Origin of the sequence: Jannaschia sp. 2305UL9-9 (assembly GCF_041403465.1) — a bacterium.
Classification (GTDB): Bacteria; Pseudomonadota; Alphaproteobacteria; order Rhodobacterales; family Rhodobacteraceae; genus Jannaschia.
This window is the reverse complement of the sequence record NZ_JBGEHM010000001.1, coordinates 734,685-1,189,587: the sequence shown is the minus strand read 5'-3', so window position 1 is coordinate 1,189,587 and position 454,903 is coordinate 734,685. Positions and strand designations below refer to the sequence as shown.

Genomic DNA, 454,903 nt, shown 5'->3' with positions numbered 1-454,903 from the left:
TGCTCTTGATCTGCCCCCGGCCGGGCGACGGGAGAGATGCGGATTTGGGGCTGAGCGAGAAGGTAATCAAGGGTTTCCTCGCCCAGGGATCGCGACAATTCCTCGAATGCGCCCGGACGGTCCAGCCCGTCGGGCAGCCGAAGCAGGGCACCGGCGATGCGTTCGTGGTCGTCGCGCGACCATGTCATGCCTTCCAAGGCCTCGGCGAAATCGTCGATCAGGCCCGGATGCAGGACAAGACCGGCAAGCCCCACCTGTTCCAGAAGGGTATCCGGCGACAAAGTGCCCTGCGCCAGCGGCGAGGCGCGCGTTGCCGTCGCAGCGGGCTGCGGCAGGGACGCACGGCCCCGGAACTGGCCCTTGGGAACCCACGGCCGGCGCGCCGGCGCCTTTTGCACATAGGCGCGCGGGGCATCTTCGGGCGGCGGGCCCGGATCGGGCGGCATGTCCGGCACGGGGTCCGGCAGGGGGGCCATGGGGGCATCGCGCGGCAGGCCGAACAGATCCGCCCGCAGGCGCGCGACTTCCTGTCCGTAGTGGCGGCGCAGGCTGCTGTCGGCGATCTTGCCCAGCAGGGCGCGCAGGGACTGGTCCAGCATCGCGCGGCGTTCGGGGCTGTCGAAGACCTTGTCCTCGGTCTCGCGCGACCAGAGCAGCGACAGCATGGGCCGCGCGCCGTCGAGGACGGATTGCATCGCGCCGCGTCCCTTGGCCCTGATCAGGTCATCGGGATCCATGCCTTCGGGCAGAATGGCAAAGCGCAGCGATTGACCGGCCGCGATGAGGGGCAGGGCAAGGTCCGCAACCCGCAGGCCCGCCTTCTGGCCCGCCGCATCTCCGTCGAGGGCGATCAGGGGTTCGGGCGTCACCTTCCACATCATCTGAAGCTGGCGTTCCGTCACGGCGGTGCCGAGCGGGGCGACGCAGGATTCGAACCCGGCCTGATGCAGGGTGATCACGTCCATGTAGCCTTCGGCCACGACAAGCGGTGCCCCCTTGCCGGCCGCCGCACGGGCGGACCGCAGGTTGTAGAGATTGGCGCCCTTGTCGAACAGCTCCGTCTCGGGCGAGTTCAGGTACTTGGCGGGCGAATTGGGGTTCATCGCCCGCCCGCCGAAGCCGATCACCCGTCCGCGCGGATCGCGGATGGGAAAGATGATGCGGTTGATGAAACGATCCCGGCGCCGTCCGTCGTCATCCGTCAGGGCCAGACCGGCCCCTTCGATCAGGTCCCAACTGATTCCCTTGCCCTCCAACGCCGTCAGCAGGGCGTCGGACGTCTTGGGCGCAAAACCGATCTCGAAAGTGTCCAGCGTCGCCGCGTTCAGCCCCCGGCGGTCGAGGTAGGCGCGCGCGTCGGAGGCCGCGCCCGTCGACAACTGCAGCCGGAACCACCTCGTCGCCTCCTCCGTGACCTTGGCAAGCTCAGTCCGCCGGTCGGAGCGTTCGGCCGCCTTCGGGTCGCGGGCGGGCATCGGCATGCCGGCTTCGCGGGCAAGGATCTCGACCGCTTCAATGAAGCTGACGTTCTCGGTTTCCTGTACGAACTTGAATACGTTGCCTTTGGCCTGACAGCCGAAGCAGTAGTAGTATCCCTTGTCGTCCAGCACATGAAAACTGGCTGATTTTTCCTGATGGAACGGGCAGGGGGCCCACCAGTCGCCGCGCGCCTGGTTGGTCTTGCGCATGTCCCAGACGACCTTCTTGCCGACCACGTGGGACAGGCTGAGGCGCGAGCGCAGATCGTCGAGAAAACTGTCAGGAAGACGCATCAGATGAATATCGGGCCGCGATGCGGCGGAGTCCAGATGTGCCTTTTTTCCGCCTTAAAAAGATCGAACTGTCGACTTGATGCTTGCAATTCTTTGACACACCTTCTATGCAAAGACGGGTTTGTAAATTTGTTGAAGAGTGCACGGGCAGTTGCCCACCATAGCGCCGGGATCCATGTGATCCCGGCGCTATTATATTTTCGGGATGGCACGGCAAGTCCCGCAGCATCCCGGAATGCGTCGTCGTCACGTCAGGACAATGGCGGTCGGTTGCGTCAGAGGTCCGCGCGCGCGGTGACGGCACGCATGGCGCGCGTGATATCGTGCACCGCCGTCCCCGTCATCGACCGGAACACGAGGATGTCAAATCCGTCGAGGGCGGTGCGGTGAAACACCGCGTTCATGTGGCTCAGCAGGCTGCGTGCAACATGTCCCGGACGGAAGATTGCCGGGTTCAGGTCCAGTGGCGTCAGCCGGGCCAGACCCTCGGCGGACTGGGGGCCAGCAAGGTGCAGGACGGCCCAGGCGTCGGATTGATCGGTCATCGCGACGGCCGACTGCGGGTCCGGTCGCGGGCCCAGCAGCAGGGCCTGATTGCGTCCCGACCACAGCAGCACCCCGCCCATGGTGCGCAGCGCCCGGTTCGGTTTGGGCAAGGTCCCCTCGGCCCCCCGCAGCAGCATCAGCGAGGTGATCGCATCGGGCCGGATTTCGGTCAGGGTCAGGGTGCCGTGACTGATGGGCAGAAGCCCTTCGGCAGGGGATCGGGCGGTCAGGTTAGCCACGGGCGCGTCCTCCGGTCGGGTCGAAGTGCACGGGGTCGCAAACCTCCACCTCGCATCGGTGATCGCGCACATGATCGACGAGGTGCAGACGCTCCCCGTGCCGCGCCCGTCCATTCAGCACGAAACCGAGGGCGATGTGGCTTTCCAGTGCGGGCGACCAGCAGGGAGAGGTGACATAGCCCTGATCGTTGGCACGGGTCACGGCATCCCCGGTGTTGAACAGATGTGCGCCCGCCGTGATCCGGGTCTTCGGGTCGACAGCGCGCAGGCCGACCAGTTCCTCGCGATCCGCCAACAGGGCGGGGCGGCGGCTGGCATCCTTGCCGATGCAATCCTTCTTGGCGGAAATCATCCGGTCCATCCCGATATCGAAGGCCGAGACGCGGCCCGTGATCTCGCTGTGCGTGATGAAGCCCTTCTCGATCCGCAGGACGTTCAGCGCCTCCATCCCGTAGGGGCCGCCGTCCAGCGCCTCGGCCCGCGCGACGAGATCCCGCCACAGGGCGGCGCCAAAGCGGCTGGGCACCGCGATCTCGTAGGCGTGTTCGCCGCTGAAGCTGATGCGGAACAGGCGTCCCGGAACGCCGTGGACCGTGATCTCGCCGCAGGCCATGAAGGGGAAGGTGTCGTCTGTCACGTCTTCGGCCACGATGGCGCGGATCAGGTCGCGCGCCTTCGGGCCGGCAACGGAAAACTGGCCCCAGGCTTCGGTGGTCGAGATGATCGCCACGTCCCATTCCGGGTGCAGGCATTGGGTCACGAATTCCAGATGGCGCATCACCTGTCCGGCGGCGGCGGTCGTGGTGGTCATCACGTAATGATCGGGTCCAAGCCGCGCGGTGGTGCCATCATCCATCACCAGCCCGTCTTCGCGCAGCATCAGGCCATAGCGCGCGCGCCCCTGTTTCAGGGTCGAGAACATGTTCGTGTAGACGAAATCGAGCAGGGCCGCGGCATCCGGCCCCTGTATGTCGATCTTGCCCAGCGTGCTGACGTCTGCCACGCCCACGGTATTGCGCACCATCGCCGCCTCGCGCGTGCAGGCGGCCAGCCAGTCTTCGCCCGCTTTCGGGAACCAGCCGGGGCGATACCACAGACCGGTTTCGATCATCGGCGCGCCCCGGTCACGCATCGCGGGGTCGGAGGTCGTGCGGCGTTCGGGGGCGAACCCCTCACCGGTCGCACCCGCGCCCATCGCGCTGATCGGCACGGGGACGAACGGCGGGCGGAATGTCGTGGTGCCCGTTTCGGGAATGCCGCGCCCGGTTGCATCGGCCAGAACGGCCAGCGCCGCGACATTCGATGTCTTGCCCTGATCCGTCGCCATCCCCTGCGTGGTGTAGCGTTTCATGTGTTCGACGGATGCGAAGTTTTCGCGCGCCGATTGACGGATGTCCTTGACCGTCACGTCGTTCTGCAGGTCGATCCATGCGCGATGCCGCGCGGTGTCCGGCGCGGCCACGGCCAAGGGGGCAATCTGTGCAGCGGGGGCGGCATCCGCATCCGGTAAGTCCACGCTGACCGATTTGGCGCCCATGGTGGCAAGGGCGTCCTTGGTGGCGGATATCCCTGTTTCCAGCGCCTCGGCCGTCGAGAACGCGCCGGCGGCGGCCCCCGCGACGACCATGCCGGGCACCGCGTCGGGGGTCGGCAGGAATGTCGCCAGATCCGCATCCCAGACCGGCCGCCCCCCGAGGTGGCAGGTCAGGTGCAGCGTCGGGTTCCAGCCCCCCGACACGGCCAGAACGTCGCAGTCCACGCGCCGGGTGCCGTCCTTGGTGCGGATGGTCACGCCCGTCAGGCCAAGATGCCCGGTCGTGCGGATCACCTCGCCCCTGATGGTGTCATGACCGGGTGCTGCGTCCCTCGGGTCGATGACGGCGGCAACCTCGACCCCGGCGGCGCGCAGGTCCGCGGCGGTGCGGTGGCCATCGTCGCAGGTCGTGAACACCGCGACGCGCCTGCCCGGCACGACGCCCCAGCGGTGCAGATAGGACCGCACGGCCGACGCCAGCATGATGCCCGGTCGGTCGTTCATCGGAAAGGCGATCGATCGTTCCAGCGCACCGGCGGCAAGGATGCAGCGCCGCGCCGCGATCCGCCAGAAGCAGTCGCGCGGCAGGTCGGGGTGCGGGGTCGCGACATGATGGCTGACCCGCTCGAGCGCGCCATAGGTGCCGCCATCGTAGGCGCCGGTCACGGTCGTCCGCGTCAGGATGCGCACACCGGCGGCGGACAGCTTCGCGGCCATCGCCTCGGCCCAGACAGGACCGGGCTGACCATCGACGATTTCCGCCTCGGACAGAAGACGCCCGCCGAGACGGTCACCCTCCTCGACGAGGATGACCTCGGCACCCGCGCGCGCGCCGGACAGCGCCGCCATGATCCCGGCGGGGCCACCGCCCACGACCAGCAGGTCGCAATGCGCGAAGGCCTTTTCCTGTGTCCACGGATCGGCCTGCCCGGACAGGGCCCCGAGGCCCGCCGCGCGCCGGATGACCGGTTCATACAGTTTTTCCCAAGCGGCCTTGGGCCACATGAAGGTCTTGTAGTAGAAACCCGCCCCGAGGACCGGCGCCACGAGGTCGTTGACCTGCATCGCGTCGTATTTCAGCGAGGGCCAGGCATTCTGACTGCGTGTCTCCAGCCCGTCGAAGACCTCCTGCACGGTTGCGCGGGTGTTCGGCACGGCCTGAGCGCCCGCATGCGTGGTGATCAGGGCGTTGGGTTCCGCTGAATCGGCGGTCAGGGGGCCGCGCGGACGGTGATACTTGAAGCTGCGCCCCATCAGACGGATGTCATTGGCCAGAAGGGCCGAGGCGACGGTATCGCCGTGAAAGGCCTCGATGGGCTGGCCGTCGAAGGTAAACCGCAATGGGCGGCTGCGGTCGATCAGGCCCTTGTCGGCAAGCCTCATGTCGCCTCCCCTCGCGCAAGGCGCACCGACAGGATGTCGTGGGTCACGGTGTCCCGCTCCACCAGCAACCATGCGCCGCATCCGGCCTCATGCTGCCACAGGTCGCGGGTCAGGCCCGCCGGATTGTCGCGGTTGTGCAGGTAGTCGTCCCAGTCGGCGACCGGCGCCCCGGCGTCGGGGCGGGCAAGATAGGTTTCGTGGCCCATGTAGTAGAATTCCCGCCGGTCGCGGTCGCCGCAGAGGGGGCATTTCAGGCGCATGTCGGGTCCCTCAATGCAGGTTGTGCTGGCTGCCGGTCGATTCCTCGTCGATCAGGTCGCCGCGGGCGAACCTGTCGAGACGGAACCGCGCGGCGGGCGCGTGGTGGGTGTCGGTCGCGATCAGATGGGCAAAGCTGAAGCCCGAGCCGGGGACGGCCTTGAACCCGCCATAGCACCAGCCCGCATCGAGATAGAGGCCGCCGATGGGCGTCTTGTCGATGATGGGCGATCCGTCCGGCGTCATGTCCATGATGCCGCCCCAGCTGCGCAGCATCCGTGCCTGACCGATCATCGGCATCAGGGCCATCCCCGCCTCCATCACGTGTTCGGCCATGGGCAGGTTCCCCCGCGCGGCATAGCTGGCGTAGAAGTCGAGATCGCCACCGAAGACGAGGCCGCCCTTGTCCGACTGGCTGATGTAGAAATGCCCCATCCCGAAGGTCACGACGCTGTCGATCAGCGGCTTCAGCCCCTCGGTCACGAAGGCCTGCAGGATATGGCTTTCGATCGGCAGGCGCAGGCCGGCCATGGCGGCCACCTGAGAGGATCGGCCGGCGACGACGATGCCGACCTTCTTGGCGCGGATGGCCCCGCGCGTCGTCTGCACGCCCGTCACCCGGCCGCCGTCGATGTCGATGCCCGTCACCTCGCAGTTCTGGATCAGGTCGACGCCGCGCATGTCGGCCCCGCGGGCATAGCCCCAGGCGACCGCATCATGCCGCGCGGTGCCGCCGCGACCGTGGTAGAGTGCGCCGAGCACCGGGAACCGCGCGTTATCGTGATCGAGGTAGGGCAGGGCATCGCGCACAGCATTCCGGTCCAGCAATTCGGCATCGTCGCCCTGATTGATCATGGTGTTGCCGCGCCGCGCGTAGGCGTCCCGCTGGCCGTCCGAATGGAACAGGTTGTAGACGCCGCGCTGGGACATCATCGCGTTGTAGTTCAGCTCCTGCTCCAACCCTTCCCAAAGTTTGAGGGAATGGGAGTAGAATTCGGAGTTGCCGGGCATGCCGTAATTGGCGCGCACGATGGTGGTGTTGCGCCCGACGTTGCCACCGCCGAGATAGCCCTTTTCAAGGACGGCAATGTTGGTCAGCCCGTGTTCCTTGGCAAGGTAGAACGCCGTGGCCAGACCATGTCCGCCACCGCCGATGATGATGATGTCGTATTCCGTCTTGGGCTGGGGCGAGCGCCAGTGCGGCGTCCACCCCTTGTTGCCGGTCAGGCCCTGTCTGATGATTTCCAAGGCGCTGAAACGCATGCGTGTCTCCGTCCATTCAGACGTAGACTAGACACCTGCACGGTGGGGGCAATCCCCGTTGGCGACATCGCCCGGTCGGTCCGCGACGAGCGCGGTGCACCGGACTGGCCCCGTCGCCTGGCTGCCCTGTTAGGGACAGCGAGGGGTTTTGCCTGGCGCGCCGGACCCCGCAGCCGCCCGGGCGCGGATCATCTAGCTCGGGGCGGGCACGCTGGCGTCGTAGTCGAGGCGCGCGGCATAGCGCTGTCGGGTCGGCACGAAGCGCATTTGCGTGCGGGCAAACAGGCCGACATTGAACGCGGGTTCATAGTCGTTGAAGCTTTCGACGACGACGATCCGTTCATTGTCCAGAAGGGTGGGCACCTGCGCGGCGACGCTGCCCAGAGTGGCTGTGGTCAATTGCGTGCTGCCGTCGGTGCCATAGGACCAGACGACCTCCAGCGACCCTGAAACGCGGCGTATCTCGCTGAACCGCAGGCGGGTTGCCCCTTCGGAGAAGGTTATCGTCTCGTAAAGGTCGTGCAGCCCCTCGAAATCGACCGCGGTCACCGTGCCTTCCTCGCGGGAAAGCAGATCGCCGATGGCGTAGGTCGCCTTGGTGATGACCGCTTCGCGGCGGTAGGCGTCGAAATAGCTGAACGCGCCGATGTACATGATCATCATGATCGGCAGCATGATTGCCGCTTCGATGGACATGGCCGCGGTCTCGGCCCGCAGGAAACGAACCAGCGGGGCAGGTACATTGAACATGCGGCAGTAGCGTGCGGGTATCGTCATCGCGCCCTCCTCAGACCGGTTCCACGACGAAGGCGGTGGCCGCGACGATGCGCATGCTGCTTCCGTCGACGTCCGTGACCAGCTGAGTTCCGAGGCCCGCGCCCGGCATGAACGGATCGACGGCAAAACAGGCGCGCATCAGGATCAGCTTGCTGGCACGGTCCGCCTCGAACTCGGCGGCCGGGGTCACCGACGTTTCGCGGTTCACGCAAGGCTGCGCGGTCGAGGGCAAATCGTAGGTCACGGTATCGATTTCCTGCAACTCGACCAGCAGGTTCGTTTCGCAATCGGGCAGGATCTTGGCAATCGCGCAGACCTCGTTGCGCAAGGCGTTCTGGCTGACGGTCGACCGGCTGTCGAGGCGAACCTGGCGCACGGCGACATCGACCCCGCGTTCGAGCATCACCTGCCGCGACAACAGCAGCGATGCCTCGAACGACGACAGGAACACCGCAAGAAATACAGGCAGCAGGATCACGAATTCGACCGTGGCGGCGCCGTCTTCGCGGTTGTCCGGACCGCGCGAGAACACCTGATCCAGCGTGGTCAGTGCCGTGGCGCACCGGGTGGCGAGGCTGCGCAGGATTGGGGCCATGATGCTCACTCCGTCAGCTTGAGGCGGTTGATGGACGCCAGGATGTCGTCGAAGGCCGAGTCGATATCGAGGGTGGCGACATCGAAGAAATTTGCCGCGTTGCCCGGCCCCGCGCAGTCCCGCATGGCCGTCACGCCGCTGGAGGGAGCCTGAAACGCGATCGTGTAGATCGTGATCCCGGCGGTGCGTGCCGCACTGCAGATATCGTCGAGGTTGTCGTCGGCGATGCGTTGGTTGGCGATCACCGTCCACGCGTCGTCGAACTTGTTGCGTGTGGCGCGGTCGGCACCGCTTAGCAGCGTGCTGTCGATGTAGTTTGTCGGCAGGGCGGCGAATACCTCTGCGTAGGACAGCTCGATCGCGTCCGAGCCACCGAACGGCTCCGAGTAGTAGGCATCGAGATGCGAGACCCAGTAGGCGTCGAAGGTGTCCGACCAGATGGAGTAGAACGTCTCCGTCTCTGACGCGTTGCCGTCGCCGTTGAGGTCGGCATCGTAGCCGATCCAGTTGTGGCGGGCTTCCTGCTTCCACCAAGCGTTTCCGTTGTCGGTATTCCCGTTGTTCCAATCCACGCCGTCGTCATCGTCATCGTCATCGTCATCATCGTCATTGCCACCGATGCTGCCGCCCACGCTGCTGGGCGCGGTCAGGCCGGCACGATACACGAAGACGCCGGATGGCCCGTCTTTCAGCGCGTCGAGCAGGTCCCATTGCGTCGTGTTGACGCCGTCCGTCATGACCACAAGCACCTTGCGGACACCTTCCGTGCCATAATCAAAGGGGCGGCCGCCCAGATCCGCAGACACGAGGCCATCGGAAATCATGTCGGCCATGGGCGCGCGCAGGCTGGGGTCCAGCATCAGGGCGCCGACCTTCACGCCAAGGTCCATCGCCGTCCAGTCCCCGGCGCCGAGGCCCTGAATGGCCGTCTGCAGGTTGGTAATGTTGTTGGACCACGGCGTCACCGCACCATAGTTCGTCAATTCGCAGTTCGGGTCCTCGACCTCGCCCGGGCGGTTCCTGTTGCCGGTGTTCTTGTCGAAGTGGCCCATGCGTTGCAGAACGGTCCCTGCCTCAATGCCGGTGGTGCGGAATTCGGCGTCCGAGAAGACGACACAATGCGACATCGAATGTTCGTTCGACATCGGCAGGTATCCGGCCAGCGTCGCGCCTAGGTTCACGCGGTCGTTGTAGGGCACGAGCGAGATGGAGGTCAGTTCCTCGCGCCCGGCAAGAAGCTCGGCGACGAAATCGGAGGCCGCGGTCCGCAGGTTCCGGTTCTTGGTGCCCCCCATGGAGCCGGAGATATCCATCACGAGCGAGACTTCGAGTTCGACCTCTTCCTCCCTCGCCTGGCTGGAGACGGGAAATTCGAGCGTTTCCTGGCCGACCATGCCGAGGAACAGGCTGTCGACCTGGCTGATGCCCGTGACGCTGACGGTCTTGGCTGTGCCGGTATCGGTGGACGTGATCCGGACGCTGTCGGGGTCGATCCCGGCGGCGCTGAGGTAGTCGCGCACGACGGTTGTGCCATCCTGCTCCTGATCGAGGGCGGCGGCGGCCAGAACGGCACGGTCGATCGTGTACTGTACCTGCGCGCGATGCGCTTCGGAACGCATCATGTCGAGGGCAAAGCCACCTGCGACCATCATCATGATAAGGAGCAGAAGCCCGAAGATCGTGAGCGCGCCGTCTTCATTGCGGGCAAACGCCCTGAAGGCGCTATGAAGCGGGCCCGAGATTTTCGGGGGCTTGGAAAACGGCAACATGGTCTTACCCCGGCAAATGATTAACACACACGTCGACATACCGAGTCGATCCGCCGGTTATCCGCGGCCTTTGCGGAAACGGGTCGGCGCGATTGAGGTCAAATCAGGGCAGCGTTCACAAACCCTGAACGATTGACCGCTAGGCCTAGCAACGTTTCGTGAATTGCGGGTTAAGTGGTGGTGGCCCACGGGCGACCGGGCAGCCAATCGGAGGGAGATCGAACATGCAAGGTAAACAGGGCGGCTTTACCGCGTCCGTCAACGCGATGTACGACAAGGCCGTGGGCCTGATGGATCTCAGCCCCGGTCTGGTCGAGAAGATCCGCGTGTGCAACGCCACCTATACGGTCCGCTTCGGTGTGCGCCTGCGGGGCGAGATCCACACCTTCACCGGGTATCGCAGCGTCCATTCCGAGCATATGGAGCCGGTCAAGGGCGGTATCCGCTTTTCCCTCGCCGTCAATCAGGACGAGGTCGAGGCATTGGCGGCGCTGATGACATTCAAATGCGCGTTGGCCGAGACGCCGTTCGGTGGATCGAAAGGGGGGCTCTGCATCGATCCGAACGCGTGGGATGCCCATGAGCTGGAACAGATCACGCGCCGTTTCGCCTATGAGCTGATCAAGCGCGACCTGATCAGCCCCGCGCAGAACGTGCCCGCCCCCGACATGGGCACCGGCGAGCGCGAGATGGCGTGGATCGCGGATCAGTACAAGCGGATGAAAACCACGGATATCAATGGAAACGCCTGCGTGACCGGCAAGCCGCTGAACTCCGGCGGAATTGCCGGGCGGGTCGAGGCGACGGGGCGCGGTGTGCAATACGCCCTGCAGGAGTTTTTCCGTCACCCCGAGGACAAGGGCAAGGCGGGCCTGTCCGGGACGTTGGATGGCAAGCGCGTGATCGTTCAGGGGCTCGGCAACGTGGGCTATCACGCCGCCAAGTTCCTGTCCGAAGAGGACGGCGCCCTGATCACCGGCGTGATCGAACGGGATGGCGCGATCTATTCCGAGGCGGGGCTGCACGTGGATGCGGTGCAGGCGCATATCCGGCAAACGGGCGGGGTTCAGGGATTTCCCGGCGCGACCTATACGGCGGACGGCGCCGCCCTGCTGGAGGCGGAGTGCGACATCCTGATCCCCGCCGCGCTGGAAGGCGTCATCCACGAGAAGAACGCGGTCAACGTACAGGCGCCGTTGATCATCGAGGCCGCCAATGGCCCGGTCACGGCCGAGGCGAACGACATCCTGCTGGCCAAGGGGTGCGTCATCATTCCGGACCTCTATGCCAACGCGGGCGGCGTCACGGTCAGCTATTTCGAATGGGTGAAGAACCTGTCTCACATCCGGTTCGGCCGGATGGAACGCCGGGCCGAGGAAGCGCGCCATCAGCGGCTGGTCGACGAGTTGGAGCGTCTGTCCGCGAACACCGCCGTCCCCTGGAAACTGTCCGACACGTTCAAGCGCGATTACCTGCGCGGGGCCGGAGAGTTGGAGCTTGTGCGGTCCGGCCTCGATGACACGATGCGGGGGGCCTACCGCGCCATGCGCGAAGTCTGGCACGATCGTGGCGATGTCCACGATCTGCGCACGGCGGGATTTGTCGTCGCGATCAGCCGCATTGCGTCCAGCTATCAGGCCAAGGGGTTGTAGCGGCGGTCCGATCCAATGCGCCCCGCGCCGCCCACCCGTCTGATTGCGGGGCGGGGCTGATCAGGGATCCTTCGTCTCGTTCGCGGTCGCCTTCGCCGCGTCGGGATCCTCTCCGAACCGGGTCAGCAGCGCGTTTTCGAGGCCTTGGGAAAGCTCCCGCGCGCGGGCGGTGTATTCGGGATTGTCCGTCACCTTGACGCCCGGTTTCCACAGCTGTGCCAGTTCCAGAAGGGTCTGGCGGTCGTGCTGATAGAAGGCTTCGCGCGCGACATGCGCATCGCTGTCGGACCAGCCGAGCCGTTCGAGGGCATAACGCCCTGCGCGAAGGGAGCTGTCGAACATTTCACGCACGATGTCGCGGGCGCCCGCGCGATACAATTCGTAGACATGGACCCGGTCATAGGCGCGGGCGACGATATGGATGTCGGGGTTCGCGGCCTTGGCCATTTTGGTCAGGCGCACGGCCGCGGCGCGATCGTCCAGCGCGACAACCAGAACCTTGGCCTTGTCCAGGCCGGCCGCCTTGAGCATTTCGGGGCGGGTCGGGTCACCCATGTAGGTCTTGATGCCGAAGGTGCGCAGCAGTTGGATGGTTTCGATATCGCGGTCCAGAACGACGGCGCGCACGCCCGATCCCTGCAGCATGCGATGCACCACCTGACCGAAGCGACCAACCCCGGCGATGATGACTTCGGCGGTCTCTTCGATCGCGTCGTCCGGGATGTCGGGCCCTTTCGACGCGCGGGCCGCGAGGCGTTCGTAAAGGATGAAGAGCAGCGGCGTGAACAGCATCGACAGGGCAATCGCCAGCAGCAGGATGGAGGAAAGCTCGCTGTCGATGACGCCATCGCCCACGGCGACCGAGGTCAGGACGAAACCGAACTCGCCCGCTTGGGCGAGGGACAGGGTGAACAGGATCCGGTCCCGGCCCTGCATGCGGAATGCCAGCGACAGCGCGAAAAGGATCAGCCCCTTGGCGGCAATCAGGCCCGCGACGATGCCCAGGATCATGACGGGCGCGCCGACGAACGTGCCGAAATCGATCCCGGCCCCGACGGTGATGAAGAAGAGGCCCAGCAACAGGCCTTTGAACGGTTCGATGTCCGCCTCGAGCTCGTGCCGGAATTCGGAGTTCGCAAGGACGACCCCCGCAAGGAACGTGCCCAGAGCCGGCGACAGGCCCACCATCGTCATCAGGACGGCAACGCCGATCACGAAGAGAAGCGACACGATGGTGTGCATCTCGCGCAGGCGGGCCTTGCCCGCAAAGCGGAACACCGGGCGGGTCAGGTAGATGCCCCCGAGGATGACACCGGCAACCGCCCCGATGGTCAGGGCCGTCAGGCCCCAGGCCGGCAGGGTATCGACCCAGTGTGTGACATCCGCAAGCATAGTGGCGCTTTCGCCGTCACCCATCGGTGTCTCGGCGGCATGATCATCGCCGCCTGAACGGCCCGACCCCAAAAGGGGCATCAAGGCCAGCATGGGGATGACGACGATATCCTGTGCCAGCAGGACGGAGAACGCCGAGCGTCCGCCCCGCGTCGCGGTCAGCTTCTTTTCCTCCAACGTCTGCATGACGATGGCGGTCGACGACAGGGCAAAGATCATGCCGATGGCCACCGCGACCTGCCACGTCAGGCCCAGAAGATACGCCGCCCCCGCCACCGCCGCCATGGTCAGGGCCACCTGCCCGAGGCCCAGCCCCAACAGGCGGGCGCGCATGTCCCAGAGGGTTCGGGGTTCCAGTTCCAGTCCGATGACGAACAGCATCATCACCACGCCGAATTCCGCGAAATGCTGCAGGCTTTCGGTTTCTGATCCGACAAGCCCGGTCACCGGCCCGATCAGGATCCCCGCGACAAGATACCCAAGCACGGAGCCCAGTCCGAAGCGCACCGCGAGGGGCACGCAGAGCGTTGCTGCGCCAAGATAGATGGCGGCCTGAAAAAGGAAGCTTTCCATGCGGCCAACGCTATTGCAGCCCGGCAATGGGGGCAACGCCGCAACCACGGCGCGCGGCCGATATCAGACGGGCAGGGGGCTGTCGCGCTTGGGCTGATCCATCACGATCTGGCTCTGGACCCGTGCGACGGTATCATGGGGCAGCAGGACGTGATGCACGAGGTCGTTCAAACTGCTCAGGTCCGCGCACCAGACCCGCAAAAGGTAGTCGGCCTCACCCGTCATAGTCCAGACGGAGGTGACGCGCGGCTCCGCCTCGAGCAGGCGCAGGAAGGCGCGGGCACGGTCCGGCGCGTGGCTGGCCATCTGGACCTGAACGAAGGCCTGCACGTCCAGACCCAGACGCACGGGATCGACCCGCGCCACCGTCGCACGGATCACGCCCGACGACTCCAGCCGGGCACGGCGCCGCGCGGCCTGACTGGCCGAAAGGTTCAGCAGGCGGCCAAGCGCCTCTGCCGTCATGGTCGCATCGCGCTGCACGGCCCGCAGCAATGCGCGATCGGTATCGTCCATCGGTCCCTCATTATGCGTGGATCTGGCGTAATAATCTCTCAATGCATCAATTTCACGCGCCAAGCTACGTTGAACCGGCCCCCTTGGCGCACCGCGCGCGCCGTGCCTGCGCTATGCTGTGGCCAAACAAGGAGACACGCCATGGGCCCATTCCCTCACGACGCCCCCTATGCAGAGATCAGCGTCGACAACCCCGCCGGCACCGACGGGTTTGCCTTTGTCGAATTCGCCAGCGACACGCCGCAGGACCTGCGCGATGTGTTCACACGGCAGGGATATGCCCATGTCGCAACCCACCGCAGCCGCGCGATCGAGGTCTGGCAGCAGGGTGACATCAGCTATCTGATCAACGCCGAACCGGGCAGTCACGCGATGGACTTCGTGGCCGAGCACGGACCCTGTGCCCCGGCAATGGGCTGGCGCGTCGCGGATGCGCAGCACGCCTTCGATCATGCGGTCGCGCGCGGGGCGAAACCCTTCGAGGGCGCGAAGTCGATGGATGTCCCCGCCATCTTCGGCATCGGCGGCAGCCTGATCTACTTCATCGATCAATATCGCGACGCATCCCCCTTCAATGCCGAATTCGACTGGATCGCGCAGGCGCATCCCCAAGGGGTCGGGTTCCATTACCTCGATCACCTGACGCACAACGTGCACAAGGGGAACATGGACACGTGGTTCCGCTTTTACGGCGATCTGTTCAATTTCCGCGAGATCCGGTTCTTCGACATTCAGGGCAAGCATTCCGGCCTTCTCAGCCGCGCCTTGACGTCACCTTGCGGCCGCATCCGCATTCCGATCAACGAGGACCGTGGCGAGACGGGACAGATCGTCGAATACCTCAAACGCTACAACGGAGAGGGGATCCAGCACATCGCCGTCGGGGCAAGGGACATCTATGCCGCCGTCGATGCGATTGCCGGGAATGGCGTCCGCTTCATGCCGAAACCGCCAGCCACCTACTACGAGATGAGCCGGGACCGCGTGGCGGGCCACGAGGAGCCGTTGGACAGGATGGAACGGCACGGCATCCTGATCGACGGCGAAGGTGTCGTCGGCGGGGGCGAGACGCGGATCCTTCTGCAGATATTCTCCCGGACTTGCATCGGGCCGATCTTCTTCGAGTTCATTCAGCGCAAGGGGGACGACGGCTTCGGAGAGGGCAACTTCAAGGCGCTGTTCGAATCAATCGAGGCGGATCAGATCGCGCGGGGTGTTCTGGCCGTCGATTGACGGGACGATTCCCGAACGTCAACGCCGCGTCGAACGGGGTCATCGCGGCAACCGGACGCCGTCGCAGCCAAGCAGGACAAGGCGTGCAGGCGCGTTCACCCGGTGACCAATTATATGGCAGGCCAAGAAAAAGTGCTTGCCGAAACCGGTTTCGGAAACAACCTTGGGCTCACAGGGAGGACCCCCAAGGGTGCAGACTGCTACTGGCATAAAACGCGTTCGCGCGGACGGGAAAAGTGCGCGTGTCACCATCGCGCATCTGGCCGCCGAGACGGGGCTGACCAAGGGAACGGTCAGCCGTGCGCTGAACGGCTATCCCGACATCGCGGAGGGCACGCGCGCACGGGTCGAACGTGTTGCTGCCCGCCTCGGGTATCGCCCCATGGCGCAGGCGCAGGCCATCCGGACAGGGCGCGCCAAGGCGCTGGGCCTTGTCATGCAGGTAAGCGAGCATGACGGCCATTCCCCTTTTCTGACCGATTTCCTTGCCGGCGTCACGACAGCCGCCGGTTCCCAGGGGTGGACCCTGACCGTCGCGACCGCGCCGACCGGCGAGGGGATGCGCGACGTTCTGCATTCCCTCGTCGAGGACCGGAAGGCCGACGGTTTCATCCTGCAACGCACACTGCGGCAGGACCCCCGGATCGAGTACCTGCGCGACATGCAGGTGCCCTTCGTCCTTTATGGTCGTTGCGAGGATCTGACCGGCATCAGCTACTATGACATTCGCGGTGGCGCGGCGATGCGTGCCGGGGTGCGGCGGCTGATCGACATGGGGCACCGCGACATCGCCTTCGTCACCAGCGGGTGTGAATACAACTACACCCATCTGCGGACCGAGGGCTTTCTGGCCGCGATGGCCGAGGCCGGCCTCGCGCCGACGGATGTCGTCTGGGACGTGCGGGACCATGCCGGCGGCGTGCGTGCGACGCGTGACCTTCTGGCCCGTGAGGTGCCACCCACCGCGATCGTCTACGTTATCGATCAGGCCGCGCTGGGCGGGTATCGCGCAATCGAAGAGGCGGGGCTGACCGTCGGGGCGGATGTTTCCGTCATGGCCTATGACGGCATTCCCGAAGGGGCCTATGCCAGCCCGCCGCTGACCACCTGGAAGGTCGATACGCGGGCGGCGGGCGCGGCCCTTGCGCGGATGCTGATCGAGCGGATCAAGGGAGAAGCGGAGCCGGAGGCCCTGCGCTGGCTGGCGGACGCGACCCTGCATATCGGCGGCTCGGACGGGCCGCCGGCACGGACTTCGGCGCACTTGCGCCAGAAGATGAATAACCAAAAGGGAGGAACGACATGACGTTTCGCAACACACTGATGACGGCAACCGCCGGTCTGGCGCTGACCGCCGGAATGGCGGGCGCCCAGACACTGCGCATGTGGACGCCGGAGGAGCAGCCGGAGCGCGTCGCGGTACAGGAAGAGGTCGCAGCGGCCTTTACCGCCGAAACCGGCATCGAGGTGGAGATCATTCCGGTCACGGAGAACGATCTGGGCACCCGCGCCACCGCCGCCTTTGCCGCCGGTGACCTGCCGGACGTCATCTATCACACCCTGCAATATGCCGCCCCCTGGGCCGAAGCGGGCATTCTGGACACCGACGCCGCCGGTGACGTGATCGAGAACCTCGGCGCCGACACCTTTGCGCCCGGCGCGCTTGCCATGGCCGGCTATGAGGGCGGGTACACCTCCGTTCCCGTGGACGGCTGGACGCAGATGGTCGTCTATCGCAAGGATCTGTTCGACGAGGCCGGCCTTGAGGCGCCGACGACCTATGCGGCCGTCGAGACCGCGCTGGAAGCCCTGCACAATCCGCCCGAGATGTATGGTTTCGTCGCCGCGACCAAGGTCGACGAAGGCTTCATGAGCCAGGTGCTGGAGCATGTCTTCCTTGCCAACGGCGTCTCGCCCGTCGGGCCCGAGGGTCTGGCCGAGCTGGACGAGACGGCGACCGTCGAGGTGCTGGAGTTCTACAAGGCGATCGCCGAAGCCTCGCCCCCCGGTGACCTCTACTGGAAACAGTCGCGCGAGCTGTATTTTGCCGGACAGGCCGCGATGATCATCTGGTCGCCCTTCATCCTCGACGAACTGGCCGGTCTGCGCGACAGCGCCCCGCCCACCATCACGGATGATCCGACGTCGTCGGAGCTGGCCTCGAAGACGGGCATCGTGACGACCTTCGCCGGTCCGTCGAACCCCGACGGCGCCGCGTGGGGCGACCTGCGCTACATGGGCATCACCTCGGACGCGGACACCGACAATGCGATGGCCTTCGTCGAGTTCCTGATGTCCGACGGCTATGCGCCGATGCTGTCGATGGCGCCCGAAGGCAAGTTCCCCGTGCGTCGCGGTGACGGCACGGATGCCGAGGCCAACGTCAAGGCGTGGCAGGCCCTGCCGGTCGGTGTCGACCGCAAGGCCCCGCTGGCCGACCTGTATGAGGCCAGCATGATCGACGAGATCGTCAGTGGCCTTGATGTCGCACAGCGGTGGGGCGTGGCCGATGGTCAGCTGAGCCTCGCCTCCAAGATCATCAACAGCCAGGTCATCAACCGCCTCGTGCGCGAATATATCGATGGCGAGCGCACGGCGACCGAGACGGTCGCCGCGATGAACGAGGAACTGGCCTCGGTCGAGTAACCCTCCCCGGGCGGGCGGCCCCGGTGGGCCGCCCCCCTTTCTTTTCGGGAAATCCACATGTCTGACATCGCCACCCCCCCAAAGGGGCAGGGGCCACTGGCACGTCGCGAAGCGCGGCTGGCCTGGGGTTTGCTGCTGCCGACACTGACCATCATTTCGCTGGTCGTCCTGCTGCCACTGCTGGCCATCTTCTGGATCAGCGTCAAGCCGGTCGAACTGTCCGATCTGCGCCCGCCCGAGGTGGTGATGCGCGAAGGATATCGCGGGGATCCGGGCGACGACCTGCGCCTCGATTACCGGGTGCGCGTCTCGTCCGCCGATGCGGCGATGACCGGGGTGGGTTTTTCCGACGTGATCCCCGAAGGCGTCACGATCACCGAATTGCCCGAGATGTGCACGTTGACCGGTCGAGACCTCGACTGCGATTTCGGGGATGTCGACGGCGGCTGGCGCGAACGCCTGCAGATCCCGGCCGAGGCGAGCGGGCCCCTGCCGGACAATGACGAGGTGCCGGCAATCGTGCGGGGCGAGGGCGATTTCGTCCTGACGAACTTCGAATTCACCGGCGAGAACTTCGCCCGCATCTTTTCCGCCCGCGATTTCCTGTCGGTCCTCTGGGCCACGGTGTTCTACACGGTCGTCGGCACGGTCGGTGCGCTCGGCGTCGGGTTGATGGCGGCGCTGCTGCTGAACCAATCGTTCAAGGGGCAGGGGTTGCTGCGCGGTCTGTACCTGTTCCCCTATGTGGCGCCCGTGATCGCGGTGGCCTTCACCTGGGTGACGCTGTTCGATCCCTTCTCGGGCTCCGCCAATGCCCTGTTGCAGCAGATGGGCGTGACCGACGGGCCGATCAACTTCTTCGGGGACCGGCCTTTGGCCCTTATCATGGTCACCGTGTTCGAGATCTGGCGCTACTTCCCTTTGTCGTTCCTGTTCATCCTCGCGCGGATGCAGTCGATCGATACGGACATGTACGAGGCCGCCGACATGGATGGCGCGTCGCCGTTCCAGAAGTTCCGCTACCTGTCCCTGCCGATGCTGCTGGGCATCCTGTCGGTCCTGTTCCTGCTGCGCTTCATCTGGACGTTCAACAAGTTCGACGACATCTTCCTGCTGACGGGCGGCAACGCGGGCACCCGGACCCTGACGGTCAACGTCTATGAGCAGGCGTTCGCGGTTTCCAACATCGGCGCGGGAGCGGCTGTCGCGGTCGTGATCTTCGGCACATTGCTTGTCTTTGCTGCGCTGTTCTTTCGGTTCATCTCTCGGGAGGAAGGGCTATGAGTGTGGCAGAGCGCAAGGCCGGGGGGCCAGCCCCCCGGACCCCCCGGAGTATTTCCGCCAGGAAGAAGAGCATCTGGCGCAACGGGGCCCTGACCGGGGCGATCCTGGGCGCGTTGTGGACTGTGACGATTGCCGTGACCGTCGCGGTGGTCATGGCCTTCGCAACCGGCGCACTATTCCGCCCGTTGATGTTGCCGTCCGTTCTGTGGGGTGCGGTGCTGGGTTTTGGCATTGTGTTTCTGGGGCGGCGGGCATTGCCCGCAGTGCTGGCCCTTGCCGTGCTGGGGTGGATCGGTTTCGGGCCGCTTTATTCCGAGGCGGGCGTCGGGGCGTCTGTCTTCGGGCAGCTGGCCCTGGTCATCGGTGTCGGGCTTGGCCTGGCCAAGATCCTTGCACCGCTGCCCAAGGGCCATGCCAGCAAGCATGAGTGGGAGGAGTCGGTGATCCGGTTCCTGACCGGTTTCGGCTACCTGTTCTTTACCGCCATGGTCGCGATCCCCTTCTACGTCATGGTGATGACATCGCTGAAGTCGCAGCAGGCGCTGTTGCAGAACCCGCTGGATTTCTCTCTCGACTGGGAGCGGGGGTGGGGCCTTTTGCGGTCTTATCAGGAACTGTTCGCCGACTACGGCTTCGGGTCCTACCTTTGGACATCGTTCTATGTGTCCGTCCTGACGGTCGCGCTGACCCTGCTGTTCAGCGTGCCGGGCGCCTATGCGGTGGCGCGGCTGAAGTTCCGGGGGCGGGCGGCGTTTTCGCGCTCCATCCTGCTGATCTACATGGTGCCGATGATCGTGCTGGCCCTGCCGATCTATATCGCCTTCTCGGTGACGGGGTTGCGCAACTCGATCCCCGGTCTGTTGCTGATCTATCCGGTCACGACCATTCCGGTGGCGCTCTACATGCTCCAGGGCTACTTCCGCGGATTGCCCGCGGAGGTCGAGGAAGCCGGCCTGATGGACGGGCTGACCCGCTTGCAGGTGATCCTGAAGATCACCCTGCCGCTGTCCCTTCCGGCGCTGGCGTCGGTGTCGCTCTATGTCTTCATGATCGCGTGGAACGAGTTCCTGCTGGCCTTCATGTTGCTGGATGATCCGGGGATCTTCACGCTGACACGCGGTGTGTCGGCGCTCAACTCTTCCGAAGTGCCCAGACAGCACTTGATGGCGGGCGCGGTGATCGCCACGCTGCCGATCATGGTGATCTTCCTGGGCCTCGAAAAATTCATGACCAAGGGGCTGACGGCCGGGAGTGTCAAAGGATGACCGATATGACGAATGATCTGAACGCACAGGGCCGTGCGATCATGACCGGCAACGACCGTGGAGGGTACACGGTGCCGACGGCTGGCCTGTATCCCTATCAGTGGAACTGGGACTCGGCCTTTGCCGCCTGGGGCTTTTCGACCTTCGACGTGGATCGCGGCTGGATCGAGCTGGAGACGCTGATGTCCGGGCAGTGGGAGGACGGGATGCTGCCCCATATCCTGTTCCACCGGGCGGACCCCGGATATTACCCCGGACCCGACGTCTGGCAGGGGCGGGGGCCGATCCCGTCATCGGGCATCAGCCAGCCCCCCGTCGCCGCGAGTTTCGCGCGGCGGATGTACGAAGCGGATCCGGACGCGGGCGCCGACCGGCTGCGCGCGATCTGGCCTGACCTGAAGCGCTGGCACCAGTGGTTCATGGATTACCGGCTGGACGACCACGGCGCCTGCTGCATCACGCATCCATGGGAGGCGGGGCGCGACAATGCCCCCGACTGGGACGGGGCCCTGGCCGACGTCGATCCGTCCGGGGTGGGGGAATACACCCGGCGCGATACGGGGCACGTCGACCCGGCCATGCGGCCGACCAAGTTCGACTACGACCGCTATATCGCGCTGGTGCAGTTCGGGGTCGCCTGCAACTGGGACCATGCGGTGATCAAGGCGGACAACCCGTTCCGCGTCGCCGATCCGACGATGACCTTCATCCTGCTGCGCGCGCACCGCGACCTTCTGGCGACGGGGCAGGCGCTCGGCCTCGATGTCGGCGGGATCGAGGCGTGGATCTCGACGCTGGAGGCCGGAGCCAGGAGCCTATGGAACGACACGCTGGGCTGCTACGACAGCCGCAACGTCCTGACCGGCGACTGGTCCGGGTCGGTGTCGAACGCGTCCTTCCTGTGCTGGTATGCGGGCATCGACGACGACCGGATGCGCGCGCCCCTTGCCCGCGTCTGGGAAAAGGTCCGGTGGGGCCTGCCCAGCTATGATCCCGACGGCGCGGTCTATGAGCCGCTGCGCTATTGGCGTGGGCCGGTCTGGCCGATCATGAATTGCCTCATCGGGTTCGGGATGGAGGAACGCGGCCTGACCGCCGAAGCCGACCGCCTGCGCCGCGAGACCGCCGACCTGATCCGGCGACAGGGGTTCGCCGAATACTACGACCCCGGCGAGGGCACGCCCGCCGGTGGCTCTACATTCACATGGACTGCCGCCGTCTGGCTCGGCTGGGCAGGGAGGGACGTCTGATGGGATCGATTACGCTGAAGGCGGTCGAAAAATGGTTCGGCAATGCGCAGGTCATCAAGGGTGTCGACCTGGAGGTGCAGGATGGAGAGTTCGTCATCTTCGTCGGCCCCTCGGGCTGCGGCAAGTCCACGCTGCTGCGCATGATCGCGGGGCTGGAGGAGACGTCGCGCGGCCAAATCATCATCGACGGTGCCGACATGACGGCGGAACCGCCCGCCAAGCGGGGACTGGCCATGGTGTTCCAGTCCTATGCCCTCTACCCCCACATGTCGGTGGGCGAAAACATGGGCTTCTCGCTCAAGACGGCGGGTGCCTCCAAGGCCGAGATTGCCGAAAAGGTGGGGCATGCCGCCGACGTTCTGCGGCTGGACGAATACCTCGATCGGCGGCCCAAGGACCTGTCGGGCGGACAGCGGCAGCGCGTCGCCATCGGGCGCAGCATCGTGCGCGATCCCACGGCGTTTTTGTTCGATGAGCCGCTGTCGAACCTCGACGCCGCGCTGCGGGTGGAAATGCGATACGAGATCGCCAAGCTGCACCAGACGCTTGCGGCTTCGATGATCTATGTCACGCACGATCAGGTCGAGGCGATGACCCTTGCCGACAGGATCGTGGTCCTGCAGGCCGGGCGGATCGAACAGGTCGGATCGCCGCGTGAACTGTATGACCGCCCCGCGAACCTGTTCGTGGCGCAATTCATCGGCAGCCCGAAGATGAACGTGATCCCCGCGGGCGCCTATGCCGCATCACCGCAGGGGGCCGTGCATCTGGGCGTGCGGCCCGAGGCGATCGGCCTGACCGCCGAGGGTGGGGATCTGCGCGGGGTCGTGGATGTGACCGAATACCTTGGCGCCGACACCTACCTGATCGTCGATTGCGGCGAGGCGGGAAAACTGACGGTGCGGACGGACGGAACCACCGACCTGAAGCCGGGACAGCAGATCGGCCTGACCATTTCGCAGGCGCCGCTGCACTATTTCGATGCGGACGGACAACGCGTCTGATCGCATGACACCCAGGGGCGCGCCGGATCCGGCGCGCCCCTGATTCCATCCAGATGGAACCAAACGGGGTTCGCCTGTGTTGTCCCGGCAAGAGCAGCCGGAGAAAACAAGATGTTACATAGGCCCCACATCGAGATTGTTACCGAACCGACCGTCGGCCGATTGTCCGGCCTGTGCCGCGTCTATGCCGAGGGTGTCGCTGTCGCCGGCGGCAAGGCCCGCATCTGGGAGGTTTCGGAGACGGGCGCGCTGTCTGCTGCCGCATGGTCGGCCCTGTCCGAAGCGGATGCCGTCGTCTTTGCCCCCTGCCATGGCGGGCTGACCCTGTCGCCTGCAATGCAGGCCTTCGTCGTCGATGGCTTGCTTGACCCGTTCGGCCCCGACATGTCCGGAAAGGTCGCCAGCGGCCTTGGCAATGCGCCCTCGCTTGCCAGCATTTCAGCCGCTGCAATCCGCCTCGGGATGACGTGGGCCGAAGGGCCGGGACGTCCCGTCCTGACGGATCGCAATATCCGGCATACGGCCCAGACGCTTGTCGGGCTCATTACCGAATCAGAATTCCAGGCGCCGCCAGATCGAATGGCCGCCTGACCCGACCTCCGGGTGCCTTCTATTGGTTGTGCGGTGACGAAGGTGCCTGTTTGAGCGGCGCCCCGGTCGAAAGGCCGGGGCGTTTGTCATTTCTAACCCACGGTTTTCCCGGCGTCATTCCAACCGGGCGCGCGCATCGCGGCGCGAAAAACGCGCAAGACAACCATCTGGTTCCTTTGAAAAAAAACGAAATATCGGGAAACCAAATCCGCCCATCTGCGGTTGTGTACCCAGAGACGCCGCACAACAGACGACGTCATCGCAACGAAAGGAACTACTATGAACCGCATCGCACTTATCACCGCCGCCACCCTGTCCCTCACCGCGCCCGCAATGGCCTATACCGGTGTTTCGCCGACCATGGTCAGCGACGTCGAGTCGATCCTGGCAGAAGCCGGCAAGTCCAACGTCGCCGTGTCCTCGCTGAGCGATGAGCAGGTCGTCGAGATCTACTTTGCCGGCCAGGGTGAAGACGGCAACGAGCGTAACCTGAAGATCGAGTCGGCCCTTGAAGGCGAAGGCTATCGCACGATCACCGAGCGCCGCGCCACGCTGACCGACATGGACGCCGAAACGGGCCTGATGCCCGCCGGTGAATCCTCGGTCGTCATCTCGGTCCAGAACTGGCTCGACAAGCGCGGCTACGAAGCCGACGCCTCGACGCTGACCGACGCACAGGTCGCCGAAATCTACTTCCTCGCCTTCTCGGGCGACGACATGGACAACGATGGCGTCAACAAGATCGAATCCATCCTCGCCATGTAATCCGGCGAAGGTTTAACAAGTTAAGGCCGCCCCTCGGGGCGGCCTTTTTCATTGCGCGACAGTCGATGGATCAGTCGATCTTGGGCAGCAGCGTATCCAGAGATGCCTTTGCATCCCCATAGAACATCCGCGTATTCTCCTTGAAGAACAACGGATTCTCGATGCCCGAATATCCCGTGCCCTGTCCGCGCTTGGACACGAATACCTGCTTGGCCTTCCAGCATTCCAGAACCGGCATTCCTGCGATGGGGCTGTTGGGGTCGTCCTGTGCCGCCGGATTGACGATGTCGTTGGACCCGATGACGATGGCGACATCCGTATCGGGGAAATCATCGTTGATCTCGTCCATCTCCAGAACGATGTCGTAGGGCACCTTGGCCTCTGCCAACAGGACGTTCATGTGACCGGGCAACCGGCCGGCAACGGGGTGGATCGCAAAGCGTACGTTCTTGCCCTTGGCGCGCAACTTGCGCACCAGCTCGCTGACCGCACCCTGCGCCTGCGCCACGGCCATCCCGTAGCCGGGGATGATGATGACGCTGTCGGCCTCGTTCAGGGCGGTGGCGACACCGTCGGCATCGATGGCGACCTGCTCGCCCTCGACGGCCATCTGCTCGCCCGCCGGACCGCCGAAGCCGCCCAGGATGACCGACACGAAGGACCGGTTCATCGCCTTGCACATGATGTAGGACAGGATCGCACCCGACGATCCGACCAATGCGCCGACCACGATCAGCAGGTCGTTGCCAAGGCTGAAGCCGATCGCCGCCGCCGCCCAGCCGGAATAGCTGTTCAGCATCGACACGACGACGGGCATGTCCGCGCCGCCGATGCCCATGATCAGGTGATAGCCGATGAACAGGGCCGCGAGGGTCATCAGGAACAGGGGCAGGAAGCCGCCGGACTGGAAGTACCAGATCAGGCAGATGACCGAGAGTGCGGCCGCAGCCGCATTCAGCAGGTGCCCGCCGGGCAGTTTCGCCGCCGCCGTGTTCACCTTGCCGGCCAGCTTGCCATAGGCAATGACCGAGCCTGTGAAGGTCACGGCACCGATGAATATCCCGAGGAACAGCTCCACCCGCAGGATGTTGATCTCGACCGGTGTCTTCTTGGCGATCAGGGCCGCGAAGGTGCCCATCTCGTAGGGGTCCGTCCCCGCCACGAGGGCGTTTGCAACCGCCCCGATTTCGATATGGGCATTGATGCCCACGAAGACGGCGGCAAGACCGACCAGTGAGTGCATCGCCGCGACCAGTTCCGGCATCTGCGTCATCTGGACCTTGGTGGCCAGCTGATACCCGATGGCCCCGCCGAGGCCGATCAGGATGACCGTCAGCGGCCAAAGCCCCGTGCCCGGCCCGATCAGCGTGGCAAAGACCGCCAGCGCCATGCCGACGATACCGTACCAGACGGCGCGCTTGGCGCTTTCCTGCCCCGATAGGCCGCCCAGCGACAGAATGAACAGGATGGCTGCGACCACGTAGGCCGCGGTGGTGAATCCGTAATCCATGACCCGGTCCCCCTTAGGATTTCTGGAACATGGCGAGCATGCGCCGTGTCACGAGGAAGCCGCCGAAGATGTTGATCCCGGCCATGAAGACCGCAAGCGCGGCCAGCAGGACAACCGGCACGGACGACGATCCCATCTGGATCACCGCCCCGAGGATGATGATCGACGAGATGGCGTTCGTGACCGCCATCAAAGGGGTGTGCAGGCTGTGTGCCACGCCCCAGATGACCTGGAATCCGATGAACACGGACAGGACGAAAACGATGAAGTGCTGCATGAAGCTGGCCGGAGCGACCAGGCCCACGGCCAGCAGCAGGGCGCCGCCGATGGCCAACAGGCCGACCTGATTGCGGGTCTGCGTCTTGAAGGCGGCGACTTCGGCGGCGCGCGTCTCCTCGGGCGTCGGGATGACGACCTTTTCCTTCGGCTTTGCGGCGATGGCCGCAACCTTGGGCGGGGGTGGCGGAAAGGTGATCTGGTCCGCATGGGTGATGGTCGCCCCGCGGATCACGTCGTCGTCCATGTTGTGCACGACCTGTCCGTCCTTCTCGGGCGTCAGGTCGGCCATCATGTGACGGATATTGTTGCCATAAAGCGTCGAGGACTGCGTCGCCATCCGGCTGGGGAAGTCGGTGTAGCCGATGATGGTCACGCCATTGTCGGTCACGACCTTTTCGTCCGGCTTGGTCAGTTCGCAGTTGCCACCACGCTCGGCAGCGAGGTCGACGATGACCGAACCCGGCTTCATCATTTCGACCATGTCCTTGGTCCACAGGACCGGGGCAGGGCGGTTGGGGATCAGCGCGGTCGAGATGACGATGTCGATGTCGGGCGCCATCTCGCGGAACTTGGCCAGCTGCTTGGCCTGGAACTCGGGGCTGCTGGGCGGGGCATAGCCGCCGGTCGCCGCGCCGTCGGGCAATTCGCTGTCGTCGAATTCGAGGAAGACGAACTCCGCACCCATCGACTCGATCTGTTCGGCCACTTCGGGGCGCACATCGAAGGCGTAGGTGATTGCGCCCAGCGAAGTCGAGGTGCCGATGGCGGCAAGGCCCGCGACGCCTGCGCCGATCACCAGAACCTTGGCCGGGGGCACCTTGCCCGCCGCCGTCACCTGGCCAGTGAAGAAGCGGCCGAAGTTGTTGCCCGCCTCGATCACCGCGCGGTAGCCGGCGATGTTGGCCATCGACGACAGGGCGTCCATCTTCTGTGCGCGGGAAATGCGCGGCACCATGTCCATCGCGATGACCGACGCGCCCTTGTCGCGGGCCATCTCCATCAGGGCCTCGTTCGCGCCCGGATAGAAGAAGCTGATCAACAGCTGCCCATGCTGAAGCCGTTTGACCTCGGTCTCGGTCGGGGGGCGAACCTTGGCAACCACTTCGGCCACCTTGTAGAGCTGCGCGGGGGTGTCGATCACCTCGACCCCGGCGGCGCGGTATGCCTCGTCGGTAAAGCCCGCTTTCGCACCTGCCCCCGTCTCGATCGCCACGTCATAGCCGAGCTTTTGCAGATGCGCTGCACTGTCGGGGGTGATGGCCACGCGGGCTTCGCCCTCGTGTACCTCTTTTGGTGCGCCAATCTTCATGGGGGCCTCCGCGCCATGTTACCGATAACATCCTTGGTTTAATCACAAGGTTGCTCAAGGTAAGGGTAATGGATCAGGTCACATTATTGCGCAAGGGGGCTGTCTTGGGGCAGAGATTGTCAGGACGTCATGCCATCATCACCGGTGGCGGCACGGGTATCGGCCGCGCCATTGCCCTGGCCCTTCGCGATGCGGGGGCCGAGGTCACGATCACGGGCCGTAGGGGCGCCATCCTGCGCGAGGTTCCCGGCTGTACGCCGGTGGTCATGGACGTGGCGGACGAGCGCAGTGTCATCGACGGCGTGAAGGCGGCGCGCGACGCGAATGGCCCGGTCGACATATGTGTCGCCAATGCCGGCGTGGCCGAAGGCGCATCGCTTGCCCGCACCGATGCCGCGATGTGGCGGCGTATCATGGCGATCAATCTGGACGGTTGCTATCACATCACCCGCGCCTGCCTGCCGGACATGACGGAATGGGGCCGGGTGATTGCCGTCTCTTCCATCGCGGGATTGAAGGGGCTGAAGGGGGCTGCGGCCTATACGGCATCCAAGCACGGGATGATCGGGTTGATGCGGGGGTTGGCCGCCGATCACCTTGGGCGCGGGGTGACGTTCAACGCGCTGTGTCCCGGCTACGTCGATACGGATATCGTCACCGACAACACCGCCCGCATCATGGCACGGACCGGCATGTCCGAGGCCGACGCGCGCAACATCATGGTGGGGCAGAACCCGCACCATCGTCTTGTTGACGCAGAGGAGGTTGCGGGCGCCGCACTATATCTGTGTTCTGACGCTGCGCGCAGTGTAAACGGTCAGGCGATACAGATCGCCGGGGGAGAGTTTTGATGGATTGGACCGCACTGAGGGCACAGTTCCACCTGCCGGACGGGGTGATCTATCTCGACGGCAACTCCCTCGGGCCGCTGCCCAAGGCCGTGTCGGCGCGGGTGCGCGCGGTGATCGAGGACGAATGGGGCGACCTGCTGATCCGGGGCTGGAACAGCGGCGCGGGTGGACAGGGCTGGATGACATGGCCCACGCGTCTGGGCGACCGGATTGGGCGGCTGATCGGGGCGGGGCCGGGCACGGTGACGACCGGCGACACCCTGTCGATCAAGGTCTATCAGGCGCTCGCCTCGGCGCTGCATCTGGCGGGCGACAGGCGCGTCATCCTGTCGGACACGGGAAATTTCCCGACCGACCTCTACATGGCCGAGGGGCTGATTTCGACGATTGGTCAGGGGCATAGCCTGCGCACCGTCGCGCCCGAAGGCGTCGAGGCCGCGCTGAGCGAAGATGTCGCCGTGCTGATGCTGACACAGGTGGACTATCGCACGGGGCGGATGCACGACATGGCCGCCCTGACCCGCGCGGCGCAGGCCAAGGGGATCGTCACGATCTGGGATCTGGCCCATTCCGCCGGCGCGCATGAGGTCGACCTGACCGCCGCCGGGGCCGATTTTGCAGTGGGCTGCACTTACAAGTACCTGAACGCAGGGCCCGGTGCGCCTGCTTTCATCTACGTGCGCAAGGACCTGCAGGATGCCGTTCGACCTGCGCTATCAGGCTGGCTTGGTCATGCGGCGCCCTTCGCCTTCGATCCCGCCTATGCGCCGGGCGAAGGGATCGAAAGGATGCGCGTGGGGACACCGCCGGTCCTGCAACTGGCCGCGCTGGAAGCCGCGCTCGATGTCTGGGACGGCATCGACATGGCAGCGGTGCGGGCGCGGTCGTTGGCCTTGTCGGATCGATTTGCCGCGGGCGTGGCGGATGCCTGTCCCGATCTGACGCCCGCACTGGCACCTGACGTGCCGCGGGGCAGTCAGATCAGCCTGCGACACCCCGACGGCTATGCCATCGTGCAGGCCTTGATCGCGCGTGGCGTGATCGGGGATTTCCGCGCTCCCGACATCCTGCGCTTCGGCTTCACGCCTTTGTTCCTGTCCGAGGCGGAGGTGGACGCGGCGGTCGGGATTCTGGCGGATGTCATGGACAGCGGGGCCTACCGGCGACCTGAATACGCGACCCGGAACGCGGTCACCTGAGGATGACGTGGATGTCACGAATACCGAAGTATACCGCCCGGATCGTTTGAGAGCGGTCGTGCGGGCGCTACCTGCGGAGGCGAGACGCTTTCTGGAGCCCGCCATGCTGCGCGACCATCCCCGCCGATACGATCTTGCAAACGAGCTGCACGCGCGGCCGTTTCCGACGCTGACGGCCCCCTGTCGCGCGGCCTACCTGGCCATCAAGCGCGAGGCGGACGCCGCGAACCGGGATCGCAGTCTGGACCGCGCCCACCTCGAATCCCTGCTCGACAGGTTCGGGGCCGATCACCCGCCCCCGGGCGCGACCCATTTCTTCGGTCAGCTTGGCAGGCACATGCTGAAATGGGAAAACCATACGGAGTTCGTGACCTACACGCTGTTTTCCAACGGTGTCGCCGACCGTCCTTTCGATGGGTCCGTTTTCGACGTCTTTCCCGCCGATTGGCTGGCCGAGGTTCCGGGCGTGCGGCTGACCTCCGCGTTGGTGCGGGTGGAATGCGAAACGCCCGAAGAGCAGATCGAGGCCAAGCTGGCTGATTGGTTCGTTCCAGAAAGCCTTGCCGTCAGCCGCGTGCTTGACGACAGCGCCATTCTGGCCAGCGATTTCCGTATCGATTCCGCCGGGCACATCCGGTTCGCGGTCTTTGCCGCCGATGCCACGGGGGAACGCCGCGTAGGCCGGATCGTGCAACGCCTGACCGAGATCGAGACCTACAAGACGATGGCGATGCTGGCCCTGCCACGGGCGCGCGCCTTGTCGGCAGATCTGGGCAACATGGACCGGACATTGTCGGGACTGGTCGGGGCCCTACGCGCGGGCGAGGCGCAGACGGATGCGACCTTGGCGGGCCTTCTGACCATCGGGTCCGACCTGGAAACCATGCTGGCGCGGTCGTCATTTCGGTTCGGCGCGATGGAAGCCTATGAGGCGCTGGTCAAACAACGGATCTCCGTCCTGCGGGAGGAAAGGTTCGGCGGGCGGCAGACCCTTGCGGAGTTCATGATGCGGCGCTTCGATCCGGCCATGCGCACCTGTCGGGCGGTGCAGGCGCGGATGGAGTCCATGGCCGAGCGGGCGAAACGTGCGGGCGACCTGCTGTCGACGCGGGTCAACGTCGACCGTGCCGAACAGAACGCCCGTCTGCTGCATTCCATGGACGAACGCGCGGCGGCCCAGCTTCGCCTGCAGAAGACCGTCGAAGGGCTGTCGGTTGTCGCGATCAGCTACTACGCCCTCGGCTTGGTGTCGGCATTGCTCTATCCGCTCGCGGGCGGGGTCGGGATGTCCAAGGAAATGCTGACGGCGATTGCAGTCCTGCCCGTCGTTGGGGCCGTCTGGTGGGTGGTCCGGCGCATTCGGAAGGGCATGGAAAGCTGACGCGCCCGAGGGGGCGCTGCACCCGCGCCCTGTGGCGGCCCCCAAGGCATTTTCAGCCAGAGGGATGGGGGACGGCGTGTTTTACGCAGCGCGGTTGACCATTGCTGCCGGGGTGTTGCCGGATCAGGCGGGATCCATGCGGATCAGGCTGCCTGCGCCGTGGCTGGTGAACAGTTCCAGAAGCACGGCGTTCTGCACGCGGCCATCCAGGATCACGACGGCGCGCACCCCCGCCTCCAGGGCGTCCAGTGCCGTTTCCGTCTTGGGGATCATGCCACCTGCAATCACGCCTTCGGCGGTCAGGCTGCGCACCTGCTCTGCGCTCAATTGGGTGACGACCTCGCCCGAGGCGTCCTTGACCCCGGCGACGTCGGTCAGAAGCAGCAGGCGGTCCGCACGCAGGGCGCCGGCAATGGCGCCTGCTGCGGTGTCGCCGTTGATGTTATAGGTTTCATCCGCTGCACCGGTCCCGATCGGCGCGATCACGGGGATCATCTCGTCGCGGAACAGGCTGTGCAGCAGACGGGGGTCCACTTTCGTCGGGGTGCCGACGAACCCAAGCTCCGGATCGGTCTGTTCGCAGGTGATCATGTCGGCGTCCTTGCCGGACAGGCCGACGGCGCGCCCACCGGCCGAATTGATCGCCTGCACGATGCGTTTGTTGATCTCACCGGCCAGCACCATTTCGACCACCTGCAGGGTCGCCGCGTCGGTGACGCGTTTGCCGCGCACGAATTCGGACGTGACGCCCAGCCGGTCCAGCATCTGGTTGATCATCGGCCCGCCGCCGTGAATGATCACCGGATTGATGCCGACCGTGCGCATCAACACGACATCGCGCGCGAAACTGGCCATCCCCTCGTCCGAACCCATGGCGTGCCCGCCCAGCTTGATGACCACGACAGCGTCGTCATAGCGCGTCAGGTAAGGCAGCGCTTCGTTCAATGTGCGGGCAATGGCGGCGTTGTCGCGGGATATCATGGCGTCCTGGCGTTTCATGGTCTGGTCCTGTGGGGGCGGGGTCGGATCGGGTCCGTCTGGCCCGGTCAGGAGATTTCGGCGATGACGGAGCGGAGGGTCGGGATGCCCCAACCCTTCTCGCTGCTGGTGACGATCAGTTCCGGAAAGGCGGCGGGATGACGGGCAAGGGCCGTGCGTGTCGCGGTCAGCGCCTCCTCCCGCGCGGCATCCTTGACCTTGTCAGCCTTGGTCAGCACCGTCTGGAATGTCACGGCCGAGGCGTCGAGGAGGGACATGATCTCCTCGTCCACGGCCTTCACCCCATGACGTGCATCGATCAGGACGAAGGCACGGCGCAGCGTCTGCCGCCCGGCAAGGTAGGATTTCAGCAGCGCCTGCCATTTTGCCACGACGGCGACAGGCGCGTTGGCAAAGCCGTAGCCCGGCAGGTCAACGAGGTAGTGGCTTTCGGCAAGGGTAAAGAAGTTGATCTCCTGCGTCCGGCCGGGGGTGTTCGACGCACGGGCCAGCGCCTTGCGCCCCGTCAGGGCATTGATCAGGGTCGATTTGCCGACATTGGACCGGCCCGCAAAGCAGACTTCGATCCGGTCGGCGGGCGGCATTCCGTTCATGGCGACGACGCCTTTCAGAAATTCGCCGCCGGTGGCGAACAGCTTGCGGCCGCGCTCCTCGGACTGCGGGTCCGGGGCGTCGGAGACGGGAAAGGGCAGGGCGGTCATGTTGCGGCCTCCAGCGCGGGCAGGTCGGCGCCGCGTATCGCGTTCAGATTGCGTGTGATCTTGTCCGGCGTCCAGTCCCACCAGGCGACGTCCAACAGGCGGGCGATCGTCTGCGCGTCGAACCGTTCCCTGACCACCTTGGCCGGGTTCCCGGCAACGATGGCGTAGGGCGGCACATCCTTGGTGACGACGCTGCCTGCCGCGATGATCGCGCCTGCGCCGACCGTGACGCCGGGCATCAGGGTCGCGCCGTCTCCGATCCAGACGTCAGGTCCGATGATGGTGTCGCCTTTGCGACCGGCCTCCCAACTGGCTGGGTCGAAGCCCTCCTGCCAGCCGCTGCCGAAGATATTGAACGGATAGGTCGAGAACCCATCCATTGCATGGGTGCCGCCGTTCATGAAGATGCGCACGCCGTGGGCGATTGCGCAGAAAGGTCCGATGGTCAGGTGGTCGCCGACAAAATCGAAGTGGTGCAGGACGTTGTGATCAAAGAAATCCCGTCTTTCATCTCGATCGTCGTAATAGGAATAGGCCCCCACGGTGACATTGCTGCGCCCCTCGGCCAGCGGCCGCAGAAACACCGTCCCGTTGTAGGTGGGCGCCATGGGGGTCAGGGTATCGGGGTTCGGACCGATCAAAGGCATAGGACGTCTCCGATAGCGAGTTCGCCCCCTTCTACGACGCGCAGGCCGACAGTGAAGTCGCGGTGGCCGAATTCATCGAGAACGGAAAGGGTGTCCGCGTCGCGCCGCCCTGTTTGCGGGTTCGCCTCGGTCGCGCGACAGCGGTCGATGCGTTTGTAGACCTCCAATACCGTGTCGCCCAGACGAACATGACGGCCGACAAGGTCGAACTCCTCCCACGGGGCAAGGCCGGACATCCACAGGTTGCAGCGCCAGCGGTGGATGGACAGGTCGCGGCCAAGCCGTTCGGCCACGATGCGGTGGCTGGTCAGGTTGCCCAAGGTGATCGACGGGGCAGAGGTATCCGTCATGCCGTGTCCTGCCGGTGCACGGACGACACGCGCCGGTGCAGGGCGTCCCTCGGCGACGAGGGGGGCAAGCCATTCCAGCAGGCGGGCGGAATCCGCGTCAGGGTCGATGGCCAGTTCGGGGCGGTCCGGATGCGTCAGCACCAATGTCCCGCCATCCCGGCGAGCTTCGACGGCCATCAACCGGGGAGAGGACGCAGCCCGCAAGAAACCACCACAGCGCGACCACATGTCGTCGGGCGCGTCGCTGAGGTCGTGGGCGATGGCCCAGACACGATCACCGGGCAGGGTCTGCCCGGCGATCAGGGTGACGCGGTCCATCGCCTCGCGTCCGATTGCCTTGATCGGATGGCGCCAGATGGACGCCAGCCGGGCTGTCACTTCTTGCCCTTGCCCGACGGCGCCTTGGTGCTGTTGGCGGCGGCGGCCTCGGTCTTCTTCTTGCGGCTGAAACTGCTCTTGATGTTGCCGAACAGGTCGGGCTTGGACCCGTGAGAGCGCATGATCAGATACTGCTGCGTGAAGGTGATCGTGTTGTTCGCGATCCAGTAGACCACGAGGCCCGAGGCGAACCCGCCCAGCATGAACATGAATACCCACGGCAGATAGGCAAAGATCATCGCCTGCGTCGGGTCGGTGGGCGCGGGGTTCAGCTTCTGCTGCAACCACATGGAAATGCCCAGCAGGATCGGCAGGATGCCGATGAACACCAGCGCGAGGATGGATCCCGGTTCGGGCGGGGCAATCGGCAACAGGCCGAACAGGTTCATGATGGACGTGGGATCCGGCGCCGACAGGTCCTGAAACGGGCCGAAGAAGGGCGCGTGGCGCAATTCCAGCGTGACGAAGATCACCTTGTAGAGGCTGAAGAAGATCGGGATCTGCAACAGGATCGGCAGACACCCGGCGGCGGGGTTCACCTTGTTCTTCTTGTAGAGCTCCATCATGCCCTGCTGCATCTTCTGCCGGTCGTCGCCTGCCTTTTCCTTCAGGGCCTCCATCTCCGGCTGCAATTCCTTCATCCGTGCCATGGACACGTAGGACTTGTAGGCCAGTGGCAGCAGGATCGCCTTGATGCCGAGGGTCAGCACGATGATCGCGATCCCCATGTTCCCGATCAGCGCGTTCAGCCAGTGAAGGGCCGCGAAGATCGGCTTGGTCAGGAAGTAGAACCAACCCCAGTCGATGGAATCCACGAAGCCGGCGATGCCTTCGTCGTTCTGATACTCGCGCAGAACTTCCCATTCCTTGGCACCTGCGAACAGGCGCGAGGAGGAGACATGCGCTTCGCCGGCTTCGACGGTGCGATAGGGCAGGCGGGTTTCGGTCTGATACCGGTCGGCACGGTCGACGTATTTGACGACCTCCGAGAACGGCACGCCAGCGGACGGAATCAGCGTTGCCATCCAGTACTTGTCCGTGAAACCGATCCAGCCGTCCTCGCTCGCCTCGGTGATCTGGACGCGGCCCCCCTCGGCGGCGACCGGGTCGAGATCGGTCATGTCGTCGTAGTCCAGTTCCAGCAGCTTGCCATCGGAACGGGCGACGACGCCTTCGTGCAGGATGAAGAAGTTGACGGTCTCGGGCTCACCCTGACGGGCAATCAGGCCATAGGGCGCCAGACGGACGGGGGCGCCGGTGTTGTTGTCGACCGCCTGATCGACCGTGAACATGTAGTTCTCGTCGATGGAGATGGTCTTGCGGAACAGAAGGCCCGCGCCGTTGTCCCATGTCATTTCCAACGGGGTCTCGGGTGTCAGGACCGCGCCCTCCGGGGCCGACCAGACCGTCGTCGCGCCGGGAACCGCATCCGTGGCAAGCGTTCCGCCGGGAACCCAGCCGTGCAGCGCATAGTAGGCATTGGCAACGCCCGCCGGGCTGAACAGGGTCACGATGGGCGAATCGTCGTCGAGGGTTTCCTGGTAGTCCTTGAGCGACAGGTCGTCGATACGACCACCGGCCAGCGAGACGGAGCCGGTCAGGCGCGGTGTCTCGATCGTGACGCGGGCATTGGTCGTTAGCGCAGCTTCGCGGGCTTCGCCCGGCGCGGGTACCACGACCGCGTCACCGGGTGCGATCGGCGGCGTGATCGCGCCCGTGACCGGGTCGGCAATGCCGTCATTCGTTGCCGTCTGCTCGACGACGGGTGCTTGCTGCTCCGGTGGGAACAGGAAAAACCAGACGAGCAGCACGAGCGCGGAAAGCACTGTGGCGAGGATGAGGTTCTTGTTTTGATCGTCCATTGGACCGTCCAGGGGCATGTCGGGGGTTGCGCGCGGTTCAATAGACGCCGGTGCCGAAGGTCAAGGCGAAAGCTGGCCGAGGGTGTCGACAAGGCGCCGCATCCGTCGATTGGCGGTGGGCCTGCCGGGGGTCTTCGGTCGTATTTTCGACGCGCGGCACAGGGGGCGGGACTGCCCGAGAAGCCCGGTCAGGGTACAAAGGGAAGCTGGGTTGCGGCGATGATGATCGTCAGTTCCGCGCCTTTGCGTCGGATCGTGTCGCGCGACTGATGGTTTGGGAAACCTCTGCGCGGGTTCTGCGCATCACCCGTCGGCTCGGGGCGAAAGGTGCCGTGCTACAGCAAACTCCTCATCGCCGTTTCCGGGACCGGCGGCACGCACCGCGACAAATGGCGACAACCGGGGGCCACCTGATTGCTCCGGTTGCTCGTACCCCGGATCATCGATCCCGGACGTCACACGCTACCCCGTGCCTGTCTGTCGCGCGGGTCCTTGGTGGTTGCATGGCGCCGCGCCAAGGCCCACGGGATCGTGTCGTCGAAGGGCATTGGTCGGGCGACGATAAACCCCTGAAGTTGCTGGCACCCCAATGCGGCAAGGGTTTCCCGTTCGGCCTCCGTCTCGACCCCTTCCGCGAGGATGATGACGTCTAGCGCGTCCGCCAGACAGCGGATGGCCGCTACCATCCTGCGCTTTGCCTCGTCAGTATCGATCCCGCGCACGAAGCTACGGTCCAGCTTGATGCGGTGGACACCAAACCGCGCGATGTGAGAGATCGACGCCGCCCCGGTGCCGAAGTCATCGAGGTCGAGCCGGAAACCGGCCTTTCGCATCTGTTCGATGTTGCGCATCACGGTTTCGTCGCCGTCGCGAAGGGTGACCGTTTCGAGAATTTCGATCGCGATGCGGCTCGGCGCGATGTTGTGGTGATCCACCTGCCAGATCAGTTGTTCGGCGAGGCGCGGATCGCTCAACTCCTCCAGCGACAGGTTGATACCGACACTTGGCACCGAAAGCCCCGCCTGATCCCATGCGACGAGGGCCTTGAGGCTTTGGCGCAGGATGACATCCCCCATGTCGACGATACGCCCGGCCGATTGCACGCAAGGCAGGAACCTGTCCGGCAGCAGCAGGCCCAGCTCAGGGTGGTGCCAACGTGCGAGGGCTTCGAATCCCGTGATATGACCGGTCACGGTGTGAACCTGTGGTTGAAACCATGGCCTGATCTGGCCGGTATCGAGCGCGTCGTCGATCTGCGTGGCCAGCTTGTGGTCGAACTCGACCTGCGTCTGCATGTCCTGATTGAACACACGCACGGCGTCGTCGCCATGACGCATGGCCACGCGCAGCGCGCAATCGGCGGCGGCCAGCAAAGCTGCGCCGCTGCGGGATGGGGCCATCGCCTCCGAGCAGATGCCAATGCGCGATCGGACGCGAAGGGCTCGCCCATCGACCGATATGGGTTCCGCGATCGCGATCTGAACCCGGTCCACGATATTCATGACAACATCGAGGTCGGTACGGCGCGTCGGGTTCAGGACGACCGTCACGCAGGCATCCCCGGACCGGATGATCCTGTCCTGCCCCCGCATCACGGCGGCAATCCGTTGCGTCACGCGATCCATCAGGGTCTGGGCAACGTCCGATCCCCAATCGCCGTCAGTCACCGGCAGGTCCTCGATCTGGATCTGCATCACGGCCGTGGTCCGATCGCGGCGGGCGCAATCGACCAGGACGTCATCTATCGTCATGTGCAGCGATGATTTCTGCAACGGGCGTCCATCGACGATGTCCGCGACATGCCGCAGGTATGCGTCCCTCTGCCTTCCCTGCAGCGCGAGAAACGCCGGCAGGATGACGACCAGGACCATGGCGACGGCATCCTGACCCAACAGCCACGCACAGGCGGTCAGGACAGGAAACAGCATCATCCAGTCGATACGGGAGCCGAGGTCCGAAAGACGGTTCAGCAGCGGCCGATCGCCTGCGCGCGCCTTGTCCACCTTCGACATCCCATCCTCCGGCCACGCGTTTTCGTGCGACCTGCCTAGACGTCGTTCGTGACCCGTTCCTTAATGTTCCGCGTCTTTTTCCGGCGAATTGTCCTCATCCGCGGCAATGGGGTGGGGGATGAGGGCGGCGAAATCGAACAGCTCGGGGTCGGGCATGTGGGATGGCCGGACCTGGCAAAGAGCCGAGAACATCTTGCCGCGTCGTCCGGGTGCCTTCGCCTCCCACCCGTCGAGCATGGCCTTGATGGCCTGACGTTGTAGGCCATCCTGGCTGCCACACAGGTCGCAGGGGATGATGGGATAGTTCATGGCGCGCGCAAACCGCTCGCAATCCGCTTCGGCGACATGGGCCAACGGGCGCAGGACCATCACGTCGCCTTCGTCATTCAGAAGCTTCGGCGGCATCGTGGCCACCTTGCCGCCGTGAAACAGGTTCAGGAAGAACGTCTCGAGGATGTCGTCGCGGTGATGTCCCAGAACCACGGCAGAGCATCCCTCCTCCCGCGCGATGCGGTAGAGGTTGGCACGACGCAGGCGCGAGCACAGCGCGCAGTAGGTGCGCCCGGCCGGAACCTTGTCCTTCACGATGGAATAGGTGTCACGATACTCGATCCGGTGCGGCACGCCGCGTTCGGCCAGGAACGCGGGCAGGACGGTGGCCGGAAAGTTCGGCTGTCCCTGATCCAGATTGCACGCGAGGATATCGACCGGCAGAAGGCCGCGCCACTGAAGCTCCGTCAGGGCGGCCAGCAGGGTATAGCTGTCCTTGCCCCCGGACAGGCAAACCAGCCACTTCTGCCGGGGGCCGGTCCGATCGACCATGGAGTAGCGGTCGATCGCCTCCCGCGTTTCGCGGATGATCCGTTTGCGCAGCTTGCGGAACTCGGTCGTCTTGGGGGCGCCTTGAAACAGCGCGTGGATGTCGTCAGCGTCGTCGAGCATGGGCCACCTCCTGCGGTTGATGTGTGATAGCGGGTCCGGCAGGGGCCTTCCACCACCCGTGGTCCGGGGCGCCGACCTCGCGCAATCCGACCGCCGCCCATGTCGTGCCCTGCGGTCCCGATGACGTTTGTCCGACCGGTCCGCCCGCGTCAGTCCGGCACATTGTCGATCCCGCTTCCGCCCAAGGGATTGCAGCGCAGGATCCGCCGAAGGGCAAGCGACCCACCGCGCAGCCCGCCATGTTTCTGCAATGCTTCGAGGGCGTAGGCGGAACAGGTCGGCTCATATCGGCAGTTGTGTCCGACATGAGGGGAAAAGACCGCGCGATATGCATGCACGGGCCAGCTCAGCAGGCGCGCAAGCGGGGTCACGACCGACCTGTTCGGGATCCGCCATGCGCCCGTTCGACCGCGGCGCGCAGATCGGCCAGCAAGGCATCGAACGGTCGGGCGGCGGTCGCGCCGGCCCGTCCGATCAGCGCATAATCCCAACCCGGTCGGCCCATGGCGGGCAGGACGAGGCGCGCGACTTCGCGCAGGCGCCGCTTGGCCCGGTTCCGGGCAACCGCGTTGCCGACCTTCTTGGAGCAGGTAAAGCCGACACCGATCACCGGGTCGGAATCACCCCGATCCCGCGCCTGCAGCAGGAAAGAGCCGGCAGGCACGCGTACGGCCCGGTTCAGCGCAAGGAATTGCGATCTGCGCGCCAGAACGCGCAAAGACGCCGGAGACTGCGAAGCCTCCGGCGCGATGTCGTCAAACCCCATCGGGGCTTATGCGGACAGCGACTTCCGACCGCGGGCGCGGCGGGCGTTCAGGATCTTGCGGCCGGCCTTGGTGGCCATGCGTGCGCGGAAACCGTGACGCCGCTTGCGGACGAGGTTCGAGGGCTGGAAGGTGCGTTTCATGGCCTTCTCTCCGGATCATTGGCCGGACCCAATATGAATCGACGGCGTTGCGAATTTGAAGCCGCCGTCTAGGCGAGGGGCAGGGGGGTGTCAACGGTTGAACCGGAACCGATTTCACACAAGCGGCACATTGCGGGTGTCCGGCGTGTATCCGGTGCCGATGCCCCCTGTGATTGCGGGCGGGCGCCTGCTATCGGGGGGCATGATCGCTCTTATCGCCCACGACCGCAAGAAACCCCTGTTGGCCGACTGGATCGCCGCCAACGAAGACGCCCTGCGCCCGCATCGCTGTGTTGCGACCCGTACCACGGGGGGCGTCCTGGCGAAACGGTGCCCCGCGCTCGATCTGCATCTCGTGGAAAGCGGGCCGCTGGGCGGGGATCAGCAGATCGGCGCCCTGATCGTCGAGGGGCGCATCGACCTGCTGGTGTTCTTCACGGATCCGCTGTCGCCGCATCCGCATGACGTCGATGTCAAGGCGCTGACCCGGTTGGCAACGGTCCATGACGTGCCGATGGCCTGCAACCCGTCCACCGCGGACCTTATCGTGGCCTCGCCCGGCTTTGCGACCCTTGGGGTGACCTGACGGGCGGTCACGGTTGCGTGGGCCGGCTGGTCCCGTCCCTTGCGGCCCGGTATCACTGCAAGGTCTGATCCAGCCGAGAGCTTTCCCATGACCCCCGATCTGCCCCTGACCCGCGACCTGCTGCTGATCGGGGGGGGGCACGCCCATGCGTCGGTCCTGCGCCGCTGGGGGATGAACCCGCTGCCCGGTGCGCGGCTGACGGTGATCAACCCCGGTCCGACGGCCCCCTACACGGGCATGCTGCCGGGGCATGTTGCCGGTCACTACGGGCGCGATGATCTGGATATCGATCTGGTGCGGCTGACCCGTTTCGCGGGTGCGGCCCTGATCGACGGAGCGGCCACGGCCATCGACCCGGTGGCCCGCATGGTGACGGTGCCGGGGCGCGCGCCGATCGCCTATGACGTGGCCTCCATCGATGTGGGAATCCACGCGGAGATGCCCGGCATTCCGGGCTTTGCGGCACATGGCACGGGGGCCAAGCCGCTGGGCCTGTTCGCCGACCGGTGGCGCGCATTCCTGCAGGACGTGACGGATCGGCGATCCGCCCCGCAGGTTGCCGTCATCGGCGGCGGGGTCGCGGGCGTCGAACTGTCGCTGGCGATGGCGCATGCCCTGCGCGCCGTCGATCCGCAGGCATCGGTCGCGGTCATCGAATCGTCCGACGGGCTGACGGGAACGGGGGCAGAAGCGCGGCGCCGTCTGCGCAATGCGATGACCGACCTTGGGGTGCGGTTGTATGCGGACGCCGAAGTGTCGCGGATCGACGAGGACCGGGTCGTTCTGTCGGATGGCCGGACGATCGCGGCGCGTTTCGTCACCGGGGCGGCGGGCGCCCGGCCGCATGACTGGCTGGCCCACAGCGATCTGCCGCTCGAGGACGGTTTCGTGCGCGTCGACAGCCGATTGCGCGTCGAAGGGTTCGACACGCTGTTCGCCGTCGGTGACTGCGCGCACATGACCCACGCGCCAAGGCCGAAGGCCGGTGTGTTCGCCGTGCGGCAGGCGCCCGTTCTGCATGGAAACCTGCGCGCGGCACTGCGCGGCATGGGCGGGTTGAAACCCTACGAGCCGCAGTCCTCCTACCTGAAGCTTGTCTCGCTCGGCCGGAAATCGGCCTTGGCGGAAAAGGCGGGGCTGACGGTGTCGGGGCCATGGCTCTGGCGGTGGAAGGATCGGATCGATCGCAGGTTCATGGACAAGCTGAACGATCTGCCACGCATGCCCGTGCCCACCTACCCGGTCGAGACGGCGCGCGGGGTGCGGGACCTGTCCGCACCGCTGTGTTCGGGGTGCGGCTCCAAGGTGACGGCGGGGGCGCTGGGTGCCGCGCTGGACCGATTGCCGCCGAATGCGCGGGCCGACGTCCTGTCCCGCCCGGGCGATGATGCCGCCGTCTTGGACCTTGGCGCCCGCAGGCAGGTTCTGACGACGGACCACCTGCGCGCCTTCACGGCAGATCCCGACCTGTTCGCCCGGATAACGGCGGTTCATGCGCTGGGCGACATCTGGGCAATGGGCGCCCGCCCTCAGGCCGCCCTTGCGACGGTGATCCTGCCGCGCATGTCCGACGCGCTTCAGGCGCGCACCCTGACACAGATTCTGGGCGCGGCATCCGACGTCATGACGGCGGCGGGCGCAGACGTGGTCGGGGGGCATTCCACGATGGGGGCGGAGTTGACCCTGGGGTTCTCTCTGACCGGTCTGTGTGATGGGGCGCCCATAGGACATGCCGGGGCACAGGCGGGCGATGCGATCCTGCTGACCCGCCCGATCGGGACGGGCGCCGTTCTGGTGGCCGAGATGGCGGGACGGGCGCGCGGGGGGGATGTCATGGACATGCTGCACGCAATGGCCCGTCCGCAGGGCGACGCGGCGGCGATCCTGTCAGGGGCGCGCGCGATGACGGATGTGACCGGCTTTGGCCTTGCCGGCCATCTTGCGGCGTTGTGCCGGGCAAGTGGGCTGGGCGCGGATCTGACGCTGGACGCGATCCCGCTGTATTCCGGCGCGCTTGCGGCGGCCGAGGCGGGGCACAAGTCGGTGCTGCACCGTGCAAACGCGGCCTCCGCGCCGGTCGTGGGCCCCGGCGGGCCGCGGATGGACCTGCTGCATGATCCCCAGACCGCGGGCGGCCTGCTTGCCGCTGTCCCTGCCGATCAGGTCGATGGTCTTTTGCGGTCGTTGCGCAAGGCGGGGCATCCGGCGGCGCGCATCGGCACGTTCAATGAGACGGGGGTAATCGAGGCATGCTGAGCCACGTCTGATGCGCCGTTGCCCGTGCGGGGGGCAATCGGGCAAAGCCGTCCCCTATGACACGGCGGACGGGCCACCGAGGTCCAGAACCCGTTCCGCCGCGCGCGCCAGATGCGTATCCGTCAGATCCCGCAGGGACACGGTGCCCAGAACCGCGCGCTCGGGGTTGCGATAGCGGGGGTCATAGTGATCGGTGATCAGATCTTCGGCCAGTTCGGCATAATTCCCGAGGCGCGCCAAGGCATGCCATGCCTCGATCCGGTCCTTCGGGTGGTAGGGGCGCAGGGCGTCGATGCGGCGGGCCAGCAAGGCGCCATCCTGCGTCAGGTCGGGATAGGTCGTCGTCAGAAAGCGGGCCCGCGCGGCCACGGGAACATCCATGCGGACCACCGGTGCCGCCGTCATCGCGGACCACAGGCTGGGGGGCAGGCGCAGGGCGCCGATCGCGTTGCTTTCCGCCTCCAGGTAGACGGGCCGGGATGGGTCCAGCCGCGCAACCGCCTGCGCGAGACGGCTTTCGAACATCTTCTGCGACGGTTGCCCATCGGGCCAGCCGCCAAAGTTCGAGCCACGGTGATTGGCCAGCCCTTCGAGGTCGATCACCTGCGCACCCAGACGCGCCAGATGGTCCAGCAACTGCGTCTTTCCGGTGCCCGTCCCGCCGTCGATCAGGATCGGCTGGGCCGGCATGGGCGTGTCGTAGAGCGTCGCGCTGACCAGACGGCGATAGCTGCGGTATCCGCCTTCGATCACTTCGACCCGCCACCCGATCTGCGCCAGGATCGACGCGAAGGAGCCCGACCGCTGCCCCCCGCGCCAGCAATAGACGAGCGGTCGCCATCCGCCATCCCGGTCGGCCAGCGGCCCTTCGATATGCGTCGCGGAATTGCGGGCGACCAGCGCGGCCCCGATCTTGCGGGCCAGGAAACGATCCTGGCGGACATAGACCGTTCCCACGCGCGCGCGCTCCGCGTCCGACAGGACGGGCAGGTTGATCGCACCGGGGATATGATCGACGGCAAATTCGGCGGGGGCACGCACGTCGATGATGTCATCGAACGGCAGCGACGCGTCGGGAAGGGTCGTCAGGGTATAGGGCATCGGGCCTCCTGTCCCCCTGCATCCACCGGTTTTTCACCGCAAGGTCAACGCTCTTGCCATGACAGGACCCTCGACGCAAGGTGCGCGCGAAGTTGTGGAGGACGACGAAGATGAAGAACGTAGCCCTGATCGGACTGGGGATGGTTTCCGATACCATCGCCGATGCAATCCAGCGATCCGACAAGGTGAACCTTGCCGCGGGCTTTGCCCGTAGCGAGCAGAGCCGATCCGACTTCATGGATCGCTTTCCGGGGGTTCCGACCGTCGAAAGCCTTGACGCCGTGGCGGATGACCCCGAGATCGACTTCGTCGTCCTTGCGACACCGCCGAGCGCGCGCGCCGCACCGATCGAGCGGTTGATCGCGGCGGGCAAACCAATCCTGATGGAGAAACCGATCGAGCGCACACTGGCCGCCGCGACCGAGATCGTCGAGGCGTGCGAGGCGGCGAAGATCCCCCTCGGCGTCATCTTCCAGCACCGCACGCGGGAACCTGTCGCGAACCTGCGCGCGCGGTTGCCCGACCTTGGTCAGATCCACGCGGTCGAGGTGCATATTCCGTGGTGGCGCCCTCAATCCTATTACGATGAACCGGGACGCGGTACCTATGCAAAGGACGGCGGCGGCGTGATGCTGACGCAGGCCATCCATATCATGGACCTGATGCTGTCGCTGACCGGTCCGGTGGTAGAGGTCACGGCCATGGCCGCCACCACGGGCCAGCACCGGATGGAGGCGGAGGACTTCGTGTCCGCCGGTCTGCGCTATGCCAACGGTGCCGTCGGCAGCCTGATGGCCAGCACCGCAAGCTTTCCCGGACGGGGCGAAATGATCGTGCTGCATTGCACCAACGGGTCCGCCAAGTTGGAGCGGGGGCAGCTTTCCATCGACTGGCAGAACGGTGAGAGCGAGACCATCGGTCTGGCCACTGCATCCGGTGGGGGGGCCGACCCGATGGCGTTCACCTCCGACTGGCACCGCGCCATCATCGACGATTTCGCCGCCGCCCTCGACGCCGGGCGTCCGCCCATGATCACGGGACGCGAAGGGTTGGAGGTGCATCGCCTGATCGACGCGTTGGAAACCTCGGCGAAGACGGGGACGCGGATGGACGTGGGCGCATGACGCTGAAGCTGGGTATTCTCGGCATCGATCACGGTCACATCTTCGGAATGCTGGCCCATATGCTGGGCCATGGGTGCACCTGCGAGATGTGGTGGACCGATGGTCCGGCTGTGACGCGTGACAAGTTCGTCGCGACCTATCCCGCGCTGACCGAAGTCACCGACCGCCGCCGTATCCTCGACGATCCCAGTATCGACATGGTCCTGATATCGGCGGTTCCGGCCGACCGCGCCCGCCTTGCCATCGAGGCGATGGAGGCGGGCAAGGACGTGATGGTCGACAAGCCCGGTGTGACCGATGCCGACGATCTGGCGCGGCTGCGGGCGGTGCAGGCGCGCACCGGGCGCATCTGGTCCGTCAACTTCTCGGAGCGGTTTCAGGTGCCCGCCGTCGCGATGGCCGAAACCCTCGTGGCCGAGGGGGCCATCGGGCGCGTCGTGCAGGTTCTGGGCCTCGGCCCGCACAAGCAGAACCTTGCCACCCGGCCGGAGTGGTTCTTCGACCGCGCGCGGTATGGTGGAATCCTGTGCGACATCGGCAGTCACCAGATCGATCAGTTCCTGCACTTCACGGGCGCCACCGACGCGAAGATTGCTCACGCGCTGGTCGAGAACACGACCATTCCCGACAGGCCGGGTTTTCAGGACTTCGGAGAGATCGTCCTGCGCGCGCCGGAAGGTCACGGCTACATCCGCGTCGACTGGTTCACGCCGAGGGGCCTGCCGACGTGGGGCGATGGGCGGTTGTTCCTGCAGGGGACAGAGGGTCAGATCGAGCTGCGCAAATACGCGCAGGTCGGTGAGGCGCATATGACCGATCAGCTGTTTCTGGTGAACGGCACGGAGAACCGGCGCATCGACTGCCGCGAAACGCCGCTGCCGTATTTTCCGCGGCTCATCGCCGATGTGCGGGATCGGTCCGAGACGGCGATGCCGCAGGCCCACGCCTTTGCCGCCAGCGCCCTCGCGATCGAAGCGCAGGCCATGGCGGAAAGGGCCCACGGTTGACGCGGATCAGCGGTCGCGCCTGTCGCGGACCGGTCACATGCTGTCCCCGACCCTCTTGTCCGGGGGCAGCACTCAGCTCGACAACCGCGCGGCCAGCCAACGCAGGGCCGCGAAGTAGCCCTCGATCCCGAGGCCTGCGATCACCGCCTCCGCCCGCGCACTGACGTAGGAATGGTGGCGGAACGCCTCGCGCTTGTGGATGTTCGAGATGTGAACCTCCACCACCGGGCCATCGAAGGACGACAGCGCATCGAGGATCGCGACCGACGTATGGCTGTAGGCACCGGGGTTGATGACGATGGCGTCCATGGTGCCACGCGCCTCCTGGATCCAGTCGACCAGCTGTCCCTCGTGATTCGATTGCTTGAAGGTCAGGTCCGCAAGGTCCAGCGCGCGGGCCTTGGTCTCGACATCGGCCAACGTGTCGGCGCCGTAGATGTGCGGCTCCCTCTGGCCCAGCAGGTTCAGGTTCGGGCCGTTCAGGATCAGGACGTTCGTCATGGATGTTCCGCCTTGTGCATGGTTCTTTTGCATAGCGCCCGCACCCGGCCCAACCAAGGGGCGCCGGGCATGGGGGCTGCGAAAAACATGCGACTGGATGCCGTCAGGCTTGATCCCGGCGCGCAACCCGTGTCTTGATCCACCCCATGCCGCGTCTGCGCCTCATCCCCCATTGGTTTTCCGTCACGGGCGGTCGCCCGGGCATGACTGCCCTGTTGGAAGAGATGCGCGCGATGGAGGCCCCGCCGGAACAGACCTGCCTGCGCTGATTTCCGGGCCCGTCCGATGATCGGACCGGGCTGAACGTATGGTGCGCGTCCCGGTCGAACGGGATGCCGGCACGAAGGTGGCACATGAACGATTTCCCGAAAACGGCCCGCGTGGTCATCATCGGCGGGGGCGCTGTCGGCGTCTCCTCTCTCTATCATCTGGCCTTGGCAGGCTGGACCGATTGCGTCCTGCTCGAACGCAACGAACTGACCGCCGGGTCGACATGGCACGCGGCGGGCAACTGCCCGAACTTTGCCGGATCCTGGGCGATCATGAACATTCAGCGATATTCGGCCGCGCTTTATCGGGAGTTGGGCGCACGGGTGGATTATCCGATGAACTACCACGTTACCGGCACGATCCGGTATGCCCACAGCCCGGAGCGGATGCAGGAGTTTGAGCATGTCCGCGCCATGGGGGACATTCAGGGTCTGAAGATGACGCGGATGACCACCGCCGAGATGGAGGAGGTCTATCCCATCGGGGAGACGCACGACCTTGTCGGCGGGCTCTGGGATCCGGAGGATGGCGACATCGATCCCGCCCAGTTGACGCAGGCATTGGCCAAGGGCGCGCGTGACCTTGGGGCGCGGATCATCCGGCACTGTCCCGCAACCGGCGTGACGCGGGACGGCGATGGGTGGATCGTGCATTCCGAACAGGGCGATATCGCCTGCGACTACGTCGTGAACGCCGCCGGGTATTACGCCGCGCGGGTGGCCGAATGGTTCGAACCCCACGGGCGTCCGCCCCTGCCGATGGTGGTCATGTCGCATCAATACCTGCTGACCGAACCGATCCCGGAGATCGAGGCCTGGACGGCGGAAAACGGTGGCAAGCTGCCGATGGTGCGCGACCCGGACATCTCCTACTACCTGCGGCAGGAAAAGACCGGCCTGAACCTTGGGCCCTACGAAAACCCCTGCAAATCCGTCTGGACCAACGGCGACATGCCCGAGGATTTCTCGTTCCAACTCTGGCAGGAGGACCTTGACCGGATCGAGGACATCATGCTCGACGCGATGGAGCGTGTGCCCGCGCTGGGCCGCGCCGGTGTCAGCAGCGTCATCAACGGGCCTATCCCCTATACCCCCGACGGCCTGCCCCTGATCGGGCCGATGCCGGGCGTGAAGAACGCTTTCGATGCCAATGTCTTCACCTTCGGAATCGCGCAGGGCGGCGGCGCGGGCAAGGTGCTGGCCGACTGGATCACCAAGGGCGCGCCCGACTGGGATTGCTTCGACGTCGACCCCCGGCGGTTCGGCGCATGGACGTCCGACCCTGCCTATTGCAAGGCCAAGGCCGAGGAGGTCTACGGCCACGAATACGCCATGCACTTCCCCCATATGCGCTGGCCCGCGGGGGCCGATATGCTGACCTCCCCCAACCATGCCCGCCTCAAGGAGCAGGGGGCCCAGATGGCCCCCTATGGCGGGTGGGAGCGGGCAACGTGGTTCGCGCACCCCGGCGACGACACCTCCCACGCGGCGACCCAGACATGGAAGCGCAATGGCCCATGGCACAAACGCGTGGCCGAGGAAGTCGCCGCCGTCACCAATGCTTGCGGCGTGCTCGACCTGTCCGGCTTCTCCCGGTTCGAGCTGTCGGGGGAGGGCGCCGCCGACTGGCTGGCCGCACAGATCGCCGGGCGCCTGCCATCGGTCGGCCGCATGACGCTGGCCTATTTCACCGGCCCCACGGGCAAGTTCGCCACCGAGATGTCGGTCAGCCGCTGGGCCGAGGACCGCTTCACCCTGATCACCGCCGCCGTGGCGCGCGCGCATGATCACGACCTGCTGGCCCACGCCCTGACCCCTGGCCTGACCCTGACGGACACGACCGAGGCGATGTCCTGCCTGCTGGTCACCGGCCCCATGTCTCGCGACTTGCTGGCGCCGATCACTGACGGCGACCTGACCGCGCCGTGGCTGTCGGTCGCGGAAACCACGGCGCTGGGCCACAACATCCGCCTGCAACGGGTCAGCTTCGCGGGCGAACTCGGTTGGGAAATCCATGGCCCCCGCGACGCGATCCCGGCCATCTACGATGCGCTGACGAAGGCGGGCGCCACGCCCTTCGGCATGTTCGCCCTCGAGTCCATGCGCCTCGAAAAGGGTTACCGCGCATGGGGCAGCGACCTGTCGCCCGGCTACACCCTGCGCGAAGTGGGCGCCGACCGGTTCATCCGCCCCGACGCGCGCGGCCCCGACCCGGACCGGCACCTGCATATGCTGGTGCTCGACGACTGCGGCTATGATCCCCTGCCGATGTCGCCGGTCCATGCGGATGGCCGGATCACCGGCGAAATCACCTCCGCCGCCTACGGCCACCGCATCGGTAAACCCATCGCCCTCGCCATGCTGCCCGCAGGCAGCGCGGGCCGTGCGGTGCAGGTCGAGATCTTCGGCCAGATGGTCCCCGCGACAGTCCACCCGGACGCGCCGCTCTACGATCCGGCCAACGAAAGGCTGCGCGCATGACCCCGCCCGACAAGGCCCGCGTGGTCATCATCGGCGGCGGCGTCATCGGCTGTTCCGTCGCCTATCACCTGACGAAACTCGGCTGGTCCGACGTCGTCCTGCTGGAGCGCAAGAAGCTCACGTCCGGCACCACATGGCACGCCGCGGGCCTGATCGCCCAACTGCGCGCCAGCGCGCCCGCCACCCGCCTCGCCAAGTATTCCGCCGATCTCTATGCCGGCCTGGAGGCGGAGACGGGCGTTGCCACCGGCCTGCGGCAGGGCGGCTCCATCTCCGTCGCGCTGACCGACGCGCGTTTGGAGGAGTTGCGCAGGACCGCCTCCATGGCGCGGGCCTTCGGTGTGGATGTGGAGGATCTGGCCCCGGCGGAAGTGGGCGCAAAGTATCCTGCCCTCAACCTTGATGGAGTGCGGGGCGGGGTCTGGCTACCGCTGGACGGGCAGGGGGATCCGGCCAACATCGCCCATGCCCTTGCCAAGGGGGCCCGGCAAAGGGGCGCGCGGATCATCGAAGGCGTGCGCGTCACCGGCATCGACACCGATCACCGCACCGTGCGCGCCGTCTCGTGGGCCACCGAGGATGGAGCCACGGGGCGCATCGAGGCCGAACATGTCGTCAACTGCGCAGGAATGTGGGCGCATGAGGTCGGGCAGATGGCGGGCGTCAACGTGCCCCTGCATGCCTGCGAACACTTCTACATCGTGACCGAGGCGATCCCCGATCTCGCGCGCCTGCCGGTCCTTCGGGTGCCCGACGAATGCGCCTACTACAAGGAGGATGCGGGCAAGATCCTGCTGGGGGCGTTCGAACCGCGCGCAAAGCCGTGGGGCATGGACGGCATCCCCGAGACGTTCGAATTCGATCAGCTGCCCGAGGATTTCGACCACTTCGAACCGATCCTCGCACAGGCCATCGAGCGTCTGCCGATGCTGGCTGAGGCGGGCATCCACACGTTCTTCAATGGCCCGGAATCCTTCACCCCGGATGACGCCTACCACCTTGGACCCTCGCCCGAGGTTCCCAACCTCTGGGTGGCTGCCGGTTTCAACTCCATCGGGATCCAGTCGGCGGGCGGGGCCGGTATGGCCCTGGCGCAATGGATGGACGGGGGCGAAATGCCCTTCGACCTTGTCGACGTCGACATCGGTCGCAACCAGACGTTCCAGCGCAATCGCCGCTATCTGAAGGAACGGGCATCGGAATCCCTCGGCCTGCTTTACGCCGACCACTGGCCATTCCGGCAGAAGGAGACGGCGCGCGGCATCCGCCGGTCACCCTTCCACGCGCAACTGTCCGACCTTGGTGCCGTTTTCGGCGAATTCGCAGGGTGGGAGCGGGCCAACTGGTTCGCCTGGCCCGGTGAGCCGCGCGAATACCAATACGACTGGGGCCGGCAGAACTGGTTTGCCAACAGCGCGCACGAGCATGCCCTGATCCGCGAGAAATGCGGCTTTTACGACATGTCGTCCTTCGGCAAGATCAAGATCGACGGGCTGCATGCCGAGGCGTTCCTGAACCGCGTCTGCGGGGGCGACATGTCCGTTCCGCCCGGCAAGATCGTCTATACCCAGATGCTCAATTCGCGCGGCGGGGTCGAGGCGGATGTCACCGTGACGCGCCTTTCGGAATACAGCTACCTGATGGTCACGCCTGCCGCGACGCTGGTAAAGGACATGGCGTGGCTGCGGCGTCACGAAGACCCGGACGACGCGATCTTCATCACCGATGTCACGGCGGGCGAAGGCGTGCTTGCCATCATGGGGCCGAAATCGCGCGAGGTCCTTCAGGCGATCAGCCCTGCGGATTTCTCGAACGAAGCGTTTCCCTTCGGCACGGCCCGCGACATCGACATCGGTCTGGGCATCGCCCGTGCCCACCGCGTGTCCTATGTCGGGGAGCTGGGGTGGGAGATCTATATTCCCACCGACATGGCCGCGCATGTCATGGAAACGCTGATCGAGGCGGAAACGGTGGCCCGCCCGGTTGGCCTGCATACGATGGACACCTGCAGGATCGAACGGGCCTTCCGCCATATGGGGCACGACCTGACCCCGGCAGATCACGTGGTGGAGGCTGGTCTCGGCTTTGCCGTAAAGGTCGGGAAGCCGCAGGATTTCATCGGCCGTGATGCCGTTCTGCGACGGCGGGAGGAGGGGTTGCAGCGACGGATGCTGCAATTCCGCCTGACGGACCCCACCGCGATGCTGTATCACAACGAACCCATCGTGCGGGACGGTCAGATCGTCGGTCATATCTGTTCCGGTGCCTACGGCCATACCCTCGGCGGGGCCATCGGTCTCGGCTATGTCCCATGCATCGGCCAGTCGGTCGAGGACTGCCTTGCGTCATCTTATCAGATCGAAGTGGCGGGACGCCGGATTGCGGCGGATGTGTCCTTCAGGCCGATGTATGACCCAACCGGAGCCCGCATGAAGATCTAGGCCTTGGCGGGGCGGCACCGCGTCGCCCCACCGCATCCGCCCAAAGGGTGCTGCGGTCCGCTTGTGGTGATCGTGGTAACGCCGGAGATGGCAGGCCCGGTTCGGGCGATGTTGGGGGCCGTATGTCGTGGCCGGCAGCGCTAGGTGTCGCCCTCAAGCAGCCGGCGCGCGATCTTGGTCGCCGTGTTGGCCCTTGGCACGCCAGCATAGGCGCCCACGTGCTGAATGACCTCGGCAATGTCCGACGCCGTGGCCCCGGTGTTGCGGATCGCGCCGAGGTGCAGCTCGAACTCCTCCCACGCGCCGGTGGCGGCAAGAATGGCAAGCGTGATCATCGACCGCTCCCGCAGGGTGATCGCGTCAGTCGACCACGCCGTGCCCCATGCGGCGGCGGTGGCAAGGTCGGTGAAGCGGGCACCGAGCGGCGAGGTGTCACGGACGGCGCGATCCACGTGGGCGTCGCCCAGAACGGCGCGACGGCGGGCTTCGCCTGTTTTCATGCGATCTGTCATCGGGCGACGGTGCCCCGATCCCGCATGGGCCGCAAATGAAAAAGGGCGCCCATGACAGGCGCCCTTTTCCTTGTTCGCGCGCGGGTGTGACCCCGCACCCCCTTAGCAGGAGTAGTACATCTGGTACTCGACCGGGTGGGGCGTGTGCTCGTAGGTGTAGACCTCTTCCCACTTCAGACCCATGTAGCCCTCGATCTGGTCCTTGGTGAACACGTCACCGGCCAGCAGGAACTCGTGATCCTTCTCCAGCTCGTCCAGAGCTTCGCGCAGCGAACCACAGACGGTCGGGATGGAGGCCAGCTCTTCTGCCGGCAGATCGTAGAGATCCTTGTCGGACGGCTCTCCGGGATGGATCTTGTTCTTGATCCCGTCGAGGCCGGCCATCAGCAGGGCGGCAAAGCACAGGTAGGGGTTCGCTGCCGGATCGGGGAAGCGGGCCTCGACGCGCTTGGCCTTGGGCGATTCCGTCCACGGAATACGGACGCAGCCGGAGCGGTTGCGAGCCGAGTACGCACGCAGAACCGGGGCCTCGAAGCCGGGGATCAGACGCTTGTAGGAGTTGGTGGAGGGGTTCGTGAAGGCGTTCAGGGCCTTCGCGTGCTTCAGGATGCCGCCGATGAAATACAGGGCTTCCATCGACAGGTCGGCGTACTGATCGCCCGCGAACAGCGGCTTGCCGTCCTTCCAGATCGACATGTTGACGTGCATGCCGGTGCCGTTGTCGCCCGCGATGGGCTTGGGCATAAACGTGGCCGACTTGCCGTAGGCGTGGGCCACGTTGTGGATGATGTACTTGTACTTCTGAAGCTCATCGGCCTGCTTGGTCAGCGTGCCGAAGATCAGGCCCAGCTCGTGCTGGCAGGACGCCACCTCGTGGTGGTGCTTGTCGACCTTCATGCCAATGCGCTTCATCGTCGACAGCATCTCGGAGCGCAGGTCCTGCGCCGCGTCGGTCGGGTTGACCGGGAAGTAGCCGCCCTTGACGCCGGGCCGGTGGCCCATGTTGCCCATCTCGTACTCGGTGCCGGTGTTCCACGCAGCATCCGCCGCGTCGACCTCGAAGCCGACCTTGTTCATCGAGTTCGAGAACCGAACGTCGTCGAACAGGAAGAACTCGGCCTCGGGGCCGCAGTAGAACGCGTCGCCGATCCCGGAGGAGACGAGGTAGGCCTCGGCCTTCTCGGCGGTGCCGCGCGGGTCGCGGTCATAGGCTTCGCCGGTGTCCGGCTCGACCACCGAACAATGCACGCAGAGCGTCTTCTCGGCGTAGAACGGGTCGATGTAGGCGCTCTCGGTGTCCATCATCAGCTTCATGTCGGAAGCTTCGATCGACTTCCAGCCAGCGATGGACGAGCCGTCGAACATGAAGCCTTCTTCGATGAAGTCCGCGTCGACCTGGTCGGACATGACCGTGACGTGCTGCAGCTTGCCGCGCGGGTCTGTGAAACGGATATCGACGTACTCGATATCTTCGTCCTTGATTGTCTTGAGGACTGCGTCCGTGCTCATGGAATTCCCCTTCCTGTGATGTCGTAAAGCGTGTGGGCCTCAGATCGCGTCGTCGCCGGATTCACCGGTACGGATGCGAATGGCCTGTTCGACCGGGCTGACGAAGATCTTTCCGTCGCCGATCTTGTCCGTCTTGGCCGCGCTGACGATGCCTTCGATGGCCGCATCGACCATGTCGTCGTTCAGCACGACCTCGATCTTAACCTTCGGGAGGAAATCGACCACGTATTCGGCGCCGCGATACAGCTCCGTATGGCCCTTCTGCCGACCGAACCCTTTGACCTCGGTCACCGAAAGGCCCTGGATGCCGATCTCCTGCAAAGCCTCTTTGACTTCGTCCAGTTTGAACGGCTTGATGATCGCCTCGATCTTCTTCATGCAGGTTTCCTCCTTCGGCGCTGAACGCGTCACACCATGCGCCGCCGGGGGGGACAATCGGCTAGCCTCGCCTGCATGATGCCGGGCAAGACGAAACGAAGTGAAGTGGCTTTATTTTGTGCGCAATGATTAAAAAGAGTGCGTTCTGGTAATCTGCTGCAGCAGGGGGACGGGCCAGCATTCGTGGCCCTTGGGATGTCGCCCGTCGCGAGTCGTGTCGCAAGGTAAACCGGGCGCAGGATCCTCCTGTCGGAGAGGCCGGGATCCCCAAGCCAAAAACGCATTATTCAGAACAAGAAACCCCGCTCGCGTATGCGGCGGGGTGAGGTGCTTGGGGACGAGAATTTCTCAGTCGATGTCGGCCATGTCTATGACGCCGGCGTCCGTCTGTCCGGTGGGTGTCTCGAGGCCATCGGCAACGACGGTCAGCGGCGCGCCGAGGTCGAGGCGGATCAGCCGCATCGTGCCGACGTCCGCAATCTGAACGCCGTCCATCAGGCGACCGGCGGGCACCAGTGCCTCGGATGCGTCGAACAGGGCAGAAGCACGCCAGTCACGCAGGGCGACATGCTGGTCCAGCGCCACGGTGATATCGCGCAGGGGGCGGGCAAGGCCAAGGCTGTCGGTGCGGATCGTGCAGGCAGGCGTATCGACCTGCGAAATGCCCAGCAGATGCACGAGGCCGCGTTCGCGTGTCATGATCTGGTCGCCGGGATGCAGGTCTTCGGCCGCCACGGGCCCGGAGGCTGTCTGAACCTGCGCGTCGGGTGCAATTCCACCCAAGGTAGAGGGAACGGACGCCGGTGCAACGGGGCGAGCGGCGAAACGGATAAGGTCTTCGGCATTGGCGCGCAGTTGAACAGTCATCGTGATTCCCCTCGGGTGGCTCGCAATCCGGACCGATCGGCCCGCGTCGACACACTTGCTCGGGATTGGGGCGCAATCGCGGCGCAACCACGGAACATCCAAGGCCTTTCGGCTTCTGAAATCTGGTGCTAGAGGGGGCGCATGCGGGTGTGGCGGAACTGGTAGACGCACCAGATTTAGGTTCTGGCGCCTTTGGCGTGGGGGTTCGAGTCCCTTCACCCGCACCACTTTCCCTTCGAATTGCGCCTCTCGCGCGTTGCCCCCGTTTCAGGCGTCCGGGACGACCCGTCGCCGTGCATCCCCTCGCAGCGCAGCCCCATTTGATCCCCATCACGCATTGACCCGGCGTTGTTTCGGCGGGCATCCCGCTTGCAAGAACGATGGCACATGCGGGGACAGTGATGCGGGACGGAATGATCGAGATTTTCATGGCGGGGGTGGCGCGGGCCAATCCCGAGGCGGCGGTCATCGATGCGTTGGATGGGGTGCGGCGGCCCGATCTGATCCTTGCACTGGGCAAGGCCGCGGTCGCGATGGCGCGTCCGGCCCTGTCCCGGTTTCCCGGCACGCCCTGTCTCGTGGTCACGAACCCCGAGAACGCCGCAACTCTCGATGGTGCCGAGGTTATCCTGGGGGGGCATCCCGTTCCGGACGACGGGTCGCTTGCCGCGGGGCAGGCGTTGCTGTCCCGGGCGCGGGCCCTTTCGGCGGGTCAGCACTGCCTCGTGCTGGTGTCGGGGGGCGGCTCGGCCCTTGCGGTGGCGCCGGCCGGCGCGATGACACTGGCCGACAAGGCAGACGTCTCGCGGCTGTTGCTGGGCGCGGGGCTGGACATCACGGCGATGAACCTCGTGCGTCAGAATCTCAGTCTGTTGAAGGGTGGTGGTTTGGCACGCGCCCTTGCGCCCGCGACGGCCGAGGCGCTGATCCTGTCCGATGTCGTGGGCGACGACCTTGCGGCCATCGCCTCCGGGCCGATGGTGCCGCCACTGGGCACGGCGGCCGAGGCGATCGACCTGTTGCGCAGGCAGGACCTGTGGGACCGTATGCCGGCTGCCGCGCGCGACGCGCTCGGGACGGCTGAACCGATTGCGACGCCGGAGGTGACGTGCCGCCTGGTGGGGTCCAACCGTCTGTCGGCGGAGGCCATGCATGCAGCCGCCCCCGACGCTCGGCTGGATCCCGATCCGCTGGTCGGCGATGTCAGCGACGCCGCCGCGCGCATCGTGGCCGTGGCGCAGGCGGGGCCGGGGACGACGCTCTGGGGTGGGGAGACGACCGTCATCCTGCGCGGCGACGGGCGCGGGGGGCGCAACCAGGAACTCGCCCTGCGGGTCGCGGACGCCCTGCGCGGGTTCGACCGGCCTTGGGCCTTTCTGTCGGGGGGCACGGACGGCAGGGACGGACCCACTGACGCGGCTGGCGCGTTGGTCGACAATGGCACCCTGGCGCGCGCCGCGGCGCGGGGGTGCGACGTCACCGCCGCCCTTGCACGCAATGACAGCTATGCGGTGCTTGCGGCCAGCGGTGACCTGCTTATGACCGGCGGCACCGGCACGAACGTCGCCGATCTGCAGATCCTGCGTGTCGGCGGCTGAACCCCGAAAGGACAGAACATGATCCTGCGTTCCATAGCCCTTGTCGCCGTAGGCGTCGCGGTTGCAGGCGCCTCCTACGTGCGCCTTGCCCCGATGGAGGCCGAGGTCTGGCACGTCGATCCCGGCGCAGCCGAAAGAACGGGTCGCCCGAATGATTTCCTGATCGCCCCCGGCGGGGACATGGACCCGGTGCAAAGCCCGCTGTCGCCCGAGGCGTTGACGACCCTTCTGACCGAGGATCTGGAAGCCCAGCCGCGGACCACGCAACTGGCCGCGACGCCGGACGAGGGGATCTATACCTACGTTCAGCGCACCCGGATGATGGGCTATCCCGACGTGATCAACCTGCGCGTGCAGCCCACCCCCGAGGGCAGCAGCCTGACCCTCTGGAGCCGGTCGCGCTATGGCCAGTCTGACCTGGGCGTCAACCGTGCGCGGGTCGAGGCGCTGCTGCAACGCACGGGGCTGACCGCCGGGCCCATCGGCGATCAATAGGGCAGGGGGTGCGCCTTGTGGGCCGCGTCGATCTCCGCCAGCACCTCATCGGACAGGGTCGTGTCCTGCGCGGCAAGGCCGTGCTCCAGCTGGCTGAGGGTCGTCGCGCCCAGAATGGCGGAGCAGGCGAAGGGCCGCGATTGCAGCCACGCCAGCGACATGTGCACCGGGTCCAGACCGTGTCGCGCCGCAATGTCGAGATAGGCCGCAACGGCCGGCTCCACCCGGTCGGACCAGCGCCCGCCCAAGCCCTCGTTCAGGGACCGGCGCGATCCTTCCGGGATGGCGCCGTTCTGGTATTTCCCGGTCAGCATTCCCGTCGCCAGCGGTGAGAAGGCCAGCATCGTGACGTCCTCGTGCACGATGGTTTCGGTCAGATCCGTATCCGCGAGACGGCACATCAGCGAGTATTCATTCTGGATCGCGACGACGCGCGGCTTGTCGCTGCCTGCAAGGTCGAGCCATTTCGTCGTGCCCCACGCCGATTCGTTGGACAGGCCGAACGACCGGATCGTGCCGCGTGCCACCTCGGCCTGAAGCGCGTCGAGACAGGCGGCCATGTTGTCGAGGATCTCGGCGCGGTCCCCCTCGGGGCGATAGGTCCAGTTCTTGCGGAACTGAAAGCTGCCGCGATTGGGCCAGTGGAATTGATAGAGGTCGATCGTCTCGGATTGCAGGCGTTTCAGGCTGCCCTCGACGGCTTCGGGGATGGATGCGGCGGTGATCGGTGCACCCCCGCGCGCGTGGCTGCCTGCGCCCGAATGCTTGGTGGCGATGCGGATCCGGCCCGCGTTCCCCGCGCCGACCCAATTGCCGATGATCGTCTCGGTCAGGCCGACGGTTTCGGCCCGGACGGGATTGACCGGATACATCTCGGCCGTATCCAGCCACGTGACGCCCGCATCGATCGCCATGTCGATCTGGGCATGCGCCTCGGCCTCGGGCGTCTGCGTTCCGAAGGTCATCGTGCCCAGCATGATTTCGGAAATGGTGTCGGATCGTCCAAGCGGAACGGTGCGCATCTGGGAAACCTCGGGCTGATTCAGAGTTCGGCGGACCATGTCCCGCCACAGGCAGGAGGTCCAGTGCAGGTCGGGTTTGGCGACGACGACGCCCGTCGCAGGTATCGACCGCCCAAAGGGCCGATTGTGCTAGAGGTCCAGCGTCAGCCAGACAGGCACGTGGTCGGACGGTTTCTCACCGGCACGCATGTCCGTTTCGATGACGCAATCCGTCATGCGGTCCGCGATGGCAGGCGACAGCAGGAAGTGATCGATGCGGATGCCGTCGTTCCGGTCCCATGCGCCTGCCTGATAGTCCCAGAAGCTGTAGTGTCCGGCGGCGGGGGTGCGGGTCCGAAACGCCTCGGTCAGGCCAAGCGTCAGCAACCGGCGCCAAGCCCGGCGGGTGTCGGGCCGGGCAAGCGCATCCTCGACCCAGGCCTCGGGGCGCTTGGCATCCCGCTCATCGGGAATGACGTTGAAGTCGCCCGTCATCAGGAACGGCGTCTCCTCTGCCAGAAGCTGTCGGGCGCGTGCCTCCAGCCGGGCCATCCATGCCAGCTTGTAATCGTATTTCGGTCCCGGTGCCGGATTTCCGTTGGGCAGGTACAGGCCACAGACACGCACCGCCCCCGTGTCGCCGATCACGGTCCCCTCGATATAGCGGGCCTGCACGTCCTCTTCATCACCCGGCAGGCCCGTGGTCACGTCCTCGACCGGCAATCGCGACAGGAGCGCGACGCCGTTGAATCCCTTTTGACCATGGGTGTGCAGCGTCCAGCCGGTTCCCTCCACAAGGTCGCGGGGAAACGTCTCGTCGGTGGATTTGATTTCCTGCAGGAGCACGACATCGGGCGCATCATCCCGCCGCAGCCACGCGTGGACCGTGTCATAGCGGGCCTTGATGCCGTTGACGTTGAATGTCGCGATCTTCATGGCGCCCCTCCGCATTTGTGTCCGGGTCTAGGCGAGCGGTGGCGGGTTGTCACGGGGGGCGCGGTGGTCAGATGGCGGCGGCGAACATCTCGGCGGCGAAGGCGATCGCCACCGCAGCGATCAGCAGCAGGACATCACCTCCCCGCCATCCGCGCGCGGCGTCGCGGCCGGGCGCAAAGCTGAGATACAGGTTCGCAACGGGCACGAAGACAAGCCAACCCCAGCCGGGACGCCCGTCGATGTGATGCCCCCGCGCCGCCGACAACCGCCAGAGGAAGGCTCCGTATACGCCGACAAGCGCCAGCAACAGGGCGATCAGCCCCGTAGCCCAACCGCCGTCCTGTGCCATGGGCAAAAGCGCCCAGCCGGCCTGCGTCACGATCAGAAACGCATAGAGACAGGCCATGGAGAAAATGTAGGTGACTCGCCGCAGGGATCGTGTGACCGGTGCGACGGCGACCCCGATACCGGCCCCGATCAGGGCACAGGCAAGAAACAGCCCTGCAAAGCCCAGATCCGTCCGCGGCAAGGCATCGATCAGGGCCGCGTCCATTTCGCGTTACTTGCCCGTCAGGCGATCGGACCGCTTTCTGACAAGGACGTTGCGCAGGTCATGCATCGCCAGCAGCAGGTCGTCGGTCACCGCGTCCAGATCGTCGTCCGACGCGCGCGACTGGGCCCAATGGGCGGTCAGGTTCAGGTGATCGATCGTCCGCCGGATGTCGTCGATGTCACGGGTGGCAAGCGTGGCTTTGCGTGCCGCCATCCATGCGTCGATCGCGGCCTTGTCGGCGGGCGTCAGGTCGGTGTCGCCCTGTGGCTTCACCTGACCGTTGTTGATGTTCACGGTCGCGATCTGATCGAGGTCGAGCCGCCGCTGGCGGTTTGCTGTATCGACCCGAAAGACCAGCGCGCCATTGTCCTTCACGCGGAAGTAGTAGGAAGGCAGCGCGCCGGTCATGCCGAACCGCCCAATGGATCGGTCAGATGGGCAAGAGCGCCCACCTGTCCTGCACGGTCGAAGGGCCGTCGTGCGGGGATCAAGCCAGCCCCTCGCAGAACCTCTTGATCCGGGCGCAGGCTTCGGCCAGCGCCTCGTTCGAGGTGGCGTAGGACACGCGGAAATGCGGAGACAGGCCGAAGGCCGCGCCGAAGACGACCGCGACGCCCTCTTCCTCCAGCAGGGCGGTCGCGAAGGCCTCGTCGTCCGCAATCTTCGTACCGCCCGCGCTGGTCTTGCCGATGCAGCCGGCGACCGACGGATAGACGTAGAATGCGCCTTCGGGCACCGGACAGGTGATGCCGGGGCAGGCGTTCAACCCGTCGACGACAAGGTCGCGGCGGCCCTTGAACAGGACCTGGTTCGGGCGGATGAACTCCTGCGTGCCTTCCAGCGCCTCAACCGCGGCCCATTGGCTGATGGAGCAGGGGTTTGAGGTCGACTGCGACTGCACCTTGCGCATCGCCTTGATCAATTCTTCCGGGCCCGCCGCGTATCCGATGCGCCAGCCGGTCATGGAATAGGCCTTGGACACGCCGTTCATCGTCAGCGTGCGGTCATAAAGCTCGGGCTCCACCTGCGCGGGGGTCGCGAAGACGAAATTGTCGAACACGAGGTGCTCGTACATGTCGTCGGTCAGGATCCAGACATGCGGATGGCGCAGCAGCACGTCGGTCAGGGCCTTCAGCTCGTCCGCCGAATAGGCCGCGCCGGTGGGGTTGGAAGGCGAGTTGAAGATCAGCCACTTGGTCTTGGGCGTGATCGCGGCCTCCAGCGCCTCGGCGGTCATCTTGAAGTTGGTCTCGATCCCCGCCTCGACGATGACCGGCTCACCCCCGGCCAGCAGGACCATGTCGGGATAGCTGACCCAGTAGGGGGCAGGGATGATGACCTCGTCGCCCGCGTTCAGGGTTGCGACGAAGGCGTTGTAAAGCACCTGCTTGCCGCCCGATCCGACGGTCACCTGCGAGGGGGTGTAATCGAGGCCGTTGTCGCGCTTGAACTTGGCGCAGATGGCCTTCTTCAGCTCGGGGATGCCATCGACGGCGGTGTACTTGGTCTTGCCTTCGGCGATGGCGCGGGCACCCGCCTCCTTGATGTTCTCGGGGGTGTCGAAATCCGGCTCGCCCGCGCCCAGCCCGATCACGTCGCGGCCTGCGGCCTTCAGCTCCGCCGCCTTCGTGGTAACCGCGATGGTCGGCGAGGGTTTCACACGGGCAAGGGTGTCGGACAGGAAGGCCATTGGGTCGTCTCCGGTATTTGCAGCGGCGGTCGCCCCGTCCTAAGGTGCCGCAGACCTGCAAGCAAGGAGCGGTGCTCATGGCCATCGACACCCAGGCGGTTTCATCCCCGGATCCGGAAAGCGTTGCCTTCAGCCGACGTCTGTCCGACGCCCGACGGGCCGCGGGGCTGAGCCAGGCCGACCTGGCGCACCGGATCGGCGTCAAGGCGCGCACCGTCCGTGCCTGGGAAAAGGGAGAGGTCGCGCCGCGCGCCAATCGCCTGTCGATCCTGTGCGGGTTGTTGAATGTCTCGCTCGTGTGGCTCATGACGGGGCGCGACCCGGCGCAGACGCCCCCCGTCGCATTGTCCAGCGATGCGGAGCTTCTGGCCGATTTGTCCGAACTGCGACGCAATGCCGCCGACCTTGGCGACCGTCTGGCCTATCTGGAAGAAAGGCTGCGCAGCCGCATGGAGGACCCCGCATGATCGACCCGACCGACGCCCGCCGCAAGCGCATCGCCATTCGCGCATGGCGCCGTGGTATCAAGGAAATGGATCTGATCCTCGGGGGTTACGCGGATGCGGAGCTTGCGGCCATGGACGAGGAACAGCTGGCCCTGTTCGAGGCCGTTCTGGGCGAGAATGACCATGACCTTTTCCAGTGGGTCACGGGGCAGGCGGAGGCGCCCGAAAGGTTCCGACCCCTGATGCAGACCCTGTCCCGGCGGGCGGCAATCGCGCGATAGGCGAAAAGCCTGTCGAGACTGTGAATATCTCGTCGGTTTTAACGGAATATTCGGAATTTGAAGGGCAAAAGCGTCTGACATCAGATCAGACCGGGATGCCCTTCGATGAGCCGACTTGAAAAATTCCAGCCGCGCAACGCGCCGGACTTCATGTCCGGGTATCTGGACGCCCTGACCTTGCTGGAGCGGCTGCACCGTCTGCTGCTGGATGTCATCAAGGATGAGTTCGAGCGCCTGAACATTCTTGAAATCAACGCGGTGCAGGGGCTGCTTCTGTTCAACATCGGCGACAACGAGGTGACGGCCGGCGAGTTGAAGACCCGCGGATATTACCAGGGGTCGAACGTCAGCTACAACCTCAAGAAGCTGGTCGAGATGGGATACATGCACCACCAGCGATGCGAAATCGACCGCCGTGCGGTGCGCGTGCGCCTGACCGAAAAGGGTCGCATCGTCCGCGATTCGGTCGAGGAGCTGTTCGGTCGTCACGCGGATGGAATCCGCCATACCGGTGTCCTGTCCGATGCAGGCCTCGTCGAGATCGTCGGCACCCTGCGCCGGGTAGAACGGTACTGGAGCGATCAGATCCGCTACATCTACTGACCGGATACCAAGCCTCGGGAATACCACGCGTCCGAATGCCATGTCGGATGGCGATGGCATGGGCGCCGGTGCCCGTGGCGCCTTGGTATGCGGTCGCGGGATCGGCCGTGCGGCGCCCGGCGGGCAGGGAACCCCGGAAATCCGCTTGCACCGCAACCGGACCCTCCCTAGACAGGCGCTCGATTTGCACCCGCCGTTTCCGGCGGGATTTTCGCATGTGGGACCCGGATGATGGTCCCCGAACAGCACGAAGGACGAGACATATGCAGGTGACCGAGACCCTGAACGAAGGCCTCCAGCGCGGCTACACCATCACGGTCCCGGCAGGCGACCTCGATGCCAAGGTGAACCAGAAACTGGTCGAGGCCCAGCCCGAGATCGAGATGAAGGGTTTCCGCAAGGGCAAGGTCCCCATGGCCCTCCTCAAGAAGCAGTACGGTCAGCGTCTGCTGGGCGAAGTCATGCAGGAAGCCATCGACGGTGCCATGTCCGAGCACTTCGAGAAGTCCGGCGATCGCCCCGCCATGCAGCCGAAGGTCGAGATGACCAACGAATCCTGGAAAGAAGGCGATGACGTCGAAGTCGCGCTGTCCTACGAGGCGCTGCCCGAGGTGCCCGAGGTCGACTTCTCCGGCGTCAAGATCGAGCGTCTGGTGGTCGAGCCTGCCGAAGCCGACGTCAACGACGCGCTGGAAAGCCTTGCCAAGAACGCCCAGACGTTCGAAGCCAAGGACGGTGCCGCCGAGAACGGCGACCAGGTCGTGTTCGACTTCCTCGGCAAGGTCGACGGCGAAGCTTTTGAGGGCGGCGCGGCCGAGGATTATCCCCTCGTGCTCGGCTCCGGCAGCTTCATCCCCGGCTTCGAAGAGCAGCTGGTCGGTGTTTCCGCCGGCGAAGAGAAGAACGTCGAGGTGTCCTTCCCCGAGGAATACCAGGCCGAGCATCTTGCCGGCAAAGCCGCCGTGTTCGAGTGCAAGGTCAAGGAAGTCAAAGCCCCTGCCGAAGCCAAGATCGACGACGAGATGGCCAAGCAGTTCGGTGCCGAGGATCTTGCCGCCCTCAAGACCCAGATCACCGACCGCCTGTCGGGCGAATACCAGGGTGCCGCCCGTCAGGTCGTCAAGCGTCAGCTTCTCGATCAACTCGACGGTCTGGTGACATTCGATCTGCCGCCTTCCCTCGTTGAGGCCGAAGCCCAGCAGATCGCACACCAGCTGTGGCACGAAGAGAACCCCGACGTTAAGGGCCATGATCACCCCGAGATCACCCCGACCGAAGAGCACAAGACGCTGGCACAGCGCCGCGTCCGCCTTGGCCTGCTGCTGGCCGAGCTGGGTCAGAAGGAAAACGTCGAAGTGACCGACGCCGAGATGACGCAGGCGATCATGAACCAGGCCCGCCAGTATCCGGGTCAGGAGCGTGAGTTCTTCCAGTTCATCCAGCAGAACCAGCAGGCCCAGCAGCAGCTGCGCGCCCCGCTGTTCGAGGACAAGGTCATCGACCTCATCCTCGACCGCGCCGAGGTCACCGACAAGACGGTCACCAAGGAAGAGCTGCAGGCCGAGGTCGAGAAGCTCGAAGACATCTGATCCGTCCCGCGGGATCGCCGAAACGAAGAGAGACAGCCCCCCGGGGCTGTCTTTTTCGTTCTGGGCCGAACTTTTTTCGACGAAACCGCGACGGAAATGCCGGGCCTGAACGTGTAAGGGGCATCACGCCGCACGATACGCCGAAGGAACGCCGTCCAATGACCCATACCGCACTTGCCCGCTGCGTCCTGCTGCCGCTGTCGCTGGCCGGCACCCCGGCAGCTGCCCATGTCGAGGCGGCGCAGTTCGCGGGCGATGCCTTCGTCGCCCCCGCCGAGATCGTGGATTGCACCCTCGTGAATGGTGATGAAAGCCAATGCCTGCGGGTGACGTTGTCGGAACGCCCCGACAGCCTGCAGATCGGGCCCTTCTGTCCCGAGACGACGGATGAGGCGGGCGGCATCTGGTACTGGAGTGGGGACAACGCGGGTCTGTATCGTTTGGATCAGGGTTTCTGGGCGCTGTTGAAGACATTGGGCTACGATTTCACCGACGGAAGCGGCGGTATCAATCAAGGCTCCCCGACCGGCGCGCGGCCCGAGGCGGACCATGCCTGTATCTCGGCCACGGAGACCGACGACGTCCGCATCACGGCCCTGATCCCCGTCGAGCCGATCAAGGCCGAGGCCGCGACCACGCTGGGCACGGTGAACAAGGTGGGAATTGCCCTCGATGGTGTGCCGATCTTCTCGGATGCGCCGACGGTCGCGATGACCGGACACCTGCCCGCGCTCGACCTCTGCGGTGGTCATGTCGATCCCGGCGGATGGTTTCACTGGCACGCCACGGCGACCGATATCGACACCGTCTACGAGGCGCAGGGCGTCGATGCGGCCTGCACGGCCCGGGTGCAGTCGGCCGGGGCCCTGTTTGCCTATGCGTTCGACGGGTATCCCATCTACGGCTCCGCCGAACCGGACGGGGGGCAGGTCACGGGACTGGATGCCTGCAACGGCCACGACAGCGAGGATCTCGGCTATCACTATCACGCGTCGGACGAATTTCCGAACCTGCCCCCCTGCCTGACGGGTGTCGTGGCCGAAGACAATTTCAGCACGACTGCCGCGGCCGGTATCGGTGCCGTCAATCCGGATGGCTCCGACGGACAGGGGGCAGGGCCCGCACGCGGGCCTGACCTTGCTGCGGCGGCTTCTATTCTGGGTGTGTCCGAACAGGCCCTCGCCGGGGCGATCAAGGACGCGGGCGGACCGCCCCCGGACCTGGAGGCGGTTGCAACCTTGCTGGACCTGTCGATAGAGGATGTCCGCGACGCGCTGGCGCCGCCAACGAACCGATAGGCCTGCGCCGGGTTACGCGCCGGGCGTGATCCGCAGGACGCGCCCGTCTGCGTAATCCGTCAGCACGATGAAGGACCCATCCGCCTGAACCTCCACGTCGCGGACGCGACCGAGGTCCATCAGCAGGCGCTCCTCCTCGGTCACGCGGTTTCCGTCTAGCGACAGGCGCACGACGCCACCCGGGTTGAGCGAGCCGATCAGCAGATCGCCGTTCCAGTCACCGAACGCCGCGCCATCGTGGAAGTCCATTCCGGCGGGTGCGATGACCGGGTCCCAGAAATAGACGGGCTGTTCCATCCCCTCGCGGACGGCTTCGCCACTGCCGACGTCGGACCCGTTGTAGTTCACGCCGTAGGAGATGACCGGCCAGCCATAGTTCAGCCCGGCTTCGGGCATGTTCAGCTCGTCCCCGCCGCGCGGTCCGTGTTCGATTGTCCACAGCGTGCCATCCGGGGCCACGGTCGCGCCCTGAATGTTGCGGTGTCCATAGGACCAGATAGTGTCCACGGCATCCGGGTTGCCCACGAACGGGTTGTCGGCGGGCACCTCACCCGTCTGCGTGACGCGGATCACCTTGCCGTAGGTCGTATCGATCTGTTGCGACAGGACACGTTCGGCCGGACGCGAATGTTCGCCCGTGGTGATTGCCACGGTCCCATCATCGAGGAAGACGACGCGGCTGCCGAAATGCATCGGCGTGGGCGACGGCGGATCCTGCACGAAGATGTCGGTGACATCCGAAACGGACGCCATGTCCTCGGCCAGAACCATCCGGGCGGCTGCGGTGGCGCTCTCGTTGCTGCCGAAGGGTTTGGCATAGGTGATGTAGATCGCGCGGCTGTCGGCGAAGTCCGGGGCAAGGGCCACGTCCAGCAGCCCGCCCTGTCGCACGGCGACGACCTCCGGCAGGCCGGTGATCGGCCCGGACAGGGTGCCGTCGGCCGCGATGTGGCGCAGGCGCCCGGCCCGCTCGGTGATCAGCCACCCCCCCGCGTCCGGCAGCGTGGCGATGCCCCACGGATGTACCAGATCGGTGGCCAGTTCCTCGATCGACAGGGTGCCGGCCGTTTCGGCGAGGGGCGCGCGGAACTGCTCGGGGAAGGCGGGGGGGAAATCGGTGTTCCTTTGCCCCCATTCATAGGCGGTCGCGGGCAGGGTGGTCAGCGCAAGGCAGATGGTCAGGATACGCATTGGGCAGGCTCCAACAGCTTCGGGTCTTGTCCAAAGCTAGCCTGCCCGCGCTGTTTGTCATCCTAGCGGGCGCGGCGGCGCGACCCGATCAGGTGGCGAAACTTCTCGCCCTGCACGGCGACATGCCCGCGCATGACGTTCGACGCCGTGGTCGCATCGCCTGCCGACAGGGCCGCGACGATCTGCTCATGCTCGTCCATGGACTGCGCGAGGCGACCGCGCAGCCGCAACTGCATCCGGCGAAAGGGTTGCAGGCGGCGATGCAGGCGCGCGGTCTCTGAGGCAAGGAAGGCATTGCCCGATTGTTCGTAGATCAGGTGATGAAATGTCTCGTTGTGGGCATAGTAGCCATCGGAATCGGATGCCTCGACCGAGGCGTGGCAGGCATCATTCGCGGAGCGCAGCGCCGTCAGGGCCGCGTCGGTAATGCGGCCCGCCGCGAGCCGGGCGCAGGTCGCCTCCAGTTCGGCCATGACCTCGAACATCTCCATCAACTCGACCGGTCCGGGTTCGCGCACGAAGACGCCGCGGCGGGGCAGCTGTTCGACCAGGCCGGATTGCGACAGCCTCTGGAATGCCTCGCGCACGGGGGTGCGGGACACGCCGAATTGCTGTGCAAGCTGCACCTCGTCCAGACGATCCCCGTCCCCATAGGCGCCGTCAAAGATCATCTTCTCCAAGGCGCGGGTGACGCGGTCGGCGTGCGTGTCCTGTGGCTGCTGTCCATCCATGCCGCCAGTCTACCCGGCACAGCACTTTGCATGCAAGATGTGATCCTTGCATGCAAGAATGTTGACATCGTATGCGCGCGCCGCCTACGACTTGTGCATCGTGGCCTCCGGGGAGGGAGGTCACCTGTTTGGGAGAGAGACACACATGAAACTGACGCTTACCGCCTCTGTCGCCGCGCTGGCCCTTGCCACCGCCGCTGCATCCGCCGCCGAACTGCGCCTGTCGCACCAGTGGTCCACCGGTGATGTCCGCCACAAGGTCGCGCAGATGATCGCCGATGACGTGGCCGCCGCCGATGTCGACCTCGATATCCGCATTTTCCCGTCCGCGTCCCTGTTCAAGGCGCGCGAGCAGTATCAGCCGCTGTCGCGTGGACAGCTGGACATGACCGTCCTGCCGCTGTCCTACGCGGGCGGCGTGCAGCCGGCCTACAACCTGACGCTTATGCCGGGCCTCGTGAAAAACCACGATCATGCCGCGCGCCTGAACGAGTCGCCCTTCATGGAAGCGATCGAGGAAAAGATGGCCGAGGATGACGTCATGGTCCTCGTTCACGGATACCTCGCTGGCGGGTTCGCGGGCAAGGACGCCTGCATCACGTCGCCGGACGACATGCCCGGCAAGCAGACCCGCGCCGCGGGCAAGGCGTTCGAACAGATGCTGGCCGGGGCAGGGGCGTCGATCGCGTCGATGGCCTCGTCCGAGATCTACAACGCGATGCAGACCGGCGTTCTGGACGCGGCCAACACCTCGTCGTCATCCTTCGTCAGCTATCGCATCTATGAGCAGGTCGCCTGCTACACGCCCGCCGGCGATTATGCCCTGTGGTTCATGTATCAGCCCCTTTTGGTCAACAAGTCGACCTTCGAGGGCCTGAGCGAGGAGCAGCAGGCCGCCCTGACGGAAGCGGCGGCCAAGGCCGAAGCCTTCTATCTCGAAGAGGCCAAGAAGCAGGATGGGGAAAGCCGTCAGGTCTTTGCCGACGCGGGCGTCGAGATCGCCGACATGACCGAGGAGGAGTTCAACGCCTGGCGCGCCCTTGCACAGGAGACGTCCTACAAGGCCTTCGTCGACGAGACGCCCGGCGGTCAGGATTTGCTCGATCTGGCCCTCGCCGTCGAGTGACGCCAACCGGGCGGGGGCATCCCCGCCCGTGCCGAACGTCCCCTCTGCGAGGGGTGTGATATTTCGTCGACGCGCCGGGGTGGTGTGTCGACGCCCGATTGAACAGCAGGAGGCCCGAGAATGTCAGGCCAGATCGCAACCCGCGTCGCGCGCGACGGCGGGAACCCCATCTTGCGGACTGTCGGCTGGATCAGCACCGCCGCCGGATGGACATCCGCCGCGATGATCGTCGCCGCCGTCGCCATCACCTGTCAGATGATCTTTGTCCGCTTCGTCCTCAACGGCTCCACCGTCTGGCAGACGGAGGCCGTGATCTACCTGATGATTGCCGCCACCCTGCTGGGCCTGCCTTACGTGCAGCGTCTGCGCGGACATGTGAACGTGGACCTGATCCCGCTTGCCCTGCCGCTTGGCGCGCGCCGGATCCTGGCCATCGCGACCCTGGCGGTCAGTGCGGGCGTCATCGCCGTGATGCTGTTCTACGCCTACGAGTTCTGGCACCTCGTGTGGACGCGCGGCTGGCGGTCCGACACGGTCTGGGGGGTCGAGCTGTGGAAGCCTTACCTCTCCCTCGTCGTCGGCCTTGCGCTGCTGCTGCTGCAACTGCTGGCCGATCTGCTGGCCGTCGTTCTGCGTATCGATGCGCCCTTTGGTCTGGAGGACTGAGATGGATCCCCTTCTGCTTGGCCTTATCGTTGCCGTCGCCACCATTCTGGTCCTGTTCTCGGGCGTATCGGTCGCCATCGGCCTGCTGATCGTCTCGGGCGGTTTCCTGCTAATCTTCGACGGGCCCCGGTCTCTCGAACTGATGCCCGAGATCATGTTCGGCAAGCTCGACAACTTCGCGCTCCTGTCTATCCCGATGTTCATCATCATGGGCGCCAGCATCGCCTCCACCCGCGCGGGCGCCGACCTCTACGAGGCGTTGGAACGCTGGATGACCCGCGTGCCCGGCGGCCTCGTGATCTCCAACCTCGGGGCCTGCGCCCTGTTCTCAGCCATGAGCGGGTCCAGCCCCGCCACCTGCGCCGCCATCGGCAAGATGGGCATCCCCGAAATGCGCAAGCGCGGCTTTCCGGACGGTGTCGCGGCCGGGTCCATCGCGGCCGGTGGCACGCTGGGCATCCTGATCCCGCCGTCGGTGACCATGATCGTCTACGGCATTGCGACCGAGGTTTCGATCGGCCGCCTGTTCCTTGCCGGTGTCTTCCCCGGCCTGCTGCTGGTCGCGCTGTTCATGGTGTGGTCGCTCTATGCGACATGGGCCAGCGGCGACACGAACCTGCTGACCCCGCGGGTCTACAGCTGGAAACAGAAGCTGGAGATCCTGCCCCGCGTGATCCCGTTCCTGCTGATCATCATCGGTGTTCTCTATGCAATGTATGGCGGGGTCGCGACGCCATCCGAAACCGCCGCCGTGGGCGCCTTGCTGTGCCTCGTGATCGCCATGGTGATCTACAAGCTGTGGTCGCCGGCCAAGCTGTGGGACGTTCTGCGGGATTCCACCCGGGAGTCGGTGATGATCCTGTTCATCATCGCGGCCGCCGGGGTGTTCAGCTACATGCTCTCGTCGCTCTACATCACGCAGAGCATCGCGGAATGGATCGGCACGCTGGAGGTCAACCGCTGGGTTCTGATGGGGGCGGTCAACGTCTTCCTGCTGATCGCCGGGTTCTTCCTGCCGCCTGTTGCCGTGATCCTGATGGCGGCGCCCATCCTGCTGCCCATCATCCTGACCGCCGGGTTCGACCCGATCTGGTTTGCCGTCGTCCTGACCATCAACATGGAGATTGGTTTGATTTCCCCACCTGTTGGCCTGAACCTGTATGTCATCAATGGCATCGCCCCCGACATCTCTCTGAAAACGATCCTCAAGGGCTCGCTTCCGTATGTTGCCTGCATGGTCATCGCGATCATCCTGCTGTGCATCTTTCCGGGCATCGCGACCTGGCTGCCGACAGCGGTGATGGGATGATGGGCCTTGGCGGACTTCTGGGGCGGGTTCTTGACCGCCCCCTGTCGCTGGGCCGTGCGGCCCCCGACGACCGCGCAATCGCGGATCTGTGCAAGGCGCTGCTGACCGAGGCGGGCGAGGCGACGGGTCTGTCCCTCGCCAAGACGATCCTCGCACGCTACGCGTCGCTGGATGATGAGGAGAAGCGTGATTTCTTCATGACCCTGGCGCGCGACATGGATGTCAACGCGGGCGCGGTTCATCAGACCATCGATGCCTACGACAGCGACCCGACCCGCGACACCTATCGCGCCTATGCCGCGGCGTCGGAGCCACCGCGACAGGAGTTGATCCGCCGCCTCAACCGGGTTCCCGGCGCGACCGCCCGCCTCGTCGCGATGCGCGCCGACCTGCTGCGCCTGACGGACCTGTCCGGTCGGCTGGGTGCGCTGGATCAGGATTTCCGGCACCTGTTTTCATCGTGGTTCAACCGCGGGTTTCTCGTGCTGTCGCCCATCGACTGGCGCAGCCCGGCCCTGATCCTCGAAAAGATCATCGCCTACGAGGCGGTGCATGACATCGCGGGCTGGGACGATCTGCGCCGCCGCCTGCAACCCGCCGACCGGCGCTGCTACGGGTTCTTCCATCCCGCCATGCCCGATGAGCCGCTGATCTTCGTCGAGGTGGCGTTGACGCGCGGCATCCCGGGTTCGGTTCAGCGCCTGTTGTCGGACAAGCGCGACCCGATCACGGCGGACGAGGCGGATACGGCGGTGTTCTATTCGATCTCCAACTGCCAGTCGGGCCTTGCGGGGATCAGCTTCGGCAACTCCCTGATCAAACAGGTGGTCGAGGATCTGGGCCGCGACCTGAAGGGCCTGAAGACCTTCGTCACCCTGTCGCCGATCCCCGGCTTCATGAAATGGCTGGGGGATCAGGATGTGTCCGCCGACCTGAGCGAGCCTGATACCCTGCGCCGTCTGACGGCGACCTACCTGCTGGATGCCAAGCGGGGGCAGGGGCCGCTCGACCCGGTTGCGCGGTTCCACCTCGGGAACGGGGCGCTGGTCCATGCCGTCCATGCCGAGGCGGACATCTCCGAGAAGGGGCGCAAGCAATCGGCTGGCGCGATGGTCAACTACCTGTATGACCCCGATCGCCTTGCCCAGAACCACGAAGCCTTGGCCACCCATGGCACAATTGCCTCCAGCGCCTCCGTGCGCTCTCTTGCCGGGGCAGGCCGGCGTTTGCTCTGAAAGACAAGACCCATGGCAAATCCACTCTTTGATACGCTGTTCGGACGTCACGCAGACAGTGACGCCCCCTTCCTGCATCTGGGCGACGGGCGCACGATCACCTATCGCGCCTTCGTTTCCATGTCGGGGCGATACGCCAACGCCCTGACCGCGCGTGGTCTTGAGGCAGGCGACCGGGTCGCAGCACAGATCGACAAATCCGCCGAGGCACTGGCCCTCTATGCGGCCTGTGCGCGGGCGGGCCTCGTGTTCCTGCCGCTCAACACGGCCTACACGGCGGATGAAGTCGGCTACTTCGTTAGCGATTCCGGTGCGGGGTTGTTCGTCTGCGACCCGCGCCGCGCGGACGACATGGCCCGCGTGGCCGCAGCAGCGGGAAGCAAGCTGGACACCTTGGGCGGTGACGGTGCGGGCACCTTGGCGGACGCGGCAGCGGCGGCGACCGATGCCTTCGATCCGGTCCCGCGCAGCGAAAGCGATCTGGCCGCCTTCCTCTATACCTCCGGCACGACGGGGCGGTCCAAGGGCGCCATGCTGAGCCAGGGAAACCTGTTGTCCAACAGCAGGACCCTGGCCGAGGCCTGGGCCTTCACCGCCGACGATGTCCTGCTGCATGCCCTGCCGATCTTTCACACACACGGTTTGTTCGTGGCCACGAATGTCACGCTGACGGCGGGCGGGTCGATGATCTTCCTGCCCAAGTTCGACCTCGACCAGATGCTCGCCCATCTGTCCAAGGCCACGACCCTAATGGGGGTGCCGACGTTCTATACCCGGATGCTGTCGGACCCGCGCTTCACCCGTGATGCGGCGGCGCATATGCGCCTGTTCGTTTCGGGGTCTGCGCCGCTTCTGGCGGAGACGCACCGCGCCTTTACCGAGCGGACGGGGCACCGCATCCTCGAACGCTATGGCATGACCGAGACGAACATGAACACGTCGAACCCCTATGACGGTGACCGGCGCCCCGGCACGGTCGGCTTGCCCCTGCCGGGGGTCGAATTGCGCGTGATGGACAACGGGTCAGAGGTCGCGCGCGGCGAGACGGGCACGATCGAGGTGCGCGGGCCGAACGTCTTCCAGGGCTATTGGAACATGCCCGAAAAGACCGCCGAGGAGTTGAGCGCCGACGGCTGGTTCATCACGGGCGACCTCGGCACGCAGTCGGAGGATGGCTATGTCACCATCGTCGGGCGCGGCAAGGACCTGATCATTTCGGGCGGGTTCAACATCTACCCCAAGGAACTGGAACTTTTGCTGGACGATCAGCCGGGTGTCCTGGAATCCGCTGTCATCGGCGTGCCGCACCCCGATTTCGGCGAAAGCCCGGTGGCGTTGCTTGTGGCGGCCCCCGGGGAAATGCCGGACCTCGATGCGATCCGTGCGACGATCAAGCGGGATCTCGCGCGGTTCAAGCATCCTGCCGTGATCGAAGTGATCGACGAATTGCCCCGCAACACGATGGGCAAGGTGCAGAAAAACGTCCTGCGCGAGCAGTACAAGGCCGTGCTGCAGGCCAGCTGACAGGCAGCTTGCCAAAAGGTGGGTGGCGACGGCGATGCCGTCACCACCCGGATCATCACAGGGCCATGCGGAACCGCAGGAACCCGGCGTCGGATGTGCCCGCCTCTTCCAGCGATACGCCGGGGACGGCATCCGCGTAGGACGCGCCACCGGGACCGGTCTCGAAGATCGCGGTGGTTCCGGGCATCGGCACGAAGGACCAGTTCGCATCGGCGCTCGGGCTGATCGTGCCCTGATCGACGATATAGCGCACGATCACATCGCGGTTCGTGTCCGGCGCCTCGAGGATGATGGTCGACCCATCCGCACCGGGGAAGGCCCCGCCGCCCGAGGCACGGTAGTTGTTCGTCGCGATCACGAATTCGGCCGCCATGTCCAGCGGGGCACCGTTGTAGGTCAGATCCACGATCCGGTTCGCATCCGGGGCCACGACCGTGCCATCGCTGTCGAAGCGCGCGGGCTGCGACAGGTCGATCCGATAGCTGACGCCATCGATGACGTCGAAGTTGTAGCTCGGGAACTCGGGGTTCAGAAGGACGGCATCCTGTGCGCCTGCCGTGACCTGATTGAACATGCCCGCCGACCGTTCCAGCCAATCCTTGACCTGCTGACCCGTAACGCGGACGGCGCGCACCGTGTTCGGATACAGGTACAGGTCGGCCACGTTGCGGATGGCAACGTCCCCTGCAGGCACATCGGTGTAATACTCGGGGCCGCCCCGGCCACCGGCCTTGAAGGGGGCTGCCGCCGACAGGATCGGCAGGCCCGCATGTTCCGTGCCTGCCAGAAGCTGTTCGACATACCATTTCTGCGCGATGGACACGATCTGCACCGACGGGTCATCGGCCACCAGCGCGAAATAGGAATGCAGCGGCGCATCGGTCTTGCCGACGGCGCGGCGCACATAGGCCAGCGTGGCCTCGTGGTCATCGCGGGTGGCGTCCAGCACGGCCGCCTCGCTTTCGACCTGGGGTTGCCAGGAGCGATCCTCCTGCCGCAGGGCGATCGGACGCAGTTCCGACGTCGAGGCAGCGACGCGCCACGCACCCCCCTCCCGTTCCAGCATCAGGTCGATCAGGCCCATGTGGCTGCCCCAGAAGCCGGGCATGACGGCGGGTTTGCCGTGGATCGTGCCCGAGGCGGCATCGACGCCCGCGATCCCCTCATAGGCGCTGCCGGGGAACTCCCGGTGGTGGTGGCCGGTCAGAACCACATCGATGCCGGGGACGGCGGCCAGCGGGACGGATGCGTTCTCCATCATCTCCGATTCCTCGGCCGCGCCGATGCCCGAATGGGACAGGGCGATGACGATGTCCGCCCCCTGTTCGCGCATCTGCGGAACATAGGCGCGGGCGGCGTCGAGGATGTCGCGCACCTGGACGTTGCCCTCGAGGTGACGGCGGTCCCACTGCATGATCTGTGGCGGGGTGAAACCGATGATCCCGATCTTGATCGGGTGTTCCGCCCCGGCGCCATCGACGATCATGCGGTCCAGAATGACGTATGGCGGCAGCAGGGTCGTATCCTGCGCGGGGGCGGCGCCCATCTGTGTTGCCACGTTCGACAGGACAACGGGGAAATCCGCACCGGCCAGCGATTTCATCAGGAAGTCTAGGCCGTAGTTGAACTCATGGTTGCCGACCGTCGCGCCATCGAACCCGACGGCATTCATCGCGGCGATGACGGGGTGCAGGTCGCCCTCCTTCATGCCCCGCTCATAGGCCATGTAGTCGCCCATCGGGTTGCCCTGAAGGAAGTCGCCATTGTCCAGAACGAGGCTGTTGCCCGCCTCGGCGCGCACCTCTTCGATGAGGGCGGCGGTGCGGGCAAGGCCGACGGTGTCGACCGGACGGTCGCCGTAGTAGTCGTAGGGCCAGACATGCACGTGCAGATCCGTCGTTTCGGCGATACGCAGGTGGGCCTGGTTCGCCTGGGCCCGCGCGGCGAACGGATGCACCATCAGAAGGCCCGCGGCCCCCGCGGTCGTTGTGGAAAGGAAACGGCGGCGCGTGAGGGTCATGGGTCTCTCCTGTCAGAATCAGCCGGCCCACCCTTCGCCCGGTTTGGTAACAGAAGAACAACAGACATATCGAACGCGGATGGAACGCTGGGCGCAGGATGCAAGTTGTCAGGGTAAGCTGCAAGCAAAGGAGACACCGATGTCCATCAAGGAAATGATCGCCGAGCACCCGGACGTCGCCGGCCATGACAACGAATACCTGACGCAGGCGGTCCGCTATGCCATGCTGTGTGCCGCGATCTGCAACTCCTGCGCCGATGCCTGCGCCGCCGAACCCGATGCGAACGAACGCGGCGACTGCATCCGCAAATGCAACGATTGCGCCGACATCTGCACGGCCACGTACCGCGTCGCCAGCCGCCGCACCGGCGGGAACGAGGCCATTCTGAAATCGATGCTGACGCTGTGCGTCGAGGCCTGCGAAACCTGCGCCGAGATGTGCGAAGGCATGGACGACGACCATTGCAAACGCTGTGCGAAGATGTGCCGCGAATGCGCCGAGGATTGCCGTAAGGCAGCGGCGAACCTGTAGGCCATACGCCTGCCGGGCCTGACCGGGTGGTTCCCGGTCCGCGGCAGCATGATCCAAAAACGACGAAAGGCCGCCCTTCGACGGGGCGGCCTTTCGCGATTTCTATCGAGATACGATCAGCTGGGCTGCTCGTCGCCGTCCTGGCCCTCGGGCGTGGCGACGGGGCCATCGTCTTCGAACTCATCGGCGGCACCGCCGATATCGTCGAACAGCTCCGAGATCTCGAACTCGGCTGCGGCTTCTTCTTCCGCGGCCAGTTCCTGGATCGACTTGCCGGCGGCCTGAAGCTCGGCCTCTTCGGGCGAACGCGCGACGTTCAGCTCGATCTCGACCTCGACTTCGGGGTGCAGCTTGACGGTGACCGTGTGGATCCCGAGGTCCTTGATCGGCGCCTGCAGGGCGACCTGACCGCGCGAAACGGTGAACCCGCCGTCGGTTGCGGCTTCGGCGGCGTCACGCGTGGTGACGGAGCCATAGAGCGACCCGGCGTCCGAGGCCTGACGGATGATGACGAACTGCTGGCCAGCCAGCTTCTCGCCCATCGCATCGGCTTCTTTCTTGGACTCGAGGTTCTCGGCAACCAGCTGGGCCTTGCGACCCTCGAAGGCGGCGACATTGGCCTCGGAGGCCGACAGCGCCTTGCCCTGCGGCAACAGGTAGTTGCGCGCATAGCCCGGCTTCACGTCGACGACTTCGCCCATCTGGCCCAGCTTGGCCACACGTTCCAGAAGGATAACATGCATCTGCTCGTCTCCTTATTTCACGGCGTAGGGCAGCAGGGCCAGGAACCGGGCGCGCTTGATCGCCTTGGCGAGGCGGCGCTGGTTCTTGGCCGAGACGGCGGTGATACGGGCGGGCACGATCTTGCCGCGTTCGCTGATGTAGCGTTGCAGCAGGCGGGTGTCCTTGTAGTCGATCTTCGGGGCGTTGGGGCCCTCGAACGGATCGGTCTTACGGCGGCGGAAAAACGGCTTGGCTCCCATGATCCGGGCCCTCCTTTAACGGCGCTCGCGGCGTTCGCCGCGTTCGGGGCGCTCATCGCGCTTCTGCATCTGGACCGACGGGCCCTCTTCGTGGGCGTCGACCTTGATGGTCAGGACGCGCATCACGTCGTCATGCAGACGGGCAAGACGCTCCATCTCCTGAACGGCGGACGACGGTGCGTCGGTGCGCAGGAACGCGTAATGGCCCTTGCGGTTCTTGTTGATCTTGTAGGCCATGGTCTTCACGCCCCAGTACTCGCTCATCACGACGGAACCGCCGTTGTCCGCGAGGACGGTGCTGAAGTGTTCGACAAGGCCTTCGGCCTGCGCGCTGGACAGGTCCTGGCGCGAGATCATCACATGCTCATAGAGCGGCATGGTCACTCCTGTTTTTGTAACGCGTGTTTCATAGTCCGGACAAAACCCGTCAGCCGGACACGAGAGACCACGCGGGGCAATCGGTATGACGGGTCCGTGCGCGTATAGCGATCTGCAACGGATGCGCAAGCGGCCTCTCGCCATGTCACGCCGCAAGACGCACATATCAGCGTCCCGCAAGGGGGGCACGTTTGGCGCAGGATGCCGATCCTGCGCGTCCGGGCCGATCGCATGGTCGACGGCCCATCACGGGCGCCCCCGTGCGGCGCCATCCGACCCGCGACAACATTCCTGTCGCACGAAAAAAGGGGCCGCTGGTTGCGGCCCCTCGAGGTCTGATCGACCAATCGTGGTGGTGATCAGTTCCACCAACCTTCGTCCACGGACGGCAGCTCTTCCAGCTGCTCTTCGCTCATCCGCGTCACGAAGCTGTAGGAGCGGTCGTCGACGGGCACGAGGCGCACGTCGTCGGTGCGCAGCATGACGTGCTTGTCACCGATGTCGAGAAAACCGCCGACCTCTGCGACGATGCCGACCATCTGGCCGCTCTTGTCGAGGATGACGTCTTCGATCTCACCGATCTGGGCATAATCGTCGGCCCAGTTCATCGCGTCCCAGGAGGCGTTGTCCGTGTCCATCCAGTCCGTCTCGTTGTAGACGGAGGAGATGGAGTAGATCGGCCCGCCGGTGATGTCGCGGGTGCGGATCAGGTCGGTCATGTCCTCGGACATGCTGTGTGCGTCGGCGAGGGCGGGACCCGCGGCGGACAGCGTGGCGGCGACGGCGGCAATGGCGGCGGTGCTTGTGATATTCTTGAGCATTTGCAGGTGCCTTTCCAGTTGTTTGCATTGTCCTCACAACGCATGCCCCACCACACATTGTTCCGAGGTTTTCTGAACTTTCTGTCAGGCGGGTGCACAGACGCACATGATCTGTTGGCAGGGTCGGCTTTGCCTTCCTGCCCGGACGCGGCATGTTCCGCCGTGTAACGCCGACACCCAGCCACGGAGGACATCATGTTCCGCACCACCCTTGCCGCCGCCCTGTTGCTTGCCGCCCCCGCAGTCGCGGAGTCGGAGACCTATGAGGTCGACGCCAGCCACGCACAGACGCTCTTCAGCTACACCCACCTCGGTTTCTCGACGACCTTCGGGATGTTCTCGGGTTGGGAAGGGACGATCGAATTCGACGCCGACGCGCCCGAGAATTCCTCGGTCGAGGTGTCGATCCCCGCAACGGCGATGTTCACCGGATGGGAACAGCGTGACGCGCATTTCTCCTCGCCCGATTTCCTCGACGTGGCCGAAAACGACATGGTCCGCTTCGTGTCGACCGGGATCGAAGTGACCGGCGAGGATACGGCGCTGATCACCGGCGATCTGACCCTTGGGGGCGTGACGAACGAGATCGTGCTTGATGCCAAGCTGAACCAGACGGGCAACCACCCGCAGATGCAGAAGCCATGGATCGGCTTCGACGCGACGACCACTCTGCTGCGCTCGGACTTCGATGCCGGCGCCTTTGCGCCCTTCGTGTCGGACGAGGTCGAGGTGACCATCTCCATCGAGGCCGGCAAAGCCGACGCCTGAACCGGTTCAAAAGAACAGAAAGGGCGGCCCGCAGGTTGGGCCGCCCTTTTTCGTTCACGGACCACGTGTGTGCGGTCGTCGGAGGATCGTCAGAAGAACGCCTGCAGCCCCGTCTGGGCCCGCCCGAGAATCAGGGCATGCACGTCGTGCGTGCCTTCATAGGTGTTCACCGTCTCGAGGTTCATCATGTGGCGGATGACCTGATATTCCTCGGAAATGCCGTTGCCGCCGTGCATGTCCCGCGACAGGCGCGCGATATCGAGGGCCTTGCCGCAATTGTTGCGCTTGATCAGGCTGATCATCTCGGGCGCGGCGCGGCCCGTGTCCATCAATCGTCCGACGCGCAGACAGGCCTGCAGGCCCAGCGCGATTTCCGTCTGCATGTCCGCCAGCTTCTTTTGGAACAGCTGCGTCTGCGCGAGGGGCTTGCCGAACTGCTTGCGGTCCAACCCGTATTGCCGTGCCGCCTGCCAGCAGAACTCGGCCGCGCCCATGACGCCCCAGCCGATGCCGTAGCGCGCGCGGTTAAGACAGCCGAACGGCCCCTTCAGGCCCTGCACATTGGGCAGCAGGGCATCCTCGCCGACCTCGACGCCGTCCATGACGATCTCGCCCGTGGTCGAGGCGCGCAACGATTGCTTGCCACCGATCTTCGGTGCGCTCAGGCCCGGCATCCCCTTTTCGAGGATAAAGCCCCGGATCTTGCCGCCGTGATCGTCCGACTTGGCCCAGACGACGAAGACGTCCGCGAAGGGGGCGTTCGAGATCCACATCTTGGAACCCGTCAACCGATAGCCGGTCGCCGTCTTCTCGGCGCGCGTCTTCATGCCGGCAGGATCGGACCCCGCGTCCGGCTCCGTCAGGCCGAAACAGCCGATAAGCGTCCCGGCGGCAAGGCCGGGCAGGTATTTCCTGCGCTGGTCTTCGGATCCGTAGGCGTGGATCGGATACATTACGAGCGACGATTGCACCGACATCATGCTGCGATAGCCGGAATCCACGCGCTCGATTTCCCGCGCGACAAGGCCATAGGTGACATAGCTGCCGCCAAGGCCGCCGTATTCCTCGGGAATGGTCACGCCCAGCAGGCCGGCGGCCCCCATCTGTGGGAACAGGCCCGGGTTGACCGTCTCTTCGGCATAGGCCTGCCTGACGATCGGGGCGAGGGCGGTATCCGCAAACTCCTTGGCGGCGTCGCGCAGCATCCGTTCGTCTTCGTCCAGCTGATCTTCCAGCAAAAAGGGATCCGTCCAGTCGAATTGACCCAGATCGGGGCCGAAGCCCTGTGCCGATACATCCTTCATGACGTCCTCCACGCGCTGCTGTTGGGGATGACGTATCCGCTGCGGACCGGCCGCGCAACGTGGCGCAACGCCACCGCCCACGGGCACCCATGCAAGGCGCGGGCGACCGCGCACAGGCGGATGGCGCCCGATGATATCCGATAACCATGCGCTGTATTGGAACTGCGCAGGGCCAATGGTGTTTGTTTGGCAGACTATCATTTGGGAGACTCCACATGCGCACTGCCCTTCGCTCTGCGACGGCCCTGACGACCAGCGTCACGATCGCGCTCATTCCGGCCGTTGCGCCGGCACAATCCCTGACCGTGCCGGAGGCGCAGACGGAATGCCTGGCCGCCGGGGTCCAGGTTGGAGAAGGCCGCGTCGACGCCTGCATCCAGGCCCTTCTGGCCGGACAGGACCTGTCGGCCGCCGCCGCGGCCGGGGGCGTCACGCCAGCCGATGAACCTGCGCTGACGGTTCCTGCGGCACAGCAGCAGTGTCTCGACGCGGGCGTGCAGGTCGGCGCCGGTCGGGTGGACGCTTGCATCGGATCCCTGATGGCGGGCGCGGGCATTCAGGATGCCGTTGCAGCCGGCAATCAGGCGGGCGCCGAGGCCGAAGCCGCCGCCCAGGCGGATGCGGAACGGGCCGCTGCTGCGGCCGCCGCCGAGGCAGAAGCCGAGGCGAACCGTGAAGCCGCCGCCCGCGAAGCCGAGGCCGATGCCGCACGCCAAGCGCAAGCCGAGCGGGATGCGCAGGCCGAGCGCGAGGCCGCCGCCGCGCGCGAGGCGCAGGCCGCACGGGATGCCGAGGCGGCATTGACCGTGCCGCAAGCGCAGCAGCAGTGCCTCGATGCCGGAGTCGAAGTGGGTGAAGGCCGTGTCGATGCCTGCATCACCACCCTGATGTCGGGGGCTGATCTGCAGGCAGGGATCGAAGCCGCCGCTGCCCGCGACCGGGCGTTGGAAAGCCGTCTCGCGGATGAAGTCGCGGCCCGTGGCGCACCGACCCTGAGCGCCGAGCAGCAGGAAGCCGCGCAGCGGACCGCCGACGCGCTCTTCTCCGGTGGTGATCGCGGCGGAGAGGAAGCCCCCGCCGCCGCCGCGTCCGGTGGTTCGCAAGGAACGGTGACGGAGCAGACCGTGACCGATGCCGACGTGCGCAGCTCCTCCGAGGATTTCGAGACCGGTGCTGTTGAATCCTCCGATGGTGGCGGCTTGTCGAACGCTCAGAAATTCGCCCTTGGTGCCTTGGGTGCACTTGCGGTCGGCACCGTCCTGAACAGTCGGAACCGCGTCGTGTCCAACTCCGGCGACAGGGTCGTTGTTCAACAGGATGATGGCGCGCTGACCGTCCTCAAGGATGACGATGCCCTGCTTCGTCAGGCCGGGTCGAACGTGCGCACCGAAAGCTTCGACGACGGCTCTACCCGGACGATCGTCACCCGCGAGGATGGCAGCCAGGTCATCACCGTGCGTGATGCATCGCTTCGGGTTCTGCGCCGTGTGCTGGTCCAGACGGACGGATCGGAATATACCCTGATCGACGACACCGAGGAGGTCGCGCCGGTCGATGTGGCGTCCCTGCCGGTGGCCCCGGTCGTGTCCACCGGGCAGGGGGATGACCCCCTTCGTGCGGCCTTGCGGCGCGAAGCCGGGCTTGATCGTCGCTTCAGCCTTGCACAGGTGCGCAACATTTCCGAGGTGCGCGCACTTGCGCCTGCGTTCGAGGTCAGCGAAGTCACCTTCGCCAGCGGATCCGCCGCGATCACGCCGGAGCAGGCCGGTAACCTGACCGGCCTCGCCCGTGAGGTTCTGGCGGCCATCCGGGCCAACCCGCGCGAGGTTTTCCTGATCGAAGGGCATACCGATGCGGTCGGGGATGCGGCCTACAACCTTGCCCTGTCGGACCGCCGTGCCGAAACGCTGGCCCTGGCCCTGAACGAGTATTTCGACGTGCCGGTCGAGAACATGGTCGTCCAAGGCTACGGTGAGCGGTTCCTGAAGGTGTCGACACAGGCGGATGAGCGCGCGAACCGTCGCGCGACCGTGCGCCAGATCACGCAACTGTTGCAGACGGCTGCGGCCGAGTGATCTGGCGGCAGGGGGTCTTGTGACCCACGCGTCCCTCCGTCATCGTGATTGGCGGAGGGACGCCATGACACAGCTGGATGATGCGCCCGCGGCGGCGTTGACGTGGGCGCAGGCGGGCAGGGGGGCAGCCCTTGCCACGGTTATCGACACCTGGGGCAGCGCCCCGCGCCCGCGCGGTGCGCAGCTTGCGATCTCGGACGAGGCGGAACTGGTCGGATCGGTGTCCGGCGGCTGCGTCGAAGGGGCCGTGGTGGCCGAGGCGCTGGACGCCATGACCGACGGGCGGCACCGGATTCTCGAATACGGCGTGTCCGACGACGATGCCTTTGCCGTCGGGCTGGCTTGTGGCGGGACCATCCGCATCCTTCTCGAACCGGTCGGGCCCGCGCTGTCGGTCGACATCCTGTCCGACCTCGTCGCCCTCCGTGCCCGGTCCGAGGCGGTGGGGCAGGCGGTCGACCTGACAACCGGGGCCACCCACCTTGTCACGGGCGCGGACATCCGGCCGCGCCTGCAGACAGGTCGAAGCGGGTTCATGGACGACAACCCGGACGTCTTCGTCACCCTGCATGCCCCCCCGCTGCGCCTTGCCGTCGTCGGCGGTGTGCATATCGCACAGGCGCTGGTCCCCATGGCGCGGCTGACCGGTTACGCCCCCACCGTCATCGACCCGAGGGAGGCTTTTGCCACGCCGGCCCGGTTTCCCGACACGGTGCTCAGCCATGACTGGCCCGACGCCGCGATGCGCACCTTCGCGCCCGACGCGCGGTCGGCAGTCGTGTTGCTGACCCACGACCCCAAGCTCGATGACCCCGCCCTGATCGAGGCACTGGCCTCCGATGCCTTCTACATCGGGGCGCTGGGGTCCCGTCGCACCCACGCAAAGCGGCAGGAACGGTTGCAGGCGGCGGGCATTCCGGCCGATCAGATTGCCCGCATCGATGCGCCCGTGGGCCTCGATATCGGCGCGGCCTCGCCCGCGGAAATCGCCGTTGCCATCCTCGGCGCGATGACGCGGGCCTTGCGTCGGGGATGAGGTTCGGTCGGGTTCCGCTGTCCGAGGCGCTGGGGGCCATCCTTGCGCATTCCGTGTCCACGCCCGGTGGGCGTCTGCGCAAGGGCAAGGTTCTGGATGGTGACGATCTGGCCACCTTGGCGGCAGCCGGGCAGACGAACCCGATCGTTGCGCGCCTCGACGCCGGCGACATAGAGGAAAACGCCGCTGCGGCCCGGCTTGCCGCCGCCCTGTGCGGCGATGGGTTGGCGCGGCGCGATGCCTTCACCGGGCGCGCAAACCTGCACGCCGAGGGGCCGGGCCTTTTGCGTATCGACCGCGCGGCGATTGCCGCCGTGAATGCAATCGACCCGATGATCACCGTCGCGACCCTGCCGGAATGGCAGCGTATGGCCCCGGGCACCATGGCCGCGACCGTCAAGATCATCGCCTATGGTGTGTCAAAGCGTGCCTTGTCGGCCGCCTGCGAAGCGGGGGCAGGGGCCCTGTCGCGGGCTGTCCCCGCGTTGTCGAAGGCCGAGTTGATCGTGACCACGCTGGACGCGGCGGCGGAGGCGCCCGGGGTGGACGCCGTTGTCGACCGCCTGCGTCGGCTGGATGTGACGGTATCGACCCGTCAGGTGCCGCATGACGCCGATGCCCTGGCTGCGGCCTTGGCCGATGGGCACGCACCGCTGCGCCTGATCCTGACGGCTTCGGCCACGTCGGATCCGCGAGACGTGGGACCCACCGCCCTCGGACAGGCCGGTGGGGTGCTGACGCGCTTCGGAATGCCGGTCGATCCGGGCAACTTGCTGTTTCTCGGCACGCTTGGGGCGGATGCCGTGATCGGCCTGCCGGGGTGCGCACGGTCACCCGCCCTGAACGGTGCGGATTGGGTTCTGGAACGCATCGTCTGCGGCGTGCCCGTGGAGTCGGCGGATATTGCCGCCATGGGTGTTGGCGGCCTGCTCAAGGAGATACCGACACGGCCGCAGCCCCGCGAACGCCGCCGCTGACCCGCAGGCGACCGCGCGGGCAATCCCGGCGCGGCAACTGCACTTTCGGCATTTCCCGATGCGGCCGCCTGTGGTTACGTGATCTCAAATGTCAGGAGGACCGCAGATGACAGACGTCACCATGACCGTAAACGGCACGGCCCGTTCCGCCCCGGCAGAGGGCCGCACCCTGCTTGTCGACTGGTTGCGCGATGGTCTGCACCTGACCGGCACCCATGTCGGCTGTGACACGTCGCAATGCGGGGCCTGCGTCGTCCATCTGGATGGCGCCCCGGTCAAGGCCTGCACCGTCCTCGCTCAGGAAGTCGAGGGCGCGGAGATCACGACCATCGAGGGCATGGCCGCCCCGGATGGCACGCTGGGCAAGGTTCAGGCCGCGTTTCAGGAACACCACGGTCTGCAATGCGGTTTCTGCACCTCGGGGATGGTAATGGCGGCGGCCGCGCTGCTCGAGGAAAACCCCACGCCCACCGAGGAAGAGGTGCGCCACTACCTTGAGGGGAACATCTGCCGCTGCACCGGTTACCACAACATCGTCAAATCCGTCCTCGCGGCCAGCGGGCAGTCGGTCGAGCCCGTCGCAGGTTGACCGCAGCCCCTGCCACCGGCCCGCGATCCGGCCTGCGCCCCCACGTTTCAGGAGACCCCAGATGTATCCATTCGACCTGACCCGACCCAAGACCATCGCAGATGCGGTTGCCGCCCTTGCGGACGAGGACGCGCAGGCCCTTGGCGGCGGACAGACCCTTTTGCCCACGATGAAGGCGCGATTGGCCCAGATGGACCGGCTTGTCGCGCTGTCCGGCATCCCGGAGATCAGGGGCATCTGTCGCGACGATGCGGGCCGGGTCTGCATCGGCGGCGGCACACCCCATGCAGAGGTGGCGCGTGGCTGTGTGGACAGCTATCCGGCGCTTGCCGCGCTGGCGGGGCGCATCGGCGACCCGGCGGTCCGGACACGGGGCACCATCGGCGGCAGCCTTGCCAACAACGATCCCTCGGCCTGCTATCCGGCGGCGGTCCTTGCGTCGGACGCGACGGTCGTGACGAACGCGAGGGAAATCGCGGCGGACGACTTTTTCGACGGAATGTTCGCGACCGATCTGGAGGAAGGCGAGATCATCACCGAGGTGCGCTTCCCCGTGCCGCAGGCCGCTGCCTACGAGAAGTTCCTGCAACCCGCGTCACGCTTTGCATTGGTCGGGGTCTATGTCGCGCGTTTCACCGACGGGGTGCGCGTCGCCGTCACCGGTGCCTCGGGGGACGGGGTGTTCCGCTGGTCGGAGGCCGAGGACGCCTTGAGCAGCGATTTTTCCGCCGCCGCGCTGTCCGGTCTTGCCGACCTCGATGCGGAGGAGATGATTTCCGACGTGCACGGATCGGGCACCTACCGGGCGCATCTGGTGCGCGTGATGACCGCGCGGGCCGTCGCCGCCGCATCCTGAGCGTTCCGTATCGGCCCGTTGAAGGGCTGATACCTGTCCGGCGACGGCGGGGCCCGTGATGCCCGGGCCCCGCCGTCGCAATCTTCAACCCTGACCGACGCCCGTCCTGCGTTTAATGCGGGCGCGCGGGCCGCATGGAGCCGTGTATCCGTGGGCATGAACGAAGATGGAAAGATGAATCGACAAAACCGGATTTCCGGTTTATTGGATTCGTCATGAAGCTTGATACAGATACCGCCGCCGAGGCGCTTGCCGCTCTGGGCCATCCGGCCCGCCTGTCCATCTTCCGCCTGCTCGTGCGCGCCGGCCCTGACGGTCTGCGTGTGGGCGATCTGGCCGCGCATCTCGATCTTGCGCCGTCGACTTTGGCCCATCACCTGCGCGCGCTTGTTCAGGCGGGGCTCGTCAATCAGACGCGGCATGGCCGCGAGGTGCGCTGCGATGTGGATTTCGCGGCGACGCGGGGCCTTCTGGGTTTCCTTACCGAAGAATGCTGCACCGGGGTGCGTCTGTCGCGCGACGCCGCTGCCTGACCCTGTCCCCCTTCAAAGCGAGCCTTTGTCATGACTGACCTGTCCAGTTCCCCGCGTCTTCAAAGTTGGCTGCCGCTGTGGCGCGAGCATCGTGTCTGGGCAGCCGTCGCCCTGATCCTGGCGGGTCTGGCCGTGGTGTCGCCGTCGCAGGCGCTGACCTCGCTGACCTTCACCATCGACGCGTTGGTCGGGACGGCGCCGTTCCTGCTGCTGTCGGTCGCGATCGCGGCCTATGCGTCGGCCAGCGGGGCCGATAACCTGATCGCCAAGGCGTTTTCCGGCGCCCCCGTCCTGATGGTCGCGGTCGCTGCCCTTGTCGGCGCAGTCTCTCCTTTCTGTTCCTGCGGCGTGATCCCCCTTATCGCGGCCCTGCTGGCGATGGGCGTCCCGCTGAGCGCGGTCATGGCATTCTGGTTGGCGTCGCCCATCATGGACCCGTCGATGTTCGCCTTGACCGTCGGCGTCCTCGGGTGGGAGTTCGCGGTGGCCAAGACCGTGGCGGCCATCGGTCTCGGTCTTCTGGGGGGGTATGTGACGATGCTGTTGATGCGCGCCGGGCTGATGACGCGCCCCCTGCGCGCGGGTGTCGGCGATGGTGGATGCGGTGCCTCCTCCGTGCGCGCGCCGAAGCCTGTCGTCTGGCGGTTCTGGACAGATGACGACCGCCGGGCAAGGTTCGGGCGAGAGGCGCTTCGCACGACGCTGTTCCTTGCCAAATGGCTGACCCTCGCCTTTTTGCTGGAAAGCCTCATGCTGGCGTATATCCCGGCCGAGACGATCACGGGCCTCTTGGGCGGGGACGGTATCGGCACCGTCGTGATCGCATCCGCCGTCGGCGTGCCGGCCTACCTCAACGGGTACGCGGCCCTGCCGCTGGTCGGTGGTCTGATCGAGCAGGGCATGGCGCCGGGGGCCGGTCTGGCGTTCCTCGTCGCCGGTGGCGTCAGTTCCCTGCCGGCGGCCATCGCGGTCTGGGCCCTGGCGCGGCCACGGGTCTTTGTGCTCTACCTCGGGTTGGCGTTTGCCGGATCCATCACGGCGGGCCTGATCTATGGGGTCGTTGCCTGATTGCAGGGCCCGGACAGGCCCAACAAAAAAGGGCACCCAACCGGGTGCCCCTTCATATTCGTTCCGACTGATGTCAGCGGCTGTTCGGGCCGATCATCATGACCATCTGGCGGCCTTCCATCTTGGGGAAGTTCTCGACCTTGCCGATCTCGTCGGTGTCCTTGGCCACACGTTCCAGCAGTTCCCGTCCGAGGTTCTGGTGCGCCATCTCGCGGCCGCGGAACCGCAGGGTCACCTTGACCTTGTCCCCGGCTTCCAGGAACTTCATCACGTTGCGCATCTTGACGTCATAATCATGCGTGTCGGTGTTGGGGCGGAACTTCACCTCCTTCACCTCGATGATCTTCTGCTTCTTGCGCGCCTCGGCTTCCTTCTTCTGGGTCTCGTACTTGTACTTTCCGAAATCCATGATCTTGCACACGGGCGGCGTGGCGTTCGGGCTGATCTCGACCAGGTCAAGGCCTGCGTCTTCCGCCATCTGGCGGGCGCGGGCGGGGCTGACGACGCCGACGTTTTCGCCTTCGGCGCCGATCAGGCGGATTTCAACCGCACGGATACGGTCGTTGACGCGGGGGCCGGTGTCGCGCTGCGGAGGCGCATTGTGAGGTCTGCGGGCGATGATCGTGTTCCTTTTGATCATTGAATGAGGGCTGCAAGATAGCCCTTCCGGCCCTTTTCTTCAAGCGGCAAGGGCACTCGGAGGGAACAACACGGCCGCTTTGTCGTTGAAGGTATGAGGCTACTACGTCAAGAGACATCACGCCCGTGAATCGCACCCCTTGAGGAGACACCGCATGTCCCGCAACCTAATCGTCGGCATTGCCGTTTTGATTGTCGCCGCTCTGGCCTGGATCGTCATAGGCCGGATGAATCAGGATGAGATCGTCGCCGAGACACCCGAGCCCGCCGCCGTCGAGACACCAACGGTCGCAGAGACCGAGGCAGAGGTCGAGGACGCAGCCGAAGCCGTAGAGGCGGAGGTCGACGAAGCCGGCGACGAGGCCGCCGCTGCCGCTGATTCGGCCGTCGAAGCCGCGGAAGAGGCCGCCGACGATGCTGCCGCAGCCGCGGACGATGCCGCCACCGCCATCGGCGAAGCGGCTGACAACGCAGGCGAAGGCGCCGCCGCCCTGCTGGATGACACGGCCACTGCTGCCGATGCCGCCATGGAAGACGCCGAGGCCGCCTTGGCCGACGCTGTCGAGGAGACGTCCGAAGCGCTGGAGGAAACGACGTCCGTGCTTGAAACCGGCGCGGAAGAAGCCGCCGCCGAGGCAGACGCTGCTGTCGACGCGACGGCCGAAGCCGCAGAAGAAGCTGCGACGGATGCCGCAGAGGCGGCCGAAAACGCGGCGACGGACGCGGCCGAAGCCGCCGATGCCGCCACGGATGGTGTGGCCGAAGCCGTCGAGGAGACCTCGGAGGCCGTGACGGACGGCGCCGATGTGATCGAGACCGAGGTTCCCATCCAGCCGGCAACCGAGGCCCCCGTGACCGAAACCCCCGTGACCGAGGCCCCTGAAGTCGAGGCCCCCGAGGTCGAAGCCGTGGAAGAAGCCGCCGACACCGCCGTGTCCGGCACCGAAGAGGCCGCGACCGAAGCGCCCGTCGCCGAGGAAACCGTCGTCGAGGAAAGCACCGTCACCGAGGATGCGACCGTCGATGCGGACCCGTCCATCACGGATCCGGTCGAGGCGGCACCGTCGGATGCCCTGACCGAAGAGGTCGTGCCGTCCACCGCCGATACGGTCGATCAGGGCGTGGATGCCACGTCCGATACCCTGACGACGGATTCGGCTGATGCCGCTGTCGCCCCGGCCAGCGAGGCGGAGCTGTCGGAGTTGCTGACGCCCGAGACCTTCGACGCGGATGCGATCCTTGCCTATGTCGATGATGCGGACCTGAACCCGCTTGCCAAGACGGCCGTTCGGACCGCCATCGAGCAGGCCCGCGACAACCCGGAGTTCGTGGACGCCGCGATCACCGCAGTGCGCAGCCAGTTCGGCCTCGAGTAAAACGTTCCCAAAACGCAAAAGGGCCGCGCCATCCTGACGATGGCGCGGCCCTCTTTGTGTGTGGCGGTGCTCGTCGGGCCGATCAGCCGACGAAAGCTTTTTCCACGACGTAGTGCTTGGGCTCCGAGTTGGCGCCTTCCTCAAGGCCATATCCTTCGAGGATTGCCTTGATGTCGGTGTTCAGGCCAAGGGATCCGCAGACCATCGCACGATCGGTTTCCGGCGAAATGCCGTCGATCCCGAGGTCGGCGAACACCGTGCCATCGGTCAGCAGGTCCGTGATACGGCCCATCTTGGGGCTTTGTTCGCGCGTTGTTGTCGGATAGTAGGTCAGCTTCGCGAGGTTCTCCTCGCCCAGCAACTCACCCAGCATCTCGTCGCTGCGGATCTCCTCGATCAGCTTGCGACCGTATTCCAGCTCGGCGACGTCGCGAACGGTGTGGGTGATGATGACCTGCTCGTAATCCTCGAATGTCTGCGGATCGCGCAGCAGCGAGGCAAAGGGCGCAAAGCCGGTGCCGGTGGCAAAGAACCACAACCGCTTGCCCGGAAGCAGGGCATCATGGACCAGCGTGCCGACGGGCTTGGGCCGCAGGATGATCTGATCGCCAGGTTTTATATGCTGCAACTTCGACGTCAGGGGGCCGTCCTGCACCTTGATCGAGTAGAACTCCAACTCCTCGTCCCAGCTGGGCGAGGCGATGGAATAAGCCCGCAGAAGCGGCTTCTGCTTGCCGGTCTTCGGGTTCACGTCCCCCATCAGGCCGATCATCACGAATTCGCCCGACCGGAACCGCAGGGATGCGGGGCGGGTCACGCGAAAGCTGAACAGCCGGTCGGTCCAATGGGTCACGGATGTCACCGTCTGCGCATCGGGCAGAACCGGCGTCGCGGTGGCGTTGATGGGGGCTGCGGTGTCTTGGGTCACTGGGCTATGCTCGGTCATGGCAATTCGGGCGCAATCTGCACCCCTCCGGTTCATCTAGTCGTTGATCTGAGTCAGGGAAAGGCGTGGCCGGTCAGCCGGCACGCCGCCGTCCCAGACGCGATTGGTAGTCGTGGGCCTGCCAGTCGGCACGCGCGCGCCACTGATCCTCGGGCTGACGGGCGGCCAGCGTGTCGTCGATCTCTACCTCGTCGAAACCGGCGCGCCGGGCCATGGCGTATTGGTCCGCGATGACGTGGCCGAAGGCGCGCAGGCGCCCCTTGTATCCGGCCTGTCGCAACTGACGCGCGATGGTAAAGCCACGGCCATCGGCGAAGGATGGAAAGGCGACGCGGATGGCCGTCGCCTCGTCCAACCGCGACAGGACGGGTGCCAGGTCGGCATCCGACGGCAGGTCGATCGCGACCGGCCCATTCGCGGGCAGGTCTTCGACGGTCGTGAACCCGTGGTTCAGGTCATCGGGGGCAAACCCGGTATCGGTGACGATTGGCATGGCTCAGCTCCTCGGCCGGGGGGCGGGCCAGATGCGCGCGCCGTCGAAATGAATGCCGCATTCGACCTTGTCGCTGCTGCGCCAGCGGCCGGCGCGCGGCGCCTCGCCGGGCAGGGTCGAGGTGGTGCAGGGCGCGCAACCAATCGAGGAGAACCCCTTGGCGACCAGCGGATGGCGGGGCAGGTCATGGGCGTCCATGTGGGCAACCAGATCGGCACCGGACCACGCGGCCAGCGGGTTGATCTTGATCGCGGCGCCGTCAACCTCGAACAGCGCCAGATCGGCGCGGTCGCCCCCGTGGATGCGCTTGCGTCCCGTGATCCAGCCATCGAAGCCCTGCAGCGCGAGTTCGAGCGGCTTGACCTTACGGATGGCGCAGCAGGCGTCGGTGTCGGCCAGATGCAATTCCCCGGTCGAGTCATGCACGAACAGATCGGACGGATCGGGGCGAATGACCCGGACGTCGGTTAGGCCAAGGGTCTCGGCCACGGTCTGCTGATATGCCAAGGTCTCGGGGAACAGCATCGCCGTCTCCAGAAACAGGACCGGCAGATGCCGGTCGATCTGTGACAGCAAGTGCAGCAATACCACGGAATCCGCCCCGAAGGAGGATACCATCGCAATGTTCCCCAGCTTCGCATCGCCGAGGGCGTGTTCCAGAACGCGGATTGCCGGAGCATCGGCGAGATCGGCGTTCAGCTGACGCGCGCGGGCGGTCAGAAGGGCATTGATATCAAGCGGCATCTTGAGTCTCCCGTTCGGGGTAGAGGGCTGCTTTGAAGGGGGCCGCACCCAGCCGCCGATAGGCGGCGAGGAACGTCTCGGACGCATCGGCCCGCTGATCCAGATAGGCGAGGATCAGGCGTTCGATCGCCGGCACGATGGTGTCATAGGCAAAGCCCGGGCCGGCACGTTCGCCGACGGACATCGTCTCCGTCCCGTCGCCCCCGAGGGTGATCTGGTAGTTTTCGACACCCGCCCGGTCGAGGCCGAGAATGCCGATATGACCGACGTGATGGTGCCCGCAGGCGTTGATGCAGCCCGAGATCTTGATCTTGAGCGCACCGATGTCATGCTCGATCCCCATCTCGTCGATGCGGTTCGCGATCGCCTGGGCAACGGGAATGCTGCGCGCGGTCGCAAGGGCGCAGTAATCCATGCCCGGGCAGGCGATGATGTCGCTGGCCAGGCCGACATTCGCGGTGCCAAGGCCCGCATGACGCAGCATCGCATAGATCGCGGGCAGGTCGGCGCGACGCACGTGGGGCAGGATGACATTCTGCTCATGGCTGATGCGCAGTTCGTCATAGGCGAACCGTTCCGCCAGATCGGCCATCAGGCGCATCTGTTCGGCGGTCGCATCACCCGGCGTCGCACCATGCGCCTTGAGCGAGATGGTCACGATGGCATGGTCGTCGCGGCGGTGGGCCACGGTGTTGGTATCGACCCAGGCCTTCAGCGCGGGGTCGAGCACGGGGGGCAGGTCGGACGACGGCCGGAATGCGGGTGATGCGAACTGCGCCTCGATCCCTGCCAGCATCGCCTGATCGATGCCCGAGAACAGCGGCTTGATCTCGGCAAAGCGCGCTTCGATCTGTTCGCGCATCTCGTCCAGGCCGTTCTCGTGAACCGTGATCTTGATGCGGGCCTTGTACTTGTTGTCGCGCCGTCCCAGCCGGTTGTAGACGGACACGATCGCCTCGCAATAGGGCAGCAGGTCTTCGACGGCCACGAACTCGCGCACCGTCTTGCCGACCATAGGGGTGCGGCCAAGACCGCCGCCGATGATCACCTCGAAGCCGACCTTGCCGTCCTTTTCGGCCGCGACCAGACCGATGTCATGGGCACGGGTCACCGCACGGTCGTTGGGCGACCCGGTCACGGCAATCTTGAACTTGCGGGGCAGGAACTGGAACTCCGGGTGGTCGGTCGACCACTGACGCAGCAATTCGGCAACCGGGCGGGGGTCGATGATCTCGTCCGCCGCAGCACCGGCAAAGTGGTCCGCGGTCACGTTGCGGATCGTGTTGCCGCTGGTCTGGATGGCATGCATCCCGACCTCGCCCAGCCGGTCCAGCATGTCGGGAATATCCGACAGCTTGGGCCAGTTGTACTGGATGTTCTGACGCGTGGTGAAATGGCCGTAGCCCTTGTCGAACTGCTCGGCCAGATCCGCGAGCACGCGCATCTGGTCGGCGCTGATCGTGCCGTAGGGGATCGCCACACGCAGCATGTAGGCGTGCAGCTGCAGGTAGACGCCGTTCATCAGGCGCAGGGGCTTGAACTCGTCCTCGGTCAGGCTGCCGTCGAGGCGGCGGGCCACCTGAGCGCGGAACTGTGCATTGCGCTCGGCCAGGAAATCGCGGTCGAAATCGTTGTACTGATACATCACGCCACCTCGTGAGCTTTGCCGTGGGGATAGTTGGTCGGCCCGGTGGCGCGGAACGCCTCGCGGAAATGGACCGGTTCGGGGCCGTCGGGGCCGTCGCTCACGTCCGCCAGATAGACGCCGACGACCGTTTCGGTCTGTTCGGCCCCATCGATCAGGCGGGCTTCGGCGATCGCCTCGTCCGTCAGGACTTCGGCATCGCCGAGCGAGGTGACCCATGCATCCGTCGCGGACAGATAGACGACGTCGCCTTCGACCAGCAGGTTTGCGGTGACGACTTTGGGGGTAAAGACCTTGGCGCGGCTCATAGCGCGACCTCCTGTCTGGAAAGGGCAATCTGTGCGGCACGCGGGGCGAGGCCGTGGAGGAGAAGGGCGGGACCGGTCACATCCGCGACGGCCTCGGGCAGGGTGGACAACGTCGCAGCGATGGTCCGTTGATCCGGGCGGCTGGCGTTTTCGACGATCGTGACCGGCGTTGACGGTGCCGCCCCATGCATCAGAAGGCGACCCTGCATCCAACGTGCGGCCCGCTTGCCCATGTAGATGGCGGCCACCTCTCCCGGCGCGGCCAGCGCGCGCCAGTCCTGATCCGCAAATCCTTTCATGTCGTGTCCCGTTATCAACCGGACCGAGGCGTTGCGGTTCCGCCGTGTCAGCGATTGACCTATCGAGGCGGTTGCGGCGCTGGCGGCGGTGATGCCGGGCACGATCGACCACGGCAGGCCCGCGGCGTGCAATGCCTCGATCTCCTCGTCCAGCCGGCCGAAGACAGTGGGATCACCGGCCTTCAGGCGGACGACGTGCAGGCCTTTCCTCGCATGCTCGACGATGCAGGCGTTGATGTCGCCCTGTGCGGTCGAAGGGCCGAACCCTTCCTTTCCGGCATCGATGATCGTGGCTTCGCGGCGGGCAAGCTCCAGAATCTCGGGGGCGACAAGGCGGTCGTGGATGACCACGTCTGCCGCGTCCAGCGCCTTGCGCGCCTTCAGGGTCAGCAGCTCCGGGTCGCCGGGACCGGCACCGACCAGATCAACGTGGCCGCCGCGTGCATCCGCCGCCAGATGATCCGACAGCAGGTCATCGAGCGCCGCGCGGACGGCATCCTCACCCTGTTCGGCCGCGCGCGGTCCGGCGATGTCGTAGTACTCGGCCCAGAAACGGCGGCGGGGGGCGCCGAAGGGCAGGGCATTGGCCGCCCGGCGGAACGTCTTCGCGATGCGCGCAAGCGGCCCCAGCTGTGCGGGCAGGGTCTCTTCGAGGTCGGCCTTGATCTTGCGTGCCAGAACAGGTGCCGCGCCCTCGGTGCCGATTGCAACGACAACCGGATCACGGTCGACGATCGCCGGCGTAATGAACTGGCTCTGCTCCAGATTGTCGACGACATTGACCAACGCGCCATCTGCCGCCGCCAGACGGACGGTCGCCGCATCGAGGTCCGCATCTTCCTGCGCGGCATAGGCCAGAACGCAGCACATCGCATCACCTGGTTCCTGCCGGCGACGGATGAGGTGAAGCCTGCCAGCGGCGGCCCAGTCCTCGATCACCTCGTCGAAGGTTTCGGCAACAACGGTGATATGCGCCGTCGTCTTCAACAACAGGCGCAGCTTTGCCACAGCCGCATCACCACCACCGGCGACCAGAACGCGGCGGCCCTCTAGGGCGACGAAGATCGGAAAGTGGTTCATGACGGCACCCTTGCTGTTCGTCGTACATATAGAACGTTGTTCCGTAAAAAGGGGAGTGCACGGCGTGTAACAGGAACGTATGATTGGATAACGATACGAATATGGAAGGATGGTCCAAATGAGCAACAAAACCGGGACGAAGGCGCGTCTGGATGATCTCGACCGGAAAATCCTCCGGGCCCTTCAGGCGGATGCCAGCCAATCGCTGGAAGATATCGCGCGTCAGGTCGGGTCGTCCAAGACGCCGGTCTGGAACCGGATTCGCAAGATGCGGGCGGCCGGGGTGATGGGGCCATCGACTGTCATCCTCGACCCGGAGGCGCTGGGACTGGAGGCGTGTTTCTTTGTCCTCATAAGAACTTCGGAGCATGAAGCCGACTGGCAGGCCCGCTTTCTGGCCACCCTGCGGGCACGCCCCGAAGTGCAGGAGGCGCACCGTCTGGCAGGGGATATCGACTACATCCTTAAGGTGCGCGTGGCCAATGCACGCGCCTACGACGTGTTCTATCAGGCGCTGATTTCGGAGGTGCGCGTCTTCAACGTCACCGCGCTATTGTCGATGGAGGAGTTGAAGTCGGAACCGTCGGTGCCGGTCTGACGGCGACCGACGTGGCGCCGCGTCACAGATCGCGCGGGACCAGGAACGCCACCGGTTTCCCGGGGAAGGGACCTTCGATGATGGTGCAGGCGCACGTGGGGTAACGGGCGAAATCCGGATGCACCGGACGGGGCGCGCAGGCCTGCGCCGCTGCTTCGGCGATGCCGGGGTTGTGGGCGATCACCATCACGGTCGGGATATCCGCGCGGCGGTTGGCGGCGGCAAGTATCGTGTCCGGCCCCGCCAGATAGAGCGCGTCCTGATAATCGGTCGGCACATCATCGAAGCCGAGCGCCGCACGCGTCTGCCGCGTCCGCACCGCAGAGGAACACAGGATCAGGTCCGGCACGTGACGATTGGCGCGCAGCCACCCGCCGACACGGGGGGCGACATCCCGACCCCGCCTGTTCAATGGCCGGTCCCGATCCTCCTGCAGGGGATCCTCCCAATCGGATTTGGCGTGGCGCAGAAGGATAAGTTTCATCGCTCGACCTCGTGAAAATGCGCCATGTGGTGGGCCGCCTGCGCGTCGGGTCGCGCCGGGGACACGGGGCATGCCCGACGCACGGCGCAGCCGCGTGTCATACAGGTATTCGCCGCCTCGTCGAGCCATGAGTGACAGGCCGCAAGATCGTATCCGTCCGGGGTCATGGCATCGACGGGGCAGGCGCCAAGACAGGGCGCGGCGCAGGTTTCACATGGTCGCGGTCCCGCCGGGGGCAGCGCGATCGTTTTCGCGAACAGAAGGGCACCGCGAAAGCTGACGTTCAGGCCGAGGCTTTCGTGCACGAGGGGCCCCACGGGGGACAGGTGGCACGTGCCGGACGCAAGCGCCCAGCGGATGAAGGGCTGCGGCGGGGTGCCGAAGGGAAAGCGCGGCCGCGCGCCGAGGGCATGCGCAAGGTCCGTGATGACGCGCATCGACCATGCGTCGACGGGATCGGGCAGGCGCGCCTCGGGGGCGGCCTGCAACAGGGGCCAGAAACGGACCGGGTCCGGTCCCAGCAGGATCAGGGTTACGTCCTGCGGCATTCCGGTGGCGTCCGGGTCATGTGTTCCGCCCAGCGCGACCAGACCGCAGCTTGCCGCGGCGGCCGCCACCTGTGCGTAGGACGTCATCCGCCCGTGTGGCTCATGTGGCGGGACATCTGGCCATCGGCGCGCTGGCGGGAATAGTCGAAGTCGTGTCCCTTCGGCTTGCGCGCGATGGCCTCCCGAATGGCGGCCTCGACCGGGGCATCCCCCTCGGAGGTGCGCAGGGGCGCGCGCAGGTCGGCCATGTCTTCCTGCCCGAGGCACATGTAGAGTTCGCCCGTACACGTCAGACGGACGCGATTGCAGGATTCGCAGAAATTGTGCGTCAGCGGGGTGATGAAGCCGATCCGCTGACCGGTTTCCTGCAATTCGAAATACCGCGCGGGGCCACCCGTGCGATACGACAGCTCGGACAGGGTAAAGCGCTCGGCCAGCCGTGTCCTCAGATCGCGCAGGGGCCAGTATTGCCCAAGGCGCAAGGTCCCATCGGTTCCGTCGCCCATATCGCCCATCGGCATCACTTCGATGAAGGTCAGGTCGAGGTCATCGCGCGCGCACCAATCAACCAGATCGAAAAGCTCTGCCTCGTTGAAGCCCTTCAGGGCGACGGTGTTGATCTTGACCCGCATGCCCGTGGCGCGCGCCGCGTCGATGCCGCGCCGCACCTTGTCGAGGCTGCCCCAACGGGTGATCGCACGGAACTTGTCGGGGTCGAGCGTGTCGAGCGAGACGTTGATCCGGCGCACGCCCGCATCCCACAACGGTTGGGCAAACCGGTCCAGCTGGCTGCCATTGGTGGTCAGCGTCAGTTCGTCCAGCCGGCCTGCCTCGGAAGTGCCGTCGAGATGGCGCGACATCCCCTCGAAGAACGTCATGATCCCCTTGCGCACCAGCGGTTCCCCCCCCGTGATGCGCAGCTTGCGCACACCCATCCGCACGAAGGCCGAACACAGACGATCCAGTTCCTCCAGCGTCAGCAGATCGCGTTTCGGCAGGAAGGTCATATGCTCCGACATGCAATAGGTGCAGCGGAAGTCGCAACGGTCCGTCACCGACACCCGAAGGTAGTCGATGGTGCGTGCGAAGGGGTCGATGAGGGGTGCAGACATGGCGGGACGCTACGCCCGCCCGACATGTCCCGCAAGGCCCGCTGGCCGTTGCGACCGGGGCATGAACAATTCGTGACGTGCACCCGCGCGTGCACAGGGCCCCCCGTGATGCCGGATGGCGCGGTCTTCGGTGGGGCCAGTCGATGGCCTCCGGCATGCAGGCCCTCGACCCGCCGGGCGAGGGTGTTAAACTCCGCCCGTGAACTTGCCTTGGGGGCCACGATGACACCGCGAATTCTTTTCCTGCTGCCGGCGTTTCTGGCCGGCTGTGCGCAATTGCCCTCACTGGACGGTCTGCGGGGCCCCTTCGGGCAAGCGCCCGAAACACAGGAGACGATCGGAGAGCCGGAGCCCCTGCCGGGCGACGGCGGCACCTCGACGGCCCTGCCGACCGGTGCCAGCATCTCTGCCGACAGTCTGGACACGGTGTCCGAGGCCGAGAAGGACGCGGCACGGGTCAGCGCGGCCTCGGCGCCGGGTGGCACCCTGGGTGAGGTGACGGTCGCGCTGGGCGATCCCACCGATGCGGGGCTCTGGGTCAAATCGGCCCTCGTCAGCTCGGATCAGGCGGGAACGGTTCGCACGGGATCCGGTGATGCGATCGCCGTCACCTTGCGCCCGCTGGGCGCGGGGGCGGGCGGTCCGCAAATCTCCCTGTCGGCGCTTCAGGCCCTCGGCCTGCCGCTGACCGGCCTGCACCCCGTTACACTGGCCACGGGCACGTGACCCTGTCAGAGGCGCGGCGGACGATCCCACATCTCGGGCCGTGGGACGAGATGCGGGCCGCTTTTGCGTGGGACATTCCGGCGAGGTTCAACATCGCGACGGCCTGCTGCGACGCTTGGGCCGAGACGGCACCGGACCGCACGGCGATCATCGACCTGTCGGCGGGGCGTACCGTCTGGACATTTGCCCAGCTGAAGGCCGCATCGGACAGTCTGGCCCTCTCCCTTGCCGACAACGGTGTAAGGCGGGGCGACCGGGTCGCGATCCTGCTGCCGCAACGGGCAGAGGTGATGATCGCGCACCTGGCGGCGATGAAGCTGGGCGCGGTATCCCTGCCGCTGTTCACCCTGTTCGGTCCCGAGGCGCTGGAATATCGCCTGCGCGACAGTGGCGCCGTTGCGATCGTCGCGGACGCGACTGGCCTTGCCAAGCTCGCGGATCTGGATTTGCCCGACCTGCGGCATCTTTATGATGCGGATGCGTGGGATCTGTCGTCGGGGACGGCATTCACCCCTGCGATCACAGGTGCCGATGACCCGGCGATGATGATCTATACCTCCGGCACCACCGGCACACCGAAGGGGGTTCTGCATGCCCATCGGTTCCTGCTGGGCCATCTGCCCTGCGTCGAGACCGCGTTGGACGGATTTCCGCGGGCGGAGGATGTCGCATGGACACCTGCGGATTGGGCATGGATCGGTGGGCTGATGGATCTTGCGATGCCATCGCTGTATTTCGGCGTGCCTCTCATCGCGAAACGGTTCGCCAAGTTCACGCCGCAGGAGGCGTGGGACGTGATGACGTCCGAAAGGGTGACCACGGCCTTTCTGCCACCAACGGCCCTGAAGATGCTGCGCCAAAGCATGGCCCCGGCGGATCTGCGCCTGCGCGCCGTGATGTCGGGGGGCGAGGCGCTGGGCTCCGCCCTGCTCGACTGGGGGCAGACGGCTTTGGGGTGCGCCATCAATGAAATCTACGGTCAGACGGAATGCAACCTCGTGATGGCGTCCTGTGAGGGGACGCAGGACCGGGTGCCCGGTGCCTTGGGGCGCGCGGTCCCCGGTGTGGACGTCGAGGTGCAGCACCCCGACGGTCGCCCCGTGGGGCAGGGTGAGACGGGCGAGATCTGCACCAGGGGGTCTCCGGCCACGTTCCTGCGCTATTGGAACAAGCCGGAGCAGACGCAGGACAAGGTGCGCAACGGCTGGCTGCGCACGGGCGACCTTGGGCGGCTGAACGGGTCAGTCATCACTTACGTATCGCGCGACGACGATGTCATCAATTCCGCCGGCTATCGCATCGGCCCGACCGAGATCGAGACCTGTCTGACCGCGCACCCGGCCGTTCTGATGTGCGCGGTCGTCGGCCTGCCCGATCCGACGCGGGGCGAGGCGGTGACGGCCTTCGTCGTCCTGCATGATGCCGGCGCGGTATCCGATGCCGATCTGATCGCCTGGGTGCGACAGCGTTTGTCACCGCATATGGCGCCGCGCGCGGTCCATTTCGTCGCCGACCTGCCGATGACGGCCACGGGCAAGATCAGACGGCGCGACTTGAAGGAGCATGCGCCGCGACCGCAGGTCGGGGCCTGATCGCGGCGGCGATGCGTCGCCCACGGGAGGATCAGCCCGCGGCGCCGGGTCCGGCGCGCAATTGATGCCGGGCCCCCTCGACAACCTCGTCCGACCGGCGCAGACCTGTCGCGAAATCGCCAAGGGGACATCGATGCAGTTTGAAACGGAACACGGCGCGTTGGACGTCACCATCGACCAGTTGATCATCGCGGGCTGGACCGGACGCGACGCGGCGGCGGTGCAGCACCATATCGACGAACTGGCCGCGATCGGTGTGGCGCCGCCCAGCGAGGTGCCCCTCTACTATCGCGTCTCGCGCAGCCTCTTGACGACAGATCCCGTGGTCGAGGTTCTGGGCGAGCACAGTTCCGGTGAAGCGGAGCCCATGATCCTGCGTCAGGGCGATGATCTGTGGCTTGGCCTCGGCTCTGACCATACCGACCGCGAGTTGGAGGCGACCTCCGTCGCGGCCTCCAAGCAGGTCTGCCCCAAGCCCTGTTCCACCGGGCTGTGGTCCTATGACAGCGTGGCGGGGCATCTGGATCAGATCACGGTCAGATCGTGGATCGAGGAAACGGGCGCCTGGGTGCTTTATCAGGACGGGGCGCTTTCGGGTCTGCGGCCGCTAGACGGGTTGCGCGCGGGGGTGCAGATGGCCGACAGATCGGCCATGATGTGCGGCACCTTCGGGGCCATCGGTGGCGTGCGGCCTGCATCGAAGTTTCGTGCAACGATGACGGACCCCGTTCTGGGACGTGAGATCACGATGACCTACGAGGCGCGCAGCCTGCCCGTCATCGCCTGACGCACGGGTCTGCTAGACCAGCGTTTCGACCACCCGTCGCAGCAGCGCATCGCCCGCCTCGAACTGATCCACCGCGATCCATTCGTCGGGTTGATGCGCCTGCGCGATGTCGCCCGGTCCGCAGACGACAGCCGAGAAGCCACGCTGCTGGAACTGCCCGGCTTCGGTGCCGTAGGTGACGACATGCGTTCCGTTGTCGCCTGTCAGGCGCCGGATCAACGCCTCGGCGGCACCGTCCTGTTCGGGGCTCAGCGCCGGAACCTCCGCGCCGGCCTGCCATGTGACACCGGCGTCGGGATGGCGCGCACGCAGATCCGCGTTCAACGCCGTCAGATGGTCGGTCATCGCGGCGACGTGGCGCGCCATGTCGTCCCCCGCAGGCACGCGGAAGCCCAGCTTGAAGGTGCAATCCTTTGCCGTGATGTTGTGTGCGGTGCCGCCCTGGATCATGCCGACGTGCACGGTGGCATGGGGTGGGTCGAAGGTGGCCGCGATGGGCGACGGCGTTTCGGCCATCAGCATCGCGTTGCGGTCGTTGACCCATGACAGGATGCGCCCGGCCTCGTGGATCGCGCTGACCCCGCGGGGCAGGTTGGAGGAATGCACCTCGTAGCCGTGAACGGCAATTTCGTGTATCAACGACGCGTTGTGCCCCGTCACGGGCCGCATCATCGACGGTTCCCCGATGATCGCCGCGGCGGCACGGGGCAGATGGGCCACCATGTCGTCGATCATCGGCGGTGCGCCGACGCATCCGATCTCCTCGTCGTAGGACAGCGCGATCTGCAACGGGCGCGAAAGGTCCCGGGACAGGGCATGGGGCACCATCGACAGGGCAAGGGCGACGAACCCCTTCATGTCACATGTGCCGCGCCCGAAAAGCTTGCCGTCCCGTTCCACGACCGTCCACGGATCGGTGGTCCAGTTCTGGCCTTCGGTCGGGACGACATCGGTGTGTCCCGAAAGGATGACGCCGCCTTCGACCTGCGGCCCGACATTCGCATGCAGCGCAGCCTTGGTGCCTGTCGCGTCATAGACCCGCCGCGCCGCGACCCCGTGCGAGGCGAGGTAGTCCTCGACCCAGTCGATCAGGTCGAGATTCGATGCGCTGCTGACGGTCGGAAAGGCGACGAGACGGTCTAGGATCTGGCGGGCTGTCAGGTGCTGCGGCATGGGGTCCCTTCCGGTGATCGATGCGGAACAGGTGCGCCGTCGCGGGGGCGGGGTCAAGCGGGGCGCGTCGCCTCAGGCCAGCAGGTTGGGCGTATGCACGAAATGCAGCTTGTTGCCATCGGGATCGTGCAGATAGGCGCCGTAATAATCGGGCGCGTAATGCCTGCGCACGCCGGGCGGCCCCGCGTCCGTGCCACCATGGTCCAGACCCTGCCGATAGGCGTCGTTCACCGCTTCGCGCGACGGCGCGATCAGGGCCGTCATGCTGCCGTTTCCGGCGGTTGCGGCCCCGCCATCGATGGGCGTCACCAGATAGATCCGGGGCGCGATCCGGCCGGGGATGTGCCAGCACCGCATGGCCGTGCCGCCATCGTCCTGCACCGCGCGCTCCTGCCAGCCGAGGGGCGCAAGGGTGGCCGTGTAGAACCGCGCGGCGCGTTCCATGTCGCTGATCCCGATGCAGACGTGGCTGATCATGCGGGGGATTTCGCGATGCCGGTGCCGATCATGCTGTCGCGGGTCACGAGGGCGGCAAGCGCTTCGGGATCCATGCCTTCGGTTCCGGCAGGGCGGGCCGGGATCACGATATAGCGCATGTCCGCCGTGCTGTCGTGGACGCGCACCGTCGTGCCCTCGGGCAATGTCACGCCGAACTCGGACAGCACGCGGCGCGGCTCCCGCACGGTGCGGGTGCGATATGCGCGGGACTTGTACCAATCGGGCGGCAGGCCCAGCAGGTTGCGAGGATAGCACGAACACAGGGTGCAGACGATCACGTTGTGAACATGGGCGGTATTTTCCACCGCAATCAGACGCATGGGGCCGACATCGAAGCCCATCTCGGCCGAAGCGGCGGAACCGTCGGCCAAGAGGCGGTCGCGGAACGCGGGGTCGGTCCATGCGCGGGCCACCACGGCTGCGCCCTGCGCGGGGCTGCGCGCGTCCATCGCGTCGACCTGGGCGGCAACCTCCGCTTCGGTCACCACGCCCTTTTCGACCATAAGCTCCCGGATGGCGATCTCCATCGTCTGCCAATAGGTCAGGGGCCCGTCCTGATCGGCGCGGTACGGGTGCCCGGATGGCGACAGGCCGGAATGGTCGTGGTGGTCATGCGTGCCGGATGGCGTGTCGTGGGGCATCAGGCTTCCTCCAGCCAGTGGGCATAGATCTCGGCATCGAGGGTATCGTCAGGCCGGTCCGTATCGGCCCAGAGGTCGCCCAGCCGGAACCGCACACGATAGAGCGCAAGCAGTTCGCCCGCGTGCCCGTAGGCCAGTTGTTCCGGGTTCGCGAAGGGGCCGAGCACCCGTTCCACCACACCCGTCCGACCACGTAGGTATGCGGGGGTCCGAACATGTCCGGGCGGCGCCATGCGCCGGACACGGACGGCCGTGCCGGGGGGCAAGGTGCCCGCAGGCACAGCACCGGAATCCGGGGCGCTAGCGCGCATCGCATGCCGTGCCATAGGTCGCGCCGCGGGCCTGCACCTCGGCCATGCGCGCGCCCAGTTCGGCAACCGTATAGGTGCCCTGTTCGAGGTGGTTCTGGTTCAGTGCGGCAACCCAGCGTTCGTAATAGGTCATGGTCTCGAACGCCTCTTCGCCCATGTCCTCCAGCACCCTGCGCAGGCCATCGACGGTGAAGACCCCCTTCAGCCCGGACAGGATGACAAGGGCGTCGACGCGCTTTTCCCAGAGGGCAAAATCATGATCCGCGCCGGGAATGGGGCCGGCCAGATCACCGGGACCGGGCAGGCGCCCGCCCATGTCGTGCCAGCGGCGTCCCGCGTCGTCATCCGGTGGTGTGCCCCGATCGCTCATGCCCGTGCTTCCATCGCTACGAGCTGCGGGCGCATCCCGTCCAGATTGTAGCCCGCGCCGCGCAGGGCCGCGAGGATATCATCGACCGGCATCCTGCCCGCCGAGGCCATAGCCCACAAGATCGCGGAGCGCGTGCCGGAGGCGCAATAGGCCACCACGCGCCCCTCGGCGGTCTGGATCGCATCGGCCTGTTCCTCGATCGCTTCCAGCGTCAGGTTCGGCATCGAGACGGGGTTGAACACGAAGGCGAGGCCGGCGGCCTCTGCCGCGGCCTGCATCGCTGCGGCCTGATGGCTGGGCGGCACCTCGGCATCCGGACGGTTGCAGATGATCGTGGTCACGCCATCGGCGGCCAGCGCGGCAAGATCCTGCGGGTCGAGTTGCGGAGCAACGGAAGATGCGTCGTCGAGGGGGCGGATGTCCATTGGGGGCCAGTCTCCGGCAAAGCAATGAGGTCGGGCCAAAGGATGCCCGTAGCCCGGGCCCGCGTAAAGGGGCGTGGGTTTACAGGACTGCCTACAGTATCAGCTCGTTGTCAGCCTCTTCGTCCCGGCTTTCGTCGTGGCTGGCCAGGGCCATGCCGAAGGTCAGGATGCCGACGCGCCCGGCTGTCATCAGCACGATGATGACCAGCTTGCCGAGGTCCGTCAGGTCGCCGGTGATCCCCATTGACAGGCCAACCGTGCCCATCGCTGAAATCGCCTCGAACATCACGGCATCGAAAGGAAGGCCGGGGTCGGCCAGCAACAGAAGGAACGTCGCCATCAGCAGCAGCGCGGCGTAGTAACTTAGCGAGGCGGTTGCCGTCTGAAGCCGGGGCAAGGGGATCTCACGCTTGAAGTAGCGGATCCGCTCTCGTCCCTTGAGGGTCGAGCGGACAAGACCGACCAAAGCCGCGAAGGACGTCGTCTTAAGGCCGCCGCCCGTGCCCGCAGGTGAGGCGCCCACGACCATCAAGAAGAACATCACAATCAGCATCGCGGGTGCCAGCGCGCCTGTCGGGGTGGAATTGAACCCGACAGTCGAGGAGGCAGACATCACCTGAAAGAAGGCGGCCAGCAGGCGGTCCTCGGGGGGCAGGGCCTGGTACGTCGGTTCGGCCACGAACATCAAAGCGGTTCCGACGACAAGGAACGACAGGGTAATTCGCCAGATCACCTTGGAGGTGAAGCCGAGGTGCCGCGCCCGGCCCAGCACCGTGCGCCAGAAATCCACCACGATCAGAAAGCCCATCGCGCCCAGAAGCGACAGAACGGACAGTGTCAGCAGAATGCCGGCATGGTTCGAGAAGTCCTCGAAGCTGTTGGAATTGAGACTGAAGCCTGCAGTGGCGAAGGCCGATATCGAATGAAAGATTGCCGACCATGCCGCATCCGGTACGCCCTCGGCTCGAAAGAAGGCATAGAGGATAAGCGCGCCGACCACCTCTACCAGCAGTGTGAAGATGACGACCGCGCGTAGAAAGCTGGCGGGATCCACCCTGTCAGGCAGGTTGAAAGCGCTGCGCGTTGTCTGGCGGCGCAGCCGGTCGAAGCGGTGCGCAAGGTGCAGGGAGACAAACGACCCGATGGTCATGTAGCCGAGGCCGCCCATCTGGATCAGTGCCAGAAGGACCACCTCTCCGGCGAAGGTGAAACTGCTGCCTGGATCCACCGTCACGAGGCCGGTGGTCGAAACAGCCGATGTCGCGATGAACAGCGTATCTATGGCGGAGACCGGCACCGTCTGCGCGAAGGGCATCGACAGCAATGCCCATCCAAGCAGCATGTAACTGAGGTATCCCACCAGAAGAAGGCGCGGTGCGGGTGTTTGAGACAGGGTCAGACGCCAGCGGGCCCAGCCGCGGATGGCCGAACGACGGAAGGAGGAGCGAGGCATCTCTACTCTCCGTTCAGACAAGAGAACGCAACGGATGGTTGCGCAAACGGTTCCCCACGCTCTTGCGCGGCCGGTAACCGTGGCCCTAGACCGGGCGCATGGGACAATCAAGGGGGGCAGTTTCATGGGATGGACGTCGGAGTGGGAGCGTGCGCGGGACGACGTGGAAGGGTTCTGGATGGACGCGGCAAAGGCGATCGACTGGGACGTGCCGCCCAGTCGGGCCTTGCACGATCAAGGCGGCCCGGTGCCCGAATGGTACGTCGATGGCATGGTCAACACCTGCTACAACGCGGTGGACCGGCATGTGGCCGCAGGTAACGGCGACCGGGTCGCCATCATCTACGACAGCCCCGTCACCGATACGGTGACCCGCACGACCTATGCCCAGTTGCAGGACCGCGTCGCGCGCCTTGCCGGTGCAATGGCCGCGCGCGGTGTCACGATCGGCGATCGTGTCCTTATCTACATGCCCATGGTGCCCGAAGCCTTGGAGGCTATGCTGGCCTGTGCCCGGTTGGGGGCGATCCACTCCGTCGTGTTCGGCGGGTTTGCTTCGGCTGAACTGGCCGTCAGGATCGATGACGCCACGCCGAGGATCGTGCTTGCCGGGTCAGGCGGCATCGAGCCGAACCGCACCGTTCCCTACAAGCCGCTGCTGGATGCGGCGATCGACATGGCCACCCACAAGCCGGAGACGTGCTTCATCCTGGAACGTCCGGGTCTGGAGGTCACACTGGGCGAACGGGATGTGAACTGGGCCGAGGTTGCCGCCGCCGCCGAACCGCACCCTTGCGTGCCCGTACGTGGCGATCATCCTGCCTATATCCTCTATACCTCGGGGACGACGGGCGCCCCGAAGGGCGTCGTGCGCGCGACCGGCGGGCACCTCGTCGCCCTCGACTGGACGATGAAGAACGTCTACGGCGTCGAGGCGGGCGAGGTCTATTGGGCGGCCTCGGACGTTGGCTGGGTCGTCGGACACAGCTATATCTGCTATGCCCCGTTGATCCACGGTTGCACGACCATCGTGTTCGAGGGAAAGCCCGTCGGAACACCCGACGCCTCGACGTTCTGGCGCGTGATCTCGGACCACAAGGTCTCGGCCTTCTTTACCGCGCCGACGGCCTTTCGCGCGGTCAAGCGCGACGATCCCAAGGGAGAGATGATGGCCGGGCACGACCTTTCGGCCCTTCGGACCATCTTTCTGGCCGGTGAACGCGCCGATCCCGATACGATCGAATGGATCGCCAAGCTGACCGGCAAACCCGTGATCGATCATTGGTGGCAGACGGAGACTGGGTGGGCCATCGCCGCCAATCCCGTCGGGTTGGAGCATCTTCCGGTCAAGATCGGCTCACCGGCGAAACCGATGCCGGGCTATGACGTTCAGGTGCTGGACGAGGGGGGGCACCCCGTCCCGGCGGGAACCCTTGGCGCCATCGCGATCAAGCTGCCTCTGCCGCCCGGCACCCTGCCGATGCTCTGGAACGCCGAAGAGCGGTTCCGCAAAAGTTACCTGACGACCTTCCCGGGATACTACGAAACCGGTGACGCCGGGATGCTGGACGAAGATGGGTATCTGTGGATAATGGCGCGCACCGATGACGTCATCAACGTCGCGGGCCATCGTCTGTCTACCGGCGCGATGGAGGAAGTGCTTGCCACCCACCCGGACGTCGCCGAATGTGCCGTGATCGGGGTGGCGGACGACCTGAAGGGACAGCTGCCGCTGGGCTTTCTGATCCTGTCCCGCGGTGTCGATCGCCCCGAGGGCGAGATCGTCGCCGAATGCATCAAGCTGGTGCGGGACAAGATCGGACCCGTCGCGGCCTTCAAGCTGGCCGTGGTCGTCGATCGCCTGCCCAAGACGCGGTCGGGCAAGATTTTGAGAGGCGTCATGGCCAAGATTGCCGATGGAACGGACTGGAAAATGCCTGCGACGATCGACGATCCGGCAATCATGGATGAAATCGGCGCGGCCTTGACCACGCTTGGCTATGCGTCGGCGCAGGCACGGTGACGGACCGCCGCAAAACCACCCCGGGCGGGGTCGTGCCGACCCCGGACCCGATCGAACTGCTCGCGCATGATATCCGCGCGACGGTATCCGATGTCATCGGCGGTCTGCGGCTGATCGATCCTGATGACCTGCCCGAAGCGGCGCGGGAACAGATCGGCCGGATCCATGTCGCGTCCGAACTGCTGGCCCGGCTGGTCGAGGAAATGCTGCTGGGCGCACCGGGCAGCGATAGCCACGAGGCGGGCGGCGTCGATGTCCTGAACCTGCACCGGTTTCTGGATGATGAGCTGCGGCGCTGGCACGGGGCCTCGCGCCCGACCAATACGCGCGTCCTGTTGAGCCGCTCGCCCGAGGTGCCACAGATCATCAGGTTGCCCAGCCTGCCGCTGAGGCGGATCATCGCCAACCTGATGGGAAATGCCCTGCGGCACGCGCCGGGCGGGACGGTGGAACTGGGCGCGGCCATCTATCCCGATGGGACCCTTTCCCTATGTGTCAGCGACAATGGACCGGGCTTTCCCGAAGACCTTCTGCCGCGCCTGTTCGACCCTGCCACCCGCGGTGGCAGCGCGCCGGGCACGGGCATGGGGCTGCATATCGCATCGGCCCACGCCGAGGGGTTGGGCGGTCAGATGTTGGCGCGCAACCTTCCCGAAGGGGGCGCGCGCGTCACCCTGAACATTCCTGCCAGATCCTGGAAGCGGGCGGCGGACGAGCCGCAGGGGACGCTCCCCAACCTGTGCGGTGTGCGGGCCCTCGTGGCCGATGACAGCGCGACGAACCAGACCCTGCTGCGGGGAATGCTGGCGCATATGGGTGCGGAATGCGAAACCGCGTCCGATGGCATCGAGGCGCTGAACTGGTTGAACCGGGAACGGTTCGACATCGCGCTGATCGACCTCGAAATGCCACGTCTCGGCGGGTTGGAGGTGATCCGGTCCGAACGTCTGCGCCAAGCCCGCGGCATTGCCCCGCCGATGGTGATGGTGGCGATGACGGCCTATGTCCTGCGCGACAACCGGGAGGCCATCTTCGAGGCGGGGGCCGATGGCATCCTCGCCAAACCGCTTGGGACGATCGAAACCTTCGGAAAGGTCGTCCATCACTACCTTCAAAGTGCGCCGGACCCGGCAGACTGGGCGCCGGAGCGCGCGCCGCCGTTTTCCTATGCGACACTGGCCGAGTTGATGGCCGCGGCAGGCCCCGATCAGGGCGATGTCCTGCTGAGCCGTCTGAAGGAGGACCTGACTGGCGTGGCCGATGCCATGTCCGAGGCAATCGAGGATCGCGATCTGGGCGTCATCCGGGCTCAGACGCATATCCTCTTGTCACTCGCGGGCGCGATAGGCGCGCTGCCGACGCAGGAAGCGGCCCGTAGGCTTCATCAGGTCACGCGTCAGGGCGATGAAGAGGCGATCAGCATCGCAGCCAAGATGTGTCTCGGGCGGTTGCAGGAGATGCGCGCCGAACTCGCCCAGACCGGCTGACGAACCAGGTGGAAGGTCGCTGGCGGCGCGCCGTCAGACCTCCTGCGTCACGGGGTCATCTGCCAGCAGGACCGTCTCGACGCTCGCACCGGTTTCAAGGGTGCGGTGTACCGGGCAACGGTCCGCGATCTCCAACAGGCGGTCCCGCTGTTCATCCGTCAACGGCCCTTTCAACGTGATCATGCGCCGGAACCTGTCGATCCGTTCCGAGGCGGAGGGCGCATCCTGCGCGTGCATGCGGTCGTGGGTCACGTCGACCGAGACATGCTGCAACGGCCATTTCTTGCGCCGGGCATACATGCGCAGGGTCATCGACGTGCAGGCGCCCAGCGACGCGGCCAGAAACTGATACGGGGTCATGCCGAGGTTCGTGCCGCCATAGGCGACGGGTTCATCGGCGCGGATATGGTGAATGCCCCCGGCCACGATGTCCTGTGCAAATCCGTTCGGATCGGCCTCGGTCACGCGGGTGACGCCTTCGGGCGCGCCGATCGGCGGGGCCGGGCGCGTGACGTCGACGTAGCGGGTAACCCAGGCACCGATGACATCCGCCGCATATTCTGCGTCGGAAGGGCGCGTGATCAGGTGATCCGCATCGTCGAGCGTGACGAAGCTTTTGGGGTGTTTCGCGGCCGTAAAGATGCGGGTCGCATTTTCGATGCCCACCGTCTCGTCCCGGGGCGCGTGCAGCACGAGCAGGGCGTGGTTCAGGCCAGCGATGGCGTCCTGCAACTTGGCGCCTGCAACATCCTCGACAAATGCCTGACCGATGCGCAGCTTGCGTGGACCCAGCTGAACCTCGGCCACGCCGTCACGGGCGATGTCGTCCAGCGCGCCGCCGAAATTATGCGTGACATGGCCGGGGTCGAACGGCGCACCTATCGTCACGACCGCACGCAATGATGCGATCGACCCCGCAGCGCGCAGCACGGCCGCCCCGCCGAGGGAGTGGCCGATGATGATCTGCGGCGCAAGGCCACGGTCGGCAAGGGCCTGTCCGGCGGATACGAGGTCATCGACGTTGGAGGTGAAGGAGGTGTTCTCGAACTCGCCCTCGGAATGGCCGAGGCCGGTAAAGTCGAAGCGCAGCACCGCGATCCCCATGGAGGCGAGGCGCGTGGCGATGCGGCGGGCGGCGGGGATGTCCTTGCCACATGTGAAGCAGTGGGCCATCAGGGCCGTCGCACCGACAGGCCCCTCCGGAAGGTCCAGCCGGGCGGCCAGCTGGCTGCCGTCGTGGCCTGCGAATGTGAAACGTTCGGTCGGCATGAGTCGTCCTTTCGGTTGCGCACAACATGGTCGTGCAGGGCAGGGCGGCGCAACCGCCGCGGACCCGTCGTCACACAACGGTGACAGGGGCGGGCCCGTTGCCTCACGTCCGGGAGAGAACGGTGCGCAGGTGACATGGGTGCCCTGCGCCGGCGCCCCGATGCATGGCCAGGGCGGGCGCAATAGCGACGTGGCGGGCAAGGTCGCCGCGAACGGCGGGCGGAACACGGGGTTGACGTCGATCAGCGGTGCGCCACTCTGGCAGGCAGAACCAAGTCAAGAAGTGGTCGTGCCGTGCTCCGCAGTCTTTCTCTCCTCCTCGTGTGCATTCTGGTCTGGTCCCTCCCGGTTGGCGCGCAGGAGGCGTCGCAGCCGTCCGGGACGATCTCGGTCACGCAGGATGGTCGCGGTGACATGGCGATCGAACGTCGCATCGAGGCGATCATCGCGGAACTGGACGGATACGACGGCGTCGGCGTGTCCGTCCGCGAAGGCATCGTGACCTTCACGGGCGAGGTGCTGGACAGCGAATCCATCCCCCGGCTGGATGAGCTGGCGGCCCGCGTCGATGGTGTTGTCGCGATCGAGAACGATGTGACCGAAAGCACCGATGTCGCACAGCGGCTGGATCCCGTCCTCGACCGGTTCAAATCGCGCATGTCGCAAGTTGTCGATTATCTTCCCCTGCTGGTCGTGGCGATACTTGCCGGTGCGCTTGTCATGATGCTGGGCGTGGCCCTTGCCCGGTGGCAGGCGCCGTGGCGCCGTCTGGCGCCCAATGCGTTCATCGCCGATATCTATCGCGTGGTCCTGCGACTGGTGTTCGTTCTTGCCGGTATTGTCGTGGCGTTGGACATCCTGAACGCGACCGCCGTGCTGACGGGTCTGCTGGGGGCCGCGGGTATCGTCGGTCTGGCGGTCGGCTTTGCTGTCCGCGACACGGTCGAGAACTTCATCGCCTCGGTCATGCTGTCCCTGCGTCAGCCGTTTCGGCCCAATGACTACGTGGACATCGAGGGCAGCGCCGGTTCGGTGATCCGCCTGACCAGCCGGGCAACGATCCTGCTGGATGCGGACGGCAATCACGTGCGCCTGCCCAACAGCTTCGTCTTCAAGGGCAAGATCATCAACTATACCCGCAACGCGGAGCGTCGCTTCTCCTTCGTTCTGGGGATCGATCCGAACGATGATCTGGCCGAGGCACGGCGCATCGGGCTGGATACACTGGCCGGTCTGGACTTCGTTCTTGCGCAGCCGGCGCCGCAGGTCTGGATCAAAGAGGCGGGGGATTCGACCGTCTCGATGGAGTTCCTTGCATGGATCAATCAGCATGACAGCAGCTATCCGGTCGCACGGGGCGAGGCGCTGCGCGTGGTGATGGCGGCCTTGACACAGGCCGGGATCGGCCTGCCGGAGCCGAGTTATCGCCTCAACCTCGTGGGTGGGGGCCTGCCGGTCATCGACCTGCCGGATGCGGAGAAGCGGGCCCAAGCGCTCGTGGTGTCCGAAGAGGACACGCCGGCATCACCGCCCCCGACGGCCGAAGATGTGACGGCCGATACCACCATCGAACGCATGGTCGAGGAGGAGCGACGCGTGACTGCGGGCGATGACCTGCTGAGCCACGCAGCCCCCAGCGAGTAGAGGAGCAGCGGCCCAGTCATCCCGCATCGCTAGACGCCCATCAGGCGGGGATCGAACGGATAGGATGTCAGGTTTTCAAATCCGTCTTCCGTGATGACAACCTGATCCTCCAGCTTGATCGAGAAATCGCCCCCTTCGGGCGAGATCAGCGCCTCGACACAGAGGGTCATGCCGATTTCCGTGACATAGTCATCGAAGGCGCCGGGGACGTATCGATCGGGATAGGCGATCAGGGGCCATTCGTCGCAAAGACCGACGCCGTGCATCAGGCAGCCGTACTTCTGCGCCTGAAATTCGGGCCGCAGGAAATGGGTGTTCATCGTCAGATCGCGCAGGCCGAGGCCGGGGCGCAGCCCCTGCATGTTCCGGGTGATATGCTCATGCCCGTGCCGCATCGCATCGATCATGTCGGGACGGGGTGGTATGTCATCGCCAATCCACCACGTACGGCTGAGATCCGCACACATGCCGTAGGGCCCGATCAGGTCGGTGTCGAAGGCAAGGATTTCACCCTCCGAAATCTCGCGGGGGCCGCTTTCCTGAAACCACGGGTTCGTGCGCGGGCCGGAGGTCAGCAGGCGCGTCTCGATCCATTCGCCGCCACGCTTGATGTTCGATCTGTGCAATTCCGCCCAGACATCGTTTTCCGTCACGCCGCCATTGGGTATCTCGGCGCGGGCAAAGGTCTCCATCTCGGCCATGGCGGCCTCGCAGCTGTGAATCGCGCAGCGCATGGCGCGGATTTCATCCAAGCATTTCACGGATCGCGCCTTTTCGGTCAATTCCTCGCCCGGAAAGACGGTGATGCCGAGACCTTCCAACGCGCGCAACGCGTGGATCATCGGCTTGTCGATTCCCAACCGCATGGTCCCACCGCCATGATCGGCCAGCAGGTCGCGCACTTCGCCCGCAAAGATGGTTGCCGCCTGTTCCAACCCGTCGCCCCGGTCGAAGTAGAAAAGATCCGCGCCTGCCCGGCGTTCCCGCACCAGCGGATTGAATTCGCTCAGGAAGACGGCGTTGGCGTAGTCCCAGATCACCATGTGTCCGTCGGCGCAGACCAGAACCGCACGAAACGGGTTGTGGGTGTTCCAAAGCTGCATGTTGGTCGAATCCGTCGCGTAGCGGATATTGAGCGGATCGAACATCAGGACCCCGCCATAGCCACGCGCCGCGACGCCCGCGACCAGACGCGCAAGGCGATGGGCGCGCATGGCGGAAACATCGGGAAGTGACAAGCCGGCCGCTTCCCATTCGCGATACGCCAAGAGGGTCGGTCCGATCTCCAGGCGGTTGGAATGGTTCGCCAAGCCGTCCGCCAGATGCGTTCCGTGCGTGGGGTCGATCTTGCGGATATCGCGGTAATGGTCCTTCATCGCAGCGCCTCCTTCTTGTATCAGGGTGATCGTGCCGGCGCAGCGTTTCGCGTCTTTTCCCGACAGGAGAGATGTCGCTTGGAGATCACGCAAGCCAGCCTGCCCTTCACGCCTTGGACGGACCCGGCCCTGTCACGGATGCCCGGAATGCGCCCGGTGGAGGGGAACTGGATCGTCGTGGACGACGTCTATGCCGGTCAGATGGCCCTGCGTCGGCAGTTGCTGTCGACGCAGCCCGAGGTGGTCGTACAGACCTGTCCGGGAAGTGAAGCGGCGCAAACGGCCCTGTTCGATATGGTCATGGACGCGCTGCCCGCCGGGTTCAGCCGGGCAGGGGGCAGTGTCATCTGTCCCGATGGGGCGCGCGTTCCGATGGATGCGCCGCCCTTGCACGTGCTGGGCGCGATGCTGCAGGAGGATCTGCTGATCCTGCAACGTGATGAGGCGGAGCATGTCCTGACCGCCGGTGTGCTGTGCTTTCCGGCCTCCTGGACCCTGTCGGAAAAGATCGGTCGCCCGCTGACACGTATCCACACCCCTGTCGCGCCCTATGACGCGCAGATGGCGCAGAGGGTGCAACGTCTGTTCGACCGGGTGCGTCCGGGGCGGCCCATGTGGCGTGCCAACGTGCTGGGCTATGCCGATGCGACCCTGCACCAGCCGCGTTCGGAAACTGGACCGCGCCCCGCGCCCGAGCGCGCGCGGTATCTGCGCAGCGAACGTCAGACGGTGCTGCGCCTGTCGGTTCCGGATACCGTTCTGTTCGCCGTGCACACATGGGTGGTGCCGCTGCACCGGCTGACGCCTGATCAGCGGGCGACCTGTCCGGTGCGATAGGCCGAAAGGTCGGGTCAGTCGGCTGCGAAGTGCTTGCTCAGCTTCAGGCCCTGACCTTGGTAGTTCGACGCGATATCCTGCCCGTACAGGGTTTCGGGGACCTCGGACATGCGTTCATAGACAAGCCGTCCGACGACCTGCCCGTGTTCCAGCACGAAGGGCGCCTCGTGGCAGCGAACCTCCAACACCCCGCGGGCCGGGGTTCCGTGACCGAAGCCGGGATCGAAGAACCCTGCGTAGTGAACGCGGAACTCTCCGACCATTGCAAGGTACGGGGCCATTTCGGCGGCAAAGGCCGGGGGGATCGTCACGGCCTCGCGGCTGACGAGGATATAGAATGCCCCGGGGTCGAGAATGATGCGCTGGCGGTCGGTGCGGATCGCCTCCCAGAAGTCGGACGGGGCGTATTGGCCGATCCGGTCAAGGTCGATGACGCCCGAGTGCGGCTTGGCCCGCCATCCGACAAGATTGCCCGCGCCGGGGCGCAGATCCACGGAGAAGCCAAGTCCGTCATCGATGACAGCTGTCCCATCGACCAGCGGGGTGTGCGCATGCAGGTCGCGCAGGGCGTCGTCCTCCAGAACCGCTTCGCCTGCGCGAAACCGGATCTGATTCAGGCGCATTCCCGGCCGCACGAGAACGGAAAAACTGCGCGGGCAGATTTCGGCATAGAGGGGACCGTGATAGCCTGGCGCGATCCGGTCGAACTCCGTCCCGCCATCGGTGACGGTGCGTGTCAGCAGGTCCAGCCGCCCGGTTGACGACTTGGCATTCGCAACGGCGCTCAGGCCTGCGGGCAGGGCAAGGGTTTCCTGCAACGGCACAAGATAGACCGCGCCCTTTTCCAGCACGGCACCATCGGTCAGGTCGATGCGATGCATCTCGAATTCGGACAGACGATCGGTCAGGCCGCGCCCCGCGCCGGGCAGGAAAGACGCGCGAACACGATAGGCAACGGACCCGAGGCGCAAATCAAGGCTGGCCGGTTGGACCTGATCGGGGGCAAGGGGCGGGGCGTCGATCGCCCCGGCGGCGATCATTGCCTCGATCTGCTGGCTGGCGAGAACACCGGTCGGATATGCCATGCCGCCCCCCAAAGCGTCGGTCAGATAAGCGAAACGCCCCACCCCGGTCAGGGGAGGGGCGTTTCGTTTTGGTCGGGCTAGCAGGACTCGAACCTGCGACCTTCCGTCCCCCAGACGGACGCGCTACCAGGCTGCGCCATAGCCCGACTTGGCGGCATACATACGGCGGAATACCGGGGGCGCAAGCGTAAAATCCCGTTTGGCATCCTAGCTTGCGTCCCTGTCTGCCATGTCTTCGGTAATTTCCTCGATCAGGGCGCGATAGCGGCGCACGACACGCCGCAAACGCATCTTGTCGGTCGGGGAAATGTCACCGGCGCGTCGGGCCAGTTCAAGCGCCGCGCGCGTCGGATGCACGGGCACGGGGTGTGCCGCGTCCGGCGAATCCGGCTCGATTGCCGGATCGGCCTCGTCATCGTCCGAAACATCTTCGGACAGAGGCGCGTCGTCGTCTTCCGGCGTTTCGGATACCGGGTCGCCTGCATCGTCCACCCTGTCCGGCGAGGGGGCGGGGGCCGCATCCGTGACACGCGGTTCATCGGTCGGAGCCTCGGGCAGGGGAACGTCCTCGTCCGGGGCGATATCATCGGGCCCGGCCGGGGTCGGCTGCGGGGCCGGTGCCTCCGCTGGCGGTGAATCGGGCGCGGGCTGGGCCGTTGACCCTTCTGTCGGGACATCCGGCTGATCCGGAAGCAGATCCTCCACCGGTGTCGCGGGATCGGGCCGGATGTCCGGCCGGGACGTGTCCGCCGCATCCTCAGCGCCCTGTTCCGCCGCCGGCTCGGACGCTCGAATGGCCGGTTTCGCGCGGGCAGGGTCGCTGTCACGTGCGCTGCTGCCGGTGGATGTCGTCGCGGGCGCCTCACCGGACTCGCCATATCGAATGACACGGCGCGTGCGCGCGGGCGGCCCTTCGGGCATGTCCAGCTCTGGCGAAAGGTCCATGATCGGGGCCACGCCTTCGCTTTCGATCCGTTGGCTGACGGCGCGGATCGTCAGGCCCTGATCGTGCAGCATCACCTTGATACCGCCCAGAAGACGCATGTCTTCGGGCCGGTAGTATCGGCGGCCACCGGCGCCCTTGACGGGGGCAATCTGTTCGAACTTGGATTCCCAGAACCGCAGGACATGCGTCGGCACGCCCAGCCAGTCCGCAACCTCTCGGATCGTGCGGAACGCGCCGTCGGATTTCTCGGGAGGAGTGGCCAAGGATCAGCCCTGATTGCCGGCCGCGACGCGGTCCTTCATCAGGTGCGACGGACGAAAGGTCAGAACCCGGCGTGGAGGGATCGGGGCCTCTTCCCCGGTCTTGGGATTGCGGCCGACACGGGCCGTCTTGTCACGTGTCGAAAACGTCCCGAAACCGGAGACCTTCACCTGTTCGCCCGCGACCAGTGCATCCGAGACATGCTGCAGGACCGAGGCGACGAGGGTCGCACTTTCGTTCCGGCTCAACCCGACTTCCCGAAAGACCGCTTCGCTGAGATCCATTCGGGTAAGCGTTTTTCCGGCCATGACATTCTCCCGCGTGGGTAGGTTGAGGTTCGTGACGCAGCTTCACCCTAGGGGAAAGGCGTGTCAACACCGAGGCTTAGATGATGAAGTTGATACGTCGTATTGCGCCGGGCGGAAACCGGGAAAGGCGTTATGGCGTAACGCGCTTTGGCTACCAGCGGAGCAGGACGGCACCCCACGCCAGACCGCCGCCGATCGCCTCGGTCACGCAAAGATGGCCCTGTTTCAGCGTGCCTTCCGCCTTTGCGACCGACATGGCGAGGGGAATCGATGCCGCGGACGTGTTGCCGTGATCGGCCACGGTCACGACGACCTTGTCCATCGTCAGGTTCAGTTTCGCGGCGGTGCGCGTGATGATGCGGATATTGGCCTGATGGGGCACGATGCGGTCGACGTCGTCCGCGGTCACCCCGCCCTTGGCCATCACGGCAAGTGTCGACTCCGACAACTTCTCGACAGCGTGGCGGAAGACTTCCTTGCCCGCCATCATCAGGTGCCCGCTGGTCTGGGAGGTGGATACGCCACCCGAGACATGCAGGATATCGCGGTAGCGCCCGTCCGAATGCAGATCCGTGGCAAGGATGCCGCGATCCTCGGGGCCGCCCGTGCCGGTCCCGGCCTCCAACACCACGGCCCCGGCGCCATCGCCGAACAGGACGCAGGTGGTGCGGTCTTCCCAGTTCATGATGCGGCTGAACGTTTCCGCACCGATGACGAGGACCCGGTTGGCCTGACCCGATACGATCAGGGCATCGGCATTGGTCAGCGCATAAACGAAGCCTGCGCAGACGGCCTGAACGTCGAAGGCGAACCCTTGGGTCATGCCCAGCTTGTTTTGTACGATCGTCGCGGTCGACGGGAAGGTCACATCGGGTGTCGACGTGGCAAGGACGATCGCGTCGATGTCCGTCACGTCCATCCCCGCGTCCGACAGGGCAGCGCGTGCCGCATGCGTCGCCAGATCGGAGGTCAGCTCGCCTTCGGCCGCGAAGTGGCGCCGTTCGATGCCCGAGCGGGACTTGATCCATTCATCGCTGGTTTCCAGAAAGCTCTCGAACCAGGAGTTTTCAACAACCCGTTCAGGAAGATAGTGACCAACACCGCGAATGATGGATCGTTTCAAGCGTCATCCCCCAGAGGTCTTGTGGCGGCCGCGACGCGGGCACGGAGTCGGTCGGAAAAGCCCGATTTCGACAGATCCCAAGCCAGCGCCACCGCAGCGGCCACGCCTGTTTCGTCTGCCGATCCGTGGGATTTCACAACCGTCCCGTTCAGACCGAGGAAAACGCCGCCATTGACGCGGCGCGGGTCGATCCGCTTGGACAGCCGTTTGAGCGATGTCATGGCCAACAGCGCCGCGATCTTGGACAACGGCGTCGCGCTGAACGCTTCGGCCAGCATGTCACGAACGAACCGCGCCGTGCCCTCGCCGGTCTTCAGGGCGACATTCCCGGTGAACCCGTCGGTCACGATCACGTCGCAGCGGTCGCCGGGAATATCCCCGCCTTCGACGAAGCCCACGAATTCATAGCTGGAGGCGTCGGCGTTGGCTTCGATCAGGTCATGCGCCTCGCGCAGTTCCGTCCGGCCCTTGTTTTCCTCGGTCCCGACGTTCAGCAGTCCGACGCGCGGCCGATCGAGGCCAAGCCCGTTGCGCGCGTAGGACATGCCCATCAATGCGTATTGCAGCAGGTCGTCCGCGTCGGCCCGGATATCGGCGCCGACATCCAGCATCACGTTGAACCCCTGAGGGTTCCGCGCCGGCCAGAGGATCGCGATCGCCGGTCGGTTGACCCCCGGCAGCTTGCGCAGCCGGATCATCGACACCGCCATCAGGGCGCCGGTATTCCCGCAGCTTACGCAGACCTGCGCCTCGCCGGTCTTGACCGCCTCGACGGCGGACCACATGGACGTGTCCTTGCCGGTGCGCACGACCTGGCTGGGCTTGTCATCCATCGCAACGGTTCCGGCGGCGTGCCGCACCGTGCAATGATCGGACAGGCCCCGTCGCTTGGCGATCAGGGCATCCAGAACGGCTTTGTCGCCATGCACCAGAAAGCGCATCGCGGGAGTCTTGCGGATCGCACGTGCCAAGCCGGCGATCACGGCGTCAGGTCCGTGGTCGCCACCCATGGCATCGATGGAGAGAACGCCGCTAGCGTCTGTCATGCCTGTGGATGGGGCATCAATGTCGCGTGACATGATGTTCCCCTCCTGTGCCAATGACTGTCGCGCGAGCCCAAGGCTCAGGCTACGTCGTCGTCCAGCTCGACCGTGTCGGCCGCGATGACTTCGCGGTCGGCATAATGGCCACAAGCACCGCACACGTGGTGGGGGCGCTTGAGCTCACCACAGTTGGGGCATTCGGCCGGATTGCCGGGACGCAGGCTGTCGTGCGAGCGACGGTTGTTGCGGCGGGAGGGGGTGACCTTGTTCTGCGGAACGGCCATGGCTCAACCTCAAGTCTAGTCGGGAGGGGGCGCCAAAGACGGCCCTCGGTGTCAATTGAATCTTCCGTGGTTCCCTATTGCCTATCCGGCCAAGGGTCCAGTGATTTTCCGCCCCTACACAGGACCGGAGGGCGCCTCATACAGTGATTCCGCCGGGATGCAACCCGGATGGCGTCAGCACAGGGGCCCGCAGCGCACGGGTCGGCGAAAAAGAGTGAACCAGTCGGCGCCCGGCAACGTTCTACAAACAGATTGGCGCACGGCGTCGCGAGATCAACCACGTCAGGACACCGGATGCAGACGGCACTTGCGACCTTGGCCATCGTGGTCACGGCTTTCACCCTCGGCGTGGCAACCATGCAGCTGACCATGTTGCTGTAGGCATTCGCGTCAGGGGCGACGGGGGGCCTATTCCTCGTCCTTGCCTTCCATCTTGGCCTTGAGGGCCGCAAGCCCGGCAAAGGGTTTGACGGCCTCGTCGGTCAAAGGCTGGGCGCCCGGTGGTGCGGCAGTCAGGTCGATTTCGTCCGCGGCCTCGGACCGGGGAAAAGCCGGAATCGCGAGAGACAGCGCCTCTTCCATCAGGGCGCCCATCTCAATGACCTCGGGCAGGGGTTCGATGCTGTCGTCCTCCGACATCTCCACCTCCTCCTCGTTTTCCGAAGGGACGTCGATGTCCGGCGTATAACGGCGCACGACCGCTTCATCGATGCGCGTGGTCACCGGATCCGTCGTCACGCGACAGGCCTGGACGACCGTGGCGCCCAGTTTGCCGGAAAACAGCCAGTCGCGTCCGCCGGCGGGGGCAAGCGTGCCTTCGAACCGCATCTTGCGCAGCCCATCGAGGTCGAACCTGTCGGCCAATGCCTCCAGCTGGGTGATGTCCGGGACCAGGCGCACCTGCGTGGCCTTGCGTTGCGGCAGGTCCGCGAGGCGGAGTTTCAGGGACAGGACTGGTTTCATCGGGTGGTCTCGGCTCCGGAGGGATGACGGGTGTCAGTGGGCTTGATGGCCCTTGCATGGCCCGTTAAGCCATAAGGCGAAAAGACCGCCCCCCGCAACGGGCAGGCGGCCGACGGGTGGGGACGGGCGACATGACTGGACAATTGGGCAGACTGCGCGCAGGCGCAATCAGGTTTGCGGGTCTGTGCGTTCTGATCGTCGGCGTGACCGCCTGCGCCGCGACATTCCGCAATCACGGATATGTGCCCGATGAAACCGATTTGCAGTCCCTGACGGTCGGGGTCGACACGCGCGACACGGTCGCCGCCTCGGTCGGGCGGCCATCCGCGTCCGGTGTCCTGCAGGGGGATGCCTGGTACTACGTGCAGTCGCGCGTGCGCAACTTTGCCTACCGCGCCCCTGAAACGATCGAGCGTCAGGTGGTCGCCATCAGTTTTGCCGAAAACGGAACCGTGGCCAATATCGAAAGATTCGGCCTCGAGGATGGCCGCGTCGTCTCTCTCTCGCGGCGGGTCACCGAAAGCTCCGTCCGCGAATTCGGCATCATCCAGCAGCTGCTGCGCAACTTCGGCAACATCGGCATCGGTGATGCCCTGGCCGATGACGGCTGAGCCGCCGAAGGGCGCCGAGGGCTATGTCCTGAAGGCGTCCGACATCGAGCGGATGGCGGGGCTGGCCAAGACCCATTTCCTGAACCCGTCCGCGCGGCGTGTGAACAAGTCGCTGGGCGATGCCACAGGCCTGACCGGCCTTGGCATCCACCTGATCGAGGTCGCGCCGGGTGACGAGACCACGGAATTCCATGTCCACCACCACGAGGACGAGGCCGTCTACGTGATCGCGGGCACGGCAACGGCCCAGATCGGCGAGGAGCATGTCGAAATCGGCCCGGGCGATTTCATCGGCTACAGGGCCGGCGGCTTGCCCCATACGATCGTCAACACCGGGGCAGAGCCGCTGCGCTGTCTGGTCGTGGGGCAAAGGCTTGCCCATGACGTTGGCGATTATCCCCGACAAGGCAAGCGTATCTTTCGTCAGGCAGGACTGCCCTGGAATCTCGTGGACCACGACCGGATCGAAACACCGACCGGCGGTGCCAAGACCTGAGGCAGTAGGGGGCTCTGCCCCCTGTGTTGCCGCGCCCCCCGAGGTATTTCGGGCCGGAGGAAGGGGGCGCGGATTTCCCGCGGTTGTAATCGTAGTCAGTCGCTTTCGGGTTCGAAGGTCAGGGCGACGCCGTTGATGCAGTAGCGCAGGCCGGTCGGCTGCGGGCCATCGGGAAAGACGTGGCCAAGATGGCCGTCGCAGCGCGCGCAATGCACCTCCGTCCGTTTCATGAACCAGCTGGTGTCGACGCTTTCATCGACCGTCCGGCTGTCCAGCCCGTCGACAGGCTGATAGAAGCTGGGCCAGCCCGTGCCGCTGTCGAACTTGTGTTCCTGATCGAATAGTGGCGCGCCGCAACCCTTGCACATGTAGGTTCCGGCGCCCTTGGGGAAATTCTCGTGGGTGAACGCGCGCTCCGTTCCGTGCTTGCGCAGCACCTTGTATGCCTCGGGCGTCAGCTGGGCCTGCCATTCCGCCTCTGTCTTGACGACCTTGTCCATCGGGCTTCCTTCCTGCGTTGATCTTGTGCGACTAACGCAGATAGGGCGGTATGGTTGCTTGTGAAAGGGCGGGGATGGAGATCGAGGCCGGTCGGTGGCGTGTCCGCATGACGGATGCGACAGGGGCGAATGCCGCCTTTGACCTGCGATCAGATGTCTTTCGCAATGGCAGGCCGGACCGCGACAGGTTCGATGCGACGGCAGGTCATCTGTTGATCGAAGGGGGGGACGGACTGGCCGGTTGCGCCCGCCTGACGGTGCAGGAGGCAGCTGGGATCCTGACCGGCTATACCGCGCAGCATTATGATCTGCGTGCGTTCGCAAAGGTCTTTCCCAAGGCGGTGGAGGTAGGGCGGATCTGTTTGCGCCCCGGCCTGCGCGATCCGGAGGTGCCCCGCCTGATGCTGGCGGTTCTCGCACGGCAGGTCGAAGCGGCAGGTGCGATGACCCTCTATGGATGCAGTTCGTTCCCGATGGCCGCGGGCGCGTCCGCGCGCCTGCGCGACCGGGTGGCGCCCGCCGATTGGATGCCCGGCCGCAAGGCCCCGGAAACCCAGCCCCTGATCGGCACGGCCGAGGCACTGCCGCCCTTGCTGCGCTCCTACCTGTCGCTTGGCGCGCGGGTGTCGGACCATGCGGTCGTGGACAGGGAGCTTGGGACCGTCCATGTCTTTACCGCACTGCCCATCGCCGCCATTCCTCCGCGCCGTGCGCAACTGCTGTCGGGGCTGCTGGACGCGGTGTGATTGACGTTGGAGGCCGGCAGGCATAGGTCGCGGTCCATGGCACGCGCACCCCTCCTTCAGCTTTCCGACATCTCTCTGACTTTCGGGGGGAACCCCGTTTTTGCGGATCTTTCGCTTGTCGTTCAGGGCGGCGATCGCGTCGCCCTCGTCGGGCGGAACGGATCCGGCAAATCGACCCTGATGAAGGTCATGGCCGGCCTGACCGAGGCCGACAGCGGCACACGGGTTCTGTCGCCCGGCACATCCGTCGGCTACATGGAGCAGGATCCGGACATCACCGGGTTCGCGACATTGCGCGAGTATGCGGAATCGGGCCTCGACCCGTCCGAAAGCTGGCGGGTGGAAGCGGCGGCCGAGGGCCTGAAACTGCACCTCGACACGGCGCCCGATGCCGCATCCGGGGGCGAGCGGCGGCGCGCGGCGCTGGCCAAGCTGCTGGCAGAGGCGCCGGAACTGATGCTGCTGGACGAGCCGACGAACCACCTCGATATCGAGGCCATCGCATGGCTGGAGGAGGAGCTGCGCACGACGCGGGCGGCCTATGTCCTGATCAGTCACGACCGCGCCTTTCTGACCGCCCTGACACGCGCGACCCTGTGGGTCGATCGCGGCAAGGTCCGCCGACAGGAAAGCGGGTTTTCCGGCTTCGAGGCATGGCGCGACAAGACGTGGGAAGAGGAAGACATCCAGCGTCACAAACTGGACCGCAAGATCAAGGCCGAGGCCCGTTGGGCCGTCGAGGGGATCAGCGCGCGACGCAAGCGCAATCAGGGACGCGTGCGTGCCTTGGGCGAGTTGCGGGCCGAACGCTCGGCGCAGATCCGGCGCGCCGGGACGGCGGCGCTGGAGCTGGATTCGGGGCAGGCCAGCGGCAAGAAGGTCATCGAGGCGTTCGGGTTGACCAAGGCTTTTGGAGACAAACCGATCGCCAGCAATTTCGACCTGCGCGTTCTACGGGGCGACCGGGTCGCCTTCGTCGGGCCGAATGGCGTCGGCAAGACGACGATCCTCAAGATGCTGCTGGGCGAGGTTGAACCGGACGAGGGCACGGTCAAGCTGGGCACCAATCTGGAGGTCGCGGTCTTCGATCAGACGCGTGCCAAGCTGGACCCGAATGCGACGCTTTGGGACAACCTGACGATGGATCCGCTGCTGGGCGTGTCGGGCGCCTCGGATCAGGTGATGGTGCGCGGAACGGCCCGTCATGTCGCGGGATACCTCAAGGATTTCCTGTTCGATGACAAGCAGTTGAAGGCGCCCGTGCGGTCCCTGTCGGGGGGCGAGAAGGCGCGCCTGCTGTTGGCGCGGATCATGGCCTTGCCGTCCAACCTGCTGGTGCTGGACGAACCGACCAACGATCTGGATATCGAGACGCTGGACCTGTTGCAGGACGTGCTGGGCGACTATGACGGCACCGTCCTTCTGGTGTCCCACGACCGCGATTTTCTCGACCGTGTCGCCACGCAGACGATCGCGATGGAAGGCAACGGCCGGGTCGATGTCTATCCCGGCGGATGGTCTGATTACCGCGCACAGCGCCCCGATGTCGTTCACTGGGACGAAAAGACGAAAACGCGCGTCGCCAAGGCGGCCGATGCGGCAGAGCAGCGCACATCGCCCCCTGCAAAGACCGAAAAGCTGTCCTACACCGAACAGCACCGGCTCGACGCCCTGCCTGCGGAAATCGCGCGTCTGGAAGCGGAGATCGCCAAGCTGGAGGAGCTTTTGAGCGATGCGGAGCTTTTCAGCCGCGAGCCGGTGAAGTTCCAGAAGGCGACCGACGCACTCGTGGCGCGGCATGCGAAACTGTCGGACGCCGAAGAAGAATGGCTGGCCCTGGAAGAGCGTGCGGCGGGGTGAGCCCGAACGCGTCCGGGAACGACGGACGCTACTCCAATGTTGCTACGATGCGGGGCGTTGGCGTGCCGGCGATTTCGAGGATCAGCTTGCGTTTGACCGCGTCGGCGAAGACCGCGCGCGTCGCGGCCTCGACCACGAAAGCACCCATGCCGCCAATGATGCGATCTGCGTAAGCCTGCGCTAACCCGTCGCGCCCGTCCATGATCGACCGCTCCGACAGGATGGCCAGCGCGTTGATCGTGATGCCGGTGGCCACGACCTGATCGCGGGCCACTTCCATCGGGGGGCCAAAAGTGTTGCCGGTGCTGTCGCCCGAGAAGTCGATCACGCGGCGCCAGCCGTCGATACGGTTCGTCTCGATCAACTCGGCCGCGAAGAGCAGGGCGCTGCCGATGGCGTTGCGGCCCGTGGCGCGGCGGGGCGGGCCGTCGAGGGCGGCGGCAAAGGCCTCCGCGTCCTCTGGCCCCGCGATCTGCATCCACGGGACGACGACGGACTGGTTCGTCGCCCATTCCACGTAGGTGACGGCGATATGGCCGTAGGCGGTGTTGGCGATGGCGGCCAGCACCTCCGGGTCCGTCAAGGCCTCGGCGTAGGCCTGTCGCTGAAACAGCAGTTCGGATTGCGTGATGGAGCCGGAGCTGTCGGCCAGCAGGACCAGTTCGAGGTCCGTGTCCTGTGCGGCGGCGGGCGTCGCCAGCAGGGTGAGGGCGAGGAGGATATGGAGCATGGGGCCAGCCTATGACCGGATCGGCGCGATCGCCTAGCGGTTTCCGCATCCTGCGGCGATCATGCACAGATGTCGGGCAGATCGTCGGTATGGGGAACCCACGCGGGGCGGGCGATGGCGCGCGGGTCCGCGACGGGCATGACCTCGCGCAGAAGGTGCTTCAGCCGGTCGGTGCGGGCGCCGTCGGGGTCGAGGGTCGCACAGCAGAGGTATTCCTCGACCAGGCTGGCCTGTTGCTCATAGCCGTAGGCCAGGAAGGGTTGGGCGCCCGCGTCGTCGAACAGGTAGGGGTCGTCGATGGTGATCTGCTCGGTGAAGGCGCGCGAGGGGTGATAGCCGGTCAGGTCGCGGTTCTGCCACTGCCAGACGTGAGTGAGTTCGTGGATCAGGAACATCGCGGCGGGCAGGTCGATCTCCGCGTTCGGCCCGGAGGTGGCGGCGTAATCCGGCAGGTAGGCGCGGGGCGACAGCAGGATACGCTCGAACAGGACGATGCCCCCGGTGGCGGCGGTGATCCGGCCCTCGCGCGGCGGGCCGATCCGCTCCCGGCAGGTGGTGCGGGGGCGCGCGTCGAAGGTGATCGGGAAGAGGCCAATGGCGGGATTCTGGGTGAGCGTGACGGCGGAGGTGTCGAGGGTGGGGCCGTGGAGTTGGGCGGAGAGGGCGGTTTCGGCGTCGGTGAGCGGGCGGGTGCAGGCGAGGAGCGTCAGGAGAAGCGTCCAGTGGAGTTTGCGCAGCGACGTGCAGACCGCGCGCGCGGCCCGTGTGCGGGTGGAGGGAGCGATGGGGCGCATGGGAGAAGACTAGGTTGTGCGCGCTTTGTTGGAAAGCCACGAAGGGGGCGTGTCACCCGCTCCGCCTTTCGCAAGCCGCAGAACCGCAAGCGAGAAACACATTATGCGTAGACAACACTTATGGTTTCTCAGCGCTACTGACAGATAAGTCCTTTGCAGCGGGCATGCTCCCTACAGCTTCCCATATCTACAGGCCGACTTCAGTGGCGGGTGGAACGCAGCCGTTAATTGGCTAAGGTTCCTTTCTGGCAGCAGTATCTCGCTTTTCGTTCGCTACCACAGCTGCAGGCTCGATTTCCAATTGTTTGATTGTGCCACTTTGTTAACGCTATGTTTGCTTCGAATGCAATATGACGCAAATAGACTCTTTCCAATTGGAAGATTGGTTTGGTCCCGCTCTCAGTAAGCTGTACTAATCCGCCTCCTTCTCGAACAATTCTAGCGTATCTATCGTCCAATTCAGGGTCTACATGCGAGCCGCCATCTTGGTTCGCGACGATCAGAACAAAGTCCCACCTCGTCAGCTCCAATTTTGTCGGGGTCGCTAGCCGAGGATCTCCTGGATCTTTGTAAACAAGCTCAGCTTTCCAATCGCCCAGAGCCATTTGCGTAGGTTTGGAGCGTATCTGGTCTAAAATAGGAATATGGTACGTTGAGTTACCTGAAATGCACGTAATTGCCAGCGGGAAGCTGCAAAGTAAGTTGCGTTCGTCAATTTTTTCGGCGTACGACGGTAGGGTCAAATTGTCTAATTTGAGTTGGGAGAAAAGGGAGTGTGATGTCCTTGAATTATGAAAGATAACGCGTAGAGTTGATGCAATTCGGCGAAACTCCGTGGTGTCGCCAGCGTCATACTCTCGAATAGATTTTTGCAAAAAGCGTATCTGTTCTATCAGGTGTGTTTCCAAATCGGATACTGGAACAGCCACTCTTCTTTTTTTGCTCATTGCTTATCGACCATCAAACATCCAACTCCCCCGCAAACTTCGCATTCTCCGAAATATACTGAAACCGCATCTCCGGTTTCTTGCCCATCAACCGCTCCACCAGATCACCGGTCTCCCCCGGCGCATCCTCGTCCACCGATACGCGGATCAGCTTGCGGGAGGCCGGGTCCATGGTGGTTTCCTTCAGGTCCTTGGCGTCCATTTCGCCCAGACCCTTGAAGCGGGAGACGTCGATCTTGCCCTTGCCGCCGATGCCCTTTTCCAACCAGGCGTCGCGCTCGGCCTCGTCTATGCAATAGACGCGCTTGGCGCCTTGGGTCAGGCGGAACAGGGGTGGGCAGGCGAGGTAGAGGTGGCCGGCGTCGATCATCGGCCGCATCTGGGTGAAGAAGAACGTCATCAGCAGCGACGCGATATGCGCGCCGTCGACGTCGGCATCGGTCATGATGATGACCTTGTCATAGCGCAGGTCGTCGATGTTGAACTTCGTCCCCAGCGACACGCCAAGCGCCTGTGACAGGTCGCTGATCTCGGCGTTGGAGCCGAGTTTCGAGGACGCCGCGCCCAGCACGTTCAGGATCTTGCCGCGCAGGGGCAGCAGGGCCTGCGTCTTGCGGTTGCGGGCCATTTTCGCCGACCCGCCAGCCGAGTCGCCCTCGACGATGAACAGCTCCGTGCCGTCGCGGTTGTTCTGGCTGCAATCGACCAGCTTGCCGGGCAGGCGCAGTTTCTTGGTGGCCGACTTGCGGGCGGTTTCCTTTTCCTGCCGCCGGCGCAGGCGTTCCTCGGCCCGCAACACGAGGAAGTCGAGGATGGCGCCCGCCGCCTTGGTGTCGCCGGCCAGCCAGTTGTCGAACCGGTCGCGCACGGCGCCTTCGGTCATCTTGGCGGCAATCTCGGACGACAGCCGGTCCTTGGTCTGGCCGACGAAGGCAGGCTCCGCGATGAAACAGCTGACCAGCGCGCAGCCGCCGGAGATCAGATCCTCGCGCGTGATCTGCGCGGCCTTCTTGTTGTTGGCAAGCTCGCCGTAGGCCTTGATGCCCTTGAGGATCGCGGCCCAGAAACCGGTGACATGGGTGCCGCCCTCGGGCGTGGGAACGGTGTTGCAGTAGGACTGGATGAAGCCGTCGCGCGCGGGCGTCCAGTTGATGGCCCATTCGACCTTGCCCGGCTGGCCGAACTTTTCCTGAAAATCGACGGTCCCCGCGAAGGCCGCATCGGCATAGGTCGACGAGGTGCCCAGCGTTTCGCTGAGGTAGTCGGACAGGCCGCCGGGAAAGTGGAACTTCGCCTCGGTCGGGGTGGTGCCGTCGTCGACGGCCGATTTCCAGCGGATCTCGACGCCGGAAAACAGGTAGGCCTTGGACCGGATCGACTTGAACAGCCGCGCGGGTTTGAGTTGCTGCTGGCCGAAGATCTCGGGGTCGGCGTGGAACGTAACGGTGGTGCCGCGTCGGTTCGGGGCCGCGCCGATCTTTTCGACAGGACCAAGCGGCAGGCCGCGCGAGAACCGCTGTTCGTGCAATTCGCGGTCACGGGCGACCTGCACGATCATGCTGTCCGACAGGGCGTTGACGACCGACGCACCCACGCCGTGCAGGCCGCCGGAGGTCTGGTAGGCCTTGCCCGAGAACTTGCCGCCCGCGTGCAGGGTGCACAGGATCACCTCCAAAGCGGATTTGTCGGGAAACTTGGGGTGCGGGTCGATCGGAATGCCGCGCCCGTTGTCGCGGATGGTGACGGAATTGTCGGCGTGCAGCTCTACCTCGATGCGGTTGGCGTGGCCTGCGACGGCCTCGTCCATCGAGTTGTCGAGGACTTCGGCCACCATGTGGTGCAGCGCGCGTTCGTCCGTGCCGCCGATGTACATGCCGGGGCGTTTGCGCACGGGCTCCAACCCCTCCAGCACCTCGATGGAGGAGGCGTCGTAGGTTTCGGCGGCCGCGCCGTTGAGGAGGTCGTCGGGCATGATGCTGCTCTATCTTGTGTGGTTGCCGACAAGATAAGCGAGATGCGGGTGCGGGGAAAGGGCACCCGCGCGCAGGCCATCAGCGGTCGTAGTCGCTGCCCGACACGGTCACGTTGTCGATGCCGAAGAATTCGTCGTTTGCCCCCTGGTTCAGCGTGGTCGATGCACCAAGGGTCAGCGCCCCGCCGTCGTTGGCCGCGACGACGCGGACACGGTAGGTGTGATCCTCGTTCCCACGTCTGGTCCAGTGGGCCGAGGTGTTGCCGGTATCCACGCTGGTCCGGGTCAGGGTGACGGTCGTTTTGGCGTCGCCATCGATGGTCGTGATCGTCGGCTCGTCCGAATAGACCTGATGCGACGATACGACGACATCCTCGCCGTTGATGGTGATGGTGCCGGTCTCGTTGTCCCAGCTGTCGCCCACGATCATGTCGAACTCGACGATGGCAAAGTCGAAGTCCTCGTCGACGTCGATCGGCAACTCGGCGGTCGATGCATTGCCGGACAGGGCCAGAATGTCGCCGAACCCCGCGATCGATTTCAACTCACCGCCGGTCCAGTCACCGCGGCCATCGCTCAATCCGCTTTCGCCCAGCAGGGTCTCAAACTTGGTCTTAATGGAATAGCTGGTCAGGACTTCGTTCGTGGTTTCGGTCGAGGACTCCACCCCTGTAGAGACGACACCCATGGTCGCAAGGCCAAGACCGACAAGCGCAGCCGTCAGGACGACCCAGTCGACGGTCACGGCGCCGGATTCGGAAGTCAGGAGTGTGTTCATCAGTCAAAACCCTCGCAATCATTACGCGGCCATCATGGGGGTGAACGATGCCAAGAAATTGACGAAAAGTGGGTATATCGACGAGGCGACCGCCCATGTCATGGCACGACGGGCGCGTCTTGCGGCGGCTGGACCTGACTGCGGGCAGCCGGAAGTTTGAAAGGACGACGATGGCACGGATACTTCTGACGGGCGGCGCGGGCTATATTGGGTCGCATACCCATGTCGCCCTGCGTGCGGCTGGATACGATGTCACGATCCTCGATGACTTCTCCAACAGCGATCCGGGCGTTGCGGAACGCCTTGAACGGCTGACCGGCGGGCCGGTGGACCTCGTGACCGGCTCGGTCCTCGACCGGGCCCTGCTGGACCGCATGTTCGCGGAGACCGCCTTCGACGGCGTGGTGCATTTCGCGGCCCGCAAGGCCGTGGGTGAGAGCGTGGCCAAGCCGCTGGACTACTTCGAGACGAACATCGGCGGCCTGCTGACCCTTACGCAGGCCATGAAAGCCGCTGGCGTCTGGCGTATCGTGTTCTCCTCGACCGCGACCGTCTACGGCGAGCCGGAGGTCTTTCCCCTGACCGAAGACATGCCCCTGTCGCATACCTCCCCCTATGCGTTCACCAAGTTGACCTGCGAACAGATCCTCGGACAGGCGGCCGCGGCGGACCCTTGGGCGGTTGGCATCCTGCGGTATTTCAATCCGGTCGGCGCCCATCCTTCGGGCCTGATCGGAGAGGACCCGCGCGGCATTCCCGACAACCTGATGCCCTATATCGCCAAGGTCGCCTTGGGCGAGTTGGAGCGGTTGCAGGTGCATGGCAACGACTACGACACGCCGGACGGCACCTGCTGGCGCGACTACATCCACGTCATGGACTTGGCGCAGGCGCATGTCCTGTCCCTGAATGCCCTGATGGAGGGGCGCGGCCATGTTCTGAACATAGGAACCGGACGTCCGGTGTCGGTGCTGGAAATGCACGCCGCCTATCAGGACGTCGTGGGGCGCGAGTTGCCCCATGTCATCGGCCCCCGCCGCCCAGGCGACGTGCCGCGCCTCTATGCCGACCCTGCGCGCGCGCGGGACGAACTCGGGTTCGAGGCGGAATACGGGTTGCGCGACATGTGTCAGTCCAGCTGGGATTGGGTGCAGGCGCAGTCGGCTGGTTGGCGGTTCAATTCCTGAGGGGGGCGGTGGCGAATCTGGTGAATGCCGGGAAGGCGATGGGATCGGTGCCCGTCGGCTGATAGGTTGCCGCAAGGTTCGAAAGCAGCGGATCGATGCGCACATATGCTTCCCACAGGGACTGTCGCGGAACCGGGGCTGCTTCTACCGTGAAAGCATTGCTGTCGTCTGTCAGGGTCAGCCAGCATGTTGAGATGACGCGACCAGTCGGGCAGAATATCAGACCGATCATGCCGCTCGGGGCTGTGATGACCCAGGCATCTCCTGGGCCGCGCAGTCTTCCTTCACCAATACCGAGGCAGTCCAGTGATCCATCCGGCGGGCGAATTGCGCGGTGGGTGCCCGGTTCTGTCTGCGTGGTCGCTTTCGATAGCCAAGAAAGGAAAAGATCGAACGACTGCTGATTGCAGTAATCTTGGCGGAGATTGAATCCGATCATGCTGCGGATAGCGGCTGGCACGTCGATCTGACGTTCTGTCGGCCCCAGATCCGCGATGTAGTTCGGACCGCCGACGATCAAGTGTATCCAGCCGTCGCAGCCGGGACAGGATAGAAACTCCTCCCAAGGTATGAAGATACGATGACCCAATCTCGCGTTTGTCGCAGGGTCCGTTGGTGCCGTGGTGACAGGAGACTGATAGAACCAAACGGTTGTAAGAGCCGCAGCCACGCCCACCATCGCGCCGATTGTCACGAATTTATGCATGCTAGCGCGCTTCGCAAGCCGCGTCCCTCACTGGGCGCGGGCGGCTTCGATGGCCGGGCGGATCTGGTCCTCGATCACGCTGCTGGTGATGGGGCCTGCAAAGCGCAGGGCGACGGTGCCGTCGCCTGCGATCACGAAGGTCTCCGGCACGCCGTAAAGGCCCCAGTCGATTCCCGTCCGCCCGGTTCCATCCACGCCGATCGCGGCGAACGGATCGCCCAGTTCCTCCAGAAAGGCGTTCGCGTCGGGGATCTTGTCCTTGTAGTTGATGCCGTAGACCGGAAGCTCCTGTGACAGGGCCTCCAGCTGAGGGTGCTCGGCCCGGCAGGGGATGCACCAGCTGGCCCAGAAGTTGACGAGCTTCACCTCACCGTCCGCCAGCATCGCATCGGGCAGGGGGGCGCGGCCCGGAAGCTCCGTGACGTTCAGCGCGGGCGCCGCCCCGCCGATGAGGGCCGAGGGCAGGGCGTCCGGATCCTCGCGGAACAGGCCGGATACGAAGAACCCCGCCAGTGCGGCGAACAGGGCGATGGGCACAAGCGCGAGAAGCCTCATTCCCCGACCTCGGTCAGCTTGCGCTTGGCGGCGCGCGACGATGCGATGCTCTGCCCTATCAGCCCGAGGATAAGAACAGCGGAGAGCCCATAGGCCAGCCAGATGTCGAAGGCATATTTCCCGAGGTCAATCATGCAAGACGGTCCCGAAGTGCGAGGGCATGGAGGCGGCGACGGCGGATTTCGGTGCGGGTGCGCATCAGCACGAGCGCGACGAACAGCAGCACGAAACCCGCGAGCGTCACCACGAGCGGCAGCCAGAAGACGTCGGCCACGTTTTCTTCCGCATCGAGGGAGAGGGACGCGCCCTGATGCAGGCCCTGGTTCCAGAATTGCGCGGCATAGCGCGACAGAACGGCGAAAACCGTCCCCACGAGGCAGAGGATGGAGGTCAGGTCGGCGGCCTGATCCGCGTCCTCGATCGCGGACCACAGGGCGATGTAGCCGAGGTAGAACAATCCGAGGATCAGGAAGGAGGTCAGGCGCGGATCCCATTCCCAGTAGGTGCCCCACATCGGCTTGCCCCAGATGGCGCCGGTGATCAAAGCCACGGCGGTCATGATCAGACCGATGGGTGCCGCCGCGCGGGCAGCGAGGGCGCTGACGTGGTGGCGGCGGATCAGCCAGACAAGCGAGGTCACAAGCATCATGAACCACGCATTGATGGCGAGGAACGCGCTGGGCACGTGGATGTAGATGATCTTGACCGAATGCCCCATGCGGAAGTCTTCGGGCGTGAAGAAGAACCCCCAGACGAGGCCCGTTCCGCACAGCAGGATGGCCAATGTCCAGACCCATGGTTGCAGGCGGGCGGACAGGGCCATGAAGCGGCGGGGGTTGGCGTATTCCCAGATCGACATGGCCCCCTTCCTATGGGCCGGACCGGGTTGCCGCAAGCGGTCTGACGCCACTGTGAAAGGGACGCTATGTCGCGTTTGCGGGGTGCCGCAGAGGCTTTGATCCGACAGGGTGCGCAGTGCGAACCGGTGTTGCCCGGCTCAGCGCAGGTTGACGCGCAGGGCCGCCGCCGTCGCGAACGGCAGCAGGGCAATACAGCCCAGCGTGATGGCCGCCAGCAGGGCCAGCGGTGTCGCCGTCGACAGACCCTCCGCCCCGCGTCGCGTCACCTCGGCCCCGAACACGAGCGTGGGAATATAGAGCGGCAGGACGAGCAGCGACATCAGGAGGGATCCGCGCTTCAGCCCGACGGTCAGGGCCGCGCCGAAGGTTCCCAGCCAGCTGAGCGCAGGGGTTCCCACAGCCAGCGACAGAACCAGCCACGGCAGGGCCGACGCCGGCAGGAACATCAGCAGGCTCAGCGGGGCGGCAATCAACGTCAGCGGCAGGCCCGTCGTCAGCCAGTGAACGACCGCCTTGATCGTGGCCGCCCCCTCCAGCGGGATCGGCGCGGTGGCGAGCAGGTCGAGCGATCCGTCCTCCGCGTCCAGCGCCCACAGACGGTCGAGCGACAGCAGGCAAGCGAGGAGCGCGCCCAACCACAGGATGCCCGCCGCGATCGGCGCCAACAGATCGGGCTGCGGGCCGACGGCAAGAGGGACCAGCGTTGCGAGGATCAGGAAGAACGCAAGCCCGAGGCCGAAGCCGCCGCCCGCGCGCAGGGCCAGGCGCAGGTCGCGCATCAGCAGGGCGATCATGGATGCGGCCCGTGTTTCGGGATGGCGCAACGGGTGCGGCTCATTCGACGGCCTCGGCGAAGGGGTCGGCTTCGCGGGCGCGGGAGGCACGGGCGGCGAAGGCGGTGACATCGAGCATGCGCGTTTCCGGCAGGCCGAGGTCGATGTGTGTGGCGATGAGGGCGCTGCCACCGCCCTGCAGATGCGCAGTGACGGCCTTGGCGAACAGGGCAACATTCGCCGCGTCCAACGAAACGGTCGGTTCATCCAGAAGCCAGACGGGCCGGTCAGTCAGCGTCATCCTTGCCAGGGCCGCGCGACGTTTCTGGCCCGCGGACAGATCGGCGGCGCGTCGCGACAGAAGGCCGCCAAGGTCGAAGGCCTGCGCGGCCCTGTCGACGGCGGGCCGCCCGGTGCCGAATGCGGCAGCCCAGAAGGCAAGGTTCTCGGCAACCGTCAGTTGCGCCTTGAGGCCGTCTGCATGGGCCCCGTAGGCCATGACATCCGCATCCGCGGACACGGTGCCCGCAACCGCAGGGGTCAGACCGCACAGCGTTCGCAGCAACGTCGTCTTGCCCGCGCCATTCGGCCCGCGAAGGATCAACGCCTCACCCCGCGCCAGGGTGAAGCACACGTCGCGCAGCACGACGGCTTGGCCCCGGCGGCACGCAAGGTTGGTGACGGTCAATGTCATACCAACTGCCTAGCCGGGGTCGCAGGCCAGAGGGAAGACCTGTTGGCCCGTGGCGATCGCAAAGGATGCGCGAACCCCGAAAAATCGCGAAACGGCTCAAAAGGTCGCGATTGCATACCACGGTATACCCTTGATCCGAGCGCGCCCATGGGGCATGAGGCAGGCAATAGCCACCCACCCTTTCGGGAGACCGCCAATGACCGTCCAAGTCGGAACAGACACCGCCAAGACCCGCCGCACGCTGAGCGTCGGTAGCCAGTCCGTCAGCTACTACTCGCTCGCCGCGGCGACCGAGGCGGGTCTCGGCGATTTCTCGAAATTGCCAGCCGCGTTGAAAGTCGTTCTGGAAAACCTGCTGCGGTTCGAGGATGGCGGCCGTTCGGTCAGCCTCGATGACATCAAGGCATTTGCGGACTGGGCTGTTCAGGGCGGCAAGTCCCCGCGCGAAATCGCGTATCGCCCCGCGCGCGTTCTGATGCAGGATTTCACCGGCGTGCCCGCCGTGGTCGACCTCGCCGCCATGCGCGACGGCATCAAGGCGCTGGGCGGTGACGCACAGAAGATCAATCCGCTGAACCCCGTCGACCTCGTCATCGACCACTCGGTCATGATCGACGAGTTCGGCAACCCGCGCGCCTTCCAGATGAACGTGGACCGCGAGTACGAGCGCAACATGGAGCGTTACCAGTTCCTCAAGTGGGGTCAGACCGCGTTCGACAACTTCCGCGTCGTCCCCCCCGGAACCGGCATCTGCCACCAGGTGAACCTCGAATACCTCGCACAGACCGTCTGGACGGATACCGACCAGAACGGTGACCTTGTCGCCTATCCCGACACGCTGGTCGGCACCGACAGCCACACCACCATGGTCAACGGCGCCGCTGTTCTTGGCTGGGGCGTGGGCGGCATCGAGGCCGAGGCCGCGATGCTGGGTCAGCCGATCTCGATGCTGATCCCCGAAGTCGTCGGTTTCGAACTGACCGGTGCGATGATGGAAGGGACGACCGGCACCGACCTCGTCCTGAAGGTCGTCGAGTTGCTGCGTGAAAAGGGCGTCGTCGGCAAGTTCGTGGAATTCTACGGCGCGGGCCTCGACAACCTGCCGCTGGCCGACCGCGCGACGATCGCCAACATGGCGCCCGAATACGGCGCGACCTGCGGCTTCTTCCCGATCGACGACGAGACGCTGCGCTACCTGCGCAACACGGGCCGTGAAGAGGACCGGATCGCGCTGGTCGAGGCCTATGCAAAGGAAAACGGGTTCTGGCGTGGTGCGGATTATGCGCCGGTCTACACCGACACGCTCAGCCTCGACATGGGCACCATCGTGCCTGCCATCTCGGGCCCGAAGCGCCCGCAGGACTACATCGCCCTGACGGCCGCATCCAAGACCTTCTCGCAGTATGTCAACGGCATCCGCTCCGGCAAGGACGCCAGCGCCCGCGCCGAGATCCGCTGGGAAGGTGAAGGCGGCGCGCCGGAGCCGGTCGAGATCCCGGGTGATGAAGGGTTCCACATGAAGGGCTGGATTTCCGGTGGCGATGCCGACCGGTCGCAGCTGCATGACGGGTCCATCGTGATCGCCTCGATCACGTCCTGCACCAACACGTCGAACCCCTACGTGATGATCGGCGCGGGCCTCGTGGCGCGCAAGGCGCGCGCGCTTGGTCTGAACCGCAAGCCCTGGGTCAAGACATCGCTGGCCCCCGGATCGCAGGTTGTGTCCGCCTACCTCGAGGCCGCGAACCTGCAGGAGGATCTGGACGCCATCGGCTTCAACCTCGTCGGTTATGGCTGCACGACCTGCATCGGCAACTCCGGCCCGCTGGCGCCCGAGATCTCCAAGACGATCAACGACAACGATCTGATCGCCACCTCGGTCCTGTCGGGCAACCGCAACTTCGAGGGGCGGATTTCGCCGGACGTGCGCGCCAATTACCTCGCCTCGCCGCCGCTGGTCGTGGCCTATGCGCTGGTGGGTGACATGAACGTGGACATCACCAAGGAGCCGCTGGGCAAGGACCGCGACGGCAACGATGTCTACCTCAAGGACATCTGGCCCACCGCCAAGGAAGTCGCAGACCTGGTCGAGGAAACCGTGACGCGCGAAGCCTTCCAGGAAAAGTACGCCGACGTCTTCAAGGGCGACGACAAGTGGCAGGCCGTCGAGGTGCCCCAGCAGGAGACCTACGACTGGCCGGCAACGTCTACCTACGTGCAGAACCCGCCGTATTTCCAGGGCATGTCCCCCGAGGCCGGCACCATCCACGACATCAAGGGCGCGCGTGTCCTTGCCGTTCTGGGCGACATGATCACGACCGACCACATCAGCCCGGCCGGATCGTTCAAGGAAACCTCGCCTGCCGGTCAGTACCTGATCGAACGTCAGGTGCCGGTGCGGGAGTTCAACTCCTACGGCTCGCGCCGTGGCAACCACGAGATCATGATGCGCGGCACCTTCGCCAACATCCGCATCAAGAACGAGATGCTGGACGGCGTTGAGGGTGGCTATACCAAGGGCCCCGATGGCGAGCAGACCTCGATCTATGACGCGGCGATGGCGTGGCAGGACGCGGGCGTCCCGCTCGTCGTCTTTGGCGGAGAGCAGTATGGCGCCGGGTCGTCGCGTGACTGGGCGGCCAAGGGCACGGCCCTTCTGGGCGTCAAGGCCGTCATCGCCGAAAGCTTCGAGCGGATCCACCGCTCCAACCTCGTCGGCATGGGCGTGATCCCGTTCGAGTTCACCGGTGGCGACAGCCGCGGCTCCCTCGGGCTGACGGGTGAGGAGCAGGTCAGCATTGAAGGGTTGGCCGACGTCAAGCCGCTTCAGGAAGTGCCTGCCACGATCACAATGGCCGACGGTACCGAAAAGGCGATCACGTTGAAGTGCCGGATCGATACCGAAGTGGAGATCGACTACATCAAGAACGGCGGCGTGTTGCACTACGTGCTGCGCAATCTTGCGCAGGCGCCCGTCGCCGCAGAATAAGCATATCCTAACAATGCGCGCGAAGGGCCCCGGTTTCGGGGCCCTTCGTCGTTTCGCGATTGCGCCCCGCAAGGATCGCGTTGCGGTGCCGCGATCTTCGGGCCGCGTGCAAATGATGAAAGCGGTGGCAAGGCACGGCAAGCCGACCGGTTCCCCATTGCCCCGGCCCATGGCGTTGAGGCAGGGTCGTGCCCGTGTTGCTGATTTGGGGCATATGGCATGCGTGGCTTTCCTGATCTTCCTCCGATCTGGCTATTGGGGTGCATGGCGGTGTCATGGCTGCTGGGACGTGGCCCGGGGCCATCGGCCGGGGGGCCGGGGGCCTGGGCGGGCGCGGCCCTGATCGGCGTGGCGCTGGCCCTGATCGGGTGGTGTGGCCTGTGGTTCCTGCGCAAGCGCACCCCGATCGAACCCCATCACCGGCCCAAGGCCCTGATCACCGAGGGGCCATACCGCCTGTCGCGCAATCCCATCTACCTTGCGCTGGTGCTGATCGCCTCGGGCTATGCCCTGCGGCAGGACACGCTGCTTGCCCTCGTGCCGGTTGCCGGCCTCGTCTGGGTGCTCGACAGGCGGTTCGCCCGGATCGAGGAGAAGGCGCTTCTGGATACCTTCGGCGGGGCGGCGCGGGCCTATGTCGCGCGGACGCGGCGTTGGTTGTAAGGCGGTCCTCACCCAAGGGTGATTGGCAATGCCGCATCGGTCTGTCTAGGTAACGGGTGACACAAACGGGATTTTCCTGCTCATGCGTTTTGCCTTGCTTCTGTCCGCCACCCTTGCCGCCGCACCCGCCGTGGCCGACCCCGTCGTCGTGGAACTGTTCACGTCGCAGGGTTGCTCTTCCTGCCCACCGGCGGATGACATGCTGGGGGAGCTTGCGGATCGGTCGGACGTGATCGCGCTGTCGCTGCATGTCGACTATTGGGACTGGATCGGTTGGGCGGATACCTTCGCCAAACCCGGCTTTTCCCAGCGGCAGCGTGACTATGCCTCGGTTGCGGGGTCCAGCGTGGTCTATACGCCGCAATTCGTCATCGGCGGTCAGGATCAGGTCGCCGGGCCATCGGGCATGCAGTTGGCCGAACTGATCGATGCGCATCGCGGGCGCAGCGGGGATGTTCTGCGCGTCGCCTCGGGCACCGACGGGCGCAAGGTCATGGCGATGGAATCGGACGCGGGTGGTCAGCTGATCCTCGTGACCGTCCTGCCGGAGGCAACGGTGCCGGTCCTGCACGGCGAGAACGCGGGGCGGGACATGACCTATCACAACGTGGTCACCGGCTGGGAGGTTCTGACCGATTGGTCGGGCGAGGCGATGTCCGTCGTCCTCCCGTCGGTGCCGGAGGATCACGCGCAATTCGTGCTGGCCCAATCGTTGATCGACGGCAAGCCGGGTGCCGTGATCGGTGCCGTGCGCGCAGACTGATCGCATGCAGCGCTGGACCTGCCGGCAGGTGGCAGGCACACCGGGCCCATGATACGCGCGATTCTCTTCGACAAGGACGGCACCTTCACCGACTTCCGGCAAACGTGGGAACGGTGGATGCCTGGACCCATCCGTGAACTGGCCCGGGAAACCGGAGCCCCGCCCGATGTTCTGGCAGACGTGATCGGTTTTGATCTTGAAGCCGGCGTCATCCGGCCCGACGGTCGGTTCGTGACGGCGACCAATGCCGAAACCGGGGCCGCCATCGCGGAACTTGTCGGATGGGACGCAGACCGGATCCGCCGGTGGTGGGACCTGCGCGTCATGGAGGTGGAGCAGGTGCCGGTAACCGACCTAGCACCCTTGCTGCATGACATTGCGGGTCGTGGCCTGGCCCTTGGTGTTCTGACCAACGCGGATGAAAGCGAGGCGCGGATCCATCTTGCCCACCTCGGGATCCTCGATCATTTTGCCCAAGTCATCGGGTATGACAGCGGGTGGGGGGCCAAGCCGGGCCATCATGGTGCGCTGGCCTTCGCAGAGGGTCTGGGCCTTCGACCGCAGGAGGTGGTGGTCGTCGGCGATGGCATGACCGACATGCTGGCGGCCAAGGGGGCGGGCATGCGCGCCGTAGCCGTGTTGACCGGCACCCTCGACCACGCGGCCCTCGCACCTCATGCCGAGGTCGTCCTGCCGGATGTCAGCCATTTGCCGGCATGGCTGGATGCCCAAGAAATTTCCCTGCAGACCGCATAGCGAAAACGACACCAACGGTCGCAGTTCGCCAATCGTCGCCGAACCGCGCTTCGCATCCTGCGAGGACAGGAGGGCGACGCCATGGATGGACAGACCGAACCGACGGAACCGCGTCGCAGGCGTGCGGGGGGCCGCAGGGGCCATGCGGATCGCGCCGGTACCGCCGTCATCGATCAGATGCCGTTCCGTCAGCCCCGCAACCCCGACCGTCCGACCGAACCGCTGGACGCCGACGGGGTGCAGGCCATCCACAAGGGGGCCATGCGGATCCTGTCGGAGATCGGCATCGAATTCCTGAACCCCACCGCGGTGGAGCACATGCGCCGGGCGGGATGCCGGGTCGATGGCACGAACGTGCGCATGGACGAGGATTTCGTGATGGAGATGATGGGAAAGGCGCCGTCGGAGTTCACCATCACCCCGCGCAATCCCGACAAGCGCCTGACCATCGGCGGCAACTGGATGGCCTTCGGCAACGTCTCCAGCCCCCCGAACTACTGGGATCTGAAGACCGGCAAGGTGTCGGGCACCTGGGACCGCTATGTCGAGTTTCTGAAGCTCACGCAGTATTTCAACTGTATCCACTTCGCCGGTGGCTATCCGGTCGAAGCGATCGATATCCATGCCAGCGTTCGCCATCTCGACTGTCTCGAGGCGAAGCTGAACCTGACCGACAAGGTGGTGCATGCCTATTCGCTGGGACGCGAGCGGGTCGAGGATGTCATCGAGATGACGCGGATCGCCGGGGGCCTGACGCATGAGGCGTTCGACGCAACGCCGCGGATGTATACCAACATCAATTCGGTCAGCCCGCTGAAACACGATTTCCCCATGCTCGAAGGCGCGATGATCCTGGCCAAGCGGCGCCAGCCGATCATCATCACCCCCTTCACCCTCGCGGGCGCGATGGCCCCCGTGACGATGGCAGGGGCAGTGACCCTGTCGATGGCGGAATCCCTCGCGGCGGCCTGCCTGCTTCAGTACATCGCACCCGGTGTTCCGATCGCCTTGGGCACTTTCACGTCGAACGTGGACATGAAGTCGGGTGCGCCCGCGTTCGGCACGCCGGAATACATCCGGGCGACGCAGATGACCGGACAGATGTGCCGCTTCTACGGTGTTCCGATGCGCGCCTCCGGCGTCTGCGCCGCGAATGTCCCGGACGGTCAGGCGATGTGGGAAACGACCGCGTCCCTCTGGTCGGCGGTGCAGTCGGGCACGAATGTCATCTATCATGCCGCCGGCTGGCTCGAGGGTGGGTTGATCGCCTCGCCCGAGAAATTCGTGATGGATTGCGAAGTCCTACAGCAGATGCAGCGCTATTTCGACCCGTCGATCTGGGCCACGACCGAGGACGATATCGCCGTGGAGGCCATTCGCGAGGTGGGCCCGAACGGGCATTACTTCGGCTGTCAGCATACGCAGGACCGCTATCAGACGGCCTTCTATCAGCCGTTCCTGTCCGACTGGCGCAACTACGAAGCGTGGGACATTGCCGGAGCGACATGGACGGCGGAGCGCGCGCACGACATGTCGCGCCGCATCATCGCCGGGTTCGAGGCACCGCCGATGGATATCGCGATCCGCGAGGAATTGGCCGCCTTTGTCCGCCGCCGCAAGGAAGAGGGGGGCGCCCCGACGGATTTCTAGGATTTCTTAACCACCTGTTGAGAGATGTCGGGTCAGTGTTCCGCCATACCAGTCGAGAGGGGGGGCACGATGCACGGCATGATCTGCAAATCCCTCGAGGCGTTCCTGACCACCACACACGGCCCACTGGTCTGGAAGCAGGTGCGTCAGGCGGCCGAATTGCCGTTCGACCGTTTCGAGACGATGCTGAGCTATCCCGACGCGCAATTCGACGCGGCGCAGGGGGCGGCGGCGGCGCATCTGAACCAGGACCGTATCCACCTGATGGAGGACATCGGAACCTGGATCTGCACGCATCCGCCGCTGGAACCCGTGCGCAGGCTGTTCCGGTTTACCGGAACGACGTTTCAGGATCTGCTTCTGTCCATCGACGAGATCGACGCAAGGGGCCGCATGGCCGTGCCCGATCTGGGCCTGCCGAACTACCATCTGAACCAGTTGACCAGCTCTGCCTACGAGGTTTCATCCAACTGGTGTGTCCCGGGGGCGAGTGGTCTGTTGACGGGCGCGTTGCGCGCGCTCGCGGATGAATACGGCGCCCTTGCGATGCTCGACGTCGGGCCTGCCGTGCGGCTGGACGAGGGTTGGTCGGAAACCGTGACGATCCAGTTGGTGCAGGAGGCCTTCTATCCGGTGGAGGCATTCTCGCTCGGCGGGGCGATATGACGGGCCCATTGTGCAACGACGCCATGCTGAACGCGATCCTGCCGATGCACATCCTGTTCGATGCGCGGGGGCGGGTGCAGCGGGTTGGAAAGACCTTCGACCATATCGCGCCGGGGGCGGCGGGCCAGATGCTGTGCGACGTGGTTCAGGTTCTGCATCCCAAATGCTGTGGAAATCCTGTCCAACTGCTGCAGAATCCCGGTCGCCGCCTGACCGTGGAATTGCCGCAGGAGGGGCGGGTCGGTCCTGGGCAAAGCCGGACACGGATGCGGGCGGTCGTCTATGATCTTGGGGATGGGGGGCTGATCAACGTCTTCTTCGGCACGGACGTCACGAAAGGCGTCGCGCGGCACGGACTGACGGCGGCGGATTTCGCGGCCTTCGACCCCACGATCGAAATCCTGTTCCTGATAGAGGCGCAGTCGGCTGTGGTCCGGGAATTCGCGCATCTGAATGACCGTCTGGTCGAGGCGCACAGCGAGGCGGAACACCGGGCGATCACCGACAAACTGACCGGGTTGCACAATCGGCGGGCAATGGACCGGCACCTTGCGACCCTGTCGGACAACGGAACGGAATTCGGGCTGATGCATCTGGATCTCGACTACTTCAAGTCGATCAACGATACGTTCGGTCATGCCGCCGGTGATCATGTCCTGTCGCGTGTCGGGACCATCCTGCGCGATGTCGTGCGGCAGGGTGACATGGTCGCGCGCGTGGGGGGGGACGAATTCATCCTCGTGTTCGGTCGCTGCCGTGACGTCGACCTCATGCGGCGGATCGCGGACCGCATCATCGCGCGCCTCGAGGAACCTGTCATTTTCGACGGCCACGTCTGTCGCATTTCCGGCAGCATCGGCATCACGATGTCCAGCTTCTATCGGGTGCCCGAACCCGACCGTTTGATGTCGGATGCCGATACGGCGCTCTATGCCTCCAAGAACCACGGCCGCGCGCGCTACAGCGTGGCGAGCCCCGGACAGGTTTGATCGCGCGCGGCGCCCGGCCCAGGCGACCGGGGCGGCGGGTAGCCACGTGGGAATGGCTGCGTGGAACGCTCGGCTGTCAACGCGACCTGAAAGACGACGGGGCATTGCCTGTCGATCGGGTCAGGCCAAGCCCTCGATCTCGATCCAGACGGGCAAATGGTCGGATGCTCTCTCGGCCATCTGCCGTGTGGCGACGCCGCTGTCGCGAACGATCAGATCGGGGCTGACGACGAAACGGTCCAGCCGCAGGCTGGGGCGGCTTGCGTGAAAGGACGGGCCGGGCAGGACCGCGCGCCATGGCGACCCGGCAGGCAGAAGGCTGCGACCGGGGCGCCATTCGTTCAGATCGCCGCCCAGCAGAACGGGCCCCTCGAATGCCTCGGCTGTCCGAAGGACATGCGCCATCTGTTGCAGGCGGTCCTTGTGGCGCAGCCCGAGGTGCAGCGCGCCGATTGTCAGGCTGCCGCCGCACCCGGTGCATCTGGCGAGGACCGCGCCGCGCGGCTCTAGCCCCGGCAGGTCGATGGCCTGCAATCGGTCCAGTGTGAAAACACGTCCCAGCAGGACGGCATTGCCATGGTGGCCTATCGAGGGTGTATCCGGGTCCGCATCTATCATCGACCAGCCCGCGGCCCGGACGCTATCGGGGGGCAGGGCGGGTGGACGCGGTGGCAGGCGCCGGTCCGCCTCCTGCAGGATGACGATATCGGCGGCAAGGCGGTTCAGAACCCGCAGGATGCGCGCAGGATCGCGCCGCCAGTCAAGGCCGACTGCCTTGCGGATGTTCCAGCTGACGATACGGATCCGGCGGGTCATAGAAGCGGTCCGAACAGGCGTGCGACCGGGGCAAGGGCGCGCACATGCCATGGGCCGGGCATCTGCAGTGGCACTGCGCGTTCGAAGTCCTTTGCGAACATCAGGTCCATCTGCTGCGCGAAATCGGTGTCTTCGATCAGGGCGATCTGTTCGAAGTTCAGCAACATCGACCGGATGTCGAGGTTCGCGGTTCCGACGGAGGCGATATCGTCGTCGATCAGCATGACCTTGGAATGCAGGAACCCCGGCAGGTATTCGTGCACCTCGATCCCGGCGGCGATCAGATCGCGCGCTGCGCTGCGCGATGCATACCACGCCAGCATGTTGTCGGATTGCCGGGGGATCAGGATGCGAACATCGACCCCGCGCAGGGAGGCAAGCTTCAGCGCGGTCGCGACATCCGCATGTGGCACGAGGTAGGGCGTCGTGAGCCAGAGGCGCGTTCTGGCCAGCCCGATCAGGCCGCAGGCCAGCAGGCTGCCGCGTTCAAGGGTATCGGTCGCCCCGAAACCGGCGACGACACCACGGCACCCGCCATCGTCTGCAACCAACGGGCGCGCGTTCGCAGAGGGTGGAACGGCGTCCCCCGTCAGATCTGTCCAATCGGCGGCAAAGATTGCGCGTAGTTGATCGACCATCGGTCCGCGCAGGCGAACATGCGTGTCGCGCCAACTGTCGAAATCCTTGCCACCGTCGATGTATTCGTCACCGACATTGATGCCGCCCGTGAACCCGATCGCGCCGTCGACGATGACGGTCTTGCGGTGATTGCGCAGGTTCAGCCCGATACGTCCCATGACGCGTCGGGGGGCGACGATCCCCTGAAAGCGCACGCCTTCGGCCCGCAGGGCGCGGGCATACCGATGCCCGAGGAACAGGGAGCCGACCATGTCGCACAGAACCCGCACATCGACGCCCCGTCGTGCAGCGGCGATCAGGCGGTCACGCAATGCGCGGCCGATCGTGTCGTCGCGAATCGTGTAGAACTGAACCAGAACCTCATGCTGGGCCTGATCGATGGCTCCAAAGATGGCGTCGAACGTCGGTCCGCCATCGATCAACAGGGTCGCCGTGTTCCCCTCGGTGACCGGCGCGCCGACCACGCCGGTCAATGTCTCAAGCCGGGTTCCCGTCGCGATCGGGGCCGGGCAGGCGTGCTGCGCGCCCTTGGGTGCGCCGGAACGTGACACGCTGCTGAACAGGGCGAACATCGGAATGGCAAGCAGTGGAAACGAGACCAGAAAGACGACCCAGGCGGCGGCCCCCTGCGGTGTGCGCGCGGTCACAAGCGCGGCCCGCGCCACGAGCAGGCCGACAAGAACAAGCGCAAGTTGTGCCCCGACACCCAGCCAAATCACCATGCCTGCCACCCCGTGATCGTTTGCGGTCGTCCATATGTTGAAACCGGTCTGCATCGCTGTGGCCGACAGTGCAACCTGCGGGCCAAACGGCTGTCGCGGACTGCGGTTCCGGAGAGGGCTTGCGCAGGGCGTTCGCAGGATGCCGCGGAACAAGGTGATGTCGCCGGGACTTATCCCATAGCGGCGCAAGCGTCGTGTGATGACATGCGGGGCCTTCGAGGGCCTTGGGTGGGGGTATTTCGGACCTGCTGGCTGGTGGCGCGATACACTGGCAGGGTCGTGGTACGCCTCCTCCATCGACCGCCGCGGGGCGGGCATGTAGGTGGGAACGAATGGCCGGGGGCGGTGCTGTGGCGAAAGATCGAATGCATCGCACGGCTATTGGCTGAACCGCCGGGCAAGCCCATTTAACGCGTTCCGGGACCGAGGCGCCCAAGTTCAAGGACAAACCCCCCATGACCGATGCGACAAGCGAGACACCCCCCGCCCTGACGTTCGAGAGCGATGCGGGATCGAACCGCTCCAAATGGGTGGCCGGTGCCCTTGCGCTTGCCATCGTTGCATGGATGGGCAGCGGATTCATCCTTCCGGCCGAGGATACGGATGCCACGCCGGAGGAGGAACGCGTCCTGCGCCCCGTGACGGTCGCCGTACGCGCATCGACCGCCGAGCCGGTCGCGCAGGTCTTCGTGGCAGAGGGACAGGCCCTGCCGGACCGGGACACGGTGGTCCGTGCCGAGACGTCGGGCCAGATCGGCGAGGTTCTGGCGGAGATGGGCGCGGACGTTGCCGCAGGACAGGTCATCGCGCGCTTCGATGTCGCCGCCCGACAGGCCGACCTTGATCGCGCGGAACAGGAACGTATCCGCGCCCAGCGGGAATTCGACAACGCCGAGGCCTTGCTGGACCGTGGTGTTGCTACCGTGGACCGGGTGGCCGAAGCCCGCGCGGGCCTTGCCTCGGCCATTGCGGGCGTCACCGCAGCGCAGCAGGCCATCGCGGACACGGAAATCCGCGCGCCCTTCGATGGTCGGCTGGAAGCCTTGGACATCGAGGTCGGTGAATTCGTCTCGGCGGGGGCGAACGTGGGGCGCGTCGTCGACAACACGCCCCTGACGATCGAAATACAGGTCCCGCAACAATCGCTGCGCGATATCAAGGTCGGTCAGCCGGCCGATGTGGCGTTCATCACCGGAGATACGGCGCAGGGCGAGGTGCGCTTTGTCGCGACCAGCGCGGACGCAGAGACGCGCACCTTCACGGCGCGCGTCGAGGTGCCGAATGCGGACGGGGCCATTCCCGCAGGCATCAGCGCACAGTTGCGCATCCCGACGGGCGAGGAGGTCGCACATTTCGTGTCGCCCGCGATCCTGTCCCTCGACACCGACGGCACGCTCGGGATCAAGACGGTGACCGGGGATGACACCGTCGCGTTTCACGAGATCGCCATCGTTCGTGCCCAGACGGACGGGATCTGGGTGGCGGGCCTGCCGGACGAGGTGCGGATCATCTCGGTGGGGCAGGGGTTCGTGAACGACGGTGAGGTCGTGGACCCGCAGGAAGACGACGCCGGCACATCGCGCACCCCGTCAGAACCCGCGCCCGGTGTGCCCGACATGGCGGAGGATGCGCAGGGCACGGCCAGCATCACCGGGGCGGCCCGATGAACGCCCTGATCGATGCCGCATTCAGCCGCGCGCGCGTCGTGGTTCTCGTGCTGATCATGGTGCTGACGGCGGGCGCCTATTCCTATGTCGCGATCCCCAAGGAAAGCTCGCCCGAGATTCCGATCCCGATCTTCTATGTATCGACCGGTCTGGACGGAATTTCCCCAGAGGATGCGGAACGTCTGCTGGTCGAACCTCTGGAGACGGAGCTGTCTTCGATCACGGGTCTGAAACAGATGACGGCGAACGCGGGCGAAGGCTATGCCAGCGTCCAGCTGGAGTTCGAGCCCGGCTTCGATGCGGACGAGGCCCTCGACAAGGTGCGCGAAGGGGTCGACCGCGCCACCCCCGACCTGCCCGACGATGCCTATGATCCGACGGTGACCGAGATCAATACGGCGCTTTTCCCGATCCTCACGACGATCCTGTCGGGTCCGGTGCCCGAGCGGACGCTGAATACGCTGGCCGAAGATCTGAAGGACCGGATCGAGGCCCTGGAAGGCGTTCTGGAAGTCGATGTCGGCGGGGCCCGGACCGAGCTTCTGGAGGTGCTGATCGACCCCACGATCTTCGAGACCTACAACATCAGTTTCGAAGAGCTGATTTCCCAGATCAACCGCAACAACCTGCTTGTCGCCGCCGGCGCGATCGAGAACGGGGCCGGGCGCATCGTCCTCAAGGTTCCCGGCCTGATCGAGGACGTGGCCGACGTCATGGCCCTGCCGGTGAAGGTGCGTGGCGACACGGTCGTGACCTTTGCGGACGTGGCCACGGTCCGGCGCACCTTCGAGGATCCGACGGGGTTCGCCCGGATCGATGGCCAGCCTGCCCTCGCGCTGGAAATCAAGAAACGGTCGGGGGCCAACATCATCGAGACGGTCGCCGCCGTTCGGGGTGTCATCGAAGAGGCCCGTATGGATTGGCCCGAAAGCCTGACGATCAACTACATGCAGGACGAGAGCGAACAGGTCGAGACGATGCTGTCCGACCTCGAAGCGAACGTGATCGCGGCCGTCATCCTCGTCATGATCGTGATCGTCTGGGCGCTGGGCATCCGGTCGGCCCTGCTGGTCGGGCTGGCCATTCCGGGGGCTTTCCTTGCCGGTGTCACGGCGCTGTCGGTCATGGGCTATACCATGAACCTCGTGGTCCTGTTCAGCTTGATCCTCGTGGTCGGAATGCTGGTCGACGGGGCGATCGTGACGACCGAACTGGCGGACAGGCGCCTGCAGGAGGGGGACGCGCCCAAGGCCGCCTATGCCTTTGCGGCCAAGCGGATGGCATGGCCCATCATCGCCTCGACGGCCACCACCCTGTCGGTATTCTTCCCGCTTCTGTTCTGGACCGGAACGGTGGGTGAATTCATGAAATTCCTGCCGATCACCGTCATCCTGACGCTGACCGCGTCTCTTTTCATGGCGCTGATCTTCATTCCGGTGGTTGGCGGCATCATCGGGCGCAAATCCCCGCAGGGGGCCAAGGACAAGGCGGTTCTTCATGCCGCTGAACGTGGCGACCCGCGTGACCTGGGCGGCGTGACCGGTGGCTATGTCCGTCTGTTGCAATTCGCCATTCTGCGACCGTGGGCAACGCTGATCATGGCAGTCTCCTTCCTGCTTGCGGGGTTCACGGCCTACGGACAGTTCGGCAACGGCATCAGCTTCTTTCCTTCGGTCGAGCCTGACTTCGCCCAGGTTCAGGTCCGGGCGCGCGACAATTTCTCGATCTACGAAAAGGATGCGCTCGTGCGGCGGGTAGAGGCGCGTCTGTTCGACTATCCCGAGATCGCGTCCGTCTATGCGCGGTCGGGGGGATCGAACCAGGACGCGGCCGATCTGATCGGCACGATCCAGATCGAATTCACCGAATGGGACACGAGGCGCCCCGCGGAGTTGATCGCAGAGGACATCCGCATCGACATGGCCGAGGTGCCGGGTATCGACGTGCAGGTGCAGACAGCCTCGAACGGGCCGAGCGCGGGCAAGCCGATATCCCTCCGCGTGCGGGCCAACGATCCGCAGGCCCAAGCGGATGCCGTGACGGCCATTCGCGCCGCGATGGACGATATCGGCGGGTTCACCGACGTGACGGACACGCGGCCCTTGCCGGGGGTGGAATGGCAACTGTCGGTCAACCGGTCCGAAGCGGCCCGTTTCGGTGCCGATATCTCCACGCTGGGTCAGGCGGTGCAACTTCTGACGCGCGGCATTACCGTGGCCGATTATCGCCCCGATGATGCGGAAGGCTCCGTCGATATCAACGTGCGCTTTCCGTCCGAAGAACGCACGCTGGAGGAGTTGCAGTCGCTGCGCGTGCCGACGACAGCCGGCCTCGTCCCGATTTCCAACTTCGTGACGTTCGAGCCGGCCCCGAGGTCGGGGACGATCACCCGCGTGGATCAGCGCCGCGTCATCACGATTGAATCGAACGTCGCGCCGGGTGTCCTCGTGAACGATCAGACCGTCGCCCTGCAGGCGGCCATCGACGATCTGAACCTGCCACAAGGCGTGGAAGCCGCGTTCGCGGGCGAGGCCGAGGATCAGACCGAGTCGATGGTGTTCCTCGTCGGGGCCTTTGCCACGGCGATCTTCCTGATGTTCGTCATCCTCGTGATACAGTTCAACAGCTTCTATCAGGCGTTCGTCGTCATGAGCGCGATCGTCTTTTCGGTCGCTGGCGTGCTGTTCGGCCTGATCCTGACCGGGCGTCCGTTCGGCGTCGTCATGGGGGGCATCGGGGTGATTGCCCTTGCGGGGATCGTCGTGAACAACAACATCGTGCTGATCGATACCTACAATGACCTCAAGCGTCTGGGCCTGTCACCCCTCGAGGCCGCCCTGCGCACCGGGGCACAGCGTCTGCGCCCGGTCGTTCTGACTTCGGTGACGACGGCACTGGGCCTGCTGCCGATGGTGATCGGGGTCAATCTGAACTTTTTCACGCGTGAAATTGTCTATGGTGCGCCGTCGACCCAATGGTGGACGGAGCTGAGCTCGGCGATTGCGGGGGGCCTCGTGATCGCGACCGTGCTGACCTTGATCGTGACACCCGCAATGCTGATGCTGGGGGAAAAGTCGGCCAACCGTGCGAAACGCACGGCGCCGGTGGGCAAGACCGCGCCGGCATGATTGTGGAATGCGGGGGACGTGAATGACGATCGATGACCTCGACCGGGCGATCCTGCGGGTGGTGCAGGGCAACGCCCTGCTGTCGGCGGGGGCGGTGGGGCGCGCCGTGGGCCTGTCGCAACCGGCCGCGTGGCGGCGGCTGCGCCGGCTGCGTGACGAGGGTGTCTTGCGGGGGCGTGACCTGTCCCTTGACCTGGAAAAGCTGGGCTTCGGCGTCTCTGTCTTTCTGGGGGTCAAGCTGGCCACCAAGGGCCGCGTCAGTCTGGAAGATTTCGAACGCGCCGTCAGCGCCATCCCCGAAGTGCGGCGGGTGGAACATGTGCTGGGGCGCTACGACTACCGCCTGCGTGTGACCGCCCGCGACCTGTCCGACTTCGAGCGCGTGCTGCGTCGGCGGATCATGGCTTTGCCCGGCGTGGGCGAGGTCGAGGCCAATGTCCTGCTGAGCGAGGAGCGGCTGCCTGGCCCGCTGTGACATGGGTCCCCCCGCATGCCGAGGATCGGAGTTGTCCCGCGCGTTTCGGAAACCTGCGAACCCCACCACGCCGCGCGGTATGCCGAGATAGGCTTTGCCGTGCCCGGACGGGCATGAAATATCATCGCCAACGCAGGAGGAACCGTCATGGCATTGCTCGATACCGTGGACCCGCAGGGTCTCGAAGAATTCTCGGTCGTCTTCACGGACCGTTCGCTCAATTCCATGAGCCAGTCGTTCCAGCAGGTCATGCGCGATCTGCACGGCGCCTTGTGCGAGGTTTACGGCGCGGATCATGCCGTCATCATTCCCGGCGGCGGCACCTTCGGCATGGAGGCCGTGGCGCGTCAGTTCGGACAGGGCGCCCGCGCCCTGGTCGTGCGCAACGGCTGGTTCAGCTATCGCTGGTCCCAGATCATGGAGGCCGGCGCCTTCACCGAGGGGGCCGAGGTCCTCAAGGCGCGCCAACAGGGCAACGACAGCCGCTCGCCCTTCGCGCCTGCCCCCATCGACGAGGTGGTCGCCCGCATTCACGAGGTCAGGCCCGACGTCGTCTTCGCGCCGCACGTCGAGACATCGGCGGGCGTGATCCTGCCGGACGATTACATCACCGCACTCGCCACGGCTGCACACGAGGTCGGTGCCCTCATGGTGCTGGACTGCATCGCCTCGGGCTGTGCCTGGGTCGATATGCGCGCAACCGGCGTCGACGTTCTTATTTCCGCCCCGCAGAAGGGCTGGTCGGCGTCACCCTGCGCCGGGCTCGTGATGCTGTCGGAGCGTGCGCGCGCCCGCGTCGAGGAAACGACGTCGGACAGTTTTGCCATCGACCTGAAGAAATGGTCGCAGATCATGGATGCCTACCTGGCCGGTGGGCACGCCTATCACGCCACCATGCCGACCGATGCCCTGCGCGTGTTCCGCGACACGGTCGACGAGACACGTGCCCTCGGCTTCGACCGTGCCAAGGATGCGCAATGGGAGCTTGGCAACAAGGTGCGCGCCATGCTGGCCGCCAAGGGCGTGCCCTCGGTCGCTGCCGACGGGTTCGGCGCCCCCGGTGTGGTCGTCAGCTATGCGCCCTCGGCCGAGATCAAATCGGGCGCCGCCTTCATGGCGTATGGAATGCAGATCGCCGCCGGCGTGCCGTTGCAATGCGACGAACCGGCGGATTTCGCCACCTTCCGCCTGGGCCTGTTCGGTCTGGACAAGCTGCGCGATGTCGATGGGACGGTCGAACGGCTGGTGCGCGTGATCGATCAGGTCTTTCCGGGCTGAGCCTGCGTCGGACGGCCCCCCAGACCCAGCCGCATCATGGTGCGGCGCAGGGGGGCCACATCGTGCAGGAGGGCCATGCCCTTGCCACGCAGGGCCTGAACCGGTGCATAGCTGGCCCGTGACGTCCGGTTCAGCATGTCGATCCCGGCCATCCGGGCCGCGATGTCGGGCCATCTCTGGCGGTGATAGGCATCCAGCATCGCGGCCGAGCCCAAATCATGCCGCGCCGCCAGATCACGCAGGGCGGCGATATCCTTCAGCGAAGTGTTCAACCCCTGCGCCCCGATCGGGGGCATTGCGTGGGCCGCCTCGGCCGCAAGCGCCAGGCGCGGGGCCGTCAGCCGATCCGCGATGCGGGACAGGATCGGCCATGCGGCACGTTGGCTGATGACCGTCAGCGGGCCCATGACCCCGGCGGAGCGGTCGTTGACCTCGGCCGTGAAGGCATCCTGCTCCAGCTCCATCCGGTGGACCTGTGCGGCCGCGTCGTCCATCCAGACGACAGCGGATCGATGCGTGTCTTCACGGTCGGGCAGGGGCACGAGGGTGAAGGGCCCGCCGCTGCGATGCACCTCTGTCGATACATTGTCATGGGGCATGTCGTGGGCAACGGCAAAAACGATCGCCGTCTGATCGTAGTCCACGGTGCGCGCGCCGATACCGGCCATCCCGCGCAGGGGGCTGGTGCGGCCGTCACAGGCCAGGACAAGCGCCGCAGACAGCCGGGTGCCATCGGACAGGGACACGCGTGCCGCCGTCGTGCGGGCGAACAGGCCCGTCACGGCCGTGTCGAACCGCGTCGCCACCGTCGACAGGTCAGCCACCCGGGCCAGCAGTTCCCGCCGAAGAAGCCAGTTCGGAACGTTCCATCCGAACGGCGCGTCGGAAATATCGCCCGATGTGAAATCGCGACTGACGGGCGTATTGCCGGATGCGTCCACGATGCGCATCACGTCCAGTTCGGTGCCATGGGCCGCAAGGCCCTCCCACGCGCCAGCCGCCGTCAGAAGGTCGCGCGCGGGTTGCAGCAGAGCCGTCGTGCGCAGATCGGCCCCCGGCGCATCCTCGCCAGTGATCGGCGGGGCCGGGTCGACAAGGGTGATCCGGTGCCCCGCCGCCCCAAGGATACAGGCCGCGGCAAGGCCCGCAGGACCGGCGCCGGAGATGAGGATATCGGTGTCATGTTCCATGTCGTGAAACCTAGTCGCCTGACGCGGTGGGACCAGTGGTCAGGATGCCGCGCAGAAAGGCCGTGAGGTCGGGCGCATGGTGGTGCACATGCGCGCCCGGGTCCCGGACGGGCCCGACATGCACGGTGACGAGGCCCATTTCATGCGGCACGGCCAGATTGCGGGCGACATCCTCGAACATCGCGGCGCGGTGCGGCGTCAGGCCATCGCGGGCAAAGACCCGATCAAAGGCCAGACGCGCCGGTTTGGAAACATAGCCCGCATGTTCGACCCCATGCACGGCATCCCACAGGTCGGACAGACCGCGCGCGGCAAGGACATTATGGGCATAGGGCGTCGTGCCGTTGGTGAAGATCACCTTGCGACCGGGCAGGGCCGCGATGGCCGTCCGCATCTCGGGATCGGGGGCCAGAACGGAAAAGTCGATGTCATGCACGTCTTGCAGAAACGGCACGGGGTCCGCGTCGTGGTCCCGCATCAGCCCCATCAGGGACGTTCCGTGGTCCAGCCACCATTGCGCGCGCAACCGGTCTGCTTGTGCCGCATCGACGCCGAGAAACGCGCGAATCCAGTCGTTCATACGTGCCTCTATCTGCGGGAACAGCGGGGTGCTGGGCGGATAGAGGGTCTCGTCGAGGTCGAAGACCCAGGTGTCGATATGGGCAAAGGCAGGGTGCATGGCCCTTCGGCTACGCCCCACGTGGTTGATCCGCAAGGGTGTGCCCGCTACCGTTCGGCAATGCCCACGCAAAGGATGTGCCCGTGCAGCCGACCCAGAAGGACGCCCATGCCCTGATCATCGATGCGATCGATCGCGGCACCTATCGCCCCGGCGACCGATTGGTGGAAAGCGAACTGGCCGACCGCTTTGGCGTCAGCCGCACGCCCGTCCGCGAAGCCCTGCAGCGTCTCGAAACGCAGGCCCTGCTGACGCGCGACGGACGCTCTCTCATCGTGGCGACGCTGGGTCATGACCAGATGGCCGAACTCTATGCCGTGCGGACCGAGCTGGAGGCGCTGGCCGCCCGCCTCGCCGCGCAACATGCCGCCCGCGAGGAGGTCGCAGTCCTTGCGGCCATGGTCGAGGAGGATCGCGCCCTGCTTGGCGATACGGAGGCCCTCGCACGGGCCAACCGGCGTTTTCACGGCCAGATTCACCTTGCGTCCCACAACCGCTATCTGGTGCAGCAGCTGAGCATGGTGCATCGGTCGATGGCGCTGATGGCGACGACATCCCTTGCCGCCGAAGGGCGGGGCGAGACGGCCTTGGCAGAGCACGAAGCCATCGTTGCCGCGATCGCGGCGCGCGACGGGGATCGCGCGGCCGCCGCCTTGCGCCAGCATCTGAGCACCGCGTTCGAGGTGCGGCTGAGGGAAGAGGCCCGCAGCCTGTAGGTGACCGGTGCGCGAACGAAGCGCGTTTGGTCACCCCCGTGGGGTTAGCGTCTGCAAGCCGTTGTGCAGCTTGTCGATCTCCGCGCTCGAATCATCGCCGCCGAAACCGCCATGCACGGTCTTGTCCCAATGAAACGGACGCAGGGCAATTTCCGACAGCGCCTTGGCCATTGCAAGGCTGGCCAGCGGGAAATAGGCCACCATCGTCGGCACCCACCGGCGCAGTCTGCGATGGTGTGGCGCCGCACATCCGATGATCGACAGGGCGATGTTGAGTACAAACATCAGGCTGAGAAAGACGGCCAGTGTCGCCACGTGACCGCCGGGCAGAACCTTGGTGATCGGGTGCGGAACGCCGACGGTCAGGACGATCGTCGACCACAGCACCGGCAGCAGGATCGCATTCAGGGTCGCGCCCGCGAACATCACCTGAAAACCCCAGAACCGTTTCGGCCCGAGGTCATGCCATAGCTGCATCGGGTGCCGCGTGTGCACGGCCCATGTCAGGATATAGCCCTTCATCCACCGGGATCGCTGCTTGACCCAGGCAAGGGGGGAGGCATTGGCCTCTTCGAGGGTGGTTGTCTGGATGATCTCGGTGCGCAGCCCCTTGCGGGCCAGACGGACGCCCAGGTCCGCATCCTCGGTCACGTTGTGCGCATCCCATGCGCCGACGGCTTCCAACGCCGAGCGGCGGAAGAACAATGTCGTGCCGCCCAACGGCACGACGAGGCCGAGGCGCGCGATGCCCGGCAGGATCATCCGGAACCAGTTGGCGTATTCGATGGTGAAACAGCGGGACATCCAGTTTCGGGTCGGATTGTAATAGTCGAGCAACCCCTGCAAGCAGGCAACCTCGGGCGGGGCGGAATGAAACCGCGCAGCGACCTTTCGCAGCTGATCGGGGGCAGGCGCGTCCTCCGCGTCGTAGACACCGATGATCTCGCCCCGCGCGAAGTTGAGCGCATAGTTCATGGCGCGTGGCTTCGTTCGCGGGGATCCATCCGGCACCGCGATCACGCGCATCCACGGTGGCAGGTCGGCATGCGACAGGGCCGCGCGCGTGACAAGGTCATCCGCCTCGACCACAAGGCAGATGTCCAGCAGGGCAGTGGGATAATCGAGGCGAGACAGGCGCTTGGTCAGGGCGTCCGCGATCTCCGGCTCCCTGTGCAAAGGCACGAGCAGGGTGATGACAGGCAGACGGCCGACCGCGTTTCCGGTTGTTCGGATCGTTGCGAAAGACCCACCGCCCCGTCGCCCCCGCCAAAGCGCGATGACGGCAGCAATCCGCAGGCCCATGTTGCAGATCAGAACGAGGATCGCGAGAACCGTTGCCGCTCCAAGCGCCGTGGCTGGCCATGCCAGCACGGCAAAGCACAGCGCCACAAGGCAGAGCGCCAGCACGGACGCCCCGCCGCGTGCCTGCAATCCCCGGCAACTGAGCGGCGCCGGAACCTTGCATTCCGCCGCGCGGGCCAAGGCCGCGCCATGGACCTCTCCGAGACGCGCGTCCAACGCCCGGTCCGACACGACGGCAAACCGGCAGGGGCCGAGTTCGGCTGGCAGGACACGCGCCAGTTCGTCGATCTGGTCGGGGCGGCTGGTCGCGATCAGGGTGCGTTTGCCGATACGCTCCCACGGGATCGCCCGAAAGGCCAACGCGGTTTCGACGGGAAGCTGACGCGCCCATGAGTCCCGTGCCGGATCCCGCATTTTCGGCAGCGGTCCGGCGACACCTGTCCCGTGCTGAACGCTGAGCGCATGGGCCAAGGCCGCCTCTCCGACGATCCCGGTCTGCAACAACAGATCGCCGAGGCGCAGCCCCATCTCCCGCTGCTGGGCGAGGGCACGCGCAAGTTGGATCGGAGAAATCGCATCCGCATCGAGAAGGATTTCCCCCAACGCACGACGACGCACATGGCGACGGCGCTGAAACTCCGGCACGGTCCGGGTGCGTTCCGCCACATCGCTCGCGTCCGGGTCGAACGTGATCCGGCGCGGGGTGAACGGTCTGCGGCTTGGTTCGGGCGGAGAGACGGGAAAGGGAACGACGACGCGATTCTGCGAAAGATCACGCGTCAGGACCGAAGCCCCGTCCGCCAGCTTTCTGGAAGGCAGGGCAATCACTCCGTCCGATCGCCGCAGGCGGGCGGAATCGCTGGATTGCGACGGCGGCATCTGAACCCTTTTCGGACTTGGTCACCGACGAGGTGGCCCGAAAGGGGTTAACAATCGGTTACCGGGCCGCGCTCCGCCGCCCGGCTTCGCAACGGATGGTCAGGTAGATGCCGCGTCCATGGCAGCCATGAAATCATCGAACAGATAGGCACTGTCATGCGGCCCGGGGCTCGCCTCTGGGTGGTACTGGACCGAGAACACGGGCTTGCCGGACAGGCGAATGCCGCAGTTGGATCCGTCGAACAGGCTGACGTGCGTTTCCTCGACACCCGAGGGCAGGCTTTGCGTATCGACGGTGAACCCGTGGTTCATCGACGTGATCTCGACCTTGCCGTCCGCGCGACGCTGCACGGGATGGTTGGCGCCGTGGTGCCCGTGGTTCATCTTGACCGTCTTCGCACCAAGCGCCATGGCCAGCATCTGATGACCGAGACAGATGCCGAACACCGGCAGGCCGCTGTCGACCATCTCGCGGATGACCGGCACGGCATAGGCACCGGTTGCGGCCGGGTCGCCCGGTCCGTTCGACAGGAATACGCCGTCCGGTGACAGGGCCTTGATATCTTCGGCCGTCGCGGTCGCCGGCAGCACGGTCACATCACAGCCGACCGACGCGAGCGAGCGCAGGATGTTGCGCTTCGCACCATAGTCGATGGCGACGACCTTGCGACGCGGCGCCTCCTGCGTGCCATAGCCGTCGGGCCACGCCCACTTCGTTTCCGACCAGCGGTAGGATTGCGCGGTGGTCACGTCGCGCGCGAGGTCCAGCCCTTCGAGACCCTGAAAGGCCCGCGCGCGTGCGACCAGGCCTTCGATGTCGAAATTGCCGTCGGGGTCATGCGCAAGGGCGACATGAGGCGCGCCTTGCTGACGAATGGCGCGGGTCAGGCGCCGGGTGTCGACGCCGCCCATGCCGATGCGGCCCCGCGCGGCCAGCCATCCTTCGAGGTCGCGCGTGGCGCGCCAGTTCGACGGTTCGGTCGGATCCCACTTGACGATCATGCCCGCAGCGACGGGATCGGCGGTTTCGTCATCCTCCGGGGTGATGCCGGTGTTGCCGATATGGGGAAAGGTGAAGGTCACGATCTGTCCTGCGTAGGACGGATCGGTCATGATTTCCTGATAGCCGGTCATGGCCGTGTTGAAGCATAATTCGGCAACGGCGGTTCCGGTCGCGCCAAATCCGCGACCCTTGAAGATCGTCCCGTCGGCAAGGGCAAGGCAGGCGGTGGGCGTCTGGGCCATGGGAACTCTCCGGTCAGGGTCTTGGGCAGGGGCGGGGCAAACTCGCCGGGGTGTATGGCGCGGGTGGCGGAGGGTCAAGGCGCCGCAGGGCGTTGCGGCGCCTGTTGTGCTGGGCTAAACGCGGCGTTTCGCGTCACGCAGCACGAGGGTGTATCTGATGGGACTAAAAGACAAGCTGAGTGCGGGGCTGAAGGAAGCCATGCGCGACAAGGACTCTGTGCGACTTGGCACGCTGCGGCTGATCAATGCCGCGATCAAGGATCAGGACATCGCCCTGCGCGCCGAAGACCGTCAGGTCGGCGAGGCCGAGATCATGGCCATCCTCGCCAAGATGGTGAAGCAGCGGCAGGAAAGCACCCGCGCCTACGAGGAAGCGGGCCGGCTGGAACTGGCCGAGCAGGAGCTGTCGGAGATCAAGGTGATCGAGGAATTCCTGCCCCGCAAGCTGTCCGACGAGGAGGTCGAAGCCGCCGTGGCCGCCGCCATCAGCGAGACCGAGGCCGCATCGCTGCGCGACATGGGCAAGGTGATCGGCCTGCTGAAGTCCAAGCACGCAGGCCAGATGGATTTCGGCCGGGTCGGACCGATGGTCAAGGCCCGCCTCGCCTGACGCGCGTTTGCGCCGGGCATGGTGCATGCCGTCCGGTCGGCGCCATCTGCCACGGCCCGCCCGGACGGGCACACGGCCCCGATATTCGAAGGGCAGGAGTTCGCCGGCGTCGCGGATGTGCGTGATCGGTGGTCCCCATAGACGTTTTCCAAGGCATGGGCCCTATGCCGGCCAAGACCGGTCATCGCAAACTGATGTGCCGATACTGGCGCGGGTTCCGGGTTACTTGCCAAGCTGTCATAACATGCCCATCTGGAACGGGACGCGCATCGAGGGGACAGCCATGGCTTTGCCAGTGAGGGCTCAGGTTTTGTATTGGAGCTTGGCTGCGGCCGTGTTCCTCGTGCTGCTGTGGTATCTCGGACCTGTCCTGTTGCCGTTCATCGTCGGCGGGGCCATCGCGTATATCCTCGACCCGCTGGCCGACCGGTTGGAGGTTCTGGGCCTGCCCCGGTCCGCCGCCACGGCCATCATCACGTTGGTCGGGGTGCTGGCCCTTCTGCTTGCCGTGGCTTTCATCATTCCGTTGCTGGTCGAACAGATGACGTCCCTCGTGCGTGCCGCACCGGATTATTTCAATGCCTTGCGCGATTGGCTGACCGCCCGCTTCCCGGACCTGGTGGAAGAGGGCGGGCTGATCCAGACCGGTCTGGCCGACCTTGGTGAGATGGTCCAATCGCGCGGTGGGGAATTGGCGCAGCAGATCGTTGCCGGTCTGTTCGGGGTTGTGAACGCGCTGGTCTTCGTGGTCGTCGTTCCGGTCGTCGCGTTCTACCTGCTGCTCGACTGGGACAACATGGTCGCCCGGATCGACGAGATGCTGCCGCGCGACCATGTCGGCACGATCCGCCGAATCGCCTCGGACATCGATGCCACCCTGGCCAGCTTCGTGCGCGGGCAGCTGACCGTCTGCTTCGTGCTCGGGACGTATTATTCCGCCGCGCTGATGCTGGTCGGGTTGCAGTTCGGTCTTGTTGTCGGGGCGATCGCGGGTCTGATCACCTTCATTCCCTATATCGGCGCACTGGTTGGCGGGGCCCTGGCCATCGGCCTTGCGTTGTTTCAGTTCTGGGGCGACTGGGCCGCCATCGGCCTTGTCGCCGCGATTTTCGTGTCCGGTCAGTTCTTCGAAGGAAACATCCTGACGCCCAAGCTGGTCGGGGATAGCGTCGGTCTGCACCCTGTCTGGCTGTTGTTCGCGCTGTCCGCCTTCGGTTCCATCTATGGGTTCGTTGGAATGCTGGTGGCCGTGCCCGTCGCGGCGTCCCTTGGGGTGGTCGCGCGGTTCGCGATGGCCGAATACAAGGACAGCCTGCTGTACCGGGGGCGCGATCCACAGGCCGCCGTGCCGCCGCGGATGGAGCCGGTGGACCCTGCGCATGTCCATGACGCGGCAGAGTGACCATGCGCCAGACTACCATCGACTTGCCGCACCTCGAGGCGCGGGGCAGGGGTGATTTCATGATCTCGCCCGCCAATGCGCGTGCCTTGGGTCTGATCGACCTGTGGCCCGCATGGCCGGACAGGCGGCTGGCCGTCATCGGACCCGAGGGGGCCGGCAAGTCGCATCTTGCGTCCATCTGGGCCGAGGACGCGGGCGCGCGGATCATCGATGCCGCCAGTCTGCGCGCCGAGGAAGCGCCCGATCTTGCCGAGGGGCCGCTGGTGGTCGAGGACGCCGACCGCCGCCTTCCCGGCGCGGAGGGAGAGCGCGCGTTGTTCCACCTGTGGAATGCCTGCGCATCGGCGGGCCGGGGTCTGTTGCTGACGGGGCGTCTGGCGCCGTCCGATTGGCCGGTGGCCTTACCCGACCTTGCCAGTCGCCTGTCGTCGCTGATACCCGCCGTGGTGGAACAGCCCGACGAGGCGTTGCTGTCCGCCGTTCTGGTCAAGCTGTTCGCGGACCGTCAGATCGCGGTGCGGCCCGCCCTCGTGCAATATCTGCTGCCCCGGATGGAGCGCAGCTTTGCCGCCGCGCATCGGATCGTCGGACAGCTCGACGCCGAAGCGCTGAGCGCGGGGCAGGAAGTCGACATCCCCGTCGCGCGCCGTCTCTTGGGCGAATGATGCGCGCGGTGCGCCGGGCGCGCGCCCTGCCTGTCTGCGCCGCAATCCTGATGGGGGTATCCATCTCAACGCCGATCTGGTCGCAGGAGACTGAAATGACCCCGAACCCCGATTGGACTTATGTCGCCGACACCGTGATGGGCGGCGTCTCGCAAGGGCAGGTGACGCGCGAGGTGGTGCAGGGGCGGAAGGCCGACCGGCTGACGGGGCAGGTGTCCTTGGACAACGATGGCGGCTTTATCCAGATGGCGACTGACCTGCGCCCCGATGGCGGGGTGGTGGATCTGTCCGGTTCTGCCGGTCTTGAACTGACGGTTCTGGGAAACGGCGAGGTCTATGAGATCCGGCTGCGCACCGACGATCTGACCCGCCCGTGGCAATCCTATCGCCTTGCGTTCACCGCACCCGATGTCTGGACCTGCGTCAGGATCCCGTTCGCCGAACTGGCGCCGCACCGGACTCAGGTGCCGCTGAATCTGTCCAAGGCGCGGCGCGTCGGAATCCTTGCCATCGGACGCGCATTCTCGGCCGATGTGGCGTTGGCGGGAATGCGGATCTACGACGCGGGCACCGCTGGACAGGATGCGGACGCGGACGTAGCGTGTCACCCTTCCGTCACACGTTAGCGCTAGGGTGCCGCACATGTTGGACTCCGATCAGATCCCCGCCGCAGACTTCCTGCGTGCCCCCCTTCCCGCACCCGTCACCCTCGATGATGCGCGTGTCATCGGCCCCGGCCGTTTCTTCAACCGGGAGCGCAGCTGGCTCGCCTTCAACTGGCGTGTGCTGGAAGAAGCGGAGAATCCGCGCCTTCCCCTGTTGGAACGTCTGCGTTTTCTGTCGATCTCGGCCGCAAATCTGGACGAGTTCTACACGGTCCGCGTGGCAGGCCTGCGCGAACTTGCCCGCGCGGGCAACACGACACCTGCGGCGGACGGCCGGTCCCCGGCCGAACAGCTGGCGATGATCGACGAGGACGCGGTTCGCCTGCTGCGGCAGCAGCAATCGGCATGGAAGGATCTGCGCGCCGAGATGGAAACGGTGGGCATCACCCTTCTGTCCCGCGACGGTTTGACCGCCGCCGAAAAGACCGATCTGGCCGATCATTTCCTGCGTCAGGTCTTTCCGATCCTGTCGCCGCTGGCAATTGATCCGGCGCATCCTTTCCCGTTCATTCCGAACGAGGGTTTCGCCCTTGCCGTCGAGTTGGAGCGGCGGTCCGACGGGCGTCGCCTGCGTGCGCTTCTGCCGGTGCCGGCACAGATCGACCGCTTCATCCGCCTGCCCGACAAGGGTGATACGAATACGTCCGGGGCGGCGACCGTCCGGTTCCTGCCGCTCGAAGAGCTGTTGATGATGCAGATCGAGTCGCTGTTCCCCGGCTATGCCCTGCGCGGGCATTGTGCGTTCCGCGTCCTGCGCGACAGCGATCTGGAGGTCGAGGAAGAGGCCGAAGACCTCGTGCGGGAATTCGAGACCGCCCTGAAGCGTCGTCGCCGGGGCGAAATCATTCGCATGAAGATCACGGCAGGCGCGCCGGCCGGTCTGCGCCGCGACATCGTCGACGAGATCGGTGTCGACGAAACCGAGGTGATCGAGGTGGACGGCCTGATCGGTCTGTCCGCCCTCAAGGAACTGGTCGTTGATGAACGCGCCGACCTTCTGTGGCCGTCCTTCACGCCGCGCGTGCCCGAACGTGTGCAGGACCACGACGGCGACATGTTCGCCGCCATACGGCAGAAGGACATGCTGCTGCATCACCCCTACGAGACGTTCGACATGGTGGTGCGCTTCCTGCAGCAGGCCGCGCTGGACAAGAACGTCGTGGCGATCAAGCAGACGCTTTATCGCACGTCCCGCGACAGCCCCGTCGTCGCCGCCCTGTGCGAGGCCGCCGAGAACGGCAAGCAGGTCACCGCGTTGGTCGAATTGAAGGCCCGTTTCGATGAGGCCGCGAACATCCGCCAATCGCGCCGTCTGGAACGGGCGGGCGCGCATGTCGTCTATGGTTTCACCAACTACAAGACCCACGCCAAGATCAGCACGGTCGTCCGCCGCGAAGGCGACAAGCTGGTCACCTATACGCATTTCGGGACGGGCAACTATCACCCGATCACCGCACGCATCTATACCGACCTCAGCCTGTTTACCGTGAACGACAAGCTGGGCCGTGATGCGACGAAGGTGTTCAACTACATCTCCGGCTACGCGCCGCCCGAGGGGTTGGAGGCGATGCACATCTCGCCCAACGAGATGAAGGCCTTTCTGCTCGAGTCGATTGCCGCCGAGGTGGACCATGCACGCGCCGGTCGGCCCGCGGCCATCTGGGCCAAGATGAACGCTTTGATCGAACCTGACGTGATCGATGCGCTCTATGCCGCCAGCAGCGAGGGTGTGAAGATCGACCTGGTGATCCGGGGCATCTGCGGCCTGCGTCCGGGTGTCGTCGGCCTGTCCGAGAATATCCGCGTCAAATCCGTCGTGGGGCGGTTCCTCGAACACTCCCGTATCGTGTGTTTCGGCAATGGCCACGGCCTGCCGTCCAAGAAGGCGCGCGTCCATATCTCCTCCGCGGACTGGATGGGGCGCAATCTGAACCGGCGGGTGGAGACCTTGGTGGAATGCACCAATCCCACCGTCAAGGCGCAGATCGTCAGCCAGGTCATGGCGGCCAACCTTGCCGATGTCGCCCAAAGCTGGGTTCTGGGACCCGAGGGTGATTGGACCCGTGCGGATGTGTCGGCGATGGAGAATCCCTTCAATTGCCATCGCTTCTTCATGGAGAATCCCTCCCTGTCCGGTCGCGGATCGGCGGGGGCGAAGGACGTGCCGGAATTGACCCATTCCGCTGAATAGGCCGGTTGCCACCCACGCGACGATCGCCCTGCGCATCCATGCTGCGCAGGGGCGGCTTCGGTCAGGGGGCTGAATCCCGACCATCGGGCATATCGGAACGGGTGGGCGCGCTGTCGTCAGGACAGCTTGCACACCGCATGACGCGGGGACGGCAAGGCCGGGCAATGCCGACCTTCGATTGACCGCACCTTCACTGCCATGTCAGACCCGACTGAAGCGTTTTGCACCGAGGGCCCCGCCGATGATCAACGACGTGATCGACTCAGAGGAGTACGGACCGTTTGGCGCGCCACTGTTTGACGGGCCCGAGGCGCGGGCGCTGCGGCGGGTCGGTGTCATCGATGTCGGGTCCAACTCGGTCCGGTTGGTGGTCTTCGATGGCGCGGCGCGCAGCCCGGCATATTTCTTCAACGAAAAGATTCTCTGCGGGCTTGGCGCGGGCCTTGCCGAAAGCGGCAAGCTCAACCCCGAGGGGCGGGTCAGGGCACTTTCCGCGCTCAAACGGTTCGCGATCCTCGCACGGGGGATGGAGGTCAATTCCCTGACGGCCGTTGCGACGGCCGCCGTCCGGGAGGCATCGGATGGCCCGGCATTCGAGGCCGAGGTCACGGCCGCGACCGGCCTGAATCTCTGGGTGATCGACGGCACGGAGGAGGCCCGGCTTTCGGGGCAGGGCGTCCTGCTGGGATGGCCCGAGGCCGAGGGCCTGATGTGCGATATCGGCGGGTCGTCGATGGAGCTGGCCGAACTGGCCGGCGGTGAAGTCGGCGCAACCGTGTCGGGCAAGCTTGGCCCGTTGAAGCTGCAAGGCATAAAGTCCAAGAGCGCGCGCAAGACTGAGATCGACGAGGGCGTCGCCGAGATGGCCAGGGCGATGGGCCGGGATCGCTATGACAAGCTGTACCTCGTCGGCGGCTCGTGGCGTGCCATCGCCCGGATCGACATGGAGCGGCGGAACTATCCGCTGCACGTCCTGCATGAATACACCATGACGCCCCGCGACCTGCGCGCGACGCTGGATTTCATCCAGTCGAACGACATGGAAGACCTCGGCCGACGCACCAGCACGTCGCAGGCGCGGATGGCGCTGGTCCCGATCGCATCCGAGGTTCTGGCCCGCGTCGTCCGTCGGTTTCACCCCAAGGAAATCGCGGTTTCCAGCTACGGGATCCGCGAGGGGTTGCTCTACGAACAGATGCCCGATGTCCTGCGCGCCCGCGATCCCCTGATCGAAAGCTGTCGCGCGTCCGAGGCGGCTTCTGCCCGCCTGCCGGGCTTCGGCCGGGTGCTCTACAAGTTCATATCGCCGCTGTTTTCGCGCGAACGGGACCGGCGCCGCCGCCTGATCCGGGCCTGTTGCCTGCTGCACGATGTCAGCTGGAGGGCGCATCCCGACTACCGCGCGGAAATCTGCTTCGACAATGCGACGCGTGCGAACCTCGGAGGCCTGACCCATTCGGAACGGGTCTACATGGGCCTCGCGCTTCTGCATCGCTATCGCAACAAGCGCGAGGGGACGCCGTTCGAGAAACTGGCCCCCCTGCTTGGCGAGGGTGACACGCGACAGGCCGAGGTTGTCGGCAAGGCGATGCGTTTCGGCGCGATGTTCTCGGCGCAGGACCATGCCTTGATGGGGCGGCTCAAGCTCTATCCCAAGCGCGGCGAGCTGGAGCTGTCACTGCCCAAGGGCGATGGTGAGGCGCTGTGGGGCGAGGTGGCCGAAGCGCGGTTCAAGTCGCTGGCCAGCAGCCTTGGGGCCGAAGCCAAGCTGAAGGTGGTGAGGGCCTGACCGCCGATCGTGCCCCCCGCCTTGCGCGATATGCGGCGCAGATGGCGTGATCGCTTGCCCCCGCGCGGCCCGCTCGGTATCGCCTAGGGCAATCGTATACCCCCCCCCGGAGCCGCCCCATGCGCCTGAGCCGCTACTTCCTGCCCGTTCTCAAGGAAACACCTGCCGAGGCGCAGATTGTCAGTCACCGGCTGATGCTGCGTGCCGGGATGATCAAGCAATCCTCGGCCGGCATCTATACGTGGCTGCCGCTCGGCTACCGCGTCCTCAAGCGGATCGAGCAGATCGTGCATGAGGAGCAGGAGCGCGCCGGTCACATCCCCATGCTGATGCCGACGCTGCAATCGGCGGATCTGTGGCGCGAATCCGGTCGCTATGACGCCTATGGCCCCGAGATGCTGCGCTTCAAGGACCGGCAGGATCGCGAGATGCTCTATGGTCCCACCAACGAGGAGCTGATCACCGACATCGTGCGGTCCAACGTGGCGTCCTACAAGGATCTGCCGCTGACGCTCTACCACATTCAGTGGAAATTCCGCGACGAGATGCGCCCCCGGTTCGGCGTCATGCGGGGCCGCGAGTTCCTGATGAAGGACGGATACAACTTCGATTTGACGCAGGAAGCCGCGCGTCACGCCTACAACCGCCACCTCGTCACCTATCTGCGCACCTATGAGCGGATGGGCCTGCAGGCGATCCCGATGCGCGCGGATTCCGGGCCCATCGGCGGCGACGATACGCATGAGTTCCTCGTTCTCGCCGAAACGGGCGAGTCGGAGGTGTTCTACGATTCCGAGGTGACGGAACTGACCTTCGGCGATCGGCAGATCGACTACGACGACGTCGAGCAGTGCGCCGGCGTGATGGAGGAGTTCACCTCTCGCTACGCGCGCACCGATGAAACCCATGATGAGGCGCTGTTCGCCGAAGTCCCGGAAGAACGTCGCCGCACCGCGCGCGGCATCGAGGTCGGACAGATCTTCTATTTCGGCACCAAGTATTCCGATGCCCTCGGCGCGACCGTCCAGGGCCCGGACGGTAAGCCCACGGCCCTGCACATGGGGTCGCACGGCATCGGCGTCAGCCGCCTGCTGGGGGCGATCATCGAGGCCAGCCACGACGAAAAGGGCATCATCTGGCCCGAAGGGGTGACCCCCTTCGACGTCGGGATCGTGAACCTGAAGCAGGGCGATGCGGCGACCGATTCCGCTTGCGACGGCATCTACAACGCCATCGCCTCCGAGGGGCTGACCGCCCTGTATGACGACCGCAAGGAACGGGCGGGCGCCAAGTTCGCCACGATGGACCTGATCGGCTTGCCGTGGCGCATCACCGTTGGCCCGCGTGGCCTTGCCAGCGGCAAGGTGGAGCTGACCTCCCGTCGCACCGGCGAAAGCGAGGAGATGGCGCCGGAGGAAGCAATCGCCCGCCTGCGCGAGATCTATGCGGCGGTGCCCGGCGCACGCTAGGGTCCGCCGGTTCGCGGGGCGCGCCATCGCGAAGATATGACGGGGGATTGCCGATCTGATTCTGTCGCCGGACGCCGTGGTGTCGTATTGCGCACCACGGCCCAAGGCCCCCCGCGACCCCTGACGGAGCGAGTTCATGTTCAAACGCTATGAGATGATGATCGCCTGGCGCTATCTGCGGGCGCGCAGGTCCGAAGGCGGAATTTCCGTCATGACGTGGATCAGCCTCGTGGGAATTGCCCTCGCGGTCTTCGCGCTGATCGCGACTTTGGCCGTCCGCTCGGGCTTTCGCCATGAATTCGTCGATACGATCGTCGGGGCCAATCCGCATGTCAGCGTGCTGAGCTATGGCGAGGTTCAGCCCAATGGCGGCCTGACGCGGACCATGGCCAATTATGATGAGGTCGCGTCCGCCGCGGCCGGGGTCGATGGCGTCACCCGCGCCGTGCCGGTCGTCACGGGACAGGTCATGGCCGCGGGGCAGGGGCGGAACGCCGGGGTTCAGGTCATCGGCATGCGCGGGGCGGACGTTGCCGCCATCCCCCGCATCGCCGAGCCCGAGGAGGCGCGCGGTTCCCTCGCCGATTTCGAAGAGGGCATCGCGATCGGATCAGGTGTGGCGCGCCAGCTGGGCGTGGATGTCGGGGACCGTATCCGCCTGATTTCGCCTGATGGTGTCAAGACGGCGTTCGGCACCAGTCCCCGCATCAAGGCCTATCCGGTGGTCTTCGTGTTTCAGGTCGGGCGCTATGACATCGACTCGACCCGCGTCTACATGCCCTTTGCCGAGGCGCAGGAGTATTTCAATCGGATCGGTGTCGCCGATGAGGTCCAGGTCGCCATCGACGACCCCGAGGCCGTGGATCTGATCGGGCCGGCCCTTCTGGATGCCTCGGGCGAGGGGACATACCTCTGGACGTGGAAGGACAGCAGCGGCGCGTTCCTCCGGGCGTTGCAGATGGAAGACAATATCATGTTCGTCATCCTCTCCATCCTCGTCCTGATCGCGACGCTGAACATCACCAGCGGTCTGGTCATGCTGGTCAAGAACAAGGGGCGCGATATCGGCATCCTGCGGACGATGGGCCTGACCGAGGGGACGATCCTGCGCGTATTCTTCCTGTGTGGTGCGTCCATCGGCGTGATCGGCACGGTGATCGGGGTGGTTCTCGGGTGTCTGTTCGCGATCTATATCGACCCGATCTTCAACATGGTGAACGCGCTGGCCGGTGGCGGTGTCTGGGATCCGTCCATTCGCTATATCAGCGCGCTGCCCGCCCGGTTGGAGGGTGCCGATGTCCTGTCGGCGGTCGCTATGTCCCTTGGCCTGTCCTTCGTTGTCACGATCTTTCCGGCGCGGCGCGCGGCCCGGATGAACCCGGTGGAGGCGCTGCGCTATGAATGACGCACTACGGCTGAGCGGGATCGAAAAGGGTTACCACCTTGGCAAATCGAATGAGATCCGGGTTCTGAACGGCATCGACCTGATGGTCGCCGGGGGCGAGGTCGTCGCCCTTGTCGCGCCATCGGGCGCGGGCAAATCGACGCTTCTGCATATTGCCGGCCTGCTGGATGCGCCCGATGCGGGCACGGTGTTCATCGGCGGACAGGACATGACCGGACGCGCCGACCGCGCCCGGACGCAGGCACGTCGGCAGAACATCGGCTTCGTCTATCAGTTCCATCACCTCCTGCCCGAGTTCACGGCCGCCGAGAACATCGCCCTTCCGCAACTGGCGAACGGCGCCACCCCTGCGGTGGCAAATGCGCGGGCCGAGGATTTGCTGACGCGCGTCGGCCTGTCCCATCGCAGCGGCCATCGCCCCGCCGAGTTGTCGGGCGGCGAGCAGCAGCGCGTGGCCTTCTGTCGCGCCCTTGCAAATGGTCCCGCCGTCCTTCTGGCGGATGAGCCGACGGGCAACCTTGATCCCGGAACGTCGGACACGGTCTTCGACGCGCTCGTGGCCTTGGTCAAGGAAACGGGGATGGGGGCGTTGATCGCCACGCACAACCTCGAACTGGCCGCCCGGATGGACCGCGTCGTCCGCCTTGATGCCGGGGTTCTGGCGAACGGGGGCTGACCCGTCCGCGGCGCGATCAGGCCGCGCCACCCTCGTAGTGGGACACGATAAGCCCGTAGAGACGTCGGCGCGTCGCCTCATCCTCCATCAGGGCCTCATGGCGGGCGCCGTCGATCAATTCGAGGGTCGCCCCCGGCCAGGATGCAAGGCGGACGTGGATCGCATCGGGATCGACGATGCCCTCGTCCGTGCCGAGAAGCGTCAGGCAGGGCACCTCCGGCGCGGCCGTGCGGGCAAGCGCGTGCATCTCTCGCAGCGCGGCCCAGAGCCATCCCAACGAAGGCCCCCCGAGCGCGAGGTCAGGATGCGTCACGACCTGGTTCTTCATCCAGCCGAACATATTCGCGTCGTTCGTCAGTAGGTTACCCTCGAACGGTGCGGCGGCAGGATCGGCAACCTTGCCCGAGCCGGGTGTGTCGCGCTGACCGAATCCGAGGCTGCTGCCGATGCTGGAAATCGTCCAGGCCACGGCCCGCAGGTGGGGGGCAATCGGCAGGCCCCACATCGGTGCCGAAAAGACCGCCCGGTCGAAGTCCCGTCCGTCGACAAGGCTGCGCAGGCCAATCAGCCCACCCATCGAATGCCCCAGCAGATGCCACGGTCGGGGCAGGCCCCGTTCGCGTGCATGGTCGAGAACGGCCTGAACATCGAGTTGGAAGTCGCTGAAATCGTTGACGTGGCCGATGCGGCGGTTGTGTTCCGGTCGTTCGGTCAGGCCCTGGCCACGCCAATCGATCGCCACGGCCGCGAAACCGGCCTCCGACAGGAACCTTGCCGCGTCGGAATATTTCTCGACGTATTCGGTGCGGCCGGGAAACAGGAAGATCGTTCCCTTGTGTCCTTCGGGCCAGAAGGCCGCGCGCACGCGCACACCGTCGGCTGCACGCAGCCAGACGGCATATCCGCCGTCCGGCCCGTTCGACACATCTTCGAAATAGGGCGCAGGTTGCGCCGACATGTCGGTGCCGTCCGTCAGGACAGCGCCCCACCAAGCTTCATCGCGGTGCCCATGTCGCCGTCCACGGACAGCTTGCCGGTCATGAACGCAGAGGTCGGGTTCACGTCGCCATCGAGGATGCCGCGGAACGTCTCGGCGTCTGCGGTCATCGTGCACTCCGCCTCCTCGTCGGCGGCGCGGACACCGTCCTGATCGACCATGATCGACCCTTCGTCCGTGATGACGAACTTGACGCTGCCGTCGAAGGTGCCAATCTTTGCAGAAAGCTGCGTGACGGCTTCGGAAATGATATCGCTCATGTCGGTCCTCGAAACTGGGGGCCGCCTGTGGCGACCGGAAGGGATGACAAACAGATGATTGACCCGCGCGTCACCTTCAACACCCTCGTTACCGTGCTGGCGCTTTCTTACGCAACGTCCTTGCCCGCGCAGGAGATCGCGCGCGATGCCGACACCTTGCTCAACCGTCTGGGCACCCTGACGTCGCCCGAGGATGCCGGCGAGGCCGCGCGCCTGTCCGCCGAGATCATGGAGCGGTGGTCCCACTCGGGCAGCCCGGCGATGGATCTTCTGCTGACACGCGGGCGGGATGCGATCGCGCAGCAGGATTGGCCGCGGGCCATTGCACATCTGACCGCGCTGACCGATCACGCGCCGGAGTTTGCCGAAGGGTGGAACGAACGTGCAACGGCATTCTTCCTGATGGAGCGTTACGGTCCGGCCCTTGCGGACATCGAACAGGTCCTGATCCTGGAGCCGCGCCATTTCGGCGCCTTGGCCGGGCTGGGCATCATCATGGAACAACTGGGCGAGGATGAGAACGCGCTGATGGCGTTTCGCGCCGCGCGCGAGGTCTATCCTGCCGAAGAAAACGTCACCGCCGCTGTCGAGCGGCTGGAACGTGAAACCGGCGAACGCGCTCTTTGAAGGATAGCCGATGGACAGCCCAAAGGGCAGGGTGACGGCGGTCCTGGGGCCGACGAACACCGGCAAGACCCACTATGCAATCGAGCGTCTGCTGGCGCATCGAACCGGTATCATCGGCCTTCCGCTGCGCCTTCTGGCGCGCGAGGTCTATGACCGTCTCGTCGCGGCACGCGGCCCGTCGGTCGTGGCATTGGTCACCGGCGAAGAACGCATCGTGCCGCCGCGTGCCGCCTATTGGGTCTGCACCGTCGAGGCGATGCCGCAGGGCATGGGCGCCGATTTCGTCGCAATCGACGAGATTCAGTTATGCGCCGATCCCGAGCGCGGGCATGTCTTCACCGACCGTCTGCTGAACATGCGCGGGCTGCACGAGACGCTGTTCATGGGGTCCGACACCATGCGTCCGGCCATCGCGCACCTTGTCCCCGAAGCACAGTTCGTGCGGCGGGAGCGTTTCAGCGAGCTGACCTATACAGGTTCGAAAAAGATAAGCCGCATGCCCGGAAGGACCGCAATTGTCGGCTTTTCGGTCGATAATGTATATGCCATCGCGGAGCTTTTGCGCCGTCAGAAAGGCGGTGCGGCGGTCGTGATGGGCGCGTTGTCGCCCCGCACGCGGAACGCGCAGGTCGCGATGTATCAGAATGGCGATGTGGACTATCTGGTCGCGACCGATGCGATCGGGATGGGCCTGAACCTGGACATCAAGCATGTCGCCTTTTCGGCCACGTCCAAGTTCGACGGGCGCAAGATGCGCGCCCTGATGCCGCACGAGCTGGCGCAGATCGCGGGCCGGGCGGGCCGCTACATGCAGCCGGGCACGTTTGGCGTCACGGGCGAGGCGGCACCGCTTGAGGATGGCCTGGTCGAGGCCATCGAGGAGCATCGCTTCAAGCCCATCGACCGCCTGTCGTGGCGCAGCGACCGGCTGGATTTCCGCAACGCCGAGGCCCTGATCGCCTCATTGGAGGCGCCAAGCCCCGAGCAGATCCTGACCCGTGGGCGCGAAGCGGACGACCTGCAGTCGTTGAAGACGCTGAACCAGCTTGAAAGCGTCGCCTCTCGGCTGAATGACGCCCGTGATGTGCGTCTTTTGTGGGATGTTTGCCGCATTCCGGACTTTCAGGGTATCAGTCATGGCGAACATACCACGATGCTCGCGCGCATCTTTGACTTCCTGCATGTGCACGGTCGTGTCAAAACGGACTGGTTCGCACGACAGATAAAGCGGATCGACAAGGTCGAAGGTGACATAGACACGCTGTCGAAGCGGCTGGCATATATCCGCACCTGGACTTATGTGGCGCAACGCAAGGGATGGGTGGAGGACGAAGCCCATTGGCGAGAGGCGACGCGGGCGGTAGAAGACCGCCTGTCGGATGCGCTGCACCAGGCGCTGACCAATCGGTTCGTCGACAGGCGGACAAGTGTGCTGCTGCGGCGGCTGAAGATGAAGGAGGGCCTGTTGGCCGACATCAACGACAAGGGCGAAGTGATCGTCGAGGGCGAGACGCTGGGCCGTCTCGAGGGGTTCCGCTTTCATCAGACCGGGACGACCACGCCGGACGAGGCCAAGACAGTGCGTCAGGCGGCGGCGCAGGCATTGCGTCCCGATTTTCACCTGCGCGCGGATCGGTTCTACAACGCGCCCGATACCGAGATGGATTTCACCGAGCAGGGTGGCCTCATGTGGGGCGATCAGGCTGTCGGCAAGCTGGTTAAGGGGCCCGAGATCCTGAAGCCGGGTGTCGAGGCCTTCGTCGACGACGAGGCCGGGCCCGAGGTCATGCAGAAGGTCACGCGCCGTCTGCAGCATTTCATCGACCGCAAGGTTGCCGCCGGGTTCGAGCCACTGCTCGCCATGTCCCGCGATGAGGCGGTGACCGGTCTGGCGCGCGGCTTTGCGTTCCGCCTGCTGGAAGGGATCGGCATCCTGCCCCGGCAGGAGATCGCCGCAGAGGTCAAGGAACTGGACCAAGAGGCCCGCAGCCAGCTGCGCAAGCATGGTGTCCGGTTCGGTCAGTTCACCGTCTTTCAACAGCTTCTGCTGAAACCTGCGCCGACGCGACTGCGCCTCGTGCTGTGGTCGCTTTGGCGCGGTCTGGACGAATTCCCTGAATCGCCGCCGCCGGGGTTGGTCACGGTTCCTGCCGTGCCCCATGCGCCGGAAGGCTACTACACCATGGCGGGCTACCGGTTGTCCGGTGCCCGTGCGATCCGTATCGACATGCTGGAGCGGCTTGCCGATCTGATCCGCCCGGCGGACAGCCGCGGCGGGTTCGAGGCAACGCCAGACATGCTGTCGATCACGGGCATGACGCTGGAACAGTTCGCCGATCTGATGGGCGGGCTTGGCTACAACGCCGAAAAGGGTGAGCGCGCGAAAGCCCGGCCTGCTGCTCCGGGCGCAGAGCCCGCGACTGCGGCGGAAGCGCCGGAGGCGGTGGCACCGGAAGAGGGAGCGACCCCCGCGGCCGAGACCGCGCAACTCGAGCCCTCCTCGGAGGCCCCGGCCGAGGACGCTGCGCCGGCGGAAGCGCCCGCAGAGGTCGAGGTTTTCTATACCTTTACCTGGGCCCCCCGGCGGAACAACACGCGTGGTCCCCGGCGCGACGATGCTGGCGAACGGCCGCAGCGCAAGGGTGGCGGCAAGCCGCGTGGCGACAAGGGTGGCCCGCGCCAGGGGGGCAAACGTCCCGGTAAGTCCGGCGGCAATGAGCCCAAGACCTATCAGGCGCGTCCGAAACGCGACAAGCCGATCGATCCGGACAACCCCTTCGCGGCCTTGGCGGCGCTCAAGGACAAGTGAGCGACGCACCGGCCCGTCAACGCCTCGACAAGTGGCTCTGGCAAGCGCGGTTTTTCAAGACGCGCACCTTGGCGGCCCGCGTGGTCGCCGAGACCGGTGTCCGGGTGAATGGCGACCGGGTGACAAAAGGATCCTTCGGGATCGCGGTTGGCGATACGCTCGTGTTTCCGACGGGGTCTGCGACGCGAATCATCGAGGTGACGCAGCTTCTTGAACGCCGTGGTCCGGCGGGCGAGGCGCAGGCGGCCTACGTGGACAATTCGCCCGCGCCGACGCGCCGCGTCGGGCCCCGTCCGACCGGGCGGGATCGGCGCCGGTTGGACGCCGTACGGGACATGCCGGAAACGTGAACTGCGCCGGGGGCGGACGCCTCGCATCCCCGCCGATCGAGGTTTGACAGCAACACGCGGGCATGCCCGGGTCGGTCGTCGGCGCGGTCAGGCGCCGCACCGCCTTGAACCCGCCGAACCCTGCCGCTATCGAGCACCCGCAACAGCCCCGAGGGATCCGCCCATGACCTATGTCGTCACAGACGCCTGCATTGCCTGCAAATACACCGATTGCGTCGAGGTCTGCCCCGTGGATTGTTTCTACGAGGGTGAGAACATGCTGGTCATCCACCCGGACGAATGCATCGACTGTGGCGTCTGCGAGCCGGAGTGCCCGGCAGATGCCATCCGCCCGGACACGGAGCCGGACATGGACAAATGGGTCGAATTCAACCGCAAGTACTCCGAAGCGTGGCCAGTGATCATCACCAAGAAGGACGCGCTGCCGGAGGCAGAGGAAATGGACGGAAAAGAGGGCAAGATGGACCTTTTCTCCGAGGCGCCCGGCGAAGGCGGCTGACGCTACGGCAGTTTGCGACCCAGTGGGTCAGGCTTCATGACACTTTCATGAGGCCTGTTTTTATGGTATGACTGTTGGCGTTCCGGGTGCTCCGGGAACGTGATCTGCCACAAGCGTTCATGCAAATCCGTGCGTGAACCGATACAAACATTCCTCCCGCCTCGACCCAGGTATCGCCTCGGGCCGGGTTACGTGTCGCCGAATTGGCGCGCTCGCAGGGGGGTCGAGAGGATGCCCATGTCGAAGAAGCCCGAGTTTCGCCCGAATGATTTCGTTGTCTACCCCGCCCATGGAGTTGGTCAGATCATTGCCATTGAAAAGCAGGAAGTCGCCGGGCTGGAACTGGAAGTTTTCGTCATCACCTTCGTCAAGGACAAGATGAAGCTGAGCGTGCCGACCCACAAGGCGACGCATGTCGGCATGCGTTCCCTGTCCTCGCCCGAAGTGGTGTCGAAGGCGATGACCACGCTGAAGGGGAAGGCCCGCGTCAAGCGCGCGATGTGGTCGCGCCGCGCGCAGGAATACGAAGCCAAGATCAACTCCGGCGATCTGATCGCGATCGCGGAGGTCGTGCGCGACCTGCACCGCAACGACGAGCAGCGCGAGCAGTCCTATTCCGAGCGTCAGTTGTACGAAGCCGCGCTGGACCGCCTGACCCGTGAGCTGGCCGCCGTCAACAACATGGACGAGGATGGCGCGCTGAAGTCCGTCGACGCGATCCTGTCGGCACGTCCCGCCGCTGCCTGATCGAATGTGACGACTATTGCAGGGGCGTCCCATCGGGGGCGCCCCTTGTCGTTACAGCCACCAGGGATCGATTCGGGCAATATCATCGTCGGACCACCCGAAATGATGTGCAAACTCATGCACGGTCACATGGGTCACCAGTGCGCGCAGGTCGACATCCCCGCGGGCGGCCCATTCGTCCAGTATCGGGCGCCTGAACAACATCACCGTTGACGGTTGGTCCGGCGTGTCGAAGGATCGTTCTGTCAGGGGCACCCCTTCGTACAGACCGGTCAGGTCGTAGGCGTCATCCATCCCGAGATCGTCGAGGATATTGTCCGTCGGCCAGTCATCGACGATCAGGCGCACCTCGGCCGCCAGCCCCGCGAAGGGTGCGGGAAAGCTGGCGCGGGCCGCTTCCGCCCAATCGGTGATGGTCTCGATATCGGCGGGTAGGCTGTCTGGTGGCTTGGTCATGACAGGGTGCGTGCGCCAGCAGGCGTCATCAGCTCTGCCGTGATCCGGCGCGGGCCGGACGAGACCTCAATCCGAGCGTCCTGCATCAGGTCGCCGATGATGGCGGACAGGTCCGCGCTGTCGGGATGCTGCAACGTCAGTCTGGTCAACCGCATGCCCGTGTCCTCGAACTCGGGCGGTGGGCTGTCCCATTCGATCAGCGCGGGAAAGCAGCCGTCGAACGGCAGGATACCGTCATCGGGCACGGCCATGCGCCATCGAAAGGGCCCCCGTTCAAAGGACAGGGACCGACCGGCCTGTGGGTATTGCCGGATCAGGGCATCGAGATCATCGGTGCGCGCGATCCAGTTGCCGATACGCGGCGGGCCCGCGCGTCGATCAAGGTCGAACCAGCGGGGCCTGCCGGGCGGGGTGGCATCCGGGTCGATGGCGATCACCTCAAGATACTCGCCCGCGCCCAAACCCGACAGGCGGTTGTGCGTGGACATCAGGGCATGTTTCCCGCCGACACCCATGGTATGACCCGTTTGCGCCTCGACATGGGAGACGCCCTCGGCCAGCGTGGCCGCGGAAATTGCGAAATGATCGAAGGTTTGCATGGGCGCGGACGCTAGGCTGACGGAGCAGAAGGCGCAACTGCGCAAACGGTGCCTTGCCGCACGTGATGCGGCGCCGGACACCGCGCGTGCGGCGGCGGCCACGCGTCTGTTCGCGCGCCTGATGCATCTGAAGGGCCGGACGATCGCCGGCTATATTCCCATCGGGTCCGAAGCGGATCCATTGGCCACGATGCGCGCCCTGTCGTTCGACAACCGCATCTGTGTGCCCGTCGTGACGGCGAAGGGCGCGCCGCTGCGGTTCCGGGAATGGACGCCCGGTTGCGCCATGGAGGAAGGCCCGTTCCGTGTCCCGGTTCCGGTCGAAGGGGGCTGGCGTGTGCCTGATGTGGTGATCGTGCCGATGGTCGGGTTCGACCGTCATGGGGGGCGGCTGGGCTATGGCGGCGGATTCTATGATCGCACGTTGGCCGGGTTGAACGATTGCCTGATCGTCGGTCTGGCGCTGGAAGCGCAGCGCGTGGATCGCATACCACGGGAGGCGACGGATGTTGCCATCCCGTGGATCGTGACGGAGCGGGGGGTTTCGGGCGTGGGCGCGACGGTTTAGGCCAACAGACAATGCAGGAGGAGACCGCGATGACCCCATTCAACCGCTCGATCAAGATTGCCCCGTCCATCCTTGCGGCGGATTTTGCCAATTTTGGCGCGGAATGCGCGGCGGTCGAGGCGCAGGGCGCCGACTGGGTCCACGTCGATGTCATGGACGGTCATTTCGTTCCGAACATCAGTTTCGGCGCGACCACCTGTGCCGCCATCCGACCCCACATCAAGGGCACGATGGATGTGCACCTGATGATCTCGCCGGTCGACGCCTATATTGCGAACTTCGTGGATGCCGGTGCGGACATCCTCACCGCGCACCTTGAGGCTGGCCCCCATATCCATCGCACCCTGCAGGCGATCCGCGCGCATGGTGTCAAGGCGGGCGTGGCGCTGAACCCGGCCACCCCGGCCGAGGCATTGACCCACCTGCTGGACGATATCGATCTGATCTGCGTGATGACCGTCAATCCCGGCTTCGGCGGGCAGTCGTTCATCGCGAGTCAGGTCGAAAAGGTGCGAACCCTGCGCCGGATGCTGGGCGACCGCCCCGTGCATATCGAGATCGACGGCGGTGTCGATCCCACGACCGCGCCCCTCGTGGCCGCGGCGGGGGCCGATGTACTTGTCGCGGGGTCGGCTGTTTTCCGGGGGGGCAGCGTCTCGGAACCGGACGGATACGGGCGCAACATCGCCCGGATTCGCGCGGCCGCGGAGGCCGCGCGCGAGGCCGGCTGAACCGGCGTCATTCATGATGCGTCAGAACTGGATCGCTGCGCAATAGCGGGAGGCAGTGCTGTCCGCACCGCATTGCGTCGCATTCTCGGCCGCCGATTCGACAGGCAGCAGGCCGAGCGCAAGAAGGACGAACGTAAGGCAGAGTGCGGTGATCGCATAGCTGCGTCCGCCTGTGGTGATCGGCGTGGTTAGATTGCTCATCGGACATCCTGTGTTTGTCATGTTTCACATGGTGACCACGTTGCGTGGTGCCAGACAGCCGGGCGTTCCCCGGTGCTGTACGGTGCGCAAGGTATCGGCGACAGACACCAACAAAATGTTAAAGCGTCATTGCATATACGCAAATACTCCGGTTGAATTTTATTGAACCGCGCTGTTTGGCAAGCGCGCGCCCGCGCCGTCGGAGGCATAGATCAACTCCGATAGGGTCAGGACCTTAAGATATTCCCCTGCTTCGGTTTCCAGCCGACCGTTTCCCTGCAACGCCGCAACCACATGGGCCTGAAAGGCGTGAACGCTGTCCCCGGCGAAGCCCGGCCAATCCCTGGCGTCCAACAGGGTTTCGGTGTCCTGTTCCCCGCGTCGCCGCAGGCGGACGGCGCCATCACCGCTCAGGGTCAGTGTCGCGTCGGTGCCCTCCAGCAGGGCCTCGCCGAACGTGCGCCGGGTCTGGTCGGTGTCGAAATCGAGCAGGCGATTGCCGTCAAACATCGCGCGGCAACCGTTCGCGTAGTCGAAGACGAAGATGCCTGCATCCTCACCGCGAATGGCCGGGTTCAGGCGGCGCAGGTCAGCGTAGACGCCGTCCGGCGCGCCAAGCAGATAGAGAAACGTGTCGATGTAGTGAACGCCCGTTTCATGGATCAGAAAGCGCGGCATCGTCTGAAAGTAGGGTTGGCGTGCCAGATAGGCCTCCGGTCCCTGACCATCGCCGGTCCGCAATCGAAACGTCATGTTCAGGGGCGTTCCGATGCGACCCGCGTCCAGCGCGGTCTTCATTGCGCGAAACCAAGGCTGAAACCGGAAATTCTCATGCACGATCAGGGTTACACCCGCCGCCCGGGCCTCTGCCGTGACGGCGGCGGCCTCCTCGGGTGAGGTGCAGAACGGCTTTTGGCAGATGATCGCGCGCAGGGCACGGGGCAGGGCGGCGCGGATGGTGCGGGCATGTGTCGCCGGCGGTGTGGCGATGTCCAGAATATCAAGGTCGGCCGTCAACAACCCGTCGAGGTCGTGGTGGTCGCCCCCTTTCGCCGGATCCGCATCGGCGGTCGCGACGAGGGTGGCGCCGTCGATCCGCCCCCATGCCTCGCGGTGGAACTGCGCAAAGTAGCCAAGGCCCAGCAATCCGACGCGCAGGACGGACATCACAGCCGATCCATTACCGCGCGAGCGGCGCCCATCGTGTCGAGCGCCCCGCCAAGGTCGGCCGTCGTCTCGCCCGCGGCAAGGCAGGCGTCGACGGCGGTTTGCAATCGATGGGCGTCCGCCACCATTGCGGGCATGTCATTCCGGCGGCCCAGCCAGTCCAGCATCATGCCCGCCGAGAGAATCATCGCAAAGGGGTTGGCGATGCCTGCCCCCGCGATGTCCGGGGCGCTGCCGTGGCAGGGTTGGAACACGGCGTGATGCTCGCCGATATCGGCCGACGGGGCCATGCCGAGGCCGCCCATCAATCCCGCCCCGAGATCCGACAGGATGTCACCGAACATGTTTTCGGTCACCATGACGTCCCAATCCCACGGGTTCTGCACCATGTAGAGGGCCATGGCATCGACGTAGGCGTGGTCTGCCTTCAGATCGGGATAGCCTTTGGCGACGCCATCGAAGATGTCCCGCCAGAAGGCGAAGGCGCGGAACACGTTGGCCTTGTCGACCGAAGTCACGCGGCCGGGCAATCCGCCGGCATGGCGGGCCATCGCAAGATCGAAGGTGAATTCGCAGACCTTCTGCGTCGTCTTGCGGGTCAGGCGCAGCGTTTCCTCGGCCATGTCGTCGGTCACATGGCCTTTGCCCTGTGTATGAAACAGCCCCTCGGTCGATTCGCGCACGAGGACGAAGTCGATGATCTTGCCTTCGGGGATCTTCAGCGGCGTGCGCATGCCGGGCACGACGCGCACGGGCCTGACCCCGGCATACAGGTCGAGCGCGATGCGAATGTCGATCTGCGGGGTCATTTCCGTGCCATCCGCGAACCGCACAGCCGGATCTCCGAGGGCCGACAGCAGGATCGCATCCGCACGCCGCGCGGCATTCAGCGACGTTTCCGGCAGGTCGCTGCCGCAATCGAGGTAACTGGCCGCGCCCGCCGGGCAATCGGTCCATGCAAAGTCGTAGGATGACGACATGCCTGACAGAAGCTCCAGCGTCGGGGCCATGATCTCCGGTCCTATGCCATCGCCATGAAACACTGCTACGTCAAAAGTCTTGGACATTCCGGCCCCCGTTGGTCAGTCTGAATAATGAATACGTTAACATATGCAGGAGTGCCAGCATGTTCGCAGTCGTCGTCACGATCACGGTGCAGGAGGGGCAAATGCCCGCCTTTCTGCCCGCCATGATGGAGAACGCCCGCGCCTCGCTGGCGGAACCGGCCTGCAACCGGTTCGATGTCTGCACCGATCCCGCCCGGCCGACCGAAGTATTCCTGTATGAACTGTACGATGACGAGGCGGGGTTCGACGCCCACCGCGAAACGGCACATTACAAGGCCTTTGATGCGATTGCCGCGCCGCTGATTGCCACGAAGGACGTGCGGACCTACGCGCAGGTCGCCGGATGAGCGAGTGGGAGGTGTTCGCCATCCGCTATGCGGAGCGGAACGCGCGCACCCGGGCCGACAGTTTCGTCTTCGACGATCACCGGGCCGACGCGCACGACATGGATTATTTCATGTGGCTTTTGCGCAGTGACGATCGCAAGATCCTTGTCGACACCGGATACGATGCGGCAGAGGCCGCAGCCCGTGATCGACCGATTCTGATCGATCCTCGCGCGGCCCTCGCGCCATTCGGCCTGACCCCCGATGATATCGACACGGTGATCGTCACCCATCTGCACTACGATCACGCCGGGGGATTGCACCTGTTTCCGAATGCACAGCTGCACCTGCAAGCGGCAGAGATGGCGTATGCGACCGGTCCCTGCATGTGTCATGACGTGCTGCGGATGCCGTTTACGGGCGATCATGTCTGTACGGCGGTCAAGGCCCTCTATCAGGGACGGCTGACGTTTCATCAGGGTGATGGGCAGGTCGCCGAGGGCATCACGGTCCATTGCATCGGTGGTCATTCCAAGGGGCTGCAGGCCGTGCGTGTCCGAACCGGGGCAGGGTGGCTGTGCCTCGCCTCGGATGCGGCCCACTACTACGAAAATTATCTGGCCGCGAAACCGTTTCCGATCGTTGCGGACGTTGCCGAGATGCTGAACGGATTTGCCCGCATCCAATCGCTGGCATCCCGACCGGAGCTCGTGGTGCCCGGCCACGACCCCCTCGTGCGCAGCCTGTTCCCCCACGAGGGCGGTGCCGTGTGGCGCCTGTCGTCCGGGCCGACCGAAAAGCTGCCGACCTATTGAGGGGATCATCGGGGATGCTTCTACGGGTTAATACGTAGATCGGGCGCCAAGTCCTAAAGTTTCCGCTAACGATTGCAGAAAGACGGAAAATTGCCCTAGTCTCACGAGGTCAAAATCGGTAAGGAAACCTTACCACACGGCCCTGGGAGGGGCCGAGGCGCGGGGCAAACCCCGCCAAACGGTTCAAATAGGGAGGGACCATATTCATGAAACTCAAGGCTATTGCACTCGCATCGGTCGCGGCTTTCTCGACGACCGGCGTTCAGGCGCAGGAATTCTTCGAGATGACCTCGGGCTTTGCCAAGAACCTGCCGCTTCTGGGTACGGGCGCCGTCGATTTCGTCGAAAAGATCAACTCCATCTCCACCGAAGTCGAGTTCGAGCAGTTCGATCCCGGCGAACTGGTCCCGACCCTCGAAGCGCTGGACGCCGTGTCCTCGGGGTCCGTCGATGCCGCATGGACGACGTCCGGTTACTGGCAGGGCAAGATCCCGGCCGCCTCGCTTTTCGCGGCGGTGCCGTTCGGCCCCGAGACGGGCGAATTCCTCGGCTGGATGCTGTATGATGACGGCGGCGCGCTGTTCGAGCGGATGTATATCGAAGCCGGCTACAACGTGCACGCGATGCCCTGTGGCATCACTGCACCCGAAACCTCCGGCTGGTTCAAGGAGGAGATCACCTCCCTCGATCAGCTTCAGGGCCTCAACATGCGCTTCTTCGGCCTTGGCGCCGAGGTGATGCAGCGGATGGGCGTGTCGACGTCGCTGCTGGCGGGTGGCGATATCTTCCCGGCGCTGGAGCGGGGCGCGATCGACGCGACCGAATTCTCCATGCCGCGGGTGGATGCGCGTCTGGGCTTCTACAACATCGCCAAGTTCAACTACTTCCCCGGATGGCACCAGCCCGCCACCATCTATGAGCTGATGGTCAACAAGGATCGCTGGGACGACCTGGACGAGATCGCGCAGAACCAGATCACCATGGCCTGCACCGCGAACCTTGCCACGATGTATGCCGAAGGCGAGGCGACCAACTATCAGGCGATGATCGACAACGTCGAGAACCAGGGCGTGGAGATCAAGCAGTGGCCGTCCGAGTTCCTCGACGCCTTCGAGGAGCAGTGGAACGAGGTTGCCCTCGAACTGGCCGCCGAGGACGCCTTCTTCAAGGAAGTCTGGGACGACCTGTCCGAGTACCGTGCCAACTACAAGGTGTGGGGCGACTCGATCTACCTTCCGCGTCCGCGCAACTGATCAGACGACCACCGGCCCGTGTCCGATCGTGGCACGGGCCCTGACGACACGACAGTTCATCTGTCCCCGCCGCCCCCGTTTCACGGGGCGGCGGACTCAGACCACGCGGACGCCACTGGCGGCCGGACCACCCCAGACGCCCATGCAGAGGGCGTAGTCGCGTAGCCGGAGGGCTCGATGCAGGAACCCCACAAGAACGAACATTCCGACGAATACGTCGAGGCGACGGAGGATACCGTCCTTGTTGCCATTTCCGACCCCGGCGAGGTCGGCAAGGAAATGCACAACCGCGGGGATCGGGCGATCATCCAGATCTCCAACGTCTTCGCGTGGTTGTTCCCGATCCTGATGATCGCGATCTGCAGTCAGGTCATCCTGCGCGGTCTCGGCAACAACCAGGCGTGGCTCGACGATCTGCAATGGTGGCTGTACGGCGCGGCCGTCCTGGTCGGTGTCGGCTATGCCGTGACGACGAACAGCCATGTGCGCGTCGACATCTTCTATGACAACTACCCGGCGCCCAAGCAGCGCAAGATCGACATCTTTGCCCTGGTCTGGCTGTTCATGCCGTTCGTCATCCTGTGCTGGGACGTCACTTTGACCTATGCCCTGGCGTCCATCGCCGCGCGCGAAGGGTCGGACAGCCCGAACGGCCTGCACAATCTCTACCTGCTCAAGACCTTCATGAACGTCAGCTTCCTGTTCATCGCGGCGGCGACATGGTTCGCCTATGTCCGCATGCTGTCGCAGATCACGCGTCCGCTGTGGTGGCGCAAGCTGCTCTATGCGTTTCCGTCCATCGCCTTCATCGTGAACCTTGCGATCTACTACGCGGCACTTGGCATCGTGCTCCTGACGTCCGAGGCGGGCACGACCGCACGGCAGGCCAGCCGCCATTGGTTCTTCGATACCTTCGATATCGGCCCGGAGGAGATGAAGATCACCGTCGCCGCGGCCCTTTTCGCAACCGTCATCATCATCGCCATCGCCTATGTCCTGCGCGATAAGTCCGAGGACGCCGCCTGATGTTCATCCTGTCCGCCATCAACGAGATCATGACCCTGAACGAACTGGTCGTTCTGATCATGTTCCTGACCTTCATCTGGATGCTGTTCCGCGGTGTGCCCGTGGCCATGGCGCTGGTCGGTGTGTCCCTGATCTTCGCGCTGTTCGCCGAGATCTTCCTCGACCCGTTCCGCGGCGCGTTTCGCGATGTGATCGAGTTCGACCGCACCGGCATCGACTATCAGAAGCTGTCGGTCCTGTCGGGCCGCCTGTTCGGAAATATCGTCAAGAACCCCGTTCTCGTCGCCCTGCCGATGTTCATCTACATGGGCCTGATGCTGGATCAGTCGGGCGTGGCACAGCGCATGATGCACGCCATGCAGAAGCTGTTCGGCGGCCTGCGCGGTGGCCTGTCGCTGACCGTGATGCTGATCGGGATCATCCTTGCCGCATCGACCGGCGTGATCGGCGCATCGGTCACCCTGCTGGGTGTCATGGCCCTGCCGGCAATGATGAAGCAGAACTACTCCAAGCCCATGGCGACCGGCACGATCGCGTCGGCGGGAACGCTGGGCATCCTGATCCCGCCGTCGATCATGCTGGTGATCATGTCCGACCAGTTGGCGATCAGCCTCGGGGACCTGTTCATGGGGGCCTTGTTCCCAGGCCTGATCCTTGGTGCGCTCTATATCGGGTTCATCGTGATCTATGGCATCATCAGCCCCGGTTCGATGCCGCCGCCCGAAAAGTCCGGCGAAGTCGGCTGGCCGGTGGTGAAGGAAGTGCTGTTGGCCGTCGTGCCGCCCATGTTCCTGATCCTGCTTGTTCTGGGCTCCATCTTTGCGGGTGTCGCGACGCCGACCGAAGCGTCGGGCCTCGGCGCCCTCGGCGCCACGGCGCTGGCCTTCATGAACGGCAAGCTGTCCCTGACGGTCGTCAAGGAAGTCGGCCGCTCGACCCTGAACACCGCAGGGTACATCGTGGGCATCTTCCTTGCCGCCAACTTCTTCGCGCTGGTCCTGCGGCGCTATGGCGGGGACGAGATCGTCCAGAATCACGTCCTTGGCGCCTTCGACAATCCTTACATGATCGTCGTGTTCATCCTGTTCATCGTCTTCCTGCTCGGCTTCCTGCTGGACTGGATCGAGATCACGATCATCATCATGCCCTTGATGCTGCCGATCATCCTCGGTCTGGAACTCGCCGTTCCGGGATTTGGCCAGGTGCAGGATCCGTCCGTCGTCTGGTTCGCCATTCTGGTTGCGGTGACGCTTCAGACGTCATTCCTGACGCCACCGGTCGGATTTGCGCTGTTCTACCTCAAGGGCGTGTGCCCGCCGGGGGTGACGCTGGGCCATATCTATCAGGGCGTCATTCCCTTCGTGCTGTTGCAGCTGACCGGTCTGGCCATCGTGTTCTGGTTCCCGGCGTTGACGACCTGGCTTCCGTCGGTGGCCTACGGCAACTGACGCAGACGTGAGGGCAGGCGGCTGTTTGCCGCTTGCGACGGGGTGACACGGTTGGCATCCGCTGCGGCGGGTGCCATCTGGTGTCCACGTCCCATGCCTTCCGGAGTTCGCACGATGCGCAACCTTCTCGCTGCTACGGCCCTTGCCGTTTTTTCCACCGCCACGTTGACGGCACCCATCTGGGCCGAGCGGGCAGGTGATCTCGAGATTTCCAAGACGATGCTGCGCGCAACCCCGCCGGGCGCGCCGGTTGCCGGTGGCTATGTCATGATCGAGAACACCGGCGCGACCGACGATACCCTCGTATCCGCGAGCATCGATCTTGAAACGGTCGGTCGGGTCGAACTGCATGAGATGCGGATGGCCGATGGCGTGATGTCCATGTCCGAAGTCGACGGCGGCATCGCCATCCCGGCCGGTGAAACCGTCGTTCTGCAACCGGGCGGTCTGCACCTGATGCTGATGGGCCTGACCGGGCCGCTCGTGCCCGGCGAGACGCATCAGGTCACCCTGACTTTCGCACAGTCGGGCGAGGTGACGATGGATTTCCCTGTGATGACCCTTGGTGATGTTCGTGACGCCTTCGAAGGGGCGGGCGCGATGGATCATGGGGGCCACGGCGAAGATCATGGCGACGGCCATACGGCCGACGCGCATTCCGGGCACGGGGACTGAACCCATGAAGCGCCGTGGTCTGACGATCGCCTTCGCCCTCGGTGTGGCCGTCCTCGCGCTTGGCGCGGGGGTGGCCCTGCGGCAGGTGATGGACAACCGGACGCCTGCCGTCGTGGGCACGCAACTGGGTGAGCCGTTCACGCTTGTCGATCAGAACGGCGCCCCGATCACCGAGGCGGCCTTCACCGGGCGGCCATCGCTGTTGTTCTTCGGATTTACCCATTGTCCCGAGATCTGTCCGACGACGGTCTATGACATCGAGACGTGGTTGTCCGATCTGGATGTGGGGCCGGATGACATCGGCGGATATTTCGTCACGATCGATCCGGAGCGGGACACACCCGAATTCCTGCGCGACTACCTGGAGCCGCAGACCGATCGCGTCATCGGCATCACCGGAGAGCCGGAAGCCGTGCGGGACATGGCGAAATCCTGGCGCGTGTATTTTCAACGGCGAGAGTTGGGCGACGGCGACTATACCATGGACCACTATGCCTCGGTCTTCGTTCTGAACGATGCGGGCGAAGTGGTCGATCTGATCCCCTATGGATCGAACCCGGAAGAGGCCAAGGCCAAGATCCGCGCCGTTCTCGGCTGATCCGGCGGGGCTGTAACGGGCCCATGGTACGCGATGGGGCATGCCCTCGGACGCAGACCCGCCGGGGCGGTGAACCGAGTCTTTCGCGCCACAGTCTTCGCGTCTCCGACCGCATGTTCCTGCCGTCCCGCGCGCCCCTGATTGCAAAGGGTGGCGCGATGGTGGGCGACGCGCTATTGCAAAAGGCAGACCCGGAAAACCGGGCGGGCAGATACAGGCAGTGTAATGACAGAGATAGCGCATGGCGCGGTCATCGTCCTTCCGGGCGAGGCCATTCTTTCAAGATGGTGGCGGACCCTCGACAAGGTCGTCCTGTTCGCGGTGGTCCTGTTGTTCGCCATTGGCATCCTGTTGGGGCTTGCCGCATCGGTGCCGCTGGCCGAACGCAACGGTCTGGCTCCGTTCCACTACGTTCAAAGGCAGGCCGTCTTCGGGACCCTCGCATTCGTCGTGATGCTGGTGGTGTCGATGATGTCTCCGCAACTGGTCCGTCGCCTCGGTGTCGTCGGTTTCGTCGCGGCGGCGGTGGCGGTGATGATGCTGCCCCTGCTCGGCACCGATTTCGGCAAGGGCGCGACGCGGTGGTATTCGCTCGGCTTCGCCTCGGTTCAGCCGTCCGAGTTCCTCAAACCCGTCTTCGTCATCGTCAGTGCGTGGCTGATGGCCGCCTCGACGGAGCCGGGCGGACCACATGGCAAGACCATCAGTTTCGCGATCCTGACGATCATCATCGGCTTTCTGGCGATGCAGCCCGACTTCGGTCAGGCGATGCTGACCGTGGTCGCATGGTCATCGGTCTATTTCGTTGCCGGCGCGCCGATCATCCTTCTCACGGCTGTCATCGGCGCGGTCGGGTTGGTCGGCCTGGTGGCCTACAACAACTCCGAACACTTTGCCCGCCGGATCGATGGCTTTCTGAACCCCGAAGTCGATCCGCGCACGCAGATGGGGTATGCCATCGACGCGATCCGCGAAGGGGGCTTTTTCGGAACGGGCGTGAACGAGGGGCGGGTCAAATGGACCCTTCCGGACGCGCATACCGATTTCATCATCGCCGTGGCCGCAGAAGAATACGGGATGATCATGGTGCTGTGTATCATCGCCCTGTTCGCGGTCATCACGATGCGGTCGCTGTTGCGCCTGTGCGTTGAACGGGACGTGTTCATCCGCCTTGCCGGCACCGGCCTGACCGTCCTGTTGGCTAGTCAGGCGTTCATCAACCTCGGTGTTGCGGTGCGCATCCTGCCTGCCAAGGGCATGACCCTTCCATTCGTCAGCTACGGCGGCTCCTCCCTCATCGCGATGGGTCTCCTGATGGGGTGCCTGTTGTGTTTCACCCGCGCCCGTCCACAGGCCGAGATCGGGGACCACCTTCTATCCAACGGGTTCCGATGACCGCACCTTTGATCGTGATCGCCGCCGGGGGCACCGGCGGCCATATGTTTCCCGCCCAGTCGCTGGCCGAGGAAATGCTGGCCCGTGGCTGGCGGGTGAAGCTGTCGACCGACGATCGCGGGGCACGCTATGCCGGCGGTTTTCCCGAGGATGTCGAGATCGAGGTCATCCCGTCTGCCACCTTCGCGCGTGGCGGGCTGGCGGCCAAGGCGATGGTGCCGGTCAAGCTGTCTGCCGGGGTGTTTCGCGCGATGCGTGCGTTCCGGTCGGACCGTCCCACCCTTGTCGCGGGTTTCGGTGGTTATCCGTCGATCCCGGCGCTGGCCGCGGCGACCTTGATGAAGCTGCCCCGCATCATTCACGAACAGAACGGCGTGCCCGGTCGCGTGAACGAGGTGTTCGCCACCCGCGTCGATGCCTTCGCCTGCGGAACATGGCCGGCAACCCTGCCGAAAGGCGTCGAGGGCGCGCATACCGGCAATCCCGTTCGCGCATCCGTCCTGTCCCGCGCGGCCGCCCCCTATATCCCGCCCGGCGACTACCCGATGTCCGTTCTGGTCATCGGCGGAAGTCAGGGCGCCCGCATCCTGTCGGATACCGTGCCCGAAGCCCTGTCGCGTCTGCCCGAGGCGATCCGCGGTCAGCTGCGCGTCGCCCATCAGGCGCGGTCCGAGGATCATGACCGGGTCACGGCCTTCTACGATGCCGCGGGCATCACGGCCGAGGTGGCGCCCTTTTTCGACGACGTGCCGAACCGCATGGCGGATGCGCAGCTGGTGATCAGCCGCTCCGGCGCCTCCACGGTCGCCGACTTGTCCGTCATCGGCCGGCCCGCGATCCTGATCCCCTATGCGGTCGCGGCGGGCGACCATCAGACGGTGAACGCCCGTGGCCTGACCGAAGCCGGCGCCGCCATCATGATACCCGAGCGTCGGCTGACGCCGGAGACCCTGGCCGAGCAGGCCACCACGATCCTGTCCAACCCGCAGGGCGCGGCCCAGATGGCACGGGCGGCCCTGTCCGTTGCCGTTCCGGACGCCGCAAGCCGCCTTGCCGACCTTGTCCAATACGTGAGCCAGACCAGATGAACGCCACCAAGCTGCCCCAGCAAATGGGCCCCATCCATTTCGTCGGCATCGGCGGCATCGGCATGTCCGGCATCGCCGAGGTGCTGATCTCGCACGGCTATACCGTGCAGGGATCGGACGCGAAGACGTCGAAGATCACGGATCGCCTCGCCCGGCTCGGGGCGCGTATCTTCGAGGGGCAGCGGGCCGAAAACCTGCAGGAGGCAGAGGTCGTCGTCATTTCCTCGGCCATCAAGCCGGGCAATCCGGAACTGGACGCCGCCCGTGCGCAGGGCCTGCCAGTGGTGCGGCGGGCCGAGATGCTGGCCGAGCTGATGCGGATGAAGTCCAACGTCGCCGTCGCGGGCACCCATGGCAAGACCACGACGACAACGATGGTCGCGGCCTTGCTGGATGCGGGCGAACTGGACCCGACGGTGATCAACGGCGGGATCATCCATGCCTACGGATCCAACGCCCGCATGGGGAACGGCGAATGGATGGTGGTCGAGGCCGACGAATCCGACGGCACGTTCAACCGCCTGCCGGCCACCGTTGCCATCGTCACCAACATCGACCCCGAGCATATGGAGCATTGGGGCACGATCGAGAACCTGCGGCGCGGCTTCGACGACTTCATCTCGAACATCCCGTTTTACGGGTTGGCCATCTGCTGCACCGACCATCCGGAGGTTCGCGCGCTGGTCGGTCGTGTCACTGACCGGCGCATCGTGACCTTCGGCTTCAACGCGCAGGCGGACGTGCGGGCTGTGAACCTGCGCTATGAGGGCGGTATCGCGCATTTCGACATCCAGTTGCAGGCAGAGGATGCGGTGATCGAGGGTTGTCGTCTTCCCATGCCGGGGGATCACAACGTCTCGAACGCGCTGTCCGCCGTTGCGGTGGCACGAGAGCTGGGCGTCCCGAAGGGCGTCATCCGCGATGGCCTTGCCGCCTTTGGTGGCGTCAACCGGCGGTTCACGAAGGTCGGCGAATGGAACGGTGTTCCGATCATCGACGACTATGGCCACCATCCGGTCGAGATCGCCGCCGTGCTCAAGGCCGCGCGACAGTCCATCGGCGACACGGGCCGCGTGATCGCCGTGCACCAACCGCACCGTTTTTCCCGCCTGCATTCCTTGTTCGACGACTTCTGCGGCTGTTTCAACGACGCTGATGTCGTGGGGATCGCGGATATCTTCGCGGCGGGCGAAGCCCCGATCGAGGGCGCGGGGCGCGACGATCTGGTCGCCGGTCTGATCCGGTTCGGCCACCGCCATGCGCGCGCGGTGACCGATGAAGACGATCTCGTGCGTCTGGTGCGCGAACAGGCGCGTGAGGGCGACATCGTCGTCTGCCTTGGCGCAGGCACGATTTCGGCCTGGGCCAACGCCTTGCCCGACCGTCTGAATGGCTGAGGGCGGCCGGGGCGCTGCCCCGGACCCCGAGGTATCTTCGGCCAGAGGAAGACAGCCATCGCCCTGATCGCCCTCTGCCTTTGGGTCGTGGTCGCGTGGATCGCGATGGTCAGCCTGTCGTCGCGCCAAAGCTGGCCCGCCGCCTATGTCCTGATCGCGGCAGGACTGCCGATCGTGATCGGGCTCGGTGCCACGATGGGATGGCCTTGGGCAATGCTCGGGGTGATGACGATGGCCGCCGTTCTGCGCTGGCCGCTTCGATATCTATGGCGATGGGTTGCCCGCGTGCTTTGGAAAAGCGGCGCCGAATAGTCGCTGAACCGCGGCGCGTGACCTGCGCCCTTGATCAGGGAATGCATCTGCGGCGCGGGGGCGGTCTTGGTTTTGGCGGCTGCGCGCGACGGTGGCCGGGCCGGGCGCCTGCCTCTTGCCCCTTTGCGCGCAAACTCCTACTCCACGGCCATGACCTATCCCCCTACTCGTGGTGCCCTGACTGAAAACCGGCCCTTGTCCGATCTGACGTGGTTGCGCGTTGGCGGGCCTGCGGATGCGCTGTTGCAGCCTGCGGACCGGGAGGATCTGAGCGCCTTTCTTGGCGCGCTGGATCCGGGTGTCGATGTCTTTCCTATGGGTGTCGGGTCTAACCTGATCGTGCGCGATGGGGGGCTGCGCGCCGTCGTCGTCCGGCTTGGGCGCGCATTCAACGGGATCGAGGTCGATGGCGACCTTGTGCATGCGGGGGCGGCGGCGCTGGATGCCCATGTCGCGCGCAAGGCGGCGGCGGCCGGGCGCGACCTGACGTTCTTTCGGACCATTCCGGGTGCGATCGGCGGCGCGGTTGCAATGAACGCCGGATGCTACGGCAGCTATGTCGCGGATCACCTGATCGAGGTCGAGGCCGTGTTGCGCGACGGATCAATCGTGACCCTGCCTGCGGCCGACCTGAAGCTGGCCTATCGCAGCAGCGATCTGCCTCAAGGGGCCATCGTCACGCGCGCGACGTTCCGCGCGGAGGCGGGCGATCCGGAGGCGTTGGAGGCGCGGATGGCCGACCAGTTGGCCAAGCGCGACGCCACGCAGCCCACCAAGGACCGCAGCGCCGGCAGCACGTTCCGCAACCCGGCGGGCCATTCGTCGACCGGGCGGGCCGATGATGTCCATGACCTGAAGGCGTGGAAGGTCATCGATGATGCGGGCATGCGTGGCGCCATGCGGGGCGGGGCGATCATGTCGCCCAAGCATTCGAATTTTCTGGTCAATCAGGGGGGCGCCACTGCCGCAGATCTGGAAGGATTGGGCGAAGAGGTGCGGAAAAGGGTATACGAGGCGAGCGGAATATCGCTAATATGGGAAATCAAGCGGGTCGGTGAACCCGCGCTTTCTTCGTAAGGCCCGTCAGAGGCCGGTCCCGCACAGGGACGCGAAGCTATAATAATAACAGGCCGAGGCGTAAAAAGCGTCCGGCGAGGCGCAGGATTTTGGGTATGTCGGGCAGGACACCCACGCATGTTGCCGTCCTTATGGGCGGCCCGTCTTCGGAACGCGAGGTCTCGCTTTCGACAGCATTCGGCTGTGCCGAGGCGCTGCGCGGCGAAGGCTATCGCGTGACAGAACTGGATGCCGGGCCGGACGTGGTCGCGGATTTGCGGGCCATCGGCGCGGATGTGGTGTTCAACGCGCTGCACGGTCGCTGGGGCGAGGACGGGTGTATCCAGGGCCTGCTGGAATGGCTGCGGATGCCCTATACGCATTCGGGCGTGCTGGCCTCGGCCACGGCGATGGACAAGGCGCGGTCGAAGGATGTCTTCGCGGCTGCGGGCCTGCCCATCGTGGAAAGCCGGATCGTCCCCAAAGCCCACGCGATGGCGGATCACGTCCTGCCGACGCCCTATGTCATCAAGCCGAACAACGAAGGCTCCTCCGTCGGGATCTACATCGTCGAGGCGGGGGCCAACCGCCCGCCGGTCTTGGCAGATACGATGCCTGAAACGGTCATGGTCGAAACCTATGCGCCGGGACGGGAACTGACCTGCACCGTTCTGGGCGAGGCCGCCCTGACGGTGACGGAGATCGTGACAGATGGCTGGTACGACTACGATGCGAAATACGCCGAAGGGGGGTCGTCCCATGTCGTTCCCGCCGAGGTGCCCGCCGAGATCTTCAGGGCCTGTCAGGACTATGCCCTGCGGGCGCATCGCGCGCTTGGTTGCCGCAGCATCAGTCGCACGGATTTCCGGTGGGACGCGGAGCGTGGTCTCGATGGTCTGATCCTGCTGGAAACCAACACCCAGCCCGGCATGACGCCCACGTCCCTGACGCCGGAACAGGCGCAGCATGCGGGGATCACCTTCGGTCAGCTTTGCGCACGTCTGGTGGAGGACGCGTCATGCGACCGATGAACAGCGGGACACAGATGCCGTTGCGTCCCGATCCGGCACCTTCGAAGTGGGATTACCGCTTGCAGCGGCTGTGGCTGACGCCTCTGTTCCGGGCGTTGATCCGCACGGGCATCCCGTCCTTCGGGTTCGTGTTCCTGTTCACGTGGTATATCAACGATCCTGCGCGGCAGATCGCGATCGTCGACACATGGAACGGGATGATCAGCGCCGTGCAGGACCGGCCCGAGTTCATGGTGGGACTGCTGCGGATCGAGGGCGCCTCCGACCAGTTGCGTCAGGACATTCAGGAGGCGCTGCCTGTCGATCTGCCGCTGTCGCAGTTCGTTCTGGACCTCGATGCGCTGCGGCAGGCCCTCGAAGGGCTGGACCCGGTGGAACGTGCCGAAGTGCGGGTCAAGTCGGGCGGTGTCCTGCTGTTGAAGATCACCGAACGGCGGCCCGCGGTCGCATGGGTGACGGCGGACGGCATCCGCGTGCTGGACGCGACCGGGCATCATGTTGCGCGTCTGACCGATATCGGCAAGGCGGGCGCCTTGCCTCTGATCTCGGGTGAAGGGGCCGATGCGCATGTGGATCAGGCGCTAGCCCTGTTCGAGGCGGCGGCCCCGGTCACGGACCGGCTGGTCGGCCTGACACGCGTGGGCAACCGCCGCTGGGATGTGATGCTGACCGGCGGGCAGCGCATCATGCTGCCCGAAGGGGCACCCGCCGCCGCACTGGACCGCGCGCTGGCGCTGCATGCGGCCAAGGACGTGCTGTCGCGGGATGTGTCGGTCGTCGACCTGCGGATCGGTGACCGTCCGACCCTGCGCCTGTCCCGCGATGCGCGGATCGAATTGAAGAGACTCCAAGATCTTGAACGCCTGAGCTATGCCACGGAGGCCGAATGAGCCGCTTGTTCCACGCCCAACGCGCCATGCGGCGCAAACGTCAGGCCGCGCTGCAACGCGGAGTGATCGCCATTCTGGACGTCGGTTCCTACAAGACGGCCTGTCTGGTGTTGCGGTTCGAGGAGAACACGCCGCAGGGTGAGGGCGTCGGCCACATGGCCGGTCAGTCCAACTTCCGCGTGATCGGTGCGACGACGACGCGGTCGCGCGGCATCCACATGGGCGAAGTCGACAGCATGCCCGAAACGGAGCGGGCGATCCGCACCGCCGTTCAGGGTGCGCAGAAGATGGCCAATGTCCGGGTCGATCACGTCATTGCATGCTTTTCCGGCGGGCGTCCGGGCAGCTTTGGCCTGTCCGGTGAAGTCATGCTGGAAACCGGGCCCTGTTCGGTTCAGGACGTGGGCCGCGTTCTGGCCTCCGTCGACACGCCCGACCTTGGGGCAGGGCGCGAGGTGCTGCACGCGCAGCCCGTCAATTTCGGCATCGACCACCGCACGACCCTGCGCGATCCGCGTGGCCAGACCGGAGAGATGCTGCGCGCGGACATGCACCTGTTGTCGGTCGATGCCCATGCCGTCGAAAGCCTGCTGACCTGTGTGCACAACTGCGATCTGGAACTGGCGGGGCTGGCCTCCGCGCCCTATGCGGCCGCGACCTCGGCCCTGGTCGAGGATGAAAAGGAACTGGGCGCGGCCTGCATCGACATGGGCGGCGGGACCACCGGCATCTCGATTTTCATGCGCAAACACATGGTTTTCGCCGATACGGTGCGGATGGGCGGCGATCATGTGACGTCGGACATCAGCCAGGGCCTGCGCATACCCGCGCAGACCGCCGAGATGATCAAGACGCGCTATGGCGGCGTCGTCGCCACGGGCATGGACGACCGCGAGATGATCGCCCTGGAGGCAGACACCGGCGACTGGCACCACGACCGTCGATCGGCCACGCGTACCGAACTGATCGGCATTATTCGGCCGAGGGTCGAGGAAATCCTCGAAGAGGTGCGCGCCCGCCTCGATGCCGCCGGTTTCAGCGACCTGCCGTCGCAGCGGATCGTTCTGACGGGCGGTGCGTCGCAGATACCGGGGTTGGATGCCCTCGCGGGGCGTATTCTGGGCAATCAGGTCAGACTTGGGCGGCCTTTGCGCGTTCAGGGCCTGCCCGAGGCGGCCAAGGGCCCGGCTTTTGCCGCCTGCGTCGGTCTGTGCATGCAGGGCGCGGAACCACAGGACGAATTCTGGGACTTCGAGGCCGTGCCGGAGCGTACCCATGGCGCACCACTTCGCCGCGCCGTGCGCTGGTTTAGGGACAATTGGTGATACGATTCGTTTTTTGGGTGACGGACTCGCGATGCTTCGCTAAAGTAAGGCAGAATTAAGGCGGCGTAGACCGCGTGAACGAAGACCAAGGGCCTGAGGCAGGGCCGAATCACAGGTGGACAGCAGATGACATTGAACCTCTCCATGCCCGGCGGCAGCACTGAGCTGGACCTGCGGCCCCGTATCACCGTGTTCGGTGTCGGCGGTGCGGGCGGCAACGCCGTCAACAACATGATCCAGAAGGACCTTGAAGGGGTCGAGTTCGTGGTCGCGAACACCGACGCCCAGGCCCTTGCGCAGAACCACAGCCAGGCCCGCATCCAGTTGGGCGTTCGCGTGACCGAAGGGCTTGGCGCAGGCGCGCGGCCCCAGATCGGCGCATCCGCGGCCGAGGAAACGATCGAGGAGATCGTCGATCGCCTTGCCGGCGCGCACATGTGCTTCATCACCGCCGGCATGGGCGGCGGCACCGGCACCGGCGCGGCCCCGATCATCGCACAGGCCGCGCGCGAGCTTGGCATCCTGACCGTTGGTGTCGTGACCAAGCCGTTCCAGTTCGAAGGCTCCAAGCGGATGCGTCAGGCCGAGGAGGGCGTCGAGGCCTTGCAGAAGGTCGTCGACACGCTGATCATCATTCCGAACCAGAACCTGTTCCGTCTGGCCAACGAAAAGACCACCTTCACCGAGGCGTTCTCGCTTGCTGACGACGTGCTTTACCAAGGCGTCAAGGGTGTGACCGACCTGATGGTCCGTCCGGGCATGATCAACCTCGACTTCGCCGACGTCCGGTCGGTGATGGACGAGATGGGTAAGGCCATGATGGGTACCGGCGAGGGAGAGGGCGAGGACCGTGCCGTCGAAGCCGCCGAGAAGGCCATTGCCAACCCGCTGCTAGACGAGCTGTCGCTGAAGGGCGCCAAGGGCGTTCTGATCAACATCACCGGTGGTTACGACCTGACCCTGTTCGAGATGGACGAAGCCGCCAACCGCATCCGTCAGGAAGTGGACGAGGATGCCAACATCATCGTCGGATCCACTCTCGATCCGTCGATGGAAGGTGTCATGCGCGTCTCCGTCGTCGCAACCGGCATCGATGCGCGCCAGTCGGGCGAGATGCCCGCGCCGCGTCGTCGTCTGTCCGAGGTGCAGGCCCCGGTCGAGACGCAGAATGCCGCCGCCGCACGCAAGCCCGAGGCGGCCTCTACCCCCGCGGCCCCGTTGCCGTTGACCGCCGCCGTCGCACCGGCCCCGGCGCCGGAAGCCACCCCGGAAGAGCCTGCCGAGCCGAGCTTCTTCGATGCGGCCACGGTTGCCGAGGCCGAGGAAGAATACGCCGCCGATGACTTCTTCGGTCATCGCGAAGCGCCGACCGCCAAGGACGACCTGCCGCCACCGGCCTATACCCCTGCGCCCGTGTCGCAGCCGGTTGCCGCCGCCGAGCCGTCGCAGGCGACGTTTACCGCCCCGCGTCCAAGCGCCGTGTCGCCCGAGGCGATGGAGCGTCTGCGCAGTGCTGCAACCCGTGGTGAGCGTCGGGATGTCCCGACCGCGCCTTCGGCCCCCCGCGGTGGTTCGGCCGCAGGCGATCAGCACGCCGCGCGGTTTGGTATCGGATCGTTGATCAACCGCATGACCGGCACCGCCGACACGGCGCCCGCTGCACCGCAGGCTCCGGCTGCCCCGTCACGTCCGGCCCTGCAGGCAGAGCCCGAGGAAGAGCGGATCGAGATCCCCGCCTTCCTGCGCCGTCAGGCCAACTGACCTGCGTCAGCGCCACATTCAAGACGAGACGCGGCGGCCATTCGGTCGCCGCGTTTCGTTTCAAATGCCGTGATCCAGGCTGTTTCTGCCTGAACGTGACGTAGCGGCACAATCACGAACCTTTCGGCCCGACTTCGATTCGGCAGGGTTCCCGCCGGCGTAACCCGTTACATTCGTGACAGTTTCGTGTGGTCGCGCGGGCATCGGCGCTTTTCCGCCACCCCTTCGCGGAACCTGTTTCAGCACGTAACCATGGTTGAATTGTGTCGAAACCGCTCTGTCCATATCTCCATCCTCGAAGCCGTGCCCTGTGGCGCGGAATGGAAGGATCGACGTCATGCAAACCACGGTCAAATCCGCTATCCGCCTCTCCGGTGTGGGTCTCCACTCGGGTGAGCCTGCGCGCCTGTCGATCCAACCTGCCAGCGCGCATCATGGTATCTGGTTCCGTCGCACGGACGTGGCCGAGAATGCCATGATCCCCGCGCGGCATTCGAATGTTCAGACATCGCCCTTGTGCACCTTGCTGGTGAACGAAGCAGGTGTGTCCGTGTCGACGGTCGAGCATGTCATGGCGGCCCTGGCCGGCTGTGGCGTTCTGAATGCGACGATCGAGCTGGATGGCCCCGAGGTTCCGATCCTCGACGGGTCGGCTGCTGATTTCGTGCGGGCGATCCTGAAGGTCGGTGTCCGTCAACTGAATGCCCCGGTCCACGTGATCGAAGTGCTGCGCCGCGTGCAGGTGGAAGACGGGGACCGCATCGCGATGCTGGAGCCCGCCGCCGAACTGGAGATCGATTTCGCCATCGATTTCACGGATGCGGCCATCGGCCAGCAGCGCAAGGTTTTGCGTCTGTCCAACGGTACCTTCGTCCGCGAATTGTGTGACAGCCGCACCTTCTGCCGCCAGCAGGACGTGGATGCGATGCACGCCGCCGGCAAGGCGCTTGGCGGGTCGCTGGCGAATGCGGTCGTCGTCGATGGCGACCGGATCATGAACCCCGGCGGTTTGCGTCACCGGGACGAGGCGGTGCGCCACAAGATGCTGGACGCCCTTGGTGATCTGGCCTTGGCGGGCGCGCCGATCCTTGGGCGCTACACCGGGTTGCGGTCGGGCCACGCGATGACCAACAAGCTGCTGCATGCGTTGTTTGCAGACCCTCTGGCCTATCGCATTCGCACGCTGACGGCGGCCGAATGCCGCGTCCTGCCGGGCGCCGGTCTGGAAAAGGATTCCTTCGCGCATCTGTGAGGGATTTGAATGGGCCGCAGGCGCTTCACACCCGGCGCGACGCTGCGTATAAGTGCGGCAAGTCCGAACGGATGACTGGGGCAAGGGTGGTATCGATGACAGGTCGCAAAGCTGGGCGCATAGCCAGGCCATTGATCGCGTTGACGGTCGCCGGGATTCTGGCCGCCTGTGGCAGCGATGATGAAATCGCCTTGGAGGATACCGCGCCCGAGACGATCTTTCAGCGTGCGGAGCGGGAACTGGCCCGTGGCGATGCCGATGACGCGGCGCGGCTTTTCTCGGAGGTGGAGCGTCTCTATCCGTTTTCGGAATGGGCGCGTCGTGGCCTGATCATGCAGGCCTTCGCCTATCATCAGGACAAGGATTACGAGAACGCGCGCGCCTCGGCACAGCGGTTCATCGACTTCTATCCCGCGGACGAAGACGCCGCCTATGCGCAATATCTGCTGGCGCTGTCCTACTACGATCAGATCGATCAGGTGGGCCGGGATCAGGGCCTGACGTTTCAGGCGTTGCAAAGCCTGCGCACGGTGATCGAGCGCTATCCGGACAGCGAATATGCCCGCTCTTCCATCCTCAAGTTCGACCTTGCTTTCGATCACCTCGCGTCGAAGGAGATGGAGATCGGGCGCTACTACCTCAAGCGCAAGCACTATCCTGCGGCGATCAATCGCTTTCGCGCCGTGGTCGAAGAGTTCCAGACGACGACCCATACGCCCGAAGCCCTCCTGCGCCTGGTCGAGGCCTATCTGGCCCTTGGCCTGACGGACGAGGCGCAAACGGCGGGGGCGATCCTTGGCTACAACTTCCAGGGCTCGCCGTTCTATGATGATGCGTTCCGTCAGTTGACGGGGCAGGGCCTTGCGCCGGAGGCAGCCGGCTCCGGCTGGCTCAAGTCGATCTACGACCGGACATTGCGCGGTCGCTGGCTGTGATACCTTGGCGCGGCGGGGCGGGGCCACGCGCGCGCGGGATTGATTGACGGGGCCGGGGCAGACCTCCGCCTCACGGGATACCGGACATGCTGCGCACACTCGACATCTCAGACATGCTGATCATCGACCGCCTGTCGCTGGAGTTCGGCGCGGGGCTGAACGTCCTGACCGGGGAAACCGGGGCGGGCAAGTCGATCCTTCTCGACTCTCTCGGGTTTGTCCTTGGTTGGCGCGGGCGGGCCGAGCTGGTCCGTCAGGGGGCAAAGCAGGGCGAGGTGACGGCCGTCTTCGACCTGCCCGACGGCCACGCCGCCCGCGAGGTTCTGGCCGAACATCAGATCGACGCCGAGGACGGCGAATTGATCCTGCGCCGCGTCAACACCCGTGACGGGCGCAAGACGGCCTGGGTCAACGGCAGCCGCGTCAGCGGAGAGGTGCTGCGCGCCCTGTCCGAAAGCCTGCTGGAGCTGCACGGTCAGCACGATGACAGGGGCCTGTTGGACGTGCGCGGACATGGGCGTCTGCTGGACGATTTCGCCGGTGCCGACACGGCCGCCGTGCGCCGCGCGTGGTCGACACTCGCCGCTGCGCGCCGCGCGCTGGACGCGGCCGAAGCGCAGGTGGAGGAGGCGCGCGCCGAAGAGGATTTCCTGCGCTACTCGGTCGATGAATTCGACAAGCTGTCACCCGAGGTCGGTGAAGACGCGGAACTCGATGCGCGTCGCCGCCTGATGCAGGGGGCCGAAAAGATCCGCGCCGATGTGGGGCGCGCGGCAGAGGCGCTCGGCATGTCGGGCGCCGAGGGTCAGATGATGGACGCAAGCCGCTGGTTGGACGGCGCGCTGGATCAGGCAGGCGAGGCACTGGCCCCCGCGCTCGACGCGCTCGGCCGGGCACTGGTGGAATTGGGCGAGGCGCAGCAGGGCGTCGAAAGCTGTCTGGATGCGCTGACCTTCGATGCGCGCGAGTTGGAGGAGACGGAGGAACGCCTGTTCGCCATTCGCGCCATCGCGCGAAAGCACGGCGTGGCCCCCGATGACCTGCCTGCCTTCGCCGACGGCCTGCGCGAACGGCTGTCCCTTCTGGACGCATCCGGCGGGGGCATCGGAAAACTGCGCGTGGCGGTGGAAACGGCGCGCGCCGATTATGACGGGGCCGCCGCCGCCCTGACGCAGTTGCGAACCGAAGCGGCGGAGCGTCTGGACATCGCGATGGCGGGTGAACTGGCACCACTCAAGATGGATCGTGCAACCTTCACCACCAACGTCACGCGTGGCACGGCCGGGTCGGACGGCTGGGACGATGTCTCGTTCGAGGTGGCCACCAATCCCGGCGCGCCGTCCGGCCCCTTGGACAAGATCGCTTCGGGCGGCGAACTCAGCCGCTTTTTGCTGGCCCTGAAGGTCTGTCTGACCGGGGGGGATCGCAGCGTGACGCTGATCTTCGATGAAATCGACCGGGGCGTTGGCGGTGCCACGGCGGATGCCGTCGGCCGCCGGTTGCAGGCGCTGGCCGATGGGGGGCAGGTGCTGGTGGTCACGCATTCTCCGCAGGTCGCGGCCTTGGGCGCGCATCACTGGCGCGTGCAGAAATCGGTGGCGGACAACGTCACCACCTCGACCGTCATTCCGGTGGCACAGGCCGACCGGGTGGATGAAATCGCGCGGATGCTGGCAGGGGACACGGTCACCGACGCCGCGCGGGGGGCCGCACAGGCGCTGCTCGACGCAGCCGCCTGAAAAACCGCGCCTCGCCCCTTCTTTGTTCCCATAAATATCCATTCGACAGCGGCAGCACGCGCCACCTTGTCGGCGGAAACGTTACAGCAGCCAGAGCGCGGCCAAGCCGAGAAACGCGAAGAAGCCGACCACATCCGTCACGGTCGTCACGAAGGCGCCGGAGGCGAGTGCCGGGTCGATCCCCACCTTCTGCAGCACGACCGGTATGCCGACACCGGCAAGGCCGGCCACGACCATGTTCACGATCATCGCCACCGCGATCACCCCGCCCAACGCGGGCGAGCCGAACCAGACGATCCCGACCACCCCCATGATCACCGCGAAGGCCAGGCCGTTGATCGCGCCCGCCATCACTTCACGCCGGATGACGCGCCAGACGTTGCCGCCGGTCAGGTCGCGGGTCGCCAGCGCGCGCACCGCCACGGTCAGGGACTGCGTCCCCGCGTTGCCACCCATCGAGGCGACGATCGGCATCAACACCGCAAGCGCCACGATCTGCGTCAGGACGGCCTCGAACTGCGCGATCACCACGGACGCAAGGATCGCCGTGAACAGGTTCACCGCCAGCCAGGGGAAGCGGCGGCGCACGACGCCCAGGGTCTTGTTCGACAGCGATTCCTCGGCGTCCACACCGGCGAGGCGCAGGATATCCTCCTCCGCTTCCTCGTCGAGGATGCGGATGGCGTCGTCGATGGTGATCACGCCCAGCAATCGGTCGTCGGCGTCGACCACGGCGGCCGAGATCAGGTGATACTGGTTGAAGGCATAGGCGACCTCCGACTCCGGGTCGGTGACTTCGAAGGTTCGAAAGCTGTCTTCCTCGATGTCCGATAATGGCGTCTCGCGCGGCGACGCAAGGATCTTGCCAAGCGTGACATGACCGACCGGGCGCATGCGCGGGTCCGTCAGGATGACGTGGTAGAACTGCTCCGGCAGGTCGGGACCCGACCGCAGGAAATCGATGGCCTGACCGACGGTCCAGAAGGACGGGGCGATCACCACCTCGCGCTGCATCAGGCGTCCGGCCGAATACTCGGGGTAGGACAGGGCCTGCTGCACCGCGACCCGGTCCACATCTGACAGGGCGCCAAGAATGGCCGTGGCCTGATCCGCATCATCGAGGTTCTCGACCAGATCGACGACGTCGTCTGTATCCAGTTCCCGCACCGCCTCGGCGACATCCTCTGCGGGCAGGTACGACAGCACCTCCTCGCGCAGGTTCTCGTCCAGTTCGGACAGGATTTCCCCGTCGATCTGACCCTGCCAAAGCTCCACGAGGGTCGAGCGTTCGGATTCGGAGACCTGCTCCAGAAGGTCGGCGATGTCGGCGCCGTGCAGCGGCTCCAGCAGGTCGTCCAGCCCGGTGCGATCCCGCTGTGCCAGCGCATCGCGAACGGCCGATACGCGCGAGTCGTCGAGGTCGATTTCCTCTTCGAGTTCTGCCGTCTGGGTTTCCTCGTCTTGCGACCTCAGGAGGGTGTCGGGCTCATGCTCAGTCATCGCGTCCTCCTGTGTGGATCATTGGGTCCGCGATACCCTTTCGCCGGGGCAAGTGGTAGGGGCATCCTGCGGTCGGCGGCGGGGCGCCGGGGCTGTTTTCCGTCGGGTCCGGGGCGGGGCCGGGGGCTTGCGGGCGGGATGGCCCGCGCCGTAGGTCTGATCGCATGACACAGCTGATCCTTGGTCAAGTGCTGACCTTTCCGGGCGATCCGTTCGCCGTACCATTGACGCAAGCCGCGCATCACGAGGTGCATGGCGCCATCGCGGTGGACGACGGGCGCATTCTTGGCAGCGGCCCGGTCGACGAGGTGCGGGCGGCCCATCCCGGCGCGGCGGAGGTCGATCATGGTGATGCGCTTATCCTTCCGGGATTCGTCGACGCGCATATGCATTACCCGCAGACGGCGATGATCGCATCCTGGGGCAAGCGGCTGATCGACTGGCTCAACACCTATACCTTCCCTGAGGAGGCCCGGTTTTCGGACCCTGCCTATGCCGCCGGGATCGCCGGGCGCACGCTGGACCTCGCGCTGGCCCATGGAAGCACGACCGTCACGAGTTTCTGCACCATTCATCCCACCAGCGTCGATGCCCTGTTCGAGGCGGCTGCGGCGCGGGGCATGGCCGTCTGGGGTGGCAAGACCTGCATGGATCGCAACGCGCCCGATGACCTGCGCGATACGGCGCAAAGCGCCTATGACGACAGCCGCGCCCTGCTGTCCCGCTGGCACGGGGCGGGGCGCGCGAACTACGTCATCACGCCCCGGTTTTCCCCGACCTCCACCCCGGAGCAATTGTCGGCCCTGGGTGCGCTTTGGGCCGAGCATCCCGACTGCCTGATGCAGACGCATCTGTCCGAACAAGTCGACGAGATTGCTTGGGTCCGCGACCTGTTCCCGGACGCGCGCGATTACCTCGACACCTACGAGGCGCATGGCCTGTTGGGGGCGAACGGCCTTTACGGTCACGCAATCCATCTGATGGCGCGGGAGGTGGACCGTCTGGCCGAAGTCGGCGCCGCCGTGGTGCATTGCCCGACGTCCAACACCTTCATCGGGTCGGGCCTGTTCGACATGTCGCTGACCGCACGGATGCGGGTCGGGCTGGCGACGGATACCGGCGGGGGGTCCAGCTTTTCGATGCTGCGCACGATGGCGGCGGCCTACGAGGTGGCGCAGCTGCGGGGGCAGGCGCTGCATCCTGCGCAACTGCTGTGGCTGGCGACCGAAGGGTCGGCGCGCGCGCTGCGGGCCGAGGACCGCATAGGCACCCTGGCACCCGGATCGGATGCGGACCTCGTGGTTCTGGACCTCGCCTCCACCCCGGCAATCACGCAGCGCAGCACCCGTGCGGGCGACATCTGGGAGGCGGTGTTCCCGACCATCATGATGGGCGACGACCGCGCGGTGGCGCAGGTCTACGTGGCGGGACGCGCGGTCCGGTCGTGACCTGCCGGGAATGAAAAAGGCCCCGCCAGTGACGGCGGGGCCCGATACGTTCGCGATGCCGCCGGCGTCAGCCCGTAGCCTCGGGCGTGCAGGTGCCGGCGGTGGCGTCCCATGTCGTGCCGGGGGCACAGGACATGGTGACCTGTTCGGCCTTGCCCCAGTTGCATTCGTAGGCGGTCGCGAGACCGGGGGCAGCCACGAGGGCAGCGGCGGCGAAGAGTGTCTTGAACGTCGTCATCATCGTCTCCGTCTGTTGTTTGGGTGACCTTACGGTAGCCCCGCCGCGCCATTCGTCCAAAGCATCTTTTGTCGCAGGCGCGATCAGTCGCCGAACACCCGCTTGAAGATCGTGTCGACATGCTTGGTGTGATACCCGAGGTCGAACTTCTCCTCGATGGCCTCGACGCCCAGAGCCGCCACGACGGCCTCATCGGCCAGCAGCTCCTCGCGGAAATCGGTGCGATGCTCCCACACCTTCAGGGCGTTGCGCTGAACCATGGAATAGGCGTCCTCGCGGCTGACACCGGCCTGCGTCAGGGCCAGCAGGACGCGCTGCGACATCACGAGGCCGGGGAACTTGTTAATGTTGTCCAGCATGTTGTCGGGGAAGATCAGCATCTTGTCGATCACGCCGGTCAGGCGGGCCAGCGCGAAGTCCAGCGTGATGGTCGCATCCGGGCCGATGGTGCGTTCGACCGAGGAATGGCTGATGTCGCGTTCATGCCAGAGGGCGACATTCTCCATCGCCGGGATCACGGCCATGCGGACGAGGCGGGCGAGGCCGGTCAGGTTCTCGGTCAGCACGGGGTTCTTCTTGTGCGGCATGGCCGAGGAGCCCTTTTGCCCCATGGAGAAGAACTCCGCCCCCTCCAGCACTTCGGTCCGCTGCATGTGGCGCACTTCGGTGGCGACGTTCTCGATGCTGCTGGCGATCACGCCGAGACAGGCAAAGAAGGCGGCATGACGGTCGCGGGGGATGACCTGCGTGCTGATCGGCTCGGGGCTGAGGCCTAGTTGCGCGCAGACGTGTTCCTCGACCGCCGGGTCGATATTGGCGAAGGTGCCGACCGCGCCGGAAATGGCGCCTGTCGCGATTTCGGCCTTGGCGGCCTTCAGCCGGGTCAGGTTGCGGTCCATCTCGGCGTAGAAGCGCGCGAAGGTCAGGCCCATGGTCGTCGGCTCCGCGTGGATGCCGTGGGACCGGCCGACGCGCAGGGTGTCCTTGTGCTCCAGCGCGCGGCGCTTGAGGGCGGCCAGCAACCCCTCCAGATCGGCGATCAGGATATCGGCGGCGCGCACCAGCTGCACGTTGAAGCAGGTGTCCAGCACGTCCGAAGACGTCATGCCCTGATGCACGAAGCGCGCCTCGTCCGATCCGACATGTTCGGCGAGATGGGTCAGGAAGGCGATGACGTCATGCTTGGTGACGGCCTCGATCTCGTCGATGCGGGCGACGTCGAATTCCACGTCGCGGGCCTTCCAGACGGCTTCGGCGTTTTCGCGCGGGATCACGCCGAGGTCGGCCATCGCGTCGCAGGCGTGGGCCTCGATCTCGAACCAGATGCGGAACTTGGTCTCCGGCGACCAGATTTTCACCATATCAGGGCGGGAATAGCGGGGGATCATGGCTGCGGTCCTCTGGTCAGCGGGGTCGCGGGCGTCATAAGGTGCGGCGCAGGCACTCGCAAGGAAGCGGTGAGATGAGACAGGTTTTCCCGGCGCGGCCCCGACAGCGGACATCCGCATGAGCCCCCCCAAGAACACCCGCCCGATCTGGATGCACCCCTTCGCGGCGACGGGTTATTCCGCAGCGGGCGCCCGGTTCCTGATGCGACAGCGCGCGGCGCAGATACAGGTCGTGATGGGTGGCGTGACGGCCTTGCTGTTCGTGGTCGCCGGGGTAGGGGCCGCGCAATGGGCGATGATGATCGCCCTGTTCATCGCGGGCCTCGCCATCGAGGCGCTGAATACGGCGATCGAGTTGATCGTCGATCGCCTGTCGCCTGAGATCAGCGATTTCGCAAAACACGCCAAGGATCTGGGCAGTTTCGCGGTCGGCTGTGTCCTGCTGATCTTTGCCGGTCACGCGATCTGGGCGTTGATGCAGGCTTGGGGATGAGGCCGGACCTGACCGCCTTCGCGGGCCTCTGGCGGGTCGCGCGCGTCATTCGCCACGCGGACGGGCAGGTTGCGCGGTTTTCCGGTCAAGCGGAGTGGCGAGCCGAGGGCGATGGCTGGCGCAGCGCGGAGGTCGGCACCCTGACGCAGGGCGCCACGGCATTCGAGGCGCGGCGCGAGACGCTGTGGCAGGCGGATGGCGACACCATCGCGGTCAGCTTCGCCGATGGCCGCCCGTTCCACCACATCCCGCCGGTGGCGCGACCAAGGGCAACCCATGACTGCCCGCCCGACGACTATCGCCTGGCCTATGACTTCACCGCCTGGCCGCACTGGTCGGTCCGGTGGCGTGTCACCGGGCCACGCAAGGATTATCGCGCCCTGACCCGCTACGCGCGGATCACCCCGTAGGGCAGGCGGCGCCTGTGTCACGCCAGATCGTGACGTTCAGCGACATGGCGCACAACGCCATGAAGGTGCGCCCATCGACAGTAAGGCAGACCTGCGTGCCGACGTCATGCAGGTTTCCGAAGGTGTCGCGGCATTCGCACGGCAGTTCCTTCGCGGTGGTCTGTGCGGCCATCAGGGCGCATGTCGCGGCAAGGGCAAAGGTGGATCGCATGTTCATGAGTCAAACCTCCTGAGGGATGCTAACACGGACGCGCCCTTGACCAAGACGTCTATCCGCCGCATCACCGCCGCCATGATCCCGACAGAGCGCCTAGACCAGATCCTCGCCCGTTTCGAGTTCCTCGAAGCGCGGCTGAACGCCGGGCCGGAGGCGTCGGAAATCGCCGACCTGACCCGCGAATACGCGGAGGTGAAACCGGTTGCTGAACAGGTGCGGGCACACCACGCGTTGACCCGACAGCTTGCCGAAGCCGAGGCGATGCTGGCCGACCCCGAGATGCGAGAGCTGGCCGAAGCCGAACTGCCCGACCTGCGCGCCGCCTTGGCGGCAGGGGCAGCCGCGTTGCAGATCGCCTTGCTGCCGAAAGACGCCGCCGACGCCCGCCCCGCCATCCTGGAGATCCGTCCCGGCACCGGGGGCGACGAGGCCGCGCTGTTCGCCGCCAACCTCGAAGAGATGTATCGCCGCTATGCCGAAGGCCGCGGCTGGCGCATCGAAGTGGTGGAACGACAGGAGACCGACCTCGGCGGCCTCAAGGAATACGTCGCCCGGATCGAAGGCGAGAACGTCTTCGCCCGGCTGAAGTTCGAGAGCGGCGTGCACCGTGTGCAACGCGTGCCCTCAACCGAATCGGGGGGGCGTATCCACACCTCCGCGGCCACCGTCGCCGTCCTGCCCGAGGCGGAGGCGGTGGACATCGACATTCCGGCCACGGACATCCGCATCGACACGATGCGCGCCTCGGGGGCGGGGGGACAGCACGTCAACACGACCGATTCCGCCGTGCGGATCACCCACCTGCCGACCGGCATGATGGTGACCAGCGCCGAGAAATCCCAGCACCGCAATCGCGAGATCGCGATGAACGTCCTGCGCGCCCGTCTCTACGAGGCACAGCGCGCCGCGCTGGACGCGGAACGCTCGGCCGACCGCAAGTCGCAGGTCGGCTCCGGCGACCGGTCCGAACGCATCCGCACCTACAACTTTCCGCAGGGGCGGATGACCGACCACCGCATTAACCTGACGCTCTATTCGCTGAACCAGGTGATGCAGGGCGATCTGGACGAGGTCATCGACGCGCTGACCTCCGACCATCAGGCAACCCTGCTGGCAGAGATGGGCGCATGAGCGAGACGGACGCCGTCCGTGCGCTGGCCGAAGCGCGGCGCAGGTTCGAAATGGTGGGGATCCCCGATGCCGCGCGCGATGCCTCGGCCCTGATGGACGCGGCGGGGGCCGGTTCCGACCTTGTCCTGTCAGCCGAAGTTGCCGACCGTTTCGCCACCATGGTCGCCCGTCGCACGGCCCGCGAGCCGGTGTCCCACATAATCGGGAGGCGGGCGTTCTGGATGCATGATTTCGAGGTCACGCCAGACGTCCTTGACCCGCGACCGGACACGGAAACCCTTGTGGAAGCGGCATTGGCCGACGGGTTCTCGACCGTCGTCGACCTTGGCACGGGGTCGGGCTGCATCCTGCTGTCGCTTTTGCATGAACGACCCGAAGCGACCGGTCTCGGGACGGATATATCCGAGGCCGCCTTGGCCGTCGCACGACGCAATGCGGACCGCGTCGGGGTTGCGGGACGTGCCTCGTTCCTCAGGTCGGACTGGTTGTCGGGGGTGACGGGACAGGTCGATTTGATCGTCTCGAACCCCCCTTACATCTCGCAGGACGAAATGGTGGACCTGTCGCCCGAGGTTCTGCACGAACCGCATCTGGCCCTGACCCCCGGGGGGGACGGCCTTGATGCATACCGCCGCATCGCGCGCGATGCGCCCGACCACCTCGTGCCCGGCGGGCGGCTTCTGGTCGAGATCGGGGCGACGCAGGCGTCCGCTGTCTCGGCGCTGTTCGAGGCGGCAGGACTGATCAACATCGCGACGATCCGGGACCTTCCCGGCAAGGATCGGGTCGTTTCCGCGCAAAAACCGGCCGATAGGTAACGAATCTCCTTGTAAACGGGGCGCATTATTTCCATAACGCCTTTGCACATCAGCGGATGTCGGCGGCTTTTGCCCTCGCCCCTTATGCAACGCCCGATAAACTCGGACCCACTCGACCCAGTCAGTCTGGGCACGGTCCCCGGCCAACACTTCGGCACCAAACCTCCAAGCGGAACCTATTCAGGCATGAGAAGCTCCAAGTCGCGTTCGCGGAACAAGAACCGCAACAACCGTCCCCAGGGTGGCAACATCATCAACCGTGTCTTCGACAGTTCGGGACCGGAGGGAAAGGTGCGCGGCACCCCGCAGCAGATCATCGACAAGTACAACCAGCTGGCACGCGATGCGCAGCTGTCCGGTGACCGCGTCGCCGTCGAGAACTTCCAGCAGCACGCAGAGCATTACACCCGCATGCTCGCCGTCGCGCAGAAGGAAATGGACGCGCGCCAGCAGCAGAACAACCAGAACAACAACCAAAACAACAACGGCCAGAACAACGGACAACCGAACGGCAATCAGGCCGGCGGCAATGGCCAGCGGGATGGTCAAGGTCAGGGCAATCAGGCCCCGGGCGGTCAGGCGGCGGCCAATCAGGCCGAGGGTGGTCAGGGCAACGGCGCCCCGCGTGACGATCAGCCGACGGCAGACAAGCGTGGCGATCGTGGTGGCAACGAACAACGCGCCGAAACCGCTGAAAAGCCCCGCGGCAACCGCCGTCGGCAGCCCCAGCAGGACCGGCAGCCCGCCACCGAAGCCAACGACGTGATCGACACGCCTGATGTTGTCGGGGACGACAGCGGCCTCGTGGAGACGCCGGAGGCCAAGGCCGCACCAGATGCGGCATCCGAGACCCCGGCCGAGAAGCCCAAGCGCACCCGGACCCGCAAGAAAGCCCCGGCCAAGCCCAAGGGGGATGCGGATTCCTCCGACGCGCCGTCGTCCGAAGACGCCTGATCGGACCGGCCCGTCGCCGTCGCGCGCACGGGTCGGGTCAGGCGACCGGCCGGTGTGACCCCTGATCCGTGACCGGTCGCGCCCTCAGTCGGCGATGACCCGGGCCAAGGCGCACCACTGCTCGATGGACACGCGCTCTGCCCGTTCGGTCGGCGCGATGCCGGCCGCCATCAGGCGATCCTCCAGATCCGGAACCAGCCCCTTGAGCGCGGCGCGCAGCATCTTGCGCCGCTGATTGAAGCCCTTTGCAACGACCCGCTCGAGGATGGTTGCATCCGCTGGAAAACGCGGCTCCGGCAGGGCGGTCAGATGAACCACGGCAGAGTGGACCTTGGGTGGGGGGCTGAAGGCCTCCGGCGGCAGGGTCATCACGATTTCCGCGGTCGTGCGCCATTGGGACAGGACGGCCAGGCGCCCATAGGCCTTGTCGCCCGGCTGAGCCGTGATCCGCTGCGCGACTTCCTTCTGGAACATCAGCGTCAGACTGGACCATGGGGGCGGCCAGCTTGCGGGCGTCAGCCAGCGGACCAGCAACTCCGTCCCGATGTTGTAGGGCAGGTTCGCGACGACGCGCCAAGGGCCATCCAGATGCGCACCGACATCGATCTGCAAGGCGTCGCCGTTCACGACGGTCAACTGGCCGGGATAGCGGGCGGCGATTTCCTCCAGCGCAGGAAGGCAGCGGGCATCCTTTTCGACCGCAAGGACACGTGATGCGCCTTCGGCCAGCAATCCACGGGTCAGGCCCCCGGGGCCCGGCCCGACCTCGAGGACCTGCGCGCCCTCCAGCCGTCCGGACAGGCGCGCGATGCGGGCGGTCAGGTTCAGGTCCAGAAGGAAGTTCTGGCCCATGCTCTTCTTGGCGCGCAGATCGTGGGTCGCGATCACGTCGCGCAGCGGGGGCAGGTCATCAAGGGTGCTCATGACCACAGCCTGTAGCCGCCCGACCCGCGCAAGGTAAGGGGTTTCGGGAATTTGGCCGCTAAAGGCTCTGCCGCCGGCCGGACATGTCCCACGCCATGCGCAAGGCCGCGATCATCGAGGTCGGATCGGCCATGCCCTTGCCCGCGATGTCGAACGCGGTGCCGTGGTCAGGCGATGTGCGGATGAAGGGCAGGCCAAGCGTCACGTTCACGCCGCCCGCGAAATCGATGGTCTTGATCGGGATCAGCGCCTGATCGTGGTACATCGCGACGGCGGCGTCATACTGCGCGCGCGCGCCGGCGTGAAACATCGTATCGGCGGGCAGGGGACCGTAACAGCCCAATTCCGGCGACAGGCGCGTGACGAGGTCGGCGATCCAGTCGACCTCCTGCCGTCCCATGGTGCCGCCCTCGCCGGCGTGGGGGTTCAGCCCCGCCACGGCGATACGGGGTGCCGCGATGGCGAAATCGCGGCGCAGACCCGCGTGCGTTACCCGCAGACAGGTTTCCAGCGTTACGGGCGTCAGTTCCGAAGCAACGCGATCAAGGGCGATGTGGATCGTGGCGGGAACGACGCGCAGATCCGGACAGGCCAGCATCATCACAACCTCGGCCCCGCCCGCCAGCGCGGCAAGGTATTCCGTATGGCCGGGATGGGGGAAATCGGCACCATCTTTGAGCGCCTTCTTGTGGATCGGGGCCGTGCAGACCGCGCTGGCCGCACCGCTGGTCGCCAGATCGACCGCGCGTGCGATTGCCGAAATGACGCCCGCCGCCTGCTGCGGGTCGGGCACGCCCGGTGTCCGCGCGCCGGGAATGTCGTGGGGCAGGACGCAGAGGGTGCCCGCGCTGGCCGCATCGGGCGAGGAAATCACCGTGATTTCGGCCCCCAGACCGGTGAAGTGGTCGGGGTTGCCGATCACGAAGAACGGGATGTCTGGCAACAAGGCGCGCGCGCGGGCAATGACCTCCGGGCCAATACCGGCGGGCTCCCCGCATGTTACCGCGATGGGCGCGCCTGTGGGATCAGCCATCGGTGATGATGGCGTCCGATCGCAGCTCGTCCAGATAGCCTTGGGCATAGCTGGTCAGGCGCTGCGTCAGGATCTGCTGGCCGATCGCCTCGAACGCGCCTTCGGCAGGTTCGACGACGCGTCCGCACATCATGATGAACCGCAGGTTCCCGCCCGATGTCAGGAGGGTCGAGACCTCCCCATCATCCAGCTTCGACAGTTCGGCCGCCAGATCGGCAGGCAGGCTGGCAATCGGTGCCACCTGCCGGGTCAGAACCTCGGCCGGCTGATCCTTGGCCACGCCATAAAGATCGTCGCAGACATCGACGCGGGCGCGCAGGATGGCGGCCTGTTGCAGCGCCGCGTTGCTGCGCCCGCCGGGGATCAGGTATTCGGCGTAATCGACCGACAGGGCTTCGGTCGGGCCCGCACCGCTCTCGTCGAGGTCGCGCAGCATATAGAGGCCGATGAAGCTGCCCAGATCGACCGGGGCGGAAACCTCTCCGGGGGAAAGGGCAAGAACCTGCGTTACGATGGGCGGCGGCAGCTGCGACAGGGACAGCCAGTCGAGCCGCCCCCCACGCCCGGCCGAGGCGCTGCGTGAATACTGTCGCGCGGCCCTCTGAAAGGCGGTCTGTCCAGACAGGCTGTCCGACAGGGTCTGGGCCAATGCGCGCACCTCGTCCCGGTTTTCCGGTGTCTGCGGGATCGCGATCTCCGACAACAGCAGGCGGACACCGCCGGTGTTGCCACGGGCGAGGGTGCGGTCGATCTCCGCCTCGGAGGGGCGTGCCTGCGGGCCGAACCGTTGCTGGACCAGCTGCCGCCAGTAGAGGCCGTTGCGGACAAAGTCGCGGAACGTCTCGGCCGCGATACCGGCCTGTTCCAGCAGCGCGACGAACTGGTCCGGCTCCAACCCGCCACGGGCGGCGAATTCAACCATGCCGCTGTCCAGTTCCTGCGGCGTCAGCGTAATACCCTCCGCGCGCGCAGCCTGTACCTGCAGGGTTTCGTTGATCATGGTGTCGCGCGCGCTGGCCAGATCGGCATCAGGTGCCCCCAGCAGGGCCAGAAAGCGCGCGCGTTGTTCGATCTGCCAGTTGTTCACGCTGACGCCGTTGACGGTTACGGCCGGGGCAAAGGGCTGTCCCTGTGCGAAACCGGTCGTCGGCTGCAGCACGACAAGACAGGTTGCGGCGGCCAGCGCGCATACACCGCGCCGCAAGGTGCGTTTCACATCGAAGATCATTTGCTGCCCGGCCCCCAAGCCTCATATCCCGCATTTGCGCGCGCGTTTCGCGCTGTCGTCTGCCCCGAACCCGGCCAGTTCCACCGACAAGCCGAAACTCGTCGAGGGTTGCAGCGTCGTGGTCGAGGTAAAGCGCCGCTCCACGTCGAAATCCACTGTCACGCAATCCGACCGATAGGTCAGGCCAAGGCCTGCGCTGCTGGCGTCGTTCGTGACGAAGTCATACTGCCAGTTTGCCCGTCCCGTCCAGTCGTCGCCAAGGCCCAGTGCCGCGTCCATCGTCCATTCCGAGGTGTCGAGGGTCCGCCCGGCGGTCGGGTCCGCCTCCAACCAGGTATAGCGCGTTTCGACGGCATGATCGTCGCTTGACCAGCGCAGGATCGATTCCGACCGCGAGAATGTCAGCTGATCGTCGAACAGCGAGCGGCTCATGACCTCCAGCCCGATGGCGTGGCTTGCCCCGAATGACAAAAGCCAGTCGGACGACTGACCATCAAGACCCGTGCCCGGCCTGAACTGTCCGAGGTCGCCAGCACGGATGACGCGTCCGACCAGAACACCGACGTTCCAGCCGGCGGGGTCATACCGGGTATAGCCGACGCCGACGTTCAGCCGATTGCCAAGTTCGCGCGTGTCGCGTCCGGCGAACCGGCTGGCGGAAAACAGGTTCCCTTCGTCGAACTCGGGCGTCAGGCTGTCCTCGTCCGGGGTTGCGTTGCGGTTGTTGGGTGCAAGGATCACCTGCGCGACGGGTTCCAGAACATGCCGCACGCCATTTGCCCCCGACCGTGCAAGCGGCATCCGTGCCTCAAGCCCCGCATAGGGCACGGCGCGGATGAAGGCCGTGTCATTGAACGTCGGATCCTGCCGGACGTTGTAGGCATCCACGTGCAACCCGCCCAGACCGGTCAGGACGATGCCCCCTTCGCTGATCCAGCTGCGCCGCCAGTCGACGGCGGCCGAGGCGCGCAGGACATCGCGGGCGGCATTGCTTGGCTGGCCTGCGGGGACTTCGGTGGCGGTCCGTTCGCGTCCGTGCACCTGCCATGTCCAGACCGCCTGCCCACCCAGCCAGTTCGGCTCCGTGCGGCCCTGGCGTTCGATCGTCATGACCCGCGTCGGCAGGAAGCGGTTGTCCTCGCCGATGCGCAGGGATTGAAACAGGATCGCCTCGGCCACGAAACGGCTGTCGCGGTCGACACGGGTGATAGCGACGCGGCTGTCCAGCCTGTCCTTGTCGGTGACGTCATAGTCGAGAAGGTAGTCGTCGTCCGAGACTGCCTCCAGGTCGAACTCGAAGCGGTAGTTTCGCGTCAGGGCCCATGTGCCTTCTGCAAAGACATAACCGCGCCACGGATCCGGGGTGATGGTGTCCTCCGAAATCGCGCCCTCGATCTGCAGTGTCCCCGTGTCGAAGGCCTCCCGGTAGCGCAGGCCGAGACTGCGCGTGTTCTGGTTTGTCACGAACGGCGAAAACGTCAGGTCGCGGGACGGGCCGAGCGTCAGGAAATAGGACGCGGTCATGCCGGTCCCGAGGGTGTCGTCGGAGGAGAAACGCGGGGCCAGCCAACCGGACGACCGCTCCAGCGTAGGGTCCGGCAGGCGCAGCACCGGCAACCAGGCGACCGGGACGCCGCCGACCTCGAACCGGGCGTTCTCGAAGTAGATCTGCCGGGCCTCGCGGTCGTGGATGATGCGCTTGGCACGGATCTGCCATAGCGGCACATCCCCATCGGCACAGATGGAGCAGGAGGAGGCGACCCCCTGATAGAGCTGCGTGAACCGACCCGCGTCGCCCTGCGTGATCTCGGTCGCGGCGATCTGCAGGCGATCCGCCAGCACGAGGCGCGCCCCTTGCAGGACGCTTCCGCGAAGATCGGGCGAAAGATCGGCGAAATCCGCGACGAGGACCGCGTCATCGCCATCGATCAGCGTCAGGGGACCGTCGACCTGCAACCGGTCCTCGGACCGCAGATAGGTGATGCGCGGCGCGCGCAGGATGCGCCCGTCGGCAAAGATCTCGACGTCGCCGGAGGCGGTCAGGCGATCGGCATCGAAATCGATACGGTCGGCCACCAGCGTCGCCGGCACGCCCTGCGCCATGACGGGGCCGGCCAGCAGGGCCATGCAGACGATCAACCAGCGCATCAGCCGTCCTCCAGCTGAAGGATGACCCCCAGCGACAACAGGATCGCGGCAAATGGCGGGGACCAAGCGGCAAGCGCGACCGGAAGCTGCCCGTTCTCGCCCAGCGTCTGCGCGAAGGAGCGCAGGAAAAAGATGCCGAACCCCAGCAGCAAAGCCATCAGGACCATCGTGCCCGACTTGCCCGCGCGCACGTGGCGCATGGTAAAGGCCGCGCCGATCATAACCATCGCGGCCAGCATGAAGGGATTCGCCAGCTCCATATGCAGCCAGACACGGTGCGTGCGACCCGAGAATCCGGCGGCATCCAGCTGTGCAATGAACGCGGGCAGCTTGAAGATCGGGATGGAGGAAGGAACGCCGAAACTGTCACGGATCTGGTTTTCCGTCAGGGTCGACGGGATCGTGGTCGAGCCTTGGGAAACGGCATCCCGTTCCGGGTTGTCGGAGGTGCCCAGCGGCCAGCGTTTCGCATCCAGCAGGAACCACTGACCGGCCGACAGCTCGGCGCGCAGGGCGTCGATCCGTTCGATCGGCGTGCCCTCGGCGTCGAAGGCGATGAAGGTCGCCTCGAACAGGATGGTGCCACCAAGCGACGACCGCGCCGCGCGGATCACTGTCTGTCCCTCGGCGTCGCCCTGGCGCAGCCAGACGCCCTCTTCGCTGACCGACAGGACGCTGGACAGGCCCGTGCGGAACTGCGCAATCTCCCGCTCGTAGATGCCTTGGGTCGCGGCCACGATGGGGTTCGCCACCGCAAGCGCGATCACACCGAGCAGGAGTGCAGCCAGCACGGGCGCCAGCAGCGCGCGCACCGCCGATCGGCCCGCCGCGCGCACGACCACAAGCTCCGACGACCGGGCCAGCGCAAGGAACAGAGCCAGCGTGGCAAGAATCACGATCAGAGGCAGGATCTGATACAACGCGGCCGGCAGGTTCAACGCGGCAAGGCGCAGGCCGTCCGCGATGTCGGCGTCCTGTCCTTCGAGGCGGCGCAGCTGTTCCATGAGGTCGATGGGCAGCAACAGGCCCGTGAATACCAGCGAGACGATGAAGACCAGCGACAGGAACCGTCGCGAGATATACAGGGCAAGGGTCATGCCGGCGCCCCCCGGAAGGCGCGCGCGCCCAGCGAACTGTACCAGACCAGCACCGCGCCCAGACCGGCGGTCGCCAAAGCGGGCAGGTGAATGACCCACCACAGCGTCGCATCGTCCCGCGCGATGGATTCGGCCACGTTCGACAGCATCTTCAGCACGATGGCCGCAACCACGGCGGCCATGATCTGCCGCCAGAGGCCAAGGCGGGAATAGCCACCCAGCATCAGGAACCCAAGCGCCATGAGGGGCAGGGCGGCGGCAAAGACAGCCTCGGAGAAACGCAGATTCCCCTCGGACAGAAGCTTGGCGCGGCTGGCGCCGGTGACGGCCCGCGCCTCCGCGTCCGCGCGCAGCAGGGCGATGGTCGGCAATTCGCGCGGATCGCGCAAACGGGTGGTGTCGCCCCCCGTCAGCCCGGCGAGGTCATAGGCGAAATCATCGAACTGCACGGTCACGAGGCTGCGGTCCGTCACGTCGAGGGTTTGCGCCATGCCGTTGAACATTACGAGGCGCGTGCCAGTGTCGGCACGGACCAAAAGGGCACGTTCGGCGGTATAGGACGTGCGCGTCGCATCCCCGCGCCGGTCCTGCAGAAACAGGCCCAGCAATTCGCCCGCCTCGGTGATGTCGCGAACATAGACCGTCACGCCGGTGCCGGGGTGCAGGAATTCTCCCTCCTTGAGGAAACGCGCCGTCACATCGCGGCTCAACTCTGCCCCCCGCTCGGCCAATGCGGTGCGCGAGGCGGGGACAAGGACATGGCCCAGCACGGACACCATGATGGCAACCACGAACCCGAAGATCAGAACAGGCCGCGCCAGCCGCCATGGTCCCAGACCGGCGGTCTGGGCGACGACCATCTCGCTGTCTGCCGACAGGCGGTTGAGGCCATACAGGATCGCCACGAGAGCCGAGACCGGCAGCACCGCGAAGATCACGTTGGGCAGGGCGAGGGCCGTGAACTCAAGGAATGTGAGGACGGTCGCGCCACCCGCGATCAGGCTGTCGAACAGGCCGATCGCCCGGTTCACCCAGTAGACGGCCACCAGCACGAGGCTGAAGAACCCGAAATACGTCAGCAGTTGACCCGTAAGGTATCGGTCGAAAGTGCCCAATGTCCCCCCCCGGGAAAGCGCGTGCCCCCTTCCTAACCGCCTTGACCGGCAGGGGCAAAGCCCCCTTTGCCCATGGCGGCTGGAAAAGGCTGGATGGGCGCACTAGGGTCGCGGCAAACGCCCTGGCGCATTGCCGCCACCCTTCGGAGACTTCTGCATATGACAACCCCCGCCGCCGTCAACTTTGCGACCCTCGACATCGAAACGCTTGCAGATGTCGAAGGCGTCATCGCCGCCATCGTCCCCGAGGGCGGAACCCTGTCGCCGGGTGCGCGTCGGCTGAACCGCCTGTCCAAGGGCGCGCTGCAACGGGCGGTCGAAAGCCCCGCATTCGAAAAGCTGTCGGAAGGCGATATTCTGGAACTCGGCTTTCCTGCCGGCCTCGCCGCGACGGCGCTGGTCGTGGTGCGGCTGGACCGCAAGCCTGCGCGAAAGGCCGCGATGGCCGCCGGTGCGGCGCTTGCGAAACTGCGTGGAACGCGCGCCCTGACCGTCGTGGCCGGGGCGCAGCGGAACCTGTCGGATGTCGCCTTGGGGGCGGCGTTGCGGGGGTATGACTTTACCGATCACAAGACCGGCGACACCCCGCCCGCCGCTGCCGGGATCACCGTGCTGTCGCCCAAGCCCGAGGACGCGGAGGCCCGCTATGCCGACGCCGCCGCACAGGCAGAAGGCGTGTTCCTGACGCGCGATCTGGTCAACGAGCCCAGCAACGTCCTGACCACCACGGAATTTGCCAAGCGGCTGGAGGGCCTGCGCGACCTCGGCGTGGAGGTGGAGGTTCTGGAGGAGGAGCAGCTTGCCGAACTGGGCATGCGCTGTCTGCTGGGTGTGGGGCAGGGATCGCGCAGCCCGTCGAAGGTCGTCGTCATGCAATGGAACGGCGGCGGCGAGGAGAAACCCTTTGCCCTTGTCGGCAAGGGTGTCGTTTTCGACACCGGCGGCATCAGTCTGAAACCCGCCGCCGGCATGGAAGACATGACCATGGACATGGGCGGCGCCGGCACCGCCGCGGGCGTGATGCACACGCTGGCAAGGCGCCGCGCCAAGGCCAACGTCGTCGCCATCGTCGGCCTCGTCGAAAACATGCCTGACGGCAACGCCATCCGTCCGGGCGACGTCATCGCGTCGATGAAGGGCGACACGGTCGAGATCATCAATACGGATGCCGAGGGGCGGCTCGTGCTGTGTGACATCATGTGGTATGTGCAGAACCGGTTCGAACCCACCGGCATGGTCGATCTCGCCACTCTGACCGGGGCGATCATCATCGGTCTGGGTCATGAGAACGCAGGCGTCTTCTCCAACGATGACACCTTGGCGGGCAACTTCCTCAAGGCCGCGCAGGCCGAGGAGGAGGGTGCATGGCGCATGCCTCTGGGCGATGCCTACGACAAACAGCTGAAGTCGCGCGTGGCGGACATGAAGAATGTTGGCGGACGGCCCGGTGGGTCGATCACGGCCGCGCAGTTCCTGCAACGGTTCGTCAAGGACGACACGCCCTGGATGCACCTCGACATTGCCGGGACGGCCTCGGTCAAGGGTGGCACGGACCTGTCGCCCGACGGCGCGACCGGTTGGGGCGTGCGGGCGCTGGATCGCCTGATCCGCGACACCTGCGAAAACCAGGATGGCTGAGGCGTATTTCTACCACCTGACCCGCCGGTCGGTGGTTGAAACGCTTGCCCAGTTGCTGCCGCGCTGCCTGTCGCAAGGCTGGCGCGTGGCGGTACGCTGCGGCGACGAGGGGCGTATCGGGTGGCTGGATGACAAGCTGTGGCTGGGCCCGCCTGAAAGCTTCCTGCCCCATGGCGTTGCCGGCGGACCGCATGATGCGCACCAACCGATCCTGCTGACGCCGGGGGCCGCGACCAATGCGCCGCACTGCCTGATGTCCGTGGATGGTGCGGCGGTTTCACACGAGGAGATCGCCTCCCTCGAACGCGCCTGCATCCTGTTCGATGGAACGGATGGCGAGGCGCTGTCCCGCGCGCGCGGCCAGTGGACGGCCCTGACCGGCGCGGGTATCGGCGCGCGTTACTGGTCAGAGGAATCGGGGAAATGGGAGCAGAAGGCGACGAAGAACATCGATTGACGGGAACCCGGGGCCGGTTCAACGCGTTACCTCTGCATGAAAGCCCTTTTCGCCCTTCTGATGCTGATCCCGCACGTTGCATCGGCCGCGCCGGCTCCGAAGATGCCGCCGCTTCCGGGCTTCTTGATCATCGAACCGGCGTCTCCGCCGCCGCCGCAGACCCCGGCATCGAAACAGGTTTCCGCCTGACGCGACCGCTCTTCTTTGTTCCCGAAAATATCCGATCCGGCACTTGCCGCCCGCGCCGCCCTCAGCGGATCAGGCGCAGCCGGTTGTTCTCAATCTCGATACGCCCGAACTGCTGAAGGTAGGACATTCCCAGAAGGCTCTGACGCATTTCCCCGCCGTTCACGACCGCGGGCACGTTCCTGTCCACGACACCTCCCAGAGACACTTCGTCGAGGCGCACCGCCGCGGTCTCGACCGATCCGTTCGCGGTCATCGCACGCCCGAAAAAGCGCAGATCCTCGGCAATCAGGCCCACGCTTTCCGCGTCCTGACGGGTCAGGACAAGGTCCGTGGCGCCGGTGTCGATGATAAAGGGAATGTCCACGCCGTTGATGTCGAGCGTCAGGTGATAATGCCCGTCCCGTTCGCGCGGCACCTCGACCATGACGGCCTCGCCGTCGGTGATGACCGATTGCCGGGGCGTCGCGATCTGCGAGACATCGTCCCAGACCCCGTATGCCAGAACGGCGCCGACGAAGATGAAGAACCAGATCGCTGCCTGCTGCAATGCCTGTCCGACCCGGCCACGAAACATCAACAGAACCGATCCGCCGATCACGATCAGCAGGATGGCAAGTTTGACAAGGGTCGCGATGCTGTCTCCGTCCATCCTTCAGACATAGGTGCTCGGCCGGTCGTTACCACCCCCCGTCGGGGGGAGTGATTACCAGCCGGGCAGGTCGGACAGGCCGTCGAGGACGAATTGCACGGACAGGGCGGCAAGCAGCATGCCCAGAAGGCGCGTCGTGACGTTGATGCCCGTAGGGCCTAGCAGCCGTTCCATCGGCGTGGCCAGCATGAACAGCAGCAAAACGACCGCGATCACCGCCAACATCACGCCAATCGCCTGAACCGTCCCGATGGGCGAGGCGCCGTCGGTCAGCAGGATCATCGTGGCGATCGCACCCGGCCCGGCCGTCAGCGGCAGCGCGAGGGGAAAGACGGACGGATCGGTGGATGGCACCTCTGCCTGTCCCTCGCGGCGTTGGGTGCGTTTCTCGAACAGCATCTCGAGGGCCGTCAGGAACAGCAGAAGGCCGCCCGCGATGCGAAAGGCGGGCATGGAGATGCCGAGGAAATTCAGGACGGCCTCACCGGCAAGGGCGAACAGGATCAGGATCGATGCGCCGATCGCGCAGGCACGAAAGGCGATGGCGCGGCGCGCGCGGGGTGACATGCCCGCGGTCAGCGCCACGAAGATGGGGGCAAGGCCGATGGGGTCGATCACGACGAAGAGCGCGGCAAAGGCGGTGGCGGCTTCTGCGGTGGTCATGTCGGGATCATCCCCCTTTGCGCTGGCTGTCGTCGGGCGCAGGCCGGCTCAGGCCTGTGCCTTCTCCAGGGTTTCCATCGCCTGCAGCCACAGCGCCTCGGCGCGGTCCGAGGCCTCCATGACTTCGGCGTATTTCTTGTTCCAGGTGGCAAGCTCACCGGCGCGACCGTCTTCGTAAAGGGCCGGGTCCGCCAGTTTCTTGGCCAGCTTGTCGCGCATTTCCTCGATTTTCTTGACGCGCGCCTCGGATTTGCGGACCTCGCTGCGCAACTCTAGGATCTTGTCCCGGCTGACGGCGGGTTTCTCCTTGGGCTTTTCGGGCTTGGCGGGCTTTTCATCGCCCTGAAGCAACAGTTTGCGATAGCTTTCCAGATCGCCGTCATAGGGCGCCACGGTCCCGTCCTTGACCAGCCACAGCCGGTCGGCCACCAGAGACAGAAGGTGCATGTCGTGGCTGACCAGAACGACGGCGCCGTCGTATTGCGTCAGCGCCGTCACCAGCGCCTCGCGGCTCTCGATGTCGAGGTGGTTCGTCGGCTCGTCGAGGATCAGCAGATGAGGCGCATCGAGCGTCGCCAGCAGCAGCGACAGCCGCGCCTTCTGCCCACCGGACAACTTGCCCACCAGCGTATCGGCCTGATCGACACCGAGGCCGAACCCGGCCAGACGCGCACGCAGTTTCGGCGGCATCTCATCGGGGCGTTCGCGGCGGATGTGATCCAGCGGCGTCTCGTCGACATGAAGCTCATCGACCTGGTGCTGGGCGAAATAGCCGATCTTCAGCTTGCCGGAGGCAAAGCGCTTGCCGTCCATCGTTTCCAGCTTGTCCGACAGCAGCTTGGACAGGGTCGACTTGCCTTCGCCGTTCCGCCCGAGCAGGGCGATGCGGTCATCCTGGTCGATGCGGACGTTCAGACGTTGCAGGACGGTCTTGTCACCATAGCCCGTCGAGGCCGCCTCCAGCCGCAGGATCGGCGGGCTGAGCTGGGTGGGCTTGGGAAAGGTGAAGACCACCCGCGCCGCATCTTCGGGCGCGGTGATCGTTTCCATCTTTTCCAGCATCTTCACACGGCTCTGCGCCTGCTTCGCCTTGGATGCCTTGGCCTTGAAGCGATCGACGAAGGCCTGCAGGTGCGCGCGCTGCGCCTGCTGCTTCTGCGCAAGGGCGGCCTGTCCCGCCCTCTTTTCGGCGCGGGCGCGCACGAATTGGTCGTAGGTGCCCGTGTAATAGGTCAGGCCCTTGTCCTCGAGGTGCAGGATGCCGCCGACCGACCGATTGAGCAGCGCACGATCGTGCGAGATGATGATGACCGTGTGGGGATACTTGACCAGATAGGCCTCCAGCCACAGCGCGCCTTCCAGATCCAGATAGTTGGTCGGTTCGTCCAGCAGCAGCAGGTCGGGCTGTGCAAACAGGACACCGGCCAACGCCACGCGCATCCGCCAGCCGCCCGAATAGGCGGAACAGGGGCGCGATTGTTCCTCTACTTCGAAGCCGAGGCCGCGCAGGATCATCGAGGCCCGTGCCTCGCCCGACCATGCGTCGATGTCCTGCAGGCGGGCCTGCACCTCGGCGATGCGGGTAGGGTCGGTCGCGGTCTCCGCCTCGGCCATCAATTCGGCGCGTTCGGTGTCGGCGGCCAGCACGGTATCGAGGATCGACGTCTCGGAGGATGGCACCTCCTGCGCGACGCCGCCGATACGCGCGCGCGCGGGCAGGGTGATGTCCCCCGAATCGAGCGGGATTTCGCCCCGGATGATGCGGAACAGCGTGGTCTTGCCCGTGCCGTTGCGACCCACAAGGCCGACCTTGTGCCCCTCGGGGATGGTCGCACTGGCGTCGACCAACAGGGGGCGACCGGCGACGGAATACGAAAGCTCTGAGATCTGTAGCATGGCCGACGCATTGACCGTTGCGCGGGCCGGTGTCAACGCGCGGTTCCCTTTGGGCGCCGGCGCTGCTAGAGGCGCGGCAAATCACACCCCGCGGGCCTTTGACGGCCCGAGGGCCAACCCCCGAGGAGACGACCATGGCCGTTCAACGCACCTTTTCGATCATCAAGCCCGACGCCACCAAGCGCAACCTGACCGGCGCCATCACCAAGAAGTTCGAGGATGCCGGCCTGCGCATCGTCGCCTCCAAGCGCATCCAGCTGACCCTGGCCCAGGCGCAGACCTTCTACGGCGTTCACTCCGAGCGTCCGTTCTTTGGTGAGCTGTGCGAATTCATGATCTCCGAGCCGATCGTCGTGCAGGTTCTGGAAGGCGAAGACGCCATCGCGAAGAACCGCGAAGTCATGGGCGCCACCAACCCTGCCGAAGCCGCCGAGGGCACGATCCGCAAGGAATTCGCCCTGTCGATCGGCGAGAACTCCGTCCACGGGTCGGATGCACCGGAAACCGCAGCGGAAGAGATCGCGTTCTTCTTCTCCGGTCTCGAACTGGTCGGCTAAGCCGGGGGCAACAGCCCGCAGACACGAGAAAGGGCGCCCCGAGAGGCGCCCTTTTTGTTGGCCGGTCGTCGGATGGGCGAAAGTCGGATCAGGCCGACTTCTTTTCCCATGCGAACTGCTGCATCGGCGCGTCGACCGGCGTCTGCGCGACGTGGTTGGTGTAGTTCGACATCACCTTCTGCGCCAGGGCGAGGATGACGTTCAGCACGGCGCGATGATCGTAGCCCGCCTCGAAGAACGCGTTCATGTCGGCCTCGGACACGTTGCCCCGGTCGCGCAGCATGGCCAGCGTGAAGGTGCGCAGCGCCTCCAGCTTGGGCGAGGGCAGGGGCGTCTCGTCACGCAGGGCGTTCGAGATGGCGTCATCCACCTTCATCATCTTGGCGATGCCGGTGTGGGCGGGCACGCAGTAGTGGCAGGCATGTTCGACGTTGATCGTCTGCCAGACCACGGTGAGTTCGTCGGCGTCGAAATCGGTCTCGGTGAACAGCTTGTGCAGCACCTGGTAGCCTTCGAGCATCTGGGGGCTCTCACTCATGACCTTGTGCAGGCCGGGCAGGCGGCCAAAGGCCTTCAGCGATTTTTCCAGCAGCGGCTTGGAAGCTTCGGGTGCGGTTTCGAGATCGTGGGAGGGGAAGTCCGTCATGGGGTGTCCTTTGCGGTTGATGCGCCACGGTTAGACTTGCTTGAATGATCGTTCAAGTATATAATTGAGCAATCGTTCAACAACTCGTGACACCCATGCCCCGCGCCCCCGCCTATGACCGAGATGCCCTTATCGACCGCGCCCGCGACCTGTTCTGGACGCGCGGCTGGGCGGGCACGTCCATGAAGGATCTCGAAGCCGCACTGGATATGCGACCGGGCAGCTTCTACGCGGCCTTCGGGTCGAAGGATGCGTTGTTCGCGCTCGCCCTCGATCGCTATGCCGCCGACGGCGCGGCGGCGCTGGAGCGATTGGCGGAGGAGACGACGCCGTTGACCGCCTTGCGCAGGCATCTGTTGTCCTTCGCGGCGCCCGGTGGACCCGCGCGGGCCTGCATGTTGGTCAAGACCCTGCTGGAGGTCGGAGGGAGGGAAGACGCGCTGTCGGAGCGGGCCAATGCCCTGCTGGACGGGATGGAGGCGCGGTTCCGGGCCTTGTTTGCCGCCGCGCAGGCCAGCGGAGAGGTTGCGCCGCATCACAACCCCGCCCGCCTTGCGCGCCGTTATCAGGCCGACATTACCGGTCTGCGCGCCTCGGCCGAACGACCCGGCGTCGATGCCCGCGCCTTGGCCGAGGAGATGGCAGCCGACCTCGACCGTCTGGCGGCCTGATCGCGGGCCCGCGATGTGTGGACAGGGGCGGCGGCGGGGCGTAGGGCCCCGTCATGCCGCGCAGATTGATTTATGACCTGAACCGTACCTTGTTGCTGGGCCTGCCCCTTGTCGGATCGCAGGTGGCACAGCTCCTCGTGGGGCTGACGGATACGTTGATGCTGGGGCGATACTCGGTCGATGCACTGGCTGCGGCGACCATCAGTCACTCGGCGTTCTTCTCGATCTACGTGCTCGGCTCCGGCTTTGCATATGCGGTGCTGCCCCTGTCGGCCGCGGCCGTGGGGCGGGGGGACGAAACGCGCGCGCGCCGCGTGGCCCGCATGGGCCTGTGGCTGTCGGCATTGTTCGGGCTTGTGTGCCTGCCGTTGTTCATCTGGTCCGAACCGTTCTTGCTGGCACTGGGTCAGGCCCCGCAAGTCGCCGCCGACGCGCAGACCTATCTGCGGATCGCCGGGCTGGGGATGCTGCCCGCGCTGCTGACCGTGACGCTGCGCAGTCACCTGAGTGCGTTGGAACATACGCGCATCGTCCTCTGGGCGACGTTGGCGGCGGTGGTCTTGAACGCGGGCGTCAACTGGTTGCTGATCTTCGGAAACCTCGGTTTTCCGGAATTGGGGTTGCGTGGTGCGGCCATCGCGTCGGTCGGCGTGCATCTGCTGACGACGCTGGTCCTGACGCTCTATGCAACACGGGGGCCCGACATGGCCCGGTTCGAACTGCTCAGGAACATCTGGCGCGCGGACTGGCCCACGTTCGGCGAGATCTTCCGGATGGGCTGGCCCATCGGCCTGACGAACCTGTCCGAATCGGGTCTGTTCGCGGCTTCGGCCCTGATGATGGGGTGGCTTGGCACGGTGCCGTTGGCGGCGCATGGCATTGCCATTCAGATCGCGGCGTTGACCTTCATGGTGCACCTTGGGCTGTCGTCGGCGGCAACCGTGCGCGTCGGCCAATCCTGGGGGCGCGGCGACCGCGCGGGGCTTGGCCGGGCCGCCCTGGCGGCCGCGATCCTGTCGTTCGGGGCCGTTCTGCTGGCCACGGCCCTGTACCTCGGCGCGGGGACGTGGATCGTGTCGCTGTTCCTTGGTGCCGACGATCCGCAGGCCCCCGAGATTCTGGCACTGGGTGCGTATCTGTTGATCCTCGCGGCGGCGTTCCAGCTGGTCGATGCGGGGCAGGTCATGGCGCTGGGCGTGCTGCGCGGGGTGCAGGATACGCGCCGCCCCATGGTCTATGCGGTGCTGGCCTACTGGGCCTGCGGCGTCCCGGCCAGCTACCTTCTGGGCTTCACCTTCGGCCTTGGGCCGACGGGCATCTGGATGGGCCTTGTCATCGGGCTGGCCATCGCGGCCGTCGCCTTGTCGGCGCGCTTCGTGAGGATGGTCCGGGCGATGCCGGACACGCCCCCCGACGCCGCGCTCACATCGAAAAGCTGACGCCGCAGCCGCAGCTGCTGGAGGCATTGGGGTTCTCGATCGTGAAACGGGAACCGACCAGTTCCTCGGTAAAGTCGATCACGGCATTGGCAAGGAATGGTAGCGACACGTCGTCGATCACGACCTTCTGGCCGTCTCCCTCCAGCACCAGATCGTCGTCCTTGGGCGTGTCGAGATCGATCTGGTACTGAAAGCCGGAGCATCCGCCCCCCTCGACCGCGACGCGCAGGGCCTTGCCCGCGTCGCCGGCTCCGATCTCGGCCAGACGCTCGAAACAGCGGGGGGTGACGCGGGGGGGAAGGGACAGATCCATGCGGTATGCCTCGGGGCTGTGCATTGCGGTGACCTTCGATATATGGGTGCTGACACCGCCTGCCAAGGGAGCCACTTGCCCGTGACCCGCATCGTCCCTTTTGCCAGCGACCCCGAGGCCAGCCGTGGCCGACTTTATCCCGAGGAGGAGAGTTCCTTTCGCTCTCCGTTTCAGCGGGATCGCGACCGGATCATCCACGCCAGCGCCTTTCGCCGCCTGAAACACAAGACGCAGGTTTTCATCGAGCACGAGGGCGATTATTTCCGGACCCGCCTGACCCATTCCATCGAGGTCGGGCAGGTGGCGCGCACCTTGGCCAAGCATTTCGGCCTGAACATGGAACTGACCGAGGGCGTGGCGTTGGCCCATGACCTCGGGCACCCGCCCTTCGGGCACACCGGCGAAGATGCCCTGCAACGGCTGATGGCCCCCTACGGGGGGTTCGACCACAATGCGCAGGCAATCCGCATCGTGACCCGCCTCGAACGTCACTATGCGGAATGGGACGGCCTGAACCTGACGTGGGAAACGCTGGAAGGCATTGCCAAGCACAATGGCCCGGTCGCCCCGGCCCCGGGGGCCGGTATCAGCGACGCGTCCATACCCTATGCGCTGGCCGAATACGACGCGCTGCACGACTTGGAACTGCACACGCATGCCAGCGCCGAGGCCCAGGTCGCGGCCCTGTCCGATGATATCGCCTACAACAATCACGACCTGCACGACGGCTTGCGGGCCGAGCTTTTCTCGACGGACGAATTGGCGGACCTGCCGATCCTGCACGACTGCTTTGCCGAGGTGGATCGCATCTATCCCGGTCTCAACTATTATCGTCGGCGGCATGAGGCGTTGCGCCGGTTCTTCGGGGTTCTGGTCGAAGACGTCATCCGCGTGACCGAAGCCAACCTCGCGGAGGTTCAGCCGCAATCGGCCCAGGACATCCGCACCGCAGGCCGGATGATGGTGCAGTTCACGCCCGCGCTCTGGTCCGATCTGAAGGTCATCCGCCGCTTCCTGTTCGAACGCATGTACCGCGCGCCAACCGTCGTGCGGATGCGCGAACAGGTGACACAGGTGGTCGATGACCTGTTCCCCCATTTCATGTCCCATACGGCCGACCTTCCGAAGCAGTGGCGCAAGGACGTCGAGGATGCGCAGGATGAAACCGAACTGGCGCGGATCGTCTGCGATTATATCGCAGGCATGACGGATCGTTTCGCCCTGCAGGAACACGACCGCCTTATCGCGATGGCGAAGGCGTCGGGCACCGACGGCTAGGCCCGCAGGGCGGCGGGAAACCCTGACTTGCCGCAGATGCCATGCGTGGCGCAGGGTGGGAGCAGCCATTTTTCAGCCTTCGGAGATTTCGATGACCCGTCTTGTTCTGCCCCTGATCCTTTGCGCCACATCCGCCGCGGCCGATATCGTCCCGCTGGATGGAACATGGACCGTGCGGTCGGTCGAGGCCGGCATGGCCGAGGAATGTCCCCCGATGTTTCGACCCATGGCAGACGCCATGGCCGCCAACATCGGCCACCGAAATGTTTTCGAGGTCGATTGGCCCGACACCTTCGATCCGAACCTTGCCAGCGGCCTGAACCCGGACGGGCAACCGGTCGAATGGGTGCAGACAGACGACACGACATGGGTGGCCAGCCTGTCAGGGCCGGGCAAGGAAGCCGTGATCGGCACGATGCAGGTTCTGTCCGAGACCGAGATCGGCAACCGCGTCGACATGGACGTCCAGAAGATGATGGAGGAAGAGGGCGGCATGATTGATGCCGAGGGGTGCCTGCTGCAGATCACCTTCGTGATGGAGCATAAGGGATGACCGCCCGGGTTCGGTAAGGTGCCTCGGTCCGCGACGGGGCCAACGGTTGCGCGGCCGGGACTCCCTTCCGTGTTTCGGGATCGTGCGGTTCGCCCGTGCAGAACGATTTACAACACGCTCGGGGCGATTGCTGCGATGGCGGTGCCGACATGACGGCATGCTGACCGCGCGACACGTTGAACCCGCGCAGTCACGGCGCTAGAGGGGGACCAACCCCAGCCACGGACACCCCTGATGAACCTGTTCGCCGATATCCGCGCCCTGACCCTCGATGCCCTGACCGCCCTTGCCGCCGAAGGGGTGATCCCCGAAGGCCTCGACACCGCGAACGTCGCGGTGGAACCTCCGCGCGATGCCGCACACGGTGACATGGCGACGAATGCGGCGATGGTGCTGGCCAAACCCGCACGGATGAAGCCACGCGACATCGCCGAGGCCCTCGTGCCGAAACTGACCGACGATCCGCGCATCGCCTCGGCCGAAGTCGCGGGCCCCGGTTTCCTCAACATCCGGCTGGCCCCTTCGGTCTGGCAAGGCGTGGTCGGCGCGGTGCTGGAGCAGGGCAAAGGGTTCGGCGCATCCGACATGGGGCAGGGGGCGTCGATCAACGTCGAATACGTGTCCGCGAACCCGACCGGACCGCTGCATGTCGGGCACACGCGGGGTGCGGTGTTCGGCGATGCGCTGGCCGCGTTGCTGGCCTATGCGGGCTACGACGTGACGCGGGAATACTACATCAACGACGGCGGCGCACAGGTCGATGTGCTGGCCCGGTCGGTCTACAACCGCTACCTCGAGGCGCATGACCTGACCGTCGACTGGCCCGAGGGCACCTATCCCGGCGATTACCTGATCGAGGTCGGCGAGGCGCTGAAGGCCAAGGTCGGCAATGCCTACATCGACCAGCCGGAGGAGACATGGCTGCCGCAGGTGCGCACCTATGCGACCGATGCGATGATGGACCTGATCCGTGCCGACCTCGCGCTTTTGAATATCAAGATGGATGTCTTCAGTTCCGAAAAGGCGCTGTATGGCACGGGTCAGATCGAGGCCGCCATCGGCAAGCTGGACGCAGCCGGCCTGATCTATCGCGGTGTGCTTGAGCCGCCGAAGGGCAAGCTGCCCGAAGATTGGGAACCGCGCGAGCAGACGCTGTTCAAATCTACCGCCTATGGCGACGACGTCGATCGGCCGATCAAGAAATCGGACGGCGGCTGGACGTATTTCGCGCCGGACATCGCCTATCACTACGACAAGACGACCCGCGGGTTCAGCGCCTTGATCGACGTGTTCGGGGCCGATCACGGCGGCTACGTCAAGCGGATGAAGGCGGCTGTCGCGGCCCTGACCGACGGCGCGGTGCCGCTGGACATCAAGCTGACGCAACTGGTCAAGTTGCTGCGCGATGGTGAAGAGCTGAAGATGTCCAAGCGGGCGGGCACCTTCGTCACGCTGGCCGATCTGGTCGATCTGGTGGGCGCGGACGTGACGCGGTTCATCATGCTGACCCGCAAGAACGATGCGCCGCTCGATTTCGACGTTTCCAAGGCGCTGGAGCAATCGAAGGACAACCCGGTCTATTACGTCCAATACGCCCACGCGCGCGTCATGTCGGTCCTGCGCAAGGCGGCCGAACAGGGAATCGATGCCTCTGATGCGGCCCTGTCCTCGGCGGATCTGACGCAGTTGGATCATGCGGCCGAACAGGCCCTTGCTGCCAAGCTGGCCGAATGGCCGCGGCTGGTCGAGATCGCGGCGAAGGGGCACGAGCCGCACCGGATCGCGTTCTACCTGTATGAACTGGCACAGGGGTTCCACGGACTGTGGAACCGGGGCAACGATGAGGTGTCGCTCCGCTTCCTGCAGGACAACGAAGCCACATCCCGGGCGAAGATCGCGCTGGCGCGTGCCGTTTCCGTTGTAATCGCGTCGGGTTTGGGTATCTTGGGCGTCGAGCCGGCACAGGAAATGCGCTGAACGATCCGCGTCAGACGGGTCGGGTGCAGCCGGAGTGAGAGCGATGCGATCGGGGAATAACCCCGGCGGATCAGGGCAGTAGGCAGCAGTCCCGGGGCGTCGCCCGCACCGGGATGGAGGGCAGGCATATGGCGGATCTCGATTACTATGGTGCGGATTATGGTGCGGAGCGGTCGTCGCGACTGGCGGAGGCGTTGCGCGGCTTCGGACTTGCGAACTGGATCGGGGCGGGCACGTCCCTTGGTCTTGCGGCGGGGCTGTCGTTCTGGGCCGTGGACCTGACATTCCGTGACATGTCCAACATCCCTGTCATCGCGGCACTCGAAGGGCCGATGCGGGTTGCCCCCGCCGACCCCGGTGGGGCGCAGGCCCCGTTTCAGGGCATGGCATTGTCGGACATAACCTCTGGCGGTGCGGCCGCGCCGGCCCCGGATGAGATCGTGCTGGCGCCTGCGCCACTCGACCTGTCGGCACCGCCCTTGGCCGAACGTCGGGCCGCAGCAGGCCTGCCGGCGGTCGATCCGGTCCGTCAGGCCGTGACCACCCCCGCGCCCGAGGACAGCGCCATCGCCACGCCGGAGCCGCTGGATATGGCCAGCTTGGCGGATCAACTGGCCAGCGGGTTGGAGCCGCTCGACGAAGTCGTCGGCAGCAGCGCGCCTGCAAACACGCCCCTGCCGACCCCCGACCCAATGCAGGAAGCCCCGGCCGCCGTTGCCGCGACCACGCCGGTGTTTACCGGCCCCGGCCTGGCCCGGTCGGCGCGCCCATCTTCGCGCCCCGACGGTTTGCGCCGCGCCCCGGTGGCGGCAACGCAGATCGCAACCGTATCCCGTGCCCCGACCGAAGCCCCCGTTGCCGCGCCAAGCGCGCAGGTCAGCGCCGTCAGCACGGGCATCGACGTCGACCCGGCGACGGTCTTGCCCGGCACCCGCGTCGTCCAGCTGGGCGCCTATGACAGCGAAGGCGCCGCCCGGTCCGAGTGGGAGCGGATGCAGGGCCGGTTCGGTGACTACATGTCCGGCAAGCAGCGTCTGGTGCAAAAGGCCCGCTCCGGCGGTCGCGACTTCTGGCGCCTGCGGGTCGTCGGCTTCGAGGACGGGTCCGAGGCACGCCGCTTCTGCTCGGCCCTGCTGGCCAAGGACGCGGCCTGCATTCCCGTCACCGTCCGCTAAGACGATGGCAGGGGCCTTCATCCTCGGGTGCGAAGGCCCCGACCTGTCTGCACGCGAAGCGGCGTTCTTTCGCGATGCCGACCCCTGGGGCTTCATCTTGTTTGCCCGCAACATCGACACGCCCGATCGGTTGCGCCGCCTGACGTCCGACCTGCGCGACGCGGTCGGGCGCGACGCGGTCATCCTTGTCGATCAGGAAGGGGGGCGCGTGCAGCGCCTCGGCCCGCCCTTCTGGTCCGACTGGCTGCCACCCCTGACACAGATGCAGCGGGCGCGCGACCCGGAGCGGACGATGTTCCTGCGTGCGACGCTGATCGCGCGGGAATTGCGCGATGTCGGCATCGACGTGAACTGCACCCCCACCGCCGATATCGCGGGCGAGGCAACGCATCCGTTTCTGCTGAACCGTCTTTACGGCACCACGGTCGAACAGGTCGTCGCGCGTGCGCGGGCCAATGCCGACGGTTGCCTTCAGGGCGGTGTCCTGCCGGTGATCAAGCATATTCCCGGTCACGGTCGCGCCACCGCCGACAGCCACCTGTCGCTGCCCCGTGTGACGGCCCCGCAGGCGGAGCTGTCCGCCAGTGATTTCGAAGTGTTCCGGCAATTGGCGGATCTGCCGCTCGGCATGACGGCGCATGTGGTCTATGCCGATATCGACGAGGCACCGGGCACGATCTCGCCCGCGATCCTGCGTCTGGTGCGACAGGACATCGGGTTTGCCGGTCTGTTGATGACGGACGACATCTCGATGGGTGCCCTGCCGGGGGACATGGCCAGCAAGTGCCGTCAAAGCCTTGAAGCTGGCTGCGATGTCGTTCTGCACTGCAATGGGCAGATGCCGGACATGGAGGTCGTCGCCGCCACCTGTCCCGCCCTGACGGATGAGGGGATGCGCCGCGCCGACCGCGCCTTGCAGGACCGCCGTCCGCCGGTTGAACTCGATCTGGACGCGGCGCGTGCAGAACTGGCCTCGTTGATCGGCTGAAACGCCTCCAGCGTGGGCGCAGTTGACATTACCCCGCCCCCCACGGACCCTTGCCCCCCTGCGGACAGGCGCGAAGGACCCAGAGTGAGCGACGACGATTTTCCCGAAGGCCCCGCGCGGGATGCTAGCACCGGCCAATCGGTCGAGGAACGCCTGGCGGCCGAGGCTCTGATCGTCGATGTCGACGGGTTCGAAGGACCGCTCGACCTGTTGCTGACGTTGGCACGGACGCAGAAGGTAGATCTGCGGCGCATTTCCGTCCTGAACCTTGCGCGCCAATACCTCGACTTCATCGACCGGGCCCGCGCCCTGCGGATCGAACTGGCCGCCGACTACCTCGTGATGGCGGCATGGCTGGCCTTTCTGAAATCGCGCCTTCTGCTTCCGCCGGACCCCGAGGAGGAGGTCAGCGCCGAGGATCTGGCCGCGCATCTGGCCTTTCAGCTGGAGCGGCTGGAGGCCATGCGCAAGGCGGCCGCGCGTCTGATGGCGCGCGATCAACTGGGACGTGATGTCTTTGCGCGCGGTCAGCCCGAAGAACAGACCCGCGCCCGCAAGGTGACCTGGACCGCCAGCCTGCTCGATCTGATGCAGGCCTACGCCCGTCTGCGGACGCGCGACGATTTCCGCCCGTTCGTGATGGATCGGGTCGGGGTGTTCACCATGGAGGAGGCCTTGGAACGCATGCGGCCGCTGATGGGTACGACGCTGGAATGGACTGATATCCTCGCCTTTTTGCCGGATGGCTGGCAGGGCGATCCGGCACGGCGGCGATCGGCGACGGCGTCGACCTTTGCCGCGACGCTGGAACTGGCCAAGGGGGGGCGGCTGGACATCCGGCAGGATGATACCTTCGGCCCGATCCGCATCCGCGCACGGCCCGCCGGATGAACGAAAGCAGGGATCCGAGCCTGTTCGAAGCCCCCCCGCCGGGCGAGCAGGAGCGTATGGTCGAGGCGATCCTCTTCGCGTCGGCCACGCCGATGACGGTTGCAGAGCTTCATGCCCGTCTGCCCCACGGCTGCGATGCGCCCACCGCTCTGAGGCAACTGGCCAGTCGGTACGACGGGCGCGGTGTCCGTCTTGTGCGGTCGGGGGATGCCTGGGCCTTTCGGACGGCATCGGACCTGTCCTACCTGATGACGCGCGAGACGGTCGAGACGCGCAAGCTGTCACGCGCGGCGATCGAGACCTTGGCGATCGTCGCCTACCATGAACCTGTCACCCGCGCCGAGATCGAGGAGATCCGCGGCGTTTCGGTATCCAAGGGCACCGTCGAACACCTGATGGAGCTTGGCTGGATCAAGCTGGGCAAACGCAAGATGACGCCGGGCCGACCGGTGACCTTTGTCGTGACACGCGCGTTCCTCGACCATTTCGGGTTGGAGAGTGCGCGCGACCTGCCGGGCCTGAAGGAATTGCGCGCGGCCGGCCTTTTGGAAAGCACGCCCGGTCCGGCCGCCCCCGCGGACAGCGACGATGCCGAACAGGAAGACCTTTTCACGCCCAGCCCGCCCGAAGAATGAACCAATCGCGATTTTGCCTCGTTTATCATTCAGGAACATCAGGCAACCGGAAGGAGGGGCAGATGATCAGATTTTTGATGAACCGGATGTTGTGGCGTCTTGCGTCGCGGATCTTCGGCTCCAAGACCGCGCGGAATGCCCGCACCGCGCAAAAGGCCGCCCGGATCGCGCGCAGGCTGGGCCGCTAGGCGCCGCTCCGCATCAGGTCAGGACTGATCGAACCCGGCACGGCGCAACTCGCGGGTTGCGACGCGCCCCATCCAGATCACGAGGATTCCAAAGGCCAGAAGACCCGCGCCCGCGATATAGAGTTGCCCGCCCTGCGCCCTGGTCGAGGCAAGGCCGCCGACCTCTCCGATCCAGACCATGGCCAGGGTGCCGGGGGCCAGCCCCGCAAGCGTTGCCCAGACATAGGGCCAAAAGCGGATGTCAGTCAGGCCCAGCAACCAGTTCTGCACCGTGAACGGCAGGATCGGTGTCAGGCGCAACAGGGATACGAACAGGACGGCGTTCTGCGCGATGGCCCTGTCGGCGGCGGCCACCCGCGGGCCGTTGAAGCGGCGCAGAAGCGGGCCGCGCAGCCATCGCCGCCCGATCAGATACGGCAGGATCGAGCCCAGCATGCTACCGGCCATCGAAAGGGGATAGCCCCACCATCCGAACGCAAGACCCCCGACGACGGACATCGCGGCAGCAGGCAGCGGGAGCATCACGACCACGATGTAGACCAGCACGAAAACCAGCCACCCGGTCGCCCCGTGTCCGGCAACCCAGTCACGCAGCAGCGGCACCCAATCGTCCCACGGCAGGAGCCATGCGCCCAATGCCAGACCCACAAGGGCGATGGGCCATATCCAGATCTGCCAGGTGAGTTGTGTGCCGTCGGTCATCGCGTTCGACCTATGCGACGGTCTGGTTCGCCTGCAAGTGCGGATATGCGCCTCTGGGCATTTGTAATCTGTGGCCAAAGCGCCCACCTTGGCACCGATGGGCCGCGGGCGGCGCGGCCAGACGACCGAGGGATTCGATGTTCGGAAAGTCCAAGTCCAACCGGTTCGACCCGGACCTGCAGACCTTTCCCGAGATCATGGTCGACAAGCTGGCCTCCGACCTGAGGTTGGAGGCGCGCGCCACGACCGATGCGCGCGCGGGCGTCCCCCCGATCAGCGCATCCACCCTGTCGTCCCCCGAACTGGAGGCGGCGGACGCGGTGCGCGCCCTGCGACGTCGCGCGCTGAGCCAGTTCGAGATGGAACAGCAGGCCTATGCCGCCCGCATCCGCGAGGCCGGCAGCGCACGGGAACGTGTCGAACTGATGGTTGGCGAGGCACGCAATTCGATCCGCAACCTCACCCTCGACGAAGAGAACCACCTCGAGAATGCGCGCGCCCGCGTCGGCGGCCTGGAGCGCAAGTTGCGCGCCTTTCAGACCCGTCATGGGTTGGAGGGGCCGCCCCGCCCGGCCCAGAACGGGTTTCTGGCCTTCGGCCTGATCCTCGTCGTGGGCCTGCTCGAAGTTGTGGCCAACGGCCTGTTCTTCGCCGCCGGCAGCGAGCTTGGCTATCTGGGGGGTGTCGGTCTTGCCTGCATCATCGCCGTCATCAACATCGCGTTCAGCTATGCCGCCGGCAGCAACACGCGCTTTCTGAACCGCAGTGGCCTGTTGTGGAAGATCTGGGGCCTGTCCTGCCTTTTGATGTTCCTCGGCTTTGCCGCGACCCTGAACCTTGCCGTGGCGCATTTTCGCGATGCTCTGGCGACCTTGGCATGGGATGCGGCAATGATCGCCTCGGTCGATGACCTGCTGGCCGCGCCCTTGGCCATTCGGGGTCTCGAATCATGGCTGGTCGTCGGTTTCGGCCTGCTGGTCAGTCTTGCGGCCTTCAGCAAGGGTTTCAGCCGGCTGGACCCGATGCCGGGCTACAACGCCATCTACGACGAATGGGAAGACGCCATCGACGACTATGCCGAAGCCTACGGGGATGCGCAGGATGCCCTAGAGGACGCCTTTGCAGAGGCCCGCGACAAGTTGGAACAGGAGGCGCAGGCACGTCGCACGGAACTGAAGGCGGCCGTCGATGCGGTGCATCAACGCGGCACCCTGACGCGGACGCTGACGGCCTTTCTCGAAACCTGCGACGAGGCGGCGAACCGTCTGATCCGTCTGTACCGCGATGCAAACCTGCGCGCGCGCGACGATGCCGGTCCGGCCTATTTCAACGGTGCCTTCGCTTTCCCCGCCTACCATATGCCCGATCCGCCCGAGGCGGATCGCGATGTGGCCGTGCAGGAGATCGAGCGGATCGACAGCGTCGTGCGGGACGGGGTCGCCACCCTGCTCGGGGCGCGGGAACATGCCCTCGACGCCTATCCGACCGTGCGGGAAATCAAGGCAGGCGACACCGCCGCGCGCCCGCGCGTCGTGGCCGAGGCCGCCTGACGTGGCCCGTCGCAGACGCAACAGGCGCCGGGGGGGCGGGGCCGGGGCGACCGCCATGGGTATCGGCCTGATCGTTGCGGCCCTGTCCGCCCTCGGCGTGATCGGGTGGTTCCTGTTTGCCGAAGCGGGCAAGGCCCCGATCGACAGCACGAGCCTGTGCCCCGCAGACGGGCCGACGGGGCATCTGGCCATCCTGCTGGACACGACAGATCCGGTGTCGTCCACGCAATTGCGCGCCGCGCGCAACCGCATCACCGACATGATCGATGGCGCGCCGGATTTCACACGGATCAGCTTTGCCACCGTCTCGCCCGATGGCGACATCCGCGCTGGCAGTTTCACATCGCTCTGCAAACCGCCAAGCGATGCCTCGGCGCTGATCGGCAATCCGCGGCTGGTTGCCGAACGATATGAGGTCAGCTTCGTCACACCCGTGCGCGCGGCGCTGGACGGTCTGCTGGCCATCCCCGAGGCGCAGGCTTCGCCCATCCTCGAAGCTTTGCAGGAGTTTCTGACCCGCATTCCCGACTTCGGAACCGGGGATGCCCCGCGCGAAGTGGTCCTCGTGACCGATCTGGTTCAGCATTCCGACGTCTTCAGCTTTTACCGGGGCGATGACTGGGCCAGTTTTCGCAACAGCGGCGCGGCCGACCGGTTGGCGCGGTCGCTGACGGATACGCGCGTGCGCATCCTGCGGCTGCCCCGACCGGCCGCACCGCAGGCCGTGGTCGACGATTTCTGGCGCCGCTACCTTGATGCACAGGGGGCATCTGCCGTGACGACGACGACACTAGGGGATCTTTGACATGGCCCTCGCGCCGCAACGCACGTTGGACAGCTTCGGCCTGGACCGATGGCTGCTTGCGCTTGCCTTCGGGGCCGGGGCCATCGGCGTCGTCCTGCTGAAGCTGTCGGAGGTGCCGCAATGGGTGCCTGCCGTGTTCGCCGGTGGTGTCATCCTGGCCTATGCGGGCCTGACATGGGGCCTGCGGTCCGCCCGGTTGGAGCCGGAACAGATCGGCGACAATGCTTATTACCTCGGGTTCGTCCTGACGCTGTGTTCGCTGGCCTATACCTTGTGGGAACTGGGCGATCCGACGGCGGAGGCGGCCTTTATCGCGACCGTCATCTCCGGCTTCGGCGTGGCGCTGACCTCGACGGTGGTTGGCGTCGCGGTGCGCGTGTTCCTGATGCAGTTCCGCGTCGACATCGTCGCGCGCGAGCGCGAGGCGCAGATGGCGCTGGCCGAGGGGATGACCGCGTTCCGAAGCGAACTCGCCGAAGTGATCCGGGGCACGCGCTTTCTCGGGGTGGAGATCCGGCAGACCCTCGCGCAGCATCATCGCGAATTGGCCGAACAGGATGCCGCGCGCAGCAAGGATGCCACGGACCGGATGATGGCGAGTTTCGAGGCGGCGATGACCCGCTTTGCCGACCGGGCCGCCACGATGAACGACGGGCTGGCCACGCAGGCGGAGCGCACGGTCGCGCAGGCGTCGGGGCGCCTGGCCGGCCTGTCCGACCGCCACGGACGCGAGGCGGCGGACCGTGCGGCCGCCTTCGAGGCCCGCCTCGACGACGCAAGCGCGCGCGCCGCACGCGCCGCCGAAGACCGCCTTGAAAAGGTGATCGCGCGGTTCGAGGCAGCGGCGAACAGATCCTCTGCCGCGCTCGGCGCGTCGACCGCGGGCATCGGACAGGCCGCCCTGCGCGAGTTGCGCGACCACCGAGCCGACATACGGGCCGAGATCGAGGCCGCGCTGACCCTCGCGCAGGCGGCGAATGATGCGCCCCGGTCGAAGGTGGACGACGCATGAGGCATCGGGAGGCGATGGATCGGGGGCGCGGCTATCGGCGCGGGACGGTGATGGGCCTGACCGTTGCCGAGGCGTTCATGCTGATCGCTTTCGTGCTGCTGTTGCTTTTGGGGGTCTGGATGGCGACCGCGCGCGAACGGATCAAGGCCCTGCAAACCCGCGCGGAAGCCGCCGAGAGCTTTGCCGACGCCTTCACCGAAGACCAGAAGGCCGCCGCCCTGACCAACCGCGACCAGTTGACGATGCTGGGCAATGACCTTGCCAAGCTGGAGGCGTTTCGACAGCTGGCCGACATGGGGGCATCGCCATCCGAGGCGGCGATGGCCTTGGATCTGCTGCCAGCCCTGCGTGGCGGGCTGACGCCGCAGGACGTTCTGGACCGCGTGCGCCTGCTGGACGAGGCGATGCTGCGCGACCTTGCGCAGGCCGCGGTGACGTTGGACCCCGAAAGCCGCGCAGTCCTGTCGGATATGGCACGGCTGGAGGATTTCCCGGAAATCGCAGAGCTGCTGCGTGATGGCGGGTTGGAGGCGCTGCGCCTCGACCTTGCGAAACTGGCCGAGTTTCAGGACATCCTCGCCGAGGGAAGCGACCCGCAGACGGCGGCCGAGATTGCCGAACTGCTGGCCGCCTATCGCGCCACGGGCCTGTCCCCGGAGGAGGTCGCGCGCCTGTCGGACCGGATGGACGACGTGGCCCGTGCGCGTCTGGAGGCGGCGCAGAGCCGCGCGCAGATCGCGGGGTCGTTGCAGGCGCAGGTCGGCCCCTTGGTGGCCGGGTTGGGCGGAGAGGTGCGGCCCGACGGGTCCATCGTGTTCAGCGACACGCTGCTGTTCGAGGCGGGATCGGCGGAATTGACGGATACCTTCGACACGGCCCTCGGGCAGCTATGCCGCCCGTGGATCGAACAGCTTCACGCCCGGCGCGATGACCTGTCTGCGGTCCGGATCGAAGGGCACGCCTCGTCCGAATGGATATCCCTGCCGCCCCGCGCCGCGTTCGACCGCAACCTCGACCTCAGTCAGGCGCGCGCCGCGGCGGTGTTCAAACGCTGCCTTTTCCATGCCGGTGACGACGATGTGGCCGATTGGGCGCGAACGCGCATGACGGCGGTGGGGTATTCGTCGTCCCGCCCGATCCTGACCGCCGCCGGCGACGAGGATACGATCGCTTCGCGTCGCGTGGTCTTTGCCATCGACACACGCGCGCCGGATCTGGTCGAGGCCGCGACCCGGTAACGCGGTTTCAACTGTCGGCAGTCCGGCGCAGGGCGGGGACGGGCGGTTCTGCCATCTGCATCATCCGCAGGACGGGATCGTCGAACTGACCCAAGGCCGCCATCCGCCCGGGTCCGCATTCGTGAATGTAGCGCCGCAGAAGACCGGCGTAGAATTCCAGCTCGACGGCATGCGCCTCGATGGCGCCGAGCGCATTTGCCATGCCGTCGTGAAACATTCCTTGCGGCACGGCATCCGACCAGCTGCGCGCCGTCATAGCCATGTTCAGAAGGGGGACGGCGATATCCTCCAACGCGCGCATCCCGATCTCCTCCCGGTGGGCTAGGGCGGGACGATCGAAATAGGTGCGCGCCGCGAAGGCATTCTGGATGCCGCCAATGAAGTAGCGGAAACGCACGGTGACCAGACGCTTGTCACCGATCGGCGCGCCGACGATCATGCGCAGGCGTCCCAGCGTCAGGCCGGGCATGCAGACGGTGGCCTTCGGCTGATCGACGACGGTAGGGCCCGCCTCGATGGTGTCGGCAAGGACCACCTCGATGAATTCCGCAAGTTCGGGCTGCAATGCTTCGGCAAGGGAATTGTCACACTCGAACGTCAGGCGGTGGCGAAAGCCGGGGCGCGTGATTTCGGCCGCCAGAACCTCTACCGGCATGTCCGTTCCGGACCGCCGCAGTTGCAGGGACAACATATCCTCCTGCTGATGTCCTTCGATTGGCAACAAGAAACAATCCTCGGAAGATTTGACTGATCGGTCAGACCATCCGAGACGGATCCTAACAAAACGTTACCGGAACACTGCAAAGCCGCAATATTGCATTTTCATGCTTCAACCCGGTTCAGGCGGCACGCAGACGGCCTGTCCTGTCCTGTCCTGTCCTGTCCTGTCCTGTCCTGTCCTGTCCTGTGCTGGTCTTGAGTGTCGATGATGCGCTCGTGACGACAATATGAGCGACTTGAGAACCGTCCGGATGGTTCGCAGCCCATGTTGCCGGATCCGCCCATTCAGGCCTGGACGCTTGCGTCGATCCAGCCGATCAGGGCGTCCGTTGTGGGCGGAACCTCCTCGGCCAGACCGTCGGCGAAATCCATCAGGGCCGACAGGTTCAGCGGGTTCACACCGACCAGCACGCCTACGCCCTGCGCCAAGGCGTCCGCGATAAGCGGGCGAAAGCCGCGGCCAGCCGCCTCCTGCTTGCCGAACTTGTTGATGATCAGAAGATCGGCCCCCTGTGACAGCTGCGCCTGCGTCGCCGCGACGGCCGTTTCGAGGCCATCCGCATCCAGACGGCATCCCCGAGCCTCGGGCCCCAAGGATTGGCTAATGCGGATCGTGGGGCCGGACGGCAGGACAAGCGCATTCATGTCACAGCGCGCGCATCCGGGACGATCGGTATTGATCTGCACGATACCGGCCACCCGCAGACCCCGCGTCAGCACCCTTTCCGCCACTTCGTGCAGCAGGGGATCGAGGGCGCCACGTCCGGCGGTCATTGTATAGGCTAATTGCATGGCGGAACCGATTTCACGGGCCACCGCGCGAGGCAAGCCTTGACCCGTCGCGCCCCTGTCGTCAGGCAGATCGCATGGCTGACAGTTTTCCAAGGATAGAACCCCTTGGCGCGGATGCGCTGCTCGTGCGGTTCTCGGACCGTCTCGACGATGCCGCGAACCGCGCCTGTGTGTCATTCCGGGCCGCGTTGCAGGCATCGCCGCCCGAGGGTGCGTTGGAAACCGCCTCCTCGCTGGGGTCCGTCCTCGTGCGTGTGGCCGCTGGCGATGCGGGGCGCGTGCAGGATGCGCTGCGCCGCCTGCTCGACGCGCGGGACTGGGCCACGGTCCCGCCGCCGCCGCGACGGCTGTGGTCCATTCCCTGCAGCTATGGTGGCGCGGACGGGCCCCAGTTGGCGGAAACGGCCGAGATGGTGGGTATGACCGCCGAACAGGCGACCGAGGCCCTGTCCACCGCCCGCGTCCGCGTTCTGTCACTGGGGTTCGCGCCGGGCATGCCCTATCTCGGTATCCTGCCGGAGGTCTGGGACCTGCCGCGTCAGACGGCCCTGACGCCCAAGGTGCCCGAGGGCGCGCTTGTTGTGGCTGTGCGGCAGTTCGTTCTGTTCGGGACCGAGGCGCCGACAGGCTGGCGACAGGTGGGGCGCACTCTTTTCGGCTGTTTCGAACAGGCCCGGCCACGTCCGATCGCCCTGTCGCCGGGGGACGAGGTGCAATTTCCGGCCGTTTCGGGCGAGGCGTTGCGCGATGGCGCATCGCGTGATTCCGAAAGGCACGGGGGCGCAAGCTGGACGGTGCTGGAATGATCGAAATCCTGTCTTGCGGTCCACTGATCACGGTTCAGGACCATGGGCGCCCCGGCTGGCTGTCCCAGGGGCTTGCGCAAGGCGGCGCGGCGGATCGCCTTGCCTTGGCCGAGGCGGTCGCCCTGCTGGGGCCGGGCGCGGGTGCGGGGTTGGAGATACCGGGTGCGCCCCTGCGTCTGAAACTGCATGTGCCGACGACCATCGCCCTGACCGGGGCGCCCATGCGGGCCGAAGCCGATGGCCGTCCCCTCGTCTGGCATGCCGCTCATCCCTTGCCTGCCCAGACGGTGCTGGACCTGCGTCCGACGGGGCAGGGCAGCTATTCCTATCTGCACGTGGATGGGGGGCTATCGACCGAAGAGGTTCTGGGAAGTCGCGCCGCCCATCGCATTGCGGGCATCGGCGATGCGCTGCAGCAGGGCGACACCCTGCCATGCAAGGCCGGTGGCGGTGGCGCGGCCCGGCGTCTGGACACGGCGCCTACCCGGTTCGACGGCGGCGAACTGCGCCTTGTCCCGACCCCGCAGACCCGGCTTTTTTCCGACGAGGAACGCGCCCGGTTCTGTGACACGGCCTTCGTGCGTGATCCGCGCGGCAACCGACAGGGCGTCCGTCTTGCGTCCGACGGGGCGGGGTTCGCCACGCAGGGGCAGTTGACCCTGTTGTCCGATTTCATCCTGCCCGGGGACGTGCAGATGACGGGCGACGGCGTACCCTACATCCTTGGGCCGGAATGTCAGACGACCGGCGGTTACCCCCGGATCGGGTCCGTCATCGCGGTTGATCTGCCCCGCGCGCTTCAGGCGCCGCCGGGGGCCACCTTCCGGTTCAGGTTCGTCACCGTCGAGGAGGCGCGGGGCCTCATGCCCGCCCGTCCCGTTGCGGTGCCGCTCGTGCGGGATCCGGCAGATGTGCCGAACCTGTTGTCGATGCAATTGATCAGCGGCGTCGTCTCGGCGCAAAGCCCGGAGGACATGCCATGAAAGTCGATCTGAACGCCGATATGGGCGAGGGCTTCGGCGATTGGACCATGGGCGATGATGCGGCCCTTCTGGATGTCGTCACCTCGGCCAATGTCGCTTGCGGGGCCCATGCCGGCGATTGGGACGTCATGGCCCGCACCATGAAAATTGCGCGCGATCGCGGCGTGGGGATCGGCGCACACCCCGGTTTTCCGGACCTTCAGGGGTTTGGACGTCGTCGCATGGCCATCGCTGGCGATAGTCTTGCGAACCTCGTTGCATGGCAATTCGGGGCCGCGCGGGGCGTGGCGGCGTCGGTCGGAGCCGAGGTCAGGCACTTCAAGTTGCATGGCGCACTGGCCAACATGGCGTCCGAGGATGCCGATCTGGCCCGCACCGCCTATGAGGCGGCCTTGCGCGTCGATCCGCAGGTCATCCTGCTGGTGCTTGCCGGCACCGCGCAGGAGGCCGTCGCCCGAGATCTCGGCGCGTCCTGGGCCGGGGAGATCTTCGCGGATCGTGGCTACAACGATGACGCGACACTGGTGACGCGGGGGCAGCCGGGGGCGATGATCCACGACCCAGAAATCGCGGCGGAACGCATGGTCCGGTTCGTCCGCGGCGGTGCGATCATCGCCAATTCGGGGGCAATCCTGCCTGCGGCCTGCGATTCCATCTGTCTGCACGGCGATGGTCCCGAAGCGGTTGCCATCGCGCGGGCCGTTCGGGCGGCCCTGTTGGCCGAAGGCATAGACCTGTCGCCCATGTCGGGGCGCTGATCCGTCAGGATTTTCCGAAATCGGGCCGGCTTTTCCGATCGGCTGAATTCAAGATCGGTGCCGATTCGGCGCCTTCGCATTCTTTTCCATTGCAGTTTCCCGCCCCTTTTCACGCCCGCGTGAGGCAGCGTCGCGGGGATGTGAGCGCGGTGCGGGGCAGCGGGTGTGGTGTGCATATTCGCGCGTTTATCCCTAACTTATCACGGTTTCGTTCATTGAAGCGCAGGGCCCGAAGTGACATCTCATATCCATCAGCAGGGCACACCGCCCCGCCGCATCGAACCCACAAGGCCAGCCGCCAGACCGCGCGGCGCCGCACACAAAGGACAAGACACATGAAAACGCTCCTCATCTCCGCCCTGATCGCCTCCGCCGCCCTGACCGGTGCCGCATCCGCCCAGGTTGGCGCCGGTGCCGCAGCAGCCGCCGCGCACTTCAATCAGGACATCGATTCCAACAACGAGCAGGTCGCCATCGGCGCGGCCGAATTCGACGGCGTCACCGTCTCCACCCGCAGCGGTGCGGTGGGCGAGGCCTTCACGCACTTCAACGCCGACTACGACTCGAACAACGAAAAGCGCGGCCTGAACGGCGCGACCGTCGTGGATGCGAACGCGGCCTACGGCGCCGACATCTTCGCCCGCATCGACGCCGAGAGCCAGGACGACGAGTGATCACCTGACCGGACCGGCATCGGGATCCTCCCCCCCCCCGCCCTGATGCCGTCCCCTGCGCAGGCCTGACGCGGCTCCTCCCCCCGCCGAAGACCCGCGCGACAGACCCCCGGCCCGCAGAAATGCGCGCCGGGGGTTTTTGTTTCCGGATGCTACTTAAGGCGCGGCGGCGCGGTCGGGTCGCGGACGGGGCCAGATGCCGGCGGCTCCGGCAGATCGATTCGCAGGCCGTGCCGCGCCAAGGTTGCCGCCATGGGCTGAGCGGCGCGCAGGAAGGTCACATCAAGTTGCCCCGCCTCGAGGCCCGAGAACACGAGCGCCTCCGACACGGCGCGCGCCAGATCATCCTCGGCCCCGGGGACGGGATCGACGATGCCAAGAAGATGGCCTTTGCCGCCATCCTCATAGGTGACGCCCGCCAGATAGGCGGTCCGCGCCAGACCGGCGGCCAGCGTCAGCTTGCCATCGATCGCGACGATCAGGGATTCGGGCAATTGTCCCGGCGGGGCCACTTCGGCGATGCGGCGGTCGCTCTGCTCGGGTCCATGGGCCACGGTGCGGGCCAGCCACGCCATCGCGTCCGGTGGGAGAAGCTGCGCCGAGGGGGCATCGTCAAGGTTCAGCCCCAGTCCCAGATCCGCATCGGCCACCATTTCGGCCAGGCGTCGGCCCGACAGGGTCGCGGTGGGTGCCGCGCCCGCGAAGGCCTCCAACCGCTCGGGCAGGTCGAAGGCCAGCGCATAGGACACGCCGTCCACGTCGAACAGGCGGGGCACGATGTGGTCGTCGGACGCGCTTTCCAGCAGCAGGTGCAGTTCGGCCTCGGCCAGACGGTTGAAGAACGTCAGGCGGTCTTCGTCCTTGCCCGTTTCTTCGGCGCGGACATGGGCGTGATCCAGCGGGGTCTTGTCTGTCATGGGCGGCGGTTTCCTGTCGCGAAAGGGGCGTGTTCGTACGGTCGTCACCGGGTTGCGGTGGTCCGAAGGGCGGTCGAAATTGCGGCGCGCAGCGCTGGCAGGACCTCTGCCTCGAACCATGGATGGCGTTTGAGCCACGCGGTATTGCGCCAGGACGGATGGGGCAAGCAGAAGACGTCGGGCGCAAGGGCCTTCCAGTCGCGGACCCTGTCCGTCACGCGACCGCGGCCAAGGTGCCAATCCTGTGCATAGCCCCCGATCAGCAACGTGATCCGCGGCGACCCGACGTGGGCGAGGGCGGCCTCTCGCCATGTCTTGGCGCAGATCCGGGGCGGAGCGATGTCGCTGCCCTTGGCGTCGTAGCCCGGAAAGCAGAAACCCATCGGCACGATGGCGACGTTGTCGGTGTTCCAGAATGCCGCCTCGTCCAGCCCCATCCAGTCCCGCAGACGGACACCGGACGGATCGTCGAAGGGCTTGCCCGAAAGATGTGCCCGCATGCCGGGGGCCTGGCTGGCCACGACGATGGGCGCGCCCGTATCGAACCAGACGACGGGGCTGGGCCGATGGCCCGTGTGGGTGGCCGCAAACCGGTCTGCGCACAGGCGACAGGCGCGTATGTCGTCGGTGACGGCCACGCGGGGCGTCAGCTCCGCCGCCGGGGGCTGAACTTCATCTTCGGGTCGCGCAAGGCGGCGGGCGGTCCCACCCAAGCATAGGCCAGAAGGCAGGGATCGATGTCGCCGGTGGTGATGCGGTGCTCATCGCCCGATCCGTTCAGGATCAGCGAGCCGGGCGCATAGACGGCGGCGTTGTTTTCCGACCAGGCACCAGAGATGGAGATGTAGCTTTCCTCGATCCCGTCATGACTGTGCTGCGGATAGGTCGTGCGCGGGGCAAACAGGACGAAGCCCAGCGTCAGGGATTCCGACGGGATCGGACCGTTCGGGCCAAGGATGTCGCAGTAGGCAAATTTCTGGGCGAGGGGCCGGGGCACCTTTTCGTAGCCATATTCCCACGTCAGGCGCGTTTGCACTTCGCGCAGCGCGCGGGCCATCCCCTGCATCGCGGCGCGTTCCCCGAGGTCGAGCGCGCGGGGCAGGTGGGCGACCACCGGCTTGTGTTCCGCGGGCCGTTCCTCGATCTGCGGGTTGCGGGCGATGATCTTGGACAACGCTTCGCGCACGGCCTTGCGGTGCGATCTGATCTTGGGACTGCCCCCGGCCGAGCCATGGCGGTAAAGAGCCTCGAATTCGCGAAGAAGGTAGAGCCAGTGCGGCGACGCCGTGAGGGTCGGGGCCATATCCAGATGCGGTGCGGGGGCTTCGTCAGGCGGGGCCATCGGCATGTCTCCGGCGCAGGAAATGGCGTCCGGGCAGAGGTCGGTCGAATGCGGGGCATGTCAAGAGGAGCCCCATCGGCATTCGAGAAAATTCTCGGGCATTCAACTCTGGAATCCGCGTGCGGACCGCCTTGACAGGACCCATGCGAGGCCATACCTCCCGGGTCGTTGGCACTCCCCTCGGGTGAGTGACAACGAGGGAGTAACACTTAAGCTGAAAGGCTACCGCAATGGCTTTCAAACCGCTGCATGACCGCGTTCTGGTCCGTCGCACCGAATCCGACGAGAAGACCAAGGGCGGTCTGATCATTCCCGACACCGCCAAGGAAAAGCCCGCCGAGGGCGAGATCGTCTCCGTCGGTGAAGGCGCGCGCAAGGACTCGGGCGAGCTGATCGCACCTGCCGTCTCTGCTGGCGACAAGATCCTGTTCGGCAAGTGGTCGGGCACCGAAGTTACGGTCGACGGCGAAGAGCTGCTGATCATGAAGGAATCGGACATCCTGGGCATCATCTCCTAAGAGATCGCCTGAACGTCCCCTTCCAACTTATTCAATTCACAGGAGAATACCATGGCCGCCAAGGACGTGAAATTCGACACCGACGCCCGCAACCGCATGCTGAAAGGCGTCAACATCCTCGCCGACGCCGTCAAGGTCACGCTGGGCCCCAAGGGCCGCAACGTGGTTCTGGACAAGTCGTTCGGTGCCCCCCGCATCACCAAGGACGGTGTGTCGGTCGCCAAAGAGATCGAGCTTGAGGACAAGTTCGAGAACATGGGCGCCCAGATGGTCAAGGAAGTCGCTTCCCGGACCAACGACGAAGCCGGCGACGGTACCACCACCGCGACGGTTCTGGCTCAGGCCATCGTCAAGGAAGGCATGAAGTCCGTTGCCGCCGGCATGAACCCGATGGACCTCAAGCGCGGCATCGACATGGCCACCGCCAAGGTCGTCGAGGCCATCAAGGCCGCTGCCCGTGACGTGACCGACAGCGACGAAGTCGCTCAGGTCGGCACCATCTCCGCCAACGGCGAAGCCGAGATCGGTCGTCAGATCGCAGACGCGATGCAGAAGGTCGGCAACGAGGGTGTCATCACCGTCGAAGAGAACAAGGGCCTCGAGACCGAGACCGATGTTGTCGAAGGCATGCAGTTCGACCGCGGCTACCTGTCGCCCTACTTCGTGACCAACCCCGACAAGATGACCACCGAGCTGGAAGACGTGATCGTCCTGCTGCACGAGAAGAAGCTCTCGTCGCTGCAGCCGATGGTTCCGCTGCTGGAGCAGGTCATCCAGTCGCAGAAGCCCCTGCTGATCATCGCCGAGGACGTCGAGGGCGAAGCCCTCGCCACGCTGGTCGTCAACAAGCTGCGCGGTGGCCTCAAGATCGCTGCCGTCAAGGCACCGGGCTTCGGTGACCGCCGCAAGGCCATGCTGCAGGACATCGCGATCCTGACCGGTGGTCAGGTCATCTCCGACGATCTGGGCATGAAGCTCGAGAACGTCGGCATGGAGATGCTGGGCACCGCCAAGCGCGTCTCGATCACCAAGGACACCACCACCATCGTCGACGGTGCCGGTGACAAGGCCGAGATCGAGGCACGCGTTGCCCAGATCCGCGGTCAGATCGAAGAGACGACCTCCGACTACGACCGCGAGAAGCTGCAGGAGCGTGTTGCCAAGCTGGCCGGCGGTGTTGCCGTCATCCGCGTCGGTGGCATGACCGAAGTGGAAGTGAAGGAGCGCAAGGACCGCGTCGATGACGCACTGAACGCGACCCGCGCTGCCGTGCAGGAAGGTGTCGTCGTCGGTGGCGGTGTTGCCCTGGTTCAGGGTGGCAAGTCGCTCGACGGCCTGGAGGGTGCAAACTCCGACCAGACCGCCGGTATCGCCATCGTGCGCAAGGCCATCGAGGCGCCGTTGCGTCAGATCGCCGAAAACGCCGGCGTCGACGGTGCCGTCGTTGCAGGCAAGGTCCGCGAAAGCACCGACCTGACCTTCGGCTTCAACGCCCAGACCGAAGAATATGGCGACATGTTCAAGTTCGGCGTCATCGACCCGGCCAAGGTTGTCCGCACCGCGCTGGAGGATGCAGCCTCTATCGCCGGTCTGCTGATCACGACCGAAGCCATGGTTGCCGACAAGCCCGCCAAGGAAGGCGCAGCTGTCGGCGGCGGCATGCCCGACATGGGCGGCATGGGCGGCATGATGTAATCAGACCGCGCTTCGGCGACGTTCGATCCAGATCGGGGCAGGGGGCCGTTTCGGCGGTTCCCCCACCCTTCCGAAGGATCAGGACAGGAGGCTCCGAAAGGGGCCTCCTGTTTTCGTTTCGGGTGGCGGATTTCAGCCGTCCGAGGCCGCTGGCGCGCCGGAACAAACGCCCGGTCCTGGCGTTTTGAGGATACCAACCTGCAAGGAGGACACGACATGGTACTTCGAGACACCGACATCGGCACGACGACCGCAGACCGCGGCACGTCTTCTTCCAAGACGATCTCGTCTGACGAGGTGAACGGCACGGCGGTCTACAACACCCAAGGCGAGAACGTCGGCCACATCGACCACCTGATGATCGACAAGGTCACGGGCCGCGTCGCTTATGCCGTCATGCACTTCGGCGGCTTTCTGGGCATGGGGGAAGAATCACACCCCATTCCATGGGAGAAGCTGGAATACGACACGACCAAGCATGGCTATCTGACGAACATCACGCCCGAGCAGTTGCAGGGCGCACCGCGCCGCAGCGACGGCTGGCGCGATGATGACCGCTATCGCGACGACGTCTTCCGCTACTACAACACGGCACCCTATTGGCTGTGATGCTTGCCGGCTGATAACGTAGCGGGCGGAGTGCCCATGATTGCAGCGCCGCCCGCTGCACACAGACGACGTGCCCCGGATCACTTGTGCGGAGTGTTTCCGGGGTGCCACGGTCCCACCCCCCGAACGCTTGCCGCCATGCCCCCCCTCGGCTAGCTAGGCGCGAACACTTTGGGGGGCTCGCATGTATCGCGTCTGGAACTTCTTAACCAACTACTCGCTGCTGCTGATCCTTGGCGCAGTCATCGCTTTGGTCTGGGCGAATACGGATGCCCATTCGTATCACCTGTTCGTCGATTACCCCCTGTGGTTCAACGATTACGTCGGCTCCAGCCTGCATCACTGGGAACAGGTGCTCGGCGAGGATGCTGCCCTGTTCGGTCATGCCGAAACGGCCAAGGTCCTGACGGCCCATTACCTCGTGAACGACGTGCTGATGGCGTTCTTCTTCGCGATTGCGGGCAAGGAAGTCTGGGAGGCCGTGATCCTCAAGAACGGGTCGCTGCGCGGCAAGAAGGCCGCCACGCCTCTGTTCGCAACCGCCGGCGGCATGTTCGGCCCGATTGCGGTCTACCTCGGCCTTGCGTGGTTCCTCGGGCCGGACAAGTTCGGCGCCGTTGCCAACGGCTGGGCCATCCCCACCGCCACCGACATCGCGTTCAGCTATCTCGTCGGGCGGATCGTCTTCGGTGCGGGCCATCCTGCCGTGCGTTTCCTGCTGCTGCTCGCGATTGCGGATGATGCGATCGGCCTGATCATCCTGGCCATCTTCTATCCCTCCGGCGATCTGGCGCCTGCGTGGCTCCTGCTCTCGCTCGGCTCGGCCGTGGGTGTGTTCTTCCTGTTCAACTGGCTGCCGCGTCGCATGGACCGCGGGGACCAGCTGCGCACACGGTCGACATGGATGCGCAACACCCTGTCGTTCTGGCCATACCTCGCCGCCGGTGCCCTGTCGTGGTACGGTTTTGCGCAGTCCGGTCTGCACCCGGCGCTTGGCCTTCTGCCCATCGTGCCGACGCTGCCGCATGCCGATCGTGCCTTTGGTTTCTTCGCCGAGGCCGAGCAATACCTGACCGACCTGCTGAACCACGCCGAGCATCTGCTGAAGCATCCGGTCGAGATCGTCCTGTTCTTCTTCGGCCTGATGAACGCAGGCGTGACGTTCTCCTCCATCTCCGAACCGACGTGGCTCGTGCTGGCGGGTCTGCTGATCGGCAAGCCGATCGGGATCATGCTTTTCGGCTATATCGGGGCGTACACGCTCAAGCTCGGGCTGCCTGCCGGGATGCGGACGATCGACCTGTTCATCATCGGATGCGTCGCGGCGATCGGTTTCACCGTGTCGTTGTTCGTGGCGTCCGTGGCCTTCGATCCGGGCCCGATCCAGGATGCGGCCAAGATGGGCGCCTTGTTCAGCTTCGCCGCTGCCGGGGTATCCATCCTCGCGGGCAAGCTGCTGCGCGTGCAGAAGGTCGACGTTTAAGGCCGAATTGCGGCGGCTTTGCCTAAAAGCCGCCGCAGTTCCCGTTACGAAGCGGCGAAAATCGTGGCATTGTCCACATTCTGGACGGATTAACCGGTTATCAGGGACCCCGGGCCTACCCATGTCGGGTGTCTGTGCAGGGTTAATGAATCGGGCCACCGTCAGATGATCGAATTCGACAGCGTCTCCAAATCGTTCTGGACGGGACAGCAGCGCAAGGTGATCCTTGATCGCGCGTCCTTTCGCGTGACGGCGGGTCGGTCCGTCGGCGTGCTGGCCCCGAACGGGACGGGCAAGACCACGATCATCAACATGATGGCGGGCCTCGAAAAACCGGATGAGGGGGAGGTGCGGCGCACGTCGCGCGTGTCCTTCCCACTCGGTTTCATGGGCGGTGTCATCAACAAGAACTCCGCCACGGAAAACGCCCGCTATATCGCACAGCTCTATGGCCTCGATCCGGACTACGTCGAGGCGTTCTGCCGCTGGCTCTGTGATATCAAGGAATACTTCGACATGCCCGTCGGCACCTATAGCCAGGGGATGCGCGCGCGCTTTTCCTTTTCGCTGATGCTGGCGCTGGAGTTCGACATATATCTCATCGACGAAGGCATGCCTTCGACCACGGATGCGCAGTTCAACAAGCGCGCCGGATCCATCCTGAAAGAACGCTTGCAGGAAGCGACAGTCGTGATCGTCAGTCACCAGGCCAAGACGCTGGAACGCTTTGCCACCTCGGCCGCCGTTCTCAGGGATGGCAAGCTGCACCAATTCGACACGCTTGAAGAAGCGCGGAGGCTTTATGAATACGATGCCTAAGGCCCGCAAATTCCGCATCCGCCCGGATGCCCCCTTCATGACGCCGGGCGTGGTTCTGTCCGACGGGGCGGTTCCGTCCGTCGGGGCGACACAGATGTCCGCGCCTGCGAACTCCGACGTGCCGACGCCGACCGCGCCCGCCGGTTTCGCCGATGTTCCGCAACCGCCGCAGACCGCGATTCAGGCCGCCGTTGCCGCAACATCGGACATGCCGACGGGGCGGCAGCTGCGCATGGCGCGGCGCATCGCGCAAAAACACGGCATCAAGGTCAGCTCCGACAAGGACGCGGTCGAGGCGCTGCGCGCCAAGGGCATCGACCCTTTCGAGCGGTCCAACATGCTGCAACTGGTGCCGGGGCAGGGCGATGCGAGCCCCGGGCCCGCGCAACACCTGCCCGCCGTCCAACGTCAGGCGCCCACGCCGGCCATGCCATCGCCCATCGTTCTGGACGGGGATCAGCGCGCGTCGGAAATCGTCAACATCCAACGCGATATCGCCAAGCGCCGGCGCCGGCGTCTGGCCCTTCTGTCGATCCGGCTCAGCTTTTTCGTTGGCCTGCCGACGATCATTGCGGGCATCTACTACTACACGATCGCCACGCCGATGTACGCCACCAAGTCCGAGTTCATCATTCAGCAGGCGGACGCCGCCGCGGGTGGGGCCGGTCTGGGCGGTCTCTTCTCGGGGACGGGCATTGCGACGCAACAGGACAGCATCTCGGTCCAGGGGTATCTGTTGTCGCGCGATGCCTTCATGCGGCTGGATCAGGATCAGGGTTTCAGCGCCCATTTCGCGCAGGACGGGATCGACGCGCTGCAACGGTTGGACCCGGACGGGTCGCGCGAAGACGCTTACAAGCTGTATCAGCGGATGGTCGAAATCGGATACGATCCGACCGAAGGCGTCATCAAGATGGAGGTGGTCGCCGCCAATCCCGAGGTGTCGGCCAGCTTCAGCCGCGCCTTGATCGGCTATGCCGAGGAACAGGTCGATCAACTGACCGCCCGCCTGCGCACCGACCAGATGGCCGGCGCCATGGAGAGCTTTCAGGACGCCGAGGAACGGATGCTGGCCGCGCAATCCCGCGTCGTGAACCTGCAGGAGCAGTTGGGCGTCGTCTCGGCCGATGCCGAACTCAGCAGCAGGTACAGCCAGATCAGCGCGATCGAGACCGAACTGCGCGCGGAACGTCTGCGCCTTGATCAGCTACAGGCGAACCCGCGACCGCAGGCAACGCGCGTAGAGGTGTCGGAGCGCAACATCGCCCGTCTGAACGCCGAACTGGATGATCTGCGCGCGGGTCTGACCGACGGCGCGACATCCGACGTCAGCCTTGCACGCGTATCCGCCGAACTTGGCGTGGCACAGATGGATCTGACGACGCGGCAGCTGTTGCTGCAACAGGCCGCGCAGCAACAGGAAATGGCCCGCATCGAGGCGAACCGGCAGGTCCGCTACCTGTCGACCCCCGTGCCCCCCTTGGCCCCGGATGAGCCGACCTATCCGCGCGCCTTCGAGAACACGATCCTCGCGTTCCTGATCTTCTCGGGCATCTACCTGATGATCTCGCTTACCGCGGCCATCCTGCGCGAGCAGGTCAGCGGCTGACGAAAACGGGCGCCCGATCAGGGGCGCCCGTTTTCAGTTCGGTCCGGGCAGTGCGCCCGTCAGATCCGTGGTTTACGCTGAAGCAGCGGCATGAGGCTGGCCATGTCCGGACCGTCCGTGCGCCCCGTCATCGCCTGACGCAACGGTTTGAACAGCGCCTTGCCCTTGCGGCCGGACGCCGTCTTCATCGCGGATGTCCACTCGGCCCAGGTCGTGTCCGTCCACGGGGCATCGGGCAGGGCCGCGATCGCGTCCTTCACGAACTCCGCGTCCTCGGCATCGATCTCCGGTGTTGCGCCTTCGGTCATCAGGCGCCACCAGTCGGCCATTTCCGCCCGGCTGTGAATGTTGTCGCGCACGACCGTCCAGAACCGATCGGCGCTGTCGTCCGGGACGCCAAGCGCCGCGACGTCCGCTGCGACGGTCGACAGCGGCGTGCCCTGCAACACTGTCGCGCTGAGCGGGCGGAGCGCGGCCACGTCGAACTTGGTGGGCGCTGCGCCGAACTGCGACAGGTCGAAATTGAGGGCCAGATCCTCCGGCGTGTCGCGCACCTCGATCGGCTGCGACGACCCCAGCCGCGCCATCAGCGACAGAAGGGCCATCGGCTCCACCCCTTGCGTGCGCAGGTCGCGGATCGAAAGGGTGCCCAGGCGCTTGGACAGCGCCTCACCCTGCGGGCCAGTCAACAGCGAGTGGTGCGCAAAGGTCGGATGGTCATGGCCGAGTGCCTGCATGATCTGGATCTGCGTCGCCGTGTTGGTGACGTGATCGGCCCCGCGCACCACATGGGTCACGCCCATGTCGGTGTCGTCGACGACCGAGGCGATCGTGTACAGAACCTGACCATCCCCACGGATCAGAACCGGGTCGCTGACGGAGGCGGCATCGATGCTCAGATCGCCGAGGATGCCGTCGGTCCAGACGATGCGCGACTGGTCCAGCTTGAACCGCCAATGCCCGCCACGTTCGGCGCGCAGGCGGTCCCGCTCCTCGTCCGACAAGGCAAGGGCCGCACGATCGTAGACCGGCGGCTGACCCATGTTCAGCTGCTTCTTGCGCTTCAGGTCCAATTCGACGGGTGTCTCGAACGCCTCGTACAGACGGCCAGAGGCGCGCATCTCGTCTGCGGCGGCCGCATAGCGGTCAAGGCGCGCCGACTGGCGCTCCTCCCGGTCCCACGTCAGGCCGAGCCATTCCAGATCCTCGCGGATCGCGTCGGCGTATTCGTCCTTGGACCGTTCGGGGTCGGTATCATCGAGGCGCAGGATGAACGTGCCGCCCGCCTTGCGCGCGATCATCCAGTTCAGCAACGCGGTGCGCAGGTTGCCGACATGGATGTAACCAGTGGGTGAGGGTGCGAAACGGGTAACGGTCTGGGTGGACGACATGGGACGGCTCCTTTGACCCCCGCGCATGTGTCATCGGGGGGCGGTCTTGTCCAGTCTGGGTTATCACGGGGACGTCACTTGCCGGGGCAGGGGATCAATCTAAACTCGCATTGTCGATATTTTTCGAGTTGGAGACGCCCATGACCCTGATGACCCGCCGCGCCGCCCTGACGGCTACGGCCGCCCTGCCGCTTGCCGCCGCCGCACTGCCGGCTGCTGCCGCCGCTCCCAAACAGACCGGCAGCGGTCAGAACATCCGCCGCTTCACGCTGGGCGACATGGAGGTGACGACCCTTCTGGCGAACACGTTGACCAACCCCAACGATCCGCAGGGCATCTTCGGGATGAACGTATCCCCCGAGACCTTTGCCGAGGTTTCCGAGGAAGCGTTCCTGCCGACCGACGTGTCACAGTTCTTCTTTACACCGACACTGGTGAACACCGGTGAAAACCTGATCCTGTTCGACACCGGCCAGCAGGGCGCGCATATCACTAACGCCCTGACGGCAGCGGGTTACAGCCCCGATGACATCGACACGGTGATTATCACGCACATGCATGGCGACCATATCGGCGGCCTGATGACAGATGGCGCGCCGACCTTCGCCAACGCCAGCTATGTCACGGGACAGGCGGAATTCGACGCTTGGGCGTCGGGCGACAACGAGGGGTTCGCGAACAACGTGGCGCCCCTGGCCGAGAAGATGACGTTCCTGTCGGACGGACAGGACGCGGCCCCGGGCATCACCGCCATGGCTGCCTTCGGTCACACGCCGGGCCACATGACCTATCGTCTGTCGTCCGGGGACAAGTCCCTGCTGGTCGCGGCGGATCTTGCGAACCACTACGTCTGGTCGCTGGCCCATCCCGACTGGGAGGTCCGCTTCGACATGGACAAGGAAGCCGCCGCTGCCTCGCGCCGCAGCGTCCTGTCGATGCTGGCGGCCGAGCGCATGCCGATGATCGGCTACCACATGCCGTTCCCGGCCGTGGGCTTCGTCGAAACCCGCGGAGACGGCTTCCACTGGGTGCCCGAAAGCTATCAGTTGATGCTCTGACGTTGGTGGGGGTGGGGGCACTGCCTCCGCCCTTCGGGCGCCCCCGAGCTATTTGTGGCGAGAGGAAGGGGGCGCGCGTTTCCCGGTTCAGGTGTCTGCGACGATATCTGGCCAGCGTTCGTCGCCCGCCTCGATGAAACCGGGGCGGTCCGTGTTCCACGTCTCCTGCACGCCGTCGTTGAAGTTCAGGTACAGCTTGCCGTCGACGATCGCCCAGTTTTCCGGCTGCGTGGAATACAACTCCCCTTTCGCGGCCACCGCCCAGGCACAGAAACCACCGTACTGGGGGGCATAGGCCACCGGGTCCGCGGCAAACATGTCGCGTGCTTCGGTCGTGGCAAAGGCCCATGTCGCATCGGCCCAGTCATGGGTGATGGCCGGGTCGCCCGCGACCGGCCGGCCTTCGGTGAAATAGGCGACGGGGTCGGTCCCGCGGATGGCAAGGCCGTCGGCGGTGTAGACCCGCGCCGGGGCATGTTGGCGCGGCGTCAGATAAGCGCCGAGGGCAAGCGCCCCGACCCCGGCAGCAGCAGCGCCGCCAATGATGAATGTGCGTCTTTTCAGGGTCATGTGCGGCCTCTGTCGTTTTGTCCGGCACAGAATGCCCCGGAGATCGGCCATTGGCCAATCACGCCTGTTCACCCCTGCGGGAGCAGAGGGCCTTGCATCGCCCCGCCCGTCAAGCCTAGCACGAGGGACGTGTTTGACCCACCTGCGGAGGCCGCCCATGACCGAAACCCTGCGACAGGCCGCCATGACCGTGCGTGAAAACGCCCATGCGCCCTATTCGAACTTCAAGGTCGGCGCGGCCCTGCGCACCTCTGCGGGAACGGTATTTTCCGGCTGCAACGTCGAGAATGTCGCCTATCCCGAAGGCACCTGCGCCGAGGCCGGTGCGCTTGCCGCGATGTGCGCCGCCGGAGAGCGTGACGTGACCGAAGTCTATGTCGTGGCCGGATCGCCCAGTCCCGTGCCGCCCTGTGGCGGGTGCCGGCAGAAACTGGCGGAATTCGCCAAGGGTGACGTCGTGGTCACGCTGGCCACGGTCGACGGGGCGGAGCGGCGGACCACCGTGGCGGACCTTCTGCCGGGTGCCTTCGATGCGGGCCATATGGCGTGAGTGCGGCGCGCAGCCTGCTGAGCGCCCTGCGACAGGGGCACAGGCCCGATGTTCGGGACCTGACCGCCTTTGCCGAAGGGCTGGCCGACGGGTCCGTTTCCGATGCACAGGCGGGTGCCTTTGCCATGGGCGTCTGCCATACGCCGCTGTTGCCCGATGGTCGCGCGGCCCTGACCCGCGCGATGCGTGACGGCGGCGAGGTTCTGCAATGGGATCTGCCGGGCCCGGTCATCGACAAGCATTCCACCGGCGGCGTGGGGGATTGTGTATCGCTGATCCTTGCGCCGGCCCTTGCGGCATGCGGGGCCTATGTGCCGATGATTTCAGGCCGTGGGCTGGGCCATACGGGGGGGACGCTGGACAAGCTTTCCGCGATTCCCGGTTTCCGGACGGAAATGCAGACCGACGAGGTTCAGGCGATCGTGGCGCGCGTCGGCTGCGCCATCGTGGGTGCGACGGCTGACATCGCCCCGGCGGACCGTCGCCTCTACGCCGTGCGCGATGTCACCGGAACGGTCGAAAGCCTCGACCTGATCGTGGCGTCCATCCTGTCCAAGAAACTGGCCGAGGGGTTGGAGGCGCTGGTGCTGGACGTCAAGACAGGCTCCGGCGCGTTCATGTCCGACCCGGTCGCGGCGCGCGCGCTGGCGCAGGCCTTGGTCGAGACGGGGCAGGCGAACGGGGTCATGACCTCCGCGATCGTCACCGACATGTCGCAGCCCGCCGCGACCAGTGCGGGCAACGCGTTGGAGGTCATCGCCGCGATGGAGGCGCTGACCGATCCCGGGACGCGTCGTTCGGCCCGGCTCGTCGCCCTGACCCGTGCCCTGGGCGGCGAAGCCCTGGCCCTCGGCGGTCTTGCCGCCGATGCACAGGACGGCGCGGCGCGGATCGATGCGGCGTTGACGTCAGGTGCCGCGGCCGAAATCTTCGGACGCATGGTCGCCGCGCAGAACGGGCCGACCGATTTTCTCGAACGGTGGCGTGACCGTCTGCCCGCAGCACCCGTCGTGGCAGAACTGCGCGCCGACAGGCCCGGTGTGATCGGTCGCATCGACGCCCGCGCCCTCGGAGAAATCGTCGTCACCTTGGGCGGGGGCCGGCAGCGCGAGGATGACATCATCGATCCGACCGTCGGCATCAGCCATATCGCACAGCTCGGCGCCGTCGTCACCGAGGGGCAGCCCCTGGCCCGCATCCACGCCAGCGACAGCGAGATTGCAGAAGAGGCGGCAACACGCGTCGCCCTCGCCATCGAAATGGAACAGGGGGCCGTGACGCCGCCACCCCTCGTTCAGGAGGTGATCAGATGAGCCGTGCATTCCTTGTCGTTCTGGATTCCGTCGGTGCCGGTGGGGCGCCTGACGCGGCGCAGTTTGGCGATGAGGGGGCGAATACGGTTGGACATATCGCACAAAATGTCGCGGAATTGCGGGGCGGCCGGTCGCTGAGCTTGCCCAATCTCGATAATCTGGGGCTTGGCGCCGCTGTGCGTCTGGCATCGGGTGACGCGACGCCGGGCCTGACCGCAACGCCGCATGGCGCATGGGGTGCCGCCACCGAAGTCAGCAATGGCAAGGACACGCCGTCCGGTCACTGGGAGTTGGCGGGCCTGCCGGTGCCTTTCGATTGGACGTATTTTCCCGACACGCAGCCCTGTTTCCCATCCGACCTTGTCGCAAGGATCACGGCGCTTGCCGGGACGGACGGCATTCTGGGCAACCGACACGCTTCGGGCACCAATATCATCGAAGAGGAAGCCGAAGCGCATCTGCGTACGGGCTGGCCGATTTGCTACACGTCGGTCGACAGCGTTCTGCAGATCGCTGCACATGAGGAACATTTCGGCCTCGACCGCCTGCTGGACCTGTGTGCCGCCTTGGCGCCGGATCTGCACGAGCGGCGCGTCGGGCGCGTGATCGCACGTCCCTTCATCGGCGAGGGGCCGTGGCAACGGACGGCGAACCGCAAGGACTTTGCGATCCGCCCGCCGTCACCGACGCTGTGCGATGCGGTCCAATCAGCGGGACGCCGCGTGCATGCCATCGGCAAGATCGGCGACATCTTTTCGATGCAGGGCATCGACAGTACGGCCAAGGGCCCGGACGACGTTTTGATGACCCATCTGGCCGATGCCGTGCGCGACATGCCTGACGGGTCGCTGACCTTTGCGAACTTTGTCGAATTCGACAGCCTTTACGGCCATAGGCGCGATGTCGTCGGCTATGCGGAGCATCTGGAATGGTTCGACGCCTGCCTGCCAGATATCCTGTCGGCAATGCGGCCGGACGACCTGATGATCTTTACCGCCGATCACGGCAATGACCCGACGTGGCGGGGAAGCGATCATACGCGGGAACGCGTGCCCGTCCTATGTGCCGGGGCAAGCGGAGAGATCGGGCATGTGGCCTTTGCCGATGTGGCAGCGACGATCTGTGCGCATCTCGGTGTGCCGAGTGTCGGACCGGGGAGGCGCTTTCTATGACCAAACTGCCCAAGATCGAATTGCATCTTCACCTCGAAGGGGCCGCTCCGCCCGCTTTCATCCGCACGCTGGCCGACGAAAAGGGGATCACCCTCGATGGGGTGTTCGGACCGGACGGATCGTATGAATACAATGACTTCGAGGACTTTCTTAAAGTCTATGAGGCGGCGACCACGGTCCTGCAAACGCCCGAGGATTTTGGCCGGTTGACCCAGGCGGTGCTGGAGCAGTCGGCGGCGCATGGTGTCATCTATACCGAGGCCTTCCTGAGCCCCGATTTCTGCGGCGGCCGCGATCTGGGCGCCTGGCGGGAGTATTTGGCCGCCATCCGGGAAGGTGCCGCGCGCGTGCCTGAGGTCGAATTTCGCGGGATCGTCACCTGTATTCGCCATTTCGGCCCCGACAAGGCCCGGGAAACGGCCGCCTGCGCGGTCGATACTGCGGGCGATCTGATCACCGGCTTCGGCATGGGGGGCAACGAGGGGCTTTATACACAAGGTGATTTCGCCTGGTCCTTCGCAGCCGCGCGCGAGGCGGGGCTTGGCCTCACGACCCACGCGGGCGAGTTCGGCGGACCGCAGTCGGTCCGGGATGCCCTTGATGATCTGCACGTCAGCCGCATCGGCCACGGGGTGCGGGCGCAGGAAGATCCGGCCCTTATCCGTCGCCTCGCAGAAGAAGGCATCGTGCTGGAGGTTTGCCCCGGCTCGAACGTCGTTCTTGGCGTTTACGCGAACATCGACGCGCATCCCATTGATAAATTGAAATCTGCGGGCGTACCGGTGACCGTGTCGACCGATGATCCGCCGTTCTTCGGCACCGATATGACGGCAGAATACGACGCGTTGACGAAAGCCTTCGGATGGGGTGACGCCGAGTTCCGCTCCGTCTATCGGACCGCAGCAGAAGCCGCATTTTGTGACGCGACCACCCGCGCGCGTCTGTTGTCTTATCTGGAGTAGCCCCATGGACCACCTCACCCACGTCACGCATCCACTGGTGCAGCACAAGCTGACGATCATGCGCGAGGTCGAAACCTCGACCGCCGTCTTCCGGCAGTTGCTCCGCGAGATCAGCCAGCTGCTCGCCTACGAGATCACACGCGAACTTCCGATCGAAACGAAGCGGATCCAGACGCCGGTGGCCGAGATGGACGCCCCGACGTTGGCGGGGCGCAAACTGGCGCTCGTGTCGATCCTGCGCGCGGGCAATGGCCTGCTGGACGGTATCCTGGAGCTGGTGCCATCGGCGCGGGTCGGGTTCGTCGGCCTCTACCGGGATGAAGAAACGCTGGCGCCCGTCCAGTATTACTTCAAGGTCCCCGAGCATCTGGATGAACGCCTCGTGATTGCCGTCGATCCGATGCTGGCGACCGGCAATTCATCCGTCGCGGCCATCGACCTTCTGAAGGAACAGGGCGCCAAGGACATCCGGTTCCTCTGTCTGCTGGCGGCGCCCGAAGGGATCGCCCGCATGAAGGAGGCGCATCCGGATGTGCCGATCGTCACCGCCGCCGTGGATGAACGGCTGAACGAAAAGGGCTATATCGTGCCGGGACTGGGCGATGCGGGCGACCGGATGTTCGGCACGAAATAACGGCATTTTCGAGGCGCTGCATACTTTACTTGGTAGAGGCGCCTCGTGCACACTGCGCCAAAAGCCGAGACGGCAAAAAGACATTCGGAGGGCGGTATGGGCATGTTCAGGACCTTGGGGCTAGGGGTGATCGCGGCGACCGCCGTGATGGCCTTTCACCCCGCACAGGCACAGCGGCTGGGCGGTACGTCGGGCCCTGCCGAGATCCCTCCGAGCAGCTTTACCGGCGCGCAATATGTCGACAGTGAGGGATGCGTGTTCATCCGGGCCGGGGTCGATGGGGCGACCCGCTGGGTGCCGCGCGTGAACCGGGACCGCTCTGTCGTGTGTGGCGCCGCACCATCGCGCACAGCCGCTGCGCCTGCGCCTGCGGTCGCGCCCGTGACGACACCGGCGCCGACCGAAACGGCCGCCGCGGCCCCGACCCCGGCGCCCGTTCAGACCGCCGAACCCGTCATTCGTCGACAGCCGGCAACCGCCGCGCCCCGCACGATCGTGGAAGCGGCGCCCCGCCGTGCCGCGCCGCCACCGGTGGTCAGCGCTCCGGCCCGCCGGGTTGCCGCCGCGCCCGCGCCACGCCGCGCCGCCGCGCCGCGCCCGATGCGTCAGGTGGTGCGTGCCCCGGCGCCACAGCCCCAGCCCCAGGTAACCCTGCCGCCGGGATGCGGGGCCTCGGCCCTGTCCGCGCGTTACCTTCCGGGATGCAGCCCGACATCGACGGCGGCGCAGCCCTCGCGCGTCGTGACGTTGACCGCACCTTCCGTCGTGACCACGCCGTCGCAGCCGGTTCGTGGCCTCGGCCGCAATCAGCGTGCCGGGGAACAGGTCGTCGTCACGACCACGGCCCCCGCGAACGCCCGCCGCATCAGCCCGACAGCACCATCGGCCAACCGGGCCACGACGGTGACACGGCGCCCGGTGGCCACAGGCGCATGTCAGGGTGCATCCGATGTATCCGCGCGCTATCTGGGCGGGGCAAGCCGGTGTGGTGGTGACGCAGGTTGGTCGCCGCAGCGTCAGTCATCGGTCGACAGCAACGCGTTGACGACCAATGCATCGACCCGGTCGGCGGGCGTCGTGGTCGTTCCGGCGGCGCGCACCACGTTCGACGTGACCCACCCCCCGGCGGGATATCGCGCCGCTTGGACGGACGGACGCCTGAACCCGCAGCGGGGCCCCCGGACGGCACAGGGCGATTACCAGAGCCAGGCGATCTGGACGTCGACCACGCCACGGCAGTTGCGTCCGGTGATCCTGACCACTCGCTAGGGCGCGGAGGGGCGGCGATCTGCACGCCCACCCCGTTCTGATCAAACGATCCCGCTTCGCTGACCCGGAGCGGGATTTTTCGTGCGACGTGTCGGTCGTGGTCGGCGGGGCAGGCGCTGCGCCATGTTCGCTATTTCAGCAGGGCGGCGACCTGTGAAATCAGGGCCCGGGCGTGCCGTAGGCGGGCGGACAGGGCGCGGCCGCGCTGTGTCGCCAGCCACAGTTCGTGCCAGCGCCGGCGGGGAAGCTGGGCGATCCGCAAGCCACCCTTTCCCGTGAAGGCCTCGACCCCGCTGCGCGGCAGAAGGGTGTATCCGATGCCTTGCGCGACCGGCGCGGGGATCTGGCCGATCTGGTTGACGGTGCCGCGCAGGTGCAATCGATCCGCGCCGGGATAATCGTCGGGAAAGTTCAGTTTCAGCAGGTCGTCCGCATAGGCATAGCCATCGGGGTGCGCGATGAAGCCGCGCGCATCCAGATCCGCGAAGCCGACCGGCCCTGCATCTTCGTTGGCGGGCAACACCAGGCACAGTTCCTCGCGCCCAAGGTGCGTCGCCTCAAGCCGCGCGTGATCCGGATCGGTTCCCAGAACGCCAAGGTCGAAACGCCCGTCGAGCAGCCCTGCGAGAATCTCTGCCTGCGGCGCGGCAGTCAGATGGAGGCTGAGCGCGGGGGCATCCTGCATCCATGGTGTCAGGATGGGGTAGAGAAGCATTGCGAAGCTGCCTGAACAGGCGATGCGCACCGATCCGGTGTCGCGGTCATCCGCCGCGATACCCTCGCGCAGGCGACGTTCCTGCACCCGCCTGGACCGCCCGAGGTCGAACAGCGTCTCGCCCGCTGGCGTCAGGGTGAAGGCCTTGCCCTGTCGGGTGATCAAGGGCTGACCGACCTGGCGTTCCAGCTTGCGCAGATGCTGACTCACCCCCGGCTGTGTCATGTTCAGCCGCTCTGCCGTGCGGGTGAAGTGGCCGGTTTCGCAAAGCGTGGTGAAGGTTTCCAACCAAGTGGCGTTCAGCATGGATGATAACGATATGTTCGGAAAATCATGCAGTATGATAATTTCACATTTCGGGGTGCCGCGTCTATATCCCTTCCAACGCAACACAGCAGGAGTTATCGGCATGACACCGACCCCACGCACCTTTTCCCACATCGGCCTGTCCGTCCCGGACCTTGAGGCGGCGGTGAAATTCTATTCGGAAGTACTCGGCTTCTATGTCGTGATGCAGCCATCCGAAGCGGTCGAAGACGACAGCGCAATCGGCGTCATGTGCACGGATGTGTTCGGACCGGGGTGGGGATCGCTTCGCATCGCGCACCTGTCCACGGCTGACGGGATCGGCATCGAGATATTCGAGTTCCCGGACAACTACGCCCCCGAAGAGAAGCTGGAGCACAAGCGCCACGGAACCTTCCATTTCGCCATTCAGGACCCTGATGTCGAAGGCCTGTTGCAGAAGATCGTGGACGCCGGTGGACGGCAACGCATGCCGATCCGGGAATATTTCCCCGGCTCCAAACCCTATCGCATGGTCTATGTCGAAGATCCGTTCGGCATCGTGTTCGAGCTGTACAGCCACAGCTACGAGTTGACGTATTCCGCAGGGGCCTACGCGTAGGACCGAGGACTGTTGCCGATGCAACGGTAGAATATGCGCATAGGCCGGCCCGTTACGCTGGCCTATGCGCGATACCTGCGTAACGATGCCGGCGGCGATGGCGTCAGGTTCGGAATGCCCCGCACCGCAGGCCTTTCACGCCGCGACTGTTGTCTTCAGATCGCCGCCCAGTCGGTGAACCGGACCGGTTGCGGTCGCGGATCGCGTCGGACGGGACCCGGGGTCGGGACGGACGGGCGGGGCAGCTTTCCTTGCATTCTCATATCCTTGAGCCCGGCTGGGGCCATGGGATGTATCCAAAACAGAAACCAAGAACGCAGTAGGGCGTGAATGCGGCGGAATTGCGACCTCGCCCAGGGAGGAGGAGGGGGCGAGGTCGCGAAGTTCCCCGAAGGGGCGTGACCAGGGAGGAGGAGAGGTCTGCCGCTTCGATGGTTTAGAGGTAAGCTGCGACGCAGCGCAGTTCAATGCTGCAACCGCGAAAAAACCCTGTTCGCGTCGTGAAACCTTGGAAAGCAACTGTTCTGCAACGGTTTTTCGGGAATAATGTTCGCATTCTGCCCGTCAAACATGCAAGCAGATGCGTATCTGATCATTCTCGGCCGGGTTGCAGCATCCGCCTTGCTGCCCGCCATGCGAGTGCCGCGAGGAACAGAGCCGTCAGAACGACCACGATGGTGGCGGCAGGCGCGGAATTCAGCGCGATCGACAGATACAGCCCGCAAATGGCCGAACCGCTGGCGATTCCCGTGCTCAGGAGCAGCATCGGTCCGAATCGATGAACCAGCAGAAAGGCAATCGCACCGGGCGTCACCAGCAGGGCAATGACGAGGATGATGCCAACGGCCCCCAGGGCCGAAACCACGGCCGCCGAGATCATCGCCAGCAGGCCGTTGTGCAGCCATTTCACCCGCAGGCCCGCGGCCCGCGCCTGTGTCGGGTCGAAGGCATGCAGCAGGAAGTCGCGCCACCGGGCCGCCATCACGATCATTATCACGGCAGCGATGATGCCCGCGGTCCAAAGCTCGAACGGGGAAACCCCGAGCAGGTTGCCGAACAGGATATGGTCGAGGTGCACCTCGGGGGCGATCCATGTGATCGCCACGATGCCAGTCGCGAACATGCCCGAGAAGACGACCCCCATCAGGGTGTCGCGCTTGACGCGGCTGTGCGTGTCCAGCCATCCGGTCAGCAGGGCGGACCCCATCCCGGCGACGAAGGCACCAAGGATGAGCGGCAGGCCCAGAAGGTAGGCGCCGACCACGCCGGGCAGAACCGCGTGACTGATCGCATCGCCGATCAGGCTCCACCCCTTGAGCACGAGGAAGGCGGACAACAGGCCACAGGGTGCGGCGACCAGCAGCGCGGCCAGCATCGCGTCGCGCAGAAACGGAAGCTGAAACGGCAGAAGCAGCGTTTCCATCATGTCCGCACCCTGCGCCGGATGGCCAGCATTCCGTGGGTCGGCGCGAAAACGAAGGCTGCGGCAAACAGCAGTGTCTGCAGGACCACGATGACGCCGCCCGTGGCCCCGTCAAGAAAATAGCTGACATACGCGCCGATCGCGCAGGACGCCGTGCCGACGGCCACGGCAATTGCCAGAAGATGGCCGAAGCGGTCGGTCAACAGATACGCCGTGGCCCCCGGCGTCACGACCATCGCGACCACGAGGAACGCGCCCACCGTCTGCATCGCCGCCACGGCGCAGGCAGACAGCAGGGTAAAGAGGATCGCCTTCCACATGCGCGGGTTCAGACCGATGGCACGGGCATGGGTTTCATCGAAGAACACGACCAGAAGGTCGCGCCATTTGAGGGTCAGCACCGTCAACGTGATGGCCGAGATTATGACGACCTGAATGGTATCCTGCGGCGTGATGGCGAGGATGTTGCCCAGAACGATCGTCTGCAGGTCGACCGACGCCGGTGACAGCGAAACCATGAAAAGCCCAAGGCCGAAGAACCCGGTGAAGATCACACCGATGACCGTATCCGTCTTCAGGCCTGTCCGTTCCGTCAGCAGCAGCATCGCCGCCGCAGCCAGCCCGCCGGACAGGAACGCGCCAAGGGCGAAGGGCAGGCCAAGCATGTAGGCCCCCGCCACCCCCGGCACGACGGAGTGGGACAGGGCGTCTCCGATCAGGCTCCACCCCTTGAGCATCAGGAAGGCGGACAGGAACGCACATGTGCCACCGACCAGCGCGGACACCCAGATCGCGTTGACCATGTAGCCATAGGCAAAGGGTTCGAGCAGGGTCGTCATCTGACTGCACCGGGGGCCAGCCCCCGGACCCCCGAGGTATTTGCGACCAGAGGAACAGGGGCACGGCGGCCTTGCCCGAAGACGTCAGTCATGATCGTCCCCGTAGATCACGAAGGGCCGTTCATCATCGGTCAGGACGGTGACACGGCGCTTGTCGGCTTCGTCATCGTGCAGATCCTCGCCGCCAAGGTCATAGCGGCGCAGAACGCCCCCGAAGGCCCGTTTTAGGTTGGCGGGGGTGAACACGTCGGTCGTCAGACCGTAGTCCAGCACCGTTCCCTTGATGAAGATGGCGCGATCGCAGAATTGCGGCACGGATCCGAGGTTGTGTGTCGATACCAGCATCACGCGCCCCTCGTCGCGCATTTCCCGCAACAGGGCGATGATGGCATCCTCGGTCTTGACGTCCACGCCGGTGAAGGGTTCGTCCAGCAGGATGACGCGGGCATCCTGTGCCAGGGCGCGTGCCAGAAAGACGCGTTTCTTCTGTCCGCCGGACAGGGCGCCGATCTGGCGGTCGGCAAAGGCGCTCATGTCGACGCGGGACAGCGCATCGGCGACGGCGGCCCGATCTGACGGGGCGGGCCGCCGAAAGAACCCCATATGCCCGTATCGTCCCATCATCACGACATCCCGGACCAGAACGGGGAAGGTCCAGTCGACCTCTTCGGCCTGCGGCACATAGGCCACGAGGTTCAGGCGCAGGGCGTCATCGATAGAATGGCCCAACAGGGCAATCCGTTCGGCGCGCACGGGCAGAAAGCCCATCAGCGCCTTGAACAAGGTCGATTTGCCCGCGCCGTTCACCCCGACCAGACCGGCGATGGTGCCTGTCGGCAATGTGAAGGAGGCGTCGCGGAGGGCCGTAACCCCGCCGGCGTAAGTGACCGACAGACCTTCGGCCGCGATGCCTTCCTGCACAATGGTGTCCTTCATTCCGATAGACCTGCAAGGATCGTTTCGGAGGTCACGCGCAACAGGTCGAGGTAGGTCGGGACCGGACCGTCGGGGCCTGACAGGCTGTCGACATACAGGATGCCGGCATAGGTGGCCCCGGTTTCGCGGGCGACCTGCCGGGCCGGGTCCGCCGATACGGTCGATTCCGAGAACAGGACCGGTATGTCGTTTGCGCGCATGGTGTCGATGACCGCCCTGACCTGTTGCGGCGTGCCCTGTGCATCCGCGTTGATCGGCCAGAGGAACAATTCACGCAAGTCGTAGTCGCGCGCAAGATAGCTGAACGCCCCTTCGGAGGTGACGAGCCAGCGGCGTTCCTCGGGCAGGGCGCGGATGGCGTCGCGCAGGGGGGACAGCGTCGCCTCGATCTCGGACTTGTAGCGCGCGGCATTGGCTTCGTAGGTGGCGGCATTGTCCGGATCATGTTCGGACAGGGCGGCGGTGATATTGTCGACGTAGATCAGCGCCGAATCCAGAGCCATCCACGCATGGGGGTTCGGCTTGCCGTCGTATTCGCCCCCCGTGATCGAGATCGGCTCGATTCCCTCGGTCAGGGTGGCCTGCGGAACGTCGCCCATGTTGCGGAAGAACTGCTCGAACCAGAGTTCGAGGTTCAGACCGTTCCATAGGACGAGGTCGGCATCGCGGGCGCCGATGATGTCGCCGGGTGTGGGCTGATAGCCATGAATCTCGGCCCCCGGCTTGGTGATCGACACGACCTCGGCCGCGTCGCCTGCGACGTTGCGGGTCATGTCCGCAATCACCGTGAATGTCGTCGCGACCTTGAAGTCGTCCGCCAAGGCGGCGGTTCCTGCAACCGACAGCGCCGTCGCCGCCGCCGCGCAAAAAGTCATTAAACGTCCTGTCATGTGGGCCTCTCGGGTCGAATCCTGGATGTTTATGCGAACTATTCTCAAATAGGATCCGTCCCGACGTCTGTCAACTCAGTTGCGAATGAATCGCAAGAAATATTTCCAAGGCCCGGATACGAAACAACCCCCGACCGGCGGGGGTTGTTTGCGTGGTTCTCATTCGGCGGCCCGCAGGGGTGGGTGGCCGATTGTTGTGTCATCGTCCCAGTCATCGTCCGATGGTTGATCCGCAGCGGCACGCACGACCGCGACGGGTGCGGGGGCCATGTCCGGGTCAAGGGGGGCCGCTTTCGTTCGGGGCAGATCCTCCTCCGGCTCCGACCACAGAAGTGTCGGTGCCTTGATCCGCTTGGCGGCCCGGCGCAGGGCCCAGTCCTGTCCCGCACGGCTGGCACGGCCGAAGCCCATGCGACCCACAAGGCGCGAAAGCGCGATGGCATAGGTCACGAACCAGACGCGCAGGGCAAGCATCGCAGGCGTGAACAGCAATGTCAGGACTGTCGCGATGCCAAGGCCCCAGACCACCGCCGTCGCCAGCTGAATCCACCACAGCGACGTCGGTGACCCGATCGAGTACCCGCCGCCGATGAAATCGAAGGACAGGCCGAACATCATCGGGGCCAGACCCGCCATCGTCGTCAGCGTCGTCAGCAGGACGGGGCGGATGCGATCCTCGGCGGTGCGGGTGATCGCCTCGATCCGGGGCATGTAGCGGCTGTATTCCTGATAGGTGTCGATCAGGACGATGTTGTTGTTCACCACGATCCCCGCGAGGGCCACGATCCCCGTGCCGGTCATGATGATCGAGAAGGCCTGATCCATGACCAGCATCCCGACGAGCACACCCGCCGTCGACAGGACGACGGCCAGAAGCACGAGCAGGGAGTTGTAGATCGAATTGAACTGCGCCAGCAGGATGATGAACATTAGGCCAAGGGCCCCGGCGAACGCCTGCATCAGGAAGGCGCCGGATTCTGCCTGATCTTCCTGATCGCCGGTCCATTCCCACGCGACAGACGCCGGCAACAGGTCACCGCTTTCCAGCTGTTCGGTCAGCAGGGCAATCCGCTCGTTCGCGGTGACCGGCACGACGGTCAGGTCCGTGCCCTCGGCCTCGGCTTCGGAGACGATGCCGACTGTCGTCCCATCCTTGTCGACCAGTTTCACCAGCCCTGGAGCGACGTCGGCCTTGACGTCGAAATAGCGTTCGCCGTCGATCCGGTCGATCTGCGCCAGCTGCGGCACGGCCTTGCGGGTGATGAAGTTGGCCAGCGGCACGAGGCCGTCCGCGGTGCGCACCTTGAGGGTGTCGAGCGTCGAGAGGACGCGGTCCTCGTCGGGCAGGCGGACGCGGATCTCGATCTCGTCATCCGAGGTGTCGACCCGCATCGTGTCCAGCAGGATGCCGCGCGTGACCAACTGCACCATCGCGCCGACGGTGGCGACATCGGCGCCGAAACGACCGGCCTTTTCGACGTCCACGTCGATTTCCCAGTCGATGCCGGGCAGGGGCAGGGTGTCTTCCAGATCGACAAGGCCGGGGGTGGATGCAAAGACCCCCTCCATCCCGCGGGTCGCGGCCTGAAGCTCCTCCCAGTTGCTGCCTTTCAGGCGCAGGTGGATGGGCTTGCCCTGTGCGGGGCCGCGATCATTCGCGCTCAGATCGACCTTGATGCCGGGCAGGGTGCGCAACCGGGTCAGCAGGTCTTCGGCGATCCGGTCGCCATCGAAGGCCGGGTCCACGACCTGCGTATTCAAGGTCATCCCGGCAATGGTGAACCACGGCTCGGACACGGTGGGCCGATCCTCCCAGGGGACCATCTCGATCTGGATCTGTCCGATGGTGTCGGAGGGGCCGCCCGCCGCACCCGGACCGCCCGAGTTCAGGCCCCCGTCGCCCGCGAAGGCGAAGGCGGATTGGATGCCGGGGGTTTCCAGAACCATCTGCTCGGCCTGTGCCAGCAGGCTGTCTTTTTCGTCCAGCGACAGGTTGCCCCGCGCCCGGACGTAGACGTTGGCCTGTTCCAGCTCGCTCTCGACGAAGAATTCGACGCCGTTGTTGTTCGACCCGAAGTAGGTGAACACCGACACGACGGCAAAACCGACGACCCCGATCGCGACGAGGGGGCCAAGAGGGTTGCCGACGATGACATGGACGAACCAGCCGAACGGGCTGCGCCGGTAGCCGGAGCGGACGCGCTGTTCCTTGCGGTGCCACGTGACGGAGCCGAGGCAGGCAGACAGAAGCATCGCGCTGATCACGAAACCGATCGCGCCGGGGATCATGGCGACGAAGCTGCCCTGTTCCGTCTCCGGCAACAGAAGCTGTGGGTTCAACGTCTGAAGGATGGAGACGACCATCATCCACGCCGCGCCCACGGCCAGGACGGCCCGGACAACCCATGGCAGCTTGGCGCGCAACCAGCCGGAGGTCCTTTCGATCGCGCGCGAGACGCGACCGGACACGCCGCCCAGAACCGGCAGGTAGACCAGCGCCACGATCAGCGACGCCGACAGAACGAAGATCAGCGTAACGGGCAGCATCCCCATGAATTCACCCGGAACGCCCGGCCAGAACAGCATCGGAAGAAAGGCACAGAGCGTCGTCGCAGTGGAGGAGACGACGGGCCAGAACATGCGCTTGGCCGCTTCGGTAAAGGCGGTCATCGGGCCGGAGCCTTCGGAGATGCGCTTGTCGGCGTATTCCACGACCACGATGGCCCCGTCGACCAGCATCCCCACCGCGAGGATCAGGCCGAACATCACGATGTTCGAGATCGTCAGGCCCAGCACGCCCATCAGCGCGAAGGACAACAGGAACGACGTCGGGATCGCGAAGCCCACTAGCAAAGCGGAGCGCGTGCCGAGCGCCGCCAGTACCACGATCATCACCAGTGCGATGGCCGTCAGGACGGAGCCCTCCAACTGGCTGACCATCGACTTGACCTGACGCGACTGGTCCAGCGTCACCTCGACGCGGACGGCCTGCTGCAACTCGTCGGGCCAGGAGGCGACCTGCGCCTCGACCACGTCGCGCACCTCGGCGGCGGTGTCGATGATGTTGAAGCCCTTGCGCTTGACCACCTGCAAGGCGACCGTCGTTTCGCCGTTGTAGCGGGCGGTGCCCTCGCGGTCCTCGAAGGTCAGGTTGATCTGGGCCAGATCGCCCAGCGTGATGACGCGGTCGCCATCCGTCTTGACCGGCAGGTTGTAGACATCCTGCGTATCGTCGAAGGAGCCGGGGATCTTGACCGGGAACGCGCCCGATGCCGTCTCGACGGAACCGGTGGCAACCAGAAGGTTGTTGTTGGTGACCACGTTGATCAGTTCACCGGCGGTGACGTTGTAAGCCTCCAACGCAAGCGGATCGATCAGGACCTCCAGCATTTCGTCCCGGTGCCCGGCCAGACCGGCTTCGAGGATGGCGGGCATCCCCTCCAACGTGTCCTGCATCTCGTTCGCCAGCCGCAGAAGGGTGCGTTCCGGGGCCTGACCGGACAAAGACACGATCAGGATCGGGAATTCCGAGAAGTTAATTTCGTCGATGGCATATTGATCCGCGCCCGAGGGGAAATCCGCTTCGGCGTTGTTCATCTTGTCGCGCACGTCGGCGATGGTCGCGGCCTTGTCCCAGCCGAACTCGAACTCGAGGAAGATGCCGGCGAAACCCTCGGCGGCCGTCGCGCTCATGGACTTGAGGCCATCGACCTCCTTGAGCTGCGTTTCCATCGGCTTGACCAACAGCTTTTCAGCGTCGGAGGCGGAGATGCCGGGGAAGGGCACGTTGACGAAGATGCCGGGAATGTCGATGTCCGGCTCCCCTTCCTTCGGCAGGGAGACATAGGCGATCGTACCCGCCATGACCGACAGGACGACAAAGGCGAGGACCATTCGGGCACGGCCGGCGGCCCAGTCGATGATGCCTGTCATTGCGTGGCCTCCTGGTTGCTGTCATCCGCGTCATCGGACCGATAGCTGACCCGCACGGGGACACCGTCGGTCACGTATTCCTGACCGACGACGATGACATCCACGCTGTCCGGCAAACCGGTCAGAAGGACGCCTTCCGTCGTATCCCGGACCAATGTGACAGGCGCGAAACCGGCAATGCCGTTCTCGACGATCCTGAGGCCAAGCTCACCCTGGTCGTTGAGCGTCAGGGCCGATGCCGGGATCAGATGCGCCCGCGTGGCCGGCGTCTGGATGAGGATCTCGGCGGTTTGTCCATCACGGATGCTGAGGTCTTCGTTCGGCACGGTCACCTCGACGCGGAAGGTGCGCGTCAGATCGTCGGCGGAGCGCGACAGGAAGGTGACCTTGCCCGTGACATCACCGCCAGAGGCGAGGCGCGCACCCGCGTTCGATCCGACGGTGACGCGGTCGACCTGCGCCTCTGGCAGGAAACCGACCAGTTTCATCGGGTCCAGCTGCACGATCGTCGCGCAGCGCGCCGAATCAGGCGCGCCGGACTGCAACAGTGTCCCCAGTTCGGCCGTGTCGGTTTCGAGCAGGCCGGCGAAGGGGGCCTCGACCGACAGCTTGTCGATATCCAGACGCGCGCGTTCCACCGTGGCTTCGGCGGCTTCGATGCCCGCCATGGCGCTTTCGATCCCGGCCTGCACTGTCTCCAGACCCGTCTGGGCGGCGGTGACGGCGGCTTCGGCGGAGCGCAGCGCCGCGTCGGCATTTGCCACGCGCGTGTCCGAGGCAAAGCCGCCTTCGGACAGGCGCATGGCGGCGTTCTGGTTGATTCGCGCCTCCTGCAGGCGGGCTTCGGCCTCGGCAACGGTGGCCTGTGCCTGCGGGACGCGGGCCTCGGCCTCGGGGATGCGGGCGCGCGCTTCGGCCAGCCGGGCCTCGGCCTCCGCCAAGGTGGCACCACGCGAACCGGGATCGATTTCGCACAGCAGCTGCCCGGCCTCGACGAAGGTGCCCTTGCGGATGGGCTCGGACACGACGACACCGGAGGTTTCCGCCTGAACCACCACCTCGCGGGCCGCTTCGGATTGGCCACGCACCATCACGGCGTCGGGAACATCCTGCGCAATGGACCGCAAGGCCACGACATGCACCGCTTCCTGTGCTTCCTCCGCCCCGGTCGTGGCGATTGCCACGGGCACTTCGGCTGGCGCGGGCTCGGCCACGGGTGTCTCTTCCACGGGGTCGCTTCCGAAGCCTCGCGCGAATTGCAAGAGAGCCTCTCGTTGCAGCACGACAAGGAAAAGCGCCACGCACACCAACGCAGCTGTCAGAAGGGAAAAGAAACGCATGGCAATCCTCTGGCAGAACAAGGCCGCGATTCTGCGACCTCGTAACTCTATACGCTGAACCGTTCGGTTTAGATTTAAAAAATGAGTACGCGTCACTGGATCAACTGACAAGGCGAGAGTCCAGTGCGCAAATATCAGGGGAACCTGCGCATTTGCAGGCTGGGGCATCAAGGCGGGCTTTGCGTCTTGGCGCCCGGCGGGATCGGCGCTAGACAGCCGCCACTGCCAACGGAGGGGTCAGATGTCCAACCCGGAAAGTTTCATCGACGAAGTGTCCGAGGAGGTTCGCCGCGATCGCGTGACGGCTGCCTTGCGTCGCTGGGGCTGGATCCCCGTCGTCGCTGTCGTCGCCTTCGTTGCCGTTGCCGCCTATCTGGAATGGCAGAAGGCGCAGAATGCGGCCCGTGCCCAGGCCTTCGGCAATGCCGTCATCGCGGCCCTCGACGCCGAGGATCTGCCTGCCCGACGGACCGCGATCGCGGCGATCGAACCGGTCGGACAGGAACAGGCCGCCATTCAGGCCCTGCTGAACGCCACGACGCTGGCGAACGGCGAAGACGGTGATGCAGCGGCGGCGCGCGATGTCTGGCTTGCCCTTGCGGACATGCCCGAGCTTTTGCCGACATACCGTGATCTGGCGCTCTTGAAGGTGATCCTGTCGGGCGGCACCGGTGATGCGGCACGCGATGGTCAGATCCTCGAAGCCTTGGCGACACCCGGCGCGCCGTATCGCGCCCTTGCCGTCGAGCAGCAGGCGCTGGCCGCCGTGCGCGCCGACGACACCGCCACCGCCATCACGCTGTTGCGCGTGCTCAGCCAGGAGGCCGGAGTGACGGAGACCTTGCGTCGCCGCGCGGTGCAGTTGATTGTGGCCCTTGGGGGAACGCCGGAACCCGTCTGACGACAGGATCCGCGTACGCTTGAAGGGCAGGGAGCAGGAAAATCTCATGAATGCAAAGATCTGCATCCTGATGGGCGTGACCGCTCTGATACTCGGGGCTTGCGAGAAGCGCGAAGAAATCCTTGCAGGCGAGCGGATTGCAGTACGCGCGGACGCGGATGGCGCGATCCTCGCATCTGCGGCAACCGATGTGGCCGAAGGATCTGTGCCGCTGACCCTGCCGGCGGCGCAACGTCTGGCCGCCTGGCCGATGCGTGTCGGCACCGCCAGCAACGATCCGGCCCATGCGACGCTGGCGGCCGCGCCCGCCCGCATCTGGACAGCCAATATCGGCAGCGGTGATACCCGGCGTCAGCGGATCACCGCGGACCCGGTGTCCGACGGTACGCAACTCTATACGCTGGATGCGCAATCGACTGTGACGGCGGTTTCCCTGTCCGGTCAGGTCGTCTGGTCGCGCAGCCTCGTGCCACCTGCCGAAAAGGCAAACGAGGCGTCGGGCGGCGGTCTGGCCGTGGTCGGCGGCGCACTCTATGTGACCACCGGCTTCGGAGAGCTTCACGTCCTCGACCCCGCCAGTGGGGCCGAACGCTGGGTGCAGCGTCTGGATGCGCCGATCACCACACCCAAGGTCGAAGGCGGTCTGGTCTACCTTGTCAGCCGTGACAACCGCGCCTGGGCGATCGAGGCCGATACCGGCCGTATTCGGTGGGACATTCCGGCGGCGCAGGCACAGGCGGCAACCGCCACCGCGCCATCGCCAGCCATTTCCGGGCGTCTCGCCATATTTCCCTATGCCAGCGGCGAGATCGTCGCCACGCTGAAGGCTTCGGGCATTCGCGTTTGGGGCAGCTCGGTTTCCGGGCGTCGCCGCGGGGTCGCTTCGGGCTTTGTCGGCGATATCACGGGTGATCCCGTGGTGGCCGACGGTATCGTCTATGCCGGAACCTCGTCCGGGCGTCTTGTCGCGTTGGAGCAATCGTCCGGCACGCGTGTCTGGACGGCCGACGAAGGCGCGGTCAGCCCGCTGGTCGTGTCGGGCGGATCGTTGTTCGCCGTATCCGATCGGGCGCAGCTGTTGCGGATCGATGCGGCGACGGGTGATCCGATCTGGCGCACCGACCTGCCGTATTACCGCAATCAGCGGCTGTCCCGGCGGCAGGGGATCTATGCCCATTTCGGCCCGGTCCTTGCGGGCGGAAAGCTGTGGGTCGCGTCCTCGGACGGGGCACTGCGCGGGTTCGACCCGGTCGATGGGACGCAGATCACGCAGATCGACATCCCCGGCGGGGCGGCGTCGCGGCCGATCGTTTTCGGTGACGCGCTCTATGTCGTCGGGCGTGGCGGCGACCTGCACGCCTACCGCTGATCGGCGATCACGCGAACACGGTCTTTCCCTGACGGTCAAGGTGCGTTAGGTGCCGCGCCTGATCTTACGCGGGACGGCCCCTCATGTTCACCCTCGCCATCGTCGGACGGCCCAACGTCGGCAAGTCCACCTTGTTCAACCGCCTCGTCGGCAAACGCCTTGCCTTGGTCGATGACCAACCCGGCGTGACCCGTGACCTGCGCGAGGGCGCCGCGCGTCTTGGCGACCTGAAGTTCACGGTCATCGACACCGCCGGACTGGAGGAGGCGACAGACGACAGCCTTCAGGGACGGATGCGCCGCCTGACCGAACGGGCCGTCGACATGGCGGATGCGGCCCTGTTCGTGATCGACGCCCGCGTCGGCGTCGCCCCGGCGGACGAGGTGTTCGCCGACATCCTGCGCCGCAAGGGCGGCACCGTCCTGCTTGCTGCGAACAAGGCGGAGGGCCGTCTGGGCGAGGCCGGCATGTTCGAGGCCTTCGGCCTCGGCCTTGGCGATGTCATCGGTCTGTCGGCGGAGCACGGGGAAGGCATGGCCGACCTTGCCGCCGCCCTGCGCCCCCTGGTGGAGGCAAAGGCCGCCGCAACCCCCGTGGACGAGGAGGAGGCGGAAGCCGAGATCGAGATCGACGAGGATGACGAGGACGAGGAAGCCAATTGGGCCCCGACCGAGAAACGTCCCCTCAAGATCGCTGTCGTGGGGCGCCCCAATGCCGGCAAGTCGACCTTGATCAACCAGATCATCGGTCAGGACCGACTGCTGACGGGTCCGGAAGCGGGAATCACCCGTGATTCCATCGCGCTCGGGTTCGACTGGGATGGCGTGCCGACCCGTCTGTTCGACACGGCGGGCATGCGCAAACGCGCCAAGATTACCGAAAAGCTGGAAAAGCTGTCGGTCAGCGACGGCCTGCGCGCGGTCAAGTTCGCCGAGGTCGTGGTGGTTCTTCTCGATACCGAAATCCCGTTCGAGCAGCAGGATCTGCGCATCGCCGACCTTGCCGCCCGCGAAGGCCGGGCCGTGGTCGTCGCCGTCAACAAGTGGGATATCGAGGAAAACCGACAGGAAAAGCTCAAGGAGCTGAAGGAAGCCTTCGAGCGCCTGTTGCCGCAGCTGCGCGGCGCCCCCCTCGTGACCGTGTCCGCCAAGACGGGCCGGGGCATGGACCGTCTGCAACAGGCCATCGTCAAGGCGCACGAGGTCTGGAACCGCCGTATCCCGACCGCGGCGTTGAACCGTTGGCTGACGGGCATGCTGGAACAGCATCCGCCACCCGCCCCGCAGGGCCGCCGGATCAAGATGCGCTACATGACGCAGGTCAAGACACGTCCGCCGGGGTTTGTCGTCATGTGTTCGCACCCCGACGCGATCCCCGACGCCTACAGTCGCTATCTGGTGAACGGCCTGCGCGAGGATTTCGACATGCCCGGCACGCCGATCCGCCTGCACATGCGGGGGCAGGGCGATGCGAACCCATACAAGGGCAAGAAGCGGGTGCAGGCCTCGCGGCTGCGCAAGCACGTCGAAGGACGCCGGAAAGACTAGAGGTTTAGGAAAAGGTCGCAGCGGTGCCGTCTTTGCGTCGCCGGGCGACCTTTGCCGAATGGTCTGTCGAGGTCAGCAACAACAGGAGATTGCAATGACCCTCGACAAGCAGACCCTCATCCTCGCCCAGTTCATCCACGACGAATCCGGGGCGGTGACCGTCGACTGGGTGGTCCTGACCGCGGCCCTTGTCGGGCTGGGCCTTGCCGTGATGGGCGTCATCTCGGGCGGTATCGAAAGCCTCTCCAATGACATCAACGATGTGCTGCTCGTCGATCATACCGAAGTGGCCTTCTGACCCCGTGGCCCCGGTCCGAAAACGAAGGACGCCGCCCCGATCGCTCGGGGCGGCGTTCTGCATTGTCACGAATGATGTGCCGATCAGGCGTTTGCTTCGCGGATCTTGTCTGCGGCGTCCTTGTCGAAGGACACGCCCTTGTCTTCCAGCATGGTGTCCAGCTCACCGGACAGGGTCATCTCGGTGATGATGTCGCAACCGCCGACGAACTCGCCCTTCACGTACAGTTGCGGGATTGTCGGCCAATCCGAGTAATCCTTGATGCCCTGGCGGATCGCATCGTCGGCAAGGACGTTCACGTCGGAATACTCGACACCCATGTAGTTCAGGACGCCGGCAACCTTGCTGGAAAATCCGCATTGCGGCATCGTCTTGGTGCCCTTCATGAACAGGACGACGTCCTTGTTCTTCACCATTTCGTCGATCTGCGCGGTAGCGTCTGTCATGATCTCAACTCCTGTTTTCTCTGTCGCGGCGCGGCACGAAGACGCGCGCATATTCCTGTGGATCCTTCGGCACGCGACTGGTCAGCTGATTGCCGCCCCCCACGCCCGAAGAGTAGTCCGACGTAATCTCGGTATAGCCCGTGCCCGGCGCAATGCCGCGCGGCCGCCCGCCATCTTCCTGTTGCGCTTCCTTGCGCAGGATCCAGATCGCCCGCGCCAACAGGACGCCGACGATCAGGGCCGCAAGTGTGGCGGCCAGGCCGCTCATTCCGGCACGCGGGTCGTAAGCGCAAGGGCGTGCAACTCTCCGTTCTTGCCGGCCATCTTGTCGCCAAGGGCCGCAAAGACCGCCCTCTGCTGCGTCACGCGCGATTGGCCGCGAAAGCTCTCGTCCACGACCTCGGCGGCATAGTGGTTTCCGTCCCCGGCCAGATCGGTGATCGTGATCTTCGCCTGCGGAAAGCGGGCCCTGATCAGATCCTCGATGTCTTGCGCCTGCATCGCCATGGCTGACCTCCTGATAGTGTCATTGATCTAGCTAGGTGGGGCGCGGCGCGAGGGCAAGATGCCGACTGGCCGCAGCGCCCCCCGTGATCCTTTACCGTCGATTGACCTTGCCGCCGTTGCCCTACGCCGGCCCCGGATGCCTCGGGGGTGAGCGGCGCCCCGGAAACGCCCCCGGCGGGGCGTTTCAGCCGCGACTGGTCCGAGAGCCGAGGCGCAGGGGCAGAGCCCCCTGCGGCCCGCTGTTACCCGAACGCGGCCGCGAAGGTGCCGCGATACAGGCTGGACAGCTCGTCCAGCGGGGCAGACGTCGTGCCCAGCTTGACGACATCGCCGCCGAACTGGCCCACCATCGTCAGGGTGATGTCCGCTTGTCCGGCGGCCACCATCAGGGCCTCTGCCGCATCGAAGGTACAGGCGAGCAGATACCGGCCCTGATCCTCTCCGAACAAGGCTTCGGTCGTCTCGACGTCCAGTGTCACGGCAAGGCCATGGGCCTCGGCCAGCGTGAAAGCGGCGAGGGCAAGGCCACCGTCCGACAGGTCGGTGCAGGCCGTGATCCATGCCGCATTGTCGAGGATGAACTCACCATGGGCGCGTTCCGCCGCCAGATCGACGGGCGGGGCATCGCCTTCGTTGCGGCCCAGATGTTCGGCCAATAGGGCCGATTGTCCGAGGTGCGTGCCATCGCCGCCCAGCAACAGGGCGATCATGCCCGGCTGTACCACGCCGCTGATCCGGGTCTCGGCCTTTTCGATCAGGCCGACGGCCCCGATCGTCGGTGTCGGCAGGATGCCCGCACCATCCGTTTCATTATACAGGCTGACGTTGCCCGACACGATCGGCATGTCCAGCGCCAGACAGGCCTGACCGATCCCGTCGAGGGCCTGCACGAACTGGCCCATGATCTCGGGCTTTTCCGGGTTGCCGAAGTTCAGGTTGTCGGTCGTCGCAAGCGGGCGCGCACCCTTGGCGATCAGGTTGCGATAGGCCTCGGCCACGGCCTGCTTGCCGCCTTCGACCGGGTTCGCCTTGACGTAGCGGGGCGTCACGTCGGACGTGAAGGCCAAGGCCTTGTCGGTTCCGTGCACACGGATCACGCCGCCGTCGAGGCCGGGCAGGACCATCGTGTCGCCCATGACCTGCGTGTCGTATTGTTCGATCACCCAATCGCGCGCGCAGTAGTTCACGCTGCCGATCAGGGATTGCAGGCCGGCCATCGGGTCGACCTCGGGCAGGTCGCCCAGCGGCGCAGGCGAGGGCGTCGGCACCCAGGGACGGTCGTATTCCGGCGCGCTGCTGGCCAGGGTGGACAGGGGCAGGTCGGCTTTCACCTCGCCGTCCAGAACGATCAGAAAGCGATCCTCGGCGATGGTCTCGCCCACGATGGCAAAGTCCAGATCCCACTTCTCGAACACCGCGCGGGCCACGTCTTCCTTGGCGGTGTCCAGCACCATGAGCATCCGCTCCTGGCTTTCGGACAGCATCATCTCGTAGGCAGTCATCGCGGTTTCGCGCACCGGCACACGGTCAAGGTCAAGGCGGATGCCAAGGCCACCCTTGTCGCCCATTTCCACGGCGGAACAGGTCAGGCCCGCCGCCCCCATGTCCTGAATGGACACCACCGCGCCGGTCGCCATCAGTTCCAGCGTCGCCTCCATCAGGCGCTTTTCGGTGAAGGGATCACCGACCTGCACGGTGGGGCGCTTTTCCTCGATGGTGTCGTCGAATTCCGCGCTGGCCATCGTGGCCCCGCCGACGCCGTCGCGGCCCGTTTTGGCCCCGAGGTAGACGACCGGGCGGCCCACGCCGCTGGCCGCCGAATAGAAGATCTTGTCGGCATCCGCGATCCCCGCCGCGAAGGCGTTCACGAGGCAGTTGCCGTTGTAGCTGGCGTCGAAGCGCACTTCGCCCCCCACTGTCGGCACGCCGAAGCAGTTGCCATAGCCGCCTACGCCTTCGACCACTCCGTGCACCAGCTGTCGCGTCTTGGCGTGCGTCGGCAGGCCGAAGGACAGGGCGTTCATCGCGGCCACGGGGCGCGCACCCATCGTGAACACGTCGCGCAGGATGCCACCGACGCCGGTCGCGGCGCCCTGATAGGGCTCGATGTAGGACGGGTGGTTGTGGCTCTCCATCTTGAAGACCACGGCCTGACCGTCGCCGATGTCGACCACGCCCGCATTTTCACCCGGTCCGCAGATGACCTGCGGTCCCTTCGTGGGCAGGCCACGCAGCCATTTCTTCGACGACTTGTAGGAACAATGCTCGTTCCACATGGCCGAAAAGATGCCCAGTTCGGTGAACGTCGGCTCCCGCCCCATGATCTCCAGGATGCGAGCGTACTCGTCTTCGGACAGGCCATGGGCCGCGATCAGGTCTGGGGTGATGGCGGGATCGGACATAGGGAGCCTCGGGATCGGTTGCGCGCCCCCTCATAGGCCCCAAGCCGGGGGGGGTCCAGTGGCCGACGCGTCAGCGCGGCCGCAAGGGCAATTTCATCCGATCGGCCAGCGTCGCCGCATCTTCGACAAGGCGCAGCGACCCGTCAGTGGCCCGCATGAGGCCCGCCACCATCAGGGCCGAGGTGTCGACACGCAGTTCGTCGTCGAGTTGCACGATGCAGAACACGCCGCCATCGTCCTGTGGGCGGAACGCCACGAGGTGCCCCAACTTGACCTCGTCCGAGGTCAGGACCGGGGCGCCGACGGCACCGGGGGCATCGGACAGAAGCAAGGGCCGCGCGCCATCCATGGCCTGCGCCGAAAGGGGCAGCATCGACATCACGATGGCAGCAATGGTGGAACGCATGGGTCATCCTCCGGCCCGGTGATGCAGGATGCGGGGGCGTGGCCCGCTCTGTCAACTGTTGCCGTCGCCTGCGGTCAAAGCCGGGCGATAACCGGCGAAAGCCCGCCGTAGCCGGTGAACCGGCGTTCGAACGCAAGGCCCAGTGCATCCGCCGCCGCCCGCGCGCGTCGGGTCAGGTCCGCATCGTCCGTCTGCGCAAGGTAGACCAGCGTTCGGTAATTCCCGAAATAGGTGTCCCGCAGGTCCGGGTGTCTGTCGAGGCCGAGGGGGCGGGTGACGAAGGCATCGAACTGTCGGGCAAGAAAATCCGTCAGGTAGAAGGCGTCGATCTCGTCCCGACCTGCGAAGACATCCAGCCCTTCGAAGAAGGCGTAGCAATGCGGGCCTTTGATCATTTCGACACCATGCCTGTCGCAGACCGCCCGCAATGCGCCCCCCGTGCCGCAATCGGCATAGGCCACGAAGGCCCGATCATAGGCCGCGGCCTGTTGCGTCAGCGCGGCATCGACGGCGGGGGCGATGCGGTCGGGGTGATTGTGCAGGATCGCAGGCAGGCAATGCAGGTCGACATGACCGAGGCCGTTCGCCTCGACCACGGCCAGAATCTCTCGCGCCAGTGCCCCGCAGGCGATGACCAGAACGCGCCCCGGTTGCGGCGCGGTCGCCACGGGCAAGCCATCCCGCGTCAGGCGCGCCTCCCAGGTATCGGGCTCGGCCTCGGACCTGCGGCGGCCGCGCCTCATGCCAGTCGCACGGCGGTGCCATAGGCCACGACTTCGGACGCAGCCTGCGTGATCGTCGAGGTTTCGAGACGCATGCCTACGACGGCATCCGCGCCCATCAAACGGGCCTCGGACAGCATGCGGTCGATGGCCTGCTCGCGCGCGCCGGTCAAAAGGGCGGCGTATTCCTTGACCTCTCCACCCACGAGATTGCGCAGCGAGGCCACGATATCCGACCCGATATGCTTGGCGCGGACGGTGGATCCCTTGACCAGCCCGAGGGTCTGCACGATGTCCCGCCCGGCCACGCCGTCGGTCGTTGTCACGATCATGTCGGTCACTGGCTACTCCATCCGGTCATAATGGTCGTCTTCGCGGTTGCGCAGGCGGTCCGAGATCACCCGCCACCCGATCAGCGCCGCAAGGACCGCCGGGATCAGGGCAAGCCAGCCGAGGGGCACCGTGATCGAGGTCGCCACGATCGCGGCCAGCCAGACGGTCGCCCCCGCCGCGGCAAGGACGATCACGAGGATCAGCACGAATCGATCAATTGGCATGGTATCCTCCGGGTGTTCCACGCCCTTAAGATGGGGGCACTGGCCGTTCTTTCCAAGCGGCACGCCTTGCCTTGCGATCAACGCTATCCGTGCAGGGCCGCAACCCGGGCGACCGCCGGACGCGCCGCCACCCGGTCGAAAAGCGCCTGCAGGCGGGGATAGTTCGACAGGGGCACACCATCCCCGTCGAGCCACCGCAGCACCGTCCAGACATACAGATCAGCGACCGAGAATGTGCCCGCCACCCAGTCGCCGGTTTGCCGCTCCTCCAGCCATGCGGCGCAATCGGCCATGTTCTCGGCAACCTTTGCGCGCATGCTCTGCTGAGCGTCCGGGTCGTCGGACCAGCGGTGCCCGCGCATCTTGTGTGCATGGGCCACGTGCATCGTCGAGGCGAGGAATGTCATCGTCTCGCGCGCGCGGGCGGCCTGCCACATGTCGGTTGGCATGAGCTCTGCCTGCGGGTGCGTGGCCGCGATCCACCACAGGATGGCAATCGTTTCGGTCAACGTGCCATGTTCGGTTATCAAGGCCGGAACACGCCCCTTGGGATTGATCGCAAGGTAGTCGGCCCGCGTCTGTTCGGCCGCGGAAAAGTCGAGCCATTTCAGATCATACTCTGCGCCGGCCTCCTCCAGCGCGGCATGACTGGCAAGGGCGACGGTGCCCGGTGCAAGGTGGAGTGTCAGGGTCATGAGATGGCCTCCGGTGGCGCAGACAGGTCAGTGTTCCGCGATCTGTATGGCAAGCTTTGCGCGCCGCGTCTTGTCTTGAAAGACCACCCACCCACGAGTGTTGATCACGCTGGACATGTTCATGAACACGAGGTCAGTCGTCGTGGCGACGCAAACAAGCGCGCGAAGACAACAAGGGCCCGACGGGAATGGGCGGGCGGGGTGGTGCCCCGCCGCGCCCCGGCACGCAGCATCCGCCTGCGGTCAGCCAGCGGCCATCTGGTTGTGCTTGCGCGCCATGAAGGTCTTGGCCGTCTCGACCGCCACGGCGGCATCGCGGCAATAGGCATCCGCACCGATGGCGCGGCCGAACTCCTCGTTCAGGGGCGCACCGCCGACAAGAACCGTGTAGTCGTCGCGAATGCCTTTCTCGACCATCGAGTCGATCACGACCTTCATGTAGGGCATCGTCGTGGTCAGCAGGGCAGACATCCCGAGGATATCGGCCTTTTCCGCGGCAAGGGCATCGAGATAGCTGTCTACGGCATTGTTGATGCCAAGGTCCACGACCTCGAAACCGGCGCCCTCCATCATCATCGACACGAGGTTCTTGCCGATGTCGTGGATGTCGCCCTTGACCGTGCCGATGACCATCTTCCCGACGCGCGGCGCCCCGGTTTCGGCCAGCAGCGGCTTCAGGATCGCCATGCCGCCCTTCATCGCGTTCGCGGCCAGCAGAACCTCGGGGACGAACAGGATGCCATCGCGGAAATCGTTGCCGACGATTGTCATTCCGCCGACCAGCGCCTCGGTCAGGATGCGGTAGGGTTCCCACTTGCGTTCCAGCAGGATCTCGACGGCTTCCTCGATCTCTTCGCGCAGGCCATCGTAGAGGTCGTCGTACATCTGCGCGACCAGCTCCTCGTCGGGCAGGTCGGCCAGGATGATGTCGTCTTCTGCGTCGTCTGACATGGTGGCTTCCTCATGTGCTCAGGATTTTTGTGGATGGGGGGCCGCGATCTGACAGTGCAGAAAGCGACATCGGGCTGACGCCTCGCGACCATCTTGCGCGAATTCGCCAGATGTTCTATTTATGTTCTCATGTTTGACGCCTTGTCCCCGACCGCAATCGCGACGCGCGGCGCCCTGTCCAACGCGGGCAGCAGGTTCGACCCCTATCAACGCGAGGTGGCGATGCCCGCCCGCCCCGCGACCGAGGTGCGGGAGGAACATCTGGGCCGCGCGATCAGCCGAAACAAGTCGCCCGACCTGGGGTTCGACCGGTCCGTCAACCCGTACCGGGGTTGCGAACACGGCTGCATCTATTGCTATGCGCGTCCCAGCCATGCCTATCTGGGCTTGTCGCCGGGCCTTGATTTCGAAACGCGGCTGACGGCGCGTCCGAACGCGCCCGAGGCCTTGGCGGCGTAGCTGCGCGCGCGCAGCTATGTGCCCGCCACGATGGCCATCGGAACGAACACCGATCCCTATCAGCCCATCGAACGGGATCGCCGCATCATGCGTCACCTGTTGGAGGTTCTGCGCGATCATCGGCACCCCGTCGCCATCACGACCAAGGGCACGATGGTGGAACGCGACATCGACATCCTGCGCGACATGGGGCCACAGCTGTGCCGCGTCGGCCTGTCGGTCACCACGCTGGACGACGCCCTTGCCCGCAAACTGGAACCCCGTGTCCCCGTTCCCTCGCGCCGCCTTGCGACCATCGAGCGGCTGGCCGAGGCGGGGGTCGTCGTGCGCGTCATGGTCTCGCCGGTCATCCCCGGCCTTACCGATCAAGAGGTGGAGGGCATCCTGTCCGCCGCGCGCGACGCGGGCGCGCAGGCGGCCAGCATGATTCCCCTGCGCCTGCCACTGGAAGTCGCACCGCTGTTCGAGGAATGGCTGCGCGAACATGCGCCCGACCGCGCCCGCAAGGTTCTGAACCGCGTGCGGGAGTTTCATGGCGGCAAGCTCTATGACGCGGGTTTTGGCCAGAGGATGCGCGGGCGCGGTGTTCATGCCGACCTGTTGCAGACGCGGTTCCACCGGGCCTGTGGTTCGCTGAACCTTGCATGGAAGTTGCCCGCGCTGCGGACGGACCTGTTCCGCGTGCCGCCTCGTGCGGGCGACCAGCTGGCGCTTTTCTGATCGCTGGTGCCCGGTCATCCGCGGGGCGCGTGCGCAGTGGGCGCAGGATTCGGATATTTGAGGAACAAAGAAGGAGGGCATGGTTATCACCCTCCGGCCGTGATGCGGGCGGTGACGGAGTGGTGGTCCGACAGATGGCGCGGCCCGCGTGTCGTCCGGGCGTGCCAACCTTCGGGGATGATGACGTGATCGATGGGCAGGCGGATCGCACCGCCCGCCTTGACGAAGGTCGCACGCAAGCCACCCGTCACCTTGCCGTCAGCCGCGTCGGCAATGCGCGCGACGGCCGTCGACCAGGGCATCTGGTTGAAATCGCCACCGATCACGAGGGGCGTCGCCAGACGTTCGATTTCGTTCACGAGGCTTGCGACCTGCTGCATCTGGCGATCGCCACCCGCGGGCCAGGGCCAGTGCAGGTGAAGCGACAGAACGGTGACCGGCCCGAGGTCGCTCTGGACCCTGACCCAGGCCTCGCCACTGCTCAGGCACCCGCGATCCAGAACGGTTAACCGGGTGGCAACGGCGGTGCCGATGCCGACGGCCTCGGGGCAATCCAGTCCGACCCAAGGGGCGGGCAGGGTGCGCAGCGCGGTCCAGACCGATTGCACCTCCTGAAAGGTGGCGACATCGGACCCCTGGATGACGTCCGGGAACAATCGTCCATCGTTGATGTACAGGATGTTGTGTTGCAGCAGGCGCAGCGCGGGCCCATCCCCGGTGCGTGTGGGCAAGGCGAACAAGACGACCGGGATCAGGCCGATGACACCCAGCATCGCGGCCGAAAGTCGGAGGCTTCTTCCCGCCGACCCGACCAGAATGGCAATCAGCAACAGCCCCGCCGCCGCATAGGGCAGCAGGATCGCGAGGCTGTCGAAGGCCGGCATCCACGGGCCGGCAAAGGATGCAAGGACGCAGACGGCCAAAAGGCCGACCAGCAGGCCGAATGCGGGACCCATCAGCCGCGCGCGCGGCGCCGGCTTGTCGACCGGTCCCGTGTCGGGCCGCGACCGTCCGTGCCATCACTGTCGGACGAGAATCCGCCCAGTCGTTCGGCCACGACGTCGAGGGCAGGGGCCGTCCCGCGGGGCGTCGATTCCAGCGCGGCGCGCATCTTTTTCAAGTGGGCCGGTGTCGTGCCGCAGCAACCGCCGATGATCGTGGCGCCCGCATCGCGGGCGAGAACGGCATAGTCGGCCATCAATTCGGGCGTGCCGTCATAATGGATGTGCCCGTCGTGAAACTTGGGGATACCCGCATTGCCCTTGGCGATGACGGGTATGTCGCCGGTAAAGCCCATGACGGTGCGGATCAGGTCCGATGCGCCGACGCCGCAGTTGGCGCCGTAGGCTACGGGCGCATTCGGCAGTTTGGAGACAAGCCGCGACATGGCACCCGATGTGGTGCCCATCATGGTGCGACCGGCCGTATCGAAGCTCATGGTGACGCACCACGGCATGTCCACGAGGGCCGCGGCCTCGGCGGCGGCTTTCAGTTCCTCGGGGGCGCTGATCGTCTCGACCCACAGGACGTCGGCACCACCGGCCTTCAGGCCTTCGGCCTGCTGGTGAAAGATCTCGACCGCTGCTTCATGGGTCAAGGGACCCATGGGGGCCATGATTTCCCCGGTCGGCCCCATCGACCCCGCCACGACCACGGGGCGGCCCGCCTTGTCCACGACTTCGCGCGCGATCTCCGCACCCATGCGCGACAATTCCCCCGCACGCGCCTCGGCCCCGTGCAGCTTGAGCCGCGCGGCGTTGCCACCGAACGTATTGGTCAGGAACAGGTCGGACCCGGCATCCACCGATCCCTGGTAGAGGGCGCGCACCTTGGCGACCTCGGTCTCGTTCCAGAATTCGGGGGCGTCCCCGGCCTCCAGCCCCATGTTGAACAGGATCGTGCCGGTCGCACCATCCGCCAACAGCCAGTCGCGGTCGCGCAGAAGTTTCGTCAGGGCGTCGGGCATTGCGGCCTCCGGAAGGGAAATGGGCGGGTCGGGCGCCTATGACCCGTGTGGTCACCCAGCGCAAATTCAAATAATTCATCACCGACGTGAGGGCGGGAACAACTCTGCCGCCGGTTTTTCGCCCATGGCCCGCCCGAAATTGGTCATTTGCCGCCATTAGGCCGGATCGGACCGTTTCGAACATCAGAGGCTTGCGTGCCCCATTTTTCCGACCTGCGGGCGGCCCGTCGACACGGATCGGCCTATCACCGATCGAAGGCCATCCTGACGATGGCCATCATCGTGGCCGATGCCGATCGCGATCTGGCCGAGGCAGAGGTCGCCGCAATCTGTGCTGCGGCCACGACGGTGCCCGGTCTGTCGGCCCTGCCGGCCAGCGCCCTGAAGGCCGCGGTAGAGGAGGTCATCCGCAACCTGCAGGACGGCGGAACGGAGGACGTTTTCGAACACGCGGTGCAGCACCTCGACGATACCGGCAAGATTGCCGCCGTCCTGTTGGCATCGCAGGTCGCCTTGTCGGATGGGCCGGTCAGTTCCGCGCAGGCGGCCGTGCTGGATCCGATGACACGGCGCCTCGGGATCACGCCTGTTCGACAGGAAGCGATCACCAGGATGGCGCGACACAGGCTGTCGCGGACGGAGGCGGGGCGATGACACCACGCAGGACGCCTGCGACCGCAAGGTCGACCGGCCAGATACGCCTTTCGACGCCGTTCCGTATTACGGTTCTTCTGGATGAAATCCTGCAGTTCGACGCCGGTGACATCCTGACCGCCGTGGCAGAGGATTTCCCCGACCTCGCATGGGGGCGCGCCGACGCAACGCCCGACCCGGCGCCCGGTGATGCCTCTGACGCCGTGGCTACGGTGCCCTGTGGTGGGGGGATCGGTCCGGGCGTCATCACGGCGGGCGAAGCGATTTCGATGGATTGGCATCCCCTGTTCCATCGCAACCGGATCGATCCCACCGGCCCGGATGCCATCCGCATGACGCAGAACCGCGCGCATCTTGAAATCGCGGTCAACCATGGCGGCACGGATCTTGCCCGCCGCCTCGATGCGGCCCGCTACGCGACCGCCATCGCCGCAGTTTTCGCGGACCTTCCCATCACGGCGGGGATCGCCATCGGGTGGTGCGACCGATTGATGCCGGGGGACGATTTCCTGAGGGCGGCGGATGCCGTTCGCGCCGGGCGCATCCCGTTGCTGCACTGGCTGCATCTGGTGCCCTTCCGCGATCCGGCTGCACCCAAGTTGCGCAGCGGGGTCAGCGTCGGTCTGGCCTCTTTCGTGGGGGTGGAGGTCGAGATCAGGCAAAGCCCGCAACCACAGGCAGAGGTCCTGCGCGCGATCTATGCCGCAGCGGCGCAACTGCTCGACGGGAACGACATGTTCGCGGACGGGGCGGAGATGACCGGCCCGGCCAGCCACGGCGCGGCGCCGGTGACCTATCGTCTGCGGCACCTGCCAGAGGGCAGGCTGGGCAATGATACGGACCGTTGGCTGCTGATCCATCCCGAAAGCCCGTTTCCCGACCGCAAGTTGCTGGGCCGTGCGAAAGCCGGGCGTCCCCGGCCCAAGGACGGGGCGGGGTCGGACGGCAGGAACGGGGGTTGGCTTGCCAGTCGGGTGGCCAGGATGCGGCGGGGGCCGACCGACGGGGCATGACGCCCGGCACGAAAAAACCGGCCCGCGGGTTGCACGCGGCGCCGGTAGCTACCTATCACCAGCCTCGATGTTCCGGGTTACGTGGAACAGCGCCGGGAACGACGCATGCGGGGCAGGGCCGTAAGCCTAGTCTTCGATTTCGGTCATGACCTGGGTTTTGGCGGTCTCTTTCAGGGCGGCCATCTTGGCGCGAATCTCGCTCTCGCTGGCCTTGGATCCCAGATCGCCGGAAACCTTGCGGAACACGTCCTCGTCACCCGCTTCCTCGAAGTCGGACTTGACGACTTCGGTGGCATAGGCCTTCAGGTCATCGCCGGTCTTGCCCAGCAATTCACCCGCCCATTCCCCCAGCAGGCGATTACGCCGTGCCTCGACCTTGAATTGCAGTTCGGCGTCATGGGCGAACTTGTTTTCGAAGTTCTTTTCGCGGTCGTTGAAGCTGCTGGACATGGGGGTCTCCGGTGGGTTGAGGCGTCACTGGATCAGATATGCGACCTCGCCCGTGTCATCGCAACCCGTCACCCCCACGGGAACACCATGACCGCTTAACTTGCAGCGGTGTCCCATTCCGCATATGTGCGCCCTGACCGCAGCACCCCGAGGATGGAAACCAGATGGCCAGGCGCAAACTAGTCTACGAAGGCAAGGCCAAGATCCTGTACGAAGGCCCAGAGCCGGGAACGCTTGTGCAGTATTTCAAGGACGACGCCACGGCCGGCAACGGCGAGAAGAAAGACGTCATCGACGGCAAGGGCGTTCTGAACAACCGCCTGTCCGAGTTCTTCATGACCGGCCTCGCCGGCGTCGGTGTGCCCACGCATTTCATCAAGCGGTTGAACATGCGCGAGCAGTTGATCCGTCAGGTCGAGATCATTCCGCTGGAAGTGATCGTGCGCAACGTGGCGGCCGGATCGATGTCCAAGCGCCTTGGCATCGAAGAGGGCACGCCCCTGCCACGCCCCATCATCGAATTCTGCTACAAGGACGACAAGCTGGGCGACCCGCTGGTCGCCGAAGAGCATATCATCGCCTTCGGCTGGGCCAGCCAGCAGGACCTTGACGATATCGTCGCGCTTGCGCTGCGCGTGAACGATTTCATGTCCGGGTGCATGATGGCCGTCGGAATCAAGCTGGTGGATTTCAAGATCGAGATCGGCCGCGTCTGGGACAACGATTTCCAGCGCCTGATCCTCGCGGATGAGATCAGCCCCGATTCGTGCCGTCTGTGGGATATCGAGACCGGCAAGAAGCTGGACAAGGACGTGTTCCGCCGGGATCTGGGGTCGCTCGCCGATGCCTATACCGAGGTCGCGCGCCGTCTTGGCGTGTTGCCGGCCAACTCCGGTCCGGTGACGCGACCGACATTGATCAACTGACGATCCCGCGTCCGGCTGGGCGCGCGGATCGGTACATACGCACAAGACACAAGGGAGCGTCCCGATGAAGGCTCAGGTAACGGTCATGTTGAAGGACGGCGTTCTCGACCCGCAGGGCGAGGCGGTCCGGCACGCGCTCGGGGCGCTGGGATTTTCGGGCGTTCAAGGGGTCCGGCAGGGCAAGCTGATCGAACTGGATCTGGCCGAGGGCAGCACGGAAGCGGACGTGCGCGCCATGTGCGAAGGCCTGTTGGCGAACACGGTCATCGAAAGCTATCGCATCGAGATGTGACGCCGGTCGCGGCCTTGGCCGCTATCGCGAGGTAATGCACGAAAGGGCGCCGGGATCGGGAACGATTCGGCGCCCTTCCACGTTCGTCCATCAGAGCAACTTCTGAAAGGAGAGCGCTATGAACTGGGATCAAATCCAAGGCAATTGGACGCAATTCACCGGCAAGGCCAAGCAGCAGTGGGGGGAGTTGACGGACGACGACCTTGCACAGGCCGAAGGCGATCGCGACGTTCTGGAAGGCAAAATTCAGGAGCGTTACGGCGACAGCAAGGAAGAGGCCCGCGAAAAGGTCGACGCATGGATCAGCAGGCTCTGAGGCCAGCGGCCGACGGAATGTGACAAGTGGATTGTGTAGCAATTGGTACATGTAACGAGTGTGACGACCCGCCGGCGGCGGGTCGTTTTCGTTTGTCAGGGACGTCGGCACCCCGCCGGCAAGATGACCCTCGCGCCTTGGGATTTGCCGCGCTAGCCTCATCTCAAAACAGGGAGGTTTCTCATGCGTGCTGCTGTTCTGCGATCCTACAACGCACCCTTGTCGCTGGAGGATGTGCCCCATCCCGAGTGCCCCGATGACGGCGTCGTCCTGCGCGTCATCGCCTGCGGCGTCTGCCGGTCGGACTGGCACGGGTGGGTGGGGGAGCATCCGCGCGTCAAGCCCGGACAGATCGGCGGCCATGAATATTGCGGCGAAGTCGTCGAGGCCGGGCCGAACGCCACGCATGCCGTCGGTGACATGCTGGTGGCCCCGTTCATCCTGTCCTGTGGCAGTTGTCCGCAATGCCGGTCAGGCGCGTCGAACACCTGCCTCGATCAGCGGCTGCCGGGCTTCGTCGAGCCGGGGGCCTTTGCCGAATACGTCGCGGTGCCGCGCGACTTCAATCTGGCCGTCCTGCCCGATGGTATCTCACCTACGGTGGCGGCGGGTCTTGGGTGTCGCGTGACCACGTCGTGGCACGCGCTTACCGGGCGCGCGGCCTTGCAGGGGGGCGAATGGCTTGCCGTTCACGGCACCGGCGGCATCGGATTGTCCGCTGCCCTGCTGGGCCGGGCCCTGGGTGCGCATGTGGTGGTGGTGGACGTGGTGCAGGAAAAGCTGGACCATGCGCTGTCGCTTGGCATGGATGCCGCCGTTCTGGCGGGCGAGGATACCGCCGGGCAGATCCGGGAGATCACGGGCGGCGGGGCGCATGTCTCGGTCGAGGCGCTGGGCATTCCGGCCACGGTGAACGCCTCGCTCGAATGCCTGCGCCCGCTCGGGCGGCATGTGCAGGTCGGTCTGCCGACCGGTCACACGGCGCGCATGGATGTGAACATGTCAGCCGTCTATCAGGGCAATCTGGCAATGTACGGGACGCGCGGCATGCCATCCTGGCGCTACCCCTCGCTTCTGTCGCTCATCACGTCCGGGCGGGTCGACATGTCTCCGATGATTGCGCGCGAGGTGGCCTTGTCCGATGTGTCCGATGAATTGGCTGCCTTCAACGGCCCGACCCCGCCGGGCGTGGCGATCGTGACCGATTTCGCCCGCTAGGGGATCGGGCGCGACCTGCAGACGGCGTCTGGAAAGTTTCGCCGGAATGTGAAAAACGGACGGCGCAGTGTCCCCAGATTGTGAAGCATGCCCATGAAAGCCGCCGTCCTCGTCTTCCCCGGTTCCAACTGCGACCGTGACCTTGCTGTGGCCTTTCGCGCCGCCGGGTTCGAGACCGAGATGGTCTGGCACAAGGAAACCGAACTGCCTGCCGGAACCGACCTCGTGGGGGTGCCCGGGGGCTTCAGCTATGGCGACTACCTGCGCTGCGGGGCGATTGCCGCACGGTCTCCGATCTCTGCTGCGCTGAAGGCACATGCGGATCGGGGGGGTTATGTGTTCGGGCCCTGCAACGGCTTTCAGATCCTGACCGAGGCGGGGATGCTGCCCGGCGCGCTTTTGCGCAATGCGCGGATGAAATACATCTGCAAGACGGTCGCGCTTCGGGTCGAGGACGCCGAGAGCGCCTTTACCAGCGCCTATTCCGTGGGCGACGTGATCGACATTCCGATCGCGCACCACGAGGGGAACTATACTGCCCCGCCGGAAACGATTGCCCGCCTGACCGGCGAAGGGCGCATCGCCTTCCGCTACGTGGAAACGCCCAACGGTGCGGCGGACGACATTGCCGGGATCCTGAGCCAGAACAAGCGCGTGCTGGGCATGATGCCCCACCCCGAGCGTGCATCGGACCCAGCCCACGGCAATACCGACGGCGCCGCCCTGTTCGCCGGGTTGGCCCGCGCGCTCGTCGAGGCCTGATCGCGTCTCGTCCGGCGGGCGGCGCACCGCCGACGCGCGGCCCCACGCTTGAGGCAGGGTCGGTCGCGCGATAACGCTCTGACATGTGGTGGCGCAGACGCTCAATGGATCAAACGGATGAGAACCGCGGCACCAAGTCCGAACGGGTGCTTCCACGTCTGCCGATGTTGGCCCGGATCATCGTGGCGTCGACCGTCCTCGTGGCGATTGCCGTCGTCTATGTGGCGAATGCCTATCTGACCGAGCGATTCGTCGAGACGACGCGGACGCGGGCAGAGTTGCGCCAATCCCTCTATGCCGGTGCCATCCTGTCGGAGTTGCAGCGCAATTCCGTCGTGCCGCTTCTGCTGGCACGGGACCAGACGCTGATCTCGGCGCTGAACGTGCGGGATTTCTCGGCATCCTCTCAGCGGCTGATCTCCTACGTGGATGAGATCGGGGCGGCCTCCATCCGATTGATGGACATGGATGGACGCACGGTGGCCGCGACGGATCGCACGCAACTGGGCACGCTGCACCGCGAAACGCCTTTCTTTACCGAGGCCGTGGATACCACGGACACTGTCTTCACCCTCGCGCCCGATGCGGCCGGGGCCTATGTCGCAAGCTTCAGCCGCCTGGTCCGGGATGGCACGACGCCGCTGGGCGTTCTGCAGGTGCAGGTCGACCTTGCCCAATTCGAAAGCCGGTGGCGCGGCACGACGGCGGCCGTCGCCGTCACCGACGCGGGGGGGACCGTCATCCTGTCGACGGAACCGCGGTGGCGCGGCAAGCCGCTGGATCAGGCGTTGCAGACGATGTCGGTGCCCTCCGCCCTGGAACGGGCGCTGGCGACGACGGGCGCATTCGGGCCTGACACGGATGACGGGTATTTTTCGGGCGCGGCCTTGATGCAGATGGAGGCACGGGTGCCTTTCCGGGGCTGGCGCCTCGTAAGTTTCACCAGCTACGAATCCGTGCGCGAACGCGTCAACGGCGTTCTGGCCCTGATCATCATGGGCTTTGCCCTGCTTCTGGCGCTCGGGTTCTACCTGCTCAATCGCCGATCCACCCTTCGGTCCCTGCTGTTTCAACGCGAATCCGTCGCGCTGCGCCGGTTGAACGACCGCCTCAGCCGGGAAGTTGCCGAGCGAAAGCGCGTGCAGCTTGAACTGAAGGAAACGGAGCAGAGCCTTGCACAGTCGTCCAAACTTGCCGCACTGGGCGAGATGTCCGCGGCCGTAAGTCATGAGTTGAACCAACCGCTTGCGGCGATGAAGACCTATCTGGCCGGCGCGCGCCTTTTGCTGGATCGACGTCGCCCCGAAGAAGCGCTGTCCAGCTTTCAGAGGATCGACGATCTGATCGACCGGATGGGCGCGATCACCCGTCAGCTGAAGTCCTATGCCCGCAAGGGGGGCGAAGCCTTCGAGGAGGTGGATGTCAGGCAGGCGGTGTCCGCCGCACTGACCCTGATGGAGCCGCAGTTGCGCCAGCACAAGGTGCGCCTGACGCAGGCCCTGCCGGAACAGCCCGTCCTTGTCATGGCCGACCGCCTGCGGCTGGAACAGGTGATCATCAACCTCGTGCGGAATGCGCTCGATGCGATGAACGACGTGGATGACCCGGAACTGGATATCCTGGTAACCTCGGGCGAGGAGGTCGTGATCGCCGTCCGCGATTCCGGCCACGGGATCGAGGCGCCGGAGCAGTTGTTCGAACCCTTCTACACGACCAAGAAACCGGGCGAGGGTGTCGGCCTCGGGCTGGCCATCAGTTCGGGCATCGTATCGAACCTCGGCGGGCGGTTGACCGCCCGCAATGGCGAAACCGGGGGGGCGGTGTTTGAAGTTCGCCTGCCGACGTTGGAAACACGGCTCGACGCAGCCGAATAAGGAAGACCCCCATGGCCGAACAGGCACGGATCGCCATCGTTGACGACGAACAGGACATGCGGCAGTCGATCAGCCAGTGGCTGGCCCTGTCCGGGTTCGCGACCGAAACCTATGCCAGCGCGGAAGAGGCGTTGAAGAAGGTGACCCCCGATTTTCCCGGCGTCGTCATCAGCGATATCCGCATGCCGGGCATGGATGGCATGCAGTTTCTCAAGCGCTTGATGAGTGCGGACAGCAGCCTGCCGGTCATCATGATCACGGGGCACGGCGATGTTCCCATGGCCGTCGAGGCGATGCGCCTCGGTGCCTATGATTTCATGGAAAAACCGTTCAACCCCGACCGCCTGACCGAACTGGCCCGGCGCGCCGCGCAGACGCGCAAGCTGACCCTCGACAACCGCGCTCTGCGGCGCGAACTCTCGGACGGGACCGTTCTGATGCGCAAGCTGATCGGCACGTCGCCCGCGATGGAACGCCTGCGCGAGGATATTCTCGATCTGGGGCAGGCCGATACGCATGTCCTGATCGATGGCGAAACCGGGACCGGCAAGACCCTGGTGGCCCATGCCCTGCATGCGGTCGGCCCGCGGCAGGGCAAGACATTTGCGATGACGTCCTGCGCCGCACTGGGAGAGGAGGAGCTGGGCGCCAAGCTGTTCGGCCCGGTGACCGAAGGTGGCCTGCCGCTTGTCGAAGAGGCACGCGGCGGCACGCTGGTCCTCGAAGATATCGAGAGCCTGCCCGCCGCGCTGCAGGCGCGTCTTCTGACGTTCATCAACGAACAGGGGACCCCGGCGGAAACCCGCATCGTGGCGATCTGCAATGCCTCCGACCCGGATCGGACATGCGAGGCGGCGCTGCGGTCGGATCTGTTCTTCCGGTTGGCCGCCATGAAGCTGGTCCTGCCGCCCCTGCGCAACCGGGGTGAGGATGTCCTGACCCTGTTCACCCATTTCGCCGAGGCATTCGGCGAGGAATACGGCGCGACCCCGCCGCAACTGTCGGCGCAGGAGGCGGCGCAACTGTTGCAGGCCCCTTGGCCCGGCAACGTGCGTCAGCTGATCAACCTGGCCGAACGCGCCGTTCTGCAACAGCGGCGGGGGACGGGATCGATCGCCTCGCTGCTGATGTCCGACACGCAGGAGCAGGGTGAGACCATTCAGGTCACGACCGAGGGCAAGCCGTTGAAGGAATACGTCGAGGCGTTCGAGCGGATGCTGATCGACAACACGATGCGCCGCCACCGCGGGTCCATCGCTGCGGTGATGGAGGAGTTGTCCCTGCCGCGCCGGACACTGAACGAAAAGATGGCCAAGTACGGGCTGAGCCGGTCGAACTACCTGTAAGGGGCGTCGACCCGGCGCCAGTGATCGTCATAGGCCGCAGCGATATTGGGGTGGGCGTCGATGAACGCCTGCTCTTCTGGTGTCAGGGTGGTGCGTTTCGCACACGTGAACTTGTCCGCGGCGTTTGCGCGGCGATGCTGATCGATTGATTGGGCCCAGCCGTCGACGTCGGCCAGGTTCAGGGCGTTACCGATACCTGACAGATGCGAGGCGCCATTCGCGGCCATCTGCGGCAACCCGAAGCTGACAAGGGTGATCTCGGGGCAGTCTGCCATCGATCCGGCGTGGACAATGGACTGAATGAACAGGGCCGCGACGTCCTCGATCTTCTGCTCTGGCCAGCGATTCCAGATGGATAGCCAGTGTTCCGGAAAGGGCCGCAGGCAAAAGACGAATGTCATCGGGCCGACGATTCCATGGATGCGGGACCATTGATGCTCGATCCTCGGCAGTTTGAACCCCTCCACGCCGGCCTTGACGCGATCACGGCGCAGGCCCTGTTTCTGAGCACCCCTTACGGCGGCCCAGAAGATGTCGGCTCGGCTGTCCTGCCAATATTTCGCCCCGACGGCGGCCATCTCCGCATCCATCCGGTCGATATAGGCAAGTGTTTCGCGCAGGGCGGCGGCATGCGGCTCCCCTTCGATCGCGACGTCGGGATGCCGGTTCAGGGCATCCGTGACAAACCGGGTTCCCGACCGGGGCGGGCCGCCGACAATGACCGTGCGCGGCGGCGTTCTATCGATCCGAATGCTCATTTTTCATCTCCTAGATCAATCGATCGCGAGAATGAAAGGCGCATTCCGGTTGCTCATGCCCCTGCGGATCGTGTCCCCGCACTCAACAGTTGCACGATGCACCCCTTGCAGATATGCAACAAAGACGGTCGTGCCGCCAATCGGTTGGTGGTCGGGACCGGTTGGATTCTTTCCCGCATGATCGGTGACCCTCAATGTGGTCCACGACATCGGGCTAAGTATGTGGGCTGACTTTTACAGCCCCGAGAGACGCCCGAGCCTTTTGGTGTCGGGCAATGAATGGCCAGCCCCCTGAAATCAGGGGCCGCGGCCGGAGTAACGCGCGATGACGCAGGACAGAACAGCAGGCGACGGGATGCGGCAAAACCGCCCCGCGATGCTGTATGGCTGCCTCGCCCAATCAAGTCAGCCCGCCGATTGCGCCGCCCCAGGGGGGCGAAGGCGCGCGGGCTGCGGAAAGCAACATGGCGAAGAAAATGCTGATCGACGCCACCCACCCGGAAGAGACCCGGGTCGTGGTGGCAGACGGAAACAAGGTCGAGGAATTTGATTTCGAAAGCCTGAACAAGCGACAGCTTGCAGGCAACATCTACCTGGCAAAGGTCACGCGGGTCGAACCGTCGCTTCAGGCGGCATTCGTGGACTATGGCGGCAACCGCCACGGGTTCCTCGCGTTTTCCGAGATTCACCCCGATTACTACCAGATCCCCAAGGCCGACCGCGATGCGTTGCTGGCCGAGGAGCGGGCCTATGCCGAGGCACAGGCCGCCGCGGACGAGGCGTCGGACGCGAAGGCGAGTGGCACGGCCCCGGATGGCGACACGGACGATGCAACCGACGACAAGGCCGAGGAGGCCCCCAAGAAGAGCCGCTCGCGTTCCCGCTCGCGCTCTCGCAAGAAGAAGGTCGAGGTAGACGCCTCGGACGCCGATACCGCTGATGCCGTCGAAACGCAGGCGGACGCCGCGGGCGAAACACAATCCGCGCCCGACGACGCGACCGCCCAGCAGGATACGCCCGAGGATCAGACCGCCCCGGCAGAGCAGGAGGCCGCCTCCGCAGAGGATGCGACGTCCGCGGACGCGAAGCCCTCCGAAGTCGAGGCCCCGGCCGATGTCGTCGTGAGCGGAACGGCCGCCGAGGTTTCCGAAGCCGCCACCACCGACACCGCCACGCCCGAGGACCAGCCGGAGCAGGCCGCGCAATCGGATGACGATGACGGCCCAGTCACCACGATTGCCGAAGATACCGGTCTGGAAGACGAGACCGTCGTGTCGGAGGAACCTTCCAAGGCGCCTGACGAAGACGCGTCGACCCCTTCCACCGACGAGGTCGCGACACCCGCCGAACCGGCAGGGATGGAGACTGTCGACCTCGCGGATGAGACCACCGACACCGCAGAGGCGGCACCGATCGTCGATGAACCTGCGCCCAAGCCGCGGTCCCGTTCGCGCAGCCGGCGCAAGTCGTCGGGCAGCACGGCAAAGACCGACAACGCCGACACCGCAGAGCAGGACACCGGTGTCGAGAAGGACACCACCGTCGAGACAGTCGCCGACCCGGACGATCAGGAAGACATTCGCCCCGTTCGCAAGCCGCGCCCCCGGAAGTACAAGATCCAGGAGGTCGTGAAGGTCCGCCAGATCATGCTGGTGCAGGTCGTCAAGGAGGAGCGTGGCAACAAGGGCGCCGCGCTGACCACGTACCTGTCGCTGGCCGGGCGCTATTGCGTGCTGATGCCGAACACGGCGCGCGGTGGCGGCATCAGCCGCAAGATCACCAATGCCGTCGACCGCAAAAAGCTGAAGGAAATCGCGCAGGAAATCGACGTGCCGCAGGGCGCCGGCCTGATCGTGCGCACGGCGGGCGCCAAGCGCACCAAGACCGAGATCAAGCGCGACTATGAATACCTGCAACGCCAGTGGGAGCAGGTGCGCGAACTGACCCTCAAGTCCATCGCCCCCGCGCCGATCTATGAAGAAGGCAACCTCATCCACCGCTCGATCCGCGATCTGTATTCGCGCGACATCGACGAGGTGATCGTCGAGGGCGAGGCCGGGTATCGCCATGCCAAGGACTACATGAAGCTGATCATGCCGTCCCACGCCAAGAACGTGAAGCATCACCCGGAGGGCGGCCAGCCGCTGTTCGCCCAGCACGGGGTGGAGCAATACCTGTCGTCGATGTTCAACCCGACGGTGCAGCTGAAGTCGGGCGGATATATCGTCATCGGCATCACCGAGGCGCTTGTCGCGATCGACGTGAACTCCGGCAAGTCGACGAAGGAGGGGTCCATCGAGGACACCGCCGTCAAGACCAACCTTGAGGCCGCAGACGAGGTCGCGCGCCAGGCCAAGCTGCGGGATCTGGCCGGTCTGATCGTCATCGACTTCATCGACATGGACGAGCGCAAGAACAACGCCGCCGTCGAGAAGCGGATGAAGGACGCGCTCAAGAACGACCGTGCGCGCATTCAGGTTGGCCGGATCAGCGGTTTTGGCCTGCTGGAAATGTCGCGTCAGCGTTTGCGCCCCGGCATGCTGGAAGCGACGACGCAGGAATGCCCGCATTGCCACGGCACGGGCCTGATCCGGTCGGACGATTCCGTCGCGTTGCAGGTCCTGCGCGCGCTGGAGGAAGAAGGCGTGCGCAAGCGGTCGCGTGAGGTGCTGCTCAAGCTGCCGGTCGATGTCTGCAACTACATCATGAACGACAAGCGCGAACATCTCGCCTCGATCGAGACGCGCTATGGCATGGCCGTGCGCGTGGTGGCCGACGCCGCGCTGATTGCGCCCGATTTCACGATGGAAAAGTTCAAGACCGCAACGCGTCAGGTGCCAAAGCCCGCGTCGCAGGTTGTTGCCATGGATACCTCCTGGACACCGTCGGAGGACGAGGAGGAAGAGGTGATCGAAGCCGAGGTCGTCGAAGAGGCGACCGAAGAGGCAGCGACGCAGACCCCGTCCAAGGACGCGTCCGGCGACGCCGAGGATGGGGCGCCGCGCAAGAAACGCCGTCGTCGGTCACGCCGCCGCAAGTCGGGGTCTGGCGAAGGGAATGGTGACGGGCAGGAAGCGTCCGAAACCGATGCACAGACTGCGGAGCCCGTGTCGGGCGGTGACGCTGCGGCCGAGGAGGCCCCCGCCGACGATGCGCCGAATGCCGAGGCTCCCGCAGCTGATGCTGCGCCGAAGTCCCGGTCGCGTTCCCGGACGCGCAGTCGCTCCAAGAAGGTGACCGACGCGGCATCCGAAGCTGAGCCCACGTCCGAGGCCCAGCCCGAGACGGCAGCAACCGAGGTTGCGGCACCGGAGGCCGATCTCTCCGAAGCGACGGCGCCCGAGGCCGGCAGTGCAGAACCCGAGGCACAGGACGAGACCACGAAGCCGAAGCGGCGTCGCAGCAGGTCGCGCGCCAAGGCCCCGGCAGCAGACGCGGCGGAAACGCCCGTTGTCGACGACGCACCCGTTGCGGAGACGACGAATGCCGAGCCTGTCGTGACGGAGGACGCGCCCGCAGCACCGGAGCCGGAACAGGCACCTGCGGCTGAGGCGAAGCCTGCCAAGCGGACCCGCACGCGGGCCCGTGCACCGGCACCTGTCGCACAGGAAGGACCGTCCGACGCTGTGGAGGCGGCTGCGGAGACGGTTGCGGAGATCGCGCCCGCGCCCGAAGCCGAGACCCCGGCCCCTGAAGGCGCAGCGGCAGAAGCGCCCGTGACGGAACCCGATGCAGGCGCAGCTGACACTGCGACCACGGAAGCCGGGGACGAAACGCCCAAGAAGCGCGGCTGGTGGTCTTTCGGCAGCTGAGTCTTCCGATAGGTCGAACAAAGGAAACGCACCCTTCGCCGGGTGCGTTTTTCTTTTGTGGCCTCGACCGACGCGACGGCATTCTGCCATTTGCACCTGCGCAGGCTTCCCATTCGCACCTTTCCCTGCGCCGTGGGTCTTGGCGTGTCCGATCACCGCCAGGAAATCGGGTTCAACCGCGCATGAAAATCGGACCATCGCAGGGCGTTGACGGGGGCCGCTTGCCCGGTCCATCTGTCCCGGATGCCAGAGTTTGGGGAGCCATCCATGAAAAGCGCACGCCGGGTAACGGGCCACAGCGTTTCATCGCGCAGTCAGGTCGACCCGTTCATCGTGATGGACGTGATGGAGGCCGCCCGCACCGCCGAGGCCGCCGGACGCCACATCGTGCACATGGAGGTCGGCCAACCCGGAACGCCCGCACCCAAGGCCGCGCGCGATGCACTGGCCCGCGCGATGGAGGCGGATGCGCTCGGCTACACGGTTGCTCTGGGCCTGCCGGCACTGCGCGAACGGATCGCCGCGCTTTACAAGGATTGGTATGATATCGACCTCGATCCGGGACGCGTTGTCGTCACCGCCGGATCATCGGCGGCGTTCCTTTTGGCCTTCACGGCCCTCTTCGATGCGGGCGACAAGGTGGGGCTTGGATTGCCGGGCTATCCCTCCTACCGGCAGATCCTCAAGGCGCTGTCGTTGCAGGCCGTCGGGATCGAAACGCGGAACGAAGACCGGTTTCAGCCCGTTGCCGGTGATCTGCCGGGCGATCTGTCCGGCCTGATCGTCGCCTCGCCGTCGAACCCCACCGGCACGATGCTGGACCGTGACAGCATGGCAACCCTGATCAAGGCCTGTCATGCCAATGGCACGGCCTTCATCAGCGACGAGATCTATCACGGGGTGCAATACGCCGGCCGCGCGGTCAGCGCGCTGGAGGTTTCGGACGACGTCTACGTCATCAACTCCTTCTCCAAGTATTTCTCCATGACGGGATGGCGGATCGGCTGGATGGTGGTGCCCCCGGACCATGTCCGCACGATCGAGAGATTGGCGCAGAACATGTTCATCTGCGCCCCCCACGCCAGCCAGATCGCCGCGTTGGGCGCAATGGACGCGACCGAGGAATTGCAAACGAACCTCGGTGTTTATGCCGCAAATCGGCAATTGATGCTGGACGGTCTGCCGAAGGCCGGGTTCGACCGTATCGCGCCGCCGGACGGCGCGTTCTATGTCTATGCAGACGTCTCCGAAATGACCTCGGACTCCGTCGCATTCGCACGCGAGATCCTTGAGAAGGCGGGCGTCGCAGTGACACCGGGGCTTGATTTCGATCCCGTACGCGGGGGGCAAACCCTTCGCTTCAGCTATGCGCGCGCGACGCAGGATATCGTGCTGGGTCTTGAGCGGCTGCAGGAGTTCATGGCTACGCGATGATACGGGCGCTTTTCCTTCTGATGTGTTTCAGCCTGCCATCGCAGGCGCAGGACTTCCGCGCGCTCGCCGTGCCCGACGCCGCGCAGACGGTTATCGAGGATGTCCGGCGGGGCGGTCTGTCACTGGATCTGCCGATCAGTCAGGCGGTGCCGTGGCGCGTGTTTCTGCGCAGCGATCCGTGGCGCCTGATCCTTGATACATCAGAGGTCGACTGGTCCGCCCTTGATGCGACCGCGATCGACGGCGACCGTGCGACCGGCCTGCGGTCGGGGCGTGTGCACCCCGGATGGTCGCGTCTGGTCGTGGACCTGATGGGGCCGATGCAACTGGATCGCGCATGGATGGAAACGGGGCAGGGCGCCCGCATCCGGATCGTCCTGACGGAAGGGGCGGGAACGCCCGGTCCCCTGATCGCGCAGGGTTGGGACAGGATCGCGCCGCCCGATATCGCCACGGGCCGCACGCGGCAGACGGGGGACCGGCCATTGGTCATCGCCCTTGATCCCGGACATGGGGGCATCGATCCCGGGGCCGAACGCGCGGGTCTGACCGAAGCGGACCTGATGCTGCGGTTCGCACGCGAACTGGCCGAGGTTCTGCGCCGGGCCGGCCACACGGTCGTTCTGACCCGCGACGGGGACAGCTTTCTTTCGCTACGGGGGCGGGCGAGTGTTGCGCGCGCAGCCGGTGCCGACCTGATGATTTCGCTGCACGCGGATGCGCTGGACGGGGGCGGGGCACAGGGCGCGACGGTCTATACCCTGTCGGAGGAAGCATCGGATGCGATGTCCGCCGAACTGGCCGCGCGACTGGGCCGCGACGACTTGCTGCTGGGGCTGGAACTCAGCGATCCGGGTGACGAGGTGGCGCAGGTCCTGATCGATCTGGCGCGCGCCGAAACCGCGCCACGGGCCGCGGCCCTTGCCGACGCACTGGTCGCCGGCTTGAACGGTGCGGGCCTGCGCCTGCACAAGCGGCCCCGGCTGCGCGCCGGTTTCACGGTCCTGAAAGCACCCGACATTCCTTCCGTCCTTCTGGAGCTTGGTTTCATGTCGAACGGTACGGACCTTGCGAACCTGACGGCCCCGGCGTGGCGTGCGCGCATGGCGGCGGCCATCGCGAATGCGATCGAGGCATGGGCCGTCGATGACGCTGCGGAAGCGTTGCGTCTGCGGCGCTAGGCCCGCGCGAAACATCGCCACAGGGGCGGCCACCGCTTTGACGTCAATGCGCGCCTTACGTATATCTGCCCCTGCAGGTGACGCGAGGGGCGGACAATGAATTTCAAGGCGATGTCTACATCGGGCGCAGGTGCCGTGGCCCGAGGGCTGCATGGCACGTTGATGTTCGTCCTGTCCGCAATCGGCGGGCTGTTCTCCGCCGTGACCCTTGGCGTGATCGCGGCGGCTTTGACGGTCGGCGCGATCCTGTGGATGTACGGCCGGGACCTTCCCAACCACGAACAGCTTGCGCAATACACGCCCCCGACGATCAGCCGGATCTATTCTGGCGAGGGGCGTCTGATGGATGAATTCGCACGCGAGCGTCGCCTGTTCGCCCCGGCTTCCGAGATCCCCGATCTGGTGAAGCACGCGTTCATTTCCGCCGAGGACAAGAACTTCTACCTGCACGCAGGCTATGACCCGATGGGCATGGTCGCGGCCGCTGTGACCGCCGCGCAGGGCGGGCGTCTGCGGGGGGCTTCGACCATCACGCAGCAGGTGATGAAGAACTTCCTTCTGTCCTCCGACCGCTCGGCCGAGCGGAAGGTCAAGGAAATCATCCTTGCGTCCCGCATCGAGGAGACGCTCGACAAGGAAGGCATTCTCGAACTCTACCTGAACGAGATCTTCCTCGGGCAGAACAGCTATGGCGTGGCCGCAGCGGCGCAGACCTACTTCAACAAGACCCTCTCGCAACTGACGCTGGAGGAGGCGGCCTATCTCGCCATCCTGCCGAAGGCGCCCAGCAACTATCACCCTGTCCGTCAGGCCGAGGTCGCCATCGACCGCCGCAACTTCGTTCTGCGCGAGATGTTCGAGAACGGGTATATCACCCGCGCCGAAATGCAGGAGGCACAGTCCAAGCCGCTTCTGACCGTGCAATCCGGGCACTACGCGCCCTTCCGCGCCGCCCTGCCGCCGCGCGACTATTTCACCGACGAGATCCGCCGCCAGCTGAGCCAGGACTTCGGCGAGGAGGAGTTCTTCACGCAGGGCTTCACGGTGCGCGCGACCATCGACGCCGATATGCAGAAGGTCGCCGCCCGCGCCCTGCAGCGTGCGCTTGAAAAGTTCGACCGCAATTCCGGCATCTGGCGCGGCACCGAAAAGACGATCCCGGTCGAGACGCTGTCGGACGAGGACGCGTGGCGCACCGCGCTGGCCAACACGGACGTCAGCCGTGATGTCGAACTGGACAGCAGATGGCACGTGGCCGTCGTGATGGAGATCGCGGATCAATCCCTGACCCTCGGGGTCGAGGATGTCGCCGAACGTGTCAGCGTGCCGCGCAACGACATCGCGTGGATGCGCGGCAACTTCTTCGACAACTTCGAGCCCGGCGATGTCGTGCATGTCCGCCGCATGACCGAGGACAGCACCGGCAACCTGATCCGGTGGTCCCTGCGTCAGATCCCCGAAGTGCAGGGCGGTTTCATGGCGATGGACGTCAATACCGGCCGTGTCCTCGCGATGCAGGGTGGCTTTTCCTATCAGGACAGCGTGTTCAACCGCGCGACGCAGGCGACGCGCCAGCCGGGTTCCAGCTTCAAGCCTTTCGTCTATGCCGCAGCCCTCGACAGTGGCTATCAACCCAATACCATCGTCGTGGACGCCCCGATCGAAATCGTGTCGGGCGGGGAAATCTGGCGCCCGACAAATGCGTCGAACCGTTTTTACGGCCCGTCCCCCCTGCGCACCGGTATCGAACGGTCGCGGAACCTGATGACCGTGCGCCTTGCACAGGACGTGGGCATGGACGTCATCGGTCGCTACGCGGAGCGGTTCGGCGTCTATGACGACATGCCGGAACTTTTGGCGAACTCGCTGGGAAGTCAGGAAACCACGCTCTACAAGATGGTCAGCGCCTACGCGATGTTCGCCAACGGTGGCGAGCGGGTGGAGCCGACCCTGGTGGACCGCATTCAGGACCGCTACGGCCGCACCGTCTATCGCCACGACCAGCGGTCCTGCACCGACTGCGAACAATTCGCCTCCCTCTCCGAAGGTTATGGCCCCCGCATCGTGACGAACCGCGAACAGGTGATGGATCCGATCACCGCCTATCAGCTGACGTCGATGATGAAGGGCGTCGTCGATCGCGGCACTGCCTCCAGCACCGTGAACCTGCCGGTTCCGATCGCGGGCAAGACCGGCACGACGAACGATGCAAAGGACGTCTGGTTCGTCGGCTTTTCGTCGACCATCGTGGCAGGGTGCTACATCGGCCATGACCGTCCGCGCAGCATGGGACGCGGCGCCTCGGGCGGTGGTATGTGCGGCCCGGTGTTCAACGAATTCATGCGCGAAGCGATCAAGGAATATGGCGGCGGCCCGTTCGAAGTTCCGCCCGGCGGCTATTTCGTCAAGATCGACCGCTATACCGGTGCGCGCCTGCCGGATGATGCGACCGGCGAACATGTCGTTGCCGAATACTTCCGCGATGGCGACGACCCGTTCCTGGGCATCGGCGGCGGCGCGATCATCGATGGTGGCTTTGCCATGGCCGGGGATCTGCCGCTGTTCGGGCGCGGGGAGACGGATGGCGGCGAGGAATCCGTCGCGCGCGAGGTCGAGACATCGACCGGACGCAAGGTCGTCGTCCCGGCGCGGGCGACATTCGGGGCGCTGTCGTCCGGCGGCCTCTACTGACCTGACCGCCTGTCCTTTGCGACCTGCCCCGACCGACCGCTTGCCGCGCGCCGGGGCAGGGTTTAGGTGAGGCAACGCTATTCCCTCCGGAGGTCCCGATGCGCGCAGAAGTCCAGAACCATGTCGATGCCATCGCCAAGTCCGTGGCCCTGCTCAAGCGGCGCCTCGACTGGGAAACGGCGCCGCACCGGTTGGAAGAATTCAACGCGATGATCGAGGACCCCACCCTGTGGGACAATCCCGATCGGGCGCAGGCGATGATGCGGGACCGTCAGGCCCTGATGGATTCGATCGACGGGATCACCGCGTTGGAGCGGGACACGGCCGACAACCTCGAGATGATCGAAATGGGCGAGATGGAAGAGGATGCGGAAATCGTATCCGAGGCCGAAGCCGCCATCGCCAAGCTGGTCGAAGTCGCCGCCGAGAAGGAGCTGGAGGCCCTGCTGGACGGTGAGGCCGATGGCAATGATACTTTCCTTGAGATCAATTCCGGTGCGGGTGGCACGGAAAGCTGCGACTGGGCCTCGATGCTGGCCCGGATGTACGTCCGCTGGGCCGAGAAGCGGGGCTATACCGTAGAGCTTCAGTCCACCACACCGGGGGAAGAGGCGGGCATTAAAAGCGCCGCCTACAAGATCAGCGGCAAGAACGCCTATGGCTGGCTCAAGTCGGAATCGGGCGTCCACCGTCTGGTGCGCATCTCGCCCTACGACAGCAGTGCGCGGCGCCATACCTCGTTCTGCTCCGTCTGGGTCTATCCCGTCGTCGATGACAACATCGAGATCGAAGTGCAGCCCAACGATATCCGTATCGATACCTACCGGTCGTCCGGCGCGGGTGGACAGCACGTCAACACGACCGACTCGGCGGTGCGGATCACCCACCTGCCGACGAACATCGTCGTTACCTCGTCCGAGAAATCGCAGCACCAGAACCGCGACATCGCGATGAAGGCGCTGAAATCGCGGCTCTACCAGATGGAGCTGGATCGCCGGAACGCGGATATCAACGCGGCGCACGAGGCGAAGGGCGATGCGGGGTGGGGCAACCAGATCCGGTCCTATGTCCTGCAACCCTACCAGATGGTGAAGGACCTGCGCACGGGGTTCGAGACGTCCGATACCAGCGGCGTTCTGGATGGGGCGCTGGATGGGATCATGGCGTCTGTCCTGGCCTCCGACGCGTCGGGCAAGTCCCGGTCCGAAGCCGGCGGCTAAGCGCGCAACGCGATATCCTGCAGGTGCCGCGCGGCGATCGCGGCGCCGTCCTCCTCCGTGATGGTATCCGCAAGGGCCGCGGCTTTTGCGTAGTCGAACCTGTTCAGCAGACTGCCAAGCTCCGCGGCGCCGCGTTGCCCGGTAAAGGCCGCGATTGGAATGACTTCGGCCAGACCGGCGCGCTTCACGCGCATTGCATTGTCCGGTTGGTCCCCCCCGACGGGAAGGATGAGTTGCGGGCGCCCCGCGCGCATGGCTTCGGCCGTGCTGCCGATCCCGCCATGGTGCACGACCGCCGCCGCCATCGGGAACAGGGGCGCATGCGCCGCATAGGGCAGGGCGAGGATATCCAGCCCTTGCGGAACCTCGGCGGCACCATGCAACAGAACCGCGCGCAGCCCCATTTGTCGCGCCATGTCGATGGCCTGACGCCAGAAATTCTCTCGCCCCAGACGTTGCGCAATCGAGCCGAGCGTGACCACGAGGGGGGGCGGGCCCTCTGCAATCCAACCGACGACCTCAGCCGGCAGATCGCCTTCGGGGGCCGGTGGGAACCCGACAAGATGCAGACCCTCGGGCGCATCCTTTGGCTTTGGCGCGAAGTGTTCGGACCACAGGCCAAGCCGCACCGGCATCGTCGCGTCGTGGTCGAGGATCGGAGTGGCGCGTTGCCTGTTCAGGCCCAGATCCCGCCGCACGCGCGAAAGCTGCCGCCCGTGGCGCAGGCGGAAGACACCGTGCACGGCGCCTATGAACGCCCGGTTCCACAAATGTGCAAGGGGGCCAGTCCGGTCGTGCAGGGCAAACCGGTGGGCGTGACCGTGTGCGGGATCCTCGGCCGACATCAGCATCATGGGCTGCAGGATCAGGGGCACGAAGGGCAGATCCGTCATCTCGGCCGCAAGGGCCGCGCCCAAAGCGAAACTCGTGCCGGCAACGCAGGTTGCACCGTCACACAATGTGGCAATCGTGCGCGCCATGTCGGGTAGCAGCGGCATCAGGGCCTGCGATATCAAAGGCCCCGGATCTTGTAGGACGGAGGCCGCGACCTCGTCCCGCGACATGCCCAGTGCGGCACAGACGTCTGCCTGACTGGGGCCGACCGGTGTCGCCAGAAGACCCCAGCGCCGTGCTATGTCACAATCCTCGGGTGTCAGCGCGAGGCGCACCTCCGTTCCGCGATCTTCCAGGGCACGCGCAATCGACAGGACCGGATAGAGATCGCCGAGCGAGCCGATGGTTGAGAGCACGACGGCAGACCGGCTGCTGCTCGGAATCCGTCCCTCCAGCCCCGGAAGACGAGAAACCCCGCTCCATTGCGGGGGCGGGGTTCGGTCGTTCACCATGTCTGTCCGACGATCAGCTTTGCGGCGTCTCGGGTTTGGACGCGGGGGCGGCTGCCTTTGCGGCGCCGCTGCCTTTTCCGCCGCCAAGCGGATCGTCCTGACGCTGAACCGCGCCTTCGAAATGCGCACCCGATTCGATGGCAATGGTCTTGTGGATGATGTCACCCTCGACCCGTGCGGTCGACGTCAGGCGGACCTTCAGGCCACGCACGCGACCGATGACCCGACCGTTGACGACAATGTCATCTGCAACGACTTCACCGCGCACGACGGCGCCTTCACCGACGGTCAGCAGGTGGGCCTGGATGTTGCCCTCGATCTCGCCTTCGACCTGAATGTCGCCGGTCGTGCGGATGTCGCCCTTGATCATCAGGTCGGACGACAGGGTCGACGGAGCGACCTTGGGCTTCATCGCCGAAGGACCGGCGCCCAGTTCCAGGCCTGCGGGCTTGGACGGGGGCGTGGCAGGTGCCGTCTGGGCGGGGGCGCCCGGCTGTTTCGGTTTGTCGGCGTCGCCGCCGGGCTGGTTCAGCTTCGATTTAGAAAACATCCTGACCTGCATTTAGGAAGGTGGTTGGGTTCAAGGCGCGACCGCCCCGACGAATCTCGTAGTGCAGATGCACACCGGTTGAACGTCCGGTCGTTCCCATACCACCGATCCGCTGTCCGCGCGAGACCCTTTGGCCAACGCTGACATTGATGGAGTTGAGATGGGCGAACCGGGTTTCGAAACCGAGAGGGTGTTCGATCTTCACAAGCTTGCCGTAACCGGACTGCCACCCGGCATGGGTGACCACACCGGCGGCCGTTGCACGGATCTCGGACCCGCGCGGACCGGCGAAATCGATCCCGGAATGCATGCGCCCCCAGCGCGGACCGAAACCGGACGTGCGCCGGTGGGGGCCGGGAACGGGATGGGCCAGAGGCAGGCTTTCGGCGGCGATGCGATAGAGGTCGACCTCCTCCAGCTTGCCCAACAGGCGGTTGGCCCGCTGCGTGTCCAGATCCGGCACGCCTTCGGGATTGCCACGCGTCGAAATGGTCACGGACTCGAGCGGGCCACCGCGCCCGGAGTAGCCCCGGCGAACCTGTTCCAGAATGGCGTCGGTCGAAATCCCGGACCGTTCGAAAACCTTGCGCAGCGGGTCGAGCGATACTTCGACGGCCTCTTCGAGGCGGCCGAAGATGCGATCGTTCCGTTCGGCGACGACTTCGGCCATGGCCTCCATCCGGTCGATCTCGGCGTCTGCGCCCTCGGCCACGACGACGGCCTCGTCACGCTGCAACGCGGTCGCGTCCAGAACCTCGGACAGGGCGGCCGCGGTCGCGGCGGCGTCGGCATGCAGACGTTCGGCCAGGGCTGCGGCTTCGGGGGCGTTTTCCAGTTGTGCCACCGCAGTCGCCCGCTCCCGCCGGGCTTCATCGCGTTCGGCGACGGTGCGGCGCAGGGTCTGCTGGATGACTTCGATACCGGTCTCCAGCTCCCGCGTCCGCTGTTCGGCGTCGAGAAGTTGCTCCTGCATCTTCGACACTTCGGCCAGCGCGGTGTAGAACCGCTCCAACGCCTGTTCGGCCTCGCGGGTGCGGCTGTCCCGCTCCGTGCTCAGCGCCTCCAGACGGTTTTCATAGGCCAACTGCGCGCGCGCGGTCTGTTCGCGCGACGAGTTGGAGGTAATCGCCCCGATCAGGAAGAAGGACGTCACGATCACGGTCCAGCCCAGCAGGACGGCACCGCCTGCAAGAATCCCGGCTTGCGTGGATGGACGCATGCGCACGAAACGCGTGCCTTCGTCGGATTTCAGGAAAAGTCTCTGTTCGGGCAAATGACGCTCTAGGCGCGCATTTACCTTGTCAGACAGGCGTTGTTTCACGTCCCGTCTCCCCCGTCCATTAGGTCACGCGACCGACGTTGTGCCGTGCCGCGCGAAGTTCCGATCCCCCGCCTTGGCTTCCCTCCAAGACAATTATGTGGGGTTTTTAGGCGGCGTGCCTAAATTGGGCAACCATTCTTACCGATCGCCCCGGAAGGGGGGTGAATTTGCGCAGATTCTCGCCTGTCATCTATAGTGGCGCGCGTCATGCCCCCTCGGTCAGGGGCCAGTAGAAGTCTGGCGGAATTCCGGCCTCGGCGCGTTTTTCCTCGTTGAACGGGGGCTTTAGCGGGCCACGGAAATACTTGCGGACAAGGTCGTGGAATACCCCGGTAGGATCGAGATCATGGCGCCCGCACAGGAAATGGAACCACTTGCTGCCATAGGCAACGTGCGACACTTCCTCGGCGTAGATGGTCTCCAACGCGGCGACGGCGGCCGTCGCCTTTGCCTTTCGGAAGATGTCGATCATCCCCGGCGTCACGTCGAGGCCGCGCGCCTCGAGGACCATCGGAACGACGGCAAGGCGACCCATCAGGTCGTCGGCCGTGTCTTCGGCGGCGCGCCACATGCCCGCATGTGCGGGCAGTGCGCCGTAGAAGCTTCCGACGTCTTCGAGGCAATCGGCCATCAGGTTGAAGTGCTTCGATTCCTCGTCTGCGGCCTTGACCCAATCGTCATAGAACCCGGTCGGCAGCGGCGTGTCCGAGAACCGCGCGATGATGTCCCAATGCAGGTCTACGGCGTTCAGTTCGATATGGGCGACGGCATGCAGCAGGGCGATGCGTCCCTCGGGCGTTCCGGGCTTGCGGCGCGGCACGTCGCGCGGTGCGACAAGGTCGGGGGCCGCGGGTCGCGCCGGACGGTCCGGCGGCGCGGCTGTGCCGATCTCGGGTGTCTCGCCTGCCGCACGCGCCGCGCGCCATGTGGCGGCGTGCTGTCGGGACAGGGCCGTCTTGGCGCGACCGTCCGCGGTCGTCAGGATGTCGACGGCCATCTGTGCCAGAGGTGTCATCGACCGATCATCCCCTGACCGCGTCCAGCACGGCATCCGCATGGCCGGGCACCTTCACCTTGCGCCAGACCTTGGCGATCCGGCCTTCTGCATCGATCAGGAACGTGGCCCGTTCGATCCCCATGTATTTCTTGCCATACATGTTCTTCTCGACCCAAACGCCGTAGTCCTCGCAGGTCGTGCCGTTCTCGTCGGACACGAGGATGATGCCCAACTCGTGCTTGGCAACGAACTTGTCATGCTTGGCAACGCTGTCCTTCGACACGCCGACGATCACGGCACCCGCGTCCTCGAACGCAGCGGCCTGTTCGGTGAAGGCGATCGCTTCCTTGGTGCAGCCGGGGGTATCGTCCTTGGGATAGAAATAGAGGACGACCTGTTTGCCACGAAGGCTGCTCAGGCTGAGGTCTTCGCCGCCATCGCGGGGCAGGGTGAAATCGGGGGCGGTCTGCCCTTCGGTCGGTGCGTCTGTCATGGCGAACTCCTGTTCATCTGCGGGGCGGTCACCTGCGGGACTTGGAACCCGACCCGGGGCGGGTCAAGGTGAATGCGATGAAACCCCGCCCGTCAGAGGTGCCAATGGCCGACCAGACCGAAAGCCCGCGATCGCACGGCCGCCGCCGGTGGTTCGGGCGTGTGGCCAAAGGTATCGGTATCCTTGCCCTTGTGATCGCGGCGCTGGCCGTCGGCACGGCCTACCGTCTGACACGTGGACCACTGGCCTTGCCCGATTGGGCCGTCGACAGGGTGGAGGCGCGGATCAATGCGGGCGTCGCCCCCGCGTCCGCGACGATATCGGATGTTCTGCTGGACTATGATCTGGCGTCCCAAGGCCTGCAACTGCGGGTGCGGGGCGCCGCACTTTCGGACGCGCAGACCGAAATGCTGGCCCTGCCCGAGGCGCGTATCACGTTGGATGCCGGGAACCTCCTGCGGGGCCGCCTGCGCCCCAGAGAGGTTGATTTCGATGGTCTTGCCCTGAACGTCACGCGCGATGCGGACGGGCGCATCGGCTTGTTGCTGGGCCAGCGCGGAAACGGTCGCCTGCCACGCGATCCGGCAGAGTTGCTGGCGGCATTGGACAACATTCTCGCCGCGCCGATGGTTGCCGGTATCGGGTCGGTCAGGATGAACGGCCTGACGCTGCGGCTGTCAGACGCGATCACCGGCATCAAGCAGGATGTCCGCAACGGACAGATCACGGTTGCACGGCAGGATGATGGCGTGCGCCTGACGCTGTCGATGCGGTTGCCCGTCGGGGCAGGGCAGGCATCGAGCCTTGCCGTGACACTGACGCGTGGCAGCGCGGGCACCGGGGCGCAGGCGACGGTGGCCCTCGTGGATGTTCCGCTGGCCTATCTTGCCGAAAGTGCGCCACAGGTTCCCGCACTGGCCCTTGCCACGGGGGCGGTGTCTGTCACCGCATCGATGGCCTTGGCCGAAGACGGCTCCCCCGGCACGTTGGCCGGTCAGGTGACCACCCGCAACCTGCGCGCCGTGGACAGCCCGCTTCTGTCTTTCGACCGCACGACGCTGCGCTTTGCGTGGTTGCCCGGCACGGGGCGCGTCGCCTTGCAGGAGGTGTCCGCCAGTTCGGATGCGATGGCGTTGCAAGCCAGCGGTCAGATCCTGATCCCCGAAGGGATCACGGGCCCCCTCCAGATGCAGATGCTGTTCGACGACACGATCTTCGATCCGGACGGGATGTTCGAACGGCGCATCGCATTCGACAGCGGCGTGATCGAGGCTCGTCTGACGCAATCGCCGCTGGCCCTGGACCTTGGTCAGGCGATGGTGACGGGACCGTCCGGAACGGCGCGTCTGTCGGGTCAGCTTGCCTTCGCCCCCGAGGGTCTGGATGGCGGCCTGACGCTGGACGTGCCGGACATGCCGGTCGAGGACGTCAAGGCGCTCTGGCCCGACGGCTTGCAGTTGCAAGCGCGAAATTGGGTGTTCAACAACATGATCGGCGGAACCGCCCACAACCTCAGCGCCGCTTTGCGCCTTGCGCCGGGAAGGGCGCCCGAGGTTCTGGCAAACTTCGACTTCGATGGCGGACAGGTCCGCTACATGCGGTTCATGCCACCGGCCGAAAACGCCCGAGGGGCCGCGCAATTCGACGGGCGTCGCCTGGCGCTGCGCGTGGATGGGGCCACCGTGCCGGCCATCGGGCCGGGGCAGACGGCGACGCCGGATACCCCACGCCTGCGCATCGGTGGAACGCAGTTCACGATACCCGACACCACGGAACGCCCGATCCGCGGCGCGTTGTCCCTGCAGGCCGAGGGGGATCTTGGCGACGTCTTGACCCTGCTTGACAACCGTCCCCTGCGCATCCTGCAAAGGCTGAACAAGGATCGCGATTTCCTGACCGGGACGGGGACCGCGCAGGTCGAGGTGTCGTTGCCCCTGCGCAAGGGGAACGCCCCGGCCGATATCGATTGGCGCGTCATGGCAACCCTGCGCGATGTGGCCAGCGACAAGATCGTATCGGGTCGCACCATTCTGGCAGAGCGATTGAACCTGACCGTATCCCCCGAGGCGGTCGAGGTTTCGGGGGCCATGACATTCGACGGGATCCCGTTTGACGGGGGCTGGCGTCAGGCCCTCCCCCCGCGCGGGACCGAGGCGATCGATCCCGATGCGCCGCCACCGCCACCGGTTCCCCTGCCCGAGGCAGGGCGGGTCGTGGGCACCGCGCAGGTATCGCCCGACGATCTGGCGCGGCTGGGCATCAACCTTGCCGCGCTGGACCTGTCGGGCCGCACGCCGGTCGACGTCTCCGTCAGTTTGCCGCAAGGGCAGGCGCCCGAAGTACAGATCAGCAGCCGCCTGCGCGGGATGTCCATCGCGCTTCCGGCGATCTCGTGGTCGAAACCGGCAAATCGCGATGCGGATCTTGCGCTGACCGCGCGGCTTGGCGCGACGCCGGAGGTGACGTCCATCTCCGTCGATGCGCCGGGTCTGGCCGCGTCGGGCAATATCCGGTTCCGCGACGGTGGGGGGCTGGATCGCGCGACCTTCGATCAGGTCGATACGGGGTGGTTCCGTGGGCCATTGGTCCTTCGCGGGCGGGGTCCGGGGTCGGCTCCCGCGATCTCCATCGGTGGGGGGACAGCCGACCTCAGGCGCGCGCTTCTGGGGCGGGGCGCGGGCGGCTCCGGCGGATCGGGCAGTCCGCTGACGATTGCATTGCACCGCCTGACGGTGACCGACGGCATCGCCCTGACCGACCTTCGCGCAAACCTTGCCTCCGGTGCGGGGCAATTCACGGGCCGCCTGAACGGCGGCTCCGCCGTCGAAGGGGTCCTGGTGCCGACGGGGGGCGGGACGCGGGTGCAGATCCGGGGCGCGGACGCCGGGGGGGTTCTGCGATCCTCGGGGCTGTTCAAAGACGCGCGGGGCGGGGTGATCCAACTGACGCTGCAACCGACCGGGCAGACGGGAACATATGACGGTGCCCTTCGGATCAGCGATCTGCGCGTGCGCAACGCCCCGGCGCTGGCCTCCCTGCTGCAAGCCCTGTCGGTTGTCGGGATCCTCGAACAGCTGGACGGGGACGGCCTGTCGTTTCAGAGCGTAGAGAGCGATTTCACCCTGCGACCGGGGGACATCCGCATCGGGCGGGCCAGCGCCGTTGGCCCCAGCATGTCGATCACGGCGGACGGCATCTATGACCTTGGGTCCAGAACGATGGACATGCAGGGCGTCATCTCGCCGATCTACCTCGTGAACGGGTTGTTCGGCGGGCTGTTCTCGCGCCGCGACGAAGGCCTGTTCGGCTTTACCTATCGCTTGCAAGGGGCGGCAAGCGATCCGCAGGTATCGGTCAATCCCCTGTCGATCCTGACGCCCGGTATCTTTCGTGACATCTTTCGCAGCCCCCCACCTGACGGGTAAGAGGCTGTCATGAAGCTGAGTGATTTTGATTTCGACCTGCCCGACGACCTGATCGCGACCCGCCCCGCGCGGCCGCGATCCTCGGCGCGCATGATGGTGGTGCAACCCGATACGATCACCGATGCGGTGGTCACGGACCTGACCGAATGGCTGCGGCCCGGCGATCGTCTGGTGCTGAACGACACGCGGGTGATCCCTGCGCGTCTGGACGGTGTCCGCGTGCGTGAGACACGCGACGGGTCTGGTCGCGCGAAATGCGAATTCACCCTGGTCGAGGCATTGCCCGACGGTGCGTGGCGCGCCTTGGGCAAACCCCTGCGCAAGCTGCGCGTCGGGGACAGCGTCACCTTCGGAGACGATGTCACGGCCACCATCACCGACAAGCAGGAAAGCGATGTGACGTTGCAGTTCGGATGCGACGGCAATGACTTGCAGGGCGTTCTTGATGCGATCGGTCAGATGCCCCTGCCGCCTTACATCGCGTCGAAACGCGCGCCCGATGCGCAGGACAAGGACGACTACCAGACGATCTGGGCACGTCACGCCGGTGCGGTCGCGGCCCCCACGGCATCGCTGCATTTCGATGCGCCCCTGCTGGAGGCGCTGCAGGCGCGCGGTGTCGACTTCTCGCAGGTCACCCTGCATGTCGGGGCGGGCACCTTCCTGCCGGTCAAGGTCGACGACGTGACCACCCACAAGATGCACGCGGAATGGGGTGAGGTGACGGCACAGGCCGCCGAGGATATCCGCCGTACCAAGGCCGACGGCGGACGCGTCATTCCGGTCGGCACAACCGCCTTGCGCCTGATCGAGACGGCTGCCCGTGGCGGACAGATCGATCCATACCGGGACGAGACGGACATCTTCATCTATCCGGGGTTCCGTTTCAACGTCGCGGATGGCCTGATCACGAACTTCCACCTGCCGCAGAGCACGCTTCTGATGCTCGTCTCGGCCTTGATGGGGCGCGATCGGATGATGCAGGCCTATGATCATGCCGTTGCCAAGGGCTATCGGTTCTTCAGCTATGGCGATGCGTCGTTGCTGCTGCCATAGCGGCGAACCTGTGGCTTCGCGGAACCTCTGCCTCATCTTGCACTGGCGGACTGCCATGGCGCGACTTGCCGGACCGGGGCCCGAGGCGGCAATCCTCCGCTGACGTCGGATCCCCCGCCTCGCGAACCGCAGGTGCGGGAACGGCGTTCAATCCGCACCGTAAACCGTTGTTATGCCGCCAGAGACGCCGTGCAAGTCGATGGCGTTCGCGGTCCGATGGGCGGTCTTTGTCCTTAAACCTTTTGTGACCTGCTGCCGCATGTCGGATTCGTCCTAGACCTGTGCAGGTGTGGCGCGTAGGCGCGCTTGGATACCCAAGCTCAGGGAGCCTGCCATGCTGACTGTCTTACGTAACTCCTGGGCGCTTCTGTTCGGGATTTCCCTGTTGATGCTGGGCAATGGCATCCAAGGCACCCTGCTGGGTGTGCGTGGCGAGATCGAAGGGTTCTCGACGGGCGCCATGTCGATTGTCATGTCGGGCTATTTCGCGGGCTTCCTGCTCGGCTCGCAGGCCGTGCCCGGCATGATCCGGCGCGTCGGTCACGTGCGTGTCTTCGCGGCGCTGGGGTCGATCGCAAGCGCGGGCCTGATCCTCTATCCGGTGCTGGTCGACCCGATTTCCTGGACGTTGCTGCGCGTGACCTTGGGTTTCTGCTTTTGCGGCGTCTACATCGTTGCCGAAAGCTGGCTGAACAACACGACGACGAACGAAACACGGGGGCGCGCGCTGTCCCTCTATCTGATCGCGCAGATGGTGGGCATCGTCGCGGCACAGGGTGTGTTCGCGCTGGGCGATCCGAGCGATTTCCATCTGTTCATCATCGTGTCCGTCCTCGTCTCGCTTGCATTCGGACCGATCCTTCTGTCCGCCACGCCGGTGCCGCCGTTCGGCACGACCAAGCCGATGTCGCTGGTCACGCTCTACAAGGTGTCTCCGCTTGGGGTGGTGGGCATTTTCATTCTCGGCGCGGTCTTTGCGGCGATGTTCGGAATGGCCGGTGTCTATGGCGCTATCGCGGAGCTGACGACCGCGCAGATCGCGTTGTTCGTGTCGGCGATCTACACGGGCGGCATGTTGCTGCAATATCCGATCGGCTGGCTGTCGGACACCATGGACCGCCGGCAACTGGTCGTGGCCGGTGCGGTGCTGGGCATCCTTGCCTGCATCCTTGGCTATTCCGGCTTTGCAGGGTTCTACGGCCTGCTGGCGGCTGCGTTCCTGATGGGGGGCGTGGCAAACCCGCTGTATGGATTGCTGCTGGCCTATACCAACGACTACCTCGACCCCGATGACATGGCGTCGGCTTCGGCGCGGCTCTTGTTCATCAACGGTCTTGGGGCAATCGGCGGACCGCTCATCACAGGTTGGCTGATGGGGGCAATCGGTCCGGGCGGCTTCTTCGCCTTTGTCGGCCTGCTGATGCTGGCGCTGGGGCTCTATGCGCTGTGGCGGATGACCCGTCGGGCGGCGCATGTTTCGGACGAACAGGCCAGCTATGTCGCGATGGCGCCGTCTGCCGTGACGCCGGTCACGATGACGAATATGGTCGACGAGTGGGAGGATCAGATGTCGCAAGACAGCGAGGAGTCCGCCCCCGCCGCATAGGATGCAACAGGGAGACGCATCATGACTTTCGATCCCGAGGACGTCCTGACCTTCTGGCTGGACGAGGAAGGCCCACAGTCGTGGTACGCCGGTGGCGAGGCGCTGGATGACCGCATACGCAGCCGGTTCGAACCGGCGTGGGAAGCGGCCCGAAAGGGATCCCTGTCGTCATGGCGCAAGCGCGCGCGCAGTGCCTTGGCCCTTCTGCTGCTGACCGATCAGTTTTCGCGCAACATGTTTCGCGGGACCGCCAAGGCCTTTGCAACCGATGCAATCGCGCGCAGCGTCGCGCGGCAGGCGATCGACGCAGGCTTTGACCGGGATATCGCGGAACCTGCACGGCAGTTCTTCTATCTGCCCTTGGAACACTCGGAATCGCTGGCCGATCAGGCACGGGCGGTCCGCCTGATCATGCTGCACATGGACGCGCCCGAAACCTTGCTGCACGCACGGGCCCATCGGGCGATCATCCGACAATTCGGGCGGTTCCCGTTCCGAAACGAAGCTCTGGGACGCGTCACGACCGCGCGGGAGCAGGCGTTCCTTGACGGCGGGGCCTATGGCGCCGTCGTGCGACACCTGCGCGCGGGGTAGGCGGGCCGCGCCTTGCGTCTGGCGGCCCGTGATACCGGGTCGGCCATGCGGCCGCGCGCAGGTGCGGGGCATCGGCCCGGCGGCGACCATCGCCACGGCCGTTGACCGGGCGAACAGAGGGTATCCGCTTCACGGGTTTTCAAGCGCCCTTCGACAAGATAGTTGAATGTTGAACAATCTTTGACGGAGACGGCAAATGGCTCAGCAATTCGACATGATCGTGATCGGCGCGGGCCCCGGTGGCTATGTCGCGGCGATCCGGGCGGCTCAACTCGGGCTCAAGGTCGTCTGCATCGAGCGCGAGAACCTCGGCGGTATCTGTCTGAACTGGGGCTGCATCCCGACCAAGGCGATGCTGCGGTCCTCCGAAGTGTTCCACCTGATGCACCGTGCCAAGGAATTCGGTCTGAAGGCGGAAGGGATCGATTACGATCTGGATGCCGTGGTCAAGCGGTCGCGCGGTGTCGCCAAGCAACTCTCCGGTGGCATCGGTCACCTGTTCAAGAAGAACAAGGTCACCACGATCATGGGTGAGGCCAAGCTGGCTGGCAAGGGCAAGGTCAGCGTCAAGACCGACAAAGGCGAAGAGATCCTCGAGGCCAAGAACATCGTTCTGGCCACCGGTGCGCGCGCCCGGAACCTTCCGGGGCTGGAGGCGGACGGCAAGCGCGTCTGGGCCTATCGTGATGCGCTGCAGCCGCCGCATATGCCCAAGAAGCTGCTGGTCATCGGCTCGGGCGCGATCGGCATCGAATTTGCCAGCTTCTACAACACGCTTGGTGCGGAAACGACCGTGGTCGAGGTCATGGACCGGATCCTGCCCGTCGAGGACGAGGAGATCAGCGCCTTCGCCAAGAAGCAGTTCACGAAGCAGAAGATGAAGATCATGGAGAAGGCGGTCGTCAAGTCGCTGGACCGCAAGGCAGACAAGGTCATCGCCACCATCGAGGCCGGCGGCAAGGCCGAAACGCATGAGTTCGACACCGTCATCTCGGCGGTCGGTATCGTCGGAAACGTCGAGGGCCTGGGGCTGGAGGAGGCCGGTATCAAGGTCGACCGCACCCACGTCATCACCGACGAATACTGCCGCACCGGGGTCGACGGCATCTATGCCATCGGCGACATCGCCGGCGCCCCGTGGCTTGCGCACAAGGCCTCGCACGAGGGTGTCATGGTGGCCGAGCTGATCGCCGGACAGCACCCGCATCCGGTCAAACCCGAAAGCATCGCGGGCTGCACCTATTGCCATCCGCAGGTTGCAAGCGTCGGCCTGACCGAGGCGAAGGCCAAGGAAGCCGGGTTCGACATCAAGGTCGGTCGCTTCCCCTTCATCGGCAACGGCAAGGCCATCGCCCTGGGCGAACCCGAGGGCATGATCAAGACGATCTTCGACAAGAAGACCGGAGAGCTTCTGGGCGCCCACATGGTCGGCGCAGAAGTGACCGAGCTGATCCAGGGCTATGTCGTCGGCCGTCAGCTGGAAACGACGGAAGAAGACCTCGCGCACACCGTGTTCCCGCACCCGACCCTGTCGGAGATGATGCACGAAAGCGTTCTGGATGCGGACGGTCGCGCCATCCACTTCTGATTGCGGCGCAGGCGGTTCGGCGTGATGCCGGTCCGCCCGTCCGTATCAGGCGATCCTGTCGCGGAACGAAAAAGGGCGGGGATCATGCGATCCCCGCCCTTCTTGCGACTGACCTGCGCTTACATCGCGGGAATCTGCGCCGCAAAGCCGCGCATCGCGCCGATGCCCGTGTCGCCGATCAACGTCGCCGCGCCGGTTTCAAGATCGATCGCATAAAGCCCCGTCGTCGATGCCCCTTCGAGCATCAGCATGGCGAGGGCCTTGTCATCCCCGGCTTCGGCCGAGAGGATCTCGAAGCCACCCATTGCAGAGATGTCCGCTTCTTCCCCGTCGATGGTGATCGGGCCGACCGTTTCGAGGGTGCCTGCGTTGTTCGCAAGGGTCACGAGCGCATCGGTGCCGGCGTCCAACGCGAATTGCGCCGTGCTTTCCTGCTTCGCGCCGTTGACGGCATTTGTGTAGGCGTTCGCAAAGATCATCGGCGTCGCGCCTTCGTTTGCATCGCCCTCGGCATAGGCGAGGTCGGTAAAGCGCTTGACGATATTGGCGCGCTCATCGCCGAAGTTGTCCGGGAAATACACGAGGTTCACACCGTCGGTTGATACCGCGCGGACGGCGTCGATCGCGTTGTTGAAATCGAAACCGACCGCGGCATCGGCGCCCGTAGCGGCCCCGTCATCGAAGGCCGCACCCGTATCCGTGACTTCGCCCGTCGATGTGTCGATAACACCGACCATGCCTGCGGACAGGCCCAGCAGTTCGCCCGTCACCGGGCGATAGGCGATGCCGTCGAGGGGGGCGGACAGCTCTACCGGGGTGCCGGCGCCCGGATCCGTCAGGTCCGAAAACACCACCAACGTGCCGCCGTCACCGGACAGGCCATAGCCCATGCCTGCGACGGCATGACCGTCTGCGAGGGCGGGGGCGGCAACACCGCATGCAAGCAGGGCGGCAAGGGTCAATTTGGTCGGTGTCATCAGTCAGATCCTTCTGTTGGTGCCCGGGCCTTCGCCGGGGTCACCGACAGCCACGTCAGGGACCGGTAAAGGTTTCACGGGCAGTGCAAAAAGTTTCGGATGGCCGCGCGGGGGACTCGTGCGCAGCGCACGGCTGTGGCATCGCGGGCGATATGAAACAGACGCAATGGGGCCTTGTGGTCCTCTATTTCCTCGGCGGCCTGCTGGCGGCGGCGCAGTTCGGCAAGATCAGCCTGACGTTGCCGGTCGTCGCCGAAGGGTTCGGCCGCCCCGTCACCGGCGTGGCCTTCCTCGTCTCCCTCGTCGGGATCATGGGTCTGCTGCTTGGGCCGATGGCCGGGGGGATCGCGGCGGGCCTCGGGATCGGTCGCACGTTCGTCGCGGGTCTTCTGCTTGGCGGGGCGATGTCGGTGACGCAGGCCCTGATGCCGCCCTTCTGGTTGTTCGCAGTATCGCGGGGGGTGGAAGGTATCGCGCATCTGGCCCTTGTCGTGGCGGGGCCGCCGTTGATGGCACAGGCCGCGAGCGATCGTCACAGACCTGTCGTCATGGGGCTGTGGGCGGTGTTCTTCGGCGCGTCGCTGGCCCTGTCGGCACAGATGTTCCCTGCCATCCTGTCGCTTGGGGGACTGCCGCTGCTGTTCGTGCTGCATGGGGGGGCGTTGCTGTGCCTTGCGCTGATCCTCTCGCGGCTTGTCCCCGTTTCGGCGCGATCCGACGTGTCGCTCAATCCGATTCGGGTGCATCGGGCGATCTATGGCTCGGTGCGATACATGGCGCCGGGGCTCGGCTTCGTCTGCTACACCTTCCTGTTCATCGCGGCGGTCGCTTTCCTGCCAGAGGCACTCGGCCGGCCTGCGCTTGGGACGGTTCTGCCGGTGGTGACCTTGCTGTCCACGCTGGCCGGGGGGGCGGTCTGCGCAAGATTCGCGCCCCATCGCGTCGGTGCCGTGGGATACGTCGGCACGGCATTGGGCGCTGTTGCCGCGGTTGCGGGCCTGCCCGGCGCGGTCGAGATCTGCTTTGCCTTCATGGGGTTGATCCCGGGCGCAAGCTTTGCGTCCATCCCGGCGTGGAACACCGATCCGGGCGACCGTGCACGGGCCACGGGCGCGATTGCGCAACTGGGCAACCTGGGCACGGTGACCGGAACGCCGATCTTCGCCTTTGTCTACGTTGCGGGCGGGGCCTCGGCGCTTTTCTGGCTGATGGCCGCGGTGGCTGGCCTTGGAATGGTGCTGACACTTTGGGCAGGGCGGCGCGCCTCTGGCGTCTCGTCCGCCGAAATGGTAGATGTTCCTTAAACGTTCCGTAAGGTTTCTGACGCGCCCCGATTGTCCGGGCCGCGCGCCTGCCTAGGTAGTGGAATGATCAAGTCCGGGGGCGATATGGCCGAGCAGAAATTCATCGAGGTGCGCGGCGCGCGTGAACACAACCTGAAGGGCGTGGATGTCGACATTCCGCGCGATCAGCTTGTGGTCATCACGGGGCTGTCCGGCTCTGGCAAGTCGTCGCTCGCCTTCGATACGATCTATGCCGAAGGACAGCGTCGGTATGTCGAATCCCTGTCTGCCTATGCACGGCAGTTTCTGGACATGATGCAAAAGCCCGATGTCGATCACATCAGCGGTCTGTCCCCGGCGATCAGCATCGAACAGAAGACGACGTCCAAGAACCCGCGATCCACGGTCGGCACCGTGACCGAGATCTACGACTACCTGCGCCTTCTGTTCGCGCGCGCCGGCACCCCCTATTCCCCCGCCACGGGCGAGCCGATCACCGCCCAGCAGGTGCAGGACATGGTCGACCGGATCATGGCGATGGAGGAAGGGACGCGGGGATACCTGTTGGCGCCCATCGTGCGCGACCGCAAGGGCGAGTACCGCAAGGAGATGCTGGAGCTGCGCAAGCAGGGTTTCCAGCGCGTCAAGGTCGACGGGGAATTCCACGATCTCGACACGCCACCCGAGCTGGACAAGAAGTTCCGCCACGACATCGATGTCGTCGTCGATCGCATCGTCGTGCGCGAAGGGCTCGAGACGCGCCTAGCCGACAGTTTGCGCACCGCGCTGGACCTTGCCGACGGTATCGCGATCCTTGAGACGGCGCCAAAGGAAGGCGAGCCGGAGCGCCTGACATTCAGCGAAAAGTTCGCCTGTCCGGTCAGCGGGTTCACCATCCCGGAGATCGAGCCGCGCCTGTTTTCGTTCAACGCGCCGTTCGGGGCCTGTCCGACCTGTGACGGTCTGGGGCAGGAGCTGTTCTTCGACGACCGGCTGATCGTGCCCGATGTGACGTTGCCGTTGGCCAAGGGCGCGCTGGCACCGTGGAACAAGGGCAAGTCGCCGTATTTCGTGCAGACCATCGACAGCATCGCCAAGCATTACGGTTTCGACAAGAAGCTGCCGTGGAAGGACCTGCCCTCCGACATTCAGGAGGTGTTCCTGCGCGGATCGGGCAAGGACAAGATCAAGTTCCGGTACGACGAAGGCGGTCGCATTTACGAGGTGACGCGGGTGTTCGAAGGGGTCGTCCCCAACATGGAACGCCGCTACCGCGAGACGGACAGTGCTTGGGTGCGGGAGGAGTTCGAACGCTATCAGAACAATCGCCCCTGCGGCGCCTGTGGCGGCTATCGCCTGCGCCCCGAGGCATTGGCCGTCAAGATCGGCCCCCGTGAAGGGCCCGCAGAGGACCGGCTGCACGTCGGGCAAGTCGTGCAGATGTCGATCCGCGAGGCGCTGGATTGGTGCGAGGCCGTTCCGGGCCAATTGTCAAAGCAGAACAATGAGATCGCGCGCGCGATCCTCAAGGAGATCCGCGAACGTCTGGGCTTTCTGAACAATGTCGGCCTGCAATACCTGACGTTGTCCCGGAATGCTGGGACGCTGTCGGGCGGGGAAAGTCAGCGTATCCGGCTGGCGTCGCAGATCGGAAGCGGCCTGACAGGGGTTCTTTATGTTCTGGACGAGCCGAGCATCGGCCTGCACCAGCGGGACAACGACCGCCTTCTGACGACCCTCAAGAACCTGCGCGATCAGGGCAATACCGTGATTGTCGTCGAACACGACGAGGAGGCGATCCGCGAGGCGGATTATGTCTATGACATCGGACCGGGCGCCGGTGTCCATGGCGGCACCGTCGTGGCCCACGGCGTGCCTGCCGACCTGATGGCCAACCCGGCCAGCATCACCGGCGACTACCTTGCCGGGCGCAAGGCCATCACCGTTCCGGACAAGCGGCGCAAGGGCAACAAGAAGAAGCTGACGGTGGTCAAGGCGACAGGCAACAACCTGAAGGGGGTGACCGTCGACTACCCTCTGGGCAAGTTCGTCGCCGTGACCGGCGTGTCCGGCGGTGGCAAGTCGACCCTGACGATCGAGACGCTGTTCAAGACGGCGTCGATGAAGCTGAACGGGGCCAAGCAGACGCCGGCGCCCTGTCAGACGATCAAGGGTCTGGAGCATCTGGACAAGGTCATCGACATCGACCAGCGGCCCATCGGGCGCACACCCCGGTCGAACCCGGCCACCTATGTCGGTGCGTTCACCCCGATCCGCGACTGGTTCGCCGGCCTGCCCGAGGCGAAGGCGCGCGGCTACAAACCCGGTCGCTTCAGCTTCAACGTCAAGGGCGGGCGCTGCGAGGCCTGTCAGGGCGACGGCGTCATCAAGATCGAGATGCACTTCCTGCCGGACGTCTATGTCGAATGCGAGACCTGCAAGGGCAAGCGCTACAACCGCGAGACGCTGGAGGTGCATTTCAAGGGCAAGAGCATTGCCGATGTTCTCGACATGACCGTCGAGGATGCGCAGTCGTTCTTTCAGGCGGTGCCCTCGATCCGGGAAAAGATGGACGCCCTGATGCGCGTCGGTCTCGGTTATATCAAGGTGGGCCAGCAGGCGACGACCCTGTCGGGCGGCGAGGCGCAGCGCGTGAAGTTGTCGAAGGAGCTGTCGAAACGGTCGACGGGCCGGACGCTCTATATCCTCGATGAACCGACGACGGGTCTGCATTTCGAGGATGTTCGCAAGCTGTTGGAAGTGCTGCATGAGCTGGTGGATCAGGGAAATTCCGTCATCGTGATCGAACACAACCTCGATGTCGTGAAGACCGCGGACCACGTGATCGATATCGGCCCGGAGGGTGGTGATGGCGGCGGCGAGGTCGTGGCGACCGGTACACCCGAACAGATCGTCGCCACCGACGGCAGCCACACCGGGCGCTATCTCAAGACGCTTCTGGAGGCAGGCCGGATCGCCGCCGAGTAGGTGCGTCCATGCATATGAACGGGTTGGCGAAGTCGCGACCGCCCATGTGACCGGGAATGTGCCGCGGCGCGGACAATACTCGTCCGCGCCCGTCGGCTCGGCGCAGCGAGCAGGACCGCTGACTGTTCGTCAGGCCCGGTCGAGGGTCACCACCAGACGATCAAGCCCGTGAAAATGGTAGATATCGGCGAAGGCCGGTTCTTCCGACAGAGTCAGGCCGGGGCAGCGGTCTGCCAGATGGCTAAAACCTTCCAGCAGTTCCAATCGCGCGAGCGGGGCCCCGATGCAGAAATGGGCCCCTGCGCCGAATGACGTGCCCGTCGGCGCATCCGGAAAGCGGTGCGGATCGAAGGTGTTCGGATCGTCGTAGACCAGCGGATCGCGGTTCGCGGCCCCCAGCAACAGGCCGACCCGATCACCGCGAACGAACGCATGTCCGCCAATTTCCACGTCCTGCATGGCATAGCGGGTGAACATATGAAGGGGCGGATCGTGGCGCAGAACCTCTTCGATCAGTTCCGGCGTGACCGCCGTCCCCCATAGACCGGCCGAGAGCAACCCGGCAACGCCATTGCCGATCGTATGGACGGTTGCCTCGTGTCCCGCGTTCAGCAGAAGGACACAGGTCGCGGTGACCTCGGCCAGGCTGAGCTGCTCCGTATCCGCGAGAACAAGCAGGTCCGAGATCAGGCTGTCGGGCCGCGGCGCACGGAAGATATCGTCGAGGTAGCTTGCGAATTCCGTCGCGGCCTGCGCCGCCGCCACCTCGGCCGCGTGTGTGCGGTTCGCCTGATACATGCCGACCATCGCATTGGACCAGCGTAGCAGGTGGGGCGCATCCCCTTCGGGCACGCCGAGAAAGCGGGCAATGACACGAACGGGCAGGGGGCGTGCGAACGCATCCAGAAGGTCGAACGGCCCGCTTGGGAAATCATCGATCAGGTCCGAGGCCAGCTGCGCGATCTGTGGCTGCAACGCCCTGATCCGGCCAGAGGTGAAGGCGCGCAGGACCGACCCGCGCAGCCGGGTATGGCGCGGTGCTTCCAGCTCCAGCATGGAATGGTCTTCGATCGCCCAGAACCCGGCCTGGTGGGGCGGACGCGGCGGCGGCGCGGGGTCTTCGCGCCCGAAACGCCGATTGCGCAGCAGCGCGTTCACCATCTCGTGCGACGAGGCGACCGGCATGCCGTTGTCCGCCCAGACCGACAATGGCCCGGCGGCGCGCAGGCGCTCATAGAAGGGATAGGGGTTCTGCACGAACGCCGGATCGGTCGGTGACTGGTGGAAGATCTGCATGCCTCCCGCGTGGCGGCTGTCGCGGGCGGGGTCAAGGGCGAGGGGGGCTTTCGCGGCTTGCGGTCGGGCCTTAGCATGGGCGGCATGAACCGCGTTGCCATCTTCTCCGTCTATCTGCTGGGCGTCGCACTCGTGACCGGCGTGGTCTGGTGGACGACGTTGGGCGGCGCGATCGAGACGGCCGCGGCGAAGGGGCGATCCGATCTCAGTCTTGCCGCCGACCGTCTTGTGTTGGAGTTGCAGCGGGCGCGCGACCTGTCCGTGCATCTGTCGGATGATCCGCGCCTGCTGGCCATGCTGGAAAGTCGCGGCGACGATGCCGCCATCGCTCGCCTGCTGGAGGCAACGGCCGATCGTGCCGGTGCCTCGGATGTCGTCCTGTTGCGCCCGAACGGCCTTGTCCTGTCCTCTGCGTCCGGCGTGGCCATGGCAGAGCCGCAGGCACGGTGGCTGGAGCGGACGCGTCATGGCGCCCTTGGCTTCGGGCCGACATCGATGGGGCGCGATTTCACGAACGCCGCCCCGATCTTCGGCACGGACGGCGCCGTGATGGGGGCCATTGCCGTCAGCCGGTCGCTCACCACGATCGAGCGGAGCTGGCGCGGCGCGCCACAGGCGATCTATTTCAGCGATGGCGCAGGCCGCGTCCTCGTCTCCAACCGGGAGGAGTTGCGCGGCCCCCCCCTGCGCCAGGTTAAAACACCGATCCGGGGGCTGGACGTGCGTCGCCTCGACGCCGGTCCCTATCTGCCGCGCCATGCGCTGCACCTCGAACTGCCTTTGCCGGTGATCGGTCTGACGGCCGAGATCCTGCTGGATGTCGCCCCGGCCCGTGATCTGGCCTTTGCGCGCGCGGTGGCGGTGGGCGCCCTGTTGCTGGTGGTCGGAGCGGCGCTGGCGTTCCTGTGGGATCGACGGCGAACGCTTGCAGTCGCCAATGTCATGCTGGAACGGCGCGTGGCGCAACGCACCGCCGCATTGGAAGCCTCTAACGCGCGCCTGACCGCGGAGGTTCGGGAACGTAGGGAGGCCGAGGCCGCGTTGACCCGCACGCAGGCGGAACTGGTGCAGGCGAGCAAGCTGTCCGCCTTGGGGCAGATGTCCGCGGGGATCAGTCATGAATTGAACCAGCCGCTGATGGCGATCCGGTCCTTCGCGCAGAATGCCGAGGTGTTCCTGACACGCGACAAGCCCGAGGCCGCCGCCCGCAACCTGGACCGCATCGGCGATCTGGCCCGGCGCATGGGGCGGATCATCAAGAACCTGAGCGCCTTCGCGCGGGCCGAGCCGGAACCCGCGGTACCGACCGATCTTGTCGCCGTGATCGCCTCTGCGCTGGAAATCACCGAAGGCCGCTGCATCAGCGGCGGGATCGACGTGTCATGCGACGTGCCGGAGACATCAGTCTGGGCAATGGGGGGCGAAGTGCGCCTGACGCAGGTTGTCGTGAACCTGATTTCCAATGCCATCGATGCGACGGAGGGGGCACCGGTTCGACGGATCGAGGTCGCCTTGACGGATCATCCGCCCCGCATTGCCGTGCGGGATACGGGAACCGGACTGGCCGATCCCGACCGTCTGTTCGACCCGTTCTATTCCACCAAGGAGGTCGGGCAGGGGTTGGGTCTTGGATTGTCCATCAGCTACGGGATCGTTTCCGGCTTCGGCGGCAGGATCACCGGGCGCAATGTCCCCGATGGGGGTGCAGAGCTGATCGTCGATCTGCAACAGGCCAGCCCGGCAGAGGTCGCCGCATGACCGATGTTCTTCTTGTCGAGGACGATGCATCCGTCCGCGAGGCGTTGGAGCAGACGCTGGAACTGGCCGACCTGTCCGTCACACCGGTCAGCAGTTTCGTCATGGCCAAGGATCGCATCACCCGCACCCTGCCGGGTGTGATCCTGTCCGATGTGCGCATGCCGGGGCGCGACGGCTTTCACCTGCTGTCCTATGCCCGTGGCATCGACCCCGATCTGCCCGTGATCCTCCTGACCGGAGAGGGGGACGTGCCTTCGGCGGTGCGGGGCATCTCCGAAGGCGCCTTTGCGTTCCTCGAAAAACCCTGCGACCCGAGCGAGCTGGTCGAGGTTCTGCGGCGGGCCCTTGGCCTGCGCGCCTCGACGATGGAGGCAAGACGGGCACGCGGTGCGTTGGAGGGCGGGGATGCGGCCGCGCGTTTGCTGTTCGGCATTTCGCCGCAGGCAAGCGTTCTGCGGGATACGGTCCGGATGGTGGCCCGTGGCACCGGTGCGGTGCTGATCCACGGCGAGGCCGGCACGGGCACCTCCAAGGTTGCCGAGGTTGTCCACCTGTTGTCGCCCCGTGGGTCCGGTCCCTTCGTCAAACGCAGCGCGCCCAGTCTGGACCCCGCCGCGCTGCAGGAGGCCTTGGCCCTCGCGCGGGGCGGCAGCCTGTTCATCGACAAGATCGAGACGCTGCCCCCCGACCTTCAGTTCAGCCTGTCCGACATCCCGGAGGGTGGCGGTGCCGCGCGCCTGTTGGCCGCAACCAACCGCCCGCCCGAGGATCTGTTGTCGATTCTGGATGCCGACCTGTTCTATCTGCTCGAAGGGCTGCGTGTGCGCATCCCGTCCCTGCGGGAGCGGCCGACCGATATCCCCGTGTTGTTCCGCCACTATCTTGCACAGGCCTGCGAACAGGCCGATCTGCCGATCCCGGATGTTCCGCCCGATTTGCAGGCGCGGCTGATGGCGCGCAACTGGCCGGGCAATGCCCGGGCGTTGATGAATTATGCCATGCGTCACGCGATGGGCATCGAACAGGATGCCCCGGCGGGGCACGCGGGCCTGTCGGACAGGATGCGCGCCGTCGAACGGGCGATCCTGATCGAGACGTTGACGCGACACAAAGGGGCCGCGTCGACCGCCGCGCGCGATCTCGATCTGCCGCGCAAGACATTCTACGACAAGCTTGCGCGCCACGGCCTGCGCCCCGAGGACTACCGCTATCTGTGATCCGGCTTGTGCGGAAAACCGCACAGGGCGCGGATCGGGCCTGTGCGGAATTTCGCACGGCATTGGCCGGTGTCGGCACATGCGTTCCTTAAACCACTGACAGGAAAGGAGACCGGCCGTAGCGCGCGATTGCCCTTTACCCACATCACGGCGTTGTTACCTTTCTTGCGTCAGCGCCCCAGGGGGGGGCGCAAGGGAGGACTACCATGAAGATTCTGACCACGGCCGCCACGGCGCTGGCCCTTTCGGTGACGGCGCAGGCTGCATTCGCGGATGGCCACACCGGCTGCAACGACGGCGAAATCGTCGTCAAGTTCGCACATGTCACCAACAACGACCGCCACCCGAAAGGCATCGCCGCATCCCTGCTGCAGGAGCGTGTGAACGCCGAGATGAACGGTGCGATGTGCGTCGAGGTGTTCCCGAACTCCACCCTCTACAACGATGACCAGGTGCTGGAGGCGATGCTGCAGGGCGACGTCCAGCTGGCCGCGCCGTCGCTGTCCAAGTTCGAGGCCTTCACCAAGGTCTTCCAGGTGTTCGACCTGCCGTTTGTTTTCGAGGACATCGACGCCGTCGACCGGTTCCAGCTGTCCGAAGATGGTCAGGCGATGCTCGACTCGATGCAGCGCCGCGGCCTGCAGGGGCTCGGCTTCTGGCACAACGGCATGAAGCAGATGTCGGCGAACGTGCCGCTCGAGATGCCGGGCGACGCTTCGGGCCTCAAGTTCCGGGTTCAGCCGTCCGACGTGATCGTCGCCCAGATGGAAGCGATCGGCGTGTCGCCGCAGCCGATGGCCTTCTCCGAAGTCTATGGCGCGCTTCAGACCGGCGTCGTCGACGGGCAGGAAAACACATGGTCGAACATCTACGGCCAGAAGTTCTTTGAAGTTCAGGACGGCGTGACCGAGACCAACCACGGCATCATCGACTATCTCGTCGTGACCTCCGTCGACTGGCTCGACAGCCTCGACGCCGATGTGCGCGACCAGTTCCTGACGATCCTCTCCGAGGTGACCGAGGTCCGCAACGCGGAGTCGACCGCAGTGAACGAGGCCGCCAAGCAGTCGATCATCGAAGCCGGTGGCGTCGTGCGTCAGCTGACCCCCGAAAGCCGGACAGCATGGGTCGAGGCGATGAAGCCCGTCTGGGCCCAGTTCGCCGACAGCATCGGTCAGGAAAACATCGACGCTGCGGTCAGCTACAACAACTGATCGAACCGCGATCTGCACATCCTCCGGGCCTTCGAGACATGGCCCGGGGGGACACACCCCCGATACGCACGCCCGCGTCCGGGGCAATTCCGGGGGGAGAGACGCCATGGCCGAGCGCTATGAGCCGACGGGCCGTTTGGGCCGAGCCATTCACACCATCGAGGAAACGGCCATCGCCCTGCTTCTGGGCCTGATGACGCTTCTGACCTTCATCGCGGTCGTCCTGCGATACATCTTCAACAGTCAGCTGATCTGGTCGCTCGAAGTGATCCTGATCCTGTTCGCATGGCTGGTCATCTTCGGCGTCAGCTATGGCTTCAAGGTCACCGCGCACCTTGGTGTCGATGCCCTGACCAACGCGCTGCCCACGACGGGCAAACGGGTCTGTGCGATCATCGCCTGTGTGGTCACGATCGCCTATGCCTGCCTTCTCACGAAGGGGGCGTGGGACTACTGGGCGCCGTTCGCCGCGCTCAGCCGGACGTCGGGCACGTGGTTTCCCACCGGGTTCGAGCAGACGCGCGATCAGGCGTGGTTCGTCACCGATCAGGTGCCGCCCATGCGCTGGCTGTTCGGCTGGCTGGAGCCGCTGATCAACCAGGGCGAGGAATACGAGAAGCTGCCCCGCGTCGTGCCCTATTTCATCCTGCCGTTCGGTGCCGCGCTGATCCTGTTTCGCGTCTGTCAGGCCTTCGCCGACATCCTGCGCGGGCATCGCAAGTCCCTGATCGTCAGCCACGAGGCCGAGGAGGCCGTCGAAGAGGCCGCCGCTGCGCACAAGACCGGTGACGCACCAGGCGCGGCCGTCCTGACGACCGATCTGCACACGGGCTCCGCGCCCACCACCCGGAGGCTGTAAGCCATGGAAGTCGTCCTTCTGTTCGTCATGATCGTGGGCCTGCTGCTGGTGGGGGTGCCGATTGCGGTCTCCCTCGGCTTCAGCTCCATGTTTTTCCTTCTGGTGTTCTCGGACACCTCGCTCGCCTCGATCGCGCAATCGTTCTATCAGGCGATGGCGGGGCACTATACCCTGCTGGCGATCCCGTTCTTCATTCTTGCGTCCAGCTTCATGTCGACCGGCGGTGTGGCCCGGCGGATCATCCGCTTTTCCATCGCCTGCGTCGGTCACCTGCGCGGCGGGCTGGCCATTGCGGGCGTCTTCGCCTGCATGATGTTCGCCGCCCTGTCCGGGTCATCACCCGCCACCGTGGTCGCCATCGGCACCATCGTCATCGCGGCGATGACGCAGGCGGGATACACCAAGGAGTTCGCGGCAGGCGTCATCTGCAACGCGGGCACCTTGGGCATCCTGATCCCGCCCAGCATCGTGATGGTGGTCTATGCTTCCGCCACCGACGTGTCGGTCGGACGCATGTTCCTTGCGGGCGTGATCCCCGGTTTGCTGGCCGGCGCGATGCTGATGGTCACGATCTACATCTTCGCCCGTATCCGCAACATGCCCAAGGGCGAGTTCGCGGGCTGGGGTGAAATCGGCGCCTCGTTCCGCGACGCGTTCTGGGGCCTGATGCTGATCGTCATCATCATGGTCGGCATCTACGGCGTGCCCGGTCTGACCAAGGCGATCTTTACCCCGACCGAAGCGGCGGCCGTCGCATCGATGTATGCCTTCGTCGTGGCGATGTTCATCTATCGCGACATCGGCCCCCTGGCCCCGAAGGAGGCACAGAGCCTGTCCGCCGCCGTCGCCGGGCCGGTGCAGGGCACACCCAAGTCGCTGTTCAGCGCGCCCTGGGTCCTGTTGACGGCGTTCTGGCACCCGGACACGCGGCGCACCCTGCTGGATGCGGGCAAGCTGACCATCACGCTGATGTTCATCATCGCCAACGCCCTGATCCTCAAGCACGTCCTGACCGACGAGCAGATCCCGCAGCACATCGCCGAGGTGATGCTGGGCACGGGTCTGGGACCGATCACCTTCCTGATCATGGTGAACGTCATCCTGCTGATCGGTGGTCAGTTCATGGAGCCGTCAGGCCTGCTGCTGATCGTGGCGCCGCTGGTGTTCCCGATCGCGATCGAGCTGGGGATCGACCCGATCCACCTTGGCATCATCATGGTCGTGAACATGGAAATCGGAATGATCACGCCGCCCGTGGGTCTGAACCTGTTCGTGACGTCCGGCGTGGCGGGCATGGGGATGATGCAGGTGGTCAAGGCGGCGTTGCCATTCCTTGCCGTGCTGTTCGTCTTCCTGATCATGGTCACCTACATCCCGGCCATCTCGACTTGGTTGCCGACCCTCGTGATGGGGCCCGAGGTGATCATCCAATAGGGGCACGTCGGCGGCGGGGTGCGCCCCGCCGCCAGCGTCATTGCGTCAGCTGGCCGCCAAGGCCTGTGCAATCGGGACGAAGTCGGCCGCCTTGAGCGAGGCGCCGCCAACCAGGGCCCCGTCGACATTCGTCAGAGCGAACAGCTCCGCCGCATTCGCGGCCTTCACCGACCCACCATACAGCAGGGACATGTCCGCGCCCGCCTGCGCGCGCAGGGCGTCGTGCACCTCGGCCACCTGGTCGGGTGTCGCGACCTTGCCGGTGCCGATGGCCCAGACAGGCTCGTATGCGATGATGGTGTTCTCGGGCGTGGCGCCCTCGGGCAGGGATCCTTTCAACTGATCCGTCAGCACGGCAAGCGTTTCGCCGGCCTCGCGCTGTGCAAGGGTTTCGCCAATGCACAGGATCGCCGTTAGGCCCGCGCGCCACGCGGCTTCTGTCTGCGCGCGGACATCGGCATCCGTCTCGCCATGGTCGGTGCGGCGTTCGGAATGGCCGGTGATGACATAGGTGGCGCCTGCTTCGGCCAGCATCTCGGCCGAGACATCGCCCGTATGCGCGCCAGAAATGGCAGGGTGACAATATTGCCCACCGATCTCGACCGTCTGACGCGGATCGCCATCTGCCGCATAGATCAGGGTGGCAGGCAGGCAGATGATCGTCTTGCAGGTCAGACCCTCGACGCCCGCGTCGATCTCCAACACATCGGTCAGGTCAGAGACCAGCCCGTTCATCTTCCAGTTTCCGGCTGCGTATTTCTGCGGCATTGAACCCTCCTGTTATGGGCGGAGGGATAGCGCGCCGGGCGGGGCCTGCCTAGGTCGGCTGGCCAAGTGTGTCGTCGAACTTGATCGACTCACCACAGCCGCAGGCATCGACGACGTTCGGATTGCGAAACTTGAAGCCGGATTCGAGCAACGACGTCTCGTAATCGATCTCGGTTCCAAACAGGAACATCTGTGCCATGGGGGCGATGATCACGCGCGCGTCGCCGACCTCCACCACCTCATCGTGGGTGCCGATCTCCTCGACGTAGTCCATCGTGTATTCCATTCCGGCGCAGCCACCCTTCTTGACGCCGATCTTGAGGCCGGCGGCCTCTTGCTTGGTCATCAGGCGCGCAATCTGCTTGGCAGCGGCGGGCGTGACCGTGACGGGGGATTGGCCGGGAATAGCGAACATGGACGGATCTCCTAACAGGGCTGAACCTAATCGCGCACCCTGTCCGGAACAAGGGCCCGGTTTTGCGACAGATGGTCGAACAGGGCGTCGAGGGCGGCCCGGACAGGTGTCGCATGGCGCCCGTCGTGATGTGATACCAGCCATTCCTCGCATGTCAGCTCCGCAATCGGGCCGGACAAGCGTGTCAGGGCGCTGCGGTCGCCCGCAAAACAGGGCAGGACGACGCGGCCGACCCCTGCCTCAGCCAGCGCAAGCGCAAGCCGGGGATCATTCGCTGTGGTGACGATCTGGTCCCCGTGTTCGCGCAGCAGCCAGCGGGCCGACGGAGGTCTTGGTGCGTCATTGCCCGGTCCGATGAACCCTTCGGCGGAAGGGACGCCATAGACCGCGAACTCCGTCTGCCCGGTGCGCCGCCCTGCCAGCCAGGGCTGTTCCGGTCGTCGGTTGCGAATGCCGATGTCGATCTGGCGTCGGGCAATGTCGAGGTCCGCGTCGGCGTGCACGAAATCGGGCACCCACTTCGCATCGGGCGACCAATAGGCCCGCACGTCCCGAGCCAGCGCCTGTGCCGTCCATGTCCCGGCCGAGATGCGGACGCGGGTCGGGCCCTGACCTTCCGTGCGCCAACGGGCAATGTCGGCGGCGGCGTCCTCCATGCGTTCGGCCCGCACGAGAAGGGCTGCTCCGTCCTGCGTAATGGCATAGCCCTGCGCACCGTGATGAAACAGGCGTCGCCCGATGCGCGTCTCCAACGCGGTCATGCGACGGGACAGGGTCGCGGTCGACGCGCCCGTTTCCGACGCCGCACCCGCCAAGGTGCCGCACCGCGCCACCGCGGCAAAAAGCGCCAAGTCGGCCCATGGAAGGTCATCGTGCATCGTTGAAAGGCTAGTTGCAGTCAGGGTGGGCTGCAATCGATCCGTGCCGTGGGCATCCTGTCATCCGAACAGGGTTGAAAGGGCCACAGATGGAAAACCCATGCCAATATCATGACAACGAAACAGGATATCAGCGGGAGCGGGCGACATTCGCGAAGCTGAAAACCGACATGCAGCGGCGACGGCGGGCAAGGCTGCGCCTGTGGCTGGCCCTTTGGGTCGCGGGGCGCCGGCCCTTGGGGAAATGACGGGGGACGCAGATCGGCCCCCGACGCCTTGCGCAGATCCGGCTTACCGCAGCCCCATGCAGTTGGCGTAGTAGGTTACCGTCGCGGGCCAATCCGAGAATACGCCTGCCACGCCAACGTCCTGAGCAAGAACGTGCAGCAGTTCGAAGGTCACGCCGTCGTTGTCCGTGGCTTCGGCGATCGACTGGAAATACCAACCGCCACCGTCATCCAGCGGGCCGGACCGTTCCAGCGTCCAGGTGATGATGTCCAGATCCGCCGCGCGCGCCTCGGTCGCGAGGGTCGATGGCACGATTCTGCCGTCTTCGAGGGTCACCAGCATCCACAGGGGCGGGGCGATGTAATTGACGCCCATCCCTTTCAGCTCGGCCATGGTGTTCGGCCATGTGGCCGGATCCATGGGTGAATACCCATCTGCATTGTACTCATCCATCAGATAGACGGCCTGCGCGCCGAACTCCGGCTCTGCCTCGATCCAATAGAGCACGTCGTCGAGGTCGAAGGACTGCGGCCAGACATCCGAGGCCGGAACGCCCGCAGCCTTGTATTCATCGATCAGCTTCTGGGCATAGTCCTGCTGACTGAACCCGTCGAACGGCATGTCGACCACGGGGGATTTCAGTTCCGGCGTGAATTTCACCCCGAGCGACCGGAACAGGTTGATCGATTCCGCGTGGGTCATGAGATCGGTGTTCGCGGCATAGAGATCCGTCCGGAACCCCGCCGTCCCGCCCTGGTATGCGTCCGGGGTCGCGGCCGTCCGGTCGGCGGCGTCCATCTTGGGTGTCAGGGTGCGGAACTCGGCCAAAGTGATGTCCGATGCCCGGCATTCGGCCGTCGCCCCGGCATCGGCCGTGGCGGGGGTGAAGCCTGTCGTGCATTTGTCGGCCAGATCCGACACGAGGATGTTCGTCGTCGTGTGCAGGTCATCCTGTGCGTGGCGGCAGACCAGTTCCTTGTCTGCGGTAAAGGTCACGTCGCATTCGAGGATGCCGGCGCCCATCTGCGCAGCGGCAATGTTCGATTGCACCGTATGTTCCGGGAACATCAGCGGTGCGCCGCGATGACCGATGGAAAAATCGGTCCGCGTCGGCGTCTGACCCAGACAGGCCTGCAACGTCGATTTCAATGCGCCGTCGGACATCTGATCGATCAGATAGGCTGGACGCGGACCGTAGGTAAGGCCGATGTCGTGACCATCCGAAACGGCGGGGGTGGCGGCCGCCCACAGGGCGGCAAGCCCGGTCAGGGCCACTGAGTAACGGCGATCCATCGGCATCTCTCCTGTCAGGTATCGAACCGGGAGAAAGCCGTCCCGGCGTGACGGTTACCTGACAGTTTGACGACGTTTCCGCGACGCAGGACGGATCGCGGCGGGGTCTTACATGAAGCCCAGTTCGAGGCGTGCCTCGTCGGACATCATTTCCATGCCCCAGGGCGGCTCCCACGTCAGGTCGACGTCGACGGTGCGAACGCCGGGCAGGGGGGCGATGGCATCTGCAACCCAACCCGGCATTTCGCCGGCCACGGGGCAACCTGGTGCAGTCAGGGTCATGATGACGCGCACGTCATTCTCGGGGTTGATGTCGATCGTGTAGACGAGGCCGAGGTCGAAGATGTTGACTGGGATTTCCGGGTCGAACACGCTTCGACAGGCGTCGACCACGCTTTCGTGCAGCGGATGGTCCGTGGACGACGGGGCAATCAGCGGTGCGCCCTCCATCGGGGTATCGTTGGCTGCGTTGGGATCGACGGTCATTGCGGTCTCCGGGGAATGGGTGTCGCGCGGCGAACGGCGCTTTGTTGACCGAAAACATAAGGATTGTTGCAGGGACGGTAAAGGGCCCCCCTGTTTATGGGGGTGCAAACCGGACCAAAATTGGCTAGGACACTAGCATTCTCCAAAAGGGCCTTAGGCAGATCCATTTCAGGAAGACCGATCGGACCTGTGCCGATCCTTGGGGGCGCGAGGTGAGTGACGCGCCCCCTTTCCTGTTGGCGGGGGCGCGTCTGCCTTTTCGTGCGTCAAGCGCCGTGCTAGGCGCGGCGCTCGAACGGGGCCTGATCCCGCCACGCTGCCGGGGGCTGCATGAGCAACGCATTTCACTTCGATCTGGCCGCGACGGATGGCGCCGCGCGTACGGGAACCATTCGAACCCCGCGCGGGGACATTCGCACGCCCGCCTTCATGCCGGTCGGAACTGCGGCGACCGTCAAGGGAATGCTGCCCGGTTCCGTGCGCGAGACGGGTGCCGATATCCTGCTTGGCAATACCTATCACCTGATGCTGCGCCCGACGGCGGAACGGATCGCCGCGCTTGGCGGGCTGCACAAGTTCATGAACTGGGATCGTCCCATCCTGACCGATTCAGGCGGGTTTCAGGTGATGTCCCTGTCCGGCTTGCGCAAGCTGACCGAGGAAGGCGTGACCTTCAAAAGCCACATCGACGGGTCGCGTCATCACCTGACCCCCGAACGGTCGATGGAGATCCAGGAGCTGCTCGGCTCGGACATCGTGATGTGCTTCGACGAATGTCCGGCCCTGCCGGCGGATCGTGACCGGATCGCGACCTCGATGGAATTGTCGATGCGGTGGGCGGCGCGGTCGAAAGCCGCCTTCGGGGACAGGCCGGGGCACGCCCTGTTCGGCATTCAGCAGGGCGGTCTGGAAGAAGATCTGCGCGCGGCTTCGGCCGAGGCGCTGACCGGGATCGGCTTCGATGGATATGCCGTTGGCGGCCTTGCCGTCGGCGAGGGGCAGGAGGCGATGTTCGGATGTCTGGATTATGCGCCCGGCCAGTTGCCGGTCGACAAGCCGCGTTACCTGATGGGTGTCGGCAAGCCCGACGATATCGTCGGCGCGGTCGCGCGGGGGATCGACATGATGGATTGCGTGCTGCCGTCGCGGTCTGGCCGGACGGGGCAGGGGTGGACGCGTCGCGGTCAGGTCAACCTGCGCAACGCCCGCCATGCGAATGACCCGCGTCCGCTGGATGAACACTGCGGCTGCCCAGCCTGTACCGGCTATTCGCGCGCCTATCTGCATCACGTCGTCCGCTCGAAGGAGATGATCGCCGGGATGCTTCTGACGTGGCACAACCTGCGGTATTATCAGGACCTGATGGCGGAGATGCGCGAGGCGATTGCCGCTGGCACCTTCGCCGCGTGGCAGGCCGCGTTTCATGCGACGCGCGCCGAGGGGGATATCGAACCGCTATGAGACCGCTTCTGTTCCTGTGCCTCGCGCTGCCTGTCCCTGCCTTGGCCGAAGGCCTGTGCGACGTTACCGATCTTGCGCGGTTGCAGATGCTTGCGGGCACATGGTCGGGGGTGGAACACCGGTCGTTCGAAACACTGGACGACACGCGGATGGGCGTGACCCCCCTGATCGTGACCCTGGCGGATGGGGGCGGGGTGCTGACATATGCGTCCGACCTGACGTCCGGCCTGTTCGATGAGGCCCCTGCGCTGACCTTGGCAAGGGACGGGGCATACGACGTCGATGCCGTCGATGACATGCTCGATACCACGGCCCATGCCGAATTGGCGGATACCCTGTCCGATACGCTGTGCGGCCCCGAGGCTTTGCCGCAATTGGTGGTTCCCGTTTCGATCGATGCGGAAATAGACGTGGAAGGGGCGATAACCCTGATCGCGTATTTCAGTGACAGGCTTCTGCAGATCACCGAGATGACGGTGCGCTCGGATGAGGTCGTGCTGTACGTGACGGCAACCGCCTTGCTGACGCCACAGACAGGCACACAACTGCAATAGGAAATGCACAGGGTTGCCCGGCCCCTTGCGCCGGTGCGCCTTGGACGCCAGACTATGAAACAAGACGGGAACATTTGCGTGCATTGACGCACGCTCATGCCGACCCCACCTATGACACCGAAGACGGAAGGACCCATCGTTGCCGCATCCGGGACACGGGGCCTTTGCGAAAGGATAGACTGATATGACCAATACGACCCACCCCGTTCTGCCGTTGCGCGACATCGTGGTGTTCCCTCATATGATCGTGCCGCTGTTCGTGGGACGAGAGAAGTCCGTGCGCGCCCTCGAAGAGGTGATGCAGGACGACAAGCAGATCCTGCTGAGCAGTCAGATCGACCCCGCCGTGGATGAGCCCGACATCGACGGCATCTACCGCGTCGGTGTTCTGGCCAATGTTCTGCAACTGCTCAAGCTGCCGGACGGGACCGTGAAGGTTCTGGTCGAAGGGCGCGGTCGCGTGCAGATCACGGGTTTTGTCGAGAACGACCAGTTCTTCGAAGCCTCTGCCGAAGCGATGGAGGAAACCCGCGGTGACGAGGCCACGATCGAGGCGCTCATGCGTTCCGTCGCGGAGGAGTTCCAGCGCTACGCCAAGGTCAAGAAGAACATCCCCGAAGAGGCGATGGGCGCCGTGGCCGAAGCATCGGATCCCGCCAAACTGGTCGATCTGGTCAGCGGGCACCTCGGGATCGAGGTCGCGCAGAAGCAGGAACTGCTGGAGATGCTGACCGTGTCCGAGCGCCTGGAAAAGGTGTTCGGCATGATGCAGGGCGAGATGTCCGTTTTGCAGGTCGAAAAGCGGATCAAGTCGCGCGTCAAGTCGCAGATGGAGAAGACACAGCGCGAATATTACCTGAATGAGCAGATGAAGGCCATTCAGAAGGAACTCGGCGATGGCGAGGAAGGTGAAGGCGAAGTCGCCGAGCTGGAGAAGCGGATCGCCGAAACCAAGCTATCCAAGGAAGCGCGCGACAAGGCCGAGGGCGAGCTGAAGAAGCTCAAGAACATGTCACCCATGTCCGCCGAGGCGACGGTGGTGCGCAACTACCTCGACTGGATGCTGTCGATCCCGTGGGGCACCAAGTCCCGCGTCAAGAAGGACATCAACAAGGCCCAGCAAGTCCTTGATAAGGATCACTATGGTCTTGAGAAGGTCAAGGAGCGCATCGTCGAATACCTTGCCGTGCAGGCGCGGTCCGCCAAGCTGAAGGGGCCGATCCTGTGCCTTGTCGGCCCGCCGGGCGTGGGTAAGACGTCGCTTGGCAAGTCGGTCGCCAAGGCCACGGGGCGCGAGTTCATCCGTATCAGCCTTGGTGGCGTGCGCGACGAATCCGAGATCCGCGGCCACCGCCGGACCTATATCGGGTCCATGCCGGGCAAGATCATCCAGGCGCTGAAGAAGGCGAAGACCACGAACCCGCTCATCCTGCTCGACGAGATCGACAAGATGGGACAGGACATGCGTGGCGACCCTGCGTCGGCCATGCTCGAGGTTCTGGACCCGGAGCAGAACTCTACCTTCGTGGATCACTATCTGGAGGTCGAATACGACCTGTCGGACGTGATGTTCCTGACGACCAGCAACTCCTACAACATGCCGGGGCCCCTGCTTGACCGGATGGAGATCATCCCGCTGGCCGGCTACACCGAGGAGGAGAAGGTCGAGATCGCCAAGACGCACCTGTTGCCCAAGCAGATCAAGAACCACGGCCTGCGCAAGGGCGAGTTCGAGCTGCGGGACGATGCCCTGACGGCGATGGTGCGGGTCTATACCCGTGAGGCGGGTGTGCGGAACCTCGAGCGGGAGATCGCCAAGGTCGCGCGAAAGGCCGTCACCAAGATCGTCGGAAAGCGCGAGAGCGAAATCGTCGTGACCGCGGACAACATCGACGACTACCTGGGCGTCAAGAAGTACCGCTATGGACTGGCGGAGCTTGAGGATCAGGTCGGTGTCGTGACGGGCTTGGCCTATACCTCGGTCGGGGGCGACCTGTTGCATATCGAGGCGCTCAAGCTGCCGGGCAAAGGTCGGATGAAAACGACCGGCAAGCTGGGCGACGTGATGAAGGAGAGCATCGACGCGGCATCCAGCTACGTGCGGTCCATCGCGCCCGAGATCGGGGTCAAGCCGCCGAAGTTCGACACGATGGACATCCACGTCCACGTGCCTGACGGGGCCACGCCCAAGGACGGTCCTTCGGCCGGTCTGGCCATGGTGACGTCCATCGTCTCGTCGCTGACGGGGATTCCCGTGCGCCGCGATATCGCTATGACCGGCGAGGTGTCCTTGCGCGGCAACGCCATGCCGATCGGCGGGTTGAAGGAAAAGCTGCTGGCGGCCCTGCGCGGCGGGATCAAGACCGTCCTCATCCCCGAGGAGAACGAGAAGGATCTCGCGGATCTGCCGGAAAGCGTGACCACCGGGTTGGAGATCGTGCCGGTCAAGCACGTGTCCGAGGTGCTTGAACGTGCCTTGGTGCGCGCACCGGAAGCCATCGAGTGGGACGAGGCCGCGGAAGAAGCCGCAGCACTTGCCGCACGCAATGCTGCTGCCGACGGACGGGGTGTTGTCGCGCACTGACGACCGGCGGCACCAACACGCCGAGGCCGCAAGGTTTGCATCAGACAAGGGGCGCAGGGTTCTGCGCCCCTTTGTCGTTCTCGTTCAGAACCACGAGGGTCGAGGCATGGCCCTGTGTAGTCGGGTCCGTGCTTTGCGCGGTTTCCTTCGGGCAAGCATCCTGCAAGCCGGGGAGTCATGCGCCACCCTATTGCCCCCGTCGGGGTCGGCAGGTCTTGAACCCCGTGCAAGCTTTGGCTAAAGGCAGCGTCATGGTTCGGGTGATTAGCTCAGTGGTAGAGCGCTTCGTTCACATCGAAGATGTCAGGGGTTCAAATCCCTTATCACCCACCATGAACCCCACGACATGCTGATATGGTCGGTTTCCCAGTTTCCGGGCCCATGCCGTCCGACAGACAGCCAGGCATGAGCGATACAGGTTCCCCATGCCCCCGATGATCATATTGCGCCACGGACAGACCGTCTGGAACCGCGAGGGGAGGATGCAGGGACGTCTCGACAGCGACCTGACACCCCTGGGCCAGGTGCAGGCCGCGCATCAGGGCGCATTGCTGCGTGGATTGGGGACAGGGTTCGCCGCGCGGGTCAGTCCACGGGGCCGCGCGCGCAGGACGGCGGCCTTGGCGGGGCTGAGGCCGATAGTGGACGATGACCTTGCAGAGGTATCCATGGGAACGTGGGAGGGGCGTATCCGTCCGGGCGGGGCGGGGCAGTCCGGCGTTCTGTGGAAATTCGCGGCGCCGAACGGCGAAAGTCAGGCAGAACTGATCGAACGTCTGCACCGGGTTCTGTCGACATGTCACGGGCCGACCGTGCTTATCACGCATGGGGTGCTGTGCATCGGGCTGCGGGCGCTGTTGACGGGGCTTGCCCCGGACGAATGGGACAGTCTGGACGATCCGCAGGGTGTGCTGCACGTCATCGAGGGCGGGCAGGAGCGGATCCTGCGATAGCAGCCATCCTGCAATGTCGGAAATTGCCTCCGGGACAGATCTTGCAGGTCGCTGGACGCTGCGCTAACAGCACCTCGGCGGGTGGTTAGCTCAGTTGGTAGAGCGTTTCGTTTACACCGAAAATGTCGGGGGTTCGAGCCCCTCACCACCCACCAGACGCCCATCCTTTCGCGGATCAGGTTCGTAATGCGTCTGCCGCGCCCATCCCGTGACGGGGCCGCACAAGGGCGCGCCGATGCCTGTCACGCCCGCAGGCTGGGCAGGCCGATCCCGGTCGATTCGAAGCCGCCATCCACCGCAAGCCGCTGACCGGTGACGAAGCTGGCCTTGGAGGAGCACAACCACACGATGGCTTCGGCGATTTCGACCTCCTGACCATAACGGTTGAGGGGGATCGCATCGTGATAGGCGTCGATGATGTCCTGCGTATGAACCGCCATCGCCAGCTTGGTGCGCACGGGACCGGGACAGACGCAGTTCGCGCGGATCCCGTATTCGCCCAGTTCGACGGCCTGCTGCTGCGTCAGATGTGCGACGCCTGCCTTGCTGGTCCCATAGGCCACGCGCAGGGTCGACGCGCGCAGGGCGCTGATCGATGCGATGTTGACGATGGCGCCCTTCGTGTCCTTCAGATGCGGCGTGAAGGCCTGTGTCATCAGGAACACGCCGTCGAGGTTCGTCGCCATGACGCGGCGCCAGCGGTCGAACGTCGTCTCTTCGATCGGTCCGAAATCCGCGAGGCCCGCGTTGTTGACCAGCGCATCGACCCTGTCGACGCCGGCAGCCAGCGTGGCGACAGCCTCTGCGTCGGACACGTCGCAGGGCAGGGTGGTCACGTTCTCTAGGTCGGCTGCGGCTTGGGAAAGCGCATCCTCGTCATTGTCGACCATGATGACATGCAGGCCGTCCCTTAGAAACAGTTTGACCGTCGCAAGCCCGATCCCGCGGGCCGCCCCCGTCACAAGCGCCGTTCTTGTCATCGTATCCTCCGGTTGATGTCCGCACCTTAATCGCCGTCGCGGGCTTTGCAATCGCGGTGCGGCTGTTGCCGCACGGACGGTCTGCGCGCCTGCGCAATAGGCGCGGGCGTGCTGCCACCCTAGGTTTGGACAAACTGGACGGACGAGGAAAGGGAGAAACATCATGAGCTGGAACCCCGCATTGGATCCGCATTGCCCCATCGGTGATGACGTTGACGCCATCGAGACGGTCATCGTGCCCCGCGCCCGCGATCTGGGCGGGTTCGAGGTGCGTCGCGCCTTGCCCGCGCCCAAACGTCAGATGGTCGGACCGTTCATCTTCTTCGATCAGATGGGACCGGCAGAGTTCCTGACCGGCAAGGGCATCGACGTGCGTCCGCATCCGCATATCGGCCTCGCCACGGTGACATACCTTCTGTCGGGCAAGATCCATCACCGCGATTCGCTTGGCACCGATCAATGGATCGAACCGGGCGCCGTGAACTGGATGATGGCGGGGCAGGGGATCACCCATTCCGAACGCATGGACGGCGCCTATCGCCAGCAGCAGACATCGCTGTTCGGGATCCAGACCTGGGTTGCCCTGCCGGAGGACCGCGAGGACGATCCTGCCAATTTCGTTCACGCGGCCGCGGATCAATTGCCCGAGATCGAGGGCGAAGGGAAACGTCTGCGCCTCGTTCTCGGGGACGGGTGGGGCGAACGCGCCCCGGTCGAGACGGCCAGCCGCATGTTCTATGCCGATGCCATTCTGGAAGCAGGTGCTGCCATCCCGATGCCGGACGATCACGAGGACCGCGGGGTCTACGTGCTGAACGGGACCGTGACAGTGGCGGGGCAGGAATTCTCCGAAGGTCAGATGATGGTCTTCCGCCCCGGCGACGCGATTTCGCTACGTGCGGGTGATAGGGGGGCGCGGCTCATGATGCTGGGCGGTGATACGCTGAATGGTCCGCGCCATATCTGGTGGAATTTCGTCGCGTCCTCGCGGGACAAGATCGATGCCGCGAAGGAGGCTTGGCGGGCGGGCGATTGGCGGCATGGGCGCTTTCAGCTGCCACCGGGCGATGACGGCGAACACATCCCGCTGCCGGGCGCGTAAGAAAAACGGCGATGGCGTCAGAAACCGGTCAGATACGCTTGACGCCATCGGTGCCGCCTTCTAGAGACCGCCCTACGCGCGGTTGTAGCTCAGTTGGTTAGAGTACCGGCCTGTCACGCCGGGGGTCGCGGGTTCGAGCCCCGTCAACCGCGCCACTTTCCCCCCAGTTTGCTTGTCTAGCCTCACCCAACGCCCATGCGTTTGGGGTCATGTGCCGCATATCATGAGCGTGGGACCGCGCCGCGCTGCGGCCTCCGGGTGTCGATCCGATCGGGTATCGGTCCGGTTCGACGGCGACAGATTGTGATGGTTCTCAAGCGGCGCCCGGGATGGCGAATACCCTTCGATTACGGATGAACGGGATGGATTCACGCCCCATCTCATTTTCATGACAAAACGTCATTGACGCCATCGCGGGCTATCGCTATCCCGCCTCTCACGCGCGGTTGTAGCTCAGTTGGTTAGAGTACCGGCCTGTCACGCCGGGGGTCGCGGGTTCGAGCCCCGTCAACCGCGCCACTTTCCTTTTCGTCAATGTAAGCAAGTATTTGAGCGACAGATCATGCTGTCAGCCTTAAAGGCCCGGCAATCCCCTGTCAGGGATGGCCGAGCCGGAATGATGCTGTAACCCGGCCTCAGGACTGACTGCGCGATCGTGCGGCAAACCGTGGCAGCATGGCCGAAAAATCGCGGCCCTCTCCATCCTCATCGCGCGTGAACGCCGTATACTGGCGCAGCGCCTCGGCACCCATCGGGGTCGGGGCATCCACCGACTCGGCCGCCTGCTGGGCGAGGCCGAGATCCTTGAGCATGAGTTCCGACGCGAACCCGGGCCGGTAGTCGTTGTCCGCAGGCGAGACGGGGCCGACACCGGGGGCGGGGCAATAGGTTGTCAGGCTCCAGGATTGGCCGGAGGAGGTCGAGGCGACGTCATACATCGCCTGTCGATCCAGCCCCAGCTTGTCGGCCAGCGCAAAGGCCTCGCAGGTGACGACCATCGTCGCACCAAGGATCATGTTGTTGCAGATCTTGGCCGCCTGCCCATTTCCGGACGGGCCGCAATGCACGGTGCGCCCGCCCATGATGTCCAGCAAGGGGGCGCCCTTGGCCAATGCCTCGGCCGAGCCGCCGACCATGAAGGTCAATGTGCCCGCATCCGCGCCGCCTATGCCACCGGAGACGGGCGCGTCCAGCGCACCGATGTCCGACGCCGCCGCCTGATCGGCCACCGCGCGGGCGCTGTCCACATCGACCGTCGAACAATCGAGCAGGATGGCGCCCGGCGACATGACGGGAATCACCTCGTTGGCGACGGCGCGCAGGATCGCGCCGTTGGGCAGCATGGTGATCACCACGTCCGCGCCCTTTGCGGCCTCGGCCGCCGTGGCGGCCATCGACACGCCATCGGGGGCCGATGCGGCCGTATCATAGCCCGTGACAGACATGCCGGCCTGCGCAAGGTTGCGGGCCATGGGGCCGCCCATGTTCCCGAGGCCGATAAATCCGATCTTCATTGTGCAATCTCCGGTTGCGGGGTGCCTTTCGGCAAAGGGGCAAGCATGCGGGCGACATCCACGGCGGGGACCGCCGTCGGTCCGGTGTGTCGCCATCTGGGCGACCGGTCGCGGTCGATGATCTGTGCGCGGATGCCTTCGACGAAGTCGGCGAGTTCCAGCGCCCGATGGGTAAAGCGGTATTCCAGCGACAGGGCCGCCTCGATGGTGGGGTCATCGCCAAGCCGGTGCAACATCTCGACCGTGCAGGCCATCGACAGGGGGGCGTTGCGGGTCAGAGCCGATCTGGCGGCCTCGGCCGCAGGCGTCCGTGCACCGTCGACCGCACGCGCGATGTCGCCGAGGGTTTCGCCCGCAAACAGCGTGTCGATATCCGCCTGCATCCGGGCCATTTCGGATCCGGGCGGTGTCTGCCCGGCGGCATCGGCCAAAGTTGCGTCCCCCGTTTCGCACAAGGCGTCGATCAGGGCGGGCCAGTCGTTCGGTACATAGAGGTCCGCGAAACCGGCGTGGATCGCATCGCCGGGGCCCATACGCGCGCCCGTCGTGCCAAGGTATTCCCCCAGCCGACCGGGTGCGCGGGCCAGCAGCAGCGTGCCGCCCACGTCCGGCACAAGGCCGATCGCACATTCCGGCATGGCGATCTGTGACGTGTCGTCGACGATGCGGTGGGACGCATGGCAACCGACGCCGACGCCGCCGCCCATCGTGAAACCGTGCAGGAATGTCACCACCGGTTTGGGAAAGTGGAACAGCTTGGCGTTCATGCGGTATTCGTCGCGCCAGAACCTCTGGCCGTAGTCATAGCGTCCTTCGACACCCGCCCGGTGCATCTCGACGATGTCACCACCCGCGCAAAAGGCGCGACCGGGGGCCGCGTCGATCACGATCAGGTCGACGGCCTGATCCGCCCGCCACGCATCCAGCGCACGTTCGATGGCAAGGCACATCTCCCACGTCAGGGCGTTCATCGCCTCGGGCCGGGTCAGTGTGATGCGCCCGGCACGGCCGTCGATGCGTATGTGGATGTCTGTCATGTGTGGGTTTCCGAGACGGCTGTGCGGGATTTCAGCAGGGCGTAGGCGGCAACGGGGTCGGTTCGGCGTAGGGGGTAGAACGGGTTTCCCCCGATGGCCTGCATCGCTTGTGCCATCCATCCCCGCAGCAGGATGAAGAGATAGAGGGAGGGTACGACAAGAACGAGGACCACGATGGTGATCCACGGCCCGATCCCAAGGCCAGCCAGATCGCCCGCCAATGACGCGATTACGGCCGCCGCGCTGACACTGACCAGTGGTAGCATCGGCAGCGCAAAATACCGTGCGATCTTGACGTCGGACAGGCTGCCACCAGCGGCGCAGTGGCGCAGCGCCGCGATTTCCCAGCGGTCGTGCCATCGTCGCAGCCATGGGGGCGGGGCCAGCGGGGCCGTCATGTCTGTTCCCTTCCCCTCATCCTGCCACGCATATCCCGGGGGTCCGGGGGCGGAGCCCCCGGTTGGTCGGATCGCCGCAGGCGATTCGAACCCTCTCACCCACGCAGCAGGTCCCGCGCCACGATCATGCGCATGATCTCGTTCGTGCCCTCAAGGATCTGATGCACCCGAAGATCGCGGACCAGCTTCTCGATCCCGTAATCCGCCAGATAGCCGTAGCCGCCGTGCAGTTGCAGGCATTGATCGACGACGCGGCTGCCGGTTTCGGTCACCAGCTTCTTGGCCATGGCGCAGAACTTTCCCGCATCGGGTGCGCCTTCGTCCAGTTTCCATGCAGCCTGGCGCAGGAAGACGCGCGCGGCCTGCAGGTCGATCTCCATATCCGCGAGGCGGAACTGCAGGGCCTGAAACTGATCGATGCTCTGGCCGAATGCGCGCCGTTCGGACATGTAGGCAATCGTGAGGTCCATCGCCTGCTGGGCCGCGCCCAGCGAACAGGCCGCGATGTTGAGCCGCCCCCCGTCAAGCCCCGCCATGGCATAGCGGAACCCGTGCCCTTCCTCACCCAGCAGATTACCCGCATCGACGCGCGCGTCGTCCAACTGCACCTGACGGGTGGGTTGCGACCGCCAACCCATCTTGTCCTCCAGCCCGCCGAAGGACAGCCCGTCCGTGCCGTCATCGACGACGAAGGCGCTGATCCCCTTGGGGCCATCCGCGCCCGACCGCGCCATGACGATATAGGCATCGGAATATCCGCCACCCGAGATGAACGCCTTGGTGCCGGTCAGGAACCAGCCTTCGTTCGTCCGCTCGGCACGGGTTTTCAGCGCCGCCGCGTCCGAGCCGCTGGCCGGTTCGGTCAGGCAATAGCTGAACACAGTTTCCATCGACAGGGCGGGCGGCAAGTATCGTGCCTTGAGGTCGTCGGACCCGAAGCTGTCGATCATGCGGGCGCACATGTTGTGGATCGACAGAAAGGCCGCAACCGAAGGGCAGGCCATCGACAGCGCCTCGAACACCAAGGTCGCGTCGAGGCGGGACAGCCCGGCGCCGCCCGACTCCTCGGATACGTAGAGGCCGCCGAAACCCAGTTGGGCCATCTTTGGCCACAGGTCCTTGGGGATCGTTCCCATCGCCTCCCACTCGCGGGCGTGGGGGGCGATCTCGGATTGGCCGAGGTCGCGGGCCATATCGAAGATGGCTTCACTCTCTTCGGATAGTGCGAAATCCATGGCTGCCCCTCCCGTGGCGCGAATAGAACGCTTGTTCAATTGTGGGGCGAACGGGAAGCCAACGCAAGAAAAATGCGCGCCCCCGACATCGGGAGCGCGCATTCTGTGCGAGTTTGCGGAAGTGGCCAGACCATGCGGCCGATCCGTCCGCGTCGCGCCGTCCTTCGGGCCGCGTTCAGATCAGGCGAACCTGCGTGCCGATCGCCGTAAGGGCATACAGTTCGGCAATCTTTTCGTTGTAGAGGCCGATGCAGCCCGACGATGACCGGCGCCCGATCTTGCGCGTGTCATGGGTGCCGTGGATCAGGTAGGCAGGCCAATCGAGGTACATGGCATGCGTTCCAAGCGGATTGCCCGGCTCGCCACCCTCCATGCGGATCGGCAGGGTCGGGTCACGTTCGCGCATGTTCGCGGTCGGCGTCCAGCTCGGGCCCTCCTGCTTGCGCACGATTTCCGAATAGCCGCGGCGCGTCAGTTCATCCGTCATGGGCACCGAGGTCGGATAGAGTCGATAGTCGCTGCCGTCGCCGCTCCAGTAGTGCAGGGCGCGGCTGGTGGTATCGGCAATGATGATCCCGGCCCCGAGGGAGTTGAAATGATCGCGCCAATCGATGCGGTGAAAGCTGGAGGTGTTGCGCCGCGTCTCCGTCGGTCCGGTCACGCCACCAAAGGATTCCGCGGTGTATTCCTGCGCGCGCAGAACGGAGGGCGTCGCCAGAAGGGCGGTCGCGCCCAGCAGAACGGTCCGGCGGTTGGTCTTGGTCATCGAGATCTCCTGTCAACAGTGGGGGCTGTCGTGCTCGACCCGTAGCTAGCAAAGCCATGATACGGTCGGAAGGGGCCGGATCATCACATGTTTGCGCGCAGACCCGGCCGACGGGCGGCAGACCGCCGAAAAAGACCCGCACCGTGCCCCCTTCGTGCCCGATTGCCACGACAACCTGACCCATGTCGGCACATCGCGGGAGCAGACACATGGGTCCCATCGCGGCCACCATCCATTGCCTGAAAACCCCTTTCACGTGGAAAGGGCGGGCGTCGCCTTCCGAATACTGGTGGTTCACCCTTGCCATGATGCTGATACAGGTGGCGGCCCTGCTGCCGCTGACCCTGCCTTTCATACGGGCAGGCGTCGCCTATCGGGACGCATGGGCCCGTGCTGAAATCGTCGCCTACAACACGTGGTCCGAGGTGGTGCCCCCCGCGGCCCCCGATCTTCTGGGGATTGCCCAGGGGCAGCAGGTATACTGGATGGCCTTCGGCATCCTGATGATCCTGCCGCTGTTCTCGCACCTGTCGGTCATGGTGCGGCGGCTGCATGACAGCGGGCGCAGCGGGTGGTGGTACTGGATCATCCTGATCCCGATCGTCGGGCCGATCCTTCTTCTGATCTTCCTCGTCGTTCCGGGCGAGGTGTACCGGAACCGGTTCGGGCCCGGACGTCAGGCCGACCTGTATCCGCGCGCCCGTCGCGGCAGCGACATGCCCGTGGTGCCGCGCGACCCGCTGGCGCACCTTCAATCCGCCGAGGATCTGCGCGGTCTGCGCCATTCCCGAATGCCGGGCGTCTGAGCGGCCGCCCCCATGCGCGCGTCGATCTGCGGCCGGATCCACCGGTCGTCAATCGACCGCTGACAGCCTGACCAATCTATCCTGATCCGGGGACGCGTCCTGCGCGGCCCTTTTTGGCGTCCGACTGCAACTCAAGATGGGCCGCGCTTTCTGCGATCGACCATGAATGCGTCATCGCGCGGGTTTTCCGTGGCAAAATCATGGCATCGGTGTCGACCGTCGGGCGATTCTGTCCGCTTGCCTCATTTCCTGCACATTTGCGTCCTACCCGGCATGGAGTAGCCCCAATCGGAAACGGTAGGCTGCGACCCGGGTGATCGTTGCTGAAGGCGAGACGATTGGCCCAGATTCGGCTTTGATCGAGGCCAGATTCAGCCCCGAGTTGGGGCAGGCCACGGCTAGAGTGAGGTCAGGGAAGGTCGAATATGTGACCGAACCAAGGCAACGACGGAACAGAAGGAACGACACGATGACTGGCATCCTCCTTACCACCGGTATCACCCTGTTCGTCATGTTCGAGGTCCTGCTGTCCCCTGTCGGCGACAACTGAGATTGACGATCCGGCCCCTGCATCGCGTGGGGGCAGCATGAGGCGCCGAGGCGCCGGCGTTGATCCACCGCGATCCGATCGGGATCGAACGGTAAACGCCCCCGAAGGGGCGCAGAAGTTTCAGGCAATACAAAGCATGGTGCCGCCGCCCCGGTCCGGGACAGCGGCAGGTCCGATCACTCCATCAGGGGGATCGAGAATTCGCCGCCTTCCTTGATGCCGGACGGCCAGCGCGCGGTGACGGTCTTTGTGCGGGTATAGAACTTGAACGAATCCGGACCGTGCTGATTCAGGTCACCGAACATCGATTTCTTCCACCCACCAAAGGTGTGATAGGCCAGCGGCACCGGGATCGGCACGTTGACGCCGACCATGCCGACATTCACGCGCTTGGCGAAATCGCGGGCCGCGTCGCCGTCACGGGTGAAGATCGCAGTGCCGTTGCCGTACTCATGATCCATGGCAAGCGACAATGCCTCCTCATAGGTCTGGGCGCGCACGGTCGACAGGACGGGGCCGAAGATCTCCTTCTGGTAGATCTCCATGTCCTTGGTGACGTGGTCGAACAGGACTGGGCCGACGAAGAAGCCGTTCTCGTAGCCCTGAACGCTCATCTCGCTGCCGTCCACGACGGCCTTGGCGCCCGCGTCCTTGCCCGACTGGATCAGGCGCAGGATGTTTTCCTTGGCGGCGCCGGTCACGACGGGGCCGAAATCGACATCGTCGCCGGACGTATAGGGCCCGACCTTCAATGCCTCGACCCGGGGGGCCAGTTTTGCGATCAGGCGGTCGGCGGTGTCGTCACCGACCGGCACGGCCACCGAAATCGCCATGCAGCGTTCGCCAGCCGCGCCGTAACCCGCACCGACCAGCGCATCGGCTGCCTGATCCATGTCCGCGTCGGGCATGATGATCATGTGGTTCTTGGCACCGCCGAAGCATTGGGCGCGTTTGCCCTGCGCGCTGGCACGCTCATAGATGTAGGCCGCGATCGGGGTGGAGCCGACGAAGCCGACCGACTGGATCACCGGATGATCGAGGATCGCGTCCACCGCCACCTTGTCACCGTTGACGACCTGCAGGATGCCCTTGGGCAGGCCCGCTTCCTCCAGCAGGGCCGCAAGCATCATCGGCACCGACGGGTCGCGTTCGGAGGGCTTGAGGATGAAGGCGTTGCCGCAGGCGATGGCAGGCGCGAACATCCACATCGGGATCATCGCCGGGAAGTTGAACGGCGTGATGCCGGCGGTGACGCCCAGCGGCTGACGCATGGAATACATGTCGATGCCAGGGCCGGCTGAGTCGGTGAATTCACCCTTCAGGTGGTGCGGCGCCCCGATGCAGAACTCGACAACCTCCAGCCCGCGCACCACGTCGCCCTTGGCATCGGGGAACGTCTTGCCGTGTTCGCGCGACAGCGCCTCGGCCAGCTTGTCCATGTCGCGGTTCAGAAGGTCGACGAACTTCATCAACACGCGCGCCCGACGTTGCGGGTTGGTCGCGGCCCACGCGGGTTGCGCCGCCGCGGCAACTTCGACCGCCCGGTCGAGGTCATCGGCGGTCGCCAGCGCAACCTGCGCCTGCACCTCGCCGGTGGCTGGGTTCATGACGTCGGCTGTGCGGTCCGTGCCCGCAACTTCGGCCCCGTCGATCCAATGTCCGATCTGCTGCATCTGTGCTCTCCCTGATTTGGCGCGACACTAGGCGGAACGACCTTGCAGGAACAGCGTCAGACGGGCAGGGTGGTCTTGCGTTTTTGTCGGGGTGCTTTCGATGGATTGGGACGATCTGCGCATCTTTCGCGGTGTTGCGCGTGGCGGGTCGCTGGCACAGGCGGCGCGGGGTCTCAGGCTTGATCCCGCAACGCTCAACCGGCGCATCGCGCGGTTGGAGGATCGGGCAGGCGTCGCGCTGTTTCTCAAATCCCCGCGAGGTTATGCCCTGACCGAGGCGGGTCTGCGTCTGCTGCCCCATGCAGAGGCCATGGCAGACGGCGCGCGCGCGGGCGCGGCGGCCCTTGTCGGCGGCGAGGCGCTGGCGGGGCGCGTCCGGATCGGCGCGCCCGACGGCATCGCGAACTTCGTCCTGCCCGCCGTCCTGACGCGCATCCGGTCGGCGCATCCGAACCTTGCGCTGGATCTGGTCGCCCTACCGCGTGTCTTCGACCTGAGCAGACGGGAAGCCGACCTTGCCATCACGGTATCCGCGCCCAAGGCCGGTCGTTTGAAGTTGCGCCGATTGTGCGACTATCGCCTCAGCCTTGCGGCGCATCGCAGCTATCTGGATCAGGCGCCGCCGCTGCGCACCCGCGATGACCTGCCGGGGCATGCCATCGTCGGATATATCCCGGACATGATCTTCGATGCGGACCTCGACTATCTGGATGAGGTCGGCGTCGGGACGCCCGGTCTGGCCTCGAACTCCGCAGCGGTGCAGCTTGGCCTGATCCGCGCCGGGGCCGGCGTGGGGGTGGTGCATGATTTCATGCTGCCCACGGATCCCGGTCTGGTCCGCGTCCTGCCCGACGAGGTGCGTCTGACACGCGCCTTCCACCTTGTCCGGCACAGCGATGCGGGCGGGCCGCTGATCGGGCGCTGCGCGGCATTGCTGGCCGATGGGGTGCGGGCCGAAGTTGCCCGGTTGGAGGCCATCGCCGCGCAGGTGACGGGCAGGGATCAGACGACCTGACTGCTATGGCGACAGCAGGCGGTCTTGTGCTGCAACGCCTCCAGTTTCGGATGACAAGGGCATGAAGGATCCGTCATTCCGCCCGGCTATCCAGCGGCAGGAAGGCCTGTGGTCCGGCCTTCCTGCCAAGTGACGTGCATGTTGCGCAGACTTGACTTGCCGCGTGGACGCGCCGACGCTGATCCCACGACATTGCACGGGAGGGCAGACCATGTTCGTGACCAAGATCCTCGCCTCGAAAGCCACGCAGGGTGTATTGACCATATCGCCCGGTGCCAGCATCGCCGACGCGGTGGCGGAACTGGCAAGTCGCAAGATTGGTGCCCTCGTGGTCAGCGAAACCGGCAGCCGCGCTGATGGTATACTGTCGGAGCGGGATATCGTGCGCGAACTGGGCAAGGATGGCGCCGCCGTTCTGGACAGGTTGGTATCCGACGTCATGACCCGAAAGGTTCAGGTCTGCACCCCGAGCGACCGGTCGGAGGACGTCCTGCAACGCATGACGGAGGGGCGTTTCCGTCACATGCCCGTCGAAGAGGACGGCGCGTTGATCGGGGTCATCTCGCTGGGCGATGTGGTCAAGGCCCGGCTGAGCGAGGTGTCGATGGAGAAAGACGCCCTTGAGGCGATGGTCGCCGGGCATACCTGAAGCCACCATCGGCACCCAACGCCCCGCAGGGACAGATCGCATGGCGGCTTGTCTGTGCGGGGCCGACATGTCACGCACGCCCCGCGAGACCGCAGACACGACCGCGACAAGGACATACCGATGCGCACAGCCCTGTATCCAGGCACGTTCGACCCGATCACGCTGGGCCATATCGACATCATCAAACGGGCCTGCACCCTGTGCGACCGTCTGGTGATCGGCGTCGCGATCAACCGCGACAAGGGGCCGCTGTTCTCGCTGGAGGAACGGGTCGCGATGGTCGAGGCCGAGGTCGCGCGATGGTCGGACAAGACCGGCTGTGAGATCGTCGCCCATCCGTTCGAGAACCTGCTTATCGATTGCGCCGAAGAGGTGGGCGCACAGATGATCGTGCGCGGTCTGCGCGCGGTCGCGGATTTCGAGTACGAGTTCCAGATGGTGGGCATGAACCGGCGCCTGAACGACCGGATCGAGACGGTTTTCCTGATGGCCGAGGCGGAACATCAGGCGATTGCCTCCAAATTGGTCAAGGAAATCGCCCGTCTGGGGGGCAACGTGTCGTCATTTGTGACGCCTGCGGTCTACTCGGCCCTGAACGAGCGGTTTGGGCGCTAGGCGGGAAACAATGCGGCGCGGGTCCGGCGATTGTCCAAACACGCCTTGGCCGCGCCAAACTTCCGACAGGCCCGGATGATGAATGGAGGCCGAGGGCCAAAGGCCCGATTCCTTCATTCGCGTAAGGGTGTTGCGCAATGTCCCGAACTGATCTGTCGGCGGTTGAAACACTGTCGCTTTCCGAAATCGATCTGATCATCAACCATTCGACGGCCTGGCGCGAGGCCCGTATCACGCCGCTGGTCATCGCTGATATTCCCATAGCCGTTCCGCCCGAAGCCGAGGCGACCACCGTGACATGGGGCTCGGGCGTAACCGACGTCACGTGGTCGGTCGATGGCATGGAGGTGCTGCGCAGCCTGAACGACGTGCCGGACGTCTATTCCTGGACATCGCGCGACCATGTCTACGATGCCGAAACCGGGATCCTTCGGGAAAGCACGATGGTCTATGACAACGGCGGCGTGCAGACCAGCTACTACGACGCCGAGGGCGCGCGAACCCACCGCATCGCGGTGAACGCGGATCTGGGCGAGGGGCTGTCCTTCAAGACCTATACCTACCAGGCGTCCGGCAAGATGGACACGATCTTCATTCGCTACGGCGACGGGCGGGAACTGACGATCAGTTACGATGAAGACGGGCGCAAGTCGGGCGAGATCCACGTCGACGTCGAGAACGTCTTCGATTGGGCCGTGCGGAGCGAGAATTTCAACGCCGACGGCAAGCACACCTCGACCCTGCGGATCGATGATGACGGCATGCAATACGACACCACCTACAACGGGCGCGGTGAGGTCGTCGAAAAGCTGTATCAGGATCTTGGGGATCGGTGGAGCTGGGCGATCAAGCACTGGTCCTACGATGATGACGGCGCGCTGATTGTGCAAACCGTGGTTGCGGATGATGGAACCGTGACGACGTCGGGCCCGGTCGATGACATGGCGGTGGCCGACGCCCTGCGCGTTGCGATGGACAGTTTCGAATGGAACGATGTCGCGACGCCCACGGATCCCGCTACGATACCGGACGACAGTGCGGGGGCAGATGCCTCTGACGGCGCGGCTGCTACCACCTATGCCAAGGCCCACTCCATTCATTTTCTGGCAAAGTGGCGCGCCGCGGATACGTCGGAATCGACCACATCCGACAGCATCGGTGCGACCGGGCTGGATACGGTGTCATCGACTGACGACTGGATATAGGCGGGTCCGGGCGGGGCACGGGCGCCTACGCCCGGCCCCGCTCCGCAAGGGCGGCCTGCAGGGCGCTTGCCCGCGGATCACCGGTTTCCAGCGCGAAAACCCAGGCCTGTGTCAGAAAGAACGCCGCTGCGTCCGCCTCGGCGCCCTTCGACGCCATTTCATACAGCGACACGAGCGAACCCCTATCGCCCGCCGCATGCGCGGCCAGCAGTCGGGCATCCAGCGTCAGGCGCCCAGACACCGTGCCACCCAGTCGTGGAACCTGTGGGTCGGCCCATCCATTGCCGGGCTGAACCGTCCCCCGTCGAAACCGGGGGCTGCGCGCCCCTTCTGCATCCCTTCGACGACAAAGACGTCCTCCTCGAAGACGGCTTTCCAAAGCGCGGTATTCCGGTCAGCCAGATCCGGGTCGAAATCGGGCGTCGCATAGTAGAGGTGGACGTGTTCGCGGGTGCGTCCCGGCCCATCGGGCAGCAGGATGATCGCGAAGGCATGGTCGCGGTGCGTGCCCATCAGGATGTTCGGAAACAGCGAGATGTATTCGGCGGCCGTGTCCCACGCGTCGGACAGGCCGGTGAAATCGGGAAAACGCGCATCGCCCTCGATAAGCTGTCGATAGACCCGCGTGCCCTGGCCGGAAAAACCGGCGTCTTCGATATGGTAGTGGTCTTCCAGCCGTGAATAGGCGTTCAGGCCGGGGTGGACCCATGGCAGGTGATAACTTTCGCAGTAATTCTCGACCGCCAACTTCCAGTTGCAAGCCACATCGAAGGTGAAGGACCGGCCGTCATGAAACAGCGGGCCGGCCCTATCCTCTTCAAATTCCGCCCAGCGGGCGATGGCGGCGGCATTCACCGTTTCGAAGGGGGGTGCGGTTCCGTCGATGTTCACGAACACGACGTCGCGCCAGATATGGCTGGGCACTTCGATCAGGCCCAGCGTCACCTTGTCGATGCGCGCGTCACTGTTGAAACCCGGCCCGCCGACATGCGGCGTGGCGACCAGACGGCCTTCGGTCGAATAGCACCACGAATGATAGGGGCAACGGATCGCGCCTTCGATGCGGGTCGGCTCGGACACGAGGATCATGCCGCGATGACGGCAGACATTCTGAAAGACGCGGACAACGCCCCCGCGGTCACGCAGGAGCAGCAGCGGCACGCCCGCGAAGGTCAGCGGCACGGCATCGCCCGGCGTGGGCACCTGCGCCGCCACGGCAAGGCCCGCCCATTGCCCGTGCAGGATGGCCGCGGATTCCCGCGCATAGGTGTTCGGATCGGTGTAATGCGCGTTCGGCAGGCCATTGGCCACGCCGATCGGCTGTCGCACGGCGGCGAGTGTGTCGATGTCCTTCATGGTGCGCCCTCCGGTCCGATGATGTTCCGGAAGGCTGCGGGCAGGCCCGCGACCTGTCTAGCCTGACTGCGACATGATGGTCAGCGGGTCACTCGCGCCCGCGCGACAGGGCCGCGACACCCGTGCGTGCCATCTCCACCAGGCCAATCGGGCGCATCAGGTCGGCAAAGGCGTCGATCTTGCCAACATCGCCCGTGATCTCGAACACGAAACTGTCGAGCGTGCTGTCGACGACATTGGCCCGGAAGATCTCGGCCAGTCTCAGCGCCTCGATCCGCTGGTCGCCCTTGCCGGCCACCTTGAACAGGGCCAGTTCGCGTTCGACGGGCTTGCCCTCGACGGTCAGGTCACGCACCTCGTGCACGGGCACGATGCGACCGATCTGGGCCTTGATCTGCTCGATGACCTGAGGCGTGCCGGTCGTCACGACGGTGATACGGGACAGATGTCCTTCGTGATCGACCTCGGCCACCGTCAGGCTTTCGATGTTGTAGCCACGCCCGGCGAACAGGCCGATGACGCGCGCCAGAACCCCGGCCTCGTTCTCGACGATGACGGCAAGCGTATGCCGTTCCTGCACGTCCGAGAACGTGGGTCGAAGGTTGTAGGCGGAATGGCTGTTGGAGCCTTTTTTGAGCTTGAGTGCGGACATGGTTTAAGGCCGATCTTTCTTCGAAACTGTCTGAATGAGGCTGCGATTGCAGGCACGGGCGGCGGTGACACCCTGCGAATAGAGGATCACCCGTCTTGTCACACCAACACCGATCCTTTGGCGTCGATGACGCCTTGGGTGTCGGCCTCGCCCAGCAGCATTTCGTTGTGCGCCTTGCCCGACGGGATCATCGGGAAGCAGTTCTCGTGCTTGGCAACCAGACAATCGAAGATCACGGGGCCGTCGTGGTTCAGCATCTCCATGATCGCGTCGTCCAGATCGGCAGGGTCGGAGCACAGGATCCCCTTGGCGCCGAAGGCTTCGGCCAGCTTGACGAAATCGGGCAGGGCCTCGGACCACGACTCGGAATAGCGCTCGCCGTGCAGCAGCTCCTGCCACTGGCGGACCATGCCGAGGCGTTCATTGTTCAGGATGAACTGTTTCACCGGCAGGCGGTATTGGACCATCGTGCCCATCTCCTGCATGTTCATCAGCCACGACGCCTCACCGGCGACGTTGATGACAAGGCTGTCGGGGTGCGCGACCTGAACGCCCATCGACGCGGGCTGGCCATAGCCCATGGTCCCCAACCCACCGGAGGTCATCCAGCGGTTCGGATCCTCGAACCCCAGGTATTGGGCGGCCCACATCTGATGCTGACCGACCTCGGTGCAGATGTAGCGGTCGTGATCCTTGGTCAGCGCCTCCAGACGTTCCAGCGCGTATTGCGGGCGAATGACGGGGCCTTCCTGCTTGTAGGACAGGCATTTGACCATGCGCCACTGTTCGATCTGCGCCCACCATTTCTGAACCGCGCCCGCGTTGGTCTTGCGCCCGCGCGCCTTCCACAGGCGCAGCGCGTCCTCCAACACGTGGGCGATATCGCCAAGGATGGGGACGTCGGCCTTGACCACCTTGTTGATCGACGACGGGTCGATATCGATGTGGACCTTGGTCGATCTGGGGCTGAACGCGTCCAACCGGCCGGTGATCCGGTCGTCGAAGCGGGCGCCGACGTTGATCATCAGATCACAGTCATGCATGACCATGTTCGCCTCGTAGAGGCCATGCATGCCCAGCATGCCCAGCCACTTGCCGCCCGACGCGGGATAGGCACCCAGTCCCATCAAGGTGGAGGTGATCGGGAACCCGGTCGCCTCGACGAATTCACGCAACAGCTGCGACGCCGCGGGGCCGGAGTTGATGACGCCGCCGCCGGTATAGAAGACCGGGCGCTCCGCCCGCTCCATCAGGTCGACCAGCTGCTCGATCGCTTCGGCATCACCTTTCAGGCGCGGCTGGTAGTGCGAGGTCTTGACCTGCTTGGGGGCCGTGTAGTTGCCCGAGGCGAACTGGATATCCTTGGGAATGTCTACCAGAACCGGACCGGGCCGCCCCGAGGTCGCGACATGGAACGCCTCGTGCAGGACCTTCGGCAATTCGTCCGTCTCCTTCACCAACCAGTTGTGCTTGGTGCAGGGGCGGGTGATGCCGACGGTGTCCGCCTCCTGAAAGGCATCCGAGCCGATCATGAACGTGGGCACCTGGCCCGACAGGACGAGGATCGGGATACTGTCCATTAGCGCATCGGTCAGGCCGGTAACGGCATTCGTCGCGCCGGGCCCGGAGGTGACGAGGGCGACGCCGATCTTGCCGGTGGACCGGGCGTAGCCTTCGGCGGCATGGATCGCGGCCTGTTCATGCCGCACGAGGAAATGGCGGATGTCGTTTTGCTGAAAGATCTCGTCATAGATCGGCAGCACGGCGCCACCGGGATAGCCGAACACGGTGTCGACGCCCTGATCCTTCAGGGCTTTGACGACCATCTGCGCGCCGCTCATCTGTTTGCTCATCGTCTCTCACTCCACTCCGACGCTACCGACGAAAAACCCCTCCGGAGGGTGTCTCCGGAGGGGCGCATGGTTACCGTTATGGTCGCTGATCCCTCAGCCCATGCACCCTTGCCCTACAATTACGAGAAGCGTCTTCATCTGCGTTTCCTAATCTTGCAGCGGTATCCATACCGATGGAGGCAGGGGCGTCAACAGGCGTGGTGGAGAAAATTGCCGCATCGGCGCGATTTCTTGTCGTTTGTTGCGTCGGGCGGCGTGGTGCGTGGTCGCAGCCTTGTCACACGAACCCCGCTGGTGCAGCGATGCAGCAACCACGCAGCGGAGGCACGGGCAGCATGAACAACTTGCAACAACAGGTGCGCGGCGGCGCCGTCCTGCGCGGCCTGTGGCAGAATCTACCCGGTCCGGAGGCCGCCGAAATCGCCCGCAACGCTGGCTTCGACTGGCTTGTCATCGACGGGGAACATGGGGCCTGGGCCCCGGCCGAGATTCGCGCCCGTCTTATCGCCGCGCCGGAGGCCGTGGTTCGTGTCCCGGTGGGCGAGACATGGATCCTGAAACAGGCGCTGGACCTTGGTGCGCGAACGGTTCTGGTGCCCATGGTGGACACCGCCGAGCAGGCGGCAGAGGCGGTTGCCGCCTGCCGCTATCCCCCCGACGGCGTCCGCGGCGTCGGGGCGATGGTGGCCCGTGCGGGCGGATGGGGCGCCGATGGCGGCTATCTCGCGCGGGCCAACGCGGAGGTCTCCGTCTGGGTGCAGGCCGAAAGCCGCGCGGCGCTGACGAACCTCGAGGCGATCTGCGCAACCGACGGCGTGGATTGCGTCTTCATAGGCCCGGCCGATCTGGCGTGGGACATGGGCCTGCGCCCGGACGATCCGGCGGTCATGGACGCGATGCGGGATGCGATCAGGCGCATCGACGCCGCCGGCTGTGCGCCGGGCATCTTTGCGGCAGACCCCGAAACGTGGATCGATGCGGGGGCTAGGGTCGTCTGCATGGGATCCGACGCGATGGTCCTGACGGCGGGCCTTGCCGCGTTGGCGCGATGATCCAACTGTCGGCCCGCGGTATTGCGGCGGAATGGGAGGCGGCCTCCGGTCACCTGCCGCGACTGACGATCGGGGGGGCAGACGTTCTGTTTGCTGCCCCGTGGCGGTCCGATGCGGGGGTGCAGTCCGACGCTTCGATCCCTGTGGTCGACAGACGTCTGGGTGGGACATTCGCCTGCGCGCCCTTCGGTGCGGATGACGTGGATGGCGGGCCGCCTCATGGGCGCGGCGCGAATGGTCCGTGGCAGGTGATCCGCACCTCTCCGTCGGCCCTGACCGCGTGGTGCCCCCTGTCGCGCGGGCAGATGACCGCACGCATTGCCCTGCGCGATGATCATCCGGCATTGTACCAGACGCATGTTCTGGACCTCGAAGCCCCATGCACCTTTGCCCACCACCCGATGGTTCAGATTACCGGGGGCGGCCGCCTGTCCGCCGCCACCCCGCGCGCCATCCTGACCTTCGACGCCGAGGCGCCGGTGTTCGATGCCCATCAACGCAGCACGCTCTGGCAGCTGACGGCGAATGGCCGCAGCCGGGACGTGCGTGATCTTCCGCAGGAGCGGTGCGAGGATTTCCTGACACTGGTGTCCGGTGGCAGGGGCCTTGGCTGGACCGCCCTGCGCCGCTTTGCCGAGGGCGATACCATCCTGACCCTGCGGCGTGCAGACCAGCTTCCGGTGACGATGCTGTGGTTGAGCAATGGCGCGCGCCAGAACGCCCCGTGGTGCGGGCAGGTGCGCGGCTTGATCGGGATCGAGGATGGAATCGGCGCGGGGGCAGCGGGCTTTGCCGCCGCCCTGTCCGCCCGATCACGGGTCGCGGCCGAGGGTGTCGCGACCGCCCTGGCCCCGGGCCGCCATGTCATTCCCCATGCCATCCTGCGCCTTGACCGCCCGGTCGAGGTGTCCGAGGTCACGCTGGACCGCGGACTGCGGATCGATACGCCCGACGGTCCGGTCCACCTGCCATTCGATGAAAGCCATTTCGCATGATCCTGATCGACGCCGATGCCTGTCCCGTAAAGTCCGAGATCATCGAGGTCGCGCTGCGCCGGAACATGCAGACGATCTTCGTGGCAGCGACCTATCTGCGCCTGCCGGATCATCCGTCGATCAAGATGTTCGCCGCCGGTGATGCCTTCGATGCCGCCGACGATGCGATTGCCGCGGTGGCCAGACCGGGCACGGTGACGATCACGGCGGATATCCTGCTGGCCGAAAGGGTGCTGAAGGTCGGGGGGGCCGCGCTGGACCCGAGAGGGCGCGAGTATACCGAAGCAAGCATCGGCGAAACGGTCGCGACCCGTGACCTGATGGCGGAACTGCGCCCCGGCATGATGGGCCAGTCGGGCGGACAATCGAGCGGCCCGGCCCCATACGGCCCGCGTGACCGCGCCGCGTTCAAGAACGCGCTGGACCGGATCCTGACGCGGATCGCAAGGGGCTGACGGCCGCCGACCCGGCCTTGGGCCCAAGGCCAGCCTTGCCGGGGAATTTCGCCGCACCGCAGCAACCTGTTTGCATTTGCACGGGCGCCCCATGTTATAGCGCCCCGGCACACCATCTGGATCTGGACCCGGGACGACGCCAAGCGGCGCATACGTCCGACGCTGTCCATACAAGAACAATTACGAACGGAGATGATGCATGTCGAAGAAGAAAGTGATTGTCGTCAAGGTCGGGTCGAGCTTGCTTGCAAACAGCGACAACCTGACGTTGCGATTTGCATTCATGAACGGGTTGGTCAGTGACCTCGCGCAATTGCAGCGCGACGGCCACAAGGTCATCCTGACGTCATCCGGTTCGGTGGCCCTTGGGCTGAACATGGTCAAGAGGCGCCCCGAAGATGCGGGCATTCTGGACAAGCAGGCCGCAGCCGCCTGTGGTCAGCCGCTGTTGATGAACGCCTATCGTCAGGTTGCGTCGGAATACGACCTGAACGTCGCGCAAATGCTCGTGACGGTCGAGGACATGGAAGATCGCCGCCGGTTCCTGAACATCAAGAACACCATGCTGCGGCTGTTCGAAAACGACATCATGCCGATCATCAACGAGAACGATTCCGTCGCGACCCGTGATCTGCGCGTCGGCGACAACGATCGCCTGTCCGCCAAGGTGGCCCAGATGGTCGAGGCGGATGAGTTGATCATCCTGACCAGTGTCGATGGCCTGTATGATCGCGATCCGTCCGACCCCGGCGCGACGTTCATCCATGAGATCGACGACGTCAGCGCACATCTGGATTCCACGGCCAGCGTCAGCGAACTGGGCAGTGGCGGCATGCTCACGAAAATGCACGCGGCGAACATGGCGCAGAACGCGGGCGTCGAGACGATCATCGCAGAAGGCATCATCGAGCGTCCCGTATCGTCCGTCCTGAACAAGGAAAGACGTTTTACGCGGTGTCTCGTGCGCGGTGAGACCGCCTCGCCGCTGAAGGTATGGCTCAGCAACCGGTTGCAGGTTTCCGGCACGCTGGTAGTCTCCGCGGATACCGCAGAGGGGGTTGTCGACAAGCGCCGCGGGATCAGCCGGATGGATATCCTGTCCCTTCAGGGGGACTTCTCCAAGGGCGACGTGCTCCATGTCTACACGGAAAGCGGTGAGGAGATCGCGCGCGGCCTGACGAATTTCTCATCCGAGGAAACCATCCTGCTGGCCCGCAACGCGGATACGCCTGTCGAAGATGTCATCGGCTACAAGACCAAGAGCGATATCATCGGGGCCGAGAACATCCTCGTCCTCGAAGACAAGCACCTGCCGCTCGAGGCGCCTGACGAGGATCAGAAGATCGTGACGCCCGCGTAATGCGGGCGTTCCTGCCCATTCGCGGCGGGGGCGATGGCGTCGCCCGCCGTCAGCGGTTCCCGCGTGACACGAACCGACCCGCCTCGACAGCGGCCATCTTCAGGGCGCGGGACTTGTTGACGGTCTCCTGATACTCGGACGCAGGCTCACTGTCATGAACGACACCGCCGCCGGCCTGAACATAGAGTTTGCCGTCCTTCACCACGCCCGTGCGCAGTGCGATACACATGTCCATGTCGCCATTGGCCGAGAAATACCCGACACCGCCCCCGTAGACGCCGCGCTTTTCGGGCTCCAGCTCGTCGATGATCTCCATCGCGCGAACCTTCGGCGCGCCCGAGACGGTGCCCGCAGGCAGACCGGCCAAAAGCGCCGAAAGCGCGTCGTGCTCTGCCGAAAGCTCTCCGACGACGTTGGACACGATGTGCATGACATGGCTGTAGCGTTCGACGATGAACTTCTCGGTTGGTCGCACGGTGCCCGGTCGCGCGACGCGGGCGACGTCGTTGCGCCCCAGGTCCAGCAGCATCAGATGCTCGGCCAGTTCCTTTTCGTCGGACAGCAGATCCGCCTCCAGCGCCGCGTCCTCTTCGGGGGTGGCACCCCGGTGGCGGGTGCCCGCGATGGGTCGGATGGTCACCTCGTTGCCGAACACCCGCACGAGGATCTCGGGCGAGGCCCCGATGATCTGAAAGCCGCCCAGGTCGAAATGGAACATGAACGGGGACGGGTTCGTGCGCCGCAACGCCCGATACAGGGCAAAGGGCGGCAGCGGAAAATCGTAGGTCCAGCGTTGCGAGGGGACGACCTGAAAGATGTCCCCCGCGGCGATATAATCACGGGCGGTCTCGACCGCGGCTTCGTAGTCTTCGCGGGTGAAGTTGGATACCGGCTCCGGCAGGTCGAACGGCTCTGCCATGTCGCGCGTTTCCGTCACCCCGCGAGACAGGGAGGAAAGCGCATCCTGCAGACGTTCCGCCGCCTGCGCGTAGGCCGCGCGCGCCGTGCCGCCTGTTGCACCCCATGCAGGCGCGACAAGGATCACTTCGCCTTTCACACCGTCGAGAACCGCAACCACGGATGGCCGCATCAGTACGGCGTCGGGCAGGTCGAGCGTATCCGGATTCACGTTCGGCAGGTGTTCCACCAGCCGGATCATGTCATAGCCAAGATACCCGAACAGACCCGCGCTGGCCGCAGGCAGGTCGTCGGGCAGGGCGATCCGCGATTCCTCCAAAAGGTTTCGGATCGCGGCCAGCGGTTCGCCGGCATCTTCCCACGCTTCGGGGTCGTATCGTGCGGCCCGGTTCACACGCGATGACGTGCCCCGACATTCCCAGATCAGATCGGGCTTCATGCCCACGATGGAATAGCGGCCCCGCACCTCGCCGCCAGTCACCGATTCCAGCATGAAGGAGAACGGCTGAGCCTCCGCCAGCTTGAGCATCAGCGAGACGGGCGTGTCGAGGTCGGCGGGCAGGCGCGTCCAGAGGACCTGATTGGCCCCGGTGGCATGCACGGTTTCGAAATCGGAGAAAGCCGGCGAGATCATCCTGTCAGTGCCCCCCGGAGACGCCGCCGAGCAGTTGCGACTGCACCGCCTGAACCGCCTGTTGATCGATGTTGAAACCGATCCGTGTGCGCACGGCCTGTCCGTAGGCATCGAAAACGTCGCCCGCGATATCGCCGCGCAGCTGCGTTTCGATCGCGGAGCGCAGCTCGGCTGTCTGATCGTCCTCGGGATCGACGGGCACGATCGCATCGAGGCGAACGACATAGGCAACGCTCGGGGTGCCGCGCTCGGCGATCACAGTGCCTTCCTCGACCTCGAAAAGCTGTGGCAACAGGGTGGGCGGCAGGCCTTCGACCGTGCCGTCACGTGCAACGCCCGCGACCGTTTCGGCGGTCAGCCCGACATCTTCGAACGTCTCGCCCGCTTCGATGCGGCTGGCCAGATCCTGCGCCGTTTCGGCTAGGCGGCGGGCGGTGGTGTCGTCCTGCCACGCTTGCTCCACCTCCATGCGCACGTCCGCGAGGGGCGGGGTCGTGGGGGCGTCGATCCCGTCAAGGCGCAGGGCGAACAGGCCCCCGTCGGACAGGCTCTCAAGCTCGGGGAAGTCGCCTTCTTCGACCGCCAGGGCGGCGGCGCGGAATGCGTCGTAGTCCAGCGGTCCGCCAGACGCACCGGCAAACACGTCGGCCTGACCCAGGATCATGTCCGTCTCGCCGGCCAGTTCCTCCAGCGTGGCGCCGCCCGCGAGCAGATCGTCGATATCTTCGCGCGCCGCATCGATCTGGCGACGTGCGGTGTCCAGCGCGACAACGGCGGCCAGTTCCTCGCGCACGTCTTCGAAGGGCACTTCGGTGGCGTCGAGGATGGCATTCACGCGGTAGATCGCGGGGCCGAGGGACGTCTCGACAGGACCGGCAAGCCCCGGTTCCTCAAGGGCAAACAGGACATCGGCAATACCGGCATCCACATCGGTGGCCGCGATTTCACCCTGATCGACATCGTCGAGTGTCAGGCCGCGGTCCTCGACCAGCGTATCGAAATCGGTTTCCCCCGCCTCGATCGCGGCAAGGGCGGATTCGGCCGTCGCGAGGTCGCGGAAATTCAGGCGTTCGGCCAGAACGCGGGCCGGCTGACGGAAGACGTCCGACATCTCGTCGTAGCGTTCACGCAGCCGGGCGTCATCGACCTCCACGTCTGCGACAAGGGCATCCGGCGTGATCCAGGCATAGGTGATGCGGCGGGTCTCGGGTGTTTCGAAGGCGGCCGCGTTCTCGTCGTAGAATGCCTCCAGATCGGCATTCGAGGGCGAAAGGGCCAGATCGCCCAACTGGGCCAGTCCGACCTCGGCAACGGTCAGGTCACGGGTCTCCGCCAGCCAATCGAGGATCTTGTCCACGTAGGTGTCGGGCACCTCGACGCCGCCGATAACCGCGGCCTGAAGCAGTTCGCGCGCCGCTTCGTCGCGAACGCGCGCTTCGAAGCGCTTTTCGTTCAGGCCCGCATTGCGCAGCGCAAAGGCATAGCCCTCGCGGTCGAACCCGCCGGAAAGGCCGGTGAAGGCAGGGTTGCGGGTGATACGGCTTGCCACCTCTGCGTCGCCAACGGAAATCTTCATCAGGTCGGCTTCATGCTCAAGTGCGGCACCCGACAACAGGCGTTCCATCACCTGCTGGTCGAGGCCGAACAGCTGCATCTGTTGCAGGGTCAGGGATTGCCCGGTCTGCTGCGACAGGCGCTGCTGCTCCTGCTGGATCGCGTTGGCGTAATCCTGCACGGTGATCTCGCGGTTACCGACGGTCGCAACCGAAGAAAGGGAGCCGCCGAACTGCCCCGCGCCGAATCCGCCCAGCGCCAGAACGAGAAGGCCGAGAATGGCCCAAACGACGATGTTGCTCTTCTTTTTCGGCTTGTCGTTGTCAGACATTTTGACCCCCGTCCCATAGCGTGCGCGATACCTATGCGGCCCCGCGCACGGCGGCAAGTCGAGACGACCGCCGCTCAGAGGCCTTTGGCCGTTACCTCAGCCAAGCGGTCGAACAATGTCGCAATGCCGTCGACATCGGCATTGGCGTAGGCGATCCGCAAGGTTGCCTCTGCGCGGCCGCTCCCCCCCAGATCGCGGGTCGGCCCGAACATCGTTCCGGGCAGCAGAAGAAGCGAGGCGCTTTTGACCAAGGTCTGCGCGACCACGTCCGACGGGGTGTCGAAAGGGTGCGCGACATAGGCGAAATAGGCTCCGCAACCAAGGACGGACCAATCGGACAGGCCATCGAACCCGGCATCCATCGCGGCGCGGCGGCGCAAGATCTCCTGCCGCTCACCGGCCAGCCAGTCGAACAGATTTTCCATGCCCCACAGGGCCGCGCGCTGACCCAGGCCATTCGGGCAGATGGTGACCGTATCCAGCCATTTCTCGACCTCGGCCAGACGGGCAGGGGCGGCGCAGATGGCGCCGACGCGATGTCCCGTCAGGCGATAGGCCTTGGAAAAGGAATAGAGCTGAATCAGCGTGTCATCCCAGTCGGGATCGGCAAACAGATCGTGGGGCGCCCCGGTTCGGGCATCGAAATCGCGATAGGTTTCATCGACGATCAGCGCGATGCCGCGCGATCGGCACAGATCCCGGAAGGCGGACAGGGTTTCCGCCGGGTATTCCACACCGCCGGGGTTGTTCGGGCTGACCAGCACGATGGCACGGGTGCCGGCATCGATCAGGGCTGCTGCGGCCTCCGCGTCCGGCAGCAGGTCGGGCCCGGTTTCCAGCAGGCGGGCCTCGACCCCCTCCATGTCCAGCCACATCTTGTGATTGAAGTAGTAGGGCGTCGGCAGGATCATGTTGTCGCCCTTGGCCGCAAGGGTGGCAACGGCGGCGGTGAACGCCTGATTGCAGCCCGACGTGATCGCAACCTGATCGGAGCTGATTTCTCCACCGTAAGCGGTGCTCCAATCGGCGGCCACGCGGGCGCGCAGTTCGGGTATCCCCAGAACCGGGCCATAGAGGTGGGCGGATGTGTCCGTCAGAACGATGTCGGCCATTGCCTGCCGCAGGGGCGGCGGCGGTGGGTCGGCCGGGGCCGCCTGGCTGAGGTTCAGCAAGGGGCGGTCGGCCGGAAACGTCACACCGTCGATCCAGCGCCGCGCCTCCATGACCGGTGGGGGCAGCGTCGCGGCCAGCTGTGGATTGATATGCTGTGTCATGCCGCAACCTTTCCCTGTGCGTCGGGGGCGCGCCGGTTTTCGACCACCGCGCCCGGATCGGATCAGAAGGGGATTTCGTCGTCCATGTCGGACGGACCACCATACCCGCCACCCTGACTGCCACCGCCCTGGTTGCCGCCGCCATATCCGCCGGAGGAGCCGCGATCGTCGTAACCGCCGCCGCCACCGCCATAATTGCCACCGCCACCGCCGCCGCCTTCGCTGCGACCGTCAAGCATCGTCAGCGTGCCGCCGAAGCCTTGCAGGACGACCTCGGTGGAATAGCGGTCCGCGCCCGACTGATCCTGCCATTTGCGCGTCTGCAACTGGCCCTCGATATAGACCTTGGAGCCCTTGCGCAGGTATTGCTCCGCGATGCGCACAAGACCGTCGTTGAAGATGGCGACGGAATGCCATTCGGTCTTTTCCTTGCGCTCGCCCGAGTTCTTGTCCCGCCATGTCTCGGAGGTGGCGATCCGCAGGTTGCAGACCTTGCCGCCATTGCCGAAGGTCCGCACCTCTGGATCGCGGCCCAGATTGCCGATGAGAATTACCTTGTTCACGCTGCCAGCCATGCAAGCCCCCGCATCATTTGATTCCGTTCGGCACCGGATGCCGTCCCGGATACCTAACGCCGAAGGCCGGGGGGCGCCACGCCCCTTGGGGTTGGAAAATGCGGGCGGCTACGCTACCGTTCCGTCAACCACGACGCCCGGCAACAGGGTCGCGTGGGGCGGACACTGGACGGACGAGGAATCATATGCGGCATTTGGGGGGGGCGGTTGCCCTGTGTGCGCTCTGCGCAGGCGGGATCGCAGAGGCTCAGGGCGCGTTGTCGACGCGCAGTCGGGTGCAGTTGTTCTCCAACCAGACGGCGTTGATGGATGACCGGTTGGCCAATCAATACGCCCATTCCAGCCGCCTCGTGCCGATCACGCCGGAAAGCACGCGCAAGGCCCTGTCCGAGGCGGTCCCGCGCTATACCGGGTCGCAGCGATCGCAATATCTGCCGGATGCACGGGCGGCCGCGCGTCGCCATGGCATCCCCGAAGACCTGTTCCTGCGCCTGATCCGCCAGGAATCCGGATGGAACCCGAGGGCCGTGTCGCACAAGGGGGCGCTCGGGCTGGCGCAGCTGATGCCGGGAACGGCGCGGCAGCTGGGCGTCAATCCGAACGATCCCAAGCAGAACCTCGAAGGCGGCGCGCGCTATCTTGCGCAGCAGTATCGCAAGTTCGGATCGTGGCGCCTGGCCCTTGCGGCATATAACGCCGGCCCCGGTGCGGTCGAACGCCATGGCGGTATCCCGCCTTACCGCGAAACGCGCAATTACGTTCGCGTGATCATGGGGCGCGGCTGAACGCGTTCCCCAATGGCGGTGTTTCCACACCGCCACGCCAAGAGGGTCAGTGCAGAAGGCCGGTGCCCTGCAGAACCCCGTGTTCCAACGCATAGCGGGTCAGCCCCGCCGTCGAGGAAATGCCCAGCTTTCGCTTGAGGTTCTTGCGATGCGTTTCGACCGTGCGGACAGAGATGTCGAGGTCATGCGCCACCTCCTTGTTGGATCGTCCCTTGGCCAGCAGCAGAAGGATCGTCTGTTCACGGGACGTCAACGGCTCCGACCCGTCTGCCGCAGGCTCCAACGCCTCCTCGGCGCCGGGGCACAGATAGCGGTTGCCTGCCACGACCATGTCGATCGCCCGGCGGATCTCGTCGCTGGGCTGATCCTTCAGGCAATACCCCGCCGCGCCGTGCCGCATCGCCGTGGCGACGTATTCGGGCGCGTCATGCATCGACAGGATCAGAACGGCGATGTCCGGGTGGCGTTCGCGCAGGATCTCGGTCGCCTGCAGGCCATTCATGCGCGGCATGTTCAGGTCCAGCAGGATCACATCCGGCGAAAGGTCCGCGCATCGATCGATGGCGTCCTGCCCGTCCCGCAAGGTGCCGATGACATCTATGTCGTCATAGGTTTCCAACAGGGCGCGGATGCCGTCGGCCACCATCGCATGATCGTCGACGATCAGGACGCGGATGGGGCGGCCGGGTTCGGGTCTTGCGGTCTGATGGGACATGGGAGGTGCGATAGGCGAAGCCCCGCGCACAGGCAAGAGCAGGCGAAGTTTGTTGCAAGGCCCCCACCGTGCCGTCGCCAGTCGTTGCCTCGGCCCCGCGCGATCAGCCGAGGCCGCCAAGCGCGAGCACGGGGAGCAGGAGCAGCAGCCAGCCCAGACTGTCGAAGATGTCGTCCGTATCATCCGCTTCGACATCCTCCGGTTCCTCATCCGGCAGGTTTTCTGCCGGGACGGTCGGGATGGGGAAATCCTCGACCTCCTCCGCCTCGATGGGTGGCGGTGCCGCAGGTGGGGTAGGTGCTGCCGTGTCCTTGGTGTCGATCCGGTTCATCACGGTGGCAAAGGCATCGGTCGGCACGAAATCCGTGATACGCACCTCCATGATCTCGCCGGCATCCAGGGTCGCAACGATGCGGCCCGCGTCATAGAACGCCTCCTCCGGAAGGTTCTCGATTGTCGGGCGCGCATCGACGGAGGCCCGATCGCTGGCATTCGTGACGCCAAGCACCCTGCCGGCGGCTGTCCCGCCGTCCGACACCATGTCAGCGAGGTCATATGACACGGTCCTGACATCGTCGGCGTTGGAGGCGATGTAGAAAACCATTTCCCCCCCGCCATAGAAGCCATGCAGGTCCGAAGCGGCGCCCTGTTCCTCGGTCGTGCGCGGATCGTCTGGCGCGAAGTCCAGCATCGTCTTGCCCGGCAGGGCATCGGACATCATCGCGAACAACTCGCCCGTGGGGCTGAGCCCTCCATCGGCGGCATCGGGAGCCAGCGCGTTGCGCGTGTTCTGGATCAGCGGCCAGACATGCGCCTGATCGACGCCTGCGGCGACCATGGATTCGAAGGCATCCAGCACCTCATGCGCCTGTACGAGGCCATAATCCTCATCGTCCTTCAGCCTCTGGTCAGAGGCGGACTGGTTCCATTCGGTGACGTGGATGTCGATGTCGGGGAATTCCTCGCCCCATGCGCGCTGCACCTGTGTCAGGCCAAAGTCGCGTTGCCCCGGCGAGACGCTTTCCTTGCTGTAGAAATGCGTGACCACGCCGTCGACGGCCCCACGCTCGTCTTCGCTGTATTCATGCAGGACAAGCGCGTCATTCACGCCCCGCCAGTTGATGTTGCCACCGTAGAAGACGATCCCGCGATCCTCGATGTCGAAGGCCATGTCGAAGCGGTCGTTGAGCGCGGCAATCACATCGTCGACCGGCTGCCCCGCATAATCGTCGGACAGGTTGGAATAGGCGTTGTTGGTCCCGGCCTGAACGATGACGTCGATCTCGACGGCGGTCCCCGTTTCCATGGAAACGGCCGTCAGTTCATCGTCGATGATATCTGCCATACGCGACGACAGCCGGCCGTATTCGACGGCCGTCATCTGCCCCGATCCCCAGTATTCGTTGCCGATCTCGAACGCGGCGATGTCGGCATCGCCATAGATGCCGGTCGCGACGTCCCGGACGAAATCGCGCAGATCCCCCTCGTCGAAGGCGGGGAAGCGGTCGCCGGCGCCGTCTGTGCGGTTGGACAGGTTGTCGCGTGTGGGAATGACGATCGTGACGGCGTGATCGTTCGCATCCGCATAGGCGAGAAAATCGGACAGGGGAACGAAATCCCGCGCGTCGCCGTCATCGTCCGTCACGCGCGCCGCATCCGGATTGCGGATGTCGAACAGACGCTCCGTCAGGGACCCGCCGGGATAGCGCAGACCATCGACGCCCAGACGCGCGATCTGGTCCTCGATCCCGCTGCCACCGTTCAGCGGATATCGGTCGGCAAGGAAGTTGCCGCCGAACAGGGCCTGTCCGATCGTCGGTCCTTCGATCTGCGGTACGTCAAGCCGGTTCATGGCGTCCCTCCAATACTCGGAGGGATAGGCGACGGTGGCTTACTGTTGCGTTACAATGCCCGGACAAACGACATGAACGTCCCGTTTTATCATACGGATTTCATTAAATTACGTCGTGTACCAAGAGGCCCCGTGCGTGGCCTGTTCCGGGCCTGTCTGGCGATCTAGTCGCTGTCGGGTGTCAGCAAGTGGGTCAAGGGCACCGTCGCCTCGATCACCGTGCCCGTGTTGCGATCGCCCGAGACGATGGACAGCGCGCCATCGATCTGTTCGATCCGTTCCTGCATGTTCCGAAGCCCGAGACCTTGGGTTCGGCCCGATATGCCCCGTCCGTCGTCGGTGATGCGCAGGGTCGCGCCACGGGTGTGGCCAAACACCTCGACCGAGACATGCGAAGCTTCGGCATGGCGTTCGATATTGGTCAGCGCCTCCTGCGCAATGCGGTAGAGCGCGGTCTTCGCCTCGATATCAAGGCGGTTGCGGAAAACGACGGTCCGGAACTGGACGGGTGTGCCCGTGCGCGCGGAAAAGGCCTCGCACAGGGATTTCAGCGCCGGGCCAAGGCCGAGGTCATCGAGAACGCCGGGGCGCAGATCATGACTGATGCGTCGCACCTCGCCGATGGCGCCCTGCAATCCGTCGATGGCACCGTCGACCGCCGACTCCGCCTTCGGGTCGCCCTTGGCGGTCAGGCGTCGGGCCAGTTCGAGGCGATAGCGGATTCCAACGAGAATCTGACTGATACTGTCGTGCAGTTCCCGCGCGACGCGACCGCGCTCCTCCTCCTGTGTGTCGAGGACGCGCTGGGTCAGCTGTTTCAGCTTTGCGTCCGCCAGCCGCCGCTCGCGCACGGTAATGGTGATGCCACTTGCGAACACGGCAAACAGGGCGGCCAGCGCGATGGCGCCGATCCACAGAAACTGTTCGCGCACCTGTCGGCGCACGTCCGCACGGGCATTTGCGGCCTGTGCAAGGACATCGTCGAGATAGACACCCGTTCCGATGGCCCAGCGCCAGTCCTGCAACCCGATGACATAGGCCATCAGGGTCGTCTCGACCCCCGTCGATGGCTTGCGCCAGCGATAGGTGTGATAGCCGGAACCCGACCGGGCGATCTCGATCAGGCGATCCGTCACCGGCACGCCATCGGGGTCCGTCATGCCGGACCAGTCGCGCCCGATCAGCCATGTCTGCCGCGGCGCCACGAGGTTGGTGCCATCGTAATCGTAGACGAAGAAAAAACCATCCTGACCAAAGACCATGGCCGACAGGATCTGCGTCACGCGCAATTTGGCGGCATCGTCGTCCGGCGCCGCGTTTCCGTAGATGGTGATGAAGGACGTGCGTGCCAGCTGGACGTAGTTGCGCAATTCGCGCCGCTTGGCCTCGATCATCGCATCTTCGAGGGCCGCGATCTCTCGCGTTGCCGTCCGCTCCGACTGAATGGCGACGAGGACGGCGATGCCGCTGACCGCAAGGATCAGGGGCAGGGCGGCCACGATCAGCAGGCGTTGACCATAAGAGAGGCGGGAAAGCACCATCGTGTCCTCCTAGGCCACGGACAGCGGCAGGTCCAATCCCTCCTGTTCCGGGGCAGCCTGACAGACCGGGGGGGCGAGGCGCATGTCGTCACGGGCACGGGGCATGCGGTGGTCGACGGCGACAGGATCCGGCGGATCGCAGACGCCTGTCGTCAGGATCGCGGGCCTATCAGCGCTCAAGTCGACCGTCGCGGTTTCGGCCCTCTACGTGTTTTACGGTATTTGACTCCGCCCCCCCAATCCCTAGTGTCACCGCACGCCTTGAGACAAGGGCAGCTGGACGTGCCGGGAGGGTGCGTTCGCATGATATACTAGGGGAGGGTTACAATGGACCGCCGTTCATTCCTGAAGAATTCCACCATCGGTGCAGGCGCCGCCGCAACCACGGCCGCCCTGGCCGCACCTGCCTACGCGCAGGGCAACCGCACGCTGACCATGGTCACCACCTGGGGCCGCGGCCTTGCCGGTGTGCACGACAGCGCCCAGCGCGTCGCCGACAGCATCACCGCCATGTCCGATGGCGCGCTGACGGTCGACCTGAAGGCCGCCGGTGAACTGGTCGGCGCGTTCGAAGTGTTCGACGCCGTCACCTCCGGTCAGGCCGACATGTATCACGGCGCCGACTACTACTTCGTCGGTCAGCACCCCGCCTATGCCTATTTCACCGCCGTGCCCTTCGGCATGACGGCGCAGGAATTGGCCAACTGGTACTACCACGCCGGCGGCATGGAGCTGCATGACGAGCTGGGCCAGATCTTCGGCCTGAAGTCCTTCCTCGGCGGCAACACCGGCGCACAGGCCGGTGGCTGGTTCCGCAACGAAATCAACGGTCCCGAGGATTTCCAGGGCCTCAAGTTCCGTATGCCCGGCCTCGGTGGTCAGGCGCTGGGCAAGATGGGCGCTTCGGTCCAGAACCTGCCCGGCTCGGAAGTGTACCAGGCGCTGGCCTCCGGCGCGATCGACGGCACCGAGTGGATCGGTCCCTGGGCCGACGAAAAGGCCGGTTTCCAGGAAATCACCAAGACCTACTACACCGCCGGTTTCCATGAGCCGGGCGCGGGCCTGTCCGTCGCCACCAACCGCGACGTGTTCGAGGACCTGTCCCCCGCGCACCAGAAGATCATCGAGATCGCATCCGCCGAAGCGCACCAGTGGAACCTGGCGCAGTTCCTGGCCGAGAACGGCACCGCGTTGCAGCGTCTGCAGTCGGGTGGCGTGACGCTGCGCGAATTCCCGGACAGCGTCTGGGATGCCATGGGCGCCGCCAGCCAGGAAGTCACCGACGAGAACATGGGTGACGAGCTGTTCGCCAAGATCCACAACTCGGCGATGGAGTCCATGTCCGCCTCGTCGAACTGGATCACGCGCTCCGAAGGCACCTACCGCACGCAGCGCGACCGCGTCCGCGGGTAATCGATCACGATCCGGCCTGCCCCCGTCGCGGGGGCGGGCCTTCTGCATTCCGGGGGCCGCCGCCTCCGCCGCGGGCACAGTCGGGGGACGTCCATGCTCGAAGCCATTACCTGGTTCTTCACCAATCTTGCGCTGGCCTTCTACAATTTCGGCTACGCCATCCTGAATCCGTCCAGCTGGCTCGCATGGACGCAGGGTTGGGAAACGGTCGAAGACAAGCAGAGCCTGATGCGCCTCGTCTACTACGGCGCGTCCGTCGAATTCTTCTTCGTGCTGCTGGCGATCTTTTTGATCATCACGGTCATCGGATACTTCCTGCGTGACTTTCTGTGGGGCATCGTGCGCGGCCTCGAAGGCGCGCTGAACCTGATCGGGCGCGTTGCCGCCTGGGCCGGCCTGATCATGGTGCTGCAACAGATCATGATCGTCTTCCTGCAACGCATCTTCCGCGTGTCCGAGATCAGCATCGGGCCGTTCGGCACCACGTTCACCCGCGACCTGTCGTGGTATTCCGAGGAACTGAAGCTCTACAACGCGATGATCGTCTGCCTGTGCGTGGCCTGGACATTCATCCAGGGCGGGCACGTGCGCGTCGACCTCGTCTATTCCGCCGTCAGCCACCGAACCAAGCGGGCGATCGACATGGCGGGCACGATCCTGTTCATGATCCCGTCGCTGGTCCTGATCTGGCTGTTCTCGTGGTTCTTCTTCTGGCGTTCCATGATTACGCCGGCCACTTCCGCGTCCGATCAGCTGGATCGCCTGCTGCTCAAGGCGCGCGCGGCCCGCTGGAACGTCGAGACAATCGGATTCAGCCCCAACGGCTTCGACGCTTACTTCCTGTTCAAGGTCCTGATCCTGCTATTCGCCGCCACCGCCTTTCTTCAGGGCTGCGCCTTCTTCTGGCGCAGCTGGCTGGAATACCGCGAAGGCGAGATGAGCGCGGGCCGCTACCTCGACAAGGACATCCTCGGGGATGAAGACGCCGAGCGGGTCGCCGAGATCCACTAGGCGCCGACGGGGCGGCGCATCGGCGCCGTCCGCAACACAGACATGCCGGTCACCCACCCGATCCAGAGGCCGGGGACCACCTACGATTGAAGACGCGCGGGACGCGTGGGGGGAAATGGAATGCCATTCGGTTTGGACGGGGTCGAAGTCGGCCTGATCATCGTGTTCCTGTGCCTGTTCGGCGGGATCATGTCGGGTTTCCCGGTGGCCTTCGCCATCGCGGGCGCCGGCGTCATCAGCTTCGGCATCATCGCCGCACTCGACAGCGCCGGGATCCTGCTGCACGCGGCCATCGACACGGGGTCGGCCGAATACGCCCAGCTGATCGCCGAAGGGGTCCGCCGCGACGCCATCAGCATCTTCCGATACCCGGAATTGCCGCGCGTCGAGGAAGCGCTGTTCCCGCAAGGGTGGGAACAGGCGGTCGACCGCAACCTCGCCTTCATCGTCAACCGCATGAACGAACGTGTGATCGCGGGCGCCTCGATCGAAACGCTGCTGGCCGTTCTGATGTTCGTGATGATGGGCATCACGCTCGAACGCTCCAAGATCGCGAACGATCTGCTGACCACCATGGCGCGGGTCTTCGGCCCGCTGCCCGGCGGTCTGGCCGTCTCCATCGTGATCGTGGGGGCCTTCCTCGCCGCTTCGACCGGCATCGTGGGCGCGACCGTGGTGACGATGGGCCTGCTGGCCCTGCCGACGATGCTGCGCAACGGATACTCGCCCGAGCTGTCCACCGGCGTCATCGCCGCGTCGGGCACGCTGGGTCAGATCATCCCGCCGTCCATCGTGATCGTCCTTCTGGGCACGCTGGCAGGCGACATCTATTCCACGGCTCAGGAAAACCGCGCGCAGCTCGTCGGCTGTTCCGACGCGCTGACCTACCTCGGGGAACCGGCGGTCGTCTCCGTCGGCACGCTGTTCCAGGCGGCCCTGCTGCCCGGCATCCTGCTGGCCGTTCTCTATGGCGGCTACGCCTTCGGCTTCGCACTTCTGAACCCGTCCAAGGCACCGCCCGTCGTTCTCGACGGCGACAAGGGGTCCATCATTTCCCGCGATGACGCGCTGGTCTGGTTCCTTGCCGTGCCCGCCGCCATCATCATCGGCGGTATCGCCCTCGGGATGCTGGACGTGATCGGCAGCCAGTCGGTCCTCGTCTCCAGCTTCTCGGAAACAGGCGCCCAGGCCTCGCTGCGCACCAATGTCTCGCCCGAGTGTCAGGCCGCCATGATCGACCTGCACGGTCAGGCCGCATGGGATCTGGCGCTCAGCCAGCAGGCCACGATCAACGATGCCGGTGGCGTTCAACTTGCCCGCGAACTGACCGAGGATGAACTCGTCGCCTCCCGCGCGGCGGCCATCGCGAACGCGGCCCCGATCGGCACCGGCGTCGCCATCCTGTTCCTCGGGCTGGGCCTCGTTCTGGCCGTGGCGCGGGGCGTCAACCCGCTGGCGGACGGGCGGCCGCTGGCCATCGGGGCGGCGGGCATTGCGCTGGCCTTCCTCATCGACTGGATCCTGATCGCGCCGACCACCTCGCCGGGAACCACCTTCGTGCTGATGTCGATCCCGCTGGCCGTGACGGCCGTTGGCCTGTGGCCCGCATTCTCGCGGCTCGCCCAGAACGAGCTGCTGGCCGTCGTCTTCCCGCCGCTGGTCCTGATCGTCGCCGTCCTCGGCTCCATCCTCGGCGGTATCACCAACCCGACGCCCGCCGCGGCATTGGGTGCGGGCGGTGCGATCATGCTTGCCGCGTACCGCAAACTGCAGGAGGAGGGCGGCCGCGGCTCCCTCATCCTGCTGGCCTCGCTGGCGCTGGTCGTCATGCTGCTGTTCGGGGTGAACTTCGACCTGCGCCAGGGGCTGGAGACGACGACCACCGCCGATGTCATCGCCAACGTCATCGCGCAGCTGGCCTATCACGCGGCCTTCCTCGGGTTGCTGTTCGCCTGCTGGGTGCTGTTCCGCACCGGCGTGCTGGGCCCCGTGGTGCGCGAGACGGCCAAGGTCACCTCGATGGTGTTTACCATCCTGATCGGCTCGCAGCTTCTGAACCTCGTGCTGATCTCCTTCGGGGGGGAGCACTACATTCAGGATTTCCTCCGCTCCTTCGATAATGAGCTGAAGGTCTTCCTGATCGTGATGCTGGTGCTGTTCATCCTCGGCTTCGTGTTGGACTTCCTCGAGATCATCTACATCGTCATCCCCATCGTCGGGCCCGTCATCTACGGCGGCACCTTCGACCCGAAATGGGTGACGATCATGATCGCCGTGAACCTGCAAACCTCTTTCCTGACACCGCCCTTCGGCTTTGCGCTGTTCTACCTGCGCGGTGTCGCCCCGAAGGAGGTGACGACCGGCCACATCTATCGCGGTGTCATTCCCTTCGTCGGGATCCAGGTCTTCGGTCTTGCCCTGCTGTGGTTCTTCCCGTCCATCGTGACGATCGTGCCGAACCTTCTGCCGTAAGACGGCAGGCATCGGACCAAGGTCGAAGGGGCGTCGCGGTTTCGTGGCGCCCTTTTCTATCGTGGTATCAGATAGTCGCCGAGGGGCGACCCGCCCCCTCGGGCCGAAGGAACAGCCGCACCCTTCGTGCGTTGATCGAACACCGAACGATCAATCAAACCCAAGGGAACCTGTCATGTCGCTCAAACGAACCGCAATGAAGATGGCTTTGGCCTTCGCCGCCTCTAAGGGGTACGAGGCGTTTCGCCGGAAGGGCGGCTTGCAGGGTGTCCGGGAGACGCTCGCACGCTCCTCCGCGGGGGGAGGGTCCGGTGGCCTGGGCGGTCTGCTCGGCGGACTGACCGGCGCTGGCGGCCGATCGGGTGGGATCGGCGGCATGCTGGGCGCACTTGGCGGCGGGGGCACAGGCACCGCCGGAACGGGCGCCGGGGGCATGACGGGTCTGTTGGGCGGTCTGGCCGCCATGGCAGGCGGCACGACGGCCGCCGGAGGCATGGATCAGGACAGCGCCATGGAACTGGCCGAAAAAGGGCCGCAGGACGAGGCGGTCGCCGCCGTCATGATCCGCGCCATCGGACAGGCCGTGCGTGCGGATGGACAGATCGATGCACAGGAACGAGCAATTCTGGACGAGATGATGGGCGACGCAGAAAGCGACGAGGACCGCGCCGTCATGGATGCCGCCCTGTCGGACCCGGTCCATCCCGAAACCCTGGCGCGGGATGTCCCGCGCGGCCACGAGGCAGAGGTCTATGCCGCCGCCCTGACCGCCATCAATCCGAACAGCGCCGCCGAACGGGCCTTTCTGGACCGTTTCGCCACCGCGCTGGCCTTGGCACCGGGCGAGGTCGCCCGGTTGCACGAAAGCGCAGGCAAGCCGATCTGATGCCGGACCCATCGCGCGGCTTTCCCTTCGCCGCGCGATGCCCTACCTCTGCGTCCGAAGACAAACGAGGAGCCACCCATGGCCGATATCAAAGATCCCGAAAACACCATCCTGATCGAGCTGAAGGACGGAACCGTCACCATCGAACTGCTGCCCGACGTGGCCCCCGGTCATTGTGCCCGGATCAAGGAGCTGGCCCGCGAAGGCGCCTATGATGGCGTCGTGTTCCACCGCGTGATCGACGGCTTCATGGCCCAGACGGGCGATGTGGAGCATGGCAAGGAAGGCGGCAACACCGCGCGCGCCGGCACCGGCGGATCGTCCAAGCCCGACCTCAAGGCCGAATTCTCGGGCGTGCCGCACGATCGGGGCACCCTTGGCGCCGCGCGCAGCCAGAACCCCGATTCCGCCAACAGCCAGTTCTTCATCAACTTCTCCGACAACCACTTCCTGAACCGCCAGTACACGGTCTATGGCCGCGTTATTTCCGGAATGGATCTGGTCGACAACATCACCCGTGGCGAGCCGCCTGCGAACCCCGACAAGATGATCTCGATGAAGGTGGCCGCCGATGCGTAAGGCCGCCCTTGCTGCCGTCGCGACCCTGATCGCCGGCCCGGTGTTTGCCACCGGGCTGGAAATCGACGTCACGGGCGAGGCGAATGGCACGATTTCCATCGACCTGCTGGAGGACGTCGCGCCGAACCATGTCGCTCAGATCACCGCGCTGGCAGAGGCCGGGGCCTATGACGGTGTCGTGTTCCACCGGGTGATCGACGGTTTCATGGCTCAGACCGGCGATGTCCAGCATGGCCGTCTTGGCGGCAACATGTCCCTTGCGGGCACTGGTGGCAGTGACCGCGCGGATCTGGCCGCCGAGTTTTCGGATGTTTCGTTCGACCGTGGCGTCGTTGGAATGGCCCGGTCCTCGGACCCGAACTCGGCCAACAGCCAGTTCTTCATCATGTTCTCGCCCGCGCCGCACCTCGACGGTCAGTACACGGTCGTTGGCCGGGTCACCGATGGTCTGGATGTGCTGGATGCCATCAAGCGCGGCACCGGTCGCAACGGATCGGTCGTCGGTGCGCCCGACCTGATGGAAGACGTCCGCGTCGTGGAATAACGCCCCGACGGCACGTCGGAATACGAAAAGGCGCGAGGATCTTTCCTCGCGCCTTTTTTCATATCGGCCAACGCGTTGCAGCGCGTTTCCGTTACTCGGTCGGGGCTTCTTCGATCCCGGCGGTCGGCGCAGTTTCGGACGTGGTCGGCGCGGCCACTTCAGGGCTTTCGACGACGTCTGCCTCACCTTCGCCGGCAGGTTCGGCAAGATAGGTGACGTAGGCAAAGATCAGGATGATCGCGAAGATGACGCCCGCGCCGATCCCGATAAGCGGGCCTGCGTGACGTTTCTTCTGGCGGTCTAGATTGGTGTCGGGGGCGCTCATGGCGGACCTCCTGGGATTGGTTGCGTGGTTGATCAGACAACGCAGGCCGCGGGCGATTTGTTCCGCCCGCGGCCCAATCCCGTCAGTCTGCCAGCTTGACCAGAGCGTGCCGTTTGCGACCCGCAGACAGTTTGACCGGCGTTGCAAGGGCATCGGCCTGCAGGACCAGACCCGCGTCGGTCAGTGCCGCGTCATCCATGCGCGCGCCACCTTCCGCGATCAGACGCTTGGCTTCCTTGCCGGACTTGGCAAGGCCGCTGCGCACGATCAACTGCACGATGCTCAGGCCACCTGCCGCTTCCTCGGCGGAGACGGTCACGGTCGGCAGATCCTCGCCGGCGCCACCCCGTTCGAACACCTCGCGGGCGGTTGCCTCGGCTGCGGCGGCGGCATCCGCGCCGTGCAGAAGGGTCGTCACCTCGTTCGCGAGACGGATCTTGGCGTCGTTGATCTGCGACCCTTCGAGCGCACCGAGGCGGTCGCATTCCTCCACCGGCAGTTCGGTGTAGAGCTTGAGAAAGCGTCCGACGTCTGCATCGGTCGTATTCCGCCAGAATTGCCAGAACTCGTAGGGCGACAGCATGTCGGCATTCAGCCAGACCGCACCCGAGACGGATTTGCCCATCTTCTTGCCATCGGACGTGGTCAACAGGGGCGAGGTCAGGCCGAACACCTGATCGTCAAGAATGCGGCGCGTCAGGTCGATGCCGTTGACGATGTTGCCCCATTGGTCCGACCCGCCCATCTGCAACAGGCAACCGTGGCGGCGGTGCAGTTCCATGAAGTCATAGGCCTGCAGGATCATGTAGTTGAATTCCAGGAACGAAAGCGATTGTTCGCGGTCGAGGCGGGACTTCACGCTTTCGAAGGACAACATCCGGTTGACGCTGAAATGCCGTCCGACATCTCGCAAGAAGTCGAGATAGTTCAGATCGTCCAGCCATTCCGCGTTGTTGGACATGATCGCGTCCGTCGGGCCGTCGCCGAAGTCTACGTAGGCAGTGAATACGGCCTTGATCCCCGCGATATTCGCGTCGATCTGTTCAGGTGTCAGAAGGGGCCGTTCATCGGCGCGGAACGACGGGTCACCGACCTTCGTCGTGCCCCCGCCCATCAGGACGATGGGCTTGCCCCCGGTCTTTTGCAACCAGCGCAGCATCATGATCTGTATCAGACCGCCAACATGCAGCGATGTCGCCGTGGCGTCGAAGCCGATATAGGCTGGCACCACACCCGCGATCAGGGCTTCGTCGAGGCCCTGATAATCGGTACAGTCGGCAAGGAACCCTCGCTCGATCATCACGGTCAGGAATTCGGATTTGGGGTGGTAGGTCATGGGTTTTCCGGTCCATCTATCAGCGCAACCGCCTTAGCGGGTGGGCAGCGGAAGGAAAAGGGACATGGACGCGATCCGCGCATTGGGTGCGATGTCTGGAACATCGTTGGACGGGGTGGATGCCGCCGAACTCTGGACCGATGGCAAAACCATCACGCGGTTCGGGGAGACCGCCTATCGCGCCTATACGCAGGCCGAGCGCGCGACGATCCGCGCAGCCCTTGGCCGCTGGCAGGGCGACGCGGGTGTGGCCGAGGCCGCCGAGATCGTCGAAACCGTCCATGCGCGCCTGCTGTCCCGCTTTGAAAGGGCGGATGTCGTGGGCTTTCACGGACAGACGCTTGCCCATGACCCGGCGAACCGGCGCACCCATCAGACCGGGGATGGCGCGCTGTTGGCAGAGGTTCTGCAAACGCCGGTGGTGTGGGATTTTCGTACGTCCGACGTGGCCCTCGGGGGCGAAGGCGCACCGTTGGCCCCCGTCTTTCACCACGCCTGCGCCCGCTGGATCGGCGCAAAGGCCCCGGTGGCTTTCCTGAACCTCGGAGGGGTGGGAAACCTGACATGGGCGGATCCGACCCGCGACCCCGAGGATCCGGATGCCCTGCTGGCGTTCGATACCGGGCCCGCCAATGCGCCCATCAACGACCTGTGCATGGATTGGCTGGGACAGCCCTTCGACGAGGGTGGAATGCTGGCCGCCGAGGGCGAGGTTCATGCCGATCTGGTCGCGGACCTGATGCGGCATCCCTATTTCTACCGCATGCCGCCCAAGTCGCTGGACCGGGACGAATTCGTCCGGGCGGGGGCCGCGATCGACGCATTGCCGCCCAGTCACGCCGCCGCCACCTGGGTCGCCGTCATTGCCGCCAGCGTTGCCCATGGCCTTGGTCAGGCGCCCACGATGCCCGATCGCCTGCTGGTCACCGGGGGCGGTCGCCACAACCCCGTGATCATGCAGGCCCTGACTGCGGCCTTGCCCTGTCATGTCGAAGCCGTGGAGGCCGTGGGCCTCGACGGCGACATGTTGGAGGCGCAGGCCTTCGCCTATCTGGCGGTGCGCGTGCGCCGGGGATTGCCGACATCCTTTCCGGGCACGACGGGTGTTGCGGCACGCGTCGGAGGCGGGCAGGTGTCGGTTCCGAATGGTGTCGCCGATACCCTGTTTGCGAATGCTAGACAGGCTGGGCGGCGCGGCGTAAAGAACCAGCGTTAGCGCTAACACAGGCGCAGGCCGACGCGCAGGCGTTGGCGACAAACAGCAGTGGAAGGACCGGAAATGGTATCCAGAACGATTCCCGTCGATTGCTTCGATCTCGTGTTGTTCGGCGCAACGGGCGATCTTGCGGCACGCAAGATCCTGCCATCGCTCTACCGCAGGTTCCTTGCCGGTCAGATGCCGGAAGATGCCCGGATCATCGGCGCCGCCCGTTCCGAGATGGATGACCAGGGGTTCCGGGATCTCGTGTCCAAGGCGCTGAAGGAATTCGTCAGCAAGGGAAAGCGGGACGCCGACACCATCGATGCCTTCCTTGCACAGTGTCATTACATCACCATCGACGCGACGGGCGATGCCGGTTGGTCGCAACTGAAGGGCATGATGCGCGACGGCGTCGTCAAGGCCTTCTACTTCTCCGTCGCGCCCAGCCTGTTCGGTGCCCTGGCCGAACGTCTGCGGGGGCACGGCATCGCCTGCGAGGACAGCCGCCTCGTCGTGGAAAAGCCGTTCGGAACGGATCTTGCCACGGCCAAGCAGCTGAACGCGGATCTGGCCGCCAGTTTCGACGAGCATCAGGTCTATCGCATCGACCACTTCCTCGGGAAGGAAACGGTTCAGAACCTGATGGCCGTGCGCTTTGCAAACGTCCTGTTCGAACCCCTCTGGAACGAGCGCTATATCGACCACGTACAGATCACGGTTGCCGAAACGGTCGGCGTCGAAGGTCGCGGTGCCTACTACGACAAGTCGGGCGCGATGCGGGACATGGTGCAGAACCACCTGATGCAGCTTCTGTGCCTGACCGCGATGGAGCCGCCGACCCGGTTCGAGCCGGACATGCTGCGCGATGAAAAGCTCAAGGTGATTCACGCCCTCGACCCGATGGCGCCGTCCGATATCGTGCGCGGTCAGTACAAGGCCGGAGAGCAGGCATCCTATGTCGAGCATGCGGAAAATCCCGAAAGCCGCACCGAAAGCTTCATTGCACTGAAGGTCGGCATCTCGAACTGGCGCTGGAAAGGCGTGCCTTTCTATCTACGAACGGGCAAGCGGATGAGCCGTCGCCTGTCCGAGATCGTCGTCCAGTTCAAGGAAACCCCGCACTCGATCTTCGAGCGTGAGGGCCACGTGCCCGCCAACGCCCTGACGATCCGCCTGCAACCCGATGAGGGCATGGATCTGTCGATGACGATCAAGGAGCCGGGCCCCGGTGGCATGCGTCTGGTCAACGTCCCGCTCGACATGACATTCGCCGACGCCCTTGGCCCCGACGGCGAGGAAATTCCGGATGCCTACGAGCGTCTGATCATGGACGTCATCCGCGGCAACCAGACCCTGTTCATGCGCGGTGACGAGGTCGAGGCGGCCTGGGCCTGGACCGATCCGATCATCAAAGGCTGGGTCGAGCGTCGCGCGCAGCCTTACAAATATGCACAAGGCACTTCCGGCCCGGAGGAAGCGCTCGCCCTGATGCACCGCGACGGCCGCCGCTGGCGCGATCTGACGGAGGAATGATCCGATGGAACTGATAACCTACCCCGACCGCGAAATGCTTGCGATGTCGTTGGCCGACACCTTGGCATCCGTGCTCAAGAACTGTCTTATGGTTCATGATCACGCCAGTTTCTGCGTCCCCGGCGGCTCGTCCCCCGGGGAAACCTTTTCGGCCCTGTCCGGCGTGGCCCTCGACTGGTCGCGGGTGCATGTCTTTCTGAACGATGAACGCTGGGTCCCCGAGGGGCATCCGAGGTCGAACACCACGCTGATCAAGCAGACCCTGCTGACGGATCGTGCGGCCTCGGCCGTCCATGTGCCGCTGGTCAACGATGCGCCGACGCCCGAGGATGGAATCCCCGCGCTGGCCCCCGCCTTCGACAAAGAGCTTCCGATCTCGCTGCTGCTGCTTGGCATGGGCGATGACATGCATACGGCAAGCCTGTTCCCCGGCGCGGACCGCCTGCAGGAGGCCATGGCGCCGGACGCTCCGACGTTGCTTGCCATGCGGGCCGAAGGCGCCGGCGAGCCGCGCGTGACCCTGTCGCGTCGCGTGCTGGCAACGGCGATGGAAACCCATGTCCTGATCATGGGCGACGCCAAGCGCAAGGTTCTGGATCGCGCGTTGGAGCTTGATCCGATGGAGGCGCCGATTGCGGCTTTCCTCAAGACCGCTACAGTGCACTGGGCCGCCTGACGGGGCCACCCGATCAGGTTTGACGACATGAAGGAGACGGCGATGGATTTCTGGGCAGGGGTCGGGTCACTGAAGGCCAAGCGCGGCGCGCGTATTGCCGAATTGTTGCAGGACGACAGCAGGACCGCCCGCATGCAGGTCGAGAACGGGCCATTTCTGTTCGATATGTCCAAGACATCCCTGACCTCTGAAGGTCTGGATACCCTGCTGGAAATGGCGTCCGACGTGCCCGCGCGGCGGGACGCGATGTTCGACGGAACCGCCATCAACGAAACCGAAGGTCGCGCGGTTCTGCATACGGCGTTGCGGGGCGAACGTCCTGTAACGGTCGACGGTCAGGACGTCATGCCGGGCGTTCAGGACACCTTGGCCCGCATGCGCGCCTTTGCAGGCGATGTCCGCACCGGCACCTTTCAGGGGCAGGGCGGACGGATCACCGATGTCGTCAACATCGGGATCGGCGGCAGCGATCTGGGGCCAGCCATGGCGACACTCGCCCTTGCCCCCTATCACGATGGGCCACGGTGCCATTTCGTGTCGAATGTCGACGGCGCGGATTGGGCCGATACGGCGCGTGATCTGGACCCGGCGACCACACTCGTCATCGTGGCATCCAAGACGTTCACGACCATCGAGACGCTGACCAACGCCGAAACGGTTCGGGCGTGGATGGCGGAAAAGGTGGATGACCCGACCGCGCAGTTCGCGGCGCTTTCGACGGCCCTCGACAAGACATCGGCCTTCGGTATCGATCCATCCCGCGTCTTCGGGTTCGAGGATTGGGTCGGCGGGCGCTATTCCGTGTGGGGGCCGATCGGCCTGTCGCTCATGCTGGCGATCGGGGCGGCGAACTTCGACGCCTTTCTGCGCGGCGCACGCGACATGGACGACCATTTCCGCAGCGCGCCGCTGGAACGCAACCTGCCCGTATTGCTGGCCCTGATCGGGATCTGGAACCATCAGGTCTGTGGCTATCCGACCCGTGCGGTGCTGCCTTATGACAACCGCTTGGCGCGCCTGCCTGCCTATCTGCAGCAGCTTGAGATGGAATCGAACGGCAAGGGCGTCACGATGTCCGGCGAGACGCTGCCCGGGCCTGCCGGGCCGGTCGTCTGGGGGGAGCCGGGGACGAATGGCCAGCATGCCTTCTATCAGCTGATCCATCAGGGGCGGACGCCGGTGCCGTGCGAATTCATGGTTGCGGCCGAAGGACACGAGCCGAACCTCGACCACCATCACCGTCTGCTGATCGCCAATTGCCTTGCCCAATCCGAAGCCTTGCTGAAAGGCCGGAGCCTCGATGAGGCGCGCGCCAAGGTTGCGGACAAGTTCGAGGGCGCGGAGTTGGAGCGTCAGGCTGCGCATCGCGTGTTCGAGGGCAATCGACCGTCCACGACGCTTGTCTACCCCAAGCTGACGCCCGAGGTTCTGGGCGGAATCGTCGCTTTGTACGAGCATCGCGTCTTCGTCGAAGGTGTGATGCTGGGCATCAACAGCTTCGATCAATGGGGGGTGGAACTTGGCAAGGAGCTGGCGACGTCCCTCGGCCCGCTTGTCGACGGGGCAGATGCATCGGGCAAGGATGCGTCTACGCGCACGTTGCTGTCGCGCCTGCTGACGTGGCGCGGGCGCTAAACCTCTGCGTGTTGCAGTGGCGGCGTCATCCTTCGAAGGTGGCGCCGTCCTGCGTCTGAAACAGATCGATATAGGATCGGGGCAGGGCGCGCCGCGTGACGAAATCCGCCTCCATCAGGCAGATGATCGCCTGTGACGTCGCACAGAGCCTGCCATCGGACCAGACACCGTATTCCATCGTGAACGACGTGCGCCTGTAGGCGCGCGTGCGGCCAGCGACGACATAAGTGTCTTCCAGGTGCAAAGGCGCCTTGTAGTCGACCCCGACCGATTTGAGCACAAGGACGGGCCGTTCGGCCGTTTCCGCATAATCCGCAAGGCCGCCGTGACGCAGATACGCGATGCGGAAGGTCTCGAACCAGCTGAAGTAGCGGGCGTTGTTGACGTGGTCGAGGACGTCAAGTTCATGAAAGCGAACCTTGTCCGCCTGTCCGAAGGCAAAGGGCGGCGGTACGCCCGCGTCGCGCAGTGCCGCGCCTTGCAGGGGTGACAGCAAGGGCAGGGTCATCGGCGCGTCCATCTTAACGTCGTGTCGGAAGGTGTTGTTTTCGTTGGAGCGGGTAACGGGAATTGAACCCGTAACTAAAGCTTGGGAAGCTGCCGTGATACCTTTTCACCATACCCGCCTGTTCGACCCGAAGGTCGTCCAACGTCCAATCATCTAAATCGCGTGTGACCGAACCGCAAGCCCCCGCGACGATCCGCGGCCGTGTGTGTTCGGGGCTTGATTGCAGGGAAAGGGCACGGCACCCTGCGGCCATTCCGAACATGTTGGAGGATCCGATGCGCCTTGCCACCCTGCTAGTGTTGCTGCTGCTGTCACCGCTTGCTGCGGCGGCTCAGACGCTGTTCGTGGCACAGACGAATGACGGATACCTGAATCTGCGGTCCGGTCCGGGAACACGGTTCGACATCCTGCGACGGCTGTCGCCCGGTGATCGCGTCGATGTGGAAGAAGAGATCGGCTCCTGGGCGAAGGTGCGTCTGCCGTCGGGGGACCGCGGCTGGGCTTCGCTGAAATACCTAGAACGCGCACCGCGCGCGGCGGCGGGGCCGCTGTTCGTGGCCCTGACCAATGACGGGTACCTGAACCTGCGGGCGGGCCCCGGAACGGACCACCGCATCCTGCGCCGGATGTATCCCGGCGACCGGCTCGACCTGTTGGAGCGGCGCGGACGCTGGATGCACGTCCGGCATGTTTCGGGGGCGATGGGCTGGGCCTACGATGCCTATGTGACGGAATGATCGCGCCTAGAGTGGCACGATCCTGACGTCCTGACCCTTGCAGGCCAGCGCGATCTGACCGTTGCACAGGCGCAGGGCATCGGTGCCGAACACCTCGCCGCGCCATCCCTTGACCCAATCGCCCGTGCGCGCACCGGCGGCGATATCGTCGAGATCGGAGGCGGTGGCGATCAGTTTCTGGGCGACCCCTGCCTGTTCGGCCTTGGCCTTCAGAAGCACGCGCAGCAGGTCGGCAAGCGCGCCGTTGATCTGATCCCGCGATTTCTGTTTCGGCGGCGTTGGCAGTCCGTCACGATCCACCGCCAGCCCGTCGGCCACGGCCTTGAGGATGCCCTCGGCAATCGCGCCCCGCCGCGCCTCGCGCAGAAGGAGGCGGGCCTTGCCAAGCTCGTTGATGTCCTTGGGCTTGTTTGCGACCAGCTCCAGAAGGGCATCGTCCTTGAAGACACGGGTACGGGGGACGTTGTGCGTCTGTGCGTAGTCCTCGCGGAAGGCGGCAAGTTCGCGGGCAATGGCCAGATAGCGCGGCGAGGGGTTGCGCGTCTTCAGGCGCAAATAGGCATCGCGTGGTTCGACCCGGTAGGTGGCAGGGTCGCGCAGGACGTCCAGCTCTTCCTCCACCCAAGGGGTGCGGCCGGATTTCTGAAGCTCCGCCGAGAGATGTTCATAGATCGTGCGCAGATGCGTCACGTCCGCGAGGGCATAGCTTTTCTGCGCATCGGACAGGGGGCGGCGTGACCAGTCGGTAAAGCGGCTCGATTTGTCGACGGAGGCGCGCGCAACCTTGCGCACCAAGGTCTCGTAGCCGACCTGTTCGCCGAAACCGCAGACCATCGCGGCCACTTGCGTGTCGAACAGGGGGCTCGGGATCACGTCGCCTTCGATTGCGAAGATCTCCAGATCCTGACGGGCGGCGTGGAATACCTTGACCACGCCTTCATCGCGAAACAGGTCGTAAAGCGGGGCAAGGTCGATCCCTTCGACCAATGGGTCCACGAGGACCGCATCCGTCTTGCCGTCGCCGGGATAGGCCAGCTGAACGAGGCAGAGTTTGGAGTAATACGTCCGTTCGCGCAGGAACTCTGTATCGACAGTGACGTAGGGGGCTTTTGCGGCCTGCTCACAAAACGCGGCAAGCGCTTCGGTGGTCAGGAGTGTTCTGATCTCGGCGGAAATTGGCGTGCCCTCTCGACTGTCTTGTCCGCCGGTCTAGCCCATAGCGCGAGGCAGGGAAAGGCCGTCAGCCGAGCATCACCGGGGTCCTGTCCCCCTGTACAAACCGTCGCAGAACAGCCGGGTACAGGCGGTGTTCCTGCACGAGAACACGGGCCGCAAGGTCCGTCGACGTATCACCGGGCAGGATCGGAACCCTTGCCTGCCCGAGGATCGGACCGTCATCGAGGTCGGCCGTCACCTCATGCACGGTGCAGCCGGCCTCGGCGTCACCGGCGGCAATCGCACGGGCGTGGGTGTCGAGGCCACGATACTTCGGCAGAAGCGAGGGATGGATGTTGAGCATCCGCCCCTGCCAGCGATCGACGAAGGCGGGGGTCAGGATGCGCATGAAACCGGCCAGCGCGATGATGTCGGGGGCGGCCGCCTCCAACCGGGCGGTCAGCGCCGCCTCGAATGCCGCACGGTCCTTGCCGAAAGCGCGGTGATCGACGAAGCCCGTGTCAATGCCCCTTTCGGCGGCGCGGGCTAACCCGCCCGCCTTCGGGTCGTTGGATCCCACGAAAACGGGGCGCGCGGGATGGTCACCAGTCATGCTGTCCACCAGCCGCAGCATGTTGGAGCCGCCGCCGGAAATCAGAATCGCAACGCGTTTCACCCCAGCTGACCGTCGTAGGTGATGCCGGTCTGATCGGTAACGTGCCCCAGAACGCAAACATCCTCGCCCTGTTCGCGCAGCAGCGCGATCTGAGCCTCGGCTTTGTCGGCGGCAACGACGACGACCATTCCGATGCCGGAGTTGAAGGTCTTGAGCATCTCCGCCTCGGCGATCCCGCCGGCCTTGGCCAGCCATGCGAAGACGGGCGGCAGGTCCCAGGCACCAAGGTCGATCCGCGCACCCATGCCATCGGGCAGGACACGGGGCAGGTTTTCCGTCAGGCCGCCGCCGGTAATATGGGCCAGCGCATGCACGCCGCCTGCGCGGATGGCCGCAAGGACGGACCGCACATAAAGGCGCGTGGGCGTCAGAAGAACCTCGGCCAGCGTGCCGTCGGCAAAGGGCGCGGCACTGTCCCACGTCAGGCCCGCATGATCGACGACGCGGCGCACGAGGCTGAACCCGTTCGAATGGACACCATCGGATGCGAGGCCCAGCAGGACGTCACCGACGGCGACATCCCGGGGCAGGGCGGTCCCACGCTCCATCGCGCCGACGGCAAACCCCGCAAGGTCGAAATCGCCCGCGCCGTACATGCCGGGCATTTCCGCCGTCTCGCCCCCGATCAGGGCGGCGCCAGAGGCCTTGCAGCCCGCCGCGATGCCTTCGATCACCCGCGCGGCGGCGGCCGTCTCAAGCTTACCGGTCGCGAAATAGTCGAGGAAGAACAGAGGCTCCGCGCCCTGGCAGACGAGGTCATTGACGCACATCGCCACAAGGTCGATGCCGACCGTATCGAGAATGCCGGTGTCGATCGCGAGACGCAGCTTCGTACCCACACCATCGGTGGCCGCGACAAGGATCGGGTCGTCATAGCCCGCGGCCTTGAGGTCGAACAAGGCGCCAAAACCACCCAGGCCGGACATCGTGCCCGGCCGTTCGGTGGACTTTGCCGCCGGTTTGATCAGGTCGACCAGCGCGTTCCCGGCATCGATATCAACGCCTGCGTCCGCATAGGTCAGGCCATTCTTGCCATCGGTCATCTGTGTCCCCACGCCAATTTACCCCGCGTCCGCGCCGCCTAGCATCAGGCCCGAGGCCCGGCAATGGCCCCCTTGGCCCCGATGGTCAGGAAGAATCGGTGAACCAGCACGGACATGATGGTCGTGCCGCCAATCAGGATGACGAACAATTGGATCACATCGGGGCTGAGCGTGAGGGTGGCCAGAACAAGTGGCAAGGTCACGAGTTGCAGCGCCAGAAACACGAGGCCCGCAATCAGCGACCAGCGCCAGGCCGTCCGGTTGTCGGGAATCTCGCCACGTTCCCGCCCCCATGTCTGTCCAACGTGCAAGGCGGCAACCATCGGGGGGACGATCGCGACGGCGCCGCCCGGTATGGCAATGCCTGCAAACCGCAGCAGACCCCAGCCCAGCACCGCAAAGCCGATCATCACGAGGATGAGCACAACGAGGTAGCGGCCCAGGTAGGGTGCACGGGGGGTATCGGTCATCTTGGGTCCTCTCTCTTGACCGCCCCGGGCGGTCTGCTATCGCTTCCTACAGTGACGGGGGCCTGTAGCTCAATTGGTTAGAGCAGAGCGCTCATAACGCTTTGGTTGCGGGTTCAAGTCCTGCCGGGCCTACCATTCCCCCACCTGTCCGTCGTCAGGGCCGAATTCGGTCAGTTGACCTGACTCCTTCGGTCGCGGGGGCGCGACGGTGCTGATCATCCAGGCGATGCATGACCCTCGGTTGGGGGTGCTTCTGCCGAATCGAATGGGCATCAAGCTTATCGGGTCGGCAGAACCACCTGATATTGGGGGGCCGCAGCCGTCGCATCGATACCACACGGTATTCGGTCCGACGGCTGCACCGATCCTGAGCCGGCCAATGGCGAAGCATTTGCCTGTGGCGGCGTCTCCGCCGTCCTAGCGCTTGTCGGACTGGAACAGCAGCGACATGAGCCCCAGAACCGCCGACACCATGATCAACAGCAACGACACGGCATTCAGCACCGGGGTCGAACCCTGTTTGAGCTTGTCGAACATCGTGATGGTCAAAGGTGAGTCCGATCCGACCAGCATGAGGGTCGTGTTGAAGTTCTCGAAGCTCATCAACGTTGCCACGACGATGGACGCCACGATCGCAGGCAGCAGGAACGGCAGGGTGATCTGCCGAATCGCGCCCAGCTTGCTGGCACCGAGGTTCAGCGCAGCCTCTTCCAGGCTTGGGTCGAACTTTTGCAGGCGCGCCGAGATGACGAGCGTGGCAAAGGTCGTGATGAACGAGAACTGGCCGAGTATGACCAGTATCAGGCCGGGGCGCAGGCCGTCGAACCACAGGCCGGTCGCGTCCTCCAGGGTGTTGGCGATGGCGCTGGAAAACACGAGGATCGAGATGCCGAGGATCACCCCCGGAATGATCAGCGGCAGCAGCATCAGCACATATAGCAGCGCCTTGCCGCGGAATTCATGCCGCACGAACAGGAACGCATTGCAGGTGCCGACCGCCACGGCCAGTCCGGATACCCACAGCGCGACGAATGCCGATGTGCCAATGGATCGAATGATCGCACGTTCGTGAAAGACGCCAGTGAAGGGCGCCTCGGTGCCGAAGAACCACGCAAGGGTGAACCCCTCCCACGGGAGGGACGGGAATACGCTGTCGTTGAAGGCGAACACGCAGACGACGGTCAGCGGCAGGGCCAGATAGATGAAGAACGCGGTGACATAGGCGCGGTAGCACCATTTGCTGAAGGCGGATTGGGGTACGGTGGGAATCATGTGCGCCCCATCGTTTCGGTCAGCGACTGTCGCGACAGCTTGAGTCCCGCAAAGACGACGAGGGACGACAGCACCAGCAGCAGGAACCCGAAGGCCGATCCCAGTTCCCAGTTAAACCGGGTGATGAACTGGGTGTAGATCATGCCGGTGAACCAGAGGCTGTCCTTGCCGCCCAGCAGGATCGGCGTCAGGTAGTTTCCCAGCGACAGCATGAACACCACGATGCATCCCGACACGATGCCGGGCATCGCATGGGGGATCACGATTTCACGCATGACTGCCGTGCTTGTGCCGCCGAGGTCATAGCCGGCCTCGATCAGGCTGTCGTCGAGGCTGTCCAGCGTCGTGACAAGAGGTACGACCATGAACAGGATCGAGGTGTAGACCAGTCCCACCATGATCGCCGCGTCATTGTACAGCATTTCGACAGGACCATCGGCAAATCCGATCGCCTGCAACAGATTCGAGATCACCCCGGTTTCCCGCAGCAGGATCATCCAGCCATATGTGCGCACCAGTTCGGACACCCAGAACGGGATCATGCACATCAGGAAAAGCGTCGTCTTGGTGCGCCCCCGCGTCAGCTTGGCAATGTAGTAGGCGATGGGAAACCCGAGGATCAGCGTCAGCGCGGTCGCGAGGATCGACATGATCGCCGTGCGTGCGAAGGTGCGCCAATAGAGCGGTTCGGAAAAGAAGGTGGCATAATTGCCGAAACCGGTCTCGTATTCGCGCGGCCCGATCTTTTCACTGATCGACACAACGAAGAGGCCGACATGGGGCAGGATGATCAGGACGACCAGCCATAGCAGGATCGGGGCAAGCAACAGGTAGAACCCGAGGCGGGAGCTGTCGGACACCATGGTTCAGCCTTCCGTTACAGGATAGCAGCGCGCCCGGCTCGGGTCCCAACGCGTAAACACGGCATCCCCCTTGCGCAACGTCGCGAAGGGCCCCGTCTGGGGCAATGCGACCGTCAGGATGGTCCCGGTCTGGTCCTTGATCGTCGCACTGCTGTTTGCGCCGTTGAACAGGACGTTTTCGACGACACCGCCCGACACGTTCAAACCTTCGCCCGTGGAGACCATCTCGATGGCTTCGGGGCGCAGGAAGGCCTGTGCGCGATCGCCCGTGCGCAGACCGGAGGCAGGCGCGTCGATCTTCATCTCGGCACCGCTGTCCGTCGTGAAGGTCAGCGCCCCGCCGTTCTGCGCCGTTATGCGGCCGTCGATCCTGTTCGCCTCACCGACGAAGCCCGCAACGAAGGCGGTGCTTGGCGCGTGATAGACCTCGTGCGGTGTGCCGATCTGCGAGAACCGGCCGCGGTTCATCACCGCGATGTTGTCGCTCATCACCAAGGCCTCTGACTGGTCGTGGGTGATGTAGACGAAGGTCGTGTTGAACGCGGCCTGCAAAGACTTCAGCTCGACCTTCATGTGCTCGCGCAGTTTCAGATCGAGCGCGCCAAGCGGTTCGTCCAGCAACAGGACGTCCGGCTCCAGCACCATGCAGCGCGCGATCGCGACACGTTGCCTCTGGCCCCCGGATATCTGTCCGATCCGGCGTTCGGCCACACCGGGCAGGCCGACGCGTTCCAGAACCCGTTCGACCCGCTCCCTGATCTCGGACTTGCCGACCCCGCGCTGTCGCAGGCCAAAGCCGACGTTGTCGCCGATGTTCATGGTCGGGAACAGCGCGAGATGCTGGAACACCATCGACACCGGCCGTTTGTTGGGCGGCACGCCGATCATGGATTTGCCCTTGATCCGCAGATCCCCGCTGGTGGGGGCCTGGAACCCCGCAATCATGCGCAACAGCGTGGTTTTGCCACAGCCGGATGGGCCGAGGATCGAAAAGAACGACCCTTGGGGGACTTCGAAACTGACTTGGTCCACGGCGACGAAATCGTCGAACGCTTTCGTCAGGTTACTGCAAACGAGATCGGGATTGGGGTCGGACACTTGGCACCCTTGCAAGATGGAAAGGGGCACCGCGCGGTGCCCCTTTTGATTGGCGTCTGGTCGGATCAGCGCGCAGCGTTGATCCGGTCGAGGGTGGCACCTTCGAGTGCTTCCAGACCGGCGGGAACCGGCGGATACCACTTGATGTTGTCGATCGCGGCCTGATCGAAGCTGCCCTGATAGCGGGCCTTCAGGTCTTCGTTGACGCCCGCATCGCCGTCGACGGCCGCCGTGAAGTTGCCGGCCGTGTTCGTGATCATCGCCGCGATCTCCGGCTGCATCACGAAGTTGATCCAGGCGTAGGCCGCGTCATCCGCGCGACCACGGGCCGGCAGGACGAAGGTGTCGATCCAACCCAATGCGCCGGCCTCGGGGGCCACGAAAGTGATGTCGGAATTGTCGGCGTTCAGCTGCCAACCACCGGTGTCCCATGCCATCGACGCCACGACCTCGCCCGAGCGGAGCAGGTTCTTGATCTCGTCGCCGCCATCCCAATAGGTTTTCACATTGGGCTTGCACTCGGTCAGCTTGGCTTCGACCTCGTTCAGGATCTCCTGATAGGCGTCGCTGTCGCCATAGGCGGCGAATGGGTCGAGACCCATCGAGTAGGCGAACCCGATCAACGTGGGACGCTTCAGACGGTAGGATACCTTGCCGGCAACCGAAGCATCGCACAGATCGACGTAGTCGGTCACGTCGCCAGCCATGGCCGTGTTCACGACGAGTCCGCTGGTGCCCCAGACATGCGGCAGGCCGTAAACCTCGCCTTCATAGGTGGTGTTGGCTGCCGTCGCCGACAGCATCGAGGGAATGAACAGGTCCGCCGTCACCTTCGACATGTCGATGGGCTTGTAGATCCCGAACTCTTCCTGTGCGCTGGCGATACGATCCTGGCTCGGCTGGGCCAGATCGAAGCCTCCGCCATTGGTGGCGCGCAGTTTCGCGATCATTTCCTCGTTGTTGGAGGTCGTCACCTCGACGGTGTGGCCGGTTTCGGCCTCGAACAGTTCGATCACCTCTTCGGGGGCATAGCCACCCCAGGTGAGCAGGCGCAGGGTATCTGCATGTGCGGCATGTGTGCCAAGTGCCGCGATGACGGCGATGGTTGAAGCGGTAGATAGTTTCATTGTCTTGTCCCCGTGTTGGATTTTGCGTGTTTAGTCATAAGGGAATTATCGTAACGCGATTAAGTCAATTCCCCGGTTGGCGATGCATATTCATCTTTTGGCGCGGGCCGTTACAGGCATGCCTGCAACAAGGCCCGTGTATTCGCCTCGGTCATTTCGACCGGGTTGCCGCCGGTGCTCGGATCGCGCAGGGCATCTGCGACGATACGATCCATATCCGGGTTCTTGACGCCCAGTTCCGTCAACGTTTTCGGGATCGAAAGCGACGCGTTCAGCTCGTCTACATAAGCACAGAACCCGTCAAATCCGCCATCGATTCCGAGATAGTCCGCCGCCCGCGTCAACACCGACGTGATCGCGGGCTTGTTGAATTGCAGCACCGCCGGCATGCAGACCGCGTTCGTCGTGCCGTGGTGGGTATGATAGATTGCACCGATCGGATGCGACAATGCGTGGATCGCGCCGAGGCCCTTCTGAAACGCCGTGGCGCCCATTGCAGCCGCAGACATCATCTGCGCGCGCGCCTCGATGTCCGTTCCATCGGCATAGGCGCGCGGCAGGTATTCCTTGACAAGCCGCATCCCTTCGAGCGCCATGCCCTGAGACATCGGGTGATAATGCGGTGAGCAGAATGCCTCGACGCAATGCGCGAAGGCGTCCAGTCCGGTGCCCGCAGTGATGAACTGCGGCATGCCGACCGTCAGTTCGGGGTCGCAGATCACGACGGATGGCAGGATCCTGGGGTGAAAGATAATCTTCTTTTCTTCGGTTTCCGAATTGGTGATGACCGAGGCGCGCCCGACTTCGGAGCCCGTTCCGGCGGTCGTGGGAACGGCGACGATGGGTGCGATGGCGTCGCTGTCCGCACGCGTCCACCAATCACCGATATCCTCGAAATCCCACAATGGCCGTGTCTGCCCCGCCTGGAAAGCGACCAGCTTGCCCAGATCAAGGCCGGAACCGCCGCCGAAGGCGACGACACCGTCATGATCGCCATCCTTGAAGGCCCGCACACCGGCGGCCGCGTTTTTTTCGTTCGGGTTCGGGTCGACGTCCGAAAAGATCGCGCGGCCGAGGCCCGCGGCCTCCAGCAGGTCCAGCGTCTTCGACGTGATGTCCATGTTTGCCAGACCACGATCCGTGATCAGCAGGGGCTTCTGCATGCCGGCGGCCTTGCAGGCATCGGCAATTTCAGAAATGCGACCGGCCCCGAAACGAATGGCGGTCGGATAGGACCAGTTGGCGGTCAACGACATGGGTCAGGCTTTCTTCAGGTGATATGATTTCGGTCGGGTCAGGTTGTGATAGCCGATCAGCGACAGTCCACCCCCGCGCCCGGTATCCTTGCACCCGGTCCAGCACAGACCGGGGTCGAGGTAATCGGCGCGGTTCATGAACACCGTTCCGGTCTCGATCTGATCGGCAATTGCCTCGGCGCGCGCGGCATCCGTGGTCCAGACGGATGCGGTCAGGCCGAAGTGGCTGTCGTTCATCAGGGCGATCGCCTCGGCATCATCCTTGACGGGCATGATGCCCACCACCGGACCAAAGCTTTCGTCACGCATCACGCGCATGTCGTGGGTGACGTTGGTCAGGATCTGGGGGGTCAGATAGGCGCCGCCATCATCTTCGGGGAATGTCGGGATATGCGCCGTGGCACCATCGGCGACAGCCTCGGCTATCTGCGCGCGCACCTCGTCGGCAAAGCGCGCATGTGCCATCGGCCCCAATGTCGTATCGGCGTCCAACGGATTGCCCAGTTTGTAGCCGGAGACGATCGCTACCGCCTTCTCGACGAAGGCATCGAAATGCTGCTGCGCCACGTAGATGCGTTCGATCCCGCAGCAGCATTGACCGGAATTGAACATCGCGCCGTCGATCAGCGTTTCAGCCGCCGCATCCAGATCGGCGTCATCGCAGACATAACCGGGGTCCTTGCCGCCCAGTTCCAGCCCAACGCCGGTGAACGTCCCCGCGGCCGCGCGTTCCATCGCCTGACCGCCGCCGACGGATCCCGTGAAATTGACGAAGCCGAACGACTTGGCCGCGATCAGGTCGGACGTTGTCTGATGGTCCAGAAAGACGTTCTGGAAGACGTCTTCGGGAACGCCTGCGGCATGGAAGGCCCGGGCCATCCGTTCACCCACCAGCGGGGTCTGGCTGGCGTGTTTCAGCATCACCGCATTGCCCGCGACAAGCGCCGGAGCGACCGTATTGATGGCGGTCATGTAGGGATAGTTCCACGGGGCAACGACAAGCACGACGCCATGCGGGACGCGTTTGATCACACGGCGGAAGGTGGCGCTGTCCTCGACGACGATATCGGCCAGAGCCTCCGTGGCGATGCCGGCCATATAGCTCGCGCGCTCTTCAAAGCCGCCAAACTCGCCGCCGTATCGGATCGGACGCCCCATCTGATGCGCGAGTTCGGGCACGATCTCGTCATTCATGGCGCCCACGTTGGCGACGCCTGCCATCACGCGCGCGATGCGGGTGTCGAGGGGCAGGGCGGCCCATTCCTTTTGCGCCTTGCTGGCACGCGCAACCGCATCCTGCGCGGCGTCGGCGGTTAGGGTTTCCCGTGCGGCATAGACCGAACCGTCAATGGGAGAGATACAACGGATCATCGTCAGGCCCTTTCAAAGCCGCGCGCGATTTCCCAATCGGTCACGACACGGTCGAATTCTTCCTGCTCCCATTCCGCACAGCGGGTGTAGTGATCGATCACGTCATCCCCCATTGCGGCGCGCAGGAAAGCAGAGTTGCGCAATTTTTCGGTGGCTGCGCGCAGCGTCTGGGGAACGTCCTGCGCCTTGGCATCCTCGTAGACGTCGCCCGTCGTCGCGGGCGCCAGTTCCATCTTGTCCTCGATCCCCTTGATCCCGGCTGCCAGCATCGCGGCCTGCGCCAGATAGGGGTTCAGGTCCGATCCGCCGATCCGGCATTCCGCCCGGATGCCTTTGGTTCCATCCCCGCACAGCCGGAAACCCGCTGTGCGGTTGTCGACGGACCAGACGGTCTTGGTTGGTGCGAATGTGCCCTTGGCGAAGCGTTTGTAGCTGTTGACGTAGGGGGCCAGGAAGAACGTGTAATCAGGGGAATAGGCGATCAGCCCGGCCATGTAGTGCCGCATGATGTCGGACATGCCCAGATCGGCGGAAGGATCGTAAAAGGCAGGCTCGCCGTCTTTCCAGAGCGACTGGTGCACATGGGACGAGCTTCCCACTTTCGAATGGTGCCACTTGGGCAGGAACGTTGCTGCATGGCCTTTCTGCCATGCGATTTCCTTGATCGCGTTCTTTGCGATCGTGTGGTGGTCGGCGCAATCAAGGGCGTCGCAATAGCGGATGTTGAGCTCTTCCTGACCTGTTTCCGCTTCGCCCTTGGAGTTCTCGATCGGCAGACCCGCATCAAACAGGCCGTTGCGGATCGGGCGCATGACGCCTTCCTCCTTGGTGGTCTGGAGGATGTTGTAATCCTCGTTGTAGCCACTGATCGGTACCAGATCGCGAAAGCCATTCTTGCGGATGTCGTCGAACGATTGCTCGAACAGGAAGAATTCCAGCTCGGTCGCCATCATCGCGTCGAAGCCAAGCTCTTTCAGGCGCGCGACCTGTTTCTTGAGCATCTGGCGCGGAGAATGGGGGACGGGTTCATGCGTATGGTGGTCGAGGATATCGCACAGCACCATCGCGGTGCCTTCCAGCCACGGCAGTCGGCGGATCGTGGTCAGGTCGGGCGCCATGACGTAATCGCCATAGCCGCTTTCCCAACTGGTCGCGGCGTAGCCGGGCGGCGTCGCCATCTCCAGATCGGTGGCCAGCAGGTAGTTGCAGCAGTGGGTTTCCTTGAATGACGTCTCGACGAAATTCACCGCGTGAAAACGCTTGCCCATCAGACGGCCCTGCATGTCCGGAAAGCAGGTCAGGACGGTGTCGATCGTCCCGTCTTTCACGGCAGCTTTGAGGGCTTCGAAGGTCAGGTTGCCGGGCATGGTGCGTGTCCTTGTGCGTAGATTGGCCACCCCGCGCGTGCAGGGTGGCCGTAGTCGTCGTCCGGTGTCTTACTCGAAATTGTAAGGGGCACCGGCCTGATTGATGACGGCGTTGTATTCCTTGAAGATGTTGACGATCTTCTGATGGACTTCGCCTTCCTGCGCCACTTCTTCCCAGAACTCCTTGGCGGCGTTCTCGACTTCGGCCCATTCGCCCGCAGGAACCGACCGCAGCGCCAGCTTGTCGCCATTCGCGCGCAACGCGGCTTCGCCGCCCCAGTACCACTGGTTGCGATAGGTATGACCGGCTTCGGTTCCGGCCATGACGATCGCCTTGAGGTGTTCGGGAAGGTCGGCCCAGCGTTCCTCGTTCACGAACCACGACCCGATCCACGCACCCGAGATGTTGTTGGTCAGGAAATAGTCGGTCACATCGGCCCACCCGACGGTGTAATCCTCGGTGATGCCGGACCATGCCATGCCGTCCAGTTCACCGGTCTGGACTGCCACTTCGGCGTCCTCGTAGGGGATGTTCACCGGAACGACACCGAACTTGGACAGGAACCGGCCCGCCGTCGGGAAGGTATAGAGGCGCAGACCGTCGAGGTCGGCGACGCTCGTGATCTCTTTCTTGGTATTGAAGTTGCAGGGGTCCTGTCCCGCAGCCGACAGCCACTTGACCCCGACCTTCGCGTATTCCTCTTCCCAGATCTCCTTCAGGCCGTACTGATTGAAGAGGACAGGGACATCGAGAATGTGTTTCGTCGCGAACGGGAAATAGCCGCCAAATTGCTGCAACGGGGTCGGCGAGGCCATCGAGTCGTCGTCGGAATGCACACCGTCGATGGTGCCGCGCTGCAGGGCCTGGAACAGCTCGCCCGTGGGGACGATCTGATCGGCGTAGAACAGCTCTATCTCCAGCTCGCCGTTTGCGGCGGTGTTGATGTAGTCGATGACGGGCTTTGTCACATGCTCGCCCAATGCCGAGCCGGCATAGGTCTGAAACCGCCATTTGATGGCTTCCTGAGCACGGGCAATCGAGGGCGCCGCCAGTGCCGTCGCGCCGACAAAGCCGGCCTTCGTGATGAAACTACGTCTTGTGGTCATAACACTCTCCTGGTTGGGGGATAGCTCCGTTGGCGGAGTTCTTTGCTTTAATTTCCGTAAACATAGCCGGGCAGCCACAGGGCCAGTTGCGGGAACACCATGACAAGTATCAGCGCCCCGACCATCACCGCGACGAACGGCCCGATGGAACGGTAGATATCCTGAATGCTGATCTCCGGCGGTGCCATCGCCCGCATCAGGAACAGGTTGTAGCCGAAAGGCGGCGTCATGTAAGCGATCTGACAGGTGATCGTATAGAGGATGCCATACCATATCAGGTCGAAGCCCAAGGCACCGACAAGCGGCACATAGAGCGGCGCCACGATGACGAGCATTGCCGTATCGTCGAGGAACGTTCCCATGATGATGAACGAAAGCTGCATCAGGATCAGGATGACCCATGGGTTCAGGCCGAGCTGTTCCGTGAACAGGTTCTCGATTGCCTTCACGGCCCCGAGGCCATCGAACACCGCGCCGAATGCAAGTGCCGCAAGGATGATCCACATGAACATGCAGGTGATGCCCAAGGTGTTGCGTACCGTGTTCTCGAAGACGGTGCGGGTCATGCGGCCTTTCAGAACGGCCGCAAGAAAGGCCGTGATCGCTCCGATTGCGGAACTTTCGACGAGGGATGTCCATCCGTTCACGAAGGGCACCATCATGACCGCGAATATCCCCAGCGGCAGCAGGCCGGCCCGGAGGAGACGCAGTTTCTCGGCCATCGGCAGATCGCGGTCGCCGGAATCCAATGCAGGCCCGAGGTCAGGGTTCTTCCAGCAGCGCACGACGATATACAGCACGAACAACGCCGCCATCATCAGCCCGGGAATGACACCGGCCAGCCAGAGTTGGCCGACGGGCTGTCGTGCGATCATCGCGTAAAGCACCAGAACCACCGAGGGCGGCACCAGAATGCCGAGGGACGATCCCGCCTGGATGACGCCCGTGACCATGCGCTTGTCGTAGCCACGCTTGAGAAGCTCCGGCAGGGCAATGGTGGCGCCGATCGCCATGCCCGCGACGCTGAGGCCGTTCATGGCGGAGATCAGCACCATGAGGCCGATCGTGCCAATCGCCAACCCGCCGCGCAATCCGCCCATCCAGACGTGGAACATGCGATAGAGGTCATCCGCGATCTTGGACTCGCTGAGCACGTAGCCCATGAAAATGAACATCGGCAGGGTAAGGAGCGGATACCATTTCATCAGCTTCATCGCAGCGGCGAAGCCGAGGTCGAACCCACCCCTGTCCCCCCACAGCAGAAGGGCCGCAACGACAGCCACGAACCCGATCGCGCCGAATACCCGCTGACCGGTCAGCAGCATCAGCATCATCGTCGAGAACATGAGGGTGGCGATCAGCTCATAGGACATCAGATCTCGGCCTCTCTTAGCCGCAGGATATCCTTGAACAGCTCCGACACGCATTGCAGCAGCATCAGGACGAAACCAAAGATCATCACCACCTTGATCGGCCACATGTACGGACGCCACGATGACGCCGAACGTTCAAGGTTTCCGACCTCTTCCGTGCCGATCACGATCCCGGCGAGGAACGAGAACGGCGCGTCCTTCCAATAGCCGAGCGAATAGGCGGTGGAACTTACGGCGCCATACAGCAGAACGCAAAGGTAGAAGATCAGGAAAAGGACGGTGATGGCATCGAACCACGCTTTGCGTCGCACCGACCATTCGCCATACAGAAGATCCATCCGGACATTCGAGCCCAGTTGCAGTGAGTACGGCCCGCCGAGGATGTAATAGCCGACCATTACGAATTGAGCCATTTCCAGCGTCCAGAGCGACGGCAGAAAGAATGTCTTGCTGATCGACGACCAAAGCAGGATCGCCATCAGAACAAAAATGCCATACATCACGAACCGGCCCAGCCGATAATTCACGGCATCGACGCCGCGAATGAAGCCCCGCATCACCCCTGACACGTCTCGGCCCCTGTCGTTTCAAGCGCCTGCGCAATCCAACCGGACAGCAGTTTCGCAATAGCGTCCTGCGATGCTTTGTCCGTGATCAGATCGTTGCGTATCTCGATCATGACATTGAGATGGCCATGCGCGACGGCGTGTTCCTTCAGGGTATGGGTGACACCGTCTTCGGGGCCATAAGGGACGTTGCGCCGCACGTCATGATCCTGCGCAATGGCCAGCATGGCATCGGCAAGTCGGCTGTCGCTGTCATGCAGGATCCCGATTTCCACGTCGCGGGTCTGTCCGTTGTAGATCGGGGTGAAGCTGTGGATGGTGACGACGACCGGATTGGTTCGGCGTGCAATTTCAGATGCGAGCCTGTCGCGAAACGGGGCGTAATACCGTGCAACCCGCGCATTCTTTTCCGCGTCCGTCAGGTCTTGGTTGCCGGGCACATCATGGGCCTCGCTGCGCGCGGGCATCGAGCTGGGCTCATGTGGCGGGCGATTGCAGTCGTAGACGAGGCGCGATACCTTTGAGGATACAAGAGTTGCATCAAGCGCTTGTGACATCGACTGCGCCACGGCGACGGCCCCCGGATCCCACGCCACGTGACTTTTTCGGGCCTCGGCCGTGATCCCCAGATCGTTCAGAGCCGGAGGAATATGCCAACTTGCATGTTCGCAAACCAAGATGATCGGAGACCGACCATGCGGGCGCAAAACCTCGACTATTTCTGATTCATCCTGATGCAAGATCACACCCCTCTGACCGCAGGTTGGTTTGCTTGCCGGCTCGGAGTCAACTGATTTGTGAAATAATTTTCACAAGCCGATTTTATCTGATATATTTTTGAACATTGTGGAGGCGCCGATGGCTGAGCCAGAGCAGACGATCTCAGACAGCATTCATGGAATGCTCGATACGCTGACACGTGCCGAGCGGCAGTTGGCCCAGTCCGTGCTCGAGAATTACCCGGCATCCGGCCTTGGCCCTCTGACCGCATTGGCAAAGGATGCAGGCGTGTCGGTGCCGACGGTGGCGCGCATGGTCCAGAAGCTGGGCTACAAAGGCTATCCCGAGTTTCAGGCCGCCTTGCGCGAGGAACTGAAGGCGAAGGTGAAGACACCGATCGCCAAGCACGACACATGGGCCGAGGCGGCGCCGTCTGGTCATATCCTCAACCGCTTCACCGATGCGGTCATCGACAACATCCGCCTCACGCTTGGACAGATCGATCCCGAAGCCTTCGATCATGCCTGCGATCTGATGGCGAACGAGGACCATCACCTGTACATCGTCGGTGGGCGGGTGACACATACTCTGGCCGAATACCTGTTCCTGCACATGCAGGTGATCCGCCCCGACGTGACGCATATCCAGTCCACGTCGAACACCTGGCCGCATTACCTTCTGAATGCGAAGGAGGGGGACGTGTTCGCCATCTTCGATGTGCGTCGATACGAGAACAACACCCTGAAGCTTGCCGAGATGGCCCATCAGCGGGGTGCCCGGATCGTTCTGATGACCGATCAATGGCGGTCTCCGGTGCATCAGCTGGCGACAGTCTGTCTAAGCAATCGGATCGTCGTGCCGTCGGCGTGGGATTCGGCCACGACGATCATGCTTCTGCTAGAAACGATGATCTCGAATATCCAGACGCTCAACTGGTCGCAGACAAAGGCACGGATCGAAGGTCTTGAAGACATGTTCGACCAGACCCGGTTGTTTCGAAAGTTCACGTGACAGGACTGGCTTTCCGGTCCGTCACGCGGTGGGTCGGCGCCGGATGACCGTGGGTGCGGTCACCGGCGCGGGACGCCGATGACCTGAGGGGCTTAGAACGGGCTGTCGGGATAGTAGTAATCCATCGCGTTCTCTTCGGTGACCAGTACGGAACCGATGACGAAGTCGCCGGACACCGGGGCATTCGACGTCAGGCCGACCGCCGTCAATTCGATGGCCGTGGCGATCATCGAAGGCGGATAGGTGACGTTGGCCGGGATCATGGCGTCGCCGTCGGCGGTCCGCTTGATCATCTCCTTCATGCCGGCCCCGCCGAGGACGAACTGAACGTCTTCACGGCCGGCCGCCTCGATCGCGGCAAGAACACCGATCGCCATGTCGTCGTCGGAGGCCCAGACGGCATCGATGTTGGGATATTTCGACAGGAAGTCCTGCATCACGGTGAAGCTGTCATCGCGGTTCCAGTTGCCGTGCTCCATATCCAGCACGTTGATGCCGGACCCTTCGATCGCGGCGGTGAAGCCATCGACGCGTTCGTTGTCGATCGTCGTGGGGATGCCGCGGAAGACGACGATGTCACCACCGTCGGGCATGGCCGACACCATGTATTCGCCCGACACCTTGCCGAAGCCGCTGTTGTCACCGGCAACGTAGAGGTCCTCGATGCCTTCGACCGACAGACCACGGTCGACGACCGTCACCCAGGCGCCGCTTTCGGCGACGGCCTGAACGGGCGGCGTCAGGGGATCGGATTCGAACGGCAGGACGACAAGCGCGTCGATATTGCGCGTGGCGACCATGTCTTCGATGTCATTGACCTGCTTGCCGGGGTCGGATGCCGTGGCGAGAACGAAATCCAGTTCGGGATACACCTCCTCCAGGCGCTCCACGGTTTCCTTGGCGTGGAAGTTCATGCCACCGGCCCAGCCATGTGTCGCGGCGGGAATGGACACGCCGATGACCTTGACCTCGTGCCCGTCTGCCCATGCGGCCCCGCCGATCGCGGTCGCGAGTGCGGCGGCGACGAATGTTTGCGTATGTTTCATTGATTGCTCCTCCCTTGAAGCGTTTGCAAAAGGCTCAACTGGAAGCCTTGCGTTCGCGCTGCAGGATCACAGCGAGAATGATGATGACCCCTTGGATCGCGCCGTTCAGGTAGGGCGAGACGAAGTCGGTCAGATTGAGAATGTTGCCGATGAGGCTGAGGATCAGGACGCCGATCACGGTGCCCCAGACCCGGCCGAACCCGCCCTTGAGGACCGTCCCGCCGATGATCACGGCGGCAATGGCCTCCAACTCCCACAGGACCCCGGTTGAGGCAGAGGCGGAGCCCAAGCGCGGCACATACATGATCGTGGCGATACCCACGAGAATGCCCAGTGCAGCATAGGAGATGAGGCGCGTGCGCTTGACGTTCACGTTCGAATAATGGGCAACGTGCTCGTTCGACCCCGTCGCGGCGCAGTGGCGGCCATAGACGGTGCGCGACATGATGATCTCGCCCACGATAACGACGATGGCAAAGACGATGATCGGCCAACTGACGCCCAGGATGCCTTCGAAATAGACCGGGCGGTAAAAGGTCCGCAGTCCGAAATCCAGCGACAGCGTTCCGCCATCGGCCAGCCACGTGACCAGCGACCGGTAGATGCCCATTGCCCCAAGGGTCACGATGAAGGCTTCGATCCCGAGGGTGGTAATCAGGAACCCGTTGAGCAACCCGGCCAGAAGGCCCGCGACGATCGCGGTCAGCATTCCCAGAAGGATGATCGGAATGCCGATGCCCATGCTCGGCAGTGCCGCGTTCATGACAAGGATCATCAGACCGGCGATGAAGGCGGCCATCGACCCCACCGACAGGTCCAGACCACCGGCCGTGATGACGAATGTCATGCCCACCGCGATGATGCCGATGAACGCGGATCGCGCCAGCACGTTGGTGATGTTGGCCGCGCTGAGGAAGTTGGAATTGAGCATGGCCCCGATCACCAGAAGGGCGAGAAGGGCGACAATCGGGCCAAGCACGGACATCGACGGCATGCGCAGCCCGGTCGCTTGGGGTGTGGTTGTGTCGGTCATCTGGTCATTCCTCAGGCCACTTCGGGCGTTTGTTCGGCACGCATTCCCATCGACAGGCGGACGATTGCGTCTTCGGTGATATCACCTTCGGTCAGCAGGCCGCTGATCCGACCAAGGCGCATCACCAGAATACGATCCGCCAGGCCGATCAGTTCGGGCATTTCGGACGTGATGACGATGATGGCATGTCCCGCGTCGGCAAGCCGTCGCAGGAAGGCATAGATTTGCTGTTTCGTGCCGATATCGATGCCGCGTGTCGGCTCATCGACGATCAGGACGCGCGGTTCCGACAGCATGGTCTTGGCCAGCAACAGCTTCTGCTGGTTTCCACCGGACATGTTGCCGACCCGAACGTCGCGGGCGCCTGCACGGATGTCGAATTCGGCGATTGCGCGGGTCAGCGCCTCTTCCTCGGCGGCGCGATCGATCAGCATCCCGCCGAACTTGTGCAGGTTGGCGAGCGTCAGGTTTTCCCGCATCCCGCGTTCCAGCAGAAGGCCGCGCAACTTGCGGTCTTCGGTCAGGTAGCACAGCCCCGCCCGTTGCGCGTCGCCGGGGTGTCTGAACCGCACGGGGCGGTCGAACAATTCGATCCTTGCCGCGGAGGCGGGGCGCAGGCCCGCGAGCCCTTCCATCAGTTCGGTCCGCCCGGAGCCTATCAATCCGCCGATCCCGAACATCTCGCCCTGTCGCACGTCGAACGATACGCCCTTGGCAAAGCCGGGAACGCTCAGGCTATCGACGTTCAGGACGACAGGCGCCGTGGCGGCCACGCTGGGTTTGACAGGGTAGAGGTCCGAGACGTCGCGGCCCACCATCGCGGTTGCCATGGCGTCCTCTGTCAGGTCCCCCGTCGGCCCCGCGTGAACGACGTCGCCATCGCGCATGATCGTGATCCGATCCGAGATCGCCGCCACCTCGTCCAGCTTGTGCGACGTGAAAAGGATCGCGGTTCCCGCGTCGCGCAGCACCGCGATCTGTCTGAACAGCACGTCCGTTTCACGGTTGGTCAGCACGGCCGTCGGTTCATCCATGATCAGGACGCGCGCATCGCGGGACAGCGCCTTGGCAATCTCGACCATCTGCTTTTCCGAGTTCGACAGCTCGGAGACCAGCGCATCGGGTGACACGTCGCAGGCAACACGCGAGAGGTATTCGCGCGACAGGCGGCGCATCTCCCCCTTGTCCAGCAGCATCCCCCGCTTCAGTTCGCGTCCGAGGAAGATGTTCTGTTCCACCGTCAGTTGCTCGGCCAGGTTGAATTCCTGATGGATCATGACGATCCCGGCGGCTTCGCCGTCCTGCAGGCTGTCGAAGGTGACGGGCTGTCCGTTCAGCTCGACCCGGCCCGCGGTGGGCGGCTGATAGCCTGCAAGGATCTTCATCGTCGTCGATTTGCCGGCCCCGTTTTCACCGATCAGGGCGTGAACGCTACCCGCGGCCAGGGCGAGGTCGACATCGTGCAGAACTTCGACGGGGCCAAAGCTCTTGCTGACGTTCCTGAGGGCCAGAACCGGGGGTGTGGTCATAGCGTTGTCCAAGCTGCGTCCCTGGCCGAGGAGGCAACGCAGGCCCCGATGAACCGCATGCCGTCCATCCCGGCCTCTATGCCGGGCAGAACACCCATGGCGGCGGCGCGGTCCGCCCCGTCCTGCACGGCCCGGATCGCATCTGCGGCTTCGTTGTAGATCGTCGCGAAACCCTCCAGATACCCCTCGGGGTGGCCGCCAGGAATGCGGCTCACCGCCTGCGACAGGGCGCTTGCACCGGCACCATTTCGGGTCAGCAGACGCTTGGGTTCACCAAAGGGCGTGAACCACAGGTAATTCGGATCCTCCTGCGACCATTCCAACCCGCCCTTGTCGCCATAGACCCGCAGTTTGAGGCCGTTCTCGTTGCCGGGGGCGACCTGGCTCGACCACAACATGCCCCGTGCGCCACCTGCGAACCGCAGCATCATGTGCGCGTTGTCGTCCAGCGTGCGGCCCGCGCCGAATGCCTGAAGGTCGGCGGCCAGGCTTTCGACCTTCAGGCCGGACACGAAACAGGCGAGGTTGTGGGCATGGGTGCCGATATCGCCGATCGACCCGCCGGCGCCCGATCGCGTGGGGTCGGTGCGCCATTCCGCCTGTTTGAGCCCCTCGTTCTCCATAGGCGAGGTGAGCCAGTCCTGCGGATACTCTGCCTGCACGATGCGAATGTCGCCGAGGTCGCCCGCGGCCACCATTTCGCGGGCCTGCCTGACCATTGGATAGCCGGTGTAATTGTGGGTCAGGATGAACAGGGCAGGGGATTGGGTGACGGCAGTTTCCAGGGCTTTCGCGTCCTCGATGGTCGAGGTCAGGGGCTTGTCGCAAATCACGTGGATGCCCTGAGCGAGAAAGGCTCGCGCCGCGGCCGCATGGACGTGGTTCGGCGTCACGATGGAGACCGCTTCGATCCCGTCGTCGCGCGCGGCCTCGGCCTTGGCCATTTCATCGAAGCTGCCGTAGGAGCGCGGGATGCCAAGCGCCTCGGCGCTTGCCGCCGATTTCGCGGGTGTGGACGACAGCGCCCCGGCGACCAGTTCGAACCGGTCATCGATGCGGGCCGCGATGCGGTGGACGCCGCCGATAAAGGCATCGTTGCCACCACCTACCATGCCAAGACGTATGCGTGCCATCAGTCGATCCCCAACATGCTGCGATTGCCTGCCTCATCCGTGCCCCCGTCGGCGAAATCGTCGAAGGCCCGTTCGGTCACGCGGATGATGTGATCCTTGACGAACTGCGCCCCTTCGCGCGCGCCGTCCTCGGGGTGTTTCAGGCAGCATTCCCATTCGACCACGGCCCAGCCGTCGAAGTCGTTGGCCGCCATCTTGGAGAACACGGCACCGAAATCGACCTGACCGTCGCCCAGCGACCGGAAGCGGCCGGCCCGATCCACCCAAGGCTGATATCCTGAATAGACCCCCTGCCGCCCGGTCGGATTGAACTCCGCATCCTTGACGTGGAACATCCTGATCCGGTCTTTGTAGATATCTATATTGTCAAGGTAATCAAGGCACTGAAGGATGTAGTGGCTGGGATCGTACAGCATGTTGCAGCGCGCGTGGTTGTCCACCCGCTCAAGGAACATCTCGAACGTCACGCCGTCGTGCAGGTCTTCGCCGGGGTGGATCTCGTAGCAGATGTTCACGTCGTTATCCTCGGCATGGTCGAGGATAGGACGCCAGCGGCGGGCAAGTTCGTCGAACGCAGTCTCAATCAGGCCTGCAGGGCGTTGGGGCCAAGGATATACATAGGGCCAGGCCAATGCGCCGGAAAAGGACGCATGGTTCTTGATGCCCATGTTGGCCGAGGCGGAGATCGCCTTCATCACCTGATCGACGGCCCATTCCTGACGCGCCTTGGGGTTTCCATGCACGGAGGGGTCGGCAAAGCCATCGAAGGCGGCGTCATAGGCGGGATGCACCGCGACCAGCTGACCCTGCAGGTGGGTCGAAAGTTCCGTCACCTCGACGCCGTTTTCGACCGCCTTTCCCTTGAATTCATCGCAGTAGTCCTTGCTTTCGGCGGCCTTGGCCAGGTCGATCAGGCGGGCATCCCAGCTGGGCACCTGAACCCCCTTGTATCCGCAATCGGCGGCCCATTTCGTGATGCTGTCCCATGAATTGAAAGGTGCCTCGTCGCTGGCGAATTGTGCCAGGAACAATGCGGGACCCTGAATGGTCTTCATGATGGCTCTCCCTGTTCGCTTAGACGAAACGATTGACGATGTTTTCGAGGATCTCCTGGCGACCCGAACGCGGCTCCGGGGGCGTGCCGCCGGATTCGACCTGCGCGGCGATCGTGGCAAAGTCGCTGTCCAGCAGGGCCTTGCCCTCTGCACTGTCCCAGCCGGCGTATCGTTCGGCCCGCATGGCTTCCAACGTGCCGTCTTCCAGCATCGCGGCAGCCGCCTTGAGGCCCCGGGCGCAGACATCCATCGCGCCTGCATGGCCCGCGATCAGGTCGACGGGGTCCAGCGACTGACGGCGCAACTTGGCGTCGAAATTCGTCCCGCCCGTGGTAAAGCCCCCGGCCTTCAGAACCTCGTAATAGGCCAGCGCGACCTCGGGCACGTTGTTGGGAAACTGGTCCGTATCCCAACCGGACTGGTAGTCATTCCGGTTCATGTCGATGGACCCGAGAATACCCAGCGACGCCGCAAGCGCCAGTTCGTGTTCGAACGAGTGGCCCGCAAGGATCGCGTGGCCCTGTTCGATGTTCATCTGGACTTCACCTTCCAGACCGAACTCCTTGAGGAAACCGTAAACGGTGGCCACGTCGTAATCGTACTGATGCTTGCTCGGCTCCTGCGGCTTCGGCTCCACGAGGATGGCGCCCTTGAAGCCGATCTTGTGCTTGTATTCGACCGCCATCTGCAGGAACCGCCCCGCCTGTTGGCGTTCGCGGCGCAGGTCGGTGTTCAGCAGGGTCTCATAACCTTCCCGACCGCCCCAGAGGACATAGTTCTGACCGCCGAGCTTGTGCGTTGCATCCATGCAATTCTTGACCGTGGCCGCCGACCACGCGAAGATTTCCGGGTCGGGGTTCGTGGCGGCACCGGCCATGAACCGGCGATGACTGAACAGGTTCGCCGTCCCCCACAGCAGTTTCGTCTTCGACGCCTCCATCTTCGTGCCGAGGTAGTCGACCATCTCCTGAAAGTTGCGTAGACTTTCGGCGAAGGTATCGCCTTCGGGCCGGATGTCCGCGTCGTGCCAGCAGAAGAACGGCACGTTCAGCAGGTCGAACATCTCGAACGCAACATCCGCCTTCAGGCGTGCCGATTGCATGGACTCGTCGAACCACGGACGGTCGAATGTCGGGCCGCCAAACGGATCGCCCCCGGGCCAGGCGAACGAATGCCAATAGGCGACCGCGAAACGCAGGTGATCCTCCATCCGCTTGCCGGCCACGACCTCATCGGGGTTGTAATGCCGGAACGCGAGGTCGGTGCTGTCCGGGTCATAGGACAGGCGGTTCAGATCTTTGAAGAATTCGGTCATGTCTTTCAGGCTTCCATCGTATCGTTGAGCGTTTCGGCAGGCAGATTGTCCCGCACGTAGATTGTCGGCATCAGGTCGGGCAGGGGGGGCGGCGCCCTGTCGTCGATAAGCGCGCGCAGAATGGCGAAGGCGCGGTTGACTTCGACGTCAGGGCGCTGATCGATCACGAGGTCGATGTGCCCATCGGTCAGGGCCTGTTTGGAATGCCCGACCAGTTCGTGAACGACGCAGAACGGGCGGCTGCCCGCGGCTTTTCCGATCGCGTCGATCAACCCCCTGTTGCCCGCGCCCACATTGTAGAGGGCGGTCACGCGCGTATCCGCAGACAGCGCCGAGATGGTCGCCCTGTGAAGTTCGGAGGGGTCATCCTTTGTCAGGATCGGGGGCAGTACCGTCAGGTTGGGGAAATCCGCGGCGATCACGTCGCAGAAGCCCTGCAAGCGTTCTGCATGGTCCCGCGCCTCCATGGAGCCGACGAAGGTCTGGATCTTTCCCGGTCCGCCGGCATGGGCCATCCCGGTCAGGCGCGCGGCGGTGCGGCCAGCCACGATGTTGTCGATGCCGATATAGGCAGACCGGACTCCCTGTGGCAGGTCGGATACAAGACCGATGACGACAACGCCTTGATCACGCAGCTCCTCCAATGGCGTTTCGAGCAGCTGGCTTTGCAGCCCGACGATCGCGACCCCGTCGAAGTCGCGCCTGATCAGATCGACGATACCGTCGCGCAGGGCCTCGGCCGAAAAGGCGGAAACATCCACGATCTGTGCCCGGATTCCATCGGCCTTGAAGTGGTCGGCGGTTTGCAGGATGTGCGCGCGGATGCGACGGAAAAAGGCATTCGATCCGGTCGGGATCAGGAATGCGAGGCGATAGACCCGTTTGCGGGACAGGTTCGCGGCGGCGACATTGCGGACATAGCCCAGCCTTGCGACGGCCTCTCGCACCTTGTCGATAGACTTCTGCGCGACGTTTCCGCGGTTGTTTATGACGCGGTCAGCCGTTGCATAGCTGACGCCGGCCGCTTGCGCGACGTCGCTCAGTGTCGGACTTGCCATCTTTCCTCCCGGCAGCGGCGCTCCCTACTTCGCCGCTTGTCCCTGACGGTATTGCGAGGCCATGCAAGACGTCAATCATTTTCTGATAGACGCCAATCATTTTGCGGGCCGTGGGTCTGGGCGGATGGGTTCGGGGGGTATGCGGTCTTTCGCTGACATTCGGGGCACGAGGTTTGGCGGTGTGCTGTGCTCCGGTCAGAATCTGCGAGGATCGCCCCTTCGATTAACCCTTTCGTAAGGTTGCTGCGCCGATAGTCGCCGGCATGTTTCGACGTATCTGCACCTTTGCGCTCATCATCGCGGCCTCGGCCTGTGTCGCGACGGAGCCGGTATCCGTCTCACCCGCGCCCCTGTCCCCCTCCGATCTCGCACTGGCAGAGGGGTATATTCGCGAAACCCTGCGCGACCCGGATGGTGCGCGTTTCAGGCGGCCCGAAGGCTTTCGCACGGGGCAGGGTGATCGGATCGTCTGCGGCGAATACAATGCCACTAACGGGTTCGGCGGGTATGTCGGATACACCCCCTACTACATACGGATCAGGGGCGATTTCGTCGACATTGCCCATTTCGGCAACGGTCTGGGCGCTGTTGGTTGCGACAAGGCGCGCTCGGGCGAGGTTCAGGTCGCCGTCTCCGGGTAGGGTCCGGGTTACCGGCACGGCAATCGCAGGGCTCAGGTGGGCACGATGATCTGCGCCTTCAGCCCCCCAAGGTCGGATCGCCCGAGCCGCAAGCTGCCGCCATGGGCGCGCGCGACATCGCGCACGATCGAAAGTCCGAGGCCCACGTTGCCGGCCGTGTTGCTGCGCGCCGAGTCGAGCCGCTGAAAAGGCCTAGTCGCCGCGTCCCGGTCCGGCTCGGGAATGCCGGGGCCGTCGTCCTCGACCGTGAACATCAGCGTATGATCCCCCTGAGCGACATGCGCGCGGACCGTGGTGCCGTAGTTCAGGGCATTCGAAACAAGGTTGGACAACGCCCGTCGCATACCCTCGGGCATCAACTCCGCCTCGATCCGGTCGCCCGACACGGCCACGGGGCGGTCATGCGCGGTGCCTTCCACCGCTTCGGTCAGAAGGGCGAGCGCATCTACCTTGGTGCGCACATCCGTCGACCCCTCTCGGCTGAAATCGAGAAAGGTGTCGATTATCCGTTCCATCGCCGCGACATCGCGGATCAACCCCTCGACCTCGGTCTCGTCCATCATCGCCAATTCCAGTTTCATCCGGGTCAGCGGCGTGCGCAGGTCGTGGCTTACACCCGACAACAGAAGGGTGCGCTGTTCGATATGCCGCTCGATCCGCGCGCGCATGTCCAGAAAGGCGGTGCCCGCCGCGCGGACTTCGGTCGGGCCGCTGGGCCAATAGGCCGTCGACTGTCCGCGCCCGAAGGCTTCTGCGGCGCGCGCAAGCCGACGGATCGGACGGATCTGTCCGCGCATGAAGAAGAAGGAGATTGCCGTCATCAGCAAAGCTGTTCCGACCATCAGCACCAGAAGCTGATGCGGGTTCGACGCGGAAACGTTCGAACGGGGGAACCGCATCCAGGTGCCGTCGGCAAAGCCCAGTTGCACCGTCTTGCGCAGGGCCACCGTATTGACCGCCTCCAGATCATCGAAAGCCGCCTCCAGCACTTCGCGCATCGCACGACCGGACAGATCCCATATGCGCACGTGATCCTCTGCCGGACCCGTTCCCAGCGTGATCTCAAGGTCCGGAGCCAACGCCGGCCTTGCACGAACAAGGGCGATCTCGCGCATCATGTTCGTGGTCATCTGGACCGTCACGTCTTCGTAATGGCGTTGCAGGAACATTACCGCCACGGCAAGCTGGATCACGATGATCGGCAGGATCAGGATCAGCGCGGCACGTGCGTAGAAGCTCCGCGGCAGCCAGCGGCGGGACGCGGCGCGATGGGCAAGGGCAGGGTGGGACGGTGCAGACATGACGCAGAACTACAGTGCCGGGGATGAAGGGGAAAGCGGGCTGCTGCGATTGCTCGCACCCAACCCGTCGCCGATGACCAACGAGGGCACGAACAGCTATATCGTGGGCACCGATGATGTCGCGATCATCGATCCCGGGCCTGCCGATGCGGGGCACATGGCGGCGATTGTTGATGCTGTTGCCGGCCGCAGGGTGCGCGGCATCCTCGTGACCCACGCGCACCTCGATCACTCCCCCGCGGCGGCGCCGCTGGCCGCCCGTCTCGATGCGCCGGTCATGGCCTTCGGACCTGCGGACGCAGGGCGAAGTCCCACCATGCAGGGACTGTCTAACACCATCGGAGGGGGGGAGGGCGTCGACGCCGCCTTCCGGCCCGATGTCCTGATGTCGAGCGGGGACATGTTGACGGGACAGGGCTGGACCCTTCGCGGACATCATACACCCGGTCACATGGCCAACCATCTGTCGTTCGAATGGCCGGAACGACGGGCCGTCTTTACCGGTGACACCGTGATGGACTGGGCCAGCACCCTCATCTCGCCGCCGGATGGGGATCTCGGCCAATTCATGCGAAGCCTCGATCTGCTGGAGCGCCTCGACGCAGATCGCTTTCTGCCCGGTCATGGCGATCCCGTGCTTTGCCCCGAGGCGCGCTGTCGGGAGCTGCGCACCCATCGTCTGTCACGGGAGGCGTCCATTCTCGGCTGCCTTGATCAGCCCCGTACGGTCGAGAATATCGTGGCCGCGGTCTACACCGAAGTGCCCGCCGCGCTTGTCCAGGCCGCCGGCCGCAATGTCCTCGCCCACCTCGTCCACCTCAACGAGACGGACCGCGCCCGCGCCGTTCCATCCATCGCCCCGGGTTGTCGTTGGGTCAGGCGATAAAAAAACGTCCACCCCCTCTTGCGCCCCCGCCGCGCCTTGGCTAATCCCAGCCTCGGTATTCCGGCGTAGCTCAGCGGTAGAGCAGTTGACTGTTAATCAATTGGTCGTAGGTTCGATCCCTACCGCCGGAGCCAATCAATCTTCTTTTTATGTTATTTAACAGTATGATAGGGTAGAATGGCGCTTACCGTTACCCACACTGTTACCCTCAATTGATCCACTGGTTCGATCCCTTCTGAACGATGATGGTGGAGCGGGGATAGATTGCGGATCGAGCCGTATTCGTCCCGGAACGTCCAGCGCGCCCCACGGGCGGACAACGGGCGGACAACGGGGTGCATTTTCTGTAAGGCCCGGAGCGGCCCGTAGAGTGCCCATCTCGGTATCTGGCTTGCGCATGGTAGCCAAGGAAGTAGAGATGCCCCTGTAGCGGCCCTGTCAGGGCCTCCCTGGTATGCAGGCCAGCGGCCCGGTGGGCGGCAGGGACGGCTGCGCCGCTTGGCAGGGATGGTTGCGCCTGCGGCGCTTGGTAGGCGAGTGAGGAACTGTCGCTACGCCCGGTGCGGTCGGTAGGCTGGGCGCCTGCGGCGCAAGGTAGCTGGAGCAGGCTGGTTGTGACGGTGTCCTCTGCCCTCTTTCCTTTGTCAAAAACTAGACCGCCCGATAGCCGGGGCGCACCGCGGCCCAGTAGTTCCCGGTTGTTTATCTGGTTGTCTCTCTATGTGTGCCCTCAAGGGCAAAGGGGGGTGCCCTCCACGGCAGGGGGGTATGCCCTCTACGGCAGGGTGGTATGCCTTCAAGGGCACCCTGTTAAAAGTTAACGTCGTCACCGCATTTCGTCACATTTTTCCTGAGTTGCGACTTCTGCAACCTTCATCCACCGCTCCTCGAATGCTGAAAAGCGGTCGGCATCCTTCGATTGCGAGAAGTCTGCAACCAAGTCTCGCATCGTGTCGTGATGACGGTCCATAATACGGCGCATCACCTGTTTCATAAATGCTATGCTTCCCGTGTGTTTAACGGGACTATTCGCCCGCTCGGTCCTACCGTGGTTTGGAGACTGAGAACTTCTGTGTCCGTAAGGTTGGACAAGCGGGTCAAGACCAGAAAGAGGTTCGTGCTGGGCCTGTAATGAGGTCGGTAGTTGTCCTGCCAAGGCGTCTCGCACACGATTAAGCGGCGTTCCTTCAACTTTTTCACGGCGCCGCGAATTTGCTTCCTGCTCAGTGCGGTTTCGCGCTCAAGTTCGTCTCGGGTCTTCCATACCACCTGTGCAGATCAATTTTTGGCCCTGCACTGACCCGACGATGAAACTGCGCGGCGCGGAAACGCCATAGGAGATGCCGCAAGAGTGTAAGCACCGTCGTATCCATACTTCCGCCGCGCCCTGTGTCGGCGCATAGAAATGCTGTCACCATGTCTTCCGTCATCCTTTCCCATCCGAACGCATAGGGATGCCGCCAGTCCTCATTCAAATGGTGGTGCGTTCGTTGGGGAAGTTGCTCGAAAAACTCATTGGGACTAGCTGGAACGGCGCTTAGTCGGGGGTGGGTTCTTACTCTAACGGGCTTGTTTTCGTTCTGTTTTTGTGGCATCGTAGCCATGACGACAATCCTTTTCAGACGGGGTTGTTGTTCTTTTGTGAGGCCTCGGCGTTGATAGCGCCGGGGCCGTTTCCTTCGTAGCATGTCTGTTAGAAAAACTCAATAATGTCAGGTAGTTGTCACCCTACAGGGCTACATGTCAGCAATACTGACCCATTAAAGGACCGATACGGCCCTACTTATCCCTGTGGCGACTGTTGCCGCGCTGCATTTGGGCGATGCGTGCATTTTGCAGATCACGGGGGATAGCCTCCGCACCCGGTGCGCAGCCTTGCGTAAACAGTGCCGATAAGAGCACCGTCATAAACGGGATGCTGTAGGCGTAGGACAACGCATGGATCGTGCGCATTCCGGGCTTTTCGCTCCGCCATTTCTCAATCGATGACAGTTGTGAGCGTGACATGCAGGCGCGTCGCGCAGCTACGGCAAGATGCAACCCGGTCTGTTCTCGACGACCTTTCAGCAACTCCGCCAACGGCTGCACCTCGACGGGCTGTCCCTCGGCTTCCACCAGCGCACGCACCTCGTCCTCTAGGCCGTGCATTGCGGCAAGCTGCAGCAATATCTGTGTTGCCGGGTCCACGACTAGATGACTGGGGCAACGACGGGTGCGTCCCCTGTCCAGCGCCGTATCTGATAGATGGTGAAGACGCGTAGAGTGTCCGACCCGAGGGCAGACTTCACGGCATACCAAACCCCATCTTGATCGCGCAGGGCGGCTGGCGTCGTGGGCCAGTCTACGAGCAAAGCTGCCTGACCAACCCCGGCGGCCCCGCCAAGGGTCCGGTTGAACTCGTCCAGATCGGTCCACCGGATGCGTCCCTTGCACGTCTCAACCCACTGGACCTGTCCTGCCAAGGCCCGCCCCGTCGTCGCGTCGGCTACCTGCCGGAACACGTCGAATGTGCCGTAAGCCGGATTGACCCGGGCGGCGCGGATATGGGCGCTGCGGATGTGGTCAGTCATCGGCCCAACCCACCAGCTTCATATCGCGTTTAAGGTCCACGCCTGCCTTTACAAGCGCCCCCACAGACCGGGCCTTGCCCGCTGTGTCGGAGGCCATCATGGACGCACTGGACATACCTGTGACACCCACCTTGGCAAACTCCGGTGCAAGCTGTGGCGCCATCGGCTCAACCGTTTGCAGAACAAAGAGGCGGTAGGCTTCACGCATGGCCCCGGCGTTGCCGGAACCTGTCACCAGCGCGGGCGGGATGCCCGCCGCTGCCAAAACGCGATGGTGCAGCCCATCCACGGCAGGGTTCAAGTCTGCTTGTCGCAGGTCCGGGGTTAGGTCCACACGCCGGAACTCTTGGCCACGGGACTGCCCCACGTTGGTGGAAAAGTCGGCTTTGGAACGGATTGCGGCAAGACTGCCCCCGGCCTTCAAGCCCCGGATCGCCGCCGCTTGCTGTTCTTCGGGGACGGTATCGGGAAAAGGCAGGAGGCCCCGCCCCGTGTAGTCCATCGCATTGGCGATTGCGCCCTTTATGTCCGCCATCAGGCGCGGGCTGCCGCCCATCATCGTAAAGGGGCTTCGTCCAACCCATGGCGTCTCTGCCGCGCTGTTGATCGTCAACAGCATCACCTCTGCCGCCAGCGCCCGAACCGTCTCGGTTTCATTTGGACGGGCAAGGTGCAGGTGGAAACGCCCCGGGGCAACGTGATCCCAGTATGCTACCCGGTGCAAGGCAAGTTCGTTGCCCTCAATCCTGACATGCCAGCACGACTGCCCCCGCAAGGCGAGGTCCAAGCCTATGCTGGCCAAGACACCCGGCGTCAGAGGCCCTGCATCCGGTGCAGGATCAAGCATGGTGAACCCACGCGACCACATGCCCGCCGCCGTCGCCACCGTGGCAGACAGGGCCGCACTGCCGTCTAACGTCAAAGCGGATTGCCGGTGTGTAAGATACTCAGCAGTCACAGACGGAAACGCGGCCCGCTGTTCGATTTCAGGTTTCTTCTGTCGAAACGGCCACATTCCAAACCACCTCCGATGCCAAAAGGATGCCCGCGCCGCTCATCTTGAACAGCGGCCCAAGGCTTTCACGGGTCAACATGCTGTCGCTTGCCTGCATGACGCGGAACTCAGGGCGGGCGGGACTGTGGATTAACTGATAGAGGGCAAGGCACCGCACCGCCTCAACCACGTGTGGCCCGGCCTCCTCAGTGTCGTAGGTGCGCCCCGTGAACGTGTCCGCCAAACGCCATGACGCGGCCAAGATGGCGGTGGCGCGTTCTGCGCTCACGCCCGCCTCAAGGGCCACGTCCGCTGCGCTGATAACTGGGTAGGTCACGGTAGGATCACCCTGTGTCGGCACACCGGGTGCGCTGTTTGAAGCGCCCGCAACTCCGCCTGTGCGTCATCATACGCAGGCCGGGTCACGAGGCTCAGTTCATAGAGGACAAGGGACAGAATGGTGCGGATGAACACGCCTTCATTGCCCGGTTCCGGGTCCAGCCTTTCCGCCTCACCCACAGTGGATGCAGGCGGCACCCGGAAGCCCGGAGATATGCCAGTAACCAGACCAGCGCCCAGCATAGTGAGTGCATCTCGAACATGGGTCACGTCCTCTAGTTCCGGCGCGATGGTGGCCTCGAACGTCAGCGCTTCATCATCCGCTTGCAGGTTCAAGGACCCGTTCCGCCGACTGGCCAGCGGCTTGTCGAAGTCATGGCCGAACAAGAGGGAGACTTCCCGGTCCTCGTTTTCCAAGGTCCAGTTGAACGCACCGGGGGCGATGCGCTCTTTCCTGACTTTCCCCCTGTCAGCAATCACGGCCAGTGAGTTGAAGGGAAAGCGCCCACGCACTATGGGGCGCTTCCCGGCCCGCCGCACCTCAAGGTCAGCGGGCCAAAAGGTGCGACGTTCCATTACGCGCGGTCCTGCACGCCGGTCAGCTTGAAGTAGTGCGTAGCCGTGCGCTGGATCAGGACGTCCAAAAACGCAAACATGGTTAGCGCGACCTTGCCCGTCTTGCTCTCCGAATATGGGTCCACGATCAGTTCCGGGCTGCCCCATGTGGGCACGTAGGCGTTGTTGCTGCCCGCCCCGAAGTAGACTGTGCTGCCCCCCTTGTCGGTCGCGTCACGGTCCCCGCGCGGCGATACCTGACTGGACCAAAGGGTGGAAAACCCGGCGGCTTTGAGACGGTCCAGTTCGGACACGGCGGTCCCCGGAATGAGCGTATCCGCAAGCGTTTGGTGAACAATCGGGGCACCCGCGATGCGCACCTGCGACGGGTCCGACAACTTGGCCGTCTCTTGGATCATGGTCGCCTGCAACAGGAATTCAGAGAAGCTAGCCACGTCGTCCAGGGCATCGGTGCGGCCCCCGGACAGAACGGTGTCAAAACCCGCTGGTTCGGCACCCACGCCCGACCCTTGGAAGATGGCCCGGTCGATCCCTTCCCGCAGAACCTCTGCCAGATCACGGCGCAGGATGCTTTGCAGGGCGGAGTTCTGGCGGATCGCTTGCCGGGTCAGCAGGTAGCGCCCCGTGGCCGTGTGCATTGCGGGGCTGCGTGCGGTCGTCGTGATGGAGCCAGCGTCCGCACCGTCCCCTTCATTGACCCAAGACAAGCCGGTGCCCGACGTGATCTCTGGAAAGGACGGCGAACCCGTCACCTGCATCACGTTGACACCGAACCGACCCGCCGCCGACGTCTCGAAGAAACGCTCCAAGGCGTTCATGGTTGGACGGCTGGCCAGTTCGCCAGACGTGCCAGCGCTGGCGTCTGTCACCGCGTCCGCGCGTTGCTCAAGGGCTTCCCAAGGGAACCGTAGACCCTTCTGCCCCGCACCATGGCGCTGTTCCAGTTCTGCGGATACCTCCGCTTCGCGTCCGGTCAGCGGCTTGTTCCCTTCCATAGCCACGACGACAGCGGACATATCGAAGGACCGGCATTCGCGCTCCCAATCCGTTGCCGACTTATCGTTGGCCGGGATGGTTTCGCGTTCGGACTGTTCCACAAGCAGGGCCGCGCGCAGTTCGACTTCTGCCCCCTCGTAGGCGTCGGCGAGGCTGCGTAGTTCCGTGCGGCCCTCGTCGTTGATTTCATCGGCCTTCTGAATGTTGGCCATCTTTTCGCGGCGCTTGCTCTGAGCCAGCGTGATTTCCTGTGATTTCAGCATGGAAGTTCCTCTTGGGGTTCGTTCGTTGGGGAGATGCCCGCTGCGTTCAGAAACTGGTCGCGGCCTTGGACTTTCGTGCGTTGGGGCTGCTGTGGCCCGCGCTTCGTATGGCCAGCCCACCGTTCCGCATTGGTCTTGGCGGAATGGCAGGACGGGCAAAGGTATTGGAGGTTGGACGGGTCGTAGACGCCGATGCCGACGTCTTCGCAGACGCCGCGGGGCACCACATGGTCAACGTCTCCGGCCATGCCCAAATACGTGTTGCAGCGCTCGCATCGAAATGATGCACGATGCGCCACCATAGGCCGAAGTTCGTTCCATGCCCGGGTCTTGAGCGGGCGCGTGTCTGTGCGGCTCATAGGATTTCCACTTCGTATTCGGGTTGCACGGTGTCCCGCGCCCGCAAGAGGGCGGAACAGGCCAGCACCAGCGACGACACGACGTCGATGCGGGCAGTCTGGTGCGCGCGCTGAAGCTGGCAGGCCCCGGTGGTCGAGACCTTGACGTCCGCCTCCGCCAAACTGCCCTCAAGCAAGAGGGACCGGTCCATCTGCAAAGCACCTGCGATGAACAAGCGGCGCGTGGCGCGTATGTCTGCGTCCCCGTCTTTTGGTCCGGTCCCCCGATAGATCACGGGCCAAGACAGCCGCGCCCGTGCCATGGCCGTCTCAAACTCCGCTTGGCGGTAACGGTCACAAGACACGCTGCGCACCGGGTGCGGGCCAATGCGCTGGATGAGTTCGGGCAGGAACTCCGCAAGGTCAGACACGGACCCGCTTGTCTCAATAATCTCGCCTGCCTCTGCGCAGCGAGACCAAAGGTCGCCCACCATGTCCCGCTTGCCGCGTTCCAGAAGGGACAGGGACGCGCCGGGGAACGCGCCAAGGACCTTCACGATCCCGGACGTCTCGTAGGCCACTGTGGCTGCCGTCATGGACGCAGACCCGCCAAGGTCGATCCCGATATGGACAGGCTCACCCGGAATGGGCTGTGGGCCAGGACGGTAGGCTTTCTTAAGCGTGTCGTAGTCGATCAAGAGTTCCCGGCCCGGTGCCAATGGCAGGTTGAGGTGCCACGCCTGAAACTCTGTCGTGCTGCCCGATTGCTCGGCCTTGGCGTGGGCATCCTGCATGAACCGCACGGACTTAATCGTGCCCAAGCCCGGGTTAGCTTTGCCCCAGACGGCAGGGTCACCGGGGTCATCATCCTTGTCGGCTGCGTAGAGCGTCACGTGCGTGCGCTTGTCAGGCTTGTCGATGAGGTCGTTATAGGCGGGGCTGTCACCACGGGTGCCCGTAAGGACCAACTGCCCATCTTTGGTTGCCAGCGCGTCGAAGAACCCGGTGATGAGTTCCGCTTGGTTGCGCGTGATGAGGCCACCTTCGTCAATAACAGCAAGGTCTAGGTCCGCGCCGTGGCCCTGCGCACGGGTGCCCGTATTCAGTGAGACCGTAGCACCGCCCATAATGAGGATACCGGGTTTAGGATCGCTTTTGCGCGTGAGTTCCTTTTCCCGGCCCGCCGTCTCAAGAATGGCGTGCATGGCTTTGGCGATGTAGAGAGCGTGCTTTTCAGACGGTGCCGCCACGGCCCCGCTAAAGTTCCGAATGTGGATAGGGCTGTCCGGGCACATAAAGCCTAGCAAGAGGGCACCCAAGAGCGTGGACTTGTCCAGTTTGCGCGGCGTGCTGAAAATGAGGGTCCGCCATTTGGGGCTATCCCCATCCCGGACCAAGGCTTCACGCACAAAGTCTAATTGGAACGGGTGCAACTCAAACGGCTGCCCTGCACTGATACCAGCCGGAATGCGGAACGTAGACCGTAGCCAATAGGAAAAACGCACCTCAATAGGGGCGCGCTTTCTAAGCCTTGTAGCCGTGCGCACCGGGTGCGCTATCGTCGCTTGAGCGTTTACGCGAGATAATCCCTACTCCACATGACCTCCGCTCCGCCCGTGGGTCACAGATAGGCGGACAGGGTTTCCCTTAATGGGGTAGGATGGAATGGGATTGGAATAGAACGACAATCAAAGCAATGTAGCGCGTATCGGTCACTCGGGCACGTCAGGACGCTAATAGCCCCTTAATCTCTTTGCCCACATCTCGCATAAAATCGGGTCGCGCATTCTTCATCTCTCGGCGCAGTACCAAGCGGGCGCGGATGTGCACCTCTTTCTCAAGAGCATAAAGCGGTATCCACCTACGGCCTTGCTTGCGCGCAATGATGAGGTTGCCCTTGCGGCTGGTAATCACACGTGCATCCTCCCACTGTCGGGCGCGCATCCGCTTAGGCTTGCCGCCTGTCATTGCGGCGGGCAATGGGACCGTGAGATACCGCTTGTTCTTCACACGCATCACGCCGCCGTATTCTTGCAGGCCAAGGCCACGGGTCAAAGTAACCGTGCCCGTCACCTCACTGTCCGACGTGTCCACCGTGTAGTCTTCAAGTCGCCGCTGCCCCTCGCTTCCCGCGCGGGTTCGTTTCGCCACAACACTTGTCACGCGTTCCAGATAAGCGTCCATGGCACGTCGCCCCGCTTCGATCATCGCGGCGTCATCAGCGCGGGACAGTTCTTTCGCCCGCTCACGAAGTGCCGCACCCGGTGCGGTAGTGGTCCGTCCATTATGTCTGGTTGTCAGTTCCATGGATCATGCCCCCTTAAAGAGGTCGTTGTTCCGAATGCGGTAGGTGACAAGAAACTCTACCGTGCCCCGCGCTTGCTCAGACGGCGCGTAGGGGTTCGGTTCCGCCCCGGTGGCGCGTATGTCCATGGTTAGTGGAGCGCCGCCGCTGCCCGTCCCACCCTCTGTCAATCTGCGGTCACTGCACAGCGCCTTGATGAGGTCCGCCGTCGTGTTGTTCACCACTGTGGCCGCTTCCTCCTTAGGACCGGTGTTCACCGCAAAATCCAAGATGAGGGCGCATGTCACCTGCGTGTTGCTGGCGTTTGCGGTGTAGTCCTCGCGGCCCTCAAGGACGGCCAAGGTCGATCCCTGCGCCACGTCATCATCCGCCGGGATTTCTGACCGGATCACACTGTCAAACTTCACGGTCTCAAACTCTTGCGCTTTTGGCGCGGCGGACCACCTCTCGGGTGATACGTTCACGGATGGAATTGGTGGTCATGGTCTAGGCCTCACACGTTTGCGGAGGCGTGGTTGCGGCGCTCTACTCTTGTTCGCCGCTGCAACTATCACTGCCTCTATTTCAGATTGATACCAACGGGATGAACTACCAATCTTAATTGGTTTCGGAATGACGTTTTCATGCACCCACCGCCAAAGCGTGGAGCGGCCACAGCCAAGAATTGAGGCGGCTTCTGTATCACGAATTAGTTGTCGATCCGATTGCATTAGTGTCACCATTGGAAAGGGTGATACCGTTTTGAATTTATTGGGGCGAAAAGTCAATAAATTATATTGTCAACCAATTGGTCGACATTATTTATCGCCACTAATGCAAGATAAATGCCTGACCTAGTTGGGTATCCAATTTTTACTTGTGGAAAAGCGACCCCAAGTATCCATCAATTCACGCCTGCGCTCGAATAAATCGCTTCGCGCATAGGCCTTGCGGACCTGATTTTTCTCGACGTAGGCAAGAGCCTTGTCTGCAAGCATCGTATCGGCAACGCCGTTGTCATCTGTCCAATCTTGAAAACAAGAGCGAAACCCGTGTGCTGTTATGTTGTCGCGTTCCATGCGCTTGAAAATGGATTTGAAGGCCATGTCAGATAGAATTTTCCCACGCGGGTTAGGAAAGATCAATTCTGTATCCAACCCTTTTACCTTTTCGAGGACGGCTAAGGCTTCCTCTGATAGTGGCACACGGTGTTCTTTGCGCCGGTCTACTTTGCCTTTCATGCGCTCTGCCGGGATGGTCCACACTTTTCTGTTCCAGTCAATTTCGTCCCATTTTGCGCCGCGCGCCTCAATAGAGCGGCACGCATTTAAAATTAGCCACTCAAGGCATCGGGCGGACGTGCCGTCACGGGTTGCCACATCTGTCATGAACGCGGGCAGTTCCTTCCAAGGCAGGGCGGCGTGATGCTTGGTGTCACGGCTATTGTCGCCTAAGACCTCCTCCACACCTTCCACCGGGTTGTTATGCGGATAATGACCTTCAACGCTGGCCCATTTGAATAGCTGCGAAAGACGTGAGCGCACCCGGTGCGCAGTGTCAGGTTTCTTGAACCAGATCGGGGACAGGACCTTCTTAATGTCCCGGGACGTGACTTCGTGAATTGGCATGTGCCCAATCACAGGAAGCACGTCTTCGTTCAATCGGCTTTCCCAAAGGTCGCGGGTGCGCTTGGACAGGTTCTTGCTTGCCTCTGCAAAATGCAGCCGTGCCGCTTGTTCCACAGTCTTGACGCTGGCGTTTGCATCCCGTCGTTTGCGAATGAACGTCTCGACGCTTTCCCCGGCCCGCGCCTGAGCCTGTATCTCTGCTGCCATCTCGCGCGCTTCTGCCAGTGTCACAAAATGGGCGGAGCCAAGCCCAAGGTCATGACGCTTGCCGCGCTGCATAATGCGCATGATCCAGCTTTTAGCATCTCCTTTGCCTACGTGGTGGTAAAGGCCACCTCCGTCTGCGTAGCGACCCGGCTCTTTCAACGCTTGAACCTTTTTGACTGACAGCAGGTATCTCGGCATGGTGTTCCCTCAGGCTTCGCTTCACAACTTTCCCCACAAAAAGTGTGGGGAAGCGTGAGAATGCTTGAGATTGATAGAGGCGATAGTTCTCAAAATAGCAAGCAAAAACATCATCATACGGGGTTATTCTAGACAGGTCGAGACAGCGGTTCGATCCCTACCTACGGAGCCAATCTCTCCTAAATCACTGAAAAGATTGTAACTTATGTGACGTGAGTCGCAAAGTGCCGCTCATGGCACGATTCCTGTCCCCCCGCCTGGCACAAACGTTGGCACAGGAGTCGGAGGCATGCGGTCCCAGGTCTCGGCGCAATCACACCTCGAATACCGGTCCTATAGCTTTCATTGGCGCCGCCGTTGGCCGCGTCGATTGTTGAAGACCTGCACCCCATCGAGAAAGTTGGCGCTCGTTTTCCCTCTTCGCACTCACGTCCTCACCGACGCGAGGGTACTCGCTCAGAAGCTTACGCTTCTCAGCGACGTCGCCTTCGCCGGAGTGACGGAGAGAACGATGGCAATCGCAACCGACATCATGGAGAGGCTCCTCGTAGAGCTCTGCCGCTTGCTGATCGAAGCGGAAGATGTGCGGCGCGAGGAAGCTCCTCACCGGAGCGCAGAAACCGCAGCCTATGATCTTGCTTGCGCCAACGCCGCCGTCGAAACGCTGCGGCAGGCCATCACGCTCCGGGATCGCGAGCTGGCGCGCAATCCCCTTCGTGAGGTTGCTGCACGGCTGAATATTGCCCTCGACGAGGCCGACCCAGACTGGGGGCGGCTTGCTTTCCGTGCTCTTCGGGTCATGCTTGACGCGGAACAGGAGAACCTGCGCCGGGACCACGGCATCTTCGAGGAGCCCACTGCGGCGTTTCGAACGGCTCGGACTTTGCTTGAGACGAGCAATATTTCCAGCCAGCCCGTCGCTCTGCCGAGGCATTCAGCTCCAGTGACGCCCCGCGCACTGTCTGCAACGCCCTGCTCGGCACCCGTGCCCATTTCTGTGCCAATGCCGACCGTAGCTCCTCCCACCTCGGCAGAGCCGGTGCCTTCTGAAACCGCCCCCGCAAAACCGGCGGCGGCCGTCGCCGCGACTGAAGTCGCGCAAGTGGCGTCGACATGCCCCGATATCAGGACTGGCGCAGGACGCTACATCGAGGAACGCTGTAAGGGCCACAGTTCCTTCGAGGCCAACGAGCAACCATGCGCGAAAACGGGAGAAAGCTGGAGCCGCAACTCCGCGCCAAATGTCCAGTCGACCGCATCCCTCTTCGCCCGTATCTTCGGCGATAAGCCTGTCGCCTTGATCTCCGATGAAGAAATGCAAGCAGCATGGGGGATCGTCGCTCGCCTTCTCCACAATTACCAGGGGAAGACCAGCAAGATGTCACCGCAAGAGGCGGCAGATAACGCCGACGCGACCGAGCAGCACAATGCTGCAATCACCAGGGCCAAATTGGAGAAGCAAGGTGCGAGCCCGAGCAAGATCGAGTTTGAAATTCTGAAGGGACGCATCCCGCGTCTTCGGACCGCAACCATCTAACGCCACATGCAAGATCTCAAGCGCATTTGTCACTATCTTGTGAAGCGCGGCCACCTCTCAAAGAACATCATGGAGGATCATATCTGGCGTTCGAAGGAGAAGAAGCGCCGTGAAATCCTTGAAGAGGATAACGAGCGGCTGACCTGGGCTGGCAAGCTAAACGATCTTTTCCGCACTCCAATCTACCAGTCCAAGCTCCAAGACGTCGGCGACCCGATGTTCTGGGCGCCATTAATCGCGCTTCACATGGGCCTTCGGAGCGAAGAGATCCTCCAGTTGTATCTCGATGACATCCAGGTGATCGACGACATCCCCTGCATCGTGCTGCGTCAAGGGCCCGGGCAGCATCTCAAAAGCGACGCTTCGCGGCGGACTGTGCCGATCCATGACAACCTCCTGAAGCTGGGGTTTATGCAACTCGTCGCCCTTCGTCGGCGTGAGGGAGAGCCCCGACTGTTCCCTTGGCTGGAACGCAGTCAGTCAAAGAAGACCTTTACGGAGAATTTCTCGAAGCGCTTCACGAAATACCGCAAGGACCACGGGATCTACGATCCGAACCGGGATTTCCACAGCTTCCAGCCCACCTTCAACGATCTGGTAATCCTGGCCGAACGGCAGGAATCCCACAGACGGGCGATTATGGGCCACGTTCAGCATGACGTGGGTATCACAAACTACAACCCGAGCGGTTTCTCAATTAAAACCCTCCGGGACTGCGTAAATGCTGTAGATATCGACGTTTCCATGATCCGCTCGCCCTTCACGGAGACTGCTTCGGCAAGCGTGACCGAGCTGTCAACTCATCGCACCAAGAGTTCCGCCTGATCACCGACGTTTTGCCCGCAGCCTGTGTGAGCTTGATCGCCTTCTCGCGAGCCTCCTATGCCGCACGCGCAAGTGGCAGACGCCTCTATACCTGACATGCGCGCACACTTTCTCGGGCACGTCACGCGGCCCGTAGAAGGCGCTTCCGTTGGACGTCAAAGGCCGTCGACGAGGTCGAGCGCGGCGCCGAAGCTGTCGTCGGCAGTCCTGAATCGCGGCGCAGGATGGTGTCCACGCCCATCGTTATTAGATCCTTCCGCTTGGCCAGACTGGCCGAGCGCAAATCAAGAACATCGCCAGCGGCTGATAGAATCATAGCAAATGTGGTATACTACGGCTCCACGATGGAGATTCTGGTCATGGCCAAGAGTTACAAATCCCTCCGAGACGCGCTCCATCGCGCGCATCCGCAGCTCGCGGAGCACCAAGCCAAGAACGCCCGCAAGCGTGGGATCGCCGTGAAACTACGCGCTCTGCGCGATGCACGAGGACTAACCCAGGATGAAGTCGCTGCGGCAGCAGGTATGACCCAATCGGTGGTTGCAAGGCTTGAATCCCGGTCCGGGCCCGTGCCAGGCCTCGAGCCAATCGAGCGCTACGTGACTGCGCGTGGTGGCGACTTCGCGCTGCTTATCTCGGACAAGCAGATTGATAGCGAAGATGCCTTCAACGATGCATTCGCAAAGGCCCGTGGCCGCATCAGTTCGGATATCGACCTCGATGTTTAATAACGCGAGCCACCAGGCAACTCCTCGATGAGGGGGCAAGAGAGCAAGATGAGCGCCTACTCAGTTTCATGAAGCCGTCCGCATTCTACTGTAACCCGCCATCGACAGGACTTCCTTCGATGACCGCCGACGCTTCCACGGTGCATTCTCTTCGCCCGCCGTCTTGCGAAGAGCTTGTCGGCGTCATCTCCGATACTCACGGCCTGCTCCGAACCGAAGCGCTGGAAGCTCTTCAAGGCGTCGGCCACATCCTGCATGCCGGAGACATAGGCGATCCAGAACATCTCGACGCGCTCAGGCGCATAGCGCCTTTGACGGCAATGCGCGGCAACATCGATCGCAGTCCCTGGGCTGAGGACCTGCCCAAAACGGCGAATCTCACGATCTGTGGGCTGCATATTTACATGATCCATGACCGTAAGGATCTACAGGTTGATCCGGAGACCGAAGGCTGGGATGTCGTGATCTCGGGCCATTCGCATAAGCCAAGCATTGAAGAGACCGGCTCCCTTCTCTGGCTGAACCCCGGGGCAGCCGGCCCACGCCGCTTCCGGCTGCCAATCGCGCTGGCGTTTCTTTGGGCGAAGGGTGGCCGCCCACGTGCCATGATCCACCATTTGCCTGTTTAGACCGCCGCTGATTAAGCGTGAACATCTGGACTGGCCATTCGGACGAACGTCACATAGTTGCCTTTGCCGCGGGCAGCTGACCACCCGCTCGCGCGGGGCATTCCTACCATAGGCCCGAGAAGCGGGGAGTGCTTTCGCAGAGGCAGGACCAGGCCCTAAATCTTGCGTGGTTCGACATTCCATCCCACGCGTTCACAAGCGCGATGACCGTGGCCGTATAGAATTCCGTTGCTTCGCCTTCGGCACCCGGCTCCTCGTCTGGCGTCGACCAGAGCAACGCCCCGCCATAGTAGGCCTCGAGACGATGGGTTTCGATGGTATGCACGATACTGACGTTCTGGAGATTTAGTTGCATGCGATTTTTTCGTCATGATGTTTCAGGGGCCGCCGGTCGGATAGACTGGCGGCGCTGATGTTCACGGCGAAACCTATGTATCGAACAGCGCGTTGGCGATCGCATAGGCCCGAGCGGCGTCGAGGGCGCCCTCTATATTGGATGCGAGATCCACAAGCTCCTCGAGCACCACATAGAAAACGCCGGCGCGCTGTGACGGCACGGGAACCCGATATCCGCAATTCGGATCGTGCTCATGTCCGCGCCAAACAAAGGTGGTTTTGTCGCTGGCCAAGCGATCCAGGAGAACGATGAATGCTTCGAGGTCGCGCAGGAAAGTCTCACTTATGATCGAGCCTTCTGCAATCCGATTGGAAAGCTCCGAAGCAAAGCTCCGCTGAGTAGGATCGAGAAGCGCGATGATCTTATCGTCGAGACATTTACGCACAAGGCGAGATTGGCCGAGAGCGTCGGCGACGTGTTGGCTGACCTTGTCCATCATGACACTTCCTGGTTCAGCGCGGCGGCATGAGCGCGCAGCACCTTAAGTCCTCGCTCGAGGCCCTCGGCACAGAGGCGCGTATCCTCCAAGCCAGGATCATCAGGATGCACTGCAATAAAGTATAGTGCCTCCTCGCCATTTAGGTCGTCGATGTATTCGAGGGTCATGAGCCGGTGCAACTTAGCGAGGTCGGCCCCGAGTTCCTCCGGCTCGACGCCGAAATCAATAGCGTCGATGACTGAAATCGCCCGGTCTTCCCCACGTTGACCGCCGAGAAGCTGAGCTGCCGAAACAAGCTTGTCCGCATCAGCGCGGAGCCAGTCGATGAATTCCTGTCGTAGTTTGGCGGCCTGAAGCGCGGCGCGCATAGTTGTGTCGTGGTTCATGTTCGGTCTCCTTCGAGAACCCGGGAGTATCCCCGGTCAAGACCGCACCGCGCTTCCGATCCGGTTTAAGTTATCGTAATTTCCTTTCCTCTTCAGCAGCCGAGGCTGGCTTGGTCGGCGCCCTCAAAACGAAGGGCACCGATCAAGCCGGCTCGGGCCTACCTGTCTTTCTGATAGCCAATAGGGAGCCGTCACCCTTCCCATCCCAAAGCTGTTTATCGGCGCCCCGTTCCCTCCGATGGCACCTGGGCGTCTGTCGAAAACCTCAGGTTCCCCTGTTCGGGTTTGCACAGCTGCCAGGAACTGCTCCCTGATAATCCTTGATGTCGCGCGGAGATTTGGCCGGGGCCTTCGATCGCCGCCTTTTGATGCTTTTACGGGAAGTAATGGGAGTGGTGTCTGCACGAAGCTCCGCAGCGTTGCTCGTGGTCGCAGCACCCAGCCGTCGGGATGCGACTATCTGACCGGCTCGGCGCGTATAGTCAGGCGTAACGGCACCACTGCTGTGATTTAGGATGACGCTGGCCAGACCTGCTTCCTCTGGTGCTGTAGCAACGATGAAATTGCCTACTGAATGCCGGACCGCATGTGGGGTGACCCGAACCTTGAAAACCGGGTCGGTGAAGTCACCGAGGCATTTCGAAAGCTGAGCTCCTTTGATCGGCCCACCGCGTTCGCCCACGAAGAGCCGGGTCTCGGCCTGAGCTGCGACGACTGCGCGATGCAGCCGGACATAGCGACCGATCGCGTCGATCAACGTCGCGCTGAAAGCGCGTCGATCGACATCGCCTTCCTTCGTGGCCGAAGCATCCAAGCATAGCCCAGCGAGATCGTCCAACAGGCTGCTTCGCAATTCGATCTCTGCACAGCTCGTGATCCGGACCGGCGCTTCGGCAAGCAGGATCATTGTCAACGCAGTGCGCGCTTTGGTATGCGCTGCGATCAGCTCTCTTCTATTTTGAGCTGCCGCATGAAACACGTCGGCCTTGTCGAGCAGCTGCTGTCCAGCAGCTCGCAGTTCGGCAGCGTCGATGGAGCGCGAAGCGTTGCGCGACCCATGTTGGTGGGCAAGCTTTTTGAAGCGGTCTCTCGCGGTCATCAGCCAAAGCCAGGACCTGGTCGGCCAGATCGCCGGCGCCAAACCTGATAGTGCTGCTATGTCGACAGCGACACCGCCCAGACGCCGATCGCCGCTCTCCACGCGACTTTGGTCCTCCCGCAGTTTGATCCGCACACTCGTCGGCGTGATGTCGACTGCGAGATCGCGGGCGCGGTAGAAGTCGAAATGCAGTGCGGCGGCTTCGAGGCGCCGCTTGATCGTGCTCGATGCCGAGGCCTGCACGAGGATGCCGTCACCGATCTCGGAATCGTCGACATGGAGGAGCGGCTTGGCGGCAGCGCGCCAGTCGTCCGGAAACCTTGCCAAGCTGCGTGCGATAGTCGCACGCAGCTGCTCGCGCTTGTCCGGTCGCTCCGTTCGGCGGTTGTCTTCCTTGTAAAGTGACGCGGCCGCATTCGGGAAGGCGATGGCCAGGGCCTGACGCACCGCGTTGCGGATCTCCTGGGACAGCCCTTCCGTCCGCTCCAGCCAGGTTTCGCGAGAGACGTCCCGCGAGCACGCGCCGAGGTCTTGCGAGATCTTCAGCCAGCGCCCCAGGGCTCCGGCGAGACGCGTCCTCTGGGCCGTGGTGAGCGGATGGCGTTCGAAACGATTCCGCAGGTCTTCCGGCCAGGATGACGATGGTAGGGTGAGCCTGTGCTTCGGCATGTCAGATGTCCTTTCCGGTCTGCGGATCGACGAATTTGAAGGTCACGGTCGCGAGCACCTGACGCGCCTGCCTCTCGAGCAGGTGGATGTAGCGACGCTGGGCAATGATCTTCGAGACTCCAGCGTAGTATGCCTGCGTCGTCGTCAGGCGCTTGTGGCCCAAGATTTCCTTGACCAGCGACATCGCGGAGGGGTCTTGGTCGAGGATAATCTTCCCCGCGAGGTGACGCATCACATGCAGGCAGAGGTCCAACCCGCAATGCTTCTTCAAGTGCTTCTTAAAACTGGTGTTGAGCTTGGCTTTGGTGATGAAGCCGCGGCCAGTCGCGTAGCCGCCATCCTCGGGCTTGCGCCCGTCGGCACCGGGGAATAGGTCGGGGTTGTCGGCCGAGGCTTTCGCCAGCTTTTGGGCAACAGGCAGGAAATGCTTGATGTAGTATTTCAGCATCCGGACGGTTTCACGGTCGATCCGGACATGGATCTCCTTCAGTGTCTTGCCCTCGTGCGCGGGAATGATCAGCGTGCCCTCTCCGTCGCCTTCGGGCAGGATCAGGTGACGATCGTCGCCCACGTGGCGGTAGCGCGCGTGGTTCGTGCGCCGGACCGGCGCCACGTATTGCCCCATCCGCGCGATGAGTGCGTTGCGTGCGAGTGCCACGTGAGTGGCCAGCGGCTCGCGTCCGCGCCGGATCGGGTCACAAGCGAGACCCCACAGGACCGATGGCCCCTCGAACCATCGTTTGAGACGTAACGTGTCGGCGAATTGCGACAGCATAGTGGCGTGGCGGCTGCCGATGCGCCGTTCGGCATAGACGCGCTTGAAGCCACCATCTGCGGCCCGTTTCATTCCAACTACGTTCGGGTCGAGCTGGCGTTTCAGCTCCTCGACCGCCTCGAGCCGATCGGCGGCGATGGCAAGGGCGCGCCCGACCGAACAGAGTGCCTCCACCAACGTGTGCTCGTAGCGGCCTTTCACCTTGGGATCGAAGACAAGCCCCCGAGCCTCATCCCGCTTTCGACGTGCGCTCCGGACGGCTGCCACTAAGGCCGACACGACCGGCTTGCAGAACAGATCATCGAGGACGTCCGGCTTTGGCTGAATCCGCGGGTCCTGTTCAGCGGCGTGCCAGGCGCGCTTGACCGCATCACACCAGTTCTTTTGGGTGCCCGGCTCCAGGATCGGCGCGGCCGCCGTCTCGCCCTCGGAGAGCGGGTCCCCGAAGGCGATGCCGAGTTCGGCGTATTCCGGATCGTCGTCCGGGACGAGGTCGCCCCAGTCGCCGGGGTTGCGCGCGGAAATGGCTGTCTCGAGGAAGGCGTCCAAGGGCGACCGAATAGCTTTCGGGACTGCTTTCCATGCCACATCCTCCTGCCGGTGCACGGGCGCTCCCGGCAATGGAAGGTGCGGCCCCTCGAGACCGGTCTCGACCGCGTAGTTCCATCGCCGAAAGGCGGCGCGCAGCTTCTCGATATATGCGGGCGTGTGCGTCGCCAGCTCCATGGCAACGAAGGCTTCGGTGAGTGCGCCATCGATCTCGACCGGGGTGATCTCTTGCCCCGCGCAGAATCCGGCGAGGCGTCGCAGGATCGCGGCAGCGCTCTTTTCGTGCTCCTTCAGCTGGGGGTCGAGGATCGCGAGGGTCTGCTGCCAATGTGACGGCAATGTCGCTGGAGACGTCTCGCGCATGCCAGTCGTCAGCGGATCGACGAACCGCACGACCTTGCGGATAAGCGTCCGCTTATTTTTCAGGGTCCTCAAGCTTTCGACGCGAAATGTTTCCGGTGTTGCTGCTTGCAGCAAAGGTTCGATTGCGCCGGCGGTAGCCGGGAGATCGTCGAGGCTGCCGTCCTCCGATGCCGCCAGAGCCTCGAGCGCCGCAACAGCGCGGCGCGCCTCGTCGGCACCGAGGCGGAGGCTGGCTGCGGTCGCCGCATCCGCGCAGGTCGGAATTCGGGACCGGAGGCGGAGAGCGAGCCACCGGAGCGGGAGATCGTCCCAGATCCGCAAAGCGCGACGCACGTCGCTGACCACTTGAACCCAGCGCTCGCCCGTTGCGGCCTTGATCCCGGCATCAGGCGCCGCGATCAGCTGCCGGAGCCGACCGACAGGCAGCTCACCGTCTTCGCCCGAGGCCCCGCAGAGCAGTGCGAGGCTGCCCAAGGTGGCCTGGCGAGTGGACGCCTTCATGTTGGTTAGCCAGAGGCAGCGGCGCAGATCCGCGGTATCGCCGTCTTCGGCCACGAGGTCGGCACATTCGAAAGTTTCATGTTTCATTGTCTGGTCCGTTCTTTTTGTTTGGGCTTGTCGCCCGGTTTCGAGGTCCCGACGCGTTCCGAAAGACGCCGACGGGACCTCGAAATCGGCGACAGGGGTGGTCACCACCCGCCGTGGTTGGACATCCTGCGACGTGGGCCGACATCCGCCGCCGCCGGGGGACTTAGGGTGGTCTGCACGCCCACGCCGTGGAGACCACCCTTAATCCCCCGACGATTTAATCCTCTGATTTAACTATTTGTTTTCTTCCGCTTGCGCGAGGCGGCAAGAAATACGCCAGTTCTCCATCATCGCATCGGCGATGCCCTGGAACTCCCAGATATGGAAAGCGGTCAGCATCCACCGTCCGGAGGCCTTCGACCCGCGAAGTTGCGCGGCTTCGAGGTAGCGGAGCACCTGCCGTTCAGAGCGCTCCAGAACCGCCGCGGCTTCGGCCACGGTGAAGGTTCTATCAGGTGCGGTGATCATGCCGATTTCTCGCCTCTGGCATTTCGCCCTATCTCGATCGGCGACCAGCGGAGCGAACGCCCAACACGGACGGATGTCAGCTTCCCTGTTGCCGTCTTTGCTCGGACGTCATCGGGCGAACAGCCAAGCTCCGCGGCAACCTCGTGCAAGGTCATGAGAGCTTGGGGCCGCGAAAAATCGAAACACCGTTGCAGGTCGACGGGCATCCCATCGAACGGCACCGCCAGCGCAGAACCGATGCGGACAGCACTGAGGTCGCCCTTGTCGATCAGCCGACTGATCGTTCTCGTCGAAACCGCCAGCAGGCGTGTGACTTCGCTGAGCGCGAGCGGGCGTATGAAATGTTTTTCATAGTTTTTCCCTTGGTTTGGTTGCCTCAAGTCAGACTTAGGGAAAAACGGACCGCCCCCAAAATCCGTGGCGATAAAGTGCAGCACTCTGCCCGGCGGACATACAGACACTCCCCCTTCAGTGGGTGTCTGTATGTCCGCCGGGCGCGAAGCCTGATCGACTAAACTTTTTCTTGTTTCGGTTTTTCGACGTCCACCGGCCGGACCTATTTCCGGACTGTCCGCGAGACGGACAGTCTCACAAAGAGCCATGAAGGACGGCAAAAATGCAGAACATCCATCCTATCCCCGCAGCCCCTCTCGATTTCGATGACCTTTACCGGGATGCCAGGGCCCACACCCCGAACCTCAATTGGAATTACGCCGCGAAGGGGTGGCTGCGGCGGGGTGAGACTTCCGTGCTCTTCGGCCCGTACAACTCGGGAAAGTCGGCGCTGGTTTGTCACCTCGGGAACTGTATTGTCACCCACCAACCCTTCTTCGGGGCCAGGGTGCGCCAAGGCATCGTTCTCCATGTCGGAGCCGAAGCTCCGGAATCGGTTTTGGATCGTATGCAGGCTTTCGATTTGCGCTGTGCTGCCGGAGCACTTCCTTATATCGTGCGCATGAAGTCTGTTGACCTATCCATGCGGAACCAAGTTGACAAGTTCGTCGCGGAGCTTGAGCAGCTGCGCCGCGATTGCAGCCAGCCGATCGTCCTGATCGTGTTCGACACGTTGGCGCGTTCCATCGGCACCACGGACGAGAATTGCGCCAGCGCGATGACGGGTATCGCCGATAGCGCTGGTCACATCGCACGCCAGATCGATGCCTATGTGATGCTTGTTCATCATACGGGGAAGGACGCCGAACGGGGCGGCCGCGGTGGCTCCGCGTTGCGAGGGGCCGTTAATACCGAGATTTCGCTCTGCCCGCACAAGGGGGCGATCGTGCGAGTGACCCACGAAAAGCAAAGGTCCATGCAGAAAGGCGAAGCTCACTACTTCGAGACCAAGGCCATCATCCTGGGCCAGGATGAGGATGGCGACGACCGCACCACCGTCATTGCCGTCGAGAGCAGCAAGCCGTCGGAGAAGGATAGCGCAGACAACCGCAACGCTGCGTCGAAGTATGACACCGCAGTTCTAACCGCGCTCAACATCCGCCGTCTTACAGGCTTTGGAGGCGCCGACGCCATCCAGACGCGCGACATCCTCGAAAGCATTCCACCCGAGATCTTTGGAGCGATGTCGCAGGAAAACCGCATGGCCACCATCCGTCGCGTGCTCACCCGCCTGTCCAACCGCGTGTCCCCCGTGGTCGAAAAAGTAGGCAAGGATTGGCGCTTGATTAGCTGCGGCAGCCACGGCGTCCCTCCTCAGCCGTAGTATTTCGTGTGAACGGCAATCGACCAATCTTCCCCACAATTCCCAACATCCAACCGGGTTTGACAAACCTGGTTGGGCAAACTGAAGGACAAACTTGCGATGACTAAGTCAAACAGTCACAAAAAAAACGATGGTGGGCGCCCCCCCCAGCTACGACCCCAACCTCGTGCACGCAGTCATTCCCGAGGGCTTGAGCGAGGGAATTCCCGCCGCAGACCTCGACACTGCATACGTCAAGGACAAGCTGGTTAAAGAGAAGGGCGTAAAGAGCACGATCCGCCCGGAAACTCTGAAAGGGCACGTCGAGGCAGCGCATGCCGAGATTGCAGAGGCAGAGAACAAGAAGTTGTTGGCTGTATTACCTGACGGAGTTGAATCTGCGGTGAACGAAGCTGTTGCTGCGGCCGGAAATGAACTACTCCTCATGGTGGCTCGTCAGCATTCGAATGCGCAAGCGCTGGCAGAATCGGCCTGTGACGAATTGCGAGCAGACAAGCGCAATGCGCAGTATCGCATTTCTGAGCTGGAGGGCGAACTCGCCAAGGTGAAAGAGGAACGGAAGGCCCTCGAGGATCAACGGCATGCTCTCGCCGAGGAACTCGCGGCAGCGCGAGAGGAGCTTCGCATCGCACATTCCGATTTGAAGCGCCTCGGCGACCAGCCCAACGGCATCGACCGCCTCCTTGAGGAATTGCGCAACCCTGAAGTCCGCGACGACATTCGCGCGGCTCTGTCAGAGATCGTTACCAATCCCGCGCCTCTTCCCGCGAAATAGCAGCAAGGTCGTTCCATGAAAAAGCGGCCGCCCCACGGGCGGCCGTTTCGTATTTCGGATGCAGGTATTTTCCGGCGGAGGCCAGAAGATAGATAGAACCGAAAAACGGGTCACTCAAGATTCGCTGCTGGGACGCCTTGGCTGTACAAATTTTGCACTGATGACGCGGATGACCGTTCCCCCAGCCGTCACCGACGATCGACATCCACAGCGCTCGAGCCATGGTTTGATCGCACTGTAACCTCCGAGCCCTTCGACACCCATATTTCTCGTCCCAGAGATGGTCTCGTCTGCCACCGTCTTGTAATCGAACGATCGATCGGTTCATGTTTCGTGTGAAATAACAATGCTGCCGGACCCCACCGGCGCACACTTCTCGAGAAAGGGCAGTCAATGGCCATCAAGAAAAGCGACATTTATCGATCCCTCTGGGACAGCTGTGACCAGCTCCGCGGCGGCATGGATGCATCCCTCTACAAGGACTACATCCTCACGCTGCTTTTCGTGAAATACGTCTCTGACCGTGCGGGCCAGCCGGATGCCCTGATCGAGGTTCCAGAAGGATGTTCGTTTGATGACATCCGCAAGCTCCGCGGGACCAAAGAGATCGGCGAAGGTATCGACACCGCCATTGCAGGGATCGCCGAAGCGAACGACCTGAGGAACGTCATCGACCGCGCCTACTTCAACGACACCGAGAAGTTCGGGCGCGGTACCAAGATGGTGACCACGCTGACGGCGCTGATCAACATCTTCAGCCGCGAAGAACTGAACTTCAGCCGGAACCGCGGAGATGGCGATGACATCCTGGGCGATGCCTACGAATACCTGATGCGGAACTTCGCGACCGAGTCCGGCAAGAGCAAGGGCCAATTCTACACGCCCGCCGAAGTCTCCCGAGTGGTCGTCGCCGTTGCGGGTGTCAATCGCGCCACCAGTCCCAAGCAGACCGTCTATGACCCCACCTGCAACTCAGGCTCGCTGCTTCTGGAGGCCGCTGACGCCGCCGACGTCAGCCTCACCATCTACGGTCAGGAGATGGACATCACCACGCGCGGCCTCGCCAAGATGAACATGATCATGCATGGGCGCGAGGATGCCGAGATCGCTCAAGGTGATGTCATCGGCGAGCCGCAGTTCAAAGCCTCCGAGACCGAACTCCAGACTTTCGACTTTGTCGTCGCCAATCCGCCGTTCTCCGCCAAGGCGTGGGGTTCGGGCCTGACCAGCGACAACCGTTTCGGCCGCTTCGATCTCGGCACGCCGCCGGAGAAGAACGGAGACTTCGCCTTCCTGTTGCACATCCTTGGCTCGATGAAAGCGACCGGCTCCGGCGCTGTCATCCTGCCCCATGGCGTGCTCTTCCGGGGCAACAAGGAAGCCGAGCTCCGCGAGAAGATCCTCAAGCGCGGCTACATCAAGGCGATCATCGGCTTGCCCGCCAACCTCTTCTACGGCACCGGCATCCCGGCTTCGATCATCGTGCTCGACAGATCCGGCGCCTGCGCCGAGCGCCCCGTCTTCATGATCGACGCCTCCCAAGGGCTTCATCAAGGACGGCAACAAGAACCGGCTGCGAGAACGCGACATCCACAAGATCACCGAAGTCTACACCAAGCAGGCCGAGATCGCAGGTTATTCACGTCTCGTCCCCTACGTCGAAATCGCTCGCAACGACTTCAACCTCAACATCCCGCGCTACATCGATGGCTCCGAGCCCGAGGATCTTCAGGACATCGAGGCCCACCTGAAGGGCGGCGTTCCGAACCGTGACATCGACCTGCTGTCCGAGTTCTGGGACGTCATGCCGGGCGTGCGCTCCACACTGTTCGGCTCGAACCCACGCCCGGGTTACTCAGACCCCCTGGTCGAATCCCAGGAAGTCCGCACCACCATTCGCAACCACTCCGAGTTCGGCGCCTTCCGTGACCGGGTCCACGCCATTCTCGACGGCTGGGCCGGGGCGAACGCACCGCTGATGGACGGCATCCAGGTGGGCGACCAGCCCAACGAGTTGATACACACGATCTCCGAAGACATGCTGGTCCGCTTCGCCGAGGCGCCGCTGATCGACCAGTATGAGGCCTATCAACGACTCATGACCTACTGGGCCGACACCATGCAGGACGATGTCTTCATCATTTCCCACGACGGCTGGGAAGCGGCCAAGGAGCTGCGCGAGGCCCGCAAGGAGACCGACGCCAAGGGCAAGGTCAAATAGCTGGAAGAGGCCGATCTCACTGTGAACAAGGTGCGCCTCGTAGCCGATGTCATCCCGCCCCGGCTGATCGTCGCCCGCTTCTTTCCCGAGATGCAGCAGGCCGTGGACGACGCGCAGGCCAAGGCTGAAGAGCTGGGCCGCGAGATCGAGGAGCTGATTGAGGAACACGGGGTTGAGTGCGGCCTTATGGCCGAGGCGATGACCGAAGCAGGAAAGTTGACCGCCGCCTCGCTCAAGGCGCGGCAGAAATCGGGAGAGGCCGAGCCGGAGGAGGTCGAATTGCTAAAGCATGCCTCCAAGATCATGTCGGCCGAAACGGCGGCGAAGAAGGCCACCAAGGAGGCCGAGGAAGCGCTGACCGAGGCAACGCTGAAGAAATACCCCGAGCTGACCGAGGACGAGATCCGCACGCTGGTCGTGGATGACAAATGGCTGACCGACATTGCCGAACTGATTGAGGCTGAAATCGAGGCGCGGACCGAGCAGCTAACCGCCCGCGTGCGGGTGCTGACGGAGCGGTATGGGCACACGCTGCCTGAAATTTCCGATCGCATGGCCGCATTGGAGGCTAAGGTTTCCGCACACCTCGCGGCTATGGGTATTTCCGCGTGAACAATGTGAGTGACCTCGTCACCCGCTGGCATGTCGGGCGGATTCATCCAACGCCTGATGTTGAGCCGGACGGCTGGACGCTTGAGAAGCTGTGCGACAATGCTCGCCTCGAAAGCGGGCATACGCCTAGCCGGAATCGTCCTGACTACTGGGACGGCGGTATTCCTTGGCTCTCCCTTCACAGCTCCAAGACCATCGAGGGCAAGACGCTCTACAACACGAAGATGACCGTGTCCGCGCTCGGTCTCGCGAACTCATCGGCGCGGCTCCTACCAGAGGGCACTGTCGCGTTGTCGCGAACGGCCACCATCGGCAAGGTCGCGATCTTGGGGCGCGAGATGGCCACGAGCCAAGACTTCGCCTGCTACATCTGCGGGACGCGCCTGCTGAATTCTTACTTGGCTCATCTGTTCAGAGGCGTGGAGGCCGAGTGGGAGCGCCTGATGGCGGGCAGCACCCACAACACGATCTTCATGCCGGCCTTCGAGAACATGCAGATCCTCCTGCCGCCCATGAAGGAACAGGAGGCCATCGCTGAGGCGCTTTCGGATGCGGATGCGCTGATAGAGGGGCTGGAGCGGCTGATCGCCAAAAAGCGGCTCCTCAAGCAGGGCGCGATGCAGGACCTCCTGACCGCCAAGCGCCGCCTCCCTGAGTTTTCGGGGGAGTGGGTGAAGCGAAAGCTTGGGGACTACGGAAAGTGCCTTCGCGGAGTAAGCTATGACGGGCAGGCCGACCTTTCCGAAACAGATACGTCTGGCACCGTTCGGCTGCTACGCGCCAACAACGTTCAGGAAGGCCAAATAGTATTTTCGAACATGCAATTTGTGAACTCAGCTCGGGTCGGACAACATCAGCTTCTCCAAGACGGTGACATATTGATTTGTATGGCAAATGGTAGTCGGGCGCTTGTTGGCAAGTCTGCAAAATTCAGCAGACCCGACGAGATGGAGTATACATTCGGGGCCTTTATGGGTGCCTTTCGCATGACTTCCGACGCTTGTAGCGGTCGGTATATCACCCACCTTCTCCAATCAGATCGTTACCGGCGCATACTCGGCGTTATTCTTTCAGGCTCAGCCATCAACAACTTGGCTCCCTCCCAGATTGAAAATTTTAAATTTTCTTTTCCAGTCAACAAACTGGAGCAGGAGGCAATTGCCGATGTTCTCGACGACTTGGGCGCCGAAATCCAAGCCCTCGAAGTCCGCCTCGAAAAGGCGCGTCAAGTGAAAGAGGGCATGATGCAAAACCTGTTGACCGGACGGATCAGACTGGTCTGACGACAATTTTCAAAGTGCGATTTTAATGACGGAGCGATAGCCATGAGCATTATTGGAGAGGCGGAACGCAGGGCGCAGAACCGGGTCATCGACCTGCTATGCGGGGACAAATCCGGCTCTCCGGGCGGCCTTCACTGGCGCTATCTGGGCGACTGGCAACAGCGCGAGGGCAACGCCAATATCGGAGCGGCGTTCCTGCGCCCTTGGCTCCTCAAACGCGGGTATGCGCTGGAAATCGTCACCCAGGCCATCACACTGCTCAAACGTGAAGCGCGGATGGATGGGACGAAGCTCTACGAGGCCAACCAGAGCTTTTACGAAATGCTCCGCTATGGTGTCGCCATCGCCCCCGGCCCGGGTGAGGCCCCCGTGACCGTCCGCTTCATCGATTGGTCTGATCCCGGCGAGAATGACCTGGGCGTCGCCGAGGAAGTCGCCATCAAGGGCAAGGATGCCAAGGCTTGGAACAAGCGGCCCGACCTGGTCCTCTATGTCAACGGTATTGCGCTCGGCACCGTAGAGTTGAAGAAATCCACCGTGGGTGTGGGCGAAGGCATCCGCCAGACGCTCGACTACCAGCGACCCGAGTTCATCCGGCACTTCTTCACCACGGTGCAGATCACCTTCGCCGGTAATGACAGCGAGGGGTTGCGCTACGCCCCGATCCAGACGCCGCAGCCCTACTGGCTGGCATGGAAGGAAGAGAGTGAGATCACGGCCCGCCTCGACAGAGACGTGACCCAGATGATAGCGCCCGCACGGTTCCTCGAGCTTATCCACGACTTCACGCTGTTCGATGGCGGCACCAAGAAGATCGCTCGCCCGAACCAGTATTTCGCCGTGAAGGCCGCGCAGGAACGCGTGCGAAGCGATGAGGGCGAGACCAGATAGCAGACCCAGGGTTCGGGCAAAAGCCTGATCATCATGATGCTGGCGCGCTGGATCAGAGAGACTTTGCCCGACGCGTGCATCTTGGTGGTGACGGACCGCAAGGAACTGGACCGCCAGATTTCTGAAGACGTATTCGGGGGCACAGGCGACAAGGTCCGCCGTGCTCAGTCTGGTAACGACCTGATGGCAGCGCTGGCGGACCCGACCGACCGTGTCGTCTGCTCGCTCGTCCACAAGTTCGGCAAGCGCGAAGAAAACGAGATGGCCGAGCTGATCTCGGACATCCAGAACGCCAAGATCGGCGCGCCGGTCGGAGATTTCTACGTCTTCATCGAAGAGGCACACCGCACCCAATCGGGAAAGCTCGCCCGGGCGATGCGACAAGTGCTGCCAGAGGCAATGTTCATCGGTTTCACCGGAACGCCGCTGCTGCGCTCGGACAAGGAAACATCGCTGGAAACCTTCGGGCCGTATATCGGCAAGCCCTACCGCTTCGACGAGGCGGTCGAGGATGGCGTGGTTCTGGACCTCCGCTATGAGGCGCGAGACATCGACCAGCGGATCAGCGCCCCGGAAAAGATCGACGCCTGGTTCGAGGTCAAAACCAAGGGCCTGACACCGATTGCAAAGGCGGCGCTCAAGCAGCGGTGGGGTACATTGCAGCGGGTGCTGTCCAGCCGCGACCGGCTGGAGCAGATCGCCAACGACATCATCATGGACATGGAGATGAGGCCGCGGCTGAACGCGGGCATGGGCAACGCCATGCTCGTGGCGGGTTCGATCCCCGAGGCGTGCAAGTTCTTCGAGATATTCCGGAAATCTGGATCAGTTCTCGCCGACAAATGCGCCATCGTAACTTCTTACAAGCGCGTCGCATCCGAAATCACCGGCGAAGAAACCGGGATGGGCGAGACCGAGAAACAGTATGTCCATCGGGTCTACACCGACCTGCTGGGGGACACCGCGGAAGAGGAATACGAGGAGGAGGCGCTGCGGCTGTTCAAGAAAGAGCCGGGGCGGATGAAACTGCTGATCGTCGTCAGCCGCCTGCTGACGGGCTTCGACGCGCCGACAGCGACGTACATCTACATCGACAAGCAGATGCGCGACCACGGGCTGTTCCAGGCGATCTGACGTGTGAACCGTCTGGATGGCGATGACAAGGATTTCGGTTACATCGTCGACTACAAGGACCTTTTCAGGAACATCGAGAGCGCAGTTGACGACTACACCTCGGAAGCGTTCGACGCCTTCGACAAGGAAGATGTCGAAGGTCTCATCACAGATCGCGCGGAACAGGCTGACCAGGATTTACGGGACGCGCGTGATGTCTGGCTGGGTCTCATGGATGGTGTCGAGCAACCGAAAGGTGATGACGAGATCTTGCTTATTTCTCCAGCCCCCAAGGCATTAAGCACGACCCTGAGGCAGAGGGGAAGGCGCGGCGGCGCCAGGCGCTCTACAAGATCTCCGGCCGCTACGCCCGCGTCTACGCAAACATTGCAGCCGAGCCTGAAGGCTCAGGCTTCAACGACCTGGAGCTGAGTGAATACCGCCGCGAGGTGGAGCGCGCCATCGGGATCAGGGATGCTGTCAGGCTGCACAGTGGTGATGCCGTAGACATGAAGCTCTATGAGCCAGCCATGCGCCACCTGATCGACAACTACATCCGCGCCGAAGACTCCGAAGTCATCTCCCATCTAGACGACATCAGTCTGATCGACCTCGTGGAGAGCAAAGGGGCCGCAGCCGAAGATGATCTGCCACCGGCTACGAAGCGCAAGCGCGAGAATGTAGCTGAAGCGATCGAGAACAACGTTCGCAAGCTGATCATCGAAGAAACCCCCGTCAACCCGCGGTTCTACGAGAAAATGTCCGAGTTACTGAAAAATGTCCGAGTTACTGACGGACCTGGTGCGTAAGCGACGCGAAGAGGCCATTGAATACGCTGAATACTTGGAGCGCATCGCAGCCCTCGTGCAGGATGCAAAGGCGGGCCATGGCGAGACGTATCCATGTTCCATCAAGACCGTAGGTCAGAAAGCCCTGTTCGATAACCTCGACGGCGATGAGCCGTTGACTTTGGAAGTCGATCAGGCAGTCAGGCATACGGCGCCGTTTGAATGGCGCGGCAACAAAATGCGAGAGAGGAAAGTCCGACGTTGTCTTGAGCAAGTGCTGGAAGACCCGGACGCAGTGGAGCGGATCTTCGAGGTCCTGAAGAACCAAGGTGAATACTGAGATTTCCGAGATTGGTGGCATAAACGTCGAGATCGTGCGCAAGCAGATCAGGAACCTGCACATTGGCTGTTATCCCCCGGAAGGGCGCGTCAGAGTCGCCGCTCCGGAGCATGTAAGCGCCGATGCCATCAGACTTGCGGTCTTGAGGAGAATGCCTTGGATAAGACGCAAGCAGGCGCAGTTCCTGGGTCAGGAGCGGCAACCGCCACGCCGCTATGTCTCTGGGGAAACCCACTTCCTGTTCGGCAGGGCGATGCGGCTCGAAGTTCGGTATTGGGGCAAAAAAGGGCATCGGATCACCCGGCAGGGTAACGACCGGTTGCAGTTGGACGTCCCCGTCGACAGCAGCTCCGAGCAGTCCCAGCTATGGATGGAAGCATGGCTGAAGCGAGAACTCCGGAAGCTGGCCGCGCAACGTATACCGATCTGGTCAGCACGAATGGAAGTCAGCCCCAAAAAGTGGGGAATTCGACCGATGAGGACCAAGTGGGGCAGCTGCAATCCCGATAAGGGCATCATCTGGCTGAACTCGGAACTTGTGAAAAAACCGAAGCGGATGATCGATTATGTCATCGTTCACGAGCTCGCTCACCTCATTTCTCCCAAACATGACGGGCTTTTCACCGCTGTTCTGGATCGTGAGCTGCCAACATGGAGATCCATGCGGCAGGAGCTGAATTCCCTACCTCTGGCAGCATGGGAGGGTTGAACCCGAGATTAGCGCGCACGGGCGAGACGGCGCAGGTTGATGCTTTGCATTCTTCATGATTATGTATTGATTGAAGAAATTTACATGCCAAACCCTACAGCTCAGACAGGCATTGGTCGCGCCAGAAGGGGCATGCGCCGGAACGCAATTTGATACGCATCTACAAAGCCGGGATGGGCGCACCAGCTCAGCCGATACCTTTTTAATCTTCTTGAAGTGATCAGGAGCAATTTGTTTTGAACGATTTCGGTGCAGCGCTTGGCCTCTACCTTAAAGATGGCATCATAGCCATCGCAGAAGCATTGACTTTGTCTGATAGCCGACCCGGTCAGATTGCGGGCATCTTGGCACTGATGACCATAGTTTTTTCAGTGTGGTATATTATACGGACGCGGAGGCAATTGAATGCAGTTCGATTGCTCGACAAAAAAATCCGTGCCTATCCAGACATTCGTTCCTTCGCTGAAGGGCATGCTGAGCTTATTCACGAACTACGGTCTGGCTTTCCGAAGAAAGGCCCTCGACAAACCGTCTGGGAAGCTTTTGACGAATTCAACGAGACTGTCGTGCGAGACGACGTCGATGGCCCTCCGACCATCCGAAACTCGATTCGCCCCGCATCGTTCCTGAACGTTGATGATCTGGGATTCGGGCCAGGCTTCTTCCGAATCCTTCCCAACACTCTCGTTTCAGCCGGGCTACTGCTGACCTTTTTGGGCCTCGTCGCGGCGCTCCATCAGTTTTCGCAGTCCATGGACGTCGGTGCAGCCGGCATGGATGCAGCGATGCGGGATTTCATGCAGATCGCTTCGGCCAAGTTCGTCATGTCTTTGGTCGGCTTGTTCTGCTCCATCGTGTTTACCTTCCTACTCCGGACACAACAGAACAAGCTCGACGCCGCCCTTCATCGCCTGTGCATCGGGATCGAGCGGCGTCTCGTTTTTGTAAGCCTCGAAGATCTTGGATTCCGCCAACTCCGCGCTGCTACCGAGCAACGCGAGTATCTTCGGGAGATCGGCATGGGCATGGTCGCGGAGCTTCAGAAGCCGCTGGAGGCCCTGCCCGATAGAATCACCGGCGCCATCGCCGACAAGATGGACCCGATCTTCGACCGTGTCAGTTCCATGGGAACAAGCAACATGGAAGGGTTGGTCGGCAACCTGTCGGATCAGCTCTCACACTCCGTCGGGAATGCCCTGACACGCGCCAGCGAGTCCTTGGGTGAGGCAACAGATCGGATCGGCCTCATGGTTGACCGGATGAACACGACCAATGAACAGGCCGGCGACGGTCTGCGTGACGCCCTTGATCAGATGGCGCGGGCAATCACCGAAATGCGCAATGAGGTGGCCGCAGGCGGTCGAACCGCCTCCGAAGCGATGAACGAAGGCGCGGACAAGCTTCTTTCTGTCATGAATGAAACTCTCGCGGGCATCCGGGACAATACAGGAGAAGGCACCCACGCAATGCGAACGGCTGCGGAGGAGATGCGCGCCGCCGCAGAAGGCTTTCGCGACACGTTGGCCAGCGCCAGCGAGGAAAGCAGTCAGGCGGCGCGAGAGAGGATGGCGCAAAGCAGTGCCGAGGCGGGTCAGGCGATCGAGGGCGCCGGCAAGACGCTGCTCGACAGCTTCCATCGGACCAGTGCCGATATTGCCAAGCTCGGCACCGACATAGGGAGCACCATCGGAGAGGAACTGCTGGGCCGGCTTGAGACGATCGGCCTCCGCCTCGAGGCGATGGCCGAGGCGGTCCAGCGCGGGGCCTCGGGCGCCCATAGCGCGGCGCAGGGGCTGAACACCGGGGCGGACGCCATCCACGGCGCGTCCGAAGGGTTCCGCACAGCCAGCCAAAGCCTCACGACAGCTACGGAGCCGCTCCGCGCATCTCATGAACGCATTGAAACCACGCTACGCCGGGTCGGGGATCTGGTCGAAACCGTTTCCGAGACCTTGATGCAAAACTCGGCATCAGCATCCGAGAACGCTGCGCATGTGCTGGAAACGGCACAGACAGCACTCGGCAACGAGCGCGAGGGTATCCGTCGCTCGCTCGAAGCTACTCATGCCGCCATGGCCCAGCTTTCCAGCGAGGCCGAGAAGCTGGACCAGATCGACGAGATGCTTGGCCGTGCCTTGACCGAATACAATGCCAAGCTGGAAGCCGCCCTCGGTTCCGCGCAGGACCATGTGAAAGAAATGAGTGAGACGCTTGACCCCGGCCTCCAAACTCTCAGAAGCGTGGTCGAGCAGGCAGAGGCGTTTCTTCCGTCACAGTCGCGGAGGCGTGCATGAGGGCGCAGGCAAGGCGACTCCGGCACGAGGAGGAAGAAGAGAACGCCTTCATTTCGATGACCGACATGACAGTCGGTTTTCTCTTCATCATGATGATCCTGCTCGCGTTCTTTGCCAGCCAAATGCAGGACCCCGATGCCGTTTCCCGATCGGAATACGATCGGATCATTCAGGATCGGGACGCCTGGCAGGAACGGGCCGAAACTCGTGCGGAAGTCATCGTGCGTCTCAACGCGGAGATCGAGGCGTTAGCGCAGCAGCGTGATCAGCTACAGACGCAGGTCAGCGATCTGAACGCCGCTCTCGATGTCGAGCGGGCGAAGGTAACCGAATTGAACTCGGAACTCGATGTAGCACGCACGCGGATCGCGGAATTGGAGGAGCGCATTCTGAAACTCCTTCAACAGATCTCCGAACTGGACGCAGAGATCGAGGATCTGCGCCGGCAACTCGCCGAATTGCAACAGATTGACCCCTTGGAGGCCTATCTTGCTCAGGTGGCTCAGGCGCGACGCGAGGTCCTGAAGCGCCTCCGCGACGCGATAAGGGCAGACTTTCCCGACCTTCAGGTGGAGCTGAGCGAGGAGTCCGACGCGCTGCGCTTCCAGGGCGAAGGCCTTTTCGCCTCCGGGCGGTCCGACCTGGCACGCGACCGGCGCGAGATCGTCGCGAGGCTGGCACAACGGCTCGACGAGGTTCTGCCCTGCTTTACGCTGGGCGAAGCCTCGCGCTTCGACCACGACTGCAATCCTGACTTTGTCATGATCGAGGCGGTTCAGATTGAAGGTCACACCGACGATGTCGGGACGGACCGGGTGAACCGCAACCTGTCCGCAGCACGTGCAAACAGCACTTTCTTCGCAATGACGCAGGCTGCTCCGAGGGTGATGCAACATCGGAATCTCAAGCGGCAGCCGGTGTTGTCGGTCGCCGCCTACGGCCCCGATCGCCCCGTTGCTTCGAACGAGACGCCCCAGGGCCGCGCGACAAATCGCCGGATCGACCTGCGGTTCATCATGGTGACCCCGCAGGACACTGACGGGATCGAGATCATTCGCGAGGCACTGGAAAGCGTTGGAGATCAGCAATGAATGGCGGGGAACCAGCTACATCTGAAACCCGACCACGGAAGACGGCGAGGGAGATACTGGGCCGGGATCAACCATTTCGTAGCCGCTCACTTCCTCCGCTCGAGCAGATCAGGCGTTCCGTGTCGAATATCCTGAGCCGATGGCCGGATGCCGTCCGAACGCCAGAGGACCGTGATCGCGAGAGGTTGGCCAAGGAGATGTTGAAGCGGATTTCGGAGTGGGACTGGTCAAATATCACAACGCAGCGCGTCAGTTCGGCGGCCGTGGCGGTTTTTGACGAGGAGCGACGATCGCGCCAGGATCTCTTGCCGGTCCGGGAATTCTACCTCACGGAAATCGCAACGCGAGAACCCGGCGCCTTTCTCGACGGTATGGTCGGCGTCTACGTCGAAAGCTTCGCCCCGGGCGCGGATCACACTCGGTGTCTTGCGGAGGCGCTGGCCGAGCGAAGCGCCGAACTTGGCGCTCGACCAGGCAAACTCCTCGCGGCTCTGCCCGAGCTGTTCAGCCCTGATGCCGCGCCGCTTGCCCTCGCCCGCATTATGCGAGACGCCGATGACGCTTACGCGCAACTGATGGCCATCGGCCTCACCAGCCCTCACACTTCCGGCCTCGCCAAGACGGCGCAGAAAACCTTTGTCGAATGCCTCTCACCCGATCTCGACAAAGCCGAGGCCCGCCGGAAACTTTTCAACTGGCTAACGCCCGAGAACGGACCCGTTCTTCAGGCGGGTGCCGGTCCCGCCGTGGAAGCGTTGCTGGCCCCATGGCGCGACCGCAGTCCTCCTGACCCGCTGCGCAACGAACTGAGCGAGGCTATCATCTCGGCCTGGAATGATCCGCGCCTGCACGCAGGTGGTATCTGGTCGGGATTCGACGGGGAGTTGCGCGCCGTCCTGCTGCGCTGGCTGACCCACCAGGACATGAAGTTCTTCTGTGACATGGTCACTGCCACGCAGAACAGTCACATGTGGCCGCCGCGCCGGGACTTCTGGCTCAAACTCTATCACGACGGGATGATCGATGAAGCCTGGGTCGCCTTTGGATCAGAGGCGCGGCGCTATGCGCAGCAGAACCTCTTGCGAGGAGGCAAGACAGACATGAACCGCCGTTTTGGCCGCCAGCTTGATCGCGGCGGGAGCACGTCGCTGCTGATCATGCGCATCGGCAACAAGGTTGTTGTGGACGGCTGCCACAGCTACAAAACGCATATTTTCCGCGCAGACGATAGAAGAACCCCCAAGCTCTACCAGCGACAATACTATTGCGACGACATCATGCGCGCTTCGCCGAACTCGAAACCGCACAACTCTATTCCAAGCTGGTCGCAGTGGGTCTTGCAGCATGTCTGAGGCCAAACCCGTCCATAGCATCACCGATGAAGCCATTGAAATCTGTTTCCCTTCCGCGAAGCAGGGTCTCCTCTCCCGATTGATGGCGAAACCGAGCGCGCGAAGCTTCACCGAGCTCGCGCCCGAAGACCGGGACCTGCTCTTCTCCATCGGCGACCTGCGCGCCTGGGGCGACACCCATCCAGATGAGGTGACCATCGCGCCGGATCACCTCCGCATCTCACATGACGCTGCTGCCAGCTTGAGTGCGCCAGCGGCGGACGCGCTTGGCCTGCCTCGCGCTGTCGACCTCATACTGAAGACCGACGTGACCGGAGTGCTCGGCCGTCCGGATTTCCGGCTTCACTACGAATGGTCGCGTAATGGCCGCCAGGAGCATCCGCGGCGCAGCGGCGCCGTCCTGCATACCTCCGACGGGCCGCGCCGCTTGCCACTCTGGATGAAACGGGCATTGGACCTTGCTGATAATTTCGACGCTACCCGCCCGGTCGAGGATCACTGGCGGGCGCTTGCCGAATTCCGCCGCGCGATCGAGCCGGATGACGTGATCGACCCCGAAATGCCCGCAAACCGCGAGATGGCCCAGCTGTCGATGACCGCCTTCTTGCGTGGCTTGGAGGTGCGGATAGCCGACCGGTTCTCGATAGCGCCGGATGCCTCGTTGGGTCAATTCGAGATCGTGCCCTATTCCTCCGAGCGGCTCGACAGTGACGGCATCGCCGATCACGAAATCTCGGAACAGAACGCAGAACTCACGGGCGAAGCGCTCGCCGTCTTCCAGCACCGCCTGCACACGCGCGGCGCCCGGCCCGCGTTTCAGCTTGGTAACAACTCCTATCTCGTAATCGACCGCGGCGCCGCTCCTGTGCTCGAAGAACTCGCGCGCGCCCAGAAAGCCAAGCGCGAGGAACGTCGCGCTTTCATCGAAAACCCGCGCAGGTTCATTACACATGCGGTGAACAGGCACCTCGAGGCAACTGGTGCCTTCGAAGGGCTCGAAGCTGCTGAACAAGAGGAGATGGTCGAGGCGATTGCCGGCCCGGCGCTCGTCGAAAGCCGAGAGTATTCGGAGCGGGTCACGGGCGTAACCGTCTACCAAAGGCCCCAGGACCCGATTGAAGGGAGCGGCACTACTTGGCTTCCTGAAGCCTTCGCGCAGCACATCGCCGAGGCGATTCAAACCATGCCTGACGGCGAGCTGCATAGTCTTCGCCAACACATGGCCGATGTTCTCGAAGATGGCGGCGATGCGCCGGCCGAGATCAATGGAGAGAGCGTCAAGGTAACTCCGGCTTGCCTGGCCGCCATCGATGGGGAGATCGAACGGCGCGGAAGCCTGACCATGCCAGACGAACCTGATGAGGGGCCCGGCCAAGCGTCCGACGCCGATGGCCCGATTATCCTCGACACGCTCGACAACTTCGACGAACTCTCTTGGGAGGCGCAATTCGCAGCCCGGACGCCTACCAACCCATCAATCCTGCCCGAAGCGATCCGAACGCCGCTTCACAAGCACCAAATAGAAAGCTTCGACTGGGCGCTGGCAGCATGGCAGGCCGGCTTGCCCGGCGTCCTCAATGCCGACGAACAGGGACTCGGCAAAACCTTGCAAACCATCGCCTTCTTGGCCTGGCTCAAGGAGCACATGAAGCAGCCCGCCGCAGCACACCGTGGTCCGATTCTTATCGTCGCGCCGACCTCCCTACTTCGAAACTGGGAGCAGGAGGTGGAAACCCACGTCGAGGGTCGTGGCTTCGGCACGCTCATCCGTCTTTATGGTGGCTCACTCGGCTCCCAGAAACGACGAGGCTCGCAGGGGACGGAAACCCAGACTGGTTTGCCGCAGCTCGACCTCGACTGGCTGGACGAGGCATTCGAAGACGGGCGCGCGCACCGCTACTGGCTTTTGACCACCTACACCACGCTCGCCAACTACCAGCACTCCCTCGGCCGCGTGCCCTTTTCGGCGATGGTCATGGACGAGATCCAGAACATTAAGAACCGCAATACACTCGCCTCGAAGGCCGTCGAGGCAATGAACGCTGATTTCCGTCTCGGCCTGACCGGCACACCGATCGAGAATGCTGCAATCGACCTTTGGACGATCATGGACCGCATCGCACCAGGTTGCCTCGGTTCGGGGACCGAGTTCCGCGAGCAGTATGCCGAGCCGAATGCCGAAAACATGGCCGACCTCCATGCGCGCATATTTAAGCCAAACGGGAGAAGACCGCCCCTTGGTCTGCGCCGCCTGAAAGACGAGGTCGCCCGCGATCTACCGCAGAAGCGCAGGTTCCTGCACCCGCGTCTGATGCCGAAGGAACAGGCCGACGCCTACGATCTTGCCCAGCTGAAACTGGCCAATGGAGGACCGGGCGCCGCCCTCAAGATGCTGCACCACATCCGCTCGGTCTCCGTCCATCCCGGCGTTAGCGGGGCCGAACCGCCTGAGCAATTCATCGCGAAGAGTGCCCGGCTCGACGCGGTCATCGACATTCTGCACCGCATCCGGGAGGCGGGTGAACGAGTGCTCGTATTCATCGAACATCGAGACATGCAATTCCGCTTTGCCGAGATCATGCGTCACATGTTCGGCCTCGATCGGATCGACGTGATCAATGGTGACACGCTGATCCCTCGACGCCAGGAAATCGTCAATCGTTTCCAGCGCCACCTTAGAACGGATGGCGGGTTCGACATGCTGATCCTGGGGCCCAAGGCCGCCGGCACAGGCCTGACCCTGACGGCGGCGACACATGTGGTTCATCTGTCTCGGTGGTGGAATCCGGCTGTGGAGGAACAGTGCAATGACCGCGTCCACCGCATCGGCCAATCGCGGCCGGTTTCCGTGCATATTCCGATGGCGCTTCATCCGGAACTTGGCGCGCAGAGCTTCGATGGCCTGCTTCAGAGCCTCATGCAGCGCAAGCGCCGACTGGCCGAACAGGCACTTTGGCCCATGGGAGACAGTAAGGTCGATGTCGCGGGGCTGACCGAAGCAGTGGCCTCCCGAGAGCGCGGACAGCATGGAGTGATCTCTGAGATCATGGCCGAGCAATTAAAGCGCGATGGGATCGCGCCCGTCTCGCCCGGCGCCGACGGCTCCTACGCGCTTCCCTGAGCAAGGTATCGAGAAGGACCTCACATGAATGTTACACGCGGCCTGATCATCGCCGATCCCTGGATTGGCCATATACTCGATGGTCGGAAAGACTGGGAAATGCGTTCGCAGGCGACGTCAGTCCGCGGATGGTTCGGCCTCATCCGAAAGGGAAGCGGCACCGTCGTGGGGCTCGCCCGCCTTGTGGACTGCGGCAAGGCTCTGGATCAGGCCCAGATGATCGCGAATTTCGATCACCACCGCATCCCTGTTGACATGATCCGCCGCGGCGAGGTCGCGAAGTGGGTCGTGCCCTGGAAGCTGGCGGACGTCATCCCGCTCGCACCTTCCGTTCCCTACAAACACAAGGCCGGTGCTGTCACATGGGTCACACTGTCGCCTGACGTCAGCGAGAAACTCGCGCCTTACATCGCGCACCGGGACCCGTCGGAAATCGACCGTCCGTCCCCGAGCCGCTCGGTCGACCATTCCAGGCCCCTGTCGACCGCATGCGACCTGGCCCCCAATCCCGTTCGTCGAACTGCGGGACCGGCTGCACAGGCCGCACCCTTGCCGGCGGGAAAGCACGAGGTCCTTGGGCAAAGCGTCCTGAGCGGCGGGAATATCCGCAACAACCATGTAAAGCTGTCACCCCTCATGCATGCATTTCCTCAAGACGTGATTGGGGGCTCCAATAAGGCCGAGGCCGCGCCGCGCCGTCTGGAAATAGATTGGGGCGGACCCGAGCCTGCCAAGACGGACATTGATGGGACGAAGTCCATTTTCCGGTCTCGGGGATGGGTCCGGCGGTTCTTCGCGGCCTCTGGAGCGAGGGAAGGCGACATCATCGTCTTCACCAGAAGGGGACCGTATCGCATCAGCGTGCACCTCGAACGAACCACGCCAGGGCTGTGACTTGGCAGCGTCGCTCTCGACCGCTCGCAGTATCATGGGAGAGAGGTCCGGGCGCGCGAAAACCGAAAGCCCCTTGCCGCTTGGCACAGGTTACGGCACATTCGCTGCCACACTGCGGAGTCGGATAGGAGTCGCTCCATAAAAGTGTCGAAATTTCAGCGTGTTGGCATAGACGCTCCTGCCCCTACCGCCGGAGCCAAAATTTCTCTTAGTTTTGGTAAATTCTTAACGGCTAGTCTGAGCCGCTTTTTTCGAGCGCATCTTCGAGTCGCTTTGGGCTGCTGAACGCTTTCATGTCGACGCTCGATGGCTATCAGTCGTCGTCAGTCAGCTTCCGGTTGCGTTCGCTGCGGGCAATGGGACGAAGGCCTCACATCATACAGATCTCAACTTCCGTTGTCGCCAGCTTCACACGAGCCTTGCGTTGCGCAGCCTGAACGAAACCCTCGACACCGCAATCAGGGGCCCTTGGCCAAGGCGCGTAGGGCGGGTTTGTCCGTGACGGCGATCCGTCCCCGTGATTGCGCTATGAATCCCCGTTTCTGGAAATCGTGCAGAACGCGGCTGATGACTTCGCGCGCCGTCCCCAGCTCGCTTGCGATCCGAGCGTGCGTTGCCGCGATCTCCTTGTTATCGCCGACCAGCGTCAGCAGGCGGTCGGCCAGGCGGACGTCGATCCGGCCGAAGGCGACATCGTCGACGACGCGCAAGAGGTCAATCAGGCGCCGCGAATAGGCCGCGAAGACGAAGCTGCGAAACGCGGGCTCCTCCGCGACGAGGGCATCGAACGAAAGCCTCGGCAGGACGACCACGATGATGTCGGACTCCGCCACGCCTTCGGCATTATACGCCTCCTCCGACAGCATGCAGGCGGTCGTGAGGACACAGCTTTCGCCCGCATCGACCCGGTATAGCACGATATCGCGTCCGTTTTCCGACGTCTGTGAAATGCGGATGGTCCCCTCGAACAGGAACAGCAGGCTATCCGGCACGTTGCGCGGGCCGAACACCTCCTGACCCGCGGCATAGGCCTGCACATGCGCGACGCGGAGCAGCCTGTCGCGCACGTCGCGTGGCAGGGCACGGGTTCCCTGAAAGCGTTCTGTCCAATCGCCGATGTTCATTTCGGTCTCCCCATGGCCGGCGGGTCCAGTTCGATCGGCGCAATACGCGCCCGCAGTTCGCTCTTCTTCGATGTCCTGTCTGTGGCGGTCATGTCA

At 64.7% G+C, this 454,903-nt stretch carries 436 protein-coding genes, 9 tRNA genes and 4 pseudogenes (1 of these 449 running past the window's edge); 234 read left to right on the top strand and 215 right to left on the bottom strand.

Annotated features, from left to right (window positions below):
* From dnaG to V6N07_RS05770, 8 genes are all read right to left on the bottom strand, one after another.
* Positions 1-1,772: the 5' portion of a DNA primase gene (dnaG, locus tag V6N07_RS05805; RefSeq protein ID WP_371154742.1), read on the bottom strand. Its footprint begins 268 nt before the window's first position; 1,772 of the gene's 2,040 nt are visible here — the first part of the coding sequence; the start codon lies at positions 1,770-1,772; its stop codon lies off the left edge, out of view.
* Between the two features lie 275 nt (positions 1,773-2,047).
* Complete coding sequence (locus V6N07_RS05800) at positions 2,048-2,557, bottom strand: sarcosine oxidase subunit gamma (RefSeq protein ID WP_371154741.1); 510 nt, start codon at positions 2,555-2,557, stop codon at positions 2,048-2,050.
* Entirely contained in the window at positions 2,550-5,474 is a 2,925-nt protein-coding gene (locus V6N07_RS05795; RefSeq protein WP_371154740.1) for a sarcosine oxidase subunit alpha family protein, read from the bottom strand. Before V6N07_RS05795 ends, V6N07_RS05800 begins: the two co-directional genes overlap by 8 nt.
* Positions 5,471-5,734, bottom strand: coding sequence for a sarcosine oxidase subunit delta (locus tag V6N07_RS05790; RefSeq protein WP_371154739.1), 264 nt, complete (start codon positions 5,732-5,734; stop codon positions 5,471-5,473). Before V6N07_RS05790 ends, V6N07_RS05795 begins: the two co-directional genes overlap by 4 nt.
* A gap of 10 nt (positions 5,735-5,744) precedes the next feature.
* On the bottom strand, positions 5,745-6,995 hold the full coding sequence (locus tag V6N07_RS05785; RefSeq protein WP_371154737.1) for a sarcosine oxidase subunit beta family protein: 1,251 nt from the start codon (positions 6,993-6,995) through the stop codon (positions 5,745-5,747).
* Positions 6,996-7,187: 192 nt separating this feature from the next.
* Positions 7,188-7,772 (bottom strand): TadE/TadG family type IV pilus assembly protein, encoded by a 585-nt coding sequence (locus V6N07_RS05780; RefSeq protein WP_371154736.1) that lies wholly within the window; start codon positions 7,770-7,772, stop codon positions 7,188-7,190.
* A gap of 10 nt (positions 7,773-7,782) precedes the next feature.
* Positions 7,783-8,367 carry a TadE/TadG family type IV pilus assembly protein gene (locus V6N07_RS05775; protein ID WP_371154735.1) on the bottom strand — a complete coding sequence of 195 codons (585 nt, stop codon included), beginning with the start codon at positions 8,365-8,367 and terminating at the stop codon, positions 7,783-7,785.
* Between the two features lie 5 nt (positions 8,368-8,372).
* Positions 8,373-10,136 (bottom strand): TadE/TadG family type IV pilus assembly protein, encoded by a 1,764-nt coding sequence (locus V6N07_RS05770; RefSeq protein WP_371154733.1) that lies wholly within the window; start codon positions 10,134-10,136, stop codon positions 8,373-8,375.
* Between the two features lie 224 nt (positions 10,137-10,360).
* Here V6N07_RS05770 and V6N07_RS05765 point away from each other — a divergent pair, with 224 nt between their 5' ends.
* On the top strand, positions 10,361-11,788 hold the full coding sequence (locus V6N07_RS05765; protein WP_371154731.1) for a Glu/Leu/Phe/Val dehydrogenase: 1,428 nt from the start codon (positions 10,361-10,363) through the stop codon (positions 11,786-11,788).
* Between the two features lie 60 nt (positions 11,789-11,848).
* On the opposite strand, the gene V6N07_RS05760 is transcribed toward V6N07_RS05765, so the two are convergent.
* Entirely contained in the window at positions 11,849-13,753 is a 1,905-nt protein-coding gene (locus V6N07_RS05760; protein ID WP_371154729.1) for a monovalent cation:proton antiporter-2 (CPA2) family protein, read from the bottom strand.
* Between the two features lie 63 nt (positions 13,754-13,816).
* Positions 13,817-14,269, bottom strand: coding sequence for an Lrp/AsnC family transcriptional regulator (locus V6N07_RS05755; RefSeq protein WP_371154727.1), 453 nt, complete (start codon positions 14,267-14,269; stop codon positions 13,817-13,819).
* A 141-nt stretch (positions 14,270-14,410) separates the two neighbouring features.
* On the opposite strand from V6N07_RS05755, the gene hppD reads away from it, so the two are divergent.
* From hppD to V6N07_RS05710, 9 genes are all read left to right on the top strand, one after another.
* Positions 14,411-15,502, top strand: coding sequence for a 4-hydroxyphenylpyruvate dioxygenase (gene hppD / locus V6N07_RS05750; protein ID WP_371154725.1), 1,092 nt, complete (start codon positions 14,411-14,413; stop codon positions 15,500-15,502).
* Positions 15,503-15,692: 190 nt separating this feature from the next.
* Complete coding sequence (locus V6N07_RS05745) at positions 15,693-16,808, top strand: LacI family DNA-binding transcriptional regulator (RefSeq protein ID WP_371154723.1); 1,116 nt, start codon at positions 15,693-15,695, stop codon at positions 16,806-16,808.
* A complete protein-coding gene (locus tag V6N07_RS05740; RefSeq protein WP_371154722.1) occupies positions 16,805-18,148 on the top strand; it encodes an ABC transporter substrate-binding protein in 1,344 nt (447 codons plus the stop codon). The genes V6N07_RS05745 and V6N07_RS05740 overlap by 4 nt, the downstream gene beginning before the upstream one ends.
* A 57-nt stretch (positions 18,149-18,205) precedes the next feature.
* Positions 18,206-19,432, top strand: coding sequence for a carbohydrate ABC transporter permease (locus tag V6N07_RS05735; RefSeq protein ID WP_371154721.1), 1,227 nt, complete (start codon positions 18,206-18,208; stop codon positions 19,430-19,432).
* A complete protein-coding gene (locus V6N07_RS05730; protein ID WP_371154719.1) occupies positions 19,429-20,697 on the top strand; it encodes a carbohydrate ABC transporter permease in 1,269 nt (422 codons plus the stop codon). The genes V6N07_RS05735 and V6N07_RS05730 overlap by 4 nt, the downstream gene beginning before the upstream one ends.
* The gene (locus V6N07_RS05725) at positions 20,694-21,947 is read left to right on the top strand and encodes a hypothetical protein (protein WP_371154717.1); all 1,254 of its coding nucleotides are present in this window, start codon (positions 20,694-20,696) and stop codon (positions 21,945-21,947) included. The genes V6N07_RS05730 and V6N07_RS05725 overlap by 4 nt, the downstream gene beginning before the upstream one ends.
* Positions 21,947-22,951 carry an ABC transporter ATP-binding protein gene (locus V6N07_RS05720; RefSeq protein WP_371154716.1) on the top strand — a complete coding sequence of 335 codons (1,005 nt, stop codon included), beginning with the start codon at positions 21,947-21,949 and terminating at the stop codon, positions 22,949-22,951. The genes V6N07_RS05725 and V6N07_RS05720 overlap by 1 nt, the downstream gene beginning before the upstream one ends.
* A gap of 111 nt (positions 22,952-23,062) precedes the next feature.
* On the top strand, positions 23,063-23,542 hold the full coding sequence (locus V6N07_RS05715) for a hypothetical protein (protein WP_371154714.1): 480 nt from the start codon (positions 23,063-23,065) through the stop codon (positions 23,540-23,542).
* 279 nt (positions 23,543-23,821) lie between these two features.
* Positions 23,822-24,307, top strand: a complete 486-nt coding sequence (locus V6N07_RS05710; protein ID WP_371154713.1) for a hypothetical protein — start codon at positions 23,822-23,824, stop codon at positions 24,305-24,307.
* 70 nt (positions 24,308-24,377) lie between these two features.
* Here V6N07_RS05710 and V6N07_RS05705 read toward each other — a convergent pair whose 3' ends face one another.
* Complete coding sequence (locus V6N07_RS05705) at positions 24,378-25,817, bottom strand: NAD(P)(+) transhydrogenase (Re/Si-specific) subunit beta (protein ID WP_371154712.1); 1,440 nt, start codon at positions 25,815-25,817, stop codon at positions 24,378-24,380.
* A 13-nt stretch (positions 25,818-25,830) separates the two neighbouring features.
* Entirely contained in the window at positions 25,831-27,405 is a 1,575-nt protein-coding gene (locus V6N07_RS05700) for a Re/Si-specific NAD(P)(+) transhydrogenase subunit alpha (protein WP_371154711.1), read from the bottom strand.
* Positions 27,406-27,521: 116 nt separating this feature from the next.
* Here V6N07_RS05700 and V6N07_RS05695 point away from each other — a divergent pair, with 116 nt between their 5' ends.
* The 3 genes from V6N07_RS05695 (at position 27,522) to V6N07_RS05685 (ending at position 30,836) form a co-directional block, all read left to right on the top strand.
* On the top strand, positions 27,522-28,256 hold the full coding sequence (locus tag V6N07_RS05695; RefSeq protein ID WP_371154710.1) for an SDR family NAD(P)-dependent oxidoreductase: 735 nt from the start codon (positions 27,522-27,524) through the stop codon (positions 28,254-28,256).
* Complete coding sequence (gene kynU, locus V6N07_RS05690; RefSeq protein WP_371154709.1) at positions 28,253-29,455, top strand: kynureninase; 1,203 nt, start codon at positions 28,253-28,255, stop codon at positions 29,453-29,455. Before V6N07_RS05695 ends, kynU begins: the two co-directional genes overlap by 4 nt.
* Positions 29,456-29,558: 103 nt before the next feature.
* Positions 29,559-30,836, top strand: coding sequence for a DUF3422 family protein (locus V6N07_RS05685; protein ID WP_371154708.1), 1,278 nt, complete (start codon positions 29,559-29,561; stop codon positions 30,834-30,836).
* Positions 30,837-30,959: 123 nt separating this feature from the next.
* On the opposite strand, the gene argB is transcribed toward V6N07_RS05685, so the two are convergent.
* The 10 genes from argB to rpmH form a co-directional block, all read right to left on the bottom strand.
* Positions 30,960-31,835 carry an acetylglutamate kinase gene (gene argB, locus V6N07_RS05680; RefSeq protein ID WP_371154706.1) on the bottom strand — a complete coding sequence of 292 codons (876 nt, stop codon included), beginning with the start codon at positions 31,833-31,835 and terminating at the stop codon, positions 30,960-30,962.
* A 47-nt stretch (positions 31,836-31,882) separates the two neighbouring features.
* Positions 31,883-32,536, bottom strand: a complete 654-nt coding sequence (gene yihA, locus V6N07_RS05675; RefSeq protein WP_371154704.1) for a ribosome biogenesis GTP-binding protein YihA/YsxC — start codon at positions 32,534-32,536, stop codon at positions 31,883-31,885.
* On the bottom strand, positions 32,533-33,183 hold the full coding sequence (locus V6N07_RS05670) for a CatB-related O-acetyltransferase (protein WP_371154703.1): 651 nt from the start codon (positions 33,181-33,183) through the stop codon (positions 32,533-32,535). The genes yihA and V6N07_RS05670 overlap by 4 nt, the downstream gene beginning before the upstream one ends.
* Positions 33,174-33,911 (bottom strand): MOSC domain-containing protein, encoded by a 738-nt coding sequence (locus V6N07_RS05665; RefSeq protein ID WP_371154702.1) that lies wholly within the window; start codon positions 33,909-33,911, stop codon positions 33,174-33,176. Before V6N07_RS05665 ends, V6N07_RS05670 begins: the two co-directional genes overlap by 10 nt.
* The gene (gene yidC / locus V6N07_RS05660) at positions 33,908-35,773 is read right to left on the bottom strand and encodes a membrane protein insertase YidC (RefSeq protein ID WP_371154701.1); all 1,866 of its coding nucleotides are present in this window, start codon (positions 35,771-35,773) and stop codon (positions 33,908-33,910) included. The genes V6N07_RS05665 and yidC overlap by 4 nt, the downstream gene beginning before the upstream one ends.
* A 455-nt stretch (positions 35,774-36,228) precedes the next feature.
* Positions 36,229-37,785, bottom strand: a complete 1,557-nt coding sequence (locus V6N07_RS05655) for an EAL domain-containing protein (protein ID WP_371154700.1) — start codon at positions 37,783-37,785, stop codon at positions 36,229-36,231.
* 60 nt (positions 37,786-37,845) lie between these two features.
* Entirely contained in the window at positions 37,846-38,727 is an 882-nt protein-coding gene (ttcA, locus tag V6N07_RS05650) for a tRNA 2-thiocytidine(32) synthetase TtcA (RefSeq protein WP_371154698.1), read from the bottom strand.
* 149 nt (positions 38,728-38,876) lie between these two features.
* Positions 38,877-39,098: a membrane protein insertion efficiency factor YidD gene (yidD, locus tag V6N07_RS05645; protein WP_371154697.1), complete on the bottom strand. Its 222-nt coding sequence runs from the start codon at positions 39,096-39,098 to the stop codon at positions 38,877-38,879.
* On the bottom strand, positions 39,095-39,493 hold the full coding sequence (gene rnpA, locus V6N07_RS05640; protein WP_371154695.1) for a ribonuclease P protein component: 399 nt from the start codon (positions 39,491-39,493) through the stop codon (positions 39,095-39,097). Before rnpA ends, yidD begins: the two co-directional genes overlap by 4 nt.
* A 6-nt stretch (positions 39,494-39,499) precedes the next feature.
* A complete protein-coding gene (rpmH, locus tag V6N07_RS05635; protein WP_012177012.1) occupies positions 39,500-39,634 on the bottom strand; it encodes a 50S ribosomal protein L34 in 135 nt (44 codons plus the stop codon).
* A gap of 202 nt (positions 39,635-39,836) precedes the next feature.
* Between rpmH and V6N07_RS05630 the strand changes: the two genes are divergently transcribed.
* Both V6N07_RS05630 and selD read left to right on the top strand, forming a co-directional pair.
* Complete coding sequence (locus V6N07_RS05630; protein ID WP_371154691.1) at positions 39,837-40,220, top strand: methylglyoxal synthase; 384 nt, start codon at positions 39,837-39,839, stop codon at positions 40,218-40,220.
* A gap of 87 nt (positions 40,221-40,307) precedes the next feature.
* On the top strand, positions 40,308-42,476 hold the full coding sequence (gene selD, locus V6N07_RS05625) for a selenide, water dikinase SelD (RefSeq protein WP_371154689.1): 2,169 nt from the start codon (positions 40,308-40,310) through the stop codon (positions 42,474-42,476).
* Between the two features lie 54 nt (positions 42,477-42,530).
* Here selD and mnmH read toward each other — a convergent pair whose 3' ends face one another.
* Positions 42,531-43,577 carry a tRNA 2-selenouridine(34) synthase MnmH gene (mnmH, locus tag V6N07_RS05620; RefSeq protein WP_371154687.1) on the bottom strand — a complete coding sequence of 349 codons (1,047 nt, stop codon included), beginning with the start codon at positions 43,575-43,577 and terminating at the stop codon, positions 42,531-42,533.
* 110 nt (positions 43,578-43,687) lie between these two features.
* Here mnmH and V6N07_RS05615 point away from each other — a divergent pair, with 110 nt between their 5' ends.
* A complete protein-coding gene (locus V6N07_RS05615) occupies positions 43,688-44,701 on the top strand; it encodes a Gfo/Idh/MocA family protein (RefSeq protein WP_371154685.1) in 1,014 nt (337 codons plus the stop codon).
* Entirely contained in the window at positions 44,698-45,708 is a 1,011-nt protein-coding gene (locus V6N07_RS05610) for a Gfo/Idh/MocA family protein (protein ID WP_371154683.1), read from the top strand. Before V6N07_RS05615 ends, V6N07_RS05610 begins: the two co-directional genes overlap by 4 nt.
* 72 nt (positions 45,709-45,780) lie before the next feature.
* Here V6N07_RS05610 and aroQ read toward each other — a convergent pair whose 3' ends face one another.
* Positions 45,781-46,209: a type II 3-dehydroquinate dehydratase gene (aroQ, locus tag V6N07_RS05605; RefSeq protein WP_371154681.1), complete on the bottom strand. Its 429-nt coding sequence runs from the start codon at positions 46,207-46,209 to the stop codon at positions 45,781-45,783.
* A gap of 146 nt (positions 46,210-46,355) precedes the next feature.
* Here aroQ and V6N07_RS05600 point away from each other — a divergent pair, with 146 nt between their 5' ends.
* From V6N07_RS05600 to V6N07_RS05590, 3 genes are all read left to right on the top strand, one after another.
* Complete coding sequence (locus V6N07_RS05600; RefSeq protein ID WP_371154679.1) at positions 46,356-46,478, top strand: hypothetical protein; 123 nt, start codon at positions 46,356-46,358, stop codon at positions 46,476-46,478.
* Positions 46,479-46,562: 84 nt separating this feature from the next.
* On the top strand, positions 46,563-48,959 hold the full coding sequence (locus V6N07_RS05595) for an FAD-dependent oxidoreductase (RefSeq protein ID WP_371154678.1): 2,397 nt from the start codon (positions 46,563-46,565) through the stop codon (positions 48,957-48,959).
* Entirely contained in the window at positions 48,956-51,400 is a 2,445-nt protein-coding gene (locus V6N07_RS05590; protein ID WP_371154677.1) for an FAD-dependent oxidoreductase, read from the top strand. Before V6N07_RS05595 ends, V6N07_RS05590 begins: the two co-directional genes overlap by 4 nt.
* A gap of 140 nt (positions 51,401-51,540) precedes the next feature.
* Here V6N07_RS05590 and V6N07_RS05585 read toward each other — a convergent pair whose 3' ends face one another.
* From V6N07_RS05585 to V6N07_RS05570, 4 genes are all read right to left on the bottom strand, one after another.
* Complete coding sequence (locus V6N07_RS05585; protein WP_371154675.1) at positions 51,541-51,900, bottom strand: carboxymuconolactone decarboxylase family protein; 360 nt, start codon at positions 51,898-51,900, stop codon at positions 51,541-51,543.
* A gap of 114 nt (positions 51,901-52,014) precedes the next feature.
* A complete protein-coding gene (gene glnA, locus V6N07_RS05580) occupies positions 52,015-53,421 on the bottom strand; it encodes a type I glutamate--ammonia ligase (RefSeq protein ID WP_371154674.1) in 1,407 nt (468 codons plus the stop codon).
* A gap of 39 nt (positions 53,422-53,460) precedes the next feature.
* Positions 53,461-53,799, bottom strand: coding sequence for a P-II family nitrogen regulator (locus V6N07_RS05575; protein ID WP_371154673.1), 339 nt, complete (start codon positions 53,797-53,799; stop codon positions 53,461-53,463).
* Between the two features lie 348 nt (positions 53,800-54,147).
* On the bottom strand, positions 54,148-54,666 hold the full coding sequence (locus V6N07_RS05570) for a Hint domain-containing protein (protein WP_371154672.1): 519 nt from the start codon (positions 54,664-54,666) through the stop codon (positions 54,148-54,150).
* A gap of 143 nt (positions 54,667-54,809) precedes the next feature.
* Between V6N07_RS05570 and V6N07_RS05565 the strand changes: the two genes are divergently transcribed.
* From V6N07_RS05565 to V6N07_RS05555, 3 genes are all read left to right on the top strand, one after another.
* Positions 54,810-54,893, top strand: a tRNA-Leu gene (locus tag V6N07_RS05565).
* A gap of 186 nt (positions 54,894-55,079) precedes the next feature.
* Positions 55,080-56,264, top strand: a complete 1,185-nt coding sequence (locus V6N07_RS05560) for a glycerate kinase (protein ID WP_371154670.1) — start codon at positions 55,080-55,082, stop codon at positions 56,262-56,264.
* Positions 56,265-56,282: 18 nt separating this feature from the next.
* Positions 56,283-56,759: a DUF1499 domain-containing protein gene (locus V6N07_RS05555; protein WP_371154669.1), complete on the top strand. Its 477-nt coding sequence runs from the start codon at positions 56,283-56,285 to the stop codon at positions 56,757-56,759.
* Here V6N07_RS05555 and V6N07_RS05550 read toward each other — a convergent pair.
* The 5 genes from V6N07_RS05550 to V6N07_RS05530 form a co-directional block, all read right to left on the bottom strand.
* Positions 56,753-57,781, bottom strand: coding sequence for an aldo/keto reductase (locus V6N07_RS05550; RefSeq protein WP_371155391.1), 1,029 nt, complete (start codon positions 57,779-57,781; stop codon positions 56,753-56,755). The genes V6N07_RS05555 and V6N07_RS05550 overlap by 7 nt on opposite strands.
* Positions 57,782-57,910: 129 nt before the next feature.
* Positions 57,911-58,696 (bottom strand): exodeoxyribonuclease III, encoded by a 786-nt coding sequence (xth, locus tag V6N07_RS05545; protein WP_371154667.1) that lies wholly within the window; start codon positions 58,694-58,696, stop codon positions 57,911-57,913.
* Positions 58,697-58,763: 67 nt separating this feature from the next.
* Positions 58,764-59,249 carry a hypothetical protein gene (locus V6N07_RS05540; protein ID WP_371154666.1) on the bottom strand — a complete coding sequence of 162 codons (486 nt, stop codon included), beginning with the start codon at positions 59,247-59,249 and terminating at the stop codon, positions 58,764-58,766.
* A gap of 6 nt (positions 59,250-59,255) precedes the next feature.
* A complete protein-coding gene (locus V6N07_RS05535; RefSeq protein WP_371154664.1) occupies positions 59,256-59,657 on the bottom strand; it encodes a hypothetical protein in 402 nt (133 codons plus the stop codon).
* Positions 59,658-59,736: 79 nt separating this feature from the next.
* A complete protein-coding gene (locus V6N07_RS05530; protein WP_371154663.1) occupies positions 59,737-60,939 on the bottom strand; it encodes a pyridoxal phosphate-dependent aminotransferase in 1,203 nt (400 codons plus the stop codon).
* Between the two features lie 77 nt (positions 60,940-61,016).
* Here V6N07_RS05530 and V6N07_RS05525 point away from each other — a divergent pair, with 77 nt between their 5' ends.
* From V6N07_RS05525 to V6N07_RS05505, 5 genes are all read left to right on the top strand, one after another.
* Positions 61,017-61,406: a multiprotein-bridging factor 1 family protein gene (locus tag V6N07_RS05525; protein ID WP_371154661.1), complete on the top strand. Its 390-nt coding sequence runs from the start codon at positions 61,017-61,019 to the stop codon at positions 61,404-61,406.
* Positions 61,403-61,666: a succinate dehydrogenase assembly factor 2 gene (locus V6N07_RS05520; protein WP_371154660.1), complete on the top strand. Its 264-nt coding sequence runs from the start codon at positions 61,403-61,405 to the stop codon at positions 61,664-61,666. The genes V6N07_RS05525 and V6N07_RS05520 overlap by 4 nt, the downstream gene beginning before the upstream one ends.
* A gap of 105 nt (positions 61,667-61,771) precedes the next feature.
* Entirely contained in the window at positions 61,772-62,269 is a 498-nt protein-coding gene (locus V6N07_RS05515; protein WP_371154659.1) for a MarR family winged helix-turn-helix transcriptional regulator, read from the top strand.
* A 263-nt stretch (positions 62,270-62,532) separates the two neighbouring features.
* Positions 62,533-63,858, top strand: coding sequence for a trigger factor (tig, locus tag V6N07_RS05510; RefSeq protein ID WP_371154657.1), 1,326 nt, complete (start codon positions 62,533-62,535; stop codon positions 63,856-63,858).
* 158 nt (positions 63,859-64,016) lie between these two features.
* Entirely contained in the window at positions 64,017-65,156 is a 1,140-nt protein-coding gene (locus V6N07_RS05505) for a YHYH protein (protein ID WP_371154656.1), read from the top strand.
* A gap of 12 nt (positions 65,157-65,168) precedes the next feature.
* On the opposite strand, the gene V6N07_RS05500 is transcribed toward V6N07_RS05505, so the two are convergent.
* Both V6N07_RS05500 and V6N07_RS05495 read right to left on the bottom strand, forming a co-directional pair.
* A complete protein-coding gene (locus V6N07_RS05500) occupies positions 65,169-66,347 on the bottom strand; it encodes a PQQ-dependent sugar dehydrogenase (protein ID WP_371154655.1) in 1,179 nt (392 codons plus the stop codon).
* A 62-nt stretch (positions 66,348-66,409) separates the two neighbouring features.
* Positions 66,410-67,078, bottom strand: a complete 669-nt coding sequence (locus V6N07_RS05495) for a GntR family transcriptional regulator (protein ID WP_371154654.1) — start codon at positions 67,076-67,078, stop codon at positions 66,410-66,412.
* Between the two features lie 145 nt (positions 67,079-67,223).
* On the opposite strand from V6N07_RS05495, the gene dctP reads away from it, so the two are divergent.
* From dctP to V6N07_RS05470, 5 genes are all read left to right on the top strand, one after another.
* The gene (dctP, locus tag V6N07_RS05490) at positions 67,224-68,204 is read left to right on the top strand and encodes a TRAP transporter substrate-binding protein DctP (protein WP_371154652.1); all 981 of its coding nucleotides are present in this window, start codon (positions 67,224-67,226) and stop codon (positions 68,202-68,204) included.
* Between the two features lie 120 nt (positions 68,205-68,324).
* Positions 68,325-68,870: a TRAP transporter small permease gene (locus tag V6N07_RS05485; protein WP_371154650.1), complete on the top strand. Its 546-nt coding sequence runs from the start codon at positions 68,325-68,327 to the stop codon at positions 68,868-68,870.
* 1 nt (position 68,871) lies between these two features.
* Positions 68,872-70,179, top strand: coding sequence for a TRAP transporter large permease (locus V6N07_RS05480; protein WP_371154648.1), 1,308 nt, complete (start codon positions 68,872-68,874; stop codon positions 70,177-70,179).
* Complete coding sequence (locus tag V6N07_RS05475) at positions 70,176-71,414, top strand: malonyl-CoA decarboxylase (RefSeq protein WP_371154646.1); 1,239 nt, start codon at positions 70,176-70,178, stop codon at positions 71,412-71,414. Before V6N07_RS05480 ends, V6N07_RS05475 begins: the two co-directional genes overlap by 4 nt.
* A 12-nt stretch (positions 71,415-71,426) precedes the next feature.
* The gene (locus V6N07_RS05470; protein WP_371154644.1) at positions 71,427-72,938 is read left to right on the top strand and encodes a malonyl-CoA synthase; all 1,512 of its coding nucleotides are present in this window, start codon (positions 71,427-71,429) and stop codon (positions 72,936-72,938) included.
* A 55-nt stretch (positions 72,939-72,993) separates the two neighbouring features.
* Here the strand turns inward: V6N07_RS05470 and V6N07_RS05465 are convergent, their stop codons facing one another.
* Positions 72,994-74,958 (bottom strand): bifunctional 2',3'-cyclic-nucleotide 2'-phosphodiesterase/3'-nucleotidase, encoded by a 1,965-nt coding sequence (locus tag V6N07_RS05465; RefSeq protein WP_371154642.1) that lies wholly within the window; start codon positions 74,956-74,958, stop codon positions 72,994-72,996.
* 139 nt (positions 74,959-75,097) lie between these two features.
* Between V6N07_RS05465 and V6N07_RS05460 the strand changes: the two genes are divergently transcribed.
* Positions 75,098-75,490: a four-helix bundle copper-binding protein gene (locus V6N07_RS05460; protein ID WP_371154640.1), complete on the top strand. Its 393-nt coding sequence runs from the start codon at positions 75,098-75,100 to the stop codon at positions 75,488-75,490.
* A gap of 116 nt (positions 75,491-75,606) precedes the next feature.
* Here V6N07_RS05460 and rplI read toward each other — a convergent pair whose 3' ends face one another.
* The 4 genes from rplI to V6N07_RS05440 all read right to left on the bottom strand — a co-directional run bounded on the left by rplI (position 75,607) and on the right by V6N07_RS05440 (position 77,672).
* Positions 75,607-76,233, bottom strand: coding sequence for a 50S ribosomal protein L9 (gene rplI / locus V6N07_RS05455; RefSeq protein WP_371154639.1), 627 nt, complete (start codon positions 76,231-76,233; stop codon positions 75,607-75,609).
* 12 nt (positions 76,234-76,245) lie between these two features.
* Positions 76,246-76,473, bottom strand: a complete 228-nt coding sequence (gene rpsR / locus V6N07_RS05450; protein ID WP_371154637.1) for a 30S ribosomal protein S18 — start codon at positions 76,471-76,473, stop codon at positions 76,246-76,248.
* 15 nt (positions 76,474-76,488) lie between these two features.
* Positions 76,489-76,851 carry a 30S ribosomal protein S6 gene (gene rpsF / locus V6N07_RS05445; RefSeq protein WP_371154636.1) on the bottom strand — a complete coding sequence of 121 codons (363 nt, stop codon included), beginning with the start codon at positions 76,849-76,851 and terminating at the stop codon, positions 76,489-76,491.
* Between the two features lie 359 nt (positions 76,852-77,210).
* Positions 77,211-77,672, bottom strand: coding sequence for a PRC-barrel domain-containing protein (locus V6N07_RS05440; RefSeq protein WP_371154635.1), 462 nt, complete (start codon positions 77,670-77,672; stop codon positions 77,211-77,213).
* A 195-nt stretch (positions 77,673-77,867) separates the two neighbouring features.
* Here V6N07_RS05440 and V6N07_RS05435 point away from each other — a divergent pair, with 195 nt between their 5' ends.
* Positions 77,868-78,440 carry a YceI family protein gene (locus V6N07_RS05435; protein WP_371154634.1) on the top strand — a complete coding sequence of 191 codons (573 nt, stop codon included), beginning with the start codon at positions 77,868-77,870 and terminating at the stop codon, positions 78,438-78,440.
* An 89-nt stretch (positions 78,441-78,529) separates the two neighbouring features.
* Here V6N07_RS05435 and V6N07_RS05430 read toward each other — a convergent pair whose 3' ends face one another.
* Positions 78,530-79,744: an acyl-CoA dehydrogenase gene (locus tag V6N07_RS05430; protein ID WP_371154633.1), complete on the bottom strand. Its 1,215-nt coding sequence runs from the start codon at positions 79,742-79,744 to the stop codon at positions 78,530-78,532.
* 215 nt (positions 79,745-79,959) lie between these two features.
* Between V6N07_RS05430 and V6N07_RS05425 the strand changes: the two genes are divergently transcribed.
* The 7 genes from V6N07_RS05425 (at position 79,960) to V6N07_RS05395 (ending at position 86,878) form a co-directional block, all read left to right on the top strand.
* Positions 79,960-81,819, top strand: coding sequence for an OmpA family protein (locus tag V6N07_RS05425; protein WP_371154631.1), 1,860 nt, complete (start codon positions 79,960-79,962; stop codon positions 81,817-81,819).
* 64 nt (positions 81,820-81,883) lie between these two features.
* Positions 81,884-82,855 carry an XdhC family protein gene (locus tag V6N07_RS05420; RefSeq protein WP_371154630.1) on the top strand — a complete coding sequence of 324 codons (972 nt, stop codon included), beginning with the start codon at positions 81,884-81,886 and terminating at the stop codon, positions 82,853-82,855.
* Complete coding sequence (locus V6N07_RS05415) at positions 82,852-83,832, top strand: molybdopterin-binding protein (RefSeq protein ID WP_371154628.1); 981 nt, start codon at positions 82,852-82,854, stop codon at positions 83,830-83,832. The genes V6N07_RS05420 and V6N07_RS05415 overlap by 4 nt, the downstream gene beginning before the upstream one ends.
* A gap of 106 nt (positions 83,833-83,938) precedes the next feature.
* Complete coding sequence (locus V6N07_RS05410) at positions 83,939-84,421, top strand: (2Fe-2S)-binding protein (RefSeq protein WP_371154627.1); 483 nt, start codon at positions 83,939-83,941, stop codon at positions 84,419-84,421.
* A 61-nt stretch (positions 84,422-84,482) separates the two neighbouring features.
* Entirely contained in the window at positions 84,483-85,277 is a 795-nt protein-coding gene (locus tag V6N07_RS05405) for a xanthine dehydrogenase family protein subunit M (RefSeq protein ID WP_371154626.1), read from the top strand.
* A 215-nt stretch (positions 85,278-85,492) separates the two neighbouring features.
* Positions 85,493-85,810, top strand: coding sequence for an ArsR/SmtB family transcription factor (locus V6N07_RS05400; RefSeq protein ID WP_371154625.1), 318 nt, complete (start codon positions 85,493-85,495; stop codon positions 85,808-85,810).
* A gap of 30 nt (positions 85,811-85,840) precedes the next feature.
* Positions 85,841-86,878: a permease gene (locus tag V6N07_RS05395; RefSeq protein ID WP_371154623.1), complete on the top strand. Its 1,038-nt coding sequence runs from the start codon at positions 85,841-85,843 to the stop codon at positions 86,876-86,878.
* A 73-nt stretch (positions 86,879-86,951) separates the two neighbouring features.
* On the opposite strand, the gene infC is transcribed toward V6N07_RS05395, so the two are convergent.
* Positions 86,952-87,518: a translation initiation factor IF-3 gene (gene infC, locus V6N07_RS05390; RefSeq protein WP_371154622.1), complete on the bottom strand. Its 567-nt coding sequence runs from the start codon at positions 87,516-87,518 to the stop codon at positions 86,952-86,954.
* A 154-nt stretch (positions 87,519-87,672) separates the two neighbouring features.
* On the opposite strand from infC, the gene V6N07_RS05385 reads away from it, so the two are divergent.
* Entirely contained in the window at positions 87,673-88,893 is a 1,221-nt protein-coding gene (locus V6N07_RS05385) for a hypothetical protein (protein ID WP_371154621.1), read from the top strand.
* Between the two features lie 82 nt (positions 88,894-88,975).
* On the opposite strand, the gene V6N07_RS05380 is transcribed toward V6N07_RS05385, so the two are convergent.
* The 6 genes from V6N07_RS05380 to cysG all read right to left on the bottom strand — a co-directional run bounded on the left by V6N07_RS05380 (position 88,976) and on the right by cysG (position 94,408).
* A complete protein-coding gene (locus V6N07_RS05380; protein ID WP_371154620.1) occupies positions 88,976-89,839 on the bottom strand; it encodes a ferredoxin--NADP reductase in 864 nt (287 codons plus the stop codon).
* Positions 89,840-89,912: 73 nt separating this feature from the next.
* Complete coding sequence (locus V6N07_RS05375) at positions 89,913-90,332, bottom strand: DUF934 domain-containing protein (protein ID WP_371154618.1); 420 nt, start codon at positions 90,330-90,332, stop codon at positions 89,913-89,915.
* A 3-nt stretch (positions 90,333-90,335) separates the two neighbouring features.
* Complete coding sequence (locus V6N07_RS05370) at positions 90,336-91,076, bottom strand: phosphoadenylyl-sulfate reductase (protein ID WP_371154616.1); 741 nt, start codon at positions 91,074-91,076, stop codon at positions 90,336-90,338.
* On the bottom strand, positions 91,066-92,721 hold the full coding sequence (locus V6N07_RS05365; RefSeq protein ID WP_371154614.1) for a nitrite/sulfite reductase: 1,656 nt from the start codon (positions 92,719-92,721) through the stop codon (positions 91,066-91,068). Before V6N07_RS05365 ends, V6N07_RS05370 begins: the two co-directional genes overlap by 11 nt.
* Complete coding sequence (locus V6N07_RS05360) at positions 92,721-93,029, bottom strand: DUF2849 domain-containing protein (protein ID WP_371154612.1); 309 nt, start codon at positions 93,027-93,029, stop codon at positions 92,721-92,723. The genes V6N07_RS05365 and V6N07_RS05360 overlap by 1 nt, the downstream gene beginning before the upstream one ends.
* Positions 93,026-94,408, bottom strand: coding sequence for a siroheme synthase CysG (gene cysG / locus V6N07_RS05355; RefSeq protein ID WP_371154610.1), 1,383 nt, complete (start codon positions 94,406-94,408; stop codon positions 93,026-93,028). Before cysG ends, V6N07_RS05360 begins: the two co-directional genes overlap by 4 nt.
* Before the next feature lie 118 nt (positions 94,409-94,526).
* Here cysG and V6N07_RS05350 point away from each other — a divergent pair, with 118 nt between their 5' ends.
* Positions 94,527-95,006: an Lrp/AsnC family transcriptional regulator gene (locus V6N07_RS05350; RefSeq protein WP_371154608.1), complete on the top strand. Its 480-nt coding sequence runs from the start codon at positions 94,527-94,529 to the stop codon at positions 95,004-95,006.
* A 22-nt stretch (positions 95,007-95,028) separates the two neighbouring features.
* Here the strand turns inward: V6N07_RS05350 and V6N07_RS05345 are convergent, their stop codons facing one another.
* The 3 genes from V6N07_RS05345 to moaA are packed head-to-tail and all read right to left on the bottom strand — an operon-like array spanning position 95,029 to position 97,150.
* Complete coding sequence (locus V6N07_RS05345) at positions 95,029-95,490, bottom strand: histidine phosphatase family protein (RefSeq protein ID WP_371154607.1); 462 nt, start codon at positions 95,488-95,490, stop codon at positions 95,029-95,031.
* The gene (locus V6N07_RS05340; RefSeq protein ID WP_371154605.1) at positions 95,487-96,125 is read right to left on the bottom strand and encodes a ferredoxin; all 639 of its coding nucleotides are present in this window, start codon (positions 96,123-96,125) and stop codon (positions 95,487-95,489) included. Before V6N07_RS05340 ends, V6N07_RS05345 begins: the two co-directional genes overlap by 4 nt.
* Positions 96,122-97,150 carry a GTP 3',8-cyclase MoaA gene (gene moaA, locus V6N07_RS05335; protein ID WP_371154603.1) on the bottom strand — a complete coding sequence of 343 codons (1,029 nt, stop codon included), beginning with the start codon at positions 97,148-97,150 and terminating at the stop codon, positions 96,122-96,124. Before moaA ends, V6N07_RS05340 begins: the two co-directional genes overlap by 4 nt.
* A 222-nt stretch (positions 97,151-97,372) precedes the next feature.
* Between moaA and V6N07_RS05330 the strand changes: the two genes are divergently transcribed.
* The 3 genes from V6N07_RS05330 (at position 97,373) to V6N07_RS05320 (ending at position 100,255) form a co-directional block, all read left to right on the top strand.
* Positions 97,373-97,876, top strand: a complete 504-nt coding sequence (locus tag V6N07_RS05330) for a hypothetical protein (protein WP_371154601.1) — start codon at positions 97,373-97,375, stop codon at positions 97,874-97,876.
* Positions 97,873-99,468 carry an AMP-binding protein gene (locus V6N07_RS05325; protein WP_371154599.1) on the top strand — a complete coding sequence of 532 codons (1,596 nt, stop codon included), beginning with the start codon at positions 97,873-97,875 and terminating at the stop codon, positions 99,466-99,468. The genes V6N07_RS05330 and V6N07_RS05325 overlap by 4 nt, the downstream gene beginning before the upstream one ends.
* Positions 99,469-99,601: 133 nt before the next feature.
* Complete coding sequence (locus tag V6N07_RS05320; protein WP_371154597.1) at positions 99,602-100,255, top strand: DUF2848 domain-containing protein; 654 nt, start codon at positions 99,602-99,604, stop codon at positions 100,253-100,255.
* 12 nt (positions 100,256-100,267) lie between these two features.
* Here the strand turns inward: V6N07_RS05320 and argE are convergent, their stop codons facing one another.
* From argE to V6N07_RS05285, 7 genes are all read right to left on the bottom strand, one after another.
* On the bottom strand, positions 100,268-101,428 hold the full coding sequence (gene argE, locus V6N07_RS05315) for an acetylornithine deacetylase (RefSeq protein ID WP_371154595.1): 1,161 nt from the start codon (positions 101,426-101,428) through the stop codon (positions 100,268-100,270).
* A 72-nt stretch (positions 101,429-101,500) separates the two neighbouring features.
* Entirely contained in the window at positions 101,501-101,905 is a 405-nt protein-coding gene (locus V6N07_RS05310; RefSeq protein ID WP_371154594.1) for a VOC family protein, read from the bottom strand.
* The gene (gene nthA / locus V6N07_RS05305; protein WP_371154593.1) at positions 101,902-102,567 is read right to left on the bottom strand and encodes a nitrile hydratase subunit alpha; all 666 of its coding nucleotides are present in this window, start codon (positions 102,565-102,567) and stop codon (positions 101,902-101,904) included. Before nthA ends, V6N07_RS05310 begins: the two co-directional genes overlap by 4 nt.
* Positions 102,567-102,878, bottom strand: coding sequence for an SH3-like domain-containing protein (locus V6N07_RS05300; RefSeq protein ID WP_371154591.1), 312 nt, complete (start codon positions 102,876-102,878; stop codon positions 102,567-102,569). The genes nthA and V6N07_RS05300 overlap by 1 nt, the downstream gene beginning before the upstream one ends.
* The gene (locus V6N07_RS05295; protein WP_371154590.1) at positions 102,868-103,248 is read right to left on the bottom strand and encodes a ScnB-like protein; all 381 of its coding nucleotides are present in this window, start codon (positions 103,246-103,248) and stop codon (positions 102,868-102,870) included. Before V6N07_RS05295 ends, V6N07_RS05300 begins: the two co-directional genes overlap by 11 nt.
* Positions 103,245-103,673, bottom strand: a complete 429-nt coding sequence (locus V6N07_RS05290) for a TIGR01244 family sulfur transferase (protein ID WP_371154589.1) — start codon at positions 103,671-103,673, stop codon at positions 103,245-103,247. Before V6N07_RS05290 ends, V6N07_RS05295 begins: the two co-directional genes overlap by 4 nt.
* Before the next feature lie 91 nt (positions 103,674-103,764).
* On the bottom strand, positions 103,765-105,126 hold the full coding sequence (locus V6N07_RS05285; RefSeq protein WP_371154588.1) for a TrkH family potassium uptake protein: 1,362 nt from the start codon (positions 105,124-105,126) through the stop codon (positions 103,765-103,767).
* Between the two features lie 124 nt (positions 105,127-105,250).
* On the opposite strand from V6N07_RS05285, the gene V6N07_RS05280 reads away from it, so the two are divergent.
* The gene (locus tag V6N07_RS05280; protein ID WP_371154587.1) at positions 105,251-107,149 is read left to right on the top strand and encodes an AMP-binding protein; all 1,899 of its coding nucleotides are present in this window, start codon (positions 105,251-105,253) and stop codon (positions 107,147-107,149) included.
* Positions 107,146-108,636 carry an ATP-binding protein gene (locus V6N07_RS05275; protein ID WP_371154586.1) on the top strand — a complete coding sequence of 497 codons (1,491 nt, stop codon included), beginning with the start codon at positions 107,146-107,148 and terminating at the stop codon, positions 108,634-108,636. The genes V6N07_RS05280 and V6N07_RS05275 overlap by 4 nt, the downstream gene beginning before the upstream one ends.
* Before the next feature lie 33 nt (positions 108,637-108,669).
* Here V6N07_RS05275 and V6N07_RS05270 read toward each other — a convergent pair whose 3' ends face one another.
* Positions 108,670-109,905 (bottom strand): alpha/beta fold hydrolase, encoded by a 1,236-nt coding sequence (locus V6N07_RS05270; RefSeq protein ID WP_371154585.1) that lies wholly within the window; start codon positions 109,903-109,905, stop codon positions 108,670-108,672.
* A 294-nt stretch (positions 109,906-110,199) separates the two neighbouring features.
* Between V6N07_RS05270 and V6N07_RS05265 the strand changes: the two genes are divergently transcribed.
* Positions 110,200-111,549 (top strand): mechanosensitive ion channel domain-containing protein, encoded by a 1,350-nt coding sequence (locus V6N07_RS05265; RefSeq protein ID WP_371154584.1) that lies wholly within the window; start codon positions 110,200-110,202, stop codon positions 111,547-111,549.
* Between the two features lie 29 nt (positions 111,550-111,578).
* Here V6N07_RS05265 and dddP read toward each other — a convergent pair whose 3' ends face one another.
* Positions 111,579-112,925, bottom strand: coding sequence for a dimethylsulfonioproprionate lyase DddP (gene dddP / locus V6N07_RS05260; RefSeq protein ID WP_371154583.1), 1,347 nt, complete (start codon positions 112,923-112,925; stop codon positions 111,579-111,581).
* 78 nt (positions 112,926-113,003) lie between these two features.
* Here dddP and V6N07_RS05255 point away from each other — a divergent pair, with 78 nt between their 5' ends.
* Positions 113,004-113,762, top strand: coding sequence for a DUF3445 domain-containing protein (locus tag V6N07_RS05255; RefSeq protein WP_371154582.1), 759 nt, complete (start codon positions 113,004-113,006; stop codon positions 113,760-113,762).
* Between the two features lie 14 nt (positions 113,763-113,776).
* Here V6N07_RS05255 and V6N07_RS05250 read toward each other — a convergent pair whose 3' ends face one another.
* The 8 genes from V6N07_RS05250 to V6N07_RS05215 form a co-directional block, all read right to left on the bottom strand.
* A complete protein-coding gene (locus tag V6N07_RS05250; protein ID WP_371154581.1) occupies positions 113,777-114,847 on the bottom strand; it encodes a 2'-deoxycytidine 5'-triphosphate deaminase in 1,071 nt (356 codons plus the stop codon).
* A gap of 69 nt (positions 114,848-114,916) precedes the next feature.
* Positions 114,917-114,993: transfer RNA gene (locus V6N07_RS05245), tRNA-Pro, on the bottom strand.
* A gap of 61 nt (positions 114,994-115,054) precedes the next feature.
* A complete protein-coding gene (locus V6N07_RS05240; RefSeq protein WP_371154579.1) occupies positions 115,055-116,056 on the bottom strand; it encodes a MerR family transcriptional regulator in 1,002 nt (333 codons plus the stop codon).
* A gap of 3 nt (positions 116,057-116,059) precedes the next feature.
* Complete coding sequence (gene ihfA / locus V6N07_RS05235) at positions 116,060-116,362, bottom strand: integration host factor subunit alpha (RefSeq protein ID WP_371154578.1); 303 nt, start codon at positions 116,360-116,362, stop codon at positions 116,060-116,062.
* Positions 116,363-116,513: 151 nt separating this feature from the next.
* Entirely contained in the window at positions 116,514-117,485 is a 972-nt protein-coding gene (locus V6N07_RS05230) for a beta-ketoacyl-ACP synthase III (protein ID WP_371154577.1), read from the bottom strand.
* Positions 117,482-118,567: a phosphate acyltransferase PlsX gene (plsX, locus tag V6N07_RS05225; protein WP_371155389.1), complete on the bottom strand. Its 1,086-nt coding sequence runs from the start codon at positions 118,565-118,567 to the stop codon at positions 117,482-117,484. Before plsX ends, V6N07_RS05230 begins: the two co-directional genes overlap by 4 nt.
* Positions 118,568-118,608: 41 nt before the next feature.
* Positions 118,609-118,812 (bottom strand): 50S ribosomal protein L32, encoded by a 204-nt coding sequence (gene rpmF, locus V6N07_RS05220; protein ID WP_371154576.1) that lies wholly within the window; start codon positions 118,810-118,812, stop codon positions 118,609-118,611.
* Positions 118,813-119,220: 408 nt separating this feature from the next.
* A complete protein-coding gene (locus tag V6N07_RS05215; protein WP_371154575.1) occupies positions 119,221-119,775 on the bottom strand; it encodes a DUF177 domain-containing protein in 555 nt (184 codons plus the stop codon).
* Positions 119,776-119,906: 131 nt separating this feature from the next.
* Here V6N07_RS05215 and V6N07_RS05210 point away from each other — a divergent pair, with 131 nt between their 5' ends.
* Positions 119,907-120,386, top strand: coding sequence for an outer membrane protein assembly factor BamE (locus tag V6N07_RS05210; RefSeq protein WP_371154573.1), 480 nt, complete (start codon positions 119,907-119,909; stop codon positions 120,384-120,386).
* Positions 120,376-120,882, top strand: coding sequence for a cupin domain-containing protein (locus tag V6N07_RS05205; protein ID WP_371154572.1), 507 nt, complete (start codon positions 120,376-120,378; stop codon positions 120,880-120,882). The genes V6N07_RS05210 and V6N07_RS05205 overlap by 11 nt, the downstream gene beginning before the upstream one ends.
* 95 nt (positions 120,883-120,977) lie before the next feature.
* Here the strand turns inward: V6N07_RS05205 and msrB are convergent, their stop codons facing one another.
* Positions 120,978-121,382: a peptide-methionine (R)-S-oxide reductase MsrB gene (gene msrB / locus V6N07_RS05200; protein ID WP_371154570.1), complete on the bottom strand. Its 405-nt coding sequence runs from the start codon at positions 121,380-121,382 to the stop codon at positions 120,978-120,980.
* Positions 121,383-121,489: 107 nt separating this feature from the next.
* Between msrB and V6N07_RS05195 the strand changes: the two genes are divergently transcribed.
* Together V6N07_RS05195 and V6N07_RS05190 are read left to right on the top strand one after the other, a co-directional pair.
* Positions 121,490-122,128, top strand: a complete 639-nt coding sequence (locus V6N07_RS05195; protein WP_371154568.1) for a GNAT family N-acetyltransferase — start codon at positions 121,490-121,492, stop codon at positions 122,126-122,128.
* 36 nt (positions 122,129-122,164) lie between these two features.
* A complete protein-coding gene (locus V6N07_RS05190) occupies positions 122,165-123,988 on the top strand; it encodes an ABC-F family ATP-binding cassette domain-containing protein (RefSeq protein ID WP_371154566.1) in 1,824 nt (607 codons plus the stop codon).
* Positions 123,989-124,016: 28 nt separating this feature from the next.
* On the opposite strand, the gene V6N07_RS05185 is transcribed toward V6N07_RS05190, so the two are convergent.
* From V6N07_RS05185 to V6N07_RS05170, 4 genes are all read right to left on the bottom strand, one after another.
* Positions 124,017-124,718: a DUF1194 domain-containing protein gene (locus tag V6N07_RS05185; protein ID WP_371154564.1), complete on the bottom strand. Its 702-nt coding sequence runs from the start codon at positions 124,716-124,718 to the stop codon at positions 124,017-124,019.
* Between the two features lie 59 nt (positions 124,719-124,777).
* Complete coding sequence (locus tag V6N07_RS05180) at positions 124,778-125,512, bottom strand: hypothetical protein (protein WP_371154563.1); 735 nt, start codon at positions 125,510-125,512, stop codon at positions 124,778-124,780.
* 960 nt (positions 125,513-126,472) lie between these two features.
* Positions 126,473-128,431, bottom strand: coding sequence for a DNA topoisomerase IV subunit B (gene parE / locus V6N07_RS05175; RefSeq protein WP_371154561.1), 1,959 nt, complete (start codon positions 128,429-128,431; stop codon positions 126,473-126,475).
* A gap of 79 nt (positions 128,432-128,510) precedes the next feature.
* The gene (locus V6N07_RS05170; RefSeq protein ID WP_371154558.1) at positions 128,511-129,209 is read right to left on the bottom strand and encodes a hypothetical protein; all 699 of its coding nucleotides are present in this window, start codon (positions 129,207-129,209) and stop codon (positions 128,511-128,513) included.
* A 170-nt stretch (positions 129,210-129,379) separates the two neighbouring features.
* Here V6N07_RS05170 and galE point away from each other — a divergent pair, with 170 nt between their 5' ends.
* On the top strand, positions 129,380-130,396 hold the full coding sequence (gene galE, locus V6N07_RS05165; RefSeq protein ID WP_371154556.1) for a UDP-glucose 4-epimerase GalE: 1,017 nt from the start codon (positions 129,380-129,382) through the stop codon (positions 130,394-130,396).
* Here galE and V6N07_RS05160 read toward each other — a convergent pair.
* From V6N07_RS05160 to ccmA, 6 genes are all read right to left on the bottom strand, one after another.
* Positions 130,386-131,102, bottom strand: a complete 717-nt coding sequence (locus V6N07_RS05160; RefSeq protein WP_371154555.1) for a hypothetical protein — start codon at positions 131,100-131,102, stop codon at positions 130,386-130,388. The genes galE and V6N07_RS05160 overlap by 11 nt on opposite strands.
* Positions 131,103-131,129: 27 nt before the next feature.
* Positions 131,130-131,657, bottom strand: coding sequence for a DsbE family thiol:disulfide interchange protein (locus V6N07_RS05155; protein WP_371154553.1), 528 nt, complete (start codon positions 131,655-131,657; stop codon positions 131,130-131,132).
* Complete coding sequence (gene ccmD, locus V6N07_RS05150) at positions 131,654-131,791, bottom strand: heme exporter protein CcmD (protein ID WP_371154551.1); 138 nt, start codon at positions 131,789-131,791, stop codon at positions 131,654-131,656. The genes V6N07_RS05155 and ccmD overlap by 4 nt, the downstream gene beginning before the upstream one ends.
* On the bottom strand, positions 131,788-132,516 hold the full coding sequence (ccmC, locus tag V6N07_RS05145; RefSeq protein ID WP_371154549.1) for a heme ABC transporter permease CcmC: 729 nt from the start codon (positions 132,514-132,516) through the stop codon (positions 131,788-131,790). Before ccmC ends, ccmD begins: the two co-directional genes overlap by 4 nt.
* Positions 132,517-132,654: 138 nt before the next feature.
* Positions 132,655-133,311: a heme exporter protein CcmB gene (ccmB, locus tag V6N07_RS05140; RefSeq protein ID WP_371154547.1), complete on the bottom strand. Its 657-nt coding sequence runs from the start codon at positions 133,309-133,311 to the stop codon at positions 132,655-132,657.
* Between the two features lie 40 nt (positions 133,312-133,351).
* Complete coding sequence (ccmA, locus tag V6N07_RS05135; RefSeq protein ID WP_371154545.1) at positions 133,352-133,984, bottom strand: heme ABC exporter ATP-binding protein CcmA; 633 nt, start codon at positions 133,982-133,984, stop codon at positions 133,352-133,354.
* A gap of 196 nt (positions 133,985-134,180) precedes the next feature.
* On the opposite strand from ccmA, the gene acnA reads away from it, so the two are divergent.
* The 7 genes from acnA to V6N07_RS05100 all read left to right on the top strand — a co-directional run bounded on the left by acnA (position 134,181) and on the right by V6N07_RS05100 (position 142,460).
* A complete protein-coding gene (gene acnA / locus V6N07_RS05130; RefSeq protein ID WP_371154543.1) occupies positions 134,181-136,973 on the top strand; it encodes an aconitate hydratase AcnA in 2,793 nt (930 codons plus the stop codon).
* 219 nt (positions 136,974-137,192) lie between these two features.
* Positions 137,193-137,636 carry an isoprenylcysteine carboxylmethyltransferase family protein gene (locus V6N07_RS05125; RefSeq protein WP_371154541.1) on the top strand — a complete coding sequence of 148 codons (444 nt, stop codon included), beginning with the start codon at positions 137,193-137,195 and terminating at the stop codon, positions 137,634-137,636.
* 82 nt (positions 137,637-137,718) lie between these two features.
* On the top strand, positions 137,719-138,399 hold the full coding sequence (locus V6N07_RS05120; RefSeq protein WP_371154540.1) for a DUF1223 domain-containing protein: 681 nt from the start codon (positions 137,719-137,721) through the stop codon (positions 138,397-138,399).
* A 48-nt stretch (positions 138,400-138,447) separates the two neighbouring features.
* On the top strand, positions 138,448-139,155 hold the full coding sequence (locus V6N07_RS05115) for an HAD family hydrolase (RefSeq protein WP_371154538.1): 708 nt from the start codon (positions 138,448-138,450) through the stop codon (positions 139,153-139,155).
* A gap of 81 nt (positions 139,156-139,236) precedes the next feature.
* Positions 139,237-140,805 (top strand): trimethylamine methyltransferase family protein, encoded by a 1,569-nt coding sequence (locus tag V6N07_RS05110; RefSeq protein WP_371154536.1) that lies wholly within the window; start codon positions 139,237-139,239, stop codon positions 140,803-140,805.
* A 69-nt stretch (positions 140,806-140,874) separates the two neighbouring features.
* Positions 140,875-141,471 (top strand): heme NO-binding domain-containing protein, encoded by a 597-nt coding sequence (locus tag V6N07_RS05105; protein ID WP_371154534.1) that lies wholly within the window; start codon positions 140,875-140,877, stop codon positions 141,469-141,471.
* Positions 141,468-142,460, top strand: coding sequence for a diguanylate cyclase domain-containing protein (locus V6N07_RS05100; protein ID WP_371154533.1), 993 nt, complete (start codon positions 141,468-141,470; stop codon positions 142,458-142,460). The genes V6N07_RS05105 and V6N07_RS05100 overlap by 4 nt, the downstream gene beginning before the upstream one ends.
* A gap of 120 nt (positions 142,461-142,580) precedes the next feature.
* Here the strand turns inward: V6N07_RS05100 and V6N07_RS05095 are convergent, their stop codons facing one another.
* Both V6N07_RS05095 and cls read right to left on the bottom strand, forming a co-directional pair.
* Positions 142,581-143,276 (bottom strand): endonuclease/exonuclease/phosphatase family protein, encoded by a 696-nt coding sequence (locus V6N07_RS05095; protein WP_371154531.1) that lies wholly within the window; start codon positions 143,274-143,276, stop codon positions 142,581-142,583.
* Positions 143,273-144,637: a cardiolipin synthase gene (cls, locus tag V6N07_RS05090; RefSeq protein WP_371154529.1), complete on the bottom strand. Its 1,365-nt coding sequence runs from the start codon at positions 144,635-144,637 to the stop codon at positions 143,273-143,275. Before cls ends, V6N07_RS05095 begins: the two co-directional genes overlap by 4 nt.
* A 455-nt stretch (positions 144,638-145,092) precedes the next feature.
* Here cls and V6N07_RS05085 point away from each other — a divergent pair, with 455 nt between their 5' ends.
* The 4 genes from V6N07_RS05085 (at position 145,093) to V6N07_RS05070 (ending at position 151,185) form a co-directional block, all read left to right on the top strand.
* Positions 145,093-146,304 carry an efflux RND transporter periplasmic adaptor subunit gene (locus V6N07_RS05085; protein WP_371154528.1) on the top strand — a complete coding sequence of 404 codons (1,212 nt, stop codon included), beginning with the start codon at positions 145,093-145,095 and terminating at the stop codon, positions 146,302-146,304.
* On the top strand, positions 146,301-149,432 hold the full coding sequence (locus V6N07_RS05080) for an efflux RND transporter permease subunit (protein WP_371154527.1): 3,132 nt from the start codon (positions 146,301-146,303) through the stop codon (positions 149,430-149,432). The genes V6N07_RS05085 and V6N07_RS05080 overlap by 4 nt, the downstream gene beginning before the upstream one ends.
* Before the next feature lie 22 nt (positions 149,433-149,454).
* Complete coding sequence (locus V6N07_RS05075) at positions 149,455-149,907, top strand: Lrp/AsnC family transcriptional regulator (protein ID WP_371154525.1); 453 nt, start codon at positions 149,455-149,457, stop codon at positions 149,905-149,907.
* 147 nt (positions 149,908-150,054) lie between these two features.
* Positions 150,055-151,185 (top strand): aminotransferase class V-fold PLP-dependent enzyme, encoded by a 1,131-nt coding sequence (locus V6N07_RS05070; protein WP_371154524.1) that lies wholly within the window; start codon positions 150,055-150,057, stop codon positions 151,183-151,185.
* Here V6N07_RS05070 and V6N07_RS05065 read toward each other — a convergent pair.
* Positions 151,167-152,375: an FAD-dependent monooxygenase gene (locus tag V6N07_RS05065; RefSeq protein WP_371154522.1), complete on the bottom strand. Its 1,209-nt coding sequence runs from the start codon at positions 152,373-152,375 to the stop codon at positions 151,167-151,169. The two genes, V6N07_RS05070 and V6N07_RS05065, sit on opposite strands and share 19 nt — an antisense overlap.
* 10 nt (positions 152,376-152,385) lie before the next feature.
* The gene (locus tag V6N07_RS05060) at positions 152,386-153,054 is read right to left on the bottom strand and encodes a pyrimidine 5'-nucleotidase (RefSeq protein WP_371154520.1); all 669 of its coding nucleotides are present in this window, start codon (positions 153,052-153,054) and stop codon (positions 152,386-152,388) included.
* Positions 153,055-153,137: 83 nt separating this feature from the next.
* Here V6N07_RS05060 and V6N07_RS05055 point away from each other — a divergent pair, with 83 nt between their 5' ends.
* A complete protein-coding gene (locus V6N07_RS05055) occupies positions 153,138-153,770 on the top strand; it encodes a GntR family transcriptional regulator (protein ID WP_371154519.1) in 633 nt (210 codons plus the stop codon).
* A 30-nt stretch (positions 153,771-153,800) separates the two neighbouring features.
* Here V6N07_RS05055 and V6N07_RS05050 read toward each other — a convergent pair whose 3' ends face one another.
* Positions 153,801-155,951: a glycosyltransferase family 2 protein gene (locus V6N07_RS05050; protein ID WP_371154517.1), complete on the bottom strand. Its 2,151-nt coding sequence runs from the start codon at positions 155,949-155,951 to the stop codon at positions 153,801-153,803.
* 99 nt (positions 155,952-156,050) lie between these two features.
* Positions 156,051-157,196: a glutamine-hydrolyzing carbamoyl-phosphate synthase small subunit gene (carA, locus tag V6N07_RS05045; RefSeq protein ID WP_371154516.1), complete on the bottom strand. Its 1,146-nt coding sequence runs from the start codon at positions 157,194-157,196 to the stop codon at positions 156,051-156,053.
* Between the two features lie 157 nt (positions 157,197-157,353).
* Here carA and V6N07_RS05040 point away from each other — a divergent pair, with 157 nt between their 5' ends.
* The 9 genes from V6N07_RS05040 (at position 157,354) to V6N07_RS05000 (ending at position 168,068) form a co-directional block, all read left to right on the top strand.
* A complete protein-coding gene (locus tag V6N07_RS05040) occupies positions 157,354-157,806 on the top strand; it encodes a GatB/YqeY domain-containing protein (RefSeq protein ID WP_371154514.1) in 453 nt (150 codons plus the stop codon).
* Positions 157,807-158,089: 283 nt separating this feature from the next.
* Positions 158,090-159,208, top strand: coding sequence for an AI-2E family transporter (locus V6N07_RS05035; protein ID WP_371154512.1), 1,119 nt, complete (start codon positions 158,090-158,092; stop codon positions 159,206-159,208).
* Between the two features lie 2 nt (positions 159,209-159,210).
* Positions 159,211-159,873: a chromosomal replication initiator DnaA gene (locus V6N07_RS05030; RefSeq protein ID WP_371154510.1), complete on the top strand. Its 663-nt coding sequence runs from the start codon at positions 159,211-159,213 to the stop codon at positions 159,871-159,873.
* A gap of 95 nt (positions 159,874-159,968) precedes the next feature.
* Positions 159,969-160,499 carry a CIA30 family protein gene (locus V6N07_RS05025; protein WP_371154508.1) on the top strand — a complete coding sequence of 177 codons (531 nt, stop codon included), beginning with the start codon at positions 159,969-159,971 and terminating at the stop codon, positions 160,497-160,499.
* Between the two features lie 16 nt (positions 160,500-160,515).
* The gene (locus V6N07_RS05020; RefSeq protein WP_371154507.1) at positions 160,516-162,729 is read left to right on the top strand and encodes an RNA degradosome polyphosphate kinase; all 2,214 of its coding nucleotides are present in this window, start codon (positions 160,516-160,518) and stop codon (positions 162,727-162,729) included.
* A 241-nt stretch (positions 162,730-162,970) separates the two neighbouring features.
* On the top strand, positions 162,971-164,518 hold the full coding sequence (locus tag V6N07_RS05015) for a Ppx/GppA family phosphatase (protein WP_371154506.1): 1,548 nt from the start codon (positions 162,971-162,973) through the stop codon (positions 164,516-164,518).
* Between the two features lie 119 nt (positions 164,519-164,637).
* The gene (gene proS, locus V6N07_RS05010) at positions 164,638-165,987 is read left to right on the top strand and encodes a proline--tRNA ligase (protein WP_371154504.1); all 1,350 of its coding nucleotides are present in this window, start codon (positions 164,638-164,640) and stop codon (positions 165,985-165,987) included.
* Positions 165,988-166,123: 136 nt separating this feature from the next.
* Positions 166,124-167,392 (top strand): lipoprotein-releasing ABC transporter permease subunit, encoded by a 1,269-nt coding sequence (locus tag V6N07_RS05005; RefSeq protein WP_371154502.1) that lies wholly within the window; start codon positions 166,124-166,126, stop codon positions 167,390-167,392.
* A complete protein-coding gene (locus V6N07_RS05000) occupies positions 167,385-168,068 on the top strand; it encodes an ABC transporter ATP-binding protein (protein ID WP_371154500.1) in 684 nt (227 codons plus the stop codon). Before V6N07_RS05005 ends, V6N07_RS05000 begins: the two co-directional genes overlap by 8 nt.
* A gap of 16 nt (positions 168,069-168,084) precedes the next feature.
* Here the strand turns inward: V6N07_RS05000 and V6N07_RS04995 are convergent, their stop codons facing one another.
* Positions 168,085-169,026 (bottom strand): alpha/beta fold hydrolase, encoded by a 942-nt coding sequence (locus V6N07_RS04995; protein WP_371154499.1) that lies wholly within the window; start codon positions 169,024-169,026, stop codon positions 168,085-168,087.
* Positions 169,027-169,040: 14 nt separating this feature from the next.
* Complete coding sequence (locus tag V6N07_RS04990) at positions 169,041-169,325, bottom strand: SCP2 sterol-binding domain-containing protein (protein WP_371154498.1); 285 nt, start codon at positions 169,323-169,325, stop codon at positions 169,041-169,043.
* Between the two features lie 54 nt (positions 169,326-169,379).
* On the opposite strand from V6N07_RS04990, the gene V6N07_RS04985 reads away from it, so the two are divergent.
* The 5 genes from V6N07_RS04985 to V6N07_RS04965 all read left to right on the top strand — a co-directional run bounded on the left by V6N07_RS04985 (position 169,380) and on the right by V6N07_RS04965 (position 174,357).
* The gene (locus V6N07_RS04985) at positions 169,380-169,952 is read left to right on the top strand and encodes a tetratricopeptide repeat protein (protein WP_371154497.1); all 573 of its coding nucleotides are present in this window, start codon (positions 169,380-169,382) and stop codon (positions 169,950-169,952) included.
* A gap of 10 nt (positions 169,953-169,962) precedes the next feature.
* Positions 169,963-172,761: a helicase-related protein gene (locus V6N07_RS04980; RefSeq protein WP_371154496.1), complete on the top strand. Its 2,799-nt coding sequence runs from the start codon at positions 169,963-169,965 to the stop codon at positions 172,759-172,761.
* Positions 172,758-173,111, top strand: coding sequence for an RNA-binding S4 domain-containing protein (locus V6N07_RS04975; protein WP_371154495.1), 354 nt, complete (start codon positions 172,758-172,760; stop codon positions 173,109-173,111). The genes V6N07_RS04980 and V6N07_RS04975 overlap by 4 nt, the downstream gene beginning before the upstream one ends.
* Positions 173,112-173,274: 163 nt before the next feature.
* Positions 173,275-173,610 (top strand): ferredoxin FdxA, encoded by a 336-nt coding sequence (gene fdxA / locus V6N07_RS04970; RefSeq protein ID WP_371154494.1) that lies wholly within the window; start codon positions 173,275-173,277, stop codon positions 173,608-173,610.
* A 231-nt stretch (positions 173,611-173,841) separates the two neighbouring features.
* Positions 173,842-174,357 carry a CarD family transcriptional regulator gene (locus tag V6N07_RS04965; protein WP_371154493.1) on the top strand — a complete coding sequence of 172 codons (516 nt, stop codon included), beginning with the start codon at positions 173,842-173,844 and terminating at the stop codon, positions 174,355-174,357.
* Positions 174,358-174,408: 51 nt separating this feature from the next.
* On the opposite strand, the gene V6N07_RS04960 is transcribed toward V6N07_RS04965, so the two are convergent.
* Positions 174,409-174,813: a metallopeptidase family protein gene (locus V6N07_RS04960; RefSeq protein WP_371154492.1), complete on the bottom strand. Its 405-nt coding sequence runs from the start codon at positions 174,811-174,813 to the stop codon at positions 174,409-174,411.
* Complete coding sequence (locus V6N07_RS04955; protein WP_371154491.1) at positions 174,810-175,412, bottom strand: VOC family protein; 603 nt, start codon at positions 175,410-175,412, stop codon at positions 174,810-174,812. Before V6N07_RS04955 ends, V6N07_RS04960 begins: the two co-directional genes overlap by 4 nt.
* On the opposite strand from V6N07_RS04955, the gene V6N07_RS04950 reads away from it, so the two are divergent.
* Together V6N07_RS04950 and rpe are read left to right on the top strand one after the other, a co-directional pair.
* On the top strand, positions 175,411-175,980 hold the full coding sequence (locus V6N07_RS04950) for a 5-formyltetrahydrofolate cyclo-ligase (protein WP_371154490.1): 570 nt from the start codon (positions 175,411-175,413) through the stop codon (positions 175,978-175,980). The genes V6N07_RS04955 and V6N07_RS04950 overlap by 2 nt on opposite strands.
* 29 nt (positions 175,981-176,009) lie before the next feature.
* Entirely contained in the window at positions 176,010-176,711 is a 702-nt protein-coding gene (gene rpe, locus V6N07_RS04945) for a ribulose-phosphate 3-epimerase (protein WP_371154488.1), read from the top strand.
* 21 nt (positions 176,712-176,732) lie between these two features.
* Here rpe and V6N07_RS04940 read toward each other — a convergent pair whose 3' ends face one another.
* The 3 genes from V6N07_RS04940 to V6N07_RS04930 form a co-directional block, all read right to left on the bottom strand.
* The gene (locus V6N07_RS04940; protein ID WP_371154487.1) at positions 176,733-176,912 is read right to left on the bottom strand and encodes a hypothetical protein; all 180 of its coding nucleotides are present in this window, start codon (positions 176,910-176,912) and stop codon (positions 176,733-176,735) included.
* Between the two features lie 159 nt (positions 176,913-177,071).
* Positions 177,072-178,079: a Gfo/Idh/MocA family protein gene (locus V6N07_RS04935; protein WP_371154486.1), complete on the bottom strand. Its 1,008-nt coding sequence runs from the start codon at positions 178,077-178,079 to the stop codon at positions 177,072-177,074.
* The gene (locus V6N07_RS04930) at positions 178,079-179,146 is read right to left on the bottom strand and encodes an isocitrate/isopropylmalate dehydrogenase family protein (RefSeq protein WP_371154484.1); all 1,068 of its coding nucleotides are present in this window, start codon (positions 179,144-179,146) and stop codon (positions 178,079-178,081) included. Before V6N07_RS04930 ends, V6N07_RS04935 begins: the two co-directional genes overlap by 1 nt.
* Before the next feature lie 59 nt (positions 179,147-179,205).
* Between V6N07_RS04930 and V6N07_RS04925 the strand changes: the two genes are divergently transcribed.
* From V6N07_RS04925 to recN, 19 genes are all read left to right on the top strand, one after another.
* Positions 179,206-179,493, top strand: a complete 288-nt coding sequence (locus V6N07_RS04925) for a putative quinol monooxygenase (protein WP_371154482.1) — start codon at positions 179,206-179,208, stop codon at positions 179,491-179,493.
* Positions 179,490-180,287 (top strand): N-acyl homoserine lactonase family protein, encoded by a 798-nt coding sequence (locus V6N07_RS04920; protein WP_371154481.1) that lies wholly within the window; start codon positions 179,490-179,492, stop codon positions 180,285-180,287. The genes V6N07_RS04925 and V6N07_RS04920 overlap by 4 nt, the downstream gene beginning before the upstream one ends.
* Positions 180,288-180,493: 206 nt before the next feature.
* Positions 180,494-181,540, top strand: a complete 1,047-nt coding sequence (locus V6N07_RS04915; RefSeq protein WP_371154480.1) for a TRAP transporter substrate-binding protein — start codon at positions 180,494-180,496, stop codon at positions 181,538-181,540.
* A gap of 177 nt (positions 181,541-181,717) precedes the next feature.
* The gene (locus V6N07_RS04910) at positions 181,718-182,566 is read left to right on the top strand and encodes a TRAP transporter small permease subunit (protein WP_371154478.1); all 849 of its coding nucleotides are present in this window, start codon (positions 181,718-181,720) and stop codon (positions 182,564-182,566) included.
* Positions 182,566-184,014, top strand: a complete 1,449-nt coding sequence (locus V6N07_RS04905) for a TRAP transporter large permease subunit (protein ID WP_371154477.1) — start codon at positions 182,566-182,568, stop codon at positions 184,012-184,014. The genes V6N07_RS04910 and V6N07_RS04905 overlap by 1 nt, the downstream gene beginning before the upstream one ends.
* A gap of 114 nt (positions 184,015-184,128) precedes the next feature.
* Entirely contained in the window at positions 184,129-184,689 is a 561-nt protein-coding gene (locus tag V6N07_RS04900) for a copper chaperone PCu(A)C (RefSeq protein WP_371154475.1), read from the top strand.
* A 4-nt stretch (positions 184,690-184,693) separates the two neighbouring features.
* The gene (locus tag V6N07_RS04895) at positions 184,694-185,287 is read left to right on the top strand and encodes an SCO family protein (RefSeq protein WP_371154473.1); all 594 of its coding nucleotides are present in this window, start codon (positions 184,694-184,696) and stop codon (positions 185,285-185,287) included.
* A 225-nt stretch (positions 185,288-185,512) separates the two neighbouring features.
* Positions 185,513-186,682 carry an FtsW/RodA/SpoVE family cell cycle protein gene (locus tag V6N07_RS04890; RefSeq protein ID WP_371154471.1) on the top strand — a complete coding sequence of 390 codons (1,170 nt, stop codon included), beginning with the start codon at positions 185,513-185,515 and terminating at the stop codon, positions 186,680-186,682.
* Positions 186,679-187,770 carry an undecaprenyldiphospho-muramoylpentapeptide beta-N-acetylglucosaminyltransferase gene (gene murG, locus V6N07_RS04885; RefSeq protein ID WP_371154469.1) on the top strand — a complete coding sequence of 364 codons (1,092 nt, stop codon included), beginning with the start codon at positions 186,679-186,681 and terminating at the stop codon, positions 187,768-187,770. Before V6N07_RS04890 ends, murG begins: the two co-directional genes overlap by 4 nt.
* A complete protein-coding gene (gene murC / locus V6N07_RS04880; protein ID WP_371154468.1) occupies positions 187,767-189,167 on the top strand; it encodes a UDP-N-acetylmuramate--L-alanine ligase in 1,401 nt (466 codons plus the stop codon). Before murG ends, murC begins: the two co-directional genes overlap by 4 nt.
* Before the next feature lie 33 nt (positions 189,168-189,200).
* Entirely contained in the window at positions 189,201-189,479 is a 279-nt protein-coding gene (locus V6N07_RS04875) for a DUF2484 family protein (RefSeq protein ID WP_371155388.1), read from the top strand.
* A 150-nt stretch (positions 189,480-189,629) separates the two neighbouring features.
* Positions 189,630-190,556, top strand: a complete 927-nt coding sequence (gene murB / locus V6N07_RS04870) for a UDP-N-acetylmuramate dehydrogenase (protein ID WP_371154467.1) — start codon at positions 189,630-189,632, stop codon at positions 190,554-190,556.
* A gap of 95 nt (positions 190,557-190,651) precedes the next feature.
* Positions 190,652-191,566, top strand: a complete 915-nt coding sequence (locus V6N07_RS04865; RefSeq protein WP_371154465.1) for a D-alanine--D-alanine ligase — start codon at positions 190,652-190,654, stop codon at positions 191,564-191,566.
* Positions 191,567-191,580: 14 nt separating this feature from the next.
* Positions 191,581-192,456 (top strand): cell division protein FtsQ/DivIB, encoded by an 876-nt coding sequence (locus tag V6N07_RS04860; RefSeq protein WP_371154464.1) that lies wholly within the window; start codon positions 191,581-191,583, stop codon positions 192,454-192,456.
* A complete protein-coding gene (gene ftsA, locus V6N07_RS04855) occupies positions 192,453-193,781 on the top strand; it encodes a cell division protein FtsA (protein ID WP_371154463.1) in 1,329 nt (442 codons plus the stop codon). Before V6N07_RS04860 ends, ftsA begins: the two co-directional genes overlap by 4 nt.
* 126 nt (positions 193,782-193,907) lie before the next feature.
* The gene (gene ftsZ / locus V6N07_RS04850) at positions 193,908-195,542 is read left to right on the top strand and encodes a cell division protein FtsZ (protein ID WP_371154462.1); all 1,635 of its coding nucleotides are present in this window, start codon (positions 193,908-193,910) and stop codon (positions 195,540-195,542) included.
* Between the two features lie 337 nt (positions 195,543-195,879).
* A complete protein-coding gene (lpxC, locus tag V6N07_RS04845; protein WP_371154460.1) occupies positions 195,880-196,794 on the top strand; it encodes a UDP-3-O-acyl-N-acetylglucosamine deacetylase in 915 nt (304 codons plus the stop codon).
* A gap of 95 nt (positions 196,795-196,889) precedes the next feature.
* Positions 196,890-197,729, top strand: coding sequence for an outer membrane protein assembly factor BamD (locus V6N07_RS04840; protein ID WP_371154458.1), 840 nt, complete (start codon positions 196,890-196,892; stop codon positions 197,727-197,729).
* 86 nt (positions 197,730-197,815) lie between these two features.
* The gene (gene recN, locus V6N07_RS04835; RefSeq protein WP_371154456.1) at positions 197,816-199,468 is read left to right on the top strand and encodes a DNA repair protein RecN; all 1,653 of its coding nucleotides are present in this window, start codon (positions 197,816-197,818) and stop codon (positions 199,466-199,468) included.
* 81 nt (positions 199,469-199,549) lie between these two features.
* Here recN and mgtE read toward each other — a convergent pair whose 3' ends face one another.
* Positions 199,550-200,968: a magnesium transporter gene (gene mgtE, locus V6N07_RS04830; RefSeq protein ID WP_371154455.1), complete on the bottom strand. Its 1,419-nt coding sequence runs from the start codon at positions 200,966-200,968 to the stop codon at positions 199,550-199,552.
* A 164-nt stretch (positions 200,969-201,132) separates the two neighbouring features.
* Here mgtE and guaD point away from each other — a divergent pair, with 164 nt between their 5' ends.
* Complete coding sequence (gene guaD / locus V6N07_RS04825; RefSeq protein ID WP_371154454.1) at positions 201,133-202,416, top strand: guanine deaminase; 1,284 nt, start codon at positions 201,133-201,135, stop codon at positions 202,414-202,416.
* Positions 202,417-202,483: 67 nt separating this feature from the next.
* Here the strand turns inward: guaD and V6N07_RS04820 are convergent, their stop codons facing one another.
* Together V6N07_RS04820 and purB are read right to left on the bottom strand one after the other, a co-directional pair.
* On the bottom strand, positions 202,484-202,654 hold the full coding sequence (locus V6N07_RS04820) for a hypothetical protein (RefSeq protein ID WP_371154452.1): 171 nt from the start codon (positions 202,652-202,654) through the stop codon (positions 202,484-202,486).
* An 83-nt stretch (positions 202,655-202,737) separates the two neighbouring features.
* Positions 202,738-204,042, bottom strand: coding sequence for an adenylosuccinate lyase (gene purB / locus V6N07_RS04815; protein ID WP_371154451.1), 1,305 nt, complete (start codon positions 204,040-204,042; stop codon positions 202,738-202,740).
* Positions 204,043-204,160: 118 nt separating this feature from the next.
* Here purB and V6N07_RS04810 point away from each other — a divergent pair, with 118 nt between their 5' ends.
* Both V6N07_RS04810 and V6N07_RS04805 read left to right on the top strand, forming a co-directional pair.
* A complete protein-coding gene (locus tag V6N07_RS04810; protein WP_371154449.1) occupies positions 204,161-204,535 on the top strand; it encodes a diacylglycerol kinase in 375 nt (124 codons plus the stop codon).
* On the top strand, positions 204,532-204,945 hold the full coding sequence (locus tag V6N07_RS04805; protein WP_371154448.1) for a DUF6314 family protein: 414 nt from the start codon (positions 204,532-204,534) through the stop codon (positions 204,943-204,945). The genes V6N07_RS04810 and V6N07_RS04805 overlap by 4 nt, the downstream gene beginning before the upstream one ends.
* Here the strand turns inward: V6N07_RS04805 and V6N07_RS04800 are convergent.
* On the bottom strand, positions 204,935-205,162 hold the full coding sequence (locus tag V6N07_RS04800) for a hypothetical protein (RefSeq protein WP_371154446.1): 228 nt from the start codon (positions 205,160-205,162) through the stop codon (positions 204,935-204,937). The two genes, V6N07_RS04805 and V6N07_RS04800, sit on opposite strands and share 11 nt — an antisense overlap.
* A gap of 75 nt (positions 205,163-205,237) precedes the next feature.
* On the opposite strand from V6N07_RS04800, the gene prfA reads away from it, so the two are divergent.
* From prfA to V6N07_RS04785, 3 genes are all read left to right on the top strand, one after another.
* Positions 205,238-206,293: a peptide chain release factor 1 gene (prfA, locus tag V6N07_RS04795; RefSeq protein WP_371155387.1), complete on the top strand. Its 1,056-nt coding sequence runs from the start codon at positions 205,238-205,240 to the stop codon at positions 206,291-206,293.
* Positions 206,290-207,111, top strand: a complete 822-nt coding sequence (prmC, locus tag V6N07_RS04790; protein ID WP_371154445.1) for a peptide chain release factor N(5)-glutamine methyltransferase — start codon at positions 206,290-206,292, stop codon at positions 207,109-207,111. The genes prfA and prmC overlap by 4 nt, the downstream gene beginning before the upstream one ends.
* A gap of 186 nt (positions 207,112-207,297) precedes the next feature.
* Positions 207,298-208,065, top strand: a complete 768-nt coding sequence (locus V6N07_RS04785; RefSeq protein WP_371154443.1) for a DUF4167 domain-containing protein — start codon at positions 207,298-207,300, stop codon at positions 208,063-208,065.
* An 84-nt stretch (positions 208,066-208,149) separates the two neighbouring features.
* Here V6N07_RS04785 and rsmA read toward each other — a convergent pair whose 3' ends face one another.
* Genes rsmA through lptF form a run of 6 tightly spaced genes read right to left on the bottom strand, consistent with a single transcriptional unit; the run spans position 208,150 to position 215,610 of the window.
* Positions 208,150-208,989, bottom strand: coding sequence for a 16S rRNA (adenine(1518)-N(6)/adenine(1519)-N(6))-dimethyltransferase RsmA (gene rsmA, locus V6N07_RS04780; protein ID WP_371154442.1), 840 nt, complete (start codon positions 208,987-208,989; stop codon positions 208,150-208,152).
* 58 nt (positions 208,990-209,047) lie between these two features.
* Complete coding sequence (gene pdxA / locus V6N07_RS04775) at positions 209,048-210,022, bottom strand: 4-hydroxythreonine-4-phosphate dehydrogenase PdxA (RefSeq protein ID WP_371154441.1); 975 nt, start codon at positions 210,020-210,022, stop codon at positions 209,048-209,050.
* Positions 210,015-211,250, bottom strand: a complete 1,236-nt coding sequence (locus V6N07_RS04770; RefSeq protein ID WP_371154440.1) for a peptidylprolyl isomerase — start codon at positions 211,248-211,250, stop codon at positions 210,015-210,017. Before V6N07_RS04770 ends, pdxA begins: the two co-directional genes overlap by 8 nt.
* Positions 211,251-211,271: 21 nt before the next feature.
* Positions 211,272-213,398: an LPS-assembly protein LptD gene (locus V6N07_RS04765; protein WP_371154439.1), complete on the bottom strand. Its 2,127-nt coding sequence runs from the start codon at positions 213,396-213,398 to the stop codon at positions 211,272-211,274.
* Positions 213,398-214,495 carry an LPS export ABC transporter permease LptG gene (gene lptG, locus V6N07_RS04760; protein ID WP_371154437.1) on the bottom strand — a complete coding sequence of 366 codons (1,098 nt, stop codon included), beginning with the start codon at positions 214,493-214,495 and terminating at the stop codon, positions 213,398-213,400. The genes V6N07_RS04765 and lptG overlap by 1 nt, the downstream gene beginning before the upstream one ends.
* Positions 214,492-215,610, bottom strand: a complete 1,119-nt coding sequence (lptF, locus tag V6N07_RS04755) for an LPS export ABC transporter permease LptF (protein WP_371154436.1) — start codon at positions 215,608-215,610, stop codon at positions 214,492-214,494. Before lptF ends, lptG begins: the two co-directional genes overlap by 4 nt.
* A 159-nt stretch (positions 215,611-215,769) precedes the next feature.
* Here lptF and V6N07_RS04750 point away from each other — a divergent pair, with 159 nt between their 5' ends.
* The 3 genes from V6N07_RS04750 to V6N07_RS04740 are packed head-to-tail and all read left to right on the top strand — an operon-like array spanning position 215,770 to position 217,894.
* Positions 215,770-217,248, top strand: coding sequence for a leucyl aminopeptidase (locus tag V6N07_RS04750; protein WP_371154435.1), 1,479 nt, complete (start codon positions 215,770-215,772; stop codon positions 217,246-217,248).
* Complete coding sequence (locus V6N07_RS04745; protein ID WP_371154433.1) at positions 217,241-217,705, top strand: DNA polymerase III subunit chi; 465 nt, start codon at positions 217,241-217,243, stop codon at positions 217,703-217,705. Before V6N07_RS04750 ends, V6N07_RS04745 begins: the two co-directional genes overlap by 8 nt.
* Before the next feature lie 36 nt (positions 217,706-217,741).
* Entirely contained in the window at positions 217,742-217,894 is a 153-nt protein-coding gene (locus V6N07_RS04740) for a hypothetical protein (RefSeq protein WP_371154431.1), read from the top strand.
* Positions 217,895-217,955: 61 nt separating this feature from the next.
* Here V6N07_RS04740 and V6N07_RS04735 read toward each other — a convergent pair whose 3' ends face one another.
* From V6N07_RS04735 to V6N07_RS04725, 3 genes are read right to left on the bottom strand one after another with little or no spacing between them, the layout of a single operon-like run.
* Complete coding sequence (locus tag V6N07_RS04735; protein ID WP_371154429.1) at positions 217,956-218,543, bottom strand: TIGR02281 family clan AA aspartic protease; 588 nt, start codon at positions 218,541-218,543, stop codon at positions 217,956-217,958.
* 54 nt (positions 218,544-218,597) lie between these two features.
* Positions 218,598-219,206 (bottom strand): MarC family protein, encoded by a 609-nt coding sequence (locus V6N07_RS04730; RefSeq protein WP_371154427.1) that lies wholly within the window; start codon positions 219,204-219,206, stop codon positions 218,598-218,600.
* Positions 219,207-219,254: 48 nt separating this feature from the next.
* Complete coding sequence (locus V6N07_RS04725) at positions 219,255-221,102, bottom strand: ABC-F family ATP-binding cassette domain-containing protein (RefSeq protein ID WP_371154425.1); 1,848 nt, start codon at positions 221,100-221,102, stop codon at positions 219,255-219,257.
* 134 nt (positions 221,103-221,236) lie between these two features.
* Between V6N07_RS04725 and ndk the strand changes: the two genes are divergently transcribed.
* A complete protein-coding gene (ndk, locus tag V6N07_RS04720; protein WP_371154424.1) occupies positions 221,237-221,659 on the top strand; it encodes a nucleoside-diphosphate kinase in 423 nt (140 codons plus the stop codon).
* 88 nt (positions 221,660-221,747) lie between these two features.
* Here the strand turns inward: ndk and V6N07_RS04715 are convergent, their stop codons facing one another.
* Positions 221,748-222,305, bottom strand: a complete 558-nt coding sequence (locus V6N07_RS04715; protein WP_371154423.1) for a carboxymuconolactone decarboxylase family protein — start codon at positions 222,303-222,305, stop codon at positions 221,748-221,750.
* 95 nt (positions 222,306-222,400) lie between these two features.
* Between V6N07_RS04715 and V6N07_RS04710 the strand changes: the two genes are divergently transcribed.
* Both V6N07_RS04710 and V6N07_RS04705 read left to right on the top strand, forming a co-directional pair.
* Complete coding sequence (locus V6N07_RS04710; RefSeq protein ID WP_371154422.1) at positions 222,401-222,976, top strand: TetR/AcrR family transcriptional regulator; 576 nt, start codon at positions 222,401-222,403, stop codon at positions 222,974-222,976.
* Positions 222,977-223,029: 53 nt separating this feature from the next.
* Entirely contained in the window at positions 223,030-224,415 is a 1,386-nt protein-coding gene (locus tag V6N07_RS04705; protein ID WP_371154421.1) for an MATE family efflux transporter, read from the top strand.
* Here V6N07_RS04705 and V6N07_RS04700 read toward each other — a convergent pair.
* Positions 224,399-224,722, bottom strand: a complete 324-nt coding sequence (locus tag V6N07_RS04700; protein ID WP_371155385.1) for a HesB/IscA family protein — start codon at positions 224,720-224,722, stop codon at positions 224,399-224,401. The genes V6N07_RS04705 and V6N07_RS04700 overlap by 17 nt on opposite strands.
* Before the next feature lie 87 nt (positions 224,723-224,809).
* On the opposite strand from V6N07_RS04700, the gene V6N07_RS04695 reads away from it, so the two are divergent.
* The 8 genes from V6N07_RS04695 to V6N07_RS04660 all read left to right on the top strand — a co-directional run bounded on the left by V6N07_RS04695 (position 224,810) and on the right by V6N07_RS04660 (position 232,413).
* On the top strand, positions 224,810-226,006 hold the full coding sequence (locus V6N07_RS04695; RefSeq protein WP_371154420.1) for a deoxyguanosinetriphosphate triphosphohydrolase: 1,197 nt from the start codon (positions 224,810-224,812) through the stop codon (positions 226,004-226,006).
* Positions 226,007-226,097: 91 nt separating this feature from the next.
* Positions 226,098-226,559 carry a hypothetical protein gene (locus tag V6N07_RS04690; RefSeq protein WP_371154419.1) on the top strand — a complete coding sequence of 154 codons (462 nt, stop codon included), beginning with the start codon at positions 226,098-226,100 and terminating at the stop codon, positions 226,557-226,559.
* Between the two features lie 234 nt (positions 226,560-226,793).
* Complete coding sequence (argS, locus tag V6N07_RS04685; protein ID WP_371154418.1) at positions 226,794-228,536, top strand: arginine--tRNA ligase; 1,743 nt, start codon at positions 226,794-226,796, stop codon at positions 228,534-228,536.
* A gap of 128 nt (positions 228,537-228,664) precedes the next feature.
* Positions 228,665-229,711 carry an SPOR domain-containing protein gene (locus V6N07_RS04680; RefSeq protein ID WP_371154416.1) on the top strand — a complete coding sequence of 349 codons (1,047 nt, stop codon included), beginning with the start codon at positions 228,665-228,667 and terminating at the stop codon, positions 229,709-229,711.
* A 4-nt stretch (positions 229,712-229,715) separates the two neighbouring features.
* The gene (locus V6N07_RS04675) at positions 229,716-230,699 is read left to right on the top strand and encodes a glycoside hydrolase family 3 N-terminal domain-containing protein (protein ID WP_371154415.1); all 984 of its coding nucleotides are present in this window, start codon (positions 229,716-229,718) and stop codon (positions 230,697-230,699) included.
* A gap of 84 nt (positions 230,700-230,783) precedes the next feature.
* Positions 230,784-231,590 carry a ScpA family protein gene (locus tag V6N07_RS04670; protein WP_371154414.1) on the top strand — a complete coding sequence of 269 codons (807 nt, stop codon included), beginning with the start codon at positions 230,784-230,786 and terminating at the stop codon, positions 231,588-231,590.
* The gene (gene scpB / locus V6N07_RS04665; protein WP_371154413.1) at positions 231,587-232,225 is read left to right on the top strand and encodes an SMC-Scp complex subunit ScpB; all 639 of its coding nucleotides are present in this window, start codon (positions 231,587-231,589) and stop codon (positions 232,223-232,225) included. Before V6N07_RS04670 ends, scpB begins: the two co-directional genes overlap by 4 nt.
* Before the next feature lie 62 nt (positions 232,226-232,287).
* Positions 232,288-232,413, top strand: a complete 126-nt coding sequence (locus V6N07_RS04660) for a hypothetical protein (protein WP_371154412.1) — start codon at positions 232,288-232,290, stop codon at positions 232,411-232,413.
* Between the two features lie 18 nt (positions 232,414-232,431).
* On the opposite strand, the gene V6N07_RS04655 is transcribed toward V6N07_RS04660, so the two are convergent.
* Positions 232,432-233,115 carry a TVP38/TMEM64 family protein gene (locus V6N07_RS04655; RefSeq protein ID WP_371154411.1) on the bottom strand — a complete coding sequence of 228 codons (684 nt, stop codon included), beginning with the start codon at positions 233,113-233,115 and terminating at the stop codon, positions 232,432-232,434.
* Positions 233,116-233,252: 137 nt separating this feature from the next.
* On the opposite strand from V6N07_RS04655, the gene V6N07_RS04650 reads away from it, so the two are divergent.
* Genes V6N07_RS04650 through V6N07_RS04635 form a run of 4 tightly spaced genes read left to right on the top strand, consistent with a single transcriptional unit; the run spans position 233,253 to position 237,720 of the window.
* Positions 233,253-234,665, top strand: coding sequence for a hypothetical protein (locus tag V6N07_RS04650; RefSeq protein WP_371154410.1), 1,413 nt, complete (start codon positions 233,253-233,255; stop codon positions 234,663-234,665).
* A gap of 55 nt (positions 234,666-234,720) precedes the next feature.
* On the top strand, positions 234,721-235,470 hold the full coding sequence (locus V6N07_RS04645) for a hypothetical protein (RefSeq protein ID WP_371154409.1): 750 nt from the start codon (positions 234,721-234,723) through the stop codon (positions 235,468-235,470).
* 1 nt (position 235,471) lies between these two features.
* On the top strand, positions 235,472-236,482 hold the full coding sequence (locus V6N07_RS04640; protein WP_371154408.1) for a hypothetical protein: 1,011 nt from the start codon (positions 235,472-235,474) through the stop codon (positions 236,480-236,482).
* Positions 236,479-237,720 carry a flagellar motor protein MotB gene (locus tag V6N07_RS04635; RefSeq protein ID WP_371154407.1) on the top strand — a complete coding sequence of 414 codons (1,242 nt, stop codon included), beginning with the start codon at positions 236,479-236,481 and terminating at the stop codon, positions 237,718-237,720. The genes V6N07_RS04640 and V6N07_RS04635 overlap by 4 nt, the downstream gene beginning before the upstream one ends.
* A gap of 7 nt (positions 237,721-237,727) precedes the next feature.
* On the opposite strand, the gene V6N07_RS04630 is transcribed toward V6N07_RS04635, so the two are convergent.
* Positions 237,728-238,444 carry a hypothetical protein gene (locus tag V6N07_RS04630; RefSeq protein WP_371154406.1) on the bottom strand — a complete coding sequence of 239 codons (717 nt, stop codon included), beginning with the start codon at positions 238,442-238,444 and terminating at the stop codon, positions 237,728-237,730.
* A 281-nt stretch (positions 238,445-238,725) separates the two neighbouring features.
* The gene (locus tag V6N07_RS04625) at positions 238,726-239,214 is read right to left on the bottom strand and encodes a DUF2478 domain-containing protein (RefSeq protein ID WP_371154404.1); all 489 of its coding nucleotides are present in this window, start codon (positions 239,212-239,214) and stop codon (positions 238,726-238,728) included.
* 92 nt (positions 239,215-239,306) lie between these two features.
* Between V6N07_RS04625 and V6N07_RS04620 the strand changes: the two genes are divergently transcribed.
* The 4 genes from V6N07_RS04620 (at position 239,307) to V6N07_RS04605 (ending at position 242,453) form a co-directional block, all read left to right on the top strand.
* Positions 239,307-240,038 carry an allophanate hydrolase subunit 1 gene (locus V6N07_RS04620; protein WP_371154402.1) on the top strand — a complete coding sequence of 244 codons (732 nt, stop codon included), beginning with the start codon at positions 239,307-239,309 and terminating at the stop codon, positions 240,036-240,038.
* Positions 240,035-241,021, top strand: a complete 987-nt coding sequence (locus V6N07_RS04615) for a biotin-dependent carboxyltransferase family protein (RefSeq protein ID WP_371154401.1) — start codon at positions 240,035-240,037, stop codon at positions 241,019-241,021. The genes V6N07_RS04620 and V6N07_RS04615 overlap by 4 nt, the downstream gene beginning before the upstream one ends.
* Positions 241,018-241,779 carry a LamB/YcsF family protein gene (locus V6N07_RS04610; RefSeq protein WP_371154400.1) on the top strand — a complete coding sequence of 254 codons (762 nt, stop codon included), beginning with the start codon at positions 241,018-241,020 and terminating at the stop codon, positions 241,777-241,779. Before V6N07_RS04615 ends, V6N07_RS04610 begins: the two co-directional genes overlap by 4 nt.
* Before the next feature lie 335 nt (positions 241,780-242,114).
* Positions 242,115-242,453, top strand: a complete 339-nt coding sequence (locus tag V6N07_RS04605) for a hypothetical protein (protein WP_371154398.1) — start codon at positions 242,115-242,117, stop codon at positions 242,451-242,453.
* A 152-nt stretch (positions 242,454-242,605) separates the two neighbouring features.
* Here the strand turns inward: V6N07_RS04605 and V6N07_RS04600 are convergent, their stop codons facing one another.
* The 3 genes from V6N07_RS04600 to V6N07_RS04590 are packed head-to-tail and all read right to left on the bottom strand — an operon-like array spanning position 242,606 to position 244,712.
* Complete coding sequence (locus V6N07_RS04600) at positions 242,606-243,370, bottom strand: SseB family protein (protein WP_371154397.1); 765 nt, start codon at positions 243,368-243,370, stop codon at positions 242,606-242,608.
* Between the two features lie 44 nt (positions 243,371-243,414).
* A complete protein-coding gene (locus V6N07_RS04595) occupies positions 243,415-244,008 on the bottom strand; it encodes a uracil-DNA glycosylase family protein (protein ID WP_371154395.1) in 594 nt (197 codons plus the stop codon).
* An 8-nt stretch (positions 244,009-244,016) separates the two neighbouring features.
* Positions 244,017-244,712 carry a dimethylsulfonioproprionate lyase family protein gene (locus tag V6N07_RS04590; protein WP_371154393.1) on the bottom strand — a complete coding sequence of 232 codons (696 nt, stop codon included), beginning with the start codon at positions 244,710-244,712 and terminating at the stop codon, positions 244,017-244,019.
* A gap of 230 nt (positions 244,713-244,942) precedes the next feature.
* Between V6N07_RS04590 and V6N07_RS04585 the strand changes: the two genes are divergently transcribed.
* The 6 genes from V6N07_RS04585 to V6N07_RS04560 all read left to right on the top strand — a co-directional run bounded on the left by V6N07_RS04585 (position 244,943) and on the right by V6N07_RS04560 (position 251,445).
* Positions 244,943-245,230: a co-chaperone GroES gene (locus V6N07_RS04585; protein ID WP_371154392.1), complete on the top strand. Its 288-nt coding sequence runs from the start codon at positions 244,943-244,945 to the stop codon at positions 245,228-245,230.
* 51 nt (positions 245,231-245,281) lie between these two features.
* Positions 245,282-246,925: a chaperonin GroEL gene (gene groL / locus V6N07_RS04580; protein ID WP_371154390.1), complete on the top strand. Its 1,644-nt coding sequence runs from the start codon at positions 245,282-245,284 to the stop codon at positions 246,923-246,925.
* 216 nt (positions 246,926-247,141) lie between these two features.
* On the top strand, positions 247,142-247,534 hold the full coding sequence (locus V6N07_RS04575) for a PRC-barrel domain-containing protein (protein WP_371154389.1): 393 nt from the start codon (positions 247,142-247,144) through the stop codon (positions 247,532-247,534).
* 184 nt (positions 247,535-247,718) lie between these two features.
* On the top strand, positions 247,719-249,017 hold the full coding sequence (locus V6N07_RS04570) for a Na+/H+ antiporter NhaA (RefSeq protein WP_371154387.1): 1,299 nt from the start codon (positions 247,719-247,721) through the stop codon (positions 249,015-249,017).
* A gap of 165 nt (positions 249,018-249,182) precedes the next feature.
* Positions 249,183-249,836 carry an ABC transporter ATP-binding protein gene (locus V6N07_RS04565; RefSeq protein WP_371154386.1) on the top strand — a complete coding sequence of 218 codons (654 nt, stop codon included), beginning with the start codon at positions 249,183-249,185 and terminating at the stop codon, positions 249,834-249,836.
* The gene (locus V6N07_RS04560; protein WP_371154385.1) at positions 249,820-251,445 is read left to right on the top strand and encodes a capsule biosynthesis protein; all 1,626 of its coding nucleotides are present in this window, start codon (positions 249,820-249,822) and stop codon (positions 251,443-251,445) included. The genes V6N07_RS04565 and V6N07_RS04560 overlap by 17 nt, the downstream gene beginning before the upstream one ends.
* Before the next feature lie 59 nt (positions 251,446-251,504).
* On the opposite strand, the gene gltX is transcribed toward V6N07_RS04560, so the two are convergent.
* The gene (gene gltX, locus V6N07_RS04555; RefSeq protein ID WP_371154383.1) at positions 251,505-252,836 is read right to left on the bottom strand and encodes a glutamate--tRNA ligase; all 1,332 of its coding nucleotides are present in this window, start codon (positions 252,834-252,836) and stop codon (positions 251,505-251,507) included.
* Between the two features lie 140 nt (positions 252,837-252,976).
* Here gltX and V6N07_RS04550 point away from each other — a divergent pair, with 140 nt between their 5' ends.
* A complete protein-coding gene (locus tag V6N07_RS04550) occupies positions 252,977-253,894 on the top strand; it encodes an MBL fold metallo-hydrolase (protein WP_371154382.1) in 918 nt (305 codons plus the stop codon).
* A gap of 87 nt (positions 253,895-253,981) precedes the next feature.
* On the opposite strand, the gene V6N07_RS04545 is transcribed toward V6N07_RS04550, so the two are convergent.
* On the bottom strand, positions 253,982-254,464 hold the full coding sequence (locus tag V6N07_RS04545) for a YHS domain-containing (seleno)protein (RefSeq protein ID WP_371154381.1): 483 nt from the start codon (positions 254,462-254,464) through the stop codon (positions 253,982-253,984).
* A 157-nt stretch (positions 254,465-254,621) separates the two neighbouring features.
* On the opposite strand from V6N07_RS04545, the gene V6N07_RS04540 reads away from it, so the two are divergent.
* The 6 genes from V6N07_RS04540 to V6N07_RS04515 all read left to right on the top strand — a co-directional run bounded on the left by V6N07_RS04540 (position 254,622) and on the right by V6N07_RS04515 (position 260,364).
* Positions 254,622-255,014 (top strand): cytidine deaminase, encoded by a 393-nt coding sequence (locus tag V6N07_RS04540; protein ID WP_371154379.1) that lies wholly within the window; start codon positions 254,622-254,624, stop codon positions 255,012-255,014.
* Positions 255,011-256,327: a thymidine phosphorylase gene (locus V6N07_RS04535; protein WP_371154377.1), complete on the top strand. Its 1,317-nt coding sequence runs from the start codon at positions 255,011-255,013 to the stop codon at positions 256,325-256,327. Before V6N07_RS04540 ends, V6N07_RS04535 begins: the two co-directional genes overlap by 4 nt.
* The gene (locus V6N07_RS04530) at positions 256,324-257,499 is read left to right on the top strand and encodes a phosphopentomutase (protein WP_371154376.1); all 1,176 of its coding nucleotides are present in this window, start codon (positions 256,324-256,326) and stop codon (positions 257,497-257,499) included. Before V6N07_RS04535 ends, V6N07_RS04530 begins: the two co-directional genes overlap by 4 nt.
* Complete coding sequence (locus V6N07_RS04525; RefSeq protein ID WP_371154374.1) at positions 257,496-258,461, top strand: adenosine deaminase; 966 nt, start codon at positions 257,496-257,498, stop codon at positions 258,459-258,461. Before V6N07_RS04530 ends, V6N07_RS04525 begins: the two co-directional genes overlap by 4 nt.
* Positions 258,462-258,465: 4 nt before the next feature.
* Positions 258,466-259,095: a uracil phosphoribosyltransferase gene (gene upp, locus V6N07_RS04520; protein WP_371154373.1), complete on the top strand. Its 630-nt coding sequence runs from the start codon at positions 258,466-258,468 to the stop codon at positions 259,093-259,095.
* A 102-nt stretch (positions 259,096-259,197) separates the two neighbouring features.
* On the top strand, positions 259,198-260,364 hold the full coding sequence (locus V6N07_RS04515) for a hypothetical protein (protein WP_371154372.1): 1,167 nt from the start codon (positions 259,198-259,200) through the stop codon (positions 260,362-260,364).
* A 130-nt stretch (positions 260,365-260,494) separates the two neighbouring features.
* Here V6N07_RS04515 and V6N07_RS04510 read toward each other — a convergent pair whose 3' ends face one another.
* Positions 260,495-261,385, bottom strand: a complete 891-nt coding sequence (locus V6N07_RS04510) for a LysR family transcriptional regulator (protein WP_371154371.1) — start codon at positions 261,383-261,385, stop codon at positions 260,495-260,497.
* 103 nt (positions 261,386-261,488) lie between these two features.
* Between V6N07_RS04510 and V6N07_RS04505 the strand changes: the two genes are divergently transcribed.
* Positions 261,489-261,986, top strand: coding sequence for a lactoylglutathione lyase family protein (locus V6N07_RS04505; protein WP_371154370.1), 498 nt, complete (start codon positions 261,489-261,491; stop codon positions 261,984-261,986).
* 592 nt (positions 261,987-262,578) lie between these two features.
* Here V6N07_RS04505 and V6N07_RS04500 read toward each other — a convergent pair.
* From V6N07_RS04500 to V6N07_RS04475, 6 genes are all read right to left on the bottom strand, one after another.
* Positions 262,579-263,412 carry a metal ABC transporter permease gene (locus V6N07_RS04500; protein WP_371154368.1) on the bottom strand — a complete coding sequence of 278 codons (834 nt, stop codon included), beginning with the start codon at positions 263,410-263,412 and terminating at the stop codon, positions 262,579-262,581.
* A complete protein-coding gene (locus V6N07_RS04495) occupies positions 263,409-264,248 on the bottom strand; it encodes a metal ABC transporter permease (protein ID WP_371154367.1) in 840 nt (279 codons plus the stop codon). Before V6N07_RS04495 ends, V6N07_RS04500 begins: the two co-directional genes overlap by 4 nt.
* An 84-nt stretch (positions 264,249-264,332) precedes the next feature.
* Positions 264,333-265,184 carry a manganese/iron ABC transporter ATP-binding protein gene (locus V6N07_RS04490; RefSeq protein ID WP_371154365.1) on the bottom strand — a complete coding sequence of 284 codons (852 nt, stop codon included), beginning with the start codon at positions 265,182-265,184 and terminating at the stop codon, positions 264,333-264,335.
* On the bottom strand, positions 265,181-266,074 hold the full coding sequence (locus V6N07_RS04485; protein WP_371154363.1) for a metal ABC transporter substrate-binding protein: 894 nt from the start codon (positions 266,072-266,074) through the stop codon (positions 265,181-265,183). The genes V6N07_RS04490 and V6N07_RS04485 overlap by 4 nt, the downstream gene beginning before the upstream one ends.
* Before the next feature lie 159 nt (positions 266,075-266,233).
* Entirely contained in the window at positions 266,234-270,007 is a 3,774-nt protein-coding gene (locus V6N07_RS04480; protein ID WP_371154362.1) for an efflux RND transporter permease subunit, read from the bottom strand.
* Positions 270,004-271,347 carry an efflux RND transporter periplasmic adaptor subunit gene (locus tag V6N07_RS04475; RefSeq protein WP_371154360.1) on the bottom strand — a complete coding sequence of 448 codons (1,344 nt, stop codon included), beginning with the start codon at positions 271,345-271,347 and terminating at the stop codon, positions 270,004-270,006. Before V6N07_RS04475 ends, V6N07_RS04480 begins: the two co-directional genes overlap by 4 nt.
* 241 nt (positions 271,348-271,588) lie before the next feature.
* On the opposite strand from V6N07_RS04475, the gene V6N07_RS04470 reads away from it, so the two are divergent.
* The 4 genes from V6N07_RS04470 (at position 271,589) to V6N07_RS04455 (ending at position 275,462) form a co-directional block, all read left to right on the top strand.
* Positions 271,589-272,248, top strand: a complete 660-nt coding sequence (locus V6N07_RS04470; RefSeq protein WP_371154358.1) for a hypothetical protein — start codon at positions 271,589-271,591, stop codon at positions 272,246-272,248.
* A gap of 46 nt (positions 272,249-272,294) precedes the next feature.
* Positions 272,295-273,617, top strand: coding sequence for a PQQ-binding-like beta-propeller repeat protein (locus V6N07_RS04465; RefSeq protein WP_371154356.1), 1,323 nt, complete (start codon positions 272,295-272,297; stop codon positions 273,615-273,617).
* 83 nt (positions 273,618-273,700) lie between these two features.
* Positions 273,701-275,164, top strand: coding sequence for a ribosome biogenesis GTPase Der (gene der, locus V6N07_RS04460; protein WP_371154355.1), 1,464 nt, complete (start codon positions 273,701-273,703; stop codon positions 275,162-275,164).
* Between the two features lie 94 nt (positions 275,165-275,258).
* Positions 275,259-275,462, top strand: a complete 204-nt coding sequence (locus tag V6N07_RS04455) for a pilus assembly protein (protein ID WP_371154354.1) — start codon at positions 275,259-275,261, stop codon at positions 275,460-275,462.
* An 83-nt stretch (positions 275,463-275,545) separates the two neighbouring features.
* Here V6N07_RS04455 and grxD read toward each other — a convergent pair whose 3' ends face one another.
* The 10 genes from grxD to V6N07_RS04405 form a co-directional block, all read right to left on the bottom strand.
* Complete coding sequence (gene grxD / locus V6N07_RS04450; protein ID WP_371154353.1) at positions 275,546-275,908, bottom strand: Grx4 family monothiol glutaredoxin; 363 nt, start codon at positions 275,906-275,908, stop codon at positions 275,546-275,548.
* A gap of 4 nt (positions 275,909-275,912) precedes the next feature.
* Complete coding sequence (locus V6N07_RS04445) at positions 275,913-276,176, bottom strand: hypothetical protein (RefSeq protein WP_371154352.1); 264 nt, start codon at positions 276,174-276,176, stop codon at positions 275,913-275,915.
* A complete protein-coding gene (locus V6N07_RS04440) occupies positions 276,173-276,415 on the bottom strand; it encodes a BolA family protein (RefSeq protein WP_371154351.1) in 243 nt (80 codons plus the stop codon). The genes V6N07_RS04445 and V6N07_RS04440 overlap by 4 nt, the downstream gene beginning before the upstream one ends.
* A 242-nt stretch (positions 276,416-276,657) precedes the next feature.
* Positions 276,658-278,817, bottom strand: coding sequence for a phosphoribosylformylglycinamidine synthase subunit PurL (purL, locus tag V6N07_RS04435; protein ID WP_371154349.1), 2,160 nt, complete (start codon positions 278,815-278,817; stop codon positions 276,658-276,660).
* 70 nt (positions 278,818-278,887) lie between these two features.
* A complete protein-coding gene (locus tag V6N07_RS04430; protein WP_371154347.1) occupies positions 278,888-279,223 on the bottom strand; it encodes a hypothetical protein in 336 nt (111 codons plus the stop codon).
* 74 nt (positions 279,224-279,297) lie between these two features.
* On the bottom strand, positions 279,298-279,966 hold the full coding sequence (locus V6N07_RS04425) for a DUF1638 domain-containing protein (protein ID WP_371154346.1): 669 nt from the start codon (positions 279,964-279,966) through the stop codon (positions 279,298-279,300).
* The gene (locus tag V6N07_RS04420; RefSeq protein WP_371154345.1) at positions 279,963-280,277 is read right to left on the bottom strand and encodes a YbjQ family protein; all 315 of its coding nucleotides are present in this window, start codon (positions 280,275-280,277) and stop codon (positions 279,963-279,965) included. Before V6N07_RS04420 ends, V6N07_RS04425 begins: the two co-directional genes overlap by 4 nt.
* A 12-nt stretch (positions 280,278-280,289) precedes the next feature.
* Positions 280,290-280,502, bottom strand: a complete 213-nt coding sequence (locus V6N07_RS04415) for a hypothetical protein (protein WP_371154343.1) — start codon at positions 280,500-280,502, stop codon at positions 280,290-280,292.
* An 83-nt stretch (positions 280,503-280,585) separates the two neighbouring features.
* The gene (locus tag V6N07_RS04410) at positions 280,586-281,197 is read right to left on the bottom strand and encodes a glutathione S-transferase family protein (protein WP_371154342.1); all 612 of its coding nucleotides are present in this window, start codon (positions 281,195-281,197) and stop codon (positions 280,586-280,588) included.
* Positions 281,198-281,440: 243 nt separating this feature from the next.
* Positions 281,441-282,148, bottom strand: a complete 708-nt coding sequence (locus V6N07_RS04405) for a corrinoid protein (RefSeq protein WP_371154341.1) — start codon at positions 282,146-282,148, stop codon at positions 281,441-281,443.
* A gap of 129 nt (positions 282,149-282,277) precedes the next feature.
* Here V6N07_RS04405 and V6N07_RS04400 point away from each other — a divergent pair.
* Positions 282,278-283,327: pseudogene (locus tag V6N07_RS04400) on the top strand (PA0069 family radical SAM protein).
* 86 nt (positions 283,328-283,413) lie between these two features.
* On the opposite strand, the gene V6N07_RS04395 reads toward V6N07_RS04400, so the two are convergent.
* Positions 283,414-284,283 carry an endonuclease/exonuclease/phosphatase family protein gene (locus V6N07_RS04395; RefSeq protein ID WP_371154340.1) on the bottom strand — a complete coding sequence of 290 codons (870 nt, stop codon included), beginning with the start codon at positions 284,281-284,283 and terminating at the stop codon, positions 283,414-283,416.
* Positions 284,283-285,293 carry a betaine--homocysteine S-methyltransferase gene (gene bmt, locus V6N07_RS04390; RefSeq protein ID WP_371154339.1) on the bottom strand — a complete coding sequence of 337 codons (1,011 nt, stop codon included), beginning with the start codon at positions 285,291-285,293 and terminating at the stop codon, positions 284,283-284,285. The genes V6N07_RS04395 and bmt overlap by 1 nt, the downstream gene beginning before the upstream one ends.
* Before the next feature lie 195 nt (positions 285,294-285,488).
* Here bmt and V6N07_RS04385 point away from each other — a divergent pair, with 195 nt between their 5' ends.
* Both V6N07_RS04385 and V6N07_RS04380 read left to right on the top strand, forming a co-directional pair.
* Positions 285,489-285,947: a TerB family tellurite resistance protein gene (locus V6N07_RS04385; RefSeq protein WP_371154338.1), complete on the top strand. Its 459-nt coding sequence runs from the start codon at positions 285,489-285,491 to the stop codon at positions 285,945-285,947.
* Positions 285,944-286,960 (top strand): hypothetical protein, encoded by a 1,017-nt coding sequence (locus tag V6N07_RS04380; protein ID WP_371154337.1) that lies wholly within the window; start codon positions 285,944-285,946, stop codon positions 286,958-286,960. The genes V6N07_RS04385 and V6N07_RS04380 overlap by 4 nt, the downstream gene beginning before the upstream one ends.
* A gap of 126 nt (positions 286,961-287,086) precedes the next feature.
* On the opposite strand, the gene V6N07_RS04375 is transcribed toward V6N07_RS04380, so the two are convergent.
* A complete protein-coding gene (locus tag V6N07_RS04375) occupies positions 287,087-287,410 on the bottom strand; it encodes a DUF1476 domain-containing protein (protein WP_371154336.1) in 324 nt (107 codons plus the stop codon).
* A gap of 164 nt (positions 287,411-287,574) precedes the next feature.
* Here V6N07_RS04375 and purC point away from each other — a divergent pair, with 164 nt between their 5' ends.
* From purC to V6N07_RS04340, 7 genes are all read left to right on the top strand, one after another.
* The gene (gene purC / locus V6N07_RS04370) at positions 287,575-288,336 is read left to right on the top strand and encodes a phosphoribosylaminoimidazolesuccinocarboxamide synthase (RefSeq protein WP_371154334.1); all 762 of its coding nucleotides are present in this window, start codon (positions 287,575-287,577) and stop codon (positions 288,334-288,336) included.
* Positions 288,337-288,400: 64 nt separating this feature from the next.
* Positions 288,401-288,628 (top strand): phosphoribosylformylglycinamidine synthase subunit PurS, encoded by a 228-nt coding sequence (gene purS / locus V6N07_RS04365; RefSeq protein WP_371154333.1) that lies wholly within the window; start codon positions 288,401-288,403, stop codon positions 288,626-288,628.
* Between the two features lie 118 nt (positions 288,629-288,746).
* Positions 288,747-288,944, top strand: a complete 198-nt coding sequence (locus V6N07_RS04360; RefSeq protein ID WP_371154332.1) for a CsbD family protein — start codon at positions 288,747-288,749, stop codon at positions 288,942-288,944.
* A gap of 183 nt (positions 288,945-289,127) precedes the next feature.
* Positions 289,128-290,162: a zinc-binding dehydrogenase gene (locus tag V6N07_RS04355; protein WP_371154331.1), complete on the top strand. Its 1,035-nt coding sequence runs from the start codon at positions 289,128-289,130 to the stop codon at positions 290,160-290,162.
* Positions 290,163-290,255: 93 nt separating this feature from the next.
* Positions 290,256-290,924, top strand: a complete 669-nt coding sequence (purQ, locus tag V6N07_RS04350) for a phosphoribosylformylglycinamidine synthase subunit PurQ (RefSeq protein ID WP_371154330.1) — start codon at positions 290,256-290,258, stop codon at positions 290,922-290,924.
* A 164-nt stretch (positions 290,925-291,088) separates the two neighbouring features.
* Positions 291,089-292,798 (top strand): sensor histidine kinase, encoded by a 1,710-nt coding sequence (locus V6N07_RS04345; RefSeq protein WP_371155384.1) that lies wholly within the window; start codon positions 291,089-291,091, stop codon positions 292,796-292,798.
* 11 nt (positions 292,799-292,809) lie between these two features.
* Positions 292,810-294,144: a sigma-54-dependent transcriptional regulator gene (locus V6N07_RS04340; protein WP_371154328.1), complete on the top strand. Its 1,335-nt coding sequence runs from the start codon at positions 292,810-292,812 to the stop codon at positions 294,142-294,144.
* Here the strand turns inward: V6N07_RS04340 and V6N07_RS04335 are convergent.
* Positions 294,135-294,902, bottom strand: a complete 768-nt coding sequence (locus V6N07_RS04335) for a hypothetical protein (protein ID WP_371154327.1) — start codon at positions 294,900-294,902, stop codon at positions 294,135-294,137. The genes V6N07_RS04340 and V6N07_RS04335 overlap by 10 nt on opposite strands.
* A 464-nt stretch (positions 294,903-295,366) precedes the next feature.
* Between V6N07_RS04335 and V6N07_RS04330 the strand changes: the two genes are divergently transcribed.
* The 5 genes from V6N07_RS04330 to prfB all read left to right on the top strand — a co-directional run bounded on the left by V6N07_RS04330 (position 295,367) and on the right by prfB (position 305,240).
* On the top strand, positions 295,367-298,714 hold the full coding sequence (locus V6N07_RS04330) for an Rne/Rng family ribonuclease (protein ID WP_371154325.1): 3,348 nt from the start codon (positions 295,367-295,369) through the stop codon (positions 298,712-298,714).
* A gap of 267 nt (positions 298,715-298,981) precedes the next feature.
* Positions 298,982-300,148: a pyridoxal phosphate-dependent aminotransferase gene (locus V6N07_RS04325; protein ID WP_371154323.1), complete on the top strand. Its 1,167-nt coding sequence runs from the start codon at positions 298,982-298,984 to the stop codon at positions 300,146-300,148.
* On the top strand, positions 300,145-301,329 hold the full coding sequence (locus V6N07_RS04320; protein WP_371154322.1) for an N-acetylmuramoyl-L-alanine amidase: 1,185 nt from the start codon (positions 300,145-300,147) through the stop codon (positions 301,327-301,329). Before V6N07_RS04325 ends, V6N07_RS04320 begins: the two co-directional genes overlap by 4 nt.
* 162 nt (positions 301,330-301,491) lie before the next feature.
* Complete coding sequence (locus tag V6N07_RS04315) at positions 301,492-304,020, top strand: penicillin-binding protein 1A (protein WP_371155383.1); 2,529 nt, start codon at positions 301,492-301,494, stop codon at positions 304,018-304,020.
* 98 nt (positions 304,021-304,118) lie between these two features.
* Positions 304,119-305,240, top strand: coding sequence for a peptide chain release factor 2 (gene prfB, locus V6N07_RS04310; RefSeq protein ID WP_371154320.1), 1,122 nt, complete (start codon positions 304,119-304,121; stop codon positions 305,238-305,240).
* Here the strand turns inward: prfB and V6N07_RS04305 are convergent.
* From V6N07_RS04305 to bcp, 5 genes are all read right to left on the bottom strand, one after another.
* Complete coding sequence (locus tag V6N07_RS04305) at positions 305,237-306,490, bottom strand: glycosyltransferase (RefSeq protein WP_371154318.1); 1,254 nt, start codon at positions 306,488-306,490, stop codon at positions 305,237-305,239. The two genes, prfB and V6N07_RS04305, sit on opposite strands and share 4 nt — an antisense overlap.
* A 109-nt stretch (positions 306,491-306,599) precedes the next feature.
* Complete coding sequence (locus V6N07_RS04300) at positions 306,600-307,136, bottom strand: polymer-forming cytoskeletal protein (RefSeq protein WP_371154317.1); 537 nt, start codon at positions 307,134-307,136, stop codon at positions 306,600-306,602.
* Positions 307,126-308,457: a DUF5930 domain-containing protein gene (locus tag V6N07_RS04295; RefSeq protein ID WP_371154316.1), complete on the bottom strand. Its 1,332-nt coding sequence runs from the start codon at positions 308,455-308,457 to the stop codon at positions 307,126-307,128. Before V6N07_RS04295 ends, V6N07_RS04300 begins: the two co-directional genes overlap by 11 nt.
* A gap of 205 nt (positions 308,458-308,662) precedes the next feature.
* The gene (locus V6N07_RS04290) at positions 308,663-309,472 is read right to left on the bottom strand and encodes a ferritin-like domain-containing protein (protein ID WP_371154314.1); all 810 of its coding nucleotides are present in this window, start codon (positions 309,470-309,472) and stop codon (positions 308,663-308,665) included.
* Positions 309,473-309,479: 7 nt separating this feature from the next.
* Positions 309,480-309,947: a thioredoxin-dependent thiol peroxidase gene (bcp, locus tag V6N07_RS04285; protein WP_371154312.1), complete on the bottom strand. Its 468-nt coding sequence runs from the start codon at positions 309,945-309,947 to the stop codon at positions 309,480-309,482.
* 104 nt (positions 309,948-310,051) lie between these two features.
* On the opposite strand from bcp, the gene V6N07_RS04280 reads away from it, so the two are divergent.
* The 5 genes from V6N07_RS04280 to lpdA all read left to right on the top strand — a co-directional run bounded on the left by V6N07_RS04280 (position 310,052) and on the right by lpdA (position 318,216).
* Positions 310,052-313,372 (top strand): AsmA-like C-terminal region-containing protein, encoded by a 3,321-nt coding sequence (locus V6N07_RS04280; RefSeq protein WP_371154311.1) that lies wholly within the window; start codon positions 310,052-310,054, stop codon positions 313,370-313,372.
* A gap of 9 nt (positions 313,373-313,381) precedes the next feature.
* The gene (gene queA, locus V6N07_RS04275; protein WP_371154310.1) at positions 313,382-314,428 is read left to right on the top strand and encodes a tRNA preQ1(34) S-adenosylmethionine ribosyltransferase-isomerase QueA; all 1,047 of its coding nucleotides are present in this window, start codon (positions 313,382-313,384) and stop codon (positions 314,426-314,428) included.
* A 334-nt stretch (positions 314,429-314,762) separates the two neighbouring features.
* Positions 314,763-316,034, top strand: a complete 1,272-nt coding sequence (locus V6N07_RS04270) for an MFS transporter (RefSeq protein WP_371154309.1) — start codon at positions 314,763-314,765, stop codon at positions 316,032-316,034.
* 21 nt (positions 316,035-316,055) lie between these two features.
* A complete protein-coding gene (locus V6N07_RS04265; RefSeq protein WP_371154308.1) occupies positions 316,056-316,628 on the top strand; it encodes a DUF924 family protein in 573 nt (190 codons plus the stop codon).
* Positions 316,629-316,824: 196 nt separating this feature from the next.
* A complete protein-coding gene (lpdA, locus tag V6N07_RS04260) occupies positions 316,825-318,216 on the top strand; it encodes a dihydrolipoyl dehydrogenase (RefSeq protein ID WP_371154307.1) in 1,392 nt (463 codons plus the stop codon).
* Between the two features lie 119 nt (positions 318,217-318,335).
* Here lpdA and V6N07_RS04255 read toward each other — a convergent pair whose 3' ends face one another.
* Complete coding sequence (locus tag V6N07_RS04255; RefSeq protein ID WP_371154306.1) at positions 318,336-319,193, bottom strand: DUF4394 domain-containing protein; 858 nt, start codon at positions 319,191-319,193, stop codon at positions 318,336-318,338.
* A gap of 152 nt (positions 319,194-319,345) precedes the next feature.
* On the opposite strand from V6N07_RS04255, the gene V6N07_RS04250 reads away from it, so the two are divergent.
* Both V6N07_RS04250 and uvrA read left to right on the top strand, forming a co-directional pair.
* Positions 319,346-320,497, top strand: coding sequence for an MFS transporter (locus tag V6N07_RS04250; protein WP_371154305.1), 1,152 nt, complete (start codon positions 319,346-319,348; stop codon positions 320,495-320,497).
* A gap of 84 nt (positions 320,498-320,581) precedes the next feature.
* A complete protein-coding gene (uvrA, locus tag V6N07_RS04245) occupies positions 320,582-323,464 on the top strand; it encodes an excinuclease ABC subunit UvrA (protein WP_371155382.1) in 2,883 nt (960 codons plus the stop codon).
* 129 nt (positions 323,465-323,593) lie between these two features.
* Here the strand turns inward: uvrA and V6N07_RS04240 are convergent, their stop codons facing one another.
* Positions 323,594-324,760, bottom strand: coding sequence for a cytochrome P450 (locus V6N07_RS04240; protein ID WP_371154304.1), 1,167 nt, complete (start codon positions 324,758-324,760; stop codon positions 323,594-323,596).
* Between V6N07_RS04240 and V6N07_RS04235 the strand changes: the two genes are divergently transcribed.
* From V6N07_RS04235 to V6N07_RS04215, 5 genes are all read left to right on the top strand, one after another.
* Complete coding sequence (locus V6N07_RS04235) at positions 324,746-326,518, top strand: ATP-binding protein (protein ID WP_371154302.1); 1,773 nt, start codon at positions 324,746-324,748, stop codon at positions 326,516-326,518. The genes V6N07_RS04240 and V6N07_RS04235 overlap by 15 nt on opposite strands.
* Complete coding sequence (locus V6N07_RS04230) at positions 326,515-327,735, top strand: sigma-54-dependent transcriptional regulator (RefSeq protein ID WP_371154301.1); 1,221 nt, start codon at positions 326,515-326,517, stop codon at positions 327,733-327,735. The genes V6N07_RS04235 and V6N07_RS04230 overlap by 4 nt, the downstream gene beginning before the upstream one ends.
* Positions 327,736-327,941: 206 nt before the next feature.
* A complete protein-coding gene (locus V6N07_RS04225; RefSeq protein ID WP_371154300.1) occupies positions 327,942-328,949 on the top strand; it encodes a DctP family TRAP transporter solute-binding subunit in 1,008 nt (335 codons plus the stop codon).
* Between the two features lie 106 nt (positions 328,950-329,055).
* Complete coding sequence (locus tag V6N07_RS04220; protein ID WP_371154298.1) at positions 329,056-329,808, top strand: TRAP transporter small permease; 753 nt, start codon at positions 329,056-329,058, stop codon at positions 329,806-329,808.
* A 3-nt stretch (positions 329,809-329,811) separates the two neighbouring features.
* The gene (locus tag V6N07_RS04215) at positions 329,812-331,242 is read left to right on the top strand and encodes a TRAP transporter large permease (protein ID WP_371154296.1); all 1,431 of its coding nucleotides are present in this window, start codon (positions 329,812-329,814) and stop codon (positions 331,240-331,242) included.
* A gap of 45 nt (positions 331,243-331,287) precedes the next feature.
* Here V6N07_RS04215 and tpiA read toward each other — a convergent pair whose 3' ends face one another.
* The 5 genes from tpiA to V6N07_RS04190 form a co-directional block, all read right to left on the bottom strand.
* Positions 331,288-332,010 carry a triose-phosphate isomerase gene (tpiA, locus tag V6N07_RS04210; protein ID WP_371154295.1) on the bottom strand — a complete coding sequence of 241 codons (723 nt, stop codon included), beginning with the start codon at positions 332,008-332,010 and terminating at the stop codon, positions 331,288-331,290.
* Positions 332,011-332,059: 49 nt separating this feature from the next.
* The gene (locus V6N07_RS04205; RefSeq protein WP_371154294.1) at positions 332,060-332,425 is read right to left on the bottom strand and encodes a HesB/IscA family protein; all 366 of its coding nucleotides are present in this window, start codon (positions 332,423-332,425) and stop codon (positions 332,060-332,062) included.
* A 26-nt stretch (positions 332,426-332,451) separates the two neighbouring features.
* Positions 332,452-333,303: a LysR family transcriptional regulator gene (locus tag V6N07_RS04200; protein ID WP_371154292.1), complete on the bottom strand. Its 852-nt coding sequence runs from the start codon at positions 333,301-333,303 to the stop codon at positions 332,452-332,454.
* A 291-nt stretch (positions 333,304-333,594) separates the two neighbouring features.
* On the bottom strand, positions 333,595-334,824 hold the full coding sequence (locus V6N07_RS04195; protein ID WP_371154290.1) for a glycerophosphodiester phosphodiesterase family protein: 1,230 nt from the start codon (positions 334,822-334,824) through the stop codon (positions 333,595-333,597).
* A gap of 108 nt (positions 334,825-334,932) precedes the next feature.
* The gene (locus V6N07_RS04190; RefSeq protein WP_371154288.1) at positions 334,933-335,310 is read right to left on the bottom strand and encodes an SUF system Fe-S cluster assembly protein; all 378 of its coding nucleotides are present in this window, start codon (positions 335,308-335,310) and stop codon (positions 334,933-334,935) included.
* A gap of 330 nt (positions 335,311-335,640) precedes the next feature.
* Here V6N07_RS04190 and tgt point away from each other — a divergent pair, with 330 nt between their 5' ends.
* The 6 genes from tgt (at position 335,641) to V6N07_RS04160 (ending at position 341,017) form a co-directional block, all read left to right on the top strand.
* Positions 335,641-336,771 (top strand): tRNA guanosine(34) transglycosylase Tgt, encoded by a 1,131-nt coding sequence (tgt, locus tag V6N07_RS04185; RefSeq protein WP_371154286.1) that lies wholly within the window; start codon positions 335,641-335,643, stop codon positions 336,769-336,771.
* Positions 336,768-337,325, top strand: a complete 558-nt coding sequence (locus tag V6N07_RS04180) for a hypothetical protein (protein ID WP_371154284.1) — start codon at positions 336,768-336,770, stop codon at positions 337,323-337,325. The genes tgt and V6N07_RS04180 overlap by 4 nt, the downstream gene beginning before the upstream one ends.
* Before the next feature lie 184 nt (positions 337,326-337,509).
* Positions 337,510-339,909, top strand: a complete 2,400-nt coding sequence (lon, locus tag V6N07_RS04175; protein ID WP_371154282.1) for an endopeptidase La — start codon at positions 337,510-337,512, stop codon at positions 339,907-339,909.
* Between the two features lie 258 nt (positions 339,910-340,167).
* A tRNA-Val gene (locus V6N07_RS04170) sits at positions 340,168-340,242 on the top strand.
* 101 nt (positions 340,243-340,343) lie between these two features.
* Positions 340,344-340,862, top strand: a complete 519-nt coding sequence (locus tag V6N07_RS04165) for a histidine phosphatase family protein (RefSeq protein ID WP_371154281.1) — start codon at positions 340,344-340,346, stop codon at positions 340,860-340,862.
* A 79-nt stretch (positions 340,863-340,941) separates the two neighbouring features.
* Positions 340,942-341,017: transfer RNA gene (locus V6N07_RS04160), tRNA-Val, on the top strand.
* Between the two features lie 87 nt (positions 341,018-341,104).
* Here the strand turns inward: V6N07_RS04160 and V6N07_RS04155 are convergent.
* Positions 341,105-341,842 carry an SDR family NAD(P)-dependent oxidoreductase gene (locus V6N07_RS04155; protein ID WP_371154279.1) on the bottom strand — a complete coding sequence of 246 codons (738 nt, stop codon included), beginning with the start codon at positions 341,840-341,842 and terminating at the stop codon, positions 341,105-341,107.
* A 163-nt stretch (positions 341,843-342,005) separates the two neighbouring features.
* Here V6N07_RS04155 and V6N07_RS04150 point away from each other — a divergent pair, with 163 nt between their 5' ends.
* From V6N07_RS04150 to V6N07_RS04140, 3 genes are all read left to right on the top strand, one after another.
* Positions 342,006-342,944: a pirin family protein gene (locus V6N07_RS04150; RefSeq protein ID WP_371154278.1), complete on the top strand. Its 939-nt coding sequence runs from the start codon at positions 342,006-342,008 to the stop codon at positions 342,942-342,944.
* A gap of 78 nt (positions 342,945-343,022) precedes the next feature.
* Positions 343,023-343,099, top strand: a tRNA-Asp gene (locus V6N07_RS04145).
* A 287-nt stretch (positions 343,100-343,386) separates the two neighbouring features.
* Positions 343,387-343,463, top strand: a tRNA-Asp gene (locus V6N07_RS04140).
* 116 nt (positions 343,464-343,579) lie between these two features.
* Here V6N07_RS04140 and mmsB read toward each other — a convergent pair.
* From mmsB to V6N07_RS04115, 5 genes are all read right to left on the bottom strand, one after another.
* Positions 343,580-344,458 carry a 3-hydroxyisobutyrate dehydrogenase gene (gene mmsB / locus V6N07_RS04135; RefSeq protein ID WP_371154277.1) on the bottom strand — a complete coding sequence of 293 codons (879 nt, stop codon included), beginning with the start codon at positions 344,456-344,458 and terminating at the stop codon, positions 343,580-343,582.
* A complete protein-coding gene (locus tag V6N07_RS04130; RefSeq protein ID WP_371154275.1) occupies positions 344,455-345,495 on the bottom strand; it encodes an enoyl-CoA hydratase/isomerase family protein in 1,041 nt (346 codons plus the stop codon). The genes mmsB and V6N07_RS04130 overlap by 4 nt, the downstream gene beginning before the upstream one ends.
* On the bottom strand, positions 345,492-345,893 hold the full coding sequence (locus tag V6N07_RS04125; RefSeq protein WP_371154273.1) for a hypothetical protein: 402 nt from the start codon (positions 345,891-345,893) through the stop codon (positions 345,492-345,494). The genes V6N07_RS04130 and V6N07_RS04125 overlap by 4 nt, the downstream gene beginning before the upstream one ends.
* Before the next feature lie 95 nt (positions 345,894-345,988).
* The gene (locus V6N07_RS04120; protein ID WP_371154271.1) at positions 345,989-347,128 is read right to left on the bottom strand and encodes an acyl-CoA dehydrogenase family protein; all 1,140 of its coding nucleotides are present in this window, start codon (positions 347,126-347,128) and stop codon (positions 345,989-345,991) included.
* Between the two features lie 175 nt (positions 347,129-347,303).
* Positions 347,304-347,894, bottom strand: coding sequence for a L,D-transpeptidase (locus V6N07_RS04115; RefSeq protein ID WP_371154269.1), 591 nt, complete (start codon positions 347,892-347,894; stop codon positions 347,304-347,306).
* Positions 347,895-348,103: 209 nt separating this feature from the next.
* Between V6N07_RS04115 and V6N07_RS04110 the strand changes: the two genes are divergently transcribed.
* Complete coding sequence (locus V6N07_RS04110; protein WP_371154268.1) at positions 348,104-348,700, top strand: DUF805 domain-containing protein; 597 nt, start codon at positions 348,104-348,106, stop codon at positions 348,698-348,700.
* Between the two features lie 726 nt (positions 348,701-349,426).
* Here V6N07_RS04110 and V6N07_RS04105 read toward each other — a convergent pair.
* Complete coding sequence (locus V6N07_RS04105) at positions 349,427-350,923, bottom strand: CoA-acylating methylmalonate-semialdehyde dehydrogenase (RefSeq protein ID WP_371154267.1); 1,497 nt, start codon at positions 350,921-350,923, stop codon at positions 349,427-349,429.
* Positions 350,924-351,023: 100 nt separating this feature from the next.
* Here V6N07_RS04105 and V6N07_RS04100 point away from each other — a divergent pair, with 100 nt between their 5' ends.
* The 4 genes from V6N07_RS04100 (at position 351,024) to V6N07_RS04085 (ending at position 354,407) form a co-directional block, all read left to right on the top strand.
* A complete protein-coding gene (locus tag V6N07_RS04100) occupies positions 351,024-351,938 on the top strand; it encodes a LysR family transcriptional regulator (RefSeq protein ID WP_371154265.1) in 915 nt (304 codons plus the stop codon).
* Positions 351,939-352,149: 211 nt separating this feature from the next.
* Positions 352,150-352,587 carry a CBS domain-containing protein gene (locus V6N07_RS04095; RefSeq protein WP_371154264.1) on the top strand — a complete coding sequence of 146 codons (438 nt, stop codon included), beginning with the start codon at positions 352,150-352,152 and terminating at the stop codon, positions 352,585-352,587.
* A 120-nt stretch (positions 352,588-352,707) separates the two neighbouring features.
* Positions 352,708-353,202: a pantetheine-phosphate adenylyltransferase gene (gene coaD / locus V6N07_RS04090; RefSeq protein ID WP_371154263.1), complete on the top strand. Its 495-nt coding sequence runs from the start codon at positions 352,708-352,710 to the stop codon at positions 353,200-353,202.
* A 137-nt stretch (positions 353,203-353,339) separates the two neighbouring features.
* The gene (locus tag V6N07_RS04085) at positions 353,340-354,407 is read left to right on the top strand and encodes a hypothetical protein (RefSeq protein ID WP_371154262.1); all 1,068 of its coding nucleotides are present in this window, start codon (positions 353,340-353,342) and stop codon (positions 354,405-354,407) included.
* A 25-nt stretch (positions 354,408-354,432) separates the two neighbouring features.
* Here the strand turns inward: V6N07_RS04085 and V6N07_RS04080 are convergent, their stop codons facing one another.
* The 4 genes from V6N07_RS04080 to V6N07_RS04065 form a co-directional block, all read right to left on the bottom strand.
* Positions 354,433-354,648, bottom strand: coding sequence for a hypothetical protein (locus V6N07_RS04080; RefSeq protein ID WP_371154260.1), 216 nt, complete (start codon positions 354,646-354,648; stop codon positions 354,433-354,435).
* Positions 354,633-355,763: an aromatic ring-hydroxylating dioxygenase subunit alpha gene (locus V6N07_RS04075; RefSeq protein ID WP_371154258.1), complete on the bottom strand. Its 1,131-nt coding sequence runs from the start codon at positions 355,761-355,763 to the stop codon at positions 354,633-354,635. Before V6N07_RS04075 ends, V6N07_RS04080 begins: the two co-directional genes overlap by 16 nt.
* Positions 355,764-355,851: 88 nt before the next feature.
* Complete coding sequence (gene ilvN, locus V6N07_RS04070) at positions 355,852-356,415, bottom strand: acetolactate synthase small subunit (RefSeq protein ID WP_371154257.1); 564 nt, start codon at positions 356,413-356,415, stop codon at positions 355,852-355,854.
* A 98-nt stretch (positions 356,416-356,513) separates the two neighbouring features.
* The gene (locus V6N07_RS04065) at positions 356,514-358,268 is read right to left on the bottom strand and encodes an acetolactate synthase 3 large subunit (RefSeq protein WP_371154256.1); all 1,755 of its coding nucleotides are present in this window, start codon (positions 358,266-358,268) and stop codon (positions 356,514-356,516) included.
* A gap of 335 nt (positions 358,269-358,603) precedes the next feature.
* Here V6N07_RS04065 and V6N07_RS04060 point away from each other — a divergent pair, with 335 nt between their 5' ends.
* From V6N07_RS04060 to proB, 4 genes are all read left to right on the top strand, one after another.
* On the top strand, positions 358,604-359,320 hold the full coding sequence (locus tag V6N07_RS04060; RefSeq protein WP_371154254.1) for an HpcH/HpaI aldolase/citrate lyase family protein: 717 nt from the start codon (positions 358,604-358,606) through the stop codon (positions 359,318-359,320).
* The gene (locus V6N07_RS04055; RefSeq protein ID WP_371154252.1) at positions 359,317-360,315 is read left to right on the top strand and encodes a hypothetical protein; all 999 of its coding nucleotides are present in this window, start codon (positions 359,317-359,319) and stop codon (positions 360,313-360,315) included. Before V6N07_RS04060 ends, V6N07_RS04055 begins: the two co-directional genes overlap by 4 nt.
* Positions 360,312-360,770, top strand: a complete 459-nt coding sequence (locus tag V6N07_RS04050) for a YaiI/YqxD family protein (protein ID WP_371154250.1) — start codon at positions 360,312-360,314, stop codon at positions 360,768-360,770. The genes V6N07_RS04055 and V6N07_RS04050 overlap by 4 nt, the downstream gene beginning before the upstream one ends.
* Positions 360,771-360,969: 199 nt before the next feature.
* Positions 360,970-362,130 carry a glutamate 5-kinase gene (proB, locus tag V6N07_RS04045; protein ID WP_371154248.1) on the top strand — a complete coding sequence of 387 codons (1,161 nt, stop codon included), beginning with the start codon at positions 360,970-360,972 and terminating at the stop codon, positions 362,128-362,130.
* A gap of 49 nt (positions 362,131-362,179) precedes the next feature.
* On the opposite strand, the gene trpE is transcribed toward proB, so the two are convergent.
* The 4 genes from trpE to V6N07_RS04025 form a co-directional block, all read right to left on the bottom strand.
* Positions 362,180-363,682, bottom strand: a complete 1,503-nt coding sequence (gene trpE, locus V6N07_RS04040; protein WP_371154247.1) for an anthranilate synthase component I — start codon at positions 363,680-363,682, stop codon at positions 362,180-362,182.
* 4 nt (positions 363,683-363,686) lie between these two features.
* Complete coding sequence (locus tag V6N07_RS04035) at positions 363,687-365,567, bottom strand: SurA N-terminal domain-containing protein (protein WP_371154245.1); 1,881 nt, start codon at positions 365,565-365,567, stop codon at positions 363,687-363,689.
* 74 nt (positions 365,568-365,641) lie between these two features.
* On the bottom strand, positions 365,642-366,841 hold the full coding sequence (locus V6N07_RS04030) for an aminotransferase (protein WP_371154243.1): 1,200 nt from the start codon (positions 366,839-366,841) through the stop codon (positions 365,642-365,644).
* A 62-nt stretch (positions 366,842-366,903) separates the two neighbouring features.
* Positions 366,904-367,416, bottom strand: a complete 513-nt coding sequence (locus tag V6N07_RS04025; RefSeq protein WP_371154241.1) for a single-stranded DNA-binding protein — start codon at positions 367,414-367,416, stop codon at positions 366,904-366,906.
* 185 nt (positions 367,417-367,601) lie between these two features.
* On the opposite strand from V6N07_RS04025, the gene V6N07_RS04020 reads away from it, so the two are divergent.
* Complete coding sequence (locus tag V6N07_RS04020; protein WP_371154239.1) at positions 367,602-368,201, top strand: lytic transglycosylase domain-containing protein; 600 nt, start codon at positions 367,602-367,604, stop codon at positions 368,199-368,201.
* A gap of 46 nt (positions 368,202-368,247) precedes the next feature.
* Here V6N07_RS04020 and V6N07_RS04015 read toward each other — a convergent pair whose 3' ends face one another.
* The 4 genes from V6N07_RS04015 to V6N07_RS04000 form a co-directional block, all read right to left on the bottom strand.
* Positions 368,248-368,916 (bottom strand): response regulator, encoded by a 669-nt coding sequence (locus V6N07_RS04015; RefSeq protein ID WP_371154237.1) that lies wholly within the window; start codon positions 368,914-368,916, stop codon positions 368,248-368,250.
* Positions 368,917-369,019: 103 nt separating this feature from the next.
* Positions 369,020-370,768, bottom strand: coding sequence for a hypothetical protein (locus V6N07_RS04010; protein ID WP_371154235.1), 1,749 nt, complete (start codon positions 370,766-370,768; stop codon positions 369,020-369,022).
* Positions 370,769-370,932: 164 nt separating this feature from the next.
* Positions 370,933-372,309 (bottom strand): cache domain-containing protein, encoded by a 1,377-nt coding sequence (locus tag V6N07_RS04005; RefSeq protein ID WP_371154233.1) that lies wholly within the window; start codon positions 372,307-372,309, stop codon positions 370,933-370,935.
* A 9-nt stretch (positions 372,310-372,318) separates the two neighbouring features.
* On the bottom strand, positions 372,319-372,489 hold the full coding sequence (locus V6N07_RS04000; RefSeq protein ID WP_371154232.1) for a hypothetical protein: 171 nt from the start codon (positions 372,487-372,489) through the stop codon (positions 372,319-372,321).
* Between the two features lie 147 nt (positions 372,490-372,636).
* On the opposite strand from V6N07_RS04000, the gene V6N07_RS03995 reads away from it, so the two are divergent.
* From V6N07_RS03995 to V6N07_RS03970, 6 genes are all read left to right on the top strand, one after another.
* The gene (locus V6N07_RS03995; protein ID WP_371154230.1) at positions 372,637-373,722 is read left to right on the top strand and encodes a TRAP transporter substrate-binding protein; all 1,086 of its coding nucleotides are present in this window, start codon (positions 372,637-372,639) and stop codon (positions 373,720-373,722) included.
* A 93-nt stretch (positions 373,723-373,815) separates the two neighbouring features.
* Positions 373,816-374,733: a TRAP transporter small permease subunit gene (locus V6N07_RS03990; protein WP_371154229.1), complete on the top strand. Its 918-nt coding sequence runs from the start codon at positions 373,816-373,818 to the stop codon at positions 374,731-374,733.
* 120 nt (positions 374,734-374,853) lie between these two features.
* The gene (locus V6N07_RS03985) at positions 374,854-377,205 is read left to right on the top strand and encodes a TRAP transporter large permease subunit (protein ID WP_371154228.1); all 2,352 of its coding nucleotides are present in this window, start codon (positions 374,854-374,856) and stop codon (positions 377,203-377,205) included.
* A gap of 175 nt (positions 377,206-377,380) precedes the next feature.
* Positions 377,381-378,091, top strand: a complete 711-nt coding sequence (locus V6N07_RS03980) for a DUF533 domain-containing protein (RefSeq protein WP_371154226.1) — start codon at positions 377,381-377,383, stop codon at positions 378,089-378,091.
* A 78-nt stretch (positions 378,092-378,169) separates the two neighbouring features.
* Positions 378,170-378,670, top strand: coding sequence for a peptidylprolyl isomerase (locus V6N07_RS03975; RefSeq protein WP_371154224.1), 501 nt, complete (start codon positions 378,170-378,172; stop codon positions 378,668-378,670).
* On the top strand, positions 378,663-379,214 hold the full coding sequence (locus V6N07_RS03970; protein WP_371154222.1) for a peptidylprolyl isomerase: 552 nt from the start codon (positions 378,663-378,665) through the stop codon (positions 379,212-379,214). Before V6N07_RS03975 ends, V6N07_RS03970 begins: the two co-directional genes overlap by 8 nt.
* Before the next feature lie 91 nt (positions 379,215-379,305).
* On the opposite strand, the gene V6N07_RS03965 is transcribed toward V6N07_RS03970, so the two are convergent.
* Together V6N07_RS03965 and tyrS are read right to left on the bottom strand one after the other, a co-directional pair.
* On the bottom strand, positions 379,306-379,539 hold the full coding sequence (locus tag V6N07_RS03965) for a hypothetical protein (protein WP_371154220.1): 234 nt from the start codon (positions 379,537-379,539) through the stop codon (positions 379,306-379,308).
* Between the two features lie 82 nt (positions 379,540-379,621).
* The gene (gene tyrS, locus V6N07_RS03960; RefSeq protein ID WP_371154218.1) at positions 379,622-380,875 is read right to left on the bottom strand and encodes a tyrosine--tRNA ligase; all 1,254 of its coding nucleotides are present in this window, start codon (positions 380,873-380,875) and stop codon (positions 379,622-379,624) included.
* Positions 380,876-380,939: 64 nt separating this feature from the next.
* On the opposite strand from tyrS, the gene V6N07_RS03955 reads away from it, so the two are divergent.
* The 4 genes from V6N07_RS03955 (at position 380,940) to pgi (ending at position 385,920) form a co-directional block, all read left to right on the top strand.
* The gene (locus V6N07_RS03955; protein ID WP_371154216.1) at positions 380,940-382,091 is read left to right on the top strand and encodes an anhydro-N-acetylmuramic acid kinase; all 1,152 of its coding nucleotides are present in this window, start codon (positions 380,940-380,942) and stop codon (positions 382,089-382,091) included.
* Positions 382,092-382,154: 63 nt separating this feature from the next.
* Positions 382,155-383,609 carry a glucose-6-phosphate dehydrogenase gene (gene zwf / locus V6N07_RS03950; protein ID WP_371154215.1) on the top strand — a complete coding sequence of 485 codons (1,455 nt, stop codon included), beginning with the start codon at positions 382,155-382,157 and terminating at the stop codon, positions 383,607-383,609.
* A 4-nt stretch (positions 383,610-383,613) separates the two neighbouring features.
* Positions 383,614-384,285 carry a 6-phosphogluconolactonase gene (gene pgl / locus V6N07_RS03945; RefSeq protein WP_371154213.1) on the top strand — a complete coding sequence of 224 codons (672 nt, stop codon included), beginning with the start codon at positions 383,614-383,616 and terminating at the stop codon, positions 384,283-384,285.
* A 42-nt stretch (positions 384,286-384,327) separates the two neighbouring features.
* Entirely contained in the window at positions 384,328-385,920 is a 1,593-nt protein-coding gene (gene pgi / locus V6N07_RS03940; RefSeq protein WP_371154211.1) for a glucose-6-phosphate isomerase, read from the top strand.
* A gap of 25 nt (positions 385,921-385,945) precedes the next feature.
* Here pgi and V6N07_RS03935 read toward each other — a convergent pair whose 3' ends face one another.
* Both V6N07_RS03935 and V6N07_RS03930 read right to left on the bottom strand, forming a co-directional pair.
* Entirely contained in the window at positions 385,946-386,428 is a 483-nt protein-coding gene (locus tag V6N07_RS03935) for an acyl-CoA thioesterase (RefSeq protein ID WP_371154209.1), read from the bottom strand.
* A gap of 44 nt (positions 386,429-386,472) precedes the next feature.
* A tRNA-Gly gene (locus V6N07_RS03930) sits at positions 386,473-386,546 on the bottom strand.
* A 157-nt stretch (positions 386,547-386,703) separates the two neighbouring features.
* On the opposite strand from V6N07_RS03930, the gene V6N07_RS03925 reads away from it, so the two are divergent.
* Positions 386,704-387,165, top strand: a complete 462-nt coding sequence (locus V6N07_RS03925; RefSeq protein ID WP_371154207.1) for an SH3 domain-containing protein — start codon at positions 386,704-386,706, stop codon at positions 387,163-387,165.
* A gap of 6 nt (positions 387,166-387,171) precedes the next feature.
* On the opposite strand, the gene rnd is transcribed toward V6N07_RS03925, so the two are convergent.
* From rnd to V6N07_RS03905, 4 genes are all read right to left on the bottom strand, one after another.
* A complete protein-coding gene (gene rnd, locus V6N07_RS03920) occupies positions 387,172-388,329 on the bottom strand; it encodes a ribonuclease D (protein ID WP_371155381.1) in 1,158 nt (385 codons plus the stop codon).
* A 76-nt stretch (positions 388,330-388,405) separates the two neighbouring features.
* Entirely contained in the window at positions 388,406-388,996 is a 591-nt protein-coding gene (gene purN, locus V6N07_RS03915) for a phosphoribosylglycinamide formyltransferase (RefSeq protein WP_371154205.1), read from the bottom strand.
* Positions 388,993-390,039: a phosphoribosylformylglycinamidine cyclo-ligase gene (gene purM, locus V6N07_RS03910; RefSeq protein WP_371154203.1), complete on the bottom strand. Its 1,047-nt coding sequence runs from the start codon at positions 390,037-390,039 to the stop codon at positions 388,993-388,995. The genes purN and purM overlap by 4 nt, the downstream gene beginning before the upstream one ends.
* A gap of 44 nt (positions 390,040-390,083) precedes the next feature.
* A complete protein-coding gene (locus V6N07_RS03905; RefSeq protein WP_371154201.1) occupies positions 390,084-390,509 on the bottom strand; it encodes an ABZJ_00895 family protein in 426 nt (141 codons plus the stop codon).
* Positions 390,510-390,567: 58 nt separating this feature from the next.
* Between V6N07_RS03905 and V6N07_RS03900 the strand changes: the two genes are divergently transcribed.
* Positions 390,568-390,644 (top strand) — tRNA-Ile (locus tag V6N07_RS03900).
* Between the two features lie 282 nt (positions 390,645-390,926).
* On the opposite strand, the gene V6N07_RS03895 is transcribed toward V6N07_RS03900, so the two are convergent.
* The 11 genes from V6N07_RS03895 to V6N07_RS03845 form a co-directional block, all read right to left on the bottom strand.
* Entirely contained in the window at positions 390,927-391,781 is an 855-nt protein-coding gene (locus V6N07_RS03895) for an ABC transporter permease (protein ID WP_371154199.1), read from the bottom strand.
* Entirely contained in the window at positions 391,778-392,644 is an 867-nt protein-coding gene (locus V6N07_RS03890) for an ABC transporter permease (protein ID WP_371154197.1), read from the bottom strand. The genes V6N07_RS03895 and V6N07_RS03890 overlap by 4 nt, the downstream gene beginning before the upstream one ends.
* 3 nt (positions 392,645-392,647) lie before the next feature.
* Positions 392,648-393,742, bottom strand: coding sequence for an ABC transporter ATP-binding protein (locus V6N07_RS03885; protein WP_371154195.1), 1,095 nt, complete (start codon positions 393,740-393,742; stop codon positions 392,648-392,650).
* Between the two features lie 65 nt (positions 393,743-393,807).
* Positions 393,808-394,869: an extracellular solute-binding protein gene (locus V6N07_RS03880; protein WP_371154194.1), complete on the bottom strand. Its 1,062-nt coding sequence runs from the start codon at positions 394,867-394,869 to the stop codon at positions 393,808-393,810.
* Between the two features lie 110 nt (positions 394,870-394,979).
* Complete coding sequence (locus V6N07_RS03875) at positions 394,980-396,125, bottom strand: iron-containing alcohol dehydrogenase (RefSeq protein WP_371154192.1); 1,146 nt, start codon at positions 396,123-396,125, stop codon at positions 394,980-394,982.
* A gap of 3 nt (positions 396,126-396,128) precedes the next feature.
* Positions 396,129-397,496, bottom strand: a complete 1,368-nt coding sequence (locus V6N07_RS03870) for an aldehyde dehydrogenase family protein (protein WP_371154191.1) — start codon at positions 397,494-397,496, stop codon at positions 396,129-396,131.
* Between the two features lie 2 nt (positions 397,497-397,498).
* Positions 397,499-398,863, bottom strand: coding sequence for a glutamine synthetase family protein (locus V6N07_RS03865; RefSeq protein ID WP_371154189.1), 1,365 nt, complete (start codon positions 398,861-398,863; stop codon positions 397,499-397,501).
* 69 nt (positions 398,864-398,932) lie between these two features.
* A complete protein-coding gene (locus tag V6N07_RS03860) occupies positions 398,933-399,970 on the bottom strand; it encodes a TRAP transporter substrate-binding protein (RefSeq protein ID WP_371154187.1) in 1,038 nt (345 codons plus the stop codon).
* A gap of 47 nt (positions 399,971-400,017) precedes the next feature.
* Positions 400,018-401,343, bottom strand: coding sequence for a TRAP transporter large permease subunit (locus V6N07_RS03855; protein WP_371154185.1), 1,326 nt, complete (start codon positions 401,341-401,343; stop codon positions 400,018-400,020).
* On the bottom strand, positions 401,343-401,900 hold the full coding sequence (locus V6N07_RS03850) for a TRAP transporter small permease subunit (protein WP_371154183.1): 558 nt from the start codon (positions 401,898-401,900) through the stop codon (positions 401,343-401,345). Before V6N07_RS03850 ends, V6N07_RS03855 begins: the two co-directional genes overlap by 1 nt.
* On the bottom strand, positions 401,900-402,655 hold the full coding sequence (locus tag V6N07_RS03845; protein ID WP_371154181.1) for an N-formylglutamate amidohydrolase: 756 nt from the start codon (positions 402,653-402,655) through the stop codon (positions 401,900-401,902). Before V6N07_RS03845 ends, V6N07_RS03850 begins: the two co-directional genes overlap by 1 nt.
* A 112-nt stretch (positions 402,656-402,767) precedes the next feature.
* On the opposite strand from V6N07_RS03845, the gene V6N07_RS03840 reads away from it, so the two are divergent.
* Complete coding sequence (locus V6N07_RS03840) at positions 402,768-403,640, top strand: MurR/RpiR family transcriptional regulator (protein ID WP_371154179.1); 873 nt, start codon at positions 402,768-402,770, stop codon at positions 403,638-403,640.
* A 92-nt stretch (positions 403,641-403,732) separates the two neighbouring features.
* Here the strand turns inward: V6N07_RS03840 and V6N07_RS03835 are convergent, their stop codons facing one another.
* The 7 genes from V6N07_RS03835 to V6N07_RS03805 are packed head-to-tail and all read right to left on the bottom strand — an operon-like array spanning position 403,733 to position 411,809.
* Positions 403,733-404,686: an ABC transporter substrate-binding protein gene (locus V6N07_RS03835; protein ID WP_371154177.1), complete on the bottom strand. Its 954-nt coding sequence runs from the start codon at positions 404,684-404,686 to the stop codon at positions 403,733-403,735.
* Positions 404,687-404,720: 34 nt separating this feature from the next.
* Complete coding sequence (locus V6N07_RS03830) at positions 404,721-405,719, bottom strand: ABC transporter permease (RefSeq protein ID WP_371154175.1); 999 nt, start codon at positions 405,717-405,719, stop codon at positions 404,721-404,723.
* 11 nt (positions 405,720-405,730) lie between these two features.
* A complete protein-coding gene (locus tag V6N07_RS03825) occupies positions 405,731-407,248 on the bottom strand; it encodes a sugar ABC transporter ATP-binding protein (protein ID WP_371154173.1) in 1,518 nt (505 codons plus the stop codon).
* On the bottom strand, positions 407,245-408,381 hold the full coding sequence (locus tag V6N07_RS03820; protein ID WP_371154171.1) for a Gfo/Idh/MocA family protein: 1,137 nt from the start codon (positions 408,379-408,381) through the stop codon (positions 407,245-407,247). Before V6N07_RS03820 ends, V6N07_RS03825 begins: the two co-directional genes overlap by 4 nt.
* Complete coding sequence (locus V6N07_RS03815; protein ID WP_371154169.1) at positions 408,381-409,436, bottom strand: sugar phosphate isomerase/epimerase family protein; 1,056 nt, start codon at positions 409,434-409,436, stop codon at positions 408,381-408,383. Before V6N07_RS03815 ends, V6N07_RS03820 begins: the two co-directional genes overlap by 1 nt.
* Before the next feature lie 19 nt (positions 409,437-409,455).
* Positions 409,456-410,751, bottom strand: a complete 1,296-nt coding sequence (gene xylA / locus V6N07_RS03810) for a xylose isomerase (protein ID WP_371154167.1) — start codon at positions 410,749-410,751, stop codon at positions 409,456-409,458.
* A gap of 5 nt (positions 410,752-410,756) precedes the next feature.
* A complete protein-coding gene (locus V6N07_RS03805; RefSeq protein WP_371154166.1) occupies positions 410,757-411,809 on the bottom strand; it encodes a LacI family DNA-binding transcriptional regulator in 1,053 nt (350 codons plus the stop codon).
* A 263-nt stretch (positions 411,810-412,072) separates the two neighbouring features.
* Between V6N07_RS03805 and V6N07_RS03800 the strand changes: the two genes are divergently transcribed.
* On the top strand, positions 412,073-412,450 hold the full coding sequence (locus tag V6N07_RS03800; RefSeq protein WP_371154164.1) for a hypothetical protein: 378 nt from the start codon (positions 412,073-412,075) through the stop codon (positions 412,448-412,450).
* Between the two features lie 32 nt (positions 412,451-412,482).
* Here the strand turns inward: V6N07_RS03800 and V6N07_RS03795 are convergent, their stop codons facing one another.
* The gene (locus V6N07_RS03795; protein WP_371154162.1) at positions 412,483-413,751 is read right to left on the bottom strand and encodes an ATP-binding protein; all 1,269 of its coding nucleotides are present in this window, start codon (positions 413,749-413,751) and stop codon (positions 412,483-412,485) included.
* Between V6N07_RS03795 and V6N07_RS03790 the strand changes: the two genes are divergently transcribed.
* Complete coding sequence (locus V6N07_RS03790; protein ID WP_371154160.1) at positions 413,750-414,637, top strand: MBL fold metallo-hydrolase; 888 nt, start codon at positions 413,750-413,752, stop codon at positions 414,635-414,637. The genes V6N07_RS03795 and V6N07_RS03790 overlap by 2 nt on opposite strands.
* A 59-nt stretch (positions 414,638-414,696) precedes the next feature.
* Positions 414,697-414,771 (top strand) — tRNA-Asn (locus V6N07_RS03785).
* A 692-nt stretch (positions 414,772-415,463) separates the two neighbouring features.
* Here V6N07_RS03785 and V6N07_RS03780 read toward each other — a convergent pair.
* The 13 genes from V6N07_RS03780 to V6N07_RS03720 form a co-directional block, all read right to left on the bottom strand.
* Positions 415,464-415,631, bottom strand: coding sequence for a hypothetical protein (locus tag V6N07_RS03780; protein ID WP_371154158.1), 168 nt, complete (start codon positions 415,629-415,631; stop codon positions 415,464-415,466).
* Positions 415,632-416,416: 785 nt separating this feature from the next.
* A complete protein-coding gene (locus tag V6N07_RS03775; protein WP_371154156.1) occupies positions 416,417-416,803 on the bottom strand; it encodes a helix-turn-helix domain-containing protein in 387 nt (128 codons plus the stop codon).
* A 23-nt stretch (positions 416,804-416,826) separates the two neighbouring features.
* The gene (locus tag V6N07_RS03770) at positions 416,827-417,207 is read right to left on the bottom strand and encodes a hypothetical protein (RefSeq protein WP_371154155.1); all 381 of its coding nucleotides are present in this window, start codon (positions 417,205-417,207) and stop codon (positions 416,827-416,829) included.
* A complete protein-coding gene (locus V6N07_RS03765) occupies positions 417,200-418,222 on the bottom strand; it encodes a hypothetical protein (protein ID WP_371154153.1) in 1,023 nt (340 codons plus the stop codon). The genes V6N07_RS03770 and V6N07_RS03765 overlap by 8 nt, the downstream gene beginning before the upstream one ends.
* Positions 418,194-418,538 (bottom strand): hypothetical protein, encoded by a 345-nt coding sequence (locus V6N07_RS03760; protein WP_371154151.1) that lies wholly within the window; start codon positions 418,536-418,538, stop codon positions 418,194-418,196. Before V6N07_RS03760 ends, V6N07_RS03765 begins: the two co-directional genes overlap by 29 nt.
* On the bottom strand, positions 418,535-419,116 hold the full coding sequence (locus V6N07_RS03755; protein ID WP_371154149.1) for an HK97 family phage prohead protease: 582 nt from the start codon (positions 419,114-419,116) through the stop codon (positions 418,535-418,537). The genes V6N07_RS03760 and V6N07_RS03755 overlap by 4 nt, the downstream gene beginning before the upstream one ends.
* Positions 419,116-420,375 (bottom strand): phage major capsid protein, encoded by a 1,260-nt coding sequence (locus tag V6N07_RS03750; protein ID WP_371154148.1) that lies wholly within the window; start codon positions 420,373-420,375, stop codon positions 419,116-419,118. Before V6N07_RS03750 ends, V6N07_RS03755 begins: the two co-directional genes overlap by 1 nt.
* Positions 420,369-420,677, bottom strand: a complete 309-nt coding sequence (locus V6N07_RS03745) for an HNH endonuclease (RefSeq protein WP_371155380.1) — start codon at positions 420,675-420,677, stop codon at positions 420,369-420,371. The genes V6N07_RS03750 and V6N07_RS03745 overlap by 7 nt, the downstream gene beginning before the upstream one ends.
* A gap of 53 nt (positions 420,678-420,730) precedes the next feature.
* Entirely contained in the window at positions 420,731-421,918 is a 1,188-nt protein-coding gene (locus tag V6N07_RS03740; protein ID WP_371154146.1) for a terminase TerL endonuclease subunit, read from the bottom strand.
* Positions 421,919-422,438: 520 nt separating this feature from the next.
* Entirely contained in the window at positions 422,439-423,020 is a 582-nt protein-coding gene (locus tag V6N07_RS03735; protein ID WP_371154144.1) for a hypothetical protein, read from the bottom strand.
* A 3-nt stretch (positions 423,021-423,023) separates the two neighbouring features.
* Positions 423,024-423,425 (bottom strand): hypothetical protein, encoded by a 402-nt coding sequence (locus V6N07_RS03730; protein ID WP_371154142.1) that lies wholly within the window; start codon positions 423,423-423,425, stop codon positions 423,024-423,026.
* Positions 423,426-423,497: 72 nt separating this feature from the next.
* Positions 423,498-423,728, bottom strand: a complete 231-nt coding sequence (locus V6N07_RS03725) for a helix-turn-helix transcriptional regulator (protein ID WP_371155379.1) — start codon at positions 423,726-423,728, stop codon at positions 423,498-423,500.
* A 123-nt stretch (positions 423,729-423,851) separates the two neighbouring features.
* Positions 423,852-425,030 (bottom strand): tyrosine-type recombinase/integrase, encoded by a 1,179-nt coding sequence (locus tag V6N07_RS03720; RefSeq protein WP_371154140.1) that lies wholly within the window; start codon positions 425,028-425,030, stop codon positions 423,852-423,854.
* Positions 425,031-425,541: 511 nt separating this feature from the next.
* On the opposite strand from V6N07_RS03720, the gene V6N07_RS03715 reads away from it, so the two are divergent.
* From V6N07_RS03715 to V6N07_RS03700, 4 genes are all read left to right on the top strand, one after another.
* Positions 425,542-426,567: a hypothetical protein gene (locus V6N07_RS03715; protein WP_371154138.1), complete on the top strand. Its 1,026-nt coding sequence runs from the start codon at positions 425,542-425,544 to the stop codon at positions 426,565-426,567.
* A gap of 6 nt (positions 426,568-426,573) precedes the next feature.
* Entirely contained in the window at positions 426,574-427,392 is an 819-nt protein-coding gene (locus tag V6N07_RS03710) for a site-specific integrase (RefSeq protein WP_371154136.1), read from the top strand.
* A gap of 359 nt (positions 427,393-427,751) precedes the next feature.
* Positions 427,752-428,120, top strand: coding sequence for a helix-turn-helix domain-containing protein (locus tag V6N07_RS03705; RefSeq protein WP_371154135.1), 369 nt, complete (start codon positions 427,752-427,754; stop codon positions 428,118-428,120).
* A 119-nt stretch (positions 428,121-428,239) separates the two neighbouring features.
* Positions 428,240-428,749, top strand: coding sequence for a metallophosphoesterase family protein (locus tag V6N07_RS03700; RefSeq protein ID WP_371154133.1), 510 nt, complete (start codon positions 428,240-428,242; stop codon positions 428,747-428,749).
* A gap of 103 nt (positions 428,750-428,852) precedes the next feature.
* Here the strand turns inward: V6N07_RS03700 and V6N07_RS03695 are convergent, their stop codons facing one another.
* The 7 genes from V6N07_RS03695 to V6N07_RS03665 all read right to left on the bottom strand — a co-directional run bounded on the left by V6N07_RS03695 (position 428,853) and on the right by V6N07_RS03665 (position 434,919).
* Positions 428,853-429,104 (bottom strand): hypothetical protein, encoded by a 252-nt coding sequence (locus tag V6N07_RS03695; protein WP_371154131.1) that lies wholly within the window; start codon positions 429,102-429,104, stop codon positions 428,853-428,855.
* A gap of 73 nt (positions 429,105-429,177) precedes the next feature.
* Positions 429,178-429,585, bottom strand: a complete 408-nt coding sequence (locus tag V6N07_RS03690) for a hypothetical protein (protein WP_371154129.1) — start codon at positions 429,583-429,585, stop codon at positions 429,178-429,180.
* Positions 429,582-429,971 carry a hypothetical protein gene (locus V6N07_RS03685; protein ID WP_371154127.1) on the bottom strand — a complete coding sequence of 130 codons (390 nt, stop codon included), beginning with the start codon at positions 429,969-429,971 and terminating at the stop codon, positions 429,582-429,584. The genes V6N07_RS03690 and V6N07_RS03685 overlap by 4 nt, the downstream gene beginning before the upstream one ends.
* A 265-nt stretch (positions 429,972-430,236) precedes the next feature.
* Complete coding sequence (locus tag V6N07_RS03680) at positions 430,237-431,739, bottom strand: hypothetical protein (protein ID WP_371154126.1); 1,503 nt, start codon at positions 431,737-431,739, stop codon at positions 430,237-430,239.
* Position 431,740: 1 nt separating this feature from the next.
* Positions 431,741-434,014, bottom strand: coding sequence for a hypothetical protein (locus V6N07_RS03675; RefSeq protein WP_371154124.1), 2,274 nt, complete (start codon positions 434,012-434,014; stop codon positions 431,741-431,743).
* Positions 434,015-434,248: 234 nt separating this feature from the next.
* Positions 434,249-434,482: a hypothetical protein gene (locus V6N07_RS03670; protein ID WP_371154123.1), complete on the bottom strand. Its 234-nt coding sequence runs from the start codon at positions 434,480-434,482 to the stop codon at positions 434,249-434,251.
* Positions 434,479-434,919: a helix-turn-helix domain-containing protein gene (locus V6N07_RS03665; protein ID WP_371154122.1), complete on the bottom strand. Its 441-nt coding sequence runs from the start codon at positions 434,917-434,919 to the stop codon at positions 434,479-434,481. Before V6N07_RS03665 ends, V6N07_RS03670 begins: the two co-directional genes overlap by 4 nt.
* Positions 434,920-435,098: 179 nt before the next feature.
* On the opposite strand from V6N07_RS03665, the gene V6N07_RS03660 reads away from it, so the two are divergent.
* From V6N07_RS03660 to V6N07_RS03570, 19 genes and pseudogenes are all read left to right on the top strand, one after another.
* A complete protein-coding gene (locus V6N07_RS03660; protein WP_371154120.1) occupies positions 435,099-436,199 on the top strand; it encodes an AAA family ATPase in 1,101 nt (366 codons plus the stop codon).
* A 130-nt stretch (positions 436,200-436,329) separates the two neighbouring features.
* Positions 436,330-436,974: a hypothetical protein gene (locus V6N07_RS03655; RefSeq protein WP_371154119.1), complete on the top strand. Its 645-nt coding sequence runs from the start codon at positions 436,330-436,332 to the stop codon at positions 436,972-436,974.
* Between the two features lie 393 nt (positions 436,975-437,367).
* Positions 437,368-438,483: pseudogene (locus V6N07_RS03650) on the top strand (N-6 DNA methylase); the annotation flags it as partial.
* Positions 438,484-438,523: 40 nt separating this feature from the next.
* A pseudogene (locus V6N07_RS03645) lies at positions 438,524-438,637 on the top strand (hypothetical protein); the annotation flags it as partial.
* Between the two features lie 141 nt (positions 438,638-438,778).
* The gene (locus tag V6N07_RS03640) at positions 438,779-439,195 is read left to right on the top strand and encodes a hypothetical protein (protein ID WP_371154117.1); all 417 of its coding nucleotides are present in this window, start codon (positions 438,779-438,781) and stop codon (positions 439,193-439,195) included.
* Between the two features lie 21 nt (positions 439,196-439,216).
* The gene (locus V6N07_RS03635) at positions 439,217-439,807 is read left to right on the top strand and encodes a hypothetical protein (protein ID WP_371154115.1); all 591 of its coding nucleotides are present in this window, start codon (positions 439,217-439,219) and stop codon (positions 439,805-439,807) included.
* A 5-nt stretch (positions 439,808-439,812) separates the two neighbouring features.
* On the top strand, positions 439,813-441,090 hold the full coding sequence (locus V6N07_RS03630) for a restriction endonuclease subunit S (RefSeq protein ID WP_371154114.1): 1,278 nt from the start codon (positions 439,813-439,815) through the stop codon (positions 441,088-441,090).
* Positions 441,091-441,132: 42 nt separating this feature from the next.
* Positions 441,133-441,981 carry a type I restriction endonuclease gene (locus tag V6N07_RS03625; protein WP_371154112.1) on the top strand — a complete coding sequence of 283 codons (849 nt, stop codon included), beginning with the start codon at positions 441,133-441,135 and terminating at the stop codon, positions 441,979-441,981.
* 15 nt (positions 441,982-441,996) lie between these two features.
* Positions 441,997-442,587, top strand: a pseudogene (locus V6N07_RS03620) (DEAD/DEAH box helicase family protein); the annotation flags it as partial.
* Positions 442,588-442,695: 108 nt separating this feature from the next.
* Positions 442,696-443,115: a hypothetical protein gene (locus V6N07_RS03615; RefSeq protein WP_371155378.1), complete on the top strand. Its 420-nt coding sequence runs from the start codon at positions 442,696-442,698 to the stop codon at positions 443,113-443,115.
* Between the two features lie 3 nt (positions 443,116-443,118).
* Positions 443,119-443,526, top strand: coding sequence for a hypothetical protein (locus tag V6N07_RS03610; RefSeq protein ID WP_371154110.1), 408 nt, complete (start codon positions 443,119-443,121; stop codon positions 443,524-443,526).
* A gap of 77 nt (positions 443,527-443,603) precedes the next feature.
* On the top strand, positions 443,604-443,903 hold the full coding sequence (locus V6N07_RS03605; RefSeq protein WP_371154108.1) for a hypothetical protein: 300 nt from the start codon (positions 443,604-443,606) through the stop codon (positions 443,901-443,903).
* The gene (locus V6N07_RS03600; protein WP_371154106.1) at positions 443,896-444,222 is read left to right on the top strand and encodes a hypothetical protein; all 327 of its coding nucleotides are present in this window, start codon (positions 443,896-443,898) and stop codon (positions 444,220-444,222) included. Before V6N07_RS03605 ends, V6N07_RS03600 begins: the two co-directional genes overlap by 8 nt.
* Entirely contained in the window at positions 444,212-444,931 is a 720-nt protein-coding gene (locus V6N07_RS03595; RefSeq protein ID WP_371154104.1) for a M48 family metallopeptidase, read from the top strand. The genes V6N07_RS03600 and V6N07_RS03595 overlap by 11 nt, the downstream gene beginning before the upstream one ends.
* A 236-nt stretch (positions 444,932-445,167) precedes the next feature.
* Positions 445,168-447,225 (top strand): hypothetical protein, encoded by a 2,058-nt coding sequence (locus V6N07_RS03590; protein WP_371154103.1) that lies wholly within the window; start codon positions 445,168-445,170, stop codon positions 447,223-447,225.
* Complete coding sequence (locus tag V6N07_RS03585; protein ID WP_371154101.1) at positions 447,222-448,316, top strand: OmpA family protein; 1,095 nt, start codon at positions 447,222-447,224, stop codon at positions 448,314-448,316. The genes V6N07_RS03590 and V6N07_RS03585 overlap by 4 nt, the downstream gene beginning before the upstream one ends.
* Positions 448,313-449,668 (top strand): EH signature domain-containing protein, encoded by a 1,356-nt coding sequence (locus V6N07_RS03580; RefSeq protein WP_371154100.1) that lies wholly within the window; start codon positions 448,313-448,315, stop codon positions 449,666-449,668. The genes V6N07_RS03585 and V6N07_RS03580 overlap by 4 nt, the downstream gene beginning before the upstream one ends.
* On the top strand, positions 449,661-452,789 hold the full coding sequence (locus V6N07_RS03575) for a DEAD/DEAH box helicase (protein WP_371154099.1): 3,129 nt from the start codon (positions 449,661-449,663) through the stop codon (positions 452,787-452,789). The genes V6N07_RS03580 and V6N07_RS03575 overlap by 8 nt, the downstream gene beginning before the upstream one ends.
* A gap of 24 nt (positions 452,790-452,813) precedes the next feature.
* A complete protein-coding gene (locus tag V6N07_RS03570; RefSeq protein WP_371154097.1) occupies positions 452,814-453,683 on the top strand; it encodes a hypothetical protein in 870 nt (289 codons plus the stop codon).
* 458 nt (positions 453,684-454,141) lie between these two features.
* Here V6N07_RS03570 and V6N07_RS03565 read toward each other — a convergent pair whose 3' ends face one another.
* Positions 454,142-454,807 carry a Crp/Fnr family transcriptional regulator gene (locus V6N07_RS03565; protein ID WP_371154095.1) on the bottom strand — a complete coding sequence of 222 codons (666 nt, stop codon included), beginning with the start codon at positions 454,805-454,807 and terminating at the stop codon, positions 454,142-454,144.
* Positions 454,808-454,903 lie beyond the last annotated feature (96 nt).

Bases quoted from the DNA above. Each gene is read 5' to 3' on its own strand.
- V6N07_RS05795 (WP_371154740.1), bottom strand. From the start codon at position 5,474: ATGAGGCTTGCCGACAAGGGCCTGATCGACCGCAGCCGCCCATTGCGG.
- V6N07_RS05790 (WP_371154739.1), bottom strand. From the start codon at position 5,734: ATGCGCCTGAAATGCCCCCTCTGCGGCGACCGCGACCGGCGGGAATTC.
- V6N07_RS05785 (WP_371154737.1), bottom strand. From the start codon at position 6,995: ATGCGTTTCAGCGCCTTGGAAATCATCAGACAGGGCCTGACCGGCAAC.
- V6N07_RS05780 (WP_371154736.1), bottom strand. From the start codon at position 7,772: ATGACGATACCCGCACGCTACTGCCGCATGTTCAATGTACCTGCCCCG.
- V6N07_RS05775 (WP_371154735.1), bottom strand. From the start codon at position 8,367: ATGGCCCCAATCCTGCGCAGCCTCGCCACCCGGTGCGCCACGGCACTG.
- V6N07_RS05770 (WP_371154733.1), bottom strand. From the start codon at position 10,136: ATGTTGCCGTTTTCCAAGCCCCCGAAAATCTCGGGCCCGCTTCATAGC.
- V6N07_RS05765 (WP_371154731.1), top strand. From the start codon at position 10,361: ATGCAAGGTAAACAGGGCGGCTTTACCGCGTCCGTCAACGCGATGTAC.
- V6N07_RS05760 (WP_371154729.1), bottom strand. From the start codon at position 13,753: ATGGAAAGCTTCCTTTTTCAGGCCGCCATCTATCTTGGCGCAGCAACG.
- V6N07_RS05755 (WP_371154727.1), bottom strand. From the start codon at position 14,269: ATGGACGATACCGATCGCGCATTGCTGCGGGCCGTGCAGCGCGATGCG.
- hppD (WP_371154725.1), top strand. From the start codon at position 14,411: ATGGGCCCATTCCCTCACGACGCCCCCTATGCAGAGATCAGCGTCGAC.
- V6N07_RS05740 (WP_371154722.1), top strand. From the start codon at position 16,805: ATGACGTTTCGCAACACACTGATGACGGCAACCGCCGGTCTGGCGCTG.
- V6N07_RS05735 (WP_371154721.1), top strand. From the start codon at position 18,206: ATGTCTGACATCGCCACCCCCCCAAAGGGGCAGGGGCCACTGGCACGT.
- V6N07_RS05730 (WP_371154719.1), top strand. From the start codon at position 19,429: ATGAGTGTGGCAGAGCGCAAGGCCGGGGGGCCAGCCCCCCGGACCCCC.
- V6N07_RS05725 (WP_371154717.1), top strand. From the start codon at position 20,694: ATGACCGATATGACGAATGATCTGAACGCACAGGGCCGTGCGATCATG.
- V6N07_RS05720 (WP_371154716.1), top strand. From the start codon at position 21,947: ATGGGATCGATTACGCTGAAGGCGGTCGAAAAATGGTTCGGCAATGCG.
- V6N07_RS05715 (WP_371154714.1), top strand. From the start codon at position 23,063: ATGTTACATAGGCCCCACATCGAGATTGTTACCGAACCGACCGTCGGC.
- V6N07_RS05710 (WP_371154713.1), top strand. From the start codon at position 23,822: ATGAACCGCATCGCACTTATCACCGCCGCCACCCTGTCCCTCACCGCG.
- V6N07_RS05705 (WP_371154712.1), bottom strand. From the start codon at position 25,817: ATGGATTACGGATTCACCACCGCGGCCTACGTGGTCGCAGCCATCCTG.
- V6N07_RS05700 (WP_371154711.1), bottom strand. From the start codon at position 27,405: ATGAAGATTGGCGCACCAAAAGAGGTACACGAGGGCGAAGCCCGCGTG.
- V6N07_RS05685 (WP_371154708.1), top strand. From the start codon at position 29,559: ATGCTGCGCGACCATCCCCGCCGATACGATCTTGCAAACGAGCTGCAC.
- argB (WP_371154706.1), bottom strand. From the start codon at position 31,835: ATGAAACGCCAGGACGCCATGATATCCCGCGACAACGCCGCCATTGCC.
- yihA (WP_371154704.1), bottom strand. From the start codon at position 32,536: ATGACCGCCCTGCCCTTTCCCGTCTCCGACGCCCCGGACCCGCAGTCC.
- V6N07_RS05670 (WP_371154703.1), bottom strand. From the start codon at position 33,183: ATGCCTTTGATCGGTCCGAACCCCGATACCCTGACCCCCATGGCGCCC.
- yidC (WP_371154701.1), bottom strand. From the start codon at position 35,773: ATGGACGATCAAAACAAGAACCTCATCCTCGCCACAGTGCTTTCCGCG.
- V6N07_RS05655 (WP_371154700.1), bottom strand. From the start codon at position 37,785: ATGTCGAAGGTGGACAAGGCGCGCGCAGGCGATCGGCCGCTGCTGAAC.
- ttcA (WP_371154698.1), bottom strand. From the start codon at position 38,727: ATGCTCGACGACGCTGACGACATCCACGCGCTGTTTCAAGGCGCCCCC.
- rnpA (WP_371154695.1), bottom strand. From the start codon at position 39,493: ATGGGGTTTGACGACATCGCGCCGGAGGCTTCGCAGTCTCCGGCGTCT.
- rpmH (WP_012177012.1), bottom strand. From the start codon at position 39,634: ATGAAACGCACCTTCCAGCCCTCGAACCTCGTCCGCAAGCGGCGTCAC.
- V6N07_RS05630 (WP_371154691.1), top strand. From the start codon at position 39,837: ATGATCGCTCTTATCGCCCACGACCGCAAGAAACCCCTGTTGGCCGAC.
- selD (WP_371154689.1), top strand. From the start codon at position 40,308: ATGACCCCCGATCTGCCCCTGACCCGCGACCTGCTGCTGATCGGGGGG.
- mnmH (WP_371154687.1), bottom strand. From the start codon at position 43,577: ATGCCCTATACCCTGACGACCCTTCCCGACGCGTCGCTGCCGTTCGAT.
- V6N07_RS05615 (WP_371154685.1), top strand. From the start codon at position 43,688: ATGAAGAACGTAGCCCTGATCGGACTGGGGATGGTTTCCGATACCATC.
- V6N07_RS05610 (WP_371154683.1), top strand. From the start codon at position 44,698: ATGACGCTGAAGCTGGGTATTCTCGGCATCGATCACGGTCACATCTTC.
- aroQ (WP_371154681.1), bottom strand. From the start codon at position 46,209: ATGACGAACGTCCTGATCCTGAACGGCCCGAACCTGAACCTGCTGGGC.
- V6N07_RS05600 (WP_371154679.1), top strand. From the start codon at position 46,356: ATGCCGCGTCTGCGCCTCATCCCCCATTGGTTTTCCGTCACGGGCGGT.
- V6N07_RS05595 (WP_371154678.1), top strand. From the start codon at position 46,563: ATGAACGATTTCCCGAAAACGGCCCGCGTGGTCATCATCGGCGGGGGC.
- V6N07_RS05590 (WP_371154677.1), top strand. From the start codon at position 48,956: ATGACCCCGCCCGACAAGGCCCGCGTGGTCATCATCGGCGGCGGCGTC.
- V6N07_RS05585 (WP_371154675.1), bottom strand. From the start codon at position 51,900: ATGAAAACAGGCGAAGCCCGCCGTCGCGCCGTTCTGGGCGACGCCCAC.
- glnA (WP_371154674.1), bottom strand. From the start codon at position 53,421: ATGAGCACGGACGCAGTCCTCAAGACAATCAAGGACGAAGATATCGAG.
- V6N07_RS05575 (WP_371154673.1), bottom strand. From the start codon at position 53,799: ATGAAGAAGATCGAGGCGATCATCAAGCCGTTCAAACTGGACGAAGTC.
- V6N07_RS05570 (WP_371154672.1), bottom strand. From the start codon at position 54,666: ATGACTGTTCAACTGCGCGCCAATGCCGAAGACCTTATCCGTTTCGCC.
- V6N07_RS05560 (WP_371154670.1), top strand. From the start codon at position 55,080: ATGATCGAGATTTTCATGGCGGGGGTGGCGCGGGCCAATCCCGAGGCG.
- V6N07_RS05555 (WP_371154669.1), top strand. From the start codon at position 56,283: ATGATCCTGCGTTCCATAGCCCTTGTCGCCGTAGGCGTCGCGGTTGCA.
- V6N07_RS05550 (WP_371155391.1), bottom strand. From the start codon at position 57,781: ATGCGCACCGTTCCGCTTGGACGATCCGACACCATTTCCGAAATCATG.
- xth (WP_371154667.1), bottom strand. From the start codon at position 58,696: ATGAAGATCGCGACATTCAACGTCAACGGCATCAAGGCCCGCTATGAC.
- V6N07_RS05540 (WP_371154666.1), bottom strand. From the start codon at position 59,249: ATGGACGCGGCCCTGATCGATGCCTTGCCGCGGACGGATCTGGGCTTT.
- V6N07_RS05535 (WP_371154664.1), bottom strand. From the start codon at position 59,657: ATGACCGGCGCGCTGCCTTCCTACTACTTCCGCGTGAAGGACAATGGC.
- V6N07_RS05530 (WP_371154663.1), bottom strand. From the start codon at position 60,939: ATGGCCTTCCTGTCCGACACCCTTGCCCGTGTGAAACCCTCGCCGACC.
- V6N07_RS05525 (WP_371154661.1), top strand. From the start codon at position 61,017: ATGGCCATCGACACCCAGGCGGTTTCATCCCCGGATCCGGAAAGCGTT.
- V6N07_RS05520 (WP_371154660.1), top strand. From the start codon at position 61,403: ATGATCGACCCGACCGACGCCCGCCGCAAGCGCATCGCCATTCGCGCA.
- V6N07_RS05515 (WP_371154659.1), top strand. From the start codon at position 61,772: ATGAGCCGACTTGAAAAATTCCAGCCGCGCAACGCGCCGGACTTCATG.
- tig (WP_371154657.1), top strand. From the start codon at position 62,533: ATGCAGGTGACCGAGACCCTGAACGAAGGCCTCCAGCGCGGCTACACC.
- V6N07_RS05505 (WP_371154656.1), top strand. From the start codon at position 64,017: ATGACCCATACCGCACTTGCCCGCTGCGTCCTGCTGCCGCTGTCGCTG.
- V6N07_RS05500 (WP_371154655.1), bottom strand. From the start codon at position 66,347: ATGCGTATCCTGACCATCTGCCTTGCGCTGACCACCCTGCCCGCGACC.
- V6N07_RS05495 (WP_371154654.1), bottom strand. From the start codon at position 67,078: ATGGATGGACAGCAGCCACAGGACACGCACGCCGACCGCGTCACCCGC.
- dctP (WP_371154652.1), top strand. From the start codon at position 67,224: ATGAAACTGACGCTTACCGCCTCTGTCGCCGCGCTGGCCCTTGCCACC.
- V6N07_RS05485 (WP_371154650.1), top strand. From the start codon at position 68,325: ATGTCAGGCCAGATCGCAACCCGCGTCGCGCGCGACGGCGGGAACCCC.
- V6N07_RS05480 (WP_371154648.1), top strand. From the start codon at position 68,872: ATGGATCCCCTTCTGCTTGGCCTTATCGTTGCCGTCGCCACCATTCTG.
- V6N07_RS05475 (WP_371154646.1), top strand. From the start codon at position 70,176: ATGATGGGCCTTGGCGGACTTCTGGGGCGGGTTCTTGACCGCCCCCTG.
- V6N07_RS05470 (WP_371154644.1), top strand. From the start codon at position 71,427: ATGGCAAATCCACTCTTTGATACGCTGTTCGGACGTCACGCAGACAGT.
- V6N07_RS05465 (WP_371154642.1), bottom strand. From the start codon at position 74,958: ATGACCCTCACGCGCCGCCGTTTCCTTTCCACAACGACCGCGGGGGCC.
- V6N07_RS05460 (WP_371154640.1), top strand. From the start codon at position 75,098: ATGTCCATCAAGGAAATGATCGCCGAGCACCCGGACGTCGCCGGCCAT.
- rplI (WP_371154639.1), bottom strand. From the start codon at position 76,233: ATGCATGTTATCCTTCTGGAACGTGTGGCCAAGCTGGGCCAGATGGGC.
- rpsR (WP_371154637.1), bottom strand. From the start codon at position 76,473: ATGGGAGCCAAGCCGTTTTTCCGCCGCCGTAAGACCGATCCGTTCGAG.
- rpsF (WP_371154636.1), bottom strand. From the start codon at position 76,851: ATGCCGCTCTATGAGCATGTGATGATCTCGCGCCAGGACCTGTCCAGC.
- V6N07_RS05440 (WP_371154635.1), bottom strand. From the start codon at position 77,672: ATGCTCAAGAATATCACAAGCACCGCCGCCATTGCCGCCGTCGCCGCC.
- V6N07_RS05435 (WP_371154634.1), top strand. From the start codon at position 77,868: ATGTTCCGCACCACCCTTGCCGCCGCCCTGTTGCTTGCCGCCCCCGCA.
- V6N07_RS05430 (WP_371154633.1), bottom strand. From the start codon at position 79,744: ATGAAGGATGTATCGGCACAGGGCTTCGGCCCCGATCTGGGTCAATTC.
- V6N07_RS05425 (WP_371154631.1), top strand. From the start codon at position 79,960: ATGCGCACTGCCCTTCGCTCTGCGACGGCCCTGACGACCAGCGTCACG.
- V6N07_RS05420 (WP_371154630.1), top strand. From the start codon at position 81,884: ATGACACAGCTGGATGATGCGCCCGCGGCGGCGTTGACGTGGGCGCAG.
- V6N07_RS05415 (WP_371154628.1), top strand. From the start codon at position 82,852: ATGAGGTTCGGTCGGGTTCCGCTGTCCGAGGCGCTGGGGGCCATCCTT.
- V6N07_RS05410 (WP_371154627.1), top strand. From the start codon at position 83,939: ATGACAGACGTCACCATGACCGTAAACGGCACGGCCCGTTCCGCCCCG.
- V6N07_RS05405 (WP_371154626.1), top strand. From the start codon at position 84,483: ATGTATCCATTCGACCTGACCCGACCCAAGACCATCGCAGATGCGGTT.
- V6N07_RS05400 (WP_371154625.1), top strand. From the start codon at position 85,493: ATGAAGCTTGATACAGATACCGCCGCCGAGGCGCTTGCCGCTCTGGGC.
- V6N07_RS05395 (WP_371154623.1), top strand. From the start codon at position 85,841: ATGACTGACCTGTCCAGTTCCCCGCGTCTTCAAAGTTGGCTGCCGCTG.
- infC (WP_371154622.1), bottom strand. From the start codon at position 87,518: ATGATCAAAAGGAACACGATCATCGCCCGCAGACCTCACAATGCGCCT.
- V6N07_RS05385 (WP_371154621.1), top strand. From the start codon at position 87,673: ATGTCCCGCAACCTAATCGTCGGCATTGCCGTTTTGATTGTCGCCGCT.
- V6N07_RS05380 (WP_371154620.1), bottom strand. From the start codon at position 89,839: ATGACCGAGCATAGCCCAGTGACCCAAGACACCGCAGCCCCCATCAAC.
- V6N07_RS05375 (WP_371154618.1), bottom strand. From the start codon at position 90,332: ATGCCAATCGTCACCGATACCGGGTTTGCCCCCGATGACCTGAACCAC.
- V6N07_RS05370 (WP_371154616.1), bottom strand. From the start codon at position 91,076: ATGCCGCTTGATATCAATGCCCTTCTGACCGCCCGCGCGCGTCAGCTG.
- V6N07_RS05365 (WP_371154614.1), bottom strand. From the start codon at position 92,721: ATGTATCAGTACAACGATTTCGACCGCGATTTCCTGGCCGAGCGCAAT.
- V6N07_RS05360 (WP_371154612.1), bottom strand. From the start codon at position 93,029: ATGAGCCGCGCCAAGGTCTTTACCCCCAAAGTCGTCACCGCAAACCTG.
- cysG (WP_371154610.1), bottom strand. From the start codon at position 94,408: ATGAACCACTTTCCGATCTTCGTCGCCCTAGAGGGCCGCCGCGTTCTG.
- V6N07_RS05350 (WP_371154608.1), top strand. From the start codon at position 94,527: ATGAGCAACAAAACCGGGACGAAGGCGCGTCTGGATGATCTCGACCGG.
- V6N07_RS05345 (WP_371154607.1), bottom strand. From the start codon at position 95,490: ATGAAACTTATCCTTCTGCGCCACGCCAAATCCGATTGGGAGGATCCC.
- V6N07_RS05340 (WP_371154605.1), bottom strand. From the start codon at position 96,125: ATGACGTCCTACGCACAGGTGGCGGCCGCCGCGGCAAGCTGCGGTCTG.
- moaA (WP_371154603.1), bottom strand. From the start codon at position 97,150: ATGTCTGCACCCCTCATCGACCCCTTCGCACGCACCATCGACTACCTT.
- V6N07_RS05330 (WP_371154601.1), top strand. From the start codon at position 97,373: ATGACACCGCGAATTCTTTTCCTGCTGCCGGCGTTTCTGGCCGGCTGT.
- V6N07_RS05320 (WP_371154597.1), top strand. From the start codon at position 99,602: ATGCAGTTTGAAACGGAACACGGCGCGTTGGACGTCACCATCGACCAG.
- argE (WP_371154595.1), bottom strand. From the start codon at position 101,428: ATGCCGCAGCACCTGACAGCCCGCCAGATCCTAGACCGTCTCGTCGCC.
- V6N07_RS05310 (WP_371154594.1), bottom strand. From the start codon at position 101,905: ATGATCAGCCACGTCTGCATCGGGATCAGCGACATGGAACGCGCCGCG.
- nthA (WP_371154593.1), bottom strand. From the start codon at position 102,567: ATGCCCCACGACACGCCATCCGGCACGCATGACCACCACGACCATTCC.
- V6N07_RS05300 (WP_371154591.1), bottom strand. From the start codon at position 102,878: ATGCGCGCTAGCGCCCCGGATTCCGGTGCTGTGCCTGCGGGCACCTTG.
- V6N07_RS05295 (WP_371154590.1), bottom strand. From the start codon at position 103,248: ATGAGCGATCGGGGCACACCACCGGATGACGACGCGGGACGCCGCTGG.
- V6N07_RS05290 (WP_371154589.1), bottom strand. From the start codon at position 103,673: ATGGACATCCGCCCCCTCGACGACGCATCTTCCGTTGCTCCGCAACTC.
- V6N07_RS05285 (WP_371154588.1), bottom strand. From the start codon at position 105,126: ATGCCTCGCTCCTCCTTCCGTCGTTCGGCCATCCGCGGCTGGGCCCGC.
- V6N07_RS05280 (WP_371154587.1), top strand. From the start codon at position 105,251: ATGGGATGGACGTCGGAGTGGGAGCGTGCGCGGGACGACGTGGAAGGG.
- V6N07_RS05270 (WP_371154585.1), bottom strand. From the start codon at position 109,905: ATGCCGACCGAACGTTTCACATTCGCAGGCCACGACGGCAGCCAGCTG.
- dddP (WP_371154583.1), bottom strand. From the start codon at position 112,925: ATGAAGGACCATTACCGCGATATCCGCAAGATCGACCCCACGCACGGA.
- V6N07_RS05250 (WP_371154581.1), bottom strand. From the start codon at position 114,847: ATGGCATATCCGACCGGTGTTCTCGCCAGCCAGCAGATCGAGGCAATG.
- ihfA (WP_371154578.1), bottom strand. From the start codon at position 116,362: ATGGCCGGAAAAACGCTTACCCGAATGGATCTCAGCGAAGCGGTCTTT.
- rpmF (WP_371154576.1), bottom strand. From the start codon at position 118,812: ATGGCCGTTCCGCAGAACAAGGTCACCCCCTCCCGCCGCAACAACCGT.
- V6N07_RS05215 (WP_371154575.1), bottom strand. From the start codon at position 119,775: ATGAAACCAGTCCTGTCCCTGAAACTCCGCCTCGCGGACCTGCCGCAA.
- V6N07_RS05210 (WP_371154573.1), top strand. From the start codon at position 119,907: ATGACTGGACAATTGGGCAGACTGCGCGCAGGCGCAATCAGGTTTGCG.
- V6N07_RS05205 (WP_371154572.1), top strand. From the start codon at position 120,376: ATGACGGCTGAGCCGCCGAAGGGCGCCGAGGGCTATGTCCTGAAGGCG.
- msrB (WP_371154570.1), bottom strand. From the start codon at position 121,382: ATGGACAAGGTCGTCAAGACAGAGGCGGAATGGCAGGCCCAGCTGACG.
- V6N07_RS05195 (WP_371154568.1), top strand. From the start codon at position 121,490: ATGACGGATGCGACAGGGGCGAATGCCGCCTTTGACCTGCGATCAGAT.
- V6N07_RS05190 (WP_371154566.1), top strand. From the start codon at position 122,165: ATGGCACGCGCACCCCTCCTTCAGCTTTCCGACATCTCTCTGACTTTC.
- V6N07_RS05185 (WP_371154564.1), bottom strand. From the start codon at position 124,718: ATGCTCCATATCCTCCTCGCCCTCACCCTGCTGGCGACGCCCGCCGCC.
- V6N07_RS05180 (WP_371154563.1), bottom strand. From the start codon at position 125,512: ATGCGCCCCATCGCTCCCTCCACCCGCACACGGGCCGCGCGCGCGGTC.
- parE (WP_371154561.1), bottom strand. From the start codon at position 128,431: ATGCCCGACGACCTCCTCAACGGCGCGGCCGCCGAAACCTACGACGCC.
- V6N07_RS05170 (WP_371154558.1), bottom strand. From the start codon at position 129,209: ATGAACACACTCCTGACTTCCGAATCCGGCGCCGTGACCGTCGACTGG.
- galE (WP_371154556.1), top strand. From the start codon at position 129,380: ATGGCACGGATACTTCTGACGGGCGGCGCGGGCTATATTGGGTCGCAT.
- V6N07_RS05160 (WP_371154555.1), bottom strand. From the start codon at position 131,102: ATGCATAAATTCGTGACAATCGGCGCGATGGTGGGCGTGGCTGCGGCT.
- V6N07_RS05155 (WP_371154553.1), bottom strand. From the start codon at position 131,657: ATGAGGCTTCTCGCGCTTGTGCCCATCGCCCTGTTCGCCGCACTGGCG.
- ccmD (WP_371154551.1), bottom strand. From the start codon at position 131,791: ATGATTGACCTCGGGAAATATGCCTTCGACATCTGGCTGGCCTATGGG.
- ccmC (WP_371154549.1), bottom strand. From the start codon at position 132,516: ATGTCGATCTGGGAATACGCCAACCCCCGCCGCTTCATGGCCCTGTCC.
- ccmB (WP_371154547.1), bottom strand. From the start codon at position 133,311: ATGATCGCCCTGCTGATGCGCGACCTGCGCCTGGCCCTGCGCGCGGGC.
- ccmA (WP_371154545.1), bottom strand. From the start codon at position 133,984: ATGACATTGACCGTCACCAACCTTGCGTGCCGCCGGGGCCAAGCCGTC.
- acnA (WP_371154543.1), top strand. From the start codon at position 134,181: ATGACCGTCCAAGTCGGAACAGACACCGCCAAGACCCGCCGCACGCTG.
- V6N07_RS05125 (WP_371154541.1), top strand. From the start codon at position 137,193: ATGCGTGGCTTTCCTGATCTTCCTCCGATCTGGCTATTGGGGTGCATG.
- V6N07_RS05120 (WP_371154540.1), top strand. From the start codon at position 137,719: ATGCGTTTTGCCTTGCTTCTGTCCGCCACCCTTGCCGCCGCACCCGCC.
- V6N07_RS05115 (WP_371154538.1), top strand. From the start codon at position 138,448: ATGATACGCGCGATTCTCTTCGACAAGGACGGCACCTTCACCGACTTC.
- V6N07_RS05110 (WP_371154536.1), top strand. From the start codon at position 139,237: ATGGATGGACAGACCGAACCGACGGAACCGCGTCGCAGGCGTGCGGGG.
- V6N07_RS05105 (WP_371154534.1), top strand. From the start codon at position 140,875: ATGCACGGCATGATCTGCAAATCCCTCGAGGCGTTCCTGACCACCACA.
- V6N07_RS05100 (WP_371154533.1), top strand. From the start codon at position 141,468: ATGACGGGCCCATTGTGCAACGACGCCATGCTGAACGCGATCCTGCCG.
- V6N07_RS05095 (WP_371154531.1), bottom strand. From the start codon at position 143,276: ATGACCCGCCGGATCCGTATCGTCAGCTGGAACATCCGCAAGGCAGTC.
- cls (WP_371154529.1), bottom strand. From the start codon at position 144,637: ATGGTGATTTGGCTGGGTGTCGGGGCACAACTTGCGCTTGTTCTTGTC.
- V6N07_RS05085 (WP_371154528.1), top strand. From the start codon at position 145,093: ATGACCGATGCGACAAGCGAGACACCCCCCGCCCTGACGTTCGAGAGC.
- V6N07_RS05080 (WP_371154527.1), top strand. From the start codon at position 146,301: ATGAACGCCCTGATCGATGCCGCATTCAGCCGCGCGCGCGTCGTGGTT.
- V6N07_RS05075 (WP_371154525.1), top strand. From the start codon at position 149,455: ATGACGATCGATGACCTCGACCGGGCGATCCTGCGGGTGGTGCAGGGC.
- V6N07_RS05070 (WP_371154524.1), top strand. From the start codon at position 150,055: ATGGCATTGCTCGATACCGTGGACCCGCAGGGTCTCGAAGAATTCTCG.
- V6N07_RS05065 (WP_371154522.1), bottom strand. From the start codon at position 152,375: ATGGAACATGACACCGATATCCTCATCTCCGGCGCCGGTCCTGCGGGC.
- V6N07_RS05060 (WP_371154520.1), bottom strand. From the start codon at position 153,054: ATGCACCCTGCCTTTGCCCATATCGACACCTGGGTCTTCGACCTCGAC.
- V6N07_RS05050 (WP_371154517.1), bottom strand. From the start codon at position 155,951: ATGCCGCCGTCGCAATCCAGCGATTCCGCCCGCCTGCGGCGATCGGAC.
- carA (WP_371154516.1), bottom strand. From the start codon at position 157,196: ATGGCCCAGACGCCCACCGCCTGCCTTGCCCTTGCCGACGGGACGATC.
- V6N07_RS05040 (WP_371154514.1), top strand. From the start codon at position 157,354: ATGGGACTAAAAGACAAGCTGAGTGCGGGGCTGAAGGAAGCCATGCGC.
- V6N07_RS05035 (WP_371154512.1), top strand. From the start codon at position 158,090: ATGGCTTTGCCAGTGAGGGCTCAGGTTTTGTATTGGAGCTTGGCTGCG.
- V6N07_RS05030 (WP_371154510.1), top strand. From the start codon at position 159,211: ATGCGCCAGACTACCATCGACTTGCCGCACCTCGAGGCGCGGGGCAGG.
- V6N07_RS05025 (WP_371154508.1), top strand. From the start codon at position 159,969: ATGACCCCGAACCCCGATTGGACTTATGTCGCCGACACCGTGATGGGC.
- V6N07_RS05020 (WP_371154507.1), top strand. From the start codon at position 160,516: ATGTTGGACTCCGATCAGATCCCCGCCGCAGACTTCCTGCGTGCCCCC.
- V6N07_RS05015 (WP_371154506.1), top strand. From the start codon at position 162,971: ATGATCAACGACGTGATCGACTCAGAGGAGTACGGACCGTTTGGCGCG.
- proS (WP_371154504.1), top strand. From the start codon at position 164,638: ATGCGCCTGAGCCGCTACTTCCTGCCCGTTCTCAAGGAAACACCTGCC.
- V6N07_RS05005 (WP_371154502.1), top strand. From the start codon at position 166,124: ATGTTCAAACGCTATGAGATGATGATCGCCTGGCGCTATCTGCGGGCG.
- V6N07_RS05000 (WP_371154500.1), top strand. From the start codon at position 167,385: ATGAATGACGCACTACGGCTGAGCGGGATCGAAAAGGGTTACCACCTT.
- V6N07_RS04995 (WP_371154499.1), bottom strand. From the start codon at position 169,026: ATGTCGGCGCAACCTGCGCCCTATTTCGAAGATGTGTCGAACGGGCCG.
- V6N07_RS04990 (WP_371154498.1), bottom strand. From the start codon at position 169,325: ATGAGCGATATCATTTCCGAAGCCGTCACGCAGCTTTCTGCAAAGATT.
- V6N07_RS04985 (WP_371154497.1), top strand. From the start codon at position 169,380: ATGATTGACCCGCGCGTCACCTTCAACACCCTCGTTACCGTGCTGGCG.
- V6N07_RS04980 (WP_371154496.1), top strand. From the start codon at position 169,963: ATGGACAGCCCAAAGGGCAGGGTGACGGCGGTCCTGGGGCCGACGAAC.
- fdxA (WP_371154494.1), top strand. From the start codon at position 173,275: ATGACCTATGTCGTCACAGACGCCTGCATTGCCTGCAAATACACCGAT.
- V6N07_RS04965 (WP_371154493.1), top strand. From the start codon at position 173,842: ATGCCCATGTCGAAGAAGCCCGAGTTTCGCCCGAATGATTTCGTTGTC.
- V6N07_RS04960 (WP_371154492.1), bottom strand. From the start codon at position 174,813: ATGACCAAGCCACCAGACAGCCTACCCGCCGATATCGAGACCATCACC.
- V6N07_RS04950 (WP_371154490.1), top strand. From the start codon at position 175,411: ATGGGCGCGGACGCTAGGCTGACGGAGCAGAAGGCGCAACTGCGCAAA.
- V6N07_RS04955 (WP_371154491.1), bottom strand. From the start codon at position 175,412: ATGCAAACCTTCGATCATTTCGCAATTTCCGCGGCCACGCTGGCCGAG.
- rpe (WP_371154488.1), top strand. From the start codon at position 176,010: ATGACCCCATTCAACCGCTCGATCAAGATTGCCCCGTCCATCCTTGCG.
- V6N07_RS04940 (WP_371154487.1), bottom strand. From the start codon at position 176,912: ATGAGCAATCTAACCACGCCGATCACCACAGGCGGACGCAGCTATGCG.
- V6N07_RS04935 (WP_371154486.1), bottom strand. From the start codon at position 178,079: ATGTCCGTCCTGCGCGTCGGATTGCTGGGCCTTGGCTACTTTGCGCAG.
- V6N07_RS04930 (WP_371154484.1), bottom strand. From the start codon at position 179,146: ATGTCCAAGACTTTTGACGTAGCAGTGTTTCATGGCGATGGCATAGGA.
- V6N07_RS04925 (WP_371154482.1), top strand. From the start codon at position 179,206: ATGTTCGCAGTCGTCGTCACGATCACGGTGCAGGAGGGGCAAATGCCC.
- V6N07_RS04920 (WP_371154481.1), top strand. From the start codon at position 179,490: ATGAGCGAGTGGGAGGTGTTCGCCATCCGCTATGCGGAGCGGAACGCG.
- V6N07_RS04915 (WP_371154480.1), top strand. From the start codon at position 180,494: ATGAAACTCAAGGCTATTGCACTCGCATCGGTCGCGGCTTTCTCGACG.
- V6N07_RS04910 (WP_371154478.1), top strand. From the start codon at position 181,718: ATGCAGGAACCCCACAAGAACGAACATTCCGACGAATACGTCGAGGCG.
- V6N07_RS04905 (WP_371154477.1), top strand. From the start codon at position 182,566: ATGTTCATCCTGTCCGCCATCAACGAGATCATGACCCTGAACGAACTG.
- V6N07_RS04900 (WP_371154475.1), top strand. From the start codon at position 184,129: ATGCGCAACCTTCTCGCTGCTACGGCCCTTGCCGTTTTTTCCACCGCC.
- V6N07_RS04895 (WP_371154473.1), top strand. From the start codon at position 184,694: ATGAAGCGCCGTGGTCTGACGATCGCCTTCGCCCTCGGTGTGGCCGTC.
- V6N07_RS04890 (WP_371154471.1), top strand. From the start codon at position 185,513: ATGACAGAGATAGCGCATGGCGCGGTCATCGTCCTTCCGGGCGAGGCC.
- murG (WP_371154469.1), top strand. From the start codon at position 186,679: ATGACCGCACCTTTGATCGTGATCGCCGCCGGGGGCACCGGCGGCCAT.
- murC (WP_371154468.1), top strand. From the start codon at position 187,767: ATGAACGCCACCAAGCTGCCCCAGCAAATGGGCCCCATCCATTTCGTC.
- murB (WP_371154467.1), top strand. From the start codon at position 189,630: ATGACCTATCCCCCTACTCGTGGTGCCCTGACTGAAAACCGGCCCTTG.
- V6N07_RS04865 (WP_371154465.1), top strand. From the start codon at position 190,652: ATGTCGGGCAGGACACCCACGCATGTTGCCGTCCTTATGGGCGGCCCG.
- V6N07_RS04860 (WP_371154464.1), top strand. From the start codon at position 191,581: ATGCCGTTGCGTCCCGATCCGGCACCTTCGAAGTGGGATTACCGCTTG.
- ftsA (WP_371154463.1), top strand. From the start codon at position 192,453: ATGAGCCGCTTGTTCCACGCCCAACGCGCCATGCGGCGCAAACGTCAG.
- ftsZ (WP_371154462.1), top strand. From the start codon at position 193,908: ATGACATTGAACCTCTCCATGCCCGGCGGCAGCACTGAGCTGGACCTG.
- lpxC (WP_371154460.1), top strand. From the start codon at position 195,880: ATGCAAACCACGGTCAAATCCGCTATCCGCCTCTCCGGTGTGGGTCTC.
- V6N07_RS04840 (WP_371154458.1), top strand. From the start codon at position 196,890: ATGACAGGTCGCAAAGCTGGGCGCATAGCCAGGCCATTGATCGCGTTG.
- recN (WP_371154456.1), top strand. From the start codon at position 197,816: ATGCTGCGCACACTCGACATCTCAGACATGCTGATCATCGACCGCCTG.
- mgtE (WP_371154455.1), bottom strand. From the start codon at position 200,968: ATGACTGAGCATGAGCCCGACACCCTCCTGAGGTCGCAAGACGAGGAA.
- guaD (WP_371154454.1), top strand. From the start codon at position 201,133: ATGACACAGCTGATCCTTGGTCAAGTGCTGACCTTTCCGGGCGATCCG.
- V6N07_RS04820 (WP_371154452.1), bottom strand. From the start codon at position 202,654: ATGACGACGTTCAAGACACTCTTCGCCGCCGCTGCCCTCGTGGCTGCC.
- purB (WP_371154451.1), bottom strand. From the start codon at position 204,042: ATGATCCCCCGCTATTCCCGCCCTGATATGGTGAAAATCTGGTCGCCG.
- V6N07_RS04810 (WP_371154449.1), top strand. From the start codon at position 204,161: ATGAGCCCCCCCAAGAACACCCGCCCGATCTGGATGCACCCCTTCGCG.
- V6N07_RS04805 (WP_371154448.1), top strand. From the start codon at position 204,532: ATGAGGCCGGACCTGACCGCCTTCGCGGGCCTCTGGCGGGTCGCGCGC.
- V6N07_RS04800 (WP_371154446.1), bottom strand. From the start codon at position 205,162: ATGAACATGCGATCCACCTTTGCCCTTGCCGCGACATGCGCCCTGATG.
- prfA (WP_371155387.1), top strand. From the start codon at position 205,238: ATGATCCCGACAGAGCGCCTAGACCAGATCCTCGCCCGTTTCGAGTTC.
- prmC (WP_371154445.1), top strand. From the start codon at position 206,290: ATGAGCGAGACGGACGCCGTCCGTGCGCTGGCCGAAGCGCGGCGCAGG.
- V6N07_RS04785 (WP_371154443.1), top strand. From the start codon at position 207,298: ATGAGAAGCTCCAAGTCGCGTTCGCGGAACAAGAACCGCAACAACCGT.
- rsmA (WP_371154442.1), bottom strand. From the start codon at position 208,989: ATGAGCACCCTTGATGACCTGCCCCCGCTGCGCGACGTGATCGCGACC.
- pdxA (WP_371154441.1), bottom strand. From the start codon at position 210,022: ATGGCTGATCCCACAGGCGCGCCCATCGCGGTAACATGCGGGGAGCCC.
- V6N07_RS04770 (WP_371154440.1), bottom strand. From the start codon at position 211,250: ATGATCTTCGATGTGAAACGCACCTTGCGGCGCGGTGTATGCGCGCTG.
- V6N07_RS04765 (WP_371154439.1), bottom strand. From the start codon at position 213,398: ATGCGCTGGTTGATCGTCTGCATGGCCCTGCTGGCCGGCCCCGTCATG.
- lptG (WP_371154437.1), bottom strand. From the start codon at position 214,495: ATGACCCTTGCCCTGTATATCTCGCGACGGTTCCTGTCGCTGGTCTTC.
- V6N07_RS04750 (WP_371154435.1), top strand. From the start codon at position 215,770: ATGACAACCCCCGCCGCCGTCAACTTTGCGACCCTCGACATCGAAACG.
- V6N07_RS04745 (WP_371154433.1), top strand. From the start codon at position 217,241: ATGGCTGAGGCGTATTTCTACCACCTGACCCGCCGGTCGGTGGTTGAA.
- V6N07_RS04740 (WP_371154431.1), top strand. From the start codon at position 217,742: ATGAAAGCCCTTTTCGCCCTTCTGATGCTGATCCCGCACGTTGCATCG.
- V6N07_RS04735 (WP_371154429.1), bottom strand. From the start codon at position 218,543: ATGGACGGAGACAGCATCGCGACCCTTGTCAAACTTGCCATCCTGCTG.
- V6N07_RS04730 (WP_371154427.1), bottom strand. From the start codon at position 219,206: ATGACCACCGCAGAAGCCGCCACCGCCTTTGCCGCGCTCTTCGTCGTG.
- V6N07_RS04725 (WP_371154425.1), bottom strand. From the start codon at position 221,102: ATGCTACAGATCTCAGAGCTTTCGTATTCCGTCGCCGGTCGCCCCCTG.
- ndk (WP_371154424.1), top strand. From the start codon at position 221,237: ATGGCCGTTCAACGCACCTTTTCGATCATCAAGCCCGACGCCACCAAG.
- V6N07_RS04715 (WP_371154423.1), bottom strand. From the start codon at position 222,305: ATGACGGACTTCCCCTCCCACGATCTCGAAACCGCACCCGAAGCTTCC.
- V6N07_RS04710 (WP_371154422.1), top strand. From the start codon at position 222,401: ATGCCCCGCGCCCCCGCCTATGACCGAGATGCCCTTATCGACCGCGCC.
- V6N07_RS04705 (WP_371154421.1), top strand. From the start codon at position 223,030: ATGCCGCGCAGATTGATTTATGACCTGAACCGTACCTTGTTGCTGGGC.
- V6N07_RS04690 (WP_371154419.1), top strand. From the start codon at position 226,098: ATGACCCGTCTTGTTCTGCCCCTGATCCTTTGCGCCACATCCGCCGCG.
- argS (WP_371154418.1), top strand. From the start codon at position 226,794: ATGAACCTGTTCGCCGATATCCGCGCCCTGACCCTCGATGCCCTGACC.
- V6N07_RS04680 (WP_371154416.1), top strand. From the start codon at position 228,665: ATGGCGGATCTCGATTACTATGGTGCGGATTATGGTGCGGAGCGGTCG.
- V6N07_RS04675 (WP_371154415.1), top strand. From the start codon at position 229,716: ATGGCAGGGGCCTTCATCCTCGGGTGCGAAGGCCCCGACCTGTCTGCA.
- scpB (WP_371154413.1), top strand. From the start codon at position 231,587: ATGAACGAAAGCAGGGATCCGAGCCTGTTCGAAGCCCCCCCGCCGGGC.
- V6N07_RS04660 (WP_371154412.1), top strand. From the start codon at position 232,288: ATGATCAGATTTTTGATGAACCGGATGTTGTGGCGTCTTGCGTCGCGG.
- V6N07_RS04655 (WP_371154411.1), bottom strand. From the start codon at position 233,115: ATGACCGACGGCACACAACTCACCTGGCAGATCTGGATATGGCCCATC.
- V6N07_RS04650 (WP_371154410.1), top strand. From the start codon at position 233,253: ATGTTCGGAAAGTCCAAGTCCAACCGGTTCGACCCGGACCTGCAGACC.
- V6N07_RS04645 (WP_371154409.1), top strand. From the start codon at position 234,721: ATGGGTATCGGCCTGATCGTTGCGGCCCTGTCCGCCCTCGGCGTGATC.
- V6N07_RS04640 (WP_371154408.1), top strand. From the start codon at position 235,472: ATGGCCCTCGCGCCGCAACGCACGTTGGACAGCTTCGGCCTGGACCGA.
- V6N07_RS04635 (WP_371154407.1), top strand. From the start codon at position 236,479: ATGAGGCATCGGGAGGCGATGGATCGGGGGCGCGGCTATCGGCGCGGG.
- V6N07_RS04625 (WP_371154404.1), bottom strand. From the start codon at position 239,214: ATGACCGCCGGACGTGGCGCCCTCGATCCCCTGCTGCACGAAGTGGCG.
- V6N07_RS04620 (WP_371154402.1), top strand. From the start codon at position 239,307: ATGGCTGACAGTTTTCCAAGGATAGAACCCCTTGGCGCGGATGCGCTG.
- V6N07_RS04615 (WP_371154401.1), top strand. From the start codon at position 240,035: ATGATCGAAATCCTGTCTTGCGGTCCACTGATCACGGTTCAGGACCAT.
- V6N07_RS04610 (WP_371154400.1), top strand. From the start codon at position 241,018: ATGAAAGTCGATCTGAACGCCGATATGGGCGAGGGCTTCGGCGATTGG.
- V6N07_RS04605 (WP_371154398.1), top strand. From the start codon at position 242,115: ATGAAAACGCTCCTCATCTCCGCCCTGATCGCCTCCGCCGCCCTGACC.
- V6N07_RS04600 (WP_371154397.1), bottom strand. From the start codon at position 243,370: ATGACAGACAAGACCCCGCTGGATCACGCCCATGTCCGCGCCGAAGAA.
- V6N07_RS04590 (WP_371154393.1), bottom strand. From the start codon at position 244,712: ATGGCCCCGCCTGACGAAGCCCCCGCACCGCATCTGGATATGGCCCCG.
- V6N07_RS04585 (WP_371154392.1), top strand. From the start codon at position 244,943: ATGGCTTTCAAACCGCTGCATGACCGCGTTCTGGTCCGTCGCACCGAA.
- groL (WP_371154390.1), top strand. From the start codon at position 245,282: ATGGCCGCCAAGGACGTGAAATTCGACACCGACGCCCGCAACCGCATG.
- V6N07_RS04575 (WP_371154389.1), top strand. From the start codon at position 247,142: ATGGTACTTCGAGACACCGACATCGGCACGACGACCGCAGACCGCGGC.
- V6N07_RS04570 (WP_371154387.1), top strand. From the start codon at position 247,719: ATGTATCGCGTCTGGAACTTCTTAACCAACTACTCGCTGCTGCTGATC.
- V6N07_RS04565 (WP_371154386.1), top strand. From the start codon at position 249,183: ATGATCGAATTCGACAGCGTCTCCAAATCGTTCTGGACGGGACAGCAG.
- V6N07_RS04560 (WP_371154385.1), top strand. From the start codon at position 249,820: ATGAATACGATGCCTAAGGCCCGCAAATTCCGCATCCGCCCGGATGCC.
- gltX (WP_371154383.1), bottom strand. From the start codon at position 252,836: ATGTCGTCCACCCAGACCGTTACCCGTTTCGCACCCTCACCCACTGGT.
- V6N07_RS04550 (WP_371154382.1), top strand. From the start codon at position 252,977: ATGACCCTGATGACCCGCCGCGCCGCCCTGACGGCTACGGCCGCCCTG.
- V6N07_RS04545 (WP_371154381.1), bottom strand. From the start codon at position 254,464: ATGACCCTGAAAAGACGCACATTCATCATTGGCGGCGCTGCTGCTGCC.
- V6N07_RS04540 (WP_371154379.1), top strand. From the start codon at position 254,622: ATGACCGAAACCCTGCGACAGGCCGCCATGACCGTGCGTGAAAACGCC.
- V6N07_RS04530 (WP_371154376.1), top strand. From the start codon at position 256,324: ATGAGCCGTGCATTCCTTGTCGTTCTGGATTCCGTCGGTGCCGGTGGG.
- V6N07_RS04525 (WP_371154374.1), top strand. From the start codon at position 257,496: ATGACCAAACTGCCCAAGATCGAATTGCATCTTCACCTCGAAGGGGCC.
- upp (WP_371154373.1), top strand. From the start codon at position 258,466: ATGGACCACCTCACCCACGTCACGCATCCACTGGTGCAGCACAAGCTG.
- V6N07_RS04515 (WP_371154372.1), top strand. From the start codon at position 259,198: ATGTTCAGGACCTTGGGGCTAGGGGTGATCGCGGCGACCGCCGTGATG.
- V6N07_RS04510 (WP_371154371.1), bottom strand. From the start codon at position 261,385: ATGCTGAACGCCACTTGGTTGGAAACCTTCACCACGCTTTGCGAAACC.
- V6N07_RS04505 (WP_371154370.1), top strand. From the start codon at position 261,489: ATGACACCGACCCCACGCACCTTTTCCCACATCGGCCTGTCCGTCCCG.
- V6N07_RS04500 (WP_371154368.1), bottom strand. From the start codon at position 263,412: ATGATGGAAACGCTGCTTCTGCCGTTTCAGCTTCCGTTTCTGCGCGAC.
- V6N07_RS04495 (WP_371154367.1), bottom strand. From the start codon at position 264,248: ATGACGACCCTGCTCGAACCCTTTGCCTATGGCTACATGGTCAACGCG.
- V6N07_RS04490 (WP_371154365.1), bottom strand. From the start codon at position 265,184: ATGAAGGACACCATTGTGCAGGAAGGCATCGCGGCCGAAGGTCTGTCG.
- V6N07_RS04485 (WP_371154363.1), bottom strand. From the start codon at position 266,074: ATGACAGGACGTTTAATGACTTTTTGCGCGGCGGCGGCGACGGCGCTG.
- V6N07_RS04480 (WP_371154362.1), bottom strand. From the start codon at position 270,007: ATGACAGGCATCATCGACTGGGCCGCCGGCCGTGCCCGAATGGTCCTC.
- V6N07_RS04475 (WP_371154360.1), bottom strand. From the start codon at position 271,347: ATGCGTTTCTTTTCCCTTCTGACAGCTGCGTTGGTGTGCGTGGCGCTT.
- V6N07_RS04470 (WP_371154358.1), top strand. From the start codon at position 271,589: ATGTCCAACCCGGAAAGTTTCATCGACGAAGTGTCCGAGGAGGTTCGC.
- V6N07_RS04465 (WP_371154356.1), top strand. From the start codon at position 272,295: ATGAATGCAAAGATCTGCATCCTGATGGGCGTGACCGCTCTGATACTC.
- der (WP_371154355.1), top strand. From the start codon at position 273,701: ATGTTCACCCTCGCCATCGTCGGACGGCCCAACGTCGGCAAGTCCACC.
- V6N07_RS04455 (WP_371154354.1), top strand. From the start codon at position 275,259: ATGACCCTCGACAAGCAGACCCTCATCCTCGCCCAGTTCATCCACGAC.
- grxD (WP_371154353.1), bottom strand. From the start codon at position 275,908: ATGACAGACGCTACCGCGCAGATCGACGAAATGGTGAAGAACAAGGAC.
- V6N07_RS04445 (WP_371154352.1), bottom strand. From the start codon at position 276,176: ATGAGCGGCCTGGCCGCCACACTTGCGGCCCTGATCGTCGGCGTCCTG.
- V6N07_RS04440 (WP_371154351.1), bottom strand. From the start codon at position 276,415: ATGGCGATGCAGGCGCAAGACATCGAGGATCTGATCAGGGCCCGCTTT.
- purL (WP_371154349.1), bottom strand. From the start codon at position 278,817: ATGTCCGATCCCGCCATCACCCCAGACCTGATCGCGGCCCATGGCCTG.
- V6N07_RS04430 (WP_371154347.1), bottom strand. From the start codon at position 279,223: ATGCGTTCCACCATTGCTGCCATCGTGATGTCGATGCTGCCCCTTTCG.
- V6N07_RS04425 (WP_371154346.1), bottom strand. From the start codon at position 279,966: ATGAGGCGCGGCCGCCGCAGGTCCGAGGCCGAGCCCGATACCTGGGAG.
- V6N07_RS04420 (WP_371154345.1), bottom strand. From the start codon at position 280,277: ATGATCGTGACAACGACCGACGGCGTGGCCGGGCGGGACATCGTGCAG.
- V6N07_RS04415 (WP_371154343.1), bottom strand. From the start codon at position 280,502: ATGCCAATTGATCGATTCGTGCTGATCCTCGTGATCGTCCTTGCCGCG.
- V6N07_RS04410 (WP_371154342.1), bottom strand. From the start codon at position 281,197: ATGACCCTGACACTCCACCTTGCACCGGGCACCGTCGCCCTTGCCAGT.
- V6N07_RS04405 (WP_371154341.1), bottom strand. From the start codon at position 282,148: ATGTCAGACGACGCAGAAGACGACATCATCCTGGCCGACCTGCCCGAC.
- V6N07_RS04395 (WP_371154340.1), bottom strand. From the start codon at position 284,283: ATGGGTCCCGCATTCGGCCTGCTGGTCGGCCTTTTGGCCGTCTGCGTC.
- bmt (WP_371154339.1), bottom strand. From the start codon at position 285,293: ATGCCCGACGCCCTGACGAAACTTCTGCGCGACCGCGACTGGCTGTTG.
- V6N07_RS04380 (WP_371154337.1), top strand. From the start codon at position 285,944: ATGACACCACGCAGGACGCCTGCGACCGCAAGGTCGACCGGCCAGATA.
- V6N07_RS04375 (WP_371154336.1), bottom strand. From the start codon at position 287,410: ATGTCCAGCAGCTTCAACGACCGCGAAAAGAACTTCGAAAACAAGTTC.
- purC (WP_371154334.1), top strand. From the start codon at position 287,575: ATGGCCAGGCGCAAACTAGTCTACGAAGGCAAGGCCAAGATCCTGTAC.
- purS (WP_371154333.1), top strand. From the start codon at position 288,401: ATGAAGGCTCAGGTAACGGTCATGTTGAAGGACGGCGTTCTCGACCCG.
- V6N07_RS04360 (WP_371154332.1), top strand. From the start codon at position 288,747: ATGAACTGGGATCAAATCCAAGGCAATTGGACGCAATTCACCGGCAAG.
- V6N07_RS04355 (WP_371154331.1), top strand. From the start codon at position 289,128: ATGCGTGCTGCTGTTCTGCGATCCTACAACGCACCCTTGTCGCTGGAG.
- purQ (WP_371154330.1), top strand. From the start codon at position 290,256: ATGAAAGCCGCCGTCCTCGTCTTCCCCGGTTCCAACTGCGACCGTGAC.
- V6N07_RS04345 (WP_371155384.1), top strand. From the start codon at position 291,089: ATGTTGGCCCGGATCATCGTGGCGTCGACCGTCCTCGTGGCGATTGCC.
- V6N07_RS04340 (WP_371154328.1), top strand. From the start codon at position 292,810: ATGGCCGAACAGGCACGGATCGCCATCGTTGACGACGAACAGGACATG.
- V6N07_RS04335 (WP_371154327.1), bottom strand. From the start codon at position 294,902: ATGAGCATTCGGATCGATAGAACGCCGCCGCGCACGGTCATTGTCGGC.
- V6N07_RS04330 (WP_371154325.1), top strand. From the start codon at position 295,367: ATGGCGAAGAAAATGCTGATCGACGCCACCCACCCGGAAGAGACCCGG.
- V6N07_RS04325 (WP_371154323.1), top strand. From the start codon at position 298,982: ATGAAAAGCGCACGCCGGGTAACGGGCCACAGCGTTTCATCGCGCAGT.
- V6N07_RS04320 (WP_371154322.1), top strand. From the start codon at position 300,145: ATGATACGGGCGCTTTTCCTTCTGATGTGTTTCAGCCTGCCATCGCAG.
- V6N07_RS04315 (WP_371155383.1), top strand. From the start codon at position 301,492: ATGTTCGTCCTGTCCGCAATCGGCGGGCTGTTCTCCGCCGTGACCCTT.
- prfB (WP_371154320.1), top strand. From the start codon at position 304,119: ATGCGCGCAGAAGTCCAGAACCATGTCGATGCCATCGCCAAGTCCGTG.
- V6N07_RS04300 (WP_371154317.1), bottom strand. From the start codon at position 307,136: ATGTTTTCTAAATCGAAGCTGAACCAGCCCGGCGGCGACGCCGACAAA.
- V6N07_RS04290 (WP_371154314.1), bottom strand. From the start codon at position 309,472: ATGACACCTCTGGCACAGATGGCCGTCGACATCCTGACGACCGCGGAC.
- bcp (WP_371154312.1), bottom strand. From the start codon at position 309,947: ATGACAGACGCACCGACCGAAGGGCAGACCGCCCCCGATTTCACCCTG.
- V6N07_RS04280 (WP_371154311.1), top strand. From the start codon at position 310,052: ATGGCCGACCAGACCGAAAGCCCGCGATCGCACGGCCGCCGCCGGTGG.
- queA (WP_371154310.1), top strand. From the start codon at position 313,382: ATGAAGCTGAGTGATTTTGATTTCGACCTGCCCGACGACCTGATCGCG.
- V6N07_RS04270 (WP_371154309.1), top strand. From the start codon at position 314,763: ATGCTGACTGTCTTACGTAACTCCTGGGCGCTTCTGTTCGGGATTTCC.
- V6N07_RS04265 (WP_371154308.1), top strand. From the start codon at position 316,056: ATGACTTTCGATCCCGAGGACGTCCTGACCTTCTGGCTGGACGAGGAA.
- lpdA (WP_371154307.1), top strand. From the start codon at position 316,825: ATGGCTCAGCAATTCGACATGATCGTGATCGGCGCGGGCCCCGGTGGC.
- V6N07_RS04255 (WP_371154306.1), bottom strand. From the start codon at position 319,193: ATGACACCGACCAAATTGACCCTTGCCGCCCTGCTTGCATGCGGTGTT.
- V6N07_RS04250 (WP_371154305.1), top strand. From the start codon at position 319,346: ATGAAACAGACGCAATGGGGCCTTGTGGTCCTCTATTTCCTCGGCGGC.
- uvrA (WP_371155382.1), top strand. From the start codon at position 320,582: ATGGCCGAGCAGAAATTCATCGAGGTGCGCGGCGCGCGTGAACACAAC.
- V6N07_RS04240 (WP_371154304.1), bottom strand. From the start codon at position 324,760: ATGCAGATCTTCCACCAGTCACCGACCGATCCGGCGTTCGTGCAGAAC.
- V6N07_RS04230 (WP_371154301.1), top strand. From the start codon at position 326,515: ATGACCGATGTTCTTCTTGTCGAGGACGATGCATCCGTCCGCGAGGCG.
- V6N07_RS04225 (WP_371154300.1), top strand. From the start codon at position 327,942: ATGAAGATTCTGACCACGGCCGCCACGGCGCTGGCCCTTTCGGTGACG.
- V6N07_RS04220 (WP_371154298.1), top strand. From the start codon at position 329,056: ATGGCCGAGCGCTATGAGCCGACGGGCCGTTTGGGCCGAGCCATTCAC.
- V6N07_RS04215 (WP_371154296.1), top strand. From the start codon at position 329,812: ATGGAAGTCGTCCTTCTGTTCGTCATGATCGTGGGCCTGCTGCTGGTG.
- tpiA (WP_371154295.1), bottom strand. From the start codon at position 332,010: ATGCCGCAGAAATACGCAGCCGGAAACTGGAAGATGAACGGGCTGGTC.
- V6N07_RS04205 (WP_371154294.1), bottom strand. From the start codon at position 332,425: ATGTTCGCTATTCCCGGCCAATCCCCCGTCACGGTCACGCCCGCCGCT.
- V6N07_RS04200 (WP_371154292.1), bottom strand. From the start codon at position 333,303: ATGCACGATGACCTTCCATGGGCCGACTTGGCGCTTTTTGCCGCGGTG.
- V6N07_RS04195 (WP_371154290.1), bottom strand. From the start codon at position 334,824: ATGGATCGCCGTTACTCAGTGGCCCTGACCGGGCTTGCCGCCCTGTGG.
- V6N07_RS04190 (WP_371154288.1), bottom strand. From the start codon at position 335,310: ATGACCGTCGATCCCAACGCAGCCAACGATACCCCGATGGAGGGCGCA.
- tgt (WP_371154286.1), top strand. From the start codon at position 335,641: ATGAGCAACGCATTTCACTTCGATCTGGCCGCGACGGATGGCGCCGCG.
- V6N07_RS04180 (WP_371154284.1), top strand. From the start codon at position 336,768: ATGAGACCGCTTCTGTTCCTGTGCCTCGCGCTGCCTGTCCCTGCCTTG.
- lon (WP_371154282.1), top strand. From the start codon at position 337,510: ATGACCAATACGACCCACCCCGTTCTGCCGTTGCGCGACATCGTGGTG.
- V6N07_RS04165 (WP_371154281.1), top strand. From the start codon at position 340,344: ATGATCATATTGCGCCACGGACAGACCGTCTGGAACCGCGAGGGGAGG.
- V6N07_RS04155 (WP_371154279.1), bottom strand. From the start codon at position 341,842: ATGACAAGAACGGCGCTTGTGACGGGGGCGGCCCGCGGGATCGGGCTT.
- V6N07_RS04150 (WP_371154278.1), top strand. From the start codon at position 342,006: ATGAGCTGGAACCCCGCATTGGATCCGCATTGCCCCATCGGTGATGAC.
- mmsB (WP_371154277.1), bottom strand. From the start codon at position 344,458: ATGAAGATCGGATTTATCGGCCTCGGGAACATGGGCGGCCCCATGGCC.
- V6N07_RS04130 (WP_371154275.1), bottom strand. From the start codon at position 345,495: ATGACAGACATCCACATACGCATCGACGGCCGTGCCGGGCGCATCACA.
- V6N07_RS04125 (WP_371154273.1), bottom strand. From the start codon at position 345,893: ATGACGGCCCCGCTGGCCCCGCCCCCATGGCTGCGACGATGGCACGAC.
- V6N07_RS04120 (WP_371154271.1), bottom strand. From the start codon at position 347,128: ATGGATTTCGCACTATCCGAAGAGAGTGAAGCCATCTTCGATATGGCC.
- V6N07_RS04115 (WP_371154269.1), bottom strand. From the start codon at position 347,894: ATGACCAAGACCAACCGCCGGACCGTTCTGCTGGGCGCGACCGCCCTT.
- V6N07_RS04110 (WP_371154268.1), top strand. From the start codon at position 348,104: ATGGGTCCCATCGCGGCCACCATCCATTGCCTGAAAACCCCTTTCACG.
- V6N07_RS04105 (WP_371154267.1), bottom strand. From the start codon at position 350,923: ATGCAGCAGATCGGACATTGGATCGACGGGGCCGAAGTTGCGGGCACG.
- V6N07_RS04100 (WP_371154265.1), top strand. From the start codon at position 351,024: ATGGATTGGGACGATCTGCGCATCTTTCGCGGTGTTGCGCGTGGCGGG.
- V6N07_RS04095 (WP_371154264.1), top strand. From the start codon at position 352,150: ATGTTCGTGACCAAGATCCTCGCCTCGAAAGCCACGCAGGGTGTATTG.
- coaD (WP_371154263.1), top strand. From the start codon at position 352,708: ATGCGCACAGCCCTGTATCCAGGCACGTTCGACCCGATCACGCTGGGC.
- V6N07_RS04085 (WP_371154262.1), top strand. From the start codon at position 353,340: ATGTCCCGAACTGATCTGTCGGCGGTTGAAACACTGTCGCTTTCCGAA.
- V6N07_RS04075 (WP_371154258.1), bottom strand. From the start codon at position 355,763: ATGAAGGACATCGACACACTCGCCGCCGTGCGACAGCCGATCGGCGTG.
- ilvN (WP_371154257.1), bottom strand. From the start codon at position 356,415: ATGTCCGCACTCAAGCTCAAAAAAGGCTCCAACAGCCATTCCGCCTAC.
- V6N07_RS04065 (WP_371154256.1), bottom strand. From the start codon at position 358,268: ATGAGCAAACAGATGAGCGGCGCGCAGATGGTCGTCAAAGCCCTGAAG.
- V6N07_RS04060 (WP_371154254.1), top strand. From the start codon at position 358,604: ATGAACAACTTGCAACAACAGGTGCGCGGCGGCGCCGTCCTGCGCGGC.
- V6N07_RS04055 (WP_371154252.1), top strand. From the start codon at position 359,317: ATGATCCAACTGTCGGCCCGCGGTATTGCGGCGGAATGGGAGGCGGCC.
- V6N07_RS04050 (WP_371154250.1), top strand. From the start codon at position 360,312: ATGATCCTGATCGACGCCGATGCCTGTCCCGTAAAGTCCGAGATCATC.
- proB (WP_371154248.1), top strand. From the start codon at position 360,970: ATGTCGAAGAAGAAAGTGATTGTCGTCAAGGTCGGGTCGAGCTTGCTT.
- trpE (WP_371154247.1), bottom strand. From the start codon at position 363,682: ATGATCTCGCCGGCTTTCTCCGATTTCGAAACCGTGCATGCCACCGGG.
- V6N07_RS04035 (WP_371154245.1), bottom strand. From the start codon at position 365,567: ATGTCTGACAACGACAAGCCGAAAAAGAAGAGCAACATCGTCGTTTGG.
- V6N07_RS04030 (WP_371154243.1), bottom strand. From the start codon at position 366,841: ATGACACAGCATATCAATCCACAGCTGGCCGCGACGCTGCCCCCACCG.
- V6N07_RS04025 (WP_371154241.1), bottom strand. From the start codon at position 367,416: ATGGCTGGCAGCGTGAACAAGGTAATTCTCATCGGCAATCTGGGCCGC.
- V6N07_RS04020 (WP_371154239.1), top strand. From the start codon at position 367,602: ATGCGGCATTTGGGGGGGGCGGTTGCCCTGTGTGCGCTCTGCGCAGGC.
- V6N07_RS04015 (WP_371154237.1), bottom strand. From the start codon at position 368,916: ATGTCCCATCAGACCGCAAGACCCGAACCCGGCCGCCCCATCCGCGTC.
- V6N07_RS04010 (WP_371154235.1), bottom strand. From the start codon at position 370,768: ATGAACCGGCTTGACGTACCGCAGATCGAAGGACCGACGATCGGACAG.
- V6N07_RS04005 (WP_371154233.1), bottom strand. From the start codon at position 372,309: ATGGTGCTTTCCCGCCTCTCTTATGGTCAACGCCTGCTGATCGTGGCC.
- V6N07_RS03995 (WP_371154230.1), top strand. From the start codon at position 372,637: ATGGACCGCCGTTCATTCCTGAAGAATTCCACCATCGGTGCAGGCGCC.
- V6N07_RS03990 (WP_371154229.1), top strand. From the start codon at position 373,816: ATGCTCGAAGCCATTACCTGGTTCTTCACCAATCTTGCGCTGGCCTTC.
- V6N07_RS03985 (WP_371154228.1), top strand. From the start codon at position 374,854: ATGCCATTCGGTTTGGACGGGGTCGAAGTCGGCCTGATCATCGTGTTC.
- V6N07_RS03980 (WP_371154226.1), top strand. From the start codon at position 377,381: ATGTCGCTCAAACGAACCGCAATGAAGATGGCTTTGGCCTTCGCCGCC.
- V6N07_RS03975 (WP_371154224.1), top strand. From the start codon at position 378,170: ATGGCCGATATCAAAGATCCCGAAAACACCATCCTGATCGAGCTGAAG.
- V6N07_RS03970 (WP_371154222.1), top strand. From the start codon at position 378,663: ATGCGTAAGGCCGCCCTTGCTGCCGTCGCGACCCTGATCGCCGGCCCG.
- V6N07_RS03965 (WP_371154220.1), bottom strand. From the start codon at position 379,539: ATGAGCGCCCCCGACACCAATCTAGACCGCCAGAAGAAACGTCACGCA.
- tyrS (WP_371154218.1), bottom strand. From the start codon at position 380,875: ATGACCTACCACCCCAAATCCGAATTCCTGACCGTGATGATCGAGCGA.
- V6N07_RS03955 (WP_371154216.1), top strand. From the start codon at position 380,940: ATGGACGCGATCCGCGCATTGGGTGCGATGTCTGGAACATCGTTGGAC.
- zwf (WP_371154215.1), top strand. From the start codon at position 382,155: ATGGTATCCAGAACGATTCCCGTCGATTGCTTCGATCTCGTGTTGTTC.
- pgl (WP_371154213.1), top strand. From the start codon at position 383,614: ATGGAACTGATAACCTACCCCGACCGCGAAATGCTTGCGATGTCGTTG.
- pgi (WP_371154211.1), top strand. From the start codon at position 384,328: ATGGATTTCTGGGCAGGGGTCGGGTCACTGAAGGCCAAGCGCGGCGCG.
- V6N07_RS03935 (WP_371154209.1), bottom strand. From the start codon at position 386,428: ATGACCCTGCCCTTGCTGTCACCCCTGCAAGGCGCGGCACTGCGCGAC.
- V6N07_RS03925 (WP_371154207.1), top strand. From the start codon at position 386,704: ATGCGCCTTGCCACCCTGCTAGTGTTGCTGCTGCTGTCACCGCTTGCT.
- purM (WP_371154203.1), bottom strand. From the start codon at position 390,039: ATGACCGATGGCAAGAATGGCCTGACCTATGCGGACGCAGGCGTTGAT.
- V6N07_RS03905 (WP_371154201.1), bottom strand. From the start codon at position 390,509: ATGACCGATACCCCCCGTGCACCCTACCTGGGCCGCTACCTCGTTGTG.
- V6N07_RS03895 (WP_371154199.1), bottom strand. From the start codon at position 391,781: ATGATTCCCACCGTACCCCAATCCGCCTTCAGCAAATGGTGCTACCGC.
- V6N07_RS03890 (WP_371154197.1), bottom strand. From the start codon at position 392,644: ATGGTGTCCGACAGCTCCCGCCTCGGGTTCTACCTGTTGCTTGCCCCG.
- V6N07_RS03880 (WP_371154194.1), bottom strand. From the start codon at position 394,869: ATGAAACTATCTACCGCTTCAACCATCGCCGTCATCGCGGCACTTGGC.
- V6N07_RS03875 (WP_371154192.1), bottom strand. From the start codon at position 396,125: ATGTCGTTGACCGCCAACTGGTCCTATCCGACCGCCATTCGTTTCGGG.
- V6N07_RS03870 (WP_371154191.1), bottom strand. From the start codon at position 397,496: ATGATCCGTTGTATCTCTCCCATTGACGGTTCGGTCTATGCCGCACGG.
- V6N07_RS03865 (WP_371154189.1), bottom strand. From the start codon at position 398,863: ATGCCCGGCAACCTGACCTTCGAAGCCCTCAAAGCTGCCGTGAAAGAC.
- V6N07_RS03860 (WP_371154187.1), bottom strand. From the start codon at position 399,970: ATGACCACAAGACGTAGTTTCATCACGAAGGCCGGCTTTGTCGGCGCG.
- V6N07_RS03855 (WP_371154185.1), bottom strand. From the start codon at position 401,343: ATGTCCTATGAGCTGATCGCCACCCTCATGTTCTCGACGATGATGCTG.
- V6N07_RS03850 (WP_371154183.1), bottom strand. From the start codon at position 401,900: ATGCGGGGCTTCATTCGCGGCGTCGATGCCGTGAATTATCGGCTGGGC.
- V6N07_RS03840 (WP_371154179.1), top strand. From the start codon at position 402,768: ATGGCTGAGCCAGAGCAGACGATCTCAGACAGCATTCATGGAATGCTC.
- V6N07_RS03835 (WP_371154177.1), bottom strand. From the start codon at position 404,686: ATGAAACATACGCAAACATTCGTCGCCGCCGCACTCGCGACCGCGATC.
- V6N07_RS03830 (WP_371154175.1), bottom strand. From the start codon at position 405,719: ATGACCGACACAACCACACCCCAAGCGACCGGGCTGCGCATGCCGTCG.
- V6N07_RS03825 (WP_371154173.1), bottom strand. From the start codon at position 407,248: ATGACCACACCCCCGGTTCTGGCCCTCAGGAACGTCAGCAAGAGCTTT.
- V6N07_RS03820 (WP_371154171.1), bottom strand. From the start codon at position 408,381: ATGGCACGCATACGTCTTGGCATGGTAGGTGGTGGCAACGATGCCTTT.
- V6N07_RS03815 (WP_371154169.1), bottom strand. From the start codon at position 409,436: ATGAAGACCATTCAGGGTCCCGCATTGTTCCTGGCACAATTCGCCAGC.
- xylA (WP_371154167.1), bottom strand. From the start codon at position 410,751: ATGACCGAATTCTTCAAAGATCTGAACCGCCTGTCCTATGACCCGGAC.
- V6N07_RS03805 (WP_371154166.1), bottom strand. From the start codon at position 411,809: ATGGCAAGTCCGACACTGAGCGACGTCGCGCAAGCGGCCGGCGTCAGC.
- V6N07_RS03800 (WP_371154164.1), top strand. From the start codon at position 412,073: ATGTTTCGACGTATCTGCACCTTTGCGCTCATCATCGCGGCCTCGGCC.
- V6N07_RS03790 (WP_371154160.1), top strand. From the start codon at position 413,750: ATGACGCAGAACTACAGTGCCGGGGATGAAGGGGAAAGCGGGCTGCTG.
- V6N07_RS03795 (WP_371154162.1), bottom strand. From the start codon at position 413,751: ATGTCTGCACCGTCCCACCCTGCCCTTGCCCATCGCGCCGCGTCCCGC.
- V6N07_RS03780 (WP_371154158.1), bottom strand. From the start codon at position 415,631: ATGAAACAGGTGATGCGCCGTATTATGGACCGTCATCACGACACGATG.
- V6N07_RS03770 (WP_371154155.1), bottom strand. From the start codon at position 417,207: ATGACTGACCACATCCGCAGCGCCCATATCCGCGCCGCCCGGGTCAAT.
- V6N07_RS03765 (WP_371154153.1), bottom strand. From the start codon at position 418,222: ATGTGGCCGTTTCGACAGAAGAAACCTGAAATCGAACAGCGGGCCGCG.
- V6N07_RS03755 (WP_371154149.1), bottom strand. From the start codon at position 419,116: ATGGAACGTCGCACCTTTTGGCCCGCTGACCTTGAGGTGCGGCGGGCC.
- V6N07_RS03750 (WP_371154148.1), bottom strand. From the start codon at position 420,375: ATGCTGAAATCACAGGAAATCACGCTGGCTCAGAGCAAGCGCCGCGAA.
- V6N07_RS03745 (WP_371155380.1), bottom strand. From the start codon at position 420,677: ATGGTGGCGCATCGTGCATCATTTCGATGCGAGCGCTGCAACACGTAT.
- V6N07_RS03740 (WP_371154146.1), bottom strand. From the start codon at position 421,918: ATGCACGCCATTCTTGAGACGGCGGGCCGGGAAAAGGAACTCACGCGC.
- V6N07_RS03735 (WP_371154144.1), bottom strand. From the start codon at position 423,020: ATGGAACTGACAACCAGACATAATGGACGGACCACTACCGCACCGGGT.
- V6N07_RS03725 (WP_371155379.1), bottom strand. From the start codon at position 423,728: ATGCAATCGGATCGACAACTAATTCGTGATACAGAAGCCGCCTCAATT.
- V6N07_RS03720 (WP_371154140.1), bottom strand. From the start codon at position 425,030: ATGCCGAGATACCTGCTGTCAGTCAAAAAGGTTCAAGCGTTGAAAGAG.
- V6N07_RS03715 (WP_371154138.1), top strand. From the start codon at position 425,542: ATGGCAATCGCAACCGACATCATGGAGAGGCTCCTCGTAGAGCTCTGC.
- V6N07_RS03710 (WP_371154136.1), top strand. From the start codon at position 426,574: ATGCAAGATCTCAAGCGCATTTGTCACTATCTTGTGAAGCGCGGCCAC.
- V6N07_RS03705 (WP_371154135.1), top strand. From the start codon at position 427,752: ATGGCCAAGAGTTACAAATCCCTCCGAGACGCGCTCCATCGCGCGCAT.
- V6N07_RS03700 (WP_371154133.1), top strand. From the start codon at position 428,240: ATGACCGCCGACGCTTCCACGGTGCATTCTCTTCGCCCGCCGTCTTGC.
- V6N07_RS03695 (WP_371154131.1), bottom strand. From the start codon at position 429,104: ATGCAACTAAATCTCCAGAACGTCAGTATCGTGCATACCATCGAAACC.
- V6N07_RS03690 (WP_371154129.1), bottom strand. From the start codon at position 429,585: ATGATGGACAAGGTCAGCCAACACGTCGCCGACGCTCTCGGCCAATCT.
- V6N07_RS03685 (WP_371154127.1), bottom strand. From the start codon at position 429,971: ATGAACCACGACACAACTATGCGCGCCGCGCTTCAGGCCGCCAAACTA.
- V6N07_RS03680 (WP_371154126.1), bottom strand. From the start codon at position 431,739: ATGCCGAAGCACAGGCTCACCCTACCATCGTCATCCTGGCCGGAAGAC.
- V6N07_RS03675 (WP_371154124.1), bottom strand. From the start codon at position 434,014: ATGAAACATGAAACTTTCGAATGTGCCGACCTCGTGGCCGAAGACGGC.
- V6N07_RS03670 (WP_371154123.1), bottom strand. From the start codon at position 434,482: ATGATCACCGCACCTGATAGAACCTTCACCGTGGCCGAAGCCGCGGCG.
- V6N07_RS03660 (WP_371154120.1), top strand. From the start codon at position 435,099: ATGCAGAACATCCATCCTATCCCCGCAGCCCCTCTCGATTTCGATGAC.
- V6N07_RS03655 (WP_371154119.1), top strand. From the start codon at position 436,330: ATGGTGGGCGCCCCCCCCAGCTACGACCCCAACCTCGTGCACGCAGTC.
- V6N07_RS03640 (WP_371154117.1), top strand. From the start codon at position 438,779: ATGCCGGGCGTGCGCTCCACACTGTTCGGCTCGAACCCACGCCCGGGT.
- V6N07_RS03625 (WP_371154112.1), top strand. From the start codon at position 441,133: ATGAGCATTATTGGAGAGGCGGAACGCAGGGCGCAGAACCGGGTCATC.
- V6N07_RS03615 (WP_371155378.1), top strand. From the start codon at position 442,696: ATGGACATGGAGATGAGGCCGCGGCTGAACGCGGGCATGGGCAACGCC.
- V6N07_RS03605 (WP_371154108.1), top strand. From the start codon at position 443,604: ATGAAGCTCTATGAGCCAGCCATGCGCCACCTGATCGACAACTACATC.
- V6N07_RS03585 (WP_371154101.1), top strand. From the start codon at position 447,222: ATGAGGGCGCAGGCAAGGCGACTCCGGCACGAGGAGGAAGAAGAGAAC.
- V6N07_RS03580 (WP_371154100.1), top strand. From the start codon at position 448,313: ATGAATGGCGGGGAACCAGCTACATCTGAAACCCGACCACGGAAGACG.
- V6N07_RS03575 (WP_371154099.1), top strand. From the start codon at position 449,661: ATGTCTGAGGCCAAACCCGTCCATAGCATCACCGATGAAGCCATTGAA.
- V6N07_RS03570 (WP_371154097.1), top strand. From the start codon at position 452,814: ATGAATGTTACACGCGGCCTGATCATCGCCGATCCCTGGATTGGCCAT.
- V6N07_RS03565 (WP_371154095.1), bottom strand. From the start codon at position 454,807: ATGAACATCGGCGATTGGACAGAACGCTTTCAGGGAACCCGTGCCCTG.